Below are 442,091 nucleotides of genomic sequence, written 5' to 3'. Positions count from 1 at the left end.
TGGGGGTGACGGATTCGGTAGGGGTAGTGGTGGCGGTTTCGGTGGGAGTAGTGGTGGGGGTTTCGGTGGCGGTGGGGGTCGGGGTTTCGGTGGGAGTCTCGGTGGGGGTGGTGGTTGTGGGGGCGGTTATGGTGGCGGTCACCGACACCCAGTCGCCTTCCTTGACCGCGCTGGTGCCGCGGCGGCCCGCGATCGTCCGGGTGGACTCGTCGATCGCGTACACCTTCTCGAAGCCGTCCTGGCCCTTCACGGTGATCGAGTCCTCAGCGACCGCGGTCGCCTGGCCGGTCTGGGCGAGCAGCGTGATGACGCCGCAGCCGTCCTTGGTCGCCACCGCGAACTCGCCGTGCATCGCGCCGACGAAGCCCCACGGGCTGATCGGCGGTAATGCGGGCGTGGTGGGTGACGGGGTCGGTGTCTCCGTGGGCGTCTCGGTGGGGGTCTCGCTGACCGTCGCCGTGGGAGTCGGCGATTCCGTCGGTGTCGTCGCCGTTCCCGACGCCGCCGCCGCGGACACTCCGATCCCGCCCGTCGCCACCAGCGCGATGGTCGCGGTGACGATCAGCGACCGTGGGACGCGCCTGCGTGGCTCGTCTGGTGCGATCGATAGTTCGTCGTTTGGTTGGTCAGAACTCGTTGGCGTCACTATGTCCTCCAGCTGAGTTGTTCCGATTCAATCCCGGCCGGTCTAAACCGGGAGTAAACCGGACGACTGCCGCATCCGAGGCTCGCTGCCCACCTGTACCGCTTGAAACCGGCTCTATTCGACTTAGCAGCGCTAAGCTGGCAGTCGATGGACAGCGACAAGCGGCCCCGGCTGAGCCGCGAGACGATGATCGAGACGGCGCTGCGGCTGCTCGACGAGGTCGGGCTGGAAGGGCTGACGGTGCGCCGGCTCGCCGCCGAGTTCGGCGTGCAGTCGCCGGCGCTCTACTGGCATATCCGCACCAAACAGCAGCTACTCGACGGGATGGCCGACGCGATCATCCTGGGCGCCGGGATGGGGCCGCCGCACGACGGCGAGTCCTGGCAGGAGTGGCTCGGCCGCCGCGCCCGCGCCTACCGCGACTCGCTGCTCGCCCACCGCGACGGTGCCCGGATCGTGTGCACCGCGGCTCAGCTCGGTCCGGCGACGGTCCGGATGTTCGACCAGGAGGTGGCCGGCATGGTGGGCCGCGGATTCACTCCGGTGCTGGCGCTGCGGACGATCACCAGCGTCGCCCACTATGTCAACGGGTTCGTCCTCCAGGTGCAGGGCGAGCGTTCTTCGGCTGCACCGGCGGACCTGCTCGCCGACCAGCTCGACGGCGGCACGTCGGCCCCGCTGATCGCGGCCCTGCTGGAGGGCGGCGACCCCCTCGGTGAGGAAGCCTTCGAACATGGGCTGGGCGTCCTCATCGACGGCACGGCCGCGGGCCTCCCTGACGCTGGAAGGCAATGAGCCCGGGCCCCGCGCGGCCCGGGCTCATTGGGTCATTACCGGGTGATCTTGACGTCGTCCACGCCCGCCTCGACCAGGCTCGCCCCTGACGCGTCGGCGGCCTCGATCAGGATGCGGACGCTCTGCCCGGCGAAGGCGGAGATGTCGGCGTTGGCCGTGCTCCAGGCTCCGTCACGGTTGCTCGCGGCCCCCAACTGCTGGAACACCGTGCTGGTAGTGCTCCCCACCACCCTGACGCGGAAGAAGTCGGCGGTGGAGGCGTTGCTGCCGTGCGCGAGATACCACGAGAGCGACAGCCTGAGCGTCCCGCCGGACGGCAAGGTGATCGCCGGCGACTGGATCGAGGTGGTGCCACCGTCAATGTCGAAGTCACCGGCGGCGGTGCCCGCGAGCCGGCCCGTCACCAGGTCGTTGGTGCCGCTCACCGTGGTGCCGAGCTGCTTGGCGCCGCTGGACGTCGTCGCCTCCGGGTCGCCGCGCTCCCACTGGCCGGTGGTGGCGGTGTCGGTGCCGCCGGCGTTGGTGACCCAGCCGGAGGCGGTCTCGAACGTGTCCGACCAGACGGTCGTGGGCGGTACGGCGGTGGCGATCGTCCAGACGGAGTACGCGATGGCGTCGGCGTTGCGGTCGAGCGCGGTGTCGTTGATGTTGGCGCTCGTGTCGCAGGAACGGTGGTAGCAGGCGTCGAACGCCTGGCCCGACGTACCGCCCCAGAGCTGCGCCTGCGCGCTCGACTTGATCCCCTCCGCGCCCGTGAACGTGCCGCCCGCCGCGATGCCGACGGCGATGAACGGGCCGTAGTCGGAGCGGCCGTCGAAGTCGGTGCCGCGGGTCGGGACGCCGATGGAGGAGAAGTACGCCGCCAGGGTCTGCTCCAGTTCCGCCGACCCGGCCGGGCCTGGCCCCGAGCCGACGCCGTCGGAGTTGTCGCCGTCGTAGAGGAAGTAGCCGGGGTTGGGGGAGCCGACCATGTCGAAGTTCAGGTACGCCTTGATCTTGGCGCGTTCGGTGGCGGGCAGGTTGTTCACGTAGAACTGTGAGCCGCGCAGGCCCAGCTCCTCGGCGCCCCACCAGGCGAAGCGCAGGTGCTTCGTGGGCTGCAGCGCCTGGCGTGAGACCTCCAGCGCCACCTCCAGGATCGACGCCGAGCCCGAGCCGTTGTCGTTGATGCCGGGGCCGGCGGTGACGCTGTCGAGGTGGGAGCCGGTCATGAGGATGTCGTTGGGGTCGCCGCCGGGCCAGTCGGCGATCACGTTGTAGCCGGTGGCGCCGTTGTAGGTGAAGGACTGCAGCGTCGTGGTGTACCCGGCGGCGTCGAGCTGGCCCTTGACGTAGTTGGCCGAGGCCAGGTAGCCGGGCCGGCCGTGCGCGCGGGTGCCGCCGTTGTTGGTGGCGATCGTCTGCAGCTGTGCCAGGTGGGCCTTGACGTTGGTGAGGGAGATGTTCGGCGGGGCGGCCGCGACGGCCGCTGACGCGGGCGCGCTGAGCGCCAGGGGTAAGGCCAGTGCGAGTGCGCCTAATGCTGCGAGGAGCTTCATCGGGTGCCTCCGTGGGGGGTGGACAGAGGGGAGATCGCTCGGTAGATCCCGGTCTGGGACGTTGGGCAAGCGCGGACAGCCCCGTAAACAGCCGCGCTGCCTGAACGTAACGAGCGGACCTCATCCTGAGAAGACCCATTTGTCACAACTGTCCAGCCACGCTCAATCCGAGCCTCAGGCCCGTACGGTGAGGACGGCGCGGGCCTGGCCGCCGTTCTGGCAGTAGACGACCACCGAGTACGTGCCTGCTCGGACGGCCTTGAACGACGGCGTCCAGGCGACGGTGGACGCCGGGGCGACCGCCCTGCGCGGGCTGAGGGCGCCGGAGGCCACGCCGCGGACCGTGGACCCGCCGCACACCGCCGTGACCGTCACCTGCCGGCCCACCCTGACCGAGGCGGGGCTGACTCCGGCGCCCGCGTTGATCGCCGACACGGCGATGCCACCGGGCTGCTGCGCCGGAGGGGCGCCGGTCGGGGCGGCCGTGGGCTTGGTCGTGGGCGTCGCGGTGGTGGTCGGCGCTGTGGTCGGGGGCGTCGTCGTCGGGGTGGTCGTGCCGCCGCCGAAGGTCACGTCCGAGCAGGAGTAGAACGCCTCGGGGCTGTCGCTGCGCTGCCAGATGGCGTAGATCAGATGGCGGCCCTGCTTGGCGGGGAGCTTGCCCTGGAGGGTGTAGGCGCCGTCCGTCAGAGCGGGGTCCCGCTGGGTGAGGAACGGCTTCGACTCCAGGTCCGACCACTTGAGCGGCTTCGAGGGGTCGTAGCCGTCCTTCGTGACGTACAGGTCGAAGGAGCCCTTGTGCGGAGCGGTGGCCCGGTAGCGGAAGGTGAACGACGCGCCGCTCGCCATGCCGGTGGCGGGCCAGTCGGCGCGCGCCTGGTCGAAGCCGCGGTACTTGTCGCGGCCCGCGCTGCACAGCTTGCCGTCCGGGATGATCTCGCGGTGCCTGCCCGCGGCGTTCGCCAGGTTGACCTCGTTCCAGTCGTAGAGCGGCTGGGTGCCGCCGATTTCCACGGCCTTCTTGCAGGCCGCGGACTTGGGGCTCTCCGGGTTCTCGCTGAAGCAGACCATGGTCCGGCTGGGCGGGTTGTTCATGGTGCCGTGGGCGTCGGCGGCGCCGGGCGCGACGGTCAGGACGAACAGCGTGGGCGCGGTCAGGACGGCGGCGGCGATGGCCTTGCGGTTGATCTGCATGTAGATCACGTTGAAGCATGAAAAAGGGTGAAAAATGCTCTTTAAACAGCTCTTAAGGTTGGCTTAGGCGGCTTTTCAGTACGGCGGATCCAGACCTGCACCTGGGCCCCGCCCAGCGACGAGCGGTCCAGCCGGAGCGACCCGCCGGACGACTCCGCCAGCCGGCGGGCGATGTCGAGGCCGAGCCCGGTCGAGCCCGCGCCGCTGGTGCCCCGCTCCAGCGCCGCCTCCGGATCGGCGATGCCGGGACCGGCGTCGGAGATCAGGATGCCGACCGTGTCCTTGCCCTCATGCAGGGACACGCTGAACGCGGTGCCCTCGGCGGTGTGCCGGAACACGTTGCCGAGCAGCGCGTCCACCGCCGCCGTCAGCTCGGCCGCGGGCACCGGCACCCGTACCGGCAGGGTCGCGCCGATGAGCTGCCACGGCCGCTGCTGGTCCTCCGCCAGCGCCGACCAGAACGTCAGCCGGTCACGCAGCACCTGTGCCGCGTCGCAGGCCCGGTCGGCGCGCGACGGCCGCCTGGCCGCGGAGATGATCGTGTCCACCTCGCCCTCCAGCCGGGCAAGCGCCTGCCTGCTCGGCTCGGCCTGCGTACCGAGCTGGTCGAGGCTGAGCCGGAGCGCGGTGAGCGGTGTACGCAGCCGGTGGGACAGGTCGGCGGCCAGCTCGCGTTCAGCGGCGAGCAGGTGCGTGACCCGGTTGGCCATCGCGTTGAACGCCGTGGCCGCCGCGACCAGCTCCGGCGGTCCCTCGGGATGGATGCGCTCGCTCAGGTCGCCCGCGCCCAGCGCGGTGGCCGCCGAGCCGAGCCGGCGGGCCGAGCGGACCACGCGGGCGCCCAGCCGGTCGCCGACCAGTACCGAGCCGAGCACGAGCACCACGGCCACGCCGGTCAGCACCGCCCAGGACGTGCCGACCCCACGGTTCAGGTCGTCGGCCGGCACGAACACCTCGATCACCGCGCCCCGGTCGCCGTCCAGCGCGACCGGCCGGAGCAGCACCTGGCCCGCCGGCAGCTCGACGGTGCCGGCCCTGGTCTGCGCCGCCGCCCGCGCCACGTCGGCGGCCGGGGCGCGGGACGTGCCCGCGGTCGGGCCGCCCTTGACATGGATGGCGAGCAGGCCGCGCCGGCCCGCGTCGGTGCGGGCCATCGCGTGGGCGAGGTCCTCCGTCCTGGTGGTCAGGGCCAGCACGGGGACCAGCGCCGACGCCTGGCGCTCCGCGCCGGCCACCGCCCTGCTCCGCGCGGTCTCCTTGACGATCAGGGCGAGCGGCACCAGGAAGGCCAGCACCACCATCGAGGTGACGGCGACCATCAGCACGGCCAGGGCCCGCCTCATCGGGGTGCGGACAGCATGACGCCGACACCTCGGACGGTATGCAGGTAGCGGGGGTTCGAGGCGCTTTCGCCGAGCTTGCGGCGCAACCACGACAGGTGCACGTCGATGGTCTGATCGTCCCCGTACGCCTGGTGCCAGACCTCGGTCAGCAGCTCCTTGCGGGTGACCACCCGGTCGGCCCGCATGGCGAGGTAGGCGAGGAGGTCGAACTCGCGCCTGGTCAGCGTGAGCGGCCCGCCGTCCAGCTCCGCCGCCCGCCGGTTGGCGTCGACGACCAGCCCGCCCACGCGCAGCACCTGCGGCGGTGGCGCGGACCTGGCCCGGCGCAGCACGGCGTCCAGCCGGGCGCCCAGGTGCCCGCCGGAGAACGGCTTGACCAGGTAGTCGTCGGCGCCCGCTTCCAGCAGCCGGACGATCTCGGTCTCGTCGTCGCGGGCCGTGGCCACGATGACCGGTACGTCGGAGATGCCGCGCACCATCTTCAGCGCCTCCGAACCGTCGAGGTCGGGCAGGCCGAGGTCGAGGATGACGGCGTCCGGCGGGTGCTGCGAGATCTCCCGCAGCGCGTCCAGGGCGCAGCCCGCGCTGCGCACCACGTGCTGCCGGCCGGCCAGCTCGCGGATGATCGCCGATCGGACGAATTCATCATCTTCGACTACAAGAACCGTCGCCATTCACCCCACCCGTACATAATCCTTGTCATGCGTCGCGCCTTTAGATACGTCGTGATCTGGTGTGGAGCCACCTTGGTCGCGATCTCAGTGTCGTGGTTCGGGGTGCGCGGCGTCTTGCGTACCGAGTTCGTGGACGATGTCCAAGTTGAGCCGTTTGTGGCGCAGGCGGTCTCGGACGGCGACCGTACTCCCTCGTCAACGCCCACACCCACCGAAACGCCCACCCCAACCCCCACGCGCACCAAGACGCCCACCTCCACCCTGACCAGCACCAAGTCGCCCACCCCAACCCCAACCCCAACCCGCACCAAGCCCGCGGTGCGGAACACGCCGGCGCCCGCACCCACGAGGACTCCGAAGAACCTGCGGGTGGTGTCGGTGAAGGGCGGGGAGGTGGCGTTCACGCTGGGCCCCGAGGGCTGCCGGCTGGTGTCGGCCACGCCCAGGGGCGGCTACACGGCCAAGGTCGCCAGGAACACCGGCTGGATCAGGGTGGACCTGGTCAAGGGCGAGCACGGCTCGGGCGTGTGGTGCATCAGTGGCGAGCAGCGTACGGACACCTGGGAGTACTGACGCTCGCTACTGCGGACGGCGTAGCCGAGCCATCGACCTGGGGCCGATTCCGGTCACCGCGCGAGGTGCCAGCGTTAGGGCATGGACGCACTGCGGAAAGCGCTGGGAGCCCTTTCGGTGGCCTATGCGCTGATCTTCTTCTGCGCGGCGCTGCTGCACACCGGGCTCAGGCTCGGCCCGCTGCAGGACGCCGTGATCGTACCGGCGTCGATCGTGGAGACGTTCTGTGGCGTGGTCCTGCTCATCGGCGCCCGTGGCGCGCTGACCGGCCGGCCGTGGGCGTGGGACGGGCTGATCTACACGCACGCGGCGGCGCTGGCCGGGGTGCTGATGGGGATACTCGCGCTGGCGTTCGGCGCGGCCGAGACGACCGCGCTGAACACCTGGTATCACCGCACGATGGCGACGCTGCTCATCGCGGGCCTGGCCGGCGCGCTCTACACGTCCAGGCTGCGCAGGTAGGCGTCGGCCTCGGCGACGTGGTCCTCGGTGAAGACGCGGATCCCGTGGAGCTCCAGCAGCGCCGTGGTGACGCCCTGGCCGGGCGTGCGGCGGCCCTGGAACGTGCCGTCATAGATGGTCAGCGCGCCGCACGAGGGGCTGCCCTCTTTCAGCACCGCCACCCGTACGCCGAAGGACCGCGCGACGGCGAGTGCCGACTGCGCGCCCGACAGGAACTCGGCCGTGACGTCGGACCCGTCGGCGGTGAGCACGCGGGCCGCCCCCGACAGCACGGCCGCGCCGCTCACCCCGCCCTCGATCTCGGCGGCCGGGCGGGGGACCGGCAGCCCGCCCTCCACCTCGGGGCAGAACGGCACCAGGCGGCCCTCCTCGCGCCAGGCGGCGAGCAGCGCGTCGGCGCTGGTCTTGGCGCCGCCGTCATAGCGCACCCGCCGGCCCATCAGGCAGGCGCTGACGAGGACTCTTTCCATACTGACGATCCTATGAGCGCGATAGGTACCAGCGAGACGGCGGCCAGCGCGATCGCGCAGCCGAACGCGTACGTGAACGGCTCCGCGACGCCCGCCCTGGTGAAGACCTGCAGCAGCACGGCCAGCAGCGCCACGCCGAACGACGACGCCAGCACCACGCCCGCCGCCCCGACCCCGCGCGGCCCGCTCCGGTCGGTGAGCTTGCCAGCGATCGGCATGGTCAGGGCGGCGCCGGCGCCCATCGGCGCCAGCAGCAGCCCCGCGTCGAGCGCGTCGCCGCCCTGGGCGAGCTGGCTGTAGAGCGGGACGAGCACGGTCACGCCGAACAGCGCGGCCGAGTAGCAGATCAGCGCGGCCACCGCGGCGGCGAACGTCCGGTCGCCGAACAGCCGCAGGTCCAGCAGCCCGCCCGGAGTCCGCCCCGCCCGCACCGCGAACACCGCCACCAGCGCGAGCCCGCCCCCCAGTGCCGGATGGGCGAGCGAGGCGCCGTTGCCCACCTCCGACAGGCCGAAGACCAGCGCGGCCAGGCCGGGGCAGAGCAACGCCAGACCGAGCACGTCCAGGCGGCTGTCACCGCTCGGGCGCCCGCCGGGCAGCAGCTTGATCGCGGCGAGCAGGGCGATGACGCAGACGGGCAGGTTCACCAGGAACAGCCAGCGCCAGTCGAGGTTCTCCACGATCACGCCGCCGAGCAGGGGCCCGAGCACCGGGGCCAGCATCGCGGGCACCGAGATCATGGCCATGCCCCGGCCCATCCGGTCCTGGCCCGCGGCCTGGGCGATCATCGCCTGGCCGACCGGCATGAGCAGGCCGCCGCCCAGCCCCTGCACCGCGCGGAAGGCGATCAGGGCGCCCACCGACCAGGCCGCGGCGCTCAGGGCGGAGCCGCTGGCGAACAGCGCCAGCGAGGTCAGCCAGACCGCCTTCGTCCCGAACCGGCCGACCGCCCAGCCGGTGACCGGGATCGACATGGACAGGGCCAGCAGATAGCCGGTGATCACCCACTGCATGGTGGACAGCGTCGTGTGGAAGTCGCAGGCCAGGGCGTTGACCGCCACGTTCATGATCGTCGTGTCGAGGATCGTCATGATCACACCCAGCAGGACCACCAGGCCGGTCGTCTTGAGGGGATCTCGTACGCTGTATCGCATGACGTACACCGTAACATCAATCGTACGGTGTATCGCCTCGCTTAGACTGAGCCCGTGAGTTCCGTCTGGTCGCGGCCCGCGCCGCAGCGACGTCCCGCGCTGACCCGGGAGGCGATCGTGGCCGCCGCGATCGTGATCGCCGACGCCGAAGGGCTGGGGGCGGTCTCGATCCGGCGGGTGGCCACCGAGTTGGGCGCCCGCGCGATGACGCTCTACTCCTACATCGAGCGCAAGGAAGACCTGCTCGACCTGATGGCCGACGAGGTCGCCGCCGAGGTGCTGGTCGACGAGCCGCTGCCGGAAGACTGGCGCGCGGCGATCCTGACCATCGCCCGGCGCGAGCGGGAGGTCGTACGCCGGCATCCGTGGCGGGTCGACCTGGTCGCCCAGCGCGTCTCCGTCGGGCCGAACGGCCTGCGCCATGTCGAGCAGTCGCTGGCCGCGCTCGACGGGCTGGAGGTGGATCAGCTGACCAAGTGGCGGATCCTGGCCACGGTCGACGACTACTCGCTGGGCTACATCATCCGCGAGTCGCTGGAGCGCGCCGCGCCCCGCACGATGGGCGTCAACGACGCCGAGCGGGCCGCCATCGCCGAGCCCTACATAGGGGAGCTGGTCGCGAGTGGCGCCTTCCCCCGGCTCGCGCCGCTGATCGAGGGCGGCGTGGCGGGCGCCGACGACACCTACGAGCGGGGGCTCAACTGGCTGCTGGACGGAATCGAGGGCGACCTACCCGGGCGATAGCCTTTTCCCGATGAACACCACCATCGCCACGATCGTGATCGTCGGCTCGCTGCTGCTCGCGCTGGCGAGCCTGATCACCGCGATCCGCAACCGGTCCATGGGCATGATCCTGCTCATCGGGTTCGCCGTGCTGGAGGTGGCGGTGCTGGTCCAGGCGGGCATCGTGATCGCCGCGGTCGTCGGCGGCCAGGGTCCGGCCGCGAAGGCCACGCTCTACGGCTACCTCGCCGGCCAGGCGGTCATCCCGCCCGCGGGGGTCTTCCTCGCGCTGGCTGAGCGGAGCCGGTGGGGGCCGGCGATCCTGGTCGTGGCCGGGTTCGCGATCGCGGTGATGACGGGCCGGCTGCTGCAGATCTGGCAGGGCCTCCCGTGACCGCGCCGTCACTCGGCAGCGGGCCGGGGCGGGCGCTCGTCGCCGTCTACGGGCTCTTCGCGCTCGCCGCGGGCTCGCGGGCCACGGTGCAGATCATCACCCGGTTCGGGGAGGCGCCGCTGGCCTACACGCTGTCGGCGTTCGCCGCGCTGGTCTACATCCTGCTGACCGTCGCGCTGATCCGTGGCGCGCGCACCCTCGCGCTGGCGGCGCTGGGCGTCGAGCTGGCGGGCGTGCTGCTCATCGGCACGGCCAGCGTCCTCGATCCGGCCGCCTTTCCCGAGGCGACCGTCTGGTCGGTTTATGGGAAGGGTTACCTGTTCATCCCGCTGGTCCTGCCGTTCGTCGGCCTCTACTGGCTGTTGCGCAGGCGTTAACCGATTGCGGGCCTGGGCAGGGGCCACCCCCATGAGCACGATCGAGCACTCAGTGGATGTCCAGGTCCCCGTCAGGGTGGCATACAACCAATGGACGCAGTTCGAGAGCTTCCCCGAGTTCATGGAGGGTGTCGAATCCGTCAAGCAACTCAGCGACACGCGTACGGCGTGGGTGACCGAGATCGCGGGAGTGAAGCGCGAGTTCGAGGCCGAGATCACCGAGCAGCATCCGGACGAGCGGGTCGCCTGGCGGTCGACCGACCGTCCGCACCAGGCGGGTGTGGTGACCTTCCACCACCTCGACCCGAACACGACCAGGGTCACGCTCCAGATGGAGTACGACCCCGAGGGGTTCATCGAGACGGCCGGCGACTGGCTGCAGATCGTCCGCCTGCGCATCAGGAACGACATGGAACGCTTCAAGTCGTTCATCGAGTCGCGCGGCGGCGAGACCGGCGGCTGGCGCGGCGAGGTGCCAGGACCGCACCAGAGCGGCTCCGGCTACGAACCCGGCGACCAGCCGGTGCCGCCCGGGACCGGGGGCCAGCTGCCGCCCGGCACCATCGGCGGCGGCGGCGAGTTCCCCGGGGGCGCCACGCTCCCGCCGCCCGGCCCGGTGCCCGGCCCGCCGCCTCCGCGTAACGAGCAGCTGCCGCCCGTCCTTTGACGGTGTGACGACAAGCCCCCCGAGCGTTTCGGGGGGTTTCGTCATGGTCTGGAATAAATGTGCGTTTCGGCCCTGTTAAGATGGCGATTCATCCCATGACTTGATGAGTGGAGGAAACGCCCCCGCATGAGTGTGCTCGCCCAAGAGACCAAAGGCAGATCCCTCGTCTGGCTCCTCGTGCTGGGTATCGTCCTCGCGGCGCTCAACCTGCGCACCGCCGTGACCAGCGTGGGCCCCCTACTGGACCAGCTCGCCGGCGCGCTCGGCATGTCCAGCGTCGGCACCGGCCTGCTCACCACGCTGCCGGTACTGGCCTTCGCCACGGTCGGCGCGGTCACGCCCACGCTGGCCCGGCGCGTGGGCGAGCACCGGCTGCTGCTGCTCGCGCTCGTCACGCTCGGCACGGGCATGCTCGTGCGGTCGCTGGTCGACTCCGCACCGGTGTTCCTGCTGACCAGCGCGGTCGCGCTGTCGGGCGGAGCCGTCGGCAACGTGCTCATCCCGACGCTGATCAAGCGCCACTTCCCCGCCAGAACCGGGATCATGACCACCGTCTACACCGTCGCGCTCGCCGTCGGCACCATGCTCGCCGCCGCGGCCACCGTGCCGATCGAGCGCGCGTCGGGTGACTGGCACATCGCGCTCGGCGTGTGGGCGGCCCTGGCCGCCGTGGCCGCCATTCCGTGGCTTGCGCTCCTGCGCAGTGAGCCGGAGCGGCACACCGGCCGGGGGGACGCGGGCATTCGCCGGCTTGCCCGGAGCAAGCTGGCCTGGATGGTCGCGCTCTACTTCGGCAGCCAGTCCATGATCGCGTACATCATGTTCGGCTGGCTCGCCACCATCCTCACCGAAGGCGGTTACACCACCGGCCAGGCCGGGCTGGTGCTCGGTGTGTTCACCGCGCTGAGCATCCCGGTCTCGATCCTGGTGCCCGTCATCGCCTCGCGCTTCGCCGACCAGCGGCCCGTCGTCGTCGGGCTCGTCGCCTGCTACGCCGTCGGCTTCGCCGGGCTGTGGCTCGCGCCGATCTCGACGGCGCCGGTCTGGGTGACGTTCGTGGCGATCGGTATGGGGTCGTTCCCGCTGGCGCTGATGATGCTCGCCCTGCGCACCCGTACGCCGGAGTCCACCGCCGCGCTGTCGGCGTTCGGGCAGAGCGCCGGGTACCTGATCGCGGGTGCGGGGCCGCTGCTCGTGGGGGTGCTGCACCAGATGACCGGTGGGTGGACGCTGCCGTACGCGCTGATCTTCGGGGTGCTGGTCGTGCAGCTCTTCACCGGCCTGTACGCGGGACGGAACCGCTACCTCGAGGACGAGTCCTCGTCGCTGAACGACGAGCGCGTGCCTGCCACAATAGGCGGATGAATTCGACAGTCGTCACCTTCCCCGACGGTCATGTCAGTGGCCGTTCGGAGATCGTCGGGGTCGTGCCGGCGGGGGGCCGGCAGGGCCTCGTCGTCGCCGAAACTCCGTTCCACCCGCTTGATCACACCTGGCCGGACCAACCGGCGGACCGGGGCACGATCGGCGGGCTGCCGGTGGCCGACTGCGTCACGGGGGCCCAGTCGGGTACCGGCGAGATCTTCCTCGGCCCCGACATCCCCGTACGCCGGGGCACCGAGGGCTGGGCCTGGCTGGTCGTCCACGTGACCGATACCCCGCTGCCCGTGGGGACCGAGGTGGCGCTGGAGGTGGACCCCGGCCATCGGGCGGCGCTGTCGGCCGGGCACACCGCCTGCCACCTGGCCGCGCTCGCACTCAACGCCGCCCTGGCCGGGCACTGGCGCAAGCCGGTGGCGCCGGACGGGCTCGGCCACCCGGACTTCGACCAGAGCGCGATCACCTCGTCGCGGATCTCCCCCTTCGGCAGCGAGGATGTCTACCGTCTCGGCAAGTCCCTGCGTAAGAAGGGGTTCTCCGCCGACGGGCTGGAGCTCTCGCGGGTCGCCGCGGACGTGAACGACCGGCTCAAGACGTGGGTCGCGGCCGACGCGGCGGTCTGGCTCGACGTGCCGGGGCCCGGGCTGACGGCCCGCCGTACGTGGCACTGCGCGCTGCCGGAAGGCGAGACGTCGATCCCGTGTGGCGGTACGCATGTTCGGCGTGCGGGGGAGCTCGGGGCCGTTACGGTCGCTCTGTCTCTTGAGGATGCCGCGCTGACCATGCGCACCACTAGTTCCCTTTGAGGGCCTTCAGGAAGGCCAACACCCGCTTCCACGCGTCCGCGCAGGCCTCCTCGTGCTCGGCGGTGGTGGCGTCGAAGAAGCCGTGCGGGGCGCCCGGGTAGGTGATCAGCTCGTGCTCCACCCCCGCCTCCGTCAGCGCCGCACCGAACTCGCGCACCTGCTCACCCGTGATCCCGTGATCGGCGCCCCCGAACAGGCCCAGGATCGGCGCGCTCAACTCGACCGCGTGCTGGGTCGGCCCTGGGCCGTACGGGCCCGCGATGCCCGGCGCGCCGTAGAAGCCGATCACGCCCGCGAACCCGAAGCGCGGCGCCGATGCGAAGAACGCGTTGCGCCCGCCCATGCAGAACCCGAGCGCCACCGCCGGCCTGCCCAGCCGATCGGCCGCGGCCATGATGTCGTCCTGGATCGTCTGCCTGCCGAGCTTGGAGACGTGCTCCATGATGGGGAAGGCCTCGCCCCGCTCGTCGTCGGTGGCGGTCCTGCCGTAGTAGTCGATGGCGATGGCCGGGTGGCCCTGTTCGGCCAGCCGTAGGGCGAGCTGTTTGTAGAAGTCGTGCAGTCCGCGTACGTCGGGCAGGATGACCACGCCCGGCCCGCGGACGTCGTCGGGCCGAGCCTCGTAGGCGGCGAACGTGGTGCCGTCGGCCGAGGTCAGCCTGGTGCCGGAGGCCGTCGTGCCGGTGATGGGGGCGGCGTGGGCAGGCGGTTTCGCGTCATTGTCGTAACACATGGTGCGGTGAAATTACCAAAGCCAGATTGATAAATCTAGGCTTGCTTTATGCTCGCGAAAGATCTGCGGCTCGCGGTCGGGCGGTTGGCCCGGCGTATCCGCCAGCTGTACACAAATGCCTCGGACGATGATGTTTCCTTCACCGAGCTCGCGGTCCTGTCGCGGCTGGAGCGGGAAGGGCCGCACACCTCGGCCCAACTGGCCAACCTGGAGAAGGTGACCGCCCAGGCGATCGGCACGGTGCTGGGCGGGTTGCATCGCCGTGGCATGGTGTCGCGCGGGCCTGACCCGGTCGATGGGCGGCGGGTCATCACCGTGATCACGGATGCCGGGCGTGGCGCGCTGGACAGCCGCGAACAGGTCATCACTGAGCGCTTGGCCGCGGTTGTCGACACGCTCACCGAGGAGGAACGGTGTCGTCTGGCCGCCGCTCTGCCCATCCTGGTCACCCTGGCGGAACGCCTCTGATGCTCTGTCAGCATCTGTTGACAAGTGGCCGCTTGTCAGCGCATGCTGACACCATGAAGGTCAACGAGCTGGCCGACGCGGCCACTGATCGCGACCCCGGCGTGGGCCTGGCGGCCGTCGCCGCGCTGCGGGCTCTGCTGGAGGAGCTTGAGGCCACGCACGTGTCCAACGCCCGGGACCAGGGGTGGTCCTGGGAGCAGATCGCCGACGCCCTCGGGGTCAGGCGGCAGTCCGCCCACCGTAAGCACGCCCGCAGGATCGGAAGGTAACCGCATGCTCGCCAGATTCACCGACTCCGCCCGCCGCGTGCTGATCAGGGCCGGCACGCTGGCCCTCGACGCGGGACGTCCGGCGCTCACCCCTGACCTGCTGCTGCTCGCCCTGGCCGAGATTCGGCCGTTCTCGCTGGCCGGCTTCACCGTGACGGCTGAGGACGTTCGAGGGCAGGTCGATCTCGGTGACCGCCGTGAGCTGCTCGCCACCCTGGGGATCGATCTGGCCGAGGTGCACCGCCGTACGAGGGCGGGGACTTCCGATCCTGCGCGGTGGCGGTTGACGCGGTCGCGCCTCAAGCCGCTGCGGGTCACCCTGCACGGGCCGTTGGGTTCGGTTCCGCTCGCCATGCACGCGCGGAAGGTGGTGGAGGTGGCGATGTGGCGGCCGGGGGCGGTCACGGGCGAACGGCTGCTGTGGGGGCTGCTGGCCGACTACTCGAACGGGGCGGGGCGGATCTTGCGGGCCGGTGGGGTGGATCTGCGGGCGCTGGTGGAGGAGACGGGGATGCCGATGGCTCGGACGGCTTGAACTCGCGTCAGGAGGGGACATCGAGGTGGCCGATCTTCTCCGGGTTGGCGAGGAGGTAGATGGTGTCGATCTTGCCGTCCGTGATGAGCAGGGAGATGACGGTGACGACCCGGCCCGCGGCCGAGATGACAATGGCGGGTGCGCCGTTCACGTTGGCCAGGCCGTACGACATGGTGGCGAAGTCCCCCACACCGATCGAGGCCATGAACTTGGCGATGCCCTCGGGGGTGGTGATGGAGACCAGGAAGCGCGTCACGTTCTCGGCGCCGGTCAGGGCGCGCAGCGGGGAGCGGGCCTTGCCGCCGCCGTCGCTGACCAGCGTCACCTCACTGGACAGCAGGCCGATCAGCCCGTCCAGATCGCCGCTGGTGGAGGCATGGAGGAAGCGTTCGGTGATCCGCCGTCGCTCGCCGAGGTCCGCGTCGAATCGGGGCCGCTTCTCCTGTACGTGATCGCGGGCCCGCCTGGCCAACTGCCGGGTGGCGGGCTCGGCCCGGCCGATGACCTCGGCGATCTCGGAGAACGGCATGTCGAACGCCTCCCGCAGCACGAACACCGCCCGCTCCAGCGGCGAGAGCGTCTCGAGCACCACAAGGAGCGCCAGCTCGACGGAGTCGGCCAACTCCGCGTGTTCCGCCACGTCGGGCGTGGTGCTGATGGGCTCGGGCAGCCACGGGCCGACGTACGACTCCCGCCGCGACTTCACCCACCGCAGCCGGTCGATGGCCAGCCGCGACGTGATCCTGATCAGGTACGCCTTGGGGTCGGCGACGATCGTCTCGTCCACGCCGGACCAGCGCAGCCACGCCTCCTGCACCACGTCTTCGGCGTCGGCCATGCTGCCCAGGATTCGGTACGCGACGCCGGTCAGCAGGGTTCGGTGGTCTTCGAAGGTCGACATAGGACTTAAGACGTATCACGGGGGATCGTGTGTGACACGGGCGCCCTAGGATTCCGATACACTGGATCCGCATCAAGGGGCTATAGCGCAGCTGGTAGCGCACCTCCATGGCATGGAGGGGGTCTGGGGTTCGAATCCCCATAGCTCCACGTCGGATGGGGTTGACTTGGTCGCGTGTCCCCCCTTCGGGGGGCATGCTCCCCGGGCATCCTCCTTGGTTATATCGGGGGATAACCCCCGAACCCCCAGCGTCGGGCCAATGGGCCTCGCTTCGCTCGGGCTGTTTCTTTTTTGGCCACAATCGGCTTCGCCTCGGGGCGCTTCGCGTTTATTGCTCAGGCGTTGCTTCCAGTCGGGCCTGGTCCCGACCCCTGGAGGGCCTTCGCTTCGCTCCGGGCGGTTTTTCTTGGGCGACCCGCCCGTTACTCGATTCGGTGGTTGGCCATCTGCTGCCCGCCCTTGTGCAACGGGCTTCGGCTTGGCCGGGGGCTCAGGCGCTGCCTTCAGTCGCGTCGGAGCCGCGACCCCTGGAGGTCCTCCGCTTCGCTTCGGACGCCTTACTTGGGCGCGGGCTTCTCCCCGTTGGCCGCTCGAACCAACGGAGGACGTGCGAGGCGTCGGCGGGCGGCGTCTGCCGGACCCGGGGTGGCAAGGTCGCACTGAAGTACCGCACACCGCGCTTCATGCTGGTGCCGCAGTTGCGGGACGGGCCGGAGGTGCGGACGCCCGCCGACTGCGGCCCGGGCCGGGTGTGGGACCCGTCACGGCCAAGGTGGCAAGTTACAAGTTTTGACATCTGTAACCAACCCGCTTAGCGTTTCTCGTATGGAGCAGAGAACACTCGGCGCCGACGTCTGTGTGGGGGCGGTCGGGCTCGGTTGTGCAGGCATGTCCGGCGCGTACGGACGCAGCGCCGACGAGCAGAGCATCGCGACGCTTCGCAACGCGCTCGACGCCGGGATCACGTTCATCGACACGGCCGACCACTACGGGATGGGGCACAACGAGACGCTCATCGGGCAGGCGCTGCGACCCGCCGATCGCGACCGCGCCGTGGTGAGCGTGAAGTTCGGCGCGTTGTTCGGTGTGGACGGCAGCGTGCGCGGCATCAACGGCCGGCCCGACGCGATCCCGAACTTCCTGGGCTACTCGCTGCAGCGGCTGGGCACCGACTACGTGGACATCTATCGCCCGGCCAGGCTGGACCCCGCTGTCCCGATCGAGGAGACCGTCGGCGCCGTCGCCGAGATGGTGCGGAAGGGCTACGTGCGCGGCATCGGGCTGTCCGAGGTCGGCGCCGAGACGATCCGCCGCGCCCACGCCGTGCACCCGATCACAGACGTCCAGATCGAGTGGTCACTGTTCAGCCGCGGCGTCGAAGACGAGATCCTGCCCACCTGCCGCGAGCTGGGCATCGGCGTCACCGCCTACGGGGTGCTCGCCCAAGGAATGCTGACCGGGACGTGGCGACCGTCGGCCGGCGACGCACGGCATCGCGGGCACCTGCCCCGCTTCGCCGCCGGCAACATCGAGACCAACCTCGCGTTGGTCGAGCGGCTGCGGGAGATCGCCACCTCCCGCGGCGCCACGGTCGCACAGCTCGCGATCGCGTGGGTGCTCGCGCAGGGCCGCGTGCACCGGGACATCGTCGCGCTGGTCGGAGCCAGCCGACCGCACAGCATCACCGAGGCGGTGGACGCCGCCGGCCTGCGGCTGACCGAGGACGACCTGGACGCGATCGAGCAGGCCGTCCCCCGAGGGGCGGTCGCGGGAGAACGCTACGCCCCCGCCCTGCTCGCGCTCCTGGACAGCGAGCGAACGGGCGGCAGGCGCTGATGCCTGCCCGAACCCCGCTGGACGCGAACGCCATCCTGGCGGCCACCGAGGAGATCCTGCGCCGCCACGGGCCGGACAAGGCAACCGTCGTCGACGTCGCCCGGGCACTCGGGGTCAGCCACGCCGCCGTCTACAAGCACTTCCCCTCCAAGCAGGCGCTGCGCGAGGCCGTGACCCGGCGCTGGCTCGACCGCAACCGCGACGCCCTCGCCGTCATCGCCGCCGACAGCGCGGTCGCGCCAGTGCAGCGACTGCGTACCTGGCTGCACGCCGTCCTGGCCGTGAAGCAGGCCAAGATTCGCGAGGACCCGGAGCTGTTCGCCGCCTATGGAATCCTCGCGGCCGCGCACAGCAGCGTCGCCAGCGACCACGTCGCCGACCTCTTGGGCCAGCTGGCGGCCATCATCGCCGACGGCGCCGCCGACGGCAGCCTCCGCACCGACGACGCGGAGGCCACTGCCCGCGTGGTCTTCAACGCCACCGCCAAGTTCAACCACCTCGCCCACGCGGCCGAATGGCAGACCCCCGGCATCGGCGCCGAACTCGACGAGGTGTGCAGCCTGCTGCTCGAGGGTCTTCGCGCCCCCACATCGCCGTAGCCGAACCAGGTCGAGCACACGCCGCGACTCGTCAGCGGCGCGGTCGGCCCTGCCCATCGCCACCCAGGCGGCAACGAATTCGGCCCTGCCCGTCGCCACCCAGGCGGCAACGAACAAGGAGTGACGAACGACCATGGTTCAAGCAATCGGAGTGACGCAGCCCGGCGGACCGGACGCTCTCGGCGAGTTCGACCTGGTGGCCGAACCGATCGGTCCCGGTCAGGTCAGGATCCGGGTGACCAGCGCCACGGTGAACCCGACCGACGCGATGATCCGTTCTCGTCCGCGGCAGGATGAGGCGGACGCGGTGCGGGTGCCGGGCATGGAGGTCGCCGGCGTGATCACCGAGATCGGCCCCGCCGTCGACCGCCCGTTCGCGATCGGGGACGCCGTCATGGCCATCGTGGTGCCCTCAGGCGCGCACGGCGGCTATCGGGCAGACCTCGTCATGTCGGCACGCTCGGTCGCGAAGATCCCGGCCGGGCTCTCGGACGTTCAGGCCGCCACCATCCCGATGAACGGGCTCACTGCCCGGCTCGCCCTCGACAGGTTGGCGCTCCCGGCCGGCGCGACGGTCGCCGTCACCGGCGCCGCCGGCACCGTCGGCGGGTACTTCGTCCAGCTCGCCAAGCAGGCCGGGCTGGTCGTCGTCGCCGACGCCGCCCGGCAGGACGAGACCTTCGTCCGCGAGTGCGGAGCCGACGAGGTCGTGCCGCGGGGGGACGACTTCGCCGCAATGGTCCGCCGCCACCACCCGGGCGGCGTCGACGGGCTCGTCGACGCCGCCGTGCTGGAGGCCGCCGTGCTCCCTGCCGTCAAGGACGGCGGCACCGTCGTCACCGTCCGCGGTTACCAGGGCGACGGGACCGACCGGGTCCGCGTCGCCCCGATCTTCGTCCGCGACTACGTCGAGGCCGCGGCCGAGCTCGACCGGCTCGCCGAACTCGCCGGTGAAGGACGGCTCACCGTCCGCGTGGCCGGCGAACTGCCGGCCTCCCGAGCCGCCGACGCGCATCGCTCGCTCGAACGGCGCGGCGTTCGCGGGCGGTTCGTCCTGCGGTTCGGCTGACCGATCCTCGCGGAGGGCCGCACATGACGCCCGGCCATGCGGATCTCGGCCATGGCGTTGAAGACGTCCATGGATGCATCGGCCTCGGTTCCGTCACGGGCCGTGCGGGCTTGGCTTCAGGTGCGGTTCCTGTTCGTCGGGTGAGGGTGCGGAGGCCGTGGTCGTACGACGGGCATGGTCGACCAGGCGGTGCAGGGCGATCAGCCCGTAGCCGAGCAGTGCGAAGCAGACGGCCAGTGCCAGCGCGACGAGGGCCACCCCGCCGTACCCGAATGTGTCCACGTCCAGAAACGGATAGGGATAGCGCTTCCACGCATGTGGCGGCAACAGGGCGCCTCTGACCAGGGCGAAGGCCAGATACGCCAGGGGGTAGACCAGCCAGGTGAGAGCGGCCGTCCATTTCGGCCGAGGGGCGGTGCGGTCGAAGAACAGCCAGTCGATCACGGCCAGGACGGGCGTCACGTAGTGGAGAAGGAAGTTGCCCAGGCCGTGGCCGCGAAGGGAGAGGTGCTCGAAGGGACTGGCTCCGCGCATGCGGAGAAAATGCCAGACCAGGCCAGTGATCACGATGTAGAGCGTCACCGCCCCCTTGAGCTGGGTGGGCGGGCGCCGCCATCCGCCGGCCACTTGCCAGACGTAGAACCCGGTGAGGAGCAGGTTGCTCTGCACGGTGAAGAGGACGAGCGGGTTCAGCGGGCTGCCCAGGGCCATCCAGGTGTAGATCAGGCCGACCACCGCGGCCAGGATCAGCATCAAGCGGTACGCCGTCGCCCAGAGCATGGCGATCATGGTCCCACAAGGCGCATCACATCGGCTTAAGAACGCCCACCCAAGCGGTTCAACTGCTCGACGCGGGCCGGGTCAGCCGGCGACTGCTCGGTGGCCCAAGCGACACCGGCGGCGAGACGCAGGATCGTCGAGGTGTCGATGTCATCCCGGACAGCGCCGTTGCGCTGGGCCGTTGCCACGAGTTCGGATGCTGCGGCGCGCATGGCACGGCAGGCAGAGTACAACGGCGACGTCTCGTCGTGGAGCGCGGTGGCGACGCTTGCCGCCAGCCCCCGATACGTCATGAGGTGGTTGACGAAGAGCTTCAACCAGGCCACGAGCGCTTCCTGGGGCGAACGCTCAGTCTGTAGCTTGGCGGCCGTCCATTCGTTTTCGGCTCCGGTCGAACACACCACTCTTGTTCGTGAGGTCCTGGGAGCCGACAAGTGCTCATCCCCGAGCAGGCGTTCGTCATCGAACCCGATCCTGAGCAAGCTCGTGCCATCGCCCGGCGGTACCGAGGCAAGATCAACCCCGATTCGCCGTACACGCGTAACTGGCTGCGTCTCGGCTGCAGCCAGGAGGACATTGCCGGCGGGGGAAGTGATCGGCTGATCGACGCGTTGGTCGCGTGGGGCACTCCGGGTGCCATCGCCGCGCGCGTTCAAGCGCAACTCGACGCCGGTGCCGACCATGTGCTGGTCCATCCCCTCGCCGATGACCTGCCCGCGGCCATCGAGCAACTTGAACAGCTTGCGTCTGCGTTGCCACGTGGATCGGCGTAAGGACGTCAGATCGGGGAGCGCCGCTCACAAGAACGGCTGTACGAGCGATGACTCCATGACCTGAACGTCAGCGGGGGATGAGTGTGGCCCACTGGTCCAGCGTGGACAGCGCCTCGTCGGCGGACTGGTACTGCAGGGTGAACAGGCTGCGATCGGCACCCGCGTTGGCGTACGCGTCGAGCCGGCCGGGCTCGGGTATCGGGCCTCCCTCCGGGATCGCGCCGAACAACGTGATCGGCACTGGTCCCCGCCCAGCGTCGGCGGCCCGGGCGCGGAGCGCGGAGGCTCGCCGGGTGAGCTCGTCGACGTCCATCATGTCCACCTGGGGAAGCCAGCCGTCGCCGTAGTCCAGTACCCGGTCCTCCGTGCCAGGCCCGTTCCCGCCAACCAGTACGGGTGGGTGCGGCTTTTGCGCGGGTTTCGGCCAGGACCAGACCGGGTCGAAGTCCACGAACTCGCCATGGTACTCGGCCTCCTCGGTAGTCCAGATCTCCCGCATGGCGCGGACCCGATCGGCGAGAAGGGCCATCCGGGTGCGCGGATCGGTGCCGTGGTTCGCCATCTCCATGCGATTCCACCCACCGCCGACGCCGAACTGGAAGCGCCCGCCGGAAAGTTGGTCGAGGCTGGCCACCTCCTTCGCCGTGATGATCGGATCCCGTTGGGCGACAAGGCAGACCGCGGTGCCAAGAGTGAGGGTGGTGGTGACCGCGGCGACCGCGGCCAGCGCGACGAATGGGTCGATGGTCTCGGCGTAGCCTCGGGTCGAACCGCCGGAGGAGCGTCGGCTGTGCACCGGAATGTGCGTGTGCTCGGTCCAGAACAGGGACTCGAAGCCACGTTCTTCAACGGCCCGACCGAGTTCGGGTGGTGTCAGACCGTGGCAATTGGAGTAAACAGCGATACCGATGTCCATCCGGTGATCATTAACCGGCTATGTCTTTCCAGTCAACCGCATATTTAGCGCCGGGCCGCCCACGATGATCAAGTCGTTTATGGAGTCATTCTCGTCGACCAGTGGCGCGGTGTTCGAGTAAGTGTTGAGCAACTCCACGCGAGGCCGTTCTGGAAACGGCCATGTTCGCCGGTTGCCAGGATGTCCTCAGGGCAGTCGTGTGGCCTGGAGGGGATCGACCGACCCGAGCGAGATTCTCTGGACGCGAAGCAGCCGGGCGAGGGCTTCGCGGGCACGGCGTTCCTCGCTCCGGTTGCTCAGCTCCACGGCCAGATCAAGAGCGGTGGTGTGCAGGTGTACGGCCTGGCCGGGGTCGCCCAGGGTCGCTGCGATCTCGGCCAGGCTGTTGAGGGCCTTGGCCTCGCCTCGTCGGTAGCCGAAGTGCCGATACAGCTCCAGCGCCTGCTCGTGGTGGTCGCGGGCCTCGGCGTGCCGGCCCAGCCGGGTGCAGGCCACTCCGAGGTTGTCCAGGGCGTCGGCCTCGCCGCCTCGGCTGCCGATCTCGCGGGACAGTTCCAGCGCCTGGCGATGCAGGTCGGCCGCCTGTGCGTACTGGCCGAGCCGCTCGTGGACGATGCCGAGGTAGTCCAGCGCCACGGCCTCGCCGAGCCGGTCGCCGATGTCGCGGAACAACTCCAGGGCGCGCAGGTTCGCCTCCTTGGCCGGCTCGTGGTCGCCTTCGTCCGTGTTCACCCGGCCCAGGCCGACCAGCGCCCGGGCCTGACCTCGTAGGTCTTCAGCCGTACGGCAGGCGGCCAGGGCCCGGTCGAAGTGCTCGCGGGCGATGTCATGACTTCCCTGGACCTGATGCACCCAGCCGAGATCGGTCAGCGCCCGGCCTTCACCGGCCAGGTCCTCGCGGAATCGGGCGGCGTGCAGGGCCTTGCCGTACAGGGTGAGAGCATCGTCGTGGTAGGCGTGGTCGTAGAGATAGCGGTACAACGTGGTGGCCAGCAGGCCGGTGTGCGTCAGGTCGCGATCGGCGGCCAGGACGAGGTTGGCGCGTTCGGCCTCCAGCCAGGCCAGCGCCCGCGGCGCGTCGTGGAGCGGCACCGGCGGGCACGCGGATCGCTCGATGCGCGGCCGCCGGTGGGCGCTGTCGGGATAGAGCAGGTCCATGGCGTCCGACGCCGTGGTGAGCTGGTGGCCGAGCAGCCGGGTCATCGCCGCCTCCCCGGCCCGCGGCGGCTCTTGCTCGGCCGCGAGCTGCGCGGCGTACTGGCGGAGCAGGTCGTGGAAGACGTAGCGGCCGAAGGCGCGCTGCTGGAGCATGTGCGCGTCCAGCAGGTCCTCCAGCAGGTCTTCGGTGCGCTCCACGGGGAGATCGGCGAGCGCGGCGGCCGCGTGGGGTTCGATGTCGCGGCCGGGATGCAGCCCGAGCAGGCGGAACACCTGCTGCTGGTCGACGGTGAGCTGGCGGTACGACAGGGTGAACGCCGCCGCCACGCCGCGTTCCGACCTGGCCAGTTCGGTGAGCCTGCGGCGCTCGTCCCGCAGGCGTTCGGCCAGGTGGGCCACGCTCCAGCGGGGGCGGTGCCGCAGGCGGGTGGCGGCGATGCGGACGGCCAGCGGCAGGAACCCGCACAGGAGCAGGACCTCAGCGACCGCCTCGGACTCGGCCGCCGCGCGCTCACCCACGATGCCGGTGAAGAGCGCGACGGCGTCGGGTAAGGGCAGCACGTCCATGGACATGGCCCGCGCGCCGTCGAGGTCGGTGAGCCGCTGGCGGCTGGTGATGAGCACCAGGCTGTTCGACGCGCCCGGCAGCAGGGCTCGGACCTGGGCGGCGTCGGCGGCGTTGTCCAGCACCAGCAGCACCCGGCGGCCGGCCAGCTCGCCTCGCCACAGCGCGGCCCTTTCGGTGATGGACGCGGGGATGCGCTCGGTCGCCACCCCGAGCTGCCGCAGCAGCACCTCCAGCGCTTCGGCGGGCTCAAGCGGCCGCTGGCCCGCCGTGTGGGCGTGCAGGTCGATGAAGAGCTGACCGTCGGGGTAGCGTCCGGCGAGGCGGTGCGCGGCATGGACGGCCAGTGCCGTCTTGCCGATGCCGGCCATGCCGTCGATCACGGAGATCGTCACCGCCTGGGAGGCGGTCCCGCACAGCTCCTCCACCTGGACGGAGCGGCCGGCGAAGTCGGCGACGTCGTAGGGCAGAAAGGCCGCCAACGGCCTGGCCGTGGCGGCCTCGGCCGGCCCGGCCTGTGCGGGCCGCATCAGGGCGGCGTCGGGCGGCTGGGACTGTGCGGGCCGGATCAGGGCGGCCGCGGGTGGCTCGCCAGGCAGGACCAGGGCGGCCGCGGGCGGCTCGCCGCGCAGGACGGTCTCCTCGACGGCCAGGAAGCCGTGGCCGGGGTCCAGCCCCTGCTCATCGGCCAGTCTGTGGCGGTATTCACGGCCGACGGCCAGCGCGTCCGCCTGGCGCCCGGCGCGATACAGAGCCAGCATCAGCTGCCCGGCCAGCCGTTCACGCAAGGGATGCGCGGTCAGCTCGGCGGCCAGCTGATCAGTGAGCTCGGCGTGCCTTCCGGCGGCGAGTTCGAGCTCCACCAGCCGTTCGACCGCGGCCAGCCGCCGATCCTCCAGCCGTGCCCTGGCGCTGTCGGCGAAATGGGCCTGGACGCCGGCGAAGGCGGGCCCGCGCCACAGGGCGAGCGCTTGGCGCAGCGTCGGCACGGCCAGGGCCGGCTCCGACTCCGCTTCGGCCACGAGCGTGGCGAACTCCTGCAGGTCGAGCTGCCCCGCCGCAGGAGCGATCAGGTATCCGGCCGGCCGGGTCCGCACCAGGTGGGCCGCGTCCGCCGCGCGCAGCGTGCGCCGCATCGCGGTCAGCGCGGCGTGCACCTGTGCTCGGGCGGTGTCCGGCGGCATCGGCCCCCACATCGCCTCGATCAGCCGCTCGACGCTCACCACCGTGCCGGAATGCAGCAGCAGGTAGCCCAGGAAGGCGCGGTGACGCGGGGCGAGAGAGGGAAGCTCGCGGCCCTCGGCCGACACCTCAACCGCTCCCAGGATCGCAAAGCGCACATTCCCGCCGAGCATGCGCAGGAGTCTATAGCCGCGGCGGATCATCGCATCGTCGATGCATCGCGGATGTATTGATCGCCCCCGTGATGCTGGTCGTACGGCGCGGCGGTTACCTCACCCCGCTCGCCTCCGTCACAGAGGTGACGACGATCAGACCCCTCGAAGGAGACAGACCATGCAAGCACGCATGAAGAACCCCGCAGTGGCTCTGCCCGGCGCGATGAAAGCGCTCATGGACCTGGCCAAGGCCATCGATCAGGCCGGACTGCCCAAGATCACGGCGGATCTGGTGCTGCTTCGGGCCAGCCAGATCAACGGCTGCAGCGTCTGCGTCGACATGCATGCCAAGGACCTGCGCAAGGCGGGCGAGAGCGACGAGCGGCTGTTCGCCGTGGCGGCGTGGCGCGAGGCGCCGTACTTCACCGAGGCCGAGCGCGCCGCGCTGGCACTGGCCGAGGCGGTCACCCGGCTCGCCGACGGCGGCCAGATCAGCGACGAGGTGTGGGACGAGGTCGCCGACCACTACTCCGAGACCGAGCTGGCCGCGCTGATCATGACCATCTCTTCCGTCAACCTGTGGAACCGGCTGAACGCCACCACCCGGCAGATCGCGGGTGCGGCATGGTGACCACCGCCCTGGTCACGGGTGCGAACAAGGGCATCGGTTTCGAGGTCGCGCGCCGGCTCGGCGACCTGGGCATCACCGCGATCATCGGTGCCCGCGACGAGGAGCGGGGGCGCGCGGCGGCCGAGCGGCTCGGCCTGCCGTACGTGCGACTCGACGTCACCGACGCGGCCAGTGTCCGAGCTGCGGCCACGTGGATCCAGCAGGAGTACGGCAAGCTCGACATCCTGGTCAACAACGCCGGAATCACCTTCCCGGACGGGCCGCCCAGCCAGAGCACGACCGAGGAGGCCCGCCAGGTCTACGAGACGAACGTGTTCGGCGTCATCGAGGTCACCAACGCGATGCTGCCGCTGCTGCGCCGCTCGCCGGCGGGACGCATCGTGAACGTCTCCAGCGAGCGGGGCTCGATCGGGCGCACGCTGGACCGGGATCACCCGCTGTGGCCGATGCTCAACCTGGTCTACTGCTCGTCCAAGGCCGCCCTGAACATGATCACCGTGTCCTACGCCAAAGAGCTGTGGGACACCCCGATCAAGGTCAACACGGTCGATCCGGGCTGGGTCAAGACCGACATCAACCACAACGAAGGCATCAAGACGCCCGAAGAAGGCGCCGCGCCGATCGTGGCCATGGCGGTGCTGGACGCCGACGGCCCCACCGCCACCTTCGTCCAGCACGAAGGCCCCCTTCCCTGGTAGTCCCCGAAGGAGACAACGGATATGGATCTGCGTAATACCGTCCGGGGGCGTGTCCTGCTTCCCGGAGAGGATGGGTTCGACGAGGCGGCCCGACCGTGGGCGGTCGGCGTCCACCAGCCGGTGGCCGCCGTGGTGGAGGCGGAGAACGCCGCGGATGTGGCGGCGCTGGTGCGCTACGCCGGTGAAGCCGGGCTGACGGTCACCGCCCAGCCGTCGGGCCATGGCGCCTCGGGCGACGTGCAGGGCGTCATCCTGCTACGCACCGGCCGCCTCGACCGGGTGGAGGTCGACGCGCAGGCGCGCATCGCCCGGGTCGGCGCCGGCGCGCGTTGGGGCCGGGTGCTGGCCGAGACCGGCGAGCACGGCCTCACCGGCCCGGCAGGCAGCAGCCCGGCGGTGACAGTGGCCGGCTTCGTCGCCGGCGGCGGGATCTCGTGGTTCGGCCGCAGCTACGGCTGGGCCGCCGACTCGGTACGTGCCTTCGAGATCGTCGACGCGGGCGGCGAGCAGGTTCGGGTCACCGCCGAGTCCGATGCCGAGCTGTTCTGGGCGCTGCGCGGCGGTGGCGGCGACTATGCGCTGATCACCTCGATCGAGCTGGCGCTGTACCCGGCGCCCAGCCTGTACGGCGGACGGATCGTCTGGCCTGCGGCCCGCACCGCCGAGGTGTTCGACGCCTTCCGTAAGATCACCGCGGACGCGCCGCGCGAGCTGTCGGTGTGGATCAACCGGATGGCCCCGCCGCCGCCCGCGCCGCCGATGGTCACCCTGGACGTGACCTACCTTGGCGACCAGGCCGAGGCCAAGGCTCTGCTGGCGCCGCTGGAGGAGCTCGGTGGCAGCCTGTCCGACGGCCGCGGGCTGATGGACATCGCCGGCCTGGGCACGATCGCGGCCGAGCCGGTCGAGCCCAGCCCGATGCTGGCCCGCACCGAGTTGCTGACCGGCCTGGATGAGGCGACGCTGGAGACGCTCAGCGGCGCGGAGCTTGCGCCGCTGCTCAACCTCCAGATCCGGCATTTGGGCGGGGCGCTGGCCGAGGCCGATCCCGCCGGCGGCGCAGGTGGGGCGCTGGCCGAACCGTACATGCTCTACCTGCTCGGCCTGAGGCTGCCTCACCTGGTCGATGCGGTGCGGGCCAAGCAGAGTGCCCTGGTCGAGGCGCTGGGCCAGGCGGTCAGCGGCCGAAAGCCGTACACCTTCCTCGCACCGACGGAGAACGCCGCCCAAGCCTTCCCCGCCGATGCCCTGACTCGGCTGCGCGAGATCAAGCGCCGCCGCGACCCCTATGGCACCTTCCGCGCCAACTTCCCGGTCCTGGACTGAAAAGAGCACCGACGTGTTGAGAATCGCGACCGCCGCCGCGCTGATAGCGGCCCTGACGACAGCACCGGCGTCCGCCGACGCGGAGACCGGCAGGTGGACGCCGGCCTGGGCGACCGCCGCCCAGCAGCCGTCGGCCGACGTCTGGTATCCCACCTGGGCGGAAAAGGGCTTCGACAACCACTCCGTCCGCCAGGTGGTCCGGGTCACCGCGGGAGGCTCCACGCTTCAGATCCGGCTCTCCAACGCCTACGGCGGCCCTGTTCGGCTCACCGGCGCGAGCGTGGCCAAGGCCGGCGCGGGGGCGGCCGTGCAGGCGGGCACCCTCCGGCCGCTGACCTTCGCGCACGCCACCTCCGTGAACCTCCCCACCGGCCGGCAGGCCGCCAGCGATCCCGTCCGGCTCGCTGTCAAGGCCGGGGAACGGCTGACGGTGACGCTGTACTTCCAAGGCGCCACCGGCCCCGCCACGTACCACAACCTCGCCCAGACCACCTCCTACCGGGCCGTCGGCGACCACACCCGCGACCTCGGTGGGGCCGCCTTCGCCGAGACCAACAGCTCGTGGTTCTACCTGTCCGGAGTCGACGTGCACGGCGGCAGGCCCGCGGTGGCGACCTTCGGCGACTCCATCACCGACGGATACGGCGCCACCCTCGACGCCGACAACCGCTACCCGGACGCGCTGGCCCGCCGGCTGGGCGGCCGGCGGCCGGTGCTCAACCTCGGCATCGCCGGCAACCGCCTGCTCAGCGACTCGGCATGCCTGGGTGAACGGGGACTGGCACGCTTCCGCTGGGACGTGCTCGACCAGCCTCGCGTCAAGACGGTGATCGTGCTGGAAGGCATCAACGACGTCCTCCTGGGCCTGCAGGAGCCCACGCCGTGCACCACCCCCGCGACCAAGGTCGGCGCCGACGATCTGATCAGCGGCTACCGGCAGCTCATCCGCGCTGCCCGTGCCCGCGGCGTCCGGATCATCGGCGGCACCCTCCTGCCGACCAAGGGGTACGCGTACCACTCCGATGAGGTCGAGCGGATCCGTGACGCGGTCAACGCGTGGATCCGGACCAGCGGCGAATTCGACGCGGCCGTGGACTTCGAACGCGCCGTCGCCGACCCCGCCGACTCCGACCGGATCCGCCCGGCCTTCGACAGCGGCGACCACCTCCACCCGAACCCGGCCGGCTACCAGGCGATGGCCGACGCCCTCGACCTGCACGCCCTGTGAGTCGATCGTCGGCCTCGGCCGACGATCGATGTCAGGACGGTCGCCAACCGGCGTGCCGGGGGTGGTCAGCTCGGACTAGCTCATTCAAGCCAGTTCCCGTCGTTGGTGATCTTCAGTTCGCGCATTTTCCGGTACAGCGTCGTCCGGCCGATGCCGAGCTCTTCGGCCGCCCGTGACCGGTTACCCCGCCACTTCGCCAGGGCCGTGACGATGGCGGTCCGTTCGGCTCGCTCGATGCCCGACAGCGATGCTGAGCGATGTGCTTCGGTGATGCGCGGCGGCAGATCGTCGACCTGAATGACCGCGCCGTGCGCGGTGGACGCGGCTGCCTGGAGGACGGACCGCAGCTCTCGGACGTTGCCCGGCCAATTCCAGCGCAGCAACGCCTGCAAGGACGAGGACGACAGCCGCCAGCGGGTCCGCCCGTCGCTCAACGATTGGAGTATCTCCTCGGCGATGCCAGGAACGCATTCGCGCATCTCGGCCAAGGATGGCAGGTCGATCGTCACCGCCAGGCGATCCAGCAGGTCGTTGACCGCCTGGGGCGCGCGTGTGCGGTCGACGGTCGCGACGAGCAGCCCCCGCCGCTGCTTCGTCTGCCGCGCCGAATCCGACAGGATCGACTCCACCGCGGCAATGGCGCTGACCGGCAGCTGCTCCGCGTGCCGGATCACCACGCGACTGCCCGCGGCTATCCCGCGGGCCGCGCGGGCAAGCCATTCGTGCAACGACGTCGCGTCGAACGTGGTCGCGTTCAGCACCAGCAGATCGCGGCCCTCGGCCGACGCGAGTCGCGACGCGGTCCGTAGCCGTCCCGAGCCCGGCGGGCCGTTGAACGCGAGTACGTCGGCAGCCGCGGCGGCGGCCAGAACGCGGTCGCTGACCTCCGGGACCGCGTGAACCCCCAGCGCCGGCTTACCGCGCTGCGCGGTGGCGGCCGGACCGGGACGGTGACGACCAAGCGGTTCGGCGGGGAATTCAAGCAGGTAAGCGGGCCCGTCGGCATCCTCGACCCGCCGCGCCTCGACGGACAGCGCGACGTCGCCGAGCGTGATGTCCAGCACGGCCGTGCCGTCCGTCCAGGCCTGCCGCTGGGCCGCTTCCCATAGCGCAACGTAGGTGGACGGAATCATCAGCGGCAGCAGCGCGTTGTCGGCCAGCACGCTGTCGTCGGTGAGCAGCATCGACAGGCCCCTGTGGGCTTTGGACCGTTGGAATGCTGAGACCAGAGTGGCCTCGCGCGCCCAGACCAGTTCCTTCAGTGCCTGCTCGATCTGACTCACGGCGAGCTTGGTCAAGGACATCATCATCGGGTTGGACGCGGCCGCGGTCGCCGCGAGCGAGAGGGATCCGGCCACGACACCGTTTCGAGGACTGAGGATCGGTACGCCGGCGCACGCGAAGACCTGGAGCGCGTCGTTGAAGTGTTCGGCGCCGTGTACCGAAACGGCCTGCTTCTCTTCGAGGGCTGTTCCCAGACCGTTGGTGCCGACCGTTGACTCCGAGTAGTCGAATCCCTCGAGGACGCAGTTTTCGTCCAGTAGGTCGCGCTGCCGGAAGTCGGCGGCCCGACGGGCGATGATCCGGCCCGAGCGGTTGCTCATCAGGACGGCGACGCCGAGATCAGCGAGTTCGCTTTCCAGGTGATCCAGAATCGGCGCGGCTGCGCGGGTGAGCAAGTCAGACGCGTTGCCGCGCTCGATGCGGCGCGTGCGGATCCGCTCCGACGGGGTTGAGGCCGACACGCACCGCCGCCAGCTTCGCAGGATATCCGGCCGCACGTCGCTCGAGCGGAGGGCGGTGGTCAACAGGCCGCCACTGACCAGAGCATGACGCGCGACCTGGAGACTTTTGGCACTATCTCCAGGCTTCATGATCGTCTTTCCTTACTGATGATCTGAATGTCCTCATTTAGGGAGCTTGGCGCTATGGGCATCTGTCCCGGTTATGCGCTACATCGCGCGTTCGCCCACGTCGTATGGGATCGGGCGATTGGCCCGATGGGGGGCACTTGGTAGCCCGACCGCGGCAGAGCTGACGCCATGTCCAGGCGCGGCCGCTCAGCCAACAGGATTGACCTCACCCTATTCGCACTGTTCCGAATGGGATTGCGCTCACTGTACCTGCACTGTTCCGAATCGGCACAGTGCAAACCGGCAATACGGTCACACACTTAGTGAGCGACCGCAATAGCTCTCCCAGTGCCCCGGTTCGAACCGGGCAGTGTCCATCCGCCTCAGAAATATCGCCCACACCATGTGCATCGACAGCCGGTCCCCGGCCCTTCCTTCGCCACGGCCGTTGTCACGTCAAACCACATTCCCCGAGTACAGATCGGAGACCGCTGTGATCCATCGTCGTGCGTTGTCGGGGCACTGCACCGACGGCCTCGATCGCCACATCGCGGACATGAAAGCGTTGTTCGTCCGGGCCCCGGACACCCGCATTCTCGAGCACCCGATCCGCGGCGCCATGAACGAATTCACCGCCGTAATCGGAGTCATGCGCGGAACCTTCACCCGGCCGATGCCCGACGGCAAGGGCGGCCATATTCCACCGACCGGCAGGTCCTACGCCATCAACATGGCCACCGAGAAGGCGTATCCGGTCATCGGCGAGCGGGCCGCCGAGATGGTCGGCGCCGGCTGACATGAGCACCTCGCCCGGAGGGATGAGCATGGACCTGTCTCCAAGGCGGACCGCCTCGGATCAGGCGGGCATACCGAAGGCGTCGATGGTCGTCGCGGCCCTGTCCGCGGTGGTGGAGTGGTACGACTTCACGCTGTACCTGTTCATGACCACGGTCATCGCCCGCGTCTTCTTCGGCGAAGGTGCCGCCTCGGTGCTCACCACCCTTGCCCTGTTCGCCATCGCCTATCTGATGCGGCCGCTGGGTGCGCTCTTCTTCGGGCACATCGGCGACCGGTACGGCCGGCGCACGGTCCTGCTCGCTTCGATGGCGGTCATGGCGGTCGCGATGCTCGAAACCGCCCTGCTGCCGACTCACGCCCAGATCGGATCCGGAGCGGGGGCGCTGCTGTTGGCGTTGCGCTGCCTCATGGGCTTCTCCGTCGGCGGCGAGTACGGCGGAATCACCGCTTACCTGCTCGAAGGCGCGCCACCCCGTCGCCGTGGCCTGGTCGTCTCGCTGGCCGCGGCGGCCGGCGAGATCGGTGCGTTGCTCGCCGTGGCCGTGGCCGCGGTCACCACCTCGCTGTTCGGTGGCGACGCCCTGGACACGTGGGGCTGGCGCCTGCCCTTCCTGTTCGGCGCGCTGTTGGCGGTCGCCACCTTGGCGGCTCGATCGATGATGCGCGAGTCCCCGGCGTTCGAGCGGGAGAAACGAGCCCGTGTCGATCGTCGTGCCCCGCTGTGGCTGATGCTGCGTACCCAGCGCCCCGGCTTGTACCGGACGTTCGCGATCTCGGCGCTCGCGTCGATCACCTACTACGTCGGTATCACCTATGCGCCGACCTATCTGAGCTCGGTGGGGGGCTTCGCCGAGCGGGATTCGCTGTGGCTCTCGACCATCGCACTGGCCGTGGTCATCGTGGTCACCCCGTTCGCCGGCGCGTTGTCCGATCGGGTAGGGCGCCGGTTCGCGCTGCTGCTGTTCGGCGTGCTGTCGCTGGCCTTGCCGGTGGCGATGTTCGCCTTCATGGCCGACCCCACCGTGCTGCGTGCGGTGACCGGCACCGTGGTGCTGGCCATGCTGGCCGGCAGTATCAGCGCGGTCAGCACGGCCGCCACCGCGGAGCAGTTCCCGGTGGCCGTCCGGCTCTCCGGGCTGGCCGTGGGTGCGACGGCCGCGACCGCCGTGTTCGGCGGCCTCACCCCGTATCTGGCGCAGGCCATGACCCATGCGAGCGGCTGGGCCCCCGCGCCCGGTGTCCTGGTCGCCGTTGTCGCGGTGGTCATCCTTCCGGTGCTGTGGTGGATGCCGGAGACCGCGCCCGTGCGCGGTGTCGCCGCGTACGGAGGCGTCCGCCGCATGAGCGCAGCTGTGCGATCTGCCAGGTAGCCGACCACGGCGAGATATTCCTGGGATCACCGCTCATCGGGCGGTATTCGGCGACGGCCCCGTGACGGGTCGGACCGTGCTGGTCCACGGCATCCTCGGCGGCGTCGGCACCCTCGCCGCCCAGCTCGCCCGCTGGGGCGGCGCGACCGTGATCGGCACCAGACAACGAGCCGGCTCCCGACAGCGCGCCGTATTCCAGGCCTCGAGAGTTTACGGCGGCGAGGAGATCTTCCACCCCGAACTACTGGATACTGTGCGCACATTCTCGAGCGGCCAGTGGGTCGTTATTCGACGTCCTCTTCGACGCCCGGCCCGGCTGATCGCGGCGGTTGTGACGTAATGTGTGCGGGATGTCCGTCATCGCCATAGTCGCGGTAGTTCTGATCGCCCTGCTGCATGTCTACATCCTGGTCCTGGAGATGTTCCTCTGGACCGGTTCCCGGGCGAGGGCCGCCTTCGGTACGACGAAGGAGTTCGCGGCCTCGACCAGGGTGCTCGCCGGCAACCAGGGCCTGTACAACGGCTTTCTTGCGGCCGGGCTTCTGTGGGGCGCCTTTGCTCCTGATCCGACCGGTTTCCAAGTGAGGGTCTTCTTCCTTGCCTGCGTCACCGTCGCCGGGCTGTACGGTGCCGCGACGGCGTCGCGCAAGATCCTCTTTGTCCAGACCGTCCCGGCCCTGGTCGCGCTGGCGCTGGTACTCCTGGCCCGCTGAAGCCGGCCACACGGAAGGCGACTGGGCGGCTTCTTGGCCTGTGGTGCGGCCGGCCCCGGCGATCGTGGTCGCCCGGCCCGGACCGCGTGGGCGGTGACCCTACGCGGCCAGCGCGCCGAGGTGGGTGCGTACGACTTCCAGGCAGTCGGGTCCGCTCACCAACTCGGGCCGCAGTACGGCGTTCATGGCGAGGCCGTCGACCAGCGACGACAGCCGCTCGGTCTCCACGTCGAGCCGCAGCCCCGGGCGCAGGTCGCCCCTCGCCTCCAGGCGTTCGAGCACGCGGCTGACGAACCCTCGCGTGCCCACCGCGACCCGCACGGCCAGGTCTCGCAGCGCTGGGTCGGTTCTGGAGGCGGCGGCGAAGTCGAGGAACACCGTGACCTCGGCATGACGCCGCTCGTCGAGGGGCAGTAGCTCACCCAGCAGTCGCGCGGACAGCTCCAGCCGTTCCCGCGTGGACAGCGCCGCCAGATCGCCCGCCTCCTCGACCGCTGCCCGCAACCGCTGGGTCACCCGTTCGATCATCGAGGTCATCGCGAAGCGCATCAGCTCCTCCTGCGTGGCGAAGTAGTGGCGCAGGGAGCCGATGTTGAGCTGGGCCTCGGCGGCGACCGTACGCAGAGACGCGCGTTGCAGGCCGTCGCGTACGACGACCCTGAAGAGGGCGTCCACCACCTCGCGACGGCGTTCGACGGGATCGACCACTTTCGGCATGCCACGTTTATATCACGCCTGTGATACGTTGGATTTATCTCACCTGTGATAAATCCTCGTTCAGCAGGAGGCTGCCACGATGCCCGCGAGAAGGATCACCGCCGTCTGCGCGTCAGTGGCCACGCTCACCGGAGCCTGGCCGCTCGCCGCCCCCGTCCACGCCGCCGAGCCAACCCCCGGCTCCACAGCCGCCGCCACGCCAGTGCTGCTGGCCGACACCGATCACGACGGCGAGGTGAACGCCGGGCCGGCGGGCGGCGATGCGGCCGGGGAGGCGGTCTTCCTGCCCAACCTCGACGACAGCGAGCGCCGCTGCCGGGTGGCCGATGCCGACCTGGACGCTCCCGGTGGCGCGGCCGACGCTCGGCTGGCCGCGTGCGACGACGCCGCGGACGCCCGGGTGAACGGCGAGCCCGACGCGGCCGACCTGGCGCGGCTGCGGCTGCCTGCCATGCCCGGCCTCGGCGACGCCGCCACCGGGCTGCTGAGCGTCGACGCCCCGGACAAGGTGCGGATCTTCGCCCGGCGCGACGGCGACCGCCTGCCCTCGGGCTTCCGGCCCGCGCTGCCCGAGGGCGACGGCCTGCTGACCGCGGCGGAGCTGCGTGCCGGGCTGGAGTTCGGCGTCGAGGGGCGCGACGTCGTACGCGACGCGAGCCGGTGGGACGGCCGGGTGACGATCACGCTCACGGTGACCGACCACGGCCGGCGCTCTGTCGCCCGCGTCCGCATGCGTGAGGCCCCTCTGCTGCTCCAGAACGACCTGCAGCCGGCCGTCGAGGTGCTGGCCGGCAAGCCCGGCACAGGCCCCGGGTCGCCGCCCGCGCTGCCCTTCCCCGATGGCCTGCCCGGAGGGTGGCAGGAGTTCGCCCGCGACCTGCGCGGCGCCACACACGCGGCCGGAGTGCGCTCGCCCAGATTCGTCGCGGGCACGTCCCAGTGGTGGAAGGACACCTGGTGGCAGGACATCTTCGAGCCGACCACCGCCACCATGCCGATGCCCGGCGGCGTCCGGACCATGCGCGTGCTGGTCAGGTCGGGCAATGTGCTGGACCTGGGCGAGGCGAGCGCGCCCACGCCCCGGCCCATGGCCCGGCTGCTCTTCCGCGACCTGCGCGGGCCCGGGGTTGCCGTCGTGCAGCAACTCACCCTCACCCGCCGCGACCACCTGACCGACCTGCGCAACTCCATGGGTAACGTCGAGTCGCTCCCGCCGTACGCCGGTCATCCGCAGGGGCGGCTGTTGTACGGCACCGGCCGGACCCGGCGCCCCGACCCCGCCTTCGTCCGCCTGCTGACCGGCATGGGGCAGGGCCTCCAACCGCCCGTGGTGCTCGACACCGGCTGGCTGCTGGTCGGCCATGTGGACGAGACCATGCACGTCGTACGCGCACGTAATGCGCGTGGATGGACCCTCATGATCGCCGATCCCCGCATGGCCGCGCGGCTGCTGCGCCGGGCCGAGGCCGCCGGTGCCGGCGGCACCCGGCTGTTCCCCGGCTCTCCCACGGTCGCCGGGCTGCTGGGCGACCGGGCGCTGATGGCCGCCAACGACAGGGCCGCCGGGCACATCGACGCGCAGCTCGACACCATGCTGGCCGCGACGGGGCTGCGGCGATCGGAGATCGTACGGGTGCCGGTGTTGTTCAGTGCGAGCGAGGCCGAACCGTCGCTGCTGAAGGCGTACACGCCCGGTATCCCCAACGGGCTGTCGCTGACGGCCCGCGAGTTCGCCGCGCCCGCCCCCTACGGCCCGGTCGTCGGCGGGCACGATCTGTTCCGGCGGGCCGCGCGGAGCGCGCTGGCGGCTCAGGGCGTGCACGTACGCTGGGTGGCGGACCTTTCATGGGCGCACCTGCTCGGCGGCGAGGTGCACTGCGCCACCAACGCCCTGCGCGACACCCGCTCGACCGCCCGCTGGTGGGCATACTCGGCGCGTTCGACGGCACTGCTCACGATGCCCTTCGGGGGTTGAACACCCAGGTCCGCAACAGTACGAACCGGACGATGCCGGCCAGGCCGTTGGACAGGATGACGGTGGCGAGCTCGGCGAGTGGCGAGGTGACCGAAGGCAGCAGGTCCAGGCTCACGGTGGTGATCGCGAGGGCGACGCAGAGGACGAGCATGCTCTCCAGGTGGGTGCGTACCGCGCCCGCCCGGCTGGTCATCTCGAAGGTGAACCTGCGGTTGGCCGCCGTGCTGGCGATCGTGGTGAGGACCATCGCAGTCGCGTTGGCGGTGATGGAGGACACGACCATGCTCAGGATCGCGAACAGCAGCAGGTAGGCGAGCGTGCTGATGAACCCGATGGCCAGGTATGCCGGCAGTTGGCGGGCCATCCCGGCGGGCATCAGGGCCTGCCGGACCCAGGCCACGAAGGAATACGCCCGATGGGAAACCTGTACTCGCTGCTCGTCATACCCGCCAACCGGCCCCTCGGCCGGTTGGCTTCCCGCCGCCTCGTCCCGAAGGACCGTCCCCGTCATCGTGCTCACGGCTATGACGATGTCCGGCCGCCATTGAGGGAGCGTGATCTGACGATTAACGTCGCCTGAGAAGTGTCGGCGGAGACGGGCAGGTCAGGCGGGGTGGCCGGATGCCATGGGGGAGCCTTCCACGCAACTGTCGACGACTTCGAGCGGTGACCAGTCGGCTCCAGCCGATCAGGTTGCGGAGACTTCCAGCGGGACGCGGTCCTTCGGGTTGAGTGCGAGGAAGGCCGCCCCGGCGATCGCGCCGCCCGCCAGGTCGGCCAGTAGCCAGATCCAGATCTTGGACCAGGCGAACAGACCCATGGAGGCGGCGCCGATGGCGACCGCTGGGTTGAAGGCACCACCGGAGATGCCGCCGACCGCGAATGCCCCGGCCATCACCGTGAATCCGATGGCCAGACCGTAGAAGCTGTTGCCCGGATGGTCACTGCTGGTGGCCGCGTTCAGCACCACGTACGCGAGCGCGAAGGTGAACAGTGCCTCGGCCAGCAGCGCGACCCACAGCCCACGCCCCGACGGTGAGAGCGCCGACACGCTGCCGGGTTCGATCACGTAGGAGGCGGTGAGCGCGGCGATGACGCCTCCGGCCACCTGGGCGATCCAGTACGCCACGGCGTCCGCCCGGCTGATCCGGCCGCGGAGCAGCACGGCCAAGGTCACGGCGGGGTTGTAGTGGGCGCCGGATATGTGCCCTCCGGCATACACCATGACCATCAGGATCGCTCCGATGGCCACAGGCGCCAGGGGTGTCTTCGTCAAAACCGTGGCGCCGACCGTGAAGACCAGGAAGAACGTCCCGATGAACTCCGTGATGTAGCTGCGCATGGACTGTCCTCTCAGCTTGTGGAACCGAGATTGATCACGCATTGCGGCAGCGCATCCAGATCGTGCCATGATCCTTGACCGCGGGAAATCGCGGGCTTGCTTACGGTCTCTTACGGTCCGTTGCGGCGCGCCAAACCGGACATGAGGACTCTTGCATGATGGCCCCGCATCTGCTGTGGGGCCATCACTCACACCCCGCCCGTAGGCGCCGATCGGCTCGAGACCCGGGCGCCCTGCTGAACCCCGCACGGCAGCCGGCGGCACCCGGGTTGCCGCGTGTGGAAACAGATGTATCGCCCCGTAGGACCGCCCGAGACCCGCCCAGCGAGAGGGCGAACGGAATGGTCAGTTGTTCATCTTGCTGGTCACCGTTTCGGGGTCCGGTGCCTTGATCGACACCTTGGTGCCCCAGCCGGTGAAGCGGCTGTCGATCGTGATGGTCTTGCCGTCGAATTCGCTCTTGTCGAACACCCCCGTCGCCGCGTACGAGCTCTTCACCCTGCTCACGAGCCCGGCGGAGGTGAGTGTGAGGGTATAGGTGACCTTCTCGTTGTGCATGCGCAGCGGGATCGACGCGCCGAACCAGGGCGACACCTTCTCGAGCTCATCGAAGGTGATCTTTCCTGTGATGGTGCTCCTGGTCAGCCTGCCCTTCTTGATCAGCGTGGCTAAGGTCTTCGGCTCTGCGGGGTTGATGACCTGCCCGTAGAAGCCGCCGGCGCCGCCGAACATGCCGCCGCTCTTGAGCCAGGTCTTGCCCTCCGGGAGGCGGTCGTTGAACAGCCCGCCCGAGGTGTAGCCGACCTTGCCGACGCTGATACTCCGCTCGGGCTCGGATTTGAGCGCGTTGGTCTTGATGTCGGAGGCTGCGATGCCCCTGGCGTTGAACTGGAACGTACCTTTGCGGTCCTGCAGTTTGACCTTGTCGTCGCCCGAGAGAGTGGTGGTCTCGGTGAACCGCACACCGTGCCCGGAGACCAGCTTGCTCTTCAGGGCTTGGACGGGATCCTTGGGGGCGGCGGCCTGCGCGGGGGTGGCGGGTACCAGCAGAGCGCCGCAGGCCGCCAGGGCGGTGATCATCTTCTTCATGAGCCGTGATCATGGCGCAAGCGGATCACGAGCAGGGCACGATCGCCTCAGGCCTGGGGTTTCTGGGCGACTCCGGCCAGGACCCAGGCTCTCTTCTCCTCCTGCTTGGAGACCGGAATGTCGGAGCGCCACTGGCGCACGTAGACGAAGCCGGGCTCGACGAGGTCCAGTCCGTCGAAGAAGCGCAGGGCCTGGTCGCGGTTGCGCGGGCCGCCCTTGGGCCGGTTGAGCGCCTCACGGAAGACGTCGGCGATCTGCTCGGCTATCTCGGGGCGGCCGTCGAAGACGGCGTGGGTGAGACAGAGGAAGCTGCCGGGCGCCAGTCGCTCGCACAGCCGGGCCACGTTCTCGAACGGGCCGTTCTCATCGGGAATGTACTGGAGCGAGCCAATGATCAGGACGCCGACGGGCTGGTCGAGGTCGATCAGCTGTCCCAGGGCGGGATCGTCCAGCATGGCGTCGGGGTGGAGGATGTCGCCTTCGACCACTCCGGTTCGCGCGTTGGTGGCGAGCAGCGCCCGCGCGTGGTTGAGCGCGACCGCATCGTCGGCGACATAGACGACGCGGGCGTCGGGCTCCAGGGACTGGGCCACTTCGTGGACGTTCTGCTTGGTGGGCAGTCCGGAGCCGACGTGGATGAGCTGCCTGATGCCTTGTTCGACGAGGTAGCGCACGACCCGTTCCCGGAATTCCTGGACGTACTCGCCCATCTCCTTGGCGTCCGGGATCAACGCCAGCACCTTCGCCGCGGCCTCGCGGTCGGCGGCGAAGTTGTCCTTGCCGCCCAGGAAGTAGTCGTTCATCCGGGCAACGCTGGGAACACCGGCCGACACACCTGGCCGTCGGGGTGCGTCACTCATTCGTCGTCTCCTCGTTCCCCCACACGGTTATGAGGACAGTAGCAACCCCATGACCATCCATGGAGCCTTGTCCTATTTTGTACGGGCTGTGGCTCATGAAAAGTTCATCTGCCGCAAATGGGGTGCCAAGGCATGGATCGTACGTTTGCCTCGTCAGCAAGAACACCCTTCTGGAAGGCAGTCACGTGGGACACGATCACGAGGGTCAGCGGGTCAGTCGGCGGCGGTTGATCGCCGGTGTCAGTTCGCTCGGGCTCGGTAGCCTGCTCGCCGCCTGCGGCCAGGACGCGCCGGCGGTGACCACCTCCACAGGGGCGACCGTGTCTCCGACGGCCACGATGACGACCACGGCCAAGGACGTCACCGCCCTGTTCGCCGAAGCCAACACGTGCACGTTGACCGCCACCACCACGCAGGGCCCCTACTACTTCGACGCGGACAAGGTCCGCAGCGACATCCGCGAGGATCGGAAGGGTACGCGGCTGCGCCTGATGTTCAAGGTCCAGGACAGCGAGAGCTGCAAGCCGCTGGGGAACGCCGTGGTGGAGATCTGGCACTGCGACGCGGCCGGGCTCTACTCCGGAGCGGAGTCGCTGTCGACCGGAGGGGGCGGCGGCCGGCCCAGCGGTAATCCACCGACCGGCGCCCCGCCCACGGGCGCCCCGACAGGTGAGACCAGTGCGAACGACCTGACCCCGACGGACGACAAGCGTTACCTGCGCGGGGCCCAGGTCACCAACAGCGATGGGATCGTGGAGTTCACCACCATCTGGCCGGGGTGGTACCGGGGGCGTACCGTGCACATCCACGCGATGGTGCACTTCAGCAACGCGCGCGTGCTCACGACCCAGGTGATGTTCGACGAGGCGCTCAACACCAAGGTCTTCACGAAGTCGCCGTACGCGGCGCACACCGGGCGGGACACCTTCAACGACGGTGACAACATCTACAAGGACAGCATGCTCCTGAAGGTCACCGAGGAGGACGACGGCTACCTGGGGGTGATCGTCTTCTCGGCCGACTCCGACAAGGACGGCAAGTGATCTCAGGCTGGTGGGCGCAGGCGGCGCAGTGCCTCGTTGACGCTGTCGCCCTCGCCGCTGGCGATCGGGTTGCCGTCGGGGTCGCGGGCGACGGCGGAGTAGGCCGATTCCGGCAGGTGGGTCAGCAGGATGGTGTGGCCGTCCCGGAGCAGGTCCTCCGGCGTTGGACGAGATCTGTCCACCAGGTGGCGGGCGCCGACCAGGGCGGCCACGGGGGTGCGGTGGCGGGTGAGCAGTACGGGGCCGCTCTCGTACGGCTGGGCGGCTTGCCGTACGAGGTCGCCGAGCTTGCGGCGGACCGTTGACAGCGGCAGGGCGGGCAGGCCGGTCAGCGGGCCGGCCACCTCGGAGAGCGGGATCAGGGCCGCCCACTCCCAGCGTTCGCGGGTGATCGGCGTGGTCTCGCCGTCCTGGGCGGCGCGCACCAGCCGGCCCCATTGGGCGCGAGCCTCCTCGACGCCGAGCGGGGGGCCGAGCCGGGCGACGAGCTCGGTGTACGGAATGTCGGGCATCCACCGAACGTAAGGCACCTTACCGAAATAGTGCAAGCCGCCTTACAAAACACCCGAAAACCAGTTGCGGCCCGAAATAGCGTGATCGTCATGGATGAACTGGTGGAGTCGTTCGTACGGGACGGCTTCGTGAAGCTGACGATCGGCACGCGCGAGCAGGGAGAGGCGGCGCAGGAACTGCTGTGGCAGCAGATCGGCCTGTCGCCCGACGACCCCGAGGGCTGGCGCGAGCCGGTGGTGTGGGCCGCGGACATGACCGGGCGGGGGCCGTTCGGTGAGCTGGTCAGGTCGCCCGTGCTGGCGGCCGGGTTGGACGCGGTGTGCGGGAAGGGCGGCTGGCAGCCGCGTGGCTCGGCGGGCAACATCCCGATCCGGTTCCCGCACCTGCCGCCGGCCGACGACCGCGGCTGGCACCTCGACCTCAACCTGCCGCGGCCCGACGGCACCTGGGGGGTGTCCGTCCGTGCGCACAACCTCCTGGTGCTGATGCTGTTCTCGGAGGTCGGTGAGCTGGACGCGCCGACCCGGGTCAGAGTGGGATCGCAGCGTGACAGCCTCGGGGCGCTGGGCGAGCAGGTGCACGACCATGTCAGCGCGGGCGCGCTGGTGGACGCGGCCAGCCGGGACCGGCCGGTGGCCCTGGCGACCGGCTCGCCGGGAGACGCCTATCTGGTGCACCCGCTGACCGTGCACGCCGCGCAGGAGCACCTCGGTGAACGGCCCAGGTTCATGGCGCAGATGCCGTTCATGCTGGCGCCGCCGTTGGACCCGGCCGCGGACACGCCTTTGGCCGGCGCCCTCCGCTGAGACCTGTCACTGACTCCGCAACCAGCCGGCGGCTTCCTCCGGAGTGCCGAAGCGAATCACCTGCAAAGGGGCGAAGCGCGGATCGTGGACGCGCTGCTGGATGTCCGCCCGCCGAACCCCGTGCTGTGACCACGCCCACCAGGCGGGGTGATCGCGGCGGAACCAGTCGGTCAGGGTCTCGCGATTACCGCCGAAGATCCGCTCACGCAGGAGGGTTCTGCGGAGCGATCGCCTGAGGATCCGGGGCATGATGACCCGCCGAGGATAGTCCAGCCAGACCACGGTGTCGGCCTGCTCCCAGAGCAGGTCACGGACCTCGGGATAGCCGTAGGAGTCGAAGATCCAGGCCGGTGACGAGGCGATCCGCTTCACCTGCGTGACGAACTCGTCGTTCACGGCCCAGCCGGGTCCGGTGAAGTGCAGGGCGTCCATCTCGTGGTACGGCACCGCGAGTCGGGTGCTCAGGGCCCGTGCCATGGTGGACTTGCCGGCCCCGCTGATGCCGGCTACGAGGATGCGCCGCATAGATCGCACGATGCTAGCTCGATCGGTCGGTCTGCGACCAGGCCTTTTGGATCGGCCGGTAGTCGATCACGGTGATCCCCTCCTGCCGGATGAGCTCGCGGGCCTCTGGTGAGGTCAGGAACTCGTAGTCGGTACGCCGTACGCGCCAGCCGGGGTCGATGGCCCGCGCCTTCTCGTCGCCCAGACCAGGATGGATCGCCCACTCGCTCAGCCCGGCGGGCAGTTCGCGCAGCAGCTTGGCGTACTGGGCCGGCTTGTCGTCGAGGTCGAGGCCGAAGCTGTCCAGGAAGTCGTGCTCGACGACCGGCAGGCCCCGCCGCCGCAGCTTCTGGCGAGCGGGGTCGAGCCAGGCCCGCACCGCCAGGCCGTACTCGTCGGCCAGGGCCACGGTCAGGTCGAAGATGTCGGCCCGGCCGCCGTCGGCCAGGCGCGGTCAGCGGCCCCCACCTGTCGTCCACCGTGTCGCAGAACAGCGTGAGGTGGATCCCGAAGGGGATCTCCGCGTGCCGGCGGAGCGACTCCATGGCGTGTGTTCCATGAGTCCAGCATGGAGCACGCGTCCAACGATTATCGGGGGTCGATCGGCGTCAGGTGCGGGGTTCCGGCCTCGATGGCGGCGGCCGCGTCCAGGCACAGGTCCTCGCGGAAACGCGGCCCGATGATCTGTACGGCCTGCGGCAGCCCGCCCGCATGACCGGTGGGCACGGCGACCGACGGCAGCCCCAGCAGGTTGGCCACCACGCTCATGCGCAGAGCCGCCGGCCACCCGGCCACCCACTCGGGATCGAGATCGGCGCCGACCGGGAACGCGGGGAGTGTGCAGATCGGCGCGAGCACCAGCGGGGCCGAGGCCGTCCAGTCGTCCCACGCCCGCGCGATGGCGGCGCGTTCCATCATCGGGTCGAAGGCGGCCCGGCCGGCCGCTCGCGTCCAGGGCTCCTCGAACGCGGTCCAGAACCGGACGAACCCCTCGGAGGCGATCGTCTCGACGGGCGGCTGCTCCTCGTGGACGCGGCCGTACGAGGACATGATCTGGGTGTAGATCTCGGAGGCTCGGTCCAGGGCCGGTGGCAGGCTCTCCGTCACCTGGTAGCCGGCGTCGGCGAGGAGCTTGGCCGCCTGCCGTACGGCGGCGGTGACCTGGGGGTCGGCGTCGAGTCCGGTGACCGCGGCCACGCCCAGCGGGGCCGCCGGGGCGGGGCCCCGCAGGGGCGCCGGGGCGTACCAGGGGTCGCCGGGCGCGTGGCCGCACATGTGGTCGAAGGCCAGGCGCAGGTCGGCCACGCGCCGCGCGATCGGACCGTGCACGGCCAGCAGCTGGAACCCGAACGGCGACGCCTGTCCGCTGTGGGCGACCCGGCCCAGCGACGGCTTCAGCGCGGCGACGCCGCAGCACTGGGCGGGCCAGCGCAGCGAGCCCGCACCGTCGTTGCCGATGCCGAGCGGGGTCAGGCCGGTCGCCACCGCGGCCGCGTCACCGCCGCTGGAGCCGCCCGGCGTGTGGCCGGCCGACCAGGGGTTGCGGGTCGCGCCGCGCAGGGCGTTGTCGGTGTGCCAGCGCATGCCGAACTCCGGCAGGTTCGTCCGGCCGATCGGGATCGCGCCCGCCGCGCGCAGCTGGGCGACGTGCGGGGCGTCGCGCGGTGCGACGGCGTCACGGAGGGCGACGATGCCGAGTGTCGTCGCCGAGCCGGCCACGTCGACGTTCTCCTTGACCGTCATGGGGACGCCGCAGAGCGGGCCCGGCGCCGCGCCGTCCCGCAGCGCGCGGTCGGCCGCGTCCGCGGCTTCGAGCGCCTGCTCGTCCAGCACCGCCGTGATGGCGTTGACGTGCGGGTTCACTTCGGCGATCCGGGTCAGGTGCGCCTGGACCACCTCACGGCTCGACACCTCCCGGGCGCCGACCAGCCGTGCCAGCTCTCCGGCGGGCAGTGCCCATAGTTCAGCCACAACGTTCTCCTCGGGGTAGCGGTGCCGAGGAATCTAGAGGGATTCACGAGAAAGAGGCAGTCTTGTGTTTTCGGGACGCTTCAGCCGCCTAGGTCGAGAAATAGGGTGTTTTGCCTGGTCATGGGGCCTCTCCTGGCAAGGTGAAATTCATGCACTCCTCGGGGGAGGAACGCTGGGTTGAAGCGCTCCAAGACCATGCGGCCCACCTGGCCTTCGCGGACTGGCAAGCCGGTCCCGACGACTGGACGAGCCTCTACACCAGCTTCGACGAGGAGGATGCGCCGATAACGGAGGTGGCCGTCTATCGGGGACACGAGCGCATCCATTTCCGCCGTTACACCGGCCCGGAGCTCACGCAGTTCTGGACCCGGCTGGTCAATGCGATCTCGGAGTGAGCGCAAGCGAAAGGGCCGGAGGCGATCGCCTCCGGCCCTTCGAATATCCGGCTAGTCACGCCGGCTTGTCGTCTTGCGCCAGTGAAAACCGCCGGGCAGGTTGACGGACACCGTACGGCGGCCGTCCGCCGTGCGGGTGACCCGGAACAACCGGTTGCCCCAGCTGTGCCCGACGCCACCGCGTGACAGGTTCAGCCGGAACGGCCCCAGCTTGATTGACTTTCGGTAGCTCCAGCCCATCGAGTTCCCTCCATGAGATCGCGAGGGCCTCCAGCTACCCGAAAAATGGCGAAATATTTACCGGATCACTCCACTGTCACCGTCGCCTTCGCGAGGACCGTGGTCCCCGCCACCTGCCCGGTCACCAAGAACGTGCCGGGGGAGCCGTACGAGCCGGGATCGATCGCCGCCCACGTGACCGCGACCGAGCTGTCCTTGGAGCCGTCGTTGTAGGTGGCCACGACGGTCGCGGGCAGCGACGGCGCGGTGCCCGCCCGGGTCCGTACCGCCTCCTCGGCGATCGAGGTGATGGTCACCGCCGGACTCGTCCTGACGTACACCGTCGCCTCGACGGGCGAGCGCAGGCCCTCGGCGAGCCCGGCGACCTTGAAGCTGGTGCCACCGGTCTTGACCTGGTCGGCGGTCACCTGCTGCCACGTCACCGCCGCCTGGCCTCCGCCGCCGTCCGCGTACAGCGTCTCGACCGTGGCGGGAAGCCGCGGCAGCGTGCCCGCCACCGTGGGGACGTGCACGGGCCGCACCGAGTCCGGCGGTACCGCGTACGCCTTCCACTCCAGCACCCCGACGGACGCCTGCCCGGACACCAGCTCGACGCGTAGCTTGGTCGTCTTCACCGTGTCGAACGAGACCGTGTTGTAGGCGTCGACCGCGGCCGGGTAGGAAGCGGCGCCGGTCACGTCCTCGAACGAGTCGCCGTCCCACGCCTGGATCTTCCACGACGCCGGGACGCGGACGCCGCCGTCGTCGTCGAAGAAGTACACCTCCGCCTTGTTCACCCGTACCGGCGAAGGCCAGTCGAGCTGCACCCACTGCGTGCCCTGCTCCGGCCAGGTGCCCCAGCGCGGGTTGGCGCCGTCGTTGGAGCGCGGCGGGTCGATGCCGTCGTTGATCGCCGTCACCTTCTCCCAGGGGGAGGTGTAGGAGGCGGTCGGCGTCGCGTACGGCGCCACGTTCACCTGCGCGCCGATCTCGCCCACCGTGACCGCGACGGTGCCGGACGACGACTTCGCGCCGTCGGTGGCGGTCAGCCGCAGGTGGTACGTGCCCGCTTCACTGAACGCCGCGACCGTGGCCGGGCTCGTCTGATCGGTGAAGATCGCTTCCCCGGGCCCGTCGACGACGCTCCACCGCATGCTGAGCGTTCCCGACGGCAGCCCGTCGTCCTTGACGACCGCGTCCAGCTTGGCCTGCCCGGGGCGGTTGAAGGTGGCATCCGGTACGGCCAGCACGTACGGAGCCCGGTTGCCCGCGGACGGCGGCGCCGAGCCGGTCGAGTAAGCCTGCACCTCCTTCAAGCCCGTCGAGTAGCCGGGCCGGTGAGTGACCAGCACGCGCAGCTTCTGGGCGACGACGGACCGGAAGCGGACGTCGTTGAGGTTGGCCCGTGGATAGACCGGCTCCTTGGCCTGCCCGGGCACGTCCTTCCAGGTGGAGCCGTCGAGGTACTGCACCGAGTACAGGGCGGGCTCGCTGTAGCCGCCGGCCTTGCGGTCGTTGAAGAAGTACAGCCGCAGCAGGTCGACGGGCCGGGCCGAGCCCAGGTCCACCTCCAGCCAGTCCCGCGCCTGGCCGGAGCCCTTGCTGCCCCAGTACGGCTCGTTGATCGTGAACCCGTCGACCGCGCCCGCCGGGTCACCGTGCGAGGCGGTGGCGGACTTGACCAGGTTCGGGCGCGTGGAGCCCAGATCGACCCCGGCCTTCTGGAACAGGTCCTCGACCCGGTCGCCCGACAGCTTCACCTCGGCCGGCGCCTTCATCGACCGGGCCGCCTCGGAGTACAGCACTGTGCTGCCTTTGACCGGGCCGCCCTCGACTGTGCCGCCTTCAATCGTGCCGGTCGCCGGGTCCCATACGGCGTGCGCGAGTCCGGACAGCGTGACCTTGCGCTTGCCATCAATGAGGATCGAGTAGCCCTCGGGCACGCCCGCGTAGTGCGTGGCGCCGTCGCCGGGCTTGTCCCAGACGATGCTCAGGTCGCTGCCGCGGTAGTTGATGCCGTTGACGGTGAAGTGGTCCCAGCCGATGTCGACCGGCCACAGCTCCACCTTGCCGTCGGAACGCGGGCGCAGCCCCATGACGTCCTCGATGACCGTCCAGTTGCTGCTGCCGAGGATCGTGTGATGGATCCACGAGCGGTAGTCGATGGACTTGGTGCTCGGGTTCCAGTTCGACCAGAACTCGTTGGCGTCCGGGTAGCGGGTGTCGCCGCCGACGAACTGCGACCAGGCGTTCCAGTACAGCAACTGCTTGTACTGCTCGGCGGTGATGTACGGCGAGGTGTATTCGCGCAGCGCCTTGGAGAACAGCGAGAAGTTCCGGGTCGAGTTGATCTGCGAGAAGTTGTTCGACCCCGGGTGGCCCTGCGCGGCGGCCTCCGCTTTGTCCTTCTGGTTAGCCGTATAGGCCGGGAAAATTGGATATTCCGCAGGGTCGGCCCATAGGCGGAGCGCTTCCCGATATTTCGGGTTGTCCGTCGGGACCAGGCCGGTCGCGTAGGGGATGTAGTTGTTGGATTCCTTCCACGGGATCAGGTTGCCGGTCTGCAGGTCGCGGTGTTTGAACAGCTTGTTCTGGTCGTCCCAGAGCAGGGTGAGGATGCCGTTCTTCACCTTGTCGGCCACGCCGCGCAGCTCGGTGGCCTTCGCCGCGTCGCCGATCAGCGTGTACGCCTGCGCCGCCGCCATCGCGTTGGCATAAACGTAGGCGCCTTCCAGCCGCTCGTTCGCCCGGTTGTAGTAGTGGAACGACACCGCGTCGGCGTCGTTGCCGGTCATCGCCTCCCAGTCGTACTCGATGACCCCGTTCTTGTTGGAGTCGTAGGCGTTGAGCTGCCCGTAGACGTCCTTCTCCGCGTAGCGGGCGAGGTTGCGCAGGATCGCGGGCTGCCCGCCGTGGAGCTGGTAGCTCTCCAGCGCCGAAGCCGAGATGTACTGGGTGTAGCTGTTCGACCAGTTCTCCGGGTCGCCCGGGTTATCCGTATATTTCGAGTTACGTGATACTTCTCCGGCCGAGACCCAGGGGCCGTACGAGTAGATCGGATCCCGCAGGTACTTCAGGTCCTGCAAGAACATCGGCACAGTCAGCACGATCGCGTTGTTGTAGCCGAGCGCCCCCTCCACCGACGTCGGGAACTGGAAGTCGTTGCCCGGGATGTCGGCGTCGAGGAAGTTGAACCTCATCAACCACCAGCGGTAGTAGACGAACTTCTTGATGTTCTCGTCCGGCACGTCGATGTACGGCAGGTTCTCCGCCCACCAGGCGTTGTAGTCCTGGAGCTGGCGTCGCAGCGCCTTCTCCGGCGAGCGCCCCTTGTAGCCGTCGTACTCCGGCCGCGCCCCGGCCAGTTCCTCGGTGACGAACCCCATCTGCACCTTGGTCCGCACGGTCTTGCCCGGTTCGACGGCGAGCGTCCCCTTCAGCGTGCCGTCCGCGACCTTCAGGCCGTCGCCGCTGAGCCGGGGGAAGATCGTGGTCAGCCGGTTCTTGGCCGCCACCACGCCGGTCAGCTCGCGGTCGCCGTCCGCGGTCTTCGTGTACGGCGACGTCACTGTGACCGGTACGTCCACCTTCGCGGTGCCCGTGTTGGTGACCGCCAGCGTGGTGACCGCCACGTTCTCCTGCGTGATGAACTTTTTGACGGTCACGGCCAGCCCGCCGCCCGCGTACTGGCCGGTCCAGTGGCTGGGCATCTGCAACCGCTTGCTCACGTCCTCCTTGAGGTCCGTGCCGAGCGACACGGCGTAGGCGCCGCGGTTGTCGATGCTCTCCCAGTACGCCACGCTGCCGCCGAAGCCGATGACCGAGGGGTCGTGCTCCTTCATGAACAGCGCCCGGCCACGCGACATCAGCCACGTCCCCGCCGGGTCGTCGCCGGGGCGGGCCAGCATGCGGTCGATCCAGTACGAGTCGCCGCCCTTCTCCTTCTTGTAGATCTCCGCCATCATCTTGCGCGGCTCGTAGCGGACGGGCTCGGCCGGGACGGGATCTTCACCGGTGAAGACCGGCATGCCGAGATCGTCCTGGACCGCCGTGGCCGGGGAAGCGGCGCCGAGCAGGCTGCCCGCGACGGCTAACGCGACCAGGCCCGGCAGGGTTCTGCGCACAGAGTCCTCCATAGGGGGTGTTACTCGGCGACGGGCAGCCAGACGCGCATGGTGGCGGGGCCGCGGTTGCCCCACCGGTGGTACGGCACCAGCCGCAGCACGGTGTCCACGCCCGCCACCGAGTCGGGCACCGGCCCGTACGGCCAGCCATTGGCATCCGGCGCGCCGAGCACAACGGCGACCTCAACCTCGACGACGGGGTCACCCTCGGGCCCAGCGGACCCGACCGACCCGCCGGGCGTGCCCGTGACAGGATCCGCGGGCGTCGCGGACCCGCCGGGCGCGTCTGTGACGGGATCCCCGGGCGTCACGGGCCCGCTGCGTGTGTCTGCGACGGGATCCGCAGGGTCGACGGGCGCGCCCGCGACGGGAACGGGCGCGCCCGCCTCGGCACCGGCCGCCTCCGGCGCGGGGATGGCTGCGGGCGCCCCAGCCGGAGAGTCGGCCAGATGGCCGGTGAGGTGGTCGGTGGGATGGTCGGTCAGGTGGTCGGTGGGCGGGGACGAGACGCGGGCGGCCACGTCGGCGAGCGGGGGCTCGTCGGCGACGGACTCCGCGCAGTAGACGAGCGGCCCGCGCTCCACCGCGACGCTCCCGCGCAGCGCGTCCACGCGCCGGTCGGGGAAGGTCCACCGGGGAGCCATGGGCAGTTCGAGGCGGATCTCGTCACCGGGCCGCCAGTCGCCCTCGACGACGGCGTACCCGGGCTCGACCTCGCGAGCACCCGACATATGCGAAATGCCGGACGTGGCCGCGCCCAGCCCGACGCCCAGACGCGAGCCGGGCCCCGCGACCGGCCCCCCGCCCGGTCCGTTCGCACCGCCCGGCGCGGCCGGCCCGTACGAGAGCGTCGCGCCCTTCGCCCAGGCGGGGACGCGCAGCGAGATCCGCCCGCTGCCGCCCGACAGCACCCGCACGCACACCCCGCCCGACCACGGATACCCGGTCTCCACCCGCACCCCGAGCGAACCTTGGGTGATCTCGCCGGGCGTGAAGTGGTGAATCTGCAACCCGCCCGCATCGGAGGTCGCCACGTAGGCCGCCAGCGAGGCGAGCGTGCGGGCGATGTTGTGCGGGCAGCACGACACGTCGAACCACGGCGACCGCAGCCCGCCCTCGGCGGCGTGGTTGACCCCGTTCAGCGGCTCGGCCGGCACCCGTACGCGCAGCGGGTTGGCGTAGAAGAACGACCGTCCGTCCAGCGCCACCCCGGTGGCCAGCACGTTGTACAGCGTCCGCTCGGCCAGGTCGGCGTACCGGGCGTCGCCGGTGGCCAGCAGCAGCCGGTGCGACAGCATGATCGACGCGATGCCCGCGCAGGTCTCGGAGTAGGCGCGGTCCGGTGGCAGCTCGTAGTCCTCGCCGAAGGACTCGTCGGAGTGCCGCGAGCCCATGCCGCCCGTCAGGTGGGTGCGCCTGGCGACCGCGCGCTCCCACTGCGCCTCGACGGCCTTGAGCAGCTCCACGTCGCCGGTCTCCACGGCCACGTCCACGACGCCGCTGGCCAGGTAGAGCGCCCGTACGGCGTGCCCGCGCAACGACCGCGCCCGCCGTACCGGGACGTCGTCCTGGAAGTAGGCGCGGCCGAACGGGATCTCGCCCAGCGCGGGCAGGCCGCGGCGTTCGACGAAGCGGCGGGCCATCTCCAGGTAGCGGTCGGTGCCGGTGGCCCGGTACAGCTCGACCAGCGCCATCTCCACCACGGGGTGGCCGCAGGTCTCCGAGGTGTCCATGAAGCGGCGGCAGATGTGGTCCGCCGCCCGTCGGACCACCTCGGTCAGCCGGTCCTCGCCGTGCATGCGGAGCCTGGCGACCCCGGCCTGGATGAGGTGGCCATAGCAGTACAGCTCGTGGCCCCACTCGAAGTCGGCGTAGCGGTTGCCGGTCCAGCGGGTGTTGAGGTAGCCGTCACCCTCCTGGGCCCTGGCCACGGTCTCGGCCAGCTCGGGCAGCGCCGGGTGGTCGGCCCACGCCATCGCCTCCAGCAGCTTGTAGGTCTCCGAGTCGCTGAACTCCCTGCCCTTGCGGGGGAGACGGCCGCGGAAGTTGCCGATCCAGCCTTCGCGTTCCTCCCATTCCTGGCAGTGGGCGATGGTGACGTCCCGGTTGAGGGCGATGCGGTCGCCCCAGAAGCCGGGCGCCGGGCGTACCGCGTCCAGGCCGAGGGGGGACAGAACGCCCGATGAAGGCAGGACAGGATTAGCCACGCAGAGCTCCCGACATGAATCCGCGCACGTAGTGGCGCTGCAGAATGACGAACAGGATGAGGCATGGCAGGGCCATGACCATGACGCCGGCCTGGAGCATGCCGTAGTCGATGGCGCCGAACGTGCCCTGGGTCATGCTGACCACGGCCACCGGCAGGGTGAACGAGGAGCCGTCGTTGAGCAGGATGAGCGGCGCGAAGAAGTCGTTCCACGAGGCGAGGAAGGCGAACAGGCCGACCGTGACGAGGGCCGGCCGTACGGCGTGCAGCAGGATCCGGGAGAAGGCCCGGAAGGTGCCGCAGCCGTCGACCAGCGCCGCCTCCTCCAGCTCGCGCGGGATCGCCTCGAACGCGTTGCGCATCATGAACAGCGCGAACGGCAACTGGAACATCACGAACACCAGTGACAGCCCCAGCAGCGAGTTCTGCAGGCCGAGGTAGCCGAGCAGCACGTAGAGCGGGATGAGGATCGTCGCGTAGGGCACCATGAGGATCGCCAGCGTGGCCAGGAACAGCAGGTTCTTGCCGGGGAAGTCGAACCGGGCGAACGCGTAGCCGCCGAGCGCGGAGACGATCAGCGTCCCGGCGACGGTCATCGACGACACCAGCACACTGTTGGTGGCGTAGGTGCCGACGCCCTCGCCGAACTGGGCCATCTTCAGGTAGTTGGACGGCTCCTCCAGCGAGGCCCAGCCGCTCCACAGCAGCGGGAACAGGAACAGAATGGCCAGCGCCGTGACAGTGGGGTAGTACCTCACTTGAGCCTCCGCATCAGCAAGGTGTTGAACCCGACCAGGGCGACCAGCAGCACGACGGACAGCGCCGCCGCCCCGCCGAGGTCGAAGCGGAAGAACGCGTCGCGGTAGACGACCATGACCATCGAGACCGTGCTGTTGTCCGGGCCGCCGTTGGTGAAGATGAAGAACTGGTCGAAGGCCAGCAGGGAGCCCGTGATGCTGAGGATCAGCATCAGCGCCAGTGTCGGGCGCAGCAGCGGCAGCGTGATCTTGGTGAAGATCTGCCAGCGGTTGGCACCGTCGCTCTTGGCCGCCTCGTACACCTCGACGGGGATCGACTGCAGGCCGGTCAGCAGGATGAGCATGTTGAACCCGGCGAAGCGCCACAGCACGAGCGCGATCGTGGAGAACAACGCCATGTTGGGCGTGCCGATCCACTTCACCGGCTCGTGAGTGATCCCCAGCGTCTGGAGCAGCGGGTCGATCGGGCCGAAGTCGTTGTTCAGCATGCCGTAGAACAGCAGCGCGGCGGCGGCGAAGCCGACGGCTCCGGGCAGGAAGAACGCGGTACGGAAGAAGGCGACGCCAGGCCGCCGCTCCTGCACCAGCAGGGCCAGGCCGAGCGCGACCGCCGACAGCAGGACGGTGGTGATGGCGGTGTACTTCAGCGTGAAGAGCACCGCGTCGAAGAACAGCGGGTTCTTCGGGATCTTGGTGTAGTTGTCCGGGGCGTTGAGTACGGCCTGGCCCAGCAGCGGCCACCGGTTCAGCGACATCCAGACGACCAGCACCAGCGGCGCGATGAACAGGACGCCCACGATGACGGCGGTCGGTGCGGCGTACAGCCAGCCCTGGACCTGCCTTCCCCGCCACCGGGCGGACGGCACCGTGTGTGCCGCCCGCCGCTTGGGCTTGCCGAGGGTCAACGTCATTGCTGGAGGGACTTTGTGATCTCGGCGTTCAGTTGGGGGACCTTCGATGCGTCGCCGAACACCGCCTCACGGGCCAACCGCAGCCAGGGGCCCTGCGGGTCGTTGAACGTCTGGCCGAAGCGCAGCGCGAACGGCGTCTGCCCCTTGGCGACCAGCGAGTTGATCAGAACCACCCGCGGGTCCTCGGCCGAGTACTTGTTGCTGGACAGGTCGGTACGCGCGAGCACGTCCTTGTTCTTCGCCATGACCTCGACCTGCGCCTCATCGGACACGGTCCAGGACAGGAACTCCCAGGCCGCGTCGGCGTTCTTGGAGGTCGAGGAGATGCCGATCGAGTCGCCGCCCACGAAGGTCGACTCGCCGCCGTCGGGACCGGCGATGGGCGTGACGCCGATCTTCATGTCCGCGGGCATCGTGCCGAGCGTGGTCGACGGCATGGGCATGACGCCGATCTCGCCCTTGGGGAAGAAGCCGGTCCAGGTCGGGCCCTGCTCCTCCTTGGCCGTCGGGCCGGTGACCTTCTTCTCGTACAGGTCACGGTAGGTCTTGAACACCTCGGTCATCGCGGGCTGGTCGTTGAGCGAGGTGGTGCCCTCGGGGTTCATGACCTGGGCGCCGGCCGCCCAGACCGAGGGCCAGAAGGTGAAGACGTAGCAGCCGCCGCAGTTGCCGCCGAAGAACGTGCCGTGCACCTTGCCGTCCTTGCCCAGCTTCTGCTGGATCGTGGTGGCCTGCTGGGCGAACTCCTTCAGCGTCTTGGGCCCCTTCTCCGGGTCGAGCCCGGCCTTGGCGTACAGGTCCTTGTTCCAGAACCAGACCGACAGGTCCAGCGTGTGCGGGAGGGTGTAGAACTTGCCGTCCAGCGTGCCGAGCTTCATGTGGGAGGGCGCGAGACTGTCCTTGTACGGCAGGGCGCCGACCTTGTCGGTGATGTCCATGAACAGGCCCTGCGAGGTGTAGTTCGGGACGAAGATCACGTCGGCGGCGAACACGTCCGGCAGTTGTTTCGCCCCCGCCGCGGCCGCGATGCGCGGCTGGTAGTTGTCCGTCGGGATGACGGTCAGCTTCACTTGGTTCTTGTGATTGCTGTTGTAGGCCTTCACCAACCGCTCGCTCTGGGCCTGCGTCGCCGCGCGGGTCCACATGGTGATCGTGACCGGGCCTGCCGCCTGTGGCTGCTTATCGCTCCCACCGCTGCCGCAGGCGGCGGCTGTGAGCGCTAACAATCCGAGGAAGGCGATCCCAGCCAGCCGTAGTCTCATGGTTGTCTCCTTCGGGACCCCCGTGAACTGAAAGGTTTTCGGAAACGTAGAAGAAACATCCGGGCCTGTCAATGGGTGTTAGGGTTTGACCCAGATATCGGTTACTGAAAAGGGTTTCGAAAATATGGCGGGTAGGCGCGCGACCATCAACGACGTGGCCTCCCTGGCGGGGGTGTCGATCGCCACGGCCTCCAAGGCGCTCAACGGACGGCAGGACGTGCGGGCCTCGACCCGGCAGCGCGTGCTCGCCGCGGCGGAGGAGCTCTCCTTCCAGCCGAACGCGCTGGCCAGGGGGCTGCTGTCCGGGCAGACGCGCACGGTCGGACTGCTGACCTCCGACAGCGCGGGCCGGTTCGGCATACCGGTGCTGCTCGGGGCGGAGGACGCGTTCGGCGCCGGGGAGATGGCGGTGCTGCTCTGCGACGCCCGCGGCGACGCCATCAGGGAGCAGCACCACCTGCGCGCGCTGCTGTCGCGCCGCGTCGACGGGCTGATCGTGGTGGGCGAGAGCACCAACCCGCGGTCCTCGGTCAGCAGGGACCTGCCGGTTCCCGTGGTGTACGCCTACGGGCCTTCCGACGATCCCGAGGACGTGTCGTTCGTTCCGGACGACGTGGGCGGGGCGGCGATGGCCGTACAGCATCTGGTGGCGCTGGGCCGGCGCAGGATCGCGCACGTCACCGGGCCCGCCCACTACAAGGCGGCGCGCGATCGCGTCGAGGGGGTTGAGCGGGCGCTGGCCGAGGCGGGCCTCGCGCAGGCGGGGGAGACGCTCTGGGGGGCGTGGTCACAGCGGTGGGGCCGGCACGCGGCGGAGATGCTGCTGATGTCACAGCCGGAGATCGACGCGGTGTTCTGTGGCAGCGACCAGATCGCGGCCGGCTTCGTCGAGGGCGCCCGCGAGCGGGGGCGGCGGGTGCCCGACGACATCGCGGTGATCGGTTACGACAACTGGGAGGTGCTGTCCACCGAGACGCGCCCGGCCCTGACGACCGTGGACATGAACCTGGAGCTCCTCGGCAGGACGGCAGCCCAGCACCTGTTCGCGGCCATCGACGGGCGGGCGACGCCGGGCGTCCACCGCATGCCCTGCCAGTTGGTGATCCGCGACTCCACGGCGTCGTCGTCGTGAACGTGCCCGGGCGGGAAGGGCAGGTCCCCGCCCGGGCACGGGCTTTTCACAAGGTCGTCGCCGGCAGGCCCCTGAACAGCGGGGATAACACCGTTCGCGACATGGCCGGAGGCACCTCAGCTCTGTTAGCGTTAACATTTTAGGTGAATGTTCACCACCAGGATGGTCGCCAAGTTAAGAGGAACGCGCCGCGACGTCAAGAGACCTCGTGTGACGCGACCGTAATCGAGCGACCTCTTGACGGAACCTGTTGTTAACGTTCACAGTCATGCCAAGCCAGGAAGGGAGCACGCAGTGGGATCGACCCAGGGGCGTAGACCGCCGGTCATGGCCGACGTGGCCAAAGAGGCCGGGGTGTCGCACCAGACGGTCTCACGCGTGCTCAACGAGCATCCCAACGTGCGCAGCGAGACCCGCGCGCGGGTGCAGGAGGCGATCGACAAGCTCGGCTACCGCCGCAATCTCGTCGCTCGCGCTCTGGTCACCAAGCACTCCAGGACGCTCGGCGTCGTCAGCTTCGACACCACGCTGTACGGCCCGGCCAGCACGGTCTACGGCATCGAGCAGGCGGCCCGGGCGGCCGGCTACTTCGTCAGCATCGTGAGTCTCAAGTCCATCGACAAGCTCGGCGTCAACGACGCCCTCGACTACCTGACGGATCAGGGCGTCGACGGCATCGTCGTGGTCGCGCCGCAGCGGTCGGCCGCCCAGGCGCTGGCCGAGCTCCCGTTCGGGGTGCCCACGGTCGCCGTCGAGGGTGGCGAGGCCGGCGAGGCCTCGGTCGTCTGCGTCGACCAGGTCGAGGGGGGCAGGCTGGCCACCGAGCACCTGCTCTCCCTGGGACACGAGACGGTCTGGCAGATCCGCGGCCCCTCCGACTGGCTGGAGGCCGAGGGACGCGTGGCCGGGTGGCGGGCCGCGCTGGAGCAGGCGGGCCGTCCGGCCCCGGAGCCGCTCGCCGGAGACTGGAGCCCACGCTCGGGATACGAGGCGGGGCGCAGCCTGGCGAGCATGAAGGACGTCACAGCGGTGTTCGTCGCCAACGATCAGATGGCGTTGGGCGTGCTGCGGGCGTTCACCGAGCAGGGGGTGAGAGTGCCCGATCAGGTGAGTGTCGTCGGTTTCGACGACATCCCCGAGTCGGAGTTCTTCTCGCCGCCGCTCACCACCATCAGGCAGGACTTCGGCGCGGTGGGCAGGCACAGCATCGAGGTGCTCCTTCGGCAGATCGAGGGCGAAGGCTCCCACGAGCGCGAACGTCTCGTGGTCCCGCCCTCGCTCATTTGCCGGGCCAGTACGGCCCGGCGGTAGCCCGTACACGAGAGACAGGGCGGCGCTGACACGACGCGGTTCGATGTTAGCGCTCACACCAGAAGGGACCCCACGTGTTGAAGAGGATCTCGGCATTGATGCTCGCCGGGCTCACCGCGATGGCGGTGGGCGGATGCGGTAGCAGTGGCGGCGGCGGTGCCGCGTCCGGCGGTGGCGCGATCACCATGGGCTTCTCCCAGGTCGGCGCGGAGAGTGGGTGGCGCACCGCGAACACCAAGTCCGTGCAGGACTCGGCCAAATCCGCGGGCATCACCCTGAAGTTCTCGGACGCCCAGCAGAAGCAGGAGAACCAGATCAAGGCGATCCGCTCCTACATCCAGCAGAAGGTGGACGTCATCGCCTTCTCGCCGGTGGTGGAGTCAGGCTGGGACACGGTGCTCAAAGAGGCCAAGAACGCCAAGATCCCGGTGATCCTCACCGACCGGGCCGTGGACTCCAAGGACACCACGCTCTACAAGACCTTCCTCGGCTCGGACTTCGTGGAGGAGGGCAAGAAGGCCGGCAAGTGGCTGGTGGATGAGTACAAGGACAGCAAGGACCCGGTGAACATCGTCGAGCTGCAGGGCACCACCGGCTCGGCCCCCGCCAACGACCGCAAGTCGGGCTTCCAGGAGGTCATCGGGGCCGATCCCAAGTTCAAGATTGTCGCTTCGCAGACCGGCGACTTCACCAGGGCCAAGGGCAAGGAGGTCATGGAGGCCTTCCTGAAGTCCACTCCGGACATCGACGTCCTTTACGCGCACAATGACGACATGGGGCTGGGTGCGATCGAGGCCATCGAGGGCGCGGGCAAGGTGCCCGGCAAGGACATCAAGATCATCACGGTCGACGCCGTCAAGGACGGCATGCAGGCGCTCGCCGACGGAAAGATCAACTACATCGTCGAGTGCTCCCCGCTCCTCGGCCCGCAGCTGATGGACCTGGCCAAGAAGGTCGTCAAGAACGAGACCGTACCGACCCGGGTGATCACGGAGGAGACGGTGTTCAACCAGGAGCAGGCCAAGGCCGCGCTGCCCAACCGCCAGTACTGATCGTTGACGGGGCCGGCCCGCGGGGCCGGCCCACTCTCAAGAGGAGGAGAGGGGCGCCGAGATGGCGGTACCCGCGCCGGTTCTGCGGATGAGCGGAATCGGCAAACAGTTCCCCGGCGTGCAGGCTCTCGACGGCGTGGACCTGCGACTGCTGCCGGGTGAGGTGCACGCGCTCATGGGCGAGAACGGCGCGGGCAAGTCCACCCTGATCAAGGTGCTGACCGGCGTCCACCCCATCGACGCCGGCACCATCGAACTGCTCGGCGAGCACGTCGCCTTCGGCAGCCCGCTGGCGGCGCAGGGGGCCGGCATCAGCACGGTCTACCAGGAGGTCAACCTCTGCGCGAACCTCTCGGTCGCCGAGAACATCTTCGTCGGCCGCGAGCCGCGCCGCTGGGGCCGGATCGACTGGCCCCGGATGCGGGCCCGGGCCGCGGAGCTGCTGGCCCGGCTGGAGCTCGACCTCGACGTCTCGGCGCCCCTGTCGACGTACTCGCCGGCCATCCAGCAGATGGTCGCCATCGCGCGGGCCATCGACATCGAGGCCCGGGTGCTGATCCTCGACGAGCCGACCTCCAGTCTCGACGCGATCGAGGTCGAGCAGCTCTTCAAGGTGATGCGCAGCCTCAAGGAGGAGGGCATCGCGATCCTGTTCGTGTCGCACTTCCTCGACCAGGTCTACGAGATCTCCGACCGGATGACGATCCTGCGCAACGGCAGGCTGGTGGGCGAGTACCTCACCAAGGAGCTCAGCCAGATCGAGCTGGTCGCCAAGATGATCGGCCAGGAGCTCGCCGCGCTGGAGAAGCTGCACGGCGAGGCCAAGGTGTTCGACCGGCCGCTCCTCGAAGCGCGCGGGCTCGGCCGGGCCGGAGCGATCGAGCCGTTCACGCTGAGCATCCACGAGGGCGAGGTCGTGGGGCTGGCCGGGCTGCTGGGCTCGGGCCGTACCGAGGTCGCGCGGCTGCTGTTCGGCGCCGACCACGCGAGCGCCGGTGACATGACCGTGGACGGCACGGCCGTCTCGTTGCGCACGCCGCGCATCGCGATGAACAACCGGATCGCGTTCTGCTCGGAGAATCGCAAGTCGGACGGGCTGATCCCCGACCTCACGCTCCGGGAGAACATCATCCTGGCCCTGCAGGCCACCAGGGGCTGGACCAGGCCGGTCCCGCGCGAGCAGCAGGACGAGCTGGTCGGCAAGTACATCACCGCGCTGAAGATCAGCCCGCCCAACCCCGAGCACCTCGTACGCGACCTCAGCGGCGGCAACCAGCAGAAGGTCCTGCTGGCCAGATGGCTGATCCTGGAGCCCCGGCTGCTCATCCTCGACGAGCCCACCCGCGGCATCGACATCGGCGCGAAGACCGAGATCCAGCGCCTGGTCGCCCAGCTCTCCGACGGCGGCATGGCGGTGCTGTTCATCTCCGCCGAGCTGGAGGAGGTGCTGCGGCTCAGCCACAAGGTCGGCGTCCTGCGTGACCGCAGGCTGGTCGCCGAGCTGCCCAACGACGACGACCTCACCATGGACGTGCTCATGGAGACCATCGCGAGCGGAGGCCGCGCGGAATGAGACGCCTGCTCTGGCCGGCCGTCATCCTGGCCCTGCTGCTCATCGTCAACGTGTTCTTCACCGCGAACTTCTTCTCGATCCAGATGCGCGACGGCCACCTCTACGGCAGCCTGATCGACATCCTGCGGTTCGGCGCCCCGCTGATCCTGGTGTCGCTCGGGATGACGCTGGTCATCGCGACCGGCGGCATCGACCTGTCGGTCGGCTCGGTGGTGGCGATCTCGGGGGCGCTGGCCTGCCTGCAGATCAGCCAGGACGCCGGCGTCTTCACCGCCGTGGTGCTGGCGCTCGGCCTGTCGGTGCTGCTCGGGGCGTGGAACGGCCTGCTCGTCGCGGTGGTCGGCATTCAGCCGATCATCGCCACGCTGATCCTCATGGTCGCCGGGCGCGGCCTGGCCCAGCTGATCACCGGCGGGCAGATCATCACCATCAACAGCCCTTCGTACAAGATCATCGGTGGCGGCTACTGGCTGACCGTGCCCTTCGGCATCCTGCTGGTCGCGGTGGTCCTGGCGATCACCGTGTTCCTCACCCGCAGGCTTGCCCTCGGGATGCTGATCGAGTCGGTCGGCGGCAACGCCGAGGCCAGCAGGCTGGCCGGCATCCGGTCGCGCGGCATCATCATCATGGTCTACGCGTTCGCCGCGCTCTGCGCAGGCGTCGCCGGGCTGATGATCAGCTCGAACGTGTCCAGCGCCGACGGCAACAACGCCGGCCTCTGGGTCGAGCTCGACGCCATCCTGGCCGTGGTGATCGGTGGCACCTCGCTGTCGGGCGGGCGGTTCTCGCTCGGCGGCACCGTGCTCGGCGCGCTGATCATCCAGACGCTGACCACCACCATCTACTCGATCGGCGTGCCGCCGGAGACCACGCTGCTGTTCAAGGCGCTCGTGGTGACCGCGGTCTGCCTCATCCAGTCGAAGTCGTTCCGCGAGAAGGTGTTCGGCCGGCGCCGCCGAGCCGTGCCGCCCAGCCCGGCGGCGGAGGAGAAGGTCCGGGTGACGGCATGACGACCGTGACGCTCAACGGCCTCAGGACGATCCCGGCCAAGTACGTGCCCGTCCTGGTGACCGGCTGCCTGTTCGTGGCGATGTTCGTCGCGGGCGGCATCCGCTACGAGGGCTTCGCCAGCGGGCAGGTGATACTCAACGTCTTCATCGACAACGCCTTCCTGCTGGTCGTGGCCGTCGGCATGACGTTCGTGATCCTCACCGGGGGCATCGACCTGTCGGTCGGCTCGGTGGTCGCGCTGTCCACGATGATCTCGGCGAGCCTGATGAAGGGGCCCGGGTGGCCGCCGTACCTGGTGATCCCGCTGGTGCTGCTCATCGGCTCCGCGCTGGGGATGGTGATGGGGTACATCATCCACACCTTCGAGATCCAGCCGTTCATCGTCACGCTGGCCGGGATGTTCCTGGCCAGGGGGCTGTGCTACACGATCGGCACCGACTCGATCCCCATCGAGGACCCGACGTTCACGGCGTTCGCGCAGACCAGGATCGACCTGTTCGCCGATCTGTGGATCTCGCCGAGCGTGATCATCGCCGCGGTGGTGGTGCTGGTGGCGGCGTACGTGCTGCACTACACGCGCCTGGGCCGCTCCGTCTACGCCACCGGGGGCAGCGAGCAGTCCGCGTTGCTGATGGGCCTGCCCGTGGCCCGGACGAAGATCACGGTCTACACGATCAGCGGGTTCTGCTCGGCGCTCGGCGGGGTGCTGTTGTCGTTCTACATGCTCTCCGGGTACGGCCTGCACGCCGTCGGCATGGAGCTCGACGCGATCGCGGCGGTCGTCATCGGAGGTACCCTCCTGACCGGTGGCTCAGGATTCCTGCTTGGTACCGTGCTGGGCGTGCTGGTGCTTGGCCTGATTCAGACGGTCATCAGCTTCGAGGGCACGCTGAGCTCCTGGTGGACCAAGATCTTCATCGGCCTCCTGCTGTTCGTCTTCATCCTGCTTCAGCGCCTATTCTCGGCACGCCGAGCCTGACCTCCAGGGCGACCCCGTCGTGGCGGATTCAAGGGAGATTATGTGAACGCTAACAACACCTACGTGATCGGAGTCGACTTCGGGACGCTGTCCGGCCGCGCCGTGGTGGTGCGAGTGGGCGACGGCGCCGAGGTCGGCACCGCCGTGCACGAGTACACGCACCGCGTCATCGAGGAGCGATTGCCCGGCTCCGAGATCCGGCTGGGACCCGACTGGGCGCTGCAGTCCCCGCAGGACTGGCTGGACGTGCTGCGTACCGCCGTGCCGGAGGCCGTGGCCGCCGCGGGGATCGACCCCGCGCAGGTGGTCGGCCTCGGCACCGACTTCACCGCGTGCACGGTGTTGCCGACCACCCGCGACGGCACGCCGCTCTGCTTCCAGACGCCCGAGCGGCCGCATGCCTGGCCCAAGCTGTGGAAGCACCACGCGGCGCAGGCGCACGCCGATCGCATCAACGAGCTGGCCGCCCGGCGCGGGGAGAGCTGGCTGCCGCGCTACGGTGGCAAGATCTCCTCGGAGTGGGAGTTCGCCAAGGGCCTGCAGCTGCTCGAGGAGGACCCGGAGACGTACGCCCGGACCGAGCGCTGGGTCGAGGCGGCCGACTGGATCATCTGGCAGCTCACCGGGGTCGAGACGCGCAACGTCTGCACCGCCGGATACAAAGGGATTTTTCAGGACGGGAGCTACCCCTCCGAAGACTTCCTGGCCGCGCTCAACCCCGATTTCTCCGGATTTGTCGCCAAATTGGGCCATGAGCTGTCGCCGCTGGGCGGGCTCGCCGGGCGGCTGACCGCTCAGGCCGCCGAGTGGACCAAGCTGCCCGAGGGCATCGCGATCGCGGTCGGCAACGTCGACGCGCACGTCACCTCCGCGTCGGCCGACGCGGTCCGGCCCGGCCAGATGGTCGCGATCATGGGCACCTCCACCTGCCACGTGATGCCGTCCGACCAGCTCGCCGAGGTGCCCGGCATGTGCGGCGTGGTCCGCGACGGGATCGTGCCGGGGCTGTGGGGATATGAGGCGGGACAGTCGGGCGTGGGCGACATCTTCGCCTGGTTCGTCGACAACGCCGTGCCTGCCTCGTATGTGCGGCTCGCCGAGGAGCGGGGCCAGTCGGTGCACGACTACCTGACCGAGCTGGCCGCCGCGCAGCGGGTCGGGCAGCACGGCCTGGTCGCGCTCGACTGGCACAACGGCAACCGCTCGGTGCTGGTCGACCACGACCTGTCCGGCGTGATCGTCGGTCAGACCCTGGCCACCAGGCCCGAGGACGTGTACCGCGCGCTCATCGAGGCCACCGCGTTCGGCGCCCGGGTGATCGTCGAGACGTTCGAGGCGTCGGGCGTGCCGGTGGCGGAGTTCGTGGTGGCCGGCGGCCTTCTGAAGAACCGCTTCCTCATGCAGGTCTACGCCGACGTGCTGCGCAGGCCGCTCTCGGTCATCGTCTCGGAGCAGGGCCCCGCGCTGGGCTCGGCGATCCACGCGGCCGTCGCGGCGGGCGCGTACGACGACATCGAGCAGGCCGCGGCCGCGATGGGCGCACGGCAGGAGAACGCCTACGTGCCCGACGCGGAGCGGGCCGACGCCTACGACCGGCTCTACGCCGAATACCGCACACTGCACGACTACTTCGGGGACGGACGGATGCTGCACAAGCTGCGCGCGATCAGGAACGAGGCGAGCGCATGAGAAAGACGGTCTGCGACCTGCACGCCGAACTGGTGCGCAACAACCTCGTCGCGTGGACCGCCGGGAACGTCTCCGGGCGCATCCCCGGTGAGGACCTGTTCGTCATCAAGCCCTCCGGGGTCTCCTACGACGAGCTGTCCCCGGAGAACATGGTCGTCTGCGACCTCGACGGCAACCTGGTCGCGGGCGAGCACGCGCCGTCCAGCGACACCGCCGCGCACGCCTACGTCTACCGAGCCATGCCGGAGGTCGGCGGGGTGGTGCACACCCACTCCACCTACGCCACCGCCTGGGCGTCGCGCGGTGAAGCCATTCCGTGCGTGCTGACCGCCATGGCCGACGAGTTCGGCGGCGAGATCCCGGTCGGGCCGTTCGCGCTGATCGGTGACGACTCCATCGGCCAGGGCATCGTCAAGACGCTCAAGGGACACCGCTCGCCGGCCGTGCTGATGCAGAACCACGGCGTCTTCACCATCGGCCCCACCCCCAAGGCGGCGGTGAAGGCGGCGGTGATGTGCGAGGACGTCGCCCGCACCGTGCACGTGGCGCGGCAGCTCGGCCAGCCGCTGGCCATCCCCCAGGACGACATCGACCGCCTGTACGACCGCTATCAGAACGTCTACGGACAGAGGAGCCCGCGTTGAACATCTGGTTTCTGACCGGCAGCCAGGGGCTGTACGGCGAGGACACGCTGCGCCAGGTCGCCGAGCAGTCGCAGCGGATCGCCGCCGCACTCCCGGTGACCGTCGAGTGGAAGCCCGTGCTCACCGACGCGGCCGCGATCAGGCGCGTGATGCTGGAGGCCAACGCGGACGACTCGTGCGCCGGCGTGATCGCCTGGATGCACACCTTCTCCCCGGCCAAGATGTGGATCGCCGGGCTCGACGCGCTGCGCAAGCCGCTGCTGCACCTGCACACGCAGGCCAACGTCGAACTGCCGTGGAGCTCCATCGACATGGACTTCATGAACCTCAACCAGGCCGCGCACGGCGACCGTGAGTTCGGCCACATCCAGACCCGGCTGGGCGTGCCGCGCAAGACCGTGGCCGGGCACGTCAGTGACCCGTTCGTGGCCGACCGCGTGCTCGCCTGGTCGCGGGCGGCGGCGGGCCTGGCGGAGGTGCGTACGCTCAAGCTCGCCAGGTTCGGCGACAACATGCGCGACGTCGCCGTCACCGAGGGCGACAAGGTCGAGGCGCAGCTCCGCTTCGGCGTCTCGGTCAACACCTACGGCGTCAACGAGCTGGTCGAGGTCGTGGACGCGGCCTCCGACGCGGACGTGACGGCGCTGGTCAAGGAGTACGCGGAGCTCTACCGCGTGGCGCCGGAGCTGCTGGGCGAGCGGCACGAGTCGCTGCGCTACGCCGCCCGGATCGAGCTGGGCCTGCGCGGCTTCCTGGAGGCGGGCGGCTTCCGCGCGTTCACCACGAACTTCGAGGACCTCGGCGGCCTGCGCCAGCTCCCCGGGCTGGCCGTGCAGCGGCTGATGGCCGACGGGTACGGCTTCGGCGGCGAGGGCGACTGGAAGACCTCGGTGCTGCTGCGCACGCTCAAGGCCATGGCGCCGGGCGGCACCTCGTTCATGGAGGACTACACCTACAACCTGACGCCGGGCGAGGAGCTCATCCTCGGCGCGCACATGCTGGAGGTCTGCCCGTCGATCGCCACGGGCACCCCGACGTGCGAGATCCACCCCCTCGGCATCGGCGGCCGGGAGGACCCGGTGCGGCTGGTGTTCGACGCCGAGCCGGGGCCCGGCATCGTCATCGGGCTCGCCGACATGGGGGACCGGTTCCGGCTGGTGGCCAACGAGATCGACATCGTCGCGCCGCCGCACCCGCTGCCCAAGCTGCCGGTGGCACGCGCGGTCTGGCGGCCCCGCCCGAACCTGCGTACCTCCGCCGAGTCCTGGCTGACCGCGGGCGCGCCGCACCACACGGTGCTCTCGACGGCGGTGGGCGCCGAGGAGCTGACGGACCTGGCCGACATGCTCGGCGTCGAACTGCTGATCATCGACGCGGACACGACGGCCCGGAACTTCGCCAAGGAACTGCGCTGGAACCAGGCGTACTACCGGCTGGCGCAGGGCTTTTAGGCGTCTTCGTCGGGTGGTTTCGGGGCGTTCTTGCGCTGTTCCTCGGCTCGCTCGCGGAGGCGGCGCAGGAACTCCTCGTCGTCGTCGGGGTTGGTCGCGGTCGCGCGCCCCGGCCGGTCGTACTCGGGGAACCCGGTCGGCCGCGCCGCCTGGACCGCCTGCGGCCGCCCGGCCACCAGCCAGATCACGGATCCGACCAGCGGGAACAGCAGCACGACGAGCACCCAGAGGATCTTCGGCAGGTTACGGCACGCCTCTTCCGGCGTGGTGATCGCGTCGAACAGGCAGTACAGCCAGAGCACCATCGTGGCCAGGCCGAGAGCCTCGGACAGGTAGAGCACGGAATTCTCCTTGGCGACGCCCTCGTCAGGAGCGCCTTGGTCGTCGGCGCTTTCGTCGCGGCACTCGAAACTAGCGCCCGCTCGCGGCGCCGACAAGAGGTATGGAAGGGTAAAGCGGTGACGCTGAAGAATTGGGCGGGAAATATCGCCTTTCAGGGGAAAACCGTCCACCATCCCTCCACCCTCGACGAGCTCCAGAACCTGGTCGCCGACACGGCCAACATCCGGGCATTAGGCAGCGGCCACTCCTTCAACGACGTCGCCGACACGACGGGCGACCTCGTCACCCTGGACCGCCTGCCGTCCGAGGTGGAGATCGACAGCGCCGCGGCGCGGGTGCGGGTCGGCGCGCGGACGACGTACGCGGAGCTCGCGCCCGTCCTGCACGCGAACGGGTTCGCGCTCGGCAACCTGGCGTCGCTCCCGCACATCTCGGTGGCGGGCTCGTGCGCGACCGGCACGCACGGCTCCGGCGGCGGCAACCAGAGCCTGTCGGCGGCCGTGGCGGCACTGGACCTCGTCACCGCCGACGGCTCCCTGATCACCCTCCGGCGGGGTGAGGCCGACTTCCCCGGCGCGGTCGTGGCGCTCGGCGCGCTCGGGGTCGTCACCTCGGTCACGCTCGACCTCGTCCCCGCCTTCGAACTGCGCCAGTACGTCCGGGAGGACCTGCCCGACGACTTCGACTTCGAGGCCGTCATGTCCGCCGGATACAGCGTCAGCCTGTTCACCGACTGGCTGTCCACCCGCGTGTGGCTCAAGCGCCGCACCGAGCTGCCCGACGGCGACTGGCACGGCACCCGCGCGGCCGACGGCCCCCGCCATCCGGTGCCGGGCATGCCGGCCGAGAGCTGCACCGAGCAGCTCGGCGTGCCCGGGCCGTGGTACGACAGGCTGCCGCACTTCCGGGCCGACTCGCCGCCGAGCAGCGCGGGCGACGAGCTGCAGTCGGAGTTCCTGCTCCCCAGGGCGCGCGCGGCCGAGGCGCTGCGCGAGCTGCGGGCCATCGGCGACCGCGTCAGGCCGGTGCTGCAGATCTCCGAGGTACGCACGATCGCCGCGGACGACCTGTGGCTCAGCCCCTACAACGGCCGCGACACGGTGGGCCTGCACTTCACCTGGATCAAGGACACGGCGGCGGTGCTGCCGGTGATCGAGCTGGTCGAGGAGCGGCTGGCGCCGTTCGATCCCCGGCCGCACTGGGGCAAACTGTTCACCCGGTGGCCGTCGTGCCCGGAGCGTTTCCGTGACCTGGTGGGGCGCTACGACCCGGCGGGCAAGTTCCGCAACGACTTCGTGCGGATACTGCTGGGGGAGTAGGCGGGCCGTGCGGGCGTGCGCCCGGCGGGGTAGTGGATCACCGGTCTCGGGGACGATGTCTCGCGGGGGCCGGTGGCCGATCGTGGGAGCATGACCACGCACCCGTTCAGATTCGGCGCCGTCGCCGGTCACGATCTCCCTCCCGACGGCTGGGGCGAGCTGGGCCGCCGTGCGGAGGGCCGCGGCTTCACCACCCTGCTGGTGCCCGACCATGTGTCGGGTGTGCAGTCTCCGTTCGCCGCCGCGGTTGTCGTCGTCGCCGCCACGACCACCCTGCGCGTCGGGACGTACGTCGTGGACGTTCCTTCGTGGACGCCGGAGAGCGTGGCGCGGGAGGTGGCCGGGTTACGCGCGTTCAGCGGCGGCCGGTTCGAGCTGGGCCTGGGCGCGGCCCCGCCGGTGACGGGCGACACGCCCGCCGAGCAGGTCAGACGACTGGCGCGGACCGCCGACGCCGTACGCGACGTGCCGATCCTGATCGCCGCGTCCTGCAGTGGAGTGCTCAGGGTGGCCGCCGAGAAGGCCGACACGGTGGATCTCCGGCTGCCGCCGTGGTGCGCCGAGGCGCAGGTGGCGGCGATGCTGGACGAGCTCTACGAGCTGGCCGGTGACCGCTACGACCACCTGGAGCTCAGCATGCGCGTGGCCGCCGTGGGAGAGAGCCCGTACACGGGCGCCGGGGTGCTCATGGGAACCCCGGACCAGATGGCCGCCACCTTGCGCGAGCGCAGGGACAAGCTCGGCATCTCGTACGTGACAGTGGACGCGCGATCCATGGACGACTTCGCCCCCGTTGTGGCCAGGCTCAGCGGTACCTGACCGTTCCTGACAGGTATGCCCGGCACGATAGGACGCATGGCAGCAAAAGGAACCTTCGACACCGCCGACTGGAACGCCCAGCCCCCGTACGAGGAGGCCGACGGCGTCTCGCTCGGCCACGTCACCATGGGCAAGACCTTCCACGGCGACCTGACCGGCACCAGCGTGGTCCATCTGATCGTGGCGGGGACCCCGGCGGAGACCTCGCGGGCGTACGTGGCGATGGAACGGGTCGTGGGCAGCCTGGACGGCAGGTCGGGCAGCTTCGTGCTCCAGCACTTCGCGGTGGATGACCGGGGCGAGCAGTCGCTGCGCGTCGCGGTCGTACCGGACTCCGGGACCGGCGAGCTGAGTGGCCTCAGGGGCGAGCTGGACATCCTCATCGCCCCCGACGGCTCGCACTCGTACGTCTTCGACTACCGGCTCTGAACAGCGGCCGGATGGATGACAACCGTCCTACGAGGCTTTCAGCCCGTTGATCGCGGCCTGGACCGTCGCCAGGTCACCCAGGATCACCTCGTTGCGGTCCCGGTCGGTGTGCAGGCGCCAGTGGGTCTCGGCCACCGCCTCGGGGGCGGCCGGTGAGCCCGGGGCGATGGCGGCGCCGATGGGGACGTGGCCCACATGGACGCCACGGTCCGACACCGCCTGCGCCAGGGCGAGGACATAGTTGCGCAGCCCCGCCACGGCGATGCCGACGTTGCCCAGGAAGTCGATCGGGTGGACGGCCGAGATGCCCGAGGTGAACAGCAGCGTGCCGGAGCCGCGTTCGAGCATCCCGGGCAGCACCGCGCGGACGGCGGTGACCGCGCCCAGCACCGCCCCGTCGAAGGCGTCCTGCGCGCTCTCCCGCGTCACCTCCAGCGCGGAGGTGAGGGAGCCGGCGACGCCGGCGCCGTTGTAGACGAGCACGTCGACCGGGCCGACGCGGTCGAGGGCCGCCGTCAGGGAGGCGAAATCGGTCAGATCGGCGGGATGCGCCGACGTCGCGACGCCGTCACGGGCGAGCTCGCTGGTCAGCGTGGCCAGGTGCCCGGAGTCCCGGGCGGTCAGCGCCACGTCGAACCCTTCCCGGCCGAACCTGCGGGCCACCGCCAGGCCGATGCCCGGCCCCGCGCCGATGATCGCGAGCTTCATGTCGGACTCCTTAAGTCGAGGGTGATCCTCAGGTTAACAGAAACATGAGGGCATGCCTCGACTTCGGTAGGATGGGCGGGTGATTCGCCGCGACGCCCAGCGCAACCGTGAGGCCTTGGTCGCGGCCGCCCGTGAGGTGCTGGCCGAGCGGGGGGTGGACGCGCCGCTGGAGGCCGTGGCCCGGCGGGCGGGCGTCGCGATCGGCACCCTCTACCGGCACTTTCCCGAGCGCGGCGACCTGGTCGACGCGCTACTCGATGAGAAGACGCGGGCCTGGGCCGACCTGGCTCGCGAGTCGCTCGCCGCCGACGATCCGTGGCGGGGGCTGGCGGGGTTCCTGGAGCGTACGTGCGAGCTGCAGGCCGCCGACCGGGCGTTCACAGAGCTGGCCTGCCTGTCCCATCAGGACGACGGGGCCGAGATCAATGGGCTGATCCATCGGCTCGTGGAGCGGGCGCAGGGGGCCGGGGCGCTGCGGGCCGATGTCGGCCCGCTCGACCTGGTGTTCTTCATGATGGCCAACTCACGCGTGGCGGAGGCCGCGCCGGGCCAGTGGCGGCGCCACTTCACGCTGATGCTCGATGCCCTGAAGGCGGGCTAGAGTCCCTCGGGGAATTCGGTCATCGCGTTGAGCAACGGCACGAGCTGCTCCTCCTCGTAGTCGAGGTGCGCCTCGAGCTCGCGGGAGAGCCGATCGAGCTCGGCGCCGTGGCCCCCATCCGGCAGTTCGCGGATCTGAGCGAGCAGCCGCGCCACCACCTGGTGCTCGGCGCGCAGCCGGGCCAGCACCTCCGCCAGCTCGGGATGCGCGCCCGCCAGATGCGGGAACAGGACGTCGTCCTCGCCGGTGTGATGGGCGTGCAGCGCGTCGCAGAACGTCAGGCAGTGCTCCCGTAGCTGAGGCCGCGAGCCGGATGCCCGCCGCAGCTCCGCGAGCTCCCGCCGGAACCCGTCGTGCAGCTTCACCAGCTCGTCACCCATGGCGATGAGTCGTTCGGCGGTCATGTCGCTCCCTCCGAGCAAGTTTCTATACGCGTATAGAAAGTAGCATGGCAGAATGCCCGCGCGCACAGGACGACCACCCAAGATCTCCAGAGCGGACATCGTGTCCGCCGCCCACCGGATCATCGAGGCCGAAGGGACGGAGAGTCTGACGATGCGCAGGCTGGCCCGTGAGGTCGGCACCACGCCCATGGCCCTCTACCACCACGTGCACGACAAGGAAGAACTCCTCCTGCTGCTGCTCGACGACTACGCGGCGGCGACGCCCCGGCCCGAGCTCCCGGACGAACCGGCCGAGCGGATGGCGGCGGCGGCCGTCGCCCTGCACGACGCGCTGGCGGGCCGCCCGTGGGTCGTGGACGTCCTCAGGGCGGACGATCTGCTCTCGGTCCACGCGCTGTGGTACCCGGAGACGATCATCGACGCGGCCGTACGCGCCGGGCTGACCCTGGAACGGGCCGTGGACGCGTACCGGATCATCTGGCACTACACGGCGGGGGAGATCACCGCGCGGGCGGCCGCGCGGCGCAGACGGGAGGAGGGCGGGCCGACCTATCGGCGGCGGGTGTTCGCCGACCTCGACGCCGAGGCGTTGCCGCGCCTCGCGGCGGTGGGAGATCGGTGGGAGGAGCTCACCGCGCGCGACACCTATGGTGAGGGCCTGCGTGCGCTCGTCGCGGGGCTCCTGGCAAACCGATTCGCCACGGACGGCCGTTCATGAAACGGTCGGGGTCTGATGATCCGATGGACTGAGGCGGGCGAGGAACGTTCGGCGCCGTGGCGCTCCGCGCTGGGCGCGCCGCCACCCACGCGCGTGGTGATCGCCGACGACCGGATGAAGGCCGACACCGCCTACCGCCTGGCCTGCGAGGGCACCGCCCTGCTGTGGCGCGGCGACTTCCAGAACGCCCGCCAGCTGCTCCAGGCGATGGGCCGCCGGTGCAGGCCGGCCGATCCCGGCGCCACGTTCTACCAGTACCGCCAGGCCCAGGGCCAGCGGGCGCGCACGCTCGGCATGCTGCTGATCCCGTACGACGAAGGCCACCGCATCCCGCTCGCCCGCGCTCCCGACGTACGGCAGGCGTGCGAGGAGGTCTACGGCCCGGCGGCGGGCCCGGCGGTGGGCCAGCTGCGCGAGCTGCTCGGCCTGATCGGGGCGCACGAATGGCGGAAGAAGGGCGTCGAGGTCCCGGCGCTGGGCGCCCGGATCCATCCGCACTACGGGGTGTTCTCCCCGATTCGCGGCGAATACGTTGATCTGGTGGCTCAGGCGCCCCTGCCCGACAAGCGGCTGGCCTTCGAGCTCGGCACGGGCACCGGTGTTCTGGCGGCGGTGCTGGCCAAGCGGGGCGTCGAGCGGGTCGTGGCCACCGATCTCGACCCGCGCGCGGTGGCCTGCGCCCGCGACAACCTGGCCCGGCTGGACCTGGCCGATCGGGTCGAGGTGGTGGCGGCCGACCTGTTCCCGGCGGGCCGCGCGCCGCTGGTCGTGTGCAACCCGCCCTGGCTGCCCGCCAAACCGTCGTCACTGCTCGACCAGGCCGTGTACGATCCCGGCGGGCGCATGCTCCAAGGCTTCCTCGACGGCCTGGCCGAGCACCTGGAGCCGGGTGGCGAGGGCTGGCTGGTGCTGTCGGATCTGGCCGAGCACCTGGGGCTGCGCTCCCGTGCCGACCTGATGGCCGCTTTCGACGCGGCGGGGCTGCGGGTCGTGGACCGGCTCGACACCCGGCCGCGTCATCGGCGCGCGTCGGAGAGCACCGATCCGCTCAGCGCCGCGCGGGCCGCCGAGGTGACGTCCCTGTGGCGGCTCGCGGTTCAAGTGTCGCTGAACGCGCGCCGGTAGGCTGAAGGAGACGTACGCATCGCGCGGGTGAAGTGGTGCCGGAACGTCACGGGGCTCTCGAACCCCACGGCGGCCCCGATCTCCTCCACCGGCGCGGCCGTGCCCTCCAGCATCGGCAGGCTGGCCGCCACCCGCTGGGAGATCACCCAGCGCAGCGGGCTCGTGCCCGTCTGCCGCTTGAAGTGCCTGATGAACGAGCGTTCCGACATGTGCGCCACTCCGGCCAGGTCGCCGACGCTGATCGGCTGTGCCAGGTGGTCCATGGCCCAGGCCATCGCCCTGGCCACCGCGTCGTCGTCCTCGACCGGCGTCACCGCGGCCTGGATGAACTGCGCCTGCCCGCCCTCCCGATGCGGTGCGATGACCAGGCGGCGGGCCACCGCGTTGGCGACGTTCGGGCCGTGGTCGCCGCGGATCAGGTGGATCAGCAGGTCGAGCCCGGCGGCGCTGCCCGCGCTGGTCAGGACGTCGCCGTCGTCCACGTACAGCACCGAGGCGTTGACGGACACCTTGGGGAAGCGCTCCTGGAGCAGGTCGGCGTATTTCCAGTGGGTGGTCGCCTCGCGCCCGTCGAGCAGCCCGGCGGCGGCCAGCGCGAACGCCCCCGAACAGATCGACACCATGCGCGCGCCCCGCTCGTGCGCCAGCCGCAGCGCCGCGACGAGCTCGCCGGAGACCTGCCCGCGTACGTCGGCCACGCCGGGGACGATCACGGTGTCGGCCGAGACCAGCACGTCGAGCCCGTGCGCCGCCTGCAGCGTGAACCCGCCGACCGCCCGGAGCGGCTGGGGCGTCTCGGCGCAGACCTTGAGGTCATACCAGGGCACGCCGAGTTCGGGCCGGGGGAGCCCGAAGATCTCCACCACACACCCCAGCTCGAACGGCGACATCCCATCGAACGCGAGCACGGCGACACTCGGCAGTCCAGCGCGTACGGGCATGAGCATGGCCGCATGTTAGCCCGCCGCTCTCAGCGGCAGAAGAGATATATGCACATTTCGGGGGTACAGACCGTTTTGCCCGATTACCGCTACGCGCAGGCGGAGATCACCGAGGCATTCTCCCGGTTGACCGAGGCCGACCACGACCAGCTCGAACGCTTCCACGAGGCCACCGGCGTCCACAGCCGGAACCTGGCGCTCCCGCTGGCCGACTACGCCAAGCTCGACTCCTTCGGCCGCGCCAACGACATCTACCTCGAGATAGCGCTCGACCTGGGCGAACGGGCACTCCGTGGCGCGCTGGACAAGGCGGGCGTATCCCCGCGGCGGGTGGATCACCTGGTGTTCTGCTCGACAACCGGCCTGGCCACGCCGTCCATGGACGCGCGGCTGCTGCAGCGGGTGGGGCTGCGGCCGGACGTCAAGCGGGTGCCGATGTTCGGATTGGGCTGTGCGGCGGGAGCGTCTGGTCTGTCGCGGCTGAACGACTACCTGCGCGGCTGGCCCGAACAGGTCGCGGCGCTGGTCTGCGTGGAGCTGTGCTCGCTGACCATCCAGCGCGACGACACCTCGATCGCGAACCTGGTCGCCAGCGGCCTGTTCGGCGACGGCGCGGCGGCCGTCGTCGCGATGGGACGCGGCCAGGGCCCGGAGGTGGTGGCCACGCGCAGCAGGTTGTACTCCGGCACCGAGCACCTCATGGGCTGGCAGGTGAGCGAGAGAGGCTTCCACCTCATCCTGGACGCCGAGCTCACCGGCTTCGTGGAGAAGGTGCTCGCGGGCGACATCAGGACCTTCCTCGCCGACAACGGGCTCACCCCGGAGCAGGTCGGCACCTGGATCTGCCACCCCGGCGGCCCGAAGGTGATCGACAAGATCGTGGAGCGGCTGGGCCTGGAACCGTCGGCTCTGGAGGTCACGCGGCGGTCTCTTCGTGAGCACGGGAACATGTCGTCGGTCTCCGTCCTGCACGTCCTGCAGGAGACACGCGGCCGTCCCGGCCAGCCGGCCGTGCTCCTCGCCCTCGGACCCGGTTTCTCGGCCGAACTCCTCCTGCTGCACTGGTGAGTCCCTACACGATCCTGATCGGGCTGGTCGCCGCCGAACGGCTGGCCGAACTCGCCGTGGCCCGCCGCAACCTTGCCTGGGCCAGGTCGAAGGGCGGCATCGAGTACGGCAGGCGGCACTATCGCTGGATCGTCCTGGCCCACACCGGGCTGTTGCTGGCCTGTCCGGCCGAGGTGTGGCTGTTCGACCGGCCCTTCATCCCGGCGCTCGGCTGGCCGATGCTCGCGATCGTGCTGCTGGCCCAGGGGCTGCGCTGGTCGTGCATCGCCGCCCTGGGCCGGCAGTGGAACACACGGGTCGTCGTGGTGCCCGGGATGCCGCTGGTCAGTGGTGGGCCGTACAGATGGTCGCGTCATCCGAACTACGTGGCCGTGGTGGCGGAAGGGGTGGCGCTGCCGCTCGTACACACCGCTTGGCTCACGGCGCTGGTGTTCACGCTGGTGAACGGGGTGTTGCTCGCGGTCCGGGTCCGGGTGGAGGAGGCGGCGCTGGCCGGCTGAGCGGATCACGTGTTGATCGCGGTTTGCGCTCGCTTGCGTCACCGGCCCGGCCACGCCATTTCCGGAAGCCGTCATAGGGCCGGAGGTGGTTGCGATGAAATTTCGTCCTTTAGTAGCCAGCGTCGGGGTCGTTGGGCTCCTGACTTTGGCCGCCTGTGGCGGCTCGGGGGGATCCCACCAGGAGTCCGCCGCGCGGGCGCCCGCTACCGGTCCCGCAGCACCAAGAGCGTCGGCTACGTCCGGGGCCAAATCGCCCGCGGATGGCAAGCCTCTGCCTGAGCCTCGGACGTCTGCCTCTCCGGAGACTCAGGAGGACACGTCCGCGGCGCAGATCTCGACGTTCGCCCTGGACGTGGATACCGCTTCGTACACCTATGCCCGCCGTACCCTCCAGGAAGGACGCTGGCCCGAACCGGGGCAGATCCGGCCGGAGGAGTTCGTCAACGCGTTCCGGCAGGACTACGCGCAGCCGGCCGACGACGGGTTCACCGTCCACGTCGACGGCGCCAGGATGCCGTCACGCAACCAGGCCGTCCTGCGCGTCGGGCTGCAGACGCGCGGCTCCGACGCGGCGGCGCGGCGGCCCGCCAACCTCACGTTCGTGGTCGACGTGTCGGGTTCGATGGCCGAGCCCGGCCGGCTCGACCTGGTGAAGCAGTCCCTGCACACGCTGATCGACCAGCTCGCGCCGGGCGACCAGGTGTCGATCGTCTCCTTCAGCGACGAGGCCAAGCTCCTGGCCTCGATGACGCCGCTGGCCGCACGTGCCGAGCTGCACGCGGCGGTCGACCAGCTGGCCGTGGCCGGCAGCACCAACCTGGAGTCCGGGCTGGTCACCGGCTATGAGGAGGCGGCCAAGGCGTTCCGCCCCGCGGCCACCAACCGGGTCATCCTCCTCTCTGACGGCCTGGCCAACCAGGGCAGCACCGAGTGGCGTTCCATCCTGGACCGGGTCAAGGAGTACGCGGGCCGGCAGGTCACCCTGCTGACCGTGGGCGTCGGCCGGGACTACGGCGACGAGCTCATGGAACAGCTGGCCGACAACGGCGACGGCGCCGCCGTCTACGTCAGCACGCAGGAGGACGCGGACAAGGTCTTCGCCGCCCAGCTCCCGGCCACGATCGAACTGCGGGCGCGCGACGCCAAGGCACAGGTCGTGTTCAACCCGTCGGTCGTGGAGGGATACCAGCTCATCGGGTACGAGAACCGGGCCCTGACCACCGAGGAGTTCCGCGACGACAGCCACGACGGCGGCGAGGTCGGCCCCGGCCACTCGGTCACGGCTCTCTACGCGGTACGCCTCAAGTCCGGCGCTACGGGACAACTGGCCCAGGCGACCGTACGCTGGCAGGACCCCGACACCAGGAACCCCTCCGAGACGAGCAAGGCGGTGGACGTGGGCGCCCTGAACGCGTCGGTGTGGGAGAAGGCACCGATGCGACTGCAGGTGGACGTGGTGGCGGCGGCCTTCGCGGTCTACATGCGGGACCGGAAGGCGTTCGGGATGGACCTGCCGACACTGGGGGATCAGGCCAGACGGCTGGCGGGTGCGGCGGAGGACCCGATGGTGACGGAACTGGCGGGACTCATCGACAAGGCCCGCTCGGTCGGGTAGCCGCTCTCGGCTGGATCGCTCTTCTCACTGGGCCGCTCTTCTGGCTGGGGTGCTTTCCGCAGGCCGGGTCGCTTCTTCGGAAGCGGCCCAATGCCTGTGGGCGGTTGGCTGGGACGTGGGTGGGTCTGGAGTCGGATAGACTTGTGGACGGTTCGAGGGGCTATGGCGCAGTTGGTAGCGCGCCTCCATGGCATGGAGGAGGTCTGGGGTTCGAATCCCCATAGCTCCACACAACAAAGGCCTTCATCGGGGCGCTTCGCGCTCAAGGGGCCTCAGACGTTTCTTCCAGTCGGGCCAAGGGCCCGACCCCTGGAGGACCTTCGCTTCGCTCCGGGCGTTCTTCCTGGGGCCACCCACCCGTTGCCCGTCTGGGTGGTTGGCCGTTTGACGCCCACCCCGGGCACAAAGGCCTTCGCCTTGGGCGCTTCGCGCTTGCGGAGGCTCAGTCGTTGCTTCCAGTCGGGCCCAGTCCCGACCCCTGGAGGGCCTCGCTTCGCTCGGACGTCCTTATCTGGGCGCAGGCTTCGCCTGCGCATGCTGCAATAGCCCTTCCTGAATGGCTTGCCTGTCACCCGGCGGCGTAAGTATTCGGAGTCGCTGGAAGAGCCTCTTGATCAGTAGGGGGCACGAGATCGCGGGTTGTGAGACCACCCAGTGAGCATGTATGGAGAGCTGGGAAGCATTAACCGGGTCACCTGGCCGCAGTCGCGTCGCCCATGCTCCAGCGTGGAGGGGTGAATACTCACCCGTCGAGCCAGACGTTCGAGGTCATCGAGGTTTACGTAGTTCGCTTGACAACCCCAGATAATGATGGACCAGACATTGAACAGCCCGCCGGCGTACATCGCCGGCGGGCTGTTCAATGTTGCCGATATCAGTAATCGTGGCAGGGAAGGCCCTGCGACTCATAGCCGCCGCCGGGCTTGTGGTACCAGAGTTGGGCGCAGAGCCGCTTACCGGCGACGTCCGATTTCCTGCCCTTCAGGAATTCCCTGGTGCCGCCGTTGTAGTTGTAGTCACCGGTTCCGCCGTACCGCGCCCCGGTCGCCGCGTACCAGATGTCTATGTGGTAGGTGCCACTGACTCCGGCGACTTGCTGGACGTCGACCCGGGCGGTGCCGGCCGGGTCGGTATTCACGCCGATCCACATGTTGCCGTTTCTGCCAGCCGAAGCGGGTGACGCGACAGCGGCCGTGAGAATGCCGGCGAAGAGAACGCTGAGTGTCACACCCATTACGCGCCGACGGACAGGGCGACGGTGTCTCGATATCGTTTCCAAGGGAACCTCCGTGGGTTGTCCGAATGGTGGTGCGATGAACACGATGCTTCAGCATTCGACTACCTCGGTCCAGGACAGTGACGGGTCATTTGGGGGACATTGAAAATGTCCCGGCGGGGCTCGTCGGGTTCGGTGTATTGGGTATTCACTAAGTTGGCCTTGCTCTGAACCTGGCCTAGAGGGCTACGCCAACTCCCAGATAAGATGCTTCTGTATCCCATGCATAACCGCTTACGAAGCGTATGGGGGTCGTTTGTAATCGGCCCTGATTCCTGTCCAAGCACCCATTTGCCAGCTTATTCTGTTTTGCTTTATCCGAATTGGATAAATTACAGTCGGACTGGATGTGTTGGGCAGGTTCTCAGGCCAGGCCTCCACACGAGGGGGCAAGCATGGCAAAACGGCAGGGTCTCCGATCTTGTGAGGCCTGCGGGACGCGCCTGGCTGGCGACAACCGGAGTATCCGATGCGGCCCCTGCCAGCGCCGACGAGATCAACCCGGCGCGCAGCCGCCAGCCGTGCCGCCGGCCTTCTGGGCTGACAACGCCTTGCAGCAAGCGTTCGCCTCACGGCACATCGGGCGGGTTATCCGGGCGTACCGTCACCATCCCTCGCACGGGAGGCCGCTCTCCCAGGAACGCGTGGCTGGGTGGTTGCGTCTCAGCCAGGCCCAGCTCAGCCGCGTCGAATCCGGAGCGCCCGTCCAGGACCTCACACGTCTGATCACCTGGGCACGGCTGCTGGGCATGCCGCCTGCTCGCTTGTGGTTCCAGATGCCGGAGAAGACGGAGACGACCGCACCGCAGTTCTTCCCAGGAGCAACAGGGCACGCTCGCTCGAACATCGTCCATGCTGCCCGGGCAGTTTTCAGTGTCGATGAGCTACCACCGGATGAAGCTTTCCTGACCGATGCCCGCCGTTATGTCGACGGGCCCGTTGTGGAGGTCCTGCGTCAGCAGCTCGATGAAGGCAAGGCCGACGACGGCAGACTTGGTCCAGCCGCAGTCCTGCCGCAGGTGCTAAAGATGCTCGGCGCTATGCAGCACGCTGTCCGAGAGGTGAAGCCCGATGTCCGGCGGGCGTTGCTGACAGTGGGAGCGGATGGCGCGGAGTTCGTGGGCTGGCTATACCGCGACCTCCGCGATCTGAGGACGGCCACGTACTGGTATGACCGGGCGATCGAGTGGGCGCAGGAAGCCGACGACAACGCCATGCAGGGCTATGTGCTGCTTCGGAAATCCCAACTGGCCTATGACCGACGCGACGCGCTGCGGGTGCTCACCCTGGCCGAAGCGGCGCAGCGGAGCACCGCCCGGCTTCCGAGCAGAGTTCGCGCCGAGGTTCTGCAGCAAGAGGCCTTGGGCTTTGCCATGCTAGGCGAACCGCTGCGCATGGTCGAGCAGAAATTGGATGACGCCCGGCAACTGCTCGCACGCTCGACGGGCGAAGAGGCCGACATGCTCGGTGGGGTCTTCACCGACAGCACTCTCCGGCTGCGTAGCACCGCGTGTTACACCGAGGCGGGCAAGCCCGGCCAGGCGGCCATCTTGGGTCTGGAGGCAGCGCGGATCGCCCATGCCACGCGCTCGAAGCGGACGACTATCGTGCTGACGGACATGATGCAGACTCTGAGACGCTGGGGTGCCCGGCCGCACGTTCGGGAACTGCGGGAGGCTCTGCACGAGGGTCGAACTGCCTAATCTCCGGCGCGCACCCACTCCGCCACCGTCTGAATCACCGACGCCTGCCAGACCTGGCTCTGGGGATTGAGATACTGCGGGTCGTCGTGGACGGCGAAACCGTGCTGTGATCCCTCGATTTCCACCAGGGTGCAGGGGACGGTGAACTGGGGCACTGCCGCGCGTGAGGACTCGATGGGCACCAGCGTGTCTCCGGTGCCGTGGACGATTAGCGTCGGCGCCTTGATCTCTCCCAGAACCGTGTGCGGTTGCAGCCAGAAGACCTCGTTGAGCAGCGGACGGCCGTGCTTCAGGCTGGGCGTGAAGGGAATATACCCCTGCTCGGTGAGCTGCTGGGCGGTTTGCTCGTTCAGATAGTCGTCGTGCCAGTACGGCCTGCTGTCGATGGTGCGCTTCTTGTAGTCGAATTGTGGGTTGAGCAGTACCAGCCGCTGGACTTCCTCAGGACGGTGGGCGGCGTAGTAACCGCAGATCCCGCCGCCGAAACTGGCGCCGAGCAGGCTGATCCGGTTCGCCTCGGTCGCTTCGCGCACATGGCGCAGCGCCACCCGAATGTCGTTAAGGATCGTGGCCAGGGTCAGCTCCTCCTGGCGGCCTTCACTCTCACCGTGGCCGCGCAGGTCGAAGCGGAGCGAAGCCAGCCCGGCTTCAGCGAGCCCGGCCGCCAGGCGGGTGAAGAAGCCACCCTCCTCGCGAGTAACGCCGCCGCCATGGACGAGGACAACCGCGGATTCGGTCGATTCGCCTGGCGTTACCAGCGTTCCGGCGAGGTGGAGGCCGTCGAGGGTGCGCACGGTGACGGACGAGCTTTGGACATGCATGGCGCTCCTGGAGGTGATGGAAAACGCTATGGTCCCACCTCAGTGATCTGCTTGCTTGTCGCCCGGCGTGAGCGTTCGAGGTAGCAGCTTGATCAGCAAGGGCCCCGAGATCGCGGATTGTGAGGCCACCCTCAGCGAGCATGTATTGAGAGCTGGGGAGCGTTCAAGAACCTGACCGGGTCACATGGCCGCGGTTGCGTCGCCGTTCTCTATCTGGGACACGCGCATCTTGGTCACGCCCATTTTCTCGGCCACGTCGGACTGCGTGAGTCCGCCGTTCCTGCGCCGTTCGGCCAGATGCCAGGCATGCACGTACGCCTCGATCATGCGCCGGGTCTTGGCCAGTTCCTCCTCTCCTCCAGCGCGCGCGACATGCTCCTCGCGGACATCGCTCCACTTCTTGAAGCCGGTCATCGGGTTTCCTCCTCGGCGGGTTCGATCAGATAGCTCTGGTACGGCTCTTCAGGTTGCCGGATGGCCTTGCCGTGCCAGCGGTCGGGGGCGGCGGGCTGCTCACGGATTGTCCCGGCGACAAGCAGAATGGCGCAGCTGAAGTGCGATCTGCTTTGTGCGGGACTCGGTGTTCCCGCTCGTGTGGGGACGTTGAGGACTTGGTAGCCGACTGGTGCGCTGACCACGAACCTTCGCCGGCGGTGGGCGTAGCAGTCTCGGGTTTTGTCCTGCCTCGGTTTCTTGTCTGTAAGGGATTCTCCCCTTGATGGACAGCAGGAGCGGGGCAGGCACGAGACGATCCGGGGCCGCTGGGCGGTGATCGTGGTGGCGTCTACGCCGAGGCCGGCCGATAGAGTGATCCGGTGAGACTGACGCATTTCGGGCACGCCTGTGTGCGTGTCCAGGACGGCGATCGGGTGCTGGTGATCGATCCGGGCACCTTCTCCGACGCGGAGGCGGCGCTGTCCGGAGCCACGGCCGTGCTCGTCTCCCACGAGCACCCCGACCACGTCGACGTCGAGGCGCTCAAGGCAGCTCGGGCGGCCAACCCCGCCCTGACCGTCCACACCCATGCGGCACTGGCCGCCGAGCTCGGCGAGGGAGCGGTCGCGGTCGCCGCGGGCGAGACCTTCACCGCCGCCGGCTTCACCGTGAAGGCCGTGGGCGGCGTGCACGCCGAGGTCATCGACGGACTGCCCGGCTGCCCGAACCTCGGGTTCATCGTGGATGGCCTCTACCACCCGGGAGACTCCCTGTTCGTCCCCACCGACGAGGTCGACACCCTGCTGGTCCCGGCGGCCGGCCCCTGGGTGAAGATCGGCGAGGCCATCACCTTCGTCCGAGGCGTCCGGCCGGCCCGCGCGTTCCCGATCCACGACATCCAGCTCAGCAAGGTCGGTCTGGAATACTTCGACGCATGGCTTGAGGAGGAGACCAACTACGCCCGCCTCCCGGTAGGCGATTCAGTCGATCTCTAGTGGGATGGCCACGAACGTTCGCTCTCCGTTCTCCCTCTCCCACAGGGGCACCGATCCAAGGGTCGGACCCGCAGCTCCTCTCCCCCTGGGGGTGCTTTCGACCCGAGGGCCCCAACCATGCACGACTTTCGTTGCTCTCGGGGACCTGCATGATCCACTGCTCGCCCTCTGGGGGACCGCCTTGCAGAAGGCGGTGACGGTTCCCGCACCAGGCCGTCCCGTCACCGTGATGAGGGGACGATTGGTTTCAGATGCGGGGCCGAAGGGTGCGCCTGACGGCGACGCCGCCCAATGCGAGAGCGGGGATGAGGAGGATTCCCGCTTCGGTCCATTGGAACTGCCAGAACCTGTTCGCAGGGTGAAATTCGGTGATCTGTCGATAGCCGTGGCTGAATGAGCACTTGTCGTATTTCTTGGTCGTCTCGTCCGTCCCACAAGGGCTGGCGAGCGCAAGCGCTCTTTCCTGAGAGGTGAACCTCACGCCGCTTCTGTCGATCCAGTAGCTGCTCACGTACAGGGAGTCCTCTGGTGGGGGCTCGTCCATGACCTTGGTCTGCACGACTCGCTCCGGCTTCGCATAGGAGGATGGCGCTCTGAGGAGTCCGAAGAATGCTAACGCGCACACCGCCAGGGTCACCGCCATCGCCGGCAGGCTCCGCCGGAACAGCGCGCCCGTGGCCATGCCGAGCACGAAGGCGGACAGCCACCACGCCGCCGGAAGGATGCCTACAACGCGGAACCATTTCAAGTCGAAGTGGTCAACGTTGTAGGGGGGACGTCGAAGGCGGCCAGCCACGGGGTGACGATGCCAGCCAGCACCAGCCCGCCGAGAAGTTCACCCACCGGCCGTATGAGCTCGTTCATCCCCACGATGTAAGAGCTGCATGCGGGCGTGTCGGTCACGCAGTCGGTCGCCGGAGCGTTCTGGGCGGCAAAGTCGGCCGCGCCCAGACCGCTGATGAGCAGAACTACGCCGAGGACGGCCAGCAGCGCCGTGGTGAGGAGCACCTGCATGCGGTGCTGCCGCCAGGTAAGCCACAACACTTCTATGTCTCCTTAGCGGTCAGGTGTCGGCGTACTGCCTGATGTGCAGGGGCGAGTACGAGTAAACGTGCAGAGCTGCCAGAAGCACTGTGCTTGGCAACGACCTGCAGCGCATCGCGGCCTCCCTCGGGCGGATCACGGGAGCGTGCCGCGCCGTGTAGCGTCGCCGACAGGTGTACATTGTTACCATGGTAACAGTCGAACGCACACAGACAGGCTTGCGGCTCGAGAAGAACGTGCTCAAGGTACTCAAGGGACTGGCCGAATACCTCGACATCTCGCTGGGCGACTTGGTGGAAGGCATCGCGCTGCACTCCTTCGACGGCAAGGCGCCCTTCACGCCCGCAACCCTCGACAAAATCGAGCAACTCAAGGCCGTGTACGGCTTGACGCTGACATCCGCCGACGCGCATCGGCTGACCGAGCGATGAGCGGCGCGCAATACACGCTCACCGGTCGGCTGGCGGTCGCGCTGCCGCCCGAGGAAGCATTCACGCTGTTCACGCCGCGCGGCGAGGAGCAGTGGGTGGCCGGGTGGCAGCCCCGTTTCCCGGTGAAGACCCATGACGACTCCGCCCCTGGCACGGTCTTCGAAACCGGCGCGCACAGCGAGCGGACCATCTGGGTGGTGGTCGAGCGCGAGCCTGAACGGCGCGTCTCGTACGCCAGGGTCACACCCGGTTCCCGGGCCGGGACCGTCACCGTCGAGGTGGATGCGGATGGGCAGGGCGGCAGCACGGTACGGGTCACGTACGCCCTGACCGCACTCACGCCAGAGAGCCAGGGGCCTCTGCACGAGTTCGCCGAGCGCTATCCGGACTTCCTGCAGTCGTGGGAGGAGGAGATCGCCCGCCATCTCGGGGCCCGGCCACCGAGCGCGGCCGCCCAGTCGTAAACGGGCGCATCGCCAGGGACGAGCACCTCGGAGCCGCTCCGAGGTGCTCAGCACCACCCCGGGCAAGGCTCCCCGCTCAAAAGACTCGTCATTGCGACCGACTCGCAGATTATCTCTGCACGTTTAGTCGTACTCGCCTCTGCACTTGAGCCTGTACGCCGACATCAGGAAATGGTCAGGGCGGCAGTGAGGTGGTGTCGGGGCCGCGCAGGTAGGCCAGCACCAGCTCCTCCAGGCTCACGCCGGACGCGCTCCATCGCGGGTCGTGCAACGGAGTTCCCGGGCCGGTGCGAGCCAGCAGGTCGGCCTGCCGTTCGCTGCGGCTGTCGCTGATCACCGGCATCCGGGCCGCCATCCCGTCGGCGAGCTCGGCCTGGCCGGACAGCATCTGGTGGGTGGCGGGCAGCTCGTCGACCTCGCCGCTGATCTGGACCTGGCCGCGGTTGAGCACCACCAGCCAGTCGCAGGCGTTGGTCAGGTCGGACACCACATGGGAGGACAACACGACGGTCATCTGAGTCTCGGCCACCGCCGCCATCAGGGAGCGCATGACGTCGTGCCGGGCCACTGGGTCGAGGTTGGCGAGCGGTTCGTCCATGACCAGCAGATCCGGCCGCTTGGCCACGGCGATGGTCAGCGCGACCTGTGCCTGCTGACCTCCAGAAAGCTTGCCGACCTTGCGGTTCAACGGGATGTCCAGTTCCGCCAGCCGCTGCCGGGCTAGGGCGTCGTCCCACCCCGGATTGAGATGGTGTCCGAACCGGAGCATCTCAGCGACGGTAAAGCCGTTGTAGAGGGGTTTGTCCTGGGCCAGGAACGCCACCCGCGCGAGGGCCGCCGCCCGCTGCCCGACCGGTTCGCCGAAGACGCGCACGCTGCCCCGGGTGGGGGCGATCAGTCCGGCGACCACGTGCAGGAACGTGGACTTGCCCGCGCCGTTCGGTCCAACGAGTGCGACGACCCGGCCGACGGGGACGGACAACGTGCAGTCGCGCAACGCCCACGTGTCCCGATATCGCTTGGCGAGCCTTATGGCCTCCAGAGCCGTCGGGCTCTGCGCGGGGGCGGTGAGCTCACCGGATCCACCGCCGAACATCCTCACTGTCCGATCCGCCGTTGAATGCCGCAGCCCACAAGGAAACCACGGCGGACGCCCGCCGGTAATCACCGACGACATGCTGCACACCGTGCTCCGCCGCGAACGGCGAGCCGGTGGAGGACATCCGCCCGGACCTGATCATCCCCACCGGCAAGCGCAAGGGGCAGCACCCTGGCCTGGCGAGCATCTACGGGGCGCGAATGCGAGATACGGATCTTTGCGGGCAAGTGCTTCAGCGCTGACCAGGTGCTGCCGGGCGGTCGAGAGCATCCGCTCGGCGAGTTCGGCATCCGCGACGACCTGGGTGAGTTCGCGTCGTGAAGCATGTCGATGATCTCGTCTCTCCCGCGCGCGCCCAACTCGTCATTCGCCGTCTCCAATGGGGATCGGTACGGGCACCTGGGGACGGCCTCGACCCGTTCGGAACGTCTACCGGGAACTCTGAGGCGCCCTACGGATAAAGACGGTCGTGACAACCACCTCAGAACGGGAGCTCGTCTTGACGGACCCCCCACTTCCAAGTGGCCATCAGCTATCGGTAGGCGGACAAACGGGGCTGGCGGACGACCGGGACGACTCCTCCATCGTCGAAGCATCGCTGCGCACACCGGAGTGCTTCGCCGCGCTCTTCGATCGCCATGCCGCCGCGTTGCACCGCTACGCCGCGCGGCGCCTTGGGCTCGACCAGGCCGAAGACGTGGTGGCCGAGGCGTTCACCAGGGCTTTCGAGACGCGCCACCGGTACGAGTTCGGCCGTACGGAGGCGTTGCCCTGGTTGTACGGCATCACCACGAACGTCATCGGCCTGCACCGGCGTGCCGAAGTGCGCGGTTACCGGGCCATGGCCCGTACGGGTGAGGATCCCGTGGTCGCCGCGTTCGACGAGCGGGTGGCCGCCCGGGTCTCCGCATCGGCCACCCGGCAGCGCCTGGCCGCCGCGCTGGCAAAACTCGGCCGCGGTGAGCGAGACGTGCTGCTGCTGATCGCCTGGGGCGATCTGACATACGAGGAGACGGCGCAGGCACTGCGGGTGCCCATCGGCACGGTCCGATCACGCCTGTCCCGCGCCCGTCGCAAGGTCGCGCACGCTCTGGGTGGCGTCAACCCGGTTGAGACGAGAGAGGACGAACAATGAACGACCTTGAGCTGATCAAGCAGCTGCGCTCGGAGGTGGCGGAAACCGAGCCGGACGCCTTGACCGGCGCGCGGGGGCGGCTGCTGGCCGTGATGGCCCGCACGGCGGCTCCTCGGCGGTCCCGGCGGCCTCTGACCGTGCGTGTCACAGGCCTTGCCGCTGCCGCGGTCGCGGCGACCGTCGCCGTCGTGATCGCCACGGGTCAGACCGCCGCGCCCGTCAAGCCACCGCCCTCTGCCGGTGACGTCCTGCCGATGACCTCTGCCAGGAACATCCTGCTTGTGGCCGCCGCCAGCGCGGAGCGTGCGCCACAGGGTTCTGGGACGTACTGGCACATCAAACGGGAGAGCGAAGACGGCCGGCACTTCTGGGGAGAGAGCTGGACCACGCGCGACGGGCAGCGGTGGAGCAGGGGCATGGTGGACAGCGGGCCCGGCGTGGTGAAGGAGCCCTCGGGCACGTTCTGGCTGGGGCCCGCGGACGGCGATGCCAAGATCTCCATGGAGGGTCTCGAGAAGTTGCCGACAGACCCCGAGGCGTTGCGGCAGAAGGTCGCCGGGATGCAGACGGGTGGTCCCGTCGGTGACTACGACATCGCCTTCATGCCATTGGTCTCGCTGATCGCGGAGTTGCCCGCGCCCGCGGACGTGCGCTCGGCGGCGTTCCGGGCGCTCGCCGAGCTCCCCGGCGTGCAGCGGCTGGGCACGGTCGACGGCGGGGAGGAGCTGATGGTCGTCGACCGCGGCCGGGAGGTCAGGCTGGTCGTCGATCCCGCGACTTCCCGGGTGATCCGTACAAATCGGGTCCCCACCGCTGACGGAGGGGTGGCGGGTTCGAAAGACGGCCTCATCAAGCTGACCACAGGGTGGACGGACCAGCTTCCCCGGTGAGGATCCGGCCCGACCGTCTTTTTCATACATGAGGTAGATCATGACTTTAGGCAAGTCGCTCCTCGCCGCTCTGCTGGCGGGAACGATCGGTTTCACGCCGGCACCGGCACCGGTATCACCGGCACCGTACCAGCAGGCGAACGGGGTGACCCTGATCACCGGTGACCGGGTGGTGGTCACGGGTCAGGGGCATCGGGTCGAGCCGGGGCCCGGCAGGCAGGTTGACTTCTCCAGCCAGGTGCGCAGGGGCCACCTGTATGTGATTCCGTCCGACGCCGCGCCCTTGCTCGCCCAGGGCGTGCTGGACCCGCGGTTGTTCGATGTCACCCAGCTCCTGGCCTGGGGGTACGGCGACGCCGGCACTCCCGACATTCCCGTCATCGAACAGGGCATCACCACGTCACTGGGTTCCGCGCGGGTGCGGCGGTTATCCAGTCTGGGCATGAGCGCGGCACGTGTGTCCAAGGCGAACGCCGCGCAGACTTGGCGGACTCTCACCGGAGCCCGCACCCTGGCCGCGGGCCGTACCAAGGTGTGGCTGGACGGCCGCAGGAGCTTCTCGCTGGACGAGAGCGTCAAGCAGATCGGCGCGCCGCAGGCGTGGCAGCAGGGCATCACGGGCAAGGGCGTCACGGTCGCGGTCCTCGACTCCGGCTACGATCCCAACCATCCGGACCTGAAGGACGCGGTCGTACGGGAGGGGAACTTCAGTGACGAACCGGACATGAGCGACAACAACGGCCACGGCACCCACGTCGCCTCGATCGTGGCGGGCAGAGGCGAGAAGTACCGGGGCGTGGCCCCGGAGGCGAGCCTGGCCATCGGGAAGGTGGGCGGAGCTGCGGGCCTGACCGAATCTGAGGCCCTTGCCGGTATGGAGTGGGCCGCCGTCGAGGTGAAGGCCAAGATCGTCAACATGAGCTTCGGCGGTCCCGACGGCCCCGGGCTGGATCCGCTGGAGCAGGCGGTCAACACGCTGTCGGAACAGACCGGCACACTGTTCGTCGCGGCGGCGGGAAACGACGGCATCGAGGCCAGTGTGCTCAGTCCCGGTAGCGCCGAGGCAGCACTCACTGTGGGCGCTGTGGACAAGCAGGGCCGGATGGCCCGGTTCTCCAGCCAGGGGCCGCGCGTGAGCGACCACGCGATCAAACCCGACGTGACCGCGCCCGGGGTCGACATCACGGCCGCCGCCGTCGGGGGCGGCTACCGGGTGATGAGCGGCACCTCGATGGCCGCTCCGCACGTGGCGGGAGCGGCGGCGATCCTGGCCCAGCGCCACCCGGACTGGACCGGCGCGCAGCTCAAGTCCGCGCTGATCGGCAGCGCCGCCCCGGTCAAGGACGCGACGCTCTACCAGCAGGGCGCCGGCACGATCGACCTGGTACGCGCGCTGCGCCAGCAGATCATGCCCAAGCAGGCCAACGTGTGGGCGGCCTTCCCCTGGAACGGCACCGGCGGCCGGACGGCGACCAGGACGATCACCTACGCCAACGCGGGCGACGCACCGGTCACCCTCGAGCTGTCGGCGGACAGTGAGGTGCTGAAACTGCCGTCCGACCAGGTCACTGTCCCGGCCAAGGGCGAGGCGTCGGTCACGCTCGCCATCGACGCGAGCAGGCAGGCCCCGGGTGACTACCCAGGAACGGTCACCGCCAGGTCGGGCGAGACGGTGATCCGCACGCTGGCCGGCGCGTACGTCGAGCAGGAGTCCTACGACGTCACCATCACCGTCGTCGGCAGGCAGGGCCTGCCGGTGAACCCCCAGGAGGGAGAGGTCTACGACGCCGAGACCGGGGCCCTCCACGCGCTGTCCTTCCAGGAGGGGAAGGCTACGGTACGACTGCCCAAAGGCGACTGGAACCTCTATACCAGCACCAGCGAGAAGATCGACGGGCAGCCTGTGCTGACGATCGCCGACTCCCCGCTGAAGGTTGACGGCAGCGACCAGCGGTTCACCGTGGACACGCGTCAGGGCAAGCCGACGAAAACCACCATCGACGATCCGAGCGCCCAACTCCAGCGCGTTCTCTCCCTCGGGCTGGACCACGGCGCGTGGGGCCTCTGGACCCACGTGTTCGGCCTTGACGCCAACTCCCAGGTCTTCGTCATTCCCGCCGTGTCACCAGGTCTGACCTACACCCTGGCGACCACGTGGCTCAGCAAGGACGTCTCGCCCAGCCCGTACGTCTACACCCTGGTCGACCGGCGCAGCGGCGGTCTTCCGGACGATCCCACCTACCACGCCGAGCAGAAGGAGCTGGCCGAGGTCACCGCGACCAACCGGGCCTCCGGAGCGGCTGCCACGGGCGCTTTCCTGGTCGGGCTGCATGTCGGCGGTTCGCTGGGAGCCTTCCCGGTATCGTCGGTCGGCGGCATCGCGCTGCCCGGCCGGCTCGTCCACTATCGGACCCCTGGTCTGGTCTTCGAGAGCGCCCTCGAGGTCGGCACCGCGCTGACCTCCGACGGCGGCAAGCTCATGAAGCGAGGTCACACCAGCGAAGTGTGGAACGCCGCCGTCACCGGGCCGTCGTTCCTGCTGCCGGCCGGCCACCGTACCGGCGACAGCCTGACCTTCGCCGGGACGGGGATGTTCGCCGACGGGCAGCCGGGCAGGACCGGCTCGGACGCCGCCGCCAACGGCACTGCCACTTTCGCTGAGGACGGCAAGGTGCTGGCCACCGCCGACCTCGCCAACTGCGACGCCCACCAGCCGCAGAGCTGCGAACTGCGCGCCAACCTGCCCGCCGGATCCGGCACCTACACGCTGACGGCGTCGATGCGCCGGCAGGCCACGCTCTCCACGGAGGTGAAATCGGTCTGGACGTTCCCATCCGCTACCACGGCCGAGGAACAGCCGCTGCCCCTGATGGCCGTCCGCTACAGCCCCGAGGGCCTGGACGACTTCAACCGTGCCAGGCCGGGCAGCACGACCCGCATGCCTGTGTGGGTTGAGCGCAACCCCGGCTCCCCGAAGGCGGGGGTGAAATCGATCCGGCTGGAGATGTCCGCCGACGACGGCGCCACCTGGCGTGGTGTCCCAGTCACCCGCACCGGCTCGGGCTGGACCGCCATGCTGACGAACCCTCCCGCGGCCGGATTCGTCTCCCTCCGCGCGACGGTCACCGATTCCGCCGGCGACGGGGTGACCCAGACGATCACCCGCGCGTACGCCGTCGGCTGATCCGCAACGGTGAGGGCGCCCCGAGGCGGCCTCACCGTTCCGGCAAGCCGCGAGAAGGCCCTGACCAGCCAGATCGAACAGACTCAAGCCTAGATCGAGGAGTTGGCCAGTCGCCTGCGGGAACTCGATCAAGATCTCGATCACCTCCGGATCGCCCGCAAGACCCTGCGCGTCCTTGCCGCCGAGCCCGATCCGGCACCGGTGCCGGATCGGCTCCCGTGGTCCCTGATCGCCCCGTCTACCAGCAGATTCTCACCCTCGTGACCGGCATCGGCCAGCCCACGCGAGCACGTGACCTCTGCCTGCCCCTGGACCTGCCCCTGGAGCGTGAGAACATCGAGAACACCCGCGCCAAGCTCAAACGCCTGGTCAGCCTCGGCATTCCCGCGGAGACCGAGCCGGGATTGTTCACTCAGCCGCGCCCGTAGCCCGGCAACGAGCCCGTGACCAGCTCTCCTCCCGCAGCGCAAGCGACCAAAGGGACATTAACTCGCGAACCGCCTTCTCGCGACTGTACTTCTCCGGATGTCCGCAAAGGGTTCCAAACGCCTGTAACAACTTCACCGCCCGGGATCCCAGCGCTTCGCAACCTCTGTGGCTTGTTTGTTGCCCAGCGTGTGAGTGCTGGGGGAAATCGGTGAAGGGCCTCTTGGTCGGCAAGGGTCAGACGGGGACCTTCGCCCTGCAACGGACGAAACTCCCGAGGATCATTGATAGCTCGGTGAACGGTTTCACAGGACGAACGGGGACAGGTGATGAAGTGCCTTGTCTGCCGCGTCTACCACCGCGGTCGCGGCCGGGAGGTCATCGCGGACGCTGTCCTCGTCGATCCAGGTCGTCGTAGTCGGATACTCGCTCTCGTGTCGGGTCGTACGGATGCGATCAACCGGCCGGAGGATCGCTCCCATGGAAGCGCCGAACTGCGCACGGGCGGCATGCTGCACCGCCACATGGCCACCGGTTGTCGTCGCCCGCAGGCCCTGGATCTGGAGAAGCGCCGCCAAGGACTTGCGGACCGCGTCATGCAGGGCCGCGTATGCGAGATACGGATCTGTGCGGGCAAGTGCTTCAGCGCTGACCAGGTGCTGCCGGGCGGTCGAGAGCATCCGCTCGGCGAGTTCGGCATTCGCGACGACCTGGGTGAGTTCGCGTCGTTGAAGCATGCCGATGATCTCGTCTCTCCCGCGCGCCCAACTCGTCATTCGCCATCTCCTGGGGGGATCGGTACAGGCACCTGCGGGCGGTTGTGCAGCTCGCGGATGAACCCGTCCTCGTTGGCTTCCCACCGGGCGCGAGTGATGACCACCGTGTTGACCTCGCGTGCGAGTCTGGACCTTGCGCGGGCGGTGGCCTCGTGGAGATCGTCGCGATCGGGACGGCCGATGACGAGAAGGTCGATGTCGACCGGGGCGGGGCCGGGCTCCCCGCGCATGCGTGCCGCCCACGAGCCGAAGACAGCGGCTTCCTCGATCCCGTTGAGGTGGGACAGCTCTTCGGCGAGGACTTGAGCGGGACCCAGGATGATGGTGACCAGGTCGCGCAGCGGCCCGTAGAAGGGGGCCGTCTGGTTGGCCCGGACCAGTTTGGTGCGTCCCACGTGACGCGAACTGAGGACGCCGGCTTGTTCGAGCCGGGACACCTCGCGGGCCATGGTGCCGCTGTCGGTCCCGGCGGCCTCGGCCAGCTCGCCGACGGAGTTCTCCGCATCGCCGACGTACGTGTGCGTCAGCACGGCGCAGGTGATCCGAGAGCGGAAGATCGGGAAGACAGACGGCGGTGGTTGCTGCATGCCTGGATCCTTCGTCAGGGGCATGCGTGACTGGCTGATCACGCTAAGTATAGTGCTGTCAAAAAGCCAGGATATTCTGACTCTTTGCCAGATTACCTGGTCGATGGCTTCGAATCCGCTCAACCACTGGGGTTAGGCCCGAGAAACCCTGGACTATCCAGCCCAAGTTGCCGGCAGGAGTCGGCGCTCATGCGGAGCAGTTCCCTCGCCGGGACCGGCCTTCTACTGGTGGCTGCCAGGTCGGCATGGGCCTCGTCGGACCACAGGAAAGGGTAGAAGGCGATCCCGTGAGCCGGGGGCAACGCGCGAATCTCGGCTCGCCACCCAGGCCAGCGCAGGCCGCCATAGAACTGCTCCAGGCGACCGGTCAACAGCCAGGTCAGCCACGTGCCGTACCCCATCTCCAGTGCTTGCCACTCCAGGGATTCCGGAGCGAAGTAGATCACTTGCCCAGGGGTGCCCGGCCGCCCGGCTTCCGCCGCATCGTGCCCGTTCAGCGCGAAGACGCCGCCGAGGACGTCCTGTCCCACGATCAGTCCGTTGGCGGGGCGCCATTCCGGGTCAAAGGCGGCAGGAAAACGATTCACCTGGGCCAGGCCAGGCAGCGCATCAGCACCAGTCATCGTCGAGCCGCCGAACACCCGCAGCCATCCTCCGTCCAAGATCAACCCACCGGAGTGCAGAGCCAGCGCACCGAGATACGACTCCACGCTGACCTGAAGCTGTAACAAGCAGGAACGACCTTGCTCAGGATCGCCGGGAAGCACCTTCAGCGGCACGGATGTGGTTGCGAACTCCTTCTGCAACACCGGCCACGCCGGATCGTCCCCGTGGATCAGTTCACTGAGCTCCCGCATCCGCACATCGTCGCACCGCTCGAAGCACAGGGGGCCAACCTGACCTCACCGTAACCAATAATTGCTCTACGTGTGCTTAGGTGGACCTTTGACAGTTTGTGTGCCGGAGTGGGGTTAAAGGGTGTCAAGGTACGGTTGGCGTCACACGGTGTTCGCGCCTGTGGTGGGCTTGCTGCTCTCCGCGTTGCTGCTGATGGCCGGAGTGGTGGGAGCCCTGCTGGAGTCTGTGGGCGCGACCACGGCCCCGCCGGCCGCGGAGCTCGTGGTCACGCTTATTTTCGCGGTGTTCGTGACCACCGTGCTCAGGATCGCCAGGGCCGTACCGGACATCCGGCGGGAGAGTGCCGCGACGGCGCGGGCCGTGGCGAACGTCCAGGCGGTGAAGCCGACCGAGGACACGCTGGTGGGGCGGCGGCTCAAGCTGTTCAAGGAGGCGGCCGAGGCCGGGAACGACTGCGAAGCGGTGCTGAGCGCCCGGTCCGCGCTGGACGACAGTGAGATGGCCAACAAGCACCACCTGGACCACGCGCTCATCTGGGCGCTGCCGGTGTTCGGATTCATCGGCACCGCCCTGACGATGGCCGCGATGGTCAGCGCGTTCTCGAACGCCCTGGACAGCCAGGGCGACCCCGGCGTACTGATCACCGCGCTCAAGCAGCACGTACTGCCCGAGCTGGCGTCCGCGTTCGGCGTCACCCTGATCGCGCTGTTCCTGAGCGTGCTCGCGTTCGGTGCGATGGCCCTGACCGAACGGGCGGAGCGGGCCAGTGTGGTGGCCGCCGATGAGGTGTTCCTCATCTATATCGCGCGCCTGCCCGCGAAGCAGGCGGCTCCCGCCATGCACGGGCTCACCCAGGAACTGGCCCAGTCCAGAGGCAGGACCGAAGAGCTCGTCAAAGGCCTGGACGCGCTGCGCACCGCGGTGGAACGGCTGAGCGCCGCCGAGAGCCGGCCGCAGAAGTACACCCTGGTGAGGGAGAAGTGAGGAAGCGACCCGTCCGATCGTTCGCACCGCCGCTCGACCTGCGCTTCATCGACCTGTTCATGGCCATCGTCCTGGCACTGTCCTTCGTGGCGATCATGCTGACCGTCGTGGCTCGGATGCTGCCGACGGACGTCGCCTCGCCGCCCGCGCGGCAGGAGAAGAGCGTGGCCCAGCTCAAGAAGCAACTCGACGCCGCCGTGGTGGCCAGGCAGAAGGCCGAGGCCGAGCTCCGCACCACACAGGCGCAGATCGCCGAGCAGACCGCCTTCGCTCTGCCCTGGTGGCTGATCGGGTTCTGCGCTCTGCTCGGTGTGCTCACCGTGTTCATGACCTGGCGGATCCGGCTGTGGAACAACGGGAATCTGCCGCGGCTGCGGAGTTGGCTGATGGTCACCGTGGTGGTGGCCGCGGTCACGGTGGTGATCAGGTCGCTGAGCGACGGTGACGGCTATCTGCTGCTCGCCGAGATCCCCTGGTGGGCGGCCGATGCCCTCTGTCTTGGGCTGTTGCTGGTCGCGTATGTGCTGATCTCCGACATCCGGGCCAGCCACGCCACACTCGGCGAGATCAGGGTGCGGTCTGTCGGGTCACCATCGGCTTCGCCTCCCAGCGCTTCGCGTTAGTGGGTGGAAGGGGCTTGATCAGCGAGGGGATAGTCGCCACGCTGCGGTAGCTTCGATGTCCGGTCAGGCGCCGGGCCGAAGGTATGCGAATGACCATCACTTTCCGTGTTCGTAGTGTAACAATGAGCGTCATGCCATCCCCCCACATGACACCCTCGTCAAGCTGTTCTCCTACCGCCCTCAACTGGCGGTGGAGATCATGCGTGACTTCCTGGGGGTGAACCTGCCCGACACCCCGCTGGTCCGAGTGGAGAAGAGCACCTTCAACACCCGCCCTTCCGACGATATCGAGGCCGACCTGGTCGTCGTGCTGGGGCCACCACGGCCGCCCGCCCACGCGATCATCGTGGAGATCCAGCAGGACAAGTCCAAGGAACCCCGGCAGTTCGCCCGCTACGCCGCCGCCCTGTGGTTGATGCTGGGCTGCGACGTCTCGGTCCTGGTCATCTGCCCCAGCCGGATAGTGGCGGACTACTACGCGCAGCCGGTCGAGTCCGGGCTGACCGGCTATCGCCTGCGGCCCTGGGTGCTGGGGCCGGATAGCATCCCGGCCATCATCGACCCTCACGAGGCCGCCGCCCACCCGGAGCTCGCGGCCATGTCGGTCATGGTCCACGGCCACAACCGTAAGGTCGTCGAGGCGTTCGCCACCGCGCTGGCGGACGTGACCGATGAACACGCTCCGGATTACTTCGAATACGCTTACAGTATGTCCGCGCCCGAGATCCGCCGTCTGATGGAGGAGATCATGAAGTCCGCGTCCACCGAATGGCCGGTCTACAGCCCCTTCGCCCGCGAGCACTTCGGCCGCGGCAAGGCAGAGGGTCAAGCGGAAGAGGCTGGCAGGTCGGTGCTGCTCGTGCTGGCTGCCCGTGGCTTCAACGTTCCCGACGACATTCGCGACCGGATCACCACCTGCGCGGACCTTGCCCAACTCGAAACGTGGCTTGCCCGAGCGGCCACCACCCAGACCCTTCAAGGCTTGTTCGACGAAGTGGGCTGAGCGCGGGCCGCCTGGCAGGCGATGGGCTCGACCGCCTGCTCCGTACGGCAGTCTCTGGGGCATCGCCGCAAGTCCGAGACCAATCTAGCGCTTGGGCTAAGGGTCGTGTAATGATGTAATCATGGAAACTCTCTTTGAGCACGCAGGCGGCCAAGAAGGGCTCCACAGGTTCATCGACATCTTCTACGGAAGTCTCTTATCCGACCCACTACTCCAGCCATTGTTCGGCGAGGGACTTCCGCAACACGTGGCGCATCTGACGGCCTTCACCGCCGAGACCTTCGGCGGGCCCGACACTTTCTCCCTGGAAATGGGCGGGTTTTCGATGCTGATCGATGCGCATCGGGGGCTGAAGATCACGGAGGCGCAGCGTCGGCGGTTCGTCGAGCTGTACATGGCGGCCGCCGACCAGGCGGGGCTGCCCGACGACGTGCCTTTCCGGGAGGCGCTGCGGTCCCATGTGGAGTTCGGGTCGAAGGTGGCGATGCAGAACTCTCACGCCGAAACCGACGACCAGCTTCACCCGCTTCGGGAGGTTCCGCAGTGGGGGTGGTCCGAGCCGAGTCAGTAGTTTCGACTGTCGCCAGTTCTTCCGTCACCTGAGCGGTAGGTGAATAGCTCTCTTGAGAAGTCGTCGAAAGGGTGGCAGCCGCCCAGGACGGGGCCTGGGCGGGGGGTTTCCGCGCAACTGCGATCAGCGCAGAGCCCGTGGCCTTCGCCGCGAACCCTACCTGCGCTGTAGCAGCAGGGTGAATAACACGTTGGTGGCCGTGCTGAGCATGAACATGGTCACCGCGACGATCAGGTCATCGCGCTTCCGTGACAGCAGCCCGCCCTGCGAGCCTTCCGGAACGTTGATGATGACCGCCTGCGTGAGGCCGGCCCCGAGCCGCTTCCACAGGTACTTGATTCCCAGCCCGAGGGCCAGCGGAGCCATCGTGACCGGGAGCAGGCTCAACCACACCGGGCTCGAGGACGAGCCGAGGAAGCGGCTCGCGATCGCCGCGCCGACGATCGCCGCGACAGTTCCGACGGCCAGGCCGGGGATATGGGCGAACTGCGCCCAGGTGCGCTTTCTCTCCTTGCAGATCTCCCTGATCCGGGCTGCGTCGTTGGCCGTCTCGTCCACTCGGTAGCGGAGCAGCAGAGCCGTCGCCGAGGAGAGCGTCAAGTCCATGATCTTGTCCTTGGTCACGGGGTCGCGCCGGATCATCCTCACTATCTTCAGGCTCGGGGTCATCTTCGAACCGAGGTCGGCGATGTCCGCCGAGGAGGTGGATTCGTACACGACGTAGTTGGAGTCGGTCCAGATGCTGGAATAGGCCCCGGTCTGCTCGAATATCTTGGCGAGCTGCTCCAGTTGCTCGCGGTGGAGCTTTGTCGGCCCGAGATTCTCTTTCCTTGGCGTTCCAAGGCATCGGGAGGTGATGGCCACTAGGCTGCCTTTCGATCTTCGTAGTGGTACTGACCGGCTGTTCAGGCCCCCCAGGCGCCGACTCCGAAGCGGCCGAGTTGGTTAGCGCGCCTGTCCCGTTTTGTGGAAATCCACCCCTTGGTGGGGCGTATGTCCATCTCCTAGAATGGCATTCTGTCGATCATCTGCGTATGCGAACAAAATGGACGCCAAGGTAATGTGTGCATAGTTCGCCCATGTGCTTATAAAGCGTCATTCTTCACGGTTTAATGAAGTGACGCTTGATCCTAGCCGATGATCGCATATGTATCGCGTAATCTCTTCGCGTTTGCGGGAGAGGAAGTCGGCTGGGTGGTTATGTCCTCTGGGGTGCCAGGTGTGACATGGATGGCGAGGGTGGGCTTTATTCACATTGATGTTCGGGAATGCCCTTTCCCGCTTCTTTGTGATCGAAAGATTGCCTATTGATCTCAGCCGCCGGGCCACCCTCCGTCTTGAGGGGTCCTGTCGCCGTGACGCCGTCTGGTGCCAGGCACCCCCGCGACGACCAAAATTTTGCGTACTCAGAAAACTTGCCTAGTCCGCAAAATTCTGTAGCCTGGGAGCCATGACCGGGCTACGCGAACGCAAGAAGCAGGCGACCCGCGACGCTCTGATGACAGCCGCGCTCCAGCTCGCTCTGGAGCGTGGTCTCGACAACGTGCGGGTCGAGGACATCGCCGAGGCGGCCGGAGTGTCACCGCGGACGTTCAACAACTACTTCTCCAGCAAGTACGAGGCGCTCGCCGCCCGCCACACCGACCGGACCAGGCATTCGGCACAGGTGCTGCGCGACAGGCCGCCGGGCGAGCCGCTGTGGGAGGCGCTGACGCGGGCCATGCTGGCGCCGTGGGAGGGCGCGGGCCGCACCACGCTGCCGCCCGGCCCCGAGGTGCGGGAGCCCCTGCGGTTGCTGACCAGTGCGCCCGCCATGGAGGGGGAGTCGCTGCGGCTGCTCTTCTCCGCCGACGGCGAGCTGGCCGCGGCCGTCGCCGAGCGCACCGGGACCGACCCCGAACGCGACTTCTACCCGCAGCTGGTCGCCACGGCGGTGATCGTGGCCACGCAGGCCGCCGTCCGCCACTGGCTGCGCGCCGAGCCCGCCGTGCCGCTCCTGCCCCTGATCGAAGAGGCGCTGCGGCAACTCGCCGCCGGCCTCCCCGACCCGTCCGCACAGCCCGGTCGATCCACACAGCCCGACCCGACGACGCAAGGACAAGGAGAGCCCCAATGACCGCGGATGTTGTCATCGCCGGTGGTGGCCCCAACGGGCTGATGCTGGCCTGTGAGCTGGCCCTGGCCGGAGTACGGCCGATCGTGCTGGAGCGTCTGCCGGAGCGGAGTCAGGCGCCCAAGGCCAACGGCATCGTCGGGCAGGTCGTCAGGTTGCTCGACCAGCGCGGCCTCTACCGTCGCTTCCTGGGTGTCACGGAGCCGCCGCGGCCGATCCCGATGTTCCTGTTCGGCGCGCTGCCGCTCGACCTGGCCGGGATCGAGGGCAACACGATGTACGCCATGGGCGTCAAGCAGGCCCGCCTGGAGGAGCTGTTCGAGGAGCGGGCCCGCGAGCTGGGTGTCGAGATCAGGCGTGGGCGGGAGCTGACCGCGTTCACCCAGGACGAGGAGGGCATGACGCTCGAACTGGACGGCGGCGAGCAGCTGCGCACCCGCTACCTGGTCGGCTGCGACGGCGCCCACAGCACGGTCAGGAAGCAGGCGGGCATCGGCTTCCCCGGCGTGAACTCGGCCGCCGTCACCTCGCGTGCCGCCCACGTCGTCTTACCGACCGCGACGATCCGGATGGACCGTGCCGAGCTCGACCTGCCCGGTGTGGGCACGATGGGTCTCTACGCCTGGCATTGCACCGAGCGTGGCGCGTACGCCCTGCTGCCGATGAGCTCCGAGGTTCTGACGATCAGTTCCGTCGAGTGGGGCGGCGACGATCCCGGGGAGGAGGTCGAGATGACGCTCGGCGAGCTGCGCGAGAGCCTGGCCAGGGTGGTGGGGGCCGACATCCCGATGGCCGCCCCGCCGGGCCCGGGGCCGCACCTGCTGCGCCGCCAATCCGGGCGCAACACCCGGGTGGCCGACCGCTTCCGCGCGGGCCGGGTGCTGCTGGCCGGGGACGCCGCCCACGTGCACGCGGCCATCGGCGCACCGGGGCTGAACCTGGGCCTCCAGGACGCGGCGAACCTCGGCTGGAAGCTGGCGGCCACGGTGCGCGGCACGGCGTCGCCCGGCCTGCTCGACAGCTACGAGCGGGAGCGCCACCTGGCCGCCGAACGGGTGACCATGCACAGCAAGGCCCAGCTCGCGCTCATGTCGCCGGGGCCGGAGGTGACGGCGCTGCGCGAGGTGTTCGGCGAGCTCCTTCAGGACAAGAGCGCCCGTAGCCGGATATCTGCACTCATGTCGGGTGCCGATGTCGCCTATCCCACGGCCGCCAACGCGCACCCGCTGACCGGCCGATTCGTCCCGGACCTTGAGCTGGAGCCGGTGTCCCTCGCCACGCTCATGCGGACGGGCCGGCCGCTGCTGCTCAACCTCGCCGGAGGTCCGCTTCGGGCGGACACGTGGGGCGACCGGATCGACGTGGTCACGGCCAAGTGCGTGGCGCCGCCCGCCGACGCGCTGCTGATCCGCCCGGACGGGTACGTGGCCTGGGCGGGCACCCCGGACGACTCGCTGGACGAGGCCGTCAGAACCTGGTTCGGTTAACCTGATCCGGACTCTAGGAGGGCTCATGCCGGAGAACCTGATCTTTCGCCTGCCGCCGACGTTCGAGAGGGTCGAGGAGGAGCGGCGGCATCGCAAGGAACGTCTCGCCGCCGCCCTGCGGATCTTCGGCAAGCTCGGCTTCGAGGAGGGCGTCGCGGGGCACATCACCGCCCGCGACCCCGAGCTGACCGACCACTTCTGGGTGAACCCGTTCGGCATGTCGTTCAAGCACGTCCGGGTGAGCGATCTGATCCTCGTCAACCACGAGGGCAAGGTCGTCGAGGGCCGCTACCCCGTCAACGAGGCGGCCTTCGCCATCCACTCGCAGGTGCACCAGGCCAGGCCCGGCGTCGTGGCGGCCGCGCACAGCCACTCCGTGTACGGGCGCGCGCTGTCGGCGCTCGGGCGGGTCATCGAGCCGATCACGCAGGACGCCTGCGCCTTCTACGGTGACGTCTCGCTCTTCGACGACTACACGGGTGTGGTGACGGACCTGGAGGAGGGTAAGCGCATCGCCGCCGCGCTGGGCGGCAACAAGGCCGTCGTCCTGCGTAACCACGGGCTGCTGACCGTGGGCGACAGCGTGGACGCGGCGGCGTGGTGGTTCATCACGATGGAACGCTCGGCGCAGGTGCAGCTCGTCGCTCAGGCGGCGGGGCAGGTGGTGCCCATCGAGCCGGACAACGCGGCGCTCACCCACCGGCAGATCGGCAACGACCTGGTCGGCTGGATCAACTACCAGCCCCTGCACGACCAGATCACCCGCGAACAGCCCGATCTCTTCGAGTGATCCGGCCCCACGTGGCTGGGCTTTCTGGAAAACCCCTTCTTTCCGTTACGGCAAAGCCGCCCCCACCGCCACCCGCCGCACGTGGCTGAGGGCCTCCAGGAAAACGGCCGCTGAACCCGCACGGGGCCGGCCGCCGTTACGTGCGTCCACTTGACCGTGGCTTCCCTAGCGCCGGAAGGTGTGCCGATAGGTCAGCGGGGCGACCCCGACCGCGGCGTGGAGGTGCTGCCGGAGCGAGACCGTGGTGCCGAAACCGGCACTGCGGGCCACTTCTTCCACACCCGCGTCCGTGGTCTCCAAGAGGTGCCTGGCGTGGTCGACGCGTTGTTTCGTCAGCCATCGCGACGGGCTCATGCCGGTCTCCTCACGGAAGCGCCTGGTGAAGGTGCGGACGCTCATCCTCGCGTGCTCGGCCAGGGCCTCCAGGTCGAGCGGCTGGTCCAGGTGGGCGAGCATCCACGTGCGGGTCGGCGCCGTACTGGTGCCCGCCGGGCCGGGGAAGGGGCGGTCGATGTACTGGGCCTGGCCGCCTTCCCGCCAGGGAGGCATGACGCAGCGGCGGGCCGCCCGGTTGGCCACCTCGGTGCCGTGGTCGCGCCTGATCACGTGGAGACAGAGGTCCAGGCCGGCCGCCACGCCCGCCGAGGTGAGGACGTCGCCGTCGTCGATGAACAGGACCGAGGGGTCCAGCTTGACCTTGGGGAACAGTTCGGCGAAGCGGGGGGCCTCGCGCCAGTGCGTGGTGGCGGGGCGGCCGTCCAGCAGGCCCGCCGCGGCCAGGACGAACGCGCCCGTGCAGATCGACATGATCCGCTCGTGGCCGTGCAGCGCCTCACGCAGGTAGGGCGGGATCGTGCCGTCCTTCATCGCGCGCCCCGCGTGGATGCCGGGGACCAGAACGGTGTCGGCCGTGTCCAGCACGTCCAGGTCGTGGTCGGGCAGGACGCTGTATCCGGCCGTGCAGCGGACCGGCTCGCGACCGGGGGAGCAGGTGACGACCTCGTAGAGCTTCTCGCCCGCCGGTGACTCCGCCGACCAGAAGACCTGACCGGGAACGCCCAGGTCGAGCGGGGCGAAGTGGTTCAGGACGAGGACCGCGATGCGATGGGCCATGGCCGGATTCTTACATATATTGGCTTTCCGGCCACTCGCGGCACCAGGTGCGGATAAATCAGGATTAGCGGATGACCATAAGCACCACCACCCGTACCAGGCGGCTGCATCGGGCCTGGTTCGTCGCGGCCGTCGCGTTCGTGGCCATCCTCGGCGCCGCCGGGTTCCGCGCCACCCCCGGCGTGCTGATCAACCCGCTCCAGGAGGAGTTCGGCTGGACCAAGGGCACGATCTCGCTCGCGGTGTCGGTGAACCTGGTGCTCTACGGGCTGACCGCGCCCTTCGCGGCCGCGCTGATGGACCGGTTCGGGATGCGGCGAGTGGTGTCCTTGGCGCTGCTGCTGGTGGCCGTCGGCAGCGGGCTCACGGTGCTGATGACGGCGAGCTGGCAGCTGCTGCTGTTCTGGGGCGTGTTCGTCGGGCTCGGCACGGGGTCCATGGCGCTGGTGTTCGTGGCGACGGTGACCGACCGCTGGTTCGTCAGGCACCGTGGGCTCGTCACCGGCGTGCTCACCGCGGCGGGCGCCACCGGGCAGCTGGTCTTCCTTCCACTGCTCGCCCAGCTGGCCGAAGGGCCGGGCTGGCGGGTGGCCTCGCTGACCGTGGCGGGAGCCGCGCTGGCCGTGGTGCCGTTCGTGTGGTGGCTGTTGCGCGACCATCCGGAGGACGTGGGCACCACGGCGCTGGGGGCGGAGCCCGGCACGGTCCGTACCCCGCCCGTCCAGGTGAACGCGGCCGTCAGAGCGGTCACGGTGCTCAGGTCGGCGGCGCGGACCCGGGCGTTCTGGTTCCTGGCGGGCGGCTTCGCCATCTGCGGGGCCAGCACGAACGGCCTGGTCGGCACCCACTTCATCCCCGCCGCGCACGACCATGGCATGGCCGAGCCGGTCGCGGCGGGACTGCTCGCGGTCATCGGGATCTTCGACGTCGCGGGCACGATCGCCTCCGGCTGGCTCAGCGACAAGGTGAATCCGAAGGTCCTGCTCGGTGTCTACTACGGGCTGCGCGGCCTGTCGCTGATGGTGCTGCCCGGCCTGTTCGCGGCGACCACCGAGCCCAGCATGCTGATTTTTATCGTGTTCTACGGGTTGGACTGGGTGGCGACCGTGCCGCCGACCGTGGCGCTGTGCCGCCGGATCTACGGGGCGGACGGGGCGGTGGTGTTCGGCTGGGTGTTCGGCGCGCACCAGATCGGCGCCGCGTTCGCCGCCGTGGGCGCCGGGCTCACCCGCGACCACCTGGGCGCTTACGACCTGGCCTGGTACGTCTCGGGTGCGCTCTGCCTCCTGGCCGCCGGCATGTCCCTGGCGATCGGGCATGCTAAAGGGCGATGAACGAGTCTGAACTGATGGTCCTGCCGCTGGTGGTCAGGATCGAGAGAGCGACGCCGCCCGAGCGTACCGACGCGCTGGAGGCGGCCGCGATGGCGGTGCTGAGCCTGCTTGACGACCCCGGCGAGTGGGGCGAGGAGCTGCACACCTGGCAGTCCACCGGCAAGATCCGCAAGGTGGTGCGCAGGGCCAGGGGCGCCGAGTGGCGCAGGGCGGTCGCGCTGCCCGGCCGTACCATCGAGCACCGTACGGCCGAGGTGCGCGTGCACCCGCCGGTGCCGCTCGACGACTGGCCGAGAGACCTCGCCAGGCTGCAGGTCTCGGGCACCGAGCTGACCGACGGCGGCGAACTCACGCCCGCGGCGACGCCGATCCTGTGGGCCAACCCCGGGCTCGCCATGTCGGCGGGCAAGGCCATGGCCCAGGCCGGGCACGCCGCCCAGCTCGCCTGGTGGGCCAGCGACCAGGCCGAGCGCGACGCCTGGCGGGCGGCCGGGCTGGGCGTGACCGTGCGCACCGCGGCGCCGGCCGACTTCGCGTCGATGGTTGCGGCGGGGCTGCCTGTGGTGCGCGACGCCGGGTTCACCGAGATCGAGCCGGGTTCGTGTACGTTCGTCGCCGACGCGCCGTGGCTGTGCGGGCGGGTTGCTAGATCGTGAACACGTCGGCCAGGACGCCGCCCGCCGGGGTGATCCGCGCGGGTGACGGGCTGTCGTAGACGATCATCAGTCTGCCGTCCGGCATGAGGGCCATCCCCTCGGGATGGTCGCAGCCGATGCCGTACGGCAGCTCGACGACCGTCTCCAGCTCCTCCGCCGGGACCACGTCGCCGGCCTGGTGGACCCGCCAGCGCACCACGCGTACCGGCCCGTCGAGGTTCATGGTCGGGCCGGCGAGCAGTAGCACGTCGCGGCCGTACGGGCACAGGTCACGCACGCCCAGCCCGCCCAGGTCCAGGAAGTGCTTGCGGTACGGCGCGCCCAGCCGTAGTTCGCCCGGCTCGGTCTCGACCGGTCTGATCTCCAGGACCACCGCCCAGCCGCGCAGCACCGGGCCGCGCAGGCCCAGGTAGACCCGCTCGTCCAGCACCGCGATGCCCTCGATGTCGAAGCCGTTGTCCTTGCCCGGCAGCGCGAGGAACGGCGCGAGGTGCGGGTCGTCTTCCAGGTGGGCGGCCAGGTTGTGCCGGCCCGACAGGATCGCGCCCGGCAGCGGGGCGTTGGTGGCGGGGTCCAGCGGCAGGCGTACCAGGACGAAGCGGTTCTCCTCGCGGATCACGGTCGCCAGCCGTTTGGCGGCCTTGGCCGGGTCCTTCGACTTGACGCGGCGGCGCTTGAGGCTGTGCGAGCCGACGGCCCACAGCTGGCCGTCGGCCCGGGCCAGGCCCTCGATGTCCGCCTCGTCCTCGGGGCCCGCGGGGAGCGGTACGTAGTCGGCCAGCCGGAAGGTGCGCTGGCCCGCGTAGTGCGCCCCGGACCAGGCCAGATGCTCGATGGTGGCGGTCTCGTCACCGGCCACCCACAGGCCGCTGCCGTCGTGCCGTAGCGCGGAGAGGTTCGTGTGCGTTTCGGAAGCCTGAGAGGCCGGGTCAAATCGGAGCTCCACCTGTTCCACGAAGCCATGATGACACTTCGGTAGCTTCATAAGCGGAATGCTGGGATTTGTCGTACGCTCCCGATCGTGCTCGATGGGGATGATGGGACCACAGGTTCCCGTGTGAGAACTGCTGCCAGACCGGGAACCCCTGTTTCTCCGCCCAGGCGCTCTCGCATCGGCGATATGCGGATGCGGGATGTATACCGGGGGCTCGCAGTGGCGACCGCGGTGGCGGTCGTCGCTGTCACGCTGGTCATGCTGCTCCCGCCGCGGCCGGACGAGGTCGCCACACGGCCGGTTGCCGCGCCATCGACCGTGCCGGCCTCGTCCGGACCCGCCCCTTCTGTCTCGGCCGAACCGTCGGCGACGATCGATTCCGCGACCGCGGCGCCCGCTCCCCGGACGACGCCCTCTCCCGGCTCGTCGCTGGCGCCCGGGTACACGGCCATGGAGGCCCTGTACGCCGACCCCAGGCTCCCCAAGCTGCCGAAGAAGGCCAGGCGGGTGGCGATGGCCAAGCCCGGCAAGCGGGTGGTCCAGGACCGGCGCACCGGACTGGCCGTGCCCAGGCTCGCCAAGCCGTGGAAGGCGCACCACGCGGCGCCGTTCACCAGCAAGCAGGTGCTCCCGCTGCGGCGCGGCTCGAACCAGCGGGGCATGCTCGTCACCTGCCCGCTCCCGATCGAGGCGCAGAAGTCGGTGCGCGACACCGCGCTGCTCGCCGCCCGCTGGACGCTCAACCACCACCCCAAGGGCGCGCGGATCCGCTGGCTGGCCTCCCAGCCGGACAAGGGCGGCTGGCTGCTCATCTATCAGGTGCGGTACGGCAAGCACGTCTCCCGGGCGGCCGTTGTGGTGCTCGACGGGGGAATGGCCAAGCCGGGGCTGGCGTTCGTGACAGTGCCGGACTCACAGCGGACCAGGTGGCGTGACATCACGCGCGTGGTTTCCGGGGTGCGTGTTCTAGGCTAGAAGATCATGGTGCGGCGATATGGGGGAGTGACGCCGTGGAACGCTCAGGTCAGCCAAAGGCGCCTGACAAGCGCTCGGGTAAGCCGCAGGCGCCTGACAGGGAGAAGCCCAAGCCGCCCTGGCGCGCGGAAGGGCTGCCCGGCTCGACCGGCGGCGGCCGCCCGAAGATCAACTGGTGGCGCTTCGTCATCACGCTGCTCGTCGTCTACGCGGCGTTCTTCCTGGTCTCGTCCTTCTTCGACACCGGCTCCGTCGAGACCGTGTCCTACACCGAGTTCACCAAGCAGGTGACGTCGAAGAACGTCAAGGACATCTACGCGACCGGCCTCTCGGTCGAGGGCGATCTGCGGGCAGCGGCCAAGGACCCCGACAGCGGCAACAAGTCGTACACGAAGTTCAAGACGGAGATCCCCGCCTTCGCCAACAACGACCAGCTCTACCAGCAGCTGGAGACCTCTGGGGTCGACATCAAGGCCGATCCGATCAACGGCGGGCGCGGCTTCTTCGTCAACCTGCTGCTCTCCCTGCTCCCCGTGCTGCTGCTGGCCGGGCTCTGGATCTGGGTCATGCGCCGCGGCGCCAGCATGATGGGCGGCGGCGGGCTGGGCGGCCTCGGCAGGTCCAAGGCGGCCAAGCCGGTCGAGGCGGGGCAGGTGCGGGCCACGTTCGAGGACGTGGCGGGCATCGACGAGGTCGAGAACGAGCTCGTCGAGATCGTCGACTACCTGAAGGACCCCGACAAATACCGCAGGCTCGGCGCCAAGCTGCCCAAGGGCGTACTCCTCGCCGGGCCTCCCGGCACCGGCAAGACGCTGCTGGCCCGCGCCGTGGCCGGTGAGGCGAACGTGCCGTTCTTCTCGGCCAGCGCGTCGGAGTTCATCGAGATGATCGTCGGCGTGGGCGCGTCACGGGTGCGCGACCTGTTCGAGGAGGCGCGCAAGGTCGCCCCCTCGATCGTGTTCATCGACGAGATCGACGCCGTCGGCCGGTCCAGAGGCGGTGCCGGTGGCATCGGCGGGCACGACGAGCGCGAGCAGACGCTCAACCAGATCCTCACGGAGATGGACGGCTTCTCAGGGGTCGAGGGCGTCATCGTCATCGGGGCCACGAACCGGCCCGAGATCCTCGACCCGGCCCTGCTGCGGCCGGGGCGGTTCGACCGCACGGTCCAGGTGGGGCTGCCCGACGCCGCCGGCCGTACCGCGATCCTGGCCGTACACAGCAGGAGCGTGCCGCTCGACGGCGAGGTCAGCCTCGACCAGATCGCCAAGACCACGCCCGGCATGACCGGCGCCGACCTCGCGAACCTCGTCAACGAGGCCGCGCTGCTCGCCGCCAAGCGCGGCAAGGAGAAGGTCGGCATCGCCGACTTCGCCGACGCGCTGGAGAAACTGCAGCTCGGCGCGGCGCGCAGCATCGTCATGCCGGAGGAGGAGCGCACCAGGACCGCCTTCCACGAGGCCGGCCACGCGCTGCTGGGCATGCTGCAGCCGGGGGCCGACCCGGTCAGGAAGATCTCGATCATCCCGCGCGGGCGGGCGCTCGGCGTGACGCTGTCCACGCCCGACACCGACCGCTACGCCTACGACGAGCAGTACCTTCGCGGACGCATCACCGGCGCGCTCGGCGGCATGGCGGCCGAGCAGGTCGTGTTCGGCGTCATCACCACCGGCGCCGAGAACGACCTGGAGCAGGTCACGATGATCGCCCGCGGCATGGTCGGGCGCTGGGGCATGTCGGAGAAGGTCGGCCCGCTGACCATCCTGCCGAACGACGGCCAGCCCCCGCAGGCGTCGCCCGCCATGCTCGCCACCGTGGACGAGGAGGCGCGGCGGATCGTCGACGAGTGCTACGAACGCGCGCTGCGTGTCCTCGGCGACAACCGCGACAAACTCGACGCCATCGTCGCCGCCCTGCTGGAGCACGAGACGCTCGACGAGGCCAGTGCCTACGCCGCCGCCGGGCTTTCCGGGACCTTGGACAAGGCCGGAACGTAGCTAGAGGCCGCGCCGGGCACGTCTCCGGTGTGACACTCAACGACGAGCTTCTCTCAGAGCTCGGCGATGCCGGGCTGGAGGAGGTCGCCGGGCTGCTCGGTACGGATATCGCCACGGCCCACAGCGCTCTCACGTTGGTGTCCGGAACGATCGTGGGCGGCCTGGCCCGCAACGCCGCGCACCCTGACGGCGCGGAGGCGCTGCGCGGCGCGCTGGACGACCATGTGGACGCGGACCCGTTCAACGGCGACGTGGCGTCGCTGTCGCGTGACGGGCTGAGCATCCTGGGGCACGTACTCGGTGGGCAGGGCACCGAGCAGGCGGCCGAGGGACTGTCCCGGTTGCTGGCGGTCGAGTCCCGCTCGATCATGAGGCTGCTGCCACTGGTCGCACCCATGATCATGTCGTTGCTGGCCGTACGGGCGACCCGCGGGAGAATGGGCACCGAGGCCGTCGCCGACGCCCTGAAACAGGAGGACGCCGCGCTGCCCGACGAGCTGCGACCTCTTCTCGCCGCCATCTTCGACGACGACACCATGGACAGACCCGGGCAGCCGAACCTCGATCGGTGAACGGTAAGCTGATGCGGTGATCGTCCTGGCCTCAGCGTCCCCCGCCCGGCTGGCCCTGCTCCGCAGCGCCGGACTCGACCCCAAGGTAATCGTCAGCGGTGTCGACGAGGAGTCATACTCCGCCTACTCGCCCGCGGCGCTCTCCCTCGAGCTCGCCAAGGCCAAGGCGTCGGCGGTCGCGAGCGGGCTCGACGAGGGACTGGTCATCGGCTGCGACTCGATCCTCGAGCTCGACGGCAGGCCGTACGGCAAGCCGGCCACGGCCGAGGAGGTGGCCGAGCGGTGGCGGATCATGCGCGGCCGGACCGGACGCCTGGTGACCGGCCACTGCGTCATCGACGTACCCGCCGGCCGGCAGGTGGCCGAGGTGTCCACCACCGTGATCCACTTCGGCATGCCGTCCGACCAGGAGATAGCCGCCTACGCCGACACCGGCGAGCCGCTCGGCCTGGCCGGGGCGTTCAGCATCGAGGGGCGGGGCGGCTGGTTCGTCGACGGCATCGAGGGCGACCACGGCAACGTGCTCGGCATCTCACTGCCGCTCGTCCGCAACCTGTTCGACGAACTGGGCTACGCGGTGACCGCATTCTGGCGCTAGCCTGCCGGGCATGCGATCAGTGCGCGACTTCGTGGCGGGTGTTGGCTTCTTCCTGCAGGGTGTGGGCTGGGTCGCCAAGCATGGCCGGTGGTGGCTGTTCGGGCTGATCCCGGCGCTGCTGGCTTTCGCGGTTTATGTGGTGGCGCTGATCTTCCTCGGCACGAACGCCACGGATATGGCGGAATTTCTTACGCCATTCGCCGACACGTGGGGGTGGCGGGACCTCTTCCGGACGCTGATCGCGATCGCGCTGGTCCTCGGCGGGTTGGCGCTGGCGGTGCTGACCTTCACGGCGCTCACGCTGGCGGTCGGGGAGCCGTTCTACGAGAAGCTGTCCGCCATGGTGGATCCGCTGCCGGGGGCGGAGGAGCAGCCGTGGTGGCGGACCTTGCCCCGGTCTCTGCGGGACAGTCTGGTGACGTTGGGGTATGTGCTGCTCTTCACCGTGCCGCTGTTCTTCCTGGGGTTCGTGCCGGTGGTCGGGCAGACGGTGGCGCCGGTGCTGGGGGCCATGGTCTCCGGGTTCTTCCTGACGGTGGAGCTGACGACGCTGGCGTTGGAGCGGCGGGGGATGGCGCGGAAGGAGCGGTTTGCGCTGTTGCGGGGGAACAAGGCGGGGGCGTTGGGGTTCGGGGTGGTGGTGTTCCTGCTGTTCCTGGTGCCGTTCGTGGCGGTCATCGCGATGCCGGCGGCGGTGGCGGGGGCGGCCTTGCTCGTCCGCAACCGCCTGGTCCCGACGACCACTGCCTGACCTGTCGTTCCGAGCCGATGGTTATCCACAACCCTGCTTCACCTTCACCCCGCCATCCCCAGAACGCGGTTCGGCGCGTCCCGGACCCCCTCCGCCCAGGCACCCTCATGCCTCATGACGACCAACGCCTCCGAGCCCTGCCTGACCCTGACCAGCCCCACCGACGTCCTGGCCGCCGTGCCCTACCTCGTGGGCTTCCACCCGGTTGACAGCCTGATCGTGCTCGGCCTCGCCCACGGCCAGGCCAAGGTGGCGACCCGCTGGCCCCTGCCCTTCCCACCGGGCACGCTCGACCCGCTGGCCGCGCTGTTCGAGCGGGAGGCCATCACCCGCATCATCGTGATCGGCTACGGCCCCGGAGACCGGGTCACTCCCGCCGTGGACGAGGCTCGCCACCTGGCCGCCAGGTCAGGCGTCGGCGTGGACGAGGCACTACGAGCAGAAGACGGCCGCTACTGGTCCTACATCTGCGACACCCCGCACTGCTGCCCACCCGAGGGCACCCCGTATGACCCCACGACCACCCAGATCGCCGCCGAGGCGACCGTCCACGGCCTGGTAGCCCTCCCCAACCGCCAGAGCCTGGAACGCACCATCGCCCCCATCACCGGCCCCGTCCGGGTCGCGATGCGCCGCGCCACAGCGGAGGCCGTCGCCGACCTGCGCACCAGACTGATGGAGACCACGGACGTGAACGCGTTCGCCCAGCAGTTCGTCGCCCGGGGCATCATCAGAGTCCGCGCCGCCCTGGCCACCCACGCCGCCGGCGGCCGCTTGGACGACGTGGAAGCGGCGAGACTCGGCCTGGACCTGGCGGTGATCAGAATCCGCGACGAAGCGTGGACCCTCGCCGGTGATACCCACGCAACCCTCTGGAGAGACCTCACCCGCCGCCTGGAACCACGCTTCATCCCACCGGTGGCGTCGCTGCTGGCCATGGCCTCCTGGCGCACCGGCGACAGCGTCCTGGCCACCATCGCCCTCGAACGCGCCCTGACCACCGATCCGACCTACTCGATGGCCAACCTCCTCATGCACGCCCTCCAGCAACTCCTGTCCCCGGCCACCTTGCTCGACCGCCTCCCCACCCCAGCCGAACTGGACACCGCGATGGGCCCTGTCCACGCGGGTTGGCTGATCCCCTTGATCAACATCCTCGACGAAGACCATAAAACAGCGGCCTGATCTGCGCACCTCATCCCGCAGCCCCACGCCCAACCGCTCCCACCTGCTCCGACCACCAACGGGCCCCCGCCAGCCCGGCCACCTGCCGGGCCTGACCACTGACTGGCCAGATGGCCACCGACCGGACCAGACCAGCCAGCCTGGTGCGGCTCCTGACCAGCCCCGATTTTGGGGCTGTAGAACTGACAACGGTGCGTCAGGGGTCTCGCCGACCGCCCGGATTGTCCGGCGAGAATCCGTCACTTCGGGCGTTTGACCCTGAGACGGTGGCCCTTCGTGTTTTGGACGGTCCTCTTTCCGAGCGCGGACTTGAGCGGGATATCTACCGTGTGGCTCCAGCCGGCACCCGCTATGGGGGTGCCCGCAGGGCCGTCAGCGCAGTGCGTCAGATCAACTCGAACAGTAACGGTGGTTGGTGTCTCCACCGCTTCGGCCCGACCGACTTTCGTGCAGGGAGTGCCCCCCGGATCCCCTGCCACACCCATGACCTCCGCAGTCAGAACGGTGCCTTCCTGGGAAAGGCTCACCTGGTCAACAGGCGTATCCACGGTGTACTCACCCTGGCTACCGCAAGAGCAGAGGGTGATGAGCGCCAGGAACACGCCCGTTGCCTTCCTCATGGTTGCCTCGATTTCTGGTACTGCCGCCGCTTAAGAGGCGGCGACAGCGAGGATCGAAATCGTCTGTACCACGCTCGCGGCTGGAGCTGGCGTGAGCGCTGTGATCACGCGGATGCCGGCGTCAGTGGTGAAAAGGGGTGCGCCGCAGGCTCGGCCCGCTGCCTACGCGCCCGAAGAGAAGGTCAAGTCGAGCAGGGCACTGGGACGGGGCAGCGTCCCCGTCAGCGACGATTCCGGCGCCACCTGTGCGGGACGCGGCGTCGAGACGCGCATGCCCAGAGTTCTCGGGTGATCCCGGCCGGGGTACTGGGAGAAGACCCCCGCCCGGCGTCCGCCGGAGACGGGCCAGCCGGTGCTCAGGGTGAGGGCCTGGCCTTGGCCATCGTCGATGTGCAGCATCCAGCTGATCTTCGTTGCGGCGACCCGGGCCAGGGACCGGGTGCCGATCAGGGCGCGGAAGGTGGGAGAGACCGCGTGCAGTTGACGGAAGGTGATCGTGCCCCGGTACATGGTGGCCTTCAGGGCGGATCCGTACGTTTGGGGGCGCTTGCTGGAAGCCGTGGCCAGCAGCGTCTTCAACGTGGCAGGCTCGAAGACGTTGATCAACTGGTCCCCGTACGCCGCTGCGGTGGCACTCCTGCGGCCTCCCGCCGCCCACGTCCTGCCCTCGGGCAGCACGGGCGCGTACAGCGGGCCTGACCGATAGAGCTGTCCGTTCACCACGATCGAGCGGTTGGGCTTGGACTCCGTCCCCACCTTCGCCGCGTCCCAGGCGCCCGTCTTCATCTGGTCGCGCATCCGGAAACCGGGGCGGAGGGTACGGGTCATGTCGGCCGAGCCCACACCCGTCCCGCCGAGCATCAGGACGCCGCGGCTTTCCACTCGGAAGATGTCCTGGTCGCGGCCGAGGTACAGGCCGCCCGACTCCACCACCCGCACCGCCTGACCCTTGGCGATCTGCCTCTTCAGCGAGGCGACCGGGTCGACGGCGGCCTGGGCGGGCGGAGTGACCAGCACGGCGGAGACCAGGGTCACGGCCACCAGGGTGATCCAGCGTTTCATGGGCGCTCTCATCATGATCGGGAATGGACCGGCACAGTCTGCCGGTCCGGCTACGGCTCTGTCACTAGCCGGGAATGCCGGAGTCGAGGGGCTCGGTGACGGTGGTGGCGGACAGAGTCTTCGAGTGCAGGTCCCGGCCCACTGCACTCCTTCCGCCACCGAACCACCGAGTCGCAGGCCGCTCGGAGATGAAGCTGAGCGGCGTTGGTCGCGGTCGTTGGTGTGGGCTATCCCTGGACTCGCACGTTGTGGCTCGCCTTCGCGGGGATGTTCGTGTCGTTTCCGACCCACTGGACGGTGTATGAGTAGTCGCCGACCCCGACTGGTCTGTCGGTGAAGCTGTACGACCCGTCGACGCGAGGGATCACCCGCGGCAGCTTGGTGGTGACGCTGCCGCTGCCGTTGGTCACGGTCCGCTCTACCAGGAGGGGGATCCTCGAATAGTCCAGGCCGTCCGACTGCACTATCCCGTTGAATGTCAGCCTTGTGCCGGTGGATGCGCTGGCCGGACCTGTCAGCGTTAGCGAAACCGGGTATTTGACCGCCACTGTCGCCGAGGTCGTGCTCCAGCGGAAGTTCCCGCCGCCGTCCCAGTGGACCGCGTAGGTCAGCTTCCCGCTGACCGGCGGGATGTCGGTGACGGTGAAGGTGCGGAATCAGCGGAGGGAAAGCTTCCCTCGCTGAGTCCCAGAAAATACCAAGCGTGGATGCAAGGCGGGATCTTCGAAACAACAAATGCGAATATTGCGATAGCTCGACAAGATTATCTCGAGGATGCCTGGGTGTTCGGAGGGGTGGCTGTCAGGTGCTGGACATGCGTCAAGTCGAACCGCCGGACGTGCAATTAAAAAGGAATGCTCGGAGAATGATACTAACTCGAAACGGATGCAACGGTGGAGTGCGCAGTGTGCTGACACTTATTCTTTTAAGTTCCTGTCTTCTCTTGTCGGGATGTGGGCCCACGAGATTCCAAGTCGATTCGAGGGTTCTTGATGACGTGCGCAGCATTGGTAAGGTGGTTGCTGAGACTACTAGTGAAGGCGACGCAGACGGAGACATCGAAGTCACCAACACGCTAGTAGTCCATGTCGCTACCACAAAGAAAGGAAATGCGCTTGATGAAGCTGTGAAGATTCTAGCGCGTCGCGGGTGGAATATCTCTGCGGACAATCGGCCGACGCTAGTGGGACTGGATTCTGCGAATCAACCACATGCCTACTTGGCCATAAGTCCTTTTGATGCTGCATATTTTGAAGACGACCCGCAAGTTTTGGAGCGAGCAAAGAAGTCGCTGGCAAGCAGGACGCGTTGGTGACGGTGCAGGCGTTCGCGAGTGGATAGGGGCATCGCCTGGGTTCATGCTCGTCTGATGGTGCATGTCCGGCGAGAGGGGAGAGCGGGGAGCGTACGATCTGCTGACCGCTGCGACGGCCGCGAGAACGGTGATCACGATGGACTCGTCCGCCGCGTTTGACGATCTTCCTGGTGTCAGGGCGCAGGTCGTCCCTCGTTGAGCCGTACTTACTGGTTCTCCTCGCGACGCAGCCGTTCGTTGTACGCACGCATCCGAGGCGGATGGTCCAAGATCTGGACGGCATACACCGGCAGGCCGAGGACATGTCGACTCGTCAGTGCGTGAGCGCAGCTCCCAGTCGGCGGATCACGTCGGCCTCGCCGGGGTTGACGTCGTCGCTGGATGGCGCGTGTTCGGTGATGGCTGCTCCGATGATGTCGTCCACCTGGGAGACGAGGTCGATCAGGCGCTGCGGCTGTACGCCGTTCGGCTCCGGGTAGCAGGTCGCGCTGAAGGCGGTCGGTTCCAGGACGTCCAGGTCGATGTGTACGTACACGGGGCCGCGCAGGCCGTCGAACGCGCGCTCCAGGTCGTCGACGCCGTACCTGCGCAGGCCGGTCTTCGCGAGGTATTCGTGCTCGGATACGTCGCCCGCCCGCTCTCCGGCGATGATCACCTGCTCGGGCCTCAGCGGGTGCTCCGGTGTGAGGGCGGCTGGTCCATCTCCGAGCAGTGCGCGCACCACCATTCCGTGGAAGGCGCCAGATGGCAGGGTCTGCGGGCTGTAGACGTCCGGGTGCGCGTCGATCCACAGCACCGTCAAGGCGCTCCCATAGCGGGCGTGGGCAGTGGCGATAGGCGGGATGTCGACCGCGCAGTCGCCGCCGATGGTGATCACTCGGTCGTCGATGGCGGCCAGTGCCTTCCGCGTCAGTCGCTGGTTCTCTACAAGCACGTCGAACGCGCGGATCCCGGCCGTCTTGTCCCCTCCGGTCTCAAGCACCGGCACGGTCGCCACGGCATCGGCGGGAACGAGTTCGGCGGCGCGGCGAGCACCGGCCATCAGCTGTGGCGCCTTGCTGGATGCCGAACCTTGCCACTGTGGTACGCAGAGCACCGTCGTCATGCGGCGACCATACGAGGTGCAAGGATCAAAGGTCTAGATCGTCTGCTCTTCGTCGATCCAGGGCACATGCCCTCTCGCCACCACGATTCCCGCCCACCCTGTCGATTCGCCGGGATTCCAGAAATATTGCGGGGAGATGTCTTGTGACCCGGACGTCACCCGTCGTAGCGTATCGGCACTGGCGATTGATACGCATCGACGATGTCCTCCAGGGAGGTGTCATGGCGGCGTTCACCAGCAAGGACGTCGCGCGTGTCGCCGGTGTCTCGCAGAGCACCGTGTCCTATGTGATGACCGGCAAGCGGCCCATCTCCGAGCGCACGCGGCGGCGGGTCCTTGACGCGATGGAACAGCTCACCTACGAGCCGCACTCCGGTGCCCGGGCTCTCGCGGGGCGTCGTACCCGCGTGGTCGGTCTGGTCGTGCGGTTCGGGATCGGGGGCGATACCTTCGGGTTGCTGCCGTTCATCGAGACCATCACCAGCTCCGCCCGCGCCCACGATCACGACGTTCTGCTCGTGACCGCGGACGAGGGCTCCGCGGGTCTGCGGCGCCTCGCCGGACGGGCCCTGTGCGACGCGATCATCATGATGGACATCGAGGAGCAGGACGAGCGGGTTCCGGTGGCCGCCGCGCTGTCCGTTCCGGTGGTGCTCATCGGTGTGCCGGCCGACCCGGCCGGGCTGCACTGCGTCGACCTCGACTTCGAGGAGGCGGCCCGGATGGCCGTCGACGAGCTGGCCGGCACCGGGCATGACGAGATCGTCGTGATGGGTTATCCGTCCTCGTCGATCGAGCGTGGCCTGAACTTCGTCGGTCGCGTTCTGCGATCGGCGCGGCGGCAGGCGCAGGTGCGCGGCCTTCCGCTGACGGTGATCGAACCGGTCGAACGTGGACAGGAGGCCGCCGCGGCCGACCAGCTCCTCGCCCGATGGACCGGCGGGCGTCGGCGGCTCGGAGTGGTGGTGCCGCACAGCGACACGATCGTGCCGCTGCTGAACGCGCTGCGGAAGCGGGACGTCGTGCCGGGCCGTGACCTCTCCCTCATCGGACTCAGTACCGACCGTGAGGCCGAGCAGTCCGATCCGCCGTACACGAACGTCTCCGGGGAACCGCGCGACGTCTCGCGGCGCGCGATGGAGACGCTGTTCTGGTTACTCGATCCAAGTTCCGGGGTGGAACGTCCCGCAATTGACCTGGTCGCGCCACGACTCACCCGTCGTACGACCGTGATGCCTACTCCCTCCAACTGATCACCGTCGGCCACGAGCCCGCGATACGCATCGTCGATGCGCATCGACGGATCCCCATATGACCGCAGTCGATACGTATCGACACGGACCTGATCCAGCCCGGAAACCTTCCGTATCCGAAAGGACACGACATGATCCGCTCCCCCCGCTCCCGCCGAGCCCAGGCCGCGCTCGCCTCGATGCTCACCCTGCCCCTCGCACTCACCGCCTGCGGTGGCGGCTCGAACGGTGGCGGCTCGAACAGCGGCGGCGACTCCTCGACCCTGCGGGTGCTCGACTACTACAACAACGAGCCGAGCAAGACGGTCTGGCAGAAGGCCATCGACGCCTGTGGCAAGCAGGCCGGTGTCACCATCCAGCGCGAGGCGGTGCCCGGCGCGACCCTGATCCAGAAGGTGCTCCAGCAGGCGTCCTCGCGGACCCTTCCGGACGTCCTGATGCTGGACAACCCCGATCTGCAGCAGATCGCCCAGAGCGGTGCCCTCACCCCGCTGAACGACCTCGGGCTCAAGGCCGACGGGTACGTGGAAGGCGTGGTCAGCGCCTCGACGTACAAGGGCAAGCTCTACGGCCTGCAGCCGATCACCAACACCATCGGGCTGTTCTACAACAAGGACCTGCTCGACAAGGCCGGCGTGAAGCCGCCGACGACCTGGGCGGAGCTGAGGACGACGGCCAAGAAGCTGACCTCCGGCGGCACGTACGGGCTGGCGTTCTCGGCACCCGCGAACTACGAGGGCACGTGGCAGTTCCTGCCGTTCATGTGGTCCAACGGTGGCGACGAGAAGAACATCGCGACGCCGCAGACCGCGCAGGCGGTGCAGTTGTGGGTCGACCTGATGAACGACGGCTCGGTGTCGAAGTCCGCTCTCAACTGGACCCAGGCGGACGTCAACGACCAGTTCCGGGCGGGCAAGGCCGCGATGGCGATCAACGGGCCGTGGCAGTTCCCCGCGTTGGACGAGGACAAGAGTGTCAAGTACGAGGTGGCGCAGATCCCGGCACCGGTCGCGGGCAAACCGATCGTCGCGCCGCTCGGCGGTGAGACGTGGGCCGTCCCGCAGACCGGGAACAAGGACAGGCAGGCCAAGGCCGCCAAGGTCGTCGCCTGTCTCAACTCGGACGACAACCAGCTCAGCCTCGCCAAGGGCACCCAGACCATCCCCACCAAGACGGCGCTGCTGGAGAAGTTCAGTTCGAGCAACCCGAACATGGCCGGTTTCGTGGACCAGATCCCGACCGCGCGGGCGCGCACCGGCGAACTCGGCGCGGACTGGCCGAAGGCGGCCACGAAGATCTACACCGCGTTCCAGTCCGCGCTGACCGGCCAGGCCACACCGGAAAAGGCCCTGGAAACGGCCCAGAATGGTTGAGCACCCACGACAGCCCACGATGGTACGTCAGACAAGTCCACCGCCGGCGACCGTGGCGGTTGCCGGACCCCGCTTCTGGCAGTCGCACCGCTTCCAGAACCGTGCCGCGCAGGTGCTGTTCCTGGCTCCGGCCGTGATCTACATGGTGGCGTTCTTCGGCTACCCGATCGTCAAGAACTTCGTGATGGCCTTCCAGGAGTACTCGACGAGCACCTTCTACACCGGCGAGGCGCCGTGGGTCGGGTTCGCCAACTACGCCGCGGTGGTGTCGTCCCCGGTGTTCGGCAAGGCCATGCTGAACACCGTCCTGTTCACCGCCGGCTCGATCGCCGCGCAGTTCGTCATCGGGCTGGCCCTGGCGATGTTCTTCCGGCGCCGCTTCCCGCTCAACGGTGTGCTCCGGTCGTTGCTGCTGCTGCCGTGGCTGATCCCGCTGATCGCCTCCGGCGCGGTCTGGCGGTGGATCCTCGACAAGGACAACGGCGCGCTCAACCGGTTCCTGGCCGCCGTCGGAGTGGCGAGCGACCACCCCGGCTGGCTGACCAGCACCTCACTGGCCCTGGTGGCGGTGATCATGGTGAACATCTGGATCGGCATCCCGTTCAACCTGACCATCCTGTACGGCGGGCTCCAGGACATCCCGGAGGACCTGTACGAGGCGGCCGCGCTGGACGGGGCGGGCGGCTGGCAGCGCTTCCGGTATGTGACCTGGCCGTTGCTGCGCCCGGTCGTGAGCGTCGTGCTGGTGCTCGGCGTGGTCTACACGATCAAGGTGCTGGACGTGATCCTGGCGCTGACCGGCGGCGGCCCGGCCAATGCCAGCCAGACCATCGCGACGCAGTCGTACCACCTGTCGTTCCAGCAGTTCGACTTCGGTCAGGGTGCCGCGCTCGGCAACATCCTGATCGCGATCTCCCTGGTGTTCGCCATCTTCTACCTGCGCGCCAACCGGCGTGCCGTGGACGAGTGAGGCCGTCATGACCACCACCACAAGGCGCACCCGGGCCGGCTGGGGCAGCACCGTCGTCGGGATCGTCATCCTCGCCGTGCTGCTGTTCCCGATCTACTGGATGGTCAACGTCTCGCTGCAGCCGGGCGGCTCGGCGGTCGGCACCCCGTGGCTGCCGTTGGACTTCAGCTTCGACGGCTACGCCACCGCGCTCGGCCAGCAGGGCCGCAACCTGGTCACGAGCCTGGTCGTCGCCCTCGGTTCGGTCGTGTTCAGCCTGGTGATCGCGATGCCGGCGGCGTACGCCCTGGCGAAGTTCAAGGTCCGCTTCGCGGGCGCGTTCCTCTTCGGGATCCTGATCTCGCAGATGATCCCGGGAATCGTCATCGCGAACGCGCTCTACACCGCCTACAACGACCTGGGACTGCTCAACTCGATCCCGGGCCTGATCCTCGCCGACTCGACCGCGGGCATCCCGTTCGCGATCCTGATCGTCCGCGCGTTCATGATCAATATCCCGCCGGCGGTCCTGGAGGCCGGCCGGGTCGACGGGGCCGGCCACGTCCGGACGTTCATCTCCATCGTGCTGCCGATGAGCCGCAACGCGCTCATCACCGCGGCCCTGTTCACCTTTCTCTTCTCCTGGGCGGACTTCCTGTTCGCCCTCACGCTCACCACGACCGAGGACGTGCGCCCGGTGACGCTCGGGCTCTACACCTACATCGGGACGTACGTGAACGACTGGAGCTCGGTCATGGCCACCGCCGTGCTCGCCTCCGTCCCGGCCATCGTCCTGCTCGTCGTCGCCCAGCGATACGTCGCCGCGGGCACGACGGCCGGCGCCGTCAAGTGAATCCAGCAACCCCCTGCAGAAAAGGTTCGACATGACAAACGGAACTGCCGGCCCGCTGCGTGTGACGGTGTGGGGTGAGAACCGCCACGAGCAGATCGAGGAGCACGTGGCGAAGATCTATCCGAACGGCATGCACACGACGATCGCGGAGGGCATCGAGGAGAACCTCGGTGACGACTGCGTCGTCCGGACGGCGACCCTCGACGACCCGGAGCACGGCCTGACCGAGGAGGTGCTGGCCGGCACCGACGTGCTCACCTGGTGGGGTCACGCGGCGCACGACGAGGTCGCCGACGAGGTCGTCGAGCGCGTCCACCGGCATGTGCTGTCCGGGATGGGACTCGTCGTGCTGCACTCCGGGCACTGGTCGAAGATCTTCACCAAGCTGATGGGTACGAGTTGCACCTTGCGCTGGCGCGACGAGCACGACCGTGAGCTCATCTGGACGGTCGACCCCACACATCCCATCGCCAAGGGCGTGCCGCACCCGCTGATCATCGAAGAGGACGAGATGTACGGGGAGTTCTTCGACATCCCGGCACCGGACGAGCTCGTGTTCGTCAGCTCGTTCACCGGCGGGGAGGTGTTCCGCAGCGGCTGTACGTTCCGCCGCGGCCACGGCAAGATCTTCTACTTCCGGCCGGGGGACCAGGCGTACCCCACCTACCATCACAAGGACGTGCGCCGGGTCATCGCGAACGGCGTCGCCTGGGCCCGCACCGACCGGCCGGAACGGAGCCATCCCGTGCTCCTGCGGTACGCGACCGGGGAGTTCTTCCAGGGCCAGGGCTACACGGGGCCGCTCCAGTGAGCTTCCGGACGATCCCCTCCAGCCCGGCGGATCCGCTCCGGGTGGTCATCGCCGGCGCCGGCAGCATGGGCCGGGCCTGGCTGGCCACCGTCGCCGACTCGCCCGAGGTGACGCTCAGCGGCATCGCCGACCTGGACGTGGCGCTGGCCCGCGCGTCGGCCGACGACGCCGGCCTGCCGGATCTCCCGGTCGGCACCGACGCCGTCGCCCTCGCCCGGCAGACCGGCGCCCAGGCGCTGATCAACGTGACCATCCCCGAGGCGCACCACCCGGTGACCACCGCGGCGTTGTTCGCCGGCCTGCCGGTGCTCGGTGAGAAACCGGTCGCGGAGAACGTGAGCCGGGCGCTGTCCATGGCCGCCGCGGCCGAGGTCACCGGCGAACTGTTCATGGTCAGCCAGTCCCGCCGCTGGAACCCGCAGCTCGCCACGCTGCGGGGGATGACCGAGCGGCTCGGCGCGATCGGGACGGTGAGCACGGCGTTCTTCCGGTCCGAGCGGTTCGGTGGGTTTCGCGATCTGATGGCGTATCCGCTGCTCGTCGACATGGCGATCCACGCCTTCGACTCGGCGCGTTTCCTGCTCGGGGCCGAGCCGGTGACGGCGTACTGCCAGTCGTACAACCCGCCCTGGAGCTGGTACGCGGGGGACGCCAACGCGACCGTGGTGTTCGAGATGGAGGGCGGCACCCGGTACGTCTACAACGGCAGCTGGTGCAGTCCCGGCGACATCACCTCGTGGAACGGGACCTGGCGGATCAGCGGCGAGAAGGGCACCGCGCTCTGGGACGGCGACCACGAGCCGGTCCTCGACGCCGAGGTGCCGGCCGGTGAACCGGCCGGCTCGCCGTACTCCGGGATCGCCGGCGCTCTGCAGGTGTTCGTGCGGGCGCTCCGGACCGGGGAACCGCCGTCCGGCGAGGTGCATGAGAACGTGATGAGCCTGGCGATGGTGGAGACGGCGGTGCGGTCCGCGACGAGCGGCTGGCCCGAGCGCCTGGACGACGTGCTCGAGCGGGCCCACGCGCAGGCGCTGCGGGAGGAGACCCGGGCGGACGTACGGGACACCCTCGCCGGATGGGCCTCGGTGCGGGACGTGCTGGTCGGCCCTGAACGGGTGGAGACGCGGTGACGTCGGCGACAGTTACAGATTCTCCTCGCGTCGCCGTCGTTCGTTGTAAGCCCGCATCCGTGGCGGGTAGCCCATGATCTGGACGTCGTACACCGGCAGGGCAAGGTCTCGGGCGACCTTGTGGATCACGGCGGGGGAGCCGACCCGGCGGCGGGTCCACTCGCCGTCGTCGGCCACGGCGACGGCCGTGGTGTCCGTCGCGAAGGTCTCCGGCTCGACGAAGAACTCGACGCCTCGCCGTGATTTGGCGAAGGCGATGAGCGCTTCGATATCGGCGTCAGTGGCTTCCCGGTCGAACTTCGCGATTTTGGAACCGCGCAGCCGCCGAATGCCGTAGCGGTCTCGCCATCTCATGAGTCCTTTTTATACCGTCAAACGGCCGCGCGCGTCGGGGTGATCTAGGGGACACATCGGGGATTCTCCGGATGGCCACGATGACGTGGGGCCCTTCAGTATGGATGGTGACTGCCCGATTCTAAGGAGAGGCATGGCTGTTATGGCTGGGGTACCCACACCCCCGGGCCCGGGACAGGTGCCGCCCGCTCATCTGCGCGTCACCAACCAGGACCGTGAGCACGTGGTCGAGCACGTCCAGGCCGCGTACGCGGAGGGCCGGTTCGACAAGTTCGAGTTCGACGACCGGTTGGAGCGCGCGATGACCGCGCGCACGCACGGTGATCTGATGCCCATCATGGCGGAGCTGTACGGCGTGAGCGCCGTCCCCCGGATCCGGCCGATGCCCGCGCCGGTTCGGCGCGAGGCGCCGACGGAGAGCAACGAACGGCTCGGGGCTTCGGCGGCTCATCTGCTGACGCTGGTGGGGTTCCCGATCGTCGGGCCGTTGATCCTGCTGCTGACGGGCGGCAAGACCTCGCCGTACATCCGACGGCACGCGATGGAGGCGCTGAACTTCCAGCTCACCGTGGTGGGGGCGACATTCCTGTTGCCGTTCACCCTGATCGGGGTGGTGCTCATCCCGGTCATCTGGGTGGCGGCGGTTGTTCTGTCCATCGCCGGTGGTATTTCGGCGCTCTCGGAGAATCCATTCCGCTATCCGATGACGGTGCGCCTGGTGAAGTGACGCATAAGCCGTCGGCTGATGTCAAAGCATGCTTTGACATCAGCCGACTGAGGTTGGCCTCGACCTGAAGGCGGCCCACCGGAAGAATGGCCTCATGATCTTCATCACCGCGAAGTTCCGCGTCCTGTCCGAGCACGCCGACCGGTTCCCCGAGATCGCGGCCGAATTCACCCAGGCGACCCGCGACGAGCCTGGCTGCCTGTGGTTCGACTGGTCGCGCAGTCTGGCGGATGCGACCGAGTACGTGCTGGTCGAGGCGTTCCGCGATGGCGAGGCCGGGGCGGCGCACGTCCAGTCGGAGCACTTCAGGAAGGCCCAGCAGATCCTTCCTCAGTACCTCGCCGAGACGCCGCGCATCGTGAACGCGATCGTGCCTCAGGACGACTGGTCCCTCCTTGGCGAGATGACCGTGCCCGAACGGGACTGACCGCCGAAGCGCTGCACCCTCAGGTAGCGCTGGTGCTGGTAGCGGAAGAACGCGGTCAGGCCGGCGGCGGCGGTGAGGAGCCCGACGGCCAGGGCGGCCGGCAGGTGGTGGTCCGTCATGAGGTAGTAGGTCAGCAGGGCGAGGCAGACGCCGGAACGCGCCGCATCGGGGTCGAGCTCGCGGTAGTAGCCGCGGATGCGAGCGATGCTGCTCAGGTACGACACGTTCTGCACCCCGGTGTCGACGAGCCGTGCCGTGGTGAACACGCCCAGCACGAAGACCGTCGGCAACGCGGCGGCGGCGAACGGCAGCAGCAGACCGGGCGTCTGCGCGGCGAACCCCAGCGCGATCAGACTGCTGGACAACGCCGACAGGTACAGCGACGAACGCCCGAGCGCCTCGCTGACCGTCGTACTGGCCGCCGACTGCAGCACGAAGTGCTCGGTCACGATCGCCGACATGAGCGGCGCCGACGGTCCCGCGTCACGGCTCTCCGCCTCCATGCCCGCTCCTTTCGCCGCCCGCTCCTTTCGCCGACCGCTCCTTTCGCCGACCGCTCCTTTCCACCCGTCTTCAGCGGAAGGCCTCGGCGTGTGCCTCGGCCCACTGTTCGAAGGTGCGGGGTGGGTGTCCGGTCACCTCTCGCACGGTCGGCAGGACCTGTGACTCATCGAGCGTGCCGTCGGCGTAGAAGCTGAAGAAGGCGTCGACGTACTCGACCGGCATGCTCGCCTCCATCTGAGCCCGGGCCTCCTCATTCGGGAGCCCTTCGCAGCGCAGGTCCCTGCCCAGCACCTTGGCCAGCACGGCGATCTGGTCCGCGGGCAGCAGCGAGTCCGGGCCGGTCAGTTCGTAGATCCGGCCCTCATGCCCGTCGCCGGTCAGCGCCAGGGCCGCGACGGCCGCGATGTCGGCGGGGTCGATGGCGGCGGCCGCCACCCCGGCGAACGGTACGCGTACCAGGTCGCCGGCCCGAAGTTGCGGCAGCCAGCGCAGCGCGTTGGACATGAACGCCCGGGGCCGCAGGAACGTCCAGGGCACACCCGACTCCCGCGCGGCGGCCTCGGAGAGCGCCATGTAGCGGGAGATCGCATTGCTCATGTCCGCGTTCGCGGCCGAGCCCCCTGACAGCAGCACGACCCGTTGCACCCCCGCTCGGCGTATGTGGGCCAGCAGGCCGGGCATGTCCGCGTATCCCGGCAGCAGGAACACGCCCCGCACGCCGACCAGGGCATCGGCCAGGCTGTCGGGCTGGTTCAGGTCGCCGGTGACGGGCTCAACGCCGGCGGGCAGTGTGGCGGCCTGCGGGTCGCGTACCAGCGCGCGTACCTGCTGCCCGGACTGGGTCAGAGCGGCCACCAAGGACGAGCCGATATTGCCGGTGGCACCGGTCACTAAGATCATCATGTCTCCTATCAACTCGCGAAATCTATGCGGCACCGATGAGGCCGAGGGCCAGGGTGATCAGCGCGACGCCGAGGAGCAGGCCCCCGACGCGCGTGAGCATCGTGCCGGATGAGCGGGCGCCCTGCTCGCCGACGGCCAGATGCAGGAAGAACCCACCCGACTGCGCCAGCACCCCCGCCAGCAGGACCCCGCCGGCCAGCCACTCCAGACCGGCGGAGAAACCGGCGCGGGGCAGGTAGAGCAGGTAGACCAGGGACAGCAGCAGCAACACCCCGGCGTGCGCGTGGCCGGCCCGGAAGAACCGCTCGCGGAACTCGCCCAGCTTCTCGTGATCGGTGGTGATGAAGCGCAGCAGCGCGTGCCCGCCGAACTCGACCGTGACCAGCGACACGATCGCGATGACCGGCAGAATCTCGGTGGGTGCCATCAGCTTGGATTCCCTACTTTTGTATGGCCTGGGTGCTTTCCCAGGCAAAGGGTGACAGTGGCCGGGAAGGCGCCGATAGTGTCCCTGTAACCAGGCGGATATGCATTTTGCACGGTTCATTGGGAGAGCTGAGTGGCGCGGACCGCTGACGACCTCCCGCTGCGGCTCGCCGGCGGCATGTTGTGGGCGTCGTTCGGCATCCTGTTCTACATCCGCACGATGAGCGGGGTGTGGCGCGAGGCCGCCCCGCTCGCGTTGCTGCTGACGATGGCGTCGTATCCGCCGCTGATCGCGATCCTGGCGCGGCGCTGGCGCCCGGCCGTCCGGTATGGGCTGCTGTCGGCGTTGGTGCTGCTCTACCTGCTGCCCTTCCTCGTGGTCGGGCCGGAGTGGGACTGGATGCCGTGGACGGTGGCGGCCGGCGTGCTGTGCGTGCTCCCGGCGCGGCCGGCGTGGCCGCTGTTCGTCCTTGTCCTGGCCGCCACCGGCGCGGCGGCCGCCCTGCTCGGGTACGGGGTCTACGACTCGATCTGGTTCATGATCGTCACGGCGGACGACGGTCTCATCGTGTTCAGCCTGGCCGCGCTCGTCGGGACGGCGCGCCGGCTGCACGACACCCGGGGAGAACTGGCCCGGCTGGCGCTGGTCAGGGAACGCCTGCGGCTGGACGGCGAGCTGCGGAACGTCCTGGGCGGGAAACTGCGGGCGATCGCGTTCCGGATGCGGAAAGCGGTCCGGGAAGAGCCGGTGGACGCCCGGCACGACATCCGCGAGGGCGTCGGGCTCGCCCGGCGGACCTTGGCGGAGGTGCGCGTGACCGCCGGCGCCTACCGTGCCACCACGATCGCCGAGCCCCCTGCGCGGATCGACTCACCACGGTTGGCGCGGTTCGTCCTGCTCGCGGTACTGCTCATCCAGTGCGTGCTCGTGATGATCAACCTCTACTACGTGGACGAGGCCGGTCCGACGACGCTGGCCTGGGCGCTGCTCGGGCTCATCGGGATCGTGATCCTGCAGGTCCTGCCGCAGAACCGGGCCGCGTTCGTGGTGCAGGGCCTGCTGTTCCTGCTTCCGCTCGCGGTCATCCCCGGCTCCTGGGATCGTGTGCTGAGCTTCTTCACCGGCAAGGTCCTGCTCACCGTACGACCGCCTCGATCGTGGGGGATCGCCGGTGTCGTCCTGGCCGGGCACCTGGCCTGGCTCCTGTACGAGGCCGCCACGCGTGGCTATCCCCTCTCGAACGTGCTGGCCACCTTCGGCGGTCATGTCATGCTCGCGTGGCTGGTGTACAGCCTGGGGCGCCTCACCGGGCTGATCACCGTACTGGACCGGGCCCGGTACGAGCTCGCCCAGGCCGCGGTCCGGCGAGAACGGACCCGGGTCGCGCGCGACCTGCACGACGTACTCGGTTTCAGCCTGTCGGCGGTCGCGCTCAAGGGCGAGCTGGCCGAACGGCTGCTGGAGACGGACCCCGACCGGGCCAGGACCGAGCTCGCCGCGCTCGTGACGCTGGTCGAACGGGCGCTGGTGGAGCTGGAGTCCATCGCCGGCGACCGGGTCGAACTGCGGCTCGCGGCCGAGCTCGACGCGGCGCTTGAGGTGCTGACGGCCGCCGGGATCGAGGCGGCGGCACAGGTCGAGACGGGCCCTCTGCCGGCCGAGGTCGACACGGCGGTGGCCACCGCGCTCCGCGAGACCATCACCAACGTCCTGCGGCACAGCCAGGCCCGTACCTGCGAGATGACCATCTCCGGCACTGACGAGCTCGTACGGTTGCGCGTCGTCAACGACGGCGCCATGTCCGGATCCCCCCCGGAGGCGGGCCGGCACGGGTCCGGGCTCGGCAGTCTCGCGCAGCGCACCGGCGGGCGGTTGGCGGCGGTGCGTCACCCCGGCGGAAGGTTCGAGGTGGTCGCCGAGTTCGGTTCAGATCCAGCCGGACTCGGTGGCGATCCGGATGGCGTCCACCCGGTTGCGGGCTCCCAGCTTGGTGACGGCTGAGGCGAGGTAGTTACGGATCGTGCCGTAGGTCAGGAAGAGCCGCTCGGCGATCTCGGCGGGCTGGGCCCCGCTCGCCGACAGGCGCAGCACCTCGGTCTCCCGCTGGGAGAGCGGGCTCTCCGGCGCCTCCAACGCCCCCAGGGCCAGAGCCGGGTCCACCACCCGTCCACCGGCGGCGACGGTCCTGATCGCCGCGGCCAGTTCGGCCGGACGGATATCTTTCGGGACGAACCCAGCGACCTGCACACCGAGTGCCCTGCGCAGGGTGCCCGGCTTGGTCAGCGCCGTCAAGATCAGGACACGGCAGTCGGGCAGGAGCTCGCGTAGCTCGGCAGCCGCCGAGATGCCATCCAATCCCGGCAGGTCGATGTCGATCACGGCCACGTCGGGCCGGTGCTCCAGCGCGGCAGGCACGATCTCCAGGCCCGAGGCGACCCCCGCGACCACCGTGAGGTCGTCCTCGAGCGACAGCAACTCGACCAGCGCTTCGCGAAGGATGTGCATGTCCTCCGCGAGCAGAATCCGCACGACGCCGTTCGCGGGCACGGCTACTCGAACCCGCCCGCGAGCGCCTGCGGGATCGTCACTGACGCATCAGACCTGGTCAGGATGCTCCCTTGGCGTCGGCGACGAGTCCCGGGGACTCCTCGGGGCGGCGACGGGCGTCACAGGTTCGCCCGTACGCCACCCTATAGCGGGCCTCACCGATCGGATTCGCCAGGTGGTTTGGGCAGGCGGAGTGCGTTCAGGAGCCACACCAGGGCGAAGCCGACGGCGAGTACGCCGAACAGGCGCGTGGCCCCCGTCATGCCCAACGCGACGGTCAGCGGAGCCACCGCCAGCGACGACACCCCTTGCAACCCCGACGACAGCCCGAACGCCGTGACCATCACGCGCCCGCGGATGTGGTCGGGGCTGGCCAGCTGCAGCCCGTTGATGGCCAGGATCGCGCACGCGCCCACCCCGAGATGACCGGCCATGGCGGCGGGTATGCCCGACCACAGGCTGCCGGCCTGGGCCAGGGCGAGGTAGCCCAGCCCGAACACCGCCAGGGCGCAGCCCGGCACGAGCAGCCGTCGCCGCGACGGCCCCGTCAGCGGTGACGTGCCGGTCAGCGGTGACGTGCCGATGGGCGGCGGCGACGTGCCGATCAGTCGCCGGCCCAGGAACGGCCCGAGCACGGAGCCGACGCCCTGCGCCAGGTACAGGACGCCGATTCCGGCGTCGGTGGCGCCGAACCGTTCGAGTGCGTAGACGGGCAGGAGACCGACGATGCCGTAACACAGGCGCAGCGCCGCCGTCAGCCAGAGCAGGGCCGACACGGTGGGGGTGTCACGGATGAAGCGCCACAGCTCGGAAGTGTCGGTACGTACGCGCATGCGGCGGGTCACCGGGGCGGTGGAGAACGGGCGGCGGATGCGGGCGATGAGGACGGCGGACGCGGCGAAGGAGGCGGCGTCGATCAGCAGGGTGGCCGTGCTGCCCCAGGCGGCCGTGACCAGGCCGCCGAGCCCCGCGCCGAGCAGCAGGCTGGAGGAGTAGAGGCTGCCGAGCGTGGCCTGGGCGATGGGCAGCCGGTCGGGGGCGACGAGGTTGGGGAGGACGACCTCGGGGATCGGGCTCGACACCGCGGCCGACACCGACAGCACGGCCAGCGAGACCAGCGCCAGAGGGACCGATCCCAGGTGGAAGGCGGCGAGCAGACCCGCCAGGGGGACGATGGCGGCGAGGTCGCAGGCAATGCGCAGGCGGCGGCGGTCCAGGCGGTCGGTCAGCGAGCCGATGAGCGGCATCAGCAGGATGCCGGGCAGCGATTCGACGGCGAACAGCAGAGCCGTCAGCCCGGCCGAGCCGGTGCGGTGGTAGACGAAGGCGTTCAGGGCGACGAAGGTGAACCAGTCGCCGGTCAGGCTGAGGGCCGAGGCGAGGAAGAGCCGGCGGAAGTCGGGGTTGCCGCGCAGCAGGGCGAGCAGTGCGACTCCGGGCAGGCGGGAAGGAACGGATGACACCTGGTGACTCCAAGCAGCCGAGCCGTCCGACCGGGAAGGCCGGACGGGCGAAGGGGGGATCGCTTCGCGGGATGCCCGGCGGGTCGAGCGCCGGGCGGCTGCTGATCAGTCACACAGGTGTTGCATGGGTGGAGGTTAACGCACCGCGGGTCTCGGCGTCAGGAGCGGCCCAGGACCTCGTACTTGACCCGCATGACACCGGCGCCCGTGTTGCCGATGGCGGAGAAGGCGGCTGACGAAAGGTCGAGGCAGCGACCGCCCACGTAAGGGCCGCGGTCGTTGATGCGGACCGTGACCGAATCGCCGTTCGCCGGGTTGGTGACGCGGACCCTGCTGCCCAGCGGGAGCGTCTTGTGCGCGGCGGTCATGGCGGACGGGTCGAAGCGTTCGCCGCTGGCGGTCATCTGCCCTTCGTCGTAGTAGGAGGCGCCGCAGGTGCCCGAACTGATCACGCGGGTCTTCGGCTTGGCGGCCTCGGTCTTCGCCTTGCGGACCGGCACGGTCTTCGCCTCGTCGGCCGGCTTGGTCTTCGGCTGGGCCGCTGCGGCCTTGGGGAGGGCAGTGGTTTTGGGTTCGGACGGCTTGGGGGTCGCCGACTTGGTGCTGGGCTTGTTCGGCTGGGGGGTCTTCGACGGGGTGTCGGACCTCGTGTACGTGGGGGACTGCGCGACATCGAGTGCCGCGGTGGTCTTGGGGGCGTCGTCGTTGGCGACGGCGGCCCAGGCGGTGGTCGAGGCGGCGGCTACGACGGCCGCGCCGGCCGCGACGGTGACCCAACGGCGCTTGGTCGGAGCCTGACGCTCCGGGTTCGGACGGCTCGGCTTGGCGGAGTGCTGGCCCAAGGTAAACCACAGTCCTAGCTAGGGGACAGGACAGGGAAAGGCCAGGTCGGGGGCTGATCGGGGGTGCGCGTCGGCCAATCCCACACGCAGGGCGGGTGCCCCGCGAACGTGGACGAACATATGCGACAAATAGCGAGTAAAGACAACTTAATGGGACGTTCAGTGACATATCTCACTTTGGTCACAAGTTTGCCAGGACGCTGAGCGTACGCCGGGGATCTTGGGGCATCCGGAGAACGCGGACTGTGTCACCTTGGGGGTAGGTTGACGGCACTTTGGGGCATGCCGAACTGGCCGGTCGTGCCAGAAACCGTGCTCAGAACATGAGCGAGCGGACCGTCTCCACCGTGTCGGCGTCCGCGGCCCGCTTGTCGGGCCGGTAGCGCAGCACCCGCGCGAACCGCAGCGCCATCCCCCCGGGGTAGCGCGGCGACCGCTGCACCCCGTCGAACGCGATCTCCACGACCAGCTCGGGACGGAGCTTGACCGTCCACTCGTCGGCGGGCCCCTCGGCCAGCTCAAGGAAGCGTTCGGTCTGCCAGGCGAGCAGCTCGTCGGTCAGGCCCTTGAACGTCTTGCCCAGCATCACGAACCCGCCGCTCTCCGGGTCACGGGCGCCGAGGTGCAGGTTGGACAGCTTGCCTTCGCGGCGGCCGTGGCCCCATTCGGCCGCGAGCACGACGAGATCGAGCGTGTGACGCGGCTTGACCTTGATCCACCCAGCCCCCCGGCGGCCGGCCGCGTAGGGGGAGGTCAGCGACTTGACGACCAGACCCTCGTGGCCGGCCTTGATCACGTCGGTGAAGTACTTCTCCGCCTCCGAGACGTCACCCGTGACGATCCGCGGCGTGAGCAGACCGGGTGTGACGGTCTCGGCGAGGAGCTCCTGGCGCAGGGAGTAAGGCAGGTCGAGCAGGTCGGTCCCGTTCACCCGCAGCGCGTCGAAGAAGAACACGCTCAGCGGCGTCCGCTCCCGCAGCCGCGGCACGTCGGTCTTGCTCGTCGCCCGGCTCGCCGTCACCTGGAACGGGTGCGGCCGCCCGTCGGGCCGCAGCGCGATCACCTCGCCGTCGAGCACGAGGTCGTCGGACGCCAGGTCGAGCACGGCCTCCACGAGCTCGGGCACCTGGGCGGTGATGTCGTCGAGCGTGCGGGTGAACACCCGGACCTGGTCGCCGGAGCGGTGCGCCTGCACGCGTACGCCGTCGAGCTTCCACTCCAGCGCGGCCGGTGCGCCCGCCTTCTCCAGCGCGGCGGCGACGTTGGGCGCGCTGCCGGCGAGCATCGGCGAGACCGCCCGGCCCACCTCCAGCTTGACCGCGCGCAGAGCCTCAACCCCACCGGCCAGCGCCGCCGCGCCCACGGCCGGCAGCCAGCCGCGCAGCGTCAGCGCCCGCCGCACGTCGGCGGACGGCGCGCCCGACGCCTTGGCGATCGCCTCGATCATCACCCCGTCGAGGGCGCCCTGACGCAGCTCGCCGCCGAGCAGCCTGAGCATGAACGCCTGCTCCTGGGTGGTCAGCCCGGCGAACAGCTGGGTGACCAGCGTCTTGCGCGCCGCCTGCGAACCCTGGCCGGAGACCGACTTGATCCTCGACAGCAGCGCGTCGACGTCGGTGAGGGTGGCGGTGGCGGCCAGCTTGGCGGGGGGCAGGTCCTGAAGGGTCCGCCAGCCCACGCCCACCTGGCGCTGCGGCAGCTCACCCGACAGGTAGGAGATGGCGATCTCCGCCTCATCGGCGCCGACCCTGCCGAGCAGCTCCGCCAGATGGCCGATCTTGCCGAGCCGGGCCGACGTGCGTGTCACCGCCTCAGAAACCCGCACCACGTCGATCAACAGCACATGCCCTATGTTGCCGTACTTCGCCGACAATTCCGCCGCGCTTAGACCAGCATTTTGTCCGGTGTTGGGCCCCCGAAGGGGCGGGGCGGGCCTGGGGGCCCGCCCCGGCGTGTTAACGGACGGCCAGGAGGTCGACCACGAAGATGAGCGTCTCATTCGGCTTGATGCGGGCGCCGGCGCCGCGGCTGCCATAGCCGAGGTGCGGCGGGATGACCAGCTTGCGGCGGCCGCCCACCTTCATGCCGGCCACGCCCTGGTCCCAGCCGGCGATGACGCGCCCGCCACCGAGCGGGAACTCGAACGCGTTGCCGCTGTTCCACGACGCGTCGAACTCCTCGCCGGTCGAGAACGCGACGCCCACGTAGTGGACGCTGACGCTCTGGCCGGGCTTGGCCTCGGGGCCGTCACCCACGACGATGTCGGTGATCTCCAGGTCGGCGGGCGGGTTGCCCCCGGGGAAGTCGATTTCCGGCTTCTCGAGTGCCACGAATTACTCCTGTTGAGAATTGGCGATCAGGAATGAACCCGACGACTCTATGCGGTCGGGATAAGGTCAGCGTTCATGGCCGCCCTTTCTCCTGATGCGATCCTGCTCACCGGGCGCGTCGCCGTGATCACCGGGGCGGCCCGGGGGATCGGGCGGGCGATCGCGGAGACGTTCGCGGCATTCGGGGCTCTGGTCGCGATCTGCGACCGGGACCAGCCCCCATACGGCGGCGAGTTCGCCATGACGCTGGACGTGCGGGATCCGGTCGCCGTCGAGGTGTTCGCCCAGGCCGTGCGGGAGCGGTGGGGGCGGGTGGACGTGCTGGTGAACAACGCGGGCGGGACGTTCCACGCCGCGTTCGCCGACACGACGGTCCGCGGCGAGCGGACCCTGATCGAGGAGAACTTCACGCAGGTCACCGGCATGATCCGGCGGCTGCTGCCGATGATGGGAGCCGGGGCGTCGATCATCAACGTGACCTCCAGCGAAGCGCATCAGGCGGCGCCGGGGTTCGCGGTCTACGCCGCGATGAAGGCGGGGGTGGAGAGCCTGACGAAGTCGCTCGCGCTGGAGTTCGCGCCCCTGGGCATCAGGGTGAACGCGATCGCGCCCGACGGGCTGCCCACCGACGGCGAGGCCGAGGTGCGGGAGCGGATGGTGGACGGGCCGTTCGAGCCGGTACGGCTGCCGCCGCTCGGGCACCTCGGGGAGCCGGCCGACGCGGCGGGCGCGGCGGTGTTCCTGGCCAGCGATCTGGCCAGGTTCGTGACCGGCACGACGGTGCACGTCGACGGCGGGATCCACGCGGCGGGCGGCTGGCGCCGCACCTGAGGCTCCGCGCTACGCACCTGAGGCTTCGCGCTACCAGCTCTGGTGGAGCGGCATGCCCTCGGTGTAGCCGGAGGCGCTCTGGATGCCGACCACCGCGCGCTCGTGGAGCTCCTCCAGGTTCGTCGCCCCCGCGTACGTGCACGACGACCGCAACCCGGCCACGATCGCGTCGATCTGGTCCTCCACGCTCGGCCGCCGCGGATCCAGGTACATGCGCGAGGTCGAGATCCCCTCCTCGAACAGCGACTTCCTGGCCCGGTCGAACGCGCTGTCCTCCGCCGTGCGCAGCCGCACGGCCCGCGCCGACGCCATGCCGAAGTTCTCCTTGTACCTGCGCCCGTCGGCGTCGGTGCGCGCGTCGCCGGGAGACTCGTACGTCCCGGCGAACCAGGAGCCGATCATCACGTTCGCCGCGCCCGCCGCCAGGGCGAGCGCCACGTCACGCGGGTGCCGGACGCCGCCGTCGGCCCACACGTGCCGGCCGAGCCGGCGCGCCTCAGCCGAGCATTCGAGCACGGCCGAGAACTGCGGCCGCCCCACCCCGGTCATCATCCGCGTCGTGCACATGGCGCCGGGTCCGACGCCCACCTTGAGGATGTCCGCGCCCGCGTCCACCAGGTCGCGCACGCCCTCAGCGGTCACCACGTTGCCCGCCGCCACCGGCACGCCCGGGTCGAGCGCCCGGACCGCGCGCAGGGCGGAGACCATCTTCTCCTGGTGCCCGTGCGCGGTGTCGACCACCAGGCAGTCGATCCCGGCATCGAGCAGCTCCTTGGCCTTGGCCGCGACGTCGCCGTTCACGCCGACGGCGGCCGCGATGCGCAGCCGGCCGGCGGCGTCGAGCGCGGGCTGGTAGAGCGTGGCGCGCAGGGCGCCCGTGCGGGTCAGGATGCCGACCAGGCGGCCCTCGGCGTCGACGATGGGCGCCAGGCGGTGGCGGCCCCCGTGCAGCCGGTCGAAGGCCGCGCGCGGCTCCAGCCCGGCCGGCAGCGTCAGCAGCTCGCTCGACATCACCTGCGACAGCTGCGTGTACATGTCGACGCCCTGGCAGTCGGCCTCGGTCACCACGCCGACCGGCTGGTTGTCCCAGTCGACGACGATGACCGCGCCGTGGGCGCGCTTGGGCAGCAGCTGCATGGCCTCGCCGACGGTGTCGTGCGGGGTCAGTGTGAGCGGCGTGTCGTGGACCAGGTCGCGCTTCTTGACCCAGTCGACGACCTCCGCCACGACGTCGATGGGAATGTCCTGCGGGATCACCGTGATGCCGCCCCGGCGGGCGATGGTCTCGGCCATGCGCCGGCCGGCGACCGCGGTCATGTTGGCCACGACGATGGGGATGGTGGTGCCCGTGCCGTCGTTGGTCGAGAGGTCGACCGCGAGCCGGGAGCCGACCGAGGAACGCGACGGGACCATGAACACGTCGCTGTACGTCAAGTCGTATTGCGGCGCGAGGCCGTTAAGGAACTTCACGTTCGTCCATCTTATGCGCTGACGCCCTAACGAGGGGTTTCCCCTGTCTCGTGGCCATATGATCGGCCAGGAAACTTAGGGGGTGGAGGGCCTGTGGAGGTCACTGAGAGAAACGAGCTGACCGTCGTCGGTATCGCCGTACGCACGTCGAACGCCGACGAGATCGACCCCGCCAGGGCGAAGCTGCCCGTGCTGTGGCAACGAGCGGGCGCCCCCGGGGCGTTCGCGCACGTCCCGGGACGCGTCGACGAGAACCTTTATGCGGTCCTGACCGATTACGAGAGCGACCAGCACGGCGCCTACACGCAGATCGTCGGCATCGGCGTCCGGACGGTGCCCAGACTGCCCGAGGGCATGGTCGCCGTACGCGTGCCCGCGGGCACGGCCCTGCGAGTGGAGGCGCGCGGCCAGATGCCGCAGGCGATCGTCGAGGCCTGGCAGCAGGTGTGGAAGCACAGCGAGTCGGGCGGTACGCCCCCACGGGCGTTCACGACGGACCTTGAGGTGCACCACCCCGGTGGCGCCGACCTCTACGTCGCCGTTTACTAGCCGTTTCCCGAGCCCGAGCCCGATCGGGCTCGGGTCATGGGCTCACAGGCCGAGCGCGGCCGCGGCGGCTTCGACCGCCGCCGGTTTGACCTCGTCGAGGGGCAGGTGGGCGTACTCCACCGAACAGTCGGACATCCCGCCGATCGCCACGGTCGCGTGGATGTGCCGGGCGGGGGCCGGGTCCGGGCCGAGCAGCAGCGTGATGAGCCGCCGCCGCCAGTCGAACATGCGCTGACCCAGGTCGAGATAGCCCAGCATGGACATCTCCCGCACGATCATGACGGTGACGTCGCGGTGCCGCCAGATCAGGTCGAAGTAGTCTTCGAGCAGCTCGCGCGCGTCACCGGACTCGCGCGTGGCCACGAACCGCTCCATGTCCTCGACCAGCGGCTGGATGATGCTCCTGACCAGGTCGTCGCGTGAGGCGAAGTGGTAGTAGAGGGCGGGCTTGGTGATGCCCAGCCGGTCGGAGATCTGCCGCAGGCTGGTGTTCTGCACTCCCTGCTCGACGAACAACTCGCGCGCCACCGCCTGGATGCGCGCCTTGGTGTCACTGGGCCTCGCCATGGTCCAAGCCTATCCCTTACCTATCGTTAAGTAAGCCCTTGCGGCCGTCGTTACGCTGGCTTACCATCCGTTAAGTAAGGAGGTGCCACCATGCAGATCCTGATCTCCGGCGCGAGCGTCGCCGGACCTGCCCTGGCGTACTGGCTCAACAGGTACGGCTTCGACGTCACCGTCGTGGAGCGCGCCCCGTCGCTCCGCAAGACGGGCGGGCACGCGATCGACCTGTTCAGGCCCGCGATGGACATCGTCGAGAAGATGGGCCTGATCGACCCGATCATGGCCAGGAAGACCGGCACGAACTGGCTCACCATGTACCGGGAGGGCGCGGAGGGGGCCGTGGAGGTCGACCTGCGGCGGGTGTTCACGGCCGTGTCGGACCGGCACGTCGAGATCATGCGCGACGACCTCAGCGAGATCTTCTACGACGCCACCCGCGACGACGTCGAGTACGTCTTCGACGACTCCATCACCGCCATCGGCGAGGACGGCACGGTGACGTTCGAGCGCGGCGCGGACCGGCGGTTCGACCTGGTCGTCGGCGCCGACGGGCTGCACTCGAACGTGCGCGGCCTGGTCTTCGGCCCGGAATCAGGCTTCGCCACCTGGATCGGCGCCTACCTGGCCGTCTTCTCGGTGCCCAACTACCTCGGCCTCGACGGCCGCATGGAGGGACTGTCCGGCCTCGGGCGGGTGGCCGGGATGTACGGCGCGGCGCACCTGGCAGACGCGCGGGCGTTGTTCCTGTTCAGGACGCCGGAGCAGCTCCAGTACCACCACCGCGACGTCGCCCGGCAGAAGGAGCTGCTGCGCGAGCGGTTCGCGGGCGTGGGCTGGGAGGTCCCCCGGCTCCTGGCGGAGCTCGACCGCACCCCGGCCTTCTACTTCGACTCCATCACCCAGCTCCGCCTGGACACCTGGTCGCGCGGCCGGGTGACGCTGGTCGGCGACGCGGGCTACTGCCCGGGGCCGGCCGTGGGCGGCAGCACCAGCCTGGCCGTCGTCGGGGCGTACATCCTGGCCGGCGAGCTGGCCGCCGCGCACGGTGACCACGAGCGCGCCTTCCCCGCCTACGAGGCCGAGATCGGCGAGTACGTACGGCGCAGCCGCGCGTTCGCGGTCGGGGCGGCCAAGCGGATCGTGCCCGGCACCCGGTTCGACCTGTGGGCCCTCACCCAGGCGGCGCGGCTGATCGGCCACGTGCCGGTCGCGGTGAGCAAGGCCGCGGCCAAGCTCGGCAGCAAGGGCATACGGCTGCACGACTCGATCGCGTTGAAGGACTACTCGGCGTACGAGAGCGTGCGCCAGTAGATATCCGGCGGGAAGCCACGAATAGACTGCGCGCCGTGCGTGCCGCCTATTTCGCCTTCGACCGGTTCCCTTCGAGCAAGGGGTCGGCGGTGCACATCGGGCAGATGGCGGCCGAACTGTTCGACCGGTTCGGCGGCGGGCTGCTGGGGGTGCTGGGCGGGGGCGGGCTGCCGCGCTACCAGCGAGAGGGCGACGTCGAGATCGCCAGGTTCGACGAGCAGATCCCCAACCTGATCGACCGGGCCGAGGCGTACTCGCACTGGGTCGCCCGCCATCTCGCGCCGCACCTGGACACACTGGAGCTGGTCCACGTGCGTGACCCGTGGAGCGCGCTGCCGGTGCTCGGGCACCGGCACAAGGTGGTGTACGAGGTGAACGGGCTGCCGTCCATCGAGTTGCCGCACACCTGGCCGCAGACGGCCCCCGCCACGGTGGCCAAGTTGCGGCGGCTGGAGGCGCACTGCCTGGAACAGGCGGACGCCGTTGTCGTGCCATCGAGCGTCATCGGCGACGCCATCCGCAAAATGGGGATAAATCCGGAAAAGGTGTTCCTCGTACCGAACGCCGCCGACCCCGTCGCCGGTGCGTCGTCGGTGCCGCGCGCCAGGCCGCCTGGCGCGCCGGAGCACTACATCATCTATGTGGGCGCCCTCCAGCGCTGGCAGGGCGTGAACGTGCTGCTGCGTGCCTTCGCCAGGCTCGCCGACCTGACCGACCTGCGCCTGGTCGTCTGCTCCTCCGTCCCGGAACGCCGCGCCAAACCGCTCCAACGCCTCGCCGACCGCCTGGGTGTGGCCGAGCGGATCATGTGGCGGTTCACGCTGCCCCACGACGAGGTGGCCGGCTGGCTGGCCGGCGCGGCGATGTCCGCCGCCCCGCTCACCGCCTGCCCGCGCAACCTCGACCAGGGCTGCGCCCCGCTCAAGATCCTGGAGTCGATGGCCGCCGGCACGCCGGTCGTCGCCTCCGACCTGCCGGCCGTACGGGAGATCCTGGGGGAGGACGGCCGGTTGGTCGCGCCCGACCGGCCCGCCGAGCTGGCCCGCGCGATCCGGATCCTCCTGGAGTACCCCGGACAGGCGCGGGCGATGGCGGCGCGGGCCAGTGGCAGGGTGCCCACCTGGGCCGATTCCCGGGCAAAGCTCGCCGAGGTCTACAACCGTGTGTAATGCTTCGCACCATGTTCTGGCGGAAGACGCGAGCGGCTATCGCCGGGTTCCACCCGCTGCACCAGGCCCTCATCTGGGAGCACACGCTGTCGGCCACGATGCCCAGGGCGGAGTGGGCGGCGCTGCTGAACAGCCTCGCCCGGCATGACGCGCTCGTCCGCAGGCGCAAGTGGCGGCTGCCCACACGGACGGAGAGCGTGCTGGTACCGCTGATCAGGGTGCTCTGCGAAGACGTCGGACGCGGCATGGTCGGCATCACCGCCGACCTGCGCGGCCACGGCGTCCCCGGCAAGACCGGGCCGCGCCAGGCCCTGCCCGCCGTGCGGCCGGTGCGCCGGGCCGAACAGTGGTGGGTGACCGACGCGTGGCTCAGCGCCCGCTCGGAGCTGCGAGACGGCAGCGTGCTCACGCTCGCCGTCACCGACGTCGTCAGGTACCGCCACATCGTCAAGGTCAACCCGCGTGGCAAGCGCAAGAGCAAGACCAAGACGAAGGGCGTCCAGCGGATCCAGACCAGCCGCTCGCTGGCCAAGGGCCAGACGCCCATGCGCCCGGGCAGCCCGCCGCCGTGGTGGATCCAGGTGAAGGTCCGTCCGGGCGTCAAGACCGTGATCAGGGCCGCCGCCAAGGTGCCGCTGCCCGCCGACCGCGACCAGCTCGGGGTGATCATGACGACGGCGACCGAGCCTTTCAGATGGACGCAGAGGAGGCGGGCCGCGTGACCCCGTGCATGGTGAGCACCGGATTCTTCGTGCTCGGCCGCTGTGGCCGGGCGCCGGTGGCCGCCTGCGGGCGGTGCGGCAGGCCGATCTGCGACCGGCATGCCGGTCCCGGCGGCGTCTGCCCCGAGTGCGCGGCCGCCCAGGGGTACAGCTCCCCGTACGACCCGCTGTGGACCAGCGGCTTCCGCCGCCACCACTACTACAGCACCTCGTCCACGTACTCGGACCCCGGCTGGTACGGCTCGTTCGACGACTACGACAGAGGCGCCTTCGACCCCGAGGACCAGGGCGACTTCGGCGACTTCGGCGACGGCGACGACCGCGACTTCGTGGACAGCTGATGCGGCTGCTGTGGCTCACCGAGCACTACCCGCCGAGCAGGGGCGGCATGGCCGAGTCCTGCGACCGCATCGTCAGGGGCCTGCGTGAGGCGGGCGCGGAGATCGACGTCGCGCATCTGACCAGGCGGGACCGGCCGTGGCAGATCGGCGGCGAGCGGGGCGGGCGGCTGCTCACCGTGCCGCTGGAGGACAATCCCGAGCACGCTCTGCGCCGGTTGTGGACGACGCTGCGCGGCGAGTCGTACACGCACGTGGTGGCGTTCGGGGGCACGTACGCGATGCTCGGCGCCCCGATCCTGGCCGCCTGGCTCGGTGCCCCGCTGGTGACGCTGCTGCGTGGCAACGACTTCGACACCGGGGTGTTCTCGCTGCGCCGCAGGGGCGCCCTGCTCGACGCCTTACGCGCCTCGGCGACGGTGTGCGTGGTGGCCTCCGGGCACGCCCCGCTGGTGTCGGCGCTCGTTCCGGAAGCGCGGGTGCGGTGGGTGGCCAACGGCATCGACACGTCGAGCTGGCAGATCCTGCCCTCCGAACGCGCGGCGGGCCTGGCCAGGCGGGCCGCCGCGGGCCGGCGCACGATCGGGCTCATCGGGCAGCTCAAGAACAAGAAGGGTGTCGGCTTCCTGCTCGACGCGCTGGCCGCCTCGGGGCACGCCGACCTGTTCCACCTGCTGCTCGTCGGGGAGTTGGAGGAGCACCTGGCCGTGCCCGCCGGGCACACGCGGCTGCCGTTCCTCGACCGCTACGAGCTGCCCGCGCTCTACGCCGCCTGCGACCTGGTCGCGCTGCCGTCCTTCTACGACGGGCTGCCGAACGTGGCCCTGGAGGCAGCGGCGCTCGGCGTCCCGCTGCTCGCCTCCGACGCGGGCGGGCTGGCCGACCTGGTCGACGACGAGATCGGCTTCCGCTTCGCCGCCGGAGACCCGCACGAGTGCCGGGCGGCGGTCGACCGGGCCGCGCGGGCCACGGACGAGCAGCTCGCCAAGCTGGGCACGGCGGCGGCCGAGCGGGTACGCAGGGACTTCACGGTGGCCGCCGAGACGGAGGGCTACCTGCGGGTGTTCAGCGAGAGCGCAGGCTCGTCCGCTTTGTCCAACAACGCAGGCTCGTCTGCTCCACCCGACAGCGCGTGATCGTCTGCTATGCCAGGGGCGGTGGGCTCGGCCATCTCACCCGGGTCGGGGCCTATCTGCACACCGTCCATCCGGGCGCTGCGGCCACGATCCTCACTGAATGGCCGGGCGATCCGGCCGCGCTCTCGCGGGCCGACGAGATCGTGGTGGACGCCTTCCCCGCCGGGCTCGACGGCGAGCTGGACGCGGCGGGGGTGCCGCCGGGGGTGTCGGTCGTGCACCTGGCCAGGCTGCTGCGCTGGGACGCCTACCGGCCGCTGATCCCCGACCGGCCGCTCCGCTTCGCCCAGACGTGGCTGGCCGAGCCGGTGAGCGAGCCGCACCTGGCGTACCTGCGCTCGGTCTCGGATCGGATCGCCCCGCTGACGCTCCGGGATCCGCCGGGCCCATTGGCGGCGACGGCTCCCGGGGACTGGCTGATCGTGCATTCCGGGCCGCCCGAAGAGATCCTGGAGCTGGTGGCGTACGCGCGGGAGAGCGCCGCCCTGGAAGGGCTCAGCCCGCGCCTCGTGCTCGTCTCGCCCGCCGCGCCGCCCGGCCTGCCGGCCGAGGTCGCGCATCTCGCCGTCCGTCCGGCCTGGCCGCTGTTCGCCACGGCCGGCCGCATCGTGTCCGCGGCCGGTTTCAACGTGGTACGGCAGGCCGCGCCGTACCGGCACAAGCACCGGATGGTGCCGTTCCCCCGTCGCTTCGACGACCAGTTCACCCGCGCGGCGAGAGGACGACGGGAAACGACGTGACGCCGCGGACGAACGCGTTGGGCAGGATGCGCGGACCGGCGTCGTCGGCCCAGGCGGCCGAGCCCACCCGGTCGATCCACTCCTCGAAGAAGATCCGTAACTCCAGCCGGGCCAGGGCCGCGCCCAGGCAGAAGTGGGTGCCCAGGCCGAACGCGATGTGCCCGCCCGCCTTCCGCGTCACGTCGAAGACGTCCGGGCGGTCGAACACCGTCTCGTCCCGGTTCGCCGAGCCGTACATGAGCAGGACCTGCTGGCCGCGGCCGATGCGCTGCCCGTGCAGGTCGGTGTCGCGGGTGGCCGAGCGGCACATGTTGAGGATCGGCGTGGTCCAGCGGATGAACTCCTCGACCGCGTTCTCGATCCGGCCCGGGTCCTCGCGCAGCAGCCGCCACTGGTCCGGATGGCGGATCAGCGCGTCGATCGCGGTCGCGATGACCGTGCGGGTGGTCTCCGCGCCGCCGTCGAGCAGCAGCAGCGCCTCGTTCGCCAGGTGGTCGTCGTCGTAGCTGGCCCGGCCGGACCAGAGGGTCACCAGGTCGTCGGCCGGGCACTTGCGGCGCTCCTCGGCCAGGGCCAGCACGGCCTCGCCGAACTCGCCCGCGGCCACCGCGGCCTCGTGGGTGACGTAACGAAGGCCGCCGCCCGCCACGATCGTGGTCTCCGACCAGTGCTTGAGCCGCGGCCAGTCCGCGTCGGGGAAGCCGAGCAGCCAGCCGATCATGCGGGCGGGCAGCGGCGCGGCCAGGGCCGGCACCGCGTCCACGGTGCCGGCCTCCAGGGCCTGGTCGATCAGCTCGGTGACGACCTCGCGGACGCGGCCGGCGTAGCGCTCGTGGACGTGGCGCGGGGTGAAGCGGCGGTAGACGAGGCGGCGGTGCTCGGCGTGCTCAGGGTCGTCCATGCCGATCATCGACGGGTCGGACGGCAGTTGGGGGCGGTAGCCGCCGGTGCTGGTCCACAGCCCGGGATCGCGTTCGATGGCCGAGATGTCGGCGTGCCGGGAGATGCCCCAGAGCCCGTTCGCGGCGTCGTGGTGGACGGGGGAGTGGGCGCGCAGCCAGGCGTAGACGGGTGCGGGGTCGCCCGCGTACAGGGCGCCGTCGAGCAGGTCGGGGTTCATGTCGGGCCGGGACTCCCTCAGGTCGGGGTTCAGGTCAGGCCAGCACTCCCTGGGAGCGCAGTTTCTCCGCCGCCTCGGCGCTCAGACCCCAGGCGGACAGGTCGGTGAGCCGGGTGGCGGGCGAGAGGTCCTGGCCCGGCACGCCGAGCAGGCGCGGGGCGGGGACCGGCTGGCTGAGCCCGCCGACGTCGGCGAAGGCGCCCCTGGCCACGTTGTGCGGATGCCGTACCGCCTCCGCCATGGACAGGACCGGCGACACGCACGCGTCGGAGCCCTCGAACACCGCCTCCCACTCCGCCCGCGTCCGTGACCTGAACTCCTCGGCCAGCCGGGTCCTGAGCGCGGGCCACTGCTTCCTGTCGCCGCGGTCCGGCAGGTCCGACAGCCCCATCCGCGTCACCATCGCCTCCCAGAACTGCGGCTCCAGCGAGCCGACCGCCAGGAACTCCCCGTCGGCCGTCTCATAGGTGTCGTACTGGGGTGCGCCCGTGTCCAGCAGGTTCGTGCCGCGCGCGCCCCAGAAGCCGCTCTGCACGCCGTGGTAGAACATCGCGAACAGGATCGAGGCGCCGTCGACCATGGCCGCGTCGATCACCCGGCCCTTGCCGGTGCGTTCCCGCTCGAACAGGGCGAGCAGTACGCCGTACGCGAGCATGAGGCCGCCGCCGGCGAAGTCGCCCAGGATGTTGATCGGCGGCGTCGGCTTGCCGCCCTCACGGCCGAGCATCGACAGGATGCCGGAGATCGCGATGTAGTCGATGTCGTGGCCCGCGGTGGTGGCCAGCGGGCCGTCCTGTCCCCAGCCGGTCATCCGGCCGTAGATCAGCCGCTCGTTCACCGCGTGGAGGTCGTCGGGTCCGATGCCGAGCCGTTCCGCCACCCCGGGCCGGAACACCTCGATCACCACATCGGCGTGCCCGGCCAGCTCCTTGAACGCGGCGACGCCCTCGGGCGACTTCAGGTCCAGGCCGATGGTGTGCTTGCCGCGGTCCATGACGTCCTTGCGCGGCTCGTCGGACACGGCGGCCACGCGATCGACGCGCAGCACGTCAGCGCCGTGGTCGGCGAGCATCATCCCGGCGAACGGCCCCGGCGCGAGCCCCGCGAGCTCCAGCACCCGGACCCCGGAGAGCGGGCCCTGACGGCCTTCAGACATCGGCATCTCCTACGACTCGGCTGGCCCCAGTAGAACAACATTCGGTGACCTGTGGCAAGACGCCTTCCCGACCTTCAGGCAGACATACGCGAGGTATGGGAAACTTGCCCACTGTTCGGGTGGGTCTATAAGGGTTGGACATGGTTTCGGATAGCAACCGGCTGGTCGCCAAGCGCTACCAGTTACTGCGCGAACTGGGGCGGGGCGGTATGGGCGTGGTCTGGGAGGGCCGCGACACACTGCTCAACCGGCAGATCGCCGTGAAGGAAGTGCTCCTCCCCCCGGGACTGCCTCGGGCGGACCAGGAACGGCAGCTCCTCCGCACCGCCCGCGAGGCACGCGTGGCGGCGCGGTTGAACCACCCGTCGGTCGTCTCGATCTACGACGTGGTCGAGGAGGACGGCCGGCCGTGGATCATCATGGAGCTGGTGCGGTACCCGTCCGTGGAGGAGGTCGTCGCCACATCCGGAGCCCTTCCGGTGCGGCAGGCGGCCGACGTGGGCCGGCAGGTCCTGTCGGCGCTGCGGGCCGCGCACGCGGAGGGAATCCTGCACCGCGACGTCAAGCCGAGCAACATCCTGCTCACCGACGACGGCCGGGCCGTGCTCACCGACTTCGGCATCGCCACCGCCGAGGGCGACGCGTCGCTCACCCAGACCGGGATGGTGACCGGCTCGCCGAGCTTCCTGGCCCCCGAGCGGGTGCGCGCGGCCGAGTCCGGGCCCGCCTCCGACCTGTGGTCGCTCGGCGCCACGCTCTACGCCACGCTGGTCGGGCGGTCGCCGTTCGAGCGCGGCGACCCCATGGCCACGCTGAACGCGCTGCTGAGCGACGAGCCGGACTACCGCCGGATCCCGCCGATCATGCACCCGGCCCTGCAAGGGCTGCTGCGCAAGGAGCCGCACGAACGGGTCAACGCCGAGCAGGCCGACGCGCTGCTGGCCGCCGTCGTCGCCGCCAAGCAGCCGAACAACGACCGGGTCGTGGTCGAGCCGAAGCAGCGCCGCGGCGGTCGTACCCTCGTCGCGGCCGCCGCTGCGGCGGCGCTGGTGGTCGCGGGCGGCGGGTTCGCCTTCTTCAAGCTGAGCGGGGCGGCCGAAGGGGCGCCGGTCGTCACGCAGAGCGCGGTGGCGGTCAGCGCCGCGCCGAGCACGGCGTCGCCCAGCGCCGAGGCCAGCGAGACGCCCACTCCCACGCCGACGCCCACCCGCACCAGGGTCGTGCCGACGGTACGGGCCTGGACGTCGCCCGACGGCTGGTCGATCATGCGGCCCGTCGGCTGGAAGGGCGCGCGCAAGGAGGCGTACACCGAGTGGACCCGCCGGGACCGGGCCGCGCACCTGGGCGTCGAGGCCGTCTACGTCAACCTCGACCCGAACCAGCTCGTCCGCGACTCGCAGGAGACCTTCGAGCAGAACGCCACGGACCTCCAGACCCTGCGCCGCAGGGCCGTCACGCACCAGGGGACCAAGGCCGTGGAATGGGAGTTCACCTACACGGCGGGGGCGACCGGCGACGCGCCGTGGAGCACGCAGGGCACGAAGTATCACGAGATGCAGCGGGCGGTGGCGATCGGTGACACCGCCTACATCCTGTCGTGGACGGCCACCGAGGCCCAGTGGAAACGAGACCAGGGGTTGATGCGGCAGGTGATCGCCAGCTTTACGGTGGCCGCATGAGTTCAATGTCGCCCTGGGATCTCCTCGCGCTGCCGCCGCTCCCCGAGGAGCCGCTGCGGCGGCTGCTCGCGCCACTCGGCGACCGGGTGGCCGTGCGGGTGCCGCCGGCCCGCGACCGCGCCGCGCTCCTCGCCTCGCTGGCCGAGGCGGAGATCGTGCTCGGCGACTGGACGGCGCTGATGGCGCTCGACGCGGAGGCGGTGGCCGCCGCGCCCCGGCTGGCCTTCGTCCAGCAGCCCTCGGTCGGCGTCGACGGCCACGACCTGAGCGCCCTGGCCGCCGCGGGTGTGCCGCTGGCCAACACGGCGGGCGTCAGCGCCGTCGCGGTGTCCGAGTGGTGCCTGGCCGCCGCCCTGTCCCTGTCCCGCAAGCTCGCCGAAGCCGACGCCGCCGTCCGCGCGGGCCACTGGCCGCAGCAGAGCCTCCAGCCCCGCGAACTGCACGGCCGGCAGGTCGGCATCGTCGGCTTCGGCCCGATCGGCGCGGCCTGCGCCCGGCTGTTCCGGGCGTTCGGCTGCCACGTGTCCTACTGGACCCGCACGCCCCGCGAGGAGCCCGGCTACCAGGAGCTGGAGCCGCTGCTGTCCACCTCCGACGTGGTCGTCGTGGTGATCGCGCTGTCCGACGAGACCCGCGGCCTCATCGATCCCCGGCGGCTGAAGCAGGGCGCGTTACTGGTCAACGCGGCCAGGGGCGGGGTCGTCGACCAGGCGGCGCTGGCCGGTGCGCTCACCGGGGGTCATCTCGGCGGCGCCGCGCTCGACGTGTTCGACATCGAGCCGCTGCCCGACGGCGACCCGCTGCGCGAGCTCGACGGGGTGCTGCTGTCGCCACATGTCGCCGGAGTGACGCCGGAGTCCACAGGACGCCTGCTCACGGCCACTATGGCGAACCTCACGGCGGCGCTGGACGGGCGCGAGGTAGAGAATGTGATAAACGGTATATCTCCGATCATCCGCCGGAAGTTTAAGGGTTCGCCCACCGCGTAGGCATACGACCTGGCACGATAAACAGTTTTCGTGTCTTTAACGACCCCGGTCTGGTCGATGTCAGTCCAGGGAGATACCTTCTTCAGGACGATCTCTACCAGCTCAAGGGGGTGCTTCAGTGACGACGTCGATGTCGACACACCAACGGGCAGTAGAGCACATCAGGCAGTCGTACGCGGAGCTCCCGGGGGACGCTTCGCCACGGCTGTCCAAAGCCACGTCCAACCTCTTCCGATTCCGCGACTCGGGCAAGACCGCCAAGCTCTCCGCCAGGGAGCTCGACGAGGTCATCAGCGTCGACCCGGTGACGATGACGGCCGAGGTCCAGGGCATGACGACCTACGAGCACCTGGTCGATGCCACACTGCCGCACGGGCTCATGCCGTACGTGGTGCCCCAGCTCAAGACGATCACGCTGGGCGGCGCGGTGACGGGGCTCGGGATCGAGTCGACCAGCTTCAGGGACGGCCTGCCGCACGAGTCGGTCGAGGAGCTGGAGATCCTGACCGGCGACGGTCGCGTCGTCATCGCCCGCGACGACAACGAGCACCGCGACCTGTTCCGGACCTTCCCCAACTCCTACGGCACGCTCGGCTACGCCCTGCGCATCAAGATCAAGCTCAGGAAGGTCGAGCCGTACGTCAAGCTGACGCACGTCAAGTTCACCGACGCCGACAAGTGCATGCTGGCCCTGCAGGAGATCTGCGACAGCATGGAGCATGACGGGGAGCCCGTCGACTTCGTCGACGGCGTCTTCTTCGAGCCGGGGGAGCTCTACATCACGGTCGGCCGCTTCGCCGAGCGCGCCCCCTACACCTCCGACTACACCGGCATGCGCATCTACTACCAGTCGATCAGGCAGCGCAACCGCGACTGGCTGACGATCCGCGACTACCTCTGGCGCTGGGACACCGACTGGTTCTGGTGCTCGCGTGCCTTCGGCGTCCAGCAGTCGGTGGTCCGCTCGCTGATGCCGCGCCGCTGGATGCGTTCCGACGTCTACCGGCGGCTGGTCGCGCTCGACCGGAAATACGGCGTGGTCGCGCGCGTCGACCGATGGCGCGGTCAGCCCGTTCAGGAATCGGTCATCCAGGACGTCGAGATCCCGGTCGAGCGGGGCGCGGAGTTCCTGGAGTTCTTCCACGACAAGGTCGGCATGACGCCGGTGTGGATGTGCCCGCTGCGGGCCTCGTCCCGCTGGCCGATCTACCCGATGGAGCCCGGCAAGCTGTACATCAACTTCGGCTTCTGGGGAATGGTGCCGCTGCCTCGGGGGCAGTTCGACGGTTACTACAACCGTCTCATCGAAAACTCGGTGCACGAACTCGACGGGCACAAGTCGCTTTACTCGACCTCTTTCTACGCTCGTGAGCAGTTCTGGCAGCTGTACAACGGCGATGCTTACTGGCCGGTCAAGCAGGAATACGACCCGAACGGCCGAATGCTTGACCTGTACGACAAGTGTGTACGGGGAAGGTGAGCAGATGGCTCTCGCATCCATCTTTGAGAAGATCGTTGGCTCGGAAGCCAACATCGCGTTCATGGCCTACGACGGCAGCAAGGCGGGACCCGACGGCGCGGACCTCGCCCTGGAGGTCAAGTCCCCGATAGCGGTCGCCTACCTCGCCCAGGCGCCCGGAGAGCTCGGCCTGGCCAGGGCCTACATCTCCGGCCACATCGACATCCACGGCGACATGTACACCCTGCTCGACCGCATGTGGAACATCACCACCAACGACCTGACGGCCTCGGAGAAGCTCGCGGCCGTCCGTTCGCTGGGGCTGAAGCCGCTCCTGATGCGCGTCCCGGCGCCGCCGCAGGAGATCCGCTCGAGCACCCTGGCCAAGCTCGGCTCCCGGCACGCCAAGCAGCGTGACGCCGAGGCGATCCACCACCACTACGACGTCTCCAACCGCTTCTACGAGTGGGTCCTGGGCCCGTCCATGGCCTACACCTGCGCCGTCTTCCCCTCGGAGGAGTCGACGCTGGAGGAAGCGCAATACGCCAAGTTCGACCTGGTGGCCCGCAAGCTCGGCCTCGAGCCCGGCATGCGACTGCTCGACGTCGGCTGCGGCTGGGGCGGCATGGTCATGCACGCCGCCAAGCACTACGGCGTCAAGGCCCTCGGCGTCACCCTCAGCAAGCAGCAGGCCGAATGGGCCCAGAAAGCGATCATCGACGCCGGGCTCCAGGATCTGGCCGAGGTCCGCTTCATGGACTACCGCGACGTGGTCGAGACGGGCTTCGACGCGGTCAGCTCCATCGGTCTCACCGAACACATCGGCAAGCACAACCTCCCGTCCTACTTCTCGTTCCTGAACAGCAAGCTCAAGGCGGGCGGCCGCCTGCTCAACCACTGCATCACCCGGCCGACCGGCACCGAGAAGACGTTCAACAAGGGCGGCTTCATCAACCGCTACGTCTTCCCCGACGGCGAGCTGGAGTCGGTCGGCTACCTGGTCAGGCAGATGGAGGACCTCGGCTTCGAGATCCGCCACGAGGAGAACCTCCGCGAGCACTACGCCAAGACGCTCCGGCACTGGTGCGACAACCTCGACGCCAACTGGGCCGATGCGGTGCAGGAGGTGGGCATGGGCACTGCCCGCGTCTGGGCGCTGTACATGGCGGGCTGCATCGTGGGCTTCGAACGCAACAAGGTGCAGCTGCACCAGGTGCTGGGGGTCAAACTCGACTCGGAGGGACGCTCCGGGGTCCCGCTGCGACCGTCGATCGACTGGCCCTAGAGCTTTCCGGTGTGAGGGGTTCTGGCCGGCCCCTCACACCAAAGGCCCTCCGCTTCGCTCCGGACGTTCTTCCAGGCGGGCTGACGCCCGCCCCCTGAAGGACCTCGCTCCGCTCGGACGCTCGTCCTGAACGCTTCGCCGGACCGGCTAGATGTGTCGGCCAGGGCGAGATAGACCACCGGGATACCGAGTTGGAGACTCAGGTCGTGCCGCTCAGGGGACGACCAGCGAATTGCAGGCAGTGCGATCCAGCCGTACCGATTGATCGTCCTCGTCAGGCCATTCGTTCTGGAGGTAGAGGCGTACGAGCGCGGCGTGGGACAGCGGCGTCCCGGGATCCGTGACCTCGCCGTTGGTGGTGTAGTCGAGCAGCAGAACCTCCTGCTCGTCGGCGAGGCCGCGGAGGCGTTCGATCAGGTCGGTGGTCTTGTTCTCCAGGACCCACCGGTAAGCGGGCAAGTAGATGCGACGTCTTGCCGTCTCGTATCCCAGCAACCGCTCCCCACGTAAGCCATCGCGGTGGCCTCGCACTTGGCCGTATCTGCGGACGGTGCGCTTGAGGCCGACCATGGTGGTGATGTCCAGCTTGGTGAGGTCGACGTCCGTGGTTTCGAAGACCTTGAGTGCCTGCCAGATTCCTTCGACCGACTGACCGGTGACGCCGGGCGTCTGCGGCACCGTGATGCCGCCGTGCGGATAGAACGGGCTCAACCGCACCCATGGCTCAGCCGCCTTGGAGGTGACGTCAATGATCTGAGCTCCGGGAAGGCCTTGGCGAGCGAGGCCGCCGAACGACGACGGCTGGCGATCCGGATCGGCACGAGGACATCCCTTCCGAACTCTTGGCGGCAGAGCCCAGCATGCCGGACGGCGCCGACAATCCCGGTAGATCATCAGCGGTCCACTTCCGCAGGACGTCGGCGGGGAAGCCGGCCGGTGTGTTGTCCGCGGTCATGACGGCATACCGGTCGGATTGTTGGCGAGCACACAGGCGACGGGCGGGTCGAGCTCAAGGGTCTCGACCCGGAGATGGGTGAAGCCGGCCTGGGTGAGCAGGTTCTGGAGTTCTTGGGCGGCTCGGGCTGTGGTGTCCCGGGTGGCACCGGGGCAGCGGGGCTGGCTGACGAGCGCGATGCGTCCTGCGGGGCGGAGCAGTCGGCGTAGCTCGCGGAGCCGTTCCACCGGGTCGGGCCAGAACCCTGCGGAGTTGACGGCGAGGATGGCGTCGAGCGGATCGCCGAAGCTCGGCAACCGCTCCACGGAGGCGTGCGTGAGGTGCACGCGGTGGGCGCGGACGGCGGCGGCGTTGCGGCGGGTGGCCCGCCGGACCATGGCCCGTGAGTGGTCGATGCCGTAGACGTGGCCCCGGGTGGCGCGGCCGGCGAACTCGGCGATGGCGACGCCGGGACCGAAGCCGATCTCGAGCACCCGGTCGGTGGGCCGTACGTCCAGCAACGACACCGCCCAGATGTTGCGCTGCCGGTTGGACGGGCGATGGGCGAACATCCAGCCGTTCGCCCACCCGACGATGCCCCGGGGGTGATGGGCCTGGCTCACCAGGTATCTGATCACGCGTTGCTTGAGAGATCGCATGATCGCAGTCAACGGCTTCAAGTACGCTTGAAGTCAATGGATGAACAGCTGACGATTGGTGAGCTGGCGAACCGCACCGGTGTCGCCACCTCCGCCCTGCGCTACTGGGAGGAGCTCGGCCTGCTCCCGGCGCCGGCCCGCGTCTCCGGCCAACGGCGTTATCCGCCATCGGCGGTCGGGCTGGTGGGCGTGGTGGTGATGCTGCGAGATGTCGGTTTCACGCTGCGGGAGATCAAAGCGTTCATCGCGTCTCGTTCGCCGACCGGCGACGGCTGGCGGGAGCTGTACCAACGCAAACTCACCGAGCTGGATCAACGGATTGCCCAGGCGCAGGTGGCGCGCACTGCCATCGCCCATGGCCTGGCCTGCCCGCACAAGGACATCTTCGAGTGCCCTAACTTCGTCGGCGGGATCGCGGCGCATTTGGCGGGAGCTTCTCTCGAAGAGGCTCACGAAGCGGTTCATTCACACTGACCCGCCGTCGCCAGGAGCGCTCGGCGTAGGTCCGGACGGTGGTCTCAAGCTCGCGTACCAGGCGAGCTCGGCCGTCAGCGGAACCGGCGGAAGAACTCCCGTACATCGTCGACCAGAAGGTCGGGTGCCTCCATGGCGGCGAAGTGCCCGCCGCGGCTGAACTCGGTCCAGCGCACGACGTTGTGGTCGCGTTCGGCGAGGGGCCGAAGGGTGAGGTCGTTGGGGAACACCGCCACCGCGGTCGGCACCGATGACCGCGCCTGGACCTGACCCCAGCTGCGGGCACCTTCGTAGTAGATGCGGGCCGCGGATCCGGCCGTGCCGGTCAGCCAGTACACCGAGACGTCGGTGAGGATCAGGTCGCGGTCGATGGCGTCTTCGGGCAGGTCGGCGCTCGGATCGGTCCACTCCTTGAACTTCTCGACGATCCACGCGAGCTGTCCTACGGGTGAGTCGGTGAGGGCGTAGGAGATCGTCTGCGGCCGGGTCGACTGGACGATGGCGTACCCGGCCATGTCATGGCTCCAGGTCGACATGAGCCCGAGGCGGGCCTGGTCGGCCTCGGTGAGGCCGGCCAGCTCGGCCGGATCGCCGGAGGGGAAGGTGCCCAGGTTGTTGACATGTATCCCGATCACGTGGTCGGGGTCGATGCGACCCAGTTCGGGGGAGACGATCGCCCCGGTGTCCCCGCCCTGCGCGCCGTAGCGGTGGTAGCCGAGGCGTTCCATCAGCTCGGCCCAGGCGCGGGCCACCCGGCTGGTGTCCCAGCCCGGGGCGGCGAGCGGGCTGGAGAAGCCGAAGCCCGGCAGCGACGGGGCCACCAGGTGGAAGGCGTCGGCGGGGTCTCCGCCATGGCTCGCCGGGTCGGTCAGGGGGCCGATGATCTTCATGAACTCCACGACCGAGCCGGGCCAGCCATGGGTGATGACGAGCGGCAGCGCTTCCGGCTCCGGCGAACGGACGTGCAGGAAGTGCACGGTCTGTCCGTCGATGTCGGTGGTGAACTGCGGAAACTCGTTCAGTCGCGCCTCATGGGCGCGCCAGTCGTAATCGGTACGCCAGTAGGCGGCCAGATCCTTCAGGTAGCCCAGCGGCACCCCGGCCTCCCAGCCGGCGCCGGGCAGTCCGTCCGGCCAGCGGGTTTGGTCGAGCCGGTGATGCAGGTCGTCGAGGCGATCCTGGGGAATCTTGATCTCAAATGCGGTGATCTCTTCGCTCATGTCGCACACGCTACGAGCAAGCTAGGACGGTTTCTGTCCTAGGAGCAGTAATCTGCGGAACATGTTGGAAACGTCCGCCCGGTTGCTGCAACTGCTCTCCCTGCTGCAGACCCCGCGCGATTGGACCGGCGCCGACCTGGCTCAGCGCCTCGAGGTCGACGTGCGGACCGTGCGCCGCGACATCCAGAAGCTGCGCGACCTCGGCTACCCGGTGCACGCAACCCCTGGCGCGGCCGGCTACCGGCTCGGCGCCGGAACGAAGCTCCCGCCGCTGCTGCTCGACGACGAGGAGGCCGTGGCCGTCGCCATCGGGCTGCGCACCGCCGCCAGCGGTACGGTCAACGGCATCGAGGAGACCTCGCTACGCGCACTGGCCAAGCTCGAACAGGTGCTGCCGTCGCGCGTACGGCACCGGGTCAACCTGCTGCACTCGGTCACCGTGACGCTCCCCACCGGCGGCCCCACCGTGGACCCGGACGTGCTGACCGGCGTCGCCGCCGCCTGCCGGGAGCACGAACGACTCCGCTTCGACTACCGGAGCCACGACGGCACCGACTCGGTACGCGAAACCGAACCGCACCGGCTGGTCCACACGGGCCGGCGCTGGTACCTGGTGGGCTGGGACACCGACCGGGGTGACTGGCGGACCTACCGGGTCGACCGGATCCGTCCCCGCATCCCCACCGGCCCTCGCTTCACGCCCCGGCAGGCACCCGACGTCGACCTCGCCGGCTACCTCGCGCTCGGCGTCTCCACCGCCCCTTACCGCTACCAGGCCCGGATCACCCTGTACGCCTCGGCCGAGACCGCCGCCGAACGGATCCCGCCCACCGTCGGTGTCATCGAGGCCGTCGACCCGGACAGCTGCCTGCTCCATACCGGATCCAACTCACTCGACGAACTCGCCATCTACGTCGCACTGTTCGGCTTCCGCTTCCGGATACACCAGCCACCCGAACTGATCGCCCACATCCGAGATCTCACCGCCCGGCTCGCCGACGCCATCGACTGACTCAGATCATTTCCTGGAGCACGTCGTCGACCGGTGTGGCGCCCACGCCGAGAATCTTCTCGGTCTCGGAGTAGTCGACGACGAACGGGTGGCCGGGCTTGGTGAGCACTTCGTGCAGTTCCGCCCAGAACGGCTCAGTGAACGCGAGCAGGGCCAGATCGCGTTCGGTCATCTCTTCCATCCGGGGCTTCGGCGCCCCCGCCAGCTCGGCGAGCCGCCCGGCCAGTTCCCGCACCGACAGGGTCGAGGTGGGCGCGTGCCAGGCCCGGCCGTACGCCTGCTCGTCGCGGCCGGCGGCGACCAGCGTGCGTGCGGTGTCGCCGATCGCCGAGTAACTGTGCGGCAGGTCGAGTTCCTGCGGCACCAGGGCGAGCCTGCCGTCGAGAACCTGCCGCTGCACCATGAGGCTGAACACCGAGAACGCGCCGGCGCCGTAGAACTGACCGGCCCGCACCTCGGTGACCTTCACCCCCGAGGCGGCGGCTTCCTCCCAGACAAGCGCCCTGGCCCGCCCCTTGGGCCCGGTCGCGGCCAGCGGGAAGTCCGGCTTGATCGGCCCGTCCACCGGCCCGTAGGCGTAGAGGTTGCCGAGCATGACGTAGGCGACGCCCGTCCGCCGCACCGCGGTGAGCAGCGACGCCGAGATGATCGGAAACTGTTCGGGCCAGGTGTGGTATGGCGGGGCGGCGGTGGTGAACAGCGTGGTCGCCCCCTCCGTCAGCTGGGTGAGCCGATCCGTGTCGGTCGCGTCCGCGGCGACCTTTTCGATGAGCGGGTGCTCGGGCCCGCCGCCGGTCCGGCTGATCATTCGTACCCGCTCGCCGTCCTCGGCCAGCAGCAGAGCGGTCTTCGACGCGGCGGCCCCGCGACCCACGATCACGTGAAATTTCATGATGACAACGGTGCCGACTTGCGGCCTCGTAGCATAGTGGCCGGAATGCCGACTATCCGGAGGATCTGGCCATGCACCGTGTCGCCGCAGTCGTCGTGCCCCCCGTGCTGGGTTTCGACGTCTCGATCCCTCTCATGGTGTTCAACAGCGTTCCCCACTATGACGTGCGCGTCTGTACGGCGCGGCCCGGCCTGATGCCGACCGTCGGGGGCCCTGACATCGTGGTGACGGATGGCCTGGACACGGTGGAGGGCGCCGACACGGTGATCGCCGTCGGCAGTGGCGGCGAGCAGGCTCCCATGGAGACCCTCGACGCCTTGAGGAAGGCCGCGGACCGTGGCGCACGAATCGCCTCCCTGTGTACGGGTGCGTTCGTACTGGCCCAGGCCGGCCTGCTCGACGGGCGCCGCGCCACCACCCACTGGGGGCTGGCCGCCGACCTGGCCACCCGCTTCCCCTCGGTCGAGGTCCAGCCCGACCTCCTCTTCGTCGAGGACGGCGGCATCTTCACCTCGGCCGGCGCCGCCGCCGCCATCGACCTGTGCCTGCATCTGGTCAGGGTGGACTACGGCGCGGCGGTCGCCAACGCGGCCGCGCGGCTCGCGGTCGTCCCTCCCGTACGGCCGGGCGGCCAGGCCCAGTTCATCGAGACCCCGCTGCCTCCCGAGCGCGGCACCTCACTCGCCCTCACCCGGGCCTGGGCGCTCGCGCACCTCGATCGCCCGCTCACCCTGGCCGACCTGGCCGGTCACGCCAAGGCAAGCGTGCGTACCCTGACCAGGCGCTTCCACGCGGAGACCGGGCTGAGCCCGCTCCAGTGGCTGCTGCACCGGCGCATCGACCGGGCCAGAGAGCTGCTGGAGACCACCGAGCTGCCCATGGATCAGGTGGCGGAGAAGAGCGGCCTGGGCAGCGCGGACTCCCTGCGCAAGCACTTGGTCGGCCGGGTCGGGCTCACTCCCAGCGCCTATCGCGCGAGCTTCACCCGGATGCCCACTGCCACGTCCTCGTGAGCTCAGTGCTGTCGTCCATCAGGGGAGGCGCCAGTTCGCCGTCCACAGGCGAGGGCCGGTGCGGCGGTCGAGGCGGCGGAGGAACGACAGGACGCCGGACGCGCCGGTCGCCCAGGTGTAGCCGGGCTTGTCGAGGTCGTTGCCGGTGAAGACCGGTGTGGAGACCTCGCCGCCCGCGCGCATCAGCATCAGCTCGACGACCTCCTCGGCGCCCTGCCAGTAGCCGTCGTCGCCGGTGGCCATCGCCAGGTCGATCAGCGCCTCGCCGATGCCCGCCAGGCCACAGCACTGGGACACGACCCACGCCTGCGGTGCGATGGCCAGGCTCGCGCGGGCGCCACGCTCCGCCAGATCGAGGTAGCGGTCCTCGCCGTACGCGGTCGCCGCGTGCGCCAGCGGGCCGAGGATGCCGGAGATGCCCTGGCACCAGGACGCGCCCATGGCCTTGGCGTCCGGTCCGGTGAGCTCGCCGAGCATGGCCTCGGTGGCGGTGGCCAGCGACTCGAAGCGCTCCCTGGCCGCCTGCCCGGCGTCGTGGTCGCCGGTGGCCTCGTGGTAGGAGAGCAGGAACTCCGCGCAGCCGGCGGCGCCGTGGGCGAAAGCCATCTCCACGTTCACCCCCGAACCGGCCTGGGCCGGTGCCACCGCGTCCTTGGAGTCCGTCACCTCACCGGAGACGAGCAGCCTGGCGCATTCGGCGGCCACTTCCAGGTGGCGGGGATCCTGTTCCAGCGCGGCCAGCGAGAGGTGTCCCGCGCCGATCCCGGCGACGCCGTGCGCCTGGTCCGCGCGCTGCTCGCCCTCCAAGACGATCGGCCCAGGATCCGGCAGTTCGGGGACGGCGGTCAGCCGCGCGGCGGCGAGGAACAGCGCCGTTCCGGTTCGGCCGAAGTAGAGCGCCGGGGGGAGCGCGGTGGGCGGCATGACGCGGGCCGTCCAGCGAGCCAGGTCGGCGGCGACGGCCTTGGCCTCGGGGTGGTGCAGCAACTCCATGCCGACGCCGGCCGACCCACCGTAGACGTTCGTCACCGGCGGGCTCGACGTGCGGTCCGCCGGGCCGTCCATCAGGCCCTCGGCGAACCGTACGCATGCGCGGGTGGTGTGGTCCAGGACCCGCGACAGCAGATCACCGGTGAACCGCACCCCGTCGGATCGCGACACCGTACGGCCCGACGGCCCGGCTCCGGCCCTCATGTCGGCCGCGGCCGACACACGCTCCCCGGCGTCGAGGCTCAGCAGGCGTGGCAGCAGCCCGATGACGCCCGTCGTGACGCCGGGGAACATCCGCGCCAAGCACATCAACGTCCGTTCGACGTTCCGGGCCTGGTCGGAGTCGATCATGATGGGGTTCATCCCGGTCGCCGCGAAGAACAGCGTCGCCCCGAGCGAGAAGTAGTCGTCGGCGGGTTCGGAGGGGTGATCCGCCTGCTGTCCGGGCACGCTGTAGCCACGGCTCCACCCGGGAAGCTGCAGCCCCTCGTACCTGCTGTTGCCGAAGTCGATCAGCGTGCAGCCGCCGTCCTCGCCGAGCACCACGTTCTTGGGGGAGAAGTCCCTGACGACGACGCCGCGCGCGTGCACGGTGTCCAGCACCTCCAGCAACCGGCCCGCCAGCGCGGCGAGGTTCCTGCCGCCGCTGTCCTCGGTGGGGTCGCCGTCCTCGGTGAAACGGCCCCGCTCGCCGACGAACCGGTTGAGGTCCAGGCTGCCGGCGTCGGTCATGACCAGGAACTCGTCGTCGCCGTGCCGGAAGTGGTCGATCGGCGTGGGGACGCCCGCGACGCCGTCCAGGGCCTTGAGGATGCGCAGCTCGTTGCGCAGGTACATGCGCAGGTCCCAGCCTTCGGCGTTCTCGCCCACGTAGGCGCGGGACTCCTTGACCACGACCGGCCGGCCGTCGGCGTCCTCGGCCCGGTAGACGTTGCCGCGCGGGCCGCGCATGACGCCGGACGTGAGGCGGTACCGGTTGCCTATCAGCTTGGCGGGCGCCTCAGGCCTGTCAACGCTCTCCCGGGACGGGCCCGGGACGCCGCCCTGCGGGCGGAACGGGTCGGTCGCCCACGGCGGGCAGGAGAACTCGGGTCCTGCCGCGCCCGGCAGGTGCTCGCCGTCGGGAGCGACGATGATCAGCTCGAAGTCACCGTTCTCGTCTACGCGGTACTGCGGGGCGAAGGGGGCGTACCGGTAATAGACCGGTGCGTCGGGGCGCACTCTGCGATCGCTGACGATGCGCGGCGCGGTCAGCCCCGCCAGTGCCTCGGCCAGCCGGTGGCCGAGGGGGACGACCTCGTCCGGCTGCGGGTAGATGGTGATGGCCTTGCCGACCGCGCCTGGGTCGAGGTCTCCGGAGTTGAGTTCAGCGAGCTTGCCGGGCGAGCAGGCGACCTTGAAGTCGCACGACACGTCGGCCAGGACGGGCAGGACCCGGTCGAGCGTGGCGGCCAGGGTGCCGGGACGGGCGGAGACGTGCAGCTTCCAGCCCTGGTTGGGCGTCGTCGCACGCGGGTCGTGAACACTGACCCAGGTGTCGCCCTCGTAGATTTCCCTATTATTCGAATCGGCAAAATGGGTAAGGGTGACAACCACATTTACTGTCAACGGGATAACCCTTCTGCGCCGGGGCGGCCGGATGCTCCAAGAAAGGCCACCGGAAGTGCGCCGATGGCCTTTCCGCCGCGTTGCGGAACAAGTCGTGCGTCGCCGTGGACGCCGAACGCGTTACCGCGCGATTACACGATCGAAGGGCAGCAGGGGAATGTCGAGCACACGGTGCGCTTGCAGGTGTTGACGCAAGCCTGCGGGCCGTGGAGCAGTGCGGTGAGCTCGCCTTCGAAGTCGATGGCGAGGTCCTCGTACTCCAGAACGCCCGCGTCGCGGGGCTCAAGCGTAAGAACGGACATGAGGGCTCCTTCCTTGGCCACCGGTAGGTGGCCGACGGTGGATTCGAGCCTCGGGACGGCACTGGGTAGGTGCCGTTACCCGCGCCCTGACCGCGATAGGAATCGCCTGTCGCGGCCAAACGGACGCATTATGTGCATATTTCACCAACCATGTCCAGACGCCACTCAACAAGTGCCAGGTCGCACCGCCTCCGGAACAAATCATTTACAACAGGGCTTTACGCTGACACATTGGTCACCTAGATTGGCTAGGTGATCTGGTCACCCGCATGAAGTCGTTCTGGAAGAAGCGAACCCCGGACGTTCCGGCGGACAGGTCGGGACTGGCGGTCGCCTACTGGGAGAGCCACGACGACGAACTCCTGACGGCGAGCCTGTCGAAGATCGCGCGCCGCCTGCCGTACCTGGTGATGTCCGCGTTGCGGATGGCATGGGAGGCCCACCGCCGCGACACGATCATCGCGCTGGCCGGAAACCTGGTGGCCGGCGTCTTCACCGTCTACGGCCTGGTCGCGACCTCCGACGTGCTCGCCTCGCTGTTCGCCGGCGGGCCGACGCCCGAGCGCATCCGGGCGGCGCTGCCCTCGCTGGCGCTCGTCGCTGCCGCCGCCGGGCTGCGCGGCACGCTGCTGACCGCCGCCACCTGGGCCCAGGCGCGGCTGAAAGTACAGGTCGAACGGCTGGCCGAGACGCGGCTCTTCGAGCTGACCACCCAGGTGGAGCTGACCGCGTTCGACGACGACGAGTTCCACAACGCGATGCGCAGGGCCCGCGACAGCGGCGTGCCCGACGCCGCGGGCGTGGTCGAGGCGACGGTCGCCGTGATCGGCGGAGCCATCGGTGTGCTGGCCTCGGCCGTGGCGCTTGGCCTCATGCACCCGCTCCTGACACCGCTGTTGCTGGTCACGGTCGTGCCCGCGGGCTGGGCCGCGATACGGGCGGCACGCCTGCAGTACCAGGCGTACTACCGGCTGTCGGCCGCGCGGCGGCGCAAGTTCATGCTGTCGGACCTGATGGCCGAGCGGCTGCCCGCCGCCGAGGTGCGCGCGTTCGCGCTGCGCGACTTCCTGCTCGGCGAGTACGGGAACGTCGCCGACCTCGAACAGGATGTGCAACTCGACGTCGCGCGCCGCCGCGCCGTCACCAAGGCCGCCGGCGACCTGCTGACCGGCGCCGCGACCGTCGCCGTCTACGCCGCGCTCGCCGGGCTGCTGGCCCTCGGCGTCATCCCGCTCGCGGTGGCGGGCGCGGCCGTGCTGGCCATCCGCGCCGGCCAGATGTCACTTGCCGCGCTGGTGCAGATGATGAACCGGCTGTACGAGGCGGGCCTCTACTTCGGCGACTACCTGTCGTTCCGCGCGCTGGCCGCCTCGCGCGTGCGACAGCCATCCGGTACGGCGGCGCCGGAACCGTCCGGGCGGCTGACCGCCGACCAGGTGACGTTCAGCTACCCGGGGGCGAGCGGCCCCGCGCTCACCGGGATCAGCGTCTCGGTGGGGTTCGGCGAGGTCATCGCGCTGGTCGGCGAGAACGGCTCCGGCAAGACCACGCTGGCCAAGCTGCTGGCCGGGCTGTACCGGCCGGACTCGGGGACGATCCGCTGGGACGGCGCCGACCTGGCCGACCTCGACACGCGCGGGCTCATCTCGGTGATCGCCCAGGACCACACCCGATGGCCGCTGACCCTCCGCGAGAACATCCTCATGGGCCGCCCGCTGGACGAAGAGCGCCTGGCCGCCGCCGCGGCCGCCGCCGGGGCCGACGAGGTGGTGGCGGGGCTGGCACAAGGGTACGACTCGCTGCTCGACCAGCGCTTCCGAGGTGGCCACGACCTGTCGGGCGGGCAGTGGCAGCGGATCGCCGTGGCCCGTGGCTTCTATCGCGACGCCGCCCTGGTGATCTTCGACGAGCCGACCTCCGCGCTGGACGCGCGCGCCGAACACGCCCTGTTCGAGCGCATCCGCAAGCACGCCGACGGCCGCTCCATCGTCCTCATCACGCACCGGCTCGCCAGCGTCCGGTACGCCGACCGCATCTACGTCCTCGACCACGGGCGGGTGGCCCAGCAGGGCACGCATGCCGAGCTGATGGAGAAGGGCGGCTCCTACGCCGACATGTACACCCTCCAGGCCCAGGCCTACCGGGAGGCGGTCACATGACCGCTTGGCGCGATGCTCCCGTGAGACGCTCCGGGGCGGTCCGGTGATCATTCTGACGTCGGCCTATGCGGCTCTGATCGCGGTGCTGCTGTACGCGGCCGTGAGCAAGGCTCGTGACCTGTCAGGATTCGCCGCCGATATCGCGGGTTACCAGCTGATCCCGCAGCGGCTCACGGTCGCCGCCGCCGTCGTGGTGGTGGGTGCGGAGCTGGCGGCGGCCGGGCTGCTCACCGCGCCACCCACCCGGCGCTGGGGCGCACTCCTCGCGGCGGTGCTGTTCGCCGCCTTCCTCGCCGCGATGGCGTCCGTGCTGCGGCGCGGGCTGAGCGTCGGTTGCGGCTGCTTCGGCGACCGCGATCTCGTCGGCCCCGCCACCGTGACCCGTACCGGCCTGCTCGCGGCGCTGGCGGTCATGGCCGCCGTCGCGGGAGCTTCTCCGTTCAGCTTTGTCCACCTGCTGGTGGGAGCGGCGTACCTCGCGCTGACCTTCTTGCCGGGTCGGCTGATCGGAGCAGCGGAGCGCGGCCGCGTCGGCCCCCGCCCCGGCACCCACTGGGATGTGACCCCACAGTCCGCGGCCCTTACCCCGGAAAAGCTCGGCGTCCTGTACGCCCTGATCGCGCCGACGTGTGGTGTCTGCAGCGCCATGCTGCCCGCCTTCGTCGCGGCGGAGCGGGTGGACGTCGTCCTGGTGAGCGCCGCGGAGGAGGGGCAGGTCCGCGACTACCTGGCCGCGCACGAGGTCTCATTGCCGCTGGTGATCGATCCGGGGGTGTTCGACCGTCACGGCATCCCCTGGCCGCCGTACGCGGTGCTGACGGACCGGCAGGGCGTCGTCCTGGCGGCAGGCGGCGCGGCCGAGCCCGGCGCGCTCAACGCCCTGCTCGGCAACCTCCCAGCCTGAAGCCCCTCTAAGGGACGACGTCGAGCAGGGCGATCGCGTCCAGTACGTCGGTCACCTCGTGGTCGGCTCCCGGGGACAGCCCGGGGGACAAGCCGCGGTCGATCCAGATCGTGCGGAGGCCCGCGCTCCGCCCGCCCGCCACGTCCTTCTCCACGTCGTCGCCCACCATCCAGTCGCCGTCCGCCAGCGTGGTGCCGCAGCGCTGGGCGGCGATCTCGAACAGTTCGGCCGCCGGCTTCCTGACGCCCTCGGCGTCGGAGATGGCCCAGCCGTCCACCCGGTCCACCAGGCCGCTGTGGTGGATCTTGCCGGACTGGTTGTCGGTCATGCCGTTCGTCACGATGCCCACCATCCAGCCGGACAGGCGCAGCCGATCGAGGGACTCCAGTACGGCCGGCCGGCAGGTGACGAGCTGTGGCAGGCGTTCCCGGTAGCCGCGCCACAGCGAGTCCGCCGACTCGGCGAGCGCGAACCGCTCGCGGACGTGGGTGAAGAAGGTGCTCATCGGTAAGGAGCCGTCGGCGTCCAGCTCGATCATCCAGGCCACGTCCTCCGAGCCCAGCCCCCTGTCGGCGGCGAACTCGGCGGCCCAGCGACGGAAGGCGTCGAGGCGGTCGATCAGGGTGTTGTCCAGGTCGAAGAGCGCCAGCACGGCTCAGCCCTTTCTGCTGTTGACGAGCTCGTCCGTCGCCTCCTGATAGGCGGCCGCGGCCCGATGGAAGAAGTCGAACAAGATCGCTGACTCCTCCTCAGAATAGCCACTCAGCAGCTCGCCGAGCCGCCGCCGAGTGCCGGCCAGGACCTCGTCCAGGGACTCCGGTTGGCCGGCGGCCTCCACGATGACCTTGCGCCGGTCCGCCGGATCCGGGACCCGGCGGACATGGCCTCCCTTTTCCAGGCGGTCGATCAAGCGGGTGGTGGCGCCCGTGGTGAGGCCCGTCTGGGCGGCCAGTTCGCCCGAAGTGAGCGGGCCCGCCAGGTCGAGCAGATTGAGCGCGTAGTAGTCGGTCGCGTTCAGGCCGGCCGCCTCGGCGCTCGCCAGGCTGTTGAGCACCATCGCGCTCAGGTAGCGGCGGAAGACCGCGCTCGGGTCTGTTGACACTGCGAACCCTCTTCTCTAATCTAATATCTGCAAGAAAGCAGATAAACCTTAAATGCAGACACTGCATTGAGTAAGCTATCAGAGGGGTAGAGGATGAACACCACGCGCGACGCCCAGCAGGCCATCCGGGAGCTGTTCACGGCCATGGAGGACGCCTGGAACCGGGGCGACGGCGACGCCTACGCCGCCTGCTTCACCGAGGACGCGAGCTACACGGCGTTCTTCGGCGCCGTCTACCGTGGCCGCGCCGACATCGCGGGCGGGCACCAGGCGCTGTTCGACAGCGTGCTCAAGGGCACCAGGATGTTCAACGAGATCGTCGAGGTCCGCCTCTACGGCACTGACACGGCCGTCGTGCTCGGCCGGGGCGACGTGGCCAAGAAGCGGCCGGGCAAGCTGCCCAAGGTGCAGACGTACACGCTGGTCCGCGACGCCGACGGCCGGTGGCGCATCGCCGCCTTCCAGAACACCAAGCGCAACCGGCTGATGGAGGGCATCACGTTCAAGGTCACCCCGGCCGCCGCGCCGCGCCGGTCATGAGATCAACGGCTGTGTGCCCGGTCGTCACTCACCGGCCACTTTGCCGGTTTATCGTTCCCGGCATGCTGACGCGCAGATTATTCGCGAGTGCCCTGGCCGTCCTGACCGGTGGTACGGTCGCCGTCGTGCTGCTCCAGCCCCACGCCGCCACGGCCGAGCGCCGCGCCCAGGCTCCCGTCGTCATCGGTCACCGCGGCGCCAGCGCCCACCGTCCCGAGCACACGCTGCTCTCGTACGAGGCGGCCATCGCGATGGGCGCCGACTACATCGAGCCCGACCTGGTCTCCACCAAGGACCACATCCTGGTGGCCAGGCACGAGAACGACATCACCGGCACCACCGACGTGGCGGCGCATCCAGAGTTCGCCGACCGGCGCACCACCAAGACGGTCGACGGGCGGCCGATCACCGGCTGGTTCACCGAGGACTTCACACTGGCCGAGCTGAAGACGCTGCGGGCCAAGGAACGCGTGCCCGACCTGCGGCCCGACAACACGGCCTTCGACGGGGTGGCGGAGATCCCGACGTTCGAGGAGGTCGTGCGGCTCGCGCAGCGCCACGGGGTGGGCGTCTATCCCGAGACCAAGCATCCGACGTACTTCGACTCCATCGGCCTGTCGCTGGAGGAGCCGCTGCTCGACATCCTGAACGCCAACCACGTGCGCAAGGCGTACATCCAGTCGTTCGAGACCGCGAACCTGCGGGAGCTGCGCAAGAAGACCAGGCTGCCGCTGATCCAGCTCATCACGTTCGGTGGGGCGCCGTACGACTGGGTCGCGGCCGGCGATCCGCGCACTTATGACGACATGGTGAAGCCCGAAGGGCTGCGCGAGGTGGCCTCGTACGCGAACGGGATCGGTGTGGACACCCGCCGCGTCGTGCCGGTGGGCGCGGACGGCAAGCTGACGGAGCCCACCACGCTCGTCGCGGACGCCCACCGCAGGCGGCTGGACGTGCACGTCTGGACCATCCGCAACGAGAACTCCCAGCTCCCCCTCGACTACCGGCTGGGTAACCCAGCCAGCCCCGCGTTCCCGCGCGCCACCGGCGACGTGATGGGCTGGCTGACCAGGCTGCTCGACCTGGGCGTGGACGGCGCATTCTGCGACGACCCGGCGATGGGCCGGGCCGTCGCCGCGCAGCGGTCCCGATAGGCGGGAACCAGGCTGGAGAACAGGGCTACCTGAGCTCGCGCTTGAGGATCTTGCCTGTGGCGGTCATCGGCAGCGCGTCGCGGAACTCCACGACGCGCGGGTACTTGTAGGCCGCCATGTTCTCCTTGGCCCAGGCGATCAGCTCCTCCTCGGTCGTGGTCGAGCCGGGGGTGCGGATCACGTACGCCTTGATCTCCTCGCCGTGCGACTCGTGCGGCACGCCCACGACGGCCGCCAGCGAGACGGCCTCGTGCGTCATGAGGACCTCTTCGAGCTCGCGCGGGTACACGTTGAACCCGCCGCGGATGATCATGTCCTTGGAGCGGTCGATGATCGAGTAGTAGCCGTCGGCATCGCGGGTGGCGATGTCGCCCGTACGGAACCAGCCGTCCCGCAGCACGTCGGCCGTCGCCTCGGGGCGCCCGTAGTAGCCCTTCATGATGTTGTGGCCGCGGATCGCGATCTCGCCGGGCCCCTCGCCCTCGACGGTCTTCCAGTCGCCGTCGATCAGCTTCATCTCGACGCCCCAGATCGGGGTGCCGACCGTGCCCGGCTTGGTGGGCCGGCCGAGCTGGTTGAAGCTGGCCACCGGGGAGGTCTCCGACAGGCCGTAGCCCTCCAGGATGCCGAGGCCGAACGTCTGCTGGAAGTCCTTCAGCACCTCGACGGGGGAGGACGCCCCGCCCGCGACGGCGATCCGCAGCGTGGTGGGCACGTCGGCCCCCTCGGCGTGGATCGAGGTGAGCATGCCCCAGTACATCGTCGGCACCCCGGCGAAGAACGTGACGCCCTCCTTGCGCATGAGGGCGACCGCCTCGCCCGGCTCGAAGCGGGGCATCAGCACGACGGTGGCGCCGCGCAGGAAGCCGGTGTTCATGACGACGGTCTGGCCGAAGGAGTGGAACAGCGGCAGCACCGCCAGATAGGTGTCGCCCCCGTCGCCGCGCGGGAACATCTTGTCGCTGGCCATGGCGTTCAGCAGCATGTTCTGGTGGCTGAGTTCGGCGCCCTTGGGCTGGCCGGTGGTGCCGGAGGTGTAGAGGATCACGGCGGTGTCGTCGGGCGCCGTCTGCACGGTCTCGAACTCGCCGGGCATGCCGCCGAGCGCCGCCCAGATCGACTCGCCGTACTCCGACTCGGTCGCCAGCGGCGTGGCGGGCAGCACGAACAGGTGCTCGCAGCCCTCGGCCCCCTCGAACCCGGCCTTGCCCCGCTCGCCCAGCGGCAGCTCGGGCGTGCCCTCGAAGCAGAACAGCGCCTTGGCGTCGCTGTCGTCGAGGTGGTAGGCGATCTCGCGCGACTGCAGCAGCACGTTGAGCGGCACCACCGTCGCCCCCGCCTTGAGGATGCCGTAGTAGACGAAGGGGAAGTACGGCAGGTTCGGGCAGGCGAGCGCGACCTTGTCGCCCTTGGCGATGCCACGAGAGACGAGCAGGTTCGCCACCTGGTTCGCCACTGTGTCGATCATCGAGTACGGCAGCCGCATGTCACCGAAGACGATGGCGGTGCCGTCGGGGGTGTTCCTGGCGCTGTCCTCCAGGACGATCGACAGGTTGAGCATGAGCGCCTTCCTCCCTGTATGCGGCTTGCGGCGCCATCATCGCAGCAAGGACATACCGACCGGTAGGTGCAAACTCCATAACCTGCCGAACTCCGCTGGACGCGGCCCACCATGGGTAACACTGGGGGCAGATAGGTGTATGGACGCCGTAGTCCGCCTGGAGTAAGCAAGTACCAGATTACTTACCCCTGGGAGGGGCGCGATGGAGTACGACTACGTGATCGTCGGGGCGGGGTCGGCGGGGTGCGTCCTGGCCAACCGGCTGTCGGCCGATCCAGGGGTGTCCGTGGCGCTGGTCGAGTCGGGCGGGCAGGACGACAAGCTGGAGATCCGCATGCCCGCGGGCTTCGCCAAGCTGTTCAAGACCGACTACGACTGGAACTACTCGACCGCCAAGCAGAGCGAGATGTCCGGCCGGGAGCTCTACTGGCCCAGGGGCCGGGTGATCGGCGGCTCCTCGTCGCTCAACGCGCAGATGTGGGTGCGCGGCTGCCAGCGCGACTACGACCAGTGGGGGATCCCCGGCTGGACCTACGAAGACGTCCTGCCGTACTTCACCAAGGCCGAGCACCGCGTAGGCAGCAACGGCGGCGGCGCGTACGGCACGGCGGGCCCGCTGTTCATCTCCGAGCTGCGCAGCCCCAACGTCACCACCGCGGCCTTCCTCAAAGCCTGCGGCGAGCTCGGATTAGAGCGGCTCGACGAGCTCAACGGCCGCTCCAACGAGGGCTACAGTCCTACGCCCGTCACGCAGCACCGCGGCCGGAGGTGGAGCGCCGCCGACGCCTACCTGCGCCCGGCGCTGAAGCGGCCCAACCTGACGGTGATCACCGGCGCGACCGTGGACCGGGTGGTCTTCGAGGGCACGCGGGCCGTCGGCATCGAGCACGGCGGCGGCGCGCAGGTCAGGGCCAAGCGGGAGGTCATCCTGTCGGCGGGCGCGATCGGCTCGCCGTACCTGCTCATGCGCTCGGGCGTCGGCGCGGCCGACGAGCTGCGCGACGCGGACGTGACGATCGTGCGGGACCTGCCGGAAGTCGGCAAGAACCTGCAGGACCATCTGTCGACGGGTGTGTACGTGCAGTCCAAGCAGCCGGTCACGCTGACCAAGGCGGAGTCGATCGGCAACCTGCTCCGCTACATCGTGCTGCGCTCCGGCATGCTCACCACGAACGTCGGCGAGGCGGTGGCGTTCATCAGGACCTCGCCGGAGGAGCCCGCCCCCGACATCGAGCTGATCTTCGCGCCCGGCCCGTTCATCGACCACGGCCTCACGCCGCCGACCGGCCACGGGCTGACCGTCGGCGTGGTGCTGCTGCAGCCGGAGAGCCGCGGCAGGATCGGGCTGAACGGCCGCGAGGTGGTGATCGACCCCGGCTACCTGACCCAGGAGGCCGACGTCAAGCGGCTCGTCGCCGGGCTGAAGACGGCCAAACAGGTCTTCGCCACCGCCGCGATGAAGGCGTACGCGGGCGGGCCGATGGCCCCGTACGCGGGGCCGGAGAGCGACGCCGAGCTCGCCCAGTGGATCCGCGAGCGCGGCGAGACCCTCTACCACCCGGTCGGCACCTGCCGCATGGGCACCGACGCCGAGTCGGTCGTCGACCCGTCGCTCAAGGTACGCGGCCTCGACGGGCTCAGGGTCGTGGACGTGTCGATCATGCCGACCCTCAACCGCGGGCACACGCATGCCCCGGCCATCATGATCGGCGAGAAGGGGGCCGAGCTCATCGCCGAGCGCTCTTGACGTAAGTGAGCGCTTGCAGAAGGCTTGGTTCATGACGATCTCCAGTGACCTGGACATCTCGCAGCTCGTGTTCTGGGGGCTGCCCCAGGCCGAGCGCATGGCGGCCTTCCGCCGGTTGCGGCAGCTCGACCAGCCGGTGTTCCTGACGGAGCAGGCTGTGCCGTTCATCAAGGGCGGCCCCGGCTACTACGCCCTCGTGCGCCACGCGGACGTCTCCGAGGCCAGCAGGAACGCGGCGGTGTTCAGCAGCGAGCCGTGCTCGAACAGCGTGCCCGACATGCCGCGCTGGCTGGCCGTGTACTTCGGGTCGATGATCAACATGGACGACCCGCGGCACGCGCGGCTGCGCAGGATCGTGTCCAGGGCGTTCACCCCGCGCATCCTGTCCAAGATGGAAGAGGACCTGGCCACGGCCGCCGCCGAGATCGTGGACCAGGCGATCAAGGAGGGTCCGGGCGACTTCGTGGCGCAGATCGCCGCCCGGCTCCCCGTCCGCGTCATCTGCGACATGATGGGGATTCCGGCCACATTTCATGACATGGTGCTTCGCCGGACCAACGTGATCCTCGGCAACGCCGACCCCGAGTACACCGGCATCGACCCCGAGTTCAGCCGCGTCAACGTGGCCCGGGGCCTGGCCAAGCTGCTGCACGCGGGCTTCTCTCTCAACCGCCTCGCCGCCCGCCTGGGCGACGAGCGGCGCAAGCATCCCACGGGCGACCTGGTCAGCCTGCTGGTCAACGGCGAGGAGCGGCTCACCTCGCAGGAGTTGGGCTCGTTCTTCATCCTGCTGGTGGTGGCCGGCAGCGAGACGACCCGCAACGCGATCGCGTACGGGCTCAAGCTCTTCACCGACCACCCGGACCAGCGGGAGTTGCTCCTTGCCGACTTCGACGGCCGCGTCACCAAGGCGTGCGACGAGATCGTGCGCTACTCCACGCCGGTGATCCAGTTCCGCCGCACGCTCACCCAGGACCACGAGATGAACGGCACGCACTACAAGAAGGGCGACAAGGTTCTGCTCTTCTACAACTCGGCCAACCGCGACGAGACGGTGTTCCAGGACCCCGACGCGTTCGACATCACCCGCGATCCGAACCCGCACGTCGGCTTCGGCGGCCCGGGCCCGCACTACTGCCTGGGCGCCCACCTGGCGCGCAGGGAGATGACCGTGATGTTCCGCGAGCTGTTCACCCGCCTGCCGGGCATCAGGGCGGAGGGGGAGCCCGACTTCCTGCTGTCCAACTTCATCAACGGGATCAAGCACCTGAAGTACACCTTCTGAGTGCCTCGGCGAGCCCTTCCTCGCCGCGCCAGGCCACGAACCCGTCCGGTCGTACGAGCAGCGTCCCGTACGGCCAGCCGTCGACCACGTGCACCGGCACGTCGAGCCCGGTCACCGGCGCCGCGGCGAACACGCAGAACGCCGAGCCGACCAGGTCGAGCGTGGAGCGGTCGCCGACCCAGACGTGCGGCAGCCGCGAGCCGGGCGAGCCGTCCAGCGTGAGCGCCACGTCCTCGGTCGAGGGCAGCTCGCTGATCGTGGCGCCGTAGCGGTAGCCCAGGTGGACGATGGGCGCGTTCACCGCGCCCGCCTCGGCACGCAGCCGGGGCGCGTCCGGGCCGCCGTCGAAGTGGAGCCTCAGGTCGCGCATCCGCAGCAGCGACTGCTCCATTGCCAGCACCGCCACCGGGCGCCGCTCGTCGTGGTAGGTGTCGAGCAGGCCGGGCGCGGCCCTGCCCGACAGTACCCAGGCGAGCTTCCACGCCAGGTTGTGGGCGTCCGCGACGCCGGTGTTGAGGCCGAAGGCCCCCGTGGGTGGTACGGCGTGCGCCGCGTCCCCGACCAGGAACACCCGGCCCAGCGACAGCCGGTCCGCCACCTGGGCGCGGCCCCGCCAGGACAGCACACTCAGGATCTCGACGTCCAGGCCGGGGTCGCCGATCGCGGTCCTGATCAGGTCGGCGGTGGGCTCCAGGCCGGTGTGGAACACCCACTCGCTCTTGCCGTCGATCGTGATGATCATGCCGGGCGCCGCCGGGTTGGTGATCTCGCAGAGGCCGAAGGTGTACTCGCCGGTGAGCCCGCTCAGATCGGCGCGGAACAGGATGTTGTTCATGGAGGGGCCGAGCACGCCGGGGCCCGACAGGCCGATGCCGAGCTCCGAGCGCACCTTGCTGCGCGCGCCGTCGGCGGCGACCAGGTAGCGGGCCCGCAGCGCGGTCCCGTCGGACAGCTGTGTGGTCACCCCCTCGCCGTCCTGCTCGACCGAGACCACGTCGGCCCCGTAGCGGACGGTCACGCCCAGGTCGCGGGCCTTGTCGAGGAGCACCGCGTCCAGCCGGTTCTGCGGGCAGGTGCCGCGGATCCGGGCCGGCGTGTAGTCCATCTTCGCGACGGTCTGGGCGCGGGTGGGGACGGTCTTGGCCAGGGCGGCCAGGTCGGCCCCCGCCAGCGTGTCAACGGTGATCTTGCCGAGGGTCATGCCGGTCATGTTGACCGCCACCTCGTTGACGGCCTCCTCCAGGCCGACCTCGCGCAGCAGTTCGGCGGTGCGCATGCCCAGGCCGGTGGCGCGCGGATGGATCTGCGGCCCCGGCCGGCGCTCGACCACCAGCGCCCGGACGCCGTGGTGCGCGAGGAACACCGCCGCGCTCAGGCCCACCGTGCCGCCTCCGGCGATGATGACGTCGTGCATGGCGCTTCCCCTTCCGGTTGTGGGAACGGTGTTCCCGTTTGTGGGAACACTGTAACCATTGTCGTACGATGGCGTCCAGAGGGGGTGGCCGGATGTCTCTGGTGTGGAATCGCGAGCCGTACTCGCCCAAGCGGCAGGCGATGAGCGTCGAGCGCGTCGTGCGCGCCGCGATCGGGATCGCCGACGCGGAGGGCCTCGACGCCCTGTCGATGCGCAGGGTGGCGGCCGAGCTGAAGTCGGGCACCACCTCCCTCTACCGCTACGTGGCGAACCGCGACGAGCTGCTCGACCTGATGGCCGACGCGGTCTGGGGCGAGGACCCGCCTCAGGAGGTCAGCGGTGACTGGCGGGCCGATCTGGCCGAGGTGGCGCGCCGGCAGCGGTCGACGCTGCTGCGCCACGGCTGGCTCGGCGCGCTGCTGGCGAGCAGGCCCTCGCTCGGCCCCAACTCGCTACGCCGCTTCGATGCGGCGCTGAAGGCCGCCGTCGCCCTGACCCCCGACATCACGCGGGCCTCCGCGGTCATGGCGCTGATCGGCGACTATGTGCTGGGGGCCGTGGCCAGGGAGCTCGCCGAGCAGGAGGCGAGCCGCCGTACGGGGATGACCGAGCAGGAGTGGCGGGCGAGCGTCGCCCCGTACATCCGGGAGGTCGTCGCGAGCGGTGACTATCCGGAGTTCGCGAGGAGTGTGGTGGAGGCCGACGACCTGGACTTCACTGATCAGTTCGAGTTCGGGCTGCGCTGTCTGCTGCGGGGGGTCGAGGAGACCGGCTGATCAGCGGGCCGGCCAGAGCCACCGGCAGCAGCGCGCCGGCCAGGGCCAGCCCGGCCGCCACGAGCAGCATCGTGCCGATTCCCGAGCTGTACGGCGCCGCCAGCACGGCCACGCCGACGGCGGTGCCGACCTGCTTGAGCGTGTTGACGATGCCCGTGGCCATGCCGACCCGGTCCATGGGCGCGGTGAGGCCGACCTGGTTGGCCACCACGTTCCCGGCGCCCAGGCCGAGACCGCCGAGGAACAGCCCGAACATGATCGGCGTCCACCGGTTCGCGGCCGGTATCGCCATCACGAGCAGCGCGCCCGCGATCAGCGCCGGGCCGACCGCGATGAGCACGCCCATCGGCCAGCGGTGCAGCACCCGGCCGATCGCCACCGGCCCGATGACGGCCGCCGCGCTGAAGGCCAGGAACCGCACCCCCGCCTCGACGGGCGTCGCCTCGAGCGGCCCCTGGACGTACAGCGTGAGATAGGTGAACGCGCCGAGCAGCGCGGCCAGCATGAGCAGTGTCGTGCCCGACCCGACCGCGAACACCCGGTCCCTGAAGAGCCCGAAGTCGACCATCGGATTGCGCCGCCGCAACTCCACGAGCACGAACGCGGCCAGCAGCACCAGCCCCGCCACCAGCAGCCACGGCAGGTCGTGGATGAGCGCCGGGATGATCGCGAACAGCGCCGCGCTGATCAGCACGATGCCCAGCGGATCGAGATGCCCCGCGCCCCGCGACTCCTCCACCCGCTGCCGTAACGCGACCAGCACGAACACGCCGATGGGCAGGTTGATCAAGAAGATGGCCCGCCAGCCGAACCCCGCCGTCAGCGCGCCGCCCACGACCGGGCCCAGCGTCATCGCCAGCCCCGACACCGCGCTGAAGATGCCGAGCGCCTTGCCGCGTTCCGGGCCCTCCGGATAGACGGAGGCGATCAGCGGCGTCGTCGTGCCGTAGAGGGCCGAAGCGCCCAGGCCCTGCACGCCCCTGGCCAGGTCGAGCAGTGGCGCGTTCGGGGCCAGGGCGCACGCCAGGGAGGCCAGGGTGAAGATGGTCACGCCGATCGCCAGCAGCCTGCGTCGGCCGTACCGGTCCGCCAGGACTCCGGCCGGCAGCAGGACGGCGGCCAGCGTGAGCGCGTAGGCGTCGACCACCCACTGCACCTCGGGCAGGCTCGCCCCCAGATCGGAGCGGATGGCGGGCAGGGCGATCGTCACAGCCGTCAGGTCGACGACCACGAGCACGATCGTGAGAGAAGCGAGTGCTAACACCCAACCTCGTCGCATAAGCGAAGTGGTACTCCAACCGGGAGCCGAATGCTAGGTTTCGCAGTCATGGAGATCAGGACTGTCCACGCCAATGGGGTGGAGTTCGCGTATCTGACCGTAGGGGAAGGGCCACTGGCCCTCTGCCTGCACGGCTTCCCCGACACGGCCCACACCTGGCGCCACCTCCTTCCGGCGCTGGCCGAGCGTGGCTACCGCGCGGTCGCGCCGTTCATGCGCGGTTACGCACCGACCGAGATCCCCGCCGACGGCGCCTACGAGGGCGGCGCGCTCGTCGCCGACGTACGGGCTCTGCACGAGGAACTCGGCGGCGACTCCGCCGCGGTGCTCGTCGGCCACGACTGGGGCGCGTTCCCCGTCTACGCGACCGCCGACCGCTTCCGCAGGTCCGTGGCCATGGCGGTGCCGCCGACGGCCGCGATGATGGCCGGGTTCCTGGAGTACGAGCAGCTCAAGCGCTCGTTCTACGTCTTCCTCTTCCAGACCGGCCTGGCCGAGACGGCCGCCGCCGCCCCCGGCTTCCTGGAAGGGCTCTGGCGCGACTGGTCTCCCGGCTACGACGCCCAGCAGGACCTGGAGTTCGTCCGCCAGAGCATCGGCGCACCGGCGAACCTGGCGGCGGCCATCGGCTACTACCGGGCGATGCTCGGCACCACCCCGCCCACCGGGCGCCACCCGGCACCGGAGCCCGCGACCACCGGGCCGATCCTCTACCTGCACGGGTCGCGGGACGGCTGCCTCGCGGCCGACCTGGTCAAGGACGCGCAGAGCCACCTGCCCGAGGGGTCGCGGACCGAGCTGGTGGCCGGCGCGGGTCACTTCCTGCACCTCGAACAGCCGGCGGAGGTCAACCGGCTCATCCTCGACTGGGTGACCTCCTGAGGACCGCGATGACTGGATGACGCCCTGAAAGGGTGAGGTGAACCATCCTGTTCACCTTGAATCCGGGCGGCTGCCAGGGCTTCGGAAGGAGCGCCACGACGATGCCGCCGACGGTCAGGACACGGTGGATCTCGCGCCACAGTCGGGCGGGGTCGCGGCGGAGGCGGCCGGTCGGGGCCACCTGACGGTCCCAGGGCGGGTTCACCAGAACCCGGTCCACGCTGCCCCCCGGCAGGGGAATCCGCCCCGCGTCGGCCACCCCCCAGGCGATGCCGCCCGCCGCGTCCGGGACGCCGCAAACGCCGCCCGCCGCGTCCGGGACGCCGCAAATGCCGCCTGTCGCGCCTGGGGCGCTGCAGACGCTGCCTGTCGCGTCCGGGGTAGCCAAGCCGCGAGCCGTGTCTCGGACGTTCATCCCGTCCGTCGCGTCGCGGGCGGCGTTGGCGGCGGCGACGTGAACGGCGTGCGGGTCGTGGTCGAGGCCGAGGAGGCGGGTGTGCGGGGCGAGCGCGCGGGCCTCGATGAGCGTCGTACCGGCTCCGCAGCAGGGGTCGAGCACCGTGGCGGCGCGGTCGAGCCGCGCCAGCCCGGCCATGGCGGCGGCCACCGGTGGATGCAGCGTCCCCGGGATCGACTCCGTCTTGTACGGCCTGCGGTGCAGCGGCCTCGGGGGCACCCGCAGCGCGATGACCGCCTGCTCGCCCTCCACCGTGACCCTCCAGGCCATCGACCCCTCGGGCGGTACCCGGCCGTCGCGGCGCGAGTGGTACGTCAGGCCCGGCGGCCGGGCGAGCTCGGCCCCGACGGCGTCCTCAAGGTCGAACCGGCTGTAGTTCCGCCGCCCGACGAACGACGCCGACACCTCCACCCCGCCGTCCGGCGCCCCGCCATCCCACAGCCCGCCATCCCACAGCCCGCCATCCCACAGCCTGCCGTCCAGTGCCCCGCACGGGCTTCTGGCGGCTCGGCCGGTGATCTGCTCGGCGCGTTTCGTCAGGCTCTCGGTGTCGATCTCGCGAGCGGCCCGCGTCAGGCGCGCAAGGGACTCCCTGTCGGGCCCGATCCCCTCCACGACGGCCGCCACCAGCAGCAGGTCGTCGGCCATCCGCAGCCCCAGCAGCTCAGGCCCCGGCTCGGCCGGCTCGAACCACACCTCACGGTGGCGCATCCCGCGCACCACCCCGAGCCCGGCACGTCGGATCTCCGCGGCCACCAGGGGCTCGATGCCACGCACCGCCCTGGCCACGGCAAGCGTATGCACGTGTCCTTCTCCCACGTCGCGACCCGGGACGGCGGCAGACCGTCCCGCATCACCGGCGGTGGGTCATCCACGCCCCGCCGGCGGGTCGCTAACGCAGGAAGAAGAAGAACGTCATGGGCCCACGCTATAGATCAACCGCCTGCCGAGGCCACCGATTTTCCGCGCGCGCCCGCCCACGCGGACGTACGGTGTACTTCGATCACGTTGACGTGCATAGGCCGCTAATCGAATGATGGTGTTTCATGGACGTGCTTGACTTCGACCTGTCGGATCGTGAGTTCTGGGCCAAGCCGATGGCGGAGCGGAGGGAGGCCTTCGACCGGCTGCGGGCGCGAGATACACCGGCCTTCTTCGCCGAGCCCGTGGTCGACTTCGCACAGCCGGGCCCCGGCTACTACGCGCTGGTCAAGCATGCCGACATCCTGGAGGCCAGCCGCAATCCGGAGATCTTCTCCTCGGGCAGCGGCGGCGCCACGAACATCCCCGACATGCCCGCCGAGTTCGCCGAGTACTTCGGCTCGATGATCAACATGGACGACCCCCGGCACGCCCGCCTCCGCCGGATCGTCTCCCGGGCCTTCACCCCCAAGATGATCAAGCAGTTCGAGGCGGACGTGAACACCGCGGCCACCAAGATCGTGGACGACCTGCTGGACACGGGTCCCGGCTGCGACTTCGTCACCCAGGTCGCCGCCCGCCTGCCCCTGAAGATCATCTGCGACATGATGGGTATCGCCGAGCGTGACTACCAGTTCGTCTACGACCGCTCGAACCTCATCCTGGGCGGCTTCGACCCCGAATACACCGGCGGCGACGTCAGCCAGGTGGTCCCGCTCCTGCTCAACGCCGGCGCGGAGCTCCAGCAACTCGTCCAGGACCTGGCCTCCTACCGCGCCGACCACCCCACGAACGACCTGACGTCCTCCCTGGTCAACGCCAACATCGACGGTGAGCGGCTGACGTTGCAGGAGCTCGGGTCGTTCTTCATCCTGCTGGTGGTGGCGGGCAACGAGACCACCCGCAACGCCATCTCGTACGGCCTGCGCCTGCTCACCAACAACCCCGACCAGCGGGCGCTCTGGCTGGAGGACGTCGAGGGCCGGGCGGCGGGGGCCGTGGAGGAGATCGTCCGGCTCGGGTCGCCGGTGAACTTCATGCGCCGCAAGGTGACCAGGGACTTCGAGATGAACGGGCAGCTGTACCGGGAGGGGGAGAAGGCGGTGCTGTTCTACTGGGCGGCCAACCGCGACGAGGCCGTCTTCGAGGACCCCGAGCGGTTCGACATCACCCGCTCGCCCAACCCGCACGTGGGATTCGGCGGGCCGGGGCCGCACTTCTGCCTGGGGGCGCACCTGGCCCGGCGGGAGATCACGGTGATGTACCGCGAGCTGCTCCGCCGGGTGCCGGGCATCGAGGCGGGCAAGCCGGACCGCCTGCACTCCAGCTTCATCAACGGCATCAAGCGCCTGGAGTGCACCTTCTAGGAACGTTCTGGCCCCCGGGACCCGGGGGTCAGGACGTGGTGACCTTCATCTGCTTGATGATCGTGTTGACGTCGGGCAGGAGCTGCTTGCTGGTCGACGGGATCGACATGTAGACGATCGCCGGTACGTCCTTGCCCGTGTTGATCGCGGCCGTGACGATGGTGGCTTTCTCGGTGCCCGAGGTGAGGGCGTAGGCGATGACACGGCCCGAGGACTGGCCGACCTTGATCGGCTGCTGGGCGATCTTGCGGACCGTGTTGCCCGTGGGGAAGAAGCGCTTGCGGGCGTTCAGCACCACCTGCTTGATCACCGGCTCCAGGTCGTCCTCACTGGTGAACGAGGACGCCAGCTTGACCGGAAGCGGGCCCGTGAGGATCTGGGCGGAGGTGTTGTTGCCCGTCACGACGTACTGGCGGGTGTCGAAGCCGTACGTGGTCTTGACGGTGGTGCGCTGGTCCTGCTGCCAGGTGCCGCCGAGGCGCGGGATCGTGATGCCGGCCGTGGGGTTGGCGACGGTGCCCAGCACGGGGGCGGCCTTGCCGGACCACCGCGGCAGGCGGGGGATCGAGTTGGTCGTCTTGGCGGGGGTGGAGCTGGGCGACGCGCTGGACTTGGCGTTGGCGGCCGCGCTGCTGCTGGCGGTCGGCTTGTCGGCCGCCAGAGGGCCGGCGAGGAACGCCCAGAGGACGGCGCCGACCAAGGCGAGGGCCACCGAGCCCGCCAGGGCGTAGATCCAGATGGGCTTGCCGGGGTTGTCCAGCGAATCCGGTTCGCCCATCGCCTGGTAGTCGTCGCCGAAGACGTTGTCCCAGAGCTCCTGCTGGCGCTCGGGCGGCGGGGTGCGGGAGCCGCTGATCTGGCCGGCCGTCACGAACCTGTTCTCCGGGTCGGACGGGTCGCGGCTCAGGTTGCCGCCCGGCCTGCCGTGCTCGGCTTGGTGGTGCTCGCCCTGGTGGTGCTCGGCGCCCGGCGCCTGGGGCGGGGCCTGGCCCGGCGCCTGACCGTACGCGACCAGGCGGTCGTCCGGAGAGGGCGCGGAACGCGGCACCGCACGCTCGTCCAGGGGAGTGCCACCACGCCGGCTGTCCAGCGGAGTGACGTTGCCGCGCGGGCCGTCCAGCGGAGTGACGTTACCCCGTGGGCCGTCCAGCGGGGAGCCGGAGCGGGGCGCGCCGCGCTGGTCGAAGCCGGGTTGTGGCCCGCCGCGGTGGTCGAAGTCGGACCGGGGTGCCCCCGGGTCGTCGAAGCCGGGGCGCGGCCCGCCGCGCTGGTCGAAGTCGCCGCGTGGCGCCCCCCGGTCGTCCTGGGGCGGGTACGCGCGCTCACCGAGAGGATTCGGGAACTGGTGGTACGCCGTGGGCTGGTTGTCCGGGGATGCCGGGTGCCCCAGCGGGTCGCCGGGACGCGGCTGGGGCCGGGAGTCGGGATGGCCGAGGTTCGACCAGGCGTTCGACGCGGGCGGAGCCTCGGACCAGGCGGCATCCGGGCGGGACTGCTGCGCCCCCTGCGGCGGCGGGGCGCCGTGCCGCGAGGGGTCGGGCCAGGAGGACCCGGATTGCGATGGGTCGGGCCAGTTCGGTGCCGACTGCGACGGGTCAGGCCAAGAAGGCGCCGACTGCGATGGGTCGGGCCAGTTCGGCGCCGACTGCGCGGGGTCCGGCCACGACGGTGCGGATTGCGCGGGGTCGGGCCACGAAGGCTGTGACTGTGCCGGGTCCGGCCATGGTGACTGACCGGCGCCGCTCCGTGAGGAGTCGGGCCATGACGAGTCCTGCCGAGGCGCCTCGGGCCAGGATGTCGGCACCTCCGGCTGTGGCGCCTCGGGCCAGGACGGTGGCAGATGGGGTGCTCCGGAATTCTCCGTTGCCATTGCTGCCGTACCTCCCGAGGTTATGTCCGGATTTGACGCATCCGGCATGATCTCACGCGAGACCAGGGGTTTCGCAGTAAAACGCGCGAAGCCGTGCGGATCCGTCGGTGGGTCCTGCATGGGCAGGCCACCTTCTGGATGTTCTGGCTCAACTAGGTACACCACGGCGACGACAGTATTCTAATGGGACATTAGAGGTCACAACGGATAGATCACCATCGGGTCTCACCAGACCAGAAGGTTCCATTGTGCCCACTAGGCCGGATCGATGGCCCGCATTCAGCCGAAGAGGTGCGCTAGGCTTGACCTATGCGTTCCGCGACCCTGCTTCTTAGCGGGCCGCGACGGCTCTGACATCTCGCCGTCGCGGCTGGCCCCTCGTTGTGCGCACGAGGGGTTTTCTTATGGGTCCGACACAATCCAAAAGGACAACCGCCGTGAGTGAGTACAACCCGCAGGCGCTGCAGGCCAAGTGGCAGCAGCGATGGGAGGAGCAGGACCCGTTCCGGGCCAGCGAGGACGCCGCCGACACGCGTGAGCGGCGCTACATGCTGGACATGTTCCCCTACCCTTCCGGTGACCTCCACATGGGCCACGCCGAGGTGTTCGCGATCGGCGACGTGGTCGCGCGCTTCTGGTTCCAGCAGGGCTACAACGTCCTGCACCCGATCGGCTGGGACTCCTTCGGCCTGCCGGCCGAGAACGCCGCCATCAAGCGGAACGCGCACCCCGCCGAATGGACTTACGCCAACATCGAGACGCAGGCCGGCTCGTTCAAGCGCTACGGCATCTCCTTCGACTGGTCGCGCCGCCTGCACACCAGCGACCCCGACTACTACCGCTGGAACCAGTGGCTGTTCATCCGCTTCTTCGAGCGCGGCCTGGCCTACCGCAAGGGCGGCCTGGTCAACTGGTGCCCCAACGACCAGACCGTGCTGGCCAACGAGCAGGTCGTGGCGGGCAAGTGCGAGCGCTGCGGCGCCGACGTGATCCGCCGCGAGCTGACCCAGTGGTACTTCAAGATCACTGACTACGCGCAGCGGCTGCTGGACGACATGGAGCAGCTGGAGGGCTGGCCGGAGCGCCTGCTGACCATGCAGCGCAACTGGATCGGCCGCTCCGAGGGCGCCGACGTGCTGTTCGAGATCGAGGGCCGCGAGGAGCCGGTCCACGTCTACACCACGCGGCCCGACACGCTGTTCGGCGCGACGTTCTTCGTGGTGGCCGTCGACGCGCCGCTGGCCGACGAGATCGTCACGGACGAGCAGCGCGCGGCGTTCGAGGCCTACCGGGCCGAGTCGGCCAAGCTGAGCGACATCGAGCGGCTGTCCACCGACAAGGACAAGAGCGGCGTCTTCCTGGGCCGCTACGCGATCAACCCGGTCAACGGCGAGCGCATCCAGGTCTGGGCGGCCGACTACGTGCTGTCCGACTACGGCCACGGCGCCATCATGGCCGTCCCCGCCCACGACCAGCGCGACCTGGACTTCGCGCTGAAGTTCGGGCTGCCGGTGAAGGTCGTCGTGCACACCGGCCTGGCCGACCCGGGCGAGACCGGCGAGGCCACGCCGGGCGAGGGCAAGCTGGTCAACTCCGGCCCGCTGGACGGGCTGACCAAGACCGAAGCCATCTCCAAGATCATCGAAGTGCTGGAGACCGACGGCAGGGGCACGGGCGCGATCAACTTCCGGCTGCGCGACTGGCTGCTGTCCCGGCAGCGCTACTGGGGCACGCCGATCCCGATCATCCACTGCGTCGACTGCGGTGAGGTGCCCGTCCCCGACGATCAGCTGCCGCTCACGCTGCCCGACCTGCGTGGCGAGGCCCTGGCACCGAAGGGTGTGTCCCCGCTGGCCAGCGCCACCGACTGGGTCAACGTCGAGTGCCCCAAGTGCGGCGGTCCCGCCCAGCGTGACACCGACACGATGGACACCTTCGTCGACTCGTCCTGGTACTACCTGCGCTACACCTCGCCCGGCTACGCCGAGGGCCCGTTCGACGTCGAGCAGGTCCGCAAGTGGGGCCCGATCGACCAGTACGTCGGCGGCATCGAGCACGCGGTGCTGCACCTGCTCTACTCGCGGTTCTTCACCAAGGTGCTGCACGACATGGGCATGCTCGACTTCACCGAGCCGTTCCTGCGCATGCTGAACCAGGGCCAGGTGATCAACGGCGGCAAGGCCATGTCGAAGACCCTGGGCAACGGCGTGGACCTGGGCAAGCAGATCGACGACTTCGGCGTCGACGCGGTCCGCCTGACCATGCTGTTCGCCGGGCCGCCCGAGGAGGACATCGACTGGGCCGACATGTCGCCGGCCGCGTCGCAGAAGTTCCTGGCCCGCGCCTTCCGCGTGATGACCGAGGTGGCCAGCGAGCCCGGGGTGCCGTTCGAGGGCGGCGACGTCGAGCTGCGCAAGGTCACCCACCACACGATCGACGAGGTCACCAGGCTGGTCGAGTCCCAGCGTTTCAACGTGGCGATCGCGCGCATGATGGAGCTGACGTCGGCGGCCCGCAAGGCCATCGACTCGGGTCCCGGTGCCGCCGACCCCGCGGTCCGCGAGGCGGCCGAGACGCTGGCCGTCATGCTGTCGCTGGTGGCCCCCTACACCGCCGAGGAGGGCTGGGAGCGCCTGGGCCACGTGGGCGGCACCGGCGTCGGCCGGGCCGGCTGGCCCACCGCCGATCCCGCGCTGCTGGTGCAGGAGTCGGTGACCGCCGTCGTCCAGGTGGCCGGCAAGGTGCGTGACCGCCTGGAGGTGTCGCCCGGCATCTCGGAGGCCGACCTGAGGGCGCTGGCTCTGGGGTCGGAGAAGGTCCGCTCCCACCTGACGGGCGAGCCGCGCAAGGTGATCGTACGGGCGCCGAAGCTGGTCAACATCGTCCCCTGACGAGCTCCGCTCAGAGGCGGCGTAGCGCCGGCAGCAGTTCCTTCTCGGCCCAGTCGAAGAAGGGCTGCTGCTGGTCGTGGCCGATCTGTACGAGCGCGACGTGCGTGTAGCCGGCGTCGGTGTACTTCTTGACCGCCTCGACCACCGCGTCCACGTCGTCGCCGCACGGCACACTGGCGGCGACGTCCTCGGGCCGTACATAGTCGGCGTAGGCGGCGAAGTTGACCGGCCCCGGCAGTTCGGCCATGACCTTCCACCCGGCCGCCGACCAGCGCCACAGCCGGTGGGCCCGCTCCTTGGCCGCCTCCGCGTCGGTGTCGTAGGCGATGGCGAGCTGCCCGTACACCGGCTTGCCCGATCCGCCGAGCGCGTTGAACTGATCCACCGCCCCCGGCATCGGCTCATTGATGATCAACAGGTCGCCGAGCTCGGCGGCGAGGTCCGCCGACTGTCCGCCGGAGGCCGCGATGCCGATCGGTACCGGGCGCTCGGGCAGGTCGTAGAGCTTGGCCGAGTCCACGTCGAAGAACTCGCCCTGGTAGGTGACGTAGTCGCCGGAGAACAGCTCCTTGATGATCTGGACGGCCTCGCGGAACATCCGGTGCCGGGTGTTGACCGGTGGCCAGCCCTCGCCGATCACGTGCTCGTTCAGGTTCTCGCCGGAGCCCAGCCCCAGTGTGAACCGGCCCTGGCTGAGCACGCCCATCGTGGCGGCCTGCTGGGCGACCACAGCCGGGTGGTAACGCATGATCGGGCACGTCACATAGGTCATGAGGGGCAGCCGCTCGGTGGCGTTCGCCACGGCGCCCAGCACCGACCAGGCGTAGGCCGCGTGACCCTGCTCCTCGAGCCAGGGGAAATAGTGGTCGGAGATGACCGCGTAGTCGAATCCGGTTCGCTCGGCCGCGGCAGCGTCGTCCACGAGTTGGCGGGCCGGAGTCTGCTCGCACATCAGGGTGTATCCGATTTCTGCCATGGTGTGCCGCCTACCCGGGCTTGCGGACGTTAACGTCGGGTCAGCTCGTCCAGCACCAGGCCCAGCCCGATGCCCAGCAGCCAGATGTCCTTGGCGATGCCGATCCCCTGCTGCGACGGGCGCAGACTGCCCTCTTCGCGCAGTCCCGGCATCTTGAGGTAGAAGCCGAGCAGGCCGCCGGCGAACGCGGTCAGCGCCGCCCCCGCGACCAGCGACGGCACTGTCGGGAGCAGCAGCGCCGCCCCCACGGCGATCTCCGCCTTCGAGAACAGCCCCACGAACGTCTCGGGGTCCTGCTCGCCCAGGAACGGGAAGGCCGTGGCCGCCATGCCGTGCACGCCGGTCGCGGTGTCCCGATCGGCTTGGGCCTTGGACAGCCCGGAGTTCAGGATGTACGCCCCTGCGGCCACACGAGGCGGCCACTGGTAGGCGCGGGCGAAGATCTTCATGATTCCTCCCGAAACCGACGTCGCGTTCGGGTCGTGCCCCCTAGCATCCAACACACGCGCCCGGCGACCGGCCTTGACCAAGACTTCAAGGGCAGCCTCCACGGCCGGACGCGCACTAGTGTGCTGCTGTGACAACTGGCGCATACCTGAGATATCCACATCTGCACGGTGACCTGGTCACCTTCGTCGCCGACGACGATGTCTGGCTGGCACCCGTCACGGGCGGACGGGCATGGCGGTTCACCGCCGACCGCACGCCCGTGTCGTTCCCCAGGTTCTCGCCCGACGGCGCCCGCATCGCGTGGACCAGCCATCGTGAGGGACAGCCCGAAGTGTTCGCCGCCGAGCTCGACGGGGCCGAGGGCGAGCGGCTGACCCACTGGGGCAGCTCGACGACCGGCGCGCGCGGCTGGACCGCCGGCGGGGATGTGCTCGCGGTCAGCGCGGCGGGCGAGGGCGGGCGCACCAGGACCTGGGCGTACGCGGTGCCGCTCGACGGGGGCCAGGCGGTGCGCCTGCCGTACGGGTGGGTGAGCGAGGCCGCCGTCAGTGGCGACCGGGTCGCGACCGTGTCCTCGATCTGGCGCGAGCCGTCACAGTGGAAGCGCTACCGGGGTGGTACGGCGGGCAAGCTCTGGGTCGACGCCGACGGGAGCGGTGAGTTCGCCCGGCTGTTCGCCGACAGCGGCGCGCAGTACTGGTCGGCCATGTGGGTGGGGGACCGCGTCGCCTTCCTGGCCGACATCGAGGGCACCGGCAACGTGTACTCGGCCCTGCCCGACGGCTCCGGCCTGCGCAAGCACACCGGGCACGACGAGTTCTACGCCCGCCACGCCTCGACCGACGGGGAGCGGGTGGTCTACAGCCATGCCGGTGACCTGTGGGTGCTGGACAGCCTCGACGCCGAGCCGTACAAGCTGGAGGTCAAGCTCGGCGGGCCGCGCCCGGCTCGCGCGCGGCGACCGGCGCCGGCCCGCGTCGGCGGGTTCTCGCCGGACGAAACCGGCCGGGCGAGCGCGGTCGAGATCCGCGGCACCGCCCACTGGGTGACCCACCGCGACGGGCCCGCGGGCGCGTTGCGGGTGGAGCCCGGGGTCCGGGTACGGCTGCCGCGCGTGCTCGACGCCGACGGCCGGGCGGTCTGGGTGTCGGACGCCACCGGCGAGGACGGCCTGGAGATCGGCACGCCCGGCGGTGAGATCCGTACGCTGGCGGCGGGAGAGCTGGGCCGGGTGCTCCAGTTGGCCGCCTCGCCCGACGGCAAGCACGCGGCCGCGGCCACGCACGACGGGCGGCTGCTGGTCGTCGACCTCGAATCCGGAAATGTCCGTGAATTGGATCGCACCACGCAGGGCGACGTCAGTGGGCTGACGTTCTCGCCGGACTCGTCCTGGCTGGCCTGGGTGCATCCGCACGACGAGCGGCTGTCGCAGATCAGGATGGGCCGCCTCGACGGGACCTCCGTCATCGACGTGACGCCGCTGCGGTTCGCCGACTATGACCCGGTGTTCACCAGGGACGGGAAGCATCTGGCGTTCCTGTCGGTGCGGACGTTCGATCCGATTTACGACGCGCATGTGTTCGACCTGTCGTTCCCGGCCGGCTGCCGGCCGTACATCGTGCCCTTGCAGGCGACGACGCCCTCACCGTTCGACCCGAGCCTGCAGGGGCGCGGGTTCAACGGCGAGGACGACAAGCCCGCCTCGGCCTCGGAGGAGAAGAAGGGTTCGGACAAGAAGGACGCCGAGCCGCCGCGCACCGAGGTGGACGCCGAGGGGCTGGCCTCGCGGGTGGTGCCCGTGCCCGTCCCCGCCGCGAACTACCGCAACCTGCGCACCGCCAAGGACGCCCTGCTCTGGCTGCGCCACCCCGTCGCCGGGCAGCTCGGCGACGGCACCGACTCGGCGGCCGAGACCGTCCTCGAACGCTACGACCTCAAGAAGCGCGCCAAGTCCGAGCTCGGCAGGGAAATGCGCGCCTTCGAGGTGAGCGGCGACGGCACCAGACTCGTACTCAATGGCAAGAACGGCCTGCAGACCCGCGCCAGCGGCGAGGGCGACGAGGTCGTCACCATCGATCTCGACCGGATCACGGTCCAGATCGACCCGATCGCCGAGTGGCGGCAGGGCTACGCCGAAGCCGGGCGGCTGATGCGCGACCACTTCTGGCGCGCGGACATGAACGGCGTCGACTGGCAGGGCGCGCTCGACCGCTACGCGCCGCTGGTCGAACGGATCGGCGCCTACTCGGAGCTCATCGACCTGCTCTGGGAGGTACAGGGCGAACTGGGCACCTCGCACGCCTACGCCCGCGCCAGCGGCGGATCCTACGACCCGCGCCGCCGCCAGGGCCTTCTCGGCGCCGACCTCACCCGCGACCCGGAAGGCGTCTGGCGCGTCGAGCGGATCCTGCCCGGCGAGTCGTCCGACCATGACGCGCGCTCACCGCTGCTCGCGCCGGGCGTCGCCGTGCGCGCGGGCGACGCGATCGTGGCGGTGGGCGGCCGGCCCGTCGATCCCGTACGCGGCCCGCTGGCCGCCCTGTCCGGCACGGCCGGCCAGCCCATCGAGCTGACCGTACGACCGGCGTCGGGCGGCGAGACGCGCCGGGTGGTGGTCACCCCGATCTCGGACGAGACGCAGCTGCGCTACCACGACTGGGTGGAGGGCCGCCGGGCCTACGTCAGGGAGGCGTCGGACGGGCGGCTCGGCTACCTGCACGTACCCGACATGGTGGCCTCCGGGTGGGCGCAGTTCCACCGGGACCTGCGTACGGAGATGGCCCGCGAGGGGCTGGTCGTGGACGTACGCGAGAACGGCGGCGGGCACACCTCCGAGCTCGTCCTGGAGAAGCTGTCCCGCCGGGTCTCCGGCTGGGCGCACGCGCGCGGCTACGAGCCGATGCGCTACCCCGAGGACTCGCCGCGTGGCCCGATCGTGGCCGTCACCGACGAGTTCGCGGGCTCGGACGGCGACATCGTCAGCGCGGGCATCAAGAACCGGGGGCTCGGTCCGCTGGTGGGCACCCGGACGTGGGGCGGGGTGATCGGCATCGACTCGCGGTATTCGCTGGTGGACGGCACCGTGGTGACCCAGCCTCGCTACTCGTTCTGGCTGGCGGGCCAGGGCTGGGGCGTGGAGAACTACGGCGTCGACCCCGACATCGAGGTGATCATCACGCCGCAGGACCGGGTGGCCGGTCGCGATCCGCAGCTGGAGAAGGCGGTCGAACTCGCACTCGCCGCCTTGGCCGAGCATCCGGCGGCCACACCTCCAGACCTGCCGCCTCTCACGACATAACGGATTCATCACGGGATTCGCTCCGATGATGATCGGAGCGGGTCCCGTCGGCAGGGTTGACCCCATGAAGCCCTTAGCGTCTCGCCCCTGGCTCCCGCCCACCTTCTCCCCTCAGGCATAAGGCGGTGGAACCTCTCGGCTTTCGTCAGAGCGGTATCCGGGAAACCGGACTCAATGCCCAGGACATCCGCAAGGCCCTTGAAGGGCTCGCCGTTCCAGAGCTCCCCTTGGGGACGTTCGGCATGGCCGGTGCCACGGCGAGAGACCGCCACAACCAGGCCAGTAACGAGTTCAACAGCCGGGCGAAACGAGGCGTGGAGTCGGCCGAGGGCATCTCGCGCAACCTGAAGCTCACCGCCGACGGGTACGTGCGGGCCTCCAACGACGTCATGCGCGCGGTCCTTGCCGTCAGCCACCACCAGCAGCCTCTCGTACGCGGGGACGCGCCTTCGCCTGAGCCGGAGGTCCGGAACGGTGTGGTACAGGGCCTCATGTCGCTCGGCACCTCGGGTGTGACCCTCGTCCGGCTGGCGGAGGCGTCCTCCTACTTCCAGCGCGGCTCGGCCGCCGGGATCGCGAACCTGCCGGCCGAGGCGGCGAAGATGGCGAACCTGAGCCAGCGCACGCTGTCCATGCTCAAGGTCGCCGCCACGATGTCGGCCACGGCCGTAACCGGTCTCATGCTCTGGCTGGTCACCGTGACCTGGCACGACGAGAAGGTCGACGAGGCCATCGCGGCCTGGCGGCACGCCGCCAACACCCTGGGTCAGACCTTCGGGGCCGGGGACCCGATGAAGCTGGAGGCGCTGGCGGCCGCGTGGCACGGCGGCGCCAAGGACGTAGCCGACCAGAAGTTACGCGACTTCGTCACCGCGGGTATCCAGCTCGCCGACTACGCCGCAGGCCGGGCCGTCGGGCTGCAGGACGCGGTGCGGCAGCTGAACCTGCTGCACACACTCGCGTTCTGGACGACTGTGAGCGAGCTGGGATTGATCATGGCGCTGCGCCTGGCCGCGTCCGTCAACCCGGCTTCCCTGCTGGGGAGCATCAAGGTGGGATGGCGGTTGTCCATGGCCCTTATCTTGATTCAGGGGGCCATAACTGGGCGGCTGGAGTATCTCGTGGCAGAGTCCATGAAGAAGGACTCGGTGGGCGCTGGGCCGTCGGGGGTGGAAGAGACGGACTTCCCTCGTTTCTAGCTTTTCTTTTGTGTCATCGGCCTCAGCCCCGCATCCGGTGCAGGATCTCGGCCAAGATCGGCTCGGTGGTGGCGAAGTTCAGCCGGACGTAGTTCGCGCCACCGGGCCCGAACGTCGCGCCGTCGCTCAGCATGACCTTGGCCTCGCGTTCGAGCACCTCCTGCACACCCGGGCGCCCGTAGTCGAGCCAGGCCAGGTAGGTGGCCTCCGGCATGCGGTAGGAAGCCTCTTCGGGCAGGAGTTCGGCGATCGTGCGGCGATTCCTGTCCAGCAGGGCGAGCGTCTCCTGAAGCCAGGCGTCGCCATGCCGCCAGGCCGCCACCGTGGCCTCCACCCCGAACAGGTTCGCCGACCCGAACACGAAGGGCGGCTGCGCGGCGAGGACCTTCCGCATGTCCGGCGAGCCGATGTGAGCGACCGAGCAGCGGATCCCGCCCAGGTTGAACGCCTTGGTGGCGGAGGTCAGGGTGACGGTGCGCTCGGGCAGGATGGTGGCGAACGGGATGTGCTGATGCGGGGCATAGACGAGGTCGGCGTGGATCTCGTCGGAGATGACGAGAAGATCGTGCCGCTCGACATGCTCAGCCAGCTCGGTCAACTCTTCACGCGTGAAGACCCGGCCGGTGGGATTGTGGGGATTGACCAGCAACAGAACCTTGCACCCAGACAGATCAGGCACCTCAAACCGCCACGACCCCCGGCTGGGCCCATCGGGGCGTAGCTGGATGGGATGCAGGGGGCGTTCCATGCCCTCCAGCGTCCCGAGGAAGGGCGGGTAGGTGGGCGTGTGTACGGCCACCCCGTCACCGGGCCGCGTCCACACGTGGAGCAGCACCTGGAGCGCCTGATTGATGTCGCTGTAGCTACGCACATGCTCGGAATCCGCCCGCCAGCCGTACCGCCCAGCCATGCGCTCGGCGAACGCTTCGGCCAGGGGCCCGCACTGAGGGCTGTCAAGCCAGGTGGGGTAGCCGAGATCCCCCTCGGCCCGACGCTGGAGCGCGCTGACGACTTCGGGAGCGGTGGGGAGATCCATGTCGGCTATCCAGGCGGGGATTACGCCGGGGGCGGCTTTGGCCCACTTGAATCCGTCATGCGTTGCCTTGATGTCTTCTGCCCGCTTTATGTCGGTCACGCGGTCATTCTAGAAACCACCTCTGGTTCTGCCAGCCCATCCCATGTGGGGATGGTCACGCGCGGGGGGCGATCGGGCCGAGGTAGGTGCCCCCCGAGACGTCGATGGTCTGACCGGTCACCCACCGGCCTTGCGGCCCCGCCAGGAAGCCGATGACGTCGGCGACGTCCTCGGGCTCGCCGAGCCGGCCGAGCGCGGTGATCGACTCCAGCCCGGCGACCACCTCGGGGATGGATGTATAGCCCGCGGTCAGGTCGGTCCGCACCGCGCCGGGCGCGACCGTGTTGACCGTGATGCCCCGCCCGCCGAGCTCGTTGGCCAGCGACGGAGCCATCGACTCCAGCGCTGCCTTACTGATGGTGTAGCCGATCTGCGTGGAGACCGCGAACCGGCTGGCCGTCGAGCCCATGTTGATGACGCGGCCGCCGTCGTTCAGCAGCGGCAGCGCGCGCTGGATCACGAAGAACGGGGTGGCGACGTTGATCGCGAGCAGCCTGCTGAACTCCTCCGGTGTGACCTGTGAGATCGGGTTGCCCGAGCTGATACCCGCGTTGTTGACCAGGATGTCCAGCCCGCGTCCCGCCAGCCCTGCGGTCAGGCCCTCGAACAGCTGATCCACCGCGCCGTCGTCACCGAACCGGGCCCGAACGGCGAACGCCCGGCCGCCTGCCTCCTCGATCCACCCCACGGTCTCCTTGGCCGCGCCCTCGTCGCTGCCGTAGTGGACGGCGACCAGCGCGCCCTCGGCGGCCAGTCGCAGCGCCACCGCCCGGCCGATGCCACGCGAACCGCCCGTCACCAATGCCGTCTTGCCTGCCAGAACATCCATCTCTGCTCCTCGCTCAGCGGCCGGGCCCTCGGTGGATCCGGCGATGGCTCAACAGTGACGGCGATGGCTCACCGTGGACTCACCGACCGCTCACCGGCTGAGGAGTTCGCCGGGTGCCGGTGCCCGGATGATCGCCAGGAGCCGGGTGGTGGCGAGGGTTTCGGTGAGGTCGCGGGTCAGGGTCACCATTCCGCGAAGGAGCCGTCCGGGTGCCGCCAGATGGGGCCGCGCCAGGCGTGCCCTCTCTTGCCGGCCGAGCGGACCGCCTGCTCGTCGATCTCGATGCCCAGGCCGGGCGCGGTGAGCCGCTCGATGTGCCCGGCCACGAAGGTCAGCGGGGTCTGGTCGAGGCAGTAGTCGAGCACCTCCGCGCCGCGGTTGTAGTGGATGCCGATGCTCTGCTCCTGGATCAGGTAGTTCGGCGTGGCGAAGCCGACCTGCAGGCAGGCCGCGAGGGCGATCGGGCCGAGCGGGCAGTGCGGGGCGAGCTGCACGTCGTACACCTCGGCCAGCACTGCGATCTTGCGTACCTCGGTGATGCCGCCGGCGTGCGAGAGGTCCGGCTGGGCGACCGCGATGCCGGCCTGCAGGACGGGCAGGAACTCCTGCCGGCTGTAGAGCCGCTCCCCGGTCGACACCGGGATGGTGGTCGAGCGGACGAACTCGCCGATGAGGTGCGAGTTCTCCGGGACGACCGGCTCCTCCAGGAACAGCGGCCGGTACGGCTCCAGCAGCGGCGCCACCCGGCGGGCGTTGGCCAGCGTGAACCGCCCGTGAAAGTCGACGGCCACGTCGCGGTGGTCGCCGAGCACCTCGCGGGCGGCGGCCACCCGGGCGACCACGCCGTCTAGCTCGGCGATCGACGCGACCGGGCTCATCCTGCCGGAGGCGTTCATCTTGACCGCGGTGAGCCCGGCCTCGACCTGGGCTGCGACGTGGTCGCGGACCTCGCCGGGCTCGTCGCCGCCGACCCAGCCGTACACCCGGATCCGGTCACGGACCGGACCGCCGAGCAGCTGGTGCACCGGGGCGCCGAAGTGCTTGCCGGCGATGTCCCAGAGCGCCTGGTCGAGGCCCGCCACGGCACTGGCCAGGATCGGGCCGCCCCGGTAGAACGAGCCCTTGGTCAGCACCTGCCAGTGGTCCTCGATGCGCAGTGCGTCCCGGCCGACCAGCAGCTCCGCGAGCTGGTCGACGGCGGCGCGTACGGTCTCGGAGCGCCCCTCGCAGGTGGCCTCGCCCCAGCCGACGATCCCGCAGTCGGTCTCCACCCGGACGAACAGCCAGCGGGGGGCGACGAGGAAGGTCTCTATGCGCGCGATGGTCGTCATGCCGGTCAGCCCTTCGTCGCGCCGGCGGTGAGGCCGGAGACCACGTACTTCTGCACGAACAGGGCGATCACCATGATCGGCACGGTGACCACGGTGGCCGCGGCCATCAGGCCGCCCCAGTCGATGCTGGCGTAGCCGACGAAGTCGAAGATCGCCACGGGCAGGGTCTTGGTGTCGGCGTCGGAGAGCACGAGCGCGAACATGAAGTTGTTCCAGGAGAAGATGAAGGACAGGATCCCGGCGGTGGCGATGCCCGGCACGGACAGCGGCAGGGTGATGCGGCGGAACGCGCCGACGTGGGTCAGCCCGTCGACCAGCGCCGCCTCCTCCAGCTCCTCGGGCAGGCTGTCGAAGTAGCCCATCATGATGTAGACCACCAGCGGCAGCGAGACGAACATGTGGCTGATGATCAGCACCCCGAAGCCGCCGACCATCTTCAGGTTGGAGAAGACGTAGTACCAGGGCACCAGCAGCGAGACGCCGGGGATGACCCGGGCCATCAGCACCACCAGCGCGGACTTCCGCATGTTGAACCGGCTCATCGAGTACGCGGCCGGCACGCCGAGGATCAACGACGCTACGGTGGCGGCGAACGCCACCCAGAGGCTGTTGACGATGAACTCGACGTAGTTCGCCTGCTGGAGCACCTTGGCGTAGTTGTCCACGGTGGGCGAGAAGGCCAGCGCCTTGCCCGTGTCGTAGATGTCGACGTTGGTCTTGAACGACGCGGTGATCATCCAGAGCAGCGGCGCGACCAGTGCGAGCACCACGATGGTGAGCGCCACCACCCGGAACACCTGGTACGCGGACCGGGGCTTCATCGCTGCGCCTCCTTGCGCCGGGTGGTCAGGGCCCACATCGCCCCGATGATGATGAGGAAGAAGAGGATGAGGACGGTGGAGGAGACGCCGTATTCGTTGTAGTCGAAGCTGAGGCCGTACGCGTACACGTTCAGCGTCTCCACCTCGTGGAACGAACCGCCGCCGCGGCCCTTCGTGGCGTAGAGGATGTCGAAGGTCTTCAGCGCGTCGATGCCGCGCAGCAGCACCGCCACGGTCAGCGTGGGCATCAGCAGCGGCAGGGTGACGTGCCGGAAGCGCTGCCAGGTGCTGGCGCCGTCGATGCGCGCCGCCTCCTGCGGCTCCTCCGACAGCGAGGTGAGCCCGGCGAGCAGGATCAGCACCACCATCGGCGTCCACTGCCACACGTCGATGAAGATCGTGGTGGGCAGGGCCGAGTGCTGTCCGGCGAGCCACGGCTGCGGCCCGATGCCGAACCAGCCGAGGAGTTGGTTGGCCAGGCCGATGTTCGGGTCGAAGATGAGCCGCCACATCATGCCGACCGCCACCGGGGTGGCCACGAGCGGCATGAGGATGGCGACCCGGACCCACCGCTGTCCTTTGAACGGCCGCCAGAGCAGCAGCGCGATCGCCATCCCGAGGACCACCTCGAACAGCAGCGCGACGACGGTGAACGTGGCGGTCCGCCCGACCGCGGGCCAGAACCGTTCGGTGTCCGACAGGACGTCGAGGTAGTTCTGGAAGCCGACGAACTCGCTCTCCGCGCGGACGGATCCCTCGGCGTCGGTCAGGCTGAGATAGCCGGTCCAGGCCAGCGGGAACACGAGCAGCGCGGCGACGAAGACCATCGCGGGCGCGGCGAAGAGCCATTTGCGGTGGTCGTCGGCCCAGCGCAGCCAGCCGGGCGTGTCGGGGGCGGCGGGGGCGCCTCGCGGCGACTCGGTGGTGGCTGTGGTGATCGTTGCCATGGGGACTCCAGGGGTCGGCGGTGCCGCTTACTTGGCCTCGTCGTCCAGGAACTTCTGGAACGCGGCGTTGGCCGTGTCGGCGGCCGCGGCGGCGTCCTTGCCGGTGATCGCGTCGACGATCGGCTGGCCCACGATCTCTCGGGACTCGGCGACCTTCACGACCCGCGGCCGGTCATGACCCACCCCGTCCTTGGTGCTGGCCGCGATGGCCGCCACCATGTCCTTCGGGAAGGTCGAGGTGCCCTCCGGATTGGTCCAGACGGAGCTGCGGGCGCCCGGCACGCCGGACTTCTGCTGGGCGAGCGTCTGCGCCTTGCTGGTGGCCCACTCGATGAACTTCCAGGCGTTGCCCGTGTTCTCCGAGTTGGAGTTGATGCCCAGTGCCCACGCCGGGATGTTGTACGGCTTGGAACCGCTCGGCCCGGCCGGGAACGGCGCGAAGCCGACCTTGTCCGAGACCTTGGATTTGGCCGGGTCGGTGGCGTTCTTGTAGAGCGAGTTGGCCTCGGTGTAGAAGGCGGCCTTGCCCTGGGTGAAGATGGCCATCGCCTCGGACCAGCTCATGTCGGTGCTGACGTTCGCCGGGCCGGAGTCCTTGATCAGCCCGCCGTAGTAGGCGTACGCCTGCTTGGCCGCTTCGCTGTTGACCGCGGCCTTGCCGCTGCCGTCGACGAAGTCGCCGCCGAAGCTGTACAGGAAGCTGGAGAACTGGGTGACCGCCGCCGACTTGCCGGTACGGGCGACGAAACCGGCGACGTCCGGCTCGGCCGCCTTGATCTTGGCGGCGGCGGCCTTGAGCTCGTCGAGGGTCTTCGGCGGGGCGCTCAGGCCGGCCTTGCCGAGCAGGTCCTTGCGGTAGTAGAGGACCTCCTGCTCGGTGATGATCGGGACGCCGACCGGCTTGCCCTCGTACGTGGTGGCCTCCACCGGGCCGGCCTGGAAGTCGCCGAAGTCCCAGTCCTTGTTGGCCTTCACCTGCTCCGACAGGTCGGCCAGGTACTTGTTCTTGGCGAAGAGCCTGCCCTCCTGAAGAGGGCGGTACATCATCACGTCGATGTCGGACGAGCCGGCGTTCAGCTTGACGTTGTACTGGTCGGAGAGCTGGTCCTCGCCGAGCTGGGTGATCTCGGCCTTGAGCCCGGTCTGCTTCTCGAACTCGGGCAGGGCCTGCTTGATGTTCTCGGTCCACACGTGGTTGGTCAGCGTGATGCGGACCGTCTTGGACGCGCCGCTGTCGCCGCCACCGCCACAGGCGGTCAGGCCCATGGCGGCAACCATGGCCAGAGATGTACCGAATATCGATCGACGTAGCACGTCATTCCACCTTTCTGTCATGGCCGCCATCCCCCGCGAAGAGCGCCACACTCTCTTAACATCTGCTTAATGACGGGATGCTAGGCCCAAAAAGCAGACTTATTCAAGAGTCAGCCTTCAACTGATATGCTCTTTCCCGTGAATCAGTCCGCCCCGGGGACCGCCCCCGCTCGGCCCGCCCCTGCGGAGGCCGGGTTGCACGCACGCGTCCTCGACCACCTCGGCACCGCCATATGCAGCGGCGACGTGGCCGCTGGTTCGGTCCTGAGCATCGAAGACCTGGTCGATCGCTACCAGGTCTCCCGCTCGGTGATCCGCGAGGTGCTGCGGGTGCTCGCGTCCATGGGGCTCATCGAGACCCGGCGCCGGGTCGGGATCATGATCCAGTCCCCCGGGGTCTGGAGCGTCTTCGATCCGCAGGTGATCCGCTGGCGGCTCGCCTCAGCCGGGCGGATGGCGCAGATGCGCTCGCTCACCGAGCTGCGGACCGCTATCGAGCCGTACGCCGCCTGGCTGGCCGCCGAGCGGGTCGACGACGACGAGGCGAGCGAGTTGGTCGGGCTCGCGGCCAAGATGTGGGCCGCCGGGAAGGCCGGCGACGTGGCCCGCTTCGTCGACCTGGACATCGAGTTCCATCGGCGGGTGCTGGTCGCTTCCGGCAACGAGATGTTCGCGAAACTGCAACTGATCGTCACCGAGGTGCTCGCCGGCCGGCACCACCACCACCTGATGCCTCATCATCCGGACGAGCACGCGCTGCAGCTGCACACTGACGTGGCCCAGGCGATCCAGCGCCGCGACGGAGAGCGGGCCCGGGAGGCCATGGCGGAGACCCTGGAACAGGGGTATGCCGAGATGAAGTCGCTGTGGGAGCGGACCGCCGAGCCCGGCGACGCCTGACCGGTTGGACGAGCCGGCACCGGCCGCCGGCGCTGCTGCGGGCCGAGGAGGATTCCGCCGCGGCGGTCGCGGACATCGACGAGCGGCGGCAACAATCCAACGGCCGCCGTCCCAGCCGTATCGCTGGCTCGGGCGAGCTTCTCGGGGTGGGAATTCCGGCAACTCGACACGGACAGAGGGCATGGCAGGCGTGTTGCCTGCCATGCCCTCTGTCGTATGCGTACGGTGCTGCTGGCGTATGGCAGGCCCGTCACCCTGCCGTACGCCTGAAATATCCGCAGGTGCTAGAGGCGGCGGAGGACCGCCACGACCTTGCCCAGGACGCTGGCCTCGTCGCCGGGGATCGGGTCGTAGTTGGAGTTGTGCGGCACCAGCCAGACGTGGCCGTCCTTGCGCTTGAACGTCTTCACCGTGGCCTCGCCATCGATCATGGCCGCCACGATGTCGCCGCTCTCCGCGACCGGCTGCTGGCGTACGACGACCCAGTCGCCGTCGGCGATGGCGGCCTCGATCATCGAGTCACCCGCGACCTGCAGGAGGAAGAGGGTGCCTTCACCCACCAACTGCTTGGGCAGGGCGAAGACGTCTTCGACGCTCTCCTCGGCGAGGATCGGACCACCGGCGGCGATCCGGCCGACCAGCGGCACGTAGGCGGCCGTGGGCCTGCTCACCGGAGAGTCGGTTTCGGCGGCGTCGGGGTCGACCCAGAGCACGGGCTCGCCGGGCAGGCGCACCTCGAGCGCGCGCGGCCGGTGCGGGTCACGTCTCAGGTAGCCCTTGCGCTGCAACGCCGTCAACTGGTGCGACACGCTGGACGTGCTGGTCAGTTGTACGGCCTCGCCGATTTCGCGCATGGACGGCGGGTATCCGCGTTGTTGGACCGAGTCGCGAATCACCTCGAGGATCTTGCGTTGCCTGGGCGTCAGGCCCAGGGAGTCACGCCGACGCACCGCGAGGTCACTGACCCCGTTGGTGTCATCCCGATCGCTCATGATCTGCCTCCTCGCCCGGCGGCCCGCCTCACCGGCGAATCTCCCGGTCCGTGGTCTTCGTGTCGCACACAGCGACCGTATCGCTGTTGAAGATCATCTTCAAACAATTGTTCGAGTCTTCCTCGAAATTGTTGGCAGCGTGGTGTACAACATCGTACGGGAGTTCGATCGACACCGTGTTCGATTTGCCGATCTTTATTGGGTCTTTTTTTCGGGCCGGGACGGCGGGGAGGTCAAACATGCGAGCGACCACCATCACAGATGCCACCAGCGAAGACGTCAAGCGCCTCACCCTTCTGGCGGACGCCACCCGGAGACCGGCGCCGCGGGCCGGAAAAGCGAGTGCGGACCAGGGGGACGGCCGCCGGGGTGGCGATTCCGCCGGCCGGCCAAGTTTCGAACATACGAATGTCAGTGACCGCTCCGGCGGCCGAGAGCCGGAGCCTGCCGCTCTTCGGCCCTCGGGGCGGGGATCCGCAGGTGCGGGGCTGTCAGATTCAGGACCCACTAGCTCGGGGTCTGCCGATGCGGGGCCGTCAGCTCTCGGGCCCACTGGTTCGGAACCCGCTGGTTCGGGGTCCGTCGGTCCAGAGTCCGCCAGACCGGGATCTGTCGGTCCTCTGCCCGCTCGTCTGAGGTCCGCTGGTTCGAGGTCCGTCGGTCCAGGATCCGCAAGTATGAGATCCGCCGGTCCTGAGGGTGAAGGCCGGCTTGGGGGCGAGGGTGGCGCCCGTTCCGGAAGCGGGGATGGGGGGCGTCTCCGGAGCGGGGGCGGCCGTCCTCGCGAAATCGGCGATGCAGGGCGTTCCGGCAGCGAGGGTGGGGGCGGAGGGCGTTCCGGTAGCGAGGGTAGGGGACGCCCTGAACGTGGGGGCGGAGGCCATCCCGAATACGGCAGCGGAGGCCGTCCCAGGGGAGGCGGCGGGCGTGCCGGGGGCGGATCTGTTGGCGGAGGGCCCGTCCGCCGTCGGGCTTCGGCACAGGGAAGGCCGCTCCTGCGGCTCGTGCCCGCGCCGCGCCCTGACGCCGACGACACGCCGCCGCCTGGCGAAGGTGTACGGCCTACGGGCGCAACCGAGCGCTCAGCAGAGCCCGGGCGCTCAGCGGAACTTGATCGCTCAGCAGATCTCGGACGTTCAGCGGAGGCTGGGCGGTCGGCGGAGTCCGGGCTCTCAGCAGGACTTGGTCGCTCAGCGGACCTCGGACGTTCAGCGGACCTCGGACGTTCAGCGGGGGCTAGGCGGTCGGCGGAGTCCGGGCGCTCGGCAGGACTTGGTCGCTCAGCGGTCCCCAGACGCACAACGGAGGCTGGGCGATCGGCCGAGGCTGGGAACTCGTCGCTTCGTGCGCGGGATAGCCACGTGGAGGCGCTGCTGCGTGAAGGGGCGGAGGATCCGTCCCATGAGGCGTCAGTCCGGTCCAAGGGACGGTCGCGCGGGGCGGGGGGCCGTTACGGTGCGCGGTCTCGAGGTGCGGGTGGGCGTGTTGGTGGTCGGGGCCGTGAAGTGGCTGGTCGTTCCGGTGGTCGGGGTCGCGAGGTGGCTGGTCGTTCCAGTGGCCAGGCCCGTGAAGCGGCTGGTCGTTCCGGTGGTCGGGCCCGTGAGGTGCCGGGCTCGTACGCGCGCCGCCCCCGGCGCAAGGGCGGCCTGCCCGCAGATCGGACCCGTCTGTCCAGGAGGCGTGCCGGTGCCCCGAGGCGCAATCCCCCCGTACGGCTCACGCGGAGGGGGCGGGCCGTGCTGGTGATGGCCATGGCTCTGCTCTCCCTGGGCGGGTTCTGGCTCGGCACCCGCGCGGTCAGCCTGGCGAACGTGGCGCCCGCCGTACCGAGTCACGCGGGTCTGCCCTGGGTGACCGTCCACGAGGCGGACACGCTCTGGACGATCGCCGACGCGGTGGCTCCCGAGGAGAACGACCCCGGAGCGGTCGTGACCGAGATCAAGCGGCTGAACGGCCTGTCCGACTCGCTCATCCGCCCCGGCACCCGCCTGTACGTCCCGAGCGCCCGCACCTTACCGTAAGCCGGGAAACGAGCGCTGAGCGGCAAACACGGACACGGCGCCCGCGAGGGGGGGTCGCGCCCGCGCGGGGCTCTGGCCGCTTCGGCCGCCTGCCTGACGGCCGGGCCGACCTGGACGGTCTGGCTGGCGGGGCCATCGTGGTGTTCACGGGCGGTCACCGTGGTGTCCGCGGGCGGCCGTCGGCGGAGGCGTACGTCGCGGCGAAGCCGGGTCGCCTCTCGGCGATCGCCGGCGGTTCGGGCTCGCCGCCGTCCAAGCGTGCGGCCCCTTGTCGGGTGGGCAGGCAGCGGCGTCGCGTGGACGCTTCGTCGGCCATCAGCAAGCGTCGGCGAGTCGGGAGCCCGTATCGCACCCCCCGAAGCGCCGTGCCGGTGCAGGCCCGAAAATGGTCTGTCCCCAACCGAAACCCCGGCGACGAGTGCGGACAGATGTGCCGTACGAGATGCCTGTGAGCTGTGTTCACCCACGTGAGACGGGCGAACCAAGGTGACGCGCGAGCCCAGGAACACGCCCTCCCGGCCCGGTGTTGACGACGACACGCCCGGGTCGGACTAAGGTGGCTGCGCTGATCAGCGACTTCGGCGAGAAGGCCGCGCCCAACTTGCGTTCATGGTCGCTCGCTTCTACGGTTGGACCACAACATCTAGTAGTTACACCGATGTAGTTCACCACAAATTGTGTTTCCGTGACCGCACCATGCCGAGCCGTGGTGCGTGCGCGAGCGTACGCCGACGAGCGCTTTACGCCTGTGGTGGCCACGTGGTCGAGGAGGGCGAAAGCGTGCATTGTCCGTTCTGTCGTCATCCCGACACGAGGGTCATCGACAGCCGCTCGACAGAGGACGGCGCGGCCATTCGGCGCCGCCGTACCTGTCCGGAATGCGGGCGCCGATTCACCACGCAGGAGACCGTACTGCTGATGGTGAGCAAGCGCAGCGGAGTGACGGAGCCGTTCTCGCGCGACAAGGTTGTCGCGGGAGTGCGAAGGGCCTGCCAGGGCAGGCCGGTGAGCGAGGATTCGCTGGCCCAGTTGGGGCAGCGTGTCGAGGAGGCCATCCGGGCCAAGGGTGCCGCCGAGCTCCCCTCCAACGAGGTGGGGTTGGCGATCCTGGGCCCGTTGCGGGAGTTGGACGAGGTGGCCTACCTGCGGTTCGCATCGGTATATCGCGGTTTCGAGAGCCTGGCGGACTTCGAAGCCGAGATCGAACAGTTGAAGGCGGAGAAGGGGGAGTCATGACGGAGACGGCCAGCGGTTCAGTCACGCGCGGAGGTAAGCGTCCGCGTAAGGGGCTCAAGATGAAGCGGATCTTCACTAAGCCCGGTGTGCACCCCTATGACGACATCAAGTGGGAGCGCCGCGACGTCGTCATGACCAATTGGCGCGACGGCTCGATCAACTTCGAGCAGCGGGGTGTCGAGTTCCCCGAGTTCTGGTCGGTCAACGCCGCCAACATCGTCACGACCAAATACTTCCGTGGCGCCGTGGGCACGCCGCAGCGCGAGTGGAGCCTCAAGCAGCTGGTCGACCGGGTCGTCGGCGTCTACACGAAGACCGCGGTCGAGCACGGCTACTTCGCCACCGACGAGGACGCCGAGATCTTCGACCATGAGTTGAAGCACGCGTTGACGCACCAGGTGTTCGCGTTCAACTCGCCGGTCTGGTTCAACGTGGGCACCGCGAGCCCGCAGCAGGTGAGCGCCTGCTTCATCTTGGCCGTGGACGACACGATGGAGTCGATCCTCGACTGGTACAAGGAAGAGGGTGTGATCTTCAAGGGCGGTTCGGGCTCGGGGGTCAACCTGTCCCGCATCCGCTCCTCGAAGGAGCTCCTCTCCAGCGGCGGCACTGCCAGCGGCCCGGTCTCGTTCATGCGCGGCGCCGACGCGAGCGCGGGCACCATCAAGTCTGGCGGCGCCACCCGCCGGGCGGCCAAGATGGTCGTGCTCGACGTCGACCACCCCGACATCGTGGAGTTCGTAGAGACCAAGGCTCGCGAGGAGGACAAGGTCCGCGCGCTGCGCGACGCCGGGTTCGACATGGACCTGGGCGGCAAGGACATCGTCTCGGTCCAATACCAGAACGCCAACAACTCGGTGCGTGTCTCCGAGGAGTTCATGCACGCGGTGGAGAAGGGTGACGACTTCGCCCTGCGTGGCCGCCTGACCGGCGAGGTGATCGAGAAGGTCGACGCGCGGGACCTGTTCCGCAAGATGGCCAAGGCCGCCTGGGAGTGCGCCGACCCCGGTGTCCAGTACGACGACACGATCAACGACTGGCACACCACCCCCGAGACCGGGCGCATCACCGCCAGCAACCCGTGCAGCGAGTACGTCCACCTCGACAACTCCTCCTGCAACCTGGCCAGCATCAACCTGCTGAAGTTCCTGAAGGACGACGACACCTTCGACGTCGCCAACTTCGTCAAGCTGACCGAGCTGATCATCACGGCCATGGACGTGTCGATCACGTTCGCCGACTTCCCGACCGAGAAGATCGGGGAGACCACCCGCGCCTACCGCCAGCTCGGCATCGGCTACGCGAACCTGGGCGCGCTGCTCATGGCCACCGGCCACGCGTACGACTCCGACGGCGGCCGCGCGGTCGCCGGGGCGATCACGTCGCTGATGACCGGTGTGTCCTACCGGCGCAGCGCCGAGTTGGCCGGGGTCGTCGGCCCGTACGACGGCTATGCCCGCAACGCCGAGCCGCACAAGCGGGTCATGCGCAAGCACGCCGCCGCCAACGACGACCTGCGCACGGTCGGCACGACGGACGCCAAGATCCACGCCGAGGCGTCCCGCCAGTGGTCGGAGTGCCTCAAGCTCGGCGAGAAGTACGGCTACCGCAACGCCCAGGCCAGCCTGCTCGCGCCCACGGGCACCATCGGCCTGATGATGGACTGCGACACCACCGGCATCGAGCCGGACCTGGCGCTGGTCAAGTTCAAGAAGCTGGTCGGCGGCGGCTCCATGCAGATCGTCAACCAGACGATCCCGCGCGCGCTCCGGCAGCTCAACTACCAGCAGGAGCAGATCGAGGCCATCGTCGAGTACATCGCCGAGCACGGCCACGTCGTCGACGCCCCCGGCCTGCGCAGGGAGCACTACGAGGTGTTCGACTGCGCGATGGGTGAGCGGGCCATCGCCCCGATGGGCCACGTCCGCATGATGGCCGCCGCGCAGCCGTTCCTGTCGGGCGCGATCTCCAAGACGGTCAACCTGCCGGAGTCGGCCACGATCGACGACATCGAGCAGGTCTACCTGGAGGGCTGGAAGCTCGGCCTCAAGGCGCTGGCGGTCTACCGCGACAACTGCAAGGTCGGCCAGCCGCTGTCGGCCGGCGGCACGAAGAAGGATGCCGAGAGGGTCGACAAGGCGGCCGAGGTCGCCGAGCCGGAGGTCCGGGTCATCGAGGTCAACCGGCCCACTAGGCGCCGGATGCCCAACCAGCGGCCGAGCATGACCACCCGCTTCACGGTCGGCGGCGCCAAGGGCTACATGACCGCCTCGTCCTACCCCGACGACGGGCTCGGCGAGGTCTTCCTGAAGATGTCCAAGCAGGGTTCGACGCTGGCGGGCGTCATGGACGCCTTCTCGGTGGCGATCTCGATAGGGCTCCAGTACGGCGTGCCGCTCGAGACGTACATGAGCAAGTTCGTCAACATGCGCTTCGAGCCCGCCGGGATGACGGACGACCCCGACATCCGGATGGCCACCTCGGTGATGGACTACATCTTCCGCCGCCTGGCCCTCGACCACCTGCCCTACGACGAGCGGGCGGCGCTGGGCATCTTCTCGGCGGCCGAGCGCGCCGCGCAGCAGCGTGGCGAGGACCCGGCCGCGCAGCAGGAGACGGTGGACCGTGAGGCGCTGGCCCAGTCGGCGCCGATCGAGGCGAAGCCCGAGCAGGAGCCGGTGCGGGAGCAGCTCACGCTGGAGAACCACCAGCGCATCACCGCCGACGCGCCGCTCTGCATGACCTGCGGCACCAAGATGCGCCCGGCGGGCAGCTGCTACGTCTGCGAGGGCTGCGGTTCGACCAGCGGCTGCAGCTAGTTTTGGGCCAGCAAATGCGACACTCGGCTTGATCGGCTAAGGCCCATGGTGCCTGCTTGAGGAGGGGGCCCGGACATCGTTCCGGGCCCCCTCCTATTCGGTGGGCTGGCATTGCCCGACGGGACTCGAGCGCCTGCCTCGCCGCGCGATGCTATGGTCCGGCCGTGAATCAACAGCGATCAACGGGACCGACCGGCTTCAAGTAGCGCGCCAGGAAATACCTGGCGGTGCTACTCAGGGAGCCTCATGTCCCGCACCGCCCATCACATCGATCGTCCGATTCTCGACGGGGGTGGCCTGAGGGGGATCCCATGGCGATCGGTAACGATAGTTGATCTCCGTTACAGTGCCGCGTGCCTGCACCAGGCACAGCGGGCCGGTCACCGGCCACGCCCGGTGTCCCTCCGGCACAAGGTCGACGTCTACTCCTGGGCCAGAGCGGATCCTCGAGATCGGTCGGTATCGGAATGGGCCGACATCGAGGAGCGCCGGGAACGCCAACGCCTGCGTCTCAGGCTCGAAGCCATCTCCCAGAGGGTCAACGCCACGACCGATGGCCGTCTCGCCGCCAAGGCTCTCGATGATCTCGAAGTTCATCCCGCGAGACACCGTCGCAACTCCATCTGGCAGTGTTGATCACGGGCTACCGCACCCATCGAACAAGTGCTCTGCCCCAGTATCCGCGCCCGCTGTTGTCGCGGTTCCGCGCAACCGATGGCCCTCGGTTCAAAAGAGGGAGGCTCCGATGGCGCCTCTTTCGAAGCTGAGCGCCGTACCCGGTGAGGTCGGCGGTGGAGCCGACGACGCGGTGGGAGGTCCGAACTCGCGATGCCACGTACTCCGCCCGGCCGTACACGCCATCACCCAACGCGCGCCCTGAGGCCGTCCGCAGGCGGCGCGCCGGGACGGGAATCGCCGGCGGGGATGGGTCGGAGGGGCGGGTTCATTTGGTGCGGGCCGCGGCTTCGGGACGGAAGAAGGCGGCCACCAGGGCCGCGATCACGAGGCTCGCGAGCGCGGCTGCGAGCACTGCCCGGTGCATGCCGTCGAGGGTGTCGCCGATGGTCGCCGCCACGCCGTTGGCCGTGTGGGTGCCGAAGGCCGCGACGGCGGCCAGCACCGGAGTACCGAGGGTGAGGGCGATCTGCTGGCTCATCGTGCTCAGGCCGGTGGCCAGACCCTGCTCTTCGTCGGGCAGGCTGGAGGTGGCGATGACCGTGTAGGAGACGAGGCCCATGGCGTGACCGAAGAAGGCGACCGCGACGGCGGTGAGGACGAGGTAGATTCCGGCGTCGCCCTCGTCCACGGTGAGCAGCGCCAGGATGCCGAGGCCCTGAACCGTCAGGGCGGTGACGAGGGTCCGCTTGCTGCCGATCGCGCCGATCACGCGAGGAGCGAGGAGGCCGCCCACGATGGCCGCGATGCTGGATCCGCCGAACGCGAGGCCCGCGGTGAGCGGTTTGTAGCCGAGTACGTCCTGGAGATAGAGCGTCATCTGGAAGACCACCGCACTGGGCATGCTGATGACGAAGAGCCCGGCGCAGTTGCCCCAGCGCACGGTGGGCCGTTTGAGCACGCTGACCGGCGCCAGCGGGTTGGAGCTGCGCAGTTCGATGAACCAGAAGGCCACCATCAGCACCACGGCCAGAACCAGGCAGCCGATGACGGCGGGGTCGCCCCAGCCGCTCTGCTCGGTCGCGGAGATGCCGTAGACCAGGCTCAGCAGAGCGCCGGTGACCGTGACCGCGCCGGGAACATCGAGCCGGCTGCGGGTCCGGACGCTGGTGTCGCTCAGAACGCGCGACCCGAGAGCGAGGATGAGGACGACGACCGGCAGGTTGATCAGAAATGCCCAGCGCCAGCTCAGCAGTTCGGTCAGGACGCCGCCGAGCACCGAGCCCAGCGCGAAGCCACCCGTGAGCAGGGTTCCGTTGAGCCCGAGGGCGCGTCGGCGTAGCGGGCCTTCGGGGAACGACGTGGTCAGCAGCGACATCGCGGCGGGCGTCGCCAGCGCGGTGGCGAGCCCTTGTCCGATGCGGCCCGCCAGGAGCATGCTCGGTGACTGGGCGAGGCCGCCGACCAGCGACGTCACGCCGAGGACGAGTATGCCCACCAGGAAGAGGTTGCGCCGGCCGAAGAGATCGGCGACGCGGCCGAACAGCAGCGTGAAGCCCGCTGCCGGCAGCATGAATCCGGTGACGATCCACTGCAGGTTGCTCAGCCCGAAGCCGAGCTCGGATCCGATGGTGGGCACGGCGATGTTGAGGACCGAAAAATCGACCGCGAGCATGAACTGGGCACCGAGCAGAAGGCTCAGGATCAGACGGTGCCGGGACGTCATCCGATCGTCGGCGGGCCTGTCCCGCGCCCCGGTGATGGCATCGAGTTCGGTCATTGCTTCCCTCTCGTCCGGTGACTGTCGCGTCCGACCTCACGGCCGGCCGTCGGCGTGCGATCGAGCCGACAGGAGAGGAACACCGGCGAGCGGGAGGCGGTTGCACCACCGCCTCGCGACCAGCAGATTCGGGTGCGGCGACGGGACAGCGAGGTCAGGCGGGCGGGCATGTCGCGTTCCCCGCCCGGTGCCGACCGGTTCAAAAGAGGGAGGCCCCGCTGACGCCTTCCTCGAAGCCGAGGAGATACTGCTTCGTCGCCAGGCCGCCGCCGTACCCGGTGAGGTTGCCGGTGGAGCCGATGACGCGGTGGCAGGGAACGATGATGCCGATCGGGTTCTTGCCGTTGGCCAGGCCCACGGCACGGGCCGCTGTCGGCTGGCCGATCCGGTCGGCCAGCTCACCGTAGGTGATCGTCTCGCCGTAGGGGATGTCCCGCAGTGCGGCCCAGACCCGTTGCTGGAATGGGGTTCCGGCGAAGACCATGGGCAGCTCGAAGACCGTTCGCCGGCCGTCGAAGTACGCCTGCAACTGGTTGGCGACTTCGGTGAAGGGTGCCGGGTCGGGTTCGCCGAAGGTCTCCTCCGGAGGTCGGTGTCGCTGGCCTCGCATAAAGAGGCCGGCGAGGGTTCCGTTGTCCGCGACGAGGGTGAGCGGGCCGACAGGGCTGTCCACCACCGTGTGCGTCCTGTGGGTCATGGTGTGTTCTTTCGCGAGTCGGTGGGCAGGTGATTGATGGGGTGGTCGCCGGTGGCCCACAGGTACTGAACGGCGTACGCGCGCCATGGCCGCCACGCCGCGGCGCGGCGGGTGAGCGCGGCGGGGGTGGCGGGTAGCCCGAGTTCGCGGGCGGCCACGCGGATGCCGAGATCCGTGGGGACGAAGGCGTCCGGGTCGCCGAGGGCGCGCATCGCGATGGTCTCGACGGTCCAGGGCCCGAGTCCCGGCAAGGCCGAGAGCTGTGCCCGCGCCCGGTGCCAGTCGCCTCCGACGCTGAGGTCGATCTCGTTGGCGGCCAGAGCGGTGATCAGCCCGGTGAGCGTGGTGCGGCGGGCCTGGGGGAGGGCGAGCGCCGCCGGGTCCAGGCCGGCCAGCGCGAACGGATCGGGGAACAGGTGGGTGAGGCCTCCGGCGGGGTCGGTGATCGGCTCACCGTGGGCGGTGACCAGCCGGGCGGCGTGGGTACGGGCGGCCGCGGTGGACACCTGCTGCCCGAGCACCGCCCGTACCGCGAACTCGAACGCGTCGACGGTACGGGGCACCCGGCGGCCGGGGTCCTTGTCCACGACGGGAGCCAGCACCGGGTCCCCGCGCAGCAGATCGTCGACGGCGACCGGGTCGGCGTCGAGATCGAGGAGACGCCGGCACCGGCTGATCGCGGTGGACAGGTCCCGCAGGTCGGTGAGGGACAGCTGACAGGCGATGTGGTCGGGTTGCGGGCGCAGGGTGGCGATGCCCTGGCCGTGGGGCAGCCGCAGGGTACGGCGATAAGCGCCGTCGCGCCACTCCTCCACCCCTGGTACGGCGGTGGCCGCGAGGTGGCCGAACAGGTTGCCGGGGCACAGCGGAGCCCGGAACGGCAGCCGCAGCGACAGCACCCCGGGGGTGTCGGCCGGGCGTCCACGGGCGACGCGATCCCGGAGCTGGGTCGGCGTCAGGGCGAAGACCTCCCGCACGGTCTCGTTGAACGTGCGGATGCTGGCGAACCCGGCCGCGAAGGCGACGTCGCCCATCGGCAGGGCCGTGGTCTCGATCAGCAGCCGGGCGGTCTGGGCCCGCTGCGCCCGCGCGAGTGCGAGCGGTCCCGCTCCGAGCTCGGCGAGCAGTTGCCGTTCGATCTGCCGGGTGCTGTAGCCGAGCTGTGCCGCCAGGCCGGGCACGCCGTCGCGGTCGACGACGCCGTCAGCGATCATGCGCATCGTCCGCGCCACCACATCGGCGCGTTGGTTCCACTCGGGGGAGCCCGGGCTGGCGTCGGGACGGCAGCGCTTGCACGCCCGGAACCCGGCCTGCTGCGCCGCGGCGGCGCTGGGATAGAAGCGCATGTTCTCCACCTTGGGCGGCACCACCGGGCAGCTCGGTCTGCAGTAGATCCCGGTGGTGATCACCGCCCCGAAGAACCAGCCGTCGAACCGGGCGTCCTTGGATCGGACCGCCCGAATGCACTGCTCCACGTCGTCATGCACCCTGCCAGCATCGCCTGGGGCAGACCATCGGGGCTGGCGGAAATCCGACATGACCATGATGTCGGTCCAGCGCGGCGGTGTCGTCGCAAACCTGCCAGACCACGATGACCGCCCGCTGCTGGACTGCTTGCCATGAGCATCTCTCGTTCCAAGGCGGAACCCTTTATCAGGCTCCCTCTGTTGCTGGCCTGCGGAGGTTCCTTCCTGGCGTTCCTCGATGTGACGATCACCAACCTCGCGGTGCCCGCCTTGGCGGTCGACTTCGGCGGAGTCGAGCTGACGTCACTGTCATGGGTGGTAACCCTCTATACGATCATTTTTGCCGCTTTGCTGGCCCCGGCCGGGCGGATGGCCGATGCGCTCGGGCGCCGCCGCCTGTACGCCGTGGGGGTCGCGGTGTTCACGGTCGCGTCACTGCTGGCGGCGCTCGCGCCGACGTTCGGGCTGTTGCTGGTGGCGCGCGGAGCGCAGGCCGTGGGGGCGGCGGCGCTGATGCCCGCGTCGCTGGCGTTCGTGCTGGCCGACACCCCGGTGGCGCGGCGCGCGAGCGCGATCGGCCTCTGGAGCGCCGCCGCCTCGGTCGCGGCGGCCCTGGGACCGGCGCTCGGGGGAGTGCTCGTGGACGCCTTCGGCTGGCGCTCGCTCTTCTTCGTCAACGTTCCCGCAGGGGTCGCCCTCTGGTTGCTCGCCCTGCGCATGCCCGCGGGTGTGACCACCCGTAAGCGTCTGCCCGACGTCATCGGCACCATGCTGCTGACCGGCGGGGTCGCCCTTCTGGTACTCGGGGTCACCCAGGGTCAGAGCTGGGGATGGACGCACGGCCGGACTCTGGCGTGCCTCCTGGGCGCCGTGACGGCAGTCGGCGTCTCACTCGTCCGCTCCTCGCGGCATGCTGAGCCGGCGGTCCAGATCACCCTCTGGCGCGTCCGCGCCTATGCCGGCGCGAACGTCGTCTCGGTGCTCTTCGGCGTCGCACTGTACGCGTCGCTGCTGCTGTGCGTGCTGTTCCTTACCGAGGTGTGGCACTACTCCGAGCTTCAGGCAGGTCTGGCCATGACCCCGGGCGCCATCGCGTCGGCCCTCGTGGGACTCGTCGTCGGCCGCATCGCGCGCCGGCCATCGCCGCGGACCCTGACGGTGATCGGGGCGCTCGCGCTCGCCGCCACCAGCGGGGCGCTCGCGCTGTGGCTGCCCGCGGAGCCGGACTTCCTCGGCGTCTGGCTACCGGCGGGTCTGATCAGCGGTGCGGGGATGGGCGCTGTGAGCGTCGGTGTCTCCAGCGCGGCGGCCCTGTCGGTGCCGCCGCCGAGCTTCGCCGCGGGCACCGGCTTGAACATCGCGGCTCGCCAGGTGGGAGGCGCGCTTGGCGTCGCCGTTCTGGTGGCCCTGTTCGCCGGACACACTCCCGCCGATGGCGTGTCCGACTTCACCCGCGTCTACCTCGTCTGCGCCGTTGCCAGTCTCGCCGCCGCGGCGGTCGGCACCCGCCTCACCCTCGCGACCACTTCGGGAACAGGAGGCTGATCAAGGACCAGGGTAACTTGTCCGGTACTTGATGAAGATCCGAGACGCGAAGGCAGGACAGCCATGACCTATCCACCGCCGACCTACGACGGTGACGCCGGCGAGCTGAGCGCGACATACCGGCGCCCGGATGCGGTGCCGGAGCTGACCTATCCGAGCGGCAACACGGTGCACTACTTGGCGACCGGTGCGTCGACCAACGGACAGTTCGGGATGTACCGCTGGGAAATGGGACCGGAGCCCAGCGGTCCCGCGGCGCACTTCCACCGGTCGATCTCTGAGTCGTTCTACATCCTGTCCGGCAGCGTGCGCATCTACGACGGGCGGCGCTGGATCGACACGACGCCGGGCGACTTCGTGCACGTCCCGGAGGGTGGCGTACACGCGTTCCGTAACGAATCGGGCGCGCCGGCGTCGATGCTGCTGCACTTCGCGCCGGGCGCGCCACGAGAGGGATACTTCGAAGGGCTGCTCACCCTGGCGGGCAAGAGCGAGGAAGAGAGGGCGGAGTTCTTCCGCGAACACGACACGTACTGGCTGTGACCTGGTACCAACGAGGTACCGTCGCGAACCCGTCAGAACATGCCGTGTGGCACCTCCTCCGGCTCGGGGACCGGCTGGACGACGTCCCAGTGCTCGGCGATCAGGCCGCCCTCGAGCCGCCAGAAGTCCGCGACCGCCAGCCCGCGCCCGCCCTCTCGCGGGATCAGGTGATAGTGCATCACCACGAGATCGCCCTCCGCGACGACCCGCTTGAGCTCAAGGCGCGAGCTGGCCAGGGGAGAGTTCTTGATGAAGTCGATGAAGGCGCGTCTGCCGGACGGGTTGCCCGGGCTGTGCTCGACGAAGTCCTCTCGCAGGAGAGTCTCAAGGACCTCGATGTTGCCGGCGGCGAACTCCGCGAAGCCGGACATGATCAGTTCTTTGCTGTTCGTCATGAGAGAACGCTGACACCGGCCGAGGGGTGGTGTCGATTACATGCCATGTAATGCGGCTAGTTGGGCCGCATTCGGCAGGCATCACCCCGGAGGAGCTCCTGAGCGTGGGGCTCCTCGCCATCCGGCTGGCCCAGCACCTGCGCGAGGGCGTCGCGCCCGGACACCCCGAGCTTGGCGTACACCCGGCCCAGATGGTTGTTGACGGTTCGGAGCGAGAGGCCGAGGCGGTCGGCGACGGCGCGACTGGGCAATCCCGCCGCGGTCAGTTTCGCCACCTGCAGCTCCCGAGGAGTCAACGACACCTCGCTCCCCGTCAGCTCCGTCAGCGGCGTGCGGGCGCCGTCGCACTCGGTCAGCAGCTCACGAGCGAACACGAGCGCGGCCTTGGCCGCCGTACGCCGACGCGCCCCGGCATGCAGCCGATGGGCCGTCGCGGCCGCCTCCGCGGCGGGCAGCAGATGGCCGAGGCGATGCAGCCGCTCGGCCGCCTCTCCTAGCAGGTGGGCGTCGTCCGTGGCGAGCGCGGTGGCCATCGTGGCGAAGGCCGCCGTCGCGGGTGCGGCGGTGTCCCTGGCGACCTGGTGCAGCCTGTCGCACACCTCGTTCGCGGCGCCGAATCGCGCGGCGTCGAACAACGCCAGGGCCTCGAGCATCGGCGCTCCGGCCTTGCCCGCGGTCTTCGCGGCCCTGAGGGCGTGGCCGGCGGCGCTGGAGAGATCGAGCGCCGCGGCGGCGACCCAGGCGCGGTCGCGCTCGATCCAGGCGTCGAAGAGCGCACCCCGTGGTGGTGGGCAGCCGTCCATTCGGCTGAGCCACGCATCCGCCTGGACGGTGTCTCCTGCCATCGCGTGCGCGCCCGCCAGCTCGGCCAGGTAGACGCCCCGTAATCGCAGCGGGTCGTGCTCGCTGAGTAACACGACCGCCTCGCGCAGCGCCTGCTGTGCCGGCTTCACCCGTCCCTGAGCCTTCGCCACCAGGCCACGCACGATCGCCCACACGCCGACCATGGGTGCCGCCAGCTGCGTCTCGACGGCTTCTCGATACGCGAGCTCCACGGCCTTGGCCGCGGTGGTGAGAGCGCCTGCCAGCAGGAGGGCGAGGCATCTGGCGGCGCCGACCTGGGCCTGGGTCCACGGCGAGGCGATCCGGTGCGCCGAGGCGACCTCCAGACCGGTGGCGCTCGCGCGTTCAATGAGGCGGATGTCTCCCATGAGACCCGCGGCGATCACGACCGCCGTGGCCGCCCGTGCCGTCGCCTCCGCCGGCAGCGGCGGTCCTGGCCGGGTGAGCAGCGCCGTACCGATGGAGAGGGATCCCGCGACGTGTCCCTCGATCAGCATCGTCCAGGCTCGCACCGCCTCCGCCGCCCGCTCGCCGGTCGGGTTCCCCTGAGCCGGTGCGGTTTCGTACTGCCAGTATTCGATCTTCTCCCTGAGTATCGCGCGCCGGTCGGCGCGTTCGTCGTTGTCGCATTCCTCTGGCGCCGGGAGCACGTCGGCCGCGTCGGCGAAGCGGCCCTGCAGCGCCATCACCTCGGCCAGGGTCAGGTTCGCGTCCACCCCGCCATCAGCGGCACCGGACGCGGTCGCCAGCCGCTCGGCGACCTCGAGCTCCAACCGTTCGGCGGCGCGTTCCGCGGCGGCCAGCAGTTCCTGCCCGGAGGAGTCGAGGCCCGCGGTGAGCCGCCACATGACCAGGTCGAGTGGGTCGTCCGCGCGACGGCGCGGCGACGCGGCAAGGGACTCGGCCAGCCGGGCCCAGATCGCGTGCGCCTGGGCGCGTGGCATGCGCGCGCGGATGACCTCCCCGTACGCGGGTATCGCGAGTCGCGTCTGGTGTCGCGCTCCGGAGGGTTCGACCATCACCAGCCCCTGCCGTTCGGCCTGCACCACGGCGGAGTGCCCGGTGAGGTCCTCGAGCACGGGCTGGCCGAGCGGCTCCTTGCAGGCGAGCACCTCGAGTACGGCCAGCACGGCCGGATCATCGACCTGCATCTGCGCCTCGATCAGATCACCGAGCCGGCCGGTGATCCGCAGGTGACCGCCCAGGTGCCAGAGGCCGTCGGTCCGCAGCAGCGCCGATCCCTCCAGGGCGGACTGCGCGAGCTCCCGCAGGACGAGCGGGTTGCCGGCGGACAGGCGACGGAACGTGTGCCGCGTGACGGCGTCCAGCGGACCGCCCAGGCCGCGTTCGAGCAGCGTGTCCATCTCGCTGTCGCTCAGCGGCCGCAGCTCGACGCGGCGTGCCACCCCTTCCTTCCACAAGGCGGTCATCACGTCGGGCGCCGTCTGCCCCTGCCGTCCCGTGAGCAGCACGAAGGTCCTGGTGTGCACGGCGAGCTGGTACACGAGCGCGGCCGAGACGTTGTCGAGCAGATGGGTGTCGTCCACGACGAACACGGGCCGCTTTCCGGTGGGAGCGCTGAACCGTTCCACGAGCTGGCCGAAGATATGCCCCGTGACGGGGCCCGCGACATCCGCGAGGTGCAGCAACGAGCCCAAGGGGATCGCCGCGGCGGCACGGGTCCCGGTCGCCCAGGCCGTCGGGTGGCCAGCCGCGGCCAGCCGGGTGACCGCCTCCTTGGCCAGGCGCGTCCTGCCCACACCCGGTGGTCCCACGATCATCACACCGCCGACGTCCGCCTGCGTCGCCGCTTCCATGACCGTGCGCAGCGCCGCGGCGCGCCCGACGAGTGGCCACAAGTTCCCGGGGCGTGCGTCGTGCGAATGGCTGTCAGCCATGTCGTCCCTTCCGGATGTCGTCACACTGCGACGTCGTGCCCTGACCGGAGATGAGCCGAGCGGCGATCCTCGTGCCGCGTCCCTCCACCTGAAACTCAAGCAGGTCCTTGATCTTCTCCATGTGAAGGGTTCTCCCCTTTGACGCCCTTCAAACAGGCGTGGCCGGAAGGTGACGTGGCGGCGTCCAACCACGCCAACGGCCCCCGCTTGAGGCCTATCAAGGGGGTGGCGTCAGGGTCAATCCTGGAAGGTGCGGCGACCTACGGTGCGAGAAGATCGTCGGCGATGGCGAGCAGGCGTACGGCCGCCGCCTCCGACGACGGGGTCTTCCCCCGCAGTCGCTCGCCGATCCGCCGCAGGAGCACGTGCGGGTCGCCGTCCGGCTCCCGGCCATCGCTCTGTCGTACGCGGAGCAGGAGTTCCAGGGCGCAGGCGGCCTGCGTGGCGAACAGGCCCAGGAGCTCCACGTCGTCCAGATCGCTGCGGGAGGCCGTGCGATCCAGCACCTCCAGGACGCCCACGCATTCCTCGAACCGGATGAGCGGTGCGGCCATGATGGTCCGGGGCACGTAACCGGTGGATTCCGCGGCGTCCTGGGCGAACTGCGTCACGGCCGACACGTCGTCCGCGACCATCGGCTGCCCGCTCGCCGCGACCCAGCCGGCGATCCCGGTTCCCGCTGGAAAGTGGCTCCCGACCAGCTCTTTCTCGCCCGCGCCCGACACGGCTTCGAAGACCAGGTCACCGGTGTCCGGATCCACGAGGAAGATGGACGCGGCGGCGGCCCCGAACATGTGGCGGGCCACCTCGACGATGGACTGCAGCAGCCGGTGTTCGGTGCCGTCGAGGGAGCCGGGAGAGTCGGCGAAGTCAGAGGACATGGGCCTCTCCGTTCTGCGTCGTGGTGTTGTCCGCGGTCAGGTAGAGGACCGTCTTGAGCTGGAACGGCGTCAGCCACGGGTGCTTGCTCAGGATGAGCGCGCAGATGCCGGTGATGTGCGGTGCCGCGAAGCTGTTGCCGGTGCTGCGGACCTCCCGGCCGCCGGGCCAGGCGACCGGCACCCTGACCCCGCGCGCGAGGAACTCCGCGGGTGGCGCCGGGTTGTAGTAGTACGTCATCGAGTCCGCCTCGTCGTGGCTGGCCACCGAGACGACCGAGGAGAACGTCCACGGGAAGCTGAGCACCGGCATGTTGTGCGCCGCGGCGACCAGGAGGCAACGCCGGAAGTACGCGCGGTCGGCGAGCTCGTGCAGGGCTTCCCGCAGGGCCGACTTCGTGCTGGAGAGACTGAGGTTGACCAGGTCGAACCCCTCGTCGATGGCCCAGCGCAGCCCGGTCACGAGGGCGTCGCCAGTGCCGGACTTCCCGTCGGTGAGCGCGCGGACGGAGGTGATCGCCGCCCCGGGGGCGACCGACCTGATCACTCCGGCGCAGGCCGTGCCGTGCCCCGCGGGGTCGGCGGGGGCGCACTCGGCGACGGTCAGCCTGCCCTCGTCCCCGCGGACGACCTCGACCGACCGCTCAAGGCCGCCGATCTTGGGATGATCTCCCGCCACGCCCGTATCGACGACGCACACGCGTACCCCGGTGCCGTCGGACCCGCCCCATGCCCACTCTCTGGTCACCTCCGCCAGCGGGCTGATCTGGAAGGACTCCGGGGCCTGCCGGGTGGTGGCCAGCCCCCACGCGGGCACCCCGGGGAAGTGCGCCCGCTGGGCCCGGCGCCAGGGCGGCGTGCTCATGACAGTCCCTTCATCCAGTCACGGACTCGCGCCGCCGGCAGGCTCGCGCCCTTGCTCAGGTACGCGTCGAGCGCGCGCCGGGCGGCTTCGGCCGGGTCGCGTCCGGCGGCCCGCTGGATCCGGGCGATCTCCACAAGGATGTCCCCTTGAAGACAAGGGTCATCGGTCGATTCGAGCAGCGCGGTCGCGCGTTCCGCGGCGCTCATCGCGTCCGTGTGCGCACCGTCGAACGATGCGATCGTGCCTCTCATGGCGATGGCCGTGAGCTCGCCGCGGAGCTGAGGCACCCCCGCTTCGCTCCGCGCCAGCTCCTCCGCCGCCTGCCGGACGTCTCCCCGCCGGAGGGTCTCACGCGCCGCGTAGACCTCCAGGGTGGCGGCGGACGCCCCGTGCCCCGCCGTACGGAGCGCGGCGGCGGCCCGCCCGAACAGGTCCCTCGCGGCCTCGTGGTTCCCGTCCAGGGATTCCACCAGCCCCCGCACCTGGACGACCGCGATCGCCGAGAGGCCGAGGTGCAGATCCGCCGCGTAGTGGCCGGCCGTGTCGAGCGCCTCACGGGCGCCGCCGAGGTCGCCGGAGAGCGCGAGCAGGCGGGCCCTGGTGACGAGCACCGGCACCAGCAGGGCGCGGTCGCCGGCGAACCGGGCCAGCAGACCGGCGCAGAGCGCGAGCCCTTCCCGCACGGGGGTGGAGGACCATTGCACCAGCTCGCACAGCCCGCCGAGCAGCCGGTCCTCCTCGTAGCGGTCGCCCATCGGCCGGGCCCGCTCGAGCCCGTCACGAAGCGCGCGGTCGGCGGCGCCGAAACGGCCGTCCTCGATGTGGATCAGGGCTTGGAGCTGGTGGAACCGGCACCAGCTCAGGTCGTCCCGGGGGTCGAGCGCCAGCCGCCCGCGCAGGGACTCAAGGTCCGGCGCGCGGGCGCCCGAGCGGAGGGCGAGGATCTCCCGCTGGATCACACAGGTGAGCCGGTTGCGCGGGTCTTCCGGCAGCAGTTCTTCCGCGCGGTCCAGGGCCGCGGCCGCCGCGACGGCCTCCCCCCGTCCCAGCTCCGCGTCGCTGATGCGAACGGCCAGCGATCGATGCTCGTCCCTGCCCGGGGGCAGCATCTCCCGTCCCTGCTCCAGCAGCGCGATCGCGGCGGGCAGGTCTCTGCGGTGCAACGCCTGACCGCCGTCCCTGATGAGCCGGTCCGCGGCCCGGTCGGTCAGCTCGGGCAGCAGCGGATCGCCGGGGCGTACCTGCCGGGTGAGGCGGCAGGCCGCCAGCAGGTGCCGGCTGACGTCTCCGGATGCCGATCCGGCGAAGGGAGCCTCGTCCGAGGCTCCGGCGGACCGGTCGCCGAACCAGTCGGCCAGCCTTCGGTGCCAGTCCGCGCGTACCTCCTTGCTCGTCAGCGCGTACACGCTCTCCCGGGTGAGGGTCTGGGTGAACTCGTACGATCCCGGGAGCGCACCGCGCCGGATCAGGCGGTCGCGCTGTAACCGCCGCAGCGGAGTCGCCGTCATGGGAGGCTCGCCGTCGAAGAGGGCCTCCAACTGCTCCACTGTGAAGGACTGCCCGATGGTCGCGGCCCGCTCGAGCAGGTGGCGCTCCGCCGCGCCCAGCCGATCCAGCCGGGCCCCGAGCAGCGCCTGGATGGTGGGCGGGAGGGCGACGGCGCCCTCGGCGAGGGTCTCCAGCATCAGCTCGGCGAAGAGCGGGTTGCCGTCCGAACCGTGGATCACCCGCTGATACGTGCCGTCGTCGTCGTGGGCGACGACGTCCGACCGCTCGGCGCGGAGCTCGGCGACGAGCCGGGTCATGTGCGGCGGGCTCATCGGGCCGAGCTCCAGCGACATGGCGCAGGTCATGCCTCCGCCCCAGGAGGGGCGGGCCTCGTAGAGCTCGGGCCGGGCGACGCAGACGAGGAGCACGGGCACGTCGGCGAGCCACGCCGCGCAGTCCTCGATCAGGTCGAGCAGGGTCGGCTCGGCCCACTGCAGGTTGTCCAGCACCACCACCAGCGGCCGGTCCCGCGCGAGAACCTCGAAGAGCGACCGTACGGCCTGCGCGATCTCCGCGACCCCGGGAGTGTCCTCGTAGTCCGCGTCACCGAGGCCCGCCAGCCCGCGCAACGCCCGCGCGCCTTCCGTGCCCACGGCCTCGGCGATGGCGGGCCACTCACCGTTGAGTGCCTCGAGCATCTCCGTGATGGGCCGGTACGTGGCGCCGATGCCGTAGGACGGGCACCGGCCGGTGAGCACGGTCACGTCCTCGGGCAGGTTTGTCAGGAACTCCCTGACGAGCCGGGACTTGCCGATGCCCGGAACGCCGAGCAGAGTCGCCATGCAGCACTGCCGGTCGCGTGCGGCGCGGTCATGGAAGCGCGTCAGCTGGTGCAGCTCCTCGGTCCGGCCGATCAACGGGATCGTGTCGGTCTCCGGCCCGCCGCGATCGGGCTCCACGGCGATGAGCCGCCACGCCCGTACCGGATCTCTCTTGCCCTTAAGCGTGAGCGGGGGGACGCCGTCCAGCAGCGCGTGCTGCCTGACCAGGCGGGCCACGTCGTCCCCCAGGAGGATCTCGCCGGCTCCCGCCGCGGACTGCAGCCGGCTCGCGGTGTTGACCGCGTCACCGATCACCCGCACGTTCGAGCCGGATCCGTCGGCGACCATCACCTCTCCGAAGGCGATGCCGCAGTGGGCGTCCAGCCGGACTCCGTGGGTGGGGGCTATCTCGGCACTGAGCCGGCGCACGGCCGACATCGCCGCGTCCGCGGCGAGGACCGCCCGGAGCGCGTCGTCCTCCCGGCCGGCCGGGACGCCGAACACCGCCATGATCGCGTCGCCTATGTACTTCTCCACCGCGCCGCCGTGCTCGAAGATCTCTGTCCTGCAGGCGGCGTAGTAGCGATCGAGGATCCGCAGGAGCAGTTCGGGGTCGAGACGCTCGGCGAGCTCCGTCGACCCGACGATGTCGATGAACAGGACCACGACGTGACGACGGGTGGGTCGCGGGTCCCTGTCGCTCATACGAGCTTGAGCTCCTGTCCTTCCACCTCGCCGGCGTGGTCGTCCAGACGCTTCTTGATCGAGTTCAGTACGGCGACCTCGGTCGCCGTGAGCTCGGCGAACACCCTTCGCTGCCGCTCATCGAGCAGGTCGATGGGGTGCCCGGCCGCCCGCAGCGTGGCCAGTGCGTCGAACCCGCCCGATCCGGTTCCGTTCATGAACCACAAGCCTGAAACGGCTCATCGGCGATCGCAAGAGCTCCGGACACCCACATTCGTGTGGTCGTAGCTCTGCCAGGTGAAAGGCGGTGAGCCCACGTTTGTGGGGTTGTGTCACCTCCGCATCGCCAGCCGATACTCGACCTGCAACGCATCCCCCCAAGACGGAGAGGTGAGGGCATGGCCTTCGATCCGAAGGAAGCTCTGCGTGAAGCCGGCGTCCTGAACGACCCGATCGCCGCGGAAGTCGAGGCGGCGTTCGCCACCCTGACCAAAGAGGAAACCGACCTGCTCATCTCGCTCAAGGGCAAGCTTCCCACCGCACTGCCGCTGGTGATGGCGGGTGGGCAGTGGGAGCGGCCCGAGGTCGAGGTGCACAACGAGGGCGAGGCCGAGGCGTCGTGCCTGTGCGGAGCCTGGTCCGGGTCCGGGTCCGGCGGGCCGTCCAAGCCGGCCACCTAAATCCGACGGCTCACGGGTGCGGTCCCGGTGGCATGTCGCCGGACAGGGCCGGGGTCGCGCCTGCCGCAGAGAGCGTGAAGGGAAATGGATGTCTGGGAAGCTGGCCCGGAACCACTCGCTGTTCGACGTACCAGAAGACCTCACCTATTTCATGCACGATGGGTCCTACCTGGTCGTCAACCCGCATTCCGGCGGTCGGTGTGTCCTCGATTCGCGTGAGTTCGGCGTCCTGCAGACCTTGGCCCGACCCTACGCTCGGCTCGAAGAGACCGATGAGACCGATCGGGCCCTCGCCAAGCTCATTCTGGCGTGGGTCGTCTACTACAACGGGAACCGTCCGCGGATCACGCTGAAAGAGCCGCCGCTCCGCATGGCCTACTACGCCATCACCGACGGGTGCAACCTTCGCTGCCCCTACTGCTACGCGTCCTCGGAGAAGTGCCTGCCGGGTGAGCTCAACACCGAGGAGTCGCTCGGCCTGGTCTCTCAGATCGCCGATATCGGCGCCTCGACCCTGGTCTTCACCGGCGGCGAGCCCATGCTCAGAAAAGACCTGTTCCAGATCGTGGAGCATGCCAATCGGAGCGGCTTGAGGTCGAACATCATCACCAACGCCACCATGATCAGGACGCCCGCGATGGCGCGGCGGTTCGCCGAGCTGTTCAACGCGGTCACGGTGAGCGTCGACGGCGGCACGGCCGAAACGCACGACCGCACACGGGGCGAAGGCTCCTTCGCCAAGACCCACCGAGCCCTGCGGCTGCTCAACGACGTGGGCGTAACGCCGATGATCAACCATATCGTCACCTCGGAGAACGTCGACGAGCTCGAGGACTTCGCCTCGTTCATGGAGGGCATCGAGGTCGACAGCATCCGGCTGATGTACCACAACAACCTGGGCCGGGGCGAGAGCGACGAGTACGACTTCGGCTGGGAGGACCATCTGAGGATCCAGCAGCTCACCTGGACCTCACCCGTCGCCGGCAAGCTGCTGCCGGACGGGCCCAAGACGCTGCAGCTGTGCGCCGTGAAGGCCAACTGCGGGATGGGCGGGAACGAGATCTACATCAACTCGCTGGGCGACGTCTACCCGTGCAAGCTCGTCACGGGACGCTCGCACCTCGCGGGCAACGTGCGACGGCAATCCCTGGCGGAGATCTTCGGCAGCCCGGTCCTGTACGACATGCGGACCAGCTCCGTGTTCGGCGGCGACTTCCACGCCGACTGCGCGAAGTGCTACATCAAGTCGTCCTGCGGCGGGGGCTGCCGCGCCGCTCACATGGCCGAGTCCAAGGACCTGCGGCGGAACAGCCGCCATCAGTGCAGGATCCTGCGGCACGGTATCGTCACGCAGCTCTGGCTGGAGTCCGGCGTCGATCCCGCGGAGCTCGCCGCGGACGCCGGGATGCAGACGCCCCGCCTGCTCGTCAACGACGACATCCATCCGGTCTTCGACGACTGGAAGACCTACGTTCTCCCCTCGGCCGCCGCTGTCAAGGTCGGCGAGCTGCTTCCCATAACACCGGTATAGAGGAGGTGGAGTGTGTCGCTCCAGATCAGTGACGCTGTGATATGGCAGGAGACCTCGGGGGGCATCTCGCTCTACCACGCCGAGACCGGGGCTTTCCACACCTTGAACGAGACAGGCTCCCGGATATGGACGCTCGTCGCGAGCGACGGGGAGCGGGAGCCGATCGTCTCGAAGCTGTCGCACGAGTTCGCCGGGGACAACGTCGCGGTGAGCATCCGCATCCTGAAGGACGTACAGGAGTTCCTCGGCAGCATGATCGAACAGGGTCTGATCGAAGAGCGTCCGGCGTGAGGCCTGCATGACCAGAGCGGTCGTCCTCGGCGGGGGCTTCGCGGGTGTGCTGGCCGCCGCCGTGCTCGCCAGGCACGCGGACGACGTGATCGTGATCGAGAACGATCATTATCCGGCCGATCCCCGTGCTCGGCGGGGGCTGCCCCAGTCGCGTCACAGCCACGTCCTCGTGGCCGGTGGCGCGCGGGCGCTGCAGGAGCTGCTTCCCGGGACCCTTGAGGCGCTCTTCGCCCGCGGCGCGCATCGCCGGGGCCTTCCCGGCGACGCGCTGATCCTCGCCGCGGCCGGCTGGTTCCGGCGGCTGGACACCGAGGCGTACCTCATCTCATGCAGCCGGGGACTCCTGGACCAGGTGGTGCGGCAGCGGGCGCTGGGCGCCGTCTCGACCTGGCCGGGCACGCAGGCGCTCGGGCTGGTGGGAGACGCGAGCCGGGTCACCGGGGTCGCGGTCAGGCGCGAGGGCGCTCCGCCGGAGACCATCGAGGCGGATCTGGTCGTCGACGCGACAGGGCGGAGATCGAAGGCGCCACGGTGGCTGGCCGAGCTCGGCGTGGCGGAGATCGAGGAGGTGACCGTCTCCTCCGGGTTGGCCTACTCCACCCGGGTCTATCAGGCGCCCCCCGAACTCGCCGGCGACACTCCGGCCATCATGATCCACCCGCGTCCGGCGAGCGGGCGGCCCGGCCAGGGGGCGACGTTGTTCCCGATCGAGGACGACCGGTGGATCGTCACCCTGACCGGCACCCGGGGCGGCGAACCGCCCGTGGACGAGCGGGGCTTCGCGGACTTCGCGCGCTCGCTGCGCGACCCGATCGTGGCGGAGCTCATGGCGGCGGCCACGCCGCTCGGCGGCATCCGGCCGTACCGCGACACGTCGAACCGGCGAAGGTTCTTCGAACGCGTACGCCTGCCCGCCGGCTTCGTCGCGATCGGCGACGCGGTCGTCGCGGTGAACCCCGTCCACTCGCACGGGATGTCGGTCGCCGCGCTGAGCGCGCTCAGGCTGGACAGGGAGCTGACGCGGCGCGGGATCGGCCCGTCCGCCCGCCCCGAGCTGCAGGCGGCCATGGGGGCGGAGGCGGATACGTCATGGCGGATGGCGGTCGCGCAGGACCGGGGATCGGCCGGGCGGGAGGCGACCGCGTTCGAGCGCGAGATTCTCACCCGCAGGACGCGGGCTTTGCTGAGCAGCCCGCAGCTCGCCGCCGAATTCTTCGGTGCGCAGACCTTGACGTCCACGCGGGCCCCGAAAGACGCCTCGGCGGTGGTCCGGGCGCTGACGGGGGAGCCGGATCCCCTTCTCACCACGGAGGAGGCCGTCAAGCAGCACCCCGCGCTGTACGAATGGTGGAATTCGGCTACCCGTGTCCGCGCCGGAGGTGCGCTGAGCCGACGGTGATGAAGCCGGATTCGTACGCGATGCCGACCGCGTGCGCCCGGTTCACCGCCGAGAGCTTGGTGAGGATACGCGCCAGGTGCGAACGGACCGTTCCGGTGCCGATGCCGAGCTTCTCGGCGATGCCGGCGTTCGACAGGCCGGCCGCGACGAGAACCAGCACCTCGGCCTCGCGGCGGGTGAGTTCGGCGAGCCGGTGATCGACCCCGATGCTCACCGCGGCGATGCGATCACGTAGCCGCGTGATCATCGCGCTGGAGATGAAGGTGTGCCCGGCGGCGACCAGCCGGATCGCGGGCACGATCTCCTCGAACAGCGACGCCCGGTGCACGAAACCGCCCGCGCCCCCGAGTAAGGCGCGCCCGAGCAGCTCCTCGTCCAGCGCTTCTGAGACCACCACCACGCGCATCCGGTTCCTCGCCTGCGCCGCGACGACACGGGTGAATGCCACGCCGTCCGCCTGCCGCAGCGCCGCGTTCACGACCGCCACCCTCGGCCGATGCCGGACGACCAGATCGCCCAGCCGGTCGGCGGCGCCGGCCTCGCCTACCACGTAGATGCCGTTGCCCATGTGGAGCACGCTCCTGAGCTGGGCGCGCACCATCCGGTCCGGCTCGCCCACGACGACCCGCAGAGCGGGCATGGGCTCGCCGGCGGGGGTGGACTCCATCGGTTGTGCCACCTGACCACCCGAGTTTGAGCGCGGTTGCTCTTCCGGCACACTATGCGCGTCCGCCCTGGGGACAGCCAGAGCAGCGGGGTTACTCAAGCCCGCCACCCGCATGTGAGAGGTACCCATGACTGCCTGTGGCCGCGGTTGTCGGAAAGGCGACCGCGGAATCGGCACTCAGGACGGATCCGCGACAAGGATCCGGATCGCCGAACCCCGCAGCGGCGGCGTGACGTCGGCCAGGGCGAACCCACCGGCCGCGAGCAGGCCGTGGAAGTCGGCTCTGCCGCGTTCCCAGCCACCGGTGTAGACGAGCATGGCGATGTCGCTCATGACGACGCCGGCCGCCTCCGGCGTGTCGAGCCTGGACGGCAGCACCGGTTCCAGAATCAGCAGGCGCCCGCCCGTCGCGATCGAAGCGCGGCAGTTTCGCAGCAGCGCGGTGCACCGCTGGTTGTCCCAATCGTGCAGGACACCTTTCAACAGCATGAGATCGCCTTCGGGCACGGCCTCGAAGAAGTCGCCCACCTCGACGGAACACCGATCGGAGAGCTCCGCCTTCTGGAACGTCCCGGCGGCGGCTGCCACGCCGTCGGCGGTGTCGTACAGGATGCCGCGGGCGCCGGGCGTGGCCGCCAGTATCGCGGCGAGCAGCGTGCCGTTGCCGCCCCCGATGTCGACGACGGTGCGGGCACCGGTGAAGTCGTAGGCCTTGGCGGCTTCGAGCGCGACGCGCTCGGTGCCCTCGCGCATGGCCGTGTTGAAGATCCTCGAAAGATCGTGATGGCCGGCGAGGTAGTCGAAGAGCGGCTGGTCATGCACGTGATCGAAGGCGGCCTCACCCGTGCGCACGCTGTGGGTCAACGCCCCCCACGCCTGCCAGGTCGCGGGGTCGCCGAGCAGCAGCACGCTGGAGCGCATCGACCATGGATGGTCGGCACGCAGCGGCTGACCCAGCGCGGCCAGCGCGAGGTGTCCCGGCGCCACCTCATCGACCACCCCCAGGACCACCAGTGCCCGCGACAGCCGCTCCAGCGCCCGCGGGTCGGCCCCGATGGAGCGCGCCAGCTCGTCGACCGGCACGGCCCCGGCGGCGAGGGCGTCGGGAACGCCCAAGCGGACGGCCGTGTACAGGATCTGCGAGGTGGCGTAGCCGAACGCCATCCGGGACAGCTCTCCGTAGCCCTTGATCATAGGCTGGCACCCTTCCCCAGCAGCAGCGGCAGGCGGCGTACACCATGCAGGAACAGGTCCGGCGTCCATTCCAGGTCGGCGGGGTCGACGGCCAGGGCCAGGCCGGGGAAGCGGCGCACCAGCGCGCCGATGGCCGCCCGGGCCTGCAGCCGGGCCAGTGCCGCACCAAGGCAGAAGTGGATTCCGTGGCCGAAGCCCAGGTGCCGGTTCGGGGTGCGGCCGATGTCGAAGACATCCGGCTGGTGGAACACCGCCGGGTCGCGGTTGGCGGCCAGCAGCACCGGCACGACGATGTCACCTCGGGGGATCACGGATTCCCCGAGGTCCAGGTCGGCCAGCGCGAACAGTGGCCGGGAGTGCCCGACCGGGCCGTTGAACCGCAGCACCTCCTCCACCGCGGAGTCGATCAGCCGGGGCCGGGCGCGCAGGCGTTCGAGCTGGGCGGGGTGGCGCAGGAGTTCCAGCACTCCGTTGCCGATGAGGTTGACCGTCGTCTCGTCTCCGGCCAGCAGTAACTGGAACACGCTGGACACCAGCTCGGCGTGGCTGAGCTCCGTCGACCGGACGAGCCGGGACAGCAGGTCCGCACCCGGGTGGGCCCGCCGCTCGTCGAGCTTCTCGTTGACGTAGGCGACGAACCCGATTCCGGCGCGGCGCACCAGTGCCGCGTCCCGGCTGCGCAGCATGTCGTCGCTCCACCCGCGGAGCCGGGCCCGGTCGTCGATCGGGAAGCCGACCAGCTCGGCGACGATCAGGATCGGCAGCGGCAGCGCCAGCGCCTCGATCAGGTCGACGCCGTCGCCGGCGGCCGCCATGCCGTCGACCAGCTCGCCGACGACCTGATGAACGCGCCGCTCGAGCTCCGCCACCGTCCGGGGGCCGAACGCGGGCGCCATCAGCCGCCGCAGCCGGGTGTGGTCGGGCGGATCGAGGTTGAACATGTTCCGCCGCACCATCGCCAGTGGGTCGTTCTGCCGCCGGCGGTGATAGGCGGCGAGCTCGTCGGGCAGCCGGTCGAGTTGACGCCCCAGGCCCGGGTCATGGAGGGCGCGCTGTACGTCGGCGTGCCGGGTCAGAAACCAGGACCCCGAGCTCGCATGGCGGTAGACCGGCGCCCGCTCGCGCATGCGGTGGAAGAGCGGGTGCGGGTCGCGGCGATGCTCCGCGGCGGTCGGGTCGAACGACTGCTCAAGCCCGGTCGCGCTCATCCCTCCTTGGCCTTCCGCACATCCAGCGCGAAGAACCTGCTGACGGTCTGTCCAAGATCCGCCATGCCGAGAAACCCGCGCCGCGCCAGCTCGACCTCCGCCGACGTTCCGGGCCCGTTCCAGTGGCGGGAGAAGATCCTGCCGCAGATCGCCGGTGCCGGGACGACCACCCGGCCGCGCGTCTGTTCCGCGACCTCATCGGCTCGGGCGACGAGATCGGACCACTCGGGCCAGTGGCTCGACAGGCGGATCCGCTCCAGGACGATCGGCCGCCAATCCTCCGACTGCCAGATCGGCCACACCCGCACCATGACCAGCCGGAGTTGCTCGGCGGCCGGCAGGGTGGCCCGCTCGGCCTCGGAGAGCCACGATACGAGGCTGGGCGGTACGTCGGCACGATCATCGACCCCGAGCCGGACCCGCGTGTACTCCTCCAGCCTCAGGCCCCGCGCGTCGGCGAAGTCCGTCAGGAGGCCGGTCAGAACCTGCTCGTGCAGCCGCGGGTAGTCCTGGCCGAACAGCCGCGCCGCGTCCAGGACGTCGAGATCGGACATCCACCTGCCCGGCGCGTACTCCCGCATCGACCGCCAGGCCAGCGCCTCGTAGTGGGTGATCCCCGTCAGGGCCACGTCGGCCGCCCACGCGCTGGGCGCTTCGGCTCGGTGTCCGCCGACGGCGTTCAGGGCCGCCACCGCGTCCAGCCGCTTCAGATCCCACTCACCCGTCCCGATCATCCGCTCCAGCGTGCTCAGCGCGTCGCCGGCCGCCGGGCCCAGGGCCTCTTCCAGCTCGGGCCAGGTCCGGTGGACGAAGGGCCTGGACTTGGCCGCTTCGACGATCCGCTCGCCCGCCGCCGCCGGAACGAGGCCGGTCCTGGCTCCCTCCTGGCAGCCGTAGCGGAGGTTGACCATGGCCACGGTGCCGGTGGGGTATCCCCGTTCCGCGGGTCCGTGCAGGACCGCCACCTCGTCATCCCCATCGACCTCGCCGGTGGCGTACATGCGGAAGACGGACCCGACGCCACGCATGCCGTACGGGCTCAGCTCCGCCGCCCGCAACGCTCCCATGCTCGCCGCGCCGATGACGTTCACGCCTTCGTTGAGCAGCCAGAGAATCTCCTTGTGGCCCACGGACAGCCGCTCCCGGTAGTACCCGTCGATGATGACGGCGGTGTCGTCGCGGCCCCACTCCTCCCTGAGGAGATCGCCCCGGGCCACGGGCGGCCGCGTCCGCGCCTCCGGAAGCACGGCGAGGACCTCGTCGTGAGAGATCGTCGGTCCGGCGTAGACGACCGTCTTCTGGCGGCTCACTAGAACACCTCCGGGGTGACGCGGCTTCCCGGCGCCACCACTCTGACCACGGGGACGCCGATCTCGTCCCTCGTCAGATCGATGACGACAGGGGCGGCGGAGAACGCGACCGCGGCCCGCTTGACCACGTCCTCCAGATCATCGACCAGGCTCTGGTGCGCCGTCAGTCTCGCGATCGCCTCGCCGGTGCCCGCCGCGGGCGCGGGCCGACGCCTCGTGCCCAGGTCGTGGAGGTCGTCTCTCGCGCCTGAGATGTAGCCGAGCCTGGCCTGCGCGGCCTCGGTGACGGCACGGGTGAGCGCTATCTCCGAGCCGAGGTGGCAGCCGAATCCCATGAACGCCGGGGGATAGTCGTCGCAGAAGATCCGGGCCAGGAAGCACGGCAACCCGGTGGGCGACGGCAAGGACCTGACCTCGAGACGGACCCGAGCCCGCGCCATCGTCTCGCACAACTCGTCGACGACCGGCGACCCCAGAGTCCCCGGGTCGACGAGGACCCCCTTGTCGCCGGCGGCCATCGCCGTGGTCACGGCGTCCCTCTCGATCACCTCGTACAGCGCGTGCAGGACGGCCTCGGTCGCCGTGTTCCCACTGGCCAGGCCGTTCGTCGACGAGAAGAACACCGGCGGGTTCCAGCCGGTCTTCCGTACGAGGGAGAATCCCACCGATTCCTTGGGAACCAGCGTCTCCGAGCCGTCGGTCAGCGACCGGCCGGCGACCCAGTCCAGCGGCAGCCCGTCGTGCAGCAGGCTCGGTGGGGAGAGCGGGAGGTCGCGGACGTCATAGCCCAGGTGCCCGATGACCTCGCGAGAAGGCGCCGTCGTCACCGGCGTCATGGGTTGCTCGGCATGCCAGAGCTCAATGGCTTCCATCATCGCGGACAGCCGCGCCAGCTCGGGGGTGATGCCTTTCCCCTGAGACACGGCGAGCGTCCGGGCAGTCGGCCGGATTGCCTGAAATGTTGGGATTCCGATGGTGTCCAGCCGGGTGATGTCCGCGACCCTGGTGATCCCGACCATCCGGGCCGCCCGGTCGGCCATCTCCCGCGTGGCCGTCGGGTCGTGAGCTCGGTCCGTGCCCGGCAACCGGACCTTGGACTGGTCGGACTGCGAGAGGAGCCACGAGAGAGAGGAGTTGTCTGTCCGCATCGTCCCTTGTCCTTGACGAGATCAGATGTTGCGAGCGCGGTTGATCAAGGCGCGGCCGCCCACGGTGTAGCTGACGGCCGCCAGGACGGCCAGCACCAGGAGGTCCTGCCACGCGTCGGCGAAACCGAAGAACGCGGCGTTCCGCATACCGTCGATCGCGTACGTCAGCGGGTTGATCACCGACACCCACTGCAGCACGGTGGGCATGCTGTCGATCGGGTAGAGCGACGGGGCACTGAAGACGAGAACGGGGATCGACACGTTCGACAGCAGCATGAAGACCTGGTAGTCGGTGATCAGGATCGCCGTCGCCAGATACAGTCCGTTGAAGGCCAGGGCGGCCACCGTGAGCACCGACAGCAGACCGGCCCAGGCTTGCAGGTCGAAGGGCAACTCGAAGACGAACACCGCCACGCCCAGCGCCAGCAGGGCCTGCCCCAGCACGAGCGACACGCCCGCGATCACCTTGCCGAGCAGGAACCGCGACCTGCGTAACGGGTAGGACCACAACTGGGTGGCCGCGCCGCTCATCTCCTCCTGGAACACCGCCATGCCGGAGGTTCCCGCCGCGCTGACGACCGACATCGCCAGCGTCATGGGCAGCAGGAAGATCGTGAACGGCACCTGGACGCCCTTGTAGTCGACGACCTTGAGGAGGTTGCCCAGCGAGGTGTTCACGAGCAGCAGGTAGATCAGCATCGGGGCCAGTCCGAGGATGAGATACACCCGGTTGCGGGCGAGCAGCGCGTACTCGCGGTAGAGCACCGCGGTCAGGTCGGCCGCCTTCGGGGTCCCGGTCGGAGGAGCGTTGTCGAATACCAGCTTGGCGGCCACATCTATCCCCTTTGCCAGTCAGTCCTCGGCCTCCGTCATCCGGAGGAACACCTGCTCCAGCGAGTCCGAGACGGTCGAGACGCCGGAGATCGCGACCGCGTGGTCCTGGCAGTGCCGCGACAGCTCCGGCAGCACCTCCTGTGCTCGCGCACCGTGGATCCGTACGCCGGCGTCCTCGGCCGAGGCGATGAGCCCGGCCGCCTCCGCCCAAGCCGTCACCACCAGACCGGCCGCGGGATCATCGAGGGCTATCAGCAGGTGGGTGGTGCCGAACTCCTCGACGAGTTCGCGCGGTTTGGCGAAGCGCAGCACCCGCCCCTTGTCGATGACCAGGACACGCTGGCTGTTGCGTTCCAGTTCGTCGATGTGGTGGCTGGTCCACAGCACGGTCACGCCGTGCTCCTCACGCAGCCAGGTCACGAAGCGCTCGATGTGGCGCCGCCCCACCACATCCAGTCCCGCGGAAGGCTCGTCGAGGACCAGCAGCCGCGGAATGGTGAGCAGCGCCCGTACGAGCTGCAACCGCTGCCGCTGACCGCCCGAGAGCTGGAAGCAGAATCGCGGCAGGGCCTCCGTCAAGCTGAGGAAGTCCGCCAGTTCGAGCGCCCACGGCCGCACGGCACGCCACTTCAGACCGCGGAACCGGGCCGCGATCCGCAGGTTGTCGAGCGCCGGCAGCATCATGTCGAACGGGCCTGACTGGTGCATCGCCCCGATGCCGCTCTTGGCGGCGACCGGCTGACGCACCGGATCGGCGTCGAAGACACGGACCTGACCGGAGGTGGGAGTGGTGACCCCGCAGATCATCTTGATCAGGGTCGTCTTCCCGGCACCGTTGGGCCCGAGGAGCCCGATGGTCTCTCCCCGAGCGATCTCGAACGAGACATTGTCCACCGCCGGCCGCACGCTGCGCCGATAGCGCTTGGTCAGCCCCACGGCCGTCACCACATCGCTCGACACGGCACCACCCTTCACCTCGACTCGCTCCACCGAACGTGCAGGCGGCGGTTTCTGCTGGCGCTGGAGATGTGTTGCAGGTTGAGTATGGACCGGCGATCAGCAGGTGACACAACCCCACAAACGTGGGCTAGCCGGGACGTTATGCCGAACGACAGAGGGCGCGTTGTGCGATCACGCCGAGTGTGATCATCATCGGCACATGGACCGGTTCAGTCGCGCATTTCGTAGTCGAGTGAACGCCAAGCCACCTGATCCGTACACGCTGCGCATGCCCACCGGCAGTCCCGGCGTGACCTGGCAGCTCCCGGAGGAGAGCGACCCCGCGGCCGCCCTGCCGTGCGTGGTCCTCGTGGATCGTGCGGGGCTCGCCGAGTTCGCGGTGCTCCAGCGCGGGCTGCGCACGCTCGGCGTGCCGAGCGTGCGGGTCGACGCCGGCTCGATCAGCGGCCTGCGGATCATCACCCGGCTCGACGACGGCTCGCTGACGGTGAACGGGCGCCGCATCATCCCCACCGTCACCTGGGTACGGCACTTCTCACCGCGAGCCGTGCAGGGAGGGAACGGCTCGGCGCTGTCCCTGTTCCGGGCCGACTCGTGGGGTGCTTTCATCGACCAGCTGTCGTCGCTGTCGTCGCTGTCGTCGCTGTCGGCCGCCCGGCTGCCCGGCGGCAGCGATCTCGGGCGGCTGGTTCAGCTCGACGGCGCGGCACAGGCAGGGATCCGTACCCCACGAACGATCGCCACGACCGACGTGGGGGCGGCGAGCGCGGCGCTGGCCAGCGACCGGATCATCGTCAAGGCCCTCGACCGGCATTTCGTCGAGCCCGAACCGGGCACCCTGCATGGGATCTTCCCGGAGATCGTGGACGGCGTCGTGGCCAGAAGCCTGCCCGCGCGGGACGCGCCCATGATCGTCCAGGAGTACGTGGACCACTGGGCGGAGCTGCGCGTCTACTTCGTGGACGGCGAGATCCGGGCCTTCCGTGTCGGCAAACCATCACCAGAGGCGATCTGGCGCGACACGGCGTCGGTCACGGTCTCCCCGGCGGTGGCGCCGGAGGCCGTGGTGGAGGCGGTGCACCGGCTCGCCGGGATCTGGGGCCTGCGCTACGGCGCCTTCGACTTCCTGCTGACCAGGCAAGGACCGGTCTTCCTCGAGGTCAATCGCGACGGCGACTGGCGATGGTTCGAGACGAAGGCCGGTGTCGACGATGTCTCCATCGCCACGCTGTCCACGGTGCGCACACTCCACCGCCAGGTGGCCAGGGCGGGGTCGGCGACGATCGATCTGGCCGGATTCCTGGCACTGGGCACCGACCGGATCGAGCGGGCGAAAGTCGTGACCCCGCGCTTGGACGCCCGCGTGCTCGGCGCGCTCGAAGTGCGGGTGGACGGCACGATCGTGCACGTCAGCGCCAGGAAGGCGCGGCTGCTGGCCGCGATCCTGCTCTCCCGCCCGAACCAGGTGGTCCCGACGGACCAACTGATCGATTCCTTGTGGGGAGAACGGCCACCCCCCACGGCACGCAAGAACCTGCAGGTCTATGTCTCGGTGCTGCGGAGGAGAGTCGGAGATCGGATCTCCTACCAAGGCTGGGGATACCGTCTCGACGCCGGGCCGGACGAACTCGATCTCCTCGAGTTCCGCCGGCTGGCCGGCGCCGGCCGGGACATGCGGCGCAGAGGCGCCCCCGATGCCGCGGTGACCGTGCTCGATGACGCCCTGCGCCTGTGGGGCGGTCAGCCGCTCGCGGAGTTCTCGGGTGTCGCCCTGGTCGATGAGGCGGTCGGCAGATTCACCGATCTGTACCTCACGGTCAATGAGGACTGGGCGGAACTCGAGATCGAGCGGGGCAGCCACATCGAGGTGCTGAACAGGCTCGACGACCTGGTGCCCTTCTTCCCCGCGCGTGAGCGGCTCGTGGCGGCGAGGATGACCGCTCTCGCCGGCTGCGGCCGTGCGCCGGAGGCGCTCTCGCAGTTCGAGACCGTACGCCGGCAGCTCGTGGCCGAACTCGGCATCGACCCCAGCCCCGTACTCAGGAATCTCTATGAGGAGATCTTCCACGGCCAGCTCGCCAGAGCCGATCCATAACCGGTCGCATGGTCCGGCCATACCGCTGATTAAGCAGACGCTTCTAGGTTGCACACAGAGACGCTTCCACCAGGGGCGTCTCCGGCCAAAGCGATCCGAACCGGGACTTGCTATGGATTTTGTCGTCGGCGATCTGACAAATGATCGCGACACGTGGCTGATCGTCCTGCTGGCCAGGGGATATACGACCACAAGAATCGCCCGGGAGATGAACCTCAGCAGATACACGGTGGCGGAGCGGATCAGCAAGCTCCTCGACCGATTCGCCTGCAGCAACCGGAGCCAGCTCGTCGCGTACTCCTATGCCCACAAGCTCCTGGACGTCGGCATCTGGCCGCCTGGCGCCTCCGGTTGACTTCCGTTCGTCGCTTACATGCCAGGTAATGGAACTATTCCGTCAGACCAGGTAGAACCGGCCGTATGCACATGGATCAACCGGTCGGGGAGTCGCTGCGGGACTGGCGGCAGCGGCGCGGGCTCACCCAGCTCGACCTGGCCCTCCAGGCCGACGTGTCCGCGCGGCACGTCAGCTTCGTCGAGACCGGGCGGACGATTCCCAGCCGGTCCATGGTGCTGCGGCTGGCCGAGCAGCTCGACGTCCCGCTGCGCGCGCGCAACCGGCTGCTGATCGAGGCCGGGTACGCGCCCATCTATCCCGAGCGGCCGCTTGACGATCCCGACCTGGGCAAGGCGTACCAGGCGCTCCAGCAGATCCTGCGCGGGCACGAGCCGTATCCGGCGCTGGCCCTGGACCGCCATTGGAACCTGTTGCTGGCCAACGACGCCATGAACGTCTTCCTCGACGACGTGGACCCGGCCCTCCTGGAGCCGCCGGTGAACATGATGCGGCTGGGGCTGCATCCGGACGGGTTCGCGCCGCGTGTGCGGAACCTGGCGCAGGTCCGCGCGTTCTTGCTGCCGCGCCTCGCCAGGCAGGTCGCCGCTACGGGGGATCCGGAGCTGAGCTCGCTCTACGAGGAACTGCTGGCCTATGGAGACGACGGGGATGCGCCACTGCCCGACCCCGCCGACATCGCGCTGCCCGTGCGGATCACGTACCGGGGGGACGAGCTCTGCTTCTTCAGTACGATCACGACGTTCGGCGCGGCGTTCGACATCACGCTCGAAGGGGTCGCCGTCGAGGCGTACTTTCCCGCCGACGAGGAGACCACGCGGCTGATCGGGGATCTTCGCCGCTGATGCCGCAGATCGGCCACCTGGCCGATGTTGTCGGGCACGGCGGGCGAGTACGACATGGGGTGGATCGTGCCGCACGCGATCAGCGAAGGCGCCAGGGAGCACGTCGCCCGCATCACCGCGACGGCCACCACAGTCCTCCTCGGACGCAAGAACTACGAGGGATTCGGCGGCTGCTGGCCGGCGGTCGCCAAGGACGACGCGGCCGACCCCCGGGACCGGTCCTTCTCCGAGTGGCTCAACGCCGTGGAGAAGGTGGTGTTCTCCTCGACGCTCAAGGAGGCGCCATGGGCGAACAGTCGCATCGTCGACGCCGCCCCTGCCGAGGTCGTCAAGGACCTGCGTCGGCAGGAGGGCGGCGACATCGTCGTGCTCGCCAGCGGCAGCGTCATCAAGGACCTGCTACGGGCCGACGAGCTGGACCGGCTGAGCATCATCCTGGCCCCCGAGCTGGTCGGCGGGGGTGCGCGCCTGTTCGAGGACGGGCTGCCGGGGTCGAGCTGGCGCCTCGCCGGCGAGGTCGCGACCACGGGGAGCGGCGCCCTGGCCCTGTTCTACGACCGTGTCCGCGAGGGCGGCTGACGTCAGTACGCGGCGGTGAACCTGACCTGGTGGTGCCTGGGCCGTTCCGCCTCGTCCAGCAGCACCACCGCGAGGTCCTCCAGGGAGATCGCCGAGTTGCCGCCGGCGTCCACGAGCAGCTCGTCGCTGCCCAGCCGGTAGGCGCCGGTACGCTCGCCCGGCGCCAGCAGCGCGGCCGGGCTGAGGTACGCCCAGTCCACGCCGGTCTCCGCGCGGCAGGCTTCGAGCTGGCCGTTACAGGCCAGCGCGATGTCGCGGTAGGCGTCGGACATGAAGCGCGGATCGTCGAGCACGGTACGGCCACCGGAGCCGGGTACGGTCAGGCCGGCCGCCCCGCCGACGAGCAGCAGCCGGACGCCGGTCCCCGCGAGCCCGGCCAGCAGCGCCTTGGCGGTCGTGACCAGGTCGTGCTCGTGGCCGGTGGCCGGGCGGGTCGCGCTGATCACGAGGTCCTGACCGGTGCTGAGCCTGGTCACGTCCTCGACCTGAGCGGCGTCGCCGACCTGGGGATGGGCGCCGGGGTGCAGGGCGGGAAAGCGGGCCGGGTCGCGTACGACGGCGGTGACCTCGTGGCCGCGGGACAACGCCTCGGCGACCACACGAGCGCCGACGCTGCCCGCCGCTCCGAACACGGTGATGCGCATGGGTTCTCCTTGAGAGACAGAGGGATCAGTGCTGGTCGGCGGGGATCAGGCGGTCGGTGAGCGGGCGCGTCTGCTTGGCCGGGCGGCGCTGGGTCTGGGCCGTGATGAGGGCCGCCACGACGACGAGGCCGCCCACGATCTGAGCCACGCTGAGCGACTGGCCGAGGGCGAGCCAGCCCAGCGCGGTGGCGACCAGCGGGCTGAGCAGGCCGAGGAAGGTGACGTGCGTGGGGGACAGGGCGCGGATGCCGCGGAACCACAGGGCATAGGCGATGGCCGAGCCGATGATGGCGAGGTAGGCGTACCCGGTCAGGTTCGCCGAGGTCAGCGTCGCGGGCGGCGGCCCCTCGACGAGGAGCGCCACCGGGAGCAGCAGCAGGCCGCCGGCCACGAGCTGCCAGCCGGTGGTCGCGAGCAGGGGCGCGGGTGAGGTCCACCGCTTGCTGAGCACCACGCCGGTGGCCATGACGACCGCGCCCCCGGCGGCCGCGGCGACGCCGATGGCGTCCAGCCGGGCGTCGGCCCGCAGGACCAGCAGGCTGACCCCGGCCACACCCGCCACGGCGGCGATCGCCGTACGCGCGGAGAAACGCTCGCCGAGCAGGCCGGCGGACAGACCGGCGACCAGCAGGGGTTGCACCGCGCCGATGGTCGCGGCGACCCCGCCGGGCAGCCGGTAGGCGCCGATGAAGAGCAACGCGAAGAACACCCCGATGTTGAGCGCGCCGAGCACGAGGGCGCGCCACCACCACACCCCCTTCGGCAGTCGCCGGGTGAGCACGACGAGCAGCAGCCCGGCGGGGAGGGCGCGGACGACCGCCGCCAGCAGCGGGCGGCCGGGTGGCAGCAGTTCGGTGGTGACGAGGTAGGTGGTCCCCCAGATGGCCGGGGCCAGCGCGGTCACCAGGATCATGGCAAGTCGATTTCTTAGCACTAAGACAATGTATCTCATCGCTAAGGTATTTGTCTCACCGCTAAGATGAATGGGTGGCAGATCATGTTGACCGCGTGCTGGAGCAGTGGGCCGCGCAGCGCCCTGACGTCGAGGTGTCGCCGATGGCGGTGATCGGGCGGCTGTCCCGCCTGTCGCGGCTGATCGGCGTGGAGCTGGGCCGTACGTTCAGCGCCCACGGGCTCGACTCGGCGTCGTTCGACGTGCTCGCCACGCTGCGGCGCAATGGACGATCGTTGACCCCGGCCGAGCTCATGAAGTCGGCCATGGTCACCTCGGGGGCCATCACCCAGCGCCTCGACCGCCTCCAGGCCCGTGGCCTGGTGTCCCGTACACCGAGTGAGAAGGACGGGCGCGTGGTGCACGTCGCCCTCACCGACGAAGGGCGGGAGCTGATCGACCGGGTGCTGCCCGACCACGTCGAGACCGAGCGCCGGCTGCTCGCCGCGCTCTCCGAGAACCGGCAGGCCGCCCTGGCTCACGAACTACGGGAGCTCCTGGAGTCGCTGGGCGACACCGTGGACCCTGCCTAACAGGTCAGACAGGTGGGACGAGAGTGAAGTAACGGTCGAGCACGGCCCGGTCGCCGCGCACGTCCAGCCGCTCGGCCGGGACGCGCTGCCAGAGGAACAGCATGAGATCCGACGCGCTCCCGGCCACCTCGGCGTCGCAGCCGCCGGCCACCTCGGCGTCGCGGCCGCCGGTGTCCGCGTCGGTCATCTCGACGTCGCGGCCGTCCTCCTTGGCCTCCTGGGTCACCTTCACGGCCGGTCCGTCGAAGCGGACCGTCCACCGTCCCGGCCCGTCGGTCTGCCGGAAACCGTACGACTCGCCCGCTCCGGGCGGCGCCGTGGTCCAGGCCCGCCGAGCTGGGGCCATCACCTCGAACGTCTGCCCCACCGCGTCGGCCGCCAGCTCGGCGTCCATCGGCCCGGCGGTCCCCGCCACGCCCTCGGCGTCCCAGCGGTGGACGGCCGCCTCGATGCTCTGCATGCGCACCCAGAACCTGACGCTCTGCTCGCCCGACCACGTCCACACCGGCACGTCCGGATCGGTGGCGGCGAACAGGGATTCCAGCTCGGCGGCCCCCTCCGCGAACCAGTCGACCAGGCCGTCCGGCAGCGGCCCGGTCGCCGGTGCGTGCGCCGGATCCGGCCAGCCGGCCGGCTCGGCCGGCAGGCCGAGGAAGGACAGGTCCGACGCGTCCGGCTGCTCGGTGAGACGCTCGCCGATGACCCACGCGAGGTAGCGGTGCACACCGCCCAGATGCATGACGAGATCGGGCACGCCCCAGCCCGGGCAGGACGGCACCAGACCTGATCCCGCGGTACGGACCGCCGCCTCGAACGCGCGGATCTCGCGGCTGAAGTGGGAGAGATGATCCATGCCCTCACTCTGCCAGCCCCGCTCGGCCGCCGCCGGTTCTGAGGGCCTAGCCTGGTCAGAATGAGATTCGGCGGGACGCTGGCGGTGCTTCTGTCGGCGTGGTTCATGGCCCAGTTCGACTTCTTCGTGGTCAACGTGGCGGCTCCGTCGTTCGAACGCGAGCTGCACGCGAGCCCCGCGGCGCTGGAGCTCATCGTGGGCGGCTACGCCTTCACCTACGCGGCGGGCATGATCACCGGCGGGCGGCTCGGCGACCGGTACGGCTACCGGCGGATGTTCATCGGGGGCGTGATCGCGTTCACGATCGCGTCCTTACTCTGCGGGATCGCGCTGAACCCGGTCCAGCTCGTGGCCGCCCGGCTGCTGCAGGGACTGGCCGGCGCGGCGATGGTGCCGCAGGTACTCGCCATGATCTCCGCGGTCTTCCCGCCGGACGAGCGGCGCCGCGCTGTGGGCTGGTACGGCGCGACCGGCGGGCTCGGTTCGATCGCCGGGCAGGTGCTGGGCGGGCTGCTGCTGTCGGCCGACCTGTTCGGGCTCGGCTGGCGGGTGATCTTCCTGATCAACCTGCCCGTCGGCCTGGTCGTGGTCCCGCTGGCCGCCTGGCTGCTGCCCAGGGTCGAGCCGGCCAGGCGGTCGAGGCTGGACCTGCTCGGCGCCGCCGGGCTGGCGGTCGGTCTGGCGCTGATCCTGGTGCCGCTGGGCCTCGGCAACAGCGCGGGCTGGCCCGTGTGGACGTGGATCTGCATGGGCGCGAGTGTGCCCGTCCTCGTTCTCACGGGTCGCTGGCAGTACGTGCTCGGCGGGCGCGGCGGGCAACCGGTGCTGGACCTGGCCCTGCTGAAGGTGCACTCCTATCTGGCGGGCGTCGGCGCGATCACCGCGTTCATGGCGTACTTCGCGTCGTTCATGTTCACGCTCACGCTGCTGCTCCAGGGCGGGCTGCGGCTCACCGCGTTCCAGGCCGGGCTGGCGTTCGCGCCGATGGGCGTGCTGTTCACGATCAGCTCGCTGCTGGGCACCCGCCTGGTCAGGAGGTACGGCCTGAAGGTCGTGATGATCGGCGGAGCCGTGACCGCGTCCGGCCTGACGCTGCTGCTGTGCACGGCGGCGGCCGGGCTGCCGTGGATCATCGCCTCGCTGGTGCTCGTGGGACTCGGCAACGGCCTGGTGATCCCGCAGCTCATCGGGGCGGCGCTGGTGGAGGTCGCGCCGCACCAGGCGGGCATCGGCTCGGGATTCCTCAGTACGGCCCAGCAGTTCGGGGGCTCGGGCGGGGTCGCCGTGATCGGCGCGGTCTACTTCGCGGCCGTGGCGGGCGGCGATCACGTCGGCGCGATACGCTCGTCGGCCGCCATCGACCTGGCGCTCATCGTCGCCGTGGTCGCGGTGGTCGACTACAACAGGCGGCGCGCTATCCGGCGGACGGAGCGGGCAGCGACGTCCCGTACAACCGGGACACCCGGAGCCTGATCACCAGCCGTTTGTCAGCGACCACCTGGCCCAGGAACGCGGCCTCGGCGCCCGGGTCGGCGTAGCCCCCCGACTGCATGGCCAGCAGCTCCCGGCCGACCTCGTCGCCGGGTTCGACGCTCACCGGTGACAACTCGGCCAGGCCCTCGGCCACGGCGTACGACCAGAAGTCGTCGCTGGCCACGTACAGTGCGGCGCGTGGATCCTTGTGCAACTGGCGCACCTTCGGCCGGCCGTCGACCGTCGCGACGCGGACCACCCGCTGGGCGGGGTCCCAGGCGTACACGACGGTGGACACGTGCGGGTGGCCGTTGCCGCCCCGCGTGGCCAGCGCGCCGAAGCGTTGGCGGCTGAGCAGGTGTGACAGGTCCTCGTCCGGCAGGCCGCTGGGGCCGAGCCCCGCGCCGGGACCGTAGGCGGCCTGGTCCTCGGCCAATTCATCCTCCTTTGCCCTGTTGTCGGAACCTTACCGAAGGCAAGGGAGAGGAGCGAAGCGCCGTGTCCGCCCTATGCCGAAATATCATCCAATGTAGGTTGCTGACATGAATCTTGCGATCACCAGCGGATATGTCGTCCCGGTCGACGGCGATCCCATCGAGGGCGGCACCGTGCTGATCCAGGATGGGAAGATCGCCGCGGTCGGCCGCGATGTCGAGATACCTCCCGGAACCCCCGTCGTCGACGCGGCCGGCGGCTGGGTGCTGCCGGGCTTCGTCGAGGCCCACGGCCATCTGGGCGTGTACGAGGAGGCCGAGGGCTGGGCCGGCCAGGACACCAACGAGACGACCGACCCCAACGGGGCCCGCCTGCGCGCCCTCGACGCCATCAACCCCGCCGACCTGGGCTTCGCCGACGCGCTGTCCGGCGGCGTCACCACCGCGGTGATCAAGCCGGGATCCGCCAACCCCATCGGCGGGCAGACGGTGGCGGTCAAGTGCTGGGGCCGGACCGTCGACGAGATGCTGATCCGCGAGCCGGTGAGCGTGAAGAGCGCCCTCGGCGAGAACCCCAAGCGCGTCTACGGCGACCAGAAGAAGCTGCCGTCCACCCGCCAGGGCGTGGCGGCGGTGATCCGCGACGCGTTCATGAAGGCGCAGGACTACAAGGCCAGGCGGTCGGTCGCCTACGACGAGGGCAAGCCGTTCGATCGCGACGCCACGCAGGAGATCCTCGTCCGCGTGCTCGACGGCGAGCTGCCCTGGTGCCAGCACACGCACCGGGCCGACGACATCGCGACCGCGCTGCGGCTGGCGGACGAGTTCGGCTACCGGTTGGTGATCAACCATGGCACGGAGGGGCACCTGATCGCCGACGTGCTGGCCGAGCGCGGTGTCCCGGTCATCATCGGGCCGCTGTTCACCAGCCGCTCCAAGGTCGAGCTCCGGCACCGCTCGCTGCGCAATCCGGGCATCCTCGCGCGGGCCGGGGTCGAGCTGGCGATCACCACCGACCACCCCGTGGTGCCGATCCACTTCCTGGTCCACCAGGCGACGCTGGCGGTCAAGGAGGGGCTGGACCGGGACGTGGCGCTGCGGTCCATCACCGTCAACCCGGCCCACATCATGGGCCTCGACGACCGCGTGGGCGCGCTGCGTCCGGGACTCGACGGCGACGTGGTGATCTGGTCCGGCGACCCGCTGGACATCATGAGCCGGGCGCTGCGGGTCTTCGTCGACGGCCGCGAGGTGTACTCGTACGAGGGCGGGGTGGCCGACCCCTACTACCGGGAAGCGCGTTGATCATGGCCGTCAAGTAATCGTCAAGCGTCTGTCGACGGGTCCGCTCCATAGTGGGACTCTGTCCGAAAAGAGGTATGGCGATGACCGTACGGCCCCGGCCTCCCTCGCTGCCGCGGCGGCCCAGCAAGGCGCTCCTGATCGGCCTGGTGATCTCGAGCGTCCTCGCGGTGCTCGTGCTGGCCGGCATGCTGCTGTCGGGCGGCCCGCTCGGTTTCGGCCTGTCCATGCTGCTGGCGGTGGCGCCCCTGCCCCTGCTGCTCGCGGCGGTCCTCTCGCTCGACCGGCTGGAGCCCGAGCCCCGGCTGCACTTGAGCTTCGCGTTCGCGTGGGGCGCCGGCGTGGCGATCGTGCTGGGCGTCGCGCTGACCATCGCCGGCCAGGCCATGTTCGCCAGGGCCGGCTACGGCACACAGACCGTTCAGGAGGTGGGCACGGTCTACCTGGCCCCGGTGATCGAGGAGGCGCTCAAGGGCTCGGCCCTGCTGCTGCTCCTGATCAGAAAGCGGGAGATCGACGGGCTCACCGACGGCATCGTGTACGGCTCGATGGCCGGACTGGGCTTCGCGGTCGTGGAGAACGTCGGCTACTACCTGAGCGCGTTCACCGAGGACGGCGTGGGCGGCGCCATGCAACTGTTCGTGATCAGAGGGCTGATCGACCCGCTCGGCCACCCCGTGTACACCGCGATGACCGGGCTCGGCGTCGCGTACGCGCTCACCCGCCGCGGCCCCGCGCGGTTCGCGGCCATCCCGCTCGGCTACTTCGGCGCGGTCCTCCTGCACGGGCTCTGGAACGGCGCCGCCTCGCTCCGGTCGATCGGCTGGCTGGGGCTGGCCTATCTGGTCATCATGGGGGCGCTCGTCGGGCTCGTTCTGGTGACCGTACGCGAGCGCAGGCAACTGCTGGCCAAGATGGGCGGCTACCTGCCCGCCTACCAGGCAACCGGGCACGTCACCCCGCCGGACGTCACCATGCTGAGCACGCTGTCCGGCCGCCGGGCCGCGCGCAAATGGGCCAAGGGCGTGGGGCTCGGGCGGGCGATGGGCGACTACCAGCAGGCTGCGACCGAGCTGACCATGCTGCACCTGCGGGCCGAACGGGAAGGCGCGGACCCGGCCTTCGCCGCCGAACGCGACGCCCTGCTCGACGTCATGGCCCAGGCCCGGCGCTGGTAGGTCGCCACGATCGCCTGGGCCGCCCGCGAGCTGCCCGCCGCCTGACCAGCCGGGCCGGAGGTCATCCGCGCCGCCCAGCCCGTCACCCGCGGGTGCGCCGGGGTCAGCCGGACGTGAGGAAGTCGCGCAGGTGTGACAGCACGATGTCGGGGCGTTCCTCGGCCAGGAAATGGCCGCAGTCCGGGATCTCCGCGCCCCGCACGTCACGGGCGTACTCACGCCAGATGTCGAGCACCGGCACCCGGCTCGGCAGCCCCGCCGACCCCCACAGGGCCAGCACCGGCATCTCCAGACGCCTGCCCGCGTCCCAGTCGGCGTCGTCGTGGGCGGCGTCGTGCGGGAAGGAGGCCCGGTAGTCGTCGAACCCGGCCCGCAGCGCTCCGGGCTGGGAGAAGGCCCGTACGTACTCGTCCACCTCCAGCTCCGCCCGCCGTACCGTCCATTTCTCGAAGAAATAGCCCAGATAGGCCGCCACGTTCGCCCCCGCGAGCAGCTCCGGCAGGTCGGGCTGCAGGTGGAAGGTCCAGTGCCAGGTGCCCAGCGCCATCCCCGACCGCATGTCGAAGCGGCGCCACATCTCCCTGGTGGGGATGATGTCCATGACGATCAGCCGCTCGACCTCGCCGGGGTGGTCCAGCGCGTAGCGGTGCGCGACCCGCGCGCCGCGGTCGTGGCCGGCCAGCGTCAATGTCGAGTGGCCGAGCGAGCGGACCAGGGCGCGGATGTCGGCGGCCATGGTCCGCTTGTCGAAGCCGGTGGTCGGCTTGTCCGTCCGGCCATATCCGCGCAGGTCGGGTGCGACCACCGTGTAGCGCTCGGCCAGTTCGGGCATGATCCGCCGCCAGCAGTGGCTGGTCTGGGGCCAGCCGTGCAGCAGGACGAGCAGCGGCCCGTCGCCTTCGATCAGGTAGTGCATCCGGAGCCCGTCGAGCTCGGCCATCCTTGATTCAGCCATTGGTAACTCCATGATGAGGTTACAGGGGTAACCGCATCATATAGTTAGGGAATGGACTGGGTGTGGGACGGGGGCCGGTCGAGTCTCGATCTGATCAACACGTACCGCGACAGGAAGACCGGCGGCCGGGAGATGCTGCGCGAGCCCGCCGATCTGGCGGCCTGGCTCGACGCGGCGGGCTACGCGGGCGCGCGGGCGGACGAGGGACTCCTGCGCCAGGCTCGCGACCTGCGGGACGCGATCAGCCGGTGCGTGGACGCCGTCCTCGCGGGCGCCGCCGGCGTGGATCCGGTTGATCTGGAGGTGGTCAACGCCTGGGCCGCGCGGCGCCGGGCGCCGGTGGTGCGGCTCGCTCCCGACCTCTCCCTCGTACGGGTGGCGCCACTCGATCCGGCGGGCGAGGCGCTGGCCGACATCGCCTACGACGCCGTGACGCTGCTCGGCGGCGACGACCGCCACCACCTCCGGGTGTGCGCCAGCCCCACCTGCGGCCTGCGCTTCACCGATCGGTCCAACGCGGGCAAGCGCCAGTGGTGCTCCATGCGCAGATGCGGCAACCGCGAGAAGGTCCGCCTCCACCGCACCCGCCTCAAGGACGGCTGACGGGCCCGGCTCGGCGAGAGGTGGCGACCGCCGCTCAGCGCCGACTGACGGCGCCGCTGCTCAGCGGCTGGTGACGAGGGCGGCCACGGCCGTGGCTCCCGTCAGTGCGATGCATGCCGCCACCGCGATCACCACCCCCTGCTGCGCCCCGAACCCCCCGATGACCCCCGCCACCCCGGCCGCCCCCAGCGAGCTGCCCACGTAGCGGGCGGTGTTGTTCGCCCCCGACCCCATGCTGACCCGATGCGACGGCACGCTCTCGATCGCGAGGTGCGTGATCGAGGAGTTGATCAGCCCCGCCCCGGCCCCGCTCACCGCCAGCCCGCCGACCACGAGAACGGGCACGAACGTCCCGCCCAGCCCCAGCAGTCCGCCGAAGCCCAGCGCGGTCAGCGCCAGCCCGAGCGCCAGTCGCGCCGCCGTGGCCAGCCGCAGCCGCCGGGACAGCAGCGCGGAAAGGAACGACAGCCCGGACCACAGCATGAACAGCAGCGCCGTCGCGAGCGGCGTCAGACCGTGCGCCGTCTGCAGCACGGTCGGCAGGTAACTCATCAGCCCGACCACCGCCGCCCCGACCACCAGTGCCCCACCCGTCGCCACCAGGAACACCGGCCGCCGGAACAGCTCCAGGTCGATCAGCGGCTCCGCCCGCCCCCGCTCGACCAGCACGAACGCCGCCACCAGCACCACCGCCGCCGCGAACGCCACCAGCACCACCGGCCGCGACCAGCCGAGACGGCCCTCGGTCACGCCCGCGAGCAGCGCGGCGACGCCCAGACTGAGCAGCACCACGCCGGGCACGTCGAACCGCCGGGGCACGGCCGAGCGCGACTCCTCCAGCGTGCGCGCCGACACCACGGCCAGAGCCAGCGCGCACACCGCCATCAGCCAGTACGCCGCCCGCCACCCGGTCACCTCCGCCAGCACCCCGGACAGCAGCGGCCCCACGGCGGTGCCCAGCCCGATCATCGCGCCGTAACGACCGGTGGCCCGCACCCGCTCGACCCCGGAGGGGAAGGCATGGCCCACGATGCCGAGGCTCGCCGCCAGCATCGCCGCGCTCGCGCCGCCCTGCACCAGCCGGGCCGCCACGAACACCACGACAACCGGGCTCAACGCGGCCACCACGCTGGCGATCGCGAGCACGGCCGTGCCCGCCACCAGCACCCGCTTGCGGCCGTAGTCGTCGGCCAGCCCGCCGGAGACCAGCAGCAGCGCCGACAGGCCGAGCGCGATCGAGCCCAGAATCCACACCGGCCCGGTCGGGCCCGCGCCCAGTTCCCGAGCGGTCTGGGGCAGCGTGACCATCGGCACCGTGTAGTTCGTCAGCGCGAGCAAGGGCGCCATCGACGCCACGGCGAGCGTTCGGCGACCGGGCACGAGGAGCCGAGTCGGTTCAGTGATTGAACTCATGCCGCGCAAGCTACCATGGTTCAATGAATGAACTGAAGGGGGTGGCATGGCGCTAGGCAAGAACTACGACGCTCAGGACTGTTCGCTCGCCAAGGCCCTGGAGGTGATCGGCGAGCGCTGGACACTCCTCGTCGTACGCGACGCGATGTACGGCGTACGGCGCTACGGCGACTTCCTCGCCCACCTCGACATCCCCCGGGCGGTCCTCTCGCAGCGGCTGGCCGCGCTGGTCGAGGCGGGGGTCCTCGACAAGCGGCGCTACCGGGACGCGCCGCCGCGCGACGAGTACATCCTGACCCCGATGGGCCATGAGCTCTGGCTACCGGTCCTGGCCCTGGCCGAGTGGGGTGAGCGGCATCTGACCAGCACCGGACCGCGCCGTGTCTTCCACCACCTGACCTGCGGCACCCGCATCGACGGCGCCGCCCGCTGTGCCACCTGCGGCGTCCAGGTCCCGATCGGGGAGGCGGAGGTGCGGCCCGGTCCGGGGTTGGCAGGCACCAGGGACGATCCGGTCAGCGAGGCATTGCGGACCCCTCACCGGATGCTCAATCCGATTCCCTGACAGAATTGCGCGTAACCCCCGAGAGGAGACAGCATGAGCTGGGCGGAGATCGACTCGGAGACGGAACTACGCGAACTACTGGGTGAAGTGATGCCGCGAGCGGCCACCAAGGACCGGCCGCGGCTGCACGAGCGCGACCGGGAATGGCTGGCGAACTCGCCGTTCTGCTTGATCGCCACCTCCGACGCCGACGGCAACTGCGACGTCTCGCCCAAGGGTGACCCGGCCGGCTTCACGTACGTCATCGACGACGCCACGATCGCCATCCCCGACCGGCCGGGCAATCGCCGGGCCGACGGTTTCCTCAATATCCTGAAAAATCCGCATGTGGGGTTGATCTACTTGATCCCCGGCCGCAACGAGACCCTCAGGCTCAACGGCCGCGCCCGGCTGATCCGCGAGGCGCCGTTCTTCGACGACATGATCGTCAAGGGCCACCGCCCGCAGCTGGCGCTCGTCGTGGAGATCGAACAGATCTTCTTCCACTGCGCCAAGGCCTTCCTGCGTTCCGCGCTCTGGAAGCCCGACCGCTGGCCCGAGGATTCGCTGCCGTCACACGCGACCCTGGTCAAGGACGTGCAGAAGGTCGAAGAGACCATCGAGCAACTCGAGAACTACTATGGTGAGACGTACGCCAAGAAGCTCTACGGCTGACCTGCGGGCGGTCAGGCGGCGGGGGTAGGGCCTCCGGGGAACCGGATCACGTTGCGGCCGCTGTAGGCTCGGAGATCGACGACCTTGGGGTCGTGCGCGACGGGCTTGCGGCGGTCTCCCGACCGGATATCGCGGATCTTGTGCCGGGCGACGTGTGGCGGCACCACCACTAGTCTCTTCATCGTGAGCCCCCCGTGACGTTCTTGTTACCTATGTTATCTACAGGTACCCCGGTAAGTTCGATGTAAGTATCGTTTCAGTAAGGTAGCCGACGGCCCGATGGGGTACGCAGGTCCAGGCCCGTGTTGCGATCCTGTCGCCGCTTCGCCGGCTTGACGATCCGCACGCGTCTCATGATCTGCCCCCTCTCTTGTACCTGTACTGTGCGCGCCACCGCTTGACAGTGGCTTGGCGGCGAGTTGCAGCCGCCATGCGCCACAACCTAACCGGAGGACGTCCGGTCGTTCCACGCATTTCTACCGGGTGAGTGGCCAGCCGCCGATAGGTGAAAACTTCGGACGATCAGCTGTCATCTCATCCTCTGTGGAAGGGCTGAGCGCGGGGGACCCGCAGCACATCGGCGACTACTGGCTGGCCGGCCGCCTCGGCGCCGGCGGGCAGGGCGTCGTCTACGAGGCGTACGACACCGAAGGCAACCGGGTGGCGGTCAAGGTGCTGCACCCCTCGCGTGAAGGGGGCGGACGCGACCGGTTCGCCAAGGAGGCGACCGCCGCGGGCCGGGTGGCGTCGTTCTGCACCGCCCGGGTGCTCGCCACCGATCTCGAAGCCGCCAAGCCGTACATCGTCTCGGAGTACGTACCGGGGCAGAGCCTGCGCCAGGCCGTCGAAGGCGGCCGCCGGTTCGCCGGGGACGACCTGCACCGGCTGGCCACGGCCGTCGCGACCGCGCTGACCGCGATCCACGACGCGGGTGTCATCCACCGCGACCTCAAGCCCGACAACGTACTGCTCGGCCCCGACGGCCCACGGGTGATCGACTTCGGCATCGCCCGTACGCTCGACATGTCGCTCACCAAGACCGGCGAGGTGGCGGGGACGCCCAGCTACATGGCGCCCGAGGTGTTCACGGGGCAGCGGGCCGGGCCGGCCGCCGACGTGTTCGCGTGGGGCGCGGTCATGGTGTTCGCGGCCACCGGCCAGGACCCGTTCGCCGCCGACAACCTGGGCGGCGTGATGCACCGGGTGCTGTCGGCCCGCCCCGACCTGGACGGCCTGCCGTCCCGGCTGGCGTCGCTGGTGTCGGCCGCGATGGAGAAGGACCCCGCCGCCCGCCCGGCGGCCCGTGACCTGCTGCTCGCCCTGGTCAGCGGCAACGGTACGGACACCGGCGGGCTGCTCGCCGCGGGCAGCCGGGCCGCCTTGGGCGTGCGGGCCGCCGCCCAGGGCGATCCCGCGCTGGGCACGATCGCCGAGGACGCCTACGGCGCGCTCGCGCCGGAGGAACGCGACCTGGCCGCCGAACTGTTCCTGCGGATGGTCGCCATCGGCGACGACGGCCACGAGACCACCAGGTGGGTCCCGCACGACGAACTGTTCGGCGGCCGTCCCGAACCCGAGGTGGAGGCGATCCGGCGCGTCCTGCGCGCGTTCTCCTACGTGGTGACCAGCACCGAGACCGCGGTCACGCTGTCGCGTCCCGGCCTGCTGCGGGCCTGGCCGAGGCTGCGGACGTGGCTCGACGCGGACCGCGACGGCCTGACCGTACTGGCCCAGATCACCAGCGCGGCCGGCCACTGGGCCGACAACGGCAGGCACGACGGCGACCTGCTGCAGGGCAGTCGCCTGGAACGCGCGCTGAGCTGGGCCGCCACCGGGCGCCGGCACGTGACGCTCACCCCGCGCGAGCGCGACTTCCTGCGCGCGGGCTCCGCGCTGACCCGGCGGCGGGCCAGACGCCGGACGATGACCACGGTCGCGCTGGCCGCGCTGCTGGCGGTGGCGCTCGCGGCGGGCGGCCTGGCCGCCTACCAGCGCCAGCAGGCGGCGGGGCAGCGGGACGTCCTCCTCGCCGAGCGGGTGGCGGGCGCGGCCGACCGGATGCGCATCACCGACCCGGTCAAGGCGATGCTGCTGAGCGTGGCGGCCTGGCGGGTGTCACCGGGGACCGCGGCCAGGTCGAGCCTGATGTCGTCGCTGCAGCAGCAGGAGACGGCCGCCTTCCGCGACCCACCGGTGATCGGCATCGCCAACCGCGCCTTGAGCGGCGACGGGCGCACGCTGGTGAGCGTGAGCGAGGCCGGTGTGAACGTCTTCGACGTGCGCACCGGCAGGCGTACCGGCGGCTGGAGCCCGCTCGGACTGAAGGGCGAGATCCTCCAGGACCCGGTGCTGAACAGGTCGGGCAGTCTGCTGGCCCAGACGACAGGTGACGAGGTCGGCGTCTGGGACCTCGCCTCGGGCCGGCAGTTGCTACGGAAGCCGCTGCCCGAGGCCGGCAACGGCGGCCTGTACCCGGTGTTCGGCGCGAACGACTCCGTCCTGACGCTCAAGTTCGCGGACGACATCTACCGCCTGCTGGACGTCAAAACCGGAAAGATGTTCGGCAAAGGCCTGTACGGCACCATGGACCTGGCCCAGACCCCGCTCGTCGACCCCACGGGCAGGCACCTGCTGCTGACCGGCGAGCGGTTCGACGAGCGGGCCCTGCCCGGTTGGACTACGGAGCGGCGTTACCCGGCGTGCCACAAGCACCCGTCCACGGCGGCGTTCACCCCTGACGGGAAGACGCTGGCCTGCGCCGACAGCGACATCGTGCTGGTACACGCGGCGACGGGGCGCGAGTTCGACCGGCGGGAGGACGGCTGGGACTGCGACATCTGTACCAGGGGCTATACACGACTGCGCTTCGGGCCCGGCGCCGACCTGTTGATGGCCTTCGAGGGCCGTGACATCCGTGTATGGAAGGTCTCCACCCGCCAGGAGATCCTCACCTACCGGGCGGAGGCCGATCTGACCGATGCCGCGCTCGACCCCGACGGCAGGACCCTGCGCTACCTGATGGACGACCAGGTCGTCAGCGTCGACCTGGCCCCGCGGCTCGCCTCCACCCGGGTCAAGGGGGATGCCGAGTTCAGCCCCGAGGGGCAGTGGGCGGTGCTCGGTGGCTCCGAGGCCAAGCAAACCGAACTCTGGGACCTGCGCCTGCATCGAGTGGTCGCCCGGTTCGCCGCCGATCCCAACGCCGATACCGTGCGAGCCTTCGACCGCGCGGGCACGCGGCTGCTCATGGGGGGAGACTTCGGCAAGATCCAGCTCTGGGATCTGGTGACGCGCAAGCGGCTCTGGAGCATCCCCGCGCCACGGAAGGACACGAATCCGGTATACGCCGCCGAATTCAGTCCCGACGGCCGGACCATCGCGGTGACCCTCTCGCCCTCGGGCCAGACCGGCCCGTTCTGGCTGCTCGTCTTCGACACCGCGACCGGCCGCACCCGGTACCTGCTTCCGACCCTCGGCGACGGAGGGCCGTTCACACCGGACGGGAAGGAACTGGTCGCCAGGGGCGGCCGGTTCATCGACATCGCCACCGGCAAGCCGGTCGGTCCCGGGTACGACTGGTCGTATGCGACCAACGCCGGAGCGGTGATCAGCAGCCGGGGGCTGATGGCGAGGAGCGAGGACACGACCGGCCGCATCGCCCTGTGGGACGCTCGCGGGTCCACGGCGCGGCAGCCCGCCCTTCCGCGTGCCGCAGGGGAGGTCGGCGGGCTCGACTTCTCCCCTGACGGCGGGTTGCTGGCCACGTACACCACGAACGGCATGCTCCAGCTCTGGGACGTGGCGGCCAGGCAGCGGCTCGGCGGTGCGTTCAACCTGCACGACATCAACGTGGGCGACCTCGGGTTCAGCGCCGACGGCGGCACGCTGTACGCGGCGATCGAGGGGACCGTCTTCGAGACCCCCGTCGACCCCGGGCGGGTGGCCGCCGCCGTGTGCCGGCGTGCCGGACGCACGCTTTCCGCCGCGGAGTGGGACGCCGCTTTCAAGGACGTCCCATATCTCGACGTCTGCCCGCAGTAGACACCCGGCCCGCACGTACAGGCGTCCGTACTCCCGGCCCGTCCGCACGGGCGGCCTGGTCGGGTCAGCCGGCGCAGTTGCCCCAGGAGTTGCGGCCGCCGCCGGCCTCGACGCGGCCGCTGGGGTCGCGGGTCCAGCCCCAGAACTTCACGCACTTCCAGCTGCCGTCGACGTGCCCGGTCTCGGCATAGAAGCGGTACTTCTGTGAGTCCTCCGACCGGCCGCCACCCCGCACCACGATGCTGGCACCCGTGATGGTCTTGGTGCCGAGGTAGGCCGTCTTGATCGCGGCCACGCAGTTCTTGCCGGAGCGCTTGCTGTACATCAGGTACACGTGCCCGAACACCGCGCCCTCGCGCGTCCGCATCGCCCGGTGACCGTCCCTGACCCTGCGGAAGCCGGGCCCGCAGACCCGCTCCGGCGTGTAGGGCGCGGCCGTCACGGACGAGGCGGCGGAAGTCGCGATGGTGGGGGTGGCAGTGGCGGCGGCGGGGGTGGCGGCGATCCCGGCGGCGGCCAAGCCGGCCGCGATGGCCGTTCGCGTGAGCACAAGAATTCCTTCGATTGGGGATATTAAGGACGTTAAAGATCTTTACTGGGCATAACCGTAATGCATGACAAGGGGGACTGGTGGGGGAACGCGGCATACCGCTGATCGCGGTCAGCGCGGCCTGGGGCGGGTTCTGGGGCTCGTGGTCGGCGCTGCTGCCGGCGATCAAGGACCAGCTCGGCGCGTCCCCCGCGGAGCTGGGGCTGGCGCTGAGCGCGGTGCCGGTGGGGGCGATTCCGGCCATGGCGGTGGCCGGGCGGCTGACCAGGGGCAGGGAACGTACGGCGTTGATCGCCGTCACCGTGGCCTTCGCGCTGAGTGTCGTGGCCATCGCGCCCGTGAGCTCGCCGATGGCGCTCGGGCTGACGCTGCTCCTGGTCGGCATGACCAGCGGCGCGCTCGACGTAGCGCTGAACATGACCACCGGGCGGGCCGAGCGGGAGCACGGGCGCAGGCTGTTCCAGCAGGTGCACGCCGCCTTCCCTTTCGCGGTGATCGTCGCGGCCCCCGCCACCGGGCTGGCCCGCTCGCTCGGCGTGGGCGCCGGCACGGTGCTGGTGGTGGCCGCGGCCCTGGTGCTCGCCTCGTCGGCGTCACTGCCGGCCCTGCGCCTGGGCCGGGGCCTGCCCGCCACCGGGGGAGCGGGCGGCAGGCGGCGCTGGACGGCCGCGATCGTGCTCGGCGCGCTGACCGCGTGCGCGCTGATCATCGAGAACTCGATCGAACAGTGGTCGGTACTGCTCCTCGAAGACCACCGCGGGGCCTCGGCGCTGGTGTCGAGCGCGGCCCCGGCCGTCTACATGGCGGCGCTCACGGTGGGGCGGATCGCCGCGCAGGCGCTGCCCCGGCTCACGCTGCGGACGTTCTACCTGGTGGGCGGGGTGGGCGGACTCGCGGGGATGGCGCTGGCGGGGCTCGGCGGCTCGGTCCTGGCGTCGATGGCGGGGTTCGCACTGGCCGGGCTCGCACTCGGACCGCTGGTGCCGGCCGTGCTCAGCCGCGCGGCGGCCGACGACGCGAGCGGGGTGCTGGTATCCACGGTCTCCGCGATCTCCTACACGGGCTTCGTCATCAGCCCGCTGCTCGTGGCCGCTCTGACGAGCCGGCTCGGCCTGCCGGGCGCCCTGGCCGCCCTGGGGCTCCTGGCCGTACCCCTGGTGGGCCGCTATCTCGCGGAACGGCCTTCACCGGACTGACCCGGGTTGCCAGCTGATGAGGGTGACGGATTTTCATCGGAAATGGCCGTCCCATGAGACAACGAGGACCGGCATCCGGGTATCCCCGGGCCATGGCCGTCTGCGAAGCGTGTGGCAACGATTACGACATGTCCTTCGAGGTGCACGCCCAGGGCGCGGTGCACACGTTCGACTCTTTCCAGTGCGCGATCCAGTCCATGGCGCCGATCTGCGAGCACTGCGGTACCAAGGTGATCGGGCACGGCGTCCAGTCGGGCGAGCACTGGTACTGCTGTGCCCACTGCGCCCGCCAAGAGGGCACCCAGGGAATCGTCGATCGTGTCATGGCGGGGATGTCCGGATAGGTGGACACTTGATGTGTGGCCGATTTTGACGTTCTCGTCGTAGGTTCAGGACCCGGCGGGCAGAAGGCGGCCATCGCGGCCGCACAGCCCGGCAACCGGGTCGCCGTCCTCGCGCGCCCTCACCTGATGGGCGGCGGCACTCATGTATGACTTCGATGTCCTCGTGCTCGGCAGCGGTCCCGGCGGGCAGAAGGCGGCGATCGCCGCGGCGAAGCTCGGCCGGCGGGTCGCGGTCGTGGAGAAGACCCACATGCTCGGCGGCGTGTGCATCAACACCGGGACGATCCCCTCCAAGACGCTGCGCGAGGCGGTCCTCTATCTCACGGGCCTCAACCAGCGGGAGCTGTACGGGGCGAGCTACCGGGTGAAGGAAGAGATCACGGTCGCCGACCTCGGCATGCGTACCCAGCACGTGATCGGCCGCGAGATCCAGGTGATCCGCAGCCAGCTCGGCCGGAACCACGTGTCGGTCCTGCAGGGAACCGGGCGCTTCCTCGACCCGCACACCATCGGGATCGCCGGCGACGAGGAGAAAGAGGAGAAGAAGGTCACGGCCGAGAAGATCGTGATCGCCACGGGCACCTCGCCGGCCCGTCCGTCCAGTGTCGAGTTCGACGACAAGACGGTCATCGACTCCGACGCGATCCTGCACCTAGACCAGGTGCCCGAGACGCTCGTCGTCGTCGGGGCCGGGGTCATCGGCATCGAGTACGCCTCGATGTTCGCGGCGCTGGGCACCAAGGTCACCGTGGTCGAGCGGCGGGACCGGATGCTGGAGTTCTGTGATCTGGAGATCGTGGAGGCGCTGAAGTACCACCTGCGGGACCTCGCCGTCACCTTCAGGTTCGGGGAGAACGTCGCGGCGGTCGAGCGGCGCCCCCGCGGGGCGCTGACCGTGCTGGAGAGCGGGAAGAAGATCCCCGCCGACTGCGTCATGTACTCGGCCGGACGTCAGGGGAAGACGAACGAGTTGTGCCTGGAAGCGGCCGGGCTCGCCGCCGACGACCGGGGCCGGATCACGGTGGACGAGAACTACGCCACGACCGTCCCGCACATCTACGCCGTCGGCGACGTGATCGGCTTCCCCGCGCTGGCCGCCACCTCGATGGAGCAGGGCCGGCTGGCCGCGCAGCACGCGTGCGGCGAACCGGTCGCGGAGATGCAGGGACTGCCGCCGATCGGCATCTACACCATCCCGGAGATCAGCTTCGTCGGTAAGTCCGAGGACGACCTGACCCGTGACAAGATCCCCTTCGAGGTGGGCATCTCGCGTTACCGCGAACTGGCCCGGGGACAGATCATCGGCGACTCGTACGGGATGCTCAAGCTCCTCGTCTCCTCCGAGGACCGGCGGCTGCTCGGCGTCCACGTGTTCGGCACGGGCGCCACCGAGCTCGTCCACATCGGGCAGACCGTCATGGGCTGTGGCGGCACGGTCGACTACCTGGTCAACGCCGTGTTCAACTATCCGACGCTCGCCGAGTCCTACAAGGTCGCCGCCCTGGACGCGATGAACAAGATGCGGGTGATCGCCCGGCTGACAGCCGAGCTGTGACCCGGGTGATCGCCACCCCGCGATCTCGGCGGTGGCGGGGGCGATCCCTCGGAAGGGGTCACTCGTCGGGGGTCGTGCGGCGGCCGCGGGCGGGTGGCTTCTTGCGCCCGGCCACCAGCGTGTCGCCCGGTGCGGCCGAGGGGGTCGGCTCGTCCGTCGGCTCTGTCCCCGACCGGCGCGGCCGTACATGCGGGGCCGTGTCCTCCAGTCCGGGCCCGTCCGGCTCACCCTCGGACGAGCCGGAGCGCGAGCCCGATGACCGCCCTCCCGACGGCTTGCCACCCGAAGAACCGCCCGAACCACCCGAACCACCAGAACTCGCGGAGCCCGAGGAGCCGCCCTTGGGCCGGGCAGGCGCGCGGAACCCGGGGGAGTCGGGGTCGCGCAGTGCCGCGATGACCTCGTCGGCCTCCGTCTCGGCGGCGAACTCGTTCGCCGCCGCCGATTCCCTGCGGCGGATCACCACCAGGTGATCCACCGATATCCGCCCGGCCCCCACCACGGCCAGCAGCAGCGCGGCCACGCCCAGCAGGATCAGCTCGTTCGTGCTGATCGGATTGAGCGGCGGCGCGATCAGGAAGACGGCGAGGGCCTCGGCGAAGAGGATCAGCCCCATCACCGACACGATCAGCCCGGCGATCAATAACGCCCCGCCGATCAGCTCGGTCAGCATGGTGACCGTGGCCCAGGCGCGTGGCGCGGGCGCGCCCTGCGCGAGGAACTTCGCCCCCGTGGCGTTCAGGCCGTCCTCGAGCTTGGTCCAGCCGTTCGCGAAGAAGATTCCGCCCACGCCGAGGCGGGCGACCAGCGAAGCAAGATCACGAAAGGCCTGTTTCACGGTTGTTGTCTGCCCTAAGCGGGACATCACACACCTCAATCACGGCGGAGCAGCGTGGCCACGGCGACGGCGGTCAGGCTGAGCAGGACGACGCTCACGACGACGGTCGTGTGCAGGGCATGGACGAAGGCCCACCGGGCGGCGTCGAGCAGCGCGCCGCCGGCGCCACCGCCGATCTCGTCGGCCACGTGCGCGGCGCTGGCGAGAGACTGCCTGGCCTCGTCCATGCCGCCGTCGGACACTCCGGGGACGGCGGGCAGCGCGGGCGCGTACGCGATGGTGGTGATCGTGCCGAGCACGGCGACTCCGAGCCCGGCGCCGAGCTCGTAGGCGGTCTCCTCGATGGCCGCCGCTCCGCCCGCCTGGGACTCGGGGGCCGAGGACATGATCGTGTCGGACGCGGCGAGCAGCGCCACCTGCACGCCGAACCCGATGCCCACGAAGCAGATCGCCAGCAGCACGGGGTGCGCCTCGACGCCCCAGGTGAGCGTGGGGGTGAGCGCGAGCGCGACGAGGCCGAGCCCGCCGCTCATGGTGGCGCGCATGCCGATCTTGGGCAGGATGTGCGCCGCGGCCAGGCCGCCGGAGATCGCCGAGATCACCAGCGGCAGCATCCTGATGGCCGCGTGCAGCGGGCTGTCGCCGAGCACGAGCTGCAGGTATTGCGCCAGCATGAGCTGGAGCCCCACCAGCGCGAACACACCCAGGAGCACTCCGGCGACGCCGGTGGCGAACTCGCGCCGCCGGAACAGCCCGACCTCCAGCAGCGGCGACGCCAGCCGGGCCTGCCGCCGTACGAACCAGACCAGCAGCGCCACTCCGGCGAGGAAGACCAGGACGGAGGCCCCGAACGGGATCAGGCTGCCCGCCCCGGCCTCCTTCAGCCCGAACGCCAGCGCCAGGAGGCCCACCACGGACAGCGCGGCGCTGAGGCCGTCCCACGGCTGCCCGCTGCGCTCCCGCGACTCCGGCAGCAGCCGGGCGGCGGCGGGCAGCAGCACGAGCAGGATGGGCACGTTGATCAGGAAGACCGCGCCCCACCAGATGCCGACGAGCACCCCGCCGATCAGCGGTCCCACGGCGGCTCCCGCGGCGGCGACCGCGCTCCAGATGCCCAGTGCGATGGCCCGCTCGCGCCGGTCGGGGAAGACCTGGCGGATCAGTGACAGCGTGGCCGGCATGATCATCGCGCCGCCCACCCCGAGCAGTGCCCTGGCCAGGATCAGGACCAGGGCCGTGGGGGAGAAGGCGGCGATGGCCGAGGCCACCCCGAACAGCACGAAACCCGCGAGCACCAGCCGTTTGCGCCCGTAGCGGTCGCCGAGCGTGCCGAACAGGACCAGCAGCGGCGCCACGACCAGCGAGTAGACGTCGATGATCCAGAGCAGTTGCACCGCCGTCGGCTCCAGCGCCGCGGTCAGCGTGGGAACGGCGATGTGCAGGACGGTCGCGTCGACGGTGATCAGGAGCAGGCTCAGGCAGAGCAGCACCAGGATGGACCAGCGGTTGTCCCGATGTTCCTGAACCGCACGCCGGAGAGCCGGTGCGGCCTGAGTGACGGTCATGGGCCTCCTTGCAGGCCGATCCGATCTCACGCAAGGCCCACATGAACTTGCGTGGCAGCTTAGGCCATGCCATGCGATCCGGACAGCGGTATCGGGTGATCCACGGCCTGAGCCACCTCTCTAGAGAGACACAGCCATATGTCCCGGCCTATCCAACTCTGTCCGGTCCGCCGATCATGGACATCGTGGGGACCGCGGAAAGTGCCGACAGGACCGCCAGATCTCCCCGCGAATGGTGCGAAGAGGCGGTTGCCAGGCTGAGAACGGGACATTCCGACACCGCGCTGGAGGCCGCTCAACTGGCCGCCGACCTGGAGCCGGCCAACGAGTGGGCCTACCGCCTGATCAGCCTCGCGCTGGAGCGCCAGGGCCGCGACGCCGACGCGGTCGCCCCCGCGGAGCACGCGGTGAGCCTCGCCCGGGGGTCCTGGCCGGCGCGGCTGCGGCTGGGCACCGCGCTGCGCCGCGTCCCCGGCCGCTGGGCCGAGGCCGTCGAGCAGGCGGCGCTGGCCCGCAGGTACGCCCCCGAGGAGGCCGACCCTCACGTGCTGCACGGCGACCAGGCGCTGCTCCGCGCCGAGCACGCCCCCGCGGAACGTGCCTACCTGACCGCGCTTGACCGGGATCCCGCGCATCCGCAGGCCCGTGTCAACCTCGGGCTGACGCTGCTGCGCTGGGACCGCTTCCCGGCCCACCGCGACCCCGCCTGGCCGATCGACGCGCGCGAGAGCGGGCGGGCCAGGCGGGCGCTGGAGGTCTGGTCGCGCCAGTCCCGCCTGCTGGTCGCGCTCGCGACGATCGCCGTCGTCGTGGCCGCCCTCGCCTTCGACCGGGGTCGCGAGGGCCGGCTCGGCGGCCTCCTGGTGCTGGTCCTGCTCGTCCCGATCACGCTCAGGCAGGCGCGCCGGATCAGGGTGTGGTCCTACGTGCCCGCCATGCTCGGCCGCGACCCCTGGCTCGGCGCCGCCCTGGCGTCGGCGGTCGTGTCGGTGGCCGCGTTCGCGGCCTGGCTGACGCTGGGCGCGCTGCCGGTCATGCCGTCGGCGTTCGACCCGCTGTGGGCTGCTCCGCCGGGCATGCCGTCGGCGTTCGACCCGCTGTGGGCTGCTCCGCCGGGCATGCCGTCGGCGTTCGACCCGTTGTGGGCGGCCCTGGCGGGCATCGTGGTGCTCGGCTGGCCGGTGACGGCGGCCGTCCGCGCGCTGGCCGAGTTGTGGCGCGGCAGTCCGCTGCGGGCCCTGGCCCAGTTCGCCCGGGTGCCCGCCGAGCGCACGGCCAGGCGGAACGGGGGAGTCACGCTCTGGATCGTGCTCGGCCGGACGTGGTCGGTGCTGGTGGCCCTGGTGTGCGGGGCGCTGGCCGTGGAGCCGCGGGCCGCCGTGCTCGCGGTGGCGGTGCCGTACCCGATGCTGGCCTCTTACCGGCGGGCCCGCTACGGCGAGGACACGTGGCTGACGGTCGCGACCGGCCTGGTCGTGCTGGCGTCCGTGGCCTGCGCCGCGGGCGGCCTGCTGGGGCTCGTCTGGGCGTGGCTGGCCGGGCTCGGCGCGCTCTGCGCGGCGGTGGTGGTGTTCGCGCTGCGTGCCGCGCGCGCCTGGTGGCGCGGCGGGCCCGGCCCCTGGCGCGCGTCACTGATCATGTGCGACCTGCCCACCGGTGACGCGCCGTCGGTCGCGGTCACTCCGGAGATACGGCAGGCGTTCGCGTACGCCAGGAGCGTCGTCCTGTCCTTCGGCGACTCCCTCGGCCCGCGCGTCGTGGGCACGGCGGCGACCGTCACCCCGTCGGGAGAGCTCCGGCTGGTCCCCGAACCGCAGGCCCGCGCGGCCGTCGCGGTGGATCCCCGGGTGGCGGTGTTCGCCGCCGATCCGTTGCAGCGGAGGTACTGGGTGGAGGTGCGCGGTATCGCCGTGGCCGATGCGGACCTGCTGCGGGTCACTCCCAAGCAGGTGCTCATGGGGGAATTTCCTGGGCGGCACCAGCGGCGCTAGCTAGAATATCGTTCTATGCGGACTCTCCGTACCCCCGAAGAGCGTTTCGCCGACCTGCCCGACTTCCCGTACGAGCCGCGCTACGCCGAAGTGGCGGACGGCCTGCGCATGGCCTACGTCGAGGCGGGCCGGGCGGACGGGGCGCCGGTGGTGCTGCTGCACGGCGAGCCGACCTGGTCGTTCCTCTACCGCCACGTCATGCGCGAGCTGGCGGCGGCCGGGCTGCGGGCCATCGCCGTCGACCTGGTGGGGTTCGGCCGCTCCGACAAACCGGCCGAACGGGCCGACCACACCTACGCCAGGCAGGTCGAGTGGACGCGCGCGCTGCTGTTCGACGCGCTCGGGCTGAGCGGCATCACCATGGTCGGGCAGGACTGGGGAGGCCTGATCGGGCTGCGGATCGCCGCCGAGCACCCGGAGCGCGTCGCCATGATCGTCGCGGCCAACACGGGCTTGCCGACCGGTGACATTCCCATGCCCGACGTGTGGCATCGCTTCAGAGCCGCGGTGATGAATGCTCCCGCGCTGGACATCGCCAGATTCGTCCAGGCGGGCTGCAAGACCGAACTCCCAGCGGCGGTGCGCGCCGCCTATGACGCCCCCTTCCCGGACGAGTCGTACAAGGTCGCCGCGAAGGCGTTGCCGGGGCTCGTCCCGATCACGCCCGACGACCCCGCCGCGCCCGCCAACCGCGCCGCCTGGCAGGTCCTCACCACGCTCGATCGCCCTTTTCTGGTGGCGTTCTCCGACGGAGATCCCATAACCGGAGGTATGGCGCCGATCCTGATCAAGTCGATGCCGGGTGCGGCGGGACGATCACATCCAGTGATCACCGGCGCCGGTCACTTCCTCCAGGAGGACGCGGGCGGCGAACTCGGCCGCCACATCGCGGAGTTCGTCACCGCCACCTAGCGTGTCAGGTCCGCCCAATCGTCGGTCTGGTGCGGTATAACCAGGGGCGGACCGGGGAGGCGTGATGCGTGAGTCCGGCAGGGCCCAGGCCGCAGGGCGGACCGCGGCGCGGGATCTGTTTGAACAGGTGCGGCTGCGCTATTTCCAGCTTCCTCCGGCGGTGCGCCGGGTGATGCACGTGGTGGTGCTCATCGCCACCGTCGGCGTGGCCGCCGCGCTCGGCTGGGATCTGTTCAAGACCTTCCTCATCACCCTGCTGGTGCTCGCGTTCCTCGCGCTGACGCTGCGCTTCCCGCGCGCGGCCGCGACCGTGCTGGTGCTCGCGGGCTGGTGCGCGCTGCTGCCGGTGTTCTACACGCTCTTCCCACCGCCCTCGATGACCCCCACGCTGCTGATGCTGCTGGCCGTGCCCGTCGCCGCCGCCGCGCACCTGATCCGCTGGGTGACGCCGTGGCTGACCGTGCTGATGGCGCTCGTCCCCGCCGGGACCCTGGCCGCGGCCGTCTCGCCGGTCTCCGGCTCCGTCGCGGTCTGGGTCGCCTACGCCGCCGCCACCGCGGTCCTCGTCCACCGCTTCATCGCCGCCCGCCGGGCCAAGGGCGCGCTGACCGCCGAGGAGCAGGTCCGGGTCAGAGCCCGCGAGGGCAGGCCGGAGCCGCCCGCCGAGAAGGCCGGCGGGCTGCCCGACATCTCGGTCGAGGACGCGCTGGCCGAGCTGGAGAACATGATCGGGCTCGTCCCCGTCAAGGAGCAGGTCCGCTCGATCGCCGCTTCCATCGAGGCGTCCCGGCTGCGGGCCGAGGCCGGCTACAAGGCCGGGCGCCCGACCAGGCACTTCGTCTTCCTCGGCCCGCCCGGCACGGGCAAGACCAGCGTGGCCCGCACGGTGGCGAAGATCTTCTACGCGTTCGGCCTGCTCGACACCCCCTACGTGGTCGAGGCGCAGCGGGCCGACCTGGTCGGCGAGTTCCTCGGCGCGACGGCGATCAAGACCAACGAGCTGGTCGACCGGGCGCTGGGCGGTGTGCTGTTCATCGACGAGGCGTACGGCCTGATCAACTCTTCCGACGGCCAGCCCGACAGGTTCGGCGCCGAGGCCGTGCAGACGCTGCTCAAACGGGCTGAGGACGACCGTGACCGGCTGATCATCATCCTGGCCGGCTACGAGCAGGAGATGACCTCGTTCCTGTCCACCAACCCCGGTCTGGCCAGCAGGTTCGCCACCCGGGTGCGCTTCCCGAGCTACTCGCCCGGTGAGCTGGCGGAGATCACCGAGGTGCTCCAGCGGCACCGGGGAGACACGATGGCGCCCGACGCGCGGGCCGCGCTGCTCGGCCTGTTCGAGGACGTCCAGCGGCGCGGGCTCGTCGACGAGCTGGGCAACGCCCGGTTCGTCCGCAGCCTCGTCGAGGCCGCGGCGACGGCCCGTGACGTACGCGTCGTGGGCGCGGGCGGCACGCCGACCACCGAGGACCTGGTGACCACCACGACCGCCGACGTGACCAAGGCGTTCGACGAGCTGACCGCCCGCTTCCGCGGCTACGAGGACACCCCCACGATCGAGGAGGCGCTGGCCGACCTCGACAGGATGGCCGGGCTCGAGCCGGTCAAGCGGCAGGTGCACGCCATCGCCGCCCAGCTCCAGGTCGCCCGGATGCGGCAGGAGCGCGGGCTGCCCACGCCGCCGCAGATGCGGCACTTCGTGTTCGCCGGCCCACCGGGCACCGGCAAGACCACGGTGGCCAGGGTCATCGGCCGCATCTTCGCCGCGCTCGGCCTGCTGGCCAGGCCCGACGTGGTCGAGGCCCAGCGAGCCGACCTGGTCGGCCAGCACCTCGGCGCGACGGCGATCAAGACCAACGAGCTGGTCGACCGGGCGCTGGGCGGTGTGCTGTTCATCGACGAGGCCTACAGCCTGGTCAACACCGGCTACTCCGGCGGTGACGCGTTCGGCGCCGAGGCCGTGCAGACGCTGCTCAAACGCGCCGAGGACGACCGTGACCGGCTCGTCGTCGTGCTGGCCGGCTACCAGCGCGAGATGGACGCGTTCCTGTCCACCAACCCCGGCCTGGCCAGCCGGTTCAGCCAGCGGGTCGCCTTCCCGAGCTACTCCGCGCGGGAGCTGTCCGAGATCGCCGTGCTTTTGGCCGACAAATCGGGCGACCGCTTCGACGAGGAGGCGCTGCGCGACCTCGACGAGGTCTTCGCCTGGGTCTGCGACGAGCGGCTGATCGACGGGCTGGGCAACGGGCGCTTCGCCAGGTCGCTGTTCGAGCGCGCGGCGATGCGCCGTGACGTACGGCTCGCCGCGCTGGCGGGCGGCGGCGGGTCGGCCAGCTCGGCCGAGCTGACGACTATCACCAGCGACGATGTCCGCATGGCCGTGGACGAACTTTCCGGACGTTAACCAGACTCCAGTTTGGCAGTTCCGTGCGCCCCGATGCTCGCATGGTGTAGCAATATGACTACACATCGTGCGCGCCGAAGGGGAGGGCGATGGCGGGGTTCCTGGCCCGCAGGCTGCTCAACTATCTGGTGCTAGTCGCCGTCGCAGCCAGCCTCGCCTACATGCTCGCGGCGAGTGCCCTCGATCCGCGCTCCAACTACGCCGACCGGACGCCCAAGCCGCCGCCGGCCGTCGTCGACGCGCAGCTCACCGAGCTCAACCTCAACGACCGGACACCCCTGATCCAGCGCTACGCGACGTGGGCGGGCGGTGTGGTGCAGGGCGACTTCGGCCGTACGGTGACCGGCGCGCCGGTCAACGAGGACCTCAAACGGCGCATGGGCGTCACCTTCCGGCTCGTGCTGCTCGGGCTCATCTGCGGCAGCCTGCTCGGGGTGGTCGTGGGAGCCGCCGCCGCGGTCAAGCAGTACGGGTGGTTCGACCGGCTGTCGACCGGGCTGTCATTCCTGGTGCTCGCGATGCCCGTGGTCGTGCTGGCCAACGTGCTGATCCTGCTCGGCACCGTGGTCAACGAGCGGCTCGGCCACCGGCTCTTCCTGGTCAGCGGCGAATACAGTGACGGGCTCGACACCGGTTTCTGGGGGACGGTGGGGGACCGGCTGAAACACCTGATCCTGCCGACGATCTCATTGTCGCTGGGGCTCATCGCGATCTTCAGCCGCTACCAGCGCAACACCATGCTCGACGTGCTCGGCGCCGACTTCGTCCGCACCGCCATGGCCAAGGGGCTGAGCAGGAGCCAGGCGCTCATCCACCACGCCCTGCGCACCGCGCTGATCCCCGTCGCGACCTACTTCGCGTTCACGTTCGGCGCGCTGCTGACCGGCGCGACGTTCACCGAGAAGATCTTCGGCTGGCACGGGCTGGGCGAGCAACTGATCAACTCCATCTTCACGAACGACGTCAACACCGTGGCGGCCATCGCCTGCATCGCCGCCATCGCGGTGCTGTGCGCGTCGCTGGCGGCCGACCTGCTGCACGCCGCCCTCGACCCACGGGTGAGGGCCGGATGACGCTGCTCACCGCCAGCAGGGCGCCTTCACGGCTGCGGGTGGTCGCCTGGCGGTTCTTCCAGTCCGCGCAGGGGCGGATCGGCTTCGCCGTGCTCGTGCTGCTGTTCCTGCTGGCCTTCGCCGGGCCGGGCTTCAGCCTGTGGTCCTACACCGACAAGGACTTCACGGCCTTCCTCAGTCCGCCGTCGGCCGAGCACTGGTTCGGCACGCTGCAGACCGGCGCCGACGTCTACGCGGTGACGCTGCGCGGCATGCGCAAGTCGCTGATCGTCGGACTGCTGGCGGCGCTCATCTCCACCGCGCTGGCCGCCGTCGTGGGGGCGTTCGCCGGTTACTTCCCCGGCTGGCCCGACCGGCTGCTCACCTGGGGCACCGACCTGCTCCTGGTGCTGCCCGCGTTCCTGGTCCTGGCCGTCATGTCGCCGCTGTTCGGGGCGGGGCAGTGGGTGCTGTTCGTGATCATGCTGGCGCTGTTCCTCTGGATGGTCACCTCGAAGATCGTCAGAGGGATGACGATCTCGCTGAAGCAGCGGGAGTTCATCCAGGCCGCCCGGTTCATGGGCGTCTCGCCGGTGCGCATCATCTTCCGGCACATCATCCCCAACCTGTCGTCGCTGCTGATCGTCGACGCCACCCTCAACGTCAGCGCGGCCATCCTCACCGAGACCTCCCTGTCCTACTTCGGCTTCGGCATCCAGCCACCCGACGTCTCCTTCGGCACGCTCATCGCCGACGGCTCCAGGACCGCCATCTACGCGCCGTGGACGTTCTGGTTCGTCGCCGGGCTGCTGGTGATCACCGTGCTCGCGGTCAACCTCATCGGCGACGCGCTGCGTGACGCGTTCGACCCCGCCTCCCAGAGGCCGCGGTGACCCCCGTCCTGGAGGTCACCGACCTCAACGTCTCCTTCGGCGATGTGCTCGCCGTACGCGGTGTCGGCTACTCGGTAGGCCAGGGCGAGGTGCTCGGCATCGTCGGCGAGTCGGGCTCCGGCAAGTCCGTCACCGCGGCCGCGGTCATGGGCCTGCTGCCGCCGGGCGCCAAGGTCACCGGCTCGGTGCGACTGCACGGCAGGGAGCTGATCGGCGCCCGGCAGCGGGAGCTGACCGCCTTCCGCGGCAAGACCATGTCGATGGTCTTCCAGGACCCGCTGTCCGCGCTGACCCCCGTCTACCGGGTGGGCGACCAGATCGCCGAGGCCGTGCGCATCCACCAGAAGGTGACCAAGGAGCAGGCCGCGGTCAAGGCCGTCGAACTCCTCGACCTGGTCGGCATCCCCAACCCGGCGGAGCGGGCCCTGGCCTTCCCGCACGAGTTCTCCGGCGGCATGCGGCAGCGCGCGGTGATCGCGATGGCCATCGCCAACGACCCCGACGTGATCATCTGCGACGAGCCCACCACCGCGCTCGACGTCACCATCCAGGCGCAGGTGCTCGAAGTGCTGAAGAAGGCGCAGCGGGAGACCGGCGCCGCGATCGTCATGATCACGCACGATCTCGGGGTGGTGGCCGGGTTCGCCGACCGGGTGCTGGTGATGTACGCGGGCCGGCCGGTCGAGGTGGGCGACGTGGACGACATCTACTACGCGCCGCGCATGCCCTACACCGTGGGGCTGCTCAGCTCGATCCCGCGCGTCGACAGGGACGGACGGCAGCCGCTCGTGCCCATCGAGGGCGCGCCGCCGTCGCCCGCCGCGCTGCCGCCGGGCTGCCCGTTCGCGCCGCGCTGCCCGATGCGCCTCGACGCCTGCGACGCGGCCGAGCCGCCGCTGTTCGACGTCGGGCCTGCGCACCGGGCCGCGTGCATCCGCTGGGAAGAGGTACGCCCGCGCACCGCGGCCAAGCACGCGGTCCCCGTCCACCCCGGCGAGAGCCGGCCGCGCCAGGACCGGCAGACGGTGCTGGAGGTCGACGGGCTGGTCAAGCAGTACCCACTGCTGCGGGGATCGGTGTTCAAGCGCAGGGTCGGCACCGTCCACGCGGTGGCGGGCGTCAGCTTCGACATACGTGAGGGCGAGACGCTCGGGCTCGTCGGCGAGTCGGGCTGCGGCAAGACCACGACGCTGATGGAGATCCTGGAGTTGGCCGAGCCGCAGGAAGGCCGCATCGTCGTGCTCGGGCACGACACCGCGCGGCTCGGCGGCTCGGAGCGGATGGCGATCAGACGCGACATGCAGGTCGTCTTCCAGGACCCGCTCGCCTCCCTCGACCCGCGCATGACCGTCTACGACATCCTGGCCGAGCCGCTGCGCGCCCACAGCAGGGGCAATCCGGGCATGCGGGTGGCCGAGCTGCTCGACCTGGTCGGGCTCGACGCCACCCACGCCGCCCGCTACCCCCAGGACTTCTCCGGCGGGCAGCGGCAGCGCATCGGCATCGCCCGCGCGCTCGCGCTCGAACCCAGGCTCCTGGCGCTCGACGAGCCGGTCTCCGCGCTCGACGTGTCGATCCAGGCGGGCGTGATCAACCTGCTCGACGCGCTGAAGACCGAGCTCGGGCTGTCCTACCTGTTCGTCGCGCACGACCTGGCCGTGGTGCGCTACATCGCCGACCGGGTGGCCGTCATGTACCTCGGCAGGATCGCCGAGATCGGGCAGGTCGACGCCGTCTACGGTGCCCCCGCGCACCCGTACACGCAGGCGCTGCTCTCGGCGATCCCGCTGCCCGACCCGGTCCGCGAGCGCTCACGCCGGCGGATCCTGCTCGAAGGCGATCTCCCCAGCCCGGCCCATCCCCCGTCGGGCTGCCGCTTCCGTACCCGGTGCCCGAAGTTCAGGGCCGCGCTGACGGACGACGAACGCGTCTTGTGCGTGACCGTCGAGCCCTCGGTGCGCCTGCTCGATCCGGACCAGGGCGCGGCCTGTCACTACGCCGAAAAGCTCGAAGTCACTTAAGCGGGAGGATTCGCTCGATGAAAGCATCACGTCTGATCACGGCCGCCGCCCTGGCCGGGTCGCTGTGCGTGGCGGGCTGCGGCGGCGGTCCCGGGGGCTACGGCGGCGGCGCCGGCGGCTCGCGGGGGGACGAGATGGGCTTCAAGGCGTACGACATCAACCCGCAACCGCGTGACAAGGTCAAGGACGGCGGCACGCTGCGCTGGGGCATCAACGAGTTCCCCACCCAGTGGAACCGCAACCACGTCGACGGCAACCTCGCGGTGGCCGCGCTGGTCAGCAACGCGCTGCTGCCCGCGCCGTTCAGGTCCGACGAGAAGGCGGACATCACCCCCGACCCCAACTACCTGCTCGGCGCCGAGGTCACCGATCGCGACCCGCAGCAGGTCGTCACCTACACGCTCAACCCCAAGGCCAAGTGGTCCGACGGCAAGCCGATCACCTGGGTCGACTACCAGGCCCAGTGGAAGGCGCTCAACGGGACGAATCCCGCCTTCCACATCGTCTCGTCCACCGGCTACCAGGACATCTCCGACGTACGGCGGGGCCGCGACGACTATTCGGTCGTGGTGACCTTCTCCCGGCCCTTCGGCGACTGGAAGTCGCTGTTCGGCCCGCTGCTGCCGGCCTCCACCAACGGGACGCCCGAGGCCTACAACACCGCCTGGCTGAACAAGATCCCGGTGACCGCGGGGCCGTTCAAGTTCAAGGCCTTCGACCAGACGGCGAAGACGATCACGATCGTCCGCGACGACAGCTGGTGGGGCGACCGGCCCAAGCTCGACCAGATCATCTACCGCGCCTCCGAGCAGGACTCGCTGGTCGGCGCGTTCAGCAACGGCGAACTCGACATCACCGACGTCGGCCCGTCGGCGCCCGACTACGCGCGCGCCAAGTCCACCCCGGGCGCGGCCGTACGCCAGGCGGCGGGCCCCGACTTCCGCCACTTCACCTTCAACGGCTCCAGCGACCTGCTGAAGGACCAGCGGGTCAGGCAGGCCATCCAGCTCGGCATCAACCGCCAGGCGATCGCCCAGTCCGACCTGCAGGGCCTCGACTGGCCGATCACGCTGCTGAACAACCACTTCTTCATGAACACCCAGGAGGGCTACCAGGACAACGCCGGCGCCGCGGGCGCCTACGACCCCGCCCAGGCCAAGCGACTGCTCGACGCGGCGGGCTGGCGGGTGGCGGCCGGCGGCATCCGCCAGAAGGACGGCAAGCCGCTCGACCTGCGCTTCGTGGTCCCGTCGGGCATACAGATCAGCAAGTCGGAGGGCGAACTGGCCCAGAACATGCTCACGCAGATCGGCGTCAAGCTCACCATTCAGGCCGTGCCCAGCGACGACTTCTTCACCAAGTACGTCATCCCGGGGAACTTTGACATCACCCCGTTCGCGTACATTGGCACGCCTTTTCCAGTTTCGAGTAGTTATGGGATCTACGCGAATTCGCCGAACGGGCAGACCTGGAACGCCAATTTCGGCCGCGTGGGGTCGCCCGAGATCGACGCGGCGATGAACAGAGCCGGCCAGAACCTGGACCTGAAGCAGGCCCACGCGGACACGAACGCGGCCGACAAGCTGATCTGGCAGGAGGTCAACGTGCTGCCGTTGTACCAGCGGCCGCAGAACGTGGCGGCTCGGGCGACGCTGGCCAACGTGGGGGCCCGCGGCTTCTACGACCTCCGCTACCAGGACATCGGCTTCACCCGCTGACCGGGCCTCAGTGCCGCTTCGAGCGCAACCGGTCCAGGAACTGGCGGGCCTTGCGCTGGTTGTTCGGGTCACTGGCCATGCGCTTGGCCTTCTCGATGTTCTGCCGGCCTTTGGGGCTGCGCAGGTACGCGCGCACCCGATCCATGAGGGTTGCCATGCGCGTTCCCCTACCCAGGCAGGCCGGCCTCAGCCGTTCCAGATCCGTTCGTAGGCGGCGCGATAGCCCGGGGGGTCCCACGACGCGGTGTCGTCGACGTTCTGTGTCGTGGTCAGGTGCACGGGCGCGACATAGCCGCTCGGGGGCTGACCGGCGAACGCGCGGTTGAACTCGTCGACGATCTGGCTGCCCTGCGCGTTCAACGGCTCGGGAACGGTCGCCGCCTGGAACTGCCGGTCCCGGATGCGCTGGAACGCCGACGGGTCGCCGTCACCCGCGCCGATCGAGAAGGGGGCCCCGTCGCCCGCCTTGCCCGCGGCGCGCAGGGCCGCCGCCGCGTCGGCGAAATAGAGGTCGTTGATGGCGGCCGAGTAGGTCCATCGATCACCCAAGCGCGACACGAGCGCGGAGACCGCCTGAGGCGTGCGGCTGCCCGTGTCAGGAAGCGGGATGTTCTGGTACGAGAGCAGCTTGACACTGGAACAGCTCAGCAGAGTCTTCTTGATCAGTTGTGACTTGTTCTCCGCGAAGGGGATCGAGGAGTCGGTGAAGATGACGACTCCGGCGGTCCCGTTCGACCGGGCGATGATCCAGTACGCGCTGATCCGCGCCACGTCCTCCACCCGGGTGGTGATGTTGGTGAAGAGTTTCGGGTTCCGGCTGGGCCCGGGCCGGCTCGTCGCATGCCACCCGATCAGCGGGATGCGCGCGTCATTGGCCTGCTCGACCTGCTCGGCCGTGGAGTTGGGGTCGAAGCCGCCGATGACGATCCCCGCAGGGCGCAGGGCGATGGCCTGGCCGAAGGCCGCCCGTACGCCGGCGGGAGTGCCCTGACCGTCGATCACCCGGACGTTCCAGCCGACGGACCGCCCGGCTTCCTCCACCCCTTTGGCCACCCCTGCGACACCGGGATTGATCATGGTCTCCGCGACGAACACGATGCTCTTGCCCCGGACCGCGCTGGGCCCGCTCGTGGGGCCGTCCCAGGCGTCGATGCCCTCGGCCCGCGCGACGGCCTGCTTGGCCGCGTTCAGGACACCGGGGCAGGTGCTCGCCGACCGCACGGGGTCGGGGGTGGGATCCGGGCTGGACGAGGCGCGCGAGCAGCCGCCGGCGAGCGCGGCGGCCACCGCCAGCGCTGACGCGGTGCGCGAGAAGCGGTTACGGGTGCGGTTCACGCTCGGCTCCTCACTCGGCAGGTGGAACGGTCCATGGCGGCGGCGGGCCGCCGGCCGCCGCGGCGGTGGACTCGGCCGTGGTCTCCCCTGACGGAGGTGGTGGCGTACGGCGCGGCGCGCCCGGCCCCTTGCGCAGCCGGCGCCGGGTCGTGTAGCCGACCAACCCGACCGCGATGAGCAGGGTGATGCCGTTGAACAGCGGCGTCACCCAGAAGTCCGCCCCCAGTTGGCTGATGCCCGACAGGCCGATCGCGAGGATGGCGACGGCGACGACGGTACCGAGCGGGTTGGGCCGCCCGGCTCTGATCGCGGTGGAGCCGAGCAGGGCGGCGACGAACGCCGGCAGCAGGTAGTCGAGCCCGACGCTCGGATTGCCGATCTGCTGCTGCGCGGCGAGCAGGACGCCCGCGGAGCCGGTGACCAGCCCGGAGCCCGTGAAGGCGTAGACGACGTACCGGCGGGTCGGGATGCCGATCAGGTCGGCGGCGCGCGGGTTCGCGCCGATGACGTAGAGGTAGCGGCCGAGGGGGAGGCGCTCGAGCACGATCCAGAGCACCGCGGCGAGGAGGAGGACGTAGAACGCGGGCGCCGGCAGGCCCAGGAACTTCGCGTCGGAGATGCCGATGAAGTCCGTGGGCAGGCCTTCGGAGCCGGGAACGATCCGGGCGCCCTTGGTCACCCAGCCCGTGATGGCGTACATGACGCTGCCGGTGCCCAGGGTGGCGATGAACGAGTCGATCCGCGCGAACTCGACGAGCAGACCGTTGACCACGCCGGTGAGCGCTCCGCCGACGAGCACGCCGAGGCAGGCCAACGGCCATGGCCAGCCGGCGGCGATGATGAGTTGCAGGGTCAGGACGTGCCAGAGCCCGAGGCCGTAGCCGATGGACAGGTCGAACTTCCCCGTGACGATGGGGATCATCGCGCCCAGTGCCAGGATCGCGGTGATCGAATGAGTCGACAGGATCGACCTCAGGTTGGCCATGGTGGGAAAGGTGTCCGGCAGGACGAGCGCGAACACGATGAACAGGACGATCGCCAGCGCGAGCAGTCCGTAGCTGCCGATGAGGTGGCCGGCGGTGGGCCGTCGCCGCTGCGGGAGCCCCGTGGTCATCGGCGGGTCGTCCCGGTGGCGGCGGGCGCGGCCGACGCGGCCCGGGTGAGCGCGGTGACCGTGAGGGCGTCACCGGCCAGTTCGGCGGTCACCGTCCCCCGGACGAAGACGAGGGCGCGATCACACACGTTCACGACCTCCTCGAAGTCGGCGGAGCTGAGGAGCAGGGCCAGGCCGGCGGCCACGGCGTCGTCGAGGAGCCGGTAGATCTCGGGTTTGGCGCCGACGTCGACACTGGCCGTCGGCTCCTCCAGGATCAGGAGGTGACGGTTGGTCCCGAGCCAACGGCCGAGGACGACCTTCTGCTGGTTTCCGCCCGACAGGGTGGCGAGCGGCGCCTCGGTGTCCGCGGGGCGGACGCCGAAGCACGCGACGAGCGCCGCCGCTTCGGCGCGCTCCCGGTGCGGCCGGATCCAGCTCAGCGGTGACCGGCCGTGCGCCTTGGCGTTCGCCAGGAAGTTCTCCCGGACGCTGAGGTCCGGGGCGATGCCGTCCTCCTGCCGGTCGCTCGTCACGAGACCGACCCCCGCGCCGACAGCCGCCGACACCGACCTGGGCTGATACGGACGCCCGTCAAGCAGTACGCGGCCGGCGAGAATGGGGTGCGAGCCGGCCAGAGCACGGCCGAGATCCGCGTGACCGGCGCCCGTGAGACCGACCAGACCGATCGCCTCGCCGGCCCGCAGGTCGAGGCTGATCGGGCCGGCCTGCCCGGTCCGCACGTCGGCGAGGCTCAGCACGACCTGTCCCGCGTCGCGACTCGGGCGCTCGTGTGGCGTCGGTTCGTGCCCGACGATGTCGCGCACGAGGCGGGCGCGATAGCCGCCGGTGAGGGGTCCCTGGCTGACGAGCCGCCCGTTGCGCAGGACCGCGACCCTGTCGGCGATCGCACGCACCTCGTCGAGCCGGTGGCTCACGTACACGATGCCGTGACCCCGGTCGCGGAGCGCGCGCAGCACCTCGAACAGGCGGGCGCAGTCGGGCGTGGGCAGGCTCGCGGTCGGCTCGTCCAGCACGATGAGCTCGGCCTCGGCGGCCAGCGCGCGGGTGATGGCGACGAGTGACCGCTCGGCGCGCGTGAGGTTGGAGATCCGCTCACCGGGGTCGAGGGGGATCGCGAGGAGCCGGAGGGCTTCCGCGCAGCGGTCGCGCACCTGATGCCAGGAGATGAGGCCGCCACGCCGGCGATAGCCGGTGCCGAGGGCGATGTTCTCGGCGACGGTCATCCATTCGACGAGGCCGAGGTCCTGGTGGATGAAGGACATGCGGCGGGCGGCGGCCTGGCTGCCCAGCGGATGGCCGGCCACCACCACCTCGCCCTCGTCGGCGCGATAGATCCCGGCCAGGACCTTGATCAGCGTGGACTTGCCGGCGCCGTTCTGCCCGAGCAGACCGAGGACACCGCCGCGGTGGATGTCGAGATCCACCCCCTCCAGCGCGGAAGTGCCGCCGAACCGCTTGCTCACTCCGCGGATGCGGACAAGCGGTTCGGAGGTGGTCGGCGATGCTTGGCTCGGAATCACTGTCTGCCGGCCCGCTGTCGCGAGCTCCAGGCTTTGGCGACCTGCGACCTGGAGGTGAAGCTCAGCTTGCGCAGGATGTTCTCGACATGGCCTTCGGCGGTGCGCTGGGCGATCACCAGGGTCTCCGCGATCTGCTTGTTGCTCAGCCCTTGTGCGACGAGCTCGGCGATCTCGCGTTCCCTGCGGGTCAGGACGGACGCGACGTCGGATTCGGGCTGGGGGCTTCCCGCGTCTCTCGACGGCTTCTCCTCCAGCGCGTGGGCGACGGCCTGGTCGAGCGTGAGCGCCGAGCCATAGGTGAAGGCCTCGGTGAACGCTTCGTCCCTGAGGCTCTCCCGCAGCAGGGCCTCGCATCGGCTGTGCAGACCGGCCAGGTGCCCGAGTCCGGACAGCGACGTCTCGATCGACCGCCAGACCATCTGCGCGGCGCCCAGCAATTGGGCGGCGCGTTTGTCCCGCTGCTGATCGGCCACGATCCAGGCGAGTCCCTCAAGGCATTGGGCGATGCCGAGATGGTCGTTGCACCGCAGCTTGAGTCTCAGCGCGTCGCGCATCATGGGGAGGGCGGTGCCGGGATCGCCCCGCCGCCACCGGTCCAGGGCCGTGACCCACAACCCGTAGGAGACCGACCAGTCCGCGTTCACGCGCCGGGATATCTCCAAGGTCTCCTGGCAGAGCGCCGTTGAGCGGGCGTCGCCCATGAGGACGGCGGCGATGCTCAGCTGGAAGAGGGCGACCCATGCGTGGCCTGGGTGGCCCAGGGCGCGGCGGCGGGTCACCGCCTCCTCCAGCAGGGTGAACGCTCGCGCGAAGTCTCCGGCCAGCAGCGCGGCGAAGCCGGTGATGTGGACCGTGCCGGCGAGTTGCGCCTCATCGCCCAGCCGCTCGGCCAGCGCGCGCGACTCCTGCAACAGTGGTCGCGCGGCCTTGGGGTCGCCTTGCAGCAGGACGAGCCAGGCATCGACCCACAGGGCCTTGGCCCGCTCGGCGCTGGGGCCGGGCTCCTGCGCCAGTGCCCGCTCCAGCCAGTGGTGGCCTTCGCTGGGGGAGCTCCACGAGAGCCGGTGGCTCCACATCGCGGCGGCGATCTCCAGGCCGGCCCAGGCCTGGCCCGGCTCGCTCGAGCAGAACTCCAGTGCCGCCCGTACGTTGGCCTGTTCCTGGCGGATCCGGACGAGCCACTCCATCTGATGCTCGCCGAACCACTCGGCCTCCGCCCGCGCGGCCAGGTCGCGGCACCAGTCGCGATGCCGCAGCCGAAGCGCCGTCTTCTGCCGGGGGCTGGCGATCCGTTCCCAGCCGTACTGGCGGAGCGTCTCCAGCATCTCGTAGCGCATCCCGGAGCCTTGCGCCTTCCGCCGCAGGATCGACTTGTCGACCAGCTCGGCCAGCACATGGGGGATGTCCTCGCGGGCGATCCCGTCGCCCGAGCACACCTCTTCGACCGCTTCGAGATCGCAACCGCCGGAGAAGACCGACAACCGTTCCCACAGCGTCCGCTCCTCAGGGGAGCACAGGTGGTGACTCCAGTCCACCAGCGTCTGCAACGTCCTCTGCCGTGGCACCGCGACCATGTGTCCCCTCGACAGCAACTGGAACCGGTCGTTCAGCCGCTCGAGGATCTGTTCCACGGACAAGGCCCGCATGCGCACCGCGGCGAGCTCGATGGCCAGCGGAATCCCGTCCAGCCGCCGGCACAGTTGCGTCACCGCCACGCTGTTGGCCTCGTTGACGGTGAACCCCGGTACGACGGCCGCCACCCGGTCCGCGAACAGTCGCACCGCCTCGTAGCGCGCTTCGGCATCCGCGAGCACCGTCTCGTCCACCCCGGACACCGTCAACGGCGGCACCTCCAGCAGGTGTTCGCTCTGCACCTGCAGCGACTGCCGGCTGGTCGCGAGAATGCGCAGCTCGGGCGCCGCGGAGAGCAGCTTGCCGGCCAGGATGGCGCACTCGATCAGCAGGTGCTCGCAGTTGTCCAGGACCAGGAGCAGCCGCTTGCCCGACAGGTGTTCGGAGAGAGCGGCCACATCCGGGTGGTGGCAGCCGATCGTCTCGGAGATCGTCTCCGTGAGCAGCTCTTCGGCAGTGAGCGAAGCCAGGTCGATCAGCCACATCCCGTCAGGGAAGGCCCGGGACATCTCCGCCGCGACCCGCATCGCCAGCCGCGTCTTGCCCACTCCGCCGACACCGGTCAGCGTCACCATCCGCCCAGCGGCAAGCAGACGCTTGGTCTCGGCCAGCTCATGCCGACGACCAACGAAACTCGTCAATTCGGCTGGCAGGTTCCCCGCATGCCGCCGTGTCATTGCCCCCATGACAATTTCAGGCTAGCTCATCTCGGCCCGGTGAGTTCGCTGAGCCCTTGTGGACAGCCGTTCACCTCATGCCCTCTTGACCTGGGGTGGAGGCTGCGTCTACCTACCTACGTAGGTAGAAGTGGGTGTTCGTATAGGCATTTATCCCGTCCTGCACCCGCCGTTTGCCTGCGCATGATGGTTCCGTCAGAAAGAAACGCCGTGACACCGGCGAGGATATAAAGGAACGATCATGTGCCAGCACCAGCCCCGGTGCCCATCCGCATACGCCTTCGACCATGAGGCAGCCCGCCTGGTGGCGTTCCACCCGGAACAAGGGTGGGGCCTGCTGTGCAACGGCGTTGTGGTCTTCGAGGACAACGGCGAGATCCTGCCCGACGGGCGCTGCGTCGCAGCCCACCACGACTACTACGGGCGGGCGGCATGAACCATTACTCCGGATACGCGGTCATGGACGTGAGCGCGCCCCCGCAGAGCGACTCGCGGGACGCGGCCATGCCCTGGAACGGTCACACCTCGCTCTGGACCCGGCTCAAGGCCGGCGTCCGGCGCCTGGGAGGGTACGCCACCGGCTCCGACCAGGTGCCCGGCGAGCAGGTCGTCTCTTGGTGGCTATCGCCAACTATGTCCACAGTGCCGCGGGTGCGACGTCTCACCCGTGCCCGGCTGGCCGCATGGGGCCTCGACGAACAGGTCGAGGTCGCCGAGCTGCTGGTCAGTGAGATCGTCACCAATGCGCTGTGCCATGCGCCAGGACCGTACCGGCTGACTCTCTACGCCACCGACGGCCTGCTGCGCGGTGAGGTCGAGGACGCGGGCGCCGCGCCGCTCCACGTCCACCACGCCCAGCCGGGCGACGAGCGAGGCCGCGGCCTGGACCTGATCGACCTGCTGGCCTGCTGCTGGGGCAGCGAATCCACCCCTGAGGGAAAGACCGTCTGGTTCGAACTCCCCACGCGGACGGCCGGGGTCAGCCATCGATCTCACAGGTGAGCACGCGTTCGAGGCCGAGACTCGCCCCGTCTCGGAAGCTCGCCGCGAACACCCGATCCCCCAGGGTGTCGCGGGCCTGCTCCACGCAGCGCTCGTGCCATCTCGCGTGGTACGACAGCCGCGTGGGTGAGGCGTCCACCGCCTGCCACAACGCGTGCGCCGCCCCCAGCATGCGGGCGGCTTTCTCATGCTCCTGGCGCGCACCGGCGATCCACGCCAGCACCTCCAGGCACTGCGTCAGGCACCACCGGTCGTTGATCTCCCCGGTGAACTCGGCGGCCTCCCTCACCAGCGCGTCGGCCCGCTGGTAGTCGCCCAGGTTCCACACGGCCATGCCGAGCGCCAGCTGGGCATATCCGCGCGACACCTGCGCATGATGAGCCTCGCAGATCGCCAAGGCCTCCGCGCCGAATCGGGCGGCCCGGCCGGGATCCTCGATCGAACCGTACACGGCCGCGTAGTACAGGCTGAACATGACACCGTCGACGTCTCCGGCGGCCCGGAAGAGGGCGAGCGACTCTTCCAGGAGCGCGAGGCCACGCCGGGCGTCCCCGATGGAGCACGCCGCGACACCGGAGGTCCGGATGGCGAACGGCAGGACATCCTCGTTCCCCGGCCGCCGTGCGATGCGGCGGCATTCCTCAAGTCTCGGCATGGCTTTCGCCAGGTCGCCCTGCCGGAGGGCGAGCATGCTGTCCACCCAGAGCGCCGTCGCCCGAGCGCCGCTCGCCGCCCGTACCGGCTTCAGGGTGCGCTCCAGCCAGTAGCGGCCCTCGGTGAGGGCGCCGGCGAGGAGCCAGAAGGACCACATCGCCGACGCCGTCTCGAGCCCCACGAGCGCCAGGGCCGGGTCACTCAGGCACAGCTCGAGCGCGACGCGGAGGTTGGGAAGTTCTCGTTGCAGGAGCAGGTACCGCTCAAGCTGGTCGTGGACGATCGCGTCGATCCGGTGCCGGTCGACCAGGTCCCGGTAGTGGTCGACATAACGTCGGCGCAGTGCCCGCTCTTCGGAGGGCGTCAGCTGCTCGCACCCGTACGCGCGGATGCTCTCCAGCATGCGATACCTGAGCCCGCTCTCCCACCGCTCGCCGACCAGGACCGACTTGTCCATCAACCCGGTCACCAGATCGATCATCTCGGCAGGGGCGATCCCCGCGCCGGAGCACACCGCCTCGGCGGTGTCCAGGTCGACCCCGCCGGAGAACATCGACAGCCGGGCCCACAACCGCTGCTCCGCCGGTGAGCACAGACGGAAGCTCCAGTCCATGGTCGCGCGCAGCGTCTGATGGCGTGGCGTCGCGGCGGGGCTCCCCGCCGCCAGCACCTCGAAGCGCTCGTCCAGCTCGCGCGTCAGCTGTTCCAAGGGCAGGGCCCGCAGTTGCACGGCGGCCAGCTCGATCGCCAGCGGGATCCCCTCCAGGCGCCGGGCCAGCCGCGCCACGCAGGCCGCGTTACGCGTGTCCAGGGAGAAACCGGGCGACACGCTCGCCGCCCGCTCCACGAACAGGCGCACCGAATCGTGCCGGGCGATGCGGCGGAGCGGATGGCCGGGGTCCGGCACGGACAGCGACGGAACCGGCAGCACCTGCTCGCCGTACACCCCCAGCGTCTGTCTGCTGGTGGCCAGGATCCGCAGCCGGGGAGCGCCGCGCAGGAGCTGGTCCACGAAACGGGCGCAGTCGTCGAGCAGATGCTCGCAGTTGTCCAGGACCAGCAGCATCCGCTTGTCCGACAGATGGTCCACCAGCACGGTCATGGGGTCGGATCCCGCCTCGCGCAGGCCCAGCGCCCCGGCGACGATCGGTTCCAGCAGGTCACCGGCCTCCAGGGTGGCCAGTTCGATGACCTCCACGCCGTCCTTGTAGGTGTCCCGCAGGACCTCCGCGATCCTGAGCGCCAGCCGGCTCTTGCCGACACCGCCCGTGCCGGTCAAGGTCAGCAACCGGGCCTGCGACAGTCCCCTCCTGGCCGCGGCCAGCTCGTGCCTGCGCCCGACGAAGCTGGACCCGTCCAGGTGAGGACGAGCCCGGTTCACGGAACGCTCGTAAGCCTGCGATGCCACCTGAGTCATGACTGCTCCACCGGCTCAGGCTCTCGAGGCAGAACCGAGCCGACGTAACCACACTATCCCGGCCCAGTTGCGTACATCGAACCTCTATGCGTACAGTGTTCGCAACAAGGGCACTGTGTACGCACTATCGAGGAGGATCCAGATGTCGACGAACGTGACCGCCCGCTGGCAGGCACGGCTGGACGAGCTGCGCGCCGTCCACCACGTGCCGGGCGCGTCGCTGGCCGTGCTGGTCGACGGCCAGATCCACGAACTGGCCAGCGGGGTGCTGCACCGGGGGACCGGCGTGGCGGCGACGACCGACTCGGTGTTCCTGTCCGGCTCGATCGCCAAGGTCTACACCGCCACGCTGGTGATGCAACTGGCCGACTCCGGCGCGCTGGACCTGGACGCGCCGGTGGTGGGCGTGCTGCCGGAGTTCGCCACCCCCGACCCCGAGGCCACCAAGATGATCACGCCCCGCCAGTTGCTCTCCCACACCGGCGGGGTGACCAACGACTTCACCTACGACGCCGGCCGTGGTGACGACTGCCTGGCCCGCTATGTCCAGGCCGCCCAGAACGTGCCGCTGGACTGCCCGCCCGGCACCGCGATCTCGTACGGCAGCCTCGGATACAACGTGCTGGGCCGCATCATCGAGGTGCTGACCGGCCAGACCTGGGACCAGGCGCTCAAGGACCGGATCTTCACCCCGCTCGGGCTCGGCCACTCGATGACGCTGCCCGAGGAGGCGCTCCGCTTCCGCGCGGCGATGAGCCACCTGGGCGAGTCCGGACAGGACCCCGAGCCCGCGCCCCACTGGGACCTGATGCCGCGCTCGGCGGGCCCGTACGGCCGGGTCATCAGCTCCGCCGGCGACATGGTGCGCTTCGCCCAGATGCACCTCAACGGCGGCGAAGGCGTGCTGTCGGCCGACGCTGTTGCCGCCATGCAGCGCCGCGAGGTGGACGTGCCGGACAAGTGGACCGTCAGCGCCGACGGCTGGGGCCTGGGCTGGACCCTGTACGACTGGGACGGCATCGCCGGCTACGGCCACGACGGCGCCGCCATCGGCCAGTACGCCTACCTGCGCGTCGTCCCGCACGCGGGCGTGGCCGTCGTCCTGCTGACCAACGGCGGCGGCGCCCGCCAGTTGTACGCCGACCTGTTCCGGGAACTGCTCGGCGAACTCGCCGGAGTGCGGATGCCGGCCCTCTTCCTCCCAGCCGCCGAGCCGCCCGCGATCGACCTGGCGCCGCTGCTCGGCACGTACCGGCGCGAGGGCGTCGTCATCACCGTCACGCAGCAGGACGACGGCAGGGCACACATGCGCTACGAGTTCGTCGACGGCATGAAGGACCTCTCCCCGCCCCTGGAGATGACCCTGGAGCCGGTCACGGAGACGGTCTTCGCCGCCTCAGGCGCGGGCCCCTCCTTCAGCGAGGACTACATGCCCGTGGTCTTCTCCACCCTGGCCAACGGCACCGAATGCGTGTACGTCGGCATGCGCGCCACCCCCAAGACCGCTCTGAGAGACTGAGCGCATGTTGCGCCCGTTCCGGCAAGTCGACGTCTTCACTGCCACGCCCTACCAGGGAAACCCCCTCGCGGTCGTCCTCGACGGCGAGGGCCTGAGCACCGAGGCGATGCAGCGGTTCGCCCACTGGACGAACCTGTCCGAAACCACCTTCGTCCTGCCTCCCACCGCGCCCGGCGCCGACTACCGGGTGCGGATCTTCACACCGACGACCGAGCTGCCCTTCGCCGGGCACCCGACGCTTGGCACCTGCCACGCCTGGCTGGAGGCCGGCGGCGTGCCGAAGGAGGCGGAGTCGGTCGTGCAGGAGTGCGGCGCCGGGCTGGTGACGCTGCGCAGGACGGACAGCGGGCTGGCGTTCGCCGCGCCGCCGCTGCTGCGGTCGGGGCCGGTGGACGAGCCGCTCGTCGAGCGCATCGCCGGCCTGCTGGGCATCGGCCGGGAGGAGATCGTCGACGCCGAGTGGGCCGACAATGGGCCCGGCTGGGTGGCGGTGCTGCTGCGGAGCGCGGACGACGTGCTCGCGCTGCGTCCCGGGCCGATCGACCTCGACCTGGGAGTGGTGGGCCCCTATCCGCAGGGGTCGCCGCTCGCGATCGAGCTGCGGGCGTTCTTCCCGCTGAACGGCAGCACGGTCGAGGACCCGGTGACCGGCAGCCTGAACGCCTCGGTCGCCCAGTGGCTGCTGCGCACCGGCCGCGTCACCGCCCCCTACATGGCCGGCCAGGGCACCGTGCTGGGCCGCGCCGGACGCGTCCACATCACCACCGGCCCCGAAAACGGTCAGGAACCCACGGTCTGGGTGGGCGGCTCCAGCGTCACGTGCGTCACCGGCCAGGTCGAACTGTGAACCGCACCAGGTCACCCGGCCGGAGCTGCGCGGCGATCGGCAGGTCCGCCGCCCGCACCACTCCGATCACCGGGTAGCCGCCGGTCGGCGGATGGTCGGCGAGGAAGATGATCGGCTGCCCGTTCGGCGGCACCTGCACCGCCCCCGTCACCATGCCCTCGCTGGGCAACTCACCCTTCCGTGCCCGCGCCGGTTCCCGGCCGCGCAGGCGTACCCCCACGCGGTTGCTGTCCTGGCTCACCTCGTACGGCTGCGCGCAGAGCTCGGCCGGCGCGCCCGGCGCGAACCAGTCGTCGCGCGGCCCCGGCACGAGCCGCAGGACGGCGGGCGGCGGCTCCCCGGCGGGCGCCAGATCCACCGAGATCTCCACCAGGCTCCCCGAGTCACCCACCGGGAGCATGCTCCCCTGCCGCAGCGGCGCCGGGCCGAGCCCGGAGAGCGAGTCCGTCGACCGGCTGCCGAGCACCGGCTCGACCGCGATCCCGCCCCGCACGGCCAGGTAGGTCCGCAGCCCCCACTCAGGCGCCCCGAACCGCACCTCGGTCCCGGCCGGAACCCAGAACGGCACACCCACCCCGGCACCCACGTGCGGAGCCGACCGCACGGTCAGCGGACAGGGCGCGCCCGTGACCGCGACCCAGGCGCCCGCGTGGAAGACCAGCCGCGCCTGCCCGTAGGTCAGCTCGATCCCCGCCGCCTCCTGGGGGTTGCCGACGAGCCGGTTGCCCAGCCGCAGGCTCGCCTCGTCGGCCGCGCCGGAGCAGGGCACGCCCAGGTGCGCGTAGCCGTGCCGGCCCAGGTCCTGCACGGTCGCGTAGGGGCCCGGCGCGAGAATCTCGATCATGCCGGCTCGAACCGTACGCGGGTGCCCGGCCGGAACAGCGACGGCGGGTCGGCGTCGACGTCCCAGATCCGCGTCGACGTACGGCCCAGCAGCCGCCAGCCACCCGGCGAGGCGGTGGGATAGATCGCGGAGTAGGGTCCGGCGATCGCCACCGACCCGGCCGGCACCGACGTGCGCGGCGTCGCCAGGCGCGGCAGGTGGAGCACCGGATCCAGCCCGGTCAGGTAGGCGAACCCCGGCGCGAACCCCAGCCAGCCCACCACCAGCTCCCGCCCGGTGTGCCGCGCGATCACCTCGTCCACCGGGATCCCGGCCAGCCCGGCCACGGAATCGAGATCCTCCCCGTCATAGACGACGGGAATGACCACGGCCTGCCCGGCCCCGAGCGGAGCCTCGCGCTCCGGCCCCGACTCCAGCACCTCGCCGAGCAGCTCGTCCAGCCGCGCCCGCAACAGGCCCTGGTCCGCCCCCGGCGCCACCACCAGCACCGTCTCGGGCCCCGGCACGATCTCCACGACCCCCGCGGGCCGCGAGGCACGCAGGGCCGCGTCGAGCCGGTGCGACACCGCCAGCGACCCGGTCTCGACGAGCAGCCCGGCTTCGCCGGCCACCCGGATCATGCGAAGGCCTGCAGGACCACTCCCGCCTCCAGCAGCCCATCGCGTACGGCCTGCGCCAGGCGTACCGCGTCGGGCGTGTCGCCGTGCACGCAGATGGACCGGGCGGAGACCACCACCGGGCTGCCGTCCACAGCGGTCACCCGGCCCTCGACGGCCATCCGCACGGCGCGGGCGGAGACCGCGGCGACGTCGTGGATCACCGCCCCGGGCTCGCGCCGCGAGACCAGCGACCCGGCGGCCGTGTAGGCGCGGTCGGCGAACGCCTCGGCGATCGTCGGCACGCCCTCGGCGGCGGCCACGCCGTGCACCACCGAGCCGGGCAGCGTGAGCACCGGCAGCGAGGTGTCGTAGTCGGCCACGGCCTCGATCACCGCGGCCGCCTGGACCTCGTCGCGGCAGATGCGGTTGTAGAGCGCGCCGTGCGGCTTGACGTAGGAGACCCGGCCGCCCATGGCCCGCGCGATGCCGTCGACGGCCGCGAGCTGGTAGAGCACCTCGGCGCAGAGCTCCTCCGGCTCGACGTCCATCTCCCTGCGCCCGAAGTGGGCCAGGTCGCGGTAGGACACCTGCGCCCCGATGGCCACGCCGCGGTCCACGGCCGCCGCGCAGGTGCGCCTGATCGTCACCGGGTCGCCGGCGTGGAAACCGCAGGCGACGTTGGCGCTCGTGACGATGTCGAGCAGGGCCAGGTCGTCGCCCAGCCGCCACACGCCGAAGCCTTCGCCCAGATCAGCGTTGAGGTCGATCACCATGCTTCCCATCATGGCGGTAGCGGCCACCTCGGCGCGACGAACAGCGCCAGAGCCGGCCGCCGTACTAGATCTCGTCGGGGATGTCGGCGATGTCGTCGAGGGCGGAGGCGAGCTCGTCCGGGTCGCCGCCGATGCGCTCGGCGATCTCGATGAGCACGTGCAGCACGTCGTGGCGGTCATGGCCGAGGTCGAGCAGCCGCTGGGCCGCCTCCCACAGCTGCGGCGGGTCGCCGTCCCACAGCCGCGCGGCGATCTCCTCGTGCCAGGCCAGGTGCTCCTCGTCGATGGCGCCGACGTGGTCGATCTCCAGCAGGGTGCGCCGGTCGGCCTCGTCGGCCGGATTGAGCGCGTCGAGGTCGACACCGCCGTGCACGCCCTGCAGGAACGGGAACGCGAAGACCCGTCTGGCCAGCGCCGACAGGTCGCCGTCCGGCAGCAGCCGCTCCAGCAGCGGGCGGTCCAGGCCGAACGAGGTCGGATCCCGGTACGCCTCCGGGAACTTGCCGGTCGCCTCCCACACCGCGTCGAGCGTGGCCTTGAGCCCTCTTTCCGGCAGGCCGGTGCGGCGGGCGGCGAAGCGCACCCACGCGGACAGCACGTGCGGCATGGCCTCCTGTTCGGCCATGCTTAACATCACCTTGCGCGGCAGCCAGTCGAGCAGGAACGTCTCGCACTTGGTCGGGCTCACCCGCAGCGGCCGGTTGAAGTCCTGCTCGCAGCCGTAGTCGATGATGTGGTCGGCGCACCGCGAGGCCGCCGACGGGTCGGACAGGTGCTCGGCCGCGTCGGAGGCGAGGAACTCCGCGGCCAGCATCGCCCGCCGCTCGCGGCTGTAGGGGGCCTCGATGTGCAGGGGAGCGGGGCGCTTGCGGCCCGGCGGGAGGGCCTTGAGCCGGGCGCGGGCGAAGGCGTGGTAGGCGCTGTAGCTGTCGCTGACCGGCGGCGGGGTCTTCGGCTCCCTGGTGGCCTTCATGGCCGACTCAAGCAGCGCCCTGGCCTGCTGGGGCTCGATCTCCTCGAACAGCAGCATCGCGTTGCCGGCCGCCTCGGCGCGGGCCTTGTCCAGCAGCGTGTCGACCTGCGAGGACACCCAGGCGTCGCGCGCCATGCCCGACATGTTGTGATCGACGACCATGACCAGCGCGTGCCGGTCCTGCTCCTGCTCGACCACCGGCGCCGCGTCACCGGCCGCCGGATCCTCGCGGGCTCCGTCGCTCCAGCGATAGCCGAACGTGCAGATCACCGTGTCCTGGTCGCCGTAGGCGTCACGGGAGACGTAGCAGCCGGTCGGCTTGACCGCGCCGACCCGTTCGGCCCAGCCGGGCCTGGCCACGCCCGACTCCATCATCGCCAGCGCCGCGCCCTCGGCCTTGGCGCCCTGGCGGGCCGTGCCGAGATAGGCCAGGCAGATGAGCAGCGTCAGCGACGCCGGAGTGCCGGCCTTGGCGGCGTAGTCGACCAGGCCCTCGCCGAGTACCTGTTCGACGTCACCACCCCGGACGCGCCTGCCCCACCAGGCCCCGATCATGTCGGAGACCATCAGCTCGGCGTCAAGGGGGCTGCGCACGGCCAGCAGCTCGCGAGCCGCCTGCACCATCTCCTTGAAGACATCGTCTGGCGGGGTGCTCTCCCGGGGATCTCGTCGGTGTCGGCGCACGCCCTCACTCTCTCGCATTCCAGGCTGAAACGGTGCGTAGAACGCGGCCTGGTGACCCCGATGTTATCGGGGAGTCCGGGGCGGTGGTGCGGAGTTGACGATCGCCAGCAGATGTTCGCGGGCGATGCGTTCGATGACATCGGGCGTCGGGGAGATGCCGAGATGCTGCGCGCAGGCGCAGACGTCGGCCACGCACCGGTCGATGGTGTCCACGGGTATGGTCAGGAACTCTTCGGCCAGCCTGAGACTGACCGGCTCCCTGAGGAAGCGTGTGGCCAGAGCGAGCATAGATGTGAGATTCCTCTGGAGACCCAGGGGCAAACCCCCCGGGAATGGTTGCAGGGCGACGTGCGCTCCCATTTCATCTTTTCTCGGCTGAGTGTCAAGCCTCCACAACGCTTGTGTTCGCTTCTTCGGAACCGCATTCGTGCGAAGCTGTTCCCATGCGCATCCAGCTCGCCCAGCGGACGGAGGCCGACGATCTTCTCGGCCGAAGTCCGCTTGCCCTGCTCGTCGGCATGCTGCTCGATCAGCAGATCCCGATGGAATGGGCGTTCACGGGGCCTCACACCATCTCCGAACGCCTCGGGCACGACCTCACCGCGGAGGAGATCGCGGCCCTCGACCCCGAGGAGTTCGCCGCGCTGCTGGCCGCGAAGCCGGCCGTGCACCGCTACCCGAAGTCGATGGCCGACAGGGTCCAGCAGTTGGCCGCCTACCTCGTGGAGCACTACGACGGCAAGCCCGAGGGCGTCTGGAGTGACGTCGCCGACGGCAAAGAGTTGCTCAACCGGCTTCTGGGACTTCCCGGCTTCGGCAAGCAGAAGGCTCAGATATTTTTGGCATTGCTCGGCAAGCAAATGGGGGTTCAGCCGCCAGGATGGCGCGAGGCGGCCGGACCCTATGGCGAGGAGGGGTCGTTGCGTTCGGTAGCGGATGTGGTCGACGCCGACACACTGGGTCGCGTTCGGGCCGCCAAGCAGGAGGCCAAGCGCGCGGCCAAGGCCAAGTAGCCTGATCTTGCTGCGCAACGTGGAGCGATTTTGACAGGATGCGTTGACCGTATGGCGGCCGGGGCTTCCGTCCGCGCCTGCCCATCGCCGATGATGTACTGCAGAATCCGGTCGCCCGGAGCTGCGCTACGCCGATACACAGTTATGGAGATGTGCCGCGTGGGAGACCCTGGCACGCGACGGAGGTGCCGACCATGAGCGCCGAGACCTCCGTTCCCCGTCCCCGGGAGTCGGATGTGGACATCTCAGACTCCGCCCTCTTCAAGGGCATGCTGTCGGAGGCCGAGTTCGCCTTCGCGTTCTTCGACGCCGCGGGCCACGTACAACTGGTCAACGACGTGTTCACCGACGTCGTCGGCGTGCCCGCCGAGCGGCTCGTCGGCCGCGCGCCCGTCGAGACGCTCACGGCCGATCTCAGCCAGCTCATCACCCATGCGGTCCAGGCCGTCACCGAGAGCGACGCACCGGTGACCGAGAGTCGCGTACGCGTGCGCTCGTCCGAGGGCGAGACCAGGCACTGGTCGCTGTCGTTCTCACCGGTGCACGACGACGCGGGCGAGCTGCGGGCGATCGCGCTCATCGGCCTCGACGTGACCGAGAGCCGCCAGATCGAAGAGGACCTGCGGCGCAGCGAGGAGCGCTACCGCTCGCTGGTCGAGGCGCAGTCGCAGCTCGTGTGGATCACCTCGCCGACCGGCACGGTGGTGGAGGACGCGCCGCAGTGGCGCGCGATCACCGGGCAGGGGCTGGAGGAATACCTGGCGGTCGGCTGGCTGGAGGCCGTCCATCCCGAGGAGCGCCAGCAGACCGAGGAAGCCTGGAAGGAGGCGCTGCGCGGCCGGACCATGTTCGAGTGGAACTACCGCGTACGCACCCGGGCCAGCGGTTTCCGCCACTTCGAGGTGCGGGCCGTCCCCATCATCAGGCATGGCAGGGTCGTCGAGTGGGTCGGCGCCAACACCGACGTGACCCCGCAGCGCGAGGCCGAGGAGATGCGCGGCAGGCTGACCGACCAGCTCGGCGCCGCGGCGCTGCGCACGGCGCGCCTGCAGGGCGCGACCGCGATGCTGGCCGAGGCGCTCACCGTCGAGCAGGTGGTGCAGGTCATCATCGACGTCGGCCGCACCGCCCTGGCCGCCGACCGTTCCGCGGTCGCGCTGCTCGACACCGACCGCGCCGCGCTCAAGCTGATCAACGGCGAGGGCGTCCCGGAAGCGTCGGGCATGTCCGGCGAGGAGATCCCGCTCTCCTCCTCCAGCGTGATGACCATGGCGGTCAACAGCCGCCGTCCGGTGTTCGCGGAGTCGCCCGACAGCCTGAAATCCCAGCTTCTCGAGGCCGGTGGCGACGAACAGGTGCTGGGCAATTATCTCACGCACAGTGATGAACGCGCCTGGGTCGGACTGCCGCTCCTGGCGGCCGGACGGGCCCTGGGCGCGCTGCGGTTCTCGTTCACCAGACCGCAGAAGATCTCCCAGGAGGACGGCGTCTTCCTGGAGGCGCTCGCCGGTCAGTGCGCGCTCGCCGTGGAGCGCGCCACGCTGTTCGAGCGCGAGCACAAGACCGCCGAGACGCTGCAGCGCAGCCTGCTGCCCGACCGCCTGCCGGTGGTCAAGGGCTTGGTGCTGGCCCAGCGGTTCCGCTCGGGCAGCCGCCACGTGCAGGTCGGCGGCGACTGGTACGACGCGTTCGTGCTGCAGGACGGCCGGGTCGCCGCGGTCGTCGGCGACGTCATGGGCAAGGGCGTCAAGGCCGCGGCGGGAATGGGGCGCATCCGCAACGCCATGCGCGCCCTCGCGCTGACCAACCCGCCGCCCGCGGCCGTGCTCACCGGTCTCGACCGGGTCTTCGACGCCACCGAAGAGGAGGAGCAGGTCACGACCCTCGCCTACATGGTGGTCGAGCCCGTCACCGGTGAGGGCACGCTGGCGCTCGCCGGCCATCCGCCGCCCGTCCTGGTCTCTCCGCAGGGCACGGCGATCCTCTGCGACGCCGAGCCCGGCACGCCGCTGGGCTGGCCGACCAGCCGCCGGCAGTTCCGGTTCGTGGTGCCGCCCGGTCACACCGCCGTGCTCTACTCCGACGGCATGGTGGAGAACCGGAAACGCGGTTTGGACGCAGGACTCGCAGAGCTTTGCAGTGTTGTGACCGAAGCGCCGCCTGAGGTCGTCAGTAGCCCGCATATGTTGCTGGACTTCCTGGTTGACCGCATGTTGTCGGGATATGAACAGGATGATGACGTTACCGCCCTGGCTATCCACGTGCCGCCCGCCACGAAGAGTGACTGAATGAATCAGTCATAAGGGTTGCTTTCGGGTATCAGTGCCGCGCTTACGTACGCACTACTGTCTGGGTCGGCCTAGGGTGGAAGTCAACCGCCGGGAGGTGGCCGTATGGAGCGCGTGGTCGTGCCAGAATGCTGGGCAGGTCCGTCGCGATCCGCACGGCCGCATCGTTCTCCGAGAGAGGCAACAGCCCCCCAGCGGGCATCTGGGTCCATTGTCGCCACGCGTTCGTTCGAGAGGTGTTCGTGTCGCCTGCAAGTTCGACTCGCTCGAAGCCACAAGAGCTGAACGAGCCCGTCATTCAGCGACTGCTCGAGCGTGGGCGCTCGCAGGGTTTCCTCGAGTCTGAGGATGTCCGTCAGGCCTTCGAGGAGGCGGACATCCCCATGTCTCACGCCGCCGCATTTTTGCGGAACCTCAGTAAAGAGGGCGTGACCGTGGTGGTGACCGCCGCGGATTCGGCTGCGCCGAAAAAGTCTCGTGGTCCAGCAAAGCGCCGTACCGCTGCCCCCGTCAAGACCAAGGCCGCAGCGGCCGCCAAAGAGCAGCAGCCTGAGACCGTGACCGCGGTCGTGGGCGCCGCCGAAGCCGAGCCCGCCCCCAAGAAGGCGGCTCCCGCCAAGAAGGCCGCTCCGGCGGCGAAGAAGGCGGCCGTGCCCGCCAAGAAGGCCGAGCCGAAGAGCGGTGGGCCTGCCGAGACCAAGCCGAAGAGCCCTGAGGGCGTCGACGACGACGAGGACATCGAGATCGAGGCGGATGTCGACCTCGAAGACCTCGAAGACATCGTGGTCGATGACGAGGAGATCGTCGCCGCGGACGACTCCGACACCGAGGACGCTCCCGAAACCGACGACGACACCGAGGAAGAGCCCAAGGCCGCCGACGTGGCCGCCGTGGCCGCCACGGAGAAGACCGAGGACGAGGTCCTCATCCTCTCCGACGACGACGATGACGCGCCGGTCGCGCAGGTGGCCGCCGCCGGCGCCACCGCCGACCCGGTCAAGGACTACCTCAAGCAGATCGGCAAGGTCCCCCTGCTCAACGCCGAGCAGGAGGTCGAGCTGGCCAAGCGCATCGAGGCGGGACTGTTCGCCGAGGAGCAGCTCGGCGGCGGCGAGACCGAGGTCCTGCCGGTCGACGTCCGGGCCGAGCTCGAGTGGATCGCCGAGGACGGCCGCCGAGCCAAGAACCACCTGCTGGAGGCCAACCTCCGCCTGGTGGTCTCGCTGGCCAAGCGCTACACCGGGCGCGGCATGCTGTTCCTGGACCTGATCCAGGAGGGCAACCTCGGTCTGATCCGCGCGGTCGAGAAGTTCGACTACACCAAGGGCTACAAGTTCTCCACCTACGCCACGTGGTGGATCCGGCAGGCGATCACCAGGGCCATGGCCGACCAGGCGCGGACCATCCGCATCCCGGTCCACATGGTCGAAGTGATCAACAAGCTGGCCCGGGTTCAGCGGCAGATGCTGCAGGACCTCGGCCGCGAGCCCACGCCGGAAGAGCTGGCCCGCGAGCTGGACATGACCCCCGAGAAGGTGGTCGAGGTCCAGAAGTACGGTCGCGAGCCCATCTCGCTGCACACCCCCCTCGGCGAGGAGGGCGACAGCGAGTTCGGTGACCTCATCGAGGACTCCGAGGCCATCGTGCCGGCCGACGCCGTCAGCTTCACGCTGCTCCAGGAGCAGCTGCACTCCGTTCTCGACACGTTGTCGGAGCGGGAAGCGGGCGTCGTGTCGATGCGATTCGGTCTCACGGACGGGCAGCCGAAGACACTCGACGAGATCGGCAAGGTCTACGGGGTGACGCGCGAGCGCATCCGGCAGATCGAGTCGAAGACGATGTCCAAGCTGCGTCACCCGTCCCGGTCCCAGGTGCTCCGCGACTACCTGGACTAAAACGCAAGTCTCGCTTCACCCCTGGCCCCGCACAGCGCTCGCTGTGCGGGGCCAGGTGCGTTTACGCCCCCTGCGTTCACGGCCCCTGGCTGAGGCGTTCCGCCTGGGCGCGGCCTACTGCGGTGGCTCGGCGCAGGTAGTCGGCGATCACGGCCAGCTCCGCGTCCGTGTACGCCTCCAGCACCTCGCCGAACGCCTTGCCCGGCGTATCCCAGGCTTCCCCGATCCTGGCCCGGGCCGTTGGGGCCAGGGCGACCAGTGCCCGCCTGCGGTCGGCGGGGTCGGCATGCCGTACGACCAGGCCGGCCTTCTCCAGCCGGTCCACCAGGCGGGTGGCGGAGCCGGGCGTCAGGCCGGTCAGCCGGGCGATCTCGCCGGTGCTCACCGGCCCGGACTCCACATCCAGCAGGGCCACGCACTGCAGGTCGGTGGGGTGAAGGCCCAAATGGTCAGCCAGCGCCTGATTGAACAGGACATATGCCGCATAGTGCCGCTGGCTCTCGTCGATGATCTGCTTCAGCGTTTCCGCTCGGTTTGACACCAGGCCGCTCCATGCCTCACATTTACTTGCGTCGCACAATTTTTGTGTGACGCACTCTTTGTGTCACGTACGCATTCTATCGAGGGGATCCCCATGTCCACACTCATCCGCGCCTCACCAGCCCGGGCGGACCGGCGGTGGGCCGTCCTGGCGGTCATCCTCGCCGCCGCTGTCCTGGACCTGCTCGACGCGACGATCACCAACGTCGCCGCCCCGACGATCGCGGCCGACCTCGGCGGGGGAGCGGCCCTCATCCAGTGGCTCGGCGCCGCCTACGCTCTCGCGCTCGGGGTCCTGCTGGTGGTCGGCGGGCGGCTCGGCGACCGGTACGGCCGTCGCCGGCTCTTCCTTCTCGGCATCACCGGCTTCACACTCGCCTCCGTCGCCTGCGGCCTGGCGGTCGACCCCGGCACGCTCATCGGTGCCCGGCTGGTGCAGGGCGGGTTCGGGGCGCTGATGATCCCCCAGGGCTTCGGGATCCTGGGGGCGGTCTTTCCGCGGGACCAGCTGGGCAAGGCCTTCAGCGTGTTCGCCCCTGGGCTCGGTGTCTCTTCGGTCGGGGGGCCGGTGCTGGCCGGCTTTCTGATCGAGGCCGATCTGGGTGGGCTGGGGTGGCGGGCGATGTTCCTGATCAACATCGTGCTCGGAGGCGCCGCCCTCCTGGCCGCCATCCGCCTCCTGCCCGCCGACGGCCCGCGTTCCGCGGATGCCTCTCGCTCCGCCGGGGCCGCGCGCTCTGCGGACGTCGCCAGCTCCGCTGGGGCCTCGCGTCTCGCTGACGGCCCGCGTTCCGCTGACGCCACACGTTCCGCTGGTGGCCCGCTTCCCGCTGACGGCTCGCGTCCTGCGGAGGTTTCCCGTCCCACCGGGGCCGCGGATTTCGCGGACAGCTCCCGCTCCTCCGAGGCCGCGTGCTCCCCTAGGACCCCCAGTTCCGGCGTGGTCTCTATTGCCGGCCGGGTTTCCGACGGCCGCGATCGCTCCGAGGGCCACTCCGCAGACCGTCTCCAGAGCCGCCCTGAGGGCCGTTCTGGGGCGGTTGCGGTGGACGGTGTGGGTGCCGGGGTGTTGGCGGTGGCCATGGTGGGCCTCCTGCACGGGCTGATCGACGGCTCGGCCCACGGGTGGACGCTCGTCCCGATCCTGTGTCTGGCCGGTGGGCTGGTGTTCTTCGGGCTGTTCTGCCTGCGCCAGCGCACCGCCGCCAGCCCGCTGATCGAGCCGTCGCTGCTGCGCAACCGCGGCTTCACCGCCGGCCTCGTGCTGGGCGTCGTCTTCTTCGCCGCCGTGTCCGGCCTGCTGTACGTGCTCGTGCTGTACATGCAGTACGGCCTGCGCTTCACGCCCGTGCGGGCGGCGCTCGGCCTGGCCCCGGTGGCGGTGGGGATCGTCATCGCCTCGATTGCCTGTCACCGGCTCATCGCCCGGCTCGGCCGCACTCTGATCGTCATCGGACTGGTCATCGGGCTGATCGGCACCGGCTGGCTGCTGGCCGTCGTCCGCGGCGTCGCCGACGGCGTCTGGCCGCTCGTTCTCGCCGCGCTCGTCATCGGGCTGGGCATGGGCACCTGTTTCGGCACCGTCTATGACGTCACCGTAGGCGACATCGACCCGCATGAGGCCGGCAGCGCCAGCGGAGCGCTCGCCGCGACCCAGCAACTGGCCAACGCCATCGGCGCCGCCGCCGTGACCACCGTCTACTTCCGTACCGGCGACCAGGCGCAGGCCGCAACCGGCAGCCTGCTCGTCGTGGTCGCCGCCACGATCGCCTGCTGCGGCCTGGTGTGGCTCCTGCCCCGCAAAGCCCAGCCCCACCACGGCTGAGCAGCAGCCCGCACAGCGCTCAGCTGTGCCGCTGAACCAAGGCTCAGCCGCACCACTGCTGAGCAGCCCGCACAAAACCCATCAAGACATGATTCATCACCAGAAAGGCACATCCCGATATGACCACCCTCGTTACCGGTGCTCGCGGCGCCGTGGCCACTGAGCTCATCGCCCTCCTGCGCCGACGCGGCCTGCCCGTCCGCCCGGCCTCCCGGCAGCCGGTCGACCCGTCGATCGCCACGTGCGATCTCAGCGACCCCGCGACGTTCCCCGCCGCACTGGCCGGCGTCACCTCGGTCTTCCTGTACGCCGAACCGTCGCACATCGACACCTTCGTCAAGGAGGCGACCGCGGCCGGAGTCGAGCACATCGTGCTGCTCTCGTCGTCGTCGGTTCTCGGGCCGGACGCCCAGGCCAGCCCTCTCGCCAAGTCCCATCTGGACGTGGAGCGCGCCGTGACCGCCGCGCCCGTCCGCGCCACGCTGCTGCGCCCGGGTACGTTCGCCGGCAACGCGCTGGCCTGGTCCTGGCCGGTCAAGGCCGGCAACCCGGTGAGCCTGCCCTTCCCGAACTCCTCCAACGACCCCATCCACGAGGCCGACATCGCCGAGGCGGCCGCCGCCGTGCTCACCGACCCGGCCCTGGCCGGCCGGCCGTACTGGCTGACCGGGCCTGAATCGATCACCTTCGCCGAGCAGATCGCCATCCTCAGCGACGTGACCGGCAGGGACATCGCCATCAAGAACGTCACGCGCGAGGAGTGGAAGGCGGAGATGGCCGACTACATCCCCGAACCCTTCGCCGACTCGTTGCTGGACTGGTGGCAGTCGAACGACGGCGTCCCGGCCGAGATCACCACGGACCTCGAGCGGTTGATCGGCCGCCCCGGCCGTACGTTCGCGACCTGGGCAGCGGACCACCTGGGTGACTTCAGAAGCTGACGTCCAAGGTCCAGGGACGGTTGGGGCGGGCGGGCTCGATCAGGTTGACCGCGTAGCCCTGGCTGGAGAGGAACTCGGCGAGTTCGCCGGGCGTGGCGGGATCTGCCCCGATCTCCAGCAGGGTGCGGGCGATCTCGCCACGGGTCGCCTTGGCCATGTGGCTGACCACCTTGCCCTCGCGGAACACCCGTACTGCCACAGAACGCTCCCCAGGCTGCCAGGCGCCGGCGTACGTGGCCGAACGCAGGTCGACCACCAGCCCGTCCAGGCGCTCCAGTTCCTTGGACACCTTGGGCCGCCAGAAGGCGGCCAGCCCGCCCAGCGCGGGCAGGTTCACCCCCATCGACAGCCGGTACGGGGGGATGCGGTCGATGATCCGCACCACGCCCCAAAGGCCGGAGAAGATGAGCACCGACTCCTCGGCCCGCTTCCTGGCCTCGTCCGTCAGGGTGCCGAGTCCGAGCTTCTCGTACAGGACACCGGTGTACAAATCGGAGGCCGGAAGGGCGGGGGCGGTTTGGAGTTCCAGGTTTTTGGCCAGCTCGCCGGCCAGGCCGGGCGACAGGCTGAGGACGTCGAGGGCGTCACGCCGTTTGGACGCTCTGATGAGCGCGGTCAGCACGCGTTTGCGCGGTCTGTCCAGGGCGGGGAACGAAAGCTCGCCCAAGGGGGGACCGCTGCCCTCCCCGGCCTTCCCCTCCGAGGGCGGCAACAAAATCAGCACGCCACAGCATAGTCAATGCCCGCCGCCCCTCGTGGGACCGCCCGGCGTGCTCCCTCCTCGGCGAAGGCCATCCGACACCGAGGTGCCGCCCGCCGCGATAGCCCGCCGGTGCACGGCGCCGGCGTCGTCCACGTACAGGTGCGGGAACACGGGCGTCGGCCCCTTCTCGGAGAGGCCACCCGCTCTCGCCGGCGAGACGCCCGGCTCTCCGGCGGGAACACTCGCTCTCGCCGGGGAGACGCCCGTCCGGCGAGAATCACCTGCTCTCTCCGAGGAGGAGCCCCGCTCTCCGGCGAGAACCACCCGCCGCGATGAATGCCCGCCGTGCGTGGTCTCACGCTCTGTGTTGTCGCCGCTCTTTCCCATCCTGTACGGCAAGCCCGGCCGGCCGCCACCCGCCGTCCGTGGCCGGGGGCCTCCAGGAATACGGCCGCTGAACCCGCACGTGGCCGGCCGCCGATACGACGCGTCCTTGGCCGCCTCCATGGCAGGTCCGGCTGGTTGGGTAGGGTGCGCGAATGGACTTTGACCTGCTTGTTCATGAAGCCTGGCCGGCCTATGAGCAGCGGACGCACGACGGTTGGATCCTTCGCTACGCCGGTGGCGTGACCAAGCGGGCGAACTCCGTGCTCGCCCTGGGACGGCCCGCCGATCTCGCCGGTGCGATCGAGGTGGCCGAGGCTTTCTATGCCGAAAAGGGGCAACGGAGTGTGTTCTCCGTTGGGGTGGGGGCCATGCCGGGGCTTGACGACGAGCTGGCCGCCCGGGGGTACGGGGTCGTCGATCCGACCGTGATCATGGTGGGGGGCGGCGTGCCGGAGCCGGTTCATCAGGTGCGGGTCGAGGAGCGGACCTGGCCGGAGTGGCTGGCGACCTGGTGGGCCGTGGACGGGCGGTACGCCGAGGGCGTGGCGGCGGCTGAGCGGATCTGCGAGGGGGTGCCCGCTCTGTATGCCGCGGTCGAGGAGGACGGCCGGGTCGTCGCCGTCGGGCGGGGTGTGCCGCAGGGGGAGACGCTCGGGATCTACTGCATGGCCACGTTGCCGCAGGCGCGACGCCGTGGGCTGGCCAGAAGTGTGCTGCGCGCCCTTGTACGGCGCGGTGGGGCGCGGTCGGCCTATCTGGTGACCACAGCGCCCAACGAGGCGGCTCAGGCCCTGTATCGAAGCGAGGGCTTCGAGGTGCGGGCCCGCTATCACTACCGGGTGAGATGAGGCCGCACGAGATGAGATCGGGCGGGATGAGCCCCGCTGAGACATGACGGAACGGCGGCCCCGGGCATACCAGGACCGCCGTTTCGCTTTGCGCAATATGTTGTTATGTCATCACGACCAGCGCGGGTTAGCGCTCGTCGTTGGGGGCCACTACTGGGGTTTCGCTGAGCCGAGCGGACTCGTCCAGGATGTCGGCGCCCTTCTCGCGAAGCGCCGCTATGTGCTGACGCCCGTGATGAGCGCAGAACAGCAGCTCCCCACCCACGGGCAGGGTCGCGCGAATGTATGCCTGGGCGCCGCAACGGTCGCAGCGGTCGAGGGCCGTCAGCGGCTTAACGGGGGCGAGAGCTCCAGTCACGTATCGCCTTTCGGGTCACCCCCGCCGAAGCGAGGATCTGGCGTCAGTCACTTGGACAACATCTAACCGGACGTGGACGTTCCCAATCACAGCCTCGCTACGCCGAGAGCAGAATGTGGCCGGAAGTAATGACGAGCAGCCGCCTGGTAACACCAAACCTGCCGTCATGGCAAGCTTGTACGCGTGCGTAGGGGAAGAACGATAGGCTACGCACACATGTTCGATGCTCGGATTCGACGCTTAGACGCAGGGGAGCCGGAGTGACGCTAGTGGAGGCGGGTTACACGGCTCGCCACCTGTCGGTGCTTGAGGGGCTGGAAGCGGTCCGCAAGCGCCCGGGCATGTATATCGGGTCGACCGACAGCCGCGGGCTCATGCACTGCCTCTGGGAGATCGTCGACAACGGCGTCGACGAGGCGCTCGCCGGGCACTGCACCCGCATCGAGGTGGAGCTCTATCCCGACGGCTCCATCGAGGTGCGTGACGACGGCCGCGGCATCCCCGTCGACATCGAGCCCAAGAGCGGCCTGGCCGGAGTCGAGCTCGTCTACACCAAGCTCCACGCGGGCGGTAAGTTCGGCGGCGGCTCCTATGGCGCGTCCGGCGGCCTGCACGGCGTGGGCGCCTCCGTGGTCAACGCCCTGTCCGAGCGCCTCGACGTCGAGGTCGACCGCGACGGCATGATCCACGAGATCAGCTTCCGCCGCGGCGTGCCCGGCGTCTTCGACGGCGACGGCCCGAAGGCCAAGTTCAAGAAGAAGTCCGGCCTGCGCGACGGCGGCAAGCTGCCCAAGCGGGTCACCGGCACCAGGGTGCGGTTCTGGGCCGACAAGCAGATCTTCCTGCCCGATGCCGAGGTCTCGCTCGACGAGATCCACGTCCGGCTCCGCCAGACCGCCTTCCTGGTGCCCGGCCTGACCCTGGCCGTGATCGACAGCAGGCACGAGGAGCGGGTCGAGGAGGAGTTCCACTTCGACGGCGGCATCTCCGAGTTCACCGAGTTCCTGGCCCGCGACGAGGCCGTCTGCGACGTGCTGCGCCTGCAGGGGGTCGGTCACTTCCACGAGACCGTCCCCGTGCTCGACGACCAGGGTCACATGACCTCCACCGAGGTGCAGCGCGAGCTCACCGTCGACGTGGCCGTGCGCTGGGGCAAGGGTTACGACTCGACCGTCCGCTCGTTCGTCAACGTCATCGCCACCCCCAAGGGCGGCACCCACCTCACCGGCTTCGAGCGTGGCCTGGTCCGCACCATCAACGAGCTGCTGCGCGAGTCCCGCCTGCTGAAGAACGGCGACGACCCGGTCAACAAGGAGGACATCTCCGAGGGCCTCACCGGGGTCGTCACGGTCCGGGTGCCGGAGCCGCAGTTCGAGGGCCAGACCAAGGAGGTGCTGGGCACCTCGGCGGCCACCCGCATCGTGTCCCACGTGGTCTCCCGCGAGATCAGGGAGCTGTTCGCCAACCCGCCGCGCGGCTACAAGCAGCCCCTGCGCGCCGTGCTGGAGAAGATCGTCACCGCGGCCAAGGCCCGCATCGCGGCCCGCGAGCACCGCGACAACCAGCGTCGCAAGAGCGCCCTGGAAAACTCCGCGCTCCCGGCCAAGCTCGTCGACTGCCGCAGCGACGACATCGACCGCAGCGAGCTGTTCATCGTCGAGGGCGACTCCGCTCTGGGCACCGCCAAGCTGGCCCGCGACTCGGAGTTCCAGGCACTGCTGCCGATCCGCGGCAAGATCCTCAACGTGCAGAAGGCGTCCGTGAGCGACATGCTCAAGAACGCCGAGTGCGCCGCGATCATCCAGGTGGTCGGCGCGGGCTCCGGCCGGTCCTTCGACATCGAGGCGGCCCGCTACGGCAAGGTCATCCTGATGGCCGACGCCGACGTCGACGGCGCCCACATCCGCTGCCTGCTGCTGACCCTGTTCCACCGCTACATGCGGCCCATGGTCGAGGCGGGCAGGGTGTTCGCCGCCGTCCCGCCGCTGCACCGCATCGAGCTCACCAACCCTGGCCGGGGCAAGGAGAAGTACATCTACTGCTACTCCGACGCCGAGTTGCACAAAGTGCTGCGCGACCTGGAGCGGCGTGGCCGGCGCTGGAAGGACCCCGTGCAGCGCTACAAGGGTCTGGGCGAGATGGACGCCGACCAGCTGGCTGAGACCACCATGGACCCCCGCCACCGCATCCTGCGCCGCGTCCGGATCGAGGACGCGGAGACGGCGGAGGGGATCTTCAGCCTGCTGATGGGGAGCGATGTGGCTCCGCGTCGCGAGTTCATCGTCAACAGCGCGGCCGAGGTCGACCGCGATCACATCGACGCCTGAGCGCTGCTCGCCGACGCGGTGATCCAGTCGTGGGCTCGCTGGAAGCGGCGAGGCTAGGCTGGTGGCCGTGTCGGGTGTGGATCGGGCTGAGGTTCCATGGGTGTCCGACGACGTGCCGGACGTCGTCGTGGTGGATGGGCAGGCGCAGTCCTACAGCGGCAATGTCCATGAAGAGCTCAAACTGCTCCTCATGATCGACTCAGGTCTCACCTTGCGCAGACGCGGCACGACCTACCGGGCCGCTCCTGGGCAACTGGTCGCGCTCCACCCGGACGACGCGCATTCCGGGCAGCCGGACGATCTCGAGTCGGCGCGTTGGCTGATCATGTGTGTGTCGCCCTCCTTGATCGCCGAGGTCGCCACGCCTGAGGCGGTGCGCTACGGGGATCCGGTGATCCGGGACAGCGGGCTGGCGGCCCGTTTCCGGTCCGTACACGGCTCCCTCTACCGGCCTTCCGGGCAGCCCGGTTCGGCGCTGGGGCGGGAGACACAGATGCTGGAGTTCGTCTCCAGGCTGGCGCGGCAGTCCTACGGTGCCGAGGGTAGGAGGGACACGGCGCAGCGTGTCCCCGAGACTCTGCGTGCGTACCTGCGGGCGAACCTGTCCCGCAACGTGACGCTGGACGAGCTCAGCGCGGTGACGGAGCTCAGCAAGTACCGGCTCGTGCGCGTGTGCACCGCCTGGTTCGGTCTGCCGCCGCACAAGCTGCATCTGCGTCTTCGGCTCGATCGGGCCAGGCAACTGCTCCGGCGCGGTACGGGGATCGCCGAGGTCGCCTACGAGACGGGATTCCACGATCAACCCCACCTGACCCGGGTGTTCGCCCGGACCTACGGGATGACCCCCGCCCTGTACCAGTCGACATATCGCGGCACGGCGTGGACCGGCTGGGCCGCACGCTGATCCAGGCGGGGCAAGAACGTGCAATACGGATGTCGAGCCCGGCAGGTAGTTTCCTCGGCGACGCCAACTTGGTACGAGCGCGACGGAGATACGGCGAGTTGCACGACGACTGCCCTGTCCCTCGGGCTGTGTGCTTTTCGATGGGAGCATGTGATGCGTTACCGGCTGCTGGGCCGCACGGGGCTGCGGGTGTCCGAAGCGTTCCTGGGAACGATGACCTTCGGCGAGGACTGGGGGTGGGGCGCCTCGGTCGAGGAATGCCGCAAGATGTTCAGCGTCTACGCCGAAGCGGGCGGCAATGTGATCGACACCGCCAACCGGTACACCGAGGGCAGCAGTGAGCGGATCGTCGGGGACCTGCTCGGCTCCGACCGCGACCGTTTCGTGCTGTCCACGAAGTACACACTGACCATGGACGGCACCGACCCCAACGCCGGCGGCAACCACCGCAAGAACCTGGTCCGTTCGGTGGAGGCCAGCCTGCGGCGGCTGGGCACCGACTACATCGACCTGCTGTGGGTGCACATCTGGGACCCCAACACCCCGGTCGAGGAGACGATGCGAGCGCTGGACGATCTCGTACGGGCGGGCAAGGTGTTGTACGTCGGGATCTCCGATGCGCCCGCCTGGCTGATCTCCCGCGCGCAGACCATCGCCGAGTTCCGCGGGTGGACGCCGTTCGCCGGCCTGCAACTGCCCTACAGCCTGCTCAAGCGTGACATCGAGCGGGAGTTGCTGCCCATGGCCGCAGCTTCGGAACTGTCGGTGGCCGCGTGGTCGCCGCTGGCCGGCGGTGTCTTGTCGGGCAAGTTCACCCGCTCAGGAGCCGACGGCCCCTCCCGGGTCGACCGTGCCACCGTCTCCGAACGCGACCTGGGCATCGCGCGCACTGTGGACACCGTGGCCGACGAACTGGGCGTTTCCTCCTCGCAGGTGGCCATCGCGTGGACGCGAGCGCATCGTCCGTGGATCCACCCGATCCTCGGCGCCCGCAACCTGGACCAGTTGACCGACAACCTCGCCGCGATCGACCTGCGACTGCCCGACGAGGCGGTGCGCCGACTGGACGAGGCCAGCGCGATCGACCTGGGCTTCCCGATGGAGTTCATCATGGACACCACGACCGACTTCGTCTACGGGCCCAGCGGAAAGCAGGTCGACGGCCGCCGGGTCGGATGAGCGCGGCGCTGACCCGTCCAAGGCCTCCCCTCGAGGGCTTCCTTCCAGGCGTCAATCCGGGCGCTCAGGTCCTCGGGCAGCATGCCAAGACCCGATGCACACGCCCTGCCAAAGGCGAAAGATCCTTTTTGGGAACCCCCTCAGGCCAACCGCCGCGATGCGTGCCTACGGCCCGCTGGACTCGCCGTAGACCAGGCCTCGGAGCCGTCATCGCCCCCGCACGGCCGATGGTTCTCCAGGGGCACACTCCTCCGGTGCGATGGGCTGGGCGCCGTGGCGTGCGTGCGGTTGGCTGTGGCTTCTGTGTGGTCAGGGGGCGGCGCGGTTCATGCGGTCAGGTCCGGCGTGAACACCTTCCGGTCGATCGGTGAAGGAGAGGTGTGAACCCAAGGACCGAGAGGTGACCGCGATGACACGGGCGTTACCCGCTCAAGCCGGGGACGCCGTGATCATCGAGCAGTCCTGGCGGGAGCCCGAACGTTTCGCCGCCATCTTCGACCGCTACTACTCCGAGATCCACGGCTACGCCTCACGCAGGCTGGGCGGCGGTCTGGCCGACGACGTCGCCGCGGAGACGTTCCTGATCGCCTTCGACAAGCGCGCCGGTTACGACGTCTCCCGCGCCGACGCGCGGCCCTGGCTGTACGGCATAGCCTCCAACCTGATCGCCCGGCGCCGTCGCGCCGAGGAGCGCCAGTACCGGGCGCTGGCCAAGGCCGGCCCGGAGAATCCCGTAGAGGATCACGCCGAGCGGGTCGCCGGAGAGGTGGACGCGGTCGCGCGCAGACCGGCGCTCGCCCAGGCTCTGGCCAAGATCGCCCACGGCGACAGGGACGTGCTGCTCCTGGTCGCCTGGGCCGAGCTCACCTCGGAGCAGGCGGGCCAGGCGCTCGGCATTCCGGCGGGTACGGCGCGCTCACGGCTGCACAGGGCCCGTAAGAAGATCCAGGACGCACTGGGAGGGGACCGATCATGAACGACGTGGAGACGCTGCGTGAGGCCTGGGACGGGCCGGAGCCTCCCTCACCGGCCGCGCAGGCGGCGGCCAGGGCCGCCCTCATGGCGCGAGCCGCCGGACGCCGTCCCAAGCGCAGGTGGGCGATGCGGGCGCTGGCGGTGGCCGCCTCGGCGGTGGTGATCGCGACGGGGGCGACCCTGGTGCAGTCTGTGGGCGGGGGAGAGCCGACGCTTCCCGCCGCCAACGCGCAGGTGGTGCTCACCAGGATCGCGGCGGCCGTACAGAAGAAGGACTTCACGCCGCCGCGCGACGATCAGTGGATCTACATCGAAGATCACACGCAGAGCCGTGGCAAGGGGTACGCGAGGGGCACGCGGTTCACCCCGCAGACGCCGTTGAAGAACACGGTGGACGAATTCTGGACTCGAGCCGACGGCAAGCGGGTCGGCTACATGGTGAACGGCAAGCTGATGACCACCAACCCTGGAGCCCGGACGCCGGAGAACACCTACGCCCTGGTGGCCGCGCTGCCCACCGATCCCGACAAACTGCTGGCCAGATTCCGCAAGATCAACGCCGTGAAGGACAAAGATCCGGATGGCTGGGTCTTCCAGCGGTTCGAGGTGACCCTGAACCAGAACATCGTCCCCCCGGCCCAGGAGGCGGCCATCTTCCAGGCGATGGCCAAGCTCCCCGGCGTGCAGGTGGACGAGTCGGCGGTGGACGTCGAGGGCCGTCCGGCGCTGTCGGTCTCCCGCATCCTCGACGGGTGGCGCAAGTTCGAGATCCTGCTGGACCCGGCGACCTACGCCTACCGGGGCCGGCGCGAGACCGCGATCACCGATCATGAGGAGCGATACCCGCAGCGGGGGATCGAGCAGTTCACCGTGAAGAACGGCAAGCGAGTTCCCGAGCCCCCCTACGTGGCGTGGAGCATCGAGAAGGGGACGGTCTGGATGATGTTCACCCGCGCCGCCGTCGGTGTGGTCGACAAGGCCGGGCAGAAGTTGTAACCATCCCCGGCTGAGGCGGAGGCGCGAAGAGACTAGGCGGGGCGCAAGGCGCTGGTGTCGAGGACCGGCCACAGGTTGGTGATCTGGTCGTCCCTGAGCTCGAAGATGACGCAGGCCCTGATCTCCACGGGCTGGTTCGTCGGCGGGACGCCGAAGAAGGTGCCGGTGTGCGTCCCCGTCAGGGTCCATCTGGTGGCAACCCTGTTGTCTTCTGCGATCATGTCCTGGACGTCGAAGTGCATGTCTGGGAGGGCTGAGCGGATGTGGGTGGAGATCTGCTTGGCGCGCTCCGGGCCCGGTGGGTCGCCGGGAGCGGTGGAGAGGGTGCTGGCGATGATCTCGTCGGCCACGTCCAGCCTGCCCTGGTTGAGCACCTCGTCGTACAGGCGCATGACGACGTCCTTCATCGGTATATCCTTTCAGTTGGCTAGTAACTAGAAACAGATATTTCTAGTTTTCCTAGACACTTGGAACGTTAAGGAGTTTGGTGGGCGATGTCAAGACGTGCGGCGTTGGTGACCGCGTTGCTGGAAGCGCTGCGCAAGACCAACGTGCTGTCGGTCTCCATGAGTCAGGCGGCCGCGGTCCGCATCGGCATCAACACCACCGATCTCCACTGCCTCAACCTGTTGAGTGAAGGGCCGCTGACCGCCAGCGAGCTGGCGCGGCGAGCGGGGATCACCACCGCGTCCGTCACCGGCGTCATCGACCGGCTCGAATCCGTGGGGTATGTACGGCGGGAGCGGGACGACACCGATCGGCGGAAGGTCGTGGTGACGCTCGTGCTGGAGCGGGCGGCGGTGGACGTCGCGCCGGTGTTCACGCCGCTGCTCAAGGCGTGGCGCGAATCGCTGAGTGAGTACAGCGATGAGCAGCTCGAAGTGATCACCGACTTCATGAGCAGGACACAGGCGGTGTTCCAGGACGAGGTCGAGCAGATGCGCGCCGGCCCGCCGAGCTGACCCGGCCAGGTCCGGACACGCGAAAGGGGGCCGGGATGTCCCGGCCCCCTTCGGTGTTTCAGCTGGTCAGCCCTGGTAGATGGCTGTCAGGTGGTCAGCGCCAGTAGATGACCGTCAGGGTCGGGGGCTTGACGCCCGCGTCCTTGTTCTCCGACGCGGCGAAGGCGCGCCAGTTGGTGGCCTCCGACTCGTTGGCGCCCTTCAGCTGGACGCCGTAGTTGGCGGCGCCGGAGGCCCAGGCCTTGGCCATGGAGGTCACCGGCCACGACAGGTACCCGGCGCCCCCGGCGCACGGGGCGGTCCAGGTGCGGCCGCGGCCCTGCCGGTTCGTCACCTGGCCCGCCGTTGTGGTCGAGGGCTTGTTGTCCCAGTTCAGGTCGGTCTCGTCCCAGGCGCTGGTGATCCGCTGGGCGGTGAGGCCGGAGCCCACCACGAGGCCGCAGGCGTTCGTCTCCAGGTTCCACATCGCCATGTTGGCGAACAGGACCCGCTTGCCGGTCAGCTTGTGGGTGTCGAACTTGACCAGGCTGCGCATGACGTCGCCGCCCTGCCCGTTCTCCCACGGCATCGTGCCCGCGATGATCATCGGGTCACCGGGGTGCGAGGCCCAGGAGGTGGCGACGTCGGTGTCCGTCACACTCGGCAGCGTGATCACCGGGTCGACGGTCACCGGGTAGACGCGCGACGGGTCCGCCAGGAACTTGGCGTCCGGCTTGAGCACCAGGACCTTGGTCCCGTTCTGCGTCTCGACCGTGGTGTCGATCTTCGAGAGCGAGTCACCGCGGGGCTTGCCGTGGCCCTTGGAGTCCCACATGACCGGCTGCGGCGCCGCGGCGACCACCTTGTCGTCGGCCGTGCTGGTCAGGAGCAGGCGACCCTCGGCGGACTCGGACAGATCCACGCCCTCGGTCTGCACCGGGATGCGGAGCTCCAGCGGGCCTGAGGGCTTCTCGCGCAGGACCACGTCGTGACGGAACCCCGTGGGCAGGACGGTGACGACGAGGTCGGCCCCCAGACCGGCCGCGTCGGTGAAGGTGGCGACGTTCTCCTTGACGACCGGCTTGGGCAGCGCGGTCGGCCACTTGAGCGAGAACACGCGGCCGTCGTCGTCGGTCATCTTGGCCAGCGTGCCCTCGCCGCCGTTGGAGACCTCGACCTTGGCGCGCGATGCGCGCGGCTTCAGGACCGCGCCGTCGGCGACGAGTGAGGTGTCGATGGGCACCCACTGGCCGTCCTGCTGGACCTGGGAGGGGCCCGAGGTGATGGTCGCGGTGAGGCTGCCGTCAGGGTTGGCGACGGTGGTGCTCGACTCGTCCGACAGGCTCGGCACGGGTACGGGCTTGCCGTCGGCGGCGGCCTGGGCCAGGGCGATCTCCTCGGCGCTCTGGCCGGTGGGGGTCGCGGCCGAGGCCGGGAAGGCCGTGGCACCGGTGAGTACGGTCACGGCGCTCAGTCCGAGGGCCAGACGGCCCATGGAACGGTTGAGAGACTTACGCAAAATCTACGTCCTAACGATTCGGTGGATGTGGAGCAGCGCGCGAATGCGCTGACTTCAGGGCGTCGGCGGGGGTCTGACCCCCGGCGACGATCACCGATCGTTAGGCGGTGCCGGATTGATCGTTAACATGACGTCCCCGTTTCTGTGGCGGCGAACAAGATCGCCGACGGGTCACAGGAATATCACAAGCGGCAGTCCGGCAATGCGAGAGATCGTTTTGGTGCGATATTTATCACAAAACGTAGAGTTATCGGGAAATACGGAAAGTCAGCTCAGAGCGACCGGCAGCAGCTTGCCCGTGTGCACGTCGTAGATCGCACCGCCCACCGGCAGCCCCGGGGGCAGGAAGGGCGAGGAGTTGATCCGCGTCAGGTCGTGGCGCAGGGCCGCGTCCTGGTCGGGGACGGTGTGGAACTCCAGGCTGCGGGTGTCGACGCCGTGCCGCTGGGTGAGCTCGTGCACGTCGGCGTCGGTGACCTTGGACATGCCGCAGTCGGTGTGCGGCATCACCAGGACCCGTTCGACGCCGAGCAGGTAGACGGCCAGGACGAGGGTACGCAGGACGTCGTCCGTCACGCGCGCGCCCGCGTTCCGCAGGATCTTGGCGTCGCCCGGCTTCAAGCCGAGCAGTCCCAGGGGGTCGATGCGGGAGTCCATGCAGGTCACCACGCCCAGCCCGCGAGCTGCCCGACCGGTCAGATCGGAATTTCGGAATTTAGCAGCATATTTAGCGTTGCCGGCAATCAGGTCGTCAAACGCACTCATGGGACAGATGATCCCTCATACCCGTTTCGTGGTGTTTCTCGGGGTGGCGACACGGCCGGAGTTGCTCAAGGTCCCACGCGCGACCCTCACTTTGCGTGATGATGTCGTAGCCCAACGTGTGAACTCTGCTCAGAACGTGATCGAAGAAGGTTTTTCGTGAGTAGGTCCGAATCGCTCGCCGCGTACCTGCGTACCCAGGCCAGGCGCCGCCTCGACCGTGTGGAGACCCGAGACGACGGCCGCAACGCGAAGTGCGCGCTGGCGCTCCTCGACGCGGCCGCCTACGCGAGCGGCCTCCCCGACGACGACCCGCTCCTCACGCTGCTCGACCAGGCAGGCTGCTTCGGTCCGCTGGGCTGTGACGACTTCGAGCCCGGAGAGGTCGGCTATCGGCTGATCCGGGAGTGGCAGGGCGAGCCCCACGAACTCCTGCTCGCCCTGCCGGCCGCCATCGCGACCACCGCCTGATCACCGCCTGATCACCGTCTGACCGCCGGCCGCCGTCAGACGGGGGCGTTGCCCGGCTTCCACTTGATGCCGCAGCCGAGTGACGGGTTCTGCTCCTCGCTCACCGGCTCGCCCGCCAGCAGGGCGTCGATCGCCGCGCGCAGCGCGGAGCCCGTCACCGGTACGGAGTTGCCGGGCCGGGCGTCGTCGAACTCACCGCGGTAGGCCAGCCGGAACGCGGCGTCGTACAGGAAGAAGTCGGGCGTGCACGCCGCCCGATACGCCCTGGCGGTCTCCTGCGTGTCGTCGAGCAGATAGGGGAACGTGAAGCCCGCCCGCTTCGCCTGTTCTGCCAGGTGTGTCGGGTCGTCGTCGGGGTAGTTCACGCTGTCGTTGCTGCAGATGGCCACCATCGACAGCCTGGCCCCGTAGTCGGTGGCCAGGACCCCGAGGCCCTGCTCGATGTGGCGCACATAGGGGCAGTGGTTGGACAGGAACGCCACGAGGATGGCGGGCGAGTCCTTGAGATCCGCGAGCGAGACGCTGCCGCCCTGAATAGCGGTCAGGTGGAAATCGGGCGCTGGGGAACCGAGAGGGACCATGAAGGAGTTGGCAGCCATGGCATCTATTGTCGCCTGTACCTCCACGTAGGAACGGTTTCCTGTTTGTGGGCGGTAGTTAAAGGGATATCGGAGGAAAGTACATGAACGGCATCGCAGAGTTCCGCACGACGGTCCTCGACTGCACCGACACGATGGAGCTGGCCCAGTTCTACTCGCGGCTGCTCGGCTGGCCCGTCCTGGATGGGTCCGACGAGGAGTGGGCCGTCATCACCGATGGGGGCCCGCCCGCGCGGCTGGGCTTCCAGCGGGTCGCCGACTACCGGCCGCCGCTCTGGCCCGGTGCGGAGCACCCCCAGCAGGTGCACATCGATGTGACGGTCGACGACATGGACAAGGCCGAGGCCGCGGTGCTGGAGATCGGCGCCACCAAGCACGATTACCAGCCGAGTGAGGGCGACACCTTCCGCGTCTTCCTCGACCCGGCCGGCCACCCGTTCTGCCTCTGCAGGTAGCCAGCGGCGGATTCCGGCTCCTGGCGCGCCGGCGCCAGGAGCCGGTTTCTGCCTCAGCGAGCCGCCTGCGTCAGCAGGTCCACCGCCTTGCGTACGTTGCCGGCCGCCAGTTCGTGGTCGGCCGACGCCTGCAGATCGGGCCGCCTGCCGGTGGCCTGCGCGATGTCCCTGGCCACCGAGACGACGGCGTCGTCCTGGGCGTACGCGTCCGTGGCCGAACGGTCGAGCAGCGCGGCCGCGGTGCCGAGCGCTCCCAGCACGACGCGGGTGTTCCGCACTGAGCCGTCGGCGTTCCAGTTGTTGGCCGGCAGCGCCACCAGCAGCGTCGCCGAAGCCGCCCTGGAGGCCCCGTCGCCGTCGGCGAGCCGGTCGTAGGCCGCCTTGAGCCGGTCGCGGGCCCTGTCGGTGCGCAGGCCCCAGCCGTACGGGTAGAGCGGGTCGTAGCTCGCGTCGCCCACGTTGATCGGCACCTGCTCCGCCGTACGGAACCAGGTGAACGGCAGCCGCCCGGTGTACGGCACGGCCCCGAACAGCGGGTCGGCCACGCCGGCGCCCTCGGTGCCGGGCAGCCACGACGCCACCAGCGCCTTGACCTTCGACAGGTCGCCCATCAGCAGCGGGCGGCCGGAGACGACCAGCACGGCGCACTTCATCGCCGCGCACACCCGGTCGATCGCCGCCCGGTCGGCGGCCGACAGGTCGAGCGTGTGCCCGTTGACGCCCACGTCACCCATGCCCTCGGCGTACGGCTTCTCGCCCACCACCACGACCCCCACGTCGTGCCCGGTCAGCGGCGCGGAGGCGTCGGCCGAGTAGGTGACCGAGGCCGCCCGGCCGCGGATCGCCGACAGGATCGTGGTGCCCTGCGTGGTCGGCCCGGACGAGCCCTGCCAGGTGATCGTCCAGCCGCCGGTCTGGTTGCCGATGTCGTCGGCGTTGGACCCGGCGACGTACACCTTGGCGTCGCGGCGCAGCGGCAGCAGCCGGTCCTCGTTCTTCAGCAGCACCTGGGACTTCGCGGCGGCCGTGCGGGCCACCGCGCGGTGCGCGGCCGAGCCGACGTCGCCGATGCCGGAACGGTCGGCGTACGGATGCTCGAACAGGCCGAGCCGGAACTTCTGCGTCAGGATCCTCGCGACCGCGTCGTCGATCCGCGCCATGGGCACCCGTCCGGCCGCGATCTCGTCCTTGAGCGTGCTCGTGAACAGCGGGTACGCGTACGGCACCATGATCATGTCGAGCCCGGCGTTGATCGAGGTGCGCACGTCGCTCGGGTAGTCGCCGGGGATCTGGTCGATCGCCTGCCAGTCGCTGATCACGAAGCCCTTGAAGCCGAGCCGGCCCTTGAGCACGTCGGTGATCAGCTCCTTGTGCGCGTGCATCTTGAGCGGCCCCTGGCCGAAGTCGACGCTGGAGAACGACGGCATGACGCTGCCCACGCCGCGCCTGACCGCCTCGGCGAAGGGCGCCAGGTGGACGGCCGCGAGCTGTTCCCTGGTGACCTGGGTGACACCCTGGTCGATCTTGTAGTTGCCGCTGGTCGAGGAGCCGTACGTGGTGCCGCCGTCGCCGACGTAGTGCTTGGCCGTGGCCAGCACCCCGTTGTCCTGCAGGCCGTCGATGATCGTGGCCATCCGCGACACCAGCGCCGGGTCCTCGCCGAACGACTCGTACGCGCGTCCCCACCGGTCGTCGCGCGACACGCACAGGCACGGCGCGAAGTCCCACGGGACGCCCGTGGCCTTGACCTCCTTCGCCGTGACCTTGCCCGCCCGCTCGACCAGCTCGGCGTCACGGGTGGCACCGAGGCCGGCGTTGTGCGGGAAGATCGTCGCGCCGAGCACGTTGTTGTGCCCGTGGACCGCGTCGACGCCGTAGATGAGCGGGATCTGCAGCCGCGTCTGCTGGGCGCGCAGCTGGAACCCGTCGATCATGTCGGCCCACGCCTTCGGCGTGTTCGAGGGCGGGGTGGAGCCGCCGCCCGACAGCAGCGAGCCGAGCAGGTAGGTGGCGATGTCGTTCGGTGAGCCGAGCGCGAGGCGTTCGGCCTGCGTCATCTGGCCGACCTTCTCCTCGGTGCTCATCCGGCCGAGCAGGTCGGCGACCCGCTGCTTGACGGGCTTACGGGCGTCGAGGTACGGCAGGCCATGCGCGTTGATCACGATGGCCGGTACCTCGGCCGGGGGCCTGGTGCCGGTGCCGGACAGCACGATCGGGATGGTCTCGGCCATCTCGGCCGTGTTGTCGGCCAGCGTCTTGACCGTGAACGCCTTGGCCGAGCCGGAGGCGGTGCCCGCGGGGAAGGTCAGCGTGCCCTCGACCGGCGTGTAGTCCTGGCCGGGTGTGGCCGTGCCGGTGCCGGTGCGGTAGCCGACGGCCAGGTCGGCGGGGAGCGGGCCGCCGGTGGCGGTGGTGACCGAGACGCGTACCTCGGCCGTGCCCTTCTCGTTCACCGGATAGACCGGCTTGTCCGTGGCCAGTCGTACCGGCCGGGGCGGGGCCGTGCCGTACACCTGCACGTCGTCCCAGAACAGCGTGCCCGAGGCGGCCGGGAGCCGCATCGAGTAGCCCCACATGGCGACCAGGTCGAGCTCGCCGTCGGTGGGGGCGCCGCCCGGCTGGTAGTCGGCGCGGCGGGTGAAGCCGGAGAACGGCACCTGCACCTGCCGCCACCCGGCGGTGTCGTCGGTGAAGGACGACTCGAACAGCTCGGCGCTGCCCGCTCCGCCGCCGCCGTCCTTGACCTCGAAGAACACCTTCTGCCCTGATCCGGTGCCGTTGACCCAGAAGGAGAAGCCCGCGTAGGCGGACCAGTCCTGGGCTGTCGTCAGGTCGTGGGACCAGCCGCCCCACTGGCTCACGTTGTAGACCGCTTTGAGCACCCGGTTGGTCGTGGGGGCGCCGGGCCGGGTGGCGTCGGGCTCGACGGTCAGGGCGGGGGTCGAGGCGCCGTCGTTGCCCCAGGCGGAGACGCCGGCGGGCAGGGTCGTGGCTTCGAAGTCGGTGACGGTCAGCGGTTCGGCGGCGGCCTGGGCCGGGGGAGCGATGACCAGGGCGGCTACCAGGGCCAGCGCCGCCCATAGCGGGGTTCTTAATCGGAACACGGTTCCTCCCAAGAGCAGAGAGAGCGCTCTCTCCTAGAGGGGATCGTGTCACGGGAGCGTTTTATAACAACCCATGCGAACCCAAGTGAAGCCGCCCGGCCACACGTGGGCCGCCCGGCCGCACGTGGGCTGGGCGCCCGCACGTGGGCCGGGCGGCAGCACGCTAGAACAGCGGCGCGTCCTCGGCCGGCTGAGCCGGCGCGTCCGAGTCCGCTGAGTCGGCCGATCCGGCGCCGAGGGCGCCGCCGACGGCGCCGATGGTGTTGGTGAGGCGGACGCCCGATCCGTCGCGGCGCCCGATCTCGTCCGGCAGCGGCACCGGCTTGCCCACCGAGGACACCGCCTTGGCCGGCGCGGGCCCCGCCCAGGCCAGCAGCAGCACGTCTTCGCCCTTGAGGAAGCGCTGAGCCCGGACCCCGCCGGTGGCCCGGCCCTTGGCCGGGTATTCGGCGTAGTCCGACACCTTGCCGCCCCCGACCTGTGTCCCCGGCAGAGCGGTGGACGAGCCCGCCACCGTCACCACCTGGGACGGCCGCGACGGATCGACCACGCCGAACCAGACCACCCGGGCCGCGTCGTCGAGCCGGATGCCCGCCATGCCGCCCGCCGGACGTCCCTGCGGGCGTACCTGCGAGGCGGGGAAGCGCAGCAACTGCGCGTCGGAGGAGATGAAGACCAGGTCGTGCGCCTCGGATTCGAGCTCCACGGCGCCCAGCACACTGTCGCCCTCCTTGAGGGTGATCACCTCGAAGTCGTCGCGGTTGGCCGGGTAGTCGGGCACCACCCGCTTGACCACGCCCTGCACGGTGCCCACGGCCAGGCCAGGGCCGTCGGGGTCGAGTGAGCCGAGCCCGACGACGGTCTCGTCCGGCTCGAGCGCGACGAACTCGGAGACGGGATGGCCACCCGACAGCGACGGCGGGTTGGCGGAGGGCGGCAGCGTCGGCAGATCGACCACCGCGACGCGGATCAACCGGCCCGCCGACGTCACCACGCCGACCTCACCTCTGACGGTGGTGCGGACCACGGAGACCAGCACGTCGTGCGCGGAGCGTTCGTCGCCGCCCGACAGCGGCGAGGCGTCGGAGGTGCGGGCCAGCAGCCCGGTGGAGGAGAGCATCGCCAGGCACGGGTCGTCGGCCACCTGCAGGTCCACCACCGCCGCCGCCGTGCGGGGCGCGCCCGACGCCTCCAGCAGGACGGTCCGGCGCGGCGTGCCGTACTTCTTGGCCACGTCGGCCAGCTCGCCCGAGACCACCTGGCGCAGGCGGGCCTCCGACGACAGGATCCCGGTCAGCTCGGCGATCTCGTCGCTCAGCGTCTGCTTCTCGCGGTCGAGCTCCAGCTTGTCGAAGCGGGTCAGGCGGCGCAGCGGCGTGTCGAGGATGTAGGCGGCCTGGATGTCGCTCAGGTCGAAGACCTCCATCAACCGGGCGCGCGCCTGCGCCGAGTCGTCGGAGGTGCGGATGACCTGGATGACCTCGTCGATGTTGAGCAGCGCGATGATGAGGCCGTCGACCAGGTGCAGGCGCTCCTCGCGCTTGCGGCGGCGGAACTCCGAGCGGCGGCGCACGACCTCGAGCCGGTGGTTCACGTAGACGCTCAGCAGCTCACGCAGGCCCAGCGTGCGCGGCTCGCCGTCGACGAGCGCCACGTTGTTGATGCCGAAGGTCTCCTCCATCGGCGTCAGCCGGTAGAGCTCCTCGAGCACGGCCTCGGGGATGAAGCCGTTCTTGATCTCGATGACCAGGTGCAGGCCCTTGTGCCGGTCGGTGAGGTCCTTGAGGTCGGCGATGCCCTGCAGCTTCTTGCTGGTGACCAGCTCTTTGATCTTGGCGACGACCCGCTCGGGGCCGACGTTGTAGGGCAGCTCGGTGACGACGAGGCCCTTGCGGCGCGGGGTGATCTGGTCGACCCTGCACTTGGCGCGCATGCGGAAGGTGCCGCGGCCGCTCTCATAGGCGTCGCGGATGCCCTGCAGGCCGATGATCGAGCCGCCCGTGGGCAGGTCGGGGCCGGGCACGAAGCGCATGAGCTCGTCGAGCGTCGCGTCGGGCTTCTTGATCAGGTGACGGGCGGCGGCCACGACCTCGGCGAGGTTGTGCGGCGCCATGTTGGTGGCCATGCCGACCGCGATGCCGGTCGTGCCGTTGACCAGCAGGTTGGGGAAGGCCGACGGCATGACCGTGGGCTCGGTCTCCTGCCCGTCGTAGTTGGGCTTGAAGTCGACGGTGTCCTCGTCGAGGGACTCGACCATCAGCATGGCCGCCGGGGCCAGCCTGGCCTCGGTGTAACGCATGGCGGCCGGCGAGTCGTCGGGGGAGCCGAAGTTGCCGTGGCCGTCGACCAGGGGCAGGCGCATCGAGAACGGCTGCGCCAGCCGGACGAGGGCGTCGTAGATCGCGCCGTCGCCGTGCGGGTGGAGCTTGCCCATCACATCGCCGACGACCCGGGAGGACTTGACGTGACCGCGCTCGGGGCGCAGGCCCATCTCGCTCATCGAGTAGAGGATGCGCCGCTGCACGGGCTTGAGACCGTCGCGCGCGTCGGGCAGCGCACGCTGATAGATCACCGAGTAGGCGTACTCGAGATAGCTTGCGCGCATTTCCGAGGAGACGTCGATGTCGACGATCCGCTCCTCGAAGTCCTCGGGTGGGGGTGCAGTCGTACGTCGGGCCATGTCGAACATTGTGCCGAAGAAAGTTGAGTGCCCGCGACGCATCGGCCGCGCCGGTCGGAACGAGTATGCTTGACCAAGCAATTGCTTGGGCGTTACGTTCGGAAATAAGCGGCACACTCGCTTCCGGAGGCGTCATGATCGAATTCCATCCCGTGACCAAGCACATCGGCGCCGAAGTGACAGGTGTAGACCTGCGCAAGCCGCTGGCCCAGGAACAGGTCGAGACCCTGCGGGCCGGTTGGCTCAAGTACCTCGTGCTGTTCTTCCGGGACCAGGAACTCGACGATGAACAGCACCTGCAGTTCGCCCTGAACTTCGGCACGCTCAACCACCCGGCCTTCAAGAAGGACAGCGCCAGCCCGATCCACGTGCTCGACCAGACCGACCCCAAAGGCGAGGGCGGCGACGAGTGGCACAGCGACAACACCTTCGAACCGACGCCCCCGATGGGGTCGCTGCTGCGCTGCGTCCAGTTGCCGAGTGTGGGCGGCGACACGTGCTGGGCCAACACCTACCTGGCCTACGAGACGCTCTCACCGTCGATCCAGCGGCTCTGCGACGAGCTCACGGCGGTGCACGACATCACGATGTCGATGAAGAAGGCCATCTCCAAGGGGCATCCGTTCGACCTGGCGGAGGTCCAGGCGAAGTGGCCGCCGCTCGAACGGCCCGTCGTGCGCGTACACCCCGAGACCGGACGCAAGGCGCTGTTCGTGAACCGCGCGTCGACGACCCGGCTGGTCGGGCTGACCGATCGGGAGAACGAGGCGTTGCTGCCCCTGCTGATCGACCACATCCGGTCGCCGGAGTACCAGCTCCGGCTCCGCTGGCGGCCGGGCACGCTGGCGTTCTGGGACAACCGCCCCACGCAGCACTACGCGGTCGCCGACTACACGGAGCGCCGCCGCATGCACCGCGTCACGATCAACGCCTTTCCGGAGCACCAATAACCCCTGTGGCCACCGGCCGGGCCACTGGCCGCCACCGGCCGAGAACGCGCACGTAACGGCGGCCGGCCCTGTGCGGGTTCAGCGGCCGTTTTCCTGGAGGCCCTCAGCCATGGACGGCGGGTGGCGGTGGGTGCGGCTGTGCCGTAACGGAAAGAAGAGGTTTGTCGGTCCGTGCGGTGCCGGTGCGGTGGGCGCAAAAGTCGGTGGGAGGTGGTAACAAGGACCACATGATTGACGCCCCCGATTCGGCCATGTTGCGTGAAGAGGCTGAGGCTCGGCTGCGAGCGCTCGCCGGTGACCATGCCCGGCTGCGTGATGACCAGTGGGCCGCCATCGAGGCGCTGGTCGTGGATCGGAGCCGGGTGCTCGTCGTCCAGCGCACCGGGTGGGGCAAGTCGGCCGTCTACTTCGTGGCCACCGCCCTGCTGCGCGGGCTCGACGAGGGGCCCACGGTCATCGTCTCGCCACTGCTCGCCCTGATGCGCAACCAGATCGCCGCCGCCGAGCGGGCCGGGATCCGGGCCGTCACCATCAACTCGGCCAATCCCGAGGCGTGGGAGGAGATCTACGCGCAGGTGGCCGAGGGGCAGGTCGACGTGCTGCTGGTCAGCCCCGAGCGGCTCAACAACCCCGACTTCCGCGACAACGTGCTGCCCGAGCTCGCCGAGAGCGCGGGCCTGGTCGTGGTCGACGAGGCACACTGCATCTCCGACTGGGGGCACGACTTCCGGCCCGACTACCGCAGGCTCGCCACGCTCTTCAACGAGCTGCCGCCCGGCATACCGGTGCTCGCCACCACCGCCACCGCCAACGCGCGGGTCACGCGGGACGTGGCCGAGCAGATGGGCGAGGGCACGCTGGTCCTGCGTGGGCCGCTGGAGCGGGAGAGCCTGCACCTGAGCGTCGTACGGTTGCCGACGGCCGAGCAGCGGCTGGCGTGGCTGTCCCAGGCGCTGCGGGAATTGCCCGGGTCCGGGATCATCTACACGCTGACCGTGGCCGCGGCCCACGAGATCTCCGGATATCTGCGCGATCAGGGCTACGAGGTGGCCGCCTACTCCGGGCAGACCGATCCCGCCGAGCGGCTGGCCGCCGAGGAGGCGCTGCTCAACAACAAGATCAAGGCGCTGGTGGCGACGAGCGCGCTCGGGATGGGGTTCGACAAGCCCGATCTCGGGTTCGTCGTCCATGTGGGGGCGCCGCAGTCGCCCGTCGCCTACTACCAGCAGGTCGGCCGGGCGGGGCGCGGGGTCGAACGCGCCGAGGTGATCCTGCTGCCCGGCATCGAAGACCGCGATATCTGGGCATATTTCACCTCCTTGGCGTTCCCGCCCGAGCCGGTGGTGCGGGCCACGCTCCAGGCGCTCGAAGAGCGCGGCGTGCTCTCCACCCCCGCGCTCGAGACGGCCGTCGACCTCAGCCGGGGGCGGCTGGAGATGATGCTCAAGGTCCTCGACGTCGACGGCGCCGTACGCCGGGTCAAAGGCGGCTGGGAGGCGACCGGCCGGCCATGGGACTACGACGCCGAGCGCTACGCCCGCATCGCCGGCGAGCGCAAGGCCGAGCAGGAGGCCATGCTGGGCTACCTGACCACGACCGAGTGCCGCGAACGCTACCTGCGCGGCCACCTCGACGACGAGACGGCGGGCCCCTGCGGCAGGTGCGACAACTGCACCGGCCGGCACCGCTCGCCGGAGATCGCCGAGCAGGCCGTCGCGGGCGCCCGCGAGCGGCTGACCAGGCCCGGCGTCGAGGTGGACGCCCGCAGGCAGTGGCCGACCGGTCTGTCCGACCTGTCCGGCCGGATCAAGCCGGAGCTCGGCGCCGAGCCGGGCCGGGTGCTCGGGCGGCTCACCGACATCGGCTGGGGCAACCGGCTGCGCGAGCTGTTCCACGGCGCCGACGGGCCGATGGCCGACGACATGTTCAAGGCCGTGATCCAGGTGCTGTCCGCGTGGGACTGGCGGGAGCGGCCCGTCGCCGTGGTCAACGTGCCGTCCGCGTCGCGGCCGCTGCTCGTGCGCGGCTTCGCCGAGCGGCTCGCGCAGGTCGGACGGCTGACCTATCTGGGTGAGCTCGGCTACCGCGACGGCTCGCCGGGCAAGCAGTTCAACAGCGCCAAGCGGGTTCAGGCGGTCAGGGCGACGCTGGCCATGCCGAAGGAGGTCGGTGCCGCCATCGCGGCGTGCGGTGGTCCCGTCCTGCTGATCGACGACCGCATCGACACCGGCTGGACGATGACGCTCGCCGCCGCCCTCGTACGCCACGCGGGCGCCCCCGCCGTGCTGCCGCTGGCCCTGGCGACGGTCAGCTGACGCCCATCGTCAGCAGGTCATAGTTGGCATAGACCGGGCTGACGTACACGTTGGTCGTCTTCTTGCCGCGTACGAGCAGGTTGCGCTCCCAGGAGAGCGGCACCAGCACGGCCTCGTCGGCGATCTTCTGTTCGACCTCGCTCCAGCGCTGGGCGCGCGTGGCGGCGTCGAGTTCCTGCCTGGCCGTGTCGATGAGGGTGTCGAGCGCGGGCAGGCGGACGTTCACGTTGATCGAGTGGCCCTTCTCCAGGATCTCCCTGCTGTCGGCCAGCGGGGTGACGAATGACTCCACGTCCGGCCAGTCGGGCACCCACGCCCTGGCGATCAGGCCGACGTTCTCCTTCTTGAGGTATTCGGGGTTGCCGCCGTACTTCGCGTGGAAGTCCGCGAGCGAAAAACCCCGGATCTGGAGCTTGATGCCGGCTTTGGCCAGCGACGCCTGTACGGCCTGCGCGGCGGCGGACTCGCCGAAGGTGTCGCGGTAGATGTAGGTGGTGGAGAACCCGCCGGGTTTGCCGCAGGCGTTGAGCGACTCCTTGGCCGCGTCCACGTCGCCGGACGGTGTGAGGCCCGGCAGGAGCGCGTGCGTGCCGGGGATCAACGGCGGCACGAGCGCGTTCGGTATCTGGCCGCCCTCGTTCAGCCCTCCGACGAAGGCCCGGTTGATCGTCGCCAGGTCCAGGGCGCGGATCACCGCGCGGCGGCAGTCGACCTTGTCGAACGGCGGGACCTGCGGGTTGATCGCCAGGTAGCGGATCTGGGTGCCGACCGGGGCGTCGGCGCGGCTCTTGACCGCCGGGCTGCCGTAGACGTTGGCCGAGTCCAGGTCCGGGATCGGCGAGCCGACCTCCGTGTCGCCGTCCAGCAGTTTGGTGCGCGCGTCGGCCGCGGGCAGCTCGTACTGGAGCTCGTACCGGTCCGGGAGAGCCTTGCGGTTCGGGTCGGTCGCGGGGTCCCAGTTCGGGTTGCGGACCAGGACGATCTTGTTGTCCGTCGCGCTGTCGAACTTGTACGGTCCCGACGAGGTCACCACGTATCGGTACTTCTCACGGGTGTCCTTGGCCCGCGGCACGGGGACGGTCTCGGGCAACTGGACGACGGCGTCGAAGGCACCGTACGGCTTCTTGAGGTGGAACACGATCGTGCGGTCGTCCGGCGTCGCGATGGCCGAGTCCGTGTTCGCGTCGGGCGACTTGTACGGTCCCTGGTAGCCGGCGGGCAGGTCGAGCATGGTGTCGAAATAGGTGGGACCGTTGCTGAAGTCGCTGTCCATGCTCCGCAGCACCGCGTACTTCACGTCCGCCGCGGTGACCGGTGCGCCGTCCTGGAACTTCACGCCGCTACGCAGCCGGTAGGTCCACGTCTTGCCGCCGTCGCTCACCTGCCCCAGAGACTCGGCCAGGTCGGGAACGAGCTCGGTGCCCGCTTTCCCCGGGACCGGCTTGAACATCGTCAGCGACCGGCCGTAGAGGCGGATGGCGTTCATCACGTCGGGATAGTAGGTGTTGCCCGGATCGGTGGAGTCCAGGCTGTACGCCGAGGCCAGGCGGAGCGTGCCGCCGGTCTTGGTGGACGGGTTCGCGACCGCCGCGACCGCGGCGTCGAAGCGGTCGGACCAGGGGGTGGCCGGGTCCGTCGGCCCTGCTTCCGGTCCCGTCAGGTTGAGGGCGCGGGGGATCAGCCACACCCCGAGACCCACCATGAGCGCCGTGGCCACCGCCGCCACCGACACCAGCACACCGCGCCGCTGGCCGCCGGGCGCGGTCACGGGCGTGACGCCGCCGGGATCCGTCCCCGAGGGTCGTAGGTACGGCGAAGGCGCCTGCGGTCCGGACTCCCAGCGGGGCCCGACCGGTGGCGCGGCCTGCGGATAGGCCGCGCCGGGTGACGGGGCCTGCGGGTACTGAGGGTGCGCCGCACCAGGTGCCGGGGTCTGTGGGGACGCCGCGCCGGGTGGTGCGGTCTGCGGGTACGCCGCGACCGGTGGTGGCGGTGGTGGGGCGCTCGTCCGGATGAGCTCGCCCAGCACCTGCTCCGCCGTGGGCCGCCGCCGGGGATCCTTGCCCAGCGCGGTCCAGAGCAGCGCCGCGAGTGGCTCCGGTACCCCCGACAGGTCCGGATCCATGCTCAGGATGCGGTGCATCACCACCGGAAGCGCCCCAAATCCGAACGCGCTGTGCCCCGTGGCCGCGTACACCATCGTCCCCGCCCACGCGAACACGTCGCTGGCCGGAGACGGCTCGCCGTGGAACTGCTCCGGCGCCATGTACGCGGGCGTGCCCACGATGCTGGTCGTCAGGCTCTGGCTCACGTCGAGCGCCCGCGCGATGCCGAAGTCGATCACCCGGGGCCCGTCGGGAGCGAGCAGCACGTTGCTCGGCTTGAAGTCGCGGTGCATCACCCCGGCCCGGTGGATCGCGGCCAGCGCGGTGGCGGTCGCGATGGCCAGCCGTACCAGCGCCTGGTCCCGCAGCGGGCCCTCCCCGGACACCTGGCGCTGGAGCGACGGACCGTCCACGTACTCGCCGACGATGTACGGCTGGTCGTTGACGGCGCCCACGTCGAGCACCCGCGCCGTGCAGAACTCGGCCACCCGCCGGGCGGCCTCAGCCTCGCGGCGGAAGCGTCGTACGGCCTGCTCGTCGTCGGCGAACCTGGCGTGCAGCAGCTTGATCGCCACCCGCTCGCCGGCCGGGGAGGTGCCCAGATAGACGCTGCCCTGGCCACCCTCGCCGAGGAACCCGGTGACCTGGTAGGAGCCAACCGACACAGGGTCGCCTGGCCGTAACGGACGCACGCCCAGCATCCGGCTCCTTATCGTCCTTTTTCGGGACTCCTACGATAAAGGGCGCCGGAAAGATCGCACTAGAGGCGCGGACGCGCTCCCAGGTGCACGATCGCCTGTGCCGCCAGATGGCAGCCGGCGGTCAGCGCCTCGGACGGCGGCTTGCCCTCCAGCCACGGCGGCAGGAACCCGGCGCAGAACGCGTCGCCCGCTCCCGTGCCGTCGATGATCCGGTCGACCGGCTCGGCGTCCACCCGGACCGGCTCGGAGCGGCTGTTGCCGAACCAGAGCGCGCCCTCGTCGTTCATCTTGATCACGACCTGCGGGAACCAGGCGGTGAGCACCTTGGCGGCGGCCTCGGGATCGTCGCGGCCGGTCAGCACCTTCGCCTGGTCGACGTTGGCGAACAGCAGCTTGGCCCCGTTGGTCCACTCGAGGAACGGCTCGGCACCCGTACGCTCCAACGGCGCGGACGACGAGCAGTCGACCGAGATCGACATCCCGGACCGGCGAGCCATGTCGAGCGCGGCCAGCCCCGCGTCGCGGGACCCCTCGTTGATCAGGGTGTAGCCGGACAGATGCAGATGACCCCCGCCGAACAGGTCGCGGGGCAGGTCCTCCGGCGAGAGCGCCGCGTTGGCGCCCGGGTCGGAGAGCATGGTCCGCTCACCCTTGTGCGTGACGAGCACCACGCAGGTGCCGGTCGGCCGCTCAGGGTCCATGACGAGCCGGGCGTCCACGCCGTAGCCCATCAGCTCCATGTCACGGTTTCGACCGGTGATGTCGGCGCCCCGGCGGCCGATGAAGGCCACCTCCGCACCCTCGACGGCGAGCCAGGAGGCGATGTTCGCCCCTGATCCACCGCCGTGCATCGTCACGATCGCCGGAGTGTCGCTCGCCCTGGCGAGTGCATAACGGGCGCGCGCGACCGCGTCGGTCATGAGATCGCCCACCACGACGACCCGCGTCATGATGCCACCACCTTGCTGCCTTCAGAACGAGCCTGGCCAACGGCAAAACTAACAGCTTCCGGGCTACCCGTGGGGCGTACCCCGGACACAGGGGGTCAGTCGATGCACAAGCGTTGCCCAATAGGCCCTGCGGAGCCCGGCAACCGGGATGCGGTCTACGCTCGGGACTGTGGAGGCTCAGTACCCCGCCCACTGGGAGGCCGACGTCGTCCTGGCCGACGGCGGCACCGCTCACGTGCGCCCGATCAAGCCCGCCGACGCCGACCGACTGCGTGCCTTCTACTCCCGGCTCTCCGACGAATCCATCTATTTCCGCTTCTTCGGCCCGAGGCCGCGGCTCTCCGACAAGGAGGTCGCCTGGTTCACCACCGTCGACTACGCAGACCGGGTCGCGCTGATCGCCACCATCGGCACCGAGATGGTGGCTGTGATCCGCTACGACCGAACGGGGCCCGGCGAGGCCGAGACGGCCTTCCTCGTCGAGGACGCCCACCAGGGCAGGGGAGTGGCCTCGGTGCTCCTGGAGCACCTGGCCGCCACGGCCCGCGAACGCGGCATCGAACGCTTCGTGGCCGACGTGCTCCCCGCCAACATGAAGATGATGGGCGTGCTGCGCCAGGCCGGATACACGGCCGAGAGCCGCTTCGCCGACGGCGTCGTCCGCATGACGCTCGACCTCACCCCCACCGACACCTCGGCCGAGGTCACGACCGCCCGCGAACACCGCGCCGAGGCCAGATCCATCGCCCGGCTGCTCGCGCCCGGCTCGGTGGCGGTCATCGGCGCCTCGCGCGAGCCGGGCGGCGTCGGCCACACCGTGCTGCGCAACCTGCTCGCCGCCGACTTCAGCGGCCCCGTCTACCCGGTGCACCGGGAGGTACGGGCGATGGCGGGCGTACGGGCCTATCCGAGTGTGACGGCGATCGACGACCAGGTGGACCTGGCCGTGGTGGCCGTGCCCGCCGCCGGCGTCGTCGAGGTGGTCAAGGAGTGCGCGGAGAAGGGCGTGCACGGGCTGGTCGTGGTCTCCTCCGGGTTCGGCGAGACGGGCACCGAGGGCCGTGAGCGGCAGGACGAGCTGGCGCGCATCGCCCGTGCGTACGGCCTGCGGGTCGTCGGGCCCAACTGCCTCGGCATCGCCAACACCGACCCGGCCGTCAAACTCAACGCCACCCTCGCCGCGACCGTGCCCGGCCGGGGCCGGGTCGGCTTCTTCAGCCAGTCGGGCGCGCTCGGCACCGCCCTGCTCCAGCGGGTGGCGCAGCGGGGGATGGGCATCTCGTCGTTCGTCTCGGCGGGCAACCGGGCCGACGTGTCGGGCAACGATCTGCTCCAGTACTGGGAGGAGGACGCCTCGACCGAGGTGATCCTGCTCTACCTGGAGTCGCTGGGCAATCCCCGCAAGTTCACCCGGCTGGCCAGGCGCCTGGCGCGGAGCAAGCCGATCGTGGTGGTCAAGAGCGGCGGCACGCCCGACAGCCACTCCGCGGAGGCGCTCGGGCTGCCCGACTCGGCGATCAGCTCGCTGTTCTCGCAGGCGGGGCTGATCCGGGTGGACGACCTCATCCAGCTCTTCGACGTGGGCCAGCTCCTGGCCTACCAGCCGCTGCCCGCCGGTCCGCGCGTCGGGCTGGTCACCAACTCCGACGCCCTGGGCCTGCTGGCCGCCGACGCCTGCGTCGCCGCAGGCCTGGAGCCCCTGCCTCCGGTGAACCTGGGCGCCGGCGCCGGAGCCGCCGCCTTCGGCGCGGCGCTCGCGGACCGGCTCGGCTCGTCGTCGGTGGACGCGGTGGTGGTGATCTACATGCCGCCGATCCCCGGCGAGGACGCGGAGGTGGCGGCCGAACTGCTGCGGGTGTCGGAGGGCTCGGCCAAGCCGGTGCTCGCCACCTTCCAGGGGCATCTCGGCATGCACCCCGATCTTCGGGTGGGCGCCGTGCCCTCGCGGGGGTCCATCCCCTCGTACGCGGCGCCGGAGGAGGCGGTCAGGGCACTGGCGTACGTGGCCCGGTACGCGCGGTGGCGAGCTCAGCCGTCGCTGCCACCGCCCGAACTGCCGGACATCGACCCGCCCCGCGCCCGCACCCTGATCAACCGCGTCCTCCATCCGGAGGCCACCGCCGTGGCACCTTCCGCGGAATCCGCGGCGGAATCTCCCGCCGCGGATTCCGCTTCCGCTGCCGCGCGGAGTCTCTTCGCCGAGCCAGGGCCGTCGGTCGAGGCCGAGGCGGCCGACGTGGCCGAGCTGCTCGCCTGCTATGGGCTGAGCGTCTGGCCCGCCGAGGCGGTGCGGTCCCCGGACGAGGCGGTCGCGGCCGCCGAACGGCTGGGCTGGCCGGTGGTGCTCAAGGTGGCCGGTCCTGAGGCCGCCCGCCGGGCCGGCACCGTACGCCTCGGGCTGGCGGGGCCCGACAGCGTGCGGCACGCTTACGCCGAGTTCGCCGGCCAGTTCGGGGAGGACGTGGAGCTGGCGGTCCAGCGGATGGCGCCGCAGCCCGCCGTACCCACCGTGGTGAGCGTCACTGACAACCCGGCGTTCGGGCCCATCGTCTCCTTCGGGCTCGGTGAGGTGACGGCGCGGCTCCTCCTCGACCAGGGCTTCCGGCTGGCGCCCCTCGCGGGCGAGGACGCCGCCGGGCTGGTTCGCTCCGTCCGCGCGGCCCCGCTGCTGTTCGGCGAGTACGGCTACCCGCCCGTGGCGGTCGACGCCCTGGAGGATCTCCTGGTCCGGGTGGGCCGCCTGGCCAACGACCTGCCGGAGGTGGCCCGGCTGGACCTCGACCAGGTGCTGGTGGGCAGGGAGGGCGTCATCATCCTGGGCGCCCGGGCGACGATCCGCACCCCACCCGGCCCCCGCCCGGACGGCGGCCCCCGCAGGCTGTCCTGACCGCTCAGGAGGCGGAGCGGCGGTCGTGCGCTTGCCCACCTCCCCGATCCCTCGCTGCCACGCGGGCACGGGAACGCCGAGGGAGGCGCACAGGGGCTCCCATCCGTCGCGTACGTCGTCGACCAGCAGGCGCCTCGGCGCCCACGGCGGCGACATGGTCCTCGAAGGCCTTGATCAGGTGATCCTCGCTCGCCGTGTCCCCGGAGAAGCAACCTGGCCGAGGTCATCCGCGGTCAGTCGTACTCCTTGAAGAGGTGGGGAAGGACACGTTCCGCACGGCGACTTCGCCGGTGAACACGGTCGCGGTCATGGAGTGGAGTGGAGTTTGCGGCGGTCGGCGTACTCGCGGGCCAGGTCGTACAGCGCCGCCGCCAGCGCGATCGAGACGAACAGCGCCACCACTCCCAGGCCGTGCCGGAACGCGGTCGGCCAGCCCTGCCCCAGCGCGCCGAAGAACACCGACCCCGCGGCGGCGATGCCGATGGCCGAGCCGAGGCGCTGACCCGTTTGAAGGACTCCGGCCGCACTCCCGCCCTGTTCCGGGGGAACCTCCGACAGGCTGATGGCCTGATTGGGAGAGATCACCAAGCCGCTGCCCATCCCGGCTACCAGCAGGGGCAGCGCCGTCGCCGCGCCCACACCGGCGCCGGGAACCAGCATGGTGGCGACCATCGTCGCCCCCAGTCCGGCCAGTACGGCGACCAGGCCGATGGCCACCAGGCGGCGCCCGGCTCGCGAGACCAGGCGCCCGCCTGCCACCGACGCGCCCGCCGAGCCCAGCGCGAAGGGGCTGATCGACATCCCGGCCAGGAGCGCGCTGTAGCCGAGACCGCTCTGCAGGTACAGGGTGAAGATGAAGAAGATGCCGGTGAATCCGGCGAAGTAGAAGAGCGCTATGGCCGTGCCGAGGCTGTACGAGCGCTTGGCGAACAGCCCGAGGTCGACCAGGGGCTCCTTGCGGTACGTCCGTTCCCAGATAACGAAGCCCACCAGGACGAGCAGCGCGGCCGGGAGCAGCAGCCACTTGGTGCTTCCCGGCCACTGGTGCTGCTGGATGAAGGGCAGGAGCAGGGCGGCCACGCCTGTGCCGAGCAGGAGTACGCCGACGGGGTCGAGGCTCTCCTGCCGCCGTGGCAGGCCGGGATGCGGAGCGGGGAGGAATTTGTAGGCCAGGGGAAGGAGCGCGATGCCGATCGGGAGGTTCACCAGGAACACCCAGCGCCAGCCCTGCTCAGGCCCGAAAGCCGAGACCAGCGCGCCCCCTATCAGCGGCCCGAGCGCCGTGGACACGCCGATCGTGGCGCCCAGCGCACCGAACGCCCGCCCTCGTTCGGAGCCGCGGAACATCTGTTGGATCAGCCCCGACACCTGCGGGTTCAGAATGCCCGCCGCCATGCCCTGTACCAGGCGGGACACCAGCAGCACCGACATGCTCGGCGCGAAGCCGCACGCCGCGCTCGCCACCGTGAACAGGGCGACCCCGACCATGAAGATCGCTCGACGGCTGCGCGCGTCACCGAGCCGCCCGGCGGGCACGAGCAACAGCCCGAACGTGAGCGCGTACCCGGACACCGTCCACTGAAGACCGTCCTCGGAGGCCCTCAGGCCCGCCCGGATCGAGGGCAGTGCCACGTTGACGATGCTCACGTCCAGTCCGGCCATGAACGCTGACACGAGACAGACGCCCAGCGCCCGTGTCCGGTCGCTCATGGTGGCCTCCCCTGCCAACCCGGCCTTCCCCAAACGAGCATGATTCCCACTAGAAAGTGAAATATCGGCCCGGCAGCGCTCCGATAGACCCGCCAACCACCCAGAACCCCCGCTCAACCTGCCCTGCATCCGGGTCCCCCGCAACCCGTCCCGCTCGGCCACTCGGGCTTGCTCCGCCACCCGGCGGTCCCTCACAGCCAACGGCTTCCCGCTTCCCGCTTCCCGCTTCCCGCTTCCCGCCTCCTGCGGTCCGCTTCCTGCCTCCCGCCTCCCGCCTCCCGCGGTCCGCCGTCGGCGGTCCGCCGTCCGTGAAGTGGTGGCGAATATGTACGACGGCCTCCGTTGTCACAGGCCGTGGCGGCGATCGCCGAGAACGCGTTCGCACAGCTCCGCTTCCACCTCGGCGGAGAACGGATCGTGTGCGGCCGCCTTCCGTGCCCGGTACGCGGTAACGGCCCGAGCCGTGTCCTGCGCGATCAGGTCGGCGTTGATCGCCGCTCCGGCCTTCAACCCCGCCGTGGCGGCGCCGATGACCTGAGCCATCGGGTCGGCGACGTTGCCCGCCACCCACACCCCGGGCACGGAGGTCGCCCCCGTCGCATCGGCGGCGATGTGGCTGCCGATCACGTGACCACGTACCTCCAACTCGGCCGGCTCCAGGCCCAGCCCGACGAGGACGTCGGCGCGGGCGGTGAAGCGCGGGATGACCACCAGCGCCTGGATGGGGATGACCCGCCCGTCGGCCAGGTTCACGCCGGTGAGCCGGTCGTCGGTCACCTCCAAGCCGGTCACCTGACCGTCGACGACGGAGATGCCACGGGCGGCGAACTGCTCACGTTCCTCGTCGCTGAGTTCGGGCGCGGTGTGCGAGAACAGCGTCACGTCCGCGCTCATCTGCCGCCACATCAAGGCCGCGTGAACCGCCATCGCCCCGGTCGCCAGGATGCCGATCGCCTGATCACGTACTTCCCAGCCATGGCAGTAGGGGCAGTGCAGCACGTCCCGCCCCCATCGCTCGGCCACTCCCGGCACCTCGGGCAGTTCGTCGACCAGGCCCGTGGTCACCAGCAGCCGATCCGCCTCGACCCCGGTCCCGTCGTCGAGGACGACACGGAAGCCCCCGTCTGTAAGACGTTCAGCGGTCATGACGGTCCCGTCCAGGAACTCCCCACCGTACGCGCTCACCTCCGCTCGCCCCGAGGCCAGCAACTCGGCGGGAGAAGTGCCTTCACGCGTCAGGTAGTTGTGAACACCGGCCGCAGGGGCGTTGCGCGGGTGCCCGGCGTCGATCACCAGCACCGATCGCCGTGCCCGCGCCAGAGCCAGCGCCCCGCTCAGCCCAGCGGCTCCACCCCCGAGCACCGCTACGTCATAGCGCTGCTTCAGAGGTACGGAATCGGCGGCCGGAGACTGCAGGTTTTGTGTAGTCATGCCGCGTACTCTCACCCCGCATCCACCAACCTGACAAACTTCCTTGCCGCATTGGCAAATAGTTAGATCCCGGCACCCGGCACCCGGCACCCCGGCTGGGCGGTGGGGTCTTGGCGGCTGGCTAAACCTCATTTCTATGAAATTTCACCATTTGTCACTCCAGGGGTCGGCACAGCGGCACTGATGAGGCGCAATGCAGCGTCCGGTAATTGCACACGGCCCTGCACCTGGATAGCGGGATAAAAGACGTTATAGAGCGTTATGTCTGGTGGGTGAGTGCACTGCGCGGTCCTGGCAGGATGGACCCATGAGGGAAACCCGAGTCTCAGCCGCGGGCCTGCGTGAAGCGATCGAGCGCAGCGGCTACTACCCCGACCTCGTCACCGATGCGGTCGAATCCGCGCTGGGCAAGGAGGCTGTGACCGCGTTCGTGGTCCATCACGAGGCCACCTTCGATCCCGCGATGGAAGTGCGCAGGCACGTCACCGTCCTTGTGCTGTCGACGACGAGGCTGCTGGTCTGCCACACCGACGAACACCCGGCGGTCGAAGGCGTCTCGACCTCGCACGCCTCCACGACCACGGAGGCCGTACGCCTGAGCCGCGTCCAGTCGGTCGCGGTCACCCGCGTCGTCCCCGACCCCGCCTCCTACGTCCCCGGCGTCCCTCCCACGGAGGCCACGCTGACGATCGGCTGGGGAGCGATCTCCCACGTCGACCTCGAACCAGCCACCTGCGGTGACGAGAACTGCGAGGCCGACCACGGCTACACGGGCGCCATCACCGCCGACGACCTCTCGCTCCGGGTAAGTGAGGCAGCCGACGGCCCCGAAGCGGTCACCCACGTCCTCGCCTTCGCCAAATCCCTCTCGGAAGCCACCGCCCGCGCCACAACCTGACAGACCACTCCCAGGCACCCACCCTCTCGGTGCCACCAGGGCAAGACCCATGCACACAACGCGAACCTCGACACACCGACTCCACGACATCGCGCCCACAAGGGCACCTCTGCGACAGACCGGTGCTCCTCTGAGGTGGCAATAGGTGGCGCTCATGCGGTGGTGTCCTTGTGGTCGTGTCCACGCGACCGTGTCCTTGGGGTTGTGCTCAAGCGGCACTTCCAGGGTCTCCTGGCCAGGCGGCGCGGGGGCGAGCCCCTACGGTGTCTCACCGGAGACACCTCACGCGGCACCGACCCATCGGCGGTGCCTGCGGGACCGTGCTCATGTGAGAGTGCCTCAGTGGTGGCGGCCACGTGATCGTGCTCGTGCGGCGGCGTCTCTGCCATGGTGTCCGCCTGACGGTGCTCCGATGCCTCTGTGGTGGTGGCCGCGCGACCGTGCTCGTGCGCCGGCACACGGGCCGATCATTCCCGGCGAACGGTCCCGCGCAATATGTGCGGCGCCCAGCCGATCAAGCGAAGAAGACGGCCAAGAATACGCACGTAACGAGGCCCAGCCACGTGCGGGTTCAGCGACCGTATTCCTGGAGGCCCTCAGCCACGTACGGCGAGTGGCGCTCACTTGGCCGTGCCGTACAACATCGTTTGGGTTCTGGGGTTTGGCGGCGATCAGCGGCGTGCGGCGGGAGCTTCGTGCATGATCGAATATTTCGGGCGACGAACGGAATGGAGCGCTATGGGCGGAAACGCGCCACTGATTCCCAGTTACGGCACCGCGTCGTTGGCGGAGTTGCCGAGTGCGTTGCTGGCGGTGCTGGGGATGGACGAGCCGAACCTCCTCCAGCTCGCCCCCGCCGACCGCGTCTGCCTGTTCATCGTGGACGGTCTCGGTGCGGAGTCGCTGCGCGCTCACGTCGACCGGGCGCCGTTCCTCGCCGCCGCCGCCAAGACCACGCTCACCGCCGGGTTCCCCGCCACCACCGTCACCAGCCTGTGCTCGCTGGGCACCGGTGTGCCGCCGGGTGAGCACGGCATGCTGGGGCTGATGCTGGCGGTGCCGGGGACCGGGCAGCTGTTCAACTGCCTGCGGTGGACGCTGCCCGGCGGGGCGTTCATGGAACCGGGCCAATGGCAGCCCGCCGAGACCGTCTACCAGCGCGCCGCCGCCGCGGGGATCGCGGCGGGTTACGTGGCGCCGGCCCAGTTCGAGGGGACCGGGCTGACCGAGGCGGTCTACCGCGGCGTGCGCTACCTGGCCGCCGAGACCGTTGACGAGCGGGTGGCCAGGGTACGTACGGCGATGGCCGAGCCGCGGGCCCACGTCACCGTCTACTACGGCGACCTCGACGCGGTGGGCCACATGACCGGCTGGGGCAGCGAGGAATGGCTGGATCAGCTCGAAATCGTGGATCGGATGGCCGAACGCCTGGCCGCCGACCTGCCCCCGGGCTCCGCCCTCTACATCACCGCCGACCACGGCATGGTCAACGTGACCGAGAAGCTCGACGCCGAGACCGAGCCCGCGCTGACCCGGGGGGTGGCGATGCTCGGCGGGGAGGCAAGGGCGAGGCACGTGTACGCCGAGCCGGGGGCCGCCTCCGAAGTGCTCGACGCATGGCGTGAGATCCTGGCGGGCAAGGCCTGGGTGGTGTCGAGGCAGGAGGCGGTCGAGTCCGGCTGGTTCGGGCCGCGCGTGCGGCCGGAATGGGCGGGGCGCATCGGCGACGTCGTGGCCGTCCCGTATACCGGGCTGGCCATCACGGCGCCGCGCGCGCATCCGATCGAGGCGCTGTTCACCGGCTATCACGGCTCGATGACCACCGCCGAACAGTACGTACCGCTCTTGGAGGTAAGCACCCGATGAGTTCGTTGATCACCGCTGGGGTGAGCGGCCGATGAGTCCGTTGATCACGCCCGAAGAACTCGCCGCGCTGGACGGTGTGACCGTGCTCGATGTGCGGTGGCGGCTCGGTGGCCCTCCGGGGATCGAGCTGTACCGCGAGGGGCACCTGCCGGGCGCCGTCTTCTGCGACCTCAACGCCGACCTCGCCGCGCCCGCCGGAACCGCCGGACGGCATCCGCTACCGGAGGCGGACGACTTCCAGAGCGCGATGCGGCGGCTGGGCGTGTCCGGGGGACGGCCGGTGGTGGTGTACGACGACACGGGGTCGACCGCCGCGGCGCGAGCGTGGTGGGTGCTGCGTTACTTCGGGCACCAGGACGTCCGGGTGCTGGATGGCGGCCTGCCCGCCTGGGCCGACGCGGCACTGCCGATCGTCAAGGAGACGTCGGAGGTGGTGCCGGGTGACTTCGTCGCCAGGCCGGGTGGGATGCCGCTGCTGAGCGCCGCCGAGGCGGGGGCGCTCGCGACGTCGGGGGTGCTGCTGGACGCACGGGCGGGTGAGCGTTATCGGGGCGAGGTGGAGCCCATCGACCCCGTCGCCGGGCACGTGCCCGGCGCGGTGAGCGCGCCGACCACGGAGAACATCGACCCCGGCGGCCGGTTCCGTCCTGCGGCCGAGCTGCGCGACAGGTTCGCCGCGCTCGGGGTGGGCGAGGGTGTGCCCGCCGGGGCGTACTGCGGCTCCGGCGTCACCGCCGCGCATGAGGTACTGGCCCTGGAGGTGGCGGGCCTGCCCGCGGCACTCTACGTGGGCTCATGGTCCGAGTGGATCGCCGACCCCTCACGCCCGATCGCCACAGGCTGAGCCCGCTTCGCGAGCCGCCCGCCCGCGGCGGGCCAAGCCTCCGCTGCCTGAGCGGCGCGCCGACCACCGGCGCGCCGACCAGACGACCCCCGCATAGGCGCCGACCAGACGACCTCCGCATAGCGAGCGCTACGGGGTCGGGGGTCGGTCGCGTCTCCGGGTGTACGCCCGGTCGCCCGCGCCGAAGCAGACGAAGCCGAGTGCTCCCGTCTTGGCCGAGGCCGAAGCCAGGGCCGAGGCGGGGGACTGGCCGTCGGACAGCAGACCGTGGAACGCGGTCATCACGGCCAGCGCCTCCTCGTCACGCACCGGCACCATCCCCGCGACGACGCAGGCCGTACCCCTGGACAGGAACGTCCCGGCCAGCCCGAGCGGAGCGCCGTCCGTCGGCGTGTGCGCCATCCCCGAGTCGCACGCCGACAGCACCACCAGCCGGGCCGTCCGCGACAGCCCGAGCAGGTCGTACGCCATGAGCTGCCCGTCGGCCAGCGTGATGCCCGACAGCAGCGGGCTGCGCGCGTGGAACACCCCGTGCGCCGCAAGATGCAGCACGTCGGCGCTGGTCAGCGCCGCGAGCACGGCACCGGAGCGGGCGGGCACCTCCCGGGCGCCGGGATGGCAGGCGAGCACCTGTTCGAGCTCCGCGCGCGCGTGGGCGAGCCCGGGTCCGGCCGCGGCGATCACCACGGGCTGTTCGGCGGGTACGGCGGCGCGCTGCCCGGCGTCCAGCCAGGCGGACGCGCTGGCGGCCACGGACACCGGACGATCACGCAGGCACGGCAGGGCCGTCCACGGCACCGTGTGCAGGGGACCGGCGGGCACCACGATCAGCGGCCGGTCGCCGAGCTCGGCCTGGAGCGGCCGGAGCAGCAGTCGTTCGAGCTCCGCGGCGGCCGGCTCGACCTGGGCGTCGGCGGAGGCGCCGTCGCCGAACCCGGCCCGGCGCAGCGAGTAGCGCAGGCGGATGAGCGCCTCACGGATGGGCCGCAGATCGCCCAGCCGCCGCAGCGCGAGCCGTTCGCCGGTGATCAGTACGGCCAGCAGCGAGGAGCCGTCGATGACGAACTCGACCAGCGCCGCACCGCCCAGCCCGGCCCGCACGGCGCCGGGATCGGCCAGCCCGCAGGCGTGCGCCGGAGCGGCCACCGCCCGCCAGCGTTCCGCCCAGTCGAACACCTCCTCGGCACACCCGTCACGTACGGCCATCTCCAGCCCGAACGCCGCCAGCCGCTCACCGGCCCGCGCCGCGTGCGCCCGCAGCGAGGGGTCGTCGAACGACTCCATGCTGCTGCCCATCTCGGTCAGCCCGTCGTGGACCGCGCGGAACGCCTGGGTGACGTCCTCCTGCAGCGCGGACTCCAGGGCGAGGGCGTGCTGGCGTACCAGCACCGGGATCTGTGAGGTCTGCGCGAGGTGCCTGGCCTGCAGCTCCGAGGCCAGCGACGTGAGATGGGTCCCGGCGGGCACCCAGCGCTCGCCGCGCCGCGCGTGCACGGTGAGGCGGGCCAGCTGCGCCGACGCCGCCGGATGGTCGTCGAGTGCCAGCGCGGCCTCCGCCGCCACCAGGCGCAGCGCGGCGGCGCCCGCCAGGTGGGCGGAACCGTTCTCGAGGTCGTCGGCGCACGCGATCAGCTCGTCGAGCAGCTCCGGTGAGGAGCCCTCCAGCGCGAGGCGGGCACGCAGCACGACCTCCCTGGTCAGCGGCAGCCATGACACGCGGTCCTGCTCGGCCAGCTCGACCGCCGCCTGCTCGGCCACGGCCAGCGCGCGGCGGGCGTCGCCGGTGAGCAGCTCCACCTGCGCCAGTTTCAGCCGCGCCTCGGCCAGCGCCACCAGCGCGGCGGACGACTCCAGATCGGGTACGGCCAGGCTGAGCAGCGCCCTCGCCTCACCGGGCAGGTGCGCGGCCAGCAGCGCCCCGGCGAAGTCGGCCCGCATCGTGGCCAGCCGCTCGGGGAAGCCGAACAGGGTGTGCTCGGCCGCCCGGTAGTGGGCGAAGGCGCCGGTGATGTCGCCCCGGCGTACGGCGAGGAAGGGCAGGTTGGCGGCGGCCAGGCGGGCCAGGTGGTCGAGCCGGGCGTGGCGGGAGATCTCCAGGCAGGCGGTGATGTCGCGGGTGGCGGCGTCCCAATCGCCCCGGTAGGCGTGGACGAGGCCGCGGTTGAGCAGGCCGCCGGCCAGGAAGCGGCGGTCGTCGATGGTGCCCGGCGCGACCACCAGCACCTGGAGCGCGCGGTCGCACGAGGCGATGGCCTCCTGGTAGCGGCCCAGGTGGGCGAGCGCGACGGCCCGCTGGGTGTCGAGCTTGGCCCGGTCGAGCGGGGAGAGGTCGGCCCAGGCCAGGGCGGCGACCCGGAGCGCCTGCAGGGGATGGCCGCGTTCGGTGCGTACCGTCACCAGGGAGAGGCGTGCCTGGGCCATGCGCTGGCGCGGGATGCCGGGGGTGTCGATGGCCTGCCGGAGGTGGGCTTCGGCGGCTTCGAGATCGCCGAGCTCGCGGGCGGCCAGCGCCATCGCTCTGAGGGCGACCACCGCGGCGTCGACGCAGCCCACGGCCTGGGCTGCGGTCAGGACGGTGCGGCCGGCGTGGAGGGCCTGTTCGGGATCGACCACCGAACGAAGCACCGCCATCTCAGCCGCCATCACCAGCGGGCCGCCGGGTGCGGCGGGTTGGTGGGGGACGATGAGATCGGGAGCGGCCGTGCCCCCAAGCCCGATGGTGTCGGGAGTGGAACGGTCGTCCTGTGTTGCGATCATGGCGCCCTGGGCTTCGTAGGGGAGGAGTGGGAGCCAGGGGGTGGGACGCGGTACCTGGCTCCCTGGTGATCATGGGCGGATGCGCACCCACCTGGTTTGGACGGGTGCGAGACCGGGCCGGTAGCAGACCACGCTGAGCCAGCCCGGAGGCAGGCCGGTGACCGCGAACTGGCCCGTACGCGCAAGACGCCTGGTGAGCGTCAGATGCGGAGTCCTCACATCGACGTGGCTGCCCTCGCCAGGATGCGGGAACACTTGTCCCGCGACGTCGATGAGTCCGTCGCCCACCGTCACCTCCAGATCGAAGGTGAGGCCGGCCGCGACGAAGCGGACCATGCCGGGACCGTCGCCGCCTCGTACGCCACGGGTTGCGGCGCAGTCGGCAGGTGCGGCGGTCACCGCTTGAGAGACCCGGAGTCCGAAGGCATCACGTGCGGCGGCGGAAACATGCCCAGGGATCGGATCACTCCCGGCGGCGAGCCGGAGAGCCGCCAGGAAATACTCATCGTTGATCATTGCACCGTCTCCTGTAGTGAGATCAGGGTGCGCAGTTTTTCCAGGCACCGGATCCTGGTTGGACCCACGGTGCCCACGGGCATGCCGAGCCGCATCGCCACCTGCTGGCTCCCCATATCCGTCGCCACCAGCTGGAGGAGGGTGCGGCAAGGCTCGTGCAAAGCGGAGACCGTCTTCCACAGCAGGCGGCTGCCGTCGGCCTCCAGGACGACAGTCGCCGGATCAGGGTCGTGCACGACGTCGAAGGAGGGAAAACCGGGTGGTTCCTTCCTGATGATCAGAAGCGCCTCACGACGCGTGGTCGTCGCCAGCCACGCGCCAACGCCTGATGGTTCCCTGATGGTGTGCAGGTTTTCGAGCAGGCGCAGCCAGGCACCCTGGACCGCGTCCGCCGCGTCGGTGGCGTTCAGCCCGCACGCGCGGGCGACTGCCCACATGCGCGGCCCGAACCTGGACTCAAGCTGGTCCCAGGCTGTCTGGTCGTCTTCGGCCGCTGCCTTGAGCAGCTCCGCCGGATCGCGTGGCTCGTGCATGCGGCCTCCTTCGCCGTGACGGACGAGGAGGCCACCCTGCCTCCTCGTGATTGGCCGAGGACTGAGCGTAAACTCTACAGACTCGACCTGATGAGAACTCCCAGATCGGGAATTTGCCGGGTCGTCTCAGGGTCAAGGACTCGCCCGGCGGCCTCCTTGGCCGGCAGGTCCTTGGCGGCGTCGGCGATCGTGCCCGCGACCAGGGCCGTCGCGAAGGAGGTGCCGCTCCAGACGGCGTATCCGGCGAACTCGTCGCGCTCCAGGAAGCTGCTGGCCAGCCACTCGCCACGGGCGCACGCGTTGACCCAGGAGCCGTAGGCGGAGAACGGCGCCCGGTGCTCCTGCGCCGCGTCCAGCGCGGCCACGGCCACGACGTCGGGCAGCGCGCCCGGCCAGAACGGCCGGTCGCTCGCGGTGTTGCCGGCGCAGGCCACCGTGACGGTGTCGGGCAGGGCCCGCAGCGCGTCGTCCAGCAGGGGAGGCGGCCGGTCGTCGAAGGTGTGACAGCCGAAGGACAGGTTCAGGATCGGGGGTGGGCGTTCGCGCAGCCGGTTCAGGGCGCGGACCACGCTTGCCTCGTCGCCGACGCCGTCCCCGTCGAGCACCCGCCACACGCGCAGCCCCGAGCCAGGCGCCTGCCGCAGCAGCAGGCCGGCGAGGAACGTGCCGTGGCCCGCCTGGCGGCCTTCGAGCAGCTCGGCGTCCTCCCTCGGCTGATCCTCGTACCAGTCGCTGCCGGCCCACCACGGGTGCTCGGCGATCCCGGTGTCGAGCAGCCCCACGACGACGGGCGAGCGCGCTCTGCCCGGTTTGTATGGTACGGGCGGCGAGGGGAACGGCCGGGACGCCGGCCCGCCCCAGAACAGCGGCTGTCCGGCGAGCACATGGTTGGGGGAGGCCCGGAAGCCGTGCTCCCGCAAGTCCATGGTGATCTCGATGGGGTCGACACCGGGCGACAGATGGATCACGCAGACGCCGTCGGCGTCGGCGACGGCCTGGGTCCAGCGAGCCACGGCGGACACCGCGCTGCGGTCGGTCAGTATCTGACCTGGCCGGATGAGCGACTCGCCGACAGATTGGATGTCCATGAGCGGGTATCTTTCCGCGCTCACCCGTGTGTCACACGCCCCTGCCGCACCAAGTTGGTATGGCCCCCCTCTGGTGCCCGGTTGCGACCGACGGTAGTCTCTCCCTAGTCACTTGTGATCATCCCGGGGCGAGGCCGTTGGGGAAGGCGCACCTCGTACCGAATCGGGAGGTCCGGTGTCTGCTTGTGGCGTGCTTTACGTCCACTCAGCTCAGCCCGCGCTGTGCCCTCATATCGAATGGGCGGTCGCGGGTGTTCTTGGCGTACCCGTGGACCTTACGTGGACGCCGCAACCCGCCGCGCCCAACGTCCTGCGGGCGCAGGCGGAGTGGGAAGGTCGCCCGGGCATCGCGGCGGCCATCACCTCTTCCCTCATGGGCTGGCAGCGCATCCGGTTCGAGGTCACCGAGGACGCCTCAGCGGGGGTCGACGGGTCCCGTCATGCCTATACGCCGACGCTCGGCGCCTTCAGCGCGGTCGTCGGGGCCGCGGGCGACATCATGATCCCCGAAGACCGGCTCCGCACCGCGATGCTGATGGCCGCCCAGGGACGGGCGGTGCTGGAGGACGAGCTGGACAAGCTGCTCGGCCGGCCGTGGGACGAGGAGCTGGAACCGTTCAGGTACGCCGGCGACGGCGCGCCGGTCCGCTGGCTGCACGCCGCCGTCTGAGACCCGCGCCGCTGAGGCACGCGGAGCTGAGCCACGCGCCGTCGCACGCATGAAAGCTGTCCGCACGCGTGAAAGCTGTCCGCACGCGTGAAAGCTGTCCGCACGCGTGAAAGCTGTCCGCACGCGTGAAAGCTGTCCGCACGCGTGAAAGCCGCCCGAACAACGTGAAAGCCGCTGAACACGCGAAAGGGGCCCCGCACCCATGAGGTGCGGGGCCCCTTTTACCTGATTACAGGGGGATGTTGCCGTGGGCGCCCCTGGCCGGGGTGGCCTGGGCGAGGACCTTGGCGATCGCGCCCCGGGTCTCCTCCGGCTTGATGACCTCGTCGATCACGCCCAGCTGCTGCGCCCGGTCGAGCCCGCCCGCCAGCTTCTCGTGCTCCTCGGCCAGCCGCTGCTCCAGCTCGGCCCGCTCCTCTTCGGGGGCGGCGGCCAGCTCGCGCCGCTTCAGGATGCGCACCGCCGCGACCGCGCCCATGACCGCGATCTCGGTCGTCGGCCAGGCGAACACCTTGGTGGCGCCCAGGGCGCGGGAGTTCATGGCGATGTAGGCGCCGCCGTACGCCTTGCGCGTGACCAGCGTGATGCGCGGCACCGACGCCTCGGCGAAGGCGTGCAGCAGCTTGGCGCCGCGGCGGACCACGCCGTCGTGCTCCTGCCCGACGCCCGGGAGATAACCGGGCACATCCACCAGGACAACCAATGGGACGCCGAAAGCGTCACACATACGAACGAAGCGGGCAGCTTTCTCGGCGGACGTGGCGTCGAGGCAGCCACCCAGCCGCATCGGGTTGTTGGCGATCACACCGACCGTCCGGCCACCGAGGCGGCCCAGCGACGTGACGATGTTCGGCGCCCACTTGGGGTGCAGCTCGATGCCCGGCTCGTCGAGCAGGCCGTTGACCAGCGGCTTGACGTCGTAGGCACGCCGCGCCGATTCGGGCAGCAGCGTGGAGAAGTCGACCTCGTCGATGCCCGTGGTGCGGACCCGGCCCTGGTGGCCGAGCAGCACGGCGAGCTGCCGCGCGCGCAGCAGCGCGTCGGTCTCGGTCTTGGTGACGATGTGGACGACGCCGCTGCGCTTGCTGTGCGGCTCGGGGCCGCCCAGCGCGGCGCTGGTGACCTCTTCGCCGGTGACGCTGCGGACCACGTCGGGCCCGGTGACGAAGATGCGGCCGGAGTCGGCCAGGATCACCAGGTCGGTCAGCGCCGGCCCGTAGGCGGCGCCGCCGGCGGCGGGGCCGACGACCACGGAGATCTGCGGCACCACGCCCGAGGCCTTGGTCATCGCGCTGAAGACCCGGCCGACGGCGTGCAGCGACTCGACGCCTTCGGCGAGTCGCGCACCGCCGGAGTGCCAGATCCCGATGACCGGCACCCGTTCACGGACGGCCACGTCGTAGGCGTGCACGATGTGCTCGCAGCCTTCGCTGCCCATCGCGCCGCCCTGGAAGCGGGCGTCACTGCAGAAGGCGACGACGGGGACACCCTCGACGCGGCCCATGGCGGCGAGAACGCCGCTTCTGTCCTCAGGAGTGATCAGCCGCACCGAGCCCTCGTCGAGCAGCGCGGTCAGCCGGACGATCGGGTCGCGGGGGTCGGCGGGCTCCTGATCGGAGCCCTGCGTCACGACCCGATTGTCGAGCACAGTCATCTAAGCCCCCTTGAACACGACGGCCACGTTGTGGCCACCGAACCCGAACGAGTTGTTGACCGCGGCGATGTCGCCTTGCGGCAGCGGGCGGTTCTCGCCGTAGACGAGATCCACCTCGATGCCGTCGTCGAGACTGTCGAGATTGATGGTGGCGGGCACGATGCGCTCCTGGAGCGCCTTGATCGTGAAGACGGACTCGATGCCACCCGCGCCACCCAGCAGGTGGCCGGTCATGGACTTGGTCGAGGTGACCAGCGGGTGGGTGCCGATGGACTTGGCCACCGCCTGCACCTCGATGACGTCGCCCGCCGGGGTGGAGGTGGCGTGCGCGTTGACGTGCTTGACGTCGTGGCCGGTGATGCCCGCGTCGGTGAGCGCCTGGGTCATCGCCATGCTGATGCCCCGGCCCCCAGGCTCGGGCTGGGTGATGTGGTGGGAGTCGGCGGAGTAGCCGACGCCCGCCGCGTAGGCGTAGATCCGCGCGCCGCGTGCCTTGGCGTACTCCTCGGACTCGAGCACGATGATGCCCGCGCCCTCGCCCAGCACGAACCCGTCACGGTCGCGGTCCCACGGCCGCGAGGCGCCCGCGGGATCGTCGTTGCGGGTGGACATGGCGCGCGCGGCGGCGAAGGCGGCCACGTTCAGGCCGTGGATCGCCGCCTCGGTGCCGCCCGCGACCACCACGTCGGCGCGGCCTGACCTGATCATGTCCATCGCGTAGCCGATGGCCTCCGCGCCGGACGCGCAGGCCGACACGGTGGCGTGCACGCCGGCCTGGGCGCCGCGATCGAGGCCGATCCAGGCGGCCGGGCCGTTGGGCATCAGCATCGGCACCGTGAAGGGCGAGAGCCGGTTCCAGCCCCGCTCCTTGTAGGTGTCGTAGGCGGTCAGCGTGGTCGTGATGCCGCCGATGCCGGAGGACACCACGACGCCGAGCCGCTCGGGCGCCACCTCGGGCGCGCCCGCGTCGGCCCAGGCCTCCCGGGCCGCGACCATGGCGAACTGCTCGCTGCGGTCGAGGCGGCGGGACTCGGGCCTGGGCAGCACCTCGGTCGGATCGACCGCGGCCGTCCCCGCGAAGTGCACGGGGACGGTGTCGATCCAGTCCGCGTTGATGGTCTCGACGCCCGACTGACCGGCGAGGAGCGCCGACCAGGTCGAGGTGACGTCTCCACCGACGGGCGTCGTCGCGCCGAGCCCGGTGACCACGACACGTACCCGGTTTGCACTCACGTTTCGCGCTCCTTGTCGATCAGTTGGGAACTGAGGTCAGTGGATGACCGAGGTCAGTTCTGGATGAAGGTGAGAACGTCCTTGACCGTCTTCAGGTTCTTGAGCTGGTCGTCAGGGATCTCGACGCCGAACTCGTCCTGGGCGGCCACGGCGATCTCGACCATGGACAGGGAGTCGATGTCGAGGTCGTCCACGAAGTTCTTCTCGGGGGTGACGTCGGTCGCCGGGATCCCGGTGATCTCGTTGATGATCTTGCCGAGGCCCTCGAGGATCTCCTGCTCGGTGGCAGCCATGTCGCTATTTCTCCTTTGGTTTTTCTGGGTTCTGTACGGCTACGGCCGTACAAGCTCTGATGAGTACGGAACGGAGCCGTACCGGATCTTACGGAATCTCGATGACCTGACCCGCATAGGTCAGGCCGGCGCCGAAGCCCAGGATGAGCGCGAGCTCACCCGAACGGACCTCGCCACGCTCCAGCATGCGCGAGAGCGCGAGCGGAATGGACGCGGCGGAGGTGTTGCCGGCGGTCACGATGTCGCGCCCGACGACAGCCTGGTCGGCGCCGAGCTTACGCGCGATCGCCTCGATGATGCGCAGGTTGGCCTGGTGAGGTACGAAGGCGGCCAGCTCCGACGGGTCGACCCCGGCACGCTCGCACGCCTCCTTGGCCACCGGGTGCAACGCGGTGGTGGCCCAGCGGAACACGGTCTGACCCTCCTGGTGGAGGGAGTCGTGGCGGTCGTTGATGATGATCGCGTCGGATTTGTCACCCGAGCTGCCCCAAACTACCGGCCCGATGCCGGGGGTGTCGGAGGGGCCGACCACCGCGGCGCCCGCGCCGTCGGCGAAGATCACGGCGGTGGACCTGTCGGTCCAGTCGATCCACTGCGACAGCTTCTCGGCGCCGATGACGAGCACGTGCTTGGCCGAGCCGGCGCGGATCGCGGAGCTGGCCACGCCGAGCGCGAAGCAGAAGCCGGCGCAGGCGGCGTTCACGTCGAACGCGCCGGGCGACTGGATGCCGAGGCGGTGGGCCACGACGGCCGCGGCGTTGGGGATCTGCGTCTCCAGCGTGCAGGTGGCGACGATGACCAGGTCGATGTCGGCCGCCGACAGGCCGCTGGCGGCCAGCGCTTTGCCACCGGCCTGTGTCGCCATGTCCTCGACGGACTCGGCCGGACCGGCGACCCGGCGTTCCTTGATGCCGACCCGCGACTGGATCCACTCGTCGTTGGTCTCCATCGTCTTGGCCAGGTCGTCGTTGGTGACAACGTTGGACGGCTGGTAGTGGCCGAGGGCCAGCACCTTGGCGCCCGGGGCGATATCGGGAATCCTCACTTGATCAGCTCCCTGGCCGCGTCGAGATCGTCTGGGGTCTTCAGCGCCACGGTCCGTACGTCCCGCAGCCCGCGCTTGGCCAGGCCGGTCAGTGTGCCGCCCGGCAGCAGCTCGATCATCCTGGTGACACCGAGGTCGGCCATCGTGGCCATGCAGCGGTCCCACCGGACGGGATTGCTGACCTGGTCGATCAGCCGCCGCATCAGCAGGGCGCCGTCGGTGACGACCTGGCCGTCGGCGTTGGACAGCAGCTTGACCCGCGGGTCGGCGGGGGTGATGCCCTCGGCGGCCGCACGCAGGTGCTCGACGGCCGGGGCCATGTGCTCGGTGTGGAAGGCGCCCGCGACGGAGAGCGCGATCAGTCTGGCCCGGGCCGGCGCGTCCGCCTTGAAGGCGGCCAGCTGCTCCAGCGTGCCGCCGGCGACGATCTGGCCGGCGCCGTTGACGTTGGCGGGGGTCAGGCCGTGCTTGTCGATGGCGGCCAGCACCTCGGCCTCCACGCCGCCGAGCACCGCGGTCATGCCGGTCTCGGTGACGGCGGCGGCCTTGGCCATGGCCTGGGCGCGCTCGCGTACGAGCGTCAGGGCCTGCTCAGGGGCCAGCACCCCGGCCAGCGCCGCCGTGGCGAACTCGCCGACGCTGTGGCCGGCCAGCAGGTCGGGGGTCGCGCCGAGCGCCTCGGCCGCGGCCAGCGCGGCGGCTACGAGCAGGGGCTGGGCGACCGCGGTGTCGCGGATCTCGTCGGCGTCGGCCTTGGTCCCGTACGTGATCAGATCGAGGCCCACGACCTCGGACCATGCGGTCAGTCGATCCGCGAGTCCGGGGAGTTCGAGCCAGGGCGTCAGGAAGCCTGGTGTCTGGGCACCTTGGCCCGGAGCGACGAGTACAAGCACACAATCCACACTGCCCTGTAGAAGTCCAACACGCGGATAAGGATCCGTACGAACTTTATCCAAGGAGTTTTGTAGGGATCCTACAGTGGGGGTTTCGGCGTTGTTACGTTAGGGCCCGCCAGGTAACGGCGCTCTCCGAAAGCCTGCCGAGAATCAGCCCCACCTGCAAGGTGAAGGCCGATCTGCCTTCCGTCGGCTGGTATCCGGTCAGCTCGGTGATCTTCTTGAGCCGGTAGCGGACGGTGTTGGGGTGGACGAACAGCAGCCGGGCCGTGGCCTCCAACGAGGTGCCCTGCTCCAGGTACGTGGCCAGCGTATCGAGAAGCGGCGTGCCGGCGAGCGGCAGGAACACGTTCTCGATGAGCTGCTCCCTGGCGTCGTCGTCGCCGTCGAGCGCCCGTTCGGCGAGCAGGTCCTCGGCGTGCACCGGGCGGGGCGCGTCGGGCCAGCCGGACGACGCCTTCAGTCCGGCCAGCGCCGCCTTGGCCGATCTGGCGGCGGCGTGCAGGTCGGGCACCTCCGGGCCGATGACGATCGGGCCCTCCCCGAAGCGGGCCACGACCTGCTTGGCCGCGGCGTCCACGCTGTTGGCGCCGCCCACGATCACGATCAGCCGGTCGGCCTGCACTCCGGCGAGCAGGTCCATGCCGATGCGGCGGCCCTTCTCGCGCAGCCCGTCGATCACCGCGCGCGGGTCGTCCTCGGGGGCGCGGCCCGCGATCACGACGACGGGGGAGGAGGTCCAGCCCAGCGCGGCGGCCCAGGAGTGCAGCCCGTCGTCGACCTCGCCGCGCACCAGCGCGTCGACGATCAGCGCCTCCAGCCGGGCGTCCCACGCGCCCCTGGCCTCGGCCTCGCGGGCGTAGACGTGGGCGGCGGCGAAGGCCACGTCGCGGGTGTAGCGGAGCATGGCCTGTTCGAGCTGGTCCTCGCCGCCCGGCGCGGCCAGTTCGTCGGTCTGCGCCTCGACCACCTCCACGACGATCCTGACGATGTCGACGGTCTGCTGGAGCGAGATCGACCGCTTCAGCTCGCGTGGCGCGGTGCCGAAGAACTCGATGCTGGGCGTGGGCCGGTTCTCGCCCGCGTGCTGGAACCACTCCACGAACGCGGCGATGCCGGCCTGCGCCACCAGGCCCACCCAGGAGCGGTCCTCGGCGCTGAGGGCGCGGAACCACGACAGTTGATCGTCCATGCGCGCCATGGCCGCGGTGCCGAGCGAGCCCATGGCCCGCTCCAGCCTGCGCGTGGTGTCCTCCCGGGTCCGGTCTGTCACGTCTCCTAGAGTGCCAGGTCGGATCAGATGACCGCGACCGCGGTGATGAGCCCGATGGCCACGTGGGTGACGGCGAGCAGCCGGGCGCCCGGCTGCAGCTCGGGCTCCTTGACCAGGTCGCGTACCGAGATGCCGACCAGCTTGTCGAAGATGAGCATGGCCACGGTCTGCACCACGATGCCCACCAGCCCGAAGACGGCGGTCCCGGCCAGGCCCTCGGTGAGCCGGCCGCCCGACGACCAGATGGAGGCCGCGACGATCAGGCCCACCGCGGCCAGCGCCGAGGTGGCCAGCAGCGTGGCGTTGGGGTTGCGCTCGGTGCGGATGACCGAGCTCAGCTTGCCGGGCGTGGCGAGGTCGATCACGTAGAAGCCGACGATCAGCAGCACGACGCCCACGGCGGCGTAGGCGGCGATGGCGCCCGCGCCGCGGGCGAGGGTCTCCAGCAGGGTCATGGGTGCTCGATTCGGTGAGGTACGAAGGAAGAGGTGTCGTCGGTGATCAGGCCTGTAGTCTCCCTGATACCCAATCCGGCGGCCTCGTCGGCGATCACCCAGGCGCCGAGCACCGGCCGCTCGCCTTCGAAGTCGGGCAGGGCGTCGAACCCCTGGAAGACGTAGCCCTCCTGACCGTAGGAGCCGGGCGTCTCCTGGGTGCCGTCCGGCGTGACGATGCGCATCGACGCGCCCTCCCTGCCCAGGAGCGGCTTGGCGATGTAGGAGTCCAGGTCGCGGGGGCCGTCGAGGTAGGCGGGCAGCAGATTGGGATGGCCCGGATAGAGCTCCCACAGGACGGCCAGCAGCGCCTTGTTCGACAGCAGCGTCTTCCACAGCGGCTCGATCCAGGTCGCGTGCCGTACGGCGTGCCGTCCGAACGGGTCGGCCAGCATCCACTCCCACGGGTAGAGCTTGAACGCCGAGCGGATCATCCGCTCCTCGACGTCGACGAAGCGGCGGTTGAGCTCGTCCCAGCCGATGTCCTCCATGGCGACGGCGACCGTGCTCAGCCCGGCCTGCTCGGCGGTCTCCTGGAGGTAGGCCAGGGTCATCGCCTCCTCGCCGGTCTCGTCCATGTTCGTCCAGGCGAAGTGGATCGGCCCCGTGGGCAGGGTCAGCTCGCGCCAGCGGTCGATGAGCCGTTCGTGGATGGAGTTCCACTGGTCGCCGTCGGGATGGACGTCCTTGAGCCAGAACCACTGCGCCACCGACGACTCGACGAGCGAGGTGGGCGTGTCGGCGTTGTACTCCAGCAGCTTGGCCGGGCCCGTGCCGTCGTAGCGCAGGTCGAAGCGGGCGTACAGGTGCGGATCGCGCCGTTCCCAGGAGCGCGCCACGTCCCCCTCCGCCCAGGAGGGGATGGCGAAGTCGGCGTAGCGCCCGGTCGAGACGACGTGCTCCACGGCGCGCAGACACATCCCGTGCAGCTCCTCGACCTGCTCCTCCAGCTCCTCCACCTCCTCCAGGGAGAAGACGTAGTGGATGGACTCGTCCCAGTAGGGCCGGGTGAGTCCTTCCGGGTGGGCGGCTCGGTGGTAGGCCAGGCCCTGGCTCTCGATCGTCTTCTCCCAGCCGTCCCTGGGAGTGCCGTGTTCGCGCCGCACCGTCAGCCGCCGCCGCTCCAGTGGCTGCCGAAGCCGCCACGCTGGATGGAGCGGCCGTTGCGGCTGGAGATGTTCACGTCGGAGGGGCGGTAGCTGGTGCCGGCGCGCACGCGCGTGCCGGTCCTGGTGCCGCCGTAGTACCAGTGGTACGCGCCGCGCGAACCCCCGTAGAAGTGGGTCGAGCCGTTGTCGTCATCGTCGCAGAGGGACTCGTCGACGATCTCGTACGAGCCGTCGCTCAGCTGGTTGTTCATGTCGACGCAGTCGGCGGTCACGTCGTCGTCGTTCTGGGCCGAGCAGTAGCCCACCAAGAGGACGGACACGACGCCGAGGACGGACAGGGTGATCACCTTCGACGCCTTCGACCGCTTGGGGGCCTCCGGCGGGGGAGGCGGCACGGGCGGCGAGTATCCCATCAAGCTCCTGCTTTCATTGGCCGAACAGCCTATAGGCGCAGCTCTCGCGGGTTCAATGTCTACAAGGGACAGCTTGTATTTGGCTTGGGTACGTATCTACGCATGACACCGGTCGAGGCGCTGCGCGAGATCGCCTTCCTGCTCGAACGGGCCGGCGAGCCCACCTACCGCGTACGCGCCTTCCGCAACGCCGCCGCCGTCGTCTCCGACCTGCCCCACGACGAGCTGGTACGGCTGGCCCGGGTGGGCGGCCTGACCGAGCTGCCGGGCATCGGCAAGGTCACCGCACTGGCGATCACCGAGGCGCTGGACGGCGAGGTGCCCACGTACCTGCGCCGGATGCGCGCCACCGAGGGCGCCGACCTCGACGACGAGACCGCCTCGCTCAGGGCGGCGCTCAAGGGCGACCTGCACAGCCACTCGGACTGGTCCGACGGCGGCTCGCCGATCGAGGAGATGGCCGAGGCGGCCAAGGCGCTCGGCCACGAGTACTGGGCGCTGACCGACCATTCGCCCCGCCTGACCGTGGCCGGCGGACTGTCGGCCGAGCGGCTCAGGAAGCAGCTCGACCAGGTAGAACGGCTCAACGAGCGGCTCGCGCCGTTCAGGATCCTGACCGGCGTCGAGGTCGACATCAACCTCGACGGCACGCTCGACCAGGAGCCCGAGCTGCTGGAGCGGCTCGACGTCGTGGTGGCCAGCGTGCACTCCAAGCTGCGGATGAGCGGCCATGAGATGACCCGGCGGATGGTGACGGCGATCGCGAACCCGCACGTGGACGTGCTCGGCCACTGCACGGGACGGGTCGTGCAGGCGGGCGGCCGGCGGGGGCGGGTCCGGCCGGAGTCGGACTTCGACGCCGAACTGGTCTTCGAGGCGTGCCGGCGGTTCGGGGTCGCGGTCGAGATCAACTCGCGGCCCGACCGGCTCGACCCGCCGAAACGGCTGCTGCGGCTGGCCTACGAGATGGGCTGCGACTTCGCGATCGACTCCGACGCGCACGCGCCCGGCCAGCTCGACTGGCAGCGCCACGGCTGCGAGCGCGCCGCCCGGTGCGGCATCGAGGCGGCGCGGATCGTCAACACCTGGCCGCTCGCCGATCTGCTGGCGCGTCAGGCCTGAATTCTGTCGGCGCGTCACGCTTGAATCGGGATCGCCTGCCTGGTAGGGGCTTTGGGGGCGCGATTGTCGGTGGCGCGGCGTAACGTCACGGGTGTGAACCGTACCGACCGGCTGTACGCGCTCGTCGAGGACCTGCGCGCGATCTCGCCACGCTGCCGTTCCGCCCGGGAGCTCGCCAAGCGGTTCGAGGTCAGTGCGCGCACGATCGAGCGCGACATCACCGCGCTGCAGGAGTCAGGGGTGCCGATCTACGCCGAGCCGGGGCGCAAGGGCGGCTACGCGATCGACAAGAAGATGTCGCTGCCCCCGCTCAACTTCACCCCCGCCGAGGCGGTCGCCATCGCGGTGGCGCTGAGCCGGGCGGGCGACCAGCCCTTCGGCAGGCAGGCGCGCAGCGCGCTGCGCAAGGTGGTCGCGGCCATGCCGGGGCCGGAGGGCGAGCTGGCCAGGGAGCTGGCGCGACGGGTGCAGATGGTCGCCGAGCCCCCCGAGCCGGGTGCCGAGATCCAGCCGCTGGGCGGCGAGGGCATCTCCCGGGCGATCGAGGAGGCCCTGCTGCGCCGCCGCGTGCTCAGGCTCGACTATGCCGACGCGAAGGGCGCGCTGACCTCGCGCGACGTCGAGCCGGGGGTGTTCCTGGGCGGTCGCGGTGGTTTCTGGTATCTCGTGGCGTGGTGCCGCCTGCGCGATGACGTGCGGGTCTTCCGGCTCGACCGGATCGCCGCGGCCTCGGTCACCGCCGAGCGCTGCCCCGACCGGCCGCTCGAAGGGTTCGCCCCCGATGTTCCGGAGATGATCGTGCACGGCACGATGCTCGATTAATCAATCGAAAACACCGACATAGGGTTGTCGCCTGGCCGTTAGATCGTTGTCTTGTTCGAGAAACAAGGGAGACGACTATGGACAACACGGTTACCTGGTTCGAGGTCGCGACCGACGACCCCGAAGGTGCCCAGCAGTTTTACGGCGGCTTGTTCGGTTGGACGTTCGCTGCTTCCGAGGGCGGCCCGATCGACTACCGGATGATCGGCTATCCCGGTGGTGAGCAGCCCGGTGGTGGCCTCTACAACACCAAGGGCGAGGTCCCCGGCCACGCGATCTTCCACGTGCAGGTGGCCGACGTGGAGCAGAAGTGCCTTGAGACCGAGTCGCTCGGCGGCAAGGTCGTCACGAAGGTCATCGACGACGGCGCGGGCACCGACTTCGCCTACCTTCAGGACAGCTCGGGCAACCTCTTCGGGATCTTCCACCGCAGGTGACCCGGCCGAGCGTGCACCCAGGAAGGCACCTTCCCCGCTGACCGGGCACGCGCGCGAGCCGCTCAGGCGAGCGGTCACCCGCCCTGGACCCGCTGCCGACCGCCGAGTGGCGGCGTGTCCAGGGCCTCACCGTGTCATAGCGAGGCGGCCGTCAGCCAGCGGTCCAGGAGGGCGCGGTCGCCGTGGACGGTCAGCCCGTCGGGGGAGCGCCTGCCGTACAACATGAGCAGCAGGTCGCTCACCGGGGCTTGGACGGCGACGTCGCCCTTCGCGTGGCCCCGCGCCCAGGTGATCCGGCCCGCCGGGCCCTGGGTGAGGGTCCATTCGCCGTCGGCGTCGCCGGCGTGGAGGTGGATCGTGGCCCCCTCCGCGCCGAGCTCCGCCAGCCGCTTGGTGACCCAGGAGGCGTGCGGCAGGGAGTCCAGCAACTCCTCGATCCCGTCGATCGCGACCGGCGCGGCGACGACGGGCGCCAGGCCGGCCGCGAGCTCGGCGTCACAGCGGTGGACGACCAGCTCGAACAGCATCCGCCGGGCCCACCAGCCCGCGCGCCGGTCGCCGCCCCAGGTCCAGACCGGCGTGTCCGGGTCCGTCGCGCGCAGCGTGGCGACCAGCTCCCGCGCGCCCGCCACCAGCCAGGCGGGATCGCCGCGCTCTCCCTCGGCCAGGCCGTTGGGCACCTGACGGGGCCAGATCGGCTCCTGCCGCCGCGTCTCCACGATGTGCACCACCCACCGGTGCAGGGAGCCGACGTGCGTGATCAGGTCCGCCAGGGTCCAGCCGGGGCAGGGCGGCACCGGAGTAGCGGGATCGGCGCCGCTGGTCAGCTCGGCCAGCCGGGCGGTCTCGCTCTCCACCTGCGGGCGATAGTCCGTCACACGACCGAGCCTAGGTCAGACCGCCTTGCAGGAGGCGCCCTTCTCGGGCACCTTTCCGGCCAGCAGGTAGGAGTCGACGAACCGCTTGACGCACTTGTTGCCCGACAGGTACGAGCCGTGCCCCTCGCCCTCGTACGTGACCAGCGTGGCCGTCTTGAGCTGCGCGGTCAGCTTGGGCGCCCACTCGTACGGCGTGGCCGGGTCGCCCTTGCCGCCCACCACCACGATCGGCCCCGAGCCCGTCGCGTCGACGTGCCTGGCCTCGTCGCTGCCCTTGACCGGCCAGACGCTGCACAGCCCGCCCGCGCCCTCGCTGCCGAACAGCGGCGACAGCTTCACGGCCGCGTCCTCGGTGCGCCGCAGCGTGGCCTCGTCGGGCCGTTCGGCGGTGTCGGCGCAGGTGATCGCCGGGAAGCTGGTCATCTGCGTGGAGTACGCGCCGTTCGGCGACCTGCCGCTGTAGGAGTCGGCCAGGTAGAGCAGCGCCTGCCCCTGGCCCTTGAGCGCCGCGCCGAGCGCGTTGCCCAGGAACGGCCAGGCGAACTGTGAGTAGAGGGCGGCGGCGACGCCGGTGGAGGCCAGACCCTGGGTGAGGTCCCGATCGCCGACCTTGATCGGCTTGGCGGCGAGCCGGTTCATCAGCTGATCGACGTTCGCGCTGGCCGTCGCCACGTCGTTGCCGACCTCACAGCTGCCGCCCTTGACGCAGTCCTTCAGGAAGCTCTCGTACGCCTGCTGGAAGCCGCGGGTCTGGGCCAGCGTGCGCTGCTCGAAGGTGACCGTGGGGTCGAGCGGGGCGTCGAGCACCGTACGGCCGACCTTCTTGGGGAACTCGGTGGCGTAGACCCCGCCGAGCTGCGTGCCGTACGACATGCCGAAGTAGTTGAGCTTCGCGTCGCCCACCGCGGCGCGCAGCCGGTCCATGTCGCGGGCGGTGTTGACCGTGCCGACGTACGGCAGGATCTTGCCGGAGTTCTTCTCGCAGAGGTCGGCGAACTTCTTGTTGGCCGCGTCGCCCTCCTCGCGGGTCTGCTCGGTGTCGGGCAGCGTGTCGAGGGCCATGAACTCATCCATTTCCTTGCCATCGCCGCACCGCACCCCCGAGCTCCGCTCGACGCCGCGCGGGTCGAAGCTGACCAGGTCATAGCGGGTACGCAGGCTGGTCAGCGACTTGGCGGCCTGGTCGAGCGTGTCGACGCCGGAGCCGCCCGGACCGCCGAAGTTGAACACCAGTGAGCCCAGCCGCTTGCTCTGGTCGGTGGCGGGGAGCTTGATGAGCGCGATCTCGATCTTGTCGCCATCGGGGTCTGCGTAGTCGAGGGGCACGGCCAGTTTCCCGCAACGCACGGAGGTGTCCTGCCTGGCCGGCTTCTGTCCGTTGGGCCGCTTGATGTCCGTGCACGGCCCCCAGGCGATCTGCTGGGCGGCGCCGACATCCCCGTCGACGGCCGGTTTCGCCGGTGCGCTCATGCAGGCGGCCGCCGTTGTGGCAAGCGTGACAGCGGCTAGGACGCGTCGCATTTCCATCTCCCCCTCGGACTCTCAGGGGGAAGTTTTCCCCACAATACGCGAGTCCGTACCAACGGAGCGAGGTGGCACGTAACCCCTCCCCAGCGTGTCGGCCCGAAAGGGCGACGCCCTCGCGGAAGATCTTCCGCGAGGGCGTCGTCGTCCGTCGTGGCGTGCTCAGACGCCCATCGACTGGGTGTCGTTGCTCTCCGCGCCACCGGCCTCGGTCACGCCGTTCTTGAGGTGGTAGCGGGCGATCGCCTCGCGCAGCACCTCGCCGTCGAGCTCGCCACGCTTGACCAGGCTGGTCAGCACGGCCAGCGTGATCGAGGCGGCGTCGACGTGGAAGTGGCGGCGCAGTGCGGACCGGGTGTCGGACAGGCCGAACCCGTCGGTGCCCAGCGAGGACCAGTCACCCGGCACCCACTGCGCGATCTGGTCCTGCACGGCCTTCATGTAGTCGCTGACGCCCACGAACGGGCCGCTGGCCTGCGAGAGGGCCTGGGTGACGTACGGGACGCGCGGCTCGGCGTCCGGGTTGAGCAGGTTGTGCTCCTCGCACTCCAGGGCGTCGCGGCGCAGCTCGGTCCAGGAGGTCGCCGACCACACGTCGGCCGACACGCCCCATTCCTCGGCCAGCAGCCGCTGGGCCTCGACGGCCCACGGCCCCGCTACGCCCGACGACAGGATGTTGGCCTTCGGCCCCTGCGTCTGAGGCGCCTCGGCGAACCGGTAGAGGCCCTTGAGCAGGCCCTGCACGTCGAGGTCCGCGGGCTGCGGAGGCTGCGTGTAGGGCTCGTTGTAGATCGTCAGATAGTAGAAGACGTTCTCCTGCTCCTCGCCGTACATCCGGCGCAGGCCGTCCTTGACGATGTGCGCGACCTCGAAGGCCCACGACGGGTCGTAGGAGACCGCGGCCGGGTTCGTCGAGGCGATCAGCGGGGTGTGGCCGTCCTCGTGCTGCAGGCCCTCGCCGTTGAGCGTGGTGCGGCCGGCCGTCGCGCCGAGCAGGAAGCCGCGGCCCATCTGGTCGGCCATCTGCCACATCTGGTCGCCGGTGCGCTGCCAGCCGAACATCGAGTAGAAGATGTAGATCGGGATCATGTGCTCGCCGTGCGTGGCGTAGGCCGTGCCCGCCGCGATCGCCGAGGCCATCGAGCCCGACTCGGTGATGCCCTCGTGCAGGATCTGGCCCTGGGTGTGCTCCTTGTACGACAGCAGCAGCTCCCGGTCGACGGCCTCGTACGTCTGGCCGTGCGGAGAGTAGATCTTCGCCGTCGGGAACATCGCGTCGAGGCCGAACGTACGGGCCTCGTCGGGGATGATCGGCACGAACCGGTGGCCGATCTCCTTGTCGCGCATCAGGTCCTTCAGCAGGCGGACGAAGGCCATCGTGGTGGCCACCTGCTGCTTGCCCGATCCCTTGCCGAACTGCTCGTAGACGTTGTCAGCGGGCAGCTTGACCGGCTTGGCGCGCGTGACGCGCTTGGGCAGCATGCCGCCCATGGCCGCGCGCCGCTCCTTCATGTACTCGATCTCGGGGTCGTTGTCGCCCGGGTGGAAGTACGGGGGCAGCTCGCCTTCGAGCGCGGAGTCGGGGATCGGCAGGTAGAGCCGGTCGCGGAACTCCTTCAGCTCGGCCTTGGTGAGCTTCTTCATCTGGTGGGTGGCGTTGCGCGCCTCGAAGTCCTTGCCGAGCGTCCAGCCCTTGATGGTCTGGGCCAGGATCACCGTCGGCTGGCCGACGTGCTCGCGGGCCGCCTTGAACGCCGCGTAGACCTTGCGGTAGTCGTGGCCGCCGCGCGACAGCTTGCGGATGTCGTCGTCGGACAGGTGCTCGACCATCTTGCGCAGGCGCGGGTCGCCGCCGAAGAAGTTGTCGCGGATGTAGCCGCCGGACTCCACGGAGTAGGTCTGGAACTGGCCGTCGGGCGTGGTGTTCATCTGGTTGACCAGCACGCCGTCGACGTCGGCCGCCAGCAGCGGGTCCCAGTCGCGGCCCCAGACGACCTTGATGACGTTCCAGCCGGCGCCGCGGAAGTAGGACTCCAGCTCCTGGATGATCTTGCCGTTGCCGCGTACCGGGCCGTCGAGCCGCTGCAGGTTGCAGTTGATGACGAACGTGAGGTTGTCGAGCTCCTCGCGGGCCGCCAGGCCGATCGCGCCGAGCGACTCGGGCTCGTCCATCTCGCCGTCGCCCAGGAACGCCCACACGTGGCTGCGGCTGGTGTCCTTGAGCTGGCGGTTGAGCAGGTAGCGGTTGAACCGCGCCTGGTAGATCGCCCCGATCGGCCCCAGGCCCATCGAGACGGTCGGGAACTCCCAGAAATCGGGCATGAGCCGCGGGTGCGGGTAGGAGGGCAGGCCGTGGAAGCCGTGCGACAGCTCCTGCCGGAACGCGTCGAGCTGCGCCTCGTTGAGGCGGCCCTCCAGGTAGGCGCGGGCGTAGATGCCCGGCGCGGCGTGGCCCTGGAAGAAGACCTGGTCGCCCGACTCGCCGTGGTCCTTGCCGCGGAAGAAGTGGTTGAAGCCCACCTCGTACAGGGACGCGGCCGAGGCGTAGGTGGCTATGTGGCCGCCGACATTGGTGCGCGCGTTGGCGCGGGACACCATGATCGCGGCGTTCCAGCGGATGTAGGCGCGGATCCGCCGCTCGACGTGCTCGTCGCCGGGGAACCAGGGCTCGCGCTCCGGCGGGATCGTGTTGATGTAGTCGGTGCTGCGCAGGCCCGGCACGCCGACCTGGTGCTCACGAGCCCGCTCCAGCATGCGGAGCATGAGGTAGCGGGCCCTGCTGCGGCCCTCCGTCTTGACCACATTGTCGAGGGACTCGAGCCACTCGTTGGTCTCACTGGGGTCGACATCAGGTAGTTGGCTGGGTAGGCCATCGCTGATGATCGAAAATCGCTGGCGTCCGGAAGCCACTGGGTCTCGCCTTCCGAGGATGACTGATGTCTGGTCTGGGTCGCCTTCCATCCTGGTCGCTTGCCGTAGAAAGTGCATCTCTACTGGCGGGTAACCAGGGTGTCCCTGCTGGCAGGGTCACGATTGGTGGCCTAGACCACCGATGGTAGGACGAATCCCGGGCCAAGGTTACAGGGGGCGGCCAATTTAACAAGTACGGAAAAGCTACGAAATTTCACCATGCAGGTCCTGAGAGTGTCCCCGGAGGGGGATGGCGTCACTCGCGCGGGCGCGATCGGGCGGGGGCGCGAGGACGCACTGTAACGGTTCGGTCATGATTCTCCCTCCGCCTTCAGAGGGAGGCGGATATGCCTCTTTCCGTACGGGCGTCCGCGTACGAGTCTGGAGGTATGAACGCGACGATAGGCGATCGGCTTCTGGTGCACGGCAACACCGTCGGTGAGCGGGACCGCAACGGGGTCATCATCGAGGTCAAGGGATCCGACGGCGGGCCCCCGTACATTGTGCGGTTCGACGATGGGCACACGGGCCTGGTGTTTCCCGGCCCCGATGCGGTCGTCGTACCTAAGTAGGATTCGTGTGTGAGATCTCAGATCATCTCCGTGGCCACGGGCTCGCGGGAGACGGTGCACGACATCACCTCGGAATGCGCGGACTTCGTGCGGGCTCTGGGGGAAGACGGGCTGCTGCACGTCTTCGTCCCGCACGCGACCGCCGGGGTGGCACTGATCGAACTGGGGTCGGGCAGCGATGACGATCTCGTCGCCGCCCTGCGCGACCTGCTACCGGCCGACGACAGGTGGCGTCACGCCCACGGGTCGCCCGGTCATGGCAGGTCACACGTCATGCCCGCGCTCATCCCGCCGTACGCGACCATCCCCGTGCTCGGCGGGCGGCTGGCGCTGGGCACCTGGCAGTCCATCGCACTCGTCGACCTCAACGTCGACAACCCGCAACGCCAGGTACGCCTGTCGTTTTTGTCGGATTGATTCAGGCTGTCTGCGGCCGTACCCGTGGCGACCGTTGACGACTAAGGGTCACAGCGTGTGGACTGTCCCGAAGCGATAAACCGCATATGCGGGGCCACTCAAGCAGGAGGGATAAACGTGAGCGCGACCGCGGGTCAGGCGCAAAGTGAGCGCGGCCTGGCCGAACGGCTCGGCCTCAAGCCGGGTCAGGTGGTGCAGGAGATCGGTTGGGACGAGGACGTCGACGACGAGCTTCGCGACTCCATCGAGGACCTGACCGGTAACGAGTTGCTGGATGAGGAGACCGATGACGTCGTCGACGTGGTGCTGCTGTGGTGGCGCGACGGCGACGGGGACCTCTTCGACGTCCTCACCAACGCCATGCGAGCTCTCGCCGAAGCCGGCCAGATCTGGCTGCTGACTCCCAAGGCCGGGCGCGACGGCCATGTGGAGCCGAGCGACATCGGGGAGGATGCCGCTACCGCGGGTCTCTCGCAGACCAGCAGCATCTCCGCCGCGCCTGATTGGTCCGGGACCAGACTGGTCTCGCCGAAGGGCCGACGCTAGGGAGCCTGAGCGCCTGCCGTGCGGCAGGATGGCGTGTGTGAACGAACGTCCTGCCGAGGTCGGCGCCCTTGCTCCAGACTTCGAACTGCGGGACCAGCACGGCACTCCGGTGAAGCTGTCAGACTTCCGGGGGAGGAAGGTCGTGCTGGTCTTCTATCCGCTTGCCTTCAGCGGCGTATGCCATCAGGAGCTGTCGGCACTGCGTTATTTCCATGCCGACGCGCAGCTTCTCACCGTCTCGGTCGACTCCATGTTCACGCATCGTGCCTGGTCGGATCGGGAGGGTTACGAATTTCCGCTGCTCTCCGATTTCTGGCCACATGGACAGGTCGCGCGGGCGTACGGTGTGTTCGATGACGAGAAGGGGATTTCTCGTCGGGGGACCTTCATCATCGACGGCGCGGGCGTGATCCGGTGGTCGGTGGTCAATCCGGCCGGCCAAGCGCGTGACGTGGCCGACTACATCAAGGCACTCGCCGACATTTCTTAACGGAGGAAACGATGCCCTGCTACCGCTGCGGGGCCCGGCAGACGGACCCCGTCCGTGGCGCCAGCCCGTGGAAGCGGGGGGTTCGCCGTGAGACCCAGGTGCTCATCTGCCCGGACTGTCAACGGCTGCACGACCTCGACCTCGAGGCCTGCGCCACCTGCGGGTCCACGACGCTGATCTGCCGTCTGGGCGAGGTGGAGTGCAGAGCCTGCGGATCCGTACGGCAGGCACGCGCGGACGCGTTCGTGGGGTCGGAGGCGATGGCGGGTTCGGGCGCTCCGCCCGGACTGTCGGCCGAGGTCGAGGCGGCGCTGAACCGGGTGCTCGGCCGGGCCTGACCCGGGGTGATCGTCGCAGCTTTCCGGACATTTGCTGAGCTGCGCTATCGTCTGCTGCGTGTCTGCAATGAGTTCGTTCGTGGTGGCGCTCGACGTCGGTGGCACGTCCATGAAGGGCGGCCTGGTCAGCGAGTCCGGCGCGGTACTCCTGAGCGAGCGTTGCCCCACCCCACGCACCGAGGGCCCGGAAGCCGTCGTGGCCGCCATCCGGGAGTTCATCAGCCACCTGGCCGCCTCCGGCGACGGCATCCCGGCAGGCGTCGGCCTGGCCGTGCCGGGGCTGGTGTCCGAGGACACGGCCGTCTACGCGGCGAACCTCGGCTGGCGTGACGTACCGGCCTCCGACTTCACCTCCCTCGACGTGCCGGTCATGCTCGGTCACGACGTACGCACCGGCGGTCTGGCGGAAAGCGTCCTCGGCGCCGGCCGTGGCGTGCCCGACTTCCTCTTCCTGCCCATCGGCACGGGCATCGCCGGCGCCATGATCGTCCACGGTCAGCCGTACGGCGGCTCCTCCGGCTGGGGCGGCGAGATCGGCCACATCCCGGTCTTCCCGGACGGCGAGCAGTGCGCGTGCGGCCAGCTCGGCTGCCTGGAGACGTACGCGTCGGCGGCCTCGGTCGGCAGACGCTACAGCCTCCGCTCCGGCATCGAGGACGTCCGCGCCGAACAGGTCGTCTCCTCGGACGACCCCCTGGCCGTGGAGGTGTGGGACGAGGCGGTAGAGGCCCTCTCGCTGGCCCTGGCCACGTACACGCTGCTCCTGGACCCGTCCATGATCGTCCTGGGCGGCGGCCTGGCCGAGGCGGGCCCCGCCCTCTTCGACCCCGTCCGCACCCGCCTCGTCAAACGCCTCGCCTTCCGCGACGCCCCACCCCTCCTTCCCGCCGCCCTGGGCGTCGACGCCGGCATGCTGGGCGCGGCCTTGCTGGGGTGGCGAGCGGCGGGGCGGGAGGACCTGGGGCCCGGGTGGGTGATGGATGTGCGATCGGAGCCGTTGGTGTCGTAAGGTGTAGTGCCGATCAGGGGCGGTTAGCTCAGCGGTAGAGCACTCGCCTTACAAGCGAGGGGTCACTGGTTCGATACCAGTACCGCCCACCAGGTAAAACAGTCCTCATCCGTAGATCGCGGAAACGGGTTTGGGGACGAAATGGGGACGATCTTCGGAAACGATCTTCCTTGCTGGCTCCAGAAGCTCATCCAGAAGTGGCACCGGAGAACGCCCATCCCCGATCTTCGCCCGCTCCACGAGACTCTCCTCCCACAGTTTCTGTAGCCCGTCCGTGATCTGCTTGAGCATCGCGGGCGACGTGTGCGAGTACGTCCCGACGATCCCCGGCAACTCATGGCCGAGCCGTTCCTCCGTCGCCACCAGCGGAACGCCCAACTCATCCAGCCACACCTTGTGCCCGTGCCGCTCCCCATGCGGCGTCAGGCCGCGCTTGACCGGCAGCCACGACACCAGATGATGTTGCTCGATGTCGTAGCGCCAGAATCCGCGACGCCGCGGCGGAGCGAACTCCACCCCCGCCTCGGCCGCCGGCCACGACCGGCGCACCACGCCCGGCCACGGCGCGTCCGCCACATCAGCGAGCACCGGGTAGCCCGGCCGATCCTCCGACCCCGGATGCCAGCCATCCGCCGCCGGCCGGAAGCGGCGCCGCGCGTAGTTCGAGCGCCTCTCGTGCCCGCCGTCCTCCGTCAGGAACATGTACCGGCCGCCACCGCAGCCCCGCGGCCCCGAGCAATTGCACTGGCCTGAGCCGCCCTGCATCTGCCGCGAGAGCAGATCCGACAGGAAAGGCGGGATGACGATGGACCGGTTCGAGTCGTCCTTCGGCGGCTTCTTCCTCCACTGGCCATTGTGCTCGTACACCTGCCACTCGACCTGGATGGACGACAGCAGGAAGTATCGGCATTGCAGGCCCCACAACTCGGCCCACCGCATGCCGGTGTAGGCGAGCGTGAGCGCGTGGATGAGTTCGTCCGGGCGCCCTGACAGGAGCGAGAGCCGCTCGCCAAGGAGGAGGACTTCGAGCGGCGTCGCCCACACGCGCTTCGCGCCGCGCGTCTTCGTTCGGCCGCTCTTCTTGCCGCGGTTGCGCTGCCGGACTGCGGGGTTGGCCTTAAGCAGGCCAGCCCCGACCGCGTCCGACAGCATCGTGTGCAGCAGCGTCCTGGCTGACGCCGCAGACGAGACGCTCCAATGCCGGTGAAGACTCAACTCCCACGCATTGATCGCCAGAGCATCCAGCAGCCGGAGAGGGAGATTGCCGAGGTCTGGCCCAATGTGCACCTGGATGTGCCACCGGTACCCGGAGATCGTCGTCTCCTCCAGGTGTTGGGCGGGCAGCCAGCGGCGCATCCACTCGCCGAGCGTGATGTCGCCCGACTTGGGGTCGCGCCACATGTCGCGCCGAATGTCGGCTTCCTGCGCTTCGGCATACTTCAGGGCCGCGGTCTTGGTGGTGAAACGGCGACCGTCGTCGCCGCGGATCGCGTTGCCCTTGCTGCCGTCGGCTTGGATGAAGCGTGCACGCCAGAACTCGCCCCGTTTTTCGGCGGATGCCATGGGGACCTCCATGAGGGTCGTTGGGGGTCGCTGGTTCCACGCTAGCCGAACACGCAAATATCCAGCACGGGATCGACGCCCACTTCGATCCTGCACTCCCTCTGCGGCGTGGCCGGCTCGGCTGCCTGCTCCGCGTTCGCGGACGGCTGAGCCGACTCCTGCGTCCTTGGCGGTGATGTCGTGGACGGAGGCGCGGCGGCAGTCGACGGCAGTTCGTCTTGCGCTGTGGGGCTGGACGTCGGCTCCGGCCTTCGGGTCCTCGTCCGCGTCGTCGGCTCCTCGGCCGGTTCCCGGGTGGGTTTGCTCGTCGGGCTGGGCTGGCCGAGCTCAGTGGGACTCTCTGACGCCTGCGTCTTCCTTGGCCTTGCGGGAAGCACCGGAGGCGATGACGTCTTGAGCGCGGGGGCGACCGTCACTAGTTCACGTTCGGGTGTCACGGTGAAGGTGGCCTGCGGCAGCGTGGCTGTGGCCACGATCGTGACAGTTGCCGGTGCCGGCCGAGCAGCTGGTGTGCCGAAGCCGTCCAGCACTGCGTTCGCGCCAACAACGCCGACCGAACCCGCAGCGACGGCGGAGATCGCCGCCCCCGCGATCTGGTGCTCGCGTCCCCACTGGATGACTCGTTCGGCCAGCCATCCGAGTGCTGCCCACACGTACAGGTCCGGGCGGAAGAGACTGAATGTGGCGCGGGGATTCTTGTCGGCGGCGTTGAGGATGACGAGTGGAGGCCGCCCTTCTCCTTGCGGCAGGGCGATGGCGGCGATCTCTGGCGGCAGGTTGCCGTGGCTCGGGATGGGCTCGATGTTGTGCCGGCCCATCATGCGGTGCCCTCGCGGACGAGGTTGCAGATGTAGCCCCATAAATAGGCTTCCCTCTGCGGGTCGGCCTTGCCTTGAGGGACGAGCATCACGGGCACCGTCTTACCGTCTATGACGACTCGGACCGTTCGCCGTCGCGCCCTTGCGGGTCGACGGAGTCCCTCGACAAAGTTGCGAGGAGGGGCGGCAGGGTCGTCGAGCTGCTCGGCGATGTGATCGACGCAGTTGAGCAGGGCGCGCATGTTCGCGCGGTCCCTCCAGGTTGTCTTCGAGAGCCGAACGGCGTTGTTGATCAGACTGTGGGGGGTTTCGGCCTCGTTCCCGTTGCCGTCGTCGTGGTTGTGTGCGCTGCTGGTGGTTCGGGACATCACGTCCAGCCGCCTCCTGAGGGTGGGCCGGTTGTTTCGTTCCCTTGTGCGTGGGTCTGCCGGGGTTCTCATATCACGCCTGTATTCGGATTCGGTCTAGCCCCTAATTGGCCATGTGACCGTTCTGTTACACAGTGTGTCCGATTGGCGTCATTTATCCGCGTAGTGAGCGTTCACGCGCCCTTGCGTCGCGACCCGTTCTCCTGCTGATCGCGCTGCATCTCCTCGATGCGCCGCGCCTGATCGTCGAGCTTGCGCCCCTGATCGTCAAGCTTGCGCCCCTGCTCGTCGAACTTGTCGGCCAGCTCTGCCAGCCGATCGTTTGCGGCTTGCAACAGCTTCACCAGGTCGGCCGTGATGGGCGAGTCCGGCTCATCGTCGATCGGCTCGTATGTGGCTGGTCTGCCTGCGCGCTGTGCCGATTCGCCGTCTGGCGCCGGCTCAAGTGCGCCACCGGCGAGGCTCCTCCGGATGGAGCCGTCGGCTAGCCGGTAGGCCGCCTCAACCAAGGCGAACGACTCATCGGTGAAGTTGGTGCGCGTGTCGGGTGCGCCCTCGATGTCCTGGACGAGCTTGTAATGCAAGCCAGTCTCAGCACAGAACGTGGTGCGGTTCTTGTAGCGCGAATCGACCCGGGCTCGCCGGGATCTCAAGGAGCGGCTCAAACGCTCCCACGCCTCTGCCGGGTACTCGCTCACGGCTCAACTCCGAACATCGACGACTCACTCCGAATTTTGCTGGAGATCGTAGGAGATCGTCAAGTCGGAAGGTGGCCTTGGGGTGGAGCTGCTCGGGAGATCGCTGAGGTCAAAGGGGCGAAACAGGCGAAGATCTCTAGTCAAGTTCATCTGACTCTATTTGACTACAGATAGCTCTTGACTGTGACTCTGATCATCTCCAATAATCTCTACATGGCTCCAATCGCGACTGTCTCGCAGCACGGACCCGCTATCCGGGCCCTCCGAATCAAGGACGGCCTCACCGTCAATGGACTAGCTGAACTGGTCGGATGCGCCCAGTCGGTCATCTCTCACCTAGAGATGGAGCAGAAGCAGCCGTCCGAACAGATGCTTAACCGCATCGCCCGAGCGCTCCACGTTCCGGTCGCTGCCATCAGCCGCGCACCACTCGCCGATATCGGCGAGGTGTACGAGGAGGCTGACGCGCCCCAACAGAGGTCGGCGTGATGTTGGAACGTACCTTCACCTTTAAGCAGGCGGCCGAACACCTACAGGTCGTCTCCGTCTACTGGCTGAAGCAGCAGGTCCGCGCCGGAAACATCGAGTGCACCCCTCTGGGCCGGAAGCGCGTTTTCACCGAATCGCAGCTCGCCAAGATCGCCACGGATGGCGTCGAGCTGCCCGGCCAGCGCCCGCGCAAGAAGCGGGCCAACAAGCAGGCAACCGCGAAGCCTCGGGCACCGCGCCCGGCCCCCGCTGTCTCTGACGCCCCGCTTGAACTCGTGTTCGATCGCAGCCGCAGCCGCAACTTCCGGAAGAGCGGCACGGCATGACAGCCCTGGAGCGCTTCTCCGCCGCCTACGCGATCACCGGCCTGTCTATGCGTGTGTCGCTGCTGGCCGAGATCGACCGCCGCGACGACGAGATGACCCCCGTCCCTCCGTACGTAGGAGCTCACCGTGTCGCCTGACCAGAGGCTCGACGCCTACCACACGCAGACCGGCAGCCACGAAGACCGCCTGACATGACTTTGCCCCGGCCATGCGACGGCCGGGGCGGCGGGAGGACATCCCGCGCACAACTTATCCCCTCGACGCGAAGGACAAGCCCGAAGTGAGCACCGCGACAGCGTTCAACCTGCGAGCCATCGTCCGCGACGTGCTGGCCACCAGCGCCCTTACCGACCCTGGCGCGCTGGCCAAAGAGGTATCGAAGCGCGTCCCGGATGACCATCTTCGCGAGGCGTTCGACGAGATGATCCGCACCTACGTGCAGAAGATCGTCACCGGGAACAGGACGCTGATTCTTCCGCCCGCAGCTTTCCACGAGGTGCCGACACCCGGCGGCAAGGTTCGACCGGTCGGCCGGTCAAAGAAGGTCGCGGAGATCCGCGAGGCGTGGCGTGTGGTGCTTCGCGAGCGGATCAACATCGGCCCGGCCGCTGAGGATTGGAAGGTTCTCGCCGACTGCGACACCGAAGATCTCCTGTTCGCTGAGACGGCGCGGCGAGACCTCGCTGCCCGGAACCTCGCGAACGCCGACCAGTTGAAGGGGCTGCGGGACCTGCTCGCCGAGCACGGCAAGCAGCACGTCCGCGACCTCCCCGATTCAGTGCTTGCCGCCTACTTCGGTGGTGGCAAGTGAGCACCCCACAGACTTCCGCCCCAGCTAGCGGGATCACGACGCCCAGGGAGTTCTCGTTGGGGCGGAACAGCATTTCCCGGTCGACCCCAGATCTGTCGACGCCCGTCGCTGAAGCGTTGGCCGGGTCAGGCTCCCTCGACGGCCAGGCCCCCGCCGACACCCAAGACGCGAGCGCTGTCGAGGGCAACTCTTCCCCGCAGGCCATATCTGATCCGGATCCCACATGGTCCGCGCCTGCGGGGACCTCATCTACGGCAGCGGCCAAAAGGAGCGCGTCTCCCAATGACTCCTCGCTGCTGCCGTTCAAGGCCAGCCAGGCCGCCCCAAACTGCTCCGACGCCCATCGTGAGTGCGGTGGCCTGGCTGAAGACCTCCCCGGCGACCAGGGTGACCCCGATTCCCATTGTTCAAGCGTCGCCGGGGACTCAGCTCAGCCGACAGCCATAGATCTGCCACTTCCCAAAGCAGCCTCGCTGTCGGCTGCCAATTCCCCCCGGACGGCCAATACACGCTCGTCGGCCATACACGACACGCCGTCCGGGGATCAGCTTCCGCGAGAGGCCAGCGTAAGCTCGGCGCCCACATGGGCAACGCCTCTCGCGGATCAGACTCCGCCCCTGGCCATAGATCGTGCGCTCTCCAAAGCCGATTTGCCAGGGGTGGACGAAGCAGGGTCGTCGGTTCCGGCCGTACGCGAAGCGATGCCCATACGGCTACCGCCGGAACTGGCAGACCCGCTCCTCGCTCTCGCCGCCGATGTCCTCGACGACCTGGAGTCGGTGTGGATCGCCAACACCAACCGCCTCCGGCAGCTCACCCGCGACGTTGAAGACTCGGACGGGGAGGAGCGCGGCTTCGGCCTGACGCTCGACCACCCCGACGTCGCCCGCCTCGCCGCCCTCGTTGAGGCGCTGGACAAGGCGCAGCAGGACGCAACGAAGAACCTCACGAAGAGGCTCAAGTCCCACCCGCTCGCGCCGTGGCTGAAGGCCCAGAAGGGCGTCGGCGACAAGCAGGCCGCGCGCCTGCTCGCGTCGATCGGCGACCCGTACATGCGGCCCGAGATGCGGTTCGAGGACGGCACCGTCGAGCCTGCACGCCCCCGCCGCGTAAGTGAGCTGTGGGCGTACTGCGGCTACCACGTCATGAACTTCCCCGCTGGTCAGCTCACGACCGACACCCATCTGGTCAGCGCCAGCGGGGGTAAGACCGGCCACCTCGACCAGAGTAGAAGCGATACCCATGCGTCGGGCGTCGGGGTGGCCCCCAAGCGGGCTCGGGGCCAGCGCGCGAACTGGTCCAGCACGGCAAAGATGCGCGCCTACCTCATCGCCGAATCCACGATGAAGCAGCTCAAGCGCACCTGCCCGGCCGACGAGGAACGCGGTTACGCCACCCACACGGACGGGTGCGAGTGCTCCCGCTACCGCAAGGTCTACGACGCCGCCCGCGAGAAGTACGTGGATGCCATCCACCACGCGGAGTGCGTCCGCTGCGGCCCGAAGGGCAAGCCCGCCCCGGTCGGCTCCGACCTGTCGCGCAAGCACAAGCAGGCCCGCGCCCTCCGCATCGTCTCCAAGGAACTCCTGAAGGACCTGTGGCGCGAAGCGCGGCGCATCCACCTCGGAGAGGAGGAGACGACGTGACCGCTACCCAGCGCTTCAACCAGTCCGTGATCGCCGCTTGGCGCCTGTCCTGCATCGAGCGGAAGGTCATCGACACCCCACGGCCCGCTGCCTGACCAGTAAGTAGGCCCCCGCCGGAGTGCGCCGGACGAGGGCCTGACCACCAACCACAACCCTGATCAACAACATGAGGAAGGAAGTGGCTGGCTTGTCCACCACTATCTCATCTCCCGAACGAACCGGCGAGACAGTAGATCCCGCCGGAGTCTGCGCCGTCCTAAGACGTGCGGCCAACGCCCTGGAGAGGCTGCCTCACGCCCTGATAGGCCGTGTGGACCTGTACTTGGCCCTGCGACGGTCGGGCTCGTACGAGGTGGCGCAGGCCGCGTTGGAGTTGCTGGCCGCCCACCTGTGCGCCACTGGCGCCGATGACCTGTGGGTGCACCGCTGGAGCGTCCTGCGCAACCGCGAGGACGCAGTGGTTCTGATGCGCGACGCCGCTGACGCCGCCGAGCAGGCAGCGGCGGTGTCCCGGTGAACGCCAAGACGTGGGCGCCGGCCGACGGCGACACCGTTACCTGGAACGGCACAGACGGCACGTGGATTGTCCGTGGCTACGAGGACGACGACACCGTCTGGATCCACCGGCCGAATGTGCGCATGGTTCCGATGATCGGCCGCAACGGCGGCGGCTGGGTGGACCTGGCCGGATGGCGAGACGAGCCCGAGCATCAGGAACTGGTCGCGGTCGCCGCCCTCCGCCCCGTCGAGCGGGCGGTGCCAGCATGACCGCGACCGCTGAGCTCGTCCGTCACGAGGTCGAGCACGCCGATTTCCGCCACTGCCTGGAGGCTCTGCGCTTCCACGGCTTCACGGTCACCTTCCACGCGGAGGGTCTCTCCCCGAACGGCTTGTACGCGGTGACTGCCTACGGCAGCCAGGGGCGCAGGCCGGAGATGCTGCGCGCCGCGCACGAGGACATGGGCGGCGCGATCCGGGCGGTCGCCGAGCAGCTCGGCGGGATCCGGCTGAAGGCGTACGCCAAGCACACGCTCTCCCGGCGAACGGCCGGTGAGGTCCGGTGATGGCGCAGACATCCCCCTGGTTGTCGGTGGGAGACGCCGCAGCCCGACTACGCCGTACCGACCGCGAAGTGCTCGCCCTGATCTTCGCGAAGGTCCTGGACGCCGAACTACGCCTCGACCACTACGAGATCCGCACCGAGTCGGTCGAGGCGTTCGCCGCACGGCTGTCCGCGGCCGAGAAGCCGGCCGTGCTGGACCGCGAGACGGAAGCCGACTACCGCCGCAGCACCGCCGACTTTGACGACGACACCCCCAACGAAGAGGGAGACGAGAACTGATGGGCTTCACGTTCGAGCCTGCGACCAAGGACGAGGCCAAGGCGCGTATCGCGCTCACCGGCCCGACCGGGTCCGGGAAGACCTACACGGCACTGACCATCGCCGCCGTGCTCGGCCAGAAGGTCGCCGTCATCGACACCGAGCGCGGGTCGGCCAGCAAGTACGCCGACGAGTTCGCGTTCAGCCGGCTGAACCTGCAGTCGTTCGAGCCGGTCACCCTGTGCCAGGCGCTCGCTGCGGCTTCGTCGCAGGGGCATGACGTGGTCGTCGTCGACTCGCTGACACATTTCTGGTCAGGCACCGGCGGGATGCTGGAGCAGGTCGACGCCGCCGCCAAGCGCGGTTATGGCGGTAACTCCTTCGGCGGGTGGAAGGAAGCCCGGCCGCAGGAACGCCAGATGATCGACGCGCTGGTGTCGTATCCGGGCCACGTCATCGTCACCATGCGCTCGAAGACGGACTACGTCATCGAGGAGGACCAGCGGGGTCGGAAGGTGCCGCGCAAGGTTGGACTCAAGCCGGAGCAGCGCGAAGGCATCGAGTACGAGTTCGACATAGTTGGCGACCTCGACCACGAGAACACGCTCGTCGTCTCCAAGTCGCGTGCCCGCAACATCGCCGGGCGGGTGGTCGCGAAGCCGGACGCCGAGTTCGCGCAGGAGATCGCCGCGTGGCTCGGCGACGGCAAGCCCAGCCCCGACGCCCTGCACTTCCGCGACCTGCTGCTCGACCAGTACGCCACCCTCGACGACGTAGCCGCAGCCGGGACGGACATCCGCAAGCGCGGCCTGTTCGGCGCCCAGGTCATCGACGAGCACGGCGACGCCACACAGCTCGGCGAGTTGGCCCGCCGCCGCTGGATGGAGTTGTCCAAGCCGAAGTCGGTCGAGGCGGCGGTGACGGCGTGAACGACTTGACCCCGAAGGAAGCGCGACTGGTGTTCGCGCTGCTGAAGATGCGCGCCTCGCAGATCTCTGCAGCGCTCAAGCAGGTGACGCTGTTCATCGAGCAGGAGCCCGGCGACAAGAACGCGGCCAAGCTGGGCGCGGCACGGCTCGGCAAGGTCGCGATGACCGAGCCCGAGGTGAAGCCTCAGGTGACGGACCGGGAGAAGTTCGTCGCCTGGGTGCAGGAGACGGCGCCGACCGAGGTCGAGCAGGTGCCGACCGTCCGCGCCGCCTACCAGACGAAAGTCCTGGAGACCGTCGCGCGCATGGGCGGCCCGGTGGACGAGCACGGGCAGGAGATCCCCGGCGTCGCCCTCGGCTACGGGTCGTCGCCGCGACAGTGCTTCTACCCCGACGACGGCGCCGACTCGCTGCTGGCGGTGGTCGAGGAGAAGGACCTGCCGGACCTGGGAGACATCGACCTGGCTGGGCTGCTCGGCATCCGCAGGAGCGAGCCGTGACCACCTTCGAGAAGCGCGATGGGGGCTTCCAGTTCCTCGATGAGGGCGACGTCCTCACTCCGCCGGAGACCGACCAGTTTCTTCGCCTGCTGAACAACGAACTGGCCGCGGCCGGGTTGGCGTATCGCGAGGCGCGGCGCGTCGAGCTGGACCGGTTCAAGGACTACTCCGACGCCAGAAAGCCTCACGAACTCCACCCGGACTGCCCCGAGGTCGGGCGCGGCGCCGGGCAGGTGACCGCGAAGGCGGAGGAAGCCTGGTTCGAGAGGCGCATCCCCGACCCGTACTGGGCGTGGAAGAACGCCGTGCTGGAACGGCAGAACGCCGGCGCCTACATGAGCCAGGTCGGCAAGCAGGTCGAGATCATGCGGTCGCTGAACAAGAACGCGACCGACCACTTCGGCACCTACCGGGGCGGTCCGCGATGAAGAGCCGCGTGGAAACCTCGTGCTGCAGCAAGGCGACCTTCGCCTCCGAGGAGGAGGCCCGCCGCTACTGGCGCCGGATGGAGGGCCTGGGCCTGTCGCGGGTGCTGCCCACGGATGTGGAGCAGTGCATGCGCGGCTGGCACCTCACCTTCCCGGCGAAGGAGCAGAAGCCGCGCAAGCCGTTGAAGCGGAGCGGCGCGAAGAAGCTGTCACGGCCGAAGAGTGTCCCGTCCGCGGTGAAGCGGATCCTGCTCAAACGGTCGGGCGGCGCCTGCGAGGTCGGACTGGTCTGCGGCGGGCGCGCGGAGGGCACGGATCCGGCGCACCGTGAGGGCAAAGGGACGGGCGGCACTGACAAGGCGTGGTCGAACCTCGCGTCGAACCTGTTGTGGGCGTGCCGGGCCTGCCATGACCTGATCGACAACAAGCAGCCCGCCCGCGCCGAGAAGCTCGGGCTGAAAGTCCGCGCCGGGGTCGCCCGCCCGTGGGAGATCCCCGTCCTTCACGAGCGTTTCCGCTGGGTGCTTCTGCACAGTAACGGCGGCGTGCGTGTCGCCCCCGCCGGTACTCACCCAGACGGCAAGCGGCCCATCCCGGTCGTGGCGTGCGCCATGTGGGACCTCATCAACGGCCGCGGTGCGTTAGTCGAGGCGGTGAAGCGGTTCGGACATGCGGACTGCCCGCCCCGGTCGGCTCCCCGTGAGGGCCTGTTCACCTGCTCGTGCGGCTCGTCGCCCTTCGTCGTCGAGGTGGCGTCTTGAGCGTCATCGACATCTGGTGCATCACCTGCGCGGCGGTTCGCCCACACGCCGCTAACGAGGACCTGATGGCCTGCACTGGGTGCGGCGAGATCCGCCACGGCCTGGGCGAAGGACTCGCGGTCGCCGCATTCACGGTGGCTGAGTTGCCGCCCGTGGACGACATGCGGGACTGCCGCTGGTGCAACGAGACGAAACCGGCCGATCACGACTGCCCGGCCGGCGCGGTCGGGTGCACCACCAACCCTCCTGACGGGCCAACCTGCGGGGCCTGTCCCGCCTGCTATCGCGCACAGGCGCTGGGCCTCGCCGCCGAGTTCAGGCGAGACCCGTACGGCTCGCCGTCCGACATCGACATCCCCTGAGGAGATCGCCATGACGCACGTAGACGACCTGTACGAGCAGGGAGACGACCGAGAGCCAGCCGAGCCCGCGCAGGAACCGCCGCTCGACCTGGACGCCATCGAGGACTCCATCCGCACCTACTACGCGGGTAGCGATGACGACAGCGCCAAGGCGGCCGAGGACCTGGCGACGGTTATGTCGAGCCTGGTCGCTGAGCTTCGTGAGGCCCGCCAGCGGATCGCCGAGTTCGAGGCGCTGCCGACCCGCGAGAACTGGACGGTCACCCCTCGCCGGGACGTCACCCCCGCCCAGCTTGACCCGCTGATGCGGCGACCTGGCAGCGGAGACGGCGGCGAGGAACGGCTGGCAGTTGTGGCGCCAGCGGTCCTCGGTCCACCCGTGGGAGCCGATCGCCGACAAGTCCCCGTTCTGATCCTCCCGCCGCCACCTCGCCATTCATCGGGGGTCGAGGTGGCGGCGGATACCCGACAGACCAGCAACCAAGAGAGGAGGAGGTCGAAGTGAGCGAAATCCAGTTGTTCGACAACGGCGAATTCGAACTCCACATCACTCCGGTCGGCGACTCGTTCAAGATTCAGGCTCCCGGTCTCGCCCGGTCCCTCGCGTTCCACTCGGCCAAGGACATGCTCCGCACGGTCCCCGGCGACGAGAAAGGGTGGGAGACAGCTCCCACCCTTGGTGGCGAGCAGGAGATGTGGCACGTCACCGAGGCGGGCTTCTACCGGGTGATGGGTCAGCGTCAGGCGTCGCGGATCAAGAACGAGGCAATCCGCAAGCAGGTAACCCGCTTCCAGAAGTGGGTGTTCGCCGAAGTGCTCCCGGCGCTACGTCGCGGCGAGTTGGTAGCACAGCAGCGGCCGGCGATCCCCGAGGACTACGCGGCGGCCCTGCGGCGCGTCGCAGACGAGGTTGAAGCCCGCGCCCTGGTCGAGAAGGAGCGCGACGAGATGCGCCCCCTCGCGGAGGCGTACTCGCAGTTCATGGAGTCGGACGGCACCTTCGAGTGGGCCGCCGTCGCGCAGATCCTCACCCGAGTGACGGGCGGACTCGGCCGGAACAACCTGCTGGAACTCCTCCGCGACCTGAAGGTCCTGAAGGACAACAACACGCCCTACCAGGCCAACTACGAGCCGTACTTCCTGCTCGTCCCCGGCGGCCACGGCGTCAAGACGACCCGCGTCACGCCGCGCGGCCTGGACTGGCTGCGGCAGCGGCTCGTCAAGCACTTCAACCACCAGCCAGGCCTGTTCGCCATCGGGGAGATCGCATGACTGACAAGCCCACCCTCAACGACCTCGCGCCGTACCCGGATTTCCTGAGCCAGGTCACCGCTGAGGGCATCGCCCGTCACAACGCTGTCCTCGCTCTGGAGGAGCACCACCTGCGGATGAAGCTGAACGGGCTCGTCGATGGCCACGCCTGGAAGGAAGCGCTGCGCGCCTCGCGTACCGGCTGGGCGGTGGCTCTGCTGCTCCGCGCACTGATCGAGCACGCCGGAAGCGAGGTGGCCGACGACGTTGCGCGCGCCCTCTGGAAGGACTGGGACGACAGCCAGGACTTCGCTCCCCAACTCGCGCGGTGGGTGTCTGAGGCCGGTGTCGACCCGGCCGTGCTGGTGGAGATGGCGCAGGACTCCTACGAGCAAGTGCAGAAGCTCAAGACGCTTCGCGTCCCTGGTCAGGGCGAGCTTCCCCTCGGCGGTGAAGCGTGAGCACCGACTGGCAGTGCCCCTGCGACGAGTGCAGCGGCATCGCCGAACCTCCGACCGACCCTCAGCCGTGCGGCTTCCCGAACCCTGATGTGGCCGGCGAGTTCTGCGGCGAGCACGAGGACCACGCCGGCGAGCACGGCAACTGGGCTCACCTCGCCGAGGCCCACGCCGAGATCCCCTCCCCGTAGACGACCCGCTGCCCGCTCCTGTGCAGGCATGCGTGGCCAACCCGAGTTCCACCTGAACCAAAGGATCAGCAATGGCACAGCCGTACGCCTCCCTCCTCGACATCACCGACCACACCCCGCTGCCGCTGACCAACCGGTACGCCGAGTACCTGAAGGAGCGGCTCACCCGCTACGACCAGGACATCGCCCAGTTCGACCAGAACGAGGCCAACCTGAAAGCGGAACTGGAGGCGTGCCGCGCGCTGCGGTCGGCCCTGGTGGAGACGCGGGAGCGGTACCGCCGCGATCTCGGCCCGCACCACACCGCCCCTGCCGTCGAGCAGCCGGTCTGGCCGGTCCAGCCGGAGGACCGCAGCAACACGGCGCAGGAGTGCCCGAAGTGCGGTCAGCCGATGTACCTGACCGCCCGGTACGGGTTCGTCCACGAGGTCGACGGCCCTTTGTGGGTGGCCGGCGGCCAGTGGTGCGTGCAGGCCACCTCTGTGGAGGTCACGCACGTGCTGCCCGCCATCGAGAGCGAGCCCGCGTCGTGACCGAGGTTCTGCGCCGGGCCCGCCGTCTCCTCGGCCTCGCCCCCGCCAACCCCGCGTACAAGCCGCGCCACGCCAAGCCGGAAGCGGCCTCCCCTGACTACGACACCGAACCGTTGGAGCGTGCCTCATGAGCACCGCTATCACCCCGCCCACGCCGGAGAACGTCGCCGAGATGCTGACGTCCGGCGACAACGACTACCACGACGGCAACGACTGGTGGCCGTCCCTGTCCCGTGACGGCAACGTCGTAAAGATCGGCATCGAGCCGGTCGGCCAGGACTACGAGACGAAGCTTCCCGAGGTCCACTTCCAGGCGGTCGTCGTCGAGGGCGAGGAGACGCCGCTCGTCTTCGACCGGGCCACGTTCGAGCAGCGGGTCAACGCCCGGTTCGACGATGCGGCCCGGAAGCTCGGCCACGAGTCTCTCGCCTTCATGCCGGCCACGATCGCGGTGCTTCGGGCGCAGATCCTCGCTCTGGACGTGGACCTCGCTGAGGCCGCTCAGGCAGACCAGAGCGGCGGTGCAGCATGAGCTACGGCCACTTCAGCGACGACTGCCACAAGCACCACAGCCTCGTCGTGGACTTCGGCGGACCCGCCCCCACGATCGTCACCTTGTGCGGATCCACCCGCTTCTCCGCCGCCTTCCAGGAGGCGAACCTGCGCGAGACGTTGGCCGGGCGCGCCGTCCTGTCCATCGGCTGCGACATGCGCTCCGACGCCGACATCTTCGGCGACATGTCGGAGGCGGACCTGGAAGGCGTCAAGGCGCGGCTCGACGAACTGCACAAGCGGAAGATCGACATGGCGCACGAGGTGCTCGTCCTCAACGTTGGCGGCTACATCGGCGAGAGCACCCGATCGGAGATCGAGTACGCCGAGAAGCTCGGCAAGCGGGTCCGCTACCTGGAGCCCCTCGCCGCCGGGACGGAGAGTGCCTCGTGAACCCCGAGATCGCCGAGCGGTTCGCACGCGAGACCGCCAACCACGAGATGACCGTCCGTCACGACGACGGCCTGTACCGGCACCTGCAGTTCCGTGAGCCCAACAGCTTCAATTGGTTCGAACTGATCACCGTCCCGCGCGCGCTCATCTACCGGAGCAGCGGCACGAGTCACGTGTTCAGTCGCGAGGACGACATGTTCGCGTTCTTCCGGGGACCAGTCGGCCGGATCAACCCCGGCTACTGGGCAGAGAAACTCACCTCCGGACGTGACGGGATCAAGAAATACGACCAGGAACTCTTCGAGCAGCAGGTCAGAGACCACGTCGCTCAGGCCATCCAAGACCGGATCGCGCCTCGGGGGATCAGCCGGGCGATCCGGGAGCTTCTGGAGAACGGCGACATCACCTACGAGGAGGGCGCCCGGCGCGAGCTGGAAGACTTCGAGTACGGCGCCAAGTACCAGGTGTCCTGCACCTGCGACGCCAAGGACGAGTTCGCCGAGCTGCACGACGCCGAAATGTGGGGCTGGCGCCACATCAACGAAGCGAACGCGCAGGTCCGGCATCGCACCACCCACAAGCGGGTGGACGGCTTCCGCTTCTACGACCTGTGGGAGTGGGAGTTCAAGGACTACGACTGGTGGTTCCTGTGGGCGCTCCACGGGATTGTCTGGGGGATCAGCCAGTACGACAGCAAGCGCGCTGAGCTCGTCGCGGCTGGGGCGGTGGCCGGGTGATGGCCCTCATCATCGCGGAGGCGCTCCGCCGCACCCTGAGAGACCTCGCGGCGCGAGTCCAGCCGTACAGGCTGGCCGTCGCTGCCGCAGGGTCCAGCGTGCTCGGCGTCGCGATCCTGGCCTACTTCGGGCTGGGAGCGTTCCTGCTCGGCGCGTCCTGCATGTTCGTCGGTGCGACGTTCGGCGGGCTGGCCGGCTTCGACCTCGCCCGCTCCCGCTACACGGCATCGCTGGAGCGGTTCGAGCGTGAGGCGGCGCGGCTCTACGCGGAACTCGACACGCAGGTTGCCACGAACGCCGACCTGCGGGCGCTGGTCGCGAACCACAAAGCGACCGCAGACCTCGCCTCCCAGCGCGCCGAATCCCACCTGAATGAGCTGAACCGCATCCGCCGGGAGGTGTCCGGTGGCTGACCTCATCCGCGACATCCTCACCGGCATCGGCGCTCTCGTTCTGCTCGCCGCCGCTGCCCTCTCCGCGCTGGCCTGGCTGGCATGGAGGCGCGACCAGCAGGCCCTTAAGACCGCCCTGCCTCCGCTCGACCTTCCCGCCCTCTCGCCCGAACAGCACCAGCGCCTCCGCGATGACCTGGAGGCGTTCGAGAAGGGGGAGACGCCGTGACCCCTGAACAGGCCGCGTGGGTCCGCGAGAACGTGTGGACCGACTACATGCGGAAGGCGTACGACTGGAGAGGCTGCGCATGCCAGCGGAGCGAGCCGTCTACCTGGTGCACGGCAGACCATCACGCCTGGTGCGACAGCGGGATGCCCCGCCCGGACTACGAGACGTTGATCCTGGACCGGAACGGGATGTTCCCGGCATGGCTGCCCGAGCCGTTCGAGCACGCCGCGCCGTACCCGTCCGACCGGGATGAACATGCCCTTCGGCCGCTCGCGTTCGTCTGGCTCGCGGACCGGGTGTGCGAGACAAAGTGCGCCTGCGACTGCGGGCACCCTGCTGTGGAGCCCACGCCGAGGCCCGCGCCAGTGACGCCGCGTCCCGTCTCTAGGCCGGCGCCCATGCCGATGACGGAGGAGGCCGCAGCCTGGGTCCGGGCTAACGCGTGGACCCCCGCGATGCGCCGACAGCCCTACAGCGTGCCCGGCGTCGGCACAACCTACGATCACGCCCTCGCCGCCTCGCTGTGCGAGTGCATGGCGGGCCTCTGCCCGGGGTGCCGCGACGGCCGGCACGAGTTCTGCGACCGCAGGAAGATCGCCCCACGCCCCGAGTGGTGGATCACGAACCGTCCGCTCGACTACATCCCGCCCACCGCCGTCTGGTACGCCGACCGGGCGTGCAGGTCGCTCTGCCCGTGCTGCCCCGACGGGCCGCCGCGCCGTCTGCGCTACGAGACGGTCACCCTTCCCGGCCTCGACCTGATCTCGGTGGTGGCGTGATGGCCCCCGATCTCCGCGACTGCTGCCAGCGCTCGCTCCTGGACGGAGAGACGCCAGAGGAGCACTACGAGCGGTGTGACGCCCGCCGTGAGGCCCCGCGGCCCGGCGCCCTCTCCGCCCCTTGCGCTTGTGGCCACGTCGAGGTCCTCCACGCGATCCGAGGCAACGGCTCTCGCGGCGCCTGCTCCATCTCGACTGGCGCGAAGGCCGTCCCGTGTGGGTGCAAGTCGTTTGAGCCTGCTCTGGCTGGTCTCTCGCCAGCGCCAGCCGTACAGGACACCACGGAGGCGTCCGATGCCTCTTGACCTCGCTGACGACCTTGAGCGGATAGCCCGCCACATCCCGCACGTCGAGGCCGCCGCAGCCGACCTGACCGCTTCACCGTTCGAGCGTGCTGCTGCCGGCGTCGAGCTGGCCGTGTGGCGGATGGCAAAGGAGATCGCCGAACAGGACCGGTCCGCGGCACAGGTCACCGATCGGCGCCGGACCATTCCGAACGATCTCGAACCCACACGAACGGAGGCGAACCAGTGATGATGCCCAGCTGGACTTGGCAGCGCAGCGCCGCATGCCGCGGCGAAGACCTCTACCTGTTCTTCGGGCGGGAGGGAGAGTCGCGGACCCAGCGCGACCAGCGCGAGACGGCGGCGAAGGCGATCTGCGCCCAGTGCCCCGTCCGCTCCGAGTGCCTCTCGTATGCGCTGTCCACGCCGGAGCGCTACGGATTTTGGGCGGGCCTGGGCGAGGACGAACGCGCCTCTGAGCGTCGCCGTCGTATGCGCCGCGCCGCTACCGCCGGCGTCTCCGCCGTCTAACAATCCTCAAGGAAACGACCATGAAGCAGAAGAAACCGCAGGAGTACAGCGCGGACGAGTTCGACGCCGTGGTGGCGCTCATCGAGGGCGACGCCGACGTACGAACCGACATCGAGGCGATCACCGGCCAGTCCCTGAAGGGCAAGAGCCCGCGGGAACTGTTCGACCTGTTCCGCGCTCTGGAAGGGGCCGCACAGGCGCAGGCGGTGGTGGTCCGGTACGGGCAGGCGAAGCGGGCGCTACGGCAGACCCGCTCCGACCTGGCCAGCCCCGCAGAGCTGCCGAAGCCGATCGCCGACTACGTGGCCGACCTCCAGGCGAAGGTCGACGAAGAGAAGCGCCGGCGGCTCCAGGCTGAAGCCGCCTTGAAGCAGGCAACCCGGCCCGGCTTGGCCGCTGTCCCGTCCACCACTCCCAGGAAGGCGGTGGGCTGATCATGGGCGCCACCAGCATTTTCGGTACGACCTCGAACGTCGCCCGCTACCGGGTGCGGTTGCAGGTCCTCGACAAGATCGTGGGCGGGGTGCCGTCCAACAAGTCCGTCATCAAAAGCTGGCTGAAGACCCGCATGGAACTCGGGGACCGTGACCTTCAGGAGCTGACGCAGAAGACGCTGACCGAACGCTTCACCGACCGGCAGCCCAGCGCGGACGAGCTCGCCGACGCCTTCCTGGAGTCCGACGCCGCACCGTCCATCAACGGCTTCAAACGCGTGCCCGACACGGGCGAGCTGGCTTACGAGGGACGGTGCATGAAGGCCGCCATCAAGGAGTGGGCCAACAGCGCCTACCCGGGGACGGACTGGGACGGCAAGACCACGACGACGGCCGACGTCGGCCGGCCGCTACCGAAGGGGTTCCGCAAGGGCCTCATGAGCACCCTGGCCGAGCGGGTGTTCGTCGACGAGATCTACATCGGGCTCGGCGTCAAAGAGCCCACCGGGGTCGAGGAGCGCATCAAGCACGTCATGACCCCGCAAGGCCCGAGGTCCAGCATCAACCGGGTCGAGTACGTCGAACGGCCCGTCATCGAGTTCGAACTGAAGGTCCACGACGACTTCCTGACCATGCAGGCATGGGCCCGCATCTGGGAGCGGGGCGAGGACATCGGCATCGGCTCGGACCGCGGCCGAAGCGACGGCAAGTTCGAGCTCCTCGCGTTCGAGCGGATCTGAGCCGTGGACGCCACCTTCTGCGACGCCGTCACGGATACGGCTAGCCCAGCCACTCCGACCAGCCAAGCCCAGCCCCGACTCGTTCACGCCAACACACCGCGACGTCCCACCACGCTTCAGGCCTTGCCGCTCTCCGCGCCGACATGCCAGACCATTCCTTGTCTCTCCACCTCGACGAGCCGAGCCTTCAGCACCGTCCACGCGCACGACTGCACTGCCCACATCCGCTACAGCCCCGCACGACCTGCCAAGCCATGCGCCTACGCCTGCCATTGCGACACGCCAACCCGACCCGCTACACGACAGACCCCGACGACACATCACACCTCGTCTACTCGGAGCGACATGCCAAGCCGTGCCCATGCCCGCCCGTATCGACCCCACGTCTTTTCGACCGTGCTGTTCCAGTCTTCACGGGCCAAGCCCTCAACGACATGCCTTACCAACCCCGCTCAAGTCGGAACGGGGGAGGCGTCGTGATCTTCGGGGGCGTTGAGGCGCGGTCAGGAGTCAGCGGGATCGGCCGAGGTGCGCTTCGGGTGCTCGATCCGGAAGCCGGCGCGCTCAAGGTCGCGAAGACTGATGCTGCCCGCGGGTCGCGTCTTCCGGGCCGGCGGCGGCTTGATGCCGTCGACAACGTCGGCATCTTCCTGGATGCGCCGGATGTGCTCGGGCTCGCGCTCGAAGTGACGGGCGATATCAGCTTGCTTAGTTCCGGCCTCGCGGGCTTCGCGGATGGCTCGGCCGAACTCGACCCATGCGCTGTTAACGAGGTCTTCGGCCAGCTGTTCGGCACGCTTGATCTCCGCGTACGCAGCTTCGAGGGCAGCCATCGGGTCGGTCACCTCTCCATCATCACACCACTGATGTGGCCACCTTAGCATGTGGGCCCCACATGGAAATGTGCCCACACGAAATGTAGGCCCCACATGGCAATGTGGGGTATCGTCGGACTCGAACAAGTGAGTGATCAGGGGGACTGAAGTGGCGAGACCCCGAAGACCGGCCTTGCTCCCGTAGGCCAAACCCCGAGCAGCACTTAGTACCAAGGGAGAGCGCGCACGTGGCGCTGAATTCGACAACAGAGTCCGGGTATGAACTGGTTGCCCGCCTCGCAGCGATGGACCTTCCTGATGAAGGTCCACAGGTAGAAGATGCCCAGGGCCTACTGAGGGCCCTGGTGATGTTCGGTGACGCTCGGGGCCGGTATTTCGCCAACCCCGCGCTGCTCAGCCGATTGTTCGCGTGGCAGGAAACGCCCGCGGTCCAGGTGGCTGCATGGCGGGACGAGCTTGTGGCTCAGCGTGAGATCGACGTAGAGCTGATCGGGCGGTGCTGCTACTCGAACAGGCCTGTGCCGATCGTCTCCATCGTCAACCGTCGCCGCTTCCGGCGGTTCGCAGGGCGCGACCACATCCCGACGGCCATACGAAGGGCGGTCTACAGGCGCGACGGCCATCAGTGCGTCCGCTGCGGAGTCGACGCAGACCTGTCCTTGGACCACATCGTCCCGTGGTCTCTGGGGGGACCCGACACCATCGACAACCTGCAGACCCTCTGTCGGCCGTGTAACAGCAGCAAGGGGGCGCGCGTCTGATGGCGTGGGTCCGCTATGACGATCAGTTCCACGTCAATCCGAAGGTGACTGCGGTCATCGCGGAAGACGCGGCGGCCTTGGCGCTCCATGTGCTGGCCAACACGTGGACGAACAGCCAGAAGCGCATGGGGTTCGTTCCGCGGCATCAGCCGGGTGTCCTCGTCTGCGACCGCACGCAGGGGACTGCTTGGGCGGAGGTGCTTGTGCGGCACGGCTTGTGGCATGACCGCGATAACGACTGCGCTGCGTGCAGGGAGGAGTACGCCGATCTGCCCGATGACGTGGACGGGTTCGTCATTCACAACGCGAAGGAATACCGGGCGCCGGCTCGGGAGCGGCTGACTTCGGGAACCGCAGCGGATCTGTCGGAGAAGCGTCGAGAGGCGGGCAGAAGGGGAGGTCTCGCATCCGCCGCAAGGCGCAATCAGACAAACGAAAGCAAAAGCAAGCAAACCGAAGCAAAGCGCCAAGCAAGTCAAGCAGATGAAGCAAAAAATGAGCCGACCGCCTCAACTCGAGCAGCCGTCGCAGCTTCCGGCACAAACCCTCAAGTTCAGGTCGAGGCTGCGATAACGCCACCTGCGGAAACGCAGCAAGTGGCGCAAGCAAGTCAAGCAAATGGTGTGAGCAAAACCAGCAACTTGCTCCTTGCTGGCGTGAGCCCCGTACCCGGTACTTCTCCTTACGGAGAAGTACCACCCGAAACCCTCTTTGCTTCTGACGAAGCAAAGGTTCCGCCTACGGCGGGCACGGCCAAGCCGCGCCGGACCCCGCCGGAGGACGCACCTCCCAACGCCGGAGATGTCGTTGCCGCCTGGGTCGAGGGCGCGGAGGCGGTCAGCGGCGAACGCCCCGGAGGGCGCCTCATTGCTCAGGTTGGCAGGCAGGCCCGCGAACTGCTCGAAGAGGGCAAGGACCCGTCCCGCCTCGTCGAGGCCGCCAAAGCGGCAGGCCGCAAGGGCTTCGCCGACCTGCCTCGAGAACTCCTCCGGATGGGCGCTGGCGGGTCCAGCGACAGCGGCAAATATGCACCCGGCTCCGAACCGCACCTCAAGCCGGGAACCACATACGACCCCGAGAAGGTGATCTGACATGGGCGAAAGCAGCCCCGAGCCGTACGACGACGACGCAGAACTGCATGCCGAATGGGCCAGGCAGGCCCAGGAGTTCAGGCTCGAGCAGTGGCGCAAGCGCATCCCCCCGTCGATGCGCACACCCGGCGAACTGGACCCGCGGATCGTCTCGTGGGTGAACGACCTGGTTCGGCGCTCCCCGAACAACTTGCTGATGGTCGGGCCGGTGGGGGTCGGAAAGACCTGGTCCTGCTGGCACGCCGCCGACGCCGCGATCGCGGCCGGTTGGGACGGCGACCCGACCGTGGTGGGCGCCTACGAGTGGAAGCTGCTGATCACCCCGCCCGTCAACGAGATGGACGTGCGGGACATCGCCCGGTCGTCGCTGCTGGTCCTCGACGACCCCGGAGCGATGCGCCTGGGGGCGTGGGAGCTCGAGCACATGTACGGCGTGATCGACTACCGCTGGAATCACCGGCTGCCGACCATCATCACCAGCAACGTCCCCGACCTGCGCGCCATGCTCGGCGAGCGCATCGCTTCCCGTCTCGCCGCGAATGTCACGGTCGTCGTGCTTGATGGCCCGGACCGCCGCCGGGAGGGCAAGTGAGCATCGAAGGTGTTGAGGCGGACGGCTGGTGGCCGAGCCCCGCGGTGATCGCAGCCGAGCAGGCCGTGGTCGGTGCGGCGATCCAGAACCGCGGAGTGGCCGAGAACGCGGCCGACATTGTGCGCCCGCACGACTTCTACAACTCCGCCCACCGCGAAGTCTTCGCCGCGGTCCTGACGCTGGCCGAGGACGGCAACCCCGTGGACCCGGCCGCGGTGCTCGGCGTGCTGGCCGCAGAGGGCAAGCTCGAGCGTGTTGGGGGCGGGCCCGCGCTGGCGGAACTCATGGAGAACGCCGCAGTGGGGCCCGCGGTCACCTTCCACGCTCGCATCGTCAAGGCCGATGCGGTTCGCCGGCGCGGACACGAGGCGGGGCAGCGGATCAAGCAGTTGTTCTCCAACCACGCCTTTGATGTGGACTCGGATCCCGACCTGGCTCGCAAGCTGCTCGAGGAGGCGCTGGCGGTCGGGGGCGACCGGCCCATGGTTACTGCGGCCGAGCTGGTCGGCCCCACCATGGATGACCTCGCCAACCGTGAGGCGCAGATGGTCGGCGTCCCGACCGGATACAAGGACCTCGACGACATCCTGCCCGGTCTGCGTCCTGGTCAGCTTGTGGTGGTGGGGGCGAGGCCGGGCATCGGCAAGACGACGATCGGGCTCGACATCGCCCGCCACGTCGCGGTCCGCAGGCAGTACCCGGCCCTGTTCGTGAGTCTCGAGATGTCGCACAGCGAAGTCATGCACCGGCTCATCGCCGCGGAGTCCCGCGTGGACTTGCACCGCATGCAGAACCGCGACCTGAACGACGACGACTGGATGCGCATGGCCGAGGGCGCGCCCCGGATCGCCGAATCGCGCCTCGTGATCGACGACACTCCCGCGGCGGGCCTGGCGCACATCCGCTCGAGGTTGCGCGATATGGCCAGGACCAACCCGGCCCGCCTCGTGGTCGTGGACTACCTGCAGCTCATGTCTGGCGGCAGGGCGGAGAACCGGCAGCAGCAAGTCGCCGACCTGTCTCGCGGATTGAAGCTCATCGCTCGAGAGCACGAGGTGCCCCTGATGGTGCTCGCCCAGCTGAACCGAGGGTCTGAGCACCGGCAGGACAAGCGCCCCCAGATGTCCGACCTTCGCGAGTCGGGCGCGGTCGAGCAAGACGCGGACGTGGTCCTGCTGCTCCACCGCGAGGCCGCCGCAGACCCGGAATCCAAGCACGCGGGCACGGTCGAGGTGATCGTCGCCAAGCAGCGCCAGGGCCGCACTGGCTCGGTGACGCTCGGCTGGCAAGGCCACTACGGGCGGTGCGTCAACCACGTCCAGCCCTGGAGTCCTACCGCGCAATTGGAGAGGCGATGACCATCCAGGCGATCGACACGACGTACAAAGGCTGCCGCTTCCGCTCCCGGCTCGAGGCCCGCTGGGCGGTGTTCTTCGACACGCTCGGCGTCCGCTGGGAGTACGAACCTCAGGGCTACCTGGTGGGGCCGAAGCGCCGCCCGTACCTGCCCGACTTCTACCTGACCGAGCTGCGCTGGTGGGTCGAGGTGAAAGGCCCACTAGAGCGGCTCGACATCCCGCTCCTCCTCGACGCCGTCGACCCGGTCCACGGTTTAGGCCGCGAGGACGCCTTCTGCATGACCAACATGCTGGTGCTCGGCGACATCCCCACCGGCGAGGTCCCGAACGGGCACCTGTCGATCCGGCGTTCCCGCGCCATTGGCGTCCCGCTCCGCGGCCAGCCGACCAGCGTCGGCGGCGGATGCGGCGGCGACTGCGCGTTCACGGGGCCGCTGTTCGGCTTCCACTTCTTCGCCCCCGCCTGCGGCATCCTGCCCGACGTCGACGACGACAGCTTCCGCCGCATGCTGTGCCAGCACGGCGCCCTCCTCGCCCCGGCCTGCCGAGCATCCACCAAGCTGCCCACCGGTGATGTGACCGAGCCGATCCCGCTGACCGGTGCGCCGTACGCCGAGTACCTCGAATACGCCTACGTGGCCGCCCGTTCTGCCCGTTTCGAGCATGGCGAGTCGGGATGACTGCCCGCCCTGCCCCGTACGCCGCTCTCGCCGGCCTCCTGGTCGACCTCCCGACCCTGCTGCGAGAGGCGCGTGAGGACCGCGAGCTGAGCCTTCGGTCGGCGGCAGAGCAGATCGGCTACTCGCGGTCGACGCTGGGCCGTATCGAAGCCGGTGAGGTTTGCCGTGTGGACATTGCGGCTGCTGTCCTGCGGTGGCTCGGCACCCCTGCCTCATCCGACTCGAAGGAGACCTTGTGAGCTACGCCTGGCCATCGCGAGAGGAGTGGGCGGCCCGCGCCGAGTACTCCGTCCGCACCGCCTGTCTGCCGCTGGAGCGCGTGCCGCACTGTCGCCGAACGCAACTCCGATGAGGGCTGGGCCAAGGAGCTGGAACGCCGGGCGCGCATCGACGGCGGCGACCACGTGATCGTCCATGCACCGCCAGACCGTCCACAACCTGTGCAAACGCCTGGGGATGGCGGCGCATCAGCCGTTAACCGGACAGACACGACAACGCAAGATCGCAACGAGAAGGAGATCCCGACCCATGGCTGACACCAAGACCGAGACCGCCACGCAGAACGTCATGAGCAACGCCGACTGGAAGGCCGAAGGCCGCCGCCGCTTCGGCGAAGACATCAAGCAATGGCAGTTCCAGTGCGCCTCCTGCGGCAACATCGCCACCCCTGCCAGCTTCGAGGAGCTCGGCGCGGATGGGCGTCGGGCGCCGTTCGACTGCATCGGCCGCGTCCACGTGGAGCTCGGCGGCCTTCCGAACCTCAAAATCGACGGCAACAGCAAGCCGTGCAACTGGACAACTGGGGGCATGTTCCGGCTCAGCAACCTCTGGCAGGTCGAGTCCGTCAACGGCACTACCTCGCTGAGCTTCCCGTTCGCCGATGCTCCCGCCAGGGTGGAGGTGGTGTCCCGTGGCTAGGCCGAGTGCCAAACAGGTGATCGCCAGCGTTCTCGGGCGGGTGGACGATCCCAAAGCGCTAGACCTCTCAGGTGCTGTGCTCAAGGCGCTCACCGTCCACCGGTTCTTCGTCGGACTACAGGCGTGGAAGGACCGGACCAAGGCTCAACTCGCCGCCGAAACGCGTGCCCGAGCTCAGGCCGACGCTGCAATCGCGCGGGTCCATGACGCCCACCCCGAGCACGAAGGCCGCTGCGTGCGCTGCGTGCAGTGGTGCACCTGCATGGACGACGCCGCCGCTACCGACCCCGAGTTGCGCGACCTCGAAGCTCTCGGCCTCCGCTGGACGGAGTGCCCCCACGGCAACGAGCCGTACCCGTGCCCGACCGTCCGGGCCCTCGACGGCATAGACCTGTTGGAGACCGAGCGTGGCTGACACCACTGAGAAGACCGCGTCGGGCTGCTCGGTCCAGTTGCTGGACCTGGTCAACCAGCCGTACTGCCACGAGCCTGTCACGGTCACGTACGTGAGCGGCTGCGTGGGCGAGCACCTTGACGAGGACCGGTTCTGCGAGCGGCACGCCGGTCTGGTGCATGACGGGGACTTGCTCTGCGTCGAGTGCTGGCGTTCCGGCGCCCGCGTGCCTGTGGTCGTGCTTGCTGAGGTGTTGCCTTCGGGCGAGCGGGTCCGCGTGGCGCGGGTCATCAACGGAACCTTGCCGCAGGAGGTGTCCGTCTCGTGACCGCGGGCGAGTATCAGAAATCCAGCTTCTGCAACGGGGCGAGCTCCTGCGTGGAGGTCTGCCACCTCCCGAACGGCAACGTGGCGCTCCGGGACGGCAAGGAGCAGGACGGCCCTGTCTTGGTCTTCACGCCGAGGGAGTGGGCTGCCTTTGTGGCCGGTGTCTGTGACGGCGAGTTCGACTTGGCTTCTCTCGCATCCGGCACGCACGGGTCGGACGGAGAAGCCCCGGGAAGGCCGCCAGCAAAGCCGCTCGCGGGATTTGGGGCGGATTCCGCACCCGTCTGAGGGTGCCGCTCTGTGAACGTCTCAGAGGGCCCCTACAGCCCCGTGAACAGAACTCAAGATCGAATTCAGCTGTGGATCAAGCTACTCGTGATCCATGTTCGAGAGAGGAATCGAACGACTCATGACCTACTTCACCGGCAACCTGACCCGCGAAGAGGACGAAGTCCGCGCTGAACTCGCCCGGCAGGACGCCAAATGGGGCGAACAGAACCACCAGGACGGCACCGGCGGACCCGCGTTCACTGCCTGGGCCTCCGCCGCGCGGCGCATGTGCCAGCGAGCCGCCGCCGACGACAGCGTGACGTGGCAGCTCATCCTCGACGAGGAGGTCGCCGAAGCGTTCGCCGAAGACGACCCGGACAAGCTCCTCGCCGAGCTGGTCCAGGTGGAGGCGGTCGCCCGTCAGTGGCGGATGACGATCCGCCGGCGTCTCGCCGCTCAGCAGTCCGGAGAGGCGGCAACCCGATGACCGAGCGCGCCCGACTCGCACTCATCGTGATCGGCCCCGAACGGCGGGATCGTCTGATCTCCCGCTACGCCGACGGCCTGGTACTGACGCACGGCATGAGCATGAACGCGGCCCGCCGCTACGCCACCGAACTGGTGGACGACGCCGACCCGGGCGCGGTCCTGTCGATCGGCCAGACCTGGTCGCAACGCGACGGCCGCTCGCTGCCCGGCGGCGAACTGATCCTTTCCGTCCGCGAGAAGTCGTACACGGTCGCGGGGTTCACCGACGACGGCATGGTGGAGGTCGGCGACGGCAGTCTTCATCTCGGCGCCCACCTGTTCGCCGGCATGTGGCTGACGGGCTGGCCGGACACCTACACGCTCGCTGACGACGAAGCGCAGGCGCCGCAGGCCGCTCTCCCCGAGCCCGGCGAGGGTGACGAGACGCCCGCCGGCGAAGACCGGTTCGATCCGCGAAGCCTGTGGGTCATGGCCCACCGATCCGACGAGAACGGCCTGCCGCTCGGCGAAGGACTCCCACTCCTCACCGCCCACTACCGGGCCGTGAACTGGAAGAAGCCCGAGTACGAGCCCAGCTACGGCAACGCCCTCGACGTCCCCGCCTACCTGGACGAGTACCTCGCCGACTACCGGGCAGGCTGGCCCGACTTCCGCGCCCAGTTCAAGCCCGGCGAATGGCTGGACTACTTCAACGGCCTCGGCGGCTGCGAGACGGACATCGCCGTCGCCGCCTACCTCGGGCGGTGGCTGTGGCAGCGGGTCCGCTCCGACGTCGTCCACGAGTACGGCGGCACTGTGGACGGGTTCGACGTCATGTTCCCGTGGGCGCCGTACTACGCCGACGCCGTGTTGGAGGCAGCCCCGTACGCCGACCCTGAGTGGGAGATCCCGTCCGATCACCGGCTGGCCCAGTGTGACGGCCAGCGCAGCCTGTTCGAGCAGCCTGAGGAGGCGTCCCGATGACCGCCCCGATGCTGTTCAAGCTCGTCAGGGATCACGACGTCAGTGGCGTGTCCGGCGTGGGTGAGGTCGCTGACGGGGTGATCTGGCCGGACGGCACCGTGTCGGTCCGCTGGCGTGGAGAGCGTCCGTCGGTCGTCCACTGGGTCAACCTCGACGACGTCAAAGCGATCCACGGCCACAGCGGAGCAACGAGGGTCGTGCTGCCATCCTCCGAGCGCGAGCGGCTTGGCCGGATCGCTGACGCGCATGCGAAAGACGACGGCGGAGCGGGCACCACGTCCGGGATGTGTCAGGAGTGCGGCTGGGCTCACCCGTGCCCCACGTTCGTGTGGGCGACCACCGAACGGGACGCGAACGCGACCTGGGATCCCCGCGACGACGAGGCTGAGGAGGCGTCGTGATCGTCGAACCCTTGGTCGTGCTGATCCTCCACTGCTCCCGCTGCAACACCCCGTGGACCGACCCGGACACCGAGTCCCCGGTGTGGTGGGCCGACGTCGACCAGATCGCGGCCATGTTCAAGCAGGCAGTCGGCGCCGACTTCTACGGCTGGCGCCGCGCCGGCGACCTGTACCTGTGCGAGGACTGCCACATCGTCGAGGGCGGCGAGGTGGTGGAGAAGGCGCCGCTCCGGCCCGTCGAGCAGGCAGCGGTCCTCCGAGCGCAGACCACCTACGCGCGGCGCATCGGCGAGGTGGCCGCGTACGAGCTGGCGCCGAGTCTGACAGGGGAGTCCCGGTGAGCATCCGTCACGTCGCCTTCGACTGCGACACCCCCGGCTGCTGGGCGCACTGCCAGATCAACGCCAGGCACGTGGACTCCGCCTTCGCGATCGCGGTCGAGCGGTACGGCTGGAGCGAGCGTGACGGCCAGCAGTACTGCGGTCCATGCACGCGAGGTGAGCGGCCGGGGGAGTCCCGGTGACCTTGCAGGACGACCTCCGCTCGCTCCTCGTTGGCGAGCTCCGTTCGGCGCGCCTATCGCAGGCTGAGGCGGCCCGCCGGTTGGGCCTCTCGGCGAAGCACATAAACCAGATGCTCACCGGGCGGGCCCCGCTCAGCGTGGAGTGGGCCGATCAGATCGCCGACCTGTGCGGCAGGGAGCTGCTGGCCGCCAGTCGCCCGGTGGCGGGGGAGTCCCGGTGAAGGGCTACTCGGGGTCGGGCTGCTCGCGGGTCCTTGGGCCACGAGAAAGCGGCTCGACACCCCGTGCTCGGAGCTCTTTCCGGATGGTGACGGCGGTCGTGAAGGAGCGGGGGGCGATGCTGTCGGCAGATTCGAGCCCTGCCCGGACCCTCTCGGCGCACAGGTCGAAGAACTCTGCTTTGGCCTGGTCTAGGGCGGCTTGAAGCTTCTGGCAGCGCTTGCTGGATGCGGCGATCGAATCGGCAGGGCTCATGCGAAAGATAGTACCGAAAGAGGCTTGCGAAACCTAGCGTCGTAGGCCATAGTCGTAAGTAGATTTCGAAACCAAAGATCGAAACTCGGCAGCGAGGAGACGAGCATGACCGCCGTCCGCGAGATCGACCTCGGCACCCTCAACCGCGACCGCCAGGGCCGCTTCACCAAGGTCTTCACCCTGCAGTACGACACCCACGTCAAGGGGAGCGTCGCGGTCGTCAAGCTGGTCCGCCACCTGCCCGCCTCCGGCGTCGAGACCATCGGCAAGGTGCTCATGAAGGTGTCCGAGGACGTCGCCTGGAACATCGAGGTCCTCGACAGCGACGGCAACGACTGCACGTTCGACTTCGAGTGCTTCCAGGGCTGACCGGACATGGCTATCAACTGGGGCGACCTGCCCTCGGCGCCCGAGAACGACACCGCCGAACAGCGCGACGCACGGATGGCGGAAGGTCGCCCGTGCCTACGCTGCCCCAAGAAGGCAACGACCGCGTACGTGATCCAGACCAGGTCTGGCCCGCGCTGGATCGACCTGTGCAAGGCCGACAGCGACGCCATGGTGCGCTGGCTGCACCGGGAGATCGTCGTGGTCGAACTGCCCACATCGGCCAACCCTGAGCCGCAGCCGCCCGCCTCGCCGATGGACGCCCTGGCCGAGTTCCTCTCCACCCGCTGACCTTCTCCGGCTCCGGGAGACCGGGGCCACCTTCCTTTCCTAAAGACCACCCCTCCCGCCCGACGTAGGAGAAGTGACGATGCTCATGGCCACCGAGACCTGTGCTCGACCTGAGCCGCACGAGAGATCGCGAATCTGGCATGCCCGTGCTGGCGACTTGCTGGAGCAGGCGCTCGGGCAGTTCCGAGATGGCGAGGATGCCATCCCCGCCGTGGGGGCGGCTCTCGCCGCCTTGCGGATTGCGGTGGGGGAGCTGGCCGAGGACGCGCTGGACTTCATGTTCCCGGAGGCGGATCGCTGCATCTGCCCGCCTGACCTCCGCCGTCGCGGCGGGTTTTGCGGGGGTTGCCCCGCTCACGCCTCGGCCTAGCGCCACCTGACCTTTCCCGGCCCCGGAACCCCTCTGGGGCCACACCCAAACCCTAACGATCAAGGAGCCCCGAGATGCGGACGACCCTCACTCCCGAAAAGCTCGCCGAACTCGCGGCACAGGGCAGGGCCGAAGCGGCGAGAAGCCCTTTCGTGGACCCTTGTGCAGCCGTCCAGTCGAAGAAGCTCTTACGTGAGCGCGGCGAGGAATGGGCGGCGAGCGTCCTCATGCGAGACCTGTCCCGCCGCTCGATCGCACTCCCGCACCTGCCATGGCTCGAGGACGGCGAGATAGAGACGCTGATCCTCGCTGACCGTGCCGAATGGGAGCTGTTTGAGCACGCCGCGACCGCCTGACCCCTCTGGTCCGGCTGCTTCCTGCCGGGCCAACCCTCAACCCCCTGGAGACCGACATGCACACCGACACCGAGGACCTCGCCGCGATCGACTTCGACGACCTACTCGACACCTACCTCGCGCACCCCAAGCTCTGCCCGTGCACCCGATGCGCCGAGATGGATCGGCGACTGGGCGAGATGTGCGTCCACCCAGGCTGCCGCAAGCTCAGCGAGCCGGGGAGTTGGCGGTGCGGTGACCATCCGTCCACGACTCGCCTGCATGTCGCGAACTGACCTTCTCCTGTCTCCCGGCTCCTGCCGGGGAGACGCCCAATCCTCACGGAACGGAGATCAACATGCCTGACACCCAGTTCTACGGCTCGCTCGACGGTCGCGGCGATGAGGAGATGGGCGTCCACCGCGACGGAGACGACCTCACCCTCGTCGTCGGCGGGCACCGCGTCAGGTTCGACGACATCGACGACGCGCTGTTCCTCGCTGACCAGTTGCATGCCGCTCACGCAGACGCCCTTCGCCGCCTGCCCTGACCTTCGGCTCTCTCCTCCCGGCTTGGACGGGCAGCCTCAGAGGCAGGAGGGAGCACCAGACCCAAGACCATCAACGACAAGGGAGACCCGTGGAGCGCACGCCCAGCACAGACAACCAGGCGGCAATCGCGGCTCGGTTCGCCATGACCGGTAGAGACGACCCGACGATCGCCCGAGTCCTGGAGTGCTCAGTCAGCCACGTCCGCGCCCTCCGGAAGGAGTACGGCATCGACCCGGGGGAGACGCGGTGGCTGTCGAACACCAGCCCGTTGAACACCCGCTACGAGACGCCTGTGGACTCCTCCCTCCCCGAGAAGGGCTGACCGATGGCCAAGATCGACGCACCGCCCGTGACAGTCGGCAGCGTGTGGGCGTGCAACTCCGCCCGGGAGTGGGGCCGCTCAGTGGAAGTGATCGCCATCCGGGACGACTACGCGGTGGTGAAGACGCTCACCAACTCCCACGAGGTGCAACGGGGACTGGACGCCAACGAGAGGTGCGAGCGGGCAGATGCGATGAGGCCGTTCCCGAACGTCTTCGACCGGGTCGGTATGACTGGCCGCATCCGGCTGCACCGGATGCGGCCCACCGCCAACGGCTACCGGTATGTGACGGATGCCGCCGTGGTGACGAACGACGCTCTCGCAGCGCTGTTCGCCGCTGAGCCCGAGGAGGGCTGACCCGTGACGACCACGATCGACGACCTCGCGGGCCGCATGTGGAGCGACGAATCCGACACCGTAGCCGAACTCCAGCCGGACGGCTCCTGGACGGTCACCGGCAGGCCCGGCCGCTACAACCGCAACCAGGCCATCACCGCCATGGTTCTCGCCGAGTCCTACGCGGCAGGGACGCCGGCCGATGACCCGTTCGTGCAGGGATGGGAAGCCGAACTGAAGGAGCCCCGTCATGGCTGACCAAGAGCCGAAGCGCATCCAGCGCAAGAGGACGGGCGGGTGGAAGATGCCCGAGGGCGCGGTGTACGTAGGCCGCCCGAGCAAGTGGGGCAACCCCTTCGGCTACCGCACATACTCCGGTCTCGCCCGCGTGCCAGCAGTCCTCGACCCGACCGCCGAGTGGGAGTACGAGGGGCGGATCAGCGGCGATGGCACGCGCCACGACTACCACCACCCGGACGGCACCGTCACCATCTGCCACGTTCGGTACATGACCAGGGCCGAGATCGTCGAGACGTTCCGGCTGGCCCTGCTTGAACGGGACACGCCCTCCATGCGGGCGGCGTTCCCGAGCGGGAGAGGCAAATGGCTCGGCAGGTGGGTCGGCAAGCATCCCAATCGGCGCCGCGCGTACATCACCGTTGAGGACGTCCGCCGCGAACTCGCGGGTAGGGACCTCGCCTGCTGGTGTCCACTCATGGATGAGCACGGCAACCACGTTCCGTGTCACGCAGACGTCCTGCTGGAGATCGCGAACGGAGAGCCCGATGCCTGACCCCATCCCAGCGGAAGCTGTACAGGCCGTTGAGGCGGTGTTGGCCGCACTGCCGGAGCTTGTCCGTGAGGTCCGGCGCGCTCGCGGACTGTCGCTGCGGGCCGCAGGCGACCAGGCCGGATGCGGCTTCAACACCCTGTCCCGCGTCGAGCGGGGCATGGACTGCTCACTCTCCAGCACCCTCGCAATCTTGCGGTGGATCACCCGCAACCAGGAGAAAACCATGCCCGACCAGCCCAACCCCTACCGCGAACGGGCCTACCTCGTCGCGCATCTGGCGGCCCAGTACTTCTCGGCGATCACCTACAACGATCCGAATGAACCGGACTGGCCCGTCATCTACATCGAGACTCCGGCGGGTCAACTGTCGTGGCATCTGAGCCCGGACGACCTCGACCTGTTCGACCATGTGCTCAGGGTCACCCCGGACTCGATCACGTGGGACGGCCATAGCACGGAGGAGAAGTACCAGCGGCTCGCCAAACTCACGGCCAAGGCGACCGATGCCTGACCTTCCCGAGGAAGCCCGCCAGTCCGCCTTTGAGACTTCCTTTGAGGGAACCGACACGGTGTCGGTTCCCTCAAAGGACGCCATCCATCAGGAAGCCGTACAGGCCGCAGTCGAGGCGCTGGGCGCCCATCCGTGGAACAGCTACCCGCACGCCGCCCACCGTGAGCACAACTTCGACTCGGCGTGCATGGTGTGCAGAGCCGACTTGGAGCCGATCGCTCGCGTCATCCTGGAGGCTGCTGCTCCTGCCATCACCGCCCAGGTACTGCGGGGCCTCCTCGCCGCCGCCAAGTCGTGCACGATATGCGGCGAGATCCACCAGCGGCGCCCTGCCACACGCGACGACGGGATCTCCTACATGTCGTGGGGTCACCCAGAGGACGGCCACGCCTACTTCCAGGCGTCACAGGAGGCTGCCGCATGGCTCGCCCGCCAGATAGGAGAAGCCCGTGACACCCGCTGAGCTGATCGAGACGGCGCTCCGCGAGCAGATGCGCGTGTGCGCTGGTGTCCCCATGTCCGGGAGTGAGGCAGAGGACGCGGCCAGGATCGCCGTAGACGCCCTCGCGGGAGCGGGCAAGGTGGTCGTCCCTGCCGCGTACATCCCCGTCGCCTTGACGAGTCCAGTCGAACTCACCAGCGCGCAGGACTTGCGTGACCACATCCACGCCAGAGACGAGCTGCTCGCCGCTGCTCGCGCCGTCCTTGCCCGAGGAGGTTGCCCATGACTCCCGTTGAGTTGATCGCCCTGTCCGGCTGTAGCCGACCCGAGGCCGGGCGAGCCTGCTCGATCTGCATCGGCGCTGCCGAGGCGCACGTGCACGCCGTCGAGAGTGCAGGACTGGTCGTCGTCTCCGCCGAGTTGCTCGACGCCCTCACCGACCCGGACGAGTGCTGGTTCGACCATCACGGCGGCTGCCAAGCCCATGGCTACCTGTCGCTGGAACCTGGCGAGCGCTGCCCCCAGGCCGAAGCTCGGGAACTGCTCGCCGCCCTACCCGAGAGGACCGAGAATGTCTGACCACGTGACCGTCACTGTGGATGAGACGGAGGGCAGCGCGTTTGCCCGCATTCGCCGCATCGCCGTGGGTGCCGCTAACGGCTGGACGCTCGGACCCAACGGCCCCTACCGCAAGCCAGGCATGGCGGGGGCCGACATTGCACACGGACAGGTCCGTGCGGCACTACTCCACCTACTGGAACTCGGTCTCATCACCATCGACGAACAGCGCCTCAACGAGATGCGCATGTACCAGCCCTGGAGGGATGAAGACCGTGGCTGAAGACCTCCGCCAGCGCTACGCCGAAGCGCTTCGTACCGCAGCCGACTACGCGATCGTGGGGGAGGCGTCAGCCACGTCGAAGATGCTGGACGCCGTCATGGCCGTACGAGATGAGGAACTGGAACGGCTCCGCCTCATCGCCAAGGTCAACTACGGGCTGTACCGCTCCGCCCACGAAGAGGCGGAGATTGCCGCAGCCACCATCGCCCGAGTCCGTCGCCTCAGGGACGTGTACGAGCAGAACGCCCGCACCATAGAGGGTGTGGCAGGGCGGAACTTCTTCGAGCTGTTCGTTGAGGAGTTGGATGCGGTCCTCGACCCTCCATCCGGCCTGCCGACCGAGAAGGAGACTGGGCGCCATGCCGGACACTGGCGGAGTCCTGGACGCCATCGACTCGGCTGTACGCGACTACAGCGTGAGCTCAGACGCGAATGCGTCGCCCGGATCCGCAATGGGAATGGGCCCGGAGGAAGCCCAGTGAGCCAATTCCATGCACGAATTTGCAAGATCGAGGGGTGCCCGGAAACCATCAGGGCCAAGGGGTTTTGCCCGTTCCACTATCAGCGGCACCTCAGCGGTGTTGCCATGGACGCCCGACGAGTCATCTCGCGCGACGGCCCGTGCCTGGTCGACGGATGCGAGCGTCCACGGAGGTCGCGCGGTCTCTGCGGACCCCACTACAACCGGGGAATCACCCGCACCGAGTGTCCCGCCTGCGGTGGCACCATGAAAAGGACCAGCGGCGTCTGCGACCCATGTCGCCGCGCTGCCATAGCGGCACAGTTGCCCACTGAGAAGACATGCCGCCAGTGCGAACGCACGCTGTCGATGGATGCGTTCGGGCTCAGGAAGGCAGCCGAAGGCGCTGCGAAGTGGAGATCGCGGTGCAGGGAGTGCGAGGCTGCCGACATCCGGCTGCGCCCAAAGAATGCCCACCGTGACCGATCGAAGGAGCGGCTCTCCACCCCGTATCTCGGCCTGCGGGCCTACGCCAAGAAGCTCGGCATTCCATGGGTCGAGGTCGTTGAGAGGTACCCGGCCGACAACAGATGCGAGGTGTGCCGACGCACTCCCGAAGAAGCCAACCCCGGCGGCCGGTACGTGCGACTCTCGCTCGATCATTGCCATGAGACGGGCGCCCTTCGAGGTTTCCTGTGCGGCCCGTGCAACAGCGGCATTGGCTACCTCGGCGATGCACCTGAGCGTCTGAAGACTGCACTGGCCTACCTGCTCAAGGAGTCGCCTCAGCACCCCCCAGAAGCCCCCTCCCTCTCCCCCCACCGTGCTCTCGGACTCGGCCCGGATTGCGCTTCTAAGCTCGGCCTCACCCCGCGCCGGCCGCTCCGCATCACCGGAGTCCCCGCGGGGTGGGACTGTGCCGGGCAAACCGACCTACTGGAGTGACCGATGGATGAGATGCTCGCCTTCCTCCGGTGCCGTCTGGCTGAGGAGGCGCAGACGGAACGGGCGGCGCCCAAGCGCCGGCTATTCACCCGCATCACCGCTTCCGATGACCTGATTCGAGAAGACGAGACCCACGGCCGCCTCCTCCGTCACCTTGCGGCCGAGTACGCCAATCACCGGGCCTACCGCGAGGAGTGGCGCCCATGAACGCCGACCAGACCGACGTGGACCGCAAGGCACCGGAAGCGGCGTTTGCCCAGTGAGACTGACTCTTCGCACCTACAGTGATGGCTCGTGACCGAAGCGCTCCTCGTCGCCTACGTCGGCGTCGGAGGCACCCTCACCGCGACGATCGTCACCTTCGTCGGCACCGGCCTTCAGCAGTGGCGGCGAAACCGGGCAGACGACCGCAAGGCAAGAGAGCAGGCCATCTCCGAGATACTCACCGCCGCGGTGATGCTGGCTACCAGCGTGCAGGCGTACCGAACCGCGTGGGTGGACCATTCGTGGCTACGCACCGGGGGTATGCGCCTGCTCACGATTTTCCCGCTCGGGCAGCGGACCCCAGGCTGGCAGGGTCGCATCGCCGAAGTCGCGCGAGTTGGCGAGCAAGACAAGCGCGCCCTGGTGGCCGACTACCACCAGGTGCTCATGCCGAAAATGGAACGAACTGTACGGGCGCTCAGCGACGTCAGCCTGTGGCGTGACCGCAGATCGCGGCGCATCGTAGAGCGCGCCCGCAACCTCGCGGAGGTAGCCGGCGAACTCGTCGAAGCTACCGGGGCCAAAGACCATCGCTACCGGCAGAAGCGGTCCGCGTTCGAGCGGTCCCTGGAAGAGTTCCGCGCTGCGGTTGATCGCTGACCTGCGGCGGTTCTGCGATAATGGGCGAATCGTGTCCGAATCCCTTGCTCTCATCTCCCGCCATCCCCGCCTGTCCGGTGTCGAGCTACACCGTGGCCCGCGCTCGGGTGAGTCATACCTGCTCGCGGTCGGCGTCTGCCTCTCCGGCGACCAGCTCGTCGATCTGGGGGAGTGGCTGGCTGAACGAGGCCGGGAACACACGAGCCCGCCCGAGCGCTAGAAACGCGAAAGCGGCCTCCCGCCCGCCAGCGAGAGACCGCCCACAACCCCTCCAGACCCCACAGCCACTCAGTAGGTCTTCCCAAAGCGTACTTCCGGGGGAGACCGAAATGTCCCAACGCACGTACGAGCACCTCGCCGCTCTACGAGACGCCCTCCAATACCTCAACGACGCGCTGGTGCCAGGCACCCCGCGACGGTGGGCGGAACGTGACCTCACCGCGGAGCAGCGGGCCAGCATGGACCGGCGTGCGGTCGAGGAGCGGGAAGCCAAGCTCGTCAACCTGGCCAGCGGAATCAAAGCGCTGGGCGACGGTAGGGCGCCGCTGAGGCTGGATGTGCTGGACATCATGGCGGACATCGCCGTGTCGCTCCCCGACCTGGAAGAGGCCGTGTGCGAGCAGCTCGGCCTCACCCCGCTTGAAAGGGCGACCACCGCAGAGCGCATCCTGCGCTTGGTCAACCTGCTCGACCGGATCGACCTGTACGAGGACCTCGCCGAACACGTCCACGCCGAGGCGCTCCGGTTGCGCTGGCAGGTGGCAAAGGCGATCGGCGACGTGGAGCAGATCCGCAAGCTGAAGTTCCGCTGCCACATCTGCGACGCCAACTCGATGCGGGCATTCCCCGAACGGGAGCTGATCATCTGCGTCAACGGCGACTGCCGGTGCAACGCCGACGACTGCCCTTGCCAGTGGGAACGGCCCGTCCGGCACCGGTGGACATTCAACGAGTGGCCGTGGCTGGCCACCCTGCTGGACGAGGGGATCGGCGACGCCGAGGGTGTGGCGTCGTGAACGGCCTCCAGGCCGGCGGAGACATCTTCGACGAGGAGTTGTTCACCGCCGAAGAGGCCGCTGCGGAGGTCGGGATGAAGCCGCAGACCATCTACGTGTGGGTGAGCCGCGGCCACCTCCGCCCGGCTGGGACGCGCGGCAAGTACAAACTGTTCCGGCTCGCAGACGTGTTCAGGGCGGAGGCGACACGCGACCGAAAGAGGCGCAAACGAGCGGTCGCGTGCTAGATTGCCCACTGAGAGATCAAATGGTGCGCGTGAGCCATGCCTGAAAGCCCGGCCAATGGTCGGGGTTTTCGCATGTCAGGGCTCCTCTGCGGCGCCTGAGATCCCGGGTTCCCTCGCGTCGGGCCGCGGCCGTACCGATCCCTTCCGGTATCCGTACCAGCCCGTGTACTCCCTCGTCGGATAGCCGCGCCACGAGATCTGGCATTCGAGGCCGAGCACGCCCTGATGCCAAGCTTCCAGCACGGCCGGCCGCCAGGTGCCGTCGTCGCACAACACTTCGATCATCTTGCGGACGAACCGCTGCGGTCCCGCCTCGTCGAGCGTCGCCGACCGCAGCATCGGGCGCGGGTCTTGATGCCACATCGTGCACATGCCGCGTCCTGGAACCATCCCACCATTCTCGTACAACCGTTCGACTGATCGCCAGGAGTGTGCCCCATGCCCGCCGTCGAGCTCGCACGCGCCACCACTCACTGGCTGATCGACAGGTTCGACGCCGACCAGACCGCGTGGGTACAGCGCCGCTCCCGCCTGGCCGCCCCTTGCGCAGCTGACTTCGCCCGCTTTGGCGTCCTGCCGTACGAGACGACCGAAGTCCACGGAAACCTGGTCACCACCGCAGGGCTCTCCCGCCTGACCTCGCTTCTGATCGCAGGCGGCGGGCAGGCCATCACCAACACCAGCGCCCGGATCGGCGTCGGAAACGCCACCAGCCCCGCCGCCGCGGTCGGCGACACCAACCTGTCCGCCTCCGCCGGCTCCGCCAACCGCTGGTTCCAGATCATGGACGCCTCCTACCCGCAGGTCAGCGCGGGCGTACTCACGCTGAAGGCGACCCTCGGCACTGCCGACGGCAATTTTGCTTGGAATGAGTTCGGGATCGACATCGGCACCCCCACCGTCGCCAGCGGCGCCACCGTCAACGCCACCTTGTTCAACCACAAGACGTCGATCGCCCAGGGCACGAAGGTGGCTGGCCAAACCTGGGCAGCTACAGCAACCTGCACATTCTCCTAAATGATCACGGACGCTGCCCGCGCCCGGAGGTAGCCGATGCCACCCGTACGCGGCACATCTCAAGCGAGCCAAGGCGGCGCCGGCGCATCGTTTGCGTGTAACAAGCCCTCAGGCACCGTGTCCGGCGACCTGCTGCTCGCCTGGCACTCCGCGGACATTGGCGCCCTCGCAAGCATGTCCATCACCGCGAGCGGCACCGCATGGAGCACGCTGACCACCGCTGGCGTGGACGGGACCAACCCCGGGAAGCTGTACTGGAAGATAGCGGGTGGCAGCGAGCCGGCGTCCTACACCTTCAACCAGGACTCCGGCGCCGACGCCGCCGCGACGATGATCGCTGTCCAGGACGGCAGCACGAGCACACCGGTCTTCGCCACTGGTACGGGCGGCACAGGAACCAGTATCCAAACCCCGTCCACAACTCCCGGCGGAACGACTGATCTCGATGTGAGGTTCGTTTCCGCGTCGGGCGCTCTCGGCACGTCCGAGTCGCTCACACCCCCTGCCACATACACCGAGTTCGCCGACATCGGCTCCCGCCAGTTCGTCTACGTGTCTGGCGCGTACAAGGTCCTGTCGTCGGGGTCCGCGACCGGGACGCAAAACTTCACGATCACGACGTCGCCGACAAGCCGCCGCGGCGTCACGGTGACCATCACGTCCGGGTCAACCGGGAAAGACCTGACCGAGACCGGCTCGTCTGCAGACGACGTCACTGTCACGGCAGATACAACCCTGGCCGAAACCGGATCCCTATCCGACACCCTTCAAGCCTCGGTGGACGCCAGTCTCGCCGAGGCCGTCACTGCCGCAGATGATCTGACCGTCCAAGCGTCCGCCGTCCTCACCGACACCATTGTCGGCGCCGACGATGTGGGCGGCGGCGTCCCGATCGACCTCACTGACGCCGCGACCGCAGTCGACGACCTGACCACCCTGGTGACGCCGATCCTGGACGATCCGGTCGCAGCCGTCGACGCGCTGGCCGTCGTCGCTACAGCCGGGCTGGATGACAGCGTCTCGGCAGCCGACGCCCTTTTGGCAGCGGAGATCTTCCCGAAGTCGCTGAGCGAAACCGTGTCGGCAGCCGACGGGCTTGCCGTCCTCGTGCTGCAGGACATCACCGTCACCCCCGGTACGCCACACCGCGGGTGGGGATCCCGTCAGCCGGAGAGCTCCTGGTCGGCAAACTCCTCGCGTCGTGGTTGGTCCGCCCGCCCGCCCACCACCTGACCCGGGGGAGGCGCGGATGACGGCACTGAAGATCCCCAGCCTGTCGGTTGAGTACGTGAAGGTGCCCGTCACCGGGCCGTCCAACCTCACCTCGCTCACGGTGCAGATGGCGATCGTCCCCGCCGGCCAAGACCCCACCAGCCCCGACTGGCAGTCCGCGCAGTGGATCGGCACAGACGCCGCCGTCCTCATCGGGCCAGCCACCGCGCTCGTGCTGGCGAAGGGCGTCACGTACGGGATCTGGGTGAAGATCACCGCCGCCCCCGAGGTCCCTGTCCTCGGACCGTACGGCCTCCACATCACCTGAGCCGATCTGCACGAAAGGAAGGCGCGCCCGATGACGCTCCGCATCTCCAACGCCGCCCGCAGCGCCCTCGCCGACGCCCTCCGAATCCTGCCCGACGCCGGGTCCGGCGCGGGAAAGATCCGGGTGTACACCGCCTCCCAGCCGGCTGGACCCGACACCGCTGTGGGCGCGCAGACGTTGCTCGCCGAGTTCACATTGGCGGACCCCTCGTTCGGTGCCGCCTCGAATGGTGTGATCACGATGGCCAGCACGCCGCGCACCACGACTGGGCTCGCAGCCGGGACGGCAGCCTGGTTCCGGATGCTCGACTCCAACAACGTGGCCATCGCCGACGGCGCAGTGAGCACGTCCGGCGCGGAACTGAATCTCAACACCACCACGATCTCGGTCGGGGTGAACGTCGAGATCACTTCCGGCACCATCACCATGCCGGCGACGTAGCCGATGGTTGCGCTGGATGAGACGAACCGGGCCAGAGCGTGGGCGCAGTGGATGCGCGACAACCCTGAAGCCTGCGGATTTACGAAAGCCGACCTACGTGCCGCGTTGGACGCGACTGACTCGTGGATCGACGGCAACAGCGCGGCATTCAACGCCGCGTTGCCGCAGCCGTTCCGCGGAGCCGCTACCCCGGCACAGAAGACGCTCCTGTTCTGCTACGTGGCGATGCGCCGCCACGGCCTGCTGAAGGCCGAGGAGGACTGATGGCGACCGTCCGGCAGCCGATCAGCCCTGAAGAGGCTCAGGTCGCAACGTCCGCGTTCCCGCAGTACATCAAGACCAACGGCACGAACTTTCCCGTCACCGGCTTGGCTTACGACGCTGCCAGCACGGAGAGCGCCTACTTCAAGCGTCGCCTCGCCGGTTACGGCAGCGGCAACATCACCCTGAACGTCACCTGGTACGCCGACACTGCTTCGTCCGGGGTTGTGCGCTGGTCCGCTGCGGTGGCGTGCATCACGCCCAACGCGGACAGCCAGGACGTAGAGACGAAGGCCTTCGCCACCTCGACAGACACCGACGACACCCACCTCGGCACGACCGGGCAGCGCGTCCACGGCCACGACATCGTCATCACCAACACCGACTCGGCCGCCGCAGGAGACCTGGTGTGGATCCGGCTGCAGCGGCTCGGAGGCCACGCCAACGACACCCTCGCAGGAGACGCGATCGTCCTGGACGCCGAACTGTCCTACAGCGACACGTAGGAGGAGGCTGCGGTGGCCGTCAGGTTCAGCGCCTCCGGACAGCACTACACCGCCACCGCGGGACTGCCCGGCAACGTGTACACATTCACCGCATGGGTGTGGTCTGCGGCGGTCGGCAGCCGGTACAGGGTCGTCTACTGGTTCCGGCAAACCAGCGGAGATCACTTCTCCGGGGTCGGCGTCCGAGACAACCCCGTCGACCTCCAGATGATGGAGGACGTCTCCTACTGGTTCTCTGGCGTCGGGCCACTCGCCGCATCAGCGCAAACCTGGTACCAGGTCGCCGCCGTCGTCAACGGAGCCAACGCCACCTTCTACCGATCAGCCGCAGGAGACCCGCTCGCCTCCGTGTCGGTGTCGAACTTCGCGCCCCCCGCAACACCCAACCAGTTGTGGCTCGGGACGGATGCTTTTGGCGGCTGGTGGGATGGCAGGATTGCCGCCGTCAAGGTGTGGGATGCAGCCCTGTCTCAAGCTGACGTGGAAGCAGAGCTCAGTCAGCAGCAGCCGAAACGCACCACCAATCTGATCCGCTGGCACCCGTTCGTCTCTGCGGAGCCGACCGACTACTCCGGTCTGGGCAACGACCTCACGGGCGGCACCGGCGCGACGACCGAGGATGGTCCGCCCATCCCGTGGGGTTCCGCCGCCCCGATGCTCCTCTTGCCCGCTGCGGGTGGAGCCCCGGCCAACGGAACCCTGTCGGCATCCCTGCCGCCGCTCTCGGCGACCATCAACGCCGCGGTCACCGTCAGCGGAACACTCGCTGGAACACTGCCCAGCCTCACAGCCGCCGCCACAGGTGCTTCCACGGCAGCGGGATCGCTCACCGCCATGCTGCCTCCGCTGACGATGGTGTCATCCGGTGCCGCCACCGCGTCGGGCGTTCTCACCTCATCGCTTCCCGCCCTCACCGCCGACGTCTCAGCCAGCGTCGAAGTCGCGGGCCAGCTCGACGCGGCACTTCCCGCGCTGACCGGCGACCTGCAAGCGTCAGCCAAGAGCACAGGGATGCTCGCCGCTGGCCTGCCCGCGCTATCGGCCGTCCTTTCTGGCGCGGCTGGGGTTTCTGGCACCGCCGGTCTCTCGCTACCGGGCTTGACCGCGAGCCTGGCCGGCGACGCCCGAGTGGCTGGGGACGCCACAGCTGTCCTACCCGCCCTATCCTGCACGCTGACCGGGCAGATCGTGACACCGCAAGGCGGACTGGCGGCCACCCTGCCATCCCTCGCCGCGGCTCTCGCCGGAACGTCCGACGGCGTCACACCCGTCGGCGTTCAAGTCTTGGTCGGCCCTCCACAGCTCGGCTGGCCTGTGGGGGTCGCCCGTTCGACCTGGCCCGTTGGGGGCCCCACGCTCTAGGGGGTGACTGTGGCAACCGTCCCGGCCAGCAGCACCGAGTACCTGCACATCCCTGTCGCGGACGGCTCGGCCAGCATCGCGGGCGAGATCGCTGTCATCGACTCTTGCGCCGAACCCGTCGAAAGCGACTGGAAAGCAGCGGCCTGGGATGCCGGCTCCTACAAGCTGCTGATCGGCCCCGGAGGGGTTCTGACGCTCACCCAAGGCACGTACACGGCGTGGATACGCCTTGAGGCCCCACCTGAGAGCGTCGTTCGCCGCAGCGGCGCCGTCCGAGTTGGCCCCTAACCCGAAGCACGCCGCGTCTACGTCCATGCCTGATCCATGCGATTCGAGGGGGATGAATGAGCGATCTCCTGGTGATCGTCCCGAGCCGCGGACGTCCTCACAACATCGCCGACCTTTACGTCGCATGGAGCGAGACCACCCACAGGGACGCCCACCCGCTGGTCGCGGTCGACGACGATGACCCGTCGCTGCCCGAATACCAGCGTGTGTGTTCGCTGACGGGCGTTGAACTGGAGGTCGGACCGAGGCTGCGCCTCACGGGCACGCTCAACAAGGTCGCCAGCGAGCGAGCCCCACACCACAAGGCGATCGCGTTCATGGGCGACGATCACCGGCCTCGCACGATCGGCTGGGACTCCCACATCATGGCGGCGCTCGACGGTCTTGGTACAGGCATCGTCTACGGCAACGACCTCTTGCAGGGCGAGAGGATGGCCACCGCCGTAGCGATGACTTCGAACATCGTGTCCACGCTCGGCTACATGGCCCCACCGCAGATGGTGCACCTCTGCCTCGACCTTTGCTGGGTGGACTGGGGTAAGGCGATCGACCGGCTCGCCTACCTGCCGGACACGGTCATCGAGCACATGCACCCAGCCGTCGGCAAAGCTCAAAGTGACCGTGGCTACGAAGAGGCCAACAGCCCCGAGCAAACAGCCGCCGACCACGCTGCCTACCAGGCGTACCGGCACGGGCCCGCGTTCGAGGCGGACGTGGAGAAGCTGAGGGCGCTGCTGTGAAAGTCCTCATCACCGGCTCGTCAGGGTTCGTCGGCCGGCACTTCGTCCACGCCTTGGACGGCCACGACCTTCACCTGGTCGACGTGGTCACGGGAACGGACGTCCGTGACTTCTTCCGGCTCAACCACACCCGGTTCGACCTCGTCATCCACCTCGCCGCAGTCGTCGGGGGCCGAGCCCAGATCGAAGGCGCTCCGCTGTCGCTTGCCGTGGACCTGGCGATCGACGCCGACATGTTCACGTGGGCGCTGAGGACCCGACCACGACGGATCGTCTACTTCTCGTCGTCGGCCGCGTACCCGATCGACCTGCAAAACGACTACGCCCGCCCCCGTGCGATGCGCGAGCAGGATCTGAAGCTGTCGGGCAACATCGGCAACCCGGACATGACGTACGGCTGGGCGAAACTCTCCGGAGAGCAGCTCGCCCACCACGCCGAGAACGAGGGCCTGCGCGTCCACGTGTTCCGGCCGTTCTCCGGCTACGGCGAAGACCAAGACCTCGCCTACCCGTTCCCGGCGTTCATCCGCCGCGCCGCCACCAGGCAGGACCCGTTCACCATCTGGGGCGACGGCAACCAGGTCCGCGACTGGATCCACATCTCGGACATCGTGGCCGCCACGCTGACCGCCATCGAGGAGGACGTGCCCGGACCGGTCAACCTGTGCACCGGCCGGGACACCTCCTTCAACGAGCTCGCCCGCCTCGTGTGCCAGCAAGCCGGGTACGAGCCGACGCTGAAGCACGTCCTGGACGCACCCCAAGGCGTCGCCTACAGGGTCGGAGACCCGGCCAAGCTGAACGCCTTCTATACGCCGAAGGTCGAGTTGGAAGAAGGCATCAGACGCGCTCTCAAGGCCGCCTGACAGCCAAGGATCCTCCAGGTAGCTCCTGGAGGTCAGAGAGCCCCGGCTTCCTCATGAGTCGGGGCTCTCGCCACACCATGAGGAGAACCGATGCACCGAGAAGAAGCGATCGTGGAGTTCTTTCGCGCACGCCTGACCGATGAAGAGCAGCACGTTGAGCGGATCAAGAGCTACGGCGGGTGCTGCGCTGGGTGCTTCTGCGGGTGCTCCGGACTGGCCGCCATAGAGGCCGTGATCGAGGCGGATCGGGCGCTGCTTGAGCGCTACGACTACTGCGTGAGGATGGGCGGATGTCCCGGCAACGAAGATCTCGACGCAGCGCTGAATGAGTACGAGATGCACACATTCCCGCTCCGCATCGCCCGCTTCTCCGACCACCCTGTCTACGCAACCCTGGCCTTGGACGGCCGCTGGATCGAAGCGAACTATGTCGCGGCGAGAGATGCGAGTGCCTGATGCGCATCCAGATCCTTCTGCCCCCACCCGTCGAAGTACCGTCGGCCAACCTGGCGAGAGCCGTACACGCCGCCTGTCACCCAAGCCCTCCACTAAACACGCAGCCAGACCCCGAGATGGACCGCGTGGCAGCCGAGCTCAAGGACGTACTCCCTGAGCTTGTCCGCTACTGGACTGGCACCCTCGATGAGGTGGTCTGAGGTGCGCATTCAGATCCTTCCTCTCCCGTCCGTCGTCAGACGAGTCCTCGGAGTGGCCCTGATCGCGCTCCCCGTCGTTGTATTCCTGAAGTCCATGGTCATCAACAGGGGCTGGGCGTACGTCATCACGGTGCTCGCCATCACAGCCCTTTCAGTCGGCTGCATCGTAGGTGGCAATTACCTTCTGGCATCTACGAAGAAGAGCCGATAGAGGAGACCTCGGGGAACGCACATGGCCTGCCTCCCCTTCACGCACAAGTGGGTCACGGTCGAACGGATCGGCAAGGTAATCCACCAGCGTTGCTCCAAGTGCGGCAACACCCGCGTACGCGTCCAGTAGCCCACCCAGGGGGTGCTCTCATGGCAGCCCCTTCCTGGCGGACCACTCCGAAGCCTCAAGGGTGGGGGGCTATCAGACAGCGCATCCTCAAACGGGACAATCACGCCTGCCAGATGCCTACCCCCCTGGGGGTGTGCGGGGCCTGGGCTAACGAGGTGGACCACATCACCCCCGCCTCGCTGGGGGGGTCTGATGAGCCGGCGAATCTCAGGTCCCTGTGTGGCCCCCACCACAAGGTGAAGAGCTCACGCGAGGGCGGCCAGGCGTCGGCAGCCAAGCGGATCCCACGCAACAGGCCGGCTGAACAACACCCCGGACTCCGCTGACCACACCACGAAACCGAGCACAGAGCGTCGCAAAGGTCTCCGATCCGCCGGGCTTTATGCCTACCCACAGTGATAACCGCAGGACGGGAGACGGCCATGGACATCGTCATCCTTCTCGCAGCCCTAGCCTTCCTCGCTGCCACCATCTGGTCAGCCATCCAGAAGGCATGGCCACTCGCACTCCTCGGCCTCGGCGCCTTCCTCCTCGTACTCCACGCGAGCGGACTCATCACCACGTGAGCCTGCACATCGTCCCGGTCGGCGACCTGATCGAGCACGCCACCACAAGCGAATGTCCGTGCAAACCGCGAGACCAGTCAGTGAAACGGGACGACGGCAGCGTCCGACGGCTCGTCGTGCATCACAGGATCGACGGCAGAGAACAGAACGAGTGACCAGCGCGCCCCGCACCACGCCGCGACCATGAGACGCAAATGCGACAAGCCGGACGAACTCCATACATGTAGGGTCAGACGGTTTCCGCAGGTCAGAGCCACAAGGTGGGGTATGCCCCCTTTGTCCGTTTCTTCCCCGCCCGGTCCGGCATAGCACCTCCGGCTCTGTACGGGTTGTCAAGCCCACCAAGCACGTCGAGTCAGATGCGGCGACATGCTGCGCCTGGCTAGCTGTTCACCCCTTCAGGTGATCGCTTTCGACCATCCAATCAAGTCCCCGACATGGGGGCTTGTCGTCGTCCCGACATGGGAGAACTGAGATGGCGCGATCCACGGGCCCTGTCCCGAAGCGCAGTTCTGAACGCCGCCGGCGCAACAAGCCGGAAGGCGTCGAAGTAATGTCCGTCCCTGTCCCCGAGCAACAGCCGGTGGTGCGCCCGCTCGCCGACGAGTCCTGGCATCAGATTGCTCGCGACTGGTACGACTCGCTGGCCGAGTCCGGGCAGGCCGTGTTCTATGAGCCGTCGGACTGGGCGACCGCGCGCTATGTGGCCGAGGCCATGTCGCGCGGGCTGCAGGCGTCGAGGTTCTCGGCGCAACTGTTCGCCGCGGTGTCGTCGGCGATGACCGAGCTCCTCACGACGGAAGGCGCTCGTCGGCGTGCCCGCCTTGAAATTGAGCGGGGCAAGCCTGGCGAGAGTGAGAAGCCGGCCGGTGTGACGGCGCTCGATGACTATCGCACCGCCCTCGGGGGCTGACGGGCTCGCGGTTGATCTCGACGCTCTTGAGCCGGTCCGGATCGGGCCGACGTGGGAGCGGGACCCTGACCATCCGAGTGGGTGGCGGCTGCCGGAGTTGACACTCGGCTGGGACATCGTGATGTGGCAGGCTGACAACCTGCAGCATTCGACGGGTCAGCCGTGGCGATACACGCCTGAGCAGTTGCGGTTCGTCTTGTGGTGGTACGCGGTGACGCCGGAGCTGCGGTGGGTGTACCGGGATGGCGTCCTGCAACGCCTCAAAGGCTGGGGCAAAGATCCGGTAGCCGCGACTCTTTCGGGTACTGAGTTTGTGGGTCCGTGCCGGCCTGACAGGTCTGGCCGCACTGTGCGGGATCCGTGGGGGAACGAGCATCCAGCCGGTGTCCCGCATCCGGAGGCGTGGGTTCAGATCGCCGCCGTGTCGAAGGATCAGACCCGGAACACGATGACCCTGTTCCCGTCGCTCTTCACAAAAGCGGCGATCAAGCGGTACTCCATCGACCTCGGCAAAGAGATCATCTACGCGCACAAGGGCGCCAAACGCATCGAGGCCGTCACGTCCTCGCCGCGGGCGCTTGAGGGCGGCCGGCCAACGTTCACACTGCGGAACGAGCCCCATCACTGGCTCTCCAACAATGAGGGCCACGAGATGGACGCGGTCATCGACCGGAACGCCGTCAAGTCCTCTGACGGCATGTCCCGGCCGCTGTCCATCACGAATGCCTACGAGCCTGGCGAAGACTCCGTCGCCGAGCGGGCCCGAGACGCCTACGAACTGATCCTGGCTGGCAAGTCGTTAGCGACCGGGATCTTGTACGACTCGCTTGAGGCGCCGCCGGAAGCGCCGCTGTCAGCAGAGGCCGCCCCGAAGGTGGTCGAGCTGATCCGTGGCGACTCCACATGGCTGGATGTGCCGCGCATCGTGCAGGCCATCCTCGACCCGCGTAACCCTCCTAGCAGGTCGAGGCGGTTCTGGTACAACCAGATCGTCGCAGCGGAGGACGCGTGGATCGCGCCCTACCAGTGGGATGCGCTGGCCAAAGCGGACCGGCTCGTCGAGGACGGCGAAGTCGTCACGATGTTCTTCGACGGCTCCAAGTCGGACGACGCCACAGTCCTGGTGGGGTGTTGCGTCTCTGACGGGCACGTGTTCCTCATCGACCACTGGCAGCGTCCTGCCGGGCTGGACTCGAAACTGCCGTGGGTGGTGCCTCGCGAGCAGGTGGACGCCGCTGTGGATCGGGCGTTCGACCGATGGCGGGTGTGCGCGTTCTCTGCGGACCCCGGGTCTGGCGAGGACGAGTCGGGGGAGCGGTTCTGGGACGGCTTCATCGACGGATGGGGCATCCGCCACGGCGACGCCCTGGTCATCAAGGCCACGGTGACGGCCGGTAGTCATCACCCGGTGATGTGGGACATGCGTGCCACGGTCCGGCAGCAGGAGTTCACCGAAGCCACGGAACGCTGCTTCTCCGACATCACTAGCACGCTCACGCTGACCCATGACGGCAACCGGGTTCTTCGTCAGCATGCCGTGAACGCGCGCCGCCGGCCGAACCGGTGGGGTGTCGCGATCGGCAAGGAGCACCGCGAATCCCCCCGGAAGATCGACGCCGTGGTGGGTGTGATCGGCGCCCGGATGATCCGCAGAAAGCTGCTGGCGTCGCCGGAGTGGAAGAAGCAGGCAACCAAGAAGCCGCGGACGGGCCGCGTTTACGGATTCGCTTAGGAGATCTGGTGGCGCTCACGCAGGAACAGGCTGAAGCCACCGTCCGGACGCTCCTTGAACTGCGTAGGCCGGAGCAGGACCGTCTGCAGTGGATCGCCGCCTACGTGCGGGGCGATCACAGCAGCGTGTACGTGCCGCGTAGCGCGCGGGATGAGTACAAGTGGCTGCTGCAGCGAGCCAAGGTCAACATGTTGCGGCTGGTCGTGACGGTCGTCGCGCAGAACCTGTACGTGGACGGCTACCGGGCTACCGGGGTCGACGAGAACGCGGACCCGTGGAAGATCTGGCAGGCGAATCGGATGGACGCCCGCCAGCACGGGATTCACCGGGCGGCGCTGAAGTACGGGATCTCGTATGCGACGGTGCTGCCCGGCGAGCCGGTCCCTGTGATCACTCCGATGTCGCCGCGGCGTATGACGGCGTTCTACAGCGACCCGGTCAACGACGAGTGGCCACTGTTCGCGGTCGAGGTGACCAGCGAGAAGGCCAAGGGCGACGACGGGCGGCTGGTGACGCGGAAACTCGTCCGGCTGTACGACGAGCAGAGCACCTACCGGTTCGTGAGTGACGCTGAAGGGCGCCGCCTTGAGGCGGGCAGGGTCGACGACCACGAGATGGGCGTCTGCCCGGTGGTGCGTTACCTCAACGAGGTCGACCTGGATGAGGACGAGGCTGTTGCGGGTGAGGTCGAGCCGTTGATCCATCTCCAGGATCAGATCAACTCGACCACGTTCAACCTGCTGATGGCGCAGCAGTACGCGGCTTTCAGGCAACGCTGGGTGACCGGCATGGCGCCGGAGCTGGACTCCGAGGGCCGCCCGATCGAGCCGTTCCGGGCGGGCGTGGACAGGCTGTTCATGGCCGTGGACTCGGACACTAAGTTCGGCGAGTTCGGCGAGACCTCTCTTGAGGGCTATCTGAAGTCCCGCGAGGAGTCGATCCGTGAAATGGCGACCATTTCGCAGACGCCGCCCTACTACCTGCTCGGTCAGATGGCCAACCTGTCCGCCGAGTCGCTGGTGGCGGCCCGAGACGGCCTCGACCGCAAGGTGGAGGAACGCAAGAGCTCGTTCGGCGAGTCTCACGAGCAGATACTGCGGCTGGCGGGCCTGGCGAGCGGCAACAAGGACGCCTGGCAGGACGAAGCGGCGCAGGTCGTGTGGCGCGACACCTCCAGCCGGGCGCTCGCCGCCACCGTGGATGCGCTCGGCAAGCTGTCGCAGATGCTCGGGGTGCCGCAGCAGGAGCTGTGGGAGAAGATCCCGGGCGTCACTCAGACGGACGTAGCCAGGTGGAAGATCACCGCTGGGCAGGCGGACGCGTTCGCTCAACTGAACCAGATGCTCGAACGGCAGATGGACCCCGCCGACGCTCGCGAGCCGGAGTTGGCGGATGGCCAGCCCGCAGGCTGAGCGCCTCGCCGAGCAGCACCGCGTCCAGCAGGTCACGCTCCGCGCTGGCGTGAGCCGCGACGTGGTTGCTCTGCTGCGGGACCTGTTCGACGTCGACAACGCTGACCGCACCTGGCCGGCCATCCGGTCGATGCTTGCGGCCATGGCCCAGCAGCAACACGGCACGTCGGCCACGTTGGCGAACACCTACTACGGGCAGGCCCGCATCGAGGCTGGCGCGGACGGCTCGTTCCTTCCGATCACCCCGGCTGCTCTGGCCGAGGAACTGCTGAAAGTCGTGCTGGACGCGACCGGGATCGCCGCGTTCAAGCGGGCCATCTCCCTCGGTAAAACCCCTGCGGAGGCGCTGCAGATCGCTGGCGTCACCCTGTCCGGGGCGGTGTCGAGGCTGGTCTTGTCCGGCGGCCGGGACGCGATCCTCGGCAACGTGCGCGAGGACCGGCAGGCGGTCGGCTGGGCGCGGTTGACGGACGCCCACCCGTGCGCCTTCTGCGCGATGCTCGCCTCACGCGGGCCGGTCTACCGGTCCAAGCAGACGGCCAAATTCGAGGCCCACGACCACTGCGCGTGCATGCCTGTCGCCGCCTGGTCCCGAGATGAGGCGTGGCTGCAGCACAGCCGCGACCTGTACGAGCAGTGGCAGGACGTCACTCAAGGGCACAGCGGCGCGGATGCCCGCCGAGTCTGGCGCCGCCACTGGGACGACCGCGCAACCTGATCTTCCTTTCCGGGCTGGAGCCGACATGGCGTCCGGCCCTCACGCATGCCCCCAACCCCTGCCGACATGGCGGGCTGTCCCGACATGGGAGTTACCGAATGTCCGAAGCGACACCAGAAACCGACGTCGAGCAGCTGCTTGCCGAGGTCGGTTCCACGCCGGACCCGTCCACGTCCGATCCTCAGGCGCAGGAGCCCGACACGGGCGCCGCGTCGAAGGACTGGCAGGCCGAGGCCGCCAAATGGAAAAACCTGGCCAGAAAGCACGAGACCACGGCCAAGACCAACGCCGACGCTGCGAAGCGCCTCACCGAGATCGAGGACGCGCAGAAGAGCGAACAGCAGCGCCTCCAGGACCGTGCCACGGCCGCCGAGCAGCGGGCCCTCCAGCTTCAGTCGGCCAACGCCCGGCTGCTGGCCGCCACAACGCACGGCATCCCGGCGGACCTGATCGACCTGCTCGGCGACGGCGACGAGGAACTGATCAACGAGCGGGCTCGCCTGCTCGCGGAGAAGCTCGCCAGCGCAGTGCCAGCGCCAGTTCCAGCGAACCCATCGTCGACGCGGCCTGTGGAGTCGCTCAAGCCCGGCGCCGCACCGGCGGCGAACGAGCCAAATCCGGACGCATGGATCCGGCGTCTGGCGGGCCGCTAACCACCCATCTCGCAGCAACCGGATTCCTTGCACGGGGCCCGGGGCCGCTGCACACCTGAAAGTGAGGTTGCCCCGTGCCCTACAACTCCATCATTTCCAGGGACTCCAGCAACGACCCGCTGGTCCCGACGCCGGTGTCGGCGCAGATCATCCAGGAGATGCCGACGCGCTCGGTGATGCTGCAGCGCGCCCGGCAGGTCCGCATGTCCACCAAGACGCAGCGGCAGCCGGTCCTCGACGTCCTGCCGACGGCCTACTTCGTCAACGGCGACACCGGGCTCAAGCAGACCAGCGCCCAGGACTGGAAGAACGTCGAGCTCGTGGTGGAAGAGCTGGCCGTGATCGTGCCGATCCCGGAGGCGTACCTGGACGACGCCCAGGTGCCGATCTGGGATGAGGTCCGGCCGCGCATCGTGGAGGCGTTCGGCGTCGCGATCGACGCCGCCACGCTGTTCGGCGTGTCGAAGCCGTCCACCTGGGGCAACCCGATCTACCAGTCCGCTGTTGCTGCGGGCAATGTCGTCACCGCGACCACCGACCTGGCGCTGAACGTCTCGCAACTCGGCGAGATGCTGGCCAAGGACGGCTTCCCGGTGGATGCGTTCGCTTCCCGTCCTGGCCTGAACTGGAAGCTGGTCGGTCAGCGTAATGCCGATGGTCTGCCGATCTACCAGCCGGACCTGCAGGGCCGTCCTGGCGGAACCCTGTACGGCTACCCGCTGAACGAGGTCGCCAACGGCGCCTGGAACGCCACCGAGGCGGAGCTGATTGCGGGCGACTGGTCGAAGGCCATCATCGGTCTGCGCCAGGACATCACGTTCAAGATGTTCACCGAGGGAGTCATCACCGACAACACTGGCGCCGTCCAGCTCAACCTCATGCAGCAGGACGCCGTCGCGTTGAGGGCCGTGATGCGGCTGGCTTACGCCACCGCAAACCCGATCACCGCGCTCAACGCCAACTCGGCGACTCGCTACCCGTTCGGCGTGCTCCGCGCCGCTTCGTACACCTACTCCTGATCCCGCGCGCCCCGCCGGGGAGAGCCCTGGCGGGGCATCTTGGAGGCCCTCGTGCGTGTCCTGGCCATGCTTCACCTGTATCCGCCGACCGGGAACGCCGGCGCCGAGTGGGCGGTGCACACGCTGCTCGCCGCGCTCGTCCATGCGGGCCACGAGGTGGACGTGCTGCTCATCGAAGAGTCCGCGATCGGTGAGCCGTACACGCTGGACGGGGTGCGAGTGCACCCCAGGCGCGGCAAGGGCGACCCGTTCGAGTGGCTGCTGTCCGACCATCCGCCGCACGTGATCGTCACCCATCTGATGAACACGCCGCGGGCGACGGTGCTCGGCGAGATGTACAACATCCCGGTCGTGCACGTGCTCCACAACGACCACGACAACGAACGCTCCTGGCTGCAGCGAGGCCCGGCGCTGGTCGTCTACAACTCCGACTGGGTGCGGGAAAGCTGTCTGTCCTGGTGGGACGACACCCGGTTGGGGCCGCCACCGAACGGTGTCGTGGTGCGCCCGCCGGTGATCCCCTCGCACTACGAAACAACCCCTGGTGACCGCGTCACGCTGATCAACATGTGCGCCAAGAAGGGCTCCGACCTGTTCTGGGAGGTCGCCCGGCGCATGCCGGACGTCCGATTCCTCGCCGTCAAGGGCGCCTACGGTCAGCAGATCATCGAGGACCTGCCCAACGTCGACGTTCAGGCGTGCGTCCCCGGCGACCAGATGCGGGACACGGTGTACGCCCGAACCAAGATCCTGCTGGTCCCGTCCGAGTACGAATCGTGGGGGCGCGTCGCGGTCGAAGCCATGGTGTCCGGCATCCCGGTCATCGCACACCCCACGCCCGGCCTGCAGGAGTCGCTCGGCAACGCTGGGCTGTTCGCGGACCGGGACAACCCGGACGCGTGGGTGACGGAAATCCGCCGGCTCCGCAAGCTCCCTGTGTGGAAGGCCGCCTCCAAGCGGGCCAAGGTCCGCGCCGCCGAGCTCGACCCAACCCCTGACCTTCAGACGTGGGTGGAAGCTGTCGAGGCGACCGCCCGCGTGATTGCGTGAGGAGGCAACCGTGACCGCTCTGGCGTGCGTCTCCGACGTGGAAACCCGTCTCGGGCGGACCTTCACAGGAGACGAAGCCGGGCGGGTAGCGGTCCTGCTCAACGATGCGTCCGCCCTGATCCAGTCCTACACGCGGCAGAGCTTCAGCCCTCCCACGTCGGACACAATCCTGCTGCGCGAGTCCGCCGGCGTGGTGCGACTGCCGAAACGGCCCGTCACCGCGGTCACGTCCGTCGTCCTGGTAGGCATCAACGGCATCCCCGACATCACCGTGGTCGGATGGGGCTGGGACGGCCTGGACGTGGTCGACGTGTCTGGCTGGGACAGCGTCATGGTCAATCTCCCCGAAGCAGTGCAAGACCGGTCCTGGCTGCCCGCCACGTACCGGGTCACCTACACGCACGGCTACACCGCGGTTCCCGCCGGCATCGTGGCGCTGGTGTGCGCCATGGTGGGCCGCACCATGGCCGCACCGTCCGCAGTGTCCGGGGTGACGTCGGAAACGATCGGCTCCTACTCATACCGGACCGCCGAGCCGGGCATGGGCGTCACCGTGGCCCTGACCGCCGCCGACAAGGCGTTCCTGGACGACGCGGGGTACCGGCCCAAAGCGGCCACAACGCAGGTACGGCTCCGATGATCCCGCCCAGATTGCTGCCGCTCACCGTCACCAAGGTGCGGCCGGCGCAGACCACGGACCGGTACGGCAGCCCCGTCTACGACTACGGGGCCGCAGCCTCCCGCACGTCCATCGCGGCGTGGATCGACCAAGACTCAGCCTCCGAGGACACCCCGAACGGGCGTGACCTGATCATCGGCGGCTGGAAGCTCATCACCAACCACACCGACCTCGACCCGCTCGACCGCATCGAATGGGCCGACAGCGTCTACGAACTCGACGGCCCCGCCTGGCCCGTCTACACCCCGGCCGGGCTTCACCACCTGGAAGCCAAGCTGCGCAGAGTGGAGGGCTGATGGCGAACGTCCGCGTGATTCTCAACCGCTCCGGCATGCGGGAGATGCTCCGCTCCAAGGAAGTGGAGCGAGACCTGCTGCGCCGCGGCAAGCAGGTCGCCGCCACCGCCGAGGCGATCGGCCATCCGCCGCACGAGGGCGACGTCGACTACTACGCCGTAGCATCCAGGGGCTCGACGAGAGCGCGGTGCGTCATCGTCGCCGACCACCCTGGCGCTCTCGGCCAGGAGCAGGAGTACCGCACGCTCGGCACGGCGATCGACGCCGCGAGGCTCTAATGATCTCCTATCCGGACGCCGAAGACCTGCTCATCGGCTACCTGCAGCCGATCGTCGGCGTGCCCGTCAGCATCCGCGTGCCCCGCGAGCGCCCCGCGGCCTGGCTGCAGGTCCGGCGCAGCGGCGGCGTTGACGACGTTGTCCGCGACAAGCCCCGCCTGGACGTGTTCGCGTGGGCGCACGACGACGGAGCCACCCGCGACTTGCTGACGACAGCCCGATCCGCCATCCACGCCCTCGCTGGCACGACCCTGCTCGGGCCCGCCTGCTACGGCGTGGAGGAGTTCCTCGGCCCGACCCGGGCTGACGACCGCGAAACCGGCACACCACGCATGTGGATGACCGTGCAGCTCAGCCTGCGCACCAGCTAGACCCGCGCATCCATCCCCTGATCCGGCCATCCGCGCCGGTGTTTCTGCTGCTCACCGAAGGGTTGATCATGACGCTTGACGCACAGAAGGTGCGCGTTGCCGTCACAGGCGCGGTTTACGCTGGCCCGACCTCCTCCACCGCTCCCACGTCGGCCGTCTCGACCGTCCCGGCCGGGTACAACGACCTCGGCTACATCTCCGAAGACGGTGTCACTGAGGCTTATGACGAGGATGTCCAGGACATTCAGGCGTGGCAGGGCGGCGCGATCGTCCGCACGCTGATCTCTTCATCGAAGGCGTCGCTGTCCTTCACGATGATCGAGTCGAAGGCCAGCACCCTGGAGCTGTACCACAAGGGCTCCACAATGGAGGCCGTCAGCGGTGGCTACAAGATCGACGTGAAGCTGCCAAACGTCGTCCGCAAGAAGTTCATCCTCGATGTCCTGGATGGCTCCACGCATCTGCGTATCTACGTGCCGGACGGCGAGGTTACCGAACGCGGCGAGATCACCTACGTCAACGACGAGACCATCTCGTACAACGTGACGATCACCTGCTACCCGGTCAACGACGTCGTGCTGACCAAGTTCAGCGACGACGCCTACTGGGGCTACAGCTAGCCCCCGTCTTTCTAGAGCCCCGGGGTGGGCGCGAATCGCGCGGGTCCGCGCCCACCCCGGTATCACCCATGCACCCGCGCGCCATCACGAAGGACCCGCGCTATGGAAGCACCTCGCGGTGCCGTCATCGAGATCGTCGAGAAGCGGCACAGCAAATCATCACCGCCCGGCGGGGACGTCATCATCCCCAACGAGATCCGCATCAACGGACAGCCGGTGTTGGCGCCGAAGGATCACCCGGTAAAAGTCCACGAAATCGCAATCCAGGGCGACGATGTCGTGCTCGTCACGCTGACGCTGTTCGCGCGTCGAGTCCTCATCGCCCCTGAAGAGCCTGAGGAGACCCGCGCATGACCACGAGAACCCCCCGCGCTGTCAAGGCGACGAAGCCGACCACGGCGTTCGACCTGGATGCCGTCGAAGCCGAGGCGGCAGGCGAACGGTTCGAGTTCATCTTCGGCGGACGTACCTACAGCCTCCCGCACCTGCACGACATCGACCGGAGCCTGCTCAACGCCGCCGACCAGGGCGACGTGGCAGCCATGATCGAGGCGTTTCGGTCGGGCCTGGGCGACGACTACGAAGAGTTCAACCGTGCGCCGATGAAGCTGCGCTCCCTCAACGCCTTGTTCGCCGCGTGGACGGAGCACTCCGGCCTGAAGCCGGGGGAATAGCAGGCCTCCACGCGCTCCTAGCAGAGCACGGGGAGGCGATCGAGTGGGATCTGTCCCACTATCACCATCGCGAACTCGGAGAGCTGTTCACCGGCACGCTGACGTGGCGCAAACTCCGCAGCTTCCTGTCCCACCTGCCGCGAGAGTCGGCGCTGGCCCGGAAGTTGCTCGGCGAGGACGCTCCGTGGGGCCTGAATGAGCAGCTCCTGGCGATGACCATCGACGTGCTGCGGCAAGGCAACTGGCAGCGCGGCGGCGGCAAGGGCGCCAAACCCAAGCCCCTGCCGAGGCCTGGCGCGCCCAGGGGTTCGGAGACGCGGCACGGACGCACCGACCGCGACCCCGATCAGGTCATCGCCTATCTGGACCGGTTCCGACCGCAATCCGCCTGACTCAACCACGCTCGGGGGTGAGGCATGGCGGCCGAGGTCGGCTCCGCGTACGTCACGATCCTGCCCAGCGCCCGTGGTTTCCGCAGGGCGCTGGAGAAGGAACTCGACACCCCGATCCGAGACTCGGGACAGAAGGCAGGCAAGTCCCTCGGCGACGCCATCTCCAAGGAAGGCGGACCGGCCGGAGACCGGTTCGGCAAGAACTTCACCCGATCGCTGATCCCCAGCCTGAACGGCGCCACGGCGGCGGTCGGCAGGTTCGGCGTCACTATGACGGCGGCGCTGCTGCCGAGCCTTGGCCAGGTCACGGCGGGCATCGCGAAAATCGGTGCCGGGGCGGGGGCGTTCTCGCTCCTCGCCGCTGGCGCCGGTACGGCGGCCGTACAGGTGGCAGGGCTCGTGGCGGCTCTCGCTCCTGCTGCTGGGGCGTTGGCGGCGCTCCCCGGTGCGGGCCTGCTGGCGGCGGGCGCTCTCGGCACGCTCAAGCTTGCGCTTTCGGGTGTTGCTGAGGGCTTCGCCGCGGCAATCTCGGGCGACTTCGACAAGTTCATGGAGGGCACCAAGGGCCTGTCCGCCGCCGCGGGCGAGGTCGCCTACGAGCTTTTCCAGATGGCGCCGGCCTTCCAGGGCGTCAAGGAAGCCGTCCAGAACGCCGTCTTCGGCCCGCTGGTCGGGCAGATGTGGTCGCTGCTGCCCGCCATCAACGCGGTCACGGCGGGCATGGTCGGCGTGGCCACGCAGTTCGGCAACGCCGCCCTGCAGATCGTCGACTTCGTCCGCTCCGCGGAGACGATCGCAGCCGTCCAGTCCGTCTTCGAGTCGTTGCGCACGTCGATCGCGGCGATGCTGCCCGCGCTACGGCCGCTGCTGGACGGGTTCCGGGATCTCGGCGTCGTCGGCGCGCAGTGGCTGTCCGGTCTCACGCCCGGCATCGCTGACGCCGTCGCGCGTTTCGGCGAGTTCCTTTCCAGCGCCGCCGCCTCCGGCAAGGCGCTGGCGTGGATGGACGGCGCGCTCGTCGTCTTCAAGCAGCTCGGCGCCATCCTCCAAGATCTCGGCGGGATTGTCTCCGGCGTCTTCGGCGCCATGGCATCCGCTGGCACGGGCGCGCTCGGCGTGCTGGGCCAGCTGCTGGACGCGGCGAACGCATGGGTGAACTCCGCCAGCGGCCAGCAGGCGCTGGTGGCCATCTTCCAGTCGCTGGCCCAAGCCGGCAAGGCGCTGGTGCCGGTCATCACCGCGATCGCGACCGGGATAGGTGCGCTGGCGCCGTTCGTCGCCGACCTGGCGACCGCGTTCGGGCCGATCCTCACCACGGCGATCCAGGCGATCGTGCCTGCCCTGGCCGCGATCGCGCCCAGCATCGTCACCGTCATCAACGGGCTCGGCGGCGCCGTGCAGGCGCTCGCTCCTGCCCTGCTGCCGCTCGGGCAGACGATTTCCGGCCTGTTCCAGACGGTCGCGCCGGTGTTCGCCCAGATCGGTCAGGCCGCCGCAGCACTGCTGCCCGGCATCCAGGCCGTCGTCCAGGGCGTCGGCGGGGCTATCGCCGCGCTCGGGCCGGCGCTGGTTCCGATCGCGCAGGGCATCTCTGCCGCCTTCGGCGCGGTCGGCCCGGTCGTCGCCCAGTTCGGTCAGGTGCTCGGCGGTGTCGTGACCGCCGTCGCCCCTCTGCTGCCCGTCGTCGGGGAGCTGGCGGCGACGGTCGGTGGCACCTTCCTGTCCGCGGTGTCCGCCCTGACGCCGATGCTGGGCCCGCTCGTTTCCGCGGTCGGCCAGGTGGCTGTCGTCATGTCGCCGCTGATCGCCCAGGTGGGTCAGCTCGCCGCCATGCTGCTGTCCGGGCTGCTAGCCGCAATCACCCCGTTGTTGCCTGCCCTTTCGCAGGTTGCCGCTGCCCTGAGCGGAGCCCTGCTCGGTGCGGTCGGGCAGATCGGCGCCGCGTTGCTGCCGCTCGTGCCCATCGTCGCGAACCTGGCCGCCACACTCGGCACCACCCTGGCGGGCGCGATCTCCACGCTGGCGCCGCTCGTCACGCCGATCGTGGCCGCGGTCGGCCAGTTCGTCGCCGCGGTCACGCCGCTGCTCGGGCAGGTCCTCCAGCTCGCGTCTGCAATCCTGTCGGCGCTGTTGCCTGCCTTGACTCCGCTGATCGGGACGTTCCAGCAGGTCGTCACCGTGCTCGGCGGGGCCCTGATCCAGGGGTTCACCACACTGGTGAACGCGATCGCGCCTCTGCTGCCGGTCCTCGCCCAGCTGGTGCAGACGCTGGTAGGGGCGCTTCTGCCAGCGATCACGCCGCTGATTCCGATCGTCGCGCAGATCGCGGCGACGCTCGGCGGCGCGTTCGTTCAGGCGATCAGCATCATCGTGCAGGCTGTCACGCCACTCATCCAGGTGCTCGGACAGGCCTACCAGCTCATCGGCCAGCAGCTGCTGGCGGCGGTCCAGTCGATCGTCCCGTACGTCTCCCAGTTCGCTCAGGCGATCGCCGGGCTGGCGCCGATCCTGGGTCAACTGGTCACCGCCGCGCTGCCCATCATGGTGCAACTGATCCAGATGTTGGCGCCGATCGTGGGCCAACTGGTGACGGCGTTCGGAACGTTGTTGCAGGCGCTCGCGCCTCTGCTGCCGATCGTGGTGCAGATCGCCGGAGTGATCGGGCAGACGCTGCTGTCGGTCATCTCCAGCCTGCTGCAGGCGGTCACACCGCTGCTGGGTCCGCTCGGCGAGTTGGCGGTGACGATCGGGCAGGTCCTGCTGAAAGCGGTTCAGGCGGTCGCACCATTCGTGGTGGCGCTGGCGAAGTCGATCGCCCAGCTCGTGCCGGTGTTCGTGCCGTTGATTGAGCTTGCGACGCAGATCGCAGCCCAACTGGGCGGCATCCTCGTGCAGGCCATCACGACCCTGGTCACGGCACTGACACCGGTCCTGCCGGTGATCGTCGAACTGGCGTCGCAGATCGGCACGGCCCTCGTGACGGCGCTGCAGGCGGTCGCGCCCGCACTGCTGTCCATCGTGCAGGCGGTCGTCGGCTTGCTGCCGTCGTTGACGCCTTTGATCGGGCTGGTTGCTCAACTACTGCAGGCGATCGTCCCGCTCGTCGTCCAGTTCCTGCCCATCTTCGTGACGCTGATCCAAACGCTCGCGCCGGTCGTGGTCGCCCTCGCCGGCGTGGTCGGGCAGCTGCTGGCCGCGCTCATGCCTGTAGCGGCGATCCTCATCGACCTGGCGCTCAAGATCCTCACACCCTTGATCGGGATCGTGCTTCAGGTAGTCCAGGCGCTCATGCCGCTCATCCAGGCGGTCCTGCCGGTCCTGGTCACGCTGATTCAAGCCGTGGCGCCGATCCTCGGGCTGGTAGCCAACGTGTTCGGGCAGCTACTGCAGGCGGTCAGCCCGCTGATCGACGTGCTGCTGCAACTCGTGATGGCCGTCCTCACACCGCTGCTGCCGCTGATCGACGCGATAGCGCCGCTGTTGACCACCATCATCGGCCTGTTCGCGCAGCTCGTGACGGCGGTCATGCCGCTGATCGAAGTCCTGCTCAACCTCATCGTCTCGGTCCTCACCCCGCTGATCGACATCATCGCGACCGTCATCTCGTGGCTCGTCGACAAGCTGGCCGTCGCGATCCAATGGGTGGCCGACATCATCAAGGTCGCCGTCCAGGCCATCGTGGACGTCTTCCAGTGGCTGTATGACCTGCTCGTCGGACACAGCATCATCCCCGACCTGATCCAGGGCATCCGCGACTGGTTCCAAAAGGGCGTCGACTGGGTGCGCGGCATCATCCAGTGGTTCGGCGAATTGCCCGGCCTGATCGGCGGCTGGCTCGGCACCGTGCTGGCCAAGGTCAGCGAGATCTGGAACAACATCCGCGAAGCCGTCTCCCAGCACATCAACCAAGTCCGGGAGACGATCTCCAACGTTGCCAACCAGATCAGCCAGCGATGGAACGAGTTCTGGGGCAACGTCGGCACCACCCTGTCCAACGCCTGGAACAACATCCGGAACGCCGTCAGCAACGGCATCAACGACGTCCTCAACTGGTTCCGCAACCTGCCCGGCCAGATCGTCGGCGTCCTCGGCAACCTGGGCGGCCTGCTCCAAGGCGTCGGCCATGACCTGATCATCGGGTTGTGGAACGGCATGGTGGCGATGTTCGACTGGTTCAAGAACGCCATCTGGGGCTTCTTTTCCGCGATCATGCCGCAGTGGGTCAAAGACGCGCTCGGCATCGCCAGCCCATCGAAGGTCTTCATGGAGATGGGCCGAGAACTGCCCGCCGGTATGGCGATCGGCATCGAGAAGGCTTCCGGCTTGGTGGAGTCCGCCGTTCAAGGGCTGGCGGGCACCGCGACCATCGCCGCCACCACGGACGTGTCCGTCGCGTCGCCGAACGCGGGCGGTATCACGGTGGCCGGCGACCTGGTGCTGCCCGTGGACGGGCTCATCCTCGACCTGCGCAAGCCCGACCAGGCCGTCCGTCAGTTCCTGGAGCAGGTACGTGAAGGGCTCCGCGGCCTGGAGAAGGAGGCGGCGTGGGCGAACTGAGCATCGGCCGGTACACGGTCCGCGAGACGTGGAGCGTCTCCGAGACAGGCGCCGGCGTCCTGCAGGTGGCCGGCCGTGAGGTGATGCCGCCGCTGACCCGAGCCGAGGTGGTGTACCGGTATGAGAGCGCGCTCGGGTCGCAACGTCTGCTGGTGCCGGTCGTGTGGGAGGACAAGCCCGAGAGAAGCGGCTACTACACGGTGACGTCGGCGTCCGGCGACATCATGGACCGGGCCGCTGAGGGCGTGGTGACCGCCGAGTGGAAGATGAGCCTCGCCCGGTACGGCAGCGACACCGACGTGGATCTGGAGAGCAGGCTCACGGGCGCGGTGCGGGCGAACGACTTCTCGCTGTCGGGGGAGCGCTGGCACGCTCCGCCGATTGGCCATTACGCCTACTACACCGGTTCGACAATCCCGTCCACGATGACGCGGACCGGCTCTGACGGGGCGATGACCGTCTACCGGGGAGTCCCCGCCAACACCTCCCCGAGGTGGGGTTGCGCCGTCGGCGACTACCTGAACGGGCGGGTGCGGATCCTGTCGGTCGGCTACGAACGCGTCGGTGTCGGGCAGGCGGTGGACGCCGACGACTGGGAGATGAACAACGCCCTGGTCAGGGTTCGTCCGCTGCTGTCCGGCGGCACGCTGGAGATCTCAGCGTTCACGGGCGGGGCGTGGCGTACGAAGGCGTGGTGGGCCGACATCGGCGGGACGCAGATCGCCCGGTTCGAGGCGGCCACAATCCTCCGGAACGACCCGGAGATGTGCGTGCTGCGACTAACGGAGCATCGCTCTACGGTCGGCCGGGCGGTGCTGGACCTCACGCTCAGGCGAGGATCGCGCACGGTTGAGGGCTACCTCCAGCGAGGTGACTCGGGGACGCTCAGCGTCTACCTGGCGACCGCCGAGAGCATGACCGACAGCACCTCGTACGTGGTGAAGACGACCAACGACGCCGACGGCAACCGCGCCATCGCAGGCAGCGCGCGGAACTTCGATCCACACGCGTCGGGCGGTCTGACCAAGACGTCCACCACATGGCTGGACTTCTACATCGGCGTGGTCGCAGCGGGCGGATCGGCCGTCTCGGGGGATCAAGCCACCAACCTCAGGGATCAGTACATCGCCTGCATGCCGGAGACCACGATGGCGGTGAAGCGGTGACCGTCAACGAACAGCTGATGGGGCTCGGGTCGTGGGGCATCACCCTGGACGAGCGGACCCCACGCGAGATCCTTGACCGGCTGGCCTACTTCGGCCACGTCGCGATCGTCCCCGGCAGGGTGAACCCGGCGGAGTACAACGATGCCCTGCTGGCCATGGCCCGGTACGTGGGTGTGGTCACGAAGCGGGAGTTCGACGACGTCAAGCGCATCGGCGGCCAGGGCATGGCGCTCTGGCTGGGCGACTCCGACGACAAGGGCGAGGTGTTCGAGTCGCCGGTGAACATCACCGGGCAGACGTTCCCGAGCGCCATCAGCATCCTGCTCGGCTCCAGCACTGCAGTGGTCGCAGGCACCTTGTACTCGGCGGCGGGTGCGTACTCCGGCCAGCACGTGTGGCAGTCCCGCGGCAAGGCGATCGACTACGTCTGCCAGACCATGAACTGCGAGTGGAGGGTGAACGGTAACGCCACCCTCGACGCCGGCCCGATCGCGAACCTGTTTGTCACCTCTCCGACGTGTGTGGTGGTCCGTAAGGACGCGGGCAAGGATTTGATGCTGACCGGCCTGACCGGCGACATGACCTTGTCGCGGGACGTGGAGGACTTCACGACGCGTGTGGTGCTGCTGGCGGAGGGCGAGGGCGAGTCAACTGCCACGGGCAGCGCGAACATCATCTCCAACCCTTACCTGGACATCAGGGGGAACCCGATCAAGAGGGTGCGGCTGGTCAGCGAGTCGGCCACCTCGACGGGAAACGCGGACACTCGCGCCCAGTTGCAGCTCAACCGCTTCACGGGGACTCGGAACGCGCTGAAACTGTCGGCGCAGAACTTCGAGTTCGACGGGTCGTTCAAGACTGGCGACTACGTGTGGGTGTACGACCCGGACGCGGGTCTGTTCGACACGAGCCAGGAGATCACGTTCAGGGGCCAGCGGATCAACCCGATCAAGTTGCGGGTAGTCGAGACGTCATGGCCGGTCACGGATCAGATGACGGTCGCCTACCGGCACCAGGACGGTTCGTGGATCAACCTGACCGACTTCTTCGACCCTGAGGAGGGGTCGACGTCGATCGGTGTGGGGGAGCTGTCCCGGTCCTTGACGAACGCGGGGACTGAGCCTGTCGGGCCGAGACCGATCCCCGACACGACGGTGCCGGGCACCGTCACCTGGGATCTCCCATTCACTACGGGCGTCTACCTGGACGCGCTGGGGTTCACCAAAGCTCGGATCCTGGTGTCGTGGCTGTTGCCGCTGAACGTCGACGGCTCCACCGTCTTGGACGGCTCGCACTACGAGATCCGGTACGGGATCAGCCCTGCGACTGACTGGCAGATCGAGTTCGCGCCGTGGGGGACATTCCAGGCCAACATCCTGGACCTGTCGCCCGGCGTGGACTACGACTTCCAGATCCGAGCCGTGGATTTGGCCGGGAACCAGGGCGCCTGGTCTGCGACGGAGACGGCGACAGCGAACCCGGACACGATTCCACCGAGCACGCCCGCCGCGCCCACCGTGGCCGCGTCGCTGATCGCCATCCAGATCACCCACCAGTTGGGCAAGGCGAGTGGCGGCACGTTCAACCTCGAACTCGACCTCGACCACCTTGAAGTGCATGTCGGCGCAACGTCGGGGTTCACGCCCGACAGCACGACGCTTCGCGGCAAGGTGGCTGCGAACGCCGGGATGATGCAGGCGAACATCGCCGCTGTCGGCACGGTTCCCGAGTCGAATACGTCCTTGCGCCAGGTGAAGGTGATCGCGGTCGATCAGGCCGGGAACCGGTCGTCGGCGTCGGCCGCCGCCTCGGTGACCGCGCTGCTGATCGATGACGCGCACATCACCGACTTGACCGTCTCCAAGGTCACGGCGGGCACCATCTCGGCGAACTGGCTGATCGGAGCCAGCATCAGGACCGCAAGCAGCGGCCAGAGGGTCGAGCTAAACACGTCCGGGCTGCAGATGTTCAACTCGGCGAACACGCTGCTGGTCAGCTTGGCGCCGACCGGGGTGTTCTTTCTCCGGTCCGCTACGACCGGGGCGCGCATCGACATCTCCACCGTCACCGGACTGGAGCTCTACAACAGCGGCGGCACCCGCACCGTGTCGCTGGATGTGGACGGAACCTTCGAGTTGCGCAGCGCCGCATCTGGCGCGCGCATCCAGTTGGATGGCACAGGCTTCCAGGCATTCAACGGCAGCGGCGTCCAGACCGTCAACATCACATCGAGCGGTACTGCGACCATTATCGGCGAAATCCGTTCCGCTGACACCGGTCGTCGGGCTGTGTTCAACCCGAGTGGGGCGGGCAACCCCGAGATTCGCTTCTACCCACAGACCGGCACCAAGTACGCCTACGTAACCTCACCCCTGTCGGTGGACCAGTCCGAACTCGATATCGGCATGTCGGTTGCCGGAGGGAATGGACGCCGTGGCGCGCTGTATCTCGGGTCTGGGTTTTGCATGCTCGAAAACGACGGCGGCACGGGGAAGACGGCGGCCATCGCTTTGGTCTCCGGCAACGACGCCCAAAGCGGCGTTATCCTGCGTGGTTACATGAGGAGCGATCAGTACGACGACGCTTCCTTCACGGCGGGTTCGCCCCTCGTGTCGGGCACTAGCGGCACGATCACATATCCGCTGATCCACGCCTATCAGATGTACCCGGTTGCGACGCCTCGCGCAGGGAACGCGGTGCCGTTCAGCGTGAACGGTTGGGGCGACAACTATTTCACCTGGCTCAACGGCGGTCCCGGATTCTCGGGCTCGGACAGGATCACCTACTGGTCGGTAAGGCTGTGGAACCCGTGAGCGACTGGAAGATCCTCGACGTCCTTGAAGACCTTGGGGCGGGGGACGGGGAGCGACTGCTGATCACCTATTCGGTGCCGACGAAGCACGCCCCGGACGGGGTGTACTCGTATTCGTTCCCGAAGGACAGCTTCAACGTGTACGCCGCCGTCTACGGCTACGACATCAGCGACGAGCGGGATAGGCAAGACCTGTTCGACCACGTCGTCCACCAGGCGTACCTGAACACGATCCTGGCCGAGCAGGACGCCGATGATGAGTTCCTCAAGCACCCGATGAAGGTTGGCCGGGCGCGCGCTAAGCAGGTGGCTAAGGATCGGCTGACAGAGCACCGCGCCGTCCTGCCCGTGGCCGCGCCAGCCGACGAGGCGAGGGCCGGTAGGGCGCGGCTTGGCCTCAAAGCGAACCTGTCGGCGGATGTGATGCAGCATCTGCGAAGCCACATGGACACGGCGTTGAGCGCATCCCGGATCCGCGACGTGAAAGACGTAGTAGAAGGGAGACGTCGTGTCGTCTGATCAGCCCATCTCACTGCCTGCTGACGCGGTGCTTGCGGTGGTCGAGGGCCAGCGGAACTCGGCACACACCGAACTGGCCAAGGCGCAGGTGCTTATCAATCAACTCGCGGCCGAGCGAGACGAGGCGCGTGCCGAGGTCGAGCGGGTGCGCGGTGCACCTGACGCTTAAGGCTTGTCGGCCGTCACCTGGCACACGGCGTACGCGCCGGTCGCCTTCGACTCGCGGATGACCTTGCCGTCCACCTTGATCCGGCACTCGATGACGCCCTTGTCGCCCGCGTTCTGCACCCACAGGTAGAGGCGCGGCTGGTCGCCGTCGAAGGCCAGTTCCTTGCTGTACGGAAGCGCCACACCCGACTCCTGCTTGATGGTGAAGTCCTGGCTCCAGGTGATGTTCATCGCCGAGGTGGCGCCGTCCGTGCCGATCGCTTCGAGCGTCACCTTGTGCCCGCCCTGCTGCTGCGCGCCGGTCGCCTCGCCGGGCTGCGGTGACACGCCGAGACGCGTCCGCACCACCGCAGGCTGTGAGGGCGACGCCGCCGTGTACAGGACCGACGAGATCGCGCCGGTGAAGCTGAGCACCCAGAACAGCAGCCACGTGCCGGTCAGGAACCAACCGAGGATCGTCCCCGCCAGAGCTATGCCGCGCCCGTCCGTGCCGTCCCTCCGGATCTGGCCGAGCGACACGTGCCCGAACACGACGGCCAGGATCGACGTGAACCCGCACGTCAGGAAGCCGGTAAGGCCGAGCACCAGAGCGGCAACAGCTAAGCCGTTCGTGCGGCGTTCGGGAGCCGGCGGCGCGTACGGGAACTGGCCAGGCTGCTGCGGGTAACCCATGACGGCGACTCCAGATCTGGGACTCGTGAGACGCCTACTGGCCGCCCCCTCGTTCACTACACGGAATGTCCGCAAATGGACGCCTTGCGTTACATCAGCAGGCCCCTTGATCGTGCCGCCCGTTCTGTTGAGAGTGCAGTCGGGCGGCACACCCTCTTTCCCCCGCTAGGAGTGACGTGGCTGATGAGCCCACCCCATGGGAGCTCCACCGAACCGTGGAAGCCCTCCGGCGGACCGTCGAAGCAGGGTTCAACGCGCTGAACACGAGGTTGGACCGGGTCGTCACCAACGACCTGTTCCAGGCATACCAGGCAGCGGTCCAGAGGCAATTCGACGACCACGAGAGCGAAATCGCTGCGTTGAAGGCGGAACGCGACGCTGAAAAGGCTCAGCGCAGCGGCGACCGGAAGCTGATCGTCACAGCGGTGTTCACGGCGTTCGTGTCCCCCTTGGTGATCCTCCTGATCCAACTGTGGCTGACCAGCAAGGGATCTTGAGATGGGCCGCCATGAAGACGACGGGCTCGACGAAGACGGCGTCACCGAGAAGCCGTCACGGCATCGAGCTTGGTGGCTGCCTCTGGGCGCGGCGGTCGCGTTCGCGGGGCTGATGGCCGCGGGGATGGCTGCGATCGGCGACGTTCGTAGCCAACTCCGGAAGGCGGAGTCGGACGGGCAGGTTCTGTCCGAGCAGGTAAAACGCCTCGGCGGCGTCCCCTTGGTGTCGGTGTCTCCGGGCCCTCCGGGTGAGCGCGGGCCAGTCGGTCCCGCTGGCCAGACCGTCGTCGGGCCTCGCGGCCTGACCGGCCCGAGCGGCCCGCCTGGGCCCGCAGGACGAGACGGGAAGCCGGGCGCTACAGGACCCGCAGGGCCCGCCGGAGTGGCGGGAAGCCCCGGCCCTAGAGGTGAGCCGGGAGACACCGTAACCGGCCCTCCAGGAGCCAAGGGAGAGCCGGGCAAGGACGGGACAGACGGCAAGGACGGCGCCGACTCCACCGTTCCAGGCCCCAAGGGCGAAACCGGGCCCCGCGGGGAAACCGGCCCGCCGCCGGCCAGTTGGACATTCACGGTCGGCGTCATCACCTACCGGTGCACCCCCGACGAGCCCGGATCCACCACCTACTCATGCAAGCCGGAGGGTTGATCGTGAGCGAGAAGACCGAAGCGGAGCTGACCTCCGAGGGCGTGGATACCCGCGGGTGGGGGTCTACCGAGGACGACGAGGAAGAGGTCCTAGCCTCGCTCGGCTACGTCCTCAACCCGCAGACCGGCATCTACGAGGGTGACGGGCATCCGGAGGCGGAACTGTGACCGCCGCGGCGATGCTGGCGCAGACGCGCAAGGTGCTCGGGTGGGGGGAGCCGAACGCCATCCACGCCTGGTACGCCGGCCGCAACGGCGCCGAGTTCCGTCCCGGTTCGACGCCGTGGTGCGAGATGACGGTGACGTGGGCGGCCTTCCACTCTGGCAACTACGAAGCTGTATGCCCGAACGGCGACAGGGCCTACACGGTGTACGGGGCTGAGGACGGCCGCAATCTGGGCCGCTGGTACGCGGGCACTGCGGAGAACATCCGCAAGCATGCCAAGCCGGGGGCGATCATCTACTTCGACTGGGATGGCAGCGACACCATCTCCCGCGTCGACCACGTCGGCGTGGTCGAACGCAACCTGGGCGACGGCCGGGTGCAGACCATCGAAGGCAACTCCGACGACATGGGTAAGCGGCGAGTCCGCGGCCCGAGCGTCGTCGCCGGCTTCTGGAACCCGCCCTACGGAAAGACGAACGAGGAGGACGACGTGAGCGCCAAGGAGCTGTGGCAGCACGAACTGGCGGTGCCGTTCGGCAGCAAGGAGAACCCGGAGTGGCAGGCCGGGAACGTGCTGGTCAACTCGGCGAAGTGGCTGTACGAGATGCGCGCCCGGATGGCGTCGATGGAGGCGAAGCTGGACGCGCAGAACGCCACCATCAAGACGCTCGCCGACGCGCTCGCGGCGCAGAACGCCAACCTGGACGTGGACGCGCTGATCGAGCAGATCCGGACAGCGCTGGACAACGTGTCCGTCCACCTCGAAGTCGGCAAGTAACCGGCCTGCGTGGACGGCCTCTGGCTGCGCTACTGGCCGTACCAATCCTTCCTGCCGCGGCATCCCGAGCCTGCGGAGGAGCGACAGCCCGAAGACGGGCGCACGCCCGGCCTCATCGACGAGGCCAACTGATCAGCGAACTCTTTCCTGTCTGGAAGTAGTTCGCCGCCGAGCGCTTCACCCCGACGTGAGGCGCTCTTCTCATGTCACCTCCTCAAGGAGCATCCTCGAAATGCGCATCTCCAAGAGCGCTTCCCTCTTCGCTGGCGTCCTGATCGCCGCGAGCCTGTCCACCAGCCCAGCATCGGCGGTCACCACGGTTGACGTGCCAGGCGATGTCCTGCGGATCGTCGAGGTCGGCACCGACGCCATGGGCGCGGACAGCTACGCGAACCGTAACCGCGAGTTCGTGAAGTTCCAGAACGTGTCCAATGCCCCGGTCGATGTCGCCGGCGTCCTGGTCGAGGACAACTGGGCTCACGCCAGAACGGTGGGGGGCGACGCCCACACCTGCAACACGTACAAGATCGTGGACCTGCCTTCCAACGCCACCACCATGGTCCAGCCCAACGAGTACGTGACCGTGTTCAACGGCTCCCGGTGGGGTGGTAACCGCAAGGTCGGCAGCGAGTACCAGCTGTTCGCCAACAGCGACACCGACTGCGGCACGTTCGGCCAGTTCTACAACAACGACGCCGACACCGCCTGGGTGACCAAGGCCAACGGCGCCGACGTCTACTCCAGCAAGTCGTGGGACTGGAACGGCGGCTACACCGTCAAGCCTTGACACCAGCTCAAGCTTCCCGCCGCAGGTGCGGGCTTGTCCCTGAGGAGGGGCTATGAAGATCTTCGGTCGTGAACCGGCGGTCATCCTTCACGCGCTTCAGGCGGTGCTGGCGTTCCTCGTCACCCTGCCCGCGCTCAACCAGCTCGGCCTGACGGAGGAGGTGTCCGGCTGGGTCATGACTCTGGCCGCTGGCGCCGTCGCTCTGCTGGTCGCCATGGCTACCCGTCCGCTCGTCGTGTCGGCGCTTACCGGCGCCGTGCAGACGCTCCTGACCGGGTTCGTGGCGTTCGGGCTGCCGCTGTCCGAGCAGTCGTCGGGCGCGCTGATCGCGGCGCTGAACGTCGTCCTGATGCTGCTGATGCCGCTCGGCCTCACACCCGCTGCTGACCCTGCTCCGGGGTTCGTGCGTGCGGAGCGGCAGATCGTCCGCTGAGTGTCAGCCTGGCTCGCTAGGCTGACTTGCCCGCCTCTGCCACAGGACGCTGTGGCACCCGCTCACGCGGTACAGCGGCGGGGGCGCTCTCGTCGTCTAGTGGCCCAGGACGCCGCCAGGAGTAGGGATCGAGTCCCGCCCGTGAGGGCAGGTGGCCTCCCTGGCGGAGACGCCGGTTCGGATCCGGTCGAGAGCGCGTACGGGGTCGGGTCGCCTTCGGGCCGCCCGGCCCTCTTCTCTGTTTGACCGACGGCCAATGGATCTCATCAACTGGTCCCGGGAGCGGACTGCGTGCGACATAAGCGCGACAACTGTGAGGTTCCATAGCCGACATACCGGCGACATACCGCTCTCTTCTAGCGTGACCTCCCGGAAAAGCAGGCACCCTAAGGAGGATCCCATGGCCAGAACTCGACGATGGGCCACCGCGCTAGCCGTTCTCCCCATGGCGCTCATCCCGTTCACAGCGCAGAGCGCCGCCGCCGAGCCGATCCCCGGCATTCCCCACATCAGGTACTCGATCAAGGTGACGAGCGTCCACAACGGTGCCGTGAACTACAAGAAGATGCTGGCGAGCTGTTCCGTCGCTGTCGGCGGCACCTGCTCGATCTCCCGGTCGTTCTCCGTCCAGCGCACCATCCAGGTCAACCTCGGTGTGTCGCGCGACTTCGTCGCCGGCCAGATCGGTTTCAGCAAGTCCACCACGGCGACCGTGACGTCCCAGTGCAACTCCCGGCCGTTCACGAAGAACACTCAGGTGTTTCGGGCTTACCCGATCGGTGTTAAGAAGCGCTACAACATCATCAAGAAGACCTGGCTGGACGGCAAGGTCATCAGGACGGCGACCTCCAGCGGTGAGGCCTTCAACCCCACGGGCGTCGCCTGCACTTTGAGCTGACCCAGGACCCCAAGGCGGGGCGTTCCCGGGGACCGGGCGGCGCTTCTCTGGCGTCTCAACCCATTCGCGGCGTACGGTGGCAGAGCCGCCGCCTGCAACTTAGGAGCCCGTCCTCTTCGGAGGGCGGGCTCCTTCGTGTTGTACGGGCTAGCAGGTGGCCAGCATCTGCTCCAGTGCGGTCCGCTCGGCCGGCTGCATCGTGAGGCCCCAGTCGAACTTGACATCTACCCACGAGCGGGCGTATTCGCATTCGAAGCTGGCCAGCGGAGGACGCCACGTGGACGGGTCCTGGTCGCTCTTGGACTGGTTGACGTTGTCCGTCACGGCCCACAGTTGGCTGTCCTGCAGCGAGTTCGCGAACGCCTTGCGCTTGGCGGTCGTCCACTCCCAAGCGCCCGAACGCCAGGCGTCCTTCAGCGGGACCATGTGGTCGATGTCGATGTCCGAGGCGGACGTCCAGGTGGCGCCGTCGTACGGGCTGTACCAGGAGCCGCTGACGGCGGCGCAGGAAGCGTCGGTGACCACGTCCTTGCCGTCGCGCTTGAGCACCTCTTCGCGGGAGTTGCAGGTGCCTTGGACGGTCGCCCAGTGCGGGAAGAGCCGGCGGTCGTAGGTGTCGGCGTGCGTCTCTTCGGCGATGGTTACGGCGGCGAGCTCGTCGAGGGCGACCTGCGCGGTAGGGATGCCGGGCGGGCCCGCCCACGCTGCAGTCGGGGCGAGCGGGAAGAGCAGGAGTGCGCTGATGGCGGCGCTGATAGAGGCGAGGGCGATGCGGCGCATGGGGGTGAGCCCTTCTGTTCCCGTCTCGGCCAGCGTTGCCTGGCGGGGGCGCGACGGGGAGACAAGACGAAGGTCTCAGGCGGGTAACGGAAGCCGCCATGCCGGAAGCCACAAGCCTGGCCTGCGGTCTTGCGGCGTGTCCCATGTAACGTCAGCGCCCTGACCTGCAGAGTGTGGGCACAAGCCGCATATGGTCCGCGCTGTACAACGCCTTGTGCCATGCGGGACCCGCGCCTACTCTGGCCGAGACGCCTGGGATCGAGAAGCCCGCCTGTCCTTTCGAGGACGGGCGGGCTTCTTCGCGTTGTTGAGGGCTCAGGCTGCGGAGACTTTCGGCGCCATCGACCTCAGGGTCATTGTGTGAAGGCCGACCTCGTCGGCGATCTTCATGTCTGACAGGTGAGAGCCGTACTGGCTGGACAGAAGCATGCGCACTAGGACTGCCTCTTCGTGGCCGACCTGAACAGGTTCGTTCTTCTTCCAGCCGCGGGCTCCGAGCTGGATGAACAACGACTTCTTGCGAGCGTCGTCGATGAGGCCCAGATGCCAGCCGCGCATGATGAGTGCCTGTATGGAGATTCCCCAGGTGGCCTTCATGCGGGCGAGATCGGTCAGGACTACGGGATCTTGAAGGAGATCGAGGGCGCGCTTGCGTGGAAGGAGGAGGGCGCCGGCGAATCGGTGCGCCTCTCCTTCGGGGTCAGCGACATCTCGACGCCTGCTGTGCAAGACCAGATGCCCAAGTTCGTGCGCGAGCGTGAACCTCAGCCGGTCGCCGGGGCCGCCCGTGAAATAGGCGATCAAAGCGGGCTCGTATGGCGCTGGCCAGTAACTGATCCCGAAATGATCGACCTTCTGGGCCTCGTCTTCCTCACCTGGCAACGTCAGCGGTACAACGGCGATGCCTGCACGTTCGCATGCACGGGTCACGTGCATCATCGGCCCGTCGCCACCGATCTGGAGAGCTTCACGGGTTTGCGCGGCGAAGTCCTCGATGTCGTCGTTGGACACGTCTTTCGTGGCGAAGGGGAGCGCTGGGGCTCCGTACCCTGCCTTGCGCATCAGTTCGCTCGTGATGCGATATGCCTCATCGAAGAGCGCCTTGACTTGCTTGGCCTCGGTGCGGCGAGCGGTGGCGTACTTGCGGAACCGCAGCGTCGCAAGCGGCACGTCCGGCGGGATCACCTCGAAGAAGCGTCGGGGGGTGGCAGTCGCCGCCGCGATGGCGTCGATGACGTCGTCGGTGGCGGCGAGCCGACCGCGTTCGATCTCCGAGATCCGCGACTGCCCGACGCCAGCGGCTTCCGCCAACTGCTCTTGCGTGAGTGCCAGGAGGTGCCGAAGTGCGCGAATGCGTTCACCCGCGAGCGGTGTCGGCATCGCCCTCGTCCTCATCTCGCTCGAAGGGAAGTACCACGTCAATGCTGCCCGTAGAGGGCTTGAACTCCAGGTTCGCGAGTTCGTCCCAGGTTCGCGACAGCGGGAAGTCGATATCTACCTTGGCAGCCTGGCCGGTGCTCCACCTGCCGACCGTCCGTACGATGCGGATGTCGATCTCGTCCTGCTCCGTGAGGCCCCAAACGCCAACGAGCTGGCTCGCCTCCACGCCGTACAGACCTACGTCCGGGTTGCGCCAGTAGTGGATGCGGGCCTCGTTACTGCCTGGAGCGGGAATCCCATCCTTCGGCCACTCGTGCAGGACGCGCATCTTGAGCATGCCTTGCCGCAGGAGCACCTGCCCGTTCATCCTGTTCTGCACGAGGGTCCAGCCGCCGAGATGCTCGACGCGCAGGCGGCTGCGCAGGTGAAAGCGTGTCAGATGGGTGACGCCGCACTGGTCCTCGGCCTCGTTCATGCCATGCTCAAGGAAGTGGGCTTCGGCGATCGACCGTGCCCGCTCCAGCGACTTGTGGAGCGGGGCGCATAGAGGGCCAACGGCGTCTATTAGGTACTGCTGGTCAGCATGAGTGGCCATGGCGCTGATATTATCAGCAAAAATCTAACACCACGATCATCTTGGCGGACTTCCTAACATCGATCTCCCACTGGTTGCCCAAAGGCATGGAAACGCGGAGCCCGCCACCCCATGCCGGGAGTGGCGGGCTCTTCGTCATGCTGGGGAAGCCCATCAGGCCGTGGCCAGCGTAGGCGACACCTCCGACAGTTCCGTCAACAGGTGGTGTACGCCCTGCTGCTACGCCCCCACGAACAGGTGTCGATGCGCTTCAGGTCACTGCCCCGGTAGATGCCCGCCACGTCGCCGCCAGGGCTGTTGTTCCACACGTAGTTGCCGCTGCCCCAGTACACGGTGCTCGTCCCGTCGGAGCCGTCCCCGGTGCGCACGGTGACGGTCTTGCCCGGCGCGAGCAGGAAGCGGCCGAACCTGTACTTGTGGCCGCTGGCGTCTCGCAGGATCCACTTCTCCAACTGGATCGCCTTGGTGGTGCGGTTCTTCAACTGCGCGTACTCGGCGTTGAGGCTGGCGTTGGAGCGGGTGTCCTTGCCGGGGCTGTCGTACCAGACCTTGGTGATCTGCACGACGGGAGTGGCGGCCTCGGCGGCCGGCGTGAGAGTGAGCAGCACTGCTGCGGCGGTGCCGATGGCGGCGAGGGCGGGAGCGGGACGCATCTTCGAGTCCTTTGGCGGGGGAGTGGAACGTGACAACCGGTGAGACGGCGGATGCGCCGTGTTGGTTGTCGCGAGAGGGCGTCCGCTTCTGGCCAACACCCCGCCCCGCCTCCGTGATCGCACTCACGTTCGGACTAGGATCGCCCCGAACCACGTACCAGGGGAGATTCACCATGGCCGCCTACGAGATTCCGCCCGACCTGCTGCAGAAGCGGGTCGATTTCGTCGCCGCGCAGACCCGCCTGTCCGCGCTCGGCCGGGCTATCCCGTCCGCTGCCGCCGTTGCCGCGCTGGAGGCAGAGCCGCCCACCGAGGAGCAGCGGCAGGAGTGGCTCACCCTCCAAGGCGAGTGTCGACGGCTGGCGGTAGAGATCCAGGAGCACACGTGGTGGGGGCAGGTAGACGACCGGAAGAAGGCGGAAAAGGCTCTCCGGGAGGCCGCCGACAAGATGGCCACAAGGGATGATGCTGACTAGAGGCAGGTTACCGACCGGTCGGTAGCCACGCGCCGTCCAGGGTCAGCCCCGCAAAACGGCCACCGGCTGACCTGTGGACATGGCAATCTGCAACACGCCAGCTCCGCGGCGCCCACCACGGCAGGAAGCCGCGGATGACCCGAAGGGAGCATCTTCATGAAGAACCTCCTCGCCCGCCTGTGGCGGCTCATCCGCGGCCCGCTGCAATGGCGCCTGCTGTGGCTGTGGCACGCCAAATTCATGGTCGGGGTCACCGGCGTCGTCCGCGACAGCGAGGGCCGCGTGCTCCTCCTGCGGCACCGCATGTGGCCCCCAGACCGCCCATGGGGGTGCCCGACCGGCTACGCCAACAAGTCCGAGGCGTTCGAGGACACGATCATCCGCGAAGTACGGGAAGAGACCGGCCTGCACGTCAAAGTCGGCCGGCTCCTGCACGTCAAGAGCGGATACAAGCTGCGGGTGGAAGTGGCCTACGAAGCCGAATTCACCGGCGGCACACCCACCATCGACTCAGTCGAAATCCTGGAGGCGAAATGGTTCTCGCCGCACAATCTTCCCGACGGAGTGCAGGAGTCACACCGGCTCCTGATCGCACGCACCACCACCTGACCCCGCAGTAGGCCGTAGGGCCCGCGGCCTGCCTGGCCCCCAACGAGCACCTCGCCGCCGGGCAGCGACCACGACCGCCCTGTGTCGCTGGCCGCAGGCGGCTACGGCCGGCTCGCGGACCGTCGAGGCAGGTAAATGACCTCGACGAGGTCGGCCAGGTCGACGTGCTGGGGCAGCTCGGCCAGGCTGCAGTACGCCTGGTGGTAGCGGCGGCCGTTCACGACCTGGGAGACACGCAAGCATGTCCGTTTGTTGAGCACGATGACCTCGACTCGGATGCCCTCCGGGCCGTGCCATGCTGCCATTCGAACAGGTTAGCCGAACTGGACATTCTGTACGTAACGCGGACATGGAAGCGCCCCGGCCGCAGGGATTCGGTCGGGGCGCCGGCACAAGGTTGGTCTACGGCAGACAGTCCGGGTAGCGGGCGTCTTTCATGCAGGCGCGGATCTGCCTCTTCGTCGCCCGCCGGTCGTAGCTGTCCGCGTCCTCGATGGGCAGGATGGTCAGCCCTTCGTCGTCGCCGATCAGGGCCAGCACGACGCCCGGCATGTCGTCCTTGGACACGGTCTTCATGCCGCTCTTGGCGGCTTCGTGGCTGGCGCCGCTTGTGCTCTTGCTGGAGTTGCCCGATTTGCTGCTCGGGGCGGGCATGGCACATGCCGTGAGGGACAGGGCCAGCAGCAAGCCTGTGATGATCTTTCGCATGGTGGGTCTCCTTTGGTTGGCGCTCAGGCGGTTGAAGTGGGCCCCGGCCGCGGGGAAGGCGACCGGGGCATATGTGGACACCCCCAGTGGGGTGCGGGAATCAGAGATCACCCAGAGCGGTTCGCTACAGGAACGTGGCATCGGCTCGCAGCTTGAGCCGCACCCGCCGGGCGACATCCTCAGGCGACATGTCGGAGCTGAGTTGGGGATGGTGGAGGATGTTCTCCACGCCCTCCTCCCAGAACTGGCACAGCAGATAGGCGACGATGCCCTCCAGCCCGGCCGCCACGGCGATGTCGGCCTCGGCGCGGAAGATGGCGTGCCAGTCCGCGTCGTCCACTACGCCGTGCTGCTCGCCGTCCCAGATGCAGCCTTCGGCGATCTCCGCTGCGAACTGATGGGGCAGATGGGCGAGGTCGGCCTCCGTCAGCCCCAGTTCACCGGCCAACGCCATCATGCGGTCGACGGACCCGTTGCCTTTGACGCGCTCAAATTCTTGAACGAGCACGGTCATCCCCCGTAGTTGCTTTCGTCGGCCCTGATCTGCTCCATGTGCATCAGCAGGGTCGCCGCCAGGTTGGCGTACAGCGGATACAGCCGCTCGTCGCGGTCGCGCCCTCTGGTGGTGAGCCCTTCCTGGAATATGGCGCTGATCGCGGATATCTGCTGCATCAGGTCGCAGACCGCGCCCCAGGCGAACAGGGTCTGGGCGGGTTCGCCAATCTGCTGGCGGGCTTGCAGCATGGCCGCCATGGCGCCCTCGGTCCACAGCTTGCGGGCGTGCTGCTGGACCGCCTCAACGAGAAACTCGGCGATCTGCTTGGCGGTGTCGCTGCCGACGATTTCGATGTAGGGCTCCAGAAATTCGTCGCCGCCGGCCACGGCCCATCTGCCCCAGTCGAGCTTTTCAGGGTTGTCCTCGCCGGGGACGACCCGCCACGAGTCGAGATCGACATTCCCGAGCTGGGCCGGCGTGGGGGTGGGTGCAGGTATCACGGTGATCTCCTTCGGTGTGGGGGTGTGCCCCAGCCGCAGGGTTCCGGCTGGGACACACCGGCCCGTGGTTAGGCGGCCTGCTCGGTCGCCGCAGTCTTGCCGCCCTCGTTGACGAGCTCCTTGAACTCGGAGCCCGGACGGAACTTCGGCGCCCACGACTCCGGCACCTGCACCTCGGCGCCGGTCTGCGGATTGCGGGCGGTACGGGCAGGCTTGTACACCTGCTCGAACGAGCCGAACCCTGCGATGGCGACCTTGTCGCCAGAAGCGACCGCGTCCTGGATGACGGCGATGATATGGCCGACGACAGCGGACACGTCTGCCTTGTCGAGGTCGGCGCGCTCGGTGACCGCGTTGATGACCTGGGTCTTGTTCATGGTTCTCCCTTGGTGGTGCTGATCAGAGCGGACGCTCCGGACACGCGCCTGGTCTGGCCAGGCGCGATCCGCAACGTCAGTTCCACCTACCGACGACCATGGGCACGGCGCCCGGGTGCGTCTTGCGCCGGTCGACGACGATGTCGTGGTTGTCCTTGAGGACGACCTCGTCCGGCCGAACGTCGAGGTCGGCGCAGATCTTGTCCTTGATCTTCTTGATGGCGGCTTCGCGTTCAGCTTTGCTCTGGCCCATGACGGGCTCCCTTCCGGCGGATAGGTGGGAGCGGACGCTCCAGGCACCCCGCCCGCGCTGGTCGGGCGGGGACCCGCAACCTCGGCTCTCTGTTATCAGCCCAGGTCCTCCCAAAGGATGAACGTGCACTTGTCGCAGACTTGTACGGTGCCGTTCTCGTGCATGGTGCTGACTGAGGACCCGCAGTCGGGGCACGGGCCCTGGTAGACGGCAGCGCTCATGGTCATCTCTCCTGTTCGTTGAGTTGCCGTGCGGAGGTCCGCGACGTCAGACCTTCGGCGCCGGGCGAACGGTCAGCTTCACGCCCGCCTTCTTGGCGGCCTCTTGGCGGAGCTCCAGGTCCTCGTCGCCATACACGTAGATGGGGCCGCCCATGATGCGGTCGGCAAGCGTCCGCTCGCCGGGCTGGTCGATGTCGACGATGTAGACGTTCCTCTCGGCGGTCACGTGCTGGCTCCTGTCGTGACGAGCGTTCTGGGGTGGTATTCGGTGTCCAGGTCGGCGGCAGGCACCGCACGCCGACAGCAGGGGCACCGGTAGATGACGGGGCCCTCGTCGAGCGCGGTGTGGCAGCGCGGACAGCACTGGCTCATCGCGACTTCTCCCGGGCGACAAAGCGGGCCAGCGGGGGCAGAGTCGACTCCGCCCGCCGGATGCGCTCCTGGCTGGCCTGGTGGCGAGGGTCGTCCGCGGTCTCCACGGCCGGAGCGTCGCGCAGCGCTGCGGTGAGCTCGTCGCGGTCCTTCTTGTTGCCGAGGATCTTGCTCATGTCGTTCTCCTTCGGGGTGGTGAGGGGGTGCCGGTGTGGCGGGTCTTGGCGGAACGGCCACACCGGCACCCGGCTGCTGGGGTCAGTCGTCCTCGACCTCGAACAGCTCGACGGACCGCGGCCTCGCGTTCGGGGCGTCGTAGCCGTCCCTGCGGCGGGTGGCCCGCGCGAAGACGTTCACGCACGCCTCCGCCGTCTTTGCCGACTTGCGGCGCCGGTCCTCGTTGCTGATCTTCTCGTCGGGCATGTCGTTCTCCTTCGTTCCGAGTCGTTCCGTGAAGCGGTGGACGTCCCTACCAGGAGAAGCGGCTCTGTACCTCACCGTTCTTGTCGACGACCTTGGACGTGCCCGACCGCTTGTCCTCGACGTACGTCAGGTGGAACCGGGCTCCTGGTGTGGATTCAGGCAGCGCCTACCGCTCCGGAGCGTCCGGGCAGGTGTCCTCGCCGCCGTGGCGATGCAGACCGCAGTCCGGGCAGACCTCGGTCGGTTCGACGTGGGCCGGTAGGTCGTTGTCGAGGGCGAGCTGGGCCAGCGACTCGGCGCCGCGCTTGGTGATGGTCTTCTCGGCGCTGTGGCCGTTGACGATCACGCGGTAGCGGTCCGTGCTCACGGCGCCACCCGGCGTCTAGCGCGGTCAGGCCCGGTCGGCTCTGCGGGGTCCTCTTCGGCGTCGGCCTTGCCCAGTGCCGTCCATGGGTTACGCAGGGTCTGGCGAGCGAGGAGCACGATCCCGCCGATCGCCGACACGCCTACGAGTGCGAGCAGCAGGTACGCCGTAGGGATGCTGGCGGACGCTACCCGCGCCACGATCACGGAGCTGGCGGCCACGAAGATGAAGCCCGCGGCCAGGGTGAAGAGACGTGCCATGGTGATGGTCCTTCCAGGGTGGGTTAGCGGCGCTTGAGCGTGCCCTTGCGGCAACCGCTGGGGCACTTGCGGGAGACGAGTTTCTTGCCGCCGAATCCGAAGCTCTGCATGGTGACCTGTCCCGCACCGCCGCAGGTGGGGCAGGACAGTCCGGGCTTGCTGAAGGGGAGCTTCACGATGGTGTCCTTTGCTTCGAGAGGGTGGAGCGGACGCTCCGGGCACCGTCCCGGCATGGCCGAGACAGTCCCCGCAGCCACCGCGCGGTCAGGGGATCTGGTGGCAGTTGGCGGCGTGCGAGTTGGCGACGCCCCACTGGACGCGCCTGCTGGTGGTGCCGCAGCCCGAGCAGGTGTACGAGCCCACCTGCGCCGGGACGTCGTGCGTGTACGTCCACTCGACGACGCCGCCGCCTTGGGTGCGGAACTTCCTCTGGTTCATCTGAAGATCCCTTCTCTACCGGTCTGTTCTGTATGGATTGGTGGATCGGAAGGCACCGATGTGGCGTCGAAACAGCCACTCAGGACCCGCTAGAACCTCGCTAGACCTAGCCCCATTGCCGCTAGGCCTAGCGGCAACGCGATGCGCTCCGACCAGGCACCTAGCCGCCTAGCGGGCACCCTGTGGGGACTCATGGACGCCCCTTTCCGGCACGTCCGCCCTGTGCCGCGAGGACCCACTCGTACTTGAGTCCCTTGCGCGTCGGGGAGCCGCCGTCCTCCGGGTCTTTGATCCACACGTCCTTGGTGATGAGGCCGTACGGCTTGAGCATCTTGGCCAGCGTCGTGGCGTCCCAGCCGGAGTAGGCGGCCGGGTTCACCTCGGCCAGCCGGTCGCAGATCTCCTCCGACCAGAGCCGGTCCTCGCCGCGGGCGAACACGCCGGCCACGTCGTCGAGCACGCTGATGGTGGCGCGTTCCTCGATTTGCTCCCCGGCTGCATGCCCGGTCAGGGTGCCCACCGAGACCCGCAACTCCCGGCCCCGCTCGCAGATCGTCGTCACCGTCGTCAGGTCCGCCAGGTGAGTGCGGACCGTTTGCGCGCCTGCGTCCGCCAACTCCCCGTCGTCTGCGCCGAGCAGGATGCCGACACCCTTATGCGCCCGCTGGAAGTTGGAGGCGTCCATCCCCGCCTTGCTGGTTCCGGAGCCGAGAATCACCTCCGACGACTGCCACGACATGACCTTCAGCGCGAATCGGGTGCCGATGTTGTCTCGGATCCCGGTCGGGATGACCTTCCCGTCTGGCTTCTGCGTGGCCAGATCGAACATGATCCCGACGGCGGGGCCGGTCTTGACCAGGTCGTCGATGACTTCCTTGATGGCCTCGCCGAACGTGCCGTGCTCCAGATAGCGCTGGATCTCATCGATCGCGACCAGGATCGGCTGGAGGTTCAGTGACAGGTTCCGCGACAGACCGGGCGTAATTTTCCCCTCGGGGCACACATCGTCCGGCAGGCTCTGCAGCAGCTCGTAGCGGCGGTTCATCTCCGTCTGCAGCTCACGCAGCGTCCGCAGTAGCAGTTCCACGATCACCGTGCGGACGCCGGACCCATACCGATAGGCGATCCGCTCGAACGCCTTCCAGTCCTTGCCGCCCTTCCCGTCGAACACGATGAGCTGTACGAACGGGTCCAGAGCCGCCGCCAGCGCGGGCAGGCGGGCAGCGAACGTCTTGCCCATCCGCGGGATCGCGCCGACCAGGATCGACGACCAGATCAGCGACAGGTAGATGACCCGGCCGCGGGCATCCACTCCGAACGGGAAGCCCTTCCAGAAGTCGAGCCGCTCCAACGCCAGCAGTGGCGTCACCGGCGGCATGGACGCGTACGGGTCCTCCCCGGCGACCCACAGTTCAAGGTGGCGGGGGCTCCGGCCGGGAATCCGGTCGATGAACACCTGCACCTCGTGCACGCCGAGTCCGCCCGCGATGTCGAGCTTCTTCTTCACCGCGCCTTCGGCGTTCTTGCCGAACGGCAGTTCGATGAACGCCAGCCAGCCCTCGCCGTCGCGTTGAATCGGCTGCAACACCGCGATCGAGTCTTCTTCGCTGCACAGCCCGGCGGCGATGAACGCGCGAGTGAGCACATCCTCGGTGAGCCGGACCGCCTTCGGGTTGGCGATGCGGGCGTGCTCGACGATCGGCTTGTCGCGCCGCCGGCCGACGTAGCCGAATGCTGGGATGGCGCCGATGAGCAGCCACTTCAGCAGCCACGGCCAGACCACGATCACGATCAGCAGCAGGATCAGCAGTAGGCCGGCGGCGGCCAGTGAGGTGATGCCGCGCGACTTGATGCGGCTGTTGCGTAGCTGCGTCAGGGCTTGGTAGGTGGCGACGTTGTCGGCGGCGATGCTGTTGCGGCGCAACGGCCGGGCTTCGGCGTCCGATACCCAGCGTCCCCACGCCGCGAGCGAACGACCCACGCCGCGCGGCGTGTACAGGCACAACCGCAGCCCGTACAGCGGCAGCCGTACCGTCTGGAACGCCACCTCGTGGACCACCAGGTCGCGCGCCCACCGGACCGCCGCCCGCCGCTGCTCGCGCTGGATCAGCCAGGCGGGCAGGATCGAGCGACCCTGGAAGGCGTACGACCAGGGCGTGTTCACGACCAGCCCGTTTGCGACCGGGACCGGCTTGCGCTGCTCTGCGACCGCCGGCAGCCGGTCCTCGACATCGGCGAGTTCGGCGTCCTCCACGTCTACGTCGCTCATCACGCCGCTCTGGTCGTCGTCGGGAGTGTTGGGAACCACCTGCAGAGGCCTGCTCACGCCGCCTCCCCGCGAGGCATCGCGAACGGCTCCTGGCGGGGCACTGCGGTGGTGAGGCCGCGCAGATGCCAGGCGAGCGCGGCCAACACCATGGCCAGCCCGTACACCGCCTTCGCCGCGACATTCAGCGCCAGGCCAGACGCGGACCCTGCAACGAGGGCGGCAACCACGACGAGCCCACCAGCCGCGTACAACACGGCTCGCCAGCCGGTGGCCTTCATCGCGCCGAGCAGTTCGCTGGGTGTGCGCGCATCGGCGCCTGCGTCGCGGCTGGCACCCATCACCAGCACGCCGAGCAGACCCAGCATGAGGACGACGATGGTGCTCACGACTGGCCACCTCCGCACGGCGTCTTGCCGGCTACGCCCTGGCAGCCATCACAGTGGCGGCTGAAGTTGACGCCATGCCGGGGGCACTTGGGGAGGTCTTCCAGGTTGTGCATGTGGCCACAGATGGGGTCCTGGTAGCGGGTCATGACTGGTCTCCAGACACTTCGGCGTCCGCTTCGCTGACATCCGCGACGTCGGCGGAAGTGTCGGCTTCGGAGGGGGGCATGACGACGTTGCCGGGCAGGAACCGGTAGCCCTCCGCAGACAGATCGGCGCGAGCCGCTTTGACACGAGAACTGGCCCACCCGTTGGAGAAGCCGTACTTCGTCGCGATGTCAGCCTGCTTGGGGGTGCGACCGGCGCGCATCTTGCCACGGATCCACTTCTCGGCTTCGCGGTTGTCCTGCGTATCCGGACGCTCCCGCTCCGCCTCGGCGATCTCTTCGCTGACATCCGGAGTGTCAGCGACATCGTCCGTGGAAGTGTCAGGGACGGGCTCCGCCTGCGGCGCTTCGATCGCGTCGTGCTGTGACAGTTCGCCGACACGGTTCTCCAGCGTCAGCACGTACGTCTCGGTGGCAGCCAGCGCGGCAGATTGCGCCCGGATGAGAGCGTCCCGCCCGGCGGCCAGCGCGACATGAGCGCGGTCGACGGACCGCGTCGCGTTTGACAGGCCGCGTTCGCCCTGGCTGGCCAGGATCGCGGCGGTCGGCGACTGCTCGCTGTGGCGTACCGCCCAGCGGAGCGCCCGCCACGTCTCGGACCGGTGCAGGACCCAGCGCAGCGCCGAGAACTTCGGCGCCCTGGGATCGATGAGCCCGGCCTTGCGCAGGTCCTGCCGGTGCTGGTGGCGGGAGTGGATGGCCCACAGCCACGGCGACAGCATCGAAGCGGCGCCGAACATGGCGGCCTTGTCGCTGGGATGCCAGTCGGGGGCGTAGTGGTGGTAGTTCAGTACGCCGACTCCTAGCGCGATCGTGTAGGAGGTGAGGCGGAGCCGGATCACGCTGTCGCCCTCGATGAGCGCGACGTGGGCGTGCCAGCCGACGTAGATGGCGATCGACTCGATGACGGCCGCGGTGGCCAGCGCCTGCGGTGTGCTCCACTCGAAACCGTTCGCGGCCTTGGCGGCGGTGAACGCGGTGACCTGGCCGACGACGGCGACGATGTTCACGCCGACGATGGCGCCGACAAGGATGAACGCGTGCCACCACCGCTGGAGGCGGATCTGCCAGACGGTGAGCCGCTCGCGGCGCGCGTCGTCCTGCGCGGTCTTGCGGGTGCGCCGGCGGTCATGGCGGAGTTGCTCGCGCTCGGCGGCCCACTCCTCCGCACGACGTGCGCGGTCGCGCTTGGCCTCGTCGAGGATGTCGGCGCGGCGGGCGTTTGCGGCGGCGTCGGCGGCCAGGCGCTCAGCTCGGGTGGGCCGGGGCGGCAGTACCGCAGGGGCGGCCCCGTTGACGCGCTCTGGGTGCTGGCTGGTGTTCATGGCTCCGGTTTCCTGTCGGGGGAGTGCGGTGGTTAGCGCCCGCCCAGGGCCTGCTCCCTGGGATGCCGGCTCCTCGCGGTCCGGTCGGGCTGCGGCTATTCGTCGGCGACCGCTTGAAAGGCGGCGGCAGCGGGGTGCTTTCCTTCGTCGTCGTAGCGGAGGGCCAGCGCTGCCAGTTCGGCCGGGGAGAGGCCTGCGTTCTTGTACTGGCGGGCTTGGCGGTAGGCGTCTGCGTAGGTGGTCATGTAGAGCTCCAGACGGGGAGATCAGAAGTGGTAGGCGTTCCACGTCCAGGGCAGGAACCAACGGCGTTTGGGCCCTACGAACACCCAGTCGCTGCCGGGCTCGCGCTGCCAGATCTCCGCCCGTGCGCCGAGCTCGTCGCGTGCGTGTCGCACAGTGGCCAGAGCGGCTGGCAGTGTCGGGCGCCGGTAGGTGACCCAGTCGCCGGTCATGTCCTCGATGTGGATCTCGTACTCGGTGCTCATGTCGATCTCCAGGGGTTGGGTTGGGATGCCCGGCCACCGCAGGAGGGCGGGGGCGCGGTGGCCGGGCTGGTTCATCAGGAGCCCCGCTTGCAGGAGCAGCGACGGCTGGTGCAGTTCACGTCGGTGCAGCGGCTCTCGTCGAAAGCCCAACGCTGGTCGAGGATCGAAGACTCTCGGCGGAGGCTCTCGGTGTGCTGGATGCTCGCGCGGGTGGTGGCGGAGACCTTGTCGAGGGTCGCGGCCATCTGGGCGGGAGTCATCACGACACCGCGAGACGACGAGCACGGTAGGAGACGAAGTCCGCCACACCAGCAGGCGGCGACGCAGAGGGCTGAAGCTGCTCGGCGAGAACTGAGACGTCCACTGGCAGTTCCTCGCCGAGCAGGTCGGCGATCAGGCAGCGGTTCACGTCCGCTGACCTCGCGACGAGCATCAGCGACTCCGCGACTCTCTGCAGGGTTTCGACCGGGACTGGCACGGTGGCCGCGGTCGTAGAATGCGACACAGATCTCTCCTCCTGGGCGACAGGTGCGAGGTGATCGGGTGGGCCGGGCGCTCGAATCGCCTGGCCCACCGCTATAGAAGGGCGACGTCATCACGTCGGACTGCTGTTGCGGATCTTGAGTGCGCAACCCTGTTGCGCTACTGACGTTAGTCGATGACCCTGGGATGCGCAACCATGTTCCGGTACTCTCTTCCGTATGACGGAGGATACGAATCCATTGGTGCTGCTCGACGTAAGCACGGCTCGCTATCGCCAGACAGAAGCGGCACATGCAGAGGCGCGGCAGAACGTGATTGCTGCTGTGCTCGCCGCTCTCCGAGCAAGAGAGCGGCCGACGGACGTTGCGGAGCATTCGCCCTTTACGGATGCCTACGTCCGCCGTCTCGCGAGAGAGAACGGGATTGAGGCGCAACCCAAAAGCAAAGGCCCGCGGCCCCGTGTCACAGGTACCGCCGTCGAGCCTGGCCATCCCGCAACCTCCTGACTTCGCGGTTCTCGGCATTTGCGCCGGGAATTCCGCCACTTCAAGAGGACCGCGCGAGGCTACCTAGCAGCCATGCACCGGCACCGCCCCCGCACTGAACTGGCACTGCCCTCGCACTGGCGCTCACGAAAAACCTGGGCACAATCGATCTCACCGAAGGAGATCGCATGGAAGTCGTAGAGAAGTGGACCGGAGCTCACGCAAAGGTCCTCCGACAGGCCTACGAGTACTCCCAGGTGGGCTTCGCGGAACGGCTCGGCGTGGATGCGCGCACCGTGGCCAAATGGGAGGGCAACCCCACCCTGAAGCAGTGCCCCGATACGCAGCAGATGCTCACCGTCCTCCTCTGGCAAGCCCCCGACCACGTCAAGGCCCGCTTCACCTACCTGCTCCAGCAGCAGACCCCAACGACTCAACCAGCCCTCGCGCAGGAGTGGACCGATGACGACATGAACCGCCGCGAACTCCTGCGCCTCTTCACCATGGCGGGCGCCGTCATTGCCACACCTCAAGTCGGACAGCAGACCCTAGATCTTGATCGGGTAACTAGCCGTGCAGGTAGGCCCGACCTGGAGACCGCCACCCAGTACGAAGCGCTGAACGGCCACCTGTGGCAGGTATTCATGCTGGCCAGCTCAAAGAGCAAGGTGTACCCGCTCGTACAGGATCACCTCTCCGCACTCATCGCTGCCCTCCAGCGCTCAACCACAGCGGCAATGCACCAACGGTTGTGTGCCCTGGCTGGTGACCTATTCCAGCTTGCCGGTGAAATCCATTTCGACGCCAACCAGTACACCGATGCCGCCCACTGCTACACCCTCGCCGCGAGCGCCAGCAAAGAAGCGGGCGCCTACGACCTATGGGCCTGCGCCATGACCCGACACGCCTTCATCGGCGTGTACGAACGCGACTATGGCAAGGCGGCCCCGATGCTTGACCTTGCAGCCAACCTCGCCAGACGAGGAGACAGCCATCTGTCCACGCGCCACTGGGTCGCCGCAGTCCACGCCGAAACGCTCGCGGGCCTTGGCGACTTCGACGGATGTCAGCGCGCCCTCGATGCCGCCGAGCAGGTGCGCGACATGACCGGCCGCGTCCACAACGGCGGGTGGCTACGTTTCGACGGTGGACGGCTCCACGAGGAACGCGGCACCTGTTACACCACCTTGCGTCGCCCGGACCTTGCAGAAGCCGCTCTCACCGACGTTCTCGCACACAACTTGACCACGCGCCGACGCGGGAGCGTCCTGGTCGACCTCGCCGCACTCGGAATCCAACGTGGTGACTGCGATCAGATGCTCGACTACGGCAAAACCGCCGTCGAGCTCGCCCGCCGCACCGGATCCGGCGTCATCGGTCAGAAGCTTCGCGGACTGCAGAAGCAGATGGCCGAGCTTCTGACCGATGACCAGGTGCGCGCGCTACACAACGACATCACCGAGCTGGCCGCGGCCGGCTGAATCTGAGGAGTCATCTTGCAGGAGCCTGGCCGCCTGTTCCGTGAGGCGTGGATCGACAGCGTGCGCAAGCACTTCCCCGGCGAGCCGAAGCCGTCGTATATCACGCCGTGGGAGGAGACGCCCGACTGGGAGCGCTCGTGCGCCGCGGCGGTGGAGGAGCAGGTGCGCGCGTTCGTCGATGCCGCGGCTGGCCAGACGGCGAAGCTGACGCGCGAGCAGCGGGGGAGGTTCGTAGCGATCTGCTGGCTCGGGCAGATTTACAAGCACGTCGCGGACCCAAAGCCGTCGTACGTGGCCGACTGGGATGACCTGCCGGAGTGGCAGCGCGAGACCGACGCCGACATCTTCGATCACATCGAGCAGGCGCTCCGCCCCGGTGGCTGAGACATCTTCGATCGCGGCCGCCATCATCGTGGATGGTGGCCGCGTTTTGCTTGTCCGACGTGCGGTGCCTGAAGGCCGCCTGGTGTGGCAGTTTCCAGCCGGCAAGGTCGAGCCCGGCGAGACTCCCGAGCAGGCCGCAGTCCGTGAGACCTGCGAAGAAGCCGGACTCGACGTGGCCGTGGTCAAGAGCCTGGGGGAGCGCATCCATCCAGCGACCGGCCGGCGCATGGTCTACATCGCATGCAACGTGGTTGCAGGTACGGCCTGGGTGGCTGACGCAGCCGAGATCGCTGAGGTCGAGTGGTGCGGCCAGGCCCGCGTCGCCGAACTGGTGCCGTTCCCGTTCTACGGTCCAGTCCAGGACCATCTCGATGACGTTCTGGACTGAACCACAGAGGAATGGGCGGAGCTATGCGGCCGGGTTTCGCCGCACGGCCAGGATGGTGTTCACGATCGCTTTCGGATGTACTCCGCCTGAGAGCATCCCATCCACTGTTGATGACTCCATGGGGTCGATGTCTCCGACGTGATCGCAGACGTAGTCGTAGCAGTCGTCCTCGTCGTTGAAGTCATATTTGCGCCCTGACGCGCCAGCGTCGGGCCGATCGTGTCGATCGGAATGGTGATGATCTGTGTTGGTGGATCCGTAGGTGAGATGTGTAGGTGGGGTCAACTGAGACAACCACCAGTGGTTAACTGAGCCAACCAGGGTGGTTGTCTCAGTTGACCACCCTGGTTGTGTCATTTGACCACCCCTCTTCGCGAGGCGTGCGGCGACACCGAGCCGGATCGCGATCTGCTGGGCGATCGGCGGCAGTGAGTGGAGTGCGGGTTCCTTGCCGCTTTTGGCGTCGATCATCGGCAGGTGGTCCTGCGTCCGGGGGAGGCAGAGCTGGTATTCGTCGGCTTGGCCGCTCTCTGATCCCTGCCCGCACGATCTGCGCCAGAGGAAGCCGAGGTAGCGCATGGTGGCCAAGGCGTCGATCACGCTGGGCTTGGAATGCCCGGTAATCGCCATGAGCCGTTTGACGCCGGGAAACACCTGTAGGCCGCGCTTGTTGCTGAACGTCGCGGCGGCGAGGCCGACATGCTTCACCGAGGGCTGGACAACCACATACCGCCAAGTTCGCAGCCAGTCGTAGGAGTAGCGGATGGCGTATAACGCAGACGCTGGCGGGTCTTGCTGTTGAGGCTCGCTCAACGACACTCTCCGTATTCCGCGTTTAACTCACAAACCGTCAAGTCAACGGTCGGCTTCTGTCGCTCTAGAGAAACCCAACCGTGCCTGGTCATCTTCTATCCGACCTGGCAGTTCCTTCGTATCGTCCACTTGACTGATCCATTTCCTGCTCTTGGCGAGGGCGCTGCATGGGGTTCAGGGCACGGTGGACAGAGGAGCAATTCGAAGAGTGGTTCCGCGCACGGTTCGATCAGTGGATCAACGAGCGGTTCGACGCGGAACTCGACCAACGACTTAAGGAGCGCGACGCTGCGGCGGAAGGCCAGTTCCAGGGCAGGTTCGACGCCCTATTCAAGGCCCGCTTCGAAGAAGCATTTCACGACCAAATCAAGACATGGCAGGACGGCGGGATGCCCGGCGTCGACACCTGGGTGAACAACTTCTTCGACACACTGTTCACCGTCTACGCAGATACGTGGGGCGACAGCATCAACTTCCAGCAACGCTTCGATGTGCGGTTCGATGAACGCTTCAAGGAGAGGTTTGAGGAGCGGCTCGAAAGCGAGGTCCGGGCCCGCGTCGCCAACGAGCTGGCCGACCGGATCGACAAGCGCATTGAGCAGTGGCTGGTGGAGGTCCGTCAGCAGATACTCGATGCTGCTGAGGCTCCTGTCGGTCAGCCAAGTGACGCAACGGCAGAACGGGAGCGGCCCGATGGCGCACCTGTCAAGCAAGAGGCCCTGACGGCCACCGCCGCCCAGCTCGCCGAGTATCTGGCCAAAAAGCCAGTGGGGCATCAGCAGATTCGCAGGCTCCTCAGAGGTAAGGAGATCCCCGGCCAACGCCCGGCGACCTACCCACTGGATGAAGCAGCCAGCGCCTTGCTCCTGAGGAAGGGCCGGCAGACCAAGAAGGGTCAAGACGGTCCCGAGTCGTAAGCGACTGCGACCAGAGTTGTGGGCCCGGCCCTCGCTCGTCCCCTCCAGGCGGCGAAGGCCGGGCTGTCTAAGGGGTCGACTCCTTGCGGAGATCGTGAAGAAGCACCCACGGCTGCTTGCCTAACGCGACCTGTAGGAGGCTCGCATTCTCTCCGGCGAGGGGAATGTTCACCTCGTGCACGGCCTTGATGGGCATCTCGTCGAGCTCGGACGGCATGAACAGGTCGGCGGTGACCGCGTACCAACTGGTGCTGGCGACGGTGGCGACGCGGGATCGCTGGATCAGTCGCGGACACGTTTGCAACGACTCGCGCATGCAGGCGCGGCAGGTGGGCGGCAGGTTCGTCATGGGCGTGCCATCCGGAGCGACGTCAGGGTCTTCAACGAACAGCCACCAGATTCGGCCATCGTCACGCACACACGAGCCGCTGCACACCAGGCACAGGTGGTTGGCCATCATCTCCAGCGTGCGCTGGGTGTTGATCGCCTTCCACCTGGGGAAGCCTGCGCGGTCCTGGCCGTGCCTCACCCACAGCACGCCGTGCTGCCAGTCGTCGTCGCTGGGATCCAGGTAGGACAGCCGGATGTTGCCGATCGCCGAATCCCACACGAAGGTCAGCGGAAGGTCGACGAGCTCGCCCGTCCACAGATTCTGGTCAGGGATGCGCAGCCCGCCCCGGGTTCGTGTCACGTCGGGTCGCCCGTCCGGAACGGCAACTCCCTGGGCCGCTTGATGAATGGGAGGGGAACTCGCTTCAGCTTCATGGCCGGTCCGAAGCCTCGGCTGTCAGCTGCCCGGTCACCCATGTGGTGATGTGCTGGCGGTTGCGGACGGCCGCATGCGTCAGCCCCTCGACGGTGGCGGCCTTGACCCGTGTGAGACAGCCCGCTGCCAGGGCCTCGTCGGACAGGCCCAGTTCGTACTCGGCGACGTAGCAGCCTTCGCTGGCGTCGTACCACGTCTTGTAGCGGAGCAGCTTGGGCGCGGGGGGAGCGCTCGACTGCGGCTCGGTGGGCCTCGTAGGCTTGCGCATAAATCGGACCTCCACCGTCCGATCAAGGGCCCGTCCCGGCGTTCGCGCGCCTGGCGGGCCCGACTGCATTTAGGGCTGCAAACGAGTGTGCCACGTCAAGGTGTCTTAAACCATCACTACGTGTAGTACAGGGCGTCTAGGTGTACCTATGTTTGCCCTGGTACGGCACGCAATCTTGATCGGGTGCATCCGAGCAGATCGAAATGGCGGCAGGCGTACGCCGCCATCGTCGAGCAGATCCGCGAGGGTGAGCTGGCCGCCGGCGACAGGGTGCCGACCGTGCACGAGTTGATGCAGACATTCGGCATGTCCAACACCGTCGCCCAGAAGGTCCATCGAGCGCTGCGCGAGGCGGGCCTGGTGGAGACGGAGCCAGGCACGGGCAGCTACGTGCTTGAGGGTGCCACCGAGAGGCTCCAGGCCGCGCAAGGCGACGACAGCGACCGCTAGCGCAGCCAGACTGAGGACTGCTTCAAGCCCTGAACGTGGTGTCGAGATCGAGCTGCCGTCGGCCGACAAGGTGGAGATCCGCGAGCCCCGAAAGCTGCCCATTTGCCGACAGACTGAAACGACTCCTGGGAGATTGTGGTTAAGGATCGTCCCCCCGCGGACTGTTTCTTACGCGCCATGAGGGAGAAGCGACTCCCCAAGTGCGAATTGTCCTCGTTGCACGACTGGCAGAGGTGCGCCATGTTGAGCAGGCGACTCGCCCTTGGCCTGAACTTCCTATGCAGGCCTTGGTCCTCTGGTCCGTCAGGACTGCTCACCGGATGGTCCGGTGGACGAGGAGGAGATCGGCATGACCGGCGAGAAGCGCGAGCGGGAGGAGCGTCACCAGAAGATCCGCACGGCGCTGACTGTGACTGGCACGGTGTTTAAGATCTTGTGGACGATGCTCGACCCGCGCCACTGGTTCTAACGGTGGCTGGGCCTCCTACCGGCAGGGCTTCGCACGTCAGCAGGTAGGAGGCCCATCGCTCACCTTAGAGAGACTCGGCCCTGTCGGGAACCGGCCGAGGGTTACATCCTGTAGTGGTATTCCGATCCCGGCGGTCACGAGGAGTCCACCTCGGGGGAGAGATCCGCATCTACGCGAAACGCGTTCACGTTTGCGATACTCTGCCGCTTTAGGCATCGGCCCAATCGATCGTTTGTCAAGTGCAAGCGATCTCACGGTATGAGAGATTCTGCGGTGTGTGTAGCTTAGGTACACCTAAGGTGTAATCCTCTCTACCAGGAGGGCCCGAGCCGGCCATCAGCCGTGCATGTCCGGAGGGCACTCCACGCATCCGGAAGCGGCTCTGCTGCGTATCCAGGTGTGAGGCGTGGCGGCGGGGCCCGGCAGACCCGTACAAGGGACGGGTCTGTTCCCCGCCGCCACGCCCTTATGTGTATCACTTGCGCACAAGCGGGTTCTAGAGCGACGAGGGACCGCATGGGACGACCTAGGACCGCCCAGGTGGTCCTGGGTAATTCCCGGTGTGATGGGGTCTGCCCAGGCCCACTAGCGTTTCTTCATGATCAAATGGCAGCCGCAGCATCGGTGGGAAGAGGTCACCGATGATCTCCGTCGGCGCATCCTGGCCGGCGAATATCCGCCACGCACTGCCATCCCCGCGGTTCCTAGGCTCATGCAGATGTACGACATCGGCCGCAACACGGCGCTTCATGTGATCAGTGCGCTCGCCGAGCAGGGCTTGGTCGTGGTGCGGCGGAGCAAGGGCACATTTGTTGTGCCGACCGAGGACTGGCCGGAACTGGACGGGTGACTAGCCGCGGATGCGCTGGCTGATCTCCAGTTGCCTGGCGAGGATGGCGGCCAGCGCTTCTCCGGAGGGCTGCACGATGTATCGGTGCAGCCCGGCCTCCAGTTGCGCCGCGGAGGGCGGGGTGAAGCGTGCGGCGGACCACATGCCTGATGCTCGCCGCCGAATGTAGTAGGCAGGGTAGGTCTGCTCCAAGATGGTAAGCAGTCGTTTGCTGAGTGGTTGTGAGCGGGCATGCGCGGGTTGCGGAGCGGGCATCGTTGACCCCCCTGGTGCTAGGCGACCGTTGGCCCGGCGTGTTCCCCCGTCGGGACCGTCCACATGATGTGTTATATGAGTCGCGTCCAATAGCCCTGATACGGCCTTACTTAATGATTCAACGAAACTGTCATGGGTGCGGTGGAAGTGCCGGGGACGAGATGGGGACGATCAGTCCCCACGGGTGCGCATCGAACGCCACCGAAAGCACCTCTACACCACGCCTGACCTGCCGCTAAGGACATATCGGCTGGTGGTGGCTTTCGCCGGACAGTCCTTACAAGCGAGGGGTCACTGGTTCGATACCAGTACCGCCCACCAGCAGAAAAGCCCCGTTTCCGATCATGGAACCGGGGCTTCGTGCCATTGGCCAGCGTCGGAGGGCCCCTCCGAAGATCCATCGGCGTCCCGCGTGATCTTGGAATTCATCGCGTTCGCGATCTTCCGGTCAACCTCTGCCGGCTCTATCCCGCCTGGTACTGCTACGTCACCCTGGCCATGCTCGCCCTGGCCTTCCTCGCCGCCACCCGTGCCGCCCCCAGCCCCGAACCTGCCTCGTCGGCCAGAACCGGCGCCGGCCAGCTCATCGCGATCTCCGCCAACGAGATCCGCCGCCTCTTCGCCCTGCTGACCCGACCACCCATCGACGAGAACCACATCCCGCGCTGGTCACACTGGCGATGCCAGCACCAAGTCCGCGCCCGCTGGTTCCACCAACAAATCCGCCTGGCCACGGCATACAAGCAGCTCAGCTAACAAATGGAGGCTGCCGTACTAGGTCGGCCTACTCATCGATCGGCGTGAGGATCAAGCGGGCGTTGTCCCTCGATGGACGGGTCATCGCATATCGGGCCGCCTGGCCGCTATGGCCGTCCGGGCGGCGAAAGGCGGCAAACCGCTGCGCCAACATAGCCAGGATGAGGAGCCCGGTCATGGTGGCCATGTCCTCACCGATACATTTCCGCTTTCCCTCGCCGAACGGCAGATGAGCCGCCCGTTGCTCGTGGTCGAGCCTGCCGGCGAATCGGCCGGAGTCGAAGCCCGCCGGATCCGGCCATCGGGCTGGATCGCGGTGCGTCGCATAGGGGGCGACGATGATCTGGTCGCCCACGGCGAGCCGGTGCCTGCCAAGTCGAGTCTCCGCCTTGACGTTGCGGAAGAACATGGGGAACGCGGGATGCAGGCGCAGCGACTCCTGCAGCAGAGCCTGCGCGGTGACGAGCCGCGGAAGGTCCTCCAGCGTAGGGGTGCGGTCCGCGCAGACATCGGCCACCTCGGTCCGTAGCCGGTCCAACAGATCCCCTCGCTCGGCCATCAGGACGCACGCCCACGACAGCACGGTTGCCGTGGAGTCGAATCCCGCCATCAACAGCGTGAAGACCTGGTCTCGTACCTGCCGGTCGCTCAGGCGGTGACCGGTCTGCGGATCGGTGGCGGTCATCAGCTGCCCGAGCAGGTCCCCGGCCTCGGTGCCCTGATCCCGGCGCGAGGAGATGATTGACCTAACTCTGCCATCCAGCGCCGCGATGGCCTTTCGATAGCCGCTCGCCCCGGGTGCCCAGTGCGGGAGGAAGATTCGCCCCGCCATGCCGTCGAAGACCGGCAGGGCGAGCCGCGTGAGCTCGGCCGTATCGACTGCGTTCCCCAGCGCATGCCGCATCAACACCTCGACACTCAGCAGCTTCAGCTCGCTGAAGAGCTCTATCGGACCGCGCAGGTCCCATGCGTCCATTCGGCTCCGCCAGGCATCGGCCGTCAACTCCATTACGGTGCGCAGTTCGGCTCGGCGAAAGGCAGGATTCATGATCTGGCGCAGCAGGCGCCAGGTCGCCTCATCGTTCACCGTGAATAGGCCATCCTCGCCCAGGGCATCGGCGATGATCCGATAGATGGGCCCGCCCTTGTCGAAGTGTCTCGCGTCGGTGACCAGGATTCGATGCAGGCACTCGGGATCGCTCACCACCCAAAACTTCCGGCGCCCCGGGATCGGCAGCCGGGCAACTCCTTCGTGTGTGAGCGCCAGCCGGGTGCACAGCACGACCGGGTCTCGGCGTAGCAGCGCCGCGACCACCTCGGGCAGGGACGGCTTCGTGGGCATGCGCTGCCTCCTAGTGCTCCATGGGGCCCCAGTGACACTTCGCGGTCTTGCTGTTGAGGCCACATGAGTACGGCCACCGCGTGATCATGCCGTGGCCGTGGGCGACAGCGTAGACGCTGAGGACGGGCTGGTCACCTTCGAGGAACTGATGGGCCGGATCGCGGACCGGTTCTGCCGGGTGGACCGCGCCGTACCGCCCGCGCCTACCTGACCGGGCTGCTGTCCGGGATCGAGCGCAAGAACTGCTGGTGGCTGGCCGAACACGCGGTACTGGCCGGCCCGCAAGCGATGCAATGCCTGAACAGCGGGAACTCCGGGATGTCCTCAGCCAGTGACGATCTGCCCGGCAAGGTCAGCTGAGGGCCGAGCCTGCCCGCGGTGCGAAATGCCGTCCGGGTAAGCAGCCCGGTGCGCCGGGGGCCAGCCGCCGTGATCAAAGCGCAGGTCACCGCCAAGCTGGTACTCGTGATCGCTGCGGATTCAGCACCCGGTTCCCGGCATTTTACCCAGCGTTGACCGAATCGCATCAGGCTCAGCGCATGACCGCGCTCAACCGCCGCACGCTGCTCCGGGGCACGACCGCCATCGGAGTTGGGCTCGCCCTGGCCCCCGCGCTCGCCTCCCCTGCTCTCGCCCGCCCGACCCGCCGCGCCCCCGGGCAGATACTCGCCAACCGCCCCGTTCTCACCCACGGCATCCAGGCCGGCGACGCCGTTGGCGGCTCCGTCTCCCTATGGACCCGCGTCGACCGCCCTGCCCGGCTGCGTGCGGAGATCGCCGCAGACCCCTCCTTCCGCCGGATCCTGCGCAGCGTCGCAGGGCCGACCGTCACCCCCGCCTCGGATCTGACCGGCCAGATCAACGTGCGCGGCCTGCCCACCGCCACCGACCTCTACTACCGGATCACCGCCGTCGACCAGCACGACCACGACCGCAGCAGCGAGCCGCTCGTCGGCCACTTCAGCGCGGGCCTGGGCCGCCACGACGGCCACCGCCCGATCCGCTTCATCTGGTCCGGCGACATCGCCGGCCAGGGCTGGGGCGTCAACCCCGACCTGGGTGGGTTCCGGATCGCCGACGCGATGCGCGCGGCGAACGCCGACTTCTTCCTCTGCTCCGGCGACAACGTGTACTCCGACGGGCCGGTCACCGAGACCGTGACCCTGCCCGACGGCCGGATCTGGCGGAACCTGGTGATCGAGGAGAAGACCGCGGTCGCGCAGACGCTCGACCAATACCGCGGCCAGTTCAAGTACAACCTGCTCGCCGACAACTGGCGCGCCTTCCTCGCCGAGACCGCGATCGTCGCCCAGTGGGACGACCACGAGGTGCTCAACAACTGGTACCCCGGCGAGGTCCTGGTCGGCCGTGCCGGGTTCCCCGACGGCACGCTCGCGGACCCATTGGCGGCCCGTGCCCGCCAGGCGTTCCACGAGTACATCCCGGTCTCCCCGGCCTCGCCGGACAAGATCGGCCGCGTCTACCGCAAGCTGTCCTACGGGCCGCTGATGGATCTGTTCATCCTCGACA

479 protein-coding genes, 3 tRNA genes and 1 pseudogene (2 of these 483 cut by a window edge) are annotated in these 442,091 nt (G+C 69.2%); 293 read left to right on the top strand and 190 right to left on the bottom strand.

Annotated elements, in window-relative coordinates; translation table 11 throughout:
- Positions 1-538: the 5' portion of a hypothetical protein gene (locus ACGFNP_RS27355; protein ID WP_393323573.1), read on the bottom strand. 344 nt of this gene lie to the left of the window's left edge; the window shows 538 of its 882 coding nt (coding positions 1-538); the start codon lies at positions 536-538; the stop codon falls past the left edge of the window.
- A 255-nt stretch (positions 539-793) separates the two neighbouring features.
- Between ACGFNP_RS27355 and ACGFNP_RS27350 the strand changes: the two genes are divergently transcribed.
- A complete protein-coding gene (locus ACGFNP_RS27350) occupies positions 794-1,441 on the top strand; it encodes a TetR/AcrR family transcriptional regulator C-terminal domain-containing protein (RefSeq protein WP_358331374.1) in 648 nt (215 codons plus the stop codon).
- 35 nt (positions 1,442-1,476) lie between these two features.
- On the opposite strand, the gene ACGFNP_RS27345 is transcribed toward ACGFNP_RS27350, so the two are convergent.
- From ACGFNP_RS27345 to ACGFNP_RS27330, 4 genes are all read right to left on the bottom strand, one after another.
- Entirely contained in the window at positions 1,477-2,979 is a 1,503-nt protein-coding gene (locus tag ACGFNP_RS27345; RefSeq protein ID WP_358331371.1) for a M28 family peptidase, read from the bottom strand.
- A gap of 174 nt (positions 2,980-3,153) precedes the next feature.
- Entirely contained in the window at positions 3,154-4,173 is a 1,020-nt protein-coding gene (locus ACGFNP_RS27340) for a lytic polysaccharide monooxygenase (protein WP_358331474.1), read from the bottom strand.
- A 41-nt stretch (positions 4,174-4,214) separates the two neighbouring features.
- Entirely contained in the window at positions 4,215-5,516 is a 1,302-nt protein-coding gene (locus tag ACGFNP_RS27335; RefSeq protein ID WP_393323568.1) for a sensor histidine kinase, read from the bottom strand.
- Positions 5,513-6,190, bottom strand: a complete 678-nt coding sequence (locus tag ACGFNP_RS27330; protein ID WP_393323565.1) for a response regulator transcription factor — start codon at positions 6,188-6,190, stop codon at positions 5,513-5,515. The genes ACGFNP_RS27335 and ACGFNP_RS27330 overlap by 4 nt, the downstream gene beginning before the upstream one ends.
- A 72-nt stretch (positions 6,191-6,262) precedes the next feature.
- On the opposite strand from ACGFNP_RS27330, the gene ACGFNP_RS27325 reads away from it, so the two are divergent.
- Entirely contained in the window at positions 6,263-6,763 is a 501-nt protein-coding gene (locus ACGFNP_RS27325; protein WP_393323562.1) for a hypothetical protein, read from the top strand.
- An 81-nt stretch (positions 6,764-6,844) separates the two neighbouring features.
- On the top strand, positions 6,845-7,225 hold the full coding sequence (locus tag ACGFNP_RS27320; RefSeq protein ID WP_358331359.1) for a hypothetical protein: 381 nt from the start codon (positions 6,845-6,847) through the stop codon (positions 7,223-7,225).
- Here the strand turns inward: ACGFNP_RS27320 and ACGFNP_RS27315 are convergent.
- Positions 7,201-7,695: a DUF523 domain-containing protein gene (locus ACGFNP_RS27315; protein ID WP_358331356.1), complete on the bottom strand. Its 495-nt coding sequence runs from the start codon at positions 7,693-7,695 to the stop codon at positions 7,201-7,203. The genes ACGFNP_RS27320 and ACGFNP_RS27315 overlap by 25 nt on opposite strands.
- The gene (locus ACGFNP_RS27310) at positions 7,665-8,849 is read right to left on the bottom strand and encodes a DHA2 family efflux MFS transporter permease subunit (protein WP_393323558.1); all 1,185 of its coding nucleotides are present in this window, start codon (positions 8,847-8,849) and stop codon (positions 7,665-7,667) included. The genes ACGFNP_RS27315 and ACGFNP_RS27310 overlap by 31 nt, the downstream gene beginning before the upstream one ends.
- A gap of 54 nt (positions 8,850-8,903) precedes the next feature.
- Here ACGFNP_RS27310 and ACGFNP_RS27305 point away from each other — a divergent pair, with 54 nt between their 5' ends.
- The 6 genes from ACGFNP_RS27305 (at position 8,904) to ACGFNP_RS27280 (ending at position 13,196) form a co-directional block, all read left to right on the top strand.
- Positions 8,904-9,593 (top strand): TetR/AcrR family transcriptional regulator, encoded by a 690-nt coding sequence (locus tag ACGFNP_RS27305; RefSeq protein ID WP_393323555.1) that lies wholly within the window; start codon positions 8,904-8,906, stop codon positions 9,591-9,593.
- A 10-nt stretch (positions 9,594-9,603) separates the two neighbouring features.
- Positions 9,604-9,966, top strand: a complete 363-nt coding sequence (locus ACGFNP_RS27300) for a hypothetical protein (protein ID WP_393323552.1) — start codon at positions 9,604-9,606, stop codon at positions 9,964-9,966.
- Complete coding sequence (locus ACGFNP_RS27295; RefSeq protein WP_358331344.1) at positions 9,963-10,343, top strand: hypothetical protein; 381 nt, start codon at positions 9,963-9,965, stop codon at positions 10,341-10,343. The genes ACGFNP_RS27300 and ACGFNP_RS27295 overlap by 4 nt, the downstream gene beginning before the upstream one ends.
- 31 nt (positions 10,344-10,374) lie before the next feature.
- Entirely contained in the window at positions 10,375-11,010 is a 636-nt protein-coding gene (locus tag ACGFNP_RS27290; RefSeq protein ID WP_393323548.1) for an SRPBCC family protein, read from the top strand.
- Between the two features lie 126 nt (positions 11,011-11,136).
- A complete protein-coding gene (locus tag ACGFNP_RS27285; protein WP_358331338.1) occupies positions 11,137-12,375 on the top strand; it encodes an MFS transporter in 1,239 nt (412 codons plus the stop codon).
- Entirely contained in the window at positions 12,372-13,196 is an 825-nt protein-coding gene (locus tag ACGFNP_RS27280) for a metal-dependent hydrolase (protein WP_393323544.1), read from the top strand. The genes ACGFNP_RS27285 and ACGFNP_RS27280 overlap by 4 nt, the downstream gene beginning before the upstream one ends.
- Here ACGFNP_RS27280 and ACGFNP_RS27275 read toward each other — a convergent pair.
- A complete protein-coding gene (locus ACGFNP_RS27275; RefSeq protein WP_393323541.1) occupies positions 13,183-13,929 on the bottom strand; it encodes a dienelactone hydrolase family protein in 747 nt (248 codons plus the stop codon). The two genes, ACGFNP_RS27280 and ACGFNP_RS27275, sit on opposite strands and share 14 nt — an antisense overlap.
- A 48-nt stretch (positions 13,930-13,977) precedes the next feature.
- Between ACGFNP_RS27275 and ACGFNP_RS27270 the strand changes: the two genes are divergently transcribed.
- Genes ACGFNP_RS27270 through ACGFNP_RS27260 form a run of 3 tightly spaced genes read left to right on the top strand, consistent with a single transcriptional unit; the run spans position 13,978 to position 15,201 of the window.
- On the top strand, positions 13,978-14,397 hold the full coding sequence (locus tag ACGFNP_RS27270) for a MarR family transcriptional regulator (RefSeq protein ID WP_358331329.1): 420 nt from the start codon (positions 13,978-13,980) through the stop codon (positions 14,395-14,397).
- Positions 14,398-14,450: 53 nt separating this feature from the next.
- The gene (locus ACGFNP_RS27265) at positions 14,451-14,666 is read left to right on the top strand and encodes a helix-turn-helix domain-containing protein (protein WP_219532065.1); all 216 of its coding nucleotides are present in this window, start codon (positions 14,451-14,453) and stop codon (positions 14,664-14,666) included.
- Between the two features lie 4 nt (positions 14,667-14,670).
- Positions 14,671-15,201, top strand: a complete 531-nt coding sequence (locus ACGFNP_RS27260; RefSeq protein WP_393323538.1) for a Clp protease N-terminal domain-containing protein — start codon at positions 14,671-14,673, stop codon at positions 15,199-15,201.
- A gap of 7 nt (positions 15,202-15,208) precedes the next feature.
- On the opposite strand, the gene sigJ is transcribed toward ACGFNP_RS27260, so the two are convergent.
- A complete protein-coding gene (gene sigJ, locus ACGFNP_RS27255; RefSeq protein WP_393323535.1) occupies positions 15,209-16,102 on the bottom strand; it encodes an RNA polymerase sigma factor SigJ in 894 nt (297 codons plus the stop codon).
- 76 nt (positions 16,103-16,178) lie between these two features.
- Here sigJ and ACGFNP_RS27250 point away from each other — a divergent pair.
- The 4 genes from ACGFNP_RS27250 to ACGFNP_RS27235 all read left to right on the top strand — a co-directional run bounded on the left by ACGFNP_RS27250 (position 16,179) and on the right by ACGFNP_RS27235 (position 19,606).
- Positions 16,179-16,251: transfer RNA gene (locus ACGFNP_RS27250), tRNA-Ala, on the top strand.
- A gap of 676 nt (positions 16,252-16,927) precedes the next feature.
- Entirely contained in the window at positions 16,928-17,938 is a 1,011-nt protein-coding gene (locus tag ACGFNP_RS27245) for an aldo/keto reductase (protein ID WP_393323532.1), read from the top strand.
- A complete protein-coding gene (locus tag ACGFNP_RS27240; protein WP_393323529.1) occupies positions 17,938-18,537 on the top strand; it encodes a TetR family transcriptional regulator in 600 nt (199 codons plus the stop codon). Before ACGFNP_RS27245 ends, ACGFNP_RS27240 begins: the two co-directional genes overlap by 1 nt.
- Before the next feature lie 133 nt (positions 18,538-18,670).
- On the top strand, positions 18,671-19,606 hold the full coding sequence (locus tag ACGFNP_RS27235; RefSeq protein ID WP_358331313.1) for an NADP-dependent oxidoreductase: 936 nt from the start codon (positions 18,671-18,673) through the stop codon (positions 19,604-19,606).
- Between the two features lie 93 nt (positions 19,607-19,699).
- On the opposite strand, the gene ACGFNP_RS27230 is transcribed toward ACGFNP_RS27235, so the two are convergent.
- On the bottom strand, positions 19,700-20,386 hold the full coding sequence (locus ACGFNP_RS27230) for a Pr6Pr family membrane protein (RefSeq protein WP_358331310.1): 687 nt from the start codon (positions 20,384-20,386) through the stop codon (positions 19,700-19,702).
- 35 nt (positions 20,387-20,421) lie between these two features.
- A complete protein-coding gene (locus tag ACGFNP_RS27225; RefSeq protein WP_393323524.1) occupies positions 20,422-20,787 on the bottom strand; it encodes a hypothetical protein in 366 nt (121 codons plus the stop codon).
- 33 nt (positions 20,788-20,820) lie between these two features.
- Here ACGFNP_RS27225 and ACGFNP_RS27220 point away from each other — a divergent pair, with 33 nt between their 5' ends.
- Positions 20,821-21,159 (top strand): hypothetical protein, encoded by a 339-nt coding sequence (locus ACGFNP_RS27220; protein WP_393323521.1) that lies wholly within the window; start codon positions 20,821-20,823, stop codon positions 21,157-21,159.
- Between the two features lie 67 nt (positions 21,160-21,226).
- Here the strand turns inward: ACGFNP_RS27220 and ACGFNP_RS27215 are convergent, their stop codons facing one another.
- Together ACGFNP_RS27215 and ACGFNP_RS27210 are read right to left on the bottom strand one after the other, a co-directional pair.
- Positions 21,227-22,075, bottom strand: coding sequence for an LLM class F420-dependent oxidoreductase (locus tag ACGFNP_RS27215; protein ID WP_358331301.1), 849 nt, complete (start codon positions 22,073-22,075; stop codon positions 21,227-21,229).
- A 186-nt stretch (positions 22,076-22,261) separates the two neighbouring features.
- Positions 22,262-25,153 (bottom strand): tetratricopeptide repeat protein, encoded by a 2,892-nt coding sequence (locus ACGFNP_RS27210; RefSeq protein WP_393323517.1) that lies wholly within the window; start codon positions 25,151-25,153, stop codon positions 22,262-22,264.
- A gap of 160 nt (positions 25,154-25,313) precedes the next feature.
- Between ACGFNP_RS27210 and ACGFNP_RS27205 the strand changes: the two genes are divergently transcribed.
- The 4 genes from ACGFNP_RS27205 to ACGFNP_RS27190 are packed head-to-tail and all read left to right on the top strand — an operon-like array spanning position 25,314 to position 29,018.
- A complete protein-coding gene (locus ACGFNP_RS27205) occupies positions 25,314-25,766 on the top strand; it encodes a carboxymuconolactone decarboxylase family protein (protein ID WP_219532075.1) in 453 nt (150 codons plus the stop codon).
- Positions 25,760-26,464, top strand: a complete 705-nt coding sequence (locus tag ACGFNP_RS27200) for an SDR family oxidoreductase (RefSeq protein WP_393323514.1) — start codon at positions 25,760-25,762, stop codon at positions 26,462-26,464. The genes ACGFNP_RS27205 and ACGFNP_RS27200 overlap by 7 nt, the downstream gene beginning before the upstream one ends.
- Positions 26,465-26,485: 21 nt before the next feature.
- The gene (locus ACGFNP_RS27195; protein WP_393323511.1) at positions 26,486-27,790 is read left to right on the top strand and encodes an FAD-binding oxidoreductase; all 1,305 of its coding nucleotides are present in this window, start codon (positions 26,486-26,488) and stop codon (positions 27,788-27,790) included.
- A gap of 13 nt (positions 27,791-27,803) precedes the next feature.
- The gene (locus ACGFNP_RS27190) at positions 27,804-29,018 is read left to right on the top strand and encodes an SGNH/GDSL hydrolase family protein (protein ID WP_393323508.1); all 1,215 of its coding nucleotides are present in this window, start codon (positions 27,804-27,806) and stop codon (positions 29,016-29,018) included.
- Positions 29,019-29,098: 80 nt separating this feature from the next.
- Here ACGFNP_RS27190 and ACGFNP_RS27185 read toward each other — a convergent pair whose 3' ends face one another.
- The gene (locus ACGFNP_RS27185; RefSeq protein WP_393323505.1) at positions 29,099-30,892 is read right to left on the bottom strand and encodes a sigma-54-dependent Fis family transcriptional regulator; all 1,794 of its coding nucleotides are present in this window, start codon (positions 30,890-30,892) and stop codon (positions 29,099-29,101) included.
- Positions 30,893-31,274: 382 nt separating this feature from the next.
- Between ACGFNP_RS27185 and ACGFNP_RS27180 the strand changes: the two genes are divergently transcribed.
- From ACGFNP_RS27180 to ACGFNP_RS27165, 4 genes are all read left to right on the top strand, one after another.
- A complete protein-coding gene (locus ACGFNP_RS27180) occupies positions 31,275-31,667 on the top strand; it encodes a hypothetical protein (protein ID WP_393323502.1) in 393 nt (130 codons plus the stop codon).
- 28 nt (positions 31,668-31,695) lie between these two features.
- A complete protein-coding gene (locus ACGFNP_RS27175) occupies positions 31,696-33,039 on the top strand; it encodes an MFS transporter (RefSeq protein ID WP_393323499.1) in 1,344 nt (447 codons plus the stop codon).
- A gap of 76 nt (positions 33,040-33,115) precedes the next feature.
- Positions 33,116-33,379, top strand: a complete 264-nt coding sequence (locus ACGFNP_RS27170) for a hypothetical protein (RefSeq protein WP_358331278.1) — start codon at positions 33,116-33,118, stop codon at positions 33,377-33,379.
- Positions 33,380-33,389: 10 nt separating this feature from the next.
- Complete coding sequence (locus tag ACGFNP_RS27165) at positions 33,390-33,752, top strand: DUF1304 domain-containing protein (protein ID WP_393323496.1); 363 nt, start codon at positions 33,390-33,392, stop codon at positions 33,750-33,752.
- Positions 33,753-33,851: 99 nt separating this feature from the next.
- On the opposite strand, the gene ACGFNP_RS27160 is transcribed toward ACGFNP_RS27165, so the two are convergent.
- Complete coding sequence (locus ACGFNP_RS27160; RefSeq protein WP_393323493.1) at positions 33,852-34,469, bottom strand: TetR/AcrR family transcriptional regulator; 618 nt, start codon at positions 34,467-34,469, stop codon at positions 33,852-33,854.
- A gap of 79 nt (positions 34,470-34,548) precedes the next feature.
- On the opposite strand from ACGFNP_RS27160, the gene ACGFNP_RS27155 reads away from it, so the two are divergent.
- Positions 34,549-36,444, top strand: a complete 1,896-nt coding sequence (locus ACGFNP_RS27155) for a protein-arginine deiminase family protein (RefSeq protein WP_393323490.1) — start codon at positions 34,549-34,551, stop codon at positions 36,442-36,444.
- On the opposite strand, the gene ACGFNP_RS27150 is transcribed toward ACGFNP_RS27155, so the two are convergent.
- The 4 genes from ACGFNP_RS27150 to ACGFNP_RS27135 all read right to left on the bottom strand — a co-directional run bounded on the left by ACGFNP_RS27150 (position 36,422) and on the right by ACGFNP_RS27135 (position 39,735).
- Positions 36,422-36,955: a GtrA family protein gene (locus tag ACGFNP_RS27150; RefSeq protein ID WP_358331471.1), complete on the bottom strand. Its 534-nt coding sequence runs from the start codon at positions 36,953-36,955 to the stop codon at positions 36,422-36,424. The genes ACGFNP_RS27155 and ACGFNP_RS27150 overlap by 23 nt on opposite strands.
- A gap of 177 nt (positions 36,956-37,132) precedes the next feature.
- Positions 37,133-37,786 carry an MIP/aquaporin family protein gene (locus tag ACGFNP_RS27145; RefSeq protein WP_393323487.1) on the bottom strand — a complete coding sequence of 218 codons (654 nt, stop codon included), beginning with the start codon at positions 37,784-37,786 and terminating at the stop codon, positions 37,133-37,135.
- A gap of 345 nt (positions 37,787-38,131) precedes the next feature.
- A complete protein-coding gene (locus ACGFNP_RS27140; protein WP_358331263.1) occupies positions 38,132-38,875 on the bottom strand; it encodes a hypothetical protein in 744 nt (247 codons plus the stop codon).
- A gap of 47 nt (positions 38,876-38,922) precedes the next feature.
- Positions 38,923-39,735: an SAM-dependent methyltransferase gene (locus ACGFNP_RS27135; RefSeq protein WP_358331260.1), complete on the bottom strand. Its 813-nt coding sequence runs from the start codon at positions 39,733-39,735 to the stop codon at positions 38,923-38,925.
- A 185-nt stretch (positions 39,736-39,920) separates the two neighbouring features.
- Between ACGFNP_RS27135 and ACGFNP_RS27130 the strand changes: the two genes are divergently transcribed.
- The gene (locus ACGFNP_RS27130) at positions 39,921-40,778 is read left to right on the top strand and encodes an intradiol ring-cleavage dioxygenase (RefSeq protein WP_393323484.1); all 858 of its coding nucleotides are present in this window, start codon (positions 39,921-39,923) and stop codon (positions 40,776-40,778) included.
- Positions 40,779-40,780: 2 nt separating this feature from the next.
- On the opposite strand, the gene ACGFNP_RS27125 is transcribed toward ACGFNP_RS27130, so the two are convergent.
- Entirely contained in the window at positions 40,781-41,290 is a 510-nt protein-coding gene (locus tag ACGFNP_RS27125; protein WP_393323481.1) for a type II toxin-antitoxin system prevent-host-death family antitoxin, read from the bottom strand.
- Positions 41,291-41,380: 90 nt separating this feature from the next.
- Between ACGFNP_RS27125 and ACGFNP_RS27120 the strand changes: the two genes are divergently transcribed.
- On the top strand, positions 41,381-42,097 hold the full coding sequence (locus tag ACGFNP_RS27120; protein ID WP_358331251.1) for a phytanoyl-CoA dioxygenase: 717 nt from the start codon (positions 41,381-41,383) through the stop codon (positions 42,095-42,097).
- A 6-nt stretch (positions 42,098-42,103) separates the two neighbouring features.
- On the opposite strand, the gene ACGFNP_RS27115 is transcribed toward ACGFNP_RS27120, so the two are convergent.
- The 3 genes from ACGFNP_RS27115 to ACGFNP_RS27105 all read right to left on the bottom strand — a co-directional run bounded on the left by ACGFNP_RS27115 (position 42,104) and on the right by ACGFNP_RS27105 (position 44,572).
- Positions 42,104-42,622: a hypothetical protein gene (locus tag ACGFNP_RS27115; RefSeq protein ID WP_393323478.1), complete on the bottom strand. Its 519-nt coding sequence runs from the start codon at positions 42,620-42,622 to the stop codon at positions 42,104-42,106.
- 13 nt (positions 42,623-42,635) lie between these two features.
- Positions 42,636-43,016: a ChbG/HpnK family deacetylase gene (locus tag ACGFNP_RS27110; RefSeq protein WP_358331468.1), complete on the bottom strand. Its 381-nt coding sequence runs from the start codon at positions 43,014-43,016 to the stop codon at positions 42,636-42,638.
- A gap of 173 nt (positions 43,017-43,189) precedes the next feature.
- Entirely contained in the window at positions 43,190-44,572 is a 1,383-nt protein-coding gene (locus tag ACGFNP_RS27105) for an amidase (RefSeq protein WP_393323475.1), read from the bottom strand.
- Between the two features lie 149 nt (positions 44,573-44,721).
- Here ACGFNP_RS27105 and ACGFNP_RS27100 point away from each other — a divergent pair, with 149 nt between their 5' ends.
- Positions 44,722-44,967, top strand: coding sequence for a hypothetical protein (locus ACGFNP_RS27100; RefSeq protein WP_358331242.1), 246 nt, complete (start codon positions 44,722-44,724; stop codon positions 44,965-44,967).
- A gap of 51 nt (positions 44,968-45,018) precedes the next feature.
- On the opposite strand, the gene ACGFNP_RS27095 is transcribed toward ACGFNP_RS27100, so the two are convergent.
- The 6 genes from ACGFNP_RS27095 to ACGFNP_RS27070 form a co-directional block, all read right to left on the bottom strand.
- Positions 45,019-45,207, bottom strand: coding sequence for a DUF4236 domain-containing protein (locus tag ACGFNP_RS27095; RefSeq protein WP_358331239.1), 189 nt, complete (start codon positions 45,205-45,207; stop codon positions 45,019-45,021).
- A 65-nt stretch (positions 45,208-45,272) separates the two neighbouring features.
- The gene (locus ACGFNP_RS27090; RefSeq protein ID WP_393323471.1) at positions 45,273-49,310 is read right to left on the bottom strand and encodes an Ig-like domain-containing protein; all 4,038 of its coding nucleotides are present in this window, start codon (positions 49,308-49,310) and stop codon (positions 45,273-45,275) included.
- A 20-nt stretch (positions 49,311-49,330) separates the two neighbouring features.
- Positions 49,331-51,517 (bottom strand): glycoside hydrolase family 127 protein, encoded by a 2,187-nt coding sequence (locus ACGFNP_RS27085; RefSeq protein WP_393323468.1) that lies wholly within the window; start codon positions 51,515-51,517, stop codon positions 49,331-49,333.
- Complete coding sequence (locus ACGFNP_RS27080; RefSeq protein ID WP_358331230.1) at positions 51,510-52,274, bottom strand: carbohydrate ABC transporter permease; 765 nt, start codon at positions 52,272-52,274, stop codon at positions 51,510-51,512. Before ACGFNP_RS27080 ends, ACGFNP_RS27085 begins: the two co-directional genes overlap by 8 nt.
- On the bottom strand, positions 52,271-53,185 hold the full coding sequence (locus ACGFNP_RS27075; RefSeq protein ID WP_393323465.1) for a carbohydrate ABC transporter permease: 915 nt from the start codon (positions 53,183-53,185) through the stop codon (positions 52,271-52,273). The genes ACGFNP_RS27080 and ACGFNP_RS27075 overlap by 4 nt, the downstream gene beginning before the upstream one ends.
- Positions 53,182-54,447: a sugar ABC transporter substrate-binding protein gene (locus ACGFNP_RS27070; protein WP_358331224.1), complete on the bottom strand. Its 1,266-nt coding sequence runs from the start codon at positions 54,445-54,447 to the stop codon at positions 53,182-53,184. The genes ACGFNP_RS27075 and ACGFNP_RS27070 overlap by 4 nt, the downstream gene beginning before the upstream one ends.
- Before the next feature lie 124 nt (positions 54,448-54,571).
- On the opposite strand from ACGFNP_RS27070, the gene ACGFNP_RS27065 reads away from it, so the two are divergent.
- From ACGFNP_RS27065 to araA, 9 genes are all read left to right on the top strand, one after another.
- Complete coding sequence (locus ACGFNP_RS27065; protein WP_393323460.1) at positions 54,572-55,579, top strand: LacI family DNA-binding transcriptional regulator; 1,008 nt, start codon at positions 54,572-54,574, stop codon at positions 55,577-55,579.
- Between the two features lie 327 nt (positions 55,580-55,906).
- The gene (locus ACGFNP_RS27060; RefSeq protein WP_358331465.1) at positions 55,907-56,890 is read left to right on the top strand and encodes a LacI family DNA-binding transcriptional regulator; all 984 of its coding nucleotides are present in this window, start codon (positions 55,907-55,909) and stop codon (positions 56,888-56,890) included.
- 74 nt (positions 56,891-56,964) lie between these two features.
- Positions 56,965-57,942, top strand: a complete 978-nt coding sequence (locus ACGFNP_RS27055) for an ABC transporter substrate-binding protein (protein WP_358331218.1) — start codon at positions 56,965-56,967, stop codon at positions 57,940-57,942.
- A gap of 61 nt (positions 57,943-58,003) precedes the next feature.
- Positions 58,004-59,515 carry a sugar ABC transporter ATP-binding protein gene (locus tag ACGFNP_RS27050; protein ID WP_393323456.1) on the top strand — a complete coding sequence of 504 codons (1,512 nt, stop codon included), beginning with the start codon at positions 58,004-58,006 and terminating at the stop codon, positions 59,513-59,515.
- Positions 59,512-60,525, top strand: a complete 1,014-nt coding sequence (locus tag ACGFNP_RS27045) for an ABC transporter permease (protein ID WP_358331212.1) — start codon at positions 59,512-59,514, stop codon at positions 60,523-60,525. Before ACGFNP_RS27050 ends, ACGFNP_RS27045 begins: the two co-directional genes overlap by 4 nt.
- On the top strand, positions 60,522-61,505 hold the full coding sequence (yjfF, locus tag ACGFNP_RS27040) for a galactofuranose ABC transporter, permease protein YjfF (RefSeq protein WP_358331209.1): 984 nt from the start codon (positions 60,522-60,524) through the stop codon (positions 61,503-61,505). The genes ACGFNP_RS27045 and yjfF overlap by 4 nt, the downstream gene beginning before the upstream one ends.
- 42 nt (positions 61,506-61,547) lie before the next feature.
- Positions 61,548-63,194 (top strand): ribulokinase, encoded by a 1,647-nt coding sequence (gene araB / locus ACGFNP_RS27035; protein WP_393323451.1) that lies wholly within the window; start codon positions 61,548-61,550, stop codon positions 63,192-63,194.
- A complete protein-coding gene (locus tag ACGFNP_RS27030) occupies positions 63,191-63,838 on the top strand; it encodes an L-ribulose-5-phosphate 4-epimerase (protein ID WP_358331205.1) in 648 nt (215 codons plus the stop codon). Before araB ends, ACGFNP_RS27030 begins: the two co-directional genes overlap by 4 nt.
- Complete coding sequence (gene araA / locus ACGFNP_RS27025; RefSeq protein ID WP_393323447.1) at positions 63,835-65,289, top strand: L-arabinose isomerase; 1,455 nt, start codon at positions 63,835-63,837, stop codon at positions 65,287-65,289. The genes ACGFNP_RS27030 and araA overlap by 4 nt, the downstream gene beginning before the upstream one ends.
- Here the strand turns inward: araA and ACGFNP_RS27020 are convergent.
- Positions 65,286-65,630, bottom strand: coding sequence for a PLDc N-terminal domain-containing protein (locus ACGFNP_RS27020; RefSeq protein WP_393323444.1), 345 nt, complete (start codon positions 65,628-65,630; stop codon positions 65,286-65,288). The two genes, araA and ACGFNP_RS27020, sit on opposite strands and share 4 nt — an antisense overlap.
- A gap of 117 nt (positions 65,631-65,747) precedes the next feature.
- Here ACGFNP_RS27020 and ACGFNP_RS27015 point away from each other — a divergent pair, with 117 nt between their 5' ends.
- From ACGFNP_RS27015 to ACGFNP_RS27005, 3 genes are all read left to right on the top strand, one after another.
- Positions 65,748-66,950 carry an FAD-binding protein gene (locus ACGFNP_RS27015; RefSeq protein ID WP_393323441.1) on the top strand — a complete coding sequence of 401 codons (1,203 nt, stop codon included), beginning with the start codon at positions 65,748-65,750 and terminating at the stop codon, positions 66,948-66,950.
- Positions 66,951-67,040: 90 nt separating this feature from the next.
- Positions 67,041-67,769, top strand: a complete 729-nt coding sequence (locus tag ACGFNP_RS27010) for an LLM class flavin-dependent oxidoreductase (RefSeq protein WP_393323438.1) — start codon at positions 67,041-67,043, stop codon at positions 67,767-67,769.
- A gap of 36 nt (positions 67,770-67,805) precedes the next feature.
- Complete coding sequence (locus tag ACGFNP_RS27005; protein WP_393323435.1) at positions 67,806-68,198, top strand: DUF3224 domain-containing protein; 393 nt, start codon at positions 67,806-67,808, stop codon at positions 68,196-68,198.
- A gap of 27 nt (positions 68,199-68,225) precedes the next feature.
- Here the strand turns inward: ACGFNP_RS27005 and ACGFNP_RS27000 are convergent, their stop codons facing one another.
- Positions 68,226-68,906, bottom strand: coding sequence for an SDR family NAD(P)-dependent oxidoreductase (locus tag ACGFNP_RS27000; RefSeq protein ID WP_393323432.1), 681 nt, complete (start codon positions 68,904-68,906; stop codon positions 68,226-68,228).
- 79 nt (positions 68,907-68,985) lie between these two features.
- On the opposite strand from ACGFNP_RS27000, the gene ACGFNP_RS26995 reads away from it, so the two are divergent.
- Positions 68,986-69,507: a helix-turn-helix domain-containing protein gene (locus tag ACGFNP_RS26995; protein ID WP_358331186.1), complete on the top strand. Its 522-nt coding sequence runs from the start codon at positions 68,986-68,988 to the stop codon at positions 69,505-69,507.
- Here the strand turns inward: ACGFNP_RS26995 and ACGFNP_RS26990 are convergent.
- Positions 69,504-69,911: a hemerythrin domain-containing protein gene (locus ACGFNP_RS26990; RefSeq protein ID WP_393323428.1), complete on the bottom strand. Its 408-nt coding sequence runs from the start codon at positions 69,909-69,911 to the stop codon at positions 69,504-69,506. The two genes, ACGFNP_RS26995 and ACGFNP_RS26990, sit on opposite strands and share 4 nt — an antisense overlap.
- Positions 69,912-69,963: 52 nt before the next feature.
- Here ACGFNP_RS26990 and ACGFNP_RS26985 point away from each other — a divergent pair, with 52 nt between their 5' ends.
- Positions 69,964-70,629: a TetR/AcrR family transcriptional regulator gene (locus tag ACGFNP_RS26985; RefSeq protein WP_393323425.1), complete on the top strand. Its 666-nt coding sequence runs from the start codon at positions 69,964-69,966 to the stop codon at positions 70,627-70,629.
- A gap of 15 nt (positions 70,630-70,644) precedes the next feature.
- The gene (locus ACGFNP_RS26980) at positions 70,645-71,754 is read left to right on the top strand and encodes a methyltransferase (protein ID WP_393323422.1); all 1,110 of its coding nucleotides are present in this window, start codon (positions 70,645-70,647) and stop codon (positions 71,752-71,754) included.
- Here the strand turns inward: ACGFNP_RS26980 and ACGFNP_RS26975 are convergent.
- Entirely contained in the window at positions 71,727-72,701 is a 975-nt protein-coding gene (locus ACGFNP_RS26975; RefSeq protein WP_358331174.1) for a helix-turn-helix domain-containing protein, read from the bottom strand. The two genes, ACGFNP_RS26980 and ACGFNP_RS26975, sit on opposite strands and share 28 nt — an antisense overlap.
- A gap of 6 nt (positions 72,702-72,707) precedes the next feature.
- Here ACGFNP_RS26975 and ACGFNP_RS26970 point away from each other — a divergent pair, with 6 nt between their 5' ends.
- From ACGFNP_RS26970 to ACGFNP_RS26955, 4 genes are all read left to right on the top strand, one after another.
- Entirely contained in the window at positions 72,708-73,763 is a 1,056-nt protein-coding gene (locus tag ACGFNP_RS26970) for a 3-oxoacyl-[acyl-carrier-protein] synthase III C-terminal domain-containing protein (protein ID WP_358331171.1), read from the top strand.
- Positions 73,760-74,263: an isoprenylcysteine carboxyl methyltransferase family protein gene (locus ACGFNP_RS26965; protein WP_393323417.1), complete on the top strand. Its 504-nt coding sequence runs from the start codon at positions 73,760-73,762 to the stop codon at positions 74,261-74,263. Before ACGFNP_RS26970 ends, ACGFNP_RS26965 begins: the two co-directional genes overlap by 4 nt.
- A 94-nt stretch (positions 74,264-74,357) precedes the next feature.
- On the top strand, positions 74,358-75,878 hold the full coding sequence (locus ACGFNP_RS26960) for a von Willebrand factor type A domain-containing protein (RefSeq protein WP_358331165.1): 1,521 nt from the start codon (positions 74,358-74,360) through the stop codon (positions 75,876-75,878).
- 156 nt (positions 75,879-76,034) lie between these two features.
- Positions 76,035-76,107 (top strand) — tRNA-Ala (locus ACGFNP_RS26955).
- Between the two features lie 645 nt (positions 76,108-76,752).
- Here ACGFNP_RS26955 and ACGFNP_RS26950 read toward each other — a convergent pair.
- Positions 76,753-77,016, bottom strand: a complete 264-nt coding sequence (locus ACGFNP_RS26950) for a hypothetical protein (RefSeq protein ID WP_393323414.1) — start codon at positions 77,014-77,016, stop codon at positions 76,753-76,755.
- A gap of 485 nt (positions 77,017-77,501) precedes the next feature.
- Between ACGFNP_RS26950 and ACGFNP_RS26945 the strand changes: the two genes are divergently transcribed.
- Positions 77,502-78,857 (top strand): helix-turn-helix domain-containing protein, encoded by a 1,356-nt coding sequence (locus tag ACGFNP_RS26945; RefSeq protein WP_393323661.1) that lies wholly within the window; start codon positions 77,502-77,504, stop codon positions 78,855-78,857.
- On the opposite strand, the gene ACGFNP_RS26940 is transcribed toward ACGFNP_RS26945, so the two are convergent.
- Both ACGFNP_RS26940 and ACGFNP_RS26935 read right to left on the bottom strand, forming a co-directional pair.
- Positions 78,854-79,678 carry an alpha/beta hydrolase gene (locus tag ACGFNP_RS26940; protein ID WP_393323411.1) on the bottom strand — a complete coding sequence of 275 codons (825 nt, stop codon included), beginning with the start codon at positions 79,676-79,678 and terminating at the stop codon, positions 78,854-78,856. The genes ACGFNP_RS26945 and ACGFNP_RS26940 overlap by 4 nt on opposite strands.
- 180 nt (positions 79,679-79,858) lie before the next feature.
- Positions 79,859-80,092: a helix-turn-helix transcriptional regulator gene (locus ACGFNP_RS26935; protein ID WP_358331148.1), complete on the bottom strand. Its 234-nt coding sequence runs from the start codon at positions 80,090-80,092 to the stop codon at positions 79,859-79,861.
- Positions 80,093-80,493: 401 nt separating this feature from the next.
- Here ACGFNP_RS26935 and ACGFNP_RS26930 point away from each other — a divergent pair, with 401 nt between their 5' ends.
- The gene (locus tag ACGFNP_RS26930; RefSeq protein WP_358331145.1) at positions 80,494-81,108 is read left to right on the top strand and encodes an MBL fold metallo-hydrolase; all 615 of its coding nucleotides are present in this window, start codon (positions 80,494-80,496) and stop codon (positions 81,106-81,108) included.
- 247 nt (positions 81,109-81,355) lie between these two features.
- On the opposite strand, the gene ACGFNP_RS26925 is transcribed toward ACGFNP_RS26930, so the two are convergent.
- Both ACGFNP_RS26925 and ACGFNP_RS26920 read right to left on the bottom strand, forming a co-directional pair.
- Positions 81,356-81,856 carry a hypothetical protein gene (locus tag ACGFNP_RS26925; RefSeq protein WP_393323407.1) on the bottom strand — a complete coding sequence of 167 codons (501 nt, stop codon included), beginning with the start codon at positions 81,854-81,856 and terminating at the stop codon, positions 81,356-81,358.
- The gene (locus ACGFNP_RS26920) at positions 81,853-82,152 is read right to left on the bottom strand and encodes a hypothetical protein (RefSeq protein WP_393323404.1); all 300 of its coding nucleotides are present in this window, start codon (positions 82,150-82,152) and stop codon (positions 81,853-81,855) included. Before ACGFNP_RS26920 ends, ACGFNP_RS26925 begins: the two co-directional genes overlap by 4 nt.
- A gap of 218 nt (positions 82,153-82,370) precedes the next feature.
- Between ACGFNP_RS26920 and ACGFNP_RS26915 the strand changes: the two genes are divergently transcribed.
- Both ACGFNP_RS26915 and ACGFNP_RS26910 read left to right on the top strand, forming a co-directional pair.
- Positions 82,371-82,583: a hypothetical protein gene (locus ACGFNP_RS26915; protein ID WP_358331139.1), complete on the top strand. Its 213-nt coding sequence runs from the start codon at positions 82,371-82,373 to the stop codon at positions 82,581-82,583.
- Positions 82,580-83,047: an SRPBCC family protein gene (locus tag ACGFNP_RS26910; RefSeq protein WP_358331136.1), complete on the top strand. Its 468-nt coding sequence runs from the start codon at positions 82,580-82,582 to the stop codon at positions 83,045-83,047. Before ACGFNP_RS26915 ends, ACGFNP_RS26910 begins: the two co-directional genes overlap by 4 nt.
- Before the next feature lie 175 nt (positions 83,048-83,222).
- On the opposite strand, the gene ACGFNP_RS26905 is transcribed toward ACGFNP_RS26910, so the two are convergent.
- Positions 83,223-84,143 (bottom strand): ABC transporter ATP-binding protein, encoded by a 921-nt coding sequence (locus ACGFNP_RS26905; protein ID WP_393323658.1) that lies wholly within the window; start codon positions 84,141-84,143, stop codon positions 83,223-83,225.
- A 502-nt stretch (positions 84,144-84,645) separates the two neighbouring features.
- On the opposite strand from ACGFNP_RS26905, the gene ACGFNP_RS26900 reads away from it, so the two are divergent.
- From ACGFNP_RS26900 to ACGFNP_RS26885, 4 genes are all read left to right on the top strand, one after another.
- Complete coding sequence (locus tag ACGFNP_RS26900) at positions 84,646-85,281, top strand: RNA polymerase sigma factor (protein ID WP_393323399.1); 636 nt, start codon at positions 84,646-84,648, stop codon at positions 85,279-85,281.
- Positions 85,278-86,171, top strand: coding sequence for a CU044_5270 family protein (locus ACGFNP_RS26895; RefSeq protein ID WP_393323396.1), 894 nt, complete (start codon positions 85,278-85,280; stop codon positions 86,169-86,171). The genes ACGFNP_RS26900 and ACGFNP_RS26895 overlap by 4 nt, the downstream gene beginning before the upstream one ends.
- 40 nt (positions 86,172-86,211) lie before the next feature.
- On the top strand, positions 86,212-89,355 hold the full coding sequence (locus ACGFNP_RS26890; RefSeq protein WP_393323393.1) for a S8 family serine peptidase: 3,144 nt from the start codon (positions 86,212-86,214) through the stop codon (positions 89,353-89,355).
- A 218-nt stretch (positions 89,356-89,573) separates the two neighbouring features.
- Positions 89,574-89,783, top strand: a complete 210-nt coding sequence (locus tag ACGFNP_RS26885; protein ID WP_393323390.1) for a hypothetical protein — start codon at positions 89,574-89,576, stop codon at positions 89,781-89,783.
- 303 nt (positions 89,784-90,086) lie between these two features.
- On the opposite strand, the gene ACGFNP_RS26880 is transcribed toward ACGFNP_RS26885, so the two are convergent.
- The 3 genes from ACGFNP_RS26880 to ACGFNP_RS26870 all read right to left on the bottom strand — a co-directional run bounded on the left by ACGFNP_RS26880 (position 90,087) and on the right by ACGFNP_RS26870 (position 92,001).
- Positions 90,087-90,557, bottom strand: coding sequence for a hypothetical protein (locus ACGFNP_RS26880; RefSeq protein ID WP_358331122.1), 471 nt, complete (start codon positions 90,555-90,557; stop codon positions 90,087-90,089).
- Positions 90,554-91,144 (bottom strand): nucleotidyltransferase domain-containing protein, encoded by a 591-nt coding sequence (locus ACGFNP_RS26875; RefSeq protein ID WP_393323387.1) that lies wholly within the window; start codon positions 91,142-91,144, stop codon positions 90,554-90,556. The genes ACGFNP_RS26880 and ACGFNP_RS26875 overlap by 4 nt, the downstream gene beginning before the upstream one ends.
- Positions 91,145-91,263: 119 nt before the next feature.
- Positions 91,264-92,001, bottom strand: coding sequence for a DUF2625 family protein (locus ACGFNP_RS26870; protein ID WP_393323384.1), 738 nt, complete (start codon positions 91,999-92,001; stop codon positions 91,264-91,266).
- Positions 92,002-92,149: 148 nt separating this feature from the next.
- Between ACGFNP_RS26870 and ACGFNP_RS26865 the strand changes: the two genes are divergently transcribed.
- The 4 genes from ACGFNP_RS26865 to ACGFNP_RS26850 all read left to right on the top strand — a co-directional run bounded on the left by ACGFNP_RS26865 (position 92,150) and on the right by ACGFNP_RS26850 (position 95,183).
- The gene (locus tag ACGFNP_RS26865; RefSeq protein ID WP_358331113.1) at positions 92,150-92,986 is read left to right on the top strand and encodes a hypothetical protein; all 837 of its coding nucleotides are present in this window, start codon (positions 92,150-92,152) and stop codon (positions 92,984-92,986) included.
- On the top strand, positions 92,983-93,609 hold the full coding sequence (locus tag ACGFNP_RS26860; RefSeq protein ID WP_358331110.1) for a hypothetical protein: 627 nt from the start codon (positions 92,983-92,985) through the stop codon (positions 93,607-93,609). Before ACGFNP_RS26865 ends, ACGFNP_RS26860 begins: the two co-directional genes overlap by 4 nt.
- A 217-nt stretch (positions 93,610-93,826) precedes the next feature.
- Positions 93,827-94,612, top strand: coding sequence for a hypothetical protein (locus ACGFNP_RS26855; protein WP_393323379.1), 786 nt, complete (start codon positions 93,827-93,829; stop codon positions 94,610-94,612).
- Between the two features lie 121 nt (positions 94,613-94,733).
- Positions 94,734-95,183 carry a group II truncated hemoglobin gene (locus ACGFNP_RS26850; RefSeq protein ID WP_358331104.1) on the top strand — a complete coding sequence of 150 codons (450 nt, stop codon included), beginning with the start codon at positions 94,734-94,736 and terminating at the stop codon, positions 95,181-95,183.
- A gap of 156 nt (positions 95,184-95,339) precedes the next feature.
- On the opposite strand, the gene ACGFNP_RS26845 is transcribed toward ACGFNP_RS26850, so the two are convergent.
- Positions 95,340-96,047, bottom strand: a complete 708-nt coding sequence (locus tag ACGFNP_RS26845; RefSeq protein ID WP_358331102.1) for a hypothetical protein — start codon at positions 96,045-96,047, stop codon at positions 95,340-95,342.
- Between the two features lie 586 nt (positions 96,048-96,633).
- On the opposite strand from ACGFNP_RS26845, the gene ACGFNP_RS26840 reads away from it, so the two are divergent.
- Genes ACGFNP_RS26840 through ACGFNP_RS26830 form a run of 3 tightly spaced genes read left to right on the top strand, consistent with a single transcriptional unit; the run spans position 96,634 to position 99,573 of the window.
- Positions 96,634-97,299 (top strand): TetR family transcriptional regulator, encoded by a 666-nt coding sequence (locus tag ACGFNP_RS26840; RefSeq protein WP_358331099.1) that lies wholly within the window; start codon positions 96,634-96,636, stop codon positions 97,297-97,299.
- A complete protein-coding gene (locus tag ACGFNP_RS26835; protein WP_393323374.1) occupies positions 97,296-98,783 on the top strand; it encodes an FAD-dependent monooxygenase in 1,488 nt (495 codons plus the stop codon). Before ACGFNP_RS26840 ends, ACGFNP_RS26835 begins: the two co-directional genes overlap by 4 nt.
- 25 nt (positions 98,784-98,808) lie before the next feature.
- On the top strand, positions 98,809-99,573 hold the full coding sequence (locus ACGFNP_RS26830; protein WP_393323371.1) for a class II aldolase/adducin family protein: 765 nt from the start codon (positions 98,809-98,811) through the stop codon (positions 99,571-99,573).
- A gap of 165 nt (positions 99,574-99,738) precedes the next feature.
- Here ACGFNP_RS26830 and ACGFNP_RS26825 read toward each other — a convergent pair whose 3' ends face one another.
- Entirely contained in the window at positions 99,739-100,686 is a 948-nt protein-coding gene (locus ACGFNP_RS26825; protein WP_358331090.1) for a helix-turn-helix domain-containing protein, read from the bottom strand.
- A gap of 71 nt (positions 100,687-100,757) precedes the next feature.
- Between ACGFNP_RS26825 and ACGFNP_RS26820 the strand changes: the two genes are divergently transcribed.
- Positions 100,758-102,020 (top strand): MFS transporter, encoded by a 1,263-nt coding sequence (locus ACGFNP_RS26820; RefSeq protein ID WP_393323367.1) that lies wholly within the window; start codon positions 100,758-100,760, stop codon positions 102,018-102,020.
- Positions 102,017-102,676: a peptidyl-tRNA hydrolase gene (locus tag ACGFNP_RS26815; protein WP_393323364.1), complete on the top strand. Its 660-nt coding sequence runs from the start codon at positions 102,017-102,019 to the stop codon at positions 102,674-102,676. Before ACGFNP_RS26820 ends, ACGFNP_RS26815 begins: the two co-directional genes overlap by 4 nt.
- On the opposite strand, the gene ACGFNP_RS26810 is transcribed toward ACGFNP_RS26815, so the two are convergent.
- Positions 102,666-103,631, bottom strand: a complete 966-nt coding sequence (locus ACGFNP_RS26810; protein WP_358331081.1) for a DUF3616 domain-containing protein — start codon at positions 103,629-103,631, stop codon at positions 102,666-102,668. The genes ACGFNP_RS26815 and ACGFNP_RS26810 overlap by 11 nt on opposite strands.
- Positions 103,632-103,802: 171 nt before the next feature.
- Between ACGFNP_RS26810 and ACGFNP_RS26805 the strand changes: the two genes are divergently transcribed.
- The 6 genes from ACGFNP_RS26805 to ACGFNP_RS26780 all read left to right on the top strand — a co-directional run bounded on the left by ACGFNP_RS26805 (position 103,803) and on the right by ACGFNP_RS26780 (position 109,688).
- Complete coding sequence (locus tag ACGFNP_RS26805) at positions 103,803-104,585, top strand: hypothetical protein (protein ID WP_393323360.1); 783 nt, start codon at positions 103,803-103,805, stop codon at positions 104,583-104,585.
- A gap of 35 nt (positions 104,586-104,620) precedes the next feature.
- Positions 104,621-106,582, top strand: coding sequence for an ATP-dependent zinc metalloprotease FtsH (gene ftsH, locus ACGFNP_RS26800; protein ID WP_358331075.1), 1,962 nt, complete (start codon positions 104,621-104,623; stop codon positions 106,580-106,582).
- Between the two features lie 29 nt (positions 106,583-106,611).
- Positions 106,612-107,154 (top strand): DUF937 domain-containing protein, encoded by a 543-nt coding sequence (locus ACGFNP_RS26795; RefSeq protein ID WP_358331072.1) that lies wholly within the window; start codon positions 106,612-106,614, stop codon positions 107,152-107,154.
- Between the two features lie 16 nt (positions 107,155-107,170).
- On the top strand, positions 107,171-107,752 hold the full coding sequence (locus ACGFNP_RS26790; protein ID WP_358331069.1) for a nucleoside triphosphate pyrophosphatase: 582 nt from the start codon (positions 107,171-107,173) through the stop codon (positions 107,750-107,752).
- A 10-nt stretch (positions 107,753-107,762) separates the two neighbouring features.
- Positions 107,763-108,503, top strand: coding sequence for an EI24 domain-containing protein (locus ACGFNP_RS26785; protein ID WP_358331066.1), 741 nt, complete (start codon positions 107,763-107,765; stop codon positions 108,501-108,503).
- Between the two features lie 114 nt (positions 108,504-108,617).
- Positions 108,618-109,688 carry a DUF4192 domain-containing protein gene (locus ACGFNP_RS26780; protein ID WP_393323355.1) on the top strand — a complete coding sequence of 357 codons (1,071 nt, stop codon included), beginning with the start codon at positions 108,618-108,620 and terminating at the stop codon, positions 109,686-109,688.
- 782 nt (positions 109,689-110,470) lie between these two features.
- On the opposite strand, the gene ACGFNP_RS26775 is transcribed toward ACGFNP_RS26780, so the two are convergent.
- The 3 genes from ACGFNP_RS26775 to ACGFNP_RS26765 form a co-directional block, all read right to left on the bottom strand.
- On the bottom strand, positions 110,471-111,370 hold the full coding sequence (locus ACGFNP_RS26775; protein WP_393323352.1) for a hypothetical protein: 900 nt from the start codon (positions 111,368-111,370) through the stop codon (positions 110,471-110,473).
- A gap of 227 nt (positions 111,371-111,597) precedes the next feature.
- Entirely contained in the window at positions 111,598-111,780 is a 183-nt protein-coding gene (locus ACGFNP_RS26770; RefSeq protein ID WP_393323349.1) for a hypothetical protein, read from the bottom strand.
- 1,218 nt (positions 111,781-112,998) lie between these two features.
- The gene (locus ACGFNP_RS26765) at positions 112,999-113,790 is read right to left on the bottom strand and encodes an arginase family protein (protein ID WP_358331053.1); all 792 of its coding nucleotides are present in this window, start codon (positions 113,788-113,790) and stop codon (positions 112,999-113,001) included.
- Between the two features lie 221 nt (positions 113,791-114,011).
- Here ACGFNP_RS26765 and ACGFNP_RS26760 point away from each other — a divergent pair, with 221 nt between their 5' ends.
- The 6 genes from ACGFNP_RS26760 to ACGFNP_RS26735 all read left to right on the top strand — a co-directional run bounded on the left by ACGFNP_RS26760 (position 114,012) and on the right by ACGFNP_RS26735 (position 120,159).
- Complete coding sequence (locus ACGFNP_RS26760) at positions 114,012-115,043, top strand: LacI family DNA-binding transcriptional regulator (RefSeq protein ID WP_358331051.1); 1,032 nt, start codon at positions 114,012-114,014, stop codon at positions 115,041-115,043.
- Between the two features lie 131 nt (positions 115,044-115,174).
- On the top strand, positions 115,175-116,416 hold the full coding sequence (locus tag ACGFNP_RS26755; RefSeq protein ID WP_358331049.1) for a sugar ABC transporter substrate-binding protein: 1,242 nt from the start codon (positions 115,175-115,177) through the stop codon (positions 116,414-116,416).
- Positions 116,417-116,468: 52 nt separating this feature from the next.
- The gene (locus ACGFNP_RS26750; RefSeq protein ID WP_358331047.1) at positions 116,469-117,386 is read left to right on the top strand and encodes a sugar ABC transporter permease; all 918 of its coding nucleotides are present in this window, start codon (positions 116,469-116,471) and stop codon (positions 117,384-117,386) included.
- A gap of 7 nt (positions 117,387-117,393) precedes the next feature.
- The gene (locus tag ACGFNP_RS26745) at positions 117,394-118,218 is read left to right on the top strand and encodes a carbohydrate ABC transporter permease (protein ID WP_358331044.1); all 825 of its coding nucleotides are present in this window, start codon (positions 117,394-117,396) and stop codon (positions 118,216-118,218) included.
- Positions 118,219-118,249: 31 nt separating this feature from the next.
- Entirely contained in the window at positions 118,250-119,029 is a 780-nt protein-coding gene (locus ACGFNP_RS26740; RefSeq protein WP_358331041.1) for a ThuA domain-containing protein, read from the top strand.
- A complete protein-coding gene (locus tag ACGFNP_RS26735; RefSeq protein ID WP_393323341.1) occupies positions 119,026-120,159 on the top strand; it encodes a Gfo/Idh/MocA family protein in 1,134 nt (377 codons plus the stop codon). Before ACGFNP_RS26740 ends, ACGFNP_RS26735 begins: the two co-directional genes overlap by 4 nt.
- 12 nt (positions 120,160-120,171) lie before the next feature.
- Here ACGFNP_RS26735 and ACGFNP_RS26730 read toward each other — a convergent pair whose 3' ends face one another.
- Positions 120,172-120,513 (bottom strand): hypothetical protein, encoded by a 342-nt coding sequence (locus tag ACGFNP_RS26730; RefSeq protein WP_214642774.1) that lies wholly within the window; start codon positions 120,511-120,513, stop codon positions 120,172-120,174.
- Positions 120,514-120,646: 133 nt separating this feature from the next.
- On the opposite strand from ACGFNP_RS26730, the gene ACGFNP_RS26725 reads away from it, so the two are divergent.
- Positions 120,647-121,240, top strand: a complete 594-nt coding sequence (locus ACGFNP_RS26725; protein ID WP_358331035.1) for a DUF1707 and DUF4870 domain-containing protein — start codon at positions 120,647-120,649, stop codon at positions 121,238-121,240.
- A 94-nt stretch (positions 121,241-121,334) separates the two neighbouring features.
- On the top strand, positions 121,335-121,667 hold the full coding sequence (locus tag ACGFNP_RS26720) for a putative quinol monooxygenase (RefSeq protein WP_358331032.1): 333 nt from the start codon (positions 121,335-121,337) through the stop codon (positions 121,665-121,667).
- Here ACGFNP_RS26720 and ACGFNP_RS26715 read toward each other — a convergent pair.
- The 3 genes from ACGFNP_RS26715 to ACGFNP_RS26705 all read right to left on the bottom strand — a co-directional run bounded on the left by ACGFNP_RS26715 (position 121,616) and on the right by ACGFNP_RS26705 (position 123,501).
- Positions 121,616-122,170: a hypothetical protein gene (locus tag ACGFNP_RS26715; RefSeq protein ID WP_393323336.1), complete on the bottom strand. Its 555-nt coding sequence runs from the start codon at positions 122,168-122,170 to the stop codon at positions 121,616-121,618. The genes ACGFNP_RS26720 and ACGFNP_RS26715 overlap by 52 nt on opposite strands.
- 70 nt (positions 122,171-122,240) lie before the next feature.
- The gene (locus ACGFNP_RS26710) at positions 122,241-123,074 is read right to left on the bottom strand and encodes an NAD(P)H-binding protein (RefSeq protein ID WP_393323333.1); all 834 of its coding nucleotides are present in this window, start codon (positions 123,072-123,074) and stop codon (positions 122,241-122,243) included.
- Between the two features lie 22 nt (positions 123,075-123,096).
- Entirely contained in the window at positions 123,097-123,501 is a 405-nt protein-coding gene (locus ACGFNP_RS26705) for a hypothetical protein (RefSeq protein ID WP_393323330.1), read from the bottom strand.
- A 132-nt stretch (positions 123,502-123,633) separates the two neighbouring features.
- Here ACGFNP_RS26705 and ACGFNP_RS26700 point away from each other — a divergent pair, with 132 nt between their 5' ends.
- Positions 123,634-125,502, top strand: coding sequence for a sensor histidine kinase (locus ACGFNP_RS26700; protein WP_393323327.1), 1,869 nt, complete (start codon positions 123,634-123,636; stop codon positions 125,500-125,502).
- Here ACGFNP_RS26700 and ACGFNP_RS26695 read toward each other — a convergent pair.
- The 5 genes from ACGFNP_RS26695 to ACGFNP_RS26675 form a co-directional block, all read right to left on the bottom strand.
- Positions 125,428-126,048, bottom strand: a complete 621-nt coding sequence (locus ACGFNP_RS26695; protein ID WP_393323325.1) for a DNA-binding response regulator — start codon at positions 126,046-126,048, stop codon at positions 125,428-125,430. The genes ACGFNP_RS26700 and ACGFNP_RS26695 overlap by 75 nt on opposite strands.
- Before the next feature lie 155 nt (positions 126,049-126,203).
- Positions 126,204-127,511, bottom strand: a complete 1,308-nt coding sequence (locus ACGFNP_RS26690) for an MFS transporter (RefSeq protein ID WP_393323322.1) — start codon at positions 127,509-127,511, stop codon at positions 126,204-126,206.
- A gap of 158 nt (positions 127,512-127,669) precedes the next feature.
- A complete protein-coding gene (locus tag ACGFNP_RS26685) occupies positions 127,670-128,353 on the bottom strand; it encodes a septal ring lytic transglycosylase RlpA family protein (protein WP_393323319.1) in 684 nt (227 codons plus the stop codon).
- 316 nt (positions 128,354-128,669) lie between these two features.
- Complete coding sequence (locus ACGFNP_RS26680) at positions 128,670-130,196, bottom strand: ATP-dependent DNA ligase (RefSeq protein WP_393323316.1); 1,527 nt, start codon at positions 130,194-130,196, stop codon at positions 128,670-128,672.
- Positions 130,197-130,308: 112 nt separating this feature from the next.
- Entirely contained in the window at positions 130,309-130,683 is a 375-nt protein-coding gene (locus ACGFNP_RS26675; protein ID WP_358331006.1) for an FKBP-type peptidyl-prolyl cis-trans isomerase, read from the bottom strand.
- A gap of 75 nt (positions 130,684-130,758) precedes the next feature.
- Between ACGFNP_RS26675 and ACGFNP_RS26670 the strand changes: the two genes are divergently transcribed.
- Positions 130,759-131,514, top strand: a complete 756-nt coding sequence (locus ACGFNP_RS26670) for an SDR family oxidoreductase (protein ID WP_358331003.1) — start codon at positions 130,759-130,761, stop codon at positions 131,512-131,514.
- 30 nt (positions 131,515-131,544) lie between these two features.
- On the opposite strand, the gene ACGFNP_RS26665 is transcribed toward ACGFNP_RS26670, so the two are convergent.
- Positions 131,545-132,984 carry a GuaB1 family IMP dehydrogenase-related protein gene (locus ACGFNP_RS26665; RefSeq protein ID WP_358331000.1) on the bottom strand — a complete coding sequence of 480 codons (1,440 nt, stop codon included), beginning with the start codon at positions 132,982-132,984 and terminating at the stop codon, positions 131,545-131,547.
- A 93-nt stretch (positions 132,985-133,077) separates the two neighbouring features.
- Between ACGFNP_RS26665 and ACGFNP_RS26660 the strand changes: the two genes are divergently transcribed.
- The gene (locus tag ACGFNP_RS26660) at positions 133,078-133,533 is read left to right on the top strand and encodes a GyrI-like domain-containing protein (protein ID WP_358330997.1); all 456 of its coding nucleotides are present in this window, start codon (positions 133,078-133,080) and stop codon (positions 133,531-133,533) included.
- A 42-nt stretch (positions 133,534-133,575) separates the two neighbouring features.
- Here ACGFNP_RS26660 and ACGFNP_RS26655 read toward each other — a convergent pair whose 3' ends face one another.
- Positions 133,576-134,100 carry a TetR/AcrR family transcriptional regulator gene (locus tag ACGFNP_RS26655; RefSeq protein ID WP_393323311.1) on the bottom strand — a complete coding sequence of 175 codons (525 nt, stop codon included), beginning with the start codon at positions 134,098-134,100 and terminating at the stop codon, positions 133,576-133,578.
- Positions 134,101-134,190: 90 nt separating this feature from the next.
- Between ACGFNP_RS26655 and ACGFNP_RS26650 the strand changes: the two genes are divergently transcribed.
- Genes ACGFNP_RS26650 through ACGFNP_RS26625 form a run of 6 tightly spaced genes read left to right on the top strand, consistent with a single transcriptional unit; the run spans position 134,191 to position 139,513 of the window.
- Positions 134,191-135,408, top strand: a complete 1,218-nt coding sequence (locus tag ACGFNP_RS26650; RefSeq protein ID WP_393323308.1) for an FAD-dependent monooxygenase — start codon at positions 134,191-134,193, stop codon at positions 135,406-135,408.
- 35 nt (positions 135,409-135,443) lie between these two features.
- Positions 135,444-136,577: a glycosyltransferase gene (locus ACGFNP_RS26645; protein ID WP_393323305.1), complete on the top strand. Its 1,134-nt coding sequence runs from the start codon at positions 135,444-135,446 to the stop codon at positions 136,575-136,577.
- Positions 136,578-136,588: 11 nt separating this feature from the next.
- Positions 136,589-137,299 carry a hypothetical protein gene (locus ACGFNP_RS26640; RefSeq protein ID WP_393323302.1) on the top strand — a complete coding sequence of 237 codons (711 nt, stop codon included), beginning with the start codon at positions 136,589-136,591 and terminating at the stop codon, positions 137,297-137,299.
- Positions 137,296-137,640, top strand: coding sequence for a hypothetical protein (locus ACGFNP_RS26635; RefSeq protein WP_393323299.1), 345 nt, complete (start codon positions 137,296-137,298; stop codon positions 137,638-137,640). The genes ACGFNP_RS26640 and ACGFNP_RS26635 overlap by 4 nt, the downstream gene beginning before the upstream one ends.
- On the top strand, positions 137,640-138,773 hold the full coding sequence (locus ACGFNP_RS26630) for a glycosyltransferase family 4 protein (RefSeq protein WP_393323296.1): 1,134 nt from the start codon (positions 137,640-137,642) through the stop codon (positions 138,771-138,773). Before ACGFNP_RS26635 ends, ACGFNP_RS26630 begins: the two co-directional genes overlap by 1 nt.
- Positions 138,770-139,513 carry a hypothetical protein gene (locus ACGFNP_RS26625; RefSeq protein WP_393323293.1) on the top strand — a complete coding sequence of 248 codons (744 nt, stop codon included), beginning with the start codon at positions 138,770-138,772 and terminating at the stop codon, positions 139,511-139,513. Before ACGFNP_RS26630 ends, ACGFNP_RS26625 begins: the two co-directional genes overlap by 4 nt.
- On the opposite strand, the gene ACGFNP_RS26620 is transcribed toward ACGFNP_RS26625, so the two are convergent.
- Together ACGFNP_RS26620 and ACGFNP_RS26615 are read right to left on the bottom strand one after the other, a co-directional pair.
- The gene (locus ACGFNP_RS26620) at positions 139,476-140,633 is read right to left on the bottom strand and encodes a cytochrome P450 (protein WP_393323290.1); all 1,158 of its coding nucleotides are present in this window, start codon (positions 140,631-140,633) and stop codon (positions 139,476-139,478) included. The two genes, ACGFNP_RS26625 and ACGFNP_RS26620, sit on opposite strands and share 38 nt — an antisense overlap.
- Before the next feature lie 34 nt (positions 140,634-140,667).
- Positions 140,668-141,789 (bottom strand): CaiB/BaiF CoA-transferase family protein, encoded by a 1,122-nt coding sequence (locus tag ACGFNP_RS26615; RefSeq protein ID WP_358330971.1) that lies wholly within the window; start codon positions 141,787-141,789, stop codon positions 140,668-140,670.
- Between the two features lie 140 nt (positions 141,790-141,929).
- Between ACGFNP_RS26615 and ACGFNP_RS26610 the strand changes: the two genes are divergently transcribed.
- The 4 genes from ACGFNP_RS26610 to ACGFNP_RS26595 all read left to right on the top strand — a co-directional run bounded on the left by ACGFNP_RS26610 (position 141,930) and on the right by ACGFNP_RS26595 (position 147,201).
- A complete protein-coding gene (locus tag ACGFNP_RS26610) occupies positions 141,930-143,468 on the top strand; it encodes a serine/threonine-protein kinase (protein ID WP_393323286.1) in 1,539 nt (512 codons plus the stop codon).
- The gene (locus tag ACGFNP_RS26605; RefSeq protein WP_393323283.1) at positions 143,465-144,457 is read left to right on the top strand and encodes an NAD(P)-dependent oxidoreductase; all 993 of its coding nucleotides are present in this window, start codon (positions 143,465-143,467) and stop codon (positions 144,455-144,457) included. The genes ACGFNP_RS26610 and ACGFNP_RS26605 overlap by 4 nt, the downstream gene beginning before the upstream one ends.
- 130 nt (positions 144,458-144,587) lie before the next feature.
- The gene (locus tag ACGFNP_RS26600; protein ID WP_358330962.1) at positions 144,588-145,937 is read left to right on the top strand and encodes an FAD-binding oxidoreductase; all 1,350 of its coding nucleotides are present in this window, start codon (positions 144,588-144,590) and stop codon (positions 145,935-145,937) included.
- Positions 145,938-145,941: 4 nt separating this feature from the next.
- Entirely contained in the window at positions 145,942-147,201 is a 1,260-nt protein-coding gene (locus tag ACGFNP_RS26595) for a cyclopropane-fatty-acyl-phospholipid synthase family protein (RefSeq protein WP_358330959.1), read from the top strand.
- 213 nt (positions 147,202-147,414) lie between these two features.
- Here ACGFNP_RS26595 and ACGFNP_RS26590 read toward each other — a convergent pair whose 3' ends face one another.
- Positions 147,415-147,918, bottom strand: a complete 504-nt coding sequence (locus tag ACGFNP_RS26590) for a DUF6939 family protein (RefSeq protein ID WP_393323278.1) — start codon at positions 147,916-147,918, stop codon at positions 147,415-147,417.
- Positions 147,919-148,152: 234 nt separating this feature from the next.
- The gene (locus tag ACGFNP_RS26585) at positions 148,153-148,794 is read right to left on the bottom strand and encodes a class I SAM-dependent methyltransferase (protein WP_393323275.1); all 642 of its coding nucleotides are present in this window, start codon (positions 148,792-148,794) and stop codon (positions 148,153-148,155) included.
- A gap of 36 nt (positions 148,795-148,830) precedes the next feature.
- On the opposite strand from ACGFNP_RS26585, the gene ACGFNP_RS26580 reads away from it, so the two are divergent.
- Positions 148,831-149,268, top strand: coding sequence for a MerR family transcriptional regulator (locus ACGFNP_RS26580; protein WP_358330950.1), 438 nt, complete (start codon positions 148,831-148,833; stop codon positions 149,266-149,268).
- A gap of 74 nt (positions 149,269-149,342) precedes the next feature.
- Here ACGFNP_RS26580 and ACGFNP_RS26575 read toward each other — a convergent pair whose 3' ends face one another.
- Positions 149,343-150,488, bottom strand: coding sequence for an epoxide hydrolase family protein (locus tag ACGFNP_RS26575; protein ID WP_393323270.1), 1,146 nt, complete (start codon positions 150,486-150,488; stop codon positions 149,343-149,345).
- A gap of 61 nt (positions 150,489-150,549) precedes the next feature.
- Between ACGFNP_RS26575 and ACGFNP_RS26570 the strand changes: the two genes are divergently transcribed.
- A complete protein-coding gene (locus ACGFNP_RS26570) occupies positions 150,550-151,500 on the top strand; it encodes a helix-turn-helix transcriptional regulator (RefSeq protein WP_393323267.1) in 951 nt (316 codons plus the stop codon).
- Position 151,501: 1 nt separating this feature from the next.
- Here the strand turns inward: ACGFNP_RS26570 and ACGFNP_RS26565 are convergent, their stop codons facing one another.
- The gene (locus ACGFNP_RS26565) at positions 151,502-152,392 is read right to left on the bottom strand and encodes an NAD-dependent epimerase (RefSeq protein WP_393323264.1); all 891 of its coding nucleotides are present in this window, start codon (positions 152,390-152,392) and stop codon (positions 151,502-151,504) included.
- A gap of 71 nt (positions 152,393-152,463) precedes the next feature.
- Between ACGFNP_RS26565 and ACGFNP_RS26560 the strand changes: the two genes are divergently transcribed.
- On the top strand, positions 152,464-153,405 hold the full coding sequence (locus ACGFNP_RS26560; protein ID WP_393323261.1) for a GlxA family transcriptional regulator: 942 nt from the start codon (positions 152,464-152,466) through the stop codon (positions 153,403-153,405).
- Between the two features lie 18 nt (positions 153,406-153,423).
- Here the strand turns inward: ACGFNP_RS26560 and lanL are convergent, their stop codons facing one another.
- Positions 153,424-155,991, bottom strand: coding sequence for a class IV lanthionine synthetase LanL (lanL, locus tag ACGFNP_RS26555; protein ID WP_358330936.1), 2,568 nt, complete (start codon positions 155,989-155,991; stop codon positions 153,424-153,426).
- Between the two features lie 143 nt (positions 155,992-156,134).
- On the bottom strand, positions 156,135-156,305 hold the full coding sequence (locus ACGFNP_RS26550; protein WP_358022491.1) for an SflA family class IV lanthipeptide: 171 nt from the start codon (positions 156,303-156,305) through the stop codon (positions 156,135-156,137).
- Positions 156,306-156,574: 269 nt separating this feature from the next.
- Between ACGFNP_RS26550 and ACGFNP_RS26545 the strand changes: the two genes are divergently transcribed.
- Together ACGFNP_RS26545 and ACGFNP_RS26540 are read left to right on the top strand one after the other, a co-directional pair.
- A complete protein-coding gene (locus ACGFNP_RS26545; RefSeq protein ID WP_393323256.1) occupies positions 156,575-158,464 on the top strand; it encodes an ABC transporter ATP-binding protein in 1,890 nt (629 codons plus the stop codon).
- A 43-nt stretch (positions 158,465-158,507) separates the two neighbouring features.
- Complete coding sequence (locus ACGFNP_RS26540; protein WP_393323253.1) at positions 158,508-159,368, top strand: TlpA family protein disulfide reductase; 861 nt, start codon at positions 158,508-158,510, stop codon at positions 159,366-159,368.
- Positions 159,369-159,375: 7 nt separating this feature from the next.
- Here ACGFNP_RS26540 and ACGFNP_RS26535 read toward each other — a convergent pair whose 3' ends face one another.
- Positions 159,376-160,020 (bottom strand): HAD-IA family hydrolase, encoded by a 645-nt coding sequence (locus ACGFNP_RS26535; RefSeq protein ID WP_358330928.1) that lies wholly within the window; start codon positions 160,018-160,020, stop codon positions 159,376-159,378.
- A gap of 3 nt (positions 160,021-160,023) precedes the next feature.
- Entirely contained in the window at positions 160,024-160,470 is a 447-nt protein-coding gene (locus ACGFNP_RS26530) for a MarR family transcriptional regulator (protein ID WP_358330925.1), read from the bottom strand.
- A 93-nt stretch (positions 160,471-160,563) separates the two neighbouring features.
- Between ACGFNP_RS26530 and ACGFNP_RS26525 the strand changes: the two genes are divergently transcribed.
- Positions 160,564-161,010, top strand: a complete 447-nt coding sequence (locus tag ACGFNP_RS26525) for an SgcJ/EcaC family oxidoreductase (protein WP_358330922.1) — start codon at positions 160,564-160,566, stop codon at positions 161,008-161,010.
- Between the two features lie 62 nt (positions 161,011-161,072).
- A complete protein-coding gene (locus tag ACGFNP_RS26520; protein WP_358330920.1) occupies positions 161,073-162,164 on the top strand; it encodes a glycerophosphodiester phosphodiesterase in 1,092 nt (363 codons plus the stop codon).
- 25 nt (positions 162,165-162,189) lie between these two features.
- On the opposite strand, the gene ACGFNP_RS26515 is transcribed toward ACGFNP_RS26520, so the two are convergent.
- Positions 162,190-163,725 (bottom strand): long-chain fatty acid--CoA ligase, encoded by a 1,536-nt coding sequence (locus ACGFNP_RS26515; protein ID WP_358330917.1) that lies wholly within the window; start codon positions 163,723-163,725, stop codon positions 162,190-162,192.
- 202 nt (positions 163,726-163,927) lie between these two features.
- Between ACGFNP_RS26515 and ACGFNP_RS26510 the strand changes: the two genes are divergently transcribed.
- Together ACGFNP_RS26510 and ACGFNP_RS26505 are read left to right on the top strand one after the other, a co-directional pair.
- Entirely contained in the window at positions 163,928-165,472 is a 1,545-nt protein-coding gene (locus tag ACGFNP_RS26510) for a GMC family oxidoreductase N-terminal domain-containing protein (RefSeq protein WP_358330914.1), read from the top strand.
- A 31-nt stretch (positions 165,473-165,503) separates the two neighbouring features.
- A complete protein-coding gene (locus tag ACGFNP_RS26505; RefSeq protein WP_393323246.1) occupies positions 165,504-166,757 on the top strand; it encodes a cytochrome P450 in 1,254 nt (417 codons plus the stop codon).
- Here ACGFNP_RS26505 and ACGFNP_RS26500 read toward each other — a convergent pair.
- Positions 166,732-168,171, bottom strand: a complete 1,440-nt coding sequence (locus tag ACGFNP_RS26500; RefSeq protein WP_393323243.1) for an FAD-dependent monooxygenase — start codon at positions 168,169-168,171, stop codon at positions 166,732-166,734. The two genes, ACGFNP_RS26505 and ACGFNP_RS26500, sit on opposite strands and share 26 nt — an antisense overlap.
- Before the next feature lie 92 nt (positions 168,172-168,263).
- On the opposite strand from ACGFNP_RS26500, the gene ACGFNP_RS26495 reads away from it, so the two are divergent.
- The gene (locus ACGFNP_RS26495) at positions 168,264-168,947 is read left to right on the top strand and encodes a TetR/AcrR family transcriptional regulator C-terminal domain-containing protein (RefSeq protein ID WP_358330905.1); all 684 of its coding nucleotides are present in this window, start codon (positions 168,264-168,266) and stop codon (positions 168,945-168,947) included.
- Here ACGFNP_RS26495 and ACGFNP_RS26490 read toward each other — a convergent pair.
- On the bottom strand, positions 168,886-170,211 hold the full coding sequence (locus tag ACGFNP_RS26490; protein ID WP_393323240.1) for an MFS transporter: 1,326 nt from the start codon (positions 170,209-170,211) through the stop codon (positions 168,886-168,888). The two genes, ACGFNP_RS26495 and ACGFNP_RS26490, sit on opposite strands and share 62 nt — an antisense overlap.
- 63 nt (positions 170,212-170,274) lie before the next feature.
- On the opposite strand from ACGFNP_RS26490, the gene ACGFNP_RS26485 reads away from it, so the two are divergent.
- Positions 170,275-171,108 carry an alpha/beta hydrolase gene (locus ACGFNP_RS26485; protein WP_358330899.1) on the top strand — a complete coding sequence of 278 codons (834 nt, stop codon included), beginning with the start codon at positions 170,275-170,277 and terminating at the stop codon, positions 171,106-171,108.
- On the opposite strand, the gene ACGFNP_RS26480 is transcribed toward ACGFNP_RS26485, so the two are convergent.
- Positions 171,083-172,369, bottom strand: a complete 1,287-nt coding sequence (locus ACGFNP_RS26480) for an RNA methyltransferase (RefSeq protein ID WP_358330896.1) — start codon at positions 172,367-172,369, stop codon at positions 171,083-171,085. The two genes, ACGFNP_RS26485 and ACGFNP_RS26480, sit on opposite strands and share 26 nt — an antisense overlap.
- A gap of 242 nt (positions 172,370-172,611) precedes the next feature.
- Between ACGFNP_RS26480 and ACGFNP_RS26475 the strand changes: the two genes are divergently transcribed.
- Positions 172,612-173,853 (top strand): cytochrome P450, encoded by a 1,242-nt coding sequence (locus tag ACGFNP_RS26475; RefSeq protein WP_393323236.1) that lies wholly within the window; start codon positions 172,612-172,614, stop codon positions 173,851-173,853.
- 28 nt (positions 173,854-173,881) lie between these two features.
- Here ACGFNP_RS26475 and ACGFNP_RS26470 read toward each other — a convergent pair whose 3' ends face one another.
- A complete protein-coding gene (locus ACGFNP_RS26470; RefSeq protein ID WP_393323232.1) occupies positions 173,882-175,723 on the bottom strand; it encodes a hypothetical protein in 1,842 nt (613 codons plus the stop codon).
- A gap of 437 nt (positions 175,724-176,160) precedes the next feature.
- Here ACGFNP_RS26470 and leuS point away from each other — a divergent pair, with 437 nt between their 5' ends.
- Complete coding sequence (leuS, locus tag ACGFNP_RS26465) at positions 176,161-178,614, top strand: leucine--tRNA ligase (protein WP_393323229.1); 2,454 nt, start codon at positions 176,161-176,163, stop codon at positions 178,612-178,614.
- Positions 178,615-178,624: 10 nt separating this feature from the next.
- Here the strand turns inward: leuS and ACGFNP_RS26460 are convergent, their stop codons facing one another.
- Both ACGFNP_RS26460 and ACGFNP_RS26455 read right to left on the bottom strand, forming a co-directional pair.
- Positions 178,625-179,590 carry a TIGR03557 family F420-dependent LLM class oxidoreductase gene (locus ACGFNP_RS26460; protein WP_393323226.1) on the bottom strand — a complete coding sequence of 322 codons (966 nt, stop codon included), beginning with the start codon at positions 179,588-179,590 and terminating at the stop codon, positions 178,625-178,627.
- A gap of 29 nt (positions 179,591-179,619) precedes the next feature.
- Positions 179,620-180,039 carry a hypothetical protein gene (locus tag ACGFNP_RS26455; RefSeq protein ID WP_358330881.1) on the bottom strand — a complete coding sequence of 140 codons (420 nt, stop codon included), beginning with the start codon at positions 180,037-180,039 and terminating at the stop codon, positions 179,620-179,622.
- 128 nt (positions 180,040-180,167) lie between these two features.
- Here ACGFNP_RS26455 and ACGFNP_RS26450 point away from each other — a divergent pair, with 128 nt between their 5' ends.
- Positions 180,168-183,338, top strand: coding sequence for a PDZ domain-containing protein (locus ACGFNP_RS26450; RefSeq protein ID WP_358330878.1), 3,171 nt, complete (start codon positions 180,168-180,170; stop codon positions 183,336-183,338).
- 242 nt (positions 183,339-183,580) lie between these two features.
- A complete protein-coding gene (locus ACGFNP_RS26445) occupies positions 183,581-184,537 on the top strand; it encodes a hypothetical protein (RefSeq protein WP_393323222.1) in 957 nt (318 codons plus the stop codon).
- 22 nt (positions 184,538-184,559) lie between these two features.
- Here ACGFNP_RS26445 and ACGFNP_RS26440 read toward each other — a convergent pair whose 3' ends face one another.
- From ACGFNP_RS26440 to ACGFNP_RS26415, 6 genes are all read right to left on the bottom strand, one after another.
- Entirely contained in the window at positions 184,560-185,672 is a 1,113-nt protein-coding gene (locus ACGFNP_RS26440; protein WP_393323219.1) for a MalY/PatB family protein, read from the bottom strand.
- 55 nt (positions 185,673-185,727) lie between these two features.
- Entirely contained in the window at positions 185,728-186,501 is a 774-nt protein-coding gene (locus ACGFNP_RS26435; protein WP_358330868.1) for an SDR family oxidoreductase, read from the bottom strand.
- A 182-nt stretch (positions 186,502-186,683) separates the two neighbouring features.
- A complete protein-coding gene (gene dgoD / locus ACGFNP_RS26430) occupies positions 186,684-187,832 on the bottom strand; it encodes a galactonate dehydratase (RefSeq protein ID WP_358330865.1) in 1,149 nt (382 codons plus the stop codon).
- Positions 187,833-187,837: 5 nt separating this feature from the next.
- A complete protein-coding gene (locus ACGFNP_RS26425) occupies positions 187,838-188,653 on the bottom strand; it encodes a carbohydrate ABC transporter permease (protein ID WP_358330861.1) in 816 nt (271 codons plus the stop codon).
- The gene (locus tag ACGFNP_RS26420) at positions 188,650-189,600 is read right to left on the bottom strand and encodes a carbohydrate ABC transporter permease (RefSeq protein ID WP_393323214.1); all 951 of its coding nucleotides are present in this window, start codon (positions 189,598-189,600) and stop codon (positions 188,650-188,652) included. Before ACGFNP_RS26420 ends, ACGFNP_RS26425 begins: the two co-directional genes overlap by 4 nt.
- Before the next feature lie 27 nt (positions 189,601-189,627).
- Positions 189,628-190,866, bottom strand: a complete 1,239-nt coding sequence (locus tag ACGFNP_RS26415) for an ABC transporter substrate-binding protein (protein ID WP_393323211.1) — start codon at positions 190,864-190,866, stop codon at positions 189,628-189,630.
- A 186-nt stretch (positions 190,867-191,052) separates the two neighbouring features.
- On the opposite strand from ACGFNP_RS26415, the gene ACGFNP_RS26410 reads away from it, so the two are divergent.
- Complete coding sequence (locus tag ACGFNP_RS26410) at positions 191,053-191,814, top strand: FadR/GntR family transcriptional regulator (protein WP_393323208.1); 762 nt, start codon at positions 191,053-191,055, stop codon at positions 191,812-191,814.
- Between the two features lie 284 nt (positions 191,815-192,098).
- On the opposite strand, the gene lexA is transcribed toward ACGFNP_RS26410, so the two are convergent.
- Positions 192,099-192,806 (bottom strand): transcriptional repressor LexA, encoded by a 708-nt coding sequence (gene lexA / locus ACGFNP_RS26405; protein ID WP_358330849.1) that lies wholly within the window; start codon positions 192,804-192,806, stop codon positions 192,099-192,101.
- Positions 192,807-192,834: 28 nt separating this feature from the next.
- Entirely contained in the window at positions 192,835-193,089 is a 255-nt protein-coding gene (locus ACGFNP_RS26400; RefSeq protein WP_214635600.1) for a hypothetical protein, read from the bottom strand.
- 1,468 nt (positions 193,090-194,557) lie between these two features.
- On the opposite strand from ACGFNP_RS26400, the gene ACGFNP_RS26395 reads away from it, so the two are divergent.
- The 3 genes from ACGFNP_RS26395 (at position 194,558) to ACGFNP_RS26385 (ending at position 198,882) form a co-directional block, all read left to right on the top strand.
- Positions 194,558-194,827: a LysM peptidoglycan-binding domain-containing protein gene (locus tag ACGFNP_RS26395; protein WP_393323203.1), complete on the top strand. Its 270-nt coding sequence runs from the start codon at positions 194,558-194,560 to the stop codon at positions 194,825-194,827.
- Positions 194,828-195,607: 780 nt separating this feature from the next.
- Positions 195,608-196,063, top strand: a complete 456-nt coding sequence (nrdR, locus tag ACGFNP_RS26390) for a transcriptional regulator NrdR (RefSeq protein ID WP_214636146.1) — start codon at positions 195,608-195,610, stop codon at positions 196,061-196,063.
- Positions 196,060-198,882 (top strand): vitamin B12-dependent ribonucleotide reductase, encoded by a 2,823-nt coding sequence (locus ACGFNP_RS26385; RefSeq protein WP_358330843.1) that lies wholly within the window; start codon positions 196,060-196,062, stop codon positions 198,880-198,882. Before nrdR ends, ACGFNP_RS26385 begins: the two co-directional genes overlap by 4 nt.
- Positions 198,883-199,116: 234 nt before the next feature.
- On the opposite strand, the gene ACGFNP_RS26380 is transcribed toward ACGFNP_RS26385, so the two are convergent.
- A complete protein-coding gene (locus ACGFNP_RS26380; protein WP_393323200.1) occupies positions 199,117-199,479 on the bottom strand; it encodes a hypothetical protein in 363 nt (120 codons plus the stop codon).
- 148 nt (positions 199,480-199,627) lie between these two features.
- On the opposite strand from ACGFNP_RS26380, the gene ACGFNP_RS26375 reads away from it, so the two are divergent.
- Positions 199,628-199,762, top strand: coding sequence for a hypothetical protein (locus tag ACGFNP_RS26375; protein ID WP_358330841.1), 135 nt, complete (start codon positions 199,628-199,630; stop codon positions 199,760-199,762).
- A gap of 63 nt (positions 199,763-199,825) precedes the next feature.
- Here ACGFNP_RS26375 and ACGFNP_RS26370 read toward each other — a convergent pair whose 3' ends face one another.
- The 3 genes from ACGFNP_RS26370 to ACGFNP_RS26360 form a co-directional block, all read right to left on the bottom strand.
- The gene (locus ACGFNP_RS26370) at positions 199,826-201,277 is read right to left on the bottom strand and encodes an MFS transporter (RefSeq protein ID WP_393323197.1); all 1,452 of its coding nucleotides are present in this window, start codon (positions 201,275-201,277) and stop codon (positions 199,826-199,828) included.
- A 199-nt stretch (positions 201,278-201,476) separates the two neighbouring features.
- Positions 201,477-201,974, bottom strand: a complete 498-nt coding sequence (locus ACGFNP_RS26365; RefSeq protein WP_358330835.1) for a methylated-DNA--[protein]-cysteine S-methyltransferase — start codon at positions 201,972-201,974, stop codon at positions 201,477-201,479.
- Positions 201,971-203,461: an AlkA N-terminal domain-containing protein gene (locus tag ACGFNP_RS26360; protein WP_358330832.1), complete on the bottom strand. Its 1,491-nt coding sequence runs from the start codon at positions 203,459-203,461 to the stop codon at positions 201,971-201,973. Before ACGFNP_RS26360 ends, ACGFNP_RS26365 begins: the two co-directional genes overlap by 4 nt.
- A gap of 132 nt (positions 203,462-203,593) precedes the next feature.
- Here ACGFNP_RS26360 and ACGFNP_RS26355 point away from each other — a divergent pair, with 132 nt between their 5' ends.
- Positions 203,594-204,985 carry a DHA2 family efflux MFS transporter permease subunit gene (locus ACGFNP_RS26355; RefSeq protein ID WP_358330829.1) on the top strand — a complete coding sequence of 464 codons (1,392 nt, stop codon included), beginning with the start codon at positions 203,594-203,596 and terminating at the stop codon, positions 204,983-204,985.
- Between the two features lie 63 nt (positions 204,986-205,048).
- Entirely contained in the window at positions 205,049-205,528 is a 480-nt protein-coding gene (locus ACGFNP_RS26350; RefSeq protein ID WP_358330827.1) for a cupin domain-containing protein, read from the top strand.
- A 32-nt stretch (positions 205,529-205,560) separates the two neighbouring features.
- Here the strand turns inward: ACGFNP_RS26350 and ACGFNP_RS26345 are convergent, their stop codons facing one another.
- From ACGFNP_RS26345 to ACGFNP_RS26315, 7 genes are all read right to left on the bottom strand, one after another.
- On the bottom strand, positions 205,561-205,923 hold the full coding sequence (locus tag ACGFNP_RS26345; RefSeq protein ID WP_358330825.1) for a nuclear transport factor 2 family protein: 363 nt from the start codon (positions 205,921-205,923) through the stop codon (positions 205,561-205,563).
- Positions 205,924-205,979: 56 nt separating this feature from the next.
- Positions 205,980-208,664: a LuxR C-terminal-related transcriptional regulator gene (locus ACGFNP_RS26340; RefSeq protein WP_393323190.1), complete on the bottom strand. Its 2,685-nt coding sequence runs from the start codon at positions 208,662-208,664 to the stop codon at positions 205,980-205,982.
- Positions 208,657-208,785: a hypothetical protein gene (locus tag ACGFNP_RS26335; RefSeq protein ID WP_358330821.1), complete on the bottom strand. Its 129-nt coding sequence runs from the start codon at positions 208,783-208,785 to the stop codon at positions 208,657-208,659. Before ACGFNP_RS26335 ends, ACGFNP_RS26340 begins: the two co-directional genes overlap by 8 nt.
- A 139-nt stretch (positions 208,786-208,924) precedes the next feature.
- A complete protein-coding gene (locus ACGFNP_RS26330; protein ID WP_393323187.1) occupies positions 208,925-209,545 on the bottom strand; it encodes a GAF domain-containing protein in 621 nt (206 codons plus the stop codon).
- Positions 209,535-210,407 carry a S8 family serine peptidase gene (locus tag ACGFNP_RS26325; RefSeq protein WP_393323184.1) on the bottom strand — a complete coding sequence of 291 codons (873 nt, stop codon included), beginning with the start codon at positions 210,405-210,407 and terminating at the stop codon, positions 209,535-209,537. Before ACGFNP_RS26325 ends, ACGFNP_RS26330 begins: the two co-directional genes overlap by 11 nt.
- A complete protein-coding gene (locus ACGFNP_RS26320) occupies positions 210,404-213,421 on the bottom strand; it encodes an AAA family ATPase (protein ID WP_393323181.1) in 3,018 nt (1,005 codons plus the stop codon). The genes ACGFNP_RS26325 and ACGFNP_RS26320 overlap by 4 nt, the downstream gene beginning before the upstream one ends.
- Positions 213,418-213,618 carry an aroma-sacti cluster domain-containing protein gene (locus ACGFNP_RS26315; RefSeq protein ID WP_214635615.1) on the bottom strand — a complete coding sequence of 67 codons (201 nt, stop codon included), beginning with the start codon at positions 213,616-213,618 and terminating at the stop codon, positions 213,418-213,420. Before ACGFNP_RS26315 ends, ACGFNP_RS26320 begins: the two co-directional genes overlap by 4 nt.
- 180 nt (positions 213,619-213,798) lie before the next feature.
- On the opposite strand from ACGFNP_RS26315, the gene ACGFNP_RS26310 reads away from it, so the two are divergent.
- From ACGFNP_RS26310 to ACGFNP_RS26295, 4 genes are all read left to right on the top strand, one after another.
- Positions 213,799-214,080: a StsA-related sactipeptide RiPP gene (locus ACGFNP_RS26310; protein ID WP_358330810.1), complete on the top strand. Its 282-nt coding sequence runs from the start codon at positions 213,799-213,801 to the stop codon at positions 214,078-214,080.
- Positions 214,081-214,168: 88 nt separating this feature from the next.
- The gene (gene stsB / locus ACGFNP_RS26305) at positions 214,169-215,611 is read left to right on the top strand and encodes a StsB family radical SAM/SPASM domain sactipeptide maturase (RefSeq protein ID WP_358330807.1); all 1,443 of its coding nucleotides are present in this window, start codon (positions 214,169-214,171) and stop codon (positions 215,609-215,611) included.
- A gap of 12 nt (positions 215,612-215,623) precedes the next feature.
- Positions 215,624-215,902, top strand: coding sequence for a PqqD family protein (locus tag ACGFNP_RS26300; RefSeq protein WP_358330804.1), 279 nt, complete (start codon positions 215,624-215,626; stop codon positions 215,900-215,902).
- Between the two features lie 7 nt (positions 215,903-215,909).
- Positions 215,910-217,301 (top strand): NAD(P)/FAD-dependent oxidoreductase, encoded by a 1,392-nt coding sequence (locus ACGFNP_RS26295; RefSeq protein ID WP_393323176.1) that lies wholly within the window; start codon positions 215,910-215,912, stop codon positions 217,299-217,301.
- On the opposite strand, the gene ACGFNP_RS26290 is transcribed toward ACGFNP_RS26295, so the two are convergent.
- The 7 genes from ACGFNP_RS26290 to ACGFNP_RS26260 form a co-directional block, all read right to left on the bottom strand.
- Positions 217,261-217,968: a response regulator transcription factor gene (locus tag ACGFNP_RS26290; protein WP_393323173.1), complete on the bottom strand. Its 708-nt coding sequence runs from the start codon at positions 217,966-217,968 to the stop codon at positions 217,261-217,263. The two genes, ACGFNP_RS26295 and ACGFNP_RS26290, sit on opposite strands and share 41 nt — an antisense overlap.
- Positions 217,969-218,145: 177 nt before the next feature.
- Positions 218,146-219,162, bottom strand: a complete 1,017-nt coding sequence (locus tag ACGFNP_RS26285) for a methyltransferase (RefSeq protein WP_393323170.1) — start codon at positions 219,160-219,162, stop codon at positions 218,146-218,148.
- Positions 219,159-220,370 carry a cytochrome P450 gene (locus ACGFNP_RS26280; protein WP_358330792.1) on the bottom strand — a complete coding sequence of 404 codons (1,212 nt, stop codon included), beginning with the start codon at positions 220,368-220,370 and terminating at the stop codon, positions 219,159-219,161. The genes ACGFNP_RS26285 and ACGFNP_RS26280 overlap by 4 nt, the downstream gene beginning before the upstream one ends.
- Entirely contained in the window at positions 220,367-221,680 is a 1,314-nt protein-coding gene (locus tag ACGFNP_RS26275; RefSeq protein WP_393323167.1) for a TfuA-like protein, read from the bottom strand. The genes ACGFNP_RS26280 and ACGFNP_RS26275 overlap by 4 nt, the downstream gene beginning before the upstream one ends.
- Positions 221,680-222,828: a YcaO-like family protein gene (locus tag ACGFNP_RS26270; protein ID WP_358330786.1), complete on the bottom strand. Its 1,149-nt coding sequence runs from the start codon at positions 222,826-222,828 to the stop codon at positions 221,680-221,682. Before ACGFNP_RS26270 ends, ACGFNP_RS26275 begins: the two co-directional genes overlap by 1 nt.
- A 21-nt stretch (positions 222,829-222,849) precedes the next feature.
- Entirely contained in the window at positions 222,850-223,662 is an 813-nt protein-coding gene (locus ACGFNP_RS26265; protein WP_393323163.1) for an ABC transporter permease, read from the bottom strand.
- 18 nt (positions 223,663-223,680) lie between these two features.
- Positions 223,681-224,622 carry an ABC transporter ATP-binding protein gene (locus ACGFNP_RS26260; protein WP_358330779.1) on the bottom strand — a complete coding sequence of 314 codons (942 nt, stop codon included), beginning with the start codon at positions 224,620-224,622 and terminating at the stop codon, positions 223,681-223,683.
- 232 nt (positions 224,623-224,854) lie between these two features.
- Here ACGFNP_RS26260 and ACGFNP_RS26255 point away from each other — a divergent pair, with 232 nt between their 5' ends.
- From ACGFNP_RS26255 to ACGFNP_RS26240, 4 genes are all read left to right on the top strand, one after another.
- Entirely contained in the window at positions 224,855-226,717 is a 1,863-nt protein-coding gene (locus tag ACGFNP_RS26255) for a BTAD domain-containing putative transcriptional regulator (RefSeq protein ID WP_393323159.1), read from the top strand.
- A 112-nt stretch (positions 226,718-226,829) separates the two neighbouring features.
- The gene (locus ACGFNP_RS26250; protein ID WP_358330773.1) at positions 226,830-227,072 is read left to right on the top strand and encodes a LuxR C-terminal-related transcriptional regulator; all 243 of its coding nucleotides are present in this window, start codon (positions 226,830-226,832) and stop codon (positions 227,070-227,072) included.
- Between the two features lie 65 nt (positions 227,073-227,137).
- A complete protein-coding gene (locus tag ACGFNP_RS26245) occupies positions 227,138-227,917 on the top strand; it encodes a helix-turn-helix transcriptional regulator (RefSeq protein WP_358330770.1) in 780 nt (259 codons plus the stop codon).
- A gap of 24 nt (positions 227,918-227,941) precedes the next feature.
- Positions 227,942-228,496: a dihydrofolate reductase family protein gene (locus ACGFNP_RS26240; protein WP_358330768.1), complete on the top strand. Its 555-nt coding sequence runs from the start codon at positions 227,942-227,944 to the stop codon at positions 228,494-228,496.
- 2 nt (positions 228,497-228,498) lie between these two features.
- Here ACGFNP_RS26240 and ACGFNP_RS26235 read toward each other — a convergent pair whose 3' ends face one another.
- The gene (locus ACGFNP_RS26235; protein ID WP_393323154.1) at positions 228,499-229,140 is read right to left on the bottom strand and encodes an NAD(P)-dependent oxidoreductase; all 642 of its coding nucleotides are present in this window, start codon (positions 229,138-229,140) and stop codon (positions 228,499-228,501) included.
- A gap of 25 nt (positions 229,141-229,165) precedes the next feature.
- Positions 229,166-230,053 (bottom strand): EamA family transporter, encoded by an 888-nt coding sequence (locus tag ACGFNP_RS26230; RefSeq protein ID WP_393323151.1) that lies wholly within the window; start codon positions 230,051-230,053, stop codon positions 229,166-229,168.
- A gap of 74 nt (positions 230,054-230,127) precedes the next feature.
- Between ACGFNP_RS26230 and ACGFNP_RS26225 the strand changes: the two genes are divergently transcribed.
- Positions 230,128-230,625 carry a MarR family transcriptional regulator gene (locus tag ACGFNP_RS26225; RefSeq protein ID WP_358330759.1) on the top strand — a complete coding sequence of 166 codons (498 nt, stop codon included), beginning with the start codon at positions 230,128-230,130 and terminating at the stop codon, positions 230,623-230,625.
- 4 nt (positions 230,626-230,629) lie between these two features.
- Here ACGFNP_RS26225 and ACGFNP_RS26220 read toward each other — a convergent pair whose 3' ends face one another.
- Positions 230,630-231,478: a maleylpyruvate isomerase family mycothiol-dependent enzyme gene (locus tag ACGFNP_RS26220; protein WP_393323148.1), complete on the bottom strand. Its 849-nt coding sequence runs from the start codon at positions 231,476-231,478 to the stop codon at positions 230,630-230,632.
- Between the two features lie 60 nt (positions 231,479-231,538).
- Here ACGFNP_RS26220 and ACGFNP_RS26215 point away from each other — a divergent pair, with 60 nt between their 5' ends.
- The gene (locus ACGFNP_RS26215; RefSeq protein WP_393323145.1) at positions 231,539-232,951 is read left to right on the top strand and encodes an MFS transporter; all 1,413 of its coding nucleotides are present in this window, start codon (positions 231,539-231,541) and stop codon (positions 232,949-232,951) included.
- Here the strand turns inward: ACGFNP_RS26215 and ACGFNP_RS26210 are convergent.
- Complete coding sequence (locus ACGFNP_RS26210) at positions 232,893-233,387, bottom strand: TIGR03618 family F420-dependent PPOX class oxidoreductase (protein WP_358330751.1); 495 nt, start codon at positions 233,385-233,387, stop codon at positions 232,893-232,895. The genes ACGFNP_RS26215 and ACGFNP_RS26210 overlap by 59 nt on opposite strands.
- A 106-nt stretch (positions 233,388-233,493) precedes the next feature.
- Between ACGFNP_RS26210 and ACGFNP_RS26205 the strand changes: the two genes are divergently transcribed.
- Together ACGFNP_RS26205 and ACGFNP_RS26200 are read left to right on the top strand one after the other, a co-directional pair.
- Entirely contained in the window at positions 233,494-234,690 is a 1,197-nt protein-coding gene (locus tag ACGFNP_RS26205; protein ID WP_393323141.1) for an amidohydrolase, read from the top strand.
- Positions 234,691-234,770: 80 nt separating this feature from the next.
- Positions 234,771-235,865, top strand: coding sequence for a PrsW family intramembrane metalloprotease (locus ACGFNP_RS26200; protein ID WP_358330745.1), 1,095 nt, complete (start codon positions 234,771-234,773; stop codon positions 235,863-235,865).
- 103 nt (positions 235,866-235,968) lie between these two features.
- Here the strand turns inward: ACGFNP_RS26200 and ACGFNP_RS26195 are convergent, their stop codons facing one another.
- Positions 235,969-236,820 (bottom strand): alpha/beta hydrolase, encoded by an 852-nt coding sequence (locus tag ACGFNP_RS26195; protein ID WP_358330742.1) that lies wholly within the window; start codon positions 236,818-236,820, stop codon positions 235,969-235,971.
- Positions 236,821-236,871: 51 nt separating this feature from the next.
- On the opposite strand from ACGFNP_RS26195, the gene ACGFNP_RS26190 reads away from it, so the two are divergent.
- Positions 236,872-237,423 carry a CGNR zinc finger domain-containing protein gene (locus ACGFNP_RS26190; RefSeq protein WP_393323137.1) on the top strand — a complete coding sequence of 184 codons (552 nt, stop codon included), beginning with the start codon at positions 236,872-236,874 and terminating at the stop codon, positions 237,421-237,423.
- A 60-nt stretch (positions 237,424-237,483) separates the two neighbouring features.
- Here the strand turns inward: ACGFNP_RS26190 and ACGFNP_RS26185 are convergent, their stop codons facing one another.
- The gene (locus ACGFNP_RS26185) at positions 237,484-238,836 is read right to left on the bottom strand and encodes an MFS transporter (RefSeq protein ID WP_358330736.1); all 1,353 of its coding nucleotides are present in this window, start codon (positions 238,834-238,836) and stop codon (positions 237,484-237,486) included.
- A gap of 46 nt (positions 238,837-238,882) precedes the next feature.
- On the opposite strand from ACGFNP_RS26185, the gene ACGFNP_RS26180 reads away from it, so the two are divergent.
- Both ACGFNP_RS26180 and ACGFNP_RS26175 read left to right on the top strand, forming a co-directional pair.
- Complete coding sequence (locus ACGFNP_RS26180; protein ID WP_393323133.1) at positions 238,883-239,401, top strand: winged helix-turn-helix transcriptional regulator; 519 nt, start codon at positions 238,883-238,885, stop codon at positions 239,399-239,401.
- A 33-nt stretch (positions 239,402-239,434) separates the two neighbouring features.
- Complete coding sequence (locus ACGFNP_RS26175) at positions 239,435-240,055, top strand: pyridoxamine 5'-phosphate oxidase family protein (RefSeq protein WP_358330730.1); 621 nt, start codon at positions 239,435-239,437, stop codon at positions 240,053-240,055.
- Positions 240,056-240,066: 11 nt separating this feature from the next.
- Here ACGFNP_RS26175 and ACGFNP_RS26170 read toward each other — a convergent pair whose 3' ends face one another.
- Positions 240,067-240,237 carry a hypothetical protein gene (locus tag ACGFNP_RS26170; protein WP_358330727.1) on the bottom strand — a complete coding sequence of 57 codons (171 nt, stop codon included), beginning with the start codon at positions 240,235-240,237 and terminating at the stop codon, positions 240,067-240,069.
- A gap of 361 nt (positions 240,238-240,598) precedes the next feature.
- Between ACGFNP_RS26170 and ACGFNP_RS26165 the strand changes: the two genes are divergently transcribed.
- Positions 240,599-244,096 (top strand): protein kinase, encoded by a 3,498-nt coding sequence (locus ACGFNP_RS26165; RefSeq protein WP_393323129.1) that lies wholly within the window; start codon positions 240,599-240,601, stop codon positions 244,094-244,096.
- A gap of 64 nt (positions 244,097-244,160) precedes the next feature.
- Here ACGFNP_RS26165 and ACGFNP_RS26160 read toward each other — a convergent pair whose 3' ends face one another.
- Entirely contained in the window at positions 244,161-244,646 is a 486-nt protein-coding gene (locus ACGFNP_RS26160; RefSeq protein WP_358330722.1) for a hypothetical protein, read from the bottom strand.
- An 80-nt stretch (positions 244,647-244,726) separates the two neighbouring features.
- Here ACGFNP_RS26160 and ACGFNP_RS26155 point away from each other — a divergent pair, with 80 nt between their 5' ends.
- The 4 genes from ACGFNP_RS26155 to sthA all read left to right on the top strand — a co-directional run bounded on the left by ACGFNP_RS26155 (position 244,727) and on the right by sthA (position 247,741).
- Entirely contained in the window at positions 244,727-245,842 is a 1,116-nt protein-coding gene (locus ACGFNP_RS26155) for an MFS transporter (RefSeq protein ID WP_393323125.1), read from the top strand.
- Positions 245,843-245,934: 92 nt separating this feature from the next.
- Positions 245,935-246,186, top strand: coding sequence for a hypothetical protein (locus tag ACGFNP_RS26150; protein ID WP_358330716.1), 252 nt, complete (start codon positions 245,935-245,937; stop codon positions 246,184-246,186).
- Positions 246,187-246,201: 15 nt separating this feature from the next.
- Positions 246,202-246,336, top strand: coding sequence for an FAD-dependent oxidoreductase (locus ACGFNP_RS26145; RefSeq protein WP_358330713.1), 135 nt, complete (start codon positions 246,202-246,204; stop codon positions 246,334-246,336).
- Positions 246,329-247,741: a Si-specific NAD(P)(+) transhydrogenase gene (gene sthA / locus ACGFNP_RS26140; RefSeq protein ID WP_393323120.1), complete on the top strand. Its 1,413-nt coding sequence runs from the start codon at positions 246,329-246,331 to the stop codon at positions 247,739-247,741. The genes ACGFNP_RS26145 and sthA overlap by 8 nt, the downstream gene beginning before the upstream one ends.
- A gap of 58 nt (positions 247,742-247,799) precedes the next feature.
- Here the strand turns inward: sthA and ACGFNP_RS26135 are convergent, their stop codons facing one another.
- Together ACGFNP_RS26135 and ACGFNP_RS26130 are read right to left on the bottom strand one after the other, a co-directional pair.
- The gene (locus tag ACGFNP_RS26135) at positions 247,800-248,579 is read right to left on the bottom strand and encodes a DoxX family protein (RefSeq protein WP_393323117.1); all 780 of its coding nucleotides are present in this window, start codon (positions 248,577-248,579) and stop codon (positions 247,800-247,802) included.
- Positions 248,580-248,614: 35 nt separating this feature from the next.
- Positions 248,615-250,144, bottom strand: a complete 1,530-nt coding sequence (locus ACGFNP_RS26130; RefSeq protein WP_393323114.1) for an MFS transporter — start codon at positions 250,142-250,144, stop codon at positions 248,615-248,617.
- A gap of 176 nt (positions 250,145-250,320) precedes the next feature.
- On the opposite strand from ACGFNP_RS26130, the gene ACGFNP_RS26125 reads away from it, so the two are divergent.
- From ACGFNP_RS26125 to ACGFNP_RS26095, 7 genes are all read left to right on the top strand, one after another.
- The gene (locus tag ACGFNP_RS26125) at positions 250,321-252,135 is read left to right on the top strand and encodes a hypothetical protein (protein ID WP_393323111.1); all 1,815 of its coding nucleotides are present in this window, start codon (positions 250,321-250,323) and stop codon (positions 252,133-252,135) included.
- A 15-nt stretch (positions 252,136-252,150) separates the two neighbouring features.
- Positions 252,151-253,047: a haloalkane dehalogenase gene (locus tag ACGFNP_RS26120; protein ID WP_393323108.1), complete on the top strand. Its 897-nt coding sequence runs from the start codon at positions 252,151-252,153 to the stop codon at positions 253,045-253,047.
- A gap of 64 nt (positions 253,048-253,111) precedes the next feature.
- Positions 253,112-255,454 carry an AAA family ATPase gene (locus ACGFNP_RS26115; RefSeq protein WP_393323105.1) on the top strand — a complete coding sequence of 781 codons (2,343 nt, stop codon included), beginning with the start codon at positions 253,112-253,114 and terminating at the stop codon, positions 255,452-255,454.
- 89 nt (positions 255,455-255,543) lie between these two features.
- Positions 255,544-256,527: an ABC transporter permease gene (locus ACGFNP_RS26110; protein ID WP_358330698.1), complete on the top strand. Its 984-nt coding sequence runs from the start codon at positions 255,544-255,546 to the stop codon at positions 256,525-256,527.
- Positions 256,524-257,399 carry an ABC transporter permease gene (locus tag ACGFNP_RS26105; protein ID WP_219532257.1) on the top strand — a complete coding sequence of 292 codons (876 nt, stop codon included), beginning with the start codon at positions 256,524-256,526 and terminating at the stop codon, positions 257,397-257,399. Before ACGFNP_RS26110 ends, ACGFNP_RS26105 begins: the two co-directional genes overlap by 4 nt.
- Positions 257,396-259,420 (top strand): dipeptide ABC transporter ATP-binding protein, encoded by a 2,025-nt coding sequence (locus ACGFNP_RS26100; RefSeq protein ID WP_393323100.1) that lies wholly within the window; start codon positions 257,396-257,398, stop codon positions 259,418-259,420. Before ACGFNP_RS26105 ends, ACGFNP_RS26100 begins: the two co-directional genes overlap by 4 nt.
- A 17-nt stretch (positions 259,421-259,437) precedes the next feature.
- On the top strand, positions 259,438-261,138 hold the full coding sequence (locus ACGFNP_RS26095) for an ABC transporter family substrate-binding protein (RefSeq protein WP_358330695.1): 1,701 nt from the start codon (positions 259,438-259,440) through the stop codon (positions 261,136-261,138).
- A 7-nt stretch (positions 261,139-261,145) separates the two neighbouring features.
- On the opposite strand, the gene ACGFNP_RS26090 is transcribed toward ACGFNP_RS26095, so the two are convergent.
- Genes ACGFNP_RS26090 through ACGFNP_RS26070 form a run of 5 tightly spaced genes read right to left on the bottom strand, consistent with a single transcriptional unit; the run spans position 261,146 to position 267,383 of the window.
- The gene (locus ACGFNP_RS26090; RefSeq protein ID WP_358330692.1) at positions 261,146-261,295 is read right to left on the bottom strand and encodes a hypothetical protein; all 150 of its coding nucleotides are present in this window, start codon (positions 261,293-261,295) and stop codon (positions 261,146-261,148) included.
- A 29-nt stretch (positions 261,296-261,324) separates the two neighbouring features.
- Complete coding sequence (locus ACGFNP_RS26085) at positions 261,325-262,473, bottom strand: substrate-binding domain-containing protein (RefSeq protein WP_393323096.1); 1,149 nt, start codon at positions 262,471-262,473, stop codon at positions 261,325-261,327.
- A 10-nt stretch (positions 262,474-262,483) separates the two neighbouring features.
- On the bottom strand, positions 262,484-263,587 hold the full coding sequence (locus tag ACGFNP_RS26080) for an ABC transporter permease (protein ID WP_393323093.1): 1,104 nt from the start codon (positions 263,585-263,587) through the stop codon (positions 262,484-262,486).
- Positions 263,584-265,053: a sugar ABC transporter ATP-binding protein gene (locus ACGFNP_RS26075; protein ID WP_393323090.1), complete on the bottom strand. Its 1,470-nt coding sequence runs from the start codon at positions 265,051-265,053 to the stop codon at positions 263,584-263,586. Before ACGFNP_RS26075 ends, ACGFNP_RS26080 begins: the two co-directional genes overlap by 4 nt.
- A 53-nt stretch (positions 265,054-265,106) precedes the next feature.
- Positions 265,107-267,383, bottom strand: a complete 2,277-nt coding sequence (locus ACGFNP_RS26070; RefSeq protein WP_393323087.1) for a LuxR C-terminal-related transcriptional regulator — start codon at positions 267,381-267,383, stop codon at positions 265,107-265,109.
- 277 nt (positions 267,384-267,660) lie between these two features.
- Here ACGFNP_RS26070 and ACGFNP_RS26065 point away from each other — a divergent pair, with 277 nt between their 5' ends.
- Positions 267,661-267,855 (top strand): DUF5999 family protein, encoded by a 195-nt coding sequence (locus ACGFNP_RS26065; RefSeq protein WP_358330678.1) that lies wholly within the window; start codon positions 267,661-267,663, stop codon positions 267,853-267,855.
- The gene (locus ACGFNP_RS26060; protein WP_393323083.1) at positions 267,852-268,421 is read left to right on the top strand and encodes an ATP-binding protein; all 570 of its coding nucleotides are present in this window, start codon (positions 267,852-267,854) and stop codon (positions 268,419-268,421) included. Before ACGFNP_RS26065 ends, ACGFNP_RS26060 begins: the two co-directional genes overlap by 4 nt.
- Here the strand turns inward: ACGFNP_RS26060 and ACGFNP_RS26055 are convergent.
- Complete coding sequence (locus ACGFNP_RS26055; protein WP_393323080.1) at positions 268,399-270,492, bottom strand: ATP-binding protein; 2,094 nt, start codon at positions 270,490-270,492, stop codon at positions 268,399-268,401. The genes ACGFNP_RS26060 and ACGFNP_RS26055 overlap by 23 nt on opposite strands.
- A gap of 142 nt (positions 270,493-270,634) precedes the next feature.
- Here ACGFNP_RS26055 and ACGFNP_RS26050 point away from each other — a divergent pair, with 142 nt between their 5' ends.
- Together ACGFNP_RS26050 and ACGFNP_RS26045 are read left to right on the top strand one after the other, a co-directional pair.
- Entirely contained in the window at positions 270,635-272,011 is a 1,377-nt protein-coding gene (locus ACGFNP_RS26050; RefSeq protein WP_393323077.1) for a serine hydrolase domain-containing protein, read from the top strand.
- A 4-nt stretch (positions 272,012-272,015) separates the two neighbouring features.
- Complete coding sequence (locus ACGFNP_RS26045) at positions 272,016-272,858, top strand: PhzF family phenazine biosynthesis protein (protein WP_358315645.1); 843 nt, start codon at positions 272,016-272,018, stop codon at positions 272,856-272,858.
- On the opposite strand, the gene ACGFNP_RS26040 is transcribed toward ACGFNP_RS26045, so the two are convergent.
- From ACGFNP_RS26040 to ACGFNP_RS26020, 5 genes are all read right to left on the bottom strand, one after another.
- Positions 272,836-273,702 (bottom strand): biotin-dependent carboxyltransferase family protein, encoded by an 867-nt coding sequence (locus ACGFNP_RS26040; protein WP_393323074.1) that lies wholly within the window; start codon positions 273,700-273,702, stop codon positions 272,836-272,838. The genes ACGFNP_RS26045 and ACGFNP_RS26040 overlap by 23 nt on opposite strands.
- Positions 273,699-274,322 carry an allophanate hydrolase subunit 1 gene (locus tag ACGFNP_RS26035; RefSeq protein ID WP_358315641.1) on the bottom strand — a complete coding sequence of 208 codons (624 nt, stop codon included), beginning with the start codon at positions 274,320-274,322 and terminating at the stop codon, positions 273,699-273,701. Before ACGFNP_RS26035 ends, ACGFNP_RS26040 begins: the two co-directional genes overlap by 4 nt.
- A complete protein-coding gene (locus ACGFNP_RS26030; RefSeq protein ID WP_393323070.1) occupies positions 274,319-275,074 on the bottom strand; it encodes a LamB/YcsF family protein in 756 nt (251 codons plus the stop codon). The genes ACGFNP_RS26035 and ACGFNP_RS26030 overlap by 4 nt, the downstream gene beginning before the upstream one ends.
- Positions 275,075-275,138: 64 nt before the next feature.
- The gene (locus ACGFNP_RS26025; protein WP_358315739.1) at positions 275,139-276,671 is read right to left on the bottom strand and encodes a hypothetical protein; all 1,533 of its coding nucleotides are present in this window, start codon (positions 276,669-276,671) and stop codon (positions 275,139-275,141) included.
- A 123-nt stretch (positions 276,672-276,794) separates the two neighbouring features.
- Positions 276,795-277,019 carry a hypothetical protein gene (locus ACGFNP_RS26020; protein WP_214635673.1) on the bottom strand — a complete coding sequence of 75 codons (225 nt, stop codon included), beginning with the start codon at positions 277,017-277,019 and terminating at the stop codon, positions 276,795-276,797.
- 155 nt (positions 277,020-277,174) lie between these two features.
- Here ACGFNP_RS26020 and ACGFNP_RS26015 point away from each other — a divergent pair, with 155 nt between their 5' ends.
- From ACGFNP_RS26015 to ACGFNP_RS26005, 3 genes are all read left to right on the top strand, one after another.
- Complete coding sequence (locus tag ACGFNP_RS26015) at positions 277,175-277,744, top strand: HhH-GPD-type base excision DNA repair protein (RefSeq protein WP_393323067.1); 570 nt, start codon at positions 277,175-277,177, stop codon at positions 277,742-277,744.
- 194 nt (positions 277,745-277,938) lie between these two features.
- Positions 277,939-280,032, top strand: a complete 2,094-nt coding sequence (locus ACGFNP_RS26010) for a SpoIIE family protein phosphatase (protein ID WP_358315634.1) — start codon at positions 277,939-277,941, stop codon at positions 280,030-280,032.
- 242 nt (positions 280,033-280,274) lie between these two features.
- Positions 280,275-281,927, top strand: a complete 1,653-nt coding sequence (locus ACGFNP_RS26005; protein WP_358315632.1) for an RNA polymerase sigma factor — start codon at positions 280,275-280,277, stop codon at positions 281,925-281,927.
- A gap of 76 nt (positions 281,928-282,003) precedes the next feature.
- Here ACGFNP_RS26005 and ACGFNP_RS26000 read toward each other — a convergent pair whose 3' ends face one another.
- Positions 282,004-282,468, bottom strand: coding sequence for a MarR family winged helix-turn-helix transcriptional regulator (locus tag ACGFNP_RS26000; RefSeq protein WP_393323062.1), 465 nt, complete (start codon positions 282,466-282,468; stop codon positions 282,004-282,006).
- 93 nt (positions 282,469-282,561) lie between these two features.
- Here ACGFNP_RS26000 and ACGFNP_RS25995 point away from each other — a divergent pair, with 93 nt between their 5' ends.
- A complete protein-coding gene (locus ACGFNP_RS25995) occupies positions 282,562-284,292 on the top strand; it encodes an MFS transporter (RefSeq protein WP_393323059.1) in 1,731 nt (576 codons plus the stop codon).
- Between the two features lie 119 nt (positions 284,293-284,411).
- Complete coding sequence (locus ACGFNP_RS25990) at positions 284,412-285,233, top strand: NAD(P)H-binding protein (protein ID WP_393323056.1); 822 nt, start codon at positions 284,412-284,414, stop codon at positions 285,231-285,233.
- On the opposite strand, the gene ACGFNP_RS25985 is transcribed toward ACGFNP_RS25990, so the two are convergent.
- Entirely contained in the window at positions 285,223-285,957 is a 735-nt protein-coding gene (locus tag ACGFNP_RS25985; RefSeq protein ID WP_393323053.1) for a YaaA family protein, read from the bottom strand. The genes ACGFNP_RS25990 and ACGFNP_RS25985 overlap by 11 nt on opposite strands.
- A 518-nt stretch (positions 285,958-286,475) precedes the next feature.
- Between ACGFNP_RS25985 and ACGFNP_RS25980 the strand changes: the two genes are divergently transcribed.
- On the top strand, positions 286,476-287,171 hold the full coding sequence (locus tag ACGFNP_RS25980) for a GNAT family N-acetyltransferase (protein ID WP_358315620.1): 696 nt from the start codon (positions 286,476-286,478) through the stop codon (positions 287,169-287,171).
- Positions 287,172-287,298: 127 nt separating this feature from the next.
- Here the strand turns inward: ACGFNP_RS25980 and ACGFNP_RS25975 are convergent, their stop codons facing one another.
- On the bottom strand, positions 287,299-287,529 hold the full coding sequence (locus tag ACGFNP_RS25975; protein ID WP_308127153.1) for a hypothetical protein: 231 nt from the start codon (positions 287,527-287,529) through the stop codon (positions 287,299-287,301).
- Between the two features lie 260 nt (positions 287,530-287,789).
- Between ACGFNP_RS25975 and ACGFNP_RS25970 the strand changes: the two genes are divergently transcribed.
- The 5 genes from ACGFNP_RS25970 to ACGFNP_RS25950 all read left to right on the top strand — a co-directional run bounded on the left by ACGFNP_RS25970 (position 287,790) and on the right by ACGFNP_RS25950 (position 293,910).
- On the top strand, positions 287,790-289,856 hold the full coding sequence (locus ACGFNP_RS25970; RefSeq protein WP_358315617.1) for a DNA topoisomerase IV subunit B: 2,067 nt from the start codon (positions 287,790-287,792) through the stop codon (positions 289,854-289,856).
- 100 nt (positions 289,857-289,956) lie between these two features.
- The gene (locus tag ACGFNP_RS25965; RefSeq protein ID WP_393323048.1) at positions 289,957-290,760 is read left to right on the top strand and encodes a helix-turn-helix domain-containing protein; all 804 of its coding nucleotides are present in this window, start codon (positions 289,957-289,959) and stop codon (positions 290,758-290,760) included.
- Positions 290,761-290,913: 153 nt separating this feature from the next.
- Positions 290,914-291,939, top strand: coding sequence for an aldo/keto reductase (locus ACGFNP_RS25960; RefSeq protein ID WP_358315611.1), 1,026 nt, complete (start codon positions 290,914-290,916; stop codon positions 291,937-291,939).
- A gap of 409 nt (positions 291,940-292,348) precedes the next feature.
- A complete protein-coding gene (locus ACGFNP_RS25955) occupies positions 292,349-292,915 on the top strand; it encodes an RNA polymerase sigma factor (protein WP_358315737.1) in 567 nt (188 codons plus the stop codon).
- A complete protein-coding gene (locus ACGFNP_RS25950; RefSeq protein ID WP_358315608.1) occupies positions 292,912-293,910 on the top strand; it encodes a CU044_5270 family protein in 999 nt (332 codons plus the stop codon). The genes ACGFNP_RS25955 and ACGFNP_RS25950 overlap by 4 nt, the downstream gene beginning before the upstream one ends.
- A gap of 32 nt (positions 293,911-293,942) precedes the next feature.
- Here the strand turns inward: ACGFNP_RS25950 and ACGFNP_RS25945 are convergent, their stop codons facing one another.
- Positions 293,943-294,317 carry an ester cyclase gene (locus ACGFNP_RS25945; protein ID WP_393323043.1) on the bottom strand — a complete coding sequence of 125 codons (375 nt, stop codon included), beginning with the start codon at positions 294,315-294,317 and terminating at the stop codon, positions 293,943-293,945.
- Positions 294,318-294,404: 87 nt separating this feature from the next.
- On the opposite strand from ACGFNP_RS25945, the gene ACGFNP_RS25940 reads away from it, so the two are divergent.
- The gene (locus ACGFNP_RS25940) at positions 294,405-294,872 is read left to right on the top strand and encodes a MarR family transcriptional regulator (RefSeq protein ID WP_358315602.1); all 468 of its coding nucleotides are present in this window, start codon (positions 294,405-294,407) and stop codon (positions 294,870-294,872) included.
- Between the two features lie 94 nt (positions 294,873-294,966).
- Here the strand turns inward: ACGFNP_RS25940 and ACGFNP_RS25935 are convergent, their stop codons facing one another.
- Positions 294,967-296,346 carry a DNRLRE domain-containing protein gene (locus ACGFNP_RS25935; RefSeq protein WP_393323038.1) on the bottom strand — a complete coding sequence of 460 codons (1,380 nt, stop codon included), beginning with the start codon at positions 296,344-296,346 and terminating at the stop codon, positions 294,967-294,969.
- A 291-nt stretch (positions 296,347-296,637) separates the two neighbouring features.
- Positions 296,638-297,135, bottom strand: coding sequence for a beta-class carbonic anhydrase (locus tag ACGFNP_RS25930; RefSeq protein ID WP_393323035.1), 498 nt, complete (start codon positions 297,133-297,135; stop codon positions 296,638-296,640).
- A 156-nt stretch (positions 297,136-297,291) separates the two neighbouring features.
- Between ACGFNP_RS25930 and ACGFNP_RS25925 the strand changes: the two genes are divergently transcribed.
- Positions 297,292-297,603 (top strand): hypothetical protein, encoded by a 312-nt coding sequence (locus ACGFNP_RS25925; RefSeq protein WP_358315593.1) that lies wholly within the window; start codon positions 297,292-297,294, stop codon positions 297,601-297,603.
- 35 nt (positions 297,604-297,638) lie between these two features.
- Here ACGFNP_RS25925 and ACGFNP_RS25920 read toward each other — a convergent pair whose 3' ends face one another.
- Entirely contained in the window at positions 297,639-298,202 is a 564-nt protein-coding gene (locus tag ACGFNP_RS25920; protein WP_393323032.1) for a thioredoxin family protein, read from the bottom strand.
- Between the two features lie 83 nt (positions 298,203-298,285).
- On the opposite strand from ACGFNP_RS25920, the gene ACGFNP_RS25915 reads away from it, so the two are divergent.
- A complete protein-coding gene (locus tag ACGFNP_RS25915; RefSeq protein ID WP_358315587.1) occupies positions 298,286-298,657 on the top strand; it encodes a VOC family protein in 372 nt (123 codons plus the stop codon).
- Positions 298,658-298,710: 53 nt separating this feature from the next.
- Here ACGFNP_RS25915 and ACGFNP_RS25910 read toward each other — a convergent pair whose 3' ends face one another.
- Positions 298,711-301,761, bottom strand: a complete 3,051-nt coding sequence (locus tag ACGFNP_RS25910) for a glycoside hydrolase family 3 N-terminal domain-containing protein (RefSeq protein ID WP_393323028.1) — start codon at positions 301,759-301,761, stop codon at positions 298,711-298,713.
- Between the two features lie 163 nt (positions 301,762-301,924).
- Positions 301,925-304,450, bottom strand: a complete 2,526-nt coding sequence (locus tag ACGFNP_RS25905) for a DNA topoisomerase (ATP-hydrolyzing) subunit A (RefSeq protein WP_393323025.1) — start codon at positions 304,448-304,450, stop codon at positions 301,925-301,927.
- A gap of 125 nt (positions 304,451-304,575) precedes the next feature.
- Here ACGFNP_RS25905 and ACGFNP_RS25900 point away from each other — a divergent pair, with 125 nt between their 5' ends.
- Both ACGFNP_RS25900 and ACGFNP_RS25895 read left to right on the top strand, forming a co-directional pair.
- Positions 304,576-305,391, top strand: a complete 816-nt coding sequence (locus ACGFNP_RS25900) for a TauD/TfdA family dioxygenase (protein WP_358315578.1) — start codon at positions 304,576-304,578, stop codon at positions 305,389-305,391.
- A 227-nt stretch (positions 305,392-305,618) separates the two neighbouring features.
- Complete coding sequence (locus ACGFNP_RS25895; RefSeq protein WP_393323022.1) at positions 305,619-307,706, top strand: RecQ family ATP-dependent DNA helicase; 2,088 nt, start codon at positions 305,619-305,621, stop codon at positions 307,704-307,706.
- On the opposite strand, the gene ACGFNP_RS25890 is transcribed toward ACGFNP_RS25895, so the two are convergent.
- Both ACGFNP_RS25890 and ACGFNP_RS25885 read right to left on the bottom strand, forming a co-directional pair.
- Complete coding sequence (locus ACGFNP_RS25890) at positions 307,699-310,512, bottom strand: ABC transporter substrate-binding protein (protein ID WP_393323019.1); 2,814 nt, start codon at positions 310,510-310,512, stop codon at positions 307,699-307,701. The two genes, ACGFNP_RS25895 and ACGFNP_RS25890, sit on opposite strands and share 8 nt — an antisense overlap.
- Before the next feature lie 59 nt (positions 310,513-310,571).
- A complete protein-coding gene (locus tag ACGFNP_RS25885) occupies positions 310,572-311,462 on the bottom strand; it encodes a sugar kinase (protein ID WP_358315570.1) in 891 nt (296 codons plus the stop codon).
- Between the two features lie 148 nt (positions 311,463-311,610).
- Here ACGFNP_RS25885 and ACGFNP_RS25880 point away from each other — a divergent pair, with 148 nt between their 5' ends.
- On the top strand, positions 311,611-314,349 hold the full coding sequence (locus ACGFNP_RS25880; protein ID WP_393323015.1) for a GNAT family N-acetyltransferase: 2,739 nt from the start codon (positions 311,611-311,613) through the stop codon (positions 314,347-314,349).
- A 72-nt stretch (positions 314,350-314,421) separates the two neighbouring features.
- Here the strand turns inward: ACGFNP_RS25880 and ACGFNP_RS25875 are convergent.
- The 3 genes and pseudogenes from ACGFNP_RS25875 to ACGFNP_RS25865 all read right to left on the bottom strand — a co-directional run.
- Positions 314,422-314,505, bottom strand: a pseudogene (locus ACGFNP_RS25875) (sulfotransferase); the annotation flags it as partial.
- 150 nt (positions 314,506-314,655) lie between these two features.
- Positions 314,656-316,059 carry an MFS transporter gene (locus ACGFNP_RS25870; protein ID WP_393323012.1) on the bottom strand — a complete coding sequence of 468 codons (1,404 nt, stop codon included), beginning with the start codon at positions 316,057-316,059 and terminating at the stop codon, positions 314,656-314,658.
- A gap of 345 nt (positions 316,060-316,404) precedes the next feature.
- Positions 316,405-317,490 (bottom strand): NAD(P)/FAD-dependent oxidoreductase, encoded by a 1,086-nt coding sequence (locus tag ACGFNP_RS25865; protein WP_393323008.1) that lies wholly within the window; start codon positions 317,488-317,490, stop codon positions 316,405-316,407.
- 307 nt (positions 317,491-317,797) lie between these two features.
- Here ACGFNP_RS25865 and ACGFNP_RS25860 point away from each other — a divergent pair, with 307 nt between their 5' ends.
- From ACGFNP_RS25860 to ACGFNP_RS25850, 3 genes are all read left to right on the top strand, one after another.
- A complete protein-coding gene (locus ACGFNP_RS25860; protein ID WP_214635698.1) occupies positions 317,798-318,388 on the top strand; it encodes a DUF5998 family protein in 591 nt (196 codons plus the stop codon).
- A gap of 738 nt (positions 318,389-319,126) precedes the next feature.
- The gene (locus tag ACGFNP_RS25855; protein WP_393323004.1) at positions 319,127-320,254 is read left to right on the top strand and encodes an alkaline phosphatase family protein; all 1,128 of its coding nucleotides are present in this window, start codon (positions 319,127-319,129) and stop codon (positions 320,252-320,254) included.
- A 31-nt stretch (positions 320,255-320,285) separates the two neighbouring features.
- Positions 320,286-321,098, top strand: a complete 813-nt coding sequence (locus tag ACGFNP_RS25850; protein WP_393323001.1) for a sulfurtransferase — start codon at positions 320,286-320,288, stop codon at positions 321,096-321,098.
- Between the two features lie 129 nt (positions 321,099-321,227).
- Here ACGFNP_RS25850 and ACGFNP_RS25845 read toward each other — a convergent pair whose 3' ends face one another.
- The 4 genes from ACGFNP_RS25845 to ACGFNP_RS25830 all read right to left on the bottom strand — a co-directional run bounded on the left by ACGFNP_RS25845 (position 321,228) and on the right by ACGFNP_RS25830 (position 325,992).
- Positions 321,228-323,855 (bottom strand): CHAT domain-containing protein, encoded by a 2,628-nt coding sequence (locus ACGFNP_RS25845; protein WP_393322998.1) that lies wholly within the window; start codon positions 323,853-323,855, stop codon positions 321,228-321,230.
- 69 nt (positions 323,856-323,924) lie between these two features.
- Entirely contained in the window at positions 323,925-324,371 is a 447-nt protein-coding gene (locus ACGFNP_RS25840; RefSeq protein WP_358315532.1) for a hypothetical protein, read from the bottom strand.
- Positions 324,368-324,904 carry an RNA polymerase sigma factor gene (locus ACGFNP_RS25835; RefSeq protein ID WP_393322995.1) on the bottom strand — a complete coding sequence of 179 codons (537 nt, stop codon included), beginning with the start codon at positions 324,902-324,904 and terminating at the stop codon, positions 324,368-324,370. The genes ACGFNP_RS25840 and ACGFNP_RS25835 overlap by 4 nt, the downstream gene beginning before the upstream one ends.
- 74 nt (positions 324,905-324,978) lie before the next feature.
- On the bottom strand, positions 324,979-325,992 hold the full coding sequence (locus tag ACGFNP_RS25830; protein WP_393322992.1) for a S8 family serine peptidase: 1,014 nt from the start codon (positions 325,990-325,992) through the stop codon (positions 324,979-324,981).
- A 175-nt stretch (positions 325,993-326,167) separates the two neighbouring features.
- Between ACGFNP_RS25830 and ACGFNP_RS25825 the strand changes: the two genes are divergently transcribed.
- Complete coding sequence (locus tag ACGFNP_RS25825; protein WP_219539870.1) at positions 326,168-326,662, top strand: DUF3145 domain-containing protein; 495 nt, start codon at positions 326,168-326,170, stop codon at positions 326,660-326,662.
- Positions 326,663-326,891: 229 nt separating this feature from the next.
- Here ACGFNP_RS25825 and ACGFNP_RS25820 read toward each other — a convergent pair whose 3' ends face one another.
- The 9 genes from ACGFNP_RS25820 to ACGFNP_RS25780 all read right to left on the bottom strand — a co-directional run bounded on the left by ACGFNP_RS25820 (position 326,892) and on the right by ACGFNP_RS25780 (position 335,072).
- Positions 326,892-328,316, bottom strand: a complete 1,425-nt coding sequence (locus ACGFNP_RS25820) for an acyl-CoA carboxylase subunit beta (RefSeq protein ID WP_393322989.1) — start codon at positions 328,314-328,316, stop codon at positions 326,892-326,894.
- Positions 328,317-329,549 carry a beta-ketoacyl-ACP synthase II gene (gene fabF / locus ACGFNP_RS25815; protein ID WP_393322986.1) on the bottom strand — a complete coding sequence of 411 codons (1,233 nt, stop codon included), beginning with the start codon at positions 329,547-329,549 and terminating at the stop codon, positions 328,317-328,319.
- A 53-nt stretch (positions 329,550-329,602) separates the two neighbouring features.
- Positions 329,603-329,842: an acyl carrier protein gene (locus ACGFNP_RS25810; protein ID WP_214635708.1), complete on the bottom strand. Its 240-nt coding sequence runs from the start codon at positions 329,840-329,842 to the stop codon at positions 329,603-329,605.
- A gap of 88 nt (positions 329,843-329,930) precedes the next feature.
- Complete coding sequence (locus ACGFNP_RS25805; protein ID WP_358315516.1) at positions 329,931-330,887, bottom strand: beta-ketoacyl-ACP synthase III; 957 nt, start codon at positions 330,885-330,887, stop codon at positions 329,931-329,933.
- Positions 330,884-331,780: an ACP S-malonyltransferase gene (locus ACGFNP_RS25800; RefSeq protein WP_393322981.1), complete on the bottom strand. Its 897-nt coding sequence runs from the start codon at positions 331,778-331,780 to the stop codon at positions 330,884-330,886. Before ACGFNP_RS25800 ends, ACGFNP_RS25805 begins: the two co-directional genes overlap by 4 nt.
- A 103-nt stretch (positions 331,781-331,883) precedes the next feature.
- A complete protein-coding gene (locus ACGFNP_RS25795; RefSeq protein WP_358315734.1) occupies positions 331,884-333,008 on the bottom strand; it encodes a helix-turn-helix domain-containing protein in 1,125 nt (374 codons plus the stop codon).
- Positions 333,009-333,079: 71 nt separating this feature from the next.
- On the bottom strand, positions 333,080-333,511 hold the full coding sequence (locus tag ACGFNP_RS25790; RefSeq protein ID WP_214635711.1) for a DUF350 domain-containing protein: 432 nt from the start codon (positions 333,509-333,511) through the stop codon (positions 333,080-333,082).
- Positions 333,508-334,656, bottom strand: coding sequence for a glutathionylspermidine synthase family protein (locus tag ACGFNP_RS25785; RefSeq protein ID WP_393322977.1), 1,149 nt, complete (start codon positions 334,654-334,656; stop codon positions 333,508-333,510). Before ACGFNP_RS25785 ends, ACGFNP_RS25790 begins: the two co-directional genes overlap by 4 nt.
- A gap of 2 nt (positions 334,657-334,658) precedes the next feature.
- Positions 334,659-335,072, bottom strand: a complete 414-nt coding sequence (locus ACGFNP_RS25780) for a hypothetical protein (RefSeq protein ID WP_358315507.1) — start codon at positions 335,070-335,072, stop codon at positions 334,659-334,661.
- A gap of 102 nt (positions 335,073-335,174) precedes the next feature.
- Here ACGFNP_RS25780 and ACGFNP_RS25775 point away from each other — a divergent pair, with 102 nt between their 5' ends.
- From ACGFNP_RS25775 to ACGFNP_RS25765, 3 genes are all read left to right on the top strand, one after another.
- The gene (locus ACGFNP_RS25775; RefSeq protein WP_358315504.1) at positions 335,175-336,194 is read left to right on the top strand and encodes a PHP domain-containing protein; all 1,020 of its coding nucleotides are present in this window, start codon (positions 335,175-335,177) and stop codon (positions 336,192-336,194) included.
- Between the two features lie 93 nt (positions 336,195-336,287).
- Positions 336,288-337,016, top strand: coding sequence for a YafY family protein (locus ACGFNP_RS25770; protein ID WP_358315501.1), 729 nt, complete (start codon positions 336,288-336,290; stop codon positions 337,014-337,016).
- Between the two features lie 77 nt (positions 337,017-337,093).
- Positions 337,094-337,453 carry a VOC family protein gene (locus ACGFNP_RS25765; protein ID WP_358315498.1) on the top strand — a complete coding sequence of 120 codons (360 nt, stop codon included), beginning with the start codon at positions 337,094-337,096 and terminating at the stop codon, positions 337,451-337,453.
- A 134-nt stretch (positions 337,454-337,587) separates the two neighbouring features.
- Here the strand turns inward: ACGFNP_RS25765 and ACGFNP_RS25760 are convergent, their stop codons facing one another.
- The 3 genes from ACGFNP_RS25760 to aceE form a co-directional block, all read right to left on the bottom strand.
- Positions 337,588-338,331, bottom strand: coding sequence for a maleylpyruvate isomerase family mycothiol-dependent enzyme (locus ACGFNP_RS25760; protein WP_358315494.1), 744 nt, complete (start codon positions 338,329-338,331; stop codon positions 337,588-337,590).
- Positions 338,332-338,346: 15 nt separating this feature from the next.
- Positions 338,347-339,852: an alpha/beta hydrolase gene (locus ACGFNP_RS25755; protein ID WP_393322972.1), complete on the bottom strand. Its 1,506-nt coding sequence runs from the start codon at positions 339,850-339,852 to the stop codon at positions 338,347-338,349.
- Positions 339,853-340,017: 165 nt separating this feature from the next.
- Complete coding sequence (gene aceE, locus ACGFNP_RS25750; RefSeq protein WP_358315488.1) at positions 340,018-342,816, bottom strand: pyruvate dehydrogenase (acetyl-transferring), homodimeric type; 2,799 nt, start codon at positions 342,814-342,816, stop codon at positions 340,018-340,020.
- A gap of 338 nt (positions 342,817-343,154) precedes the next feature.
- On the opposite strand from aceE, the gene ACGFNP_RS25745 reads away from it, so the two are divergent.
- From ACGFNP_RS25745 to ACGFNP_RS25715, 7 genes are all read left to right on the top strand, one after another.
- A complete protein-coding gene (locus tag ACGFNP_RS25745; RefSeq protein ID WP_358315485.1) occupies positions 343,155-343,337 on the top strand; it encodes a DUF1918 domain-containing protein in 183 nt (60 codons plus the stop codon).
- A 9-nt stretch (positions 343,338-343,346) separates the two neighbouring features.
- The gene (locus ACGFNP_RS25740) at positions 343,347-343,754 is read left to right on the top strand and encodes a secondary thiamine-phosphate synthase enzyme YjbQ (RefSeq protein ID WP_358023094.1); all 408 of its coding nucleotides are present in this window, start codon (positions 343,347-343,349) and stop codon (positions 343,752-343,754) included.
- A 117-nt stretch (positions 343,755-343,871) separates the two neighbouring features.
- Entirely contained in the window at positions 343,872-344,300 is a 429-nt protein-coding gene (locus ACGFNP_RS25735; RefSeq protein ID WP_214635722.1) for a DUF3052 domain-containing protein, read from the top strand.
- A gap of 37 nt (positions 344,301-344,337) precedes the next feature.
- Positions 344,338-344,790, top strand: a complete 453-nt coding sequence (locus tag ACGFNP_RS25730; protein ID WP_393322966.1) for a peroxiredoxin — start codon at positions 344,338-344,340, stop codon at positions 344,788-344,790.
- A gap of 11 nt (positions 344,791-344,801) precedes the next feature.
- Positions 344,802-345,128, top strand: a complete 327-nt coding sequence (locus ACGFNP_RS25725; RefSeq protein ID WP_358315478.1) for a hypothetical protein — start codon at positions 344,802-344,804, stop codon at positions 345,126-345,128.
- Positions 345,129-345,195: 67 nt separating this feature from the next.
- Positions 345,196-346,137 carry an ROK family protein gene (locus ACGFNP_RS25720; protein ID WP_393323652.1) on the top strand — a complete coding sequence of 314 codons (942 nt, stop codon included), beginning with the start codon at positions 345,196-345,198 and terminating at the stop codon, positions 346,135-346,137.
- Positions 346,138-346,154: 17 nt separating this feature from the next.
- Positions 346,155-346,229: transfer RNA gene (locus tag ACGFNP_RS25715), tRNA-Val, on the top strand.
- A 13-nt stretch (positions 346,230-346,242) separates the two neighbouring features.
- Here the strand turns inward: ACGFNP_RS25715 and ACGFNP_RS25710 are convergent.
- The 4 genes from ACGFNP_RS25710 to ACGFNP_RS25695 all read right to left on the bottom strand — a co-directional run bounded on the left by ACGFNP_RS25710 (position 346,243) and on the right by ACGFNP_RS25695 (position 349,584).
- Positions 346,243-347,700, bottom strand: coding sequence for a tyrosine-type recombinase/integrase (locus tag ACGFNP_RS25710; RefSeq protein ID WP_393322961.1), 1,458 nt, complete (start codon positions 347,698-347,700; stop codon positions 346,243-346,245).
- A 41-nt stretch (positions 347,701-347,741) separates the two neighbouring features.
- Positions 347,742-348,521, bottom strand: coding sequence for a hypothetical protein (locus ACGFNP_RS25705; RefSeq protein WP_393322958.1), 780 nt, complete (start codon positions 348,519-348,521; stop codon positions 347,742-347,744).
- Positions 348,518-348,886: a hypothetical protein gene (locus ACGFNP_RS25700; RefSeq protein ID WP_393322955.1), complete on the bottom strand. Its 369-nt coding sequence runs from the start codon at positions 348,884-348,886 to the stop codon at positions 348,518-348,520. The genes ACGFNP_RS25705 and ACGFNP_RS25700 overlap by 4 nt, the downstream gene beginning before the upstream one ends.
- Before the next feature lie 173 nt (positions 348,887-349,059).
- Positions 349,060-349,584: a hypothetical protein gene (locus ACGFNP_RS25695; RefSeq protein ID WP_393322951.1), complete on the bottom strand. Its 525-nt coding sequence runs from the start codon at positions 349,582-349,584 to the stop codon at positions 349,060-349,062.
- A gap of 183 nt (positions 349,585-349,767) precedes the next feature.
- Between ACGFNP_RS25695 and ACGFNP_RS25690 the strand changes: the two genes are divergently transcribed.
- From ACGFNP_RS25690 to ACGFNP_RS25545, 30 genes are all read left to right on the top strand, one after another.
- Positions 349,768-350,073 (top strand): helix-turn-helix domain-containing protein, encoded by a 306-nt coding sequence (locus ACGFNP_RS25690; protein ID WP_393322948.1) that lies wholly within the window; start codon positions 349,768-349,770, stop codon positions 350,071-350,073.
- Positions 350,073-350,399 carry a hypothetical protein gene (locus ACGFNP_RS25685; RefSeq protein WP_393322945.1) on the top strand — a complete coding sequence of 109 codons (327 nt, stop codon included), beginning with the start codon at positions 350,073-350,075 and terminating at the stop codon, positions 350,397-350,399. The genes ACGFNP_RS25690 and ACGFNP_RS25685 overlap by 1 nt, the downstream gene beginning before the upstream one ends.
- Complete coding sequence (locus ACGFNP_RS25680; RefSeq protein WP_393322942.1) at positions 350,396-350,536, top strand: hypothetical protein; 141 nt, start codon at positions 350,396-350,398, stop codon at positions 350,534-350,536. The genes ACGFNP_RS25685 and ACGFNP_RS25680 overlap by 4 nt, the downstream gene beginning before the upstream one ends.
- Positions 350,537-350,724: 188 nt before the next feature.
- Complete coding sequence (locus ACGFNP_RS25675; RefSeq protein WP_393322939.1) at positions 350,725-351,210, top strand: hypothetical protein; 486 nt, start codon at positions 350,725-350,727, stop codon at positions 351,208-351,210.
- A 659-nt stretch (positions 351,211-351,869) separates the two neighbouring features.
- Complete coding sequence (locus tag ACGFNP_RS25670) at positions 351,870-352,856, top strand: hypothetical protein (protein ID WP_393322936.1); 987 nt, start codon at positions 351,870-351,872, stop codon at positions 352,854-352,856.
- 310 nt (positions 352,857-353,166) lie between these two features.
- On the top strand, positions 353,167-353,373 hold the full coding sequence (locus ACGFNP_RS25665) for a hypothetical protein (RefSeq protein WP_393322933.1): 207 nt from the start codon (positions 353,167-353,169) through the stop codon (positions 353,371-353,373).
- On the top strand, positions 353,370-353,624 hold the full coding sequence (locus ACGFNP_RS25660) for a hypothetical protein (RefSeq protein WP_393322930.1): 255 nt from the start codon (positions 353,370-353,372) through the stop codon (positions 353,622-353,624). Before ACGFNP_RS25665 ends, ACGFNP_RS25660 begins: the two co-directional genes overlap by 4 nt.
- Positions 353,621-353,920 (top strand): hypothetical protein, encoded by a 300-nt coding sequence (locus ACGFNP_RS25655; RefSeq protein ID WP_393322927.1) that lies wholly within the window; start codon positions 353,621-353,623, stop codon positions 353,918-353,920. The genes ACGFNP_RS25660 and ACGFNP_RS25655 overlap by 4 nt, the downstream gene beginning before the upstream one ends.
- Positions 353,920-354,198, top strand: a complete 279-nt coding sequence (locus tag ACGFNP_RS25650; RefSeq protein ID WP_393322924.1) for a hypothetical protein — start codon at positions 353,920-353,922, stop codon at positions 354,196-354,198. Before ACGFNP_RS25655 ends, ACGFNP_RS25650 begins: the two co-directional genes overlap by 1 nt.
- The gene (locus ACGFNP_RS25645; protein ID WP_393322921.1) at positions 354,198-355,106 is read left to right on the top strand and encodes an ATP-binding protein; all 909 of its coding nucleotides are present in this window, start codon (positions 354,198-354,200) and stop codon (positions 355,104-355,106) included. Before ACGFNP_RS25650 ends, ACGFNP_RS25645 begins: the two co-directional genes overlap by 1 nt.
- Positions 355,103-355,606, top strand: a complete 504-nt coding sequence (locus ACGFNP_RS25640) for a hypothetical protein (protein WP_393322918.1) — start codon at positions 355,103-355,105, stop codon at positions 355,604-355,606. The genes ACGFNP_RS25645 and ACGFNP_RS25640 overlap by 4 nt, the downstream gene beginning before the upstream one ends.
- Positions 355,603-356,034 (top strand): hypothetical protein, encoded by a 432-nt coding sequence (locus tag ACGFNP_RS25635; protein WP_393322915.1) that lies wholly within the window; start codon positions 355,603-355,605, stop codon positions 356,032-356,034. Before ACGFNP_RS25640 ends, ACGFNP_RS25635 begins: the two co-directional genes overlap by 4 nt.
- A gap of 8 nt (positions 356,035-356,042) precedes the next feature.
- Positions 356,043-356,795, top strand: a complete 753-nt coding sequence (locus ACGFNP_RS25630) for an HNH endonuclease (RefSeq protein WP_393322912.1) — start codon at positions 356,043-356,045, stop codon at positions 356,793-356,795.
- Entirely contained in the window at positions 356,792-357,157 is a 366-nt protein-coding gene (locus tag ACGFNP_RS25625; protein WP_393322910.1) for a hypothetical protein, read from the top strand. The genes ACGFNP_RS25630 and ACGFNP_RS25625 overlap by 4 nt, the downstream gene beginning before the upstream one ends.
- A 10-nt stretch (positions 357,158-357,167) precedes the next feature.
- The gene (locus ACGFNP_RS25620; RefSeq protein WP_393322907.1) at positions 357,168-357,662 is read left to right on the top strand and encodes a hypothetical protein; all 495 of its coding nucleotides are present in this window, start codon (positions 357,168-357,170) and stop codon (positions 357,660-357,662) included.
- A complete protein-coding gene (locus ACGFNP_RS25615) occupies positions 357,659-358,429 on the top strand; it encodes a phage antirepressor (protein WP_393322904.1) in 771 nt (256 codons plus the stop codon). Before ACGFNP_RS25620 ends, ACGFNP_RS25615 begins: the two co-directional genes overlap by 4 nt.
- The gene (locus ACGFNP_RS25610) at positions 358,426-358,869 is read left to right on the top strand and encodes a hypothetical protein (protein ID WP_393322901.1); all 444 of its coding nucleotides are present in this window, start codon (positions 358,426-358,428) and stop codon (positions 358,867-358,869) included. Before ACGFNP_RS25615 ends, ACGFNP_RS25610 begins: the two co-directional genes overlap by 4 nt.
- The gene (locus tag ACGFNP_RS25605) at positions 358,866-359,057 is read left to right on the top strand and encodes a hypothetical protein (protein WP_393322898.1); all 192 of its coding nucleotides are present in this window, start codon (positions 358,866-358,868) and stop codon (positions 359,055-359,057) included. The genes ACGFNP_RS25610 and ACGFNP_RS25605 overlap by 4 nt, the downstream gene beginning before the upstream one ends.
- 71 nt (positions 359,058-359,128) lie before the next feature.
- Positions 359,129-359,590: a hypothetical protein gene (locus ACGFNP_RS25600; RefSeq protein ID WP_393322895.1), complete on the top strand. Its 462-nt coding sequence runs from the start codon at positions 359,129-359,131 to the stop codon at positions 359,588-359,590.
- Complete coding sequence (locus ACGFNP_RS25595; RefSeq protein ID WP_393322892.1) at positions 359,587-359,721, top strand: hypothetical protein; 135 nt, start codon at positions 359,587-359,589, stop codon at positions 359,719-359,721. Before ACGFNP_RS25600 ends, ACGFNP_RS25595 begins: the two co-directional genes overlap by 4 nt.
- Positions 359,718-360,122: a hypothetical protein gene (locus tag ACGFNP_RS25590; protein ID WP_393322889.1), complete on the top strand. Its 405-nt coding sequence runs from the start codon at positions 359,718-359,720 to the stop codon at positions 360,120-360,122. Before ACGFNP_RS25595 ends, ACGFNP_RS25590 begins: the two co-directional genes overlap by 4 nt.
- Entirely contained in the window at positions 360,119-360,535 is a 417-nt protein-coding gene (locus ACGFNP_RS25585; RefSeq protein WP_393322886.1) for a hypothetical protein, read from the top strand. The genes ACGFNP_RS25590 and ACGFNP_RS25585 overlap by 4 nt, the downstream gene beginning before the upstream one ends.
- A complete protein-coding gene (locus tag ACGFNP_RS25580) occupies positions 360,532-361,272 on the top strand; it encodes a hypothetical protein (protein ID WP_393322883.1) in 741 nt (246 codons plus the stop codon). The genes ACGFNP_RS25585 and ACGFNP_RS25580 overlap by 4 nt, the downstream gene beginning before the upstream one ends.
- Positions 361,272-361,685, top strand: coding sequence for a hypothetical protein (locus ACGFNP_RS25575; protein ID WP_393322880.1), 414 nt, complete (start codon positions 361,272-361,274; stop codon positions 361,683-361,685). The genes ACGFNP_RS25580 and ACGFNP_RS25575 overlap by 1 nt, the downstream gene beginning before the upstream one ends.
- A complete protein-coding gene (locus ACGFNP_RS25570) occupies positions 361,678-361,893 on the top strand; it encodes a hypothetical protein (RefSeq protein WP_393322877.1) in 216 nt (71 codons plus the stop codon). The genes ACGFNP_RS25575 and ACGFNP_RS25570 overlap by 8 nt, the downstream gene beginning before the upstream one ends.
- Complete coding sequence (locus ACGFNP_RS25565) at positions 361,890-362,672, top strand: DUF6248 family natural product biosynthesis protein (RefSeq protein ID WP_393322874.1); 783 nt, start codon at positions 361,890-361,892, stop codon at positions 362,670-362,672. The genes ACGFNP_RS25570 and ACGFNP_RS25565 overlap by 4 nt, the downstream gene beginning before the upstream one ends.
- 294 nt (positions 362,673-362,966) lie before the next feature.
- Positions 362,967-363,206, top strand: a complete 240-nt coding sequence (locus ACGFNP_RS25560; protein WP_393322871.1) for a hypothetical protein — start codon at positions 362,967-362,969, stop codon at positions 363,204-363,206.
- 2 nt (positions 363,207-363,208) lie between these two features.
- Complete coding sequence (locus ACGFNP_RS25555; protein WP_393322868.1) at positions 363,209-363,487, top strand: WhiB family transcriptional regulator; 279 nt, start codon at positions 363,209-363,211, stop codon at positions 363,485-363,487.
- Positions 363,488-363,507: 20 nt separating this feature from the next.
- Complete coding sequence (locus tag ACGFNP_RS25550) at positions 363,508-363,921, top strand: hypothetical protein (protein ID WP_393322865.1); 414 nt, start codon at positions 363,508-363,510, stop codon at positions 363,919-363,921.
- Positions 363,922-363,923: 2 nt separating this feature from the next.
- Positions 363,924-364,661: a hypothetical protein gene (locus ACGFNP_RS25545; RefSeq protein WP_393322862.1), complete on the top strand. Its 738-nt coding sequence runs from the start codon at positions 363,924-363,926 to the stop codon at positions 364,659-364,661.
- Positions 364,662-365,164: 503 nt separating this feature from the next.
- On the opposite strand, the gene ACGFNP_RS25540 is transcribed toward ACGFNP_RS25545, so the two are convergent.
- Positions 365,165-365,506, bottom strand: a complete 342-nt coding sequence (locus ACGFNP_RS25540) for a hypothetical protein (protein WP_393322859.1) — start codon at positions 365,504-365,506, stop codon at positions 365,165-365,167.
- Between the two features lie 218 nt (positions 365,507-365,724).
- Between ACGFNP_RS25540 and ACGFNP_RS25535 the strand changes: the two genes are divergently transcribed.
- From ACGFNP_RS25535 to ACGFNP_RS25460, 16 genes are all read left to right on the top strand, one after another.
- On the top strand, positions 365,725-366,258 hold the full coding sequence (locus tag ACGFNP_RS25535; protein WP_393322856.1) for an HNH endonuclease: 534 nt from the start codon (positions 365,725-365,727) through the stop codon (positions 366,256-366,258).
- Positions 366,258-367,349: a hypothetical protein gene (locus tag ACGFNP_RS25530; RefSeq protein WP_393322853.1), complete on the top strand. Its 1,092-nt coding sequence runs from the start codon at positions 366,258-366,260 to the stop codon at positions 367,347-367,349. The genes ACGFNP_RS25535 and ACGFNP_RS25530 overlap by 1 nt, the downstream gene beginning before the upstream one ends.
- A 1-nt stretch (position 367,350) precedes the next feature.
- Positions 367,351-367,941: an ATP-binding protein gene (locus ACGFNP_RS25525; RefSeq protein WP_393322850.1), complete on the top strand. Its 591-nt coding sequence runs from the start codon at positions 367,351-367,353 to the stop codon at positions 367,939-367,941.
- The gene (dnaB, locus tag ACGFNP_RS25520; protein WP_393322847.1) at positions 367,938-369,299 is read left to right on the top strand and encodes a replicative DNA helicase; all 1,362 of its coding nucleotides are present in this window, start codon (positions 367,938-367,940) and stop codon (positions 369,297-369,299) included. Before ACGFNP_RS25525 ends, dnaB begins: the two co-directional genes overlap by 4 nt.
- Positions 369,296-369,979: a hypothetical protein gene (locus ACGFNP_RS25515; protein WP_393322843.1), complete on the top strand. Its 684-nt coding sequence runs from the start codon at positions 369,296-369,298 to the stop codon at positions 369,977-369,979. The genes dnaB and ACGFNP_RS25515 overlap by 4 nt, the downstream gene beginning before the upstream one ends.
- Entirely contained in the window at positions 369,976-370,218 is a 243-nt protein-coding gene (locus tag ACGFNP_RS25510) for a multiprotein-bridging factor 1 family protein (RefSeq protein WP_393322840.1), read from the top strand. The genes ACGFNP_RS25515 and ACGFNP_RS25510 overlap by 4 nt, the downstream gene beginning before the upstream one ends.
- A 289-nt stretch (positions 370,219-370,507) precedes the next feature.
- Complete coding sequence (locus tag ACGFNP_RS25505) at positions 370,508-370,897, top strand: VVA0879 family protein (protein WP_393322837.1); 390 nt, start codon at positions 370,508-370,510, stop codon at positions 370,895-370,897.
- Positions 370,890-371,312 carry a hypothetical protein gene (locus ACGFNP_RS25500; RefSeq protein WP_393322834.1) on the top strand — a complete coding sequence of 141 codons (423 nt, stop codon included), beginning with the start codon at positions 370,890-370,892 and terminating at the stop codon, positions 371,310-371,312. The genes ACGFNP_RS25505 and ACGFNP_RS25500 overlap by 8 nt, the downstream gene beginning before the upstream one ends.
- Positions 371,305-371,619, top strand: a complete 315-nt coding sequence (locus ACGFNP_RS25495; protein ID WP_393322831.1) for a hypothetical protein — start codon at positions 371,305-371,307, stop codon at positions 371,617-371,619. Before ACGFNP_RS25500 ends, ACGFNP_RS25495 begins: the two co-directional genes overlap by 8 nt.
- Complete coding sequence (locus tag ACGFNP_RS25490; RefSeq protein WP_393322828.1) at positions 371,616-371,906, top strand: DUF397 domain-containing protein; 291 nt, start codon at positions 371,616-371,618, stop codon at positions 371,904-371,906. The genes ACGFNP_RS25495 and ACGFNP_RS25490 overlap by 4 nt, the downstream gene beginning before the upstream one ends.
- Positions 371,907-372,000: 94 nt before the next feature.
- Positions 372,001-372,375: a hypothetical protein gene (locus tag ACGFNP_RS25485; RefSeq protein ID WP_393322825.1), complete on the top strand. Its 375-nt coding sequence runs from the start codon at positions 372,001-372,003 to the stop codon at positions 372,373-372,375.
- Positions 372,372-373,340: a hypothetical protein gene (locus ACGFNP_RS25480; RefSeq protein WP_393322822.1), complete on the top strand. Its 969-nt coding sequence runs from the start codon at positions 372,372-372,374 to the stop codon at positions 373,338-373,340. Before ACGFNP_RS25485 ends, ACGFNP_RS25480 begins: the two co-directional genes overlap by 4 nt.
- Positions 373,337-373,741: a hypothetical protein gene (locus tag ACGFNP_RS25475; protein ID WP_393322819.1), complete on the top strand. Its 405-nt coding sequence runs from the start codon at positions 373,337-373,339 to the stop codon at positions 373,739-373,741. Before ACGFNP_RS25480 ends, ACGFNP_RS25475 begins: the two co-directional genes overlap by 4 nt.
- Complete coding sequence (locus tag ACGFNP_RS25470; RefSeq protein ID WP_393322816.1) at positions 373,738-374,082, top strand: hypothetical protein; 345 nt, start codon at positions 373,738-373,740, stop codon at positions 374,080-374,082. Before ACGFNP_RS25475 ends, ACGFNP_RS25470 begins: the two co-directional genes overlap by 4 nt.
- Entirely contained in the window at positions 374,079-374,264 is a 186-nt protein-coding gene (locus ACGFNP_RS25465) for a hypothetical protein (RefSeq protein WP_393322813.1), read from the top strand. Before ACGFNP_RS25470 ends, ACGFNP_RS25465 begins: the two co-directional genes overlap by 4 nt.
- Positions 374,261-374,485 (top strand): helix-turn-helix domain-containing protein, encoded by a 225-nt coding sequence (locus tag ACGFNP_RS25460; RefSeq protein ID WP_393322810.1) that lies wholly within the window; start codon positions 374,261-374,263, stop codon positions 374,483-374,485. The genes ACGFNP_RS25465 and ACGFNP_RS25460 overlap by 4 nt, the downstream gene beginning before the upstream one ends.
- A 4-nt stretch (positions 374,486-374,489) precedes the next feature.
- Here the strand turns inward: ACGFNP_RS25460 and ACGFNP_RS25455 are convergent, their stop codons facing one another.
- Entirely contained in the window at positions 374,490-374,738 is a 249-nt protein-coding gene (locus ACGFNP_RS25455; RefSeq protein ID WP_393322807.1) for a hypothetical protein, read from the bottom strand.
- A 105-nt stretch (positions 374,739-374,843) separates the two neighbouring features.
- Here ACGFNP_RS25455 and ACGFNP_RS25450 point away from each other — a divergent pair, with 105 nt between their 5' ends.
- From ACGFNP_RS25450 to ACGFNP_RS25355, 20 genes are all read left to right on the top strand, one after another.
- Positions 374,844-375,107 (top strand): hypothetical protein, encoded by a 264-nt coding sequence (locus tag ACGFNP_RS25450; protein ID WP_393322804.1) that lies wholly within the window; start codon positions 374,844-374,846, stop codon positions 375,105-375,107.
- Positions 375,108-375,113: 6 nt separating this feature from the next.
- On the top strand, positions 375,114-375,416 hold the full coding sequence (locus tag ACGFNP_RS25445; RefSeq protein ID WP_393322801.1) for a hypothetical protein: 303 nt from the start codon (positions 375,114-375,116) through the stop codon (positions 375,414-375,416).
- Between the two features lie 444 nt (positions 375,417-375,860).
- Positions 375,861-376,142, top strand: a complete 282-nt coding sequence (locus tag ACGFNP_RS25440) for a hypothetical protein (RefSeq protein ID WP_393322799.1) — start codon at positions 375,861-375,863, stop codon at positions 376,140-376,142.
- Between the two features lie 56 nt (positions 376,143-376,198).
- Positions 376,199-376,417: a hypothetical protein gene (locus ACGFNP_RS25435; RefSeq protein ID WP_393322796.1), complete on the top strand. Its 219-nt coding sequence runs from the start codon at positions 376,199-376,201 to the stop codon at positions 376,415-376,417.
- Between the two features lie 62 nt (positions 376,418-376,479).
- On the top strand, positions 376,480-376,671 hold the full coding sequence (locus ACGFNP_RS25430; RefSeq protein ID WP_393322793.1) for a hypothetical protein: 192 nt from the start codon (positions 376,480-376,482) through the stop codon (positions 376,669-376,671).
- Positions 376,672-376,814: 143 nt separating this feature from the next.
- Positions 376,815-376,994, top strand: coding sequence for a hypothetical protein (locus ACGFNP_RS25425; protein ID WP_393322790.1), 180 nt, complete (start codon positions 376,815-376,817; stop codon positions 376,992-376,994).
- Positions 376,995-376,997: 3 nt separating this feature from the next.
- Positions 376,998-377,351, top strand: coding sequence for a hypothetical protein (locus tag ACGFNP_RS25420; RefSeq protein WP_393322787.1), 354 nt, complete (start codon positions 376,998-377,000; stop codon positions 377,349-377,351).
- A 3-nt stretch (positions 377,352-377,354) separates the two neighbouring features.
- Positions 377,355-377,588, top strand: coding sequence for a hypothetical protein (locus ACGFNP_RS25415; protein WP_393322784.1), 234 nt, complete (start codon positions 377,355-377,357; stop codon positions 377,586-377,588).
- Positions 377,581-378,123, top strand: a complete 543-nt coding sequence (locus tag ACGFNP_RS25410) for a DUF4326 domain-containing protein (RefSeq protein WP_393322781.1) — start codon at positions 377,581-377,583, stop codon at positions 378,121-378,123. The genes ACGFNP_RS25415 and ACGFNP_RS25410 overlap by 8 nt, the downstream gene beginning before the upstream one ends.
- Positions 378,116-378,634 carry a helix-turn-helix domain-containing protein gene (locus tag ACGFNP_RS25405; RefSeq protein WP_393322778.1) on the top strand — a complete coding sequence of 173 codons (519 nt, stop codon included), beginning with the start codon at positions 378,116-378,118 and terminating at the stop codon, positions 378,632-378,634. Before ACGFNP_RS25410 ends, ACGFNP_RS25405 begins: the two co-directional genes overlap by 8 nt.
- Before the next feature lie 58 nt (positions 378,635-378,692).
- On the top strand, positions 378,693-379,097 hold the full coding sequence (locus ACGFNP_RS25400) for a hypothetical protein (RefSeq protein ID WP_393322775.1): 405 nt from the start codon (positions 378,693-378,695) through the stop codon (positions 379,095-379,097).
- Positions 379,084-379,362, top strand: coding sequence for a hypothetical protein (locus ACGFNP_RS25395; RefSeq protein ID WP_393322772.1), 279 nt, complete (start codon positions 379,084-379,086; stop codon positions 379,360-379,362). Before ACGFNP_RS25400 ends, ACGFNP_RS25395 begins: the two co-directional genes overlap by 14 nt.
- Positions 379,359-379,655: a hypothetical protein gene (locus ACGFNP_RS25390; protein WP_393322769.1), complete on the top strand. Its 297-nt coding sequence runs from the start codon at positions 379,359-379,361 to the stop codon at positions 379,653-379,655. The genes ACGFNP_RS25395 and ACGFNP_RS25390 overlap by 4 nt, the downstream gene beginning before the upstream one ends.
- Positions 379,648-379,917, top strand: coding sequence for a hypothetical protein (locus tag ACGFNP_RS25385; protein ID WP_393322766.1), 270 nt, complete (start codon positions 379,648-379,650; stop codon positions 379,915-379,917). The genes ACGFNP_RS25390 and ACGFNP_RS25385 overlap by 8 nt, the downstream gene beginning before the upstream one ends.
- Positions 379,910-381,322: an endonuclease domain-containing protein gene (locus ACGFNP_RS25380; protein ID WP_393322763.1), complete on the top strand. Its 1,413-nt coding sequence runs from the start codon at positions 379,910-379,912 to the stop codon at positions 381,320-381,322. Before ACGFNP_RS25385 ends, ACGFNP_RS25380 begins: the two co-directional genes overlap by 8 nt.
- Positions 381,323-381,325: 3 nt before the next feature.
- Entirely contained in the window at positions 381,326-381,529 is a 204-nt protein-coding gene (locus ACGFNP_RS25375; RefSeq protein ID WP_393322760.1) for a DUF6221 family protein, read from the top strand.
- Between the two features lie 87 nt (positions 381,530-381,616).
- Entirely contained in the window at positions 381,617-382,186 is a 570-nt protein-coding gene (locus ACGFNP_RS25370) for a hypothetical protein (RefSeq protein WP_393322757.1), read from the top strand.
- A 31-nt stretch (positions 382,187-382,217) separates the two neighbouring features.
- Positions 382,218-382,406 (top strand): hypothetical protein, encoded by a 189-nt coding sequence (locus tag ACGFNP_RS25365; RefSeq protein ID WP_393322754.1) that lies wholly within the window; start codon positions 382,218-382,220, stop codon positions 382,404-382,406.
- 109 nt (positions 382,407-382,515) lie between these two features.
- Positions 382,516-383,202, top strand: coding sequence for a hypothetical protein (locus tag ACGFNP_RS25360; RefSeq protein ID WP_393322751.1), 687 nt, complete (start codon positions 382,516-382,518; stop codon positions 383,200-383,202).
- Positions 383,199-383,429, top strand: a complete 231-nt coding sequence (locus ACGFNP_RS25355; RefSeq protein ID WP_393322748.1) for a helix-turn-helix domain-containing protein — start codon at positions 383,199-383,201, stop codon at positions 383,427-383,429. The genes ACGFNP_RS25360 and ACGFNP_RS25355 overlap by 4 nt, the downstream gene beginning before the upstream one ends.
- Before the next feature lie 75 nt (positions 383,430-383,504).
- Here ACGFNP_RS25355 and ACGFNP_RS25350 read toward each other — a convergent pair whose 3' ends face one another.
- Positions 383,505-383,792 carry a hypothetical protein gene (locus tag ACGFNP_RS25350; RefSeq protein ID WP_393322746.1) on the bottom strand — a complete coding sequence of 96 codons (288 nt, stop codon included), beginning with the start codon at positions 383,790-383,792 and terminating at the stop codon, positions 383,505-383,507.
- A gap of 75 nt (positions 383,793-383,867) precedes the next feature.
- Here ACGFNP_RS25350 and ACGFNP_RS25345 point away from each other — a divergent pair, with 75 nt between their 5' ends.
- The 33 genes from ACGFNP_RS25345 to ACGFNP_RS25185 all read left to right on the top strand — a co-directional run bounded on the left by ACGFNP_RS25345 (position 383,868) and on the right by ACGFNP_RS25185 (position 412,042).
- Complete coding sequence (locus ACGFNP_RS25345; protein ID WP_393322743.1) at positions 383,868-384,446, top strand: hypothetical protein; 579 nt, start codon at positions 383,868-383,870, stop codon at positions 384,444-384,446.
- Positions 384,447-384,620: 174 nt separating this feature from the next.
- Positions 384,621-385,679, top strand: coding sequence for a hypothetical protein (locus tag ACGFNP_RS25340; RefSeq protein WP_393322740.1), 1,059 nt, complete (start codon positions 384,621-384,623; stop codon positions 385,677-385,679).
- A 16-nt stretch (positions 385,680-385,695) separates the two neighbouring features.
- Positions 385,696-385,986: a hypothetical protein gene (locus tag ACGFNP_RS25335; protein WP_393322737.1), complete on the top strand. Its 291-nt coding sequence runs from the start codon at positions 385,696-385,698 to the stop codon at positions 385,984-385,986.
- Positions 385,987-386,016: 30 nt separating this feature from the next.
- Positions 386,017-386,427, top strand: a complete 411-nt coding sequence (locus ACGFNP_RS25330) for a hypothetical protein (protein WP_393322734.1) — start codon at positions 386,017-386,019, stop codon at positions 386,425-386,427.
- Positions 386,428-386,532: 105 nt separating this feature from the next.
- Positions 386,533-386,691 (top strand): hypothetical protein, encoded by a 159-nt coding sequence (locus ACGFNP_RS25325; protein WP_393322731.1) that lies wholly within the window; start codon positions 386,533-386,535, stop codon positions 386,689-386,691.
- Positions 386,691-387,194: a hypothetical protein gene (locus ACGFNP_RS25320; RefSeq protein WP_393322728.1), complete on the top strand. Its 504-nt coding sequence runs from the start codon at positions 386,691-386,693 to the stop codon at positions 387,192-387,194. Before ACGFNP_RS25325 ends, ACGFNP_RS25320 begins: the two co-directional genes overlap by 1 nt.
- Positions 387,195-387,206: 12 nt before the next feature.
- Positions 387,207-388,556, top strand: a complete 1,350-nt coding sequence (locus ACGFNP_RS25315) for a LamG domain-containing protein (protein WP_393322725.1) — start codon at positions 387,207-387,209, stop codon at positions 388,554-388,556.
- A 3-nt stretch (positions 388,557-388,559) separates the two neighbouring features.
- Complete coding sequence (locus ACGFNP_RS25310; RefSeq protein WP_393322722.1) at positions 388,560-388,844, top strand: hypothetical protein; 285 nt, start codon at positions 388,560-388,562, stop codon at positions 388,842-388,844.
- Between the two features lie 56 nt (positions 388,845-388,900).
- Positions 388,901-389,584: a hypothetical protein gene (locus ACGFNP_RS25305; RefSeq protein WP_393322719.1), complete on the top strand. Its 684-nt coding sequence runs from the start codon at positions 388,901-388,903 to the stop codon at positions 389,582-389,584.
- Entirely contained in the window at positions 389,581-390,450 is an 870-nt protein-coding gene (locus tag ACGFNP_RS25300; RefSeq protein WP_393322716.1) for an NAD-dependent epimerase/dehydratase family protein, read from the top strand. Before ACGFNP_RS25305 ends, ACGFNP_RS25300 begins: the two co-directional genes overlap by 4 nt.
- Positions 390,451-390,540: 90 nt before the next feature.
- Entirely contained in the window at positions 390,541-390,906 is a 366-nt protein-coding gene (locus ACGFNP_RS25295) for a hypothetical protein (protein ID WP_393322713.1), read from the top strand.
- A gap of 560 nt (positions 390,907-391,466) precedes the next feature.
- Positions 391,467-391,772: an HNH endonuclease gene (locus tag ACGFNP_RS25290; protein ID WP_393322710.1), complete on the top strand. Its 306-nt coding sequence runs from the start codon at positions 391,467-391,469 to the stop codon at positions 391,770-391,772.
- A gap of 96 nt (positions 391,773-391,868) precedes the next feature.
- A complete protein-coding gene (locus tag ACGFNP_RS25285) occupies positions 391,869-392,012 on the top strand; it encodes a hypothetical protein (RefSeq protein WP_393322707.1) in 144 nt (47 codons plus the stop codon).
- A gap of 475 nt (positions 392,013-392,487) precedes the next feature.
- Positions 392,488-392,925, top strand: coding sequence for a hypothetical protein (locus tag ACGFNP_RS25280; protein WP_393322704.1), 438 nt, complete (start codon positions 392,488-392,490; stop codon positions 392,923-392,925).
- Positions 392,926-393,022: 97 nt separating this feature from the next.
- Positions 393,023-394,657 (top strand): hypothetical protein, encoded by a 1,635-nt coding sequence (locus ACGFNP_RS25275; protein ID WP_393322701.1) that lies wholly within the window; start codon positions 393,023-393,025, stop codon positions 394,655-394,657.
- A gap of 8 nt (positions 394,658-394,665) precedes the next feature.
- Positions 394,666-396,069 (top strand): phage portal protein, encoded by a 1,404-nt coding sequence (locus ACGFNP_RS25270; protein ID WP_393322698.1) that lies wholly within the window; start codon positions 394,666-394,668, stop codon positions 396,067-396,069.
- Positions 396,050-396,787 carry a hypothetical protein gene (locus ACGFNP_RS25265; RefSeq protein ID WP_393322695.1) on the top strand — a complete coding sequence of 246 codons (738 nt, stop codon included), beginning with the start codon at positions 396,050-396,052 and terminating at the stop codon, positions 396,785-396,787. Before ACGFNP_RS25270 ends, ACGFNP_RS25265 begins: the two co-directional genes overlap by 20 nt.
- 98 nt (positions 396,788-396,885) lie before the next feature.
- The gene (locus ACGFNP_RS25260) at positions 396,886-397,440 is read left to right on the top strand and encodes a DUF4355 domain-containing protein (protein WP_393322692.1); all 555 of its coding nucleotides are present in this window, start codon (positions 396,886-396,888) and stop codon (positions 397,438-397,440) included.
- Positions 397,441-397,514: 74 nt separating this feature from the next.
- Entirely contained in the window at positions 397,515-398,459 is a 945-nt protein-coding gene (locus ACGFNP_RS25255) for a phage major capsid protein (RefSeq protein ID WP_393322689.1), read from the top strand.
- 51 nt (positions 398,460-398,510) lie between these two features.
- The gene (locus ACGFNP_RS25250; RefSeq protein ID WP_393322686.1) at positions 398,511-399,509 is read left to right on the top strand and encodes a glycosyltransferase family 4 protein; all 999 of its coding nucleotides are present in this window, start codon (positions 398,511-398,513) and stop codon (positions 399,507-399,509) included.
- A gap of 10 nt (positions 399,510-399,519) precedes the next feature.
- Positions 399,520-400,149, top strand: a complete 630-nt coding sequence (locus tag ACGFNP_RS25245) for a hypothetical protein (protein WP_393322683.1) — start codon at positions 399,520-399,522, stop codon at positions 400,147-400,149.
- A complete protein-coding gene (locus tag ACGFNP_RS25240) occupies positions 400,146-400,484 on the top strand; it encodes a hypothetical protein (protein WP_393322680.1) in 339 nt (112 codons plus the stop codon). Before ACGFNP_RS25245 ends, ACGFNP_RS25240 begins: the two co-directional genes overlap by 4 nt.
- A complete protein-coding gene (locus tag ACGFNP_RS25235; protein ID WP_393322677.1) occupies positions 400,484-400,762 on the top strand; it encodes a hypothetical protein in 279 nt (92 codons plus the stop codon). The genes ACGFNP_RS25240 and ACGFNP_RS25235 overlap by 1 nt, the downstream gene beginning before the upstream one ends.
- Positions 400,762-401,133 carry a hypothetical protein gene (locus ACGFNP_RS25230; protein WP_393322674.1) on the top strand — a complete coding sequence of 124 codons (372 nt, stop codon included), beginning with the start codon at positions 400,762-400,764 and terminating at the stop codon, positions 401,131-401,133. The genes ACGFNP_RS25235 and ACGFNP_RS25230 overlap by 1 nt, the downstream gene beginning before the upstream one ends.
- Positions 401,097-401,753 carry a hypothetical protein gene (locus tag ACGFNP_RS25225; RefSeq protein ID WP_393322671.1) on the top strand — a complete coding sequence of 219 codons (657 nt, stop codon included), beginning with the start codon at positions 401,097-401,099 and terminating at the stop codon, positions 401,751-401,753. Before ACGFNP_RS25230 ends, ACGFNP_RS25225 begins: the two co-directional genes overlap by 37 nt.
- A 102-nt stretch (positions 401,754-401,855) precedes the next feature.
- The gene (locus tag ACGFNP_RS25220) at positions 401,856-402,107 is read left to right on the top strand and encodes a hypothetical protein (protein WP_393322668.1); all 252 of its coding nucleotides are present in this window, start codon (positions 401,856-401,858) and stop codon (positions 402,105-402,107) included.
- Complete coding sequence (locus ACGFNP_RS25215) at positions 402,104-402,427, top strand: hypothetical protein (protein WP_393322665.1); 324 nt, start codon at positions 402,104-402,106, stop codon at positions 402,425-402,427. The genes ACGFNP_RS25220 and ACGFNP_RS25215 overlap by 4 nt, the downstream gene beginning before the upstream one ends.
- The gene (locus tag ACGFNP_RS25210; protein WP_393322662.1) at positions 402,391-402,819 is read left to right on the top strand and encodes a hypothetical protein; all 429 of its coding nucleotides are present in this window, start codon (positions 402,391-402,393) and stop codon (positions 402,817-402,819) included. Before ACGFNP_RS25215 ends, ACGFNP_RS25210 begins: the two co-directional genes overlap by 37 nt.
- 24 nt (positions 402,820-402,843) lie before the next feature.
- Positions 402,844-407,376 (top strand): hypothetical protein, encoded by a 4,533-nt coding sequence (locus ACGFNP_RS25205; protein WP_393322659.1) that lies wholly within the window; start codon positions 402,844-402,846, stop codon positions 407,374-407,376.
- Positions 407,364-408,542, top strand: a complete 1,179-nt coding sequence (locus ACGFNP_RS25200; protein ID WP_393322656.1) for a hypothetical protein — start codon at positions 407,364-407,366, stop codon at positions 408,540-408,542. Before ACGFNP_RS25205 ends, ACGFNP_RS25200 begins: the two co-directional genes overlap by 13 nt.
- Entirely contained in the window at positions 408,539-411,355 is a 2,817-nt protein-coding gene (locus ACGFNP_RS25195; protein WP_393322653.1) for a hypothetical protein, read from the top strand. The genes ACGFNP_RS25200 and ACGFNP_RS25195 overlap by 4 nt, the downstream gene beginning before the upstream one ends.
- Positions 411,352-411,873, top strand: a complete 522-nt coding sequence (locus ACGFNP_RS25190; RefSeq protein WP_393322650.1) for a hypothetical protein — start codon at positions 411,352-411,354, stop codon at positions 411,871-411,873. The genes ACGFNP_RS25195 and ACGFNP_RS25190 overlap by 4 nt, the downstream gene beginning before the upstream one ends.
- Positions 411,863-412,042, top strand: a complete 180-nt coding sequence (locus ACGFNP_RS25185) for a hypothetical protein (protein WP_393322647.1) — start codon at positions 411,863-411,865, stop codon at positions 412,040-412,042. The genes ACGFNP_RS25190 and ACGFNP_RS25185 overlap by 11 nt, the downstream gene beginning before the upstream one ends.
- Here the strand turns inward: ACGFNP_RS25185 and ACGFNP_RS25180 are convergent.
- The gene (locus ACGFNP_RS25180; protein WP_393322644.1) at positions 412,039-412,713 is read right to left on the bottom strand and encodes a DUF4190 domain-containing protein; all 675 of its coding nucleotides are present in this window, start codon (positions 412,711-412,713) and stop codon (positions 412,039-412,041) included. The genes ACGFNP_RS25185 and ACGFNP_RS25180 overlap by 4 nt on opposite strands.
- Positions 412,714-412,889: 176 nt before the next feature.
- On the opposite strand from ACGFNP_RS25180, the gene ACGFNP_RS25175 reads away from it, so the two are divergent.
- From ACGFNP_RS25175 to ACGFNP_RS25145, 7 genes are all read left to right on the top strand, one after another.
- Positions 412,890-413,210, top strand: coding sequence for a hypothetical protein (locus tag ACGFNP_RS25175; protein ID WP_393322641.1), 321 nt, complete (start codon positions 412,890-412,892; stop codon positions 413,208-413,210).
- 648 nt (positions 413,211-413,858) lie between these two features.
- Positions 413,859-414,023 carry a hypothetical protein gene (locus ACGFNP_RS25170; RefSeq protein WP_393322638.1) on the top strand — a complete coding sequence of 55 codons (165 nt, stop codon included), beginning with the start codon at positions 413,859-413,861 and terminating at the stop codon, positions 414,021-414,023.
- Positions 414,020-414,799 (top strand): CHAP domain-containing protein, encoded by a 780-nt coding sequence (locus ACGFNP_RS25165; protein ID WP_393322635.1) that lies wholly within the window; start codon positions 414,020-414,022, stop codon positions 414,797-414,799. Before ACGFNP_RS25170 ends, ACGFNP_RS25165 begins: the two co-directional genes overlap by 4 nt.
- Before the next feature lie 9 nt (positions 414,800-414,808).
- Positions 414,809-414,931, top strand: coding sequence for a hypothetical protein (locus ACGFNP_RS25160; RefSeq protein ID WP_393322632.1), 123 nt, complete (start codon positions 414,809-414,811; stop codon positions 414,929-414,931).
- Between the two features lie 100 nt (positions 414,932-415,031).
- A complete protein-coding gene (locus ACGFNP_RS25155) occupies positions 415,032-415,586 on the top strand; it encodes a hypothetical protein (RefSeq protein WP_393322629.1) in 555 nt (184 codons plus the stop codon).
- Between the two features lie 52 nt (positions 415,587-415,638).
- A complete protein-coding gene (locus ACGFNP_RS25150; protein WP_393322626.1) occupies positions 415,639-416,019 on the top strand; it encodes a hypothetical protein in 381 nt (126 codons plus the stop codon).
- A gap of 400 nt (positions 416,020-416,419) precedes the next feature.
- On the top strand, positions 416,420-416,917 hold the full coding sequence (locus ACGFNP_RS25145) for a hypothetical protein (RefSeq protein WP_393322623.1): 498 nt from the start codon (positions 416,420-416,422) through the stop codon (positions 416,915-416,917).
- Positions 416,918-417,064: 147 nt separating this feature from the next.
- Here ACGFNP_RS25145 and ACGFNP_RS25140 read toward each other — a convergent pair whose 3' ends face one another.
- The 4 genes from ACGFNP_RS25140 to ACGFNP_RS25125 all read right to left on the bottom strand — a co-directional run bounded on the left by ACGFNP_RS25140 (position 417,065) and on the right by ACGFNP_RS25125 (position 420,325).
- Positions 417,065-417,697, bottom strand: a complete 633-nt coding sequence (locus tag ACGFNP_RS25140; RefSeq protein ID WP_393322620.1) for a DUF1524 domain-containing protein — start codon at positions 417,695-417,697, stop codon at positions 417,065-417,067.
- Positions 417,698-418,012: 315 nt separating this feature from the next.
- Positions 418,013-419,077: a helix-turn-helix domain-containing protein gene (locus ACGFNP_RS25135; protein WP_393322617.1), complete on the bottom strand. Its 1,065-nt coding sequence runs from the start codon at positions 419,075-419,077 to the stop codon at positions 418,013-418,015.
- A complete protein-coding gene (locus ACGFNP_RS25130; protein ID WP_393322614.1) occupies positions 419,055-419,672 on the bottom strand; it encodes a hypothetical protein in 618 nt (205 codons plus the stop codon). Before ACGFNP_RS25130 ends, ACGFNP_RS25135 begins: the two co-directional genes overlap by 23 nt.
- Positions 419,673-419,866: 194 nt before the next feature.
- A complete protein-coding gene (locus ACGFNP_RS25125) occupies positions 419,867-420,325 on the bottom strand; it encodes a lamin tail domain-containing protein (RefSeq protein ID WP_393322611.1) in 459 nt (152 codons plus the stop codon).
- A gap of 173 nt (positions 420,326-420,498) precedes the next feature.
- Between ACGFNP_RS25125 and ACGFNP_RS25120 the strand changes: the two genes are divergently transcribed.
- Together ACGFNP_RS25120 and ACGFNP_RS25115 are read left to right on the top strand one after the other, a co-directional pair.
- The gene (locus ACGFNP_RS25120) at positions 420,499-420,801 is read left to right on the top strand and encodes a hypothetical protein (RefSeq protein WP_393322608.1); all 303 of its coding nucleotides are present in this window, start codon (positions 420,499-420,501) and stop codon (positions 420,799-420,801) included.
- A gap of 156 nt (positions 420,802-420,957) precedes the next feature.
- Entirely contained in the window at positions 420,958-421,410 is a 453-nt protein-coding gene (locus ACGFNP_RS25115) for an NUDIX domain-containing protein (RefSeq protein WP_393322605.1), read from the top strand.
- Between the two features lie 101 nt (positions 421,411-421,511).
- On the opposite strand, the gene ACGFNP_RS25110 is transcribed toward ACGFNP_RS25115, so the two are convergent.
- The 20 genes from ACGFNP_RS25110 to ACGFNP_RS25015 form a co-directional block, all read right to left on the bottom strand.
- Positions 421,512-421,715 (bottom strand): hypothetical protein, encoded by a 204-nt coding sequence (locus ACGFNP_RS25110; RefSeq protein WP_393322602.1) that lies wholly within the window; start codon positions 421,713-421,715, stop codon positions 421,512-421,514.
- 97 nt (positions 421,716-421,812) lie between these two features.
- Positions 421,813-422,118, bottom strand: a complete 306-nt coding sequence (locus tag ACGFNP_RS25105; protein WP_393322599.1) for a hypothetical protein — start codon at positions 422,116-422,118, stop codon at positions 421,813-421,815.
- A 124-nt stretch (positions 422,119-422,242) separates the two neighbouring features.
- Positions 422,243-422,632, bottom strand: coding sequence for a hypothetical protein (locus ACGFNP_RS25100; protein WP_393322596.1), 390 nt, complete (start codon positions 422,630-422,632; stop codon positions 422,243-422,245).
- Positions 422,629-423,114: a hypothetical protein gene (locus ACGFNP_RS25095; RefSeq protein WP_393322593.1), complete on the bottom strand. Its 486-nt coding sequence runs from the start codon at positions 423,112-423,114 to the stop codon at positions 422,629-422,631. Before ACGFNP_RS25095 ends, ACGFNP_RS25100 begins: the two co-directional genes overlap by 4 nt.
- 68 nt (positions 423,115-423,182) lie before the next feature.
- Positions 423,183-423,791, bottom strand: a complete 609-nt coding sequence (locus ACGFNP_RS25090) for an HU family DNA-binding protein (protein WP_393322590.1) — start codon at positions 423,789-423,791, stop codon at positions 423,183-423,185.
- A gap of 48 nt (positions 423,792-423,839) precedes the next feature.
- On the bottom strand, positions 423,840-423,965 hold the full coding sequence (locus tag ACGFNP_RS25085; protein ID WP_393322587.1) for a hypothetical protein: 126 nt from the start codon (positions 423,963-423,965) through the stop codon (positions 423,840-423,842).
- 46 nt (positions 423,966-424,011) lie between these two features.
- Positions 424,012-424,191: a hypothetical protein gene (locus tag ACGFNP_RS25080; protein WP_393322584.1), complete on the bottom strand. Its 180-nt coding sequence runs from the start codon at positions 424,189-424,191 to the stop codon at positions 424,012-424,014.
- A gap of 142 nt (positions 424,192-424,333) precedes the next feature.
- Complete coding sequence (locus ACGFNP_RS25075; protein ID WP_393322581.1) at positions 424,334-424,513, bottom strand: hypothetical protein; 180 nt, start codon at positions 424,511-424,513, stop codon at positions 424,334-424,336.
- Between the two features lie 82 nt (positions 424,514-424,595).
- Positions 424,596-424,760, bottom strand: a complete 165-nt coding sequence (locus ACGFNP_RS25070) for a hypothetical protein (RefSeq protein WP_393322578.1) — start codon at positions 424,758-424,760, stop codon at positions 424,596-424,598.
- A 166-nt stretch (positions 424,761-424,926) separates the two neighbouring features.
- Positions 424,927-425,127 (bottom strand): hypothetical protein, encoded by a 201-nt coding sequence (locus ACGFNP_RS25065; protein ID WP_393322575.1) that lies wholly within the window; start codon positions 425,125-425,127, stop codon positions 424,927-424,929.
- Positions 425,124-425,384 carry a hypothetical protein gene (locus ACGFNP_RS25060; protein WP_393322572.1) on the bottom strand — a complete coding sequence of 87 codons (261 nt, stop codon included), beginning with the start codon at positions 425,382-425,384 and terminating at the stop codon, positions 425,124-425,126. The genes ACGFNP_RS25065 and ACGFNP_RS25060 overlap by 4 nt, the downstream gene beginning before the upstream one ends.
- A 23-nt stretch (positions 425,385-425,407) precedes the next feature.
- Entirely contained in the window at positions 425,408-425,560 is a 153-nt protein-coding gene (locus ACGFNP_RS25055) for a hypothetical protein (RefSeq protein ID WP_393322569.1), read from the bottom strand.
- Between the two features lie 88 nt (positions 425,561-425,648).
- Positions 425,649-425,822, bottom strand: coding sequence for a hypothetical protein (locus ACGFNP_RS25050; protein WP_393322566.1), 174 nt, complete (start codon positions 425,820-425,822; stop codon positions 425,649-425,651).
- A gap of 190 nt (positions 425,823-426,012) precedes the next feature.
- A complete protein-coding gene (locus tag ACGFNP_RS25045; RefSeq protein ID WP_393322563.1) occupies positions 426,013-428,148 on the bottom strand; it encodes a hypothetical protein in 2,136 nt (711 codons plus the stop codon).
- Positions 428,145-428,477 carry a hypothetical protein gene (locus tag ACGFNP_RS25040; protein WP_393322560.1) on the bottom strand — a complete coding sequence of 111 codons (333 nt, stop codon included), beginning with the start codon at positions 428,475-428,477 and terminating at the stop codon, positions 428,145-428,147. Before ACGFNP_RS25040 ends, ACGFNP_RS25045 begins: the two co-directional genes overlap by 4 nt.
- Positions 428,478-428,619: 142 nt before the next feature.
- Positions 428,620-429,966 (bottom strand): hypothetical protein, encoded by a 1,347-nt coding sequence (locus ACGFNP_RS25035; RefSeq protein WP_393322557.1) that lies wholly within the window; start codon positions 429,964-429,966, stop codon positions 428,620-428,622.
- A gap of 95 nt (positions 429,967-430,061) precedes the next feature.
- Entirely contained in the window at positions 430,062-430,211 is a 150-nt protein-coding gene (locus ACGFNP_RS25030; protein WP_393322554.1) for a hypothetical protein, read from the bottom strand.
- A gap of 21 nt (positions 430,212-430,232) precedes the next feature.
- Positions 430,233-430,529 carry a hypothetical protein gene (locus tag ACGFNP_RS25025; protein ID WP_393322551.1) on the bottom strand — a complete coding sequence of 99 codons (297 nt, stop codon included), beginning with the start codon at positions 430,527-430,529 and terminating at the stop codon, positions 430,233-430,235.
- Entirely contained in the window at positions 430,529-430,714 is a 186-nt protein-coding gene (locus ACGFNP_RS25020; RefSeq protein WP_393322548.1) for a hypothetical protein, read from the bottom strand. Before ACGFNP_RS25020 ends, ACGFNP_RS25025 begins: the two co-directional genes overlap by 1 nt.
- The gene (locus ACGFNP_RS25015) at positions 430,714-430,959 is read right to left on the bottom strand and encodes a hypothetical protein (RefSeq protein WP_393322545.1); all 246 of its coding nucleotides are present in this window, start codon (positions 430,957-430,959) and stop codon (positions 430,714-430,716) included. Before ACGFNP_RS25015 ends, ACGFNP_RS25020 begins: the two co-directional genes overlap by 1 nt.
- 651 nt (positions 430,960-431,610) lie before the next feature.
- Between ACGFNP_RS25015 and ACGFNP_RS25010 the strand changes: the two genes are divergently transcribed.
- Genes ACGFNP_RS25010 through ACGFNP_RS25000 form a run of 3 tightly spaced genes read left to right on the top strand, consistent with a single transcriptional unit; the run spans position 431,611 to position 433,675 of the window.
- Complete coding sequence (locus tag ACGFNP_RS25010; protein WP_393322542.1) at positions 431,611-432,903, top strand: helix-turn-helix domain-containing protein; 1,293 nt, start codon at positions 431,611-431,613, stop codon at positions 432,901-432,903.
- A 15-nt stretch (positions 432,904-432,918) separates the two neighbouring features.
- Complete coding sequence (locus ACGFNP_RS25005; protein WP_393322539.1) at positions 432,919-433,287, top strand: hypothetical protein; 369 nt, start codon at positions 432,919-432,921, stop codon at positions 433,285-433,287.
- Entirely contained in the window at positions 433,280-433,675 is a 396-nt protein-coding gene (locus ACGFNP_RS25000) for an NUDIX hydrolase (RefSeq protein WP_393322536.1), read from the top strand. Before ACGFNP_RS25005 ends, ACGFNP_RS25000 begins: the two co-directional genes overlap by 8 nt.
- A 21-nt stretch (positions 433,676-433,696) precedes the next feature.
- Here the strand turns inward: ACGFNP_RS25000 and ACGFNP_RS24995 are convergent, their stop codons facing one another.
- Complete coding sequence (locus tag ACGFNP_RS24995) at positions 433,697-434,488, bottom strand: hypothetical protein (RefSeq protein WP_393322533.1); 792 nt, start codon at positions 434,486-434,488, stop codon at positions 433,697-433,699.
- A gap of 167 nt (positions 434,489-434,655) precedes the next feature.
- Between ACGFNP_RS24995 and ACGFNP_RS24990 the strand changes: the two genes are divergently transcribed.
- Positions 434,656-435,405, top strand: a complete 750-nt coding sequence (locus ACGFNP_RS24990) for a hypothetical protein (protein ID WP_393322530.1) — start codon at positions 434,656-434,658, stop codon at positions 435,403-435,405.
- A 67-nt stretch (positions 435,406-435,472) separates the two neighbouring features.
- On the opposite strand, the gene ACGFNP_RS24985 is transcribed toward ACGFNP_RS24990, so the two are convergent.
- Both ACGFNP_RS24985 and ACGFNP_RS24980 read right to left on the bottom strand, forming a co-directional pair.
- Positions 435,473-436,096: a hypothetical protein gene (locus tag ACGFNP_RS24985; RefSeq protein ID WP_393322527.1), complete on the bottom strand. Its 624-nt coding sequence runs from the start codon at positions 436,094-436,096 to the stop codon at positions 435,473-435,475.
- Between the two features lie 70 nt (positions 436,097-436,166).
- The gene (locus ACGFNP_RS24980; RefSeq protein WP_393322524.1) at positions 436,167-436,439 is read right to left on the bottom strand and encodes a hypothetical protein; all 273 of its coding nucleotides are present in this window, start codon (positions 436,437-436,439) and stop codon (positions 436,167-436,169) included.
- A 183-nt stretch (positions 436,440-436,622) separates the two neighbouring features.
- Here ACGFNP_RS24980 and ACGFNP_RS24975 point away from each other — a divergent pair, with 183 nt between their 5' ends.
- From ACGFNP_RS24975 to ACGFNP_RS24965, 3 genes are all read left to right on the top strand, one after another.
- The gene (locus tag ACGFNP_RS24975) at positions 436,623-436,889 is read left to right on the top strand and encodes a winged helix-turn-helix domain-containing protein (protein WP_393322521.1); all 267 of its coding nucleotides are present in this window, start codon (positions 436,623-436,625) and stop codon (positions 436,887-436,889) included.
- Positions 436,890-437,217: 328 nt separating this feature from the next.
- Complete coding sequence (locus ACGFNP_RS24970; RefSeq protein ID WP_393322518.1) at positions 437,218-437,358, top strand: hypothetical protein; 141 nt, start codon at positions 437,218-437,220, stop codon at positions 437,356-437,358.
- A gap of 598 nt (positions 437,359-437,956) precedes the next feature.
- Complete coding sequence (locus ACGFNP_RS24965) at positions 437,957-438,208, top strand: winged helix-turn-helix domain-containing protein (protein WP_393322516.1); 252 nt, start codon at positions 437,957-437,959, stop codon at positions 438,206-438,208.
- Here ACGFNP_RS24965 and ACGFNP_RS24960 read toward each other — a convergent pair whose 3' ends face one another.
- Complete coding sequence (locus ACGFNP_RS24960) at positions 438,209-438,352, bottom strand: hypothetical protein (protein ID WP_393322513.1); 144 nt, start codon at positions 438,350-438,352, stop codon at positions 438,209-438,211.
- Positions 438,353-438,961: 609 nt separating this feature from the next.
- Here ACGFNP_RS24960 and ACGFNP_RS24955 point away from each other — a divergent pair.
- Positions 438,962-439,219, top strand: coding sequence for a hypothetical protein (locus ACGFNP_RS24955; RefSeq protein WP_358315397.1), 258 nt, complete (start codon positions 438,962-438,964; stop codon positions 439,217-439,219).
- A 28-nt stretch (positions 439,220-439,247) separates the two neighbouring features.
- On the opposite strand, the gene ACGFNP_RS24950 is transcribed toward ACGFNP_RS24955, so the two are convergent.
- Positions 439,248-440,561, bottom strand: coding sequence for a cytochrome P450 (locus ACGFNP_RS24950; protein WP_393322509.1), 1,314 nt, complete (start codon positions 440,559-440,561; stop codon positions 439,248-439,250).
- 539 nt (positions 440,562-441,100) lie between these two features.
- Between ACGFNP_RS24950 and ACGFNP_RS24945 the strand changes: the two genes are divergently transcribed.
- Positions 441,101-442,091, top strand: the 5' portion of a protein-coding gene (locus tag ACGFNP_RS24945) for an alkaline phosphatase D family protein (RefSeq protein WP_393322506.1). It continues 602 nt past the right edge of the window; the window shows 991 of its 1,593 coding nt (coding positions 1-991); its start codon is at positions 441,101-441,103; its stop codon lies beyond the right edge, outside the window.

Origin of the sequence: Nonomuraea sp. NPDC049269, from assembly GCF_043197155.1 — a bacterium.
Classification (GTDB): domain Bacteria; phylum Actinomycetota; class Actinomycetes; order Streptosporangiales; family Streptosporangiaceae; genus Nonomuraea.
This window is presented reverse-complemented; position numbering and strand designations above follow the sequence as displayed.

Excerpts from the sequence above, each read along its gene's own strand:
- ACGFNP_RS26740 (WP_358331041.1), top strand. The coding sequence starts at position 118,250 with ATGACAAACGGAACTGCCGGCCCGCTGCGTGTGACGGTGTGGGGTGAG.
- ACGFNP_RS26725 (WP_358331035.1), top strand. The coding sequence starts at position 120,647 with ATGGCTGTTATGGCTGGGGTACCCACACCCCCGGGCCCGGGACAGGTG.
- ACGFNP_RS26350 (WP_358330827.1), top strand. The coding sequence starts at position 205,049 with ATGACCTATCCACCGCCGACCTACGACGGTGACGCCGGCGAGCTGAGC.
- ACGFNP_RS26320 (WP_393323181.1), bottom strand. The coding sequence starts at position 213,421 with ATGAGCGACAGGGACCCGCGACCCACCCGTCGTCACGTCGTGGTCCTG.
- ACGFNP_RS25700 (WP_393322955.1), bottom strand. The coding sequence starts at position 348,886 with ATGTCCCGAACCACCAGCAGCGCACACAACCACGACGACGGCAACGGG.
- ACGFNP_RS26765 (WP_358331053.1), bottom strand. The coding sequence starts at position 113,790 with ATGACGACGGTGCTCTGCGTACCACAGTGGCAAGGTTCGGCATCCAGC.
- ACGFNP_RS26970 (WP_358331171.1), top strand. The coding sequence starts at position 72,708 with ATGTTAGCCCGCCGCTCTCAGCGGCAGAAGAGATATATGCACATTTCG.
- ACGFNP_RS27235 (WP_358331313.1), top strand. The coding sequence starts at position 18,671 with ATGGTTCAAGCAATCGGAGTGACGCAGCCCGGCGGACCGGACGCTCTC.
- ACGFNP_RS27260 (WP_393323538.1), top strand. The coding sequence starts at position 14,671 with ATGCTCGCCAGATTCACCGACTCCGCCCGCCGCGTGCTGATCAGGGCC.
- ACGFNP_RS25220 (WP_393322668.1), top strand. The coding sequence starts at position 401,856 with ATGGAAGCACCTCGCGGTGCCGTCATCGAGATCGTCGAGAAGCGGCAC.
- ACGFNP_RS27050 (WP_393323456.1), top strand. The coding sequence starts at position 58,004 with ATGGCGGTACCCGCGCCGGTTCTGCGGATGAGCGGAATCGGCAAACAG.
- ACGFNP_RS26525 (WP_358330922.1), top strand. The coding sequence starts at position 160,564 with ATGAACACCACGCGCGACGCCCAGCAGGCCATCCGGGAGCTGTTCACG.
- ACGFNP_RS24980 (WP_393322524.1), bottom strand. The coding sequence starts at position 436,439 with ATGCGCAAGCCTACGAGGCCCACCGAGCCGCAGTCGAGCGCTCCCCCC.
- ACGFNP_RS25870 (WP_393323012.1), bottom strand. The coding sequence starts at position 316,059 with ATGAGCGACCGGACACGGGCGCTGGGCGTCTGTCTCGTGTCAGCGTTC.
- ACGFNP_RS26495 (WP_358330905.1), top strand. The coding sequence starts at position 168,264 with ATGTCTCTGGTGTGGAATCGCGAGCCGTACTCGCCCAAGCGGCAGGCG.
- lexA (WP_358330849.1), bottom strand. The coding sequence starts at position 192,806 with ATGAGCGATCGGGATGACACCAACGGGGTCAGTGACCTCGCGGTGCGT.
- ACGFNP_RS26345 (WP_358330825.1), bottom strand. The coding sequence starts at position 205,923 with ATGACGAACAGCAAAGAACTGATCATGTCCGGCTTCGCGGAGTTCGCC.
- ACGFNP_RS25725 (WP_358315478.1), top strand. The coding sequence starts at position 344,802 with ATGCCCTGCTACCGCTGCGGGGCCCGGCAGACGGACCCCGTCCGTGGC.
- ACGFNP_RS26205 (WP_393323141.1), top strand. The coding sequence starts at position 233,494 with ATGAATCTTGCGATCACCAGCGGATATGTCGTCCCGGTCGACGGCGAT.
- ACGFNP_RS25430 (WP_393322793.1), top strand. The coding sequence starts at position 376,480 with ATGCCTGACACCCAGTTCTACGGCTCGCTCGACGGTCGCGGCGATGAG.
- ACGFNP_RS26040 (WP_393323074.1), bottom strand. The coding sequence starts at position 273,702 with ATGATCGAGATTCTCGCGCCGGGCCCCTACGCGACCGTGCAGGACCTG.
- ACGFNP_RS25510 (WP_393322840.1), top strand. The coding sequence starts at position 369,976 with ATGACTGCCCGCCCTGCCCCGTACGCCGCTCTCGCCGGCCTCCTGGTC.
- ACGFNP_RS25590 (WP_393322889.1), top strand. The coding sequence starts at position 359,718 with ATGAGCACCGCTATCACCCCGCCCACGCCGGAGAACGTCGCCGAGATG.
- ACGFNP_RS25455 (WP_393322807.1), bottom strand. The coding sequence starts at position 374,738 with ATGAGCCCTGCCGATTCGATCGCCGCATCCAGCAAGCGCTGCCAGAAG.
- ACGFNP_RS27000 (WP_393323432.1), bottom strand. The coding sequence starts at position 68,906 with ATGAAGCTCGCGATCATCGGCGCGGGGCCGGGCATCGGCCTGGCGGTG.
- ACGFNP_RS26890 (WP_393323393.1), top strand. The coding sequence starts at position 86,212 with ATGACTTTAGGCAAGTCGCTCCTCGCCGCTCTGCTGGCGGGAACGATC.
- ACGFNP_RS25110 (WP_393322602.1), bottom strand. The coding sequence starts at position 421,715 with ATGGCAGCATGGCACGGCCCGGAGGGCATCCGAGTCGAGGTCATCGTG.
- ACGFNP_RS25515 (WP_393322843.1), top strand. The coding sequence starts at position 369,296 with ATGACCATCCAGGCGATCGACACGACGTACAAAGGCTGCCGCTTCCGC.
- ACGFNP_RS25475 (WP_393322819.1), top strand. The coding sequence starts at position 373,337 with ATGACCGCCCCGATGCTGTTCAAGCTCGTCAGGGATCACGACGTCAGT.
- ACGFNP_RS27320 (WP_358331359.1), top strand. The coding sequence starts at position 6,845 with ATGGACGCACTGCGGAAAGCGCTGGGAGCCCTTTCGGTGGCCTATGCG.
- ACGFNP_RS25405 (WP_393322778.1), top strand. The coding sequence starts at position 378,116 with ATGCCTGACCCCATCCCAGCGGAAGCTGTACAGGCCGTTGAGGCGGTG.
- ACGFNP_RS26640 (WP_393323302.1), top strand. The coding sequence starts at position 136,589 with ATGTTCTGGCGGAAGACGCGAGCGGCTATCGCCGGGTTCCACCCGCTG.
- ACGFNP_RS25505 (WP_393322837.1), top strand. The coding sequence starts at position 370,508 with ATGGCTGACACCAAGACCGAGACCGCCACGCAGAACGTCATGAGCAAC.
- ACGFNP_RS27180 (WP_393323502.1), top strand. The coding sequence starts at position 31,275 with ATGTGCATCGACAGCCGGTCCCCGGCCCTTCCTTCGCCACGGCCGTTG.
- ACGFNP_RS26550 (WP_358022491.1), bottom strand. The coding sequence starts at position 156,305 with ATGTCCGTTCTTACGCTTGAGCCCCGCGACGCGGGCGTTCTGGAGTAC.
- ACGFNP_RS25830 (WP_393322992.1), bottom strand. The coding sequence starts at position 325,992 with ATGGACATCCAATCTGTCGGCGAGTCGCTCATCCGGCCAGGTCAGATA.
- ACGFNP_RS26830 (WP_393323371.1), top strand. The coding sequence starts at position 98,809 with ATGCCGGAGAACCTGATCTTTCGCCTGCCGCCGACGTTCGAGAGGGTC.
- ACGFNP_RS24955 (WP_358315397.1), top strand. The coding sequence starts at position 438,962 with ATGCTCGCCCTGGCCTTCCTCGCCGCCACCCGTGCCGCCCCCAGCCCC.
- ACGFNP_RS26315 (WP_214635615.1), bottom strand. The coding sequence starts at position 213,618 with ATGAACGGAACCGGATCGGGCGGGTTCGACGCACTGGCCACGCTGCGG.
- ACGFNP_RS27195 (WP_393323511.1), top strand. The coding sequence starts at position 26,486 with ATGGATCTGCGTAATACCGTCCGGGGGCGTGTCCTGCTTCCCGGAGAG.
- ACGFNP_RS25230 (WP_393322674.1), top strand. The coding sequence starts at position 400,762 with ATGATCTCCTATCCGGACGCCGAAGACCTGCTCATCGGCTACCTGCAG.
- ACGFNP_RS26340 (WP_393323190.1), bottom strand. The coding sequence starts at position 208,664 with ATGGCTGACAGCCATTCGCACGACGCACGCCCCGGGAACTTGTGGCCA.
- ACGFNP_RS26470 (WP_393323232.1), bottom strand. The coding sequence starts at position 175,723 with ATGGCAACGGAGAATTCCGGAGCACCCCATCTGCCACCGTCCTGGCCC.
- ACGFNP_RS26365 (WP_358330835.1), bottom strand. The coding sequence starts at position 201,974 with ATGACCCACAGGACGCACACGGTGGTGGACAGCCCTGTCGGCCCGCTC.
- ACGFNP_RS26330 (WP_393323187.1), bottom strand. The coding sequence starts at position 209,545 with ATGTCCTCTGACTTCGCCGACTCTCCCGGCTCCCTCGACGGCACCGAA.
- ACGFNP_RS26755 (WP_358331049.1), top strand. The coding sequence starts at position 115,175 with ATGATCCGCTCCCCCCGCTCCCGCCGAGCCCAGGCCGCGCTCGCCTCG.
- ACGFNP_RS25285 (WP_393322707.1), top strand. The coding sequence starts at position 391,869 with ATGGACATCGTCATCCTTCTCGCAGCCCTAGCCTTCCTCGCTGCCACC.
- ACGFNP_RS25650 (WP_393322924.1), top strand. The coding sequence starts at position 353,920 with ATGGCGCAGACATCCCCCTGGTTGTCGGTGGGAGACGCCGCAGCCCGA.
- ACGFNP_RS26245 (WP_358330770.1), top strand. The coding sequence starts at position 227,138 with ATGCACATGGATCAACCGGTCGGGGAGTCGCTGCGGGACTGGCGGCAG.
- ACGFNP_RS25280 (WP_393322704.1), top strand. The coding sequence starts at position 392,488 with ATGGCGCGATCCACGGGCCCTGTCCCGAAGCGCAGTTCTGAACGCCGC.
- ACGFNP_RS26285 (WP_393323170.1), bottom strand. The coding sequence starts at position 219,162 with ATGATCAAGGGCTACGGAGAGCTGTCCCGGATGGCGTTCGGCTACGCC.
- ACGFNP_RS25810 (WP_214635708.1), bottom strand. The coding sequence starts at position 329,842 with ATGGCTGCCACCGAGCAGGAGATCCTCGAGGGCCTCGGCAAGATCATC.
- ACGFNP_RS26620 (WP_393323290.1), bottom strand. The coding sequence starts at position 140,633 with ATGAACCCCGACCTGCTCGACGGCGCCCTGTACGCGGGCGACCCCGCA.
- ACGFNP_RS25085 (WP_393322587.1), bottom strand. The coding sequence starts at position 423,965 with ATGAGCGCTGCCGTCTACCAGGGCCCGTGCCCCGACTGCGGGTCCTCA.
- ACGFNP_RS27135 (WP_358331260.1), bottom strand. The coding sequence starts at position 39,735 with ATGAGTGACGCACCCCGACGGCCAGGTGTGTCGGCCGGTGTTCCCAGC.
- ACGFNP_RS25335 (WP_393322737.1), top strand. The coding sequence starts at position 385,696 with ATGACGGCACTGAAGATCCCCAGCCTGTCGGTTGAGTACGTGAAGGTG.
- ACGFNP_RS25890 (WP_393323019.1), bottom strand. The coding sequence starts at position 310,512 with ATGCTGGGCGTGCGTCCGTTACGGCCAGGCGACCCTGTGTCGGTTGGC.
- ACGFNP_RS25600 (WP_393322895.1), top strand. The coding sequence starts at position 359,129 with ATGGCACAGCCGTACGCCTCCCTCCTCGACATCACCGACCACACCCCG.
- ACGFNP_RS26565 (WP_393323264.1), bottom strand. The coding sequence starts at position 152,392 with ATGAAATTTCACGTGATCGTGGGTCGCGGGGCCGCCGCGTCGAAGACC.
- ACGFNP_RS25450 (WP_393322804.1), top strand. The coding sequence starts at position 374,844 with ATGACCGCCGTCCGCGAGATCGACCTCGGCACCCTCAACCGCGACCGC.
- ACGFNP_RS27265 (WP_219532065.1), top strand. The coding sequence starts at position 14,451 with ATGAAGGTCAACGAGCTGGCCGACGCGGCCACTGATCGCGACCCCGGC.
- ACGFNP_RS26585 (WP_393323275.1), bottom strand. The coding sequence starts at position 148,794 with ATGCGATCTCTCAAGCAACGCGTGATCAGATACCTGGTGAGCCAGGCC.
- ACGFNP_RS25070 (WP_393322578.1), bottom strand. The coding sequence starts at position 424,760 with ATGCCCGACGAGAAGATCAGCAACGAGGACCGGCGCCGCAAGTCGGCA.
- ACGFNP_RS26120 (WP_393323108.1), top strand. The coding sequence starts at position 252,151 with ATGCGGACTCTCCGTACCCCCGAAGAGCGTTTCGCCGACCTGCCCGAC.
- ACGFNP_RS25745 (WP_358315485.1), top strand. The coding sequence starts at position 343,155 with ATGAACGCGACGATAGGCGATCGGCTTCTGGTGCACGGCAACACCGTC.
- ACGFNP_RS25100 (WP_393322596.1), bottom strand. The coding sequence starts at position 422,632 with ATGACCGTGCTCGTTCAAGAATTTGAGCGCGTCAAAGGCAACGGGTCC.
- ACGFNP_RS25705 (WP_393322958.1), bottom strand. The coding sequence starts at position 348,521 with ATGATGGGCCGGCACAACATCGAGCCCATCCCGAGCCACGGCAACCTG.
- ACGFNP_RS25035 (WP_393322557.1), bottom strand. The coding sequence starts at position 429,966 with ATGAACACCAGCCAGCACCCAGAGCGCGTCAACGGGGCCGCCCCTGCG.
- ACGFNP_RS26310 (WP_358330810.1), top strand. The coding sequence starts at position 213,799 with ATGGCCTTCGATCCGAAGGAAGCTCTGCGTGAAGCCGGCGTCCTGAAC.
- ACGFNP_RS26010 (WP_358315634.1), top strand. The coding sequence starts at position 277,939 with ATGAGCGCCGAGACCTCCGTTCCCCGTCCCCGGGAGTCGGATGTGGAC.
- ACGFNP_RS25995 (WP_393323059.1), top strand. The coding sequence starts at position 282,562 with ATGTCCACACTCATCCGCGCCTCACCAGCCCGGGCGGACCGGCGGTGG.
- ACGFNP_RS26230 (WP_393323151.1), bottom strand. The coding sequence starts at position 230,053 with ATGATCCTGGTGACCGCGCTGGCCCCGGCCATCTGGGGGACCACCTAC.
- ACGFNP_RS25880 (WP_393323015.1), top strand. The coding sequence starts at position 311,611 with ATGCGGTCTACGCTCGGGACTGTGGAGGCTCAGTACCCCGCCCACTGG.
- yjfF (WP_358331209.1), top strand. The coding sequence starts at position 60,522 with ATGACGACCGTGACGCTCAACGGCCTCAGGACGATCCCGGCCAAGTAC.
- ACGFNP_RS25530 (WP_393322853.1), top strand. The coding sequence starts at position 366,258 with ATGGCGTGGGTCCGCTATGACGATCAGTTCCACGTCAATCCGAAGGTG.
- ACGFNP_RS27350 (WP_358331374.1), top strand. The coding sequence starts at position 794 with ATGGACAGCGACAAGCGGCCCCGGCTGAGCCGCGAGACGATGATCGAG.
- ACGFNP_RS25950 (WP_358315608.1), top strand. The coding sequence starts at position 292,912 with ATGAACGACGTGGAGACGCTGCGTGAGGCCTGGGACGGGCCGGAGCCT.
- ACGFNP_RS27200 (WP_393323514.1), top strand. The coding sequence starts at position 25,760 with ATGGTGACCACCGCCCTGGTCACGGGTGCGAACAAGGGCATCGGTTTC.
- ACGFNP_RS25025 (WP_393322551.1), bottom strand. The coding sequence starts at position 430,529 with ATGAACCAGCCCGGCCACCGCGCCCCCGCCCTCCTGCGGTGGCCGGGC.
- ACGFNP_RS25930 (WP_393323035.1), bottom strand. The coding sequence starts at position 297,135 with ATGAGTGCGTTTGACGACCTGATTGCCGGCAACGCTAAATATGCTGCT.
- ACGFNP_RS27070 (WP_358331224.1), bottom strand. The coding sequence starts at position 54,447 with ATGAGACTACGGCTGGCTGGGATCGCCTTCCTCGGATTGTTAGCGCTC.
- ACGFNP_RS25900 (WP_358315578.1), top strand. The coding sequence starts at position 304,576 with ATGATCGAATTCCATCCCGTGACCAAGCACATCGGCGCCGAAGTGACA.
- ACGFNP_RS26215 (WP_393323145.1), top strand. The coding sequence starts at position 231,539 with ATGAGATTCGGCGGGACGCTGGCGGTGCTTCTGTCGGCGTGGTTCATG.
- ACGFNP_RS26820 (WP_393323367.1), top strand. The coding sequence starts at position 100,758 with ATGACCATAAGCACCACCACCCGTACCAGGCGGCTGCATCGGGCCTGG.
- ACGFNP_RS27300 (WP_393323552.1), top strand. The coding sequence starts at position 9,604 with ATGAACACCACCATCGCCACGATCGTGATCGTCGGCTCGCTGCTGCTC.
- ACGFNP_RS27290 (WP_393323548.1), top strand. The coding sequence starts at position 10,375 with ATGAGCACGATCGAGCACTCAGTGGATGTCCAGGTCCCCGTCAGGGTG.
- ACGFNP_RS25960 (WP_358315611.1), top strand. The coding sequence starts at position 290,914 with ATGCGTTACCGGCTGCTGGGCCGCACGGGGCTGCGGGTGTCCGAAGCG.
- ACGFNP_RS26125 (WP_393323111.1), top strand. The coding sequence starts at position 250,321 with ATGGACATCGTGGGGACCGCGGAAAGTGCCGACAGGACCGCCAGATCT.
- ACGFNP_RS26325 (WP_393323184.1), bottom strand. The coding sequence starts at position 210,407 with ATGAGCACGCCGCCCTGGCGCCGGGCCCAGCGGGCGCACTTCCCCGGG.
- ACGFNP_RS27215 (WP_358331301.1), bottom strand. The coding sequence starts at position 22,075 with ATGGACATCGGTATCGCTGTTTACTCCAATTGCCACGGTCTGACACCA.
- ACGFNP_RS25115 (WP_393322605.1), top strand. The coding sequence starts at position 420,958 with ATGAAGAACCTCCTCGCCCGCCTGTGGCGGCTCATCCGCGGCCCGCTG.
- ACGFNP_RS25795 (WP_358315734.1), bottom strand. The coding sequence starts at position 333,008 with ATGGGCTCGCTCGGCACCGCGGCCATGGCGCGCATGGACGATCAACTG.
- ACGFNP_RS26515 (WP_358330917.1), bottom strand. The coding sequence starts at position 163,725 with ATGCTCAACCTGTCGATCGTCCTGGAGGACAGCGCCAGGAACACCCCC.
- ACGFNP_RS27100 (WP_358331242.1), top strand. The coding sequence starts at position 44,722 with ATGCACTCCTCGGGGGAGGAACGCTGGGTTGAAGCGCTCCAAGACCAT.
- ACGFNP_RS25150 (WP_393322626.1), top strand. The coding sequence starts at position 415,639 with ATGAAGATCTTCGGTCGTGAACCGGCGGTCATCCTTCACGCGCTTCAG.
- ACGFNP_RS26050 (WP_393323077.1), top strand. The coding sequence starts at position 270,635 with ATGTCGACGAACGTGACCGCCCGCTGGCAGGCACGGCTGGACGAGCTG.
- ACGFNP_RS25835 (WP_393322995.1), bottom strand. The coding sequence starts at position 324,904 with ATGCACGAGCCACGCGATCCGGCGGAGCTGCTCAAGGCAGCGGCCGAA.
- ACGFNP_RS26280 (WP_358330792.1), bottom strand. The coding sequence starts at position 220,370 with ATGAGCGCGACCGGGCTTGAGCAGTCGTTCGACCCGACCGCCGCGGAG.
- ACGFNP_RS26630 (WP_393323296.1), top strand. The coding sequence starts at position 137,640 with ATGCGGCTGCTGTGGCTCACCGAGCACTACCCGCCGAGCAGGGGCGGC.
- ACGFNP_RS26935 (WP_358331148.1), bottom strand. The coding sequence starts at position 80,092 with ATGACCGGCTTCAAGAAGTGGAGCGATGTCCGCGAGGAGCATGTCGCG.
- ACGFNP_RS25010 (WP_393322542.1), top strand. The coding sequence starts at position 431,611 with ATGGAAGTCGTAGAGAAGTGGACCGGAGCTCACGCAAAGGTCCTCCGA.
- ACGFNP_RS27185 (WP_393323505.1), bottom strand. The coding sequence starts at position 30,892 with ATGAAGCCTGGAGATAGTGCCAAAAGTCTCCAGGTCGCGCGTCATGCT.
- ACGFNP_RS26835 (WP_393323374.1), top strand. The coding sequence starts at position 97,296 with ATGACCGCGGATGTTGTCATCGCCGGTGGTGGCCCCAACGGGCTGATG.
- ACGFNP_RS25710 (WP_393322961.1), bottom strand. The coding sequence starts at position 347,700 with ATGGCATCCGCCGAAAAACGGGGCGAGTTCTGGCGTGCACGCTTCATC.
- ACGFNP_RS27315 (WP_358331356.1), bottom strand. The coding sequence starts at position 7,695 with ATGGAAAGAGTCCTCGTCAGCGCCTGCCTGATGGGCCGGCGGGTGCGC.
- ACGFNP_RS26610 (WP_393323286.1), top strand. The coding sequence starts at position 141,930 with ATGGTTTCGGATAGCAACCGGCTGGTCGCCAAGCGCTACCAGTTACTG.
- ACGFNP_RS26805 (WP_393323360.1), top strand. The coding sequence starts at position 103,803 with ATGCGGGATGTATACCGGGGGCTCGCAGTGGCGACCGCGGTGGCGGTC.
- sigJ (WP_393323535.1), bottom strand. The coding sequence starts at position 16,102 with ATGTCGACCTTCGAAGACCACCGAACCCTGCTGACCGGCGTCGCGTAC.
- ACGFNP_RS25060 (WP_393322572.1), bottom strand. The coding sequence starts at position 425,384 with ATGGCACGTCTCTTCACCCTGGCCGCGGGCTTCATCTTCGTGGCCGCC.
- ACGFNP_RS26780 (WP_393323355.1), top strand. The coding sequence starts at position 108,618 with ATGACGACCAACGCCTCCGAGCCCTGCCTGACCCTGACCAGCCCCACC.
- ACGFNP_RS25240 (WP_393322680.1), top strand. The coding sequence starts at position 400,146 with ATGATCCCGCCCAGATTGCTGCCGCTCACCGTCACCAAGGTGCGGCCG.
- ACGFNP_RS26510 (WP_358330914.1), top strand. The coding sequence starts at position 163,928 with ATGGAGTACGACTACGTGATCGTCGGGGCGGGGTCGGCGGGGTGCGTC.
- ACGFNP_RS25180 (WP_393322644.1), bottom strand. The coding sequence starts at position 412,713 with ATGGGTTACCCGCAGCAGCCTGGCCAGTTCCCGTACGCGCCGCCGGCT.
- ACGFNP_RS26020 (WP_214635673.1), bottom strand. The coding sequence starts at position 277,019 with ATGCTCGCTCTGGCCACACGCTTCCTCAGGGAGCCGGTCAGTCTCAGG.
- ACGFNP_RS26195 (WP_358330742.1), bottom strand. The coding sequence starts at position 236,820 with ATGGCTGAATCAAGGATGGCCGAGCTCGACGGGCTCCGGATGCACTAC.
- ACGFNP_RS26355 (WP_358330829.1), top strand. The coding sequence starts at position 203,594 with ATGAGCATCTCTCGTTCCAAGGCGGAACCCTTTATCAGGCTCCCTCTG.
- ACGFNP_RS25790 (WP_214635711.1), bottom strand. The coding sequence starts at position 333,511 with ATGACCCTGCTGGAGACCCTCGCCCGCGGCGCGGGCGCCATCGCCGCC.
- ACGFNP_RS25155 (WP_393322629.1), top strand. The coding sequence starts at position 415,032 with ATGCGCATCTCCAAGAGCGCTTCCCTCTTCGCTGGCGTCCTGATCGCC.
- ACGFNP_RS25125 (WP_393322611.1), bottom strand. The coding sequence starts at position 420,325 with ATGCGTCCCGCTCCCGCCCTCGCCGCCATCGGCACCGCCGCAGCAGTG.
- ACGFNP_RS25550 (WP_393322865.1), top strand. The coding sequence starts at position 363,508 with ATGAAGCAGAAGAAACCGCAGGAGTACAGCGCGGACGAGTTCGACGCC.
- ACGFNP_RS26380 (WP_393323200.1), bottom strand. The coding sequence starts at position 199,479 with ATGAACTTCGAGATCATCGAGAGCCTTGGCGGCGAGACGGCCATCGGT.
- ACGFNP_RS26715 (WP_393323336.1), bottom strand. The coding sequence starts at position 122,170 with ATGGAGGCGGAGAGCCGTGACGCGGGACCGTCGGCGCCGCTCATGTCG.
- ACGFNP_RS26960 (WP_358331165.1), top strand. The coding sequence starts at position 74,358 with ATGAAATTTCGTCCTTTAGTAGCCAGCGTCGGGGTCGTTGGGCTCCTG.
- ACGFNP_RS26015 (WP_393323067.1), top strand. The coding sequence starts at position 277,175 with ATGCGCATCCAGCTCGCCCAGCGGACGGAGGCCGACGATCTTCTCGGC.
- ACGFNP_RS25340 (WP_393322740.1), top strand. The coding sequence starts at position 384,621 with ATGTCCATCACCGCGAGCGGCACCGCATGGAGCACGCTGACCACCGCT.
- ACGFNP_RS26290 (WP_393323173.1), bottom strand. The coding sequence starts at position 217,968 with ATGGAGTCCACCCCCGCCGGCGAGCCCATGCCCGCTCTGCGGGTCGTC.
- ACGFNP_RS25265 (WP_393322695.1), top strand. The coding sequence starts at position 396,050 with ATGGCCAGCCCGCAGGCTGAGCGCCTCGCCGAGCAGCACCGCGTCCAG.
- ACGFNP_RS26475 (WP_393323236.1), top strand. The coding sequence starts at position 172,612 with ATGGACGTGCTTGACTTCGACCTGTCGGATCGTGAGTTCTGGGCCAAG.
- ACGFNP_RS26425 (WP_358330861.1), bottom strand. The coding sequence starts at position 188,653 with ATGAAGCCCCGGTCCGCGTACCAGGTGTTCCGGGTGGTGGCGCTCACC.
- ACGFNP_RS26875 (WP_393323387.1), bottom strand. The coding sequence starts at position 91,144 with ATGCAGCAACCACCGCCGTCTGTCTTCCCGATCTTCCGCTCTCGGATC.
- ACGFNP_RS26420 (WP_393323214.1), bottom strand. The coding sequence starts at position 189,600 with ATGGCAACGATCACCACAGCCACCACCGAGTCGCCGCGAGGCGCCCCC.
- ACGFNP_RS25780 (WP_358315507.1), bottom strand. The coding sequence starts at position 335,072 with ATGGGATACTCGCCGCCCGTGCCGCCTCCCCCGCCGGAGGCCCCCAAG.
- ACGFNP_RS27345 (WP_358331371.1), bottom strand. The coding sequence starts at position 2,979 with ATGAAGCTCCTCGCAGCATTAGGCGCACTCGCACTGGCCTTACCCCTG.
- ACGFNP_RS26500 (WP_393323243.1), bottom strand. The coding sequence starts at position 168,171 with ATGCACGACGTCATCATCGCCGGAGGCGGCACGGTGGGCCTGAGCGCG.
- ACGFNP_RS27045 (WP_358331212.1), top strand. The coding sequence starts at position 59,512 with ATGAGACGCCTGCTCTGGCCGGCCGTCATCCTGGCCCTGCTGCTCATC.
- ACGFNP_RS25485 (WP_393322825.1), top strand. The coding sequence starts at position 372,001 with ATGTTCGAGAGAGGAATCGAACGACTCATGACCTACTTCACCGGCAAC.
- ACGFNP_RS25130 (WP_393322614.1), bottom strand. The coding sequence starts at position 419,672 with ATGGCCACTCATGCTGACCAGCAGTACCTAATAGACGCCGTTGGCCCT.
- ACGFNP_RS26375 (WP_358330841.1), top strand. The coding sequence starts at position 199,628 with ATGGCGCCTCTTTCGAAGCTGAGCGCCGTACCCGGTGAGGTCGGCGGT.
- ACGFNP_RS25685 (WP_393322945.1), top strand. The coding sequence starts at position 350,073 with ATGTTGGAACGTACCTTCACCTTTAAGCAGGCGGCCGAACACCTACAG.
- ACGFNP_RS26035 (WP_358315641.1), bottom strand. The coding sequence starts at position 274,322 with ATGATCCGGGTGGCCGGCGAAGCCGGGCTGCTCGTCGAGACCGGGTCG.
- ACGFNP_RS26170 (WP_358330727.1), bottom strand. The coding sequence starts at position 240,237 with ATGAAGAGACTAGTGGTGGTGCCGCCACACGTCGCCCGGCACAAGATC.
- ACGFNP_RS26945 (WP_393323661.1), top strand. The coding sequence starts at position 77,502 with ATGTGTTGGGCAGGTTCTCAGGCCAGGCCTCCACACGAGGGGGCAAGC.
- ACGFNP_RS26815 (WP_393323364.1), top strand. The coding sequence starts at position 102,017 with ATGAACGAGTCTGAACTGATGGTCCTGCCGCTGGTGGTCAGGATCGAG.
- ACGFNP_RS25620 (WP_393322907.1), top strand. The coding sequence starts at position 357,168 with ATGACGCACGTAGACGACCTGTACGAGCAGGGAGACGACCGAGAGCCA.
- ACGFNP_RS25720 (WP_393323652.1), top strand. The coding sequence starts at position 345,196 with ATGAGTTCGTTCGTGGTGGCGCTCGACGTCGGTGGCACGTCCATGAAG.
- ACGFNP_RS25990 (WP_393323056.1), top strand. The coding sequence starts at position 284,412 with ATGACCACCCTCGTTACCGGTGCTCGCGGCGCCGTGGCCACTGAGCTC.
- aceE (WP_358315488.1), bottom strand. The coding sequence starts at position 342,816 with ATGGAAGGCGACCCAGACCAGACATCAGTCATCCTCGGAAGGCGAGAC.
- ACGFNP_RS26295 (WP_393323176.1), top strand. The coding sequence starts at position 215,910 with ATGACCAGAGCGGTCGTCCTCGGCGGGGGCTTCGCGGGTGTGCTGGCC.
- ACGFNP_RS27095 (WP_358331239.1), bottom strand. The coding sequence starts at position 45,207 with ATGGGCTGGAGCTACCGAAAGTCAATCAAGCTGGGGCCGTTCCGGCTG.
- ACGFNP_RS25845 (WP_393322998.1), bottom strand. The coding sequence starts at position 323,855 with ATGATCGCAACACAGGACGACCGTTCCACTCCCGACACCATCGGGCTT.
- ACGFNP_RS27330 (WP_393323565.1), bottom strand. The coding sequence starts at position 6,190 with ATGGCGACGGTTCTTGTAGTCGAAGATGATGAATTCGTCCGATCGGCG.
- ACGFNP_RS27210 (WP_393323517.1), bottom strand. The coding sequence starts at position 25,153 with ATGCTCGGCGGGAATGTGCGCTTTGCGATCCTGGGAGCGGTTGAGGTG.
- ACGFNP_RS27060 (WP_358331465.1), top strand. The coding sequence starts at position 55,907 with ATGGCCGACGTGGCCAAAGAGGCCGGGGTGTCGCACCAGACGGTCTCA.
- ACGFNP_RS25775 (WP_358315504.1), top strand. The coding sequence starts at position 335,175 with ATGACACCGGTCGAGGCGCTGCGCGAGATCGCCTTCCTGCTCGAACGG.
- ACGFNP_RS26670 (WP_358331003.1), top strand. The coding sequence starts at position 130,759 with ATGGCCGCCCTTTCTCCTGATGCGATCCTGCTCACCGGGCGCGTCGCC.
- ACGFNP_RS25235 (WP_393322677.1), top strand. The coding sequence starts at position 400,484 with ATGGCGAACGTCCGCGTGATTCTCAACCGCTCCGGCATGCGGGAGATG.
- ACGFNP_RS26055 (WP_393323080.1), bottom strand. The coding sequence starts at position 270,492 with ATGACTCAGGTGGCATCGCAGGCTTACGAGCGTTCCGTGAACCGGGCT.
- ACGFNP_RS25680 (WP_393322942.1), top strand. The coding sequence starts at position 350,396 with ATGACAGCCCTGGAGCGCTTCTCCGCCGCCTACGCGATCACCGGCCTG.
- ACGFNP_RS26065 (WP_358330678.1), top strand. The coding sequence starts at position 267,661 with ATGTGCCAGCACCAGCCCCGGTGCCCATCCGCATACGCCTTCGACCAT.
- ACGFNP_RS25215 (WP_393322665.1), top strand. The coding sequence starts at position 402,104 with ATGACCACGAGAACCCCCCGCGCTGTCAAGGCGACGAAGCCGACCACG.
- ACGFNP_RS25020 (WP_393322548.1), bottom strand. The coding sequence starts at position 430,714 with ATGACTCCCGCCCAGATGGCCGCGACCCTCGACAAGGTCTCCGCCACC.
- ACGFNP_RS25120 (WP_393322608.1), top strand. The coding sequence starts at position 420,499 with ATGGCCGCCTACGAGATTCCGCCCGACCTGCTGCAGAAGCGGGTCGAT.
- ACGFNP_RS24990 (WP_393322530.1), top strand. The coding sequence starts at position 434,656 with ATGGGGTTCAGGGCACGGTGGACAGAGGAGCAATTCGAAGAGTGGTTC.
- ACGFNP_RS25050 (WP_393322566.1), bottom strand. The coding sequence starts at position 425,822 with ATGAACCAGAGGAAGTTCCGCACCCAAGGCGGCGGCGTCGTCGAGTGG.
- ACGFNP_RS25290 (WP_393322710.1), top strand. The coding sequence starts at position 391,467 with ATGGCAGCCCCTTCCTGGCGGACCACTCCGAAGCCTCAAGGGTGGGGG.
- ACGFNP_RS27010 (WP_393323438.1), top strand. The coding sequence starts at position 67,041 with ATGACCACGCACCCGTTCAGATTCGGCGCCGTCGCCGGTCACGATCTC.
- ACGFNP_RS27005 (WP_393323435.1), top strand. The coding sequence starts at position 67,806 with ATGGCAGCAAAAGGAACCTTCGACACCGCCGACTGGAACGCCCAGCCC.
- ACGFNP_RS26105 (WP_219532257.1), top strand. The coding sequence starts at position 256,524 with ATGACGCTGCTCACCGCCAGCAGGGCGCCTTCACGGCTGCGGGTGGTC.
- ACGFNP_RS27140 (WP_358331263.1), bottom strand. The coding sequence starts at position 38,875 with ATGAAGAAGATGATCACCGCCCTGGCGGCCTGCGGCGCTCTGCTGGTA.
- ACGFNP_RS25820 (WP_393322989.1), bottom strand. The coding sequence starts at position 328,316 with ATGACTGTGCTCGACAATCGGGTCGTGACGCAGGGCTCCGATCAGGAG.
- ACGFNP_RS25385 (WP_393322766.1), top strand. The coding sequence starts at position 379,648 with ATGTCTGACCACGTGACCGTCACTGTGGATGAGACGGAGGGCAGCGCG.
- ACGFNP_RS26130 (WP_393323114.1), bottom strand. The coding sequence starts at position 250,144 with ATGACCGTCACTCAGGCCGCACCGGCTCTCCGGCGTGCGGTTCAGGAA.
- sthA (WP_393323120.1), top strand. The coding sequence starts at position 246,329 with ATGTATGACTTCGATGTCCTCGTGCTCGGCAGCGGTCCCGGCGGGCAG.
- ACGFNP_RS26570 (WP_393323267.1), top strand. The coding sequence starts at position 150,550 with ATGTTGGAAACGTCCGCCCGGTTGCTGCAACTGCTCTCCCTGCTGCAG.
- ACGFNP_RS25330 (WP_393322734.1), top strand. The coding sequence starts at position 386,017 with ATGACGCTCCGCATCTCCAACGCCGCCCGCAGCGCCCTCGCCGACGCC.
- ACGFNP_RS25295 (WP_393322713.1), top strand. The coding sequence starts at position 390,541 with ATGCACCGAGAAGAAGCGATCGTGGAGTTCTTTCGCGCACGCCTGACC.
- ACGFNP_RS25840 (WP_358315532.1), bottom strand. The coding sequence starts at position 324,371 with ATGATCAACGATGAGTATTTCCTGGCGGCTCTCCGGCTCGCCGCCGGG.
- ACGFNP_RS26990 (WP_393323428.1), bottom strand. The coding sequence starts at position 69,911 with ATGACCGCCGAACGACTCATCGCCATGGGTGACGAGCTGGTGAAGCTG.
- ACGFNP_RS26730 (WP_214642774.1), bottom strand. The coding sequence starts at position 120,513 with ATGAGATGGCGAGACCGCTACGGCATTCGGCGGCTGCGCGGTTCCAAA.
- ACGFNP_RS25435 (WP_393322796.1), top strand. The coding sequence starts at position 376,199 with ATGCACACCGACACCGAGGACCTCGCCGCGATCGACTTCGACGACCTA.
- ACGFNP_RS27175 (WP_393323499.1), top strand. The coding sequence starts at position 31,696 with ATGGACCTGTCTCCAAGGCGGACCGCCTCGGATCAGGCGGGCATACCG.
- ACGFNP_RS25360 (WP_393322751.1), top strand. The coding sequence starts at position 382,516 with ATGTCCCAACGCACGTACGAGCACCTCGCCGCTCTACGAGACGCCCTC.
- ACGFNP_RS26850 (WP_358331104.1), top strand. The coding sequence starts at position 94,734 with ATGGAAACTCTCTTTGAGCACGCAGGCGGCCAAGAAGGGCTCCACAGG.
- ACGFNP_RS27205 (WP_219532075.1), top strand. The coding sequence starts at position 25,314 with ATGCAAGCACGCATGAAGAACCCCGCAGTGGCTCTGCCCGGCGCGATG.
- ACGFNP_RS26095 (WP_358330695.1), top strand. The coding sequence starts at position 259,438 with ATGAAAGCATCACGTCTGATCACGGCCGCCGCCCTGGCCGGGTCGCTG.
- ACGFNP_RS25305 (WP_393322719.1), top strand. The coding sequence starts at position 388,901 with ATGAGCGATCTCCTGGTGATCGTCCCGAGCCGCGGACGTCCTCACAAC.
- ACGFNP_RS25940 (WP_358315602.1), top strand. The coding sequence starts at position 294,405 with ATGTCAAGACGTGCGGCGTTGGTGACCGCGTTGCTGGAAGCGCTGCGC.
- ACGFNP_RS26335 (WP_358330821.1), bottom strand. The coding sequence starts at position 208,785 with ATGGAGAAGATCAAGGACCTGCTTGAGTTTCAGGTGGAGGGACGCGGC.
- ACGFNP_RS26025 (WP_358315739.1), bottom strand. The coding sequence starts at position 276,671 with ATGGTGCAGGCGGCTCGCGAGCTGCTGGCCGTGCGCAGCCCCCTTGAC.
- ACGFNP_RS26910 (WP_358331136.1), top strand. The coding sequence starts at position 82,580 with ATGAGCGGCGCGCAATACACGCTCACCGGTCGGCTGGCGGTCGCGCTG.
- ACGFNP_RS25585 (WP_393322886.1), top strand. The coding sequence starts at position 360,119 with ATGAGCTACGGCCACTTCAGCGACGACTGCCACAAGCACCACAGCCTC.
- ACGFNP_RS25755 (WP_393322972.1), bottom strand. The coding sequence starts at position 339,852 with ATGCGACGCGTCCTAGCCGCTGTCACGCTTGCCACAACGGCGGCCGCC.
- ACGFNP_RS26455 (WP_358330881.1), bottom strand. The coding sequence starts at position 180,039 with ATGAAGATCTTCGCCCGCGCCTACCAGTGGCCGCCTCGTGTGGCCGCA.
- ACGFNP_RS26180 (WP_393323133.1), top strand. The coding sequence starts at position 238,883 with ATGGCGCTAGGCAAGAACTACGACGCTCAGGACTGTTCGCTCGCCAAG.
- ACGFNP_RS25915 (WP_358315587.1), top strand. The coding sequence starts at position 298,286 with ATGAACGGCATCGCAGAGTTCCGCACGACGGTCCTCGACTGCACCGAC.
- ACGFNP_RS26650 (WP_393323308.1), top strand. The coding sequence starts at position 134,191 with ATGCAGATCCTGATCTCCGGCGCGAGCGTCGCCGGACCTGCCCTGGCG.
- ACGFNP_RS26600 (WP_358330962.1), top strand. The coding sequence starts at position 144,588 with ATGTCGACACACCAACGGGCAGTAGAGCACATCAGGCAGTCGTACGCG.
- ACGFNP_RS25075 (WP_393322581.1), bottom strand. The coding sequence starts at position 424,513 with ATGAGCAAGATCCTCGGCAACAAGAAGGACCGCGACGAGCTCACCGCA.
- ACGFNP_RS25410 (WP_393322781.1), top strand. The coding sequence starts at position 377,581 with ATGGCTGACCAAGAGCCGAAGCGCATCCAGCGCAAGAGGACGGGCGGG.
- ACGFNP_RS26575 (WP_393323270.1), bottom strand. The coding sequence starts at position 150,488 with ATGAGCGAAGAGATCACCGCATTTGAGATCAAGATTCCCCAGGATCGC.
- ACGFNP_RS26240 (WP_358330768.1), top strand. The coding sequence starts at position 227,942 with ATGTTGTCGGGCACGGCGGGCGAGTACGACATGGGGTGGATCGTGCCG.
- ACGFNP_RS25320 (WP_393322728.1), top strand. The coding sequence starts at position 386,691 with ATGGCGACCGTCCGGCAGCCGATCAGCCCTGAAGAGGCTCAGGTCGCA.
- ACGFNP_RS24965 (WP_393322516.1), top strand. The coding sequence starts at position 437,957 with ATGATCAAATGGCAGCCGCAGCATCGGTGGGAAGAGGTCACCGATGAT.
- ACGFNP_RS27270 (WP_358331329.1), top strand. The coding sequence starts at position 13,978 with ATGCTCGCGAAAGATCTGCGGCTCGCGGTCGGGCGGTTGGCCCGGCGT.
- ACGFNP_RS26370 (WP_393323197.1), bottom strand. The coding sequence starts at position 201,277 with ATGACCGAACTCGATGCCATCACCGGGGCGCGGGACAGGCCCGCCGAC.
- ACGFNP_RS27115 (WP_393323478.1), bottom strand. The coding sequence starts at position 42,622 with ATGCGGCGCATCCTCGTAGCCGGCATCAGCGGGGCCGGCAAGTCCACC.
- ACGFNP_RS25980 (WP_358315620.1), top strand. The coding sequence starts at position 286,476 with ATGGACTTTGACCTGCTTGTTCATGAAGCCTGGCCGGCCTATGAGCAG.
- ACGFNP_RS25390 (WP_393322769.1), top strand. The coding sequence starts at position 379,359 with ATGACTCCCGTTGAGTTGATCGCCCTGTCCGGCTGTAGCCGACCCGAG.
- ACGFNP_RS26710 (WP_393323333.1), bottom strand. The coding sequence starts at position 123,074 with ATGATGATCTTAGTGACCGGTGCCACCGGCAATATCGGCTCGTCCTTG.
- ACGFNP_RS27075 (WP_393323465.1), bottom strand. The coding sequence starts at position 53,185 with ATGACGTTGACCCTCGGCAAGCCCAAGCGGCGGGCGGCACACACGGTG.
- ACGFNP_RS25610 (WP_393322901.1), top strand. The coding sequence starts at position 358,426 with ATGACTGACAAGCCCACCCTCAACGACCTCGCGCCGTACCCGGATTTC.
- ACGFNP_RS26200 (WP_358330745.1), top strand. The coding sequence starts at position 234,771 with ATGACCGTACGGCCCCGGCCTCCCTCGCTGCCGCGGCGGCCCAGCAAG.
- ACGFNP_RS27125 (WP_393323481.1), bottom strand. The coding sequence starts at position 41,290 with ATGCCCGACATTCCGTACACCGAGCTCGTCGCCCGGCTCGGCCCCCCG.
- ACGFNP_RS25905 (WP_393323025.1), bottom strand. The coding sequence starts at position 304,450 with ATGTTCGACATGGCCCGACGTACGACTGCACCCCCACCCGAGGACTTC.
- ACGFNP_RS26595 (WP_358330959.1), top strand. The coding sequence starts at position 145,942 with ATGGCTCTCGCATCCATCTTTGAGAAGATCGTTGGCTCGGAAGCCAAC.
- ACGFNP_RS25420 (WP_393322787.1), top strand. The coding sequence starts at position 376,998 with ATGGCCAAGATCGACGCACCGCCCGTGACAGTCGGCAGCGTGTGGGCG.
- ACGFNP_RS26615 (WP_358330971.1), bottom strand. The coding sequence starts at position 141,789 with ATGTCTGAAGGCCGTCAGGGCCCGCTCTCCGGGGTCCGGGTGCTGGAG.
- ACGFNP_RS25135 (WP_393322617.1), bottom strand. The coding sequence starts at position 419,077 with ATGCCGACACCGCTCGCGGGTGAACGCATTCGCGCACTTCGGCACCTC.
- stsB (WP_358330807.1), top strand. The coding sequence starts at position 214,169 with ATGTCTGGGAAGCTGGCCCGGAACCACTCGCTGTTCGACGTACCAGAA.
- ACGFNP_RS27285 (WP_358331338.1), top strand. The coding sequence starts at position 11,137 with ATGAGTGTGCTCGCCCAAGAGACCAAAGGCAGATCCCTCGTCTGGCTC.
- ACGFNP_RS26150 (WP_358330716.1), top strand. The coding sequence starts at position 245,935 with ATGGCCGTCTGCGAAGCGTGTGGCAACGATTACGACATGTCCTTCGAG.
- ACGFNP_RS27155 (WP_393323490.1), top strand. The coding sequence starts at position 34,549 with ATGCCCGCGAGAAGGATCACCGCCGTCTGCGCGTCAGTGGCCACGCTC.
- ACGFNP_RS26985 (WP_393323425.1), top strand. The coding sequence starts at position 69,964 with ATGCCCGCGCGCACAGGACGACCACCCAAGATCTCCAGAGCGGACATC.
- ACGFNP_RS26415 (WP_393323211.1), bottom strand. The coding sequence starts at position 190,866 with ATGGGCCTGACCGCCTGTGGCGGTGGCGGCGACAGCGGCGCGTCCAAG.
- ACGFNP_RS25865 (WP_393323008.1), bottom strand. The coding sequence starts at position 317,490 with ATGACTACACAAAACCTGCAGTCTCCGGCCGCCGATTCCGTACCTCTG.
- ACGFNP_RS27160 (WP_393323493.1), bottom strand. The coding sequence starts at position 34,469 with ATGCCGAAAGTGGTCGATCCCGTCGAACGCCGTCGCGAGGTGGTGGAC.
- ACGFNP_RS26505 (WP_393323246.1), top strand. The coding sequence starts at position 165,504 with ATGACGATCTCCAGTGACCTGGACATCTCGCAGCTCGTGTTCTGGGGG.
- ACGFNP_RS25445 (WP_393322801.1), top strand. The coding sequence starts at position 375,114 with ATGGCTATCAACTGGGGCGACCTGCCCTCGGCGCCCGAGAACGACACC.
- ACGFNP_RS26560 (WP_393323261.1), top strand. The coding sequence starts at position 152,464 with ATGCACCGTGTCGCCGCAGTCGTCGTGCCCCCCGTGCTGGGTTTCGAC.
- ACGFNP_RS26520 (WP_358330920.1), top strand. The coding sequence starts at position 161,073 with ATGCTGACGCGCAGATTATTCGCGAGTGCCCTGGCCGTCCTGACCGGT.
- ACGFNP_RS26030 (WP_393323070.1), bottom strand. The coding sequence starts at position 275,074 with ATGGTGATCGACCTCAACGCTGATCTGGGCGAAGGCTTCGGCGTGTGG.
- ACGFNP_RS26115 (WP_393323105.1), top strand. The coding sequence starts at position 253,112 with ATGCGTGAGTCCGGCAGGGCCCAGGCCGCAGGGCGGACCGCGGCGCGG.
- ACGFNP_RS25030 (WP_393322554.1), bottom strand. The coding sequence starts at position 430,211 with ATGACCACCTACGCAGACGCCTACCGCCAAGCCCGCCAGTACAAGAAC.
- ACGFNP_RS26605 (WP_393323283.1), top strand. The coding sequence starts at position 143,465 with ATGAGTTCAATGTCGCCCTGGGATCTCCTCGCGCTGCCGCCGCTCCCC.
- ACGFNP_RS26980 (WP_393323422.1), top strand. The coding sequence starts at position 70,645 with ATGATCCGATGGACTGAGGCGGGCGAGGAACGTTCGGCGCCGTGGCGC.
- ACGFNP_RS26060 (WP_393323083.1), top strand. The coding sequence starts at position 267,852 with ATGAACCATTACTCCGGATACGCGGTCATGGACGTGAGCGCGCCCCCG.
- ACGFNP_RS25375 (WP_393322760.1), top strand. The coding sequence starts at position 381,326 with ATGGATGAGATGCTCGCCTTCCTCCGGTGCCGTCTGGCTGAGGAGGCG.
- ACGFNP_RS26045 (WP_358315645.1), top strand. The coding sequence starts at position 272,016 with ATGTTGCGCCCGTTCCGGCAAGTCGACGTCTTCACTGCCACGCCCTAC.
- ACGFNP_RS25480 (WP_393322822.1), top strand. The coding sequence starts at position 372,372 with ATGACCGAGCGCGCCCGACTCGCACTCATCGTGATCGGCCCCGAACGG.
- ACGFNP_RS26435 (WP_358330868.1), bottom strand. The coding sequence starts at position 186,501 with ATGGATGTTCTGGCAGGCAAGACGGCATTGGTGACGGGCGGTTCGCGT.
- ACGFNP_RS25440 (WP_393322799.1), top strand. The coding sequence starts at position 375,861 with ATGCGGACGACCCTCACTCCCGAAAAGCTCGCCGAACTCGCGGCACAG.
- ACGFNP_RS26940 (WP_393323411.1), bottom strand. The coding sequence starts at position 79,678 with ATGCATGTCCAAAGCTCGTCCGTCACCGTGCGCACCCTCGACGGCCTC.
- ACGFNP_RS25525 (WP_393322850.1), top strand. The coding sequence starts at position 367,351 with ATGGGCGAAAGCAGCCCCGAGCCGTACGACGACGACGCAGAACTGCAT.
- ACGFNP_RS25105 (WP_393322599.1), bottom strand. The coding sequence starts at position 422,118 with ATGCGAAAGATCATCACAGGCTTGCTGCTGGCCCTGTCCCTCACGGCA.
- ACGFNP_RS26190 (WP_393323137.1), top strand. The coding sequence starts at position 236,872 with ATGGACTGGGTGTGGGACGGGGGCCGGTCGAGTCTCGATCTGATCAAC.
- ACGFNP_RS26080 (WP_393323093.1), bottom strand. The coding sequence starts at position 263,587 with ATGACCACGGGGCTCCCGCAGCGGCGACGGCCCACCGCCGGCCACCTC.
- ACGFNP_RS26110 (WP_358330698.1), top strand. The coding sequence starts at position 255,544 with ATGGCGGGGTTCCTGGCCCGCAGGCTGCTCAACTATCTGGTGCTAGTC.
- ACGFNP_RS25345 (WP_393322743.1), top strand. The coding sequence starts at position 383,868 with ATGCCCGCCGTCGAGCTCGCACGCGCCACCACTCACTGGCTGATCGAC.
- ACGFNP_RS27230 (WP_358331310.1), bottom strand. The coding sequence starts at position 20,386 with ATGCTCTGGGCGACGGCGTACCGCTTGATGCTGATCCTGGCCGCGGTG.
- ACGFNP_RS26745 (WP_358331044.1), top strand. The coding sequence starts at position 117,394 with ATGACCACCACCACAAGGCGCACCCGGGCCGGCTGGGGCAGCACCGTC.
- ACGFNP_RS26250 (WP_358330773.1), top strand. The coding sequence starts at position 226,830 with ATGGATTTTGTCGTCGGCGATCTGACAAATGATCGCGACACGTGGCTG.
- ACGFNP_RS27120 (WP_358331251.1), top strand. The coding sequence starts at position 41,381 with ATGGATGAACTGGTGGAGTCGTTCGTACGGGACGGCTTCGTGAAGCTG.
- ACGFNP_RS26785 (WP_358331066.1), top strand. The coding sequence starts at position 107,763 with ATGCGATCAGTGCGCGACTTCGTGGCGGGTGTTGGCTTCTTCCTGCAG.
- ACGFNP_RS25955 (WP_358315737.1), top strand. The coding sequence starts at position 292,349 with ATGACACGGGCGTTACCCGCTCAAGCCGGGGACGCCGTGATCATCGAG.
- ACGFNP_RS26905 (WP_393323658.1), bottom strand. The coding sequence starts at position 84,143 with ATGTTCGGCGGTGGATCCGGTGAGCTCACCGCCCCCGCGCAGAGCCCG.
- ACGFNP_RS26175 (WP_358330730.1), top strand. The coding sequence starts at position 239,435 with ATGAGCTGGGCGGAGATCGACTCGGAGACGGAACTACGCGAACTACTG.
- ACGFNP_RS25350 (WP_393322746.1), bottom strand. The coding sequence starts at position 383,792 with ATGTGGCATCAAGACCCGCGCCCGATGCTGCGGTCGGCGACGCTCGAC.
- ACGFNP_RS26895 (WP_393323396.1), top strand. The coding sequence starts at position 85,278 with ATGAACGACCTTGAGCTGATCAAGCAGCTGCGCTCGGAGGTGGCGGAA.
- ACGFNP_RS25855 (WP_393323004.1), top strand. The coding sequence starts at position 319,127 with ATGGGCGGAAACGCGCCACTGATTCCCAGTTACGGCACCGCGTCGTTG.
- ACGFNP_RS25555 (WP_393322868.1), top strand. The coding sequence starts at position 363,209 with ATGCCCAGCTGGACTTGGCAGCGCAGCGCCGCATGCCGCGGCGAAGAC.
- ACGFNP_RS27245 (WP_393323532.1), top strand. The coding sequence starts at position 16,928 with ATGGAGCAGAGAACACTCGGCGCCGACGTCTGTGTGGGGGCGGTCGGG.
- ACGFNP_RS26760 (WP_358331051.1), top strand. The coding sequence starts at position 114,012 with ATGGCGGCGTTCACCAGCAAGGACGTCGCGCGTGTCGCCGGTGTCTCG.
- ACGFNP_RS26580 (WP_358330950.1), top strand. The coding sequence starts at position 148,831 with ATGGATGAACAGCTGACGATTGGTGAGCTGGCGAACCGCACCGGTGTC.
- ACGFNP_RS25425 (WP_393322790.1), top strand. The coding sequence starts at position 376,815 with ATGACCGGTAGAGACGACCCGACGATCGCCCGAGTCCTGGAGTGCTCA.
- ACGFNP_RS26975 (WP_358331174.1), bottom strand. The coding sequence starts at position 72,701 with ATGCTCATGCCCGTACGCGCTGGACTGCCGAGTGTCGCCGTGCTCGCG.
- ACGFNP_RS26090 (WP_358330692.1), bottom strand. The coding sequence starts at position 261,295 with ATGGCAACCCTCATGGATCGGGTGCGCGCGTACCTGCGCAGCCCCAAA.
- ACGFNP_RS25645 (WP_393322921.1), top strand. The coding sequence starts at position 354,198 with ATGGGCTTCACGTTCGAGCCTGCGACCAAGGACGAGGCCAAGGCGCGT.
- ACGFNP_RS27150 (WP_358331471.1), bottom strand. The coding sequence starts at position 36,955 with ATGACGGGGACGGTCCTTCGGGACGAGGCGGCGGGAAGCCAACCGGCC.
- ACGFNP_RS25885 (WP_358315570.1), bottom strand. The coding sequence starts at position 311,462 with ATGACGCGGGTCGTCGTGGTGGGCGATCTCATGACCGACGCGGTCGCG.
- ACGFNP_RS26460 (WP_393323226.1), bottom strand. The coding sequence starts at position 179,590 with ATGGCAGAAATCGGATACACCCTGATGTGCGAGCAGACTCCGGCCCGC.
- ACGFNP_RS26235 (WP_393323154.1), bottom strand. The coding sequence starts at position 229,140 with ATGCGCATCACCGTGTTCGGAGCGGCGGGCAGCGTCGGCGCTCGTGTG.
- ACGFNP_RS27240 (WP_393323529.1), top strand. The coding sequence starts at position 17,938 with ATGCCTGCCCGAACCCCGCTGGACGCGAACGCCATCCTGGCGGCCACC.
- ACGFNP_RS26870 (WP_393323384.1), bottom strand. The coding sequence starts at position 92,001 with ATGCGGGAGCTCAGTGAACTGATCCACGGGGACGATCCGGCGTGGCCG.
- ACGFNP_RS26880 (WP_358331122.1), bottom strand. The coding sequence starts at position 90,557 with ATGACGAGTTGGGCGCGCGGGAGAGACGAGATCATCGGCATGCTTCAA.
- ACGFNP_RS25860 (WP_214635698.1), top strand. The coding sequence starts at position 317,798 with ATGAGGGAAACCCGAGTCTCAGCCGCGGGCCTGCGTGAAGCGATCGAG.
- ACGFNP_RS26185 (WP_358330736.1), bottom strand. The coding sequence starts at position 238,836 with ATGAGTTCAATCACTGAACCGACTCGGCTCCTCGTGCCCGGTCGCCGA.
- ACGFNP_RS26545 (WP_393323256.1), top strand. The coding sequence starts at position 156,575 with ATGAAGTCGTTCTGGAAGAAGCGAACCCCGGACGTTCCGGCGGACAGG.
- ACGFNP_RS26485 (WP_358330899.1), top strand. The coding sequence starts at position 170,275 with ATGGAGATCAGGACTGTCCACGCCAATGGGGTGGAGTTCGCGTATCTG.
- ACGFNP_RS27275 (WP_393323541.1), bottom strand. The coding sequence starts at position 13,929 with ATGTGTTACGACAATGACGCGAAACCGCCTGCCCACGCCGCCCCCATC.
- ACGFNP_RS26720 (WP_358331032.1), top strand. The coding sequence starts at position 121,335 with ATGATCTTCATCACCGCGAAGTTCCGCGTCCTGTCCGAGCACGCCGAC.
- ACGFNP_RS26385 (WP_358330843.1), top strand. The coding sequence starts at position 196,060 with ATGACGGAGACGGCCAGCGGTTCAGTCACGCGCGGAGGTAAGCGTCCG.
- ACGFNP_RS25850 (WP_393323001.1), top strand. The coding sequence starts at position 320,286 with ATGAGTCCGTTGATCACGCCCGAAGAACTCGCCGCGCTGGACGGTGTG.
- ACGFNP_RS26825 (WP_358331090.1), bottom strand. The coding sequence starts at position 100,686 with ATGGCCCATCGCATCGCGGTCCTCGTCCTGAACCACTTCGCCCCGCTC.
- ACGFNP_RS25545 (WP_393322862.1), top strand. The coding sequence starts at position 363,924 with ATGGGCGCCACCAGCATTTTCGGTACGACCTCGAACGTCGCCCGCTAC.
- ACGFNP_RS26775 (WP_393323352.1), bottom strand. The coding sequence starts at position 111,370 with ATGAAACGCTGGATCACCCTGGTGGCCGTGACCCTGGTCTCCGCCGTG.
- ACGFNP_RS24960 (WP_393322513.1), bottom strand. The coding sequence starts at position 438,352 with ATGTGGTCCGCCGCACGCTTCACCCCGCCCTCCGCGGCGCAACTGGAG.
- ACGFNP_RS25945 (WP_393323043.1), bottom strand. The coding sequence starts at position 294,317 with ATGAAGGACGTCGTCATGCGCCTGTACGACGAGGTGCTCAACCAGGGC.
- ACGFNP_RS25575 (WP_393322880.1), top strand. The coding sequence starts at position 361,272 with ATGGCCCTCATCATCGCGGAGGCGCTCCGCCGCACCCTGAGAGACCTC.
- ACGFNP_RS26655 (WP_393323311.1), bottom strand. The coding sequence starts at position 134,100 with ATGGCGAGGCCCAGTGACACCAAGGCGCGCATCCAGGCGGTGGCGCGC.
- ACGFNP_RS26840 (WP_358331099.1), top strand. The coding sequence starts at position 96,634 with ATGACCGGGCTACGCGAACGCAAGAAGCAGGCGACCCGCGACGCTCTG.
- ACGFNP_RS27280 (WP_393323544.1), top strand. The coding sequence starts at position 12,372 with ATGAATTCGACAGTCGTCACCTTCCCCGACGGTCATGTCAGTGGCCGT.
- dgoD (WP_358330865.1), bottom strand. The coding sequence starts at position 187,832 with ATGACGACCATCGCGCGCATAGAGACCTTCCTCGTCGCCCCCCGCTGG.
- ACGFNP_RS24950 (WP_393322509.1), bottom strand. The coding sequence starts at position 440,561 with ATGCCCACGAAGCCGTCCCTGCCCGAGGTGGTCGCGGCGCTGCTACGC.
- ACGFNP_RS25920 (WP_393323032.1), bottom strand. The coding sequence starts at position 298,202 with ATGGCTGCCAACTCCTTCATGGTCCCTCTCGGTTCCCCAGCGCCCGAT.
- ACGFNP_RS27335 (WP_393323568.1), bottom strand. The coding sequence starts at position 5,516 with ATGAGGCGGGCCCTGGCCGTGCTGATGGTCGCCGTCACCTCGATGGTG.
- ACGFNP_RS25765 (WP_358315498.1), top strand. The coding sequence starts at position 337,094 with ATGGACAACACGGTTACCTGGTTCGAGGTCGCGACCGACGACCCCGAA.
- ACGFNP_RS27165 (WP_393323496.1), top strand. The coding sequence starts at position 33,390 with ATGTCCGTCATCGCCATAGTCGCGGTAGTTCTGATCGCCCTGCTGCAT.
- ACGFNP_RS25560 (WP_393322871.1), top strand. The coding sequence starts at position 362,967 with ATGCCTCTTGACCTCGCTGACGACCTTGAGCGGATAGCCCGCCACATC.
- ACGFNP_RS26220 (WP_393323148.1), bottom strand. The coding sequence starts at position 231,478 with ATGGATCATCTCTCCCACTTCAGCCGCGAGATCCGCGCGTTCGAGGCG.
- ACGFNP_RS26270 (WP_358330786.1), bottom strand. The coding sequence starts at position 222,828 with ATGCGGACAGACAACTCCTCTCTCTCGTGGCTCCTCTCGCAGTCCGAC.
- ACGFNP_RS25145 (WP_393322623.1), top strand. The coding sequence starts at position 416,420 with ATGGCCAGAACTCGACGATGGGCCACCGCGCTAGCCGTTCTCCCCATG.
- ACGFNP_RS25895 (WP_393323022.1), top strand. The coding sequence starts at position 305,619 with ATGATTGACGCCCCCGATTCGGCCATGTTGCGTGAAGAGGCTGAGGCT.
- ACGFNP_RS27310 (WP_393323558.1), bottom strand. The coding sequence starts at position 8,849 with ATGCGATACAGCGTACGAGATCCCCTCAAGACGACCGGCCTGGTGGTC.
- ACGFNP_RS26445 (WP_393323222.1), top strand. The coding sequence starts at position 183,581 with ATGGCCGGTGCCACGGCGAGAGACCGCCACAACCAGGCCAGTAACGAG.
- ACGFNP_RS27340 (WP_358331474.1), bottom strand. The coding sequence starts at position 4,173 with ATGCAGATCAACCGCAAGGCCATCGCCGCCGCCGTCCTGACCGCGCCC.
- ACGFNP_RS27145 (WP_393323487.1), bottom strand. The coding sequence starts at position 37,786 with ATGCGCAGCTACATCACGGAGTTCATCGGGACGTTCTTCCTGGTCTTC.
- ACGFNP_RS25140 (WP_393322620.1), bottom strand. The coding sequence starts at position 417,697 with ATGCGCCGCATCGCCCTCGCCTCTATCAGCGCCGCCATCAGCGCACTC.
- ACGFNP_RS27030 (WP_358331205.1), top strand. The coding sequence starts at position 63,191 with ATGAGAAAGACGGTCTGCGACCTGCACGCCGAACTGGTGCGCAACAAC.
- ACGFNP_RS26705 (WP_393323330.1), bottom strand. The coding sequence starts at position 123,501 with ATGGCACCCACCGAGATTCTGCCGGTCATCGCGATCGTGTCGCTGGTC.
- ACGFNP_RS25655 (WP_393322927.1), top strand. The coding sequence starts at position 353,621 with ATGACCGCGACCGCTGAGCTCGTCCGTCACGAGGTCGAGCACGCCGAT.
- ACGFNP_RS26395 (WP_393323203.1), top strand. The coding sequence starts at position 194,558 with ATGGCTCTGCTCTCCCTGGGCGGGTTCTGGCTCGGCACCCGCGCGGTC.
- ACGFNP_RS25935 (WP_393323038.1), bottom strand. The coding sequence starts at position 296,346 with ATGGGCCGTCTGGCCCTCGGACTGAGCGCCGTGACCGTACTCACCGGT.
- ACGFNP_RS25205 (WP_393322659.1), top strand. The coding sequence starts at position 402,844 with ATGGCGGCCGAGGTCGGCTCCGCGTACGTCACGATCCTGCCCAGCGCC.
- ACGFNP_RS25260 (WP_393322692.1), top strand. The coding sequence starts at position 396,886 with ATGTCCGAAGCGACACCAGAAACCGACGTCGAGCAGCTGCTTGCCGAG.
- ACGFNP_RS27065 (WP_393323460.1), top strand. The coding sequence starts at position 54,572 with ATGGCGGGTAGGCGCGCGACCATCAACGACGTGGCCTCCCTGGCGGGG.